The 461373-nt window shown below is 59.0% G+C and carries 402 protein-coding genes, 1 tRNA gene and 8 pseudogenes (2 of these 411 cut by a window edge); 197 read left to right on the top strand and 214 right to left on the bottom strand.

Translation table 11 applies throughout. The features are described 5' to 3' along the window. The 4 genes from FBY12_RS05455 to FBY12_RS27795 form a co-directional block, all read right to left on the bottom strand. Window positions 1–1134 carry the 5' portion of a dipeptidase gene (locus FBY12_RS05455; RefSeq protein WP_145251811.1) on the bottom strand. Its footprint begins 606 nt before the window's first position, so the window shows 1134 of its 1740 coding nt (coding positions 1–1134); the start codon lies at window positions 1132–1134; its stop codon lies off the left edge, out of view. Window positions 1135–1325: 191 nt separating this feature from the next. Continuing rightward, a complete protein-coding gene (locus tag FBY12_RS05450) occupies window positions 1326–1535 on the bottom strand; it encodes a hypothetical protein (RefSeq protein ID WP_121733127.1) in 210 nt (69 codons plus the stop codon). A 129-nt stretch (window positions 1536–1664) separates the two neighbouring features. Beyond that, the gene (locus FBY12_RS05445) at window positions 1665–3842 is read right to left on the bottom strand and encodes a TonB-dependent siderophore receptor (protein WP_145251809.1); all 2178 of its coding nucleotides are present in this window, start codon (window positions 3840–3842) and stop codon (window positions 1665–1667) included. Between the two features lie 223 nt (window positions 3843–4065). Further along, window positions 4066–4200 carry a hypothetical protein gene (locus FBY12_RS27795; protein ID WP_256592631.1) on the bottom strand — a complete coding sequence of 45 codons (135 nt, stop codon included), beginning with the start codon at window positions 4198–4200 and terminating at the stop codon, window positions 4066–4068. A gap of 196 nt (window positions 4201–4396) precedes the next feature. Here FBY12_RS27795 and FBY12_RS05440 point away from each other — a divergent pair, with 196 nt between their 5' ends. Beyond that, a complete protein-coding gene (locus FBY12_RS05440) occupies window positions 4397–4594 on the top strand; it encodes a hypothetical protein (protein ID WP_145251807.1) in 198 nt (65 codons plus the stop codon). 18 nt (window positions 4595–4612) lie between these two features. Here the strand turns inward: FBY12_RS05440 and FBY12_RS05435 are convergent, their stop codons facing one another. From FBY12_RS05435 to FBY12_RS05410, 5 genes are all read right to left on the bottom strand, one after another. Next, complete coding sequence (locus FBY12_RS05435; protein WP_145251805.1) at window positions 4613–4861, bottom strand: hypothetical protein; 249 nt, start codon at window positions 4859–4861, stop codon at window positions 4613–4615. Window positions 4862–4959: 98 nt separating this feature from the next. Continuing rightward, complete coding sequence (locus FBY12_RS05430; RefSeq protein WP_145251803.1) at window positions 4960–5661, bottom strand: type VI secretion system-associated protein TagO; 702 nt, start codon at window positions 5659–5661, stop codon at window positions 4960–4962. Between the two features lie 355 nt (window positions 5662–6016). Next, window positions 6017–7066: a tyrosine-type recombinase/integrase gene (locus FBY12_RS05425; protein WP_145251801.1), complete on the bottom strand. Its 1050-nt coding sequence runs from the start codon at window positions 7064–7066 to the stop codon at window positions 6017–6019. A 1-nt stretch (window position 7067) separates the two neighbouring features. Further along, window positions 7068–7310: a DUF4224 domain-containing protein gene (locus tag FBY12_RS05420; protein ID WP_145251799.1), complete on the bottom strand. Its 243-nt coding sequence runs from the start codon at window positions 7308–7310 to the stop codon at window positions 7068–7070. A gap of 608 nt (window positions 7311–7918) precedes the next feature. After that, entirely contained in the window at window positions 7919–8413 is a 495-nt protein-coding gene (locus FBY12_RS05410) for a hypothetical protein (RefSeq protein ID WP_145251797.1), read from the bottom strand. Between the two features lie 120 nt (window positions 8414–8533). Here FBY12_RS05410 and FBY12_RS05405 point away from each other — a divergent pair, with 120 nt between their 5' ends. Further along, window positions 8534–9274, top strand: coding sequence for an abortive infection system antitoxin AbiGi family protein (locus FBY12_RS05405; RefSeq protein ID WP_145251795.1), 741 nt, complete (start codon window positions 8534–8536; stop codon window positions 9272–9274). Here FBY12_RS05405 and FBY12_RS27785 read toward each other — a convergent pair. The 4 genes and pseudogenes from FBY12_RS27785 to FBY12_RS05390 form a co-directional block, all read right to left on the bottom strand. Further along, the gene (locus FBY12_RS27785; RefSeq protein WP_256663262.1) at window positions 9218–9388 is read right to left on the bottom strand and encodes a DUF4406 domain-containing protein; all 171 of its coding nucleotides are present in this window, start codon (window positions 9386–9388) and stop codon (window positions 9218–9220) included. The two genes, FBY12_RS05405 and FBY12_RS27785, sit on opposite strands and share 57 nt — an antisense overlap. A gap of 35 nt (window positions 9389–9423) precedes the next feature. Then, the gene (locus FBY12_RS05400) at window positions 9424–9921 is read right to left on the bottom strand and encodes a DUF4406 domain-containing protein (protein ID WP_256663261.1); all 498 of its coding nucleotides are present in this window, start codon (window positions 9919–9921) and stop codon (window positions 9424–9426) included. A gap of 207 nt (window positions 9922–10128) precedes the next feature. Further along, window positions 10129–11848: pseudogene (locus FBY12_RS05395) on the bottom strand (DNA cytosine methyltransferase). A gap of 308 nt (window positions 11849–12156) precedes the next feature. After that, entirely contained in the window at window positions 12157–12921 is a 765-nt protein-coding gene (locus FBY12_RS05390; RefSeq protein WP_145251793.1) for a phosphoadenosine phosphosulfate reductase family protein, read from the bottom strand. A 69-nt stretch (window positions 12922–12990) separates the two neighbouring features. Between FBY12_RS05390 and FBY12_RS27630 the strand changes: the two genes are divergently transcribed. From FBY12_RS27630 to FBY12_RS05380, 3 genes are all read left to right on the top strand, one after another. Beyond that, window positions 12991–13161, top strand: coding sequence for a hypothetical protein (locus FBY12_RS27630; protein ID WP_178111720.1), 171 nt, complete (start codon window positions 12991–12993; stop codon window positions 13159–13161). 73 nt (window positions 13162–13234) lie between these two features. Further along, window positions 13235–13957: a DUF4145 domain-containing protein gene (locus FBY12_RS05385; RefSeq protein WP_145251791.1), complete on the top strand. Its 723-nt coding sequence runs from the start codon at window positions 13235–13237 to the stop codon at window positions 13955–13957. A gap of 94 nt (window positions 13958–14051) precedes the next feature. Then, window positions 14052–14324 carry a hypothetical protein gene (locus FBY12_RS05380; RefSeq protein WP_145251789.1) on the top strand — a complete coding sequence of 91 codons (273 nt, stop codon included), beginning with the start codon at window positions 14052–14054 and terminating at the stop codon, window positions 14322–14324. Between the two features lie 4 nt (window positions 14325–14328). Here FBY12_RS05380 and FBY12_RS05375 read toward each other — a convergent pair whose 3' ends face one another. The 7 genes from FBY12_RS05375 to FBY12_RS05345 form a co-directional block, all read right to left on the bottom strand. After that, a complete protein-coding gene (locus tag FBY12_RS05375; protein ID WP_145251787.1) occupies window positions 14329–14694 on the bottom strand; it encodes a hypothetical protein in 366 nt (121 codons plus the stop codon). Window positions 14695–14768: 74 nt separating this feature from the next. Further along, window positions 14769–15230, bottom strand: a complete 462-nt coding sequence (locus tag FBY12_RS05370) for a hypothetical protein (protein ID WP_145251785.1) — start codon at window positions 15228–15230, stop codon at window positions 14769–14771. Next, the gene (locus FBY12_RS05365) at window positions 15227–15469 is read right to left on the bottom strand and encodes a hypothetical protein (RefSeq protein ID WP_145251783.1); all 243 of its coding nucleotides are present in this window, start codon (window positions 15467–15469) and stop codon (window positions 15227–15229) included. The genes FBY12_RS05370 and FBY12_RS05365 overlap by 4 nt, the downstream gene beginning before the upstream one ends. Then, complete coding sequence (locus FBY12_RS05360; RefSeq protein WP_145251781.1) at window positions 15466–17130, bottom strand: YqaJ viral recombinase family protein; 1665 nt, start codon at window positions 17128–17130, stop codon at window positions 15466–15468. The genes FBY12_RS05365 and FBY12_RS05360 overlap by 4 nt, the downstream gene beginning before the upstream one ends. After that, entirely contained in the window at window positions 17127–18014 is an 888-nt protein-coding gene (recT, locus tag FBY12_RS05355; protein ID WP_145251779.1) for a recombinase RecT, read from the bottom strand. The genes FBY12_RS05360 and recT overlap by 4 nt, the downstream gene beginning before the upstream one ends. A gap of 158 nt (window positions 18015–18172) precedes the next feature. Further along, the gene (locus tag FBY12_RS05350) at window positions 18173–18619 is read right to left on the bottom strand and encodes a hypothetical protein (RefSeq protein ID WP_145251777.1); all 447 of its coding nucleotides are present in this window, start codon (window positions 18617–18619) and stop codon (window positions 18173–18175) included. Between the two features lie 3 nt (window positions 18620–18622). After that, complete coding sequence (locus FBY12_RS05345) at window positions 18623–18871, bottom strand: hypothetical protein (RefSeq protein WP_145251775.1); 249 nt, start codon at window positions 18869–18871, stop codon at window positions 18623–18625. Between the two features lie 169 nt (window positions 18872–19040). Between FBY12_RS05345 and FBY12_RS05340 the strand changes: the two genes are divergently transcribed. Then, window positions 19041–19280 (top strand): YceK/YidQ family lipoprotein, encoded by a 240-nt coding sequence (locus FBY12_RS05340; protein ID WP_145251773.1) that lies wholly within the window; start codon window positions 19041–19043, stop codon window positions 19278–19280. Window positions 19281–19524: 244 nt separating this feature from the next. Here the strand turns inward: FBY12_RS05340 and FBY12_RS05335 are convergent, their stop codons facing one another. Continuing rightward, the gene (locus FBY12_RS05335) at window positions 19525–19797 is read right to left on the bottom strand and encodes a hypothetical protein (protein ID WP_145251771.1); all 273 of its coding nucleotides are present in this window, start codon (window positions 19795–19797) and stop codon (window positions 19525–19527) included. Between the two features lie 239 nt (window positions 19798–20036). Here FBY12_RS05335 and FBY12_RS05330 point away from each other — a divergent pair, with 239 nt between their 5' ends. Further along, the gene (locus FBY12_RS05330; protein ID WP_145251769.1) at window positions 20037–20405 is read left to right on the top strand and encodes a hypothetical protein; all 369 of its coding nucleotides are present in this window, start codon (window positions 20037–20039) and stop codon (window positions 20403–20405) included. A gap of 415 nt (window positions 20406–20820) precedes the next feature. On the opposite strand, the gene FBY12_RS05325 is transcribed toward FBY12_RS05330, so the two are convergent. The 5 genes from FBY12_RS05325 to FBY12_RS05305 all read right to left on the bottom strand — a co-directional run bounded on the left by FBY12_RS05325 (window position 20821) and on the right by FBY12_RS05305 (window position 25146). Further along, window positions 20821–21072 (bottom strand): DUF1654 domain-containing protein, encoded by a 252-nt coding sequence (locus FBY12_RS05325; protein WP_145251767.1) that lies wholly within the window; start codon window positions 21070–21072, stop codon window positions 20821–20823. A gap of 718 nt (window positions 21073–21790) precedes the next feature. Next, complete coding sequence (locus tag FBY12_RS05315) at window positions 21791–23014, bottom strand: hypothetical protein (RefSeq protein ID WP_145251765.1); 1224 nt, start codon at window positions 23012–23014, stop codon at window positions 21791–21793. Window positions 23015–23017: 3 nt separating this feature from the next. Next, complete coding sequence (locus tag FBY12_RS05310) at window positions 23018–24142, bottom strand: nucleoid-associated protein (protein ID WP_145251763.1); 1125 nt, start codon at window positions 24140–24142, stop codon at window positions 23018–23020. A gap of 129 nt (window positions 24143–24271) precedes the next feature. Continuing rightward, on the bottom strand, window positions 24272–24436 hold the full coding sequence (locus FBY12_RS27625; protein WP_178111719.1) for a hypothetical protein: 165 nt from the start codon (window positions 24434–24436) through the stop codon (window positions 24272–24274). Window positions 24437–24489: 53 nt separating this feature from the next. After that, window positions 24490–25146: a LexA family transcriptional regulator gene (locus FBY12_RS05305; RefSeq protein ID WP_145251761.1), complete on the bottom strand. Its 657-nt coding sequence runs from the start codon at window positions 25144–25146 to the stop codon at window positions 24490–24492. 109 nt (window positions 25147–25255) lie between these two features. Between FBY12_RS05305 and FBY12_RS05300 the strand changes: the two genes are divergently transcribed. The 17 genes and pseudogenes from FBY12_RS05300 (at window position 25256) to FBY12_RS05225 (ending at window position 34921) form a co-directional block, all read left to right on the top strand. Further along, the gene (locus tag FBY12_RS05300; RefSeq protein ID WP_058415369.1) at window positions 25256–25435 is read left to right on the top strand and encodes a Cro/CI family transcriptional regulator; all 180 of its coding nucleotides are present in this window, start codon (window positions 25256–25258) and stop codon (window positions 25433–25435) included. 50 nt (window positions 25436–25485) lie between these two features. After that, a complete protein-coding gene (locus tag FBY12_RS05295) occupies window positions 25486–26106 on the top strand; it encodes a hypothetical protein (RefSeq protein WP_145251759.1) in 621 nt (206 codons plus the stop codon). Between the two features lie 131 nt (window positions 26107–26237). Beyond that, window positions 26238–27086: a BRO family protein gene (locus FBY12_RS05290; protein WP_145251757.1), complete on the top strand. Its 849-nt coding sequence runs from the start codon at window positions 26238–26240 to the stop codon at window positions 27084–27086. A gap of 1 nt (window position 27087) precedes the next feature. Then, window positions 27088–27381: pseudogene (locus FBY12_RS27780) on the top strand (phage replication protein); the annotation flags it as partial. A 6-nt stretch (window positions 27382–27387) separates the two neighbouring features. After that, on the top strand, window positions 27388–27675 hold the full coding sequence (locus FBY12_RS27775) for an HNH endonuclease (protein WP_256663282.1): 288 nt from the start codon (window positions 27388–27390) through the stop codon (window positions 27673–27675). Beyond that, window positions 27672–28601: a helix-turn-helix domain-containing protein gene (locus FBY12_RS05280; protein ID WP_145251753.1), complete on the top strand. Its 930-nt coding sequence runs from the start codon at window positions 27672–27674 to the stop codon at window positions 28599–28601. The genes FBY12_RS27775 and FBY12_RS05280 overlap by 4 nt, the downstream gene beginning before the upstream one ends. After that, complete coding sequence (locus FBY12_RS05275) at window positions 28588–29388, top strand: hypothetical protein (RefSeq protein WP_145251751.1); 801 nt, start codon at window positions 28588–28590, stop codon at window positions 29386–29388. The genes FBY12_RS05280 and FBY12_RS05275 overlap by 14 nt, the downstream gene beginning before the upstream one ends. Then, complete coding sequence (locus FBY12_RS05270; protein ID WP_145251749.1) at window positions 29381–29968, top strand: DUF1367 family protein; 588 nt, start codon at window positions 29381–29383, stop codon at window positions 29966–29968. Before FBY12_RS05275 ends, FBY12_RS05270 begins: the two co-directional genes overlap by 8 nt. Further along, on the top strand, window positions 29965–30576 hold the full coding sequence (locus FBY12_RS05265; protein ID WP_145251747.1) for a recombination protein NinG: 612 nt from the start codon (window positions 29965–29967) through the stop codon (window positions 30574–30576). Before FBY12_RS05270 ends, FBY12_RS05265 begins: the two co-directional genes overlap by 4 nt. Next, the gene (locus FBY12_RS05260; RefSeq protein ID WP_145251745.1) at window positions 30573–31154 is read left to right on the top strand and encodes a hypothetical protein; all 582 of its coding nucleotides are present in this window, start codon (window positions 30573–30575) and stop codon (window positions 31152–31154) included. The genes FBY12_RS05265 and FBY12_RS05260 overlap by 4 nt, the downstream gene beginning before the upstream one ends. A 293-nt stretch (window positions 31155–31447) precedes the next feature. Continuing rightward, window positions 31448–31639 (top strand): Com family DNA-binding transcriptional regulator, encoded by a 192-nt coding sequence (locus FBY12_RS05255; protein ID WP_145251743.1) that lies wholly within the window; start codon window positions 31448–31450, stop codon window positions 31637–31639. Between the two features lie 8 nt (window positions 31640–31647). Further along, window positions 31648–32487 carry a lipid II-degrading bacteriocin gene (locus FBY12_RS05250; RefSeq protein WP_178111718.1) on the top strand — a complete coding sequence of 280 codons (840 nt, stop codon included), beginning with the start codon at window positions 31648–31650 and terminating at the stop codon, window positions 32485–32487. A 218-nt stretch (window positions 32488–32705) separates the two neighbouring features. Beyond that, complete coding sequence (locus FBY12_RS05245; RefSeq protein ID WP_145251739.1) at window positions 32706–33131, top strand: hypothetical protein; 426 nt, start codon at window positions 32706–32708, stop codon at window positions 33129–33131. A 229-nt stretch (window positions 33132–33360) separates the two neighbouring features. Beyond that, entirely contained in the window at window positions 33361–33732 is a 372-nt protein-coding gene (locus FBY12_RS05240; RefSeq protein ID WP_145251737.1) for a chemotaxis protein, read from the top strand. Then, window positions 33732–34070, top strand: a complete 339-nt coding sequence (locus FBY12_RS05235) for a hypothetical protein (protein WP_145251735.1) — start codon at window positions 33732–33734, stop codon at window positions 34068–34070. The genes FBY12_RS05240 and FBY12_RS05235 overlap by 1 nt, the downstream gene beginning before the upstream one ends. Next, a complete protein-coding gene (locus FBY12_RS05230) occupies window positions 34067–34567 on the top strand; it encodes a DUF2514 family protein (RefSeq protein WP_145251733.1) in 501 nt (166 codons plus the stop codon). Before FBY12_RS05235 ends, FBY12_RS05230 begins: the two co-directional genes overlap by 4 nt. A gap of 162 nt (window positions 34568–34729) precedes the next feature. Beyond that, window positions 34730–34921, top strand: coding sequence for a hypothetical protein (locus FBY12_RS05225; RefSeq protein WP_145251731.1), 192 nt, complete (start codon window positions 34730–34732; stop codon window positions 34919–34921). Here FBY12_RS05225 and FBY12_RS05220 read toward each other — a convergent pair. Continuing rightward, on the bottom strand, window positions 34916–35374 hold the full coding sequence (locus FBY12_RS05220; protein ID WP_145251729.1) for a hypothetical protein: 459 nt from the start codon (window positions 35372–35374) through the stop codon (window positions 34916–34918). The genes FBY12_RS05225 and FBY12_RS05220 overlap by 6 nt on opposite strands. Before the next feature lie 326 nt (window positions 35375–35700). Here FBY12_RS05220 and FBY12_RS05215 point away from each other — a divergent pair, with 326 nt between their 5' ends. From FBY12_RS05215 to FBY12_RS05195, 5 genes are read left to right on the top strand one after another with little or no spacing between them, the layout of a single operon-like run. Continuing rightward, window positions 35701–36300 carry a hypothetical protein gene (locus FBY12_RS05215; protein WP_145251727.1) on the top strand — a complete coding sequence of 200 codons (600 nt, stop codon included), beginning with the start codon at window positions 35701–35703 and terminating at the stop codon, window positions 36298–36300. Window position 36301: 1 nt separating this feature from the next. Next, the gene (locus FBY12_RS05210) at window positions 36302–37792 is read left to right on the top strand and encodes a terminase (RefSeq protein WP_145251725.1); all 1491 of its coding nucleotides are present in this window, start codon (window positions 36302–36304) and stop codon (window positions 37790–37792) included. Continuing rightward, complete coding sequence (locus FBY12_RS05205) at window positions 37792–39231, top strand: DUF4055 domain-containing protein (protein WP_145251723.1); 1440 nt, start codon at window positions 37792–37794, stop codon at window positions 39229–39231. The genes FBY12_RS05210 and FBY12_RS05205 overlap by 1 nt, the downstream gene beginning before the upstream one ends. After that, the gene (locus FBY12_RS05200; protein ID WP_178111717.1) at window positions 39170–40282 is read left to right on the top strand and encodes a minor capsid protein; all 1113 of its coding nucleotides are present in this window, start codon (window positions 39170–39172) and stop codon (window positions 40280–40282) included. The genes FBY12_RS05205 and FBY12_RS05200 overlap by 62 nt, the downstream gene beginning before the upstream one ends. 8 nt (window positions 40283–40290) lie before the next feature. Then, the gene (locus FBY12_RS05195; protein ID WP_145251721.1) at window positions 40291–40773 is read left to right on the top strand and encodes a DnaT-like ssDNA-binding protein; all 483 of its coding nucleotides are present in this window, start codon (window positions 40291–40293) and stop codon (window positions 40771–40773) included. Window positions 40774–40811: 38 nt separating this feature from the next. Here FBY12_RS05195 and FBY12_RS05190 read toward each other — a convergent pair whose 3' ends face one another. Next, window positions 40812–41435 (bottom strand): hypothetical protein, encoded by a 624-nt coding sequence (locus FBY12_RS05190; protein WP_145251719.1) that lies wholly within the window; start codon window positions 41433–41435, stop codon window positions 40812–40814. Window positions 41436–41685: 250 nt separating this feature from the next. Between FBY12_RS05190 and FBY12_RS05185 the strand changes: the two genes are divergently transcribed. From FBY12_RS05185 to FBY12_RS05120, 14 genes are all read left to right on the top strand, one after another. Beyond that, window positions 41686–42423, top strand: coding sequence for a hypothetical protein (locus FBY12_RS05185; protein ID WP_145251717.1), 738 nt, complete (start codon window positions 41686–41688; stop codon window positions 42421–42423). A gap of 3 nt (window positions 42424–42426) precedes the next feature. After that, a complete protein-coding gene (locus FBY12_RS05180) occupies window positions 42427–43404 on the top strand; it encodes a phage coat protein (protein ID WP_145251715.1) in 978 nt (325 codons plus the stop codon). A 51-nt stretch (window positions 43405–43455) separates the two neighbouring features. Further along, on the top strand, window positions 43456–43758 hold the full coding sequence (locus FBY12_RS05175) for a HeH/LEM domain-containing protein (RefSeq protein ID WP_145251713.1): 303 nt from the start codon (window positions 43456–43458) through the stop codon (window positions 43756–43758). 9 nt (window positions 43759–43767) lie between these two features. Next, window positions 43768–44145 carry a hypothetical protein gene (locus FBY12_RS05170; RefSeq protein ID WP_145251711.1) on the top strand — a complete coding sequence of 126 codons (378 nt, stop codon included), beginning with the start codon at window positions 43768–43770 and terminating at the stop codon, window positions 44143–44145. A 2-nt stretch (window positions 44146–44147) separates the two neighbouring features. Continuing rightward, on the top strand, window positions 44148–44540 hold the full coding sequence (locus tag FBY12_RS05165; RefSeq protein ID WP_145251709.1) for a hypothetical protein: 393 nt from the start codon (window positions 44148–44150) through the stop codon (window positions 44538–44540). A gap of 1 nt (window position 44541) precedes the next feature. After that, on the top strand, window positions 44542–45138 hold the full coding sequence (locus FBY12_RS05160; protein ID WP_145251707.1) for a hypothetical protein: 597 nt from the start codon (window positions 44542–44544) through the stop codon (window positions 45136–45138). Then, complete coding sequence (locus FBY12_RS05155; protein ID WP_145251705.1) at window positions 45135–45554, top strand: phage tail terminator-like protein; 420 nt, start codon at window positions 45135–45137, stop codon at window positions 45552–45554. The genes FBY12_RS05160 and FBY12_RS05155 overlap by 4 nt, the downstream gene beginning before the upstream one ends. A gap of 68 nt (window positions 45555–45622) precedes the next feature. After that, window positions 45623–46294 (top strand): phage tail protein, encoded by a 672-nt coding sequence (locus FBY12_RS05150; RefSeq protein WP_145251703.1) that lies wholly within the window; start codon window positions 45623–45625, stop codon window positions 46292–46294. A 2-nt stretch (window positions 46295–46296) separates the two neighbouring features. Next, window positions 46297–46686 carry a phage tail assembly chaperone gene (locus FBY12_RS05145; protein ID WP_145251701.1) on the top strand — a complete coding sequence of 130 codons (390 nt, stop codon included), beginning with the start codon at window positions 46297–46299 and terminating at the stop codon, window positions 46684–46686. 17 nt (window positions 46687–46703) lie between these two features. After that, window positions 46704–46997 (top strand): DUF1799 domain-containing protein, encoded by a 294-nt coding sequence (locus FBY12_RS05140; protein WP_109503455.1) that lies wholly within the window; start codon window positions 46704–46706, stop codon window positions 46995–46997. Between the two features lie 10 nt (window positions 46998–47007). Next, window positions 47008–50445, top strand: coding sequence for a phage tail tape measure protein (locus tag FBY12_RS05135; RefSeq protein WP_145251699.1), 3438 nt, complete (start codon window positions 47008–47010; stop codon window positions 50443–50445). A 3-nt stretch (window positions 50446–50448) separates the two neighbouring features. Beyond that, complete coding sequence (locus tag FBY12_RS05130) at window positions 50449–50790, top strand: phage tail protein (protein ID WP_145251697.1); 342 nt, start codon at window positions 50449–50451, stop codon at window positions 50788–50790. An 11-nt stretch (window positions 50791–50801) separates the two neighbouring features. Further along, complete coding sequence (locus FBY12_RS05125) at window positions 50802–51554, top strand: phage minor tail protein L (RefSeq protein ID WP_145251695.1); 753 nt, start codon at window positions 50802–50804, stop codon at window positions 51552–51554. 2 nt (window positions 51555–51556) lie between these two features. Then, the gene (locus FBY12_RS05120) at window positions 51557–52324 is read left to right on the top strand and encodes a C40 family peptidase (RefSeq protein ID WP_145251693.1); all 768 of its coding nucleotides are present in this window, start codon (window positions 51557–51559) and stop codon (window positions 52322–52324) included. Between the two features lie 61 nt (window positions 52325–52385). Here FBY12_RS05120 and FBY12_RS05115 read toward each other — a convergent pair whose 3' ends face one another. Next, window positions 52386–53015, bottom strand: a complete 630-nt coding sequence (locus FBY12_RS05115) for a fructose-1,6-bisphosphatase (protein WP_145251691.1) — start codon at window positions 53013–53015, stop codon at window positions 52386–52388. 127 nt (window positions 53016–53142) lie between these two features. On the opposite strand from FBY12_RS05115, the gene FBY12_RS05110 reads away from it, so the two are divergent. Genes FBY12_RS05110 through FBY12_RS05075 form a run of 8 tightly spaced genes read left to right on the top strand, consistent with a single transcriptional unit; the run spans window position 53143 to window position 60490 of the window. After that, window positions 53143–53565, top strand: a complete 423-nt coding sequence (locus tag FBY12_RS05110) for a hypothetical protein (protein WP_145251689.1) — start codon at window positions 53143–53145, stop codon at window positions 53563–53565. A 55-nt stretch (window positions 53566–53620) separates the two neighbouring features. After that, window positions 53621–54214 carry a tail assembly protein gene (locus FBY12_RS05105; protein WP_145251687.1) on the top strand — a complete coding sequence of 198 codons (594 nt, stop codon included), beginning with the start codon at window positions 53621–53623 and terminating at the stop codon, window positions 54212–54214. 59 nt (window positions 54215–54273) lie between these two features. After that, the gene (locus FBY12_RS05100) at window positions 54274–57888 is read left to right on the top strand and encodes a phage tail protein (RefSeq protein ID WP_145251685.1); all 3615 of its coding nucleotides are present in this window, start codon (window positions 54274–54276) and stop codon (window positions 57886–57888) included. Between the two features lie 15 nt (window positions 57889–57903). Beyond that, window positions 57904–58215, top strand: a complete 312-nt coding sequence (locus tag FBY12_RS27770; protein ID WP_145252326.1) for a hypothetical protein — start codon at window positions 57904–57906, stop codon at window positions 58213–58215. Then, entirely contained in the window at window positions 58215–58892 is a 678-nt protein-coding gene (locus tag FBY12_RS05090) for a hypothetical protein (protein ID WP_145251683.1), read from the top strand. Before FBY12_RS27770 ends, FBY12_RS05090 begins: the two co-directional genes overlap by 1 nt. Before the next feature lie 60 nt (window positions 58893–58952). Then, window positions 58953–59438 (top strand): hypothetical protein, encoded by a 486-nt coding sequence (locus tag FBY12_RS05085; RefSeq protein WP_145251681.1) that lies wholly within the window; start codon window positions 58953–58955, stop codon window positions 59436–59438. Continuing rightward, complete coding sequence (locus FBY12_RS05080) at window positions 59439–60005, top strand: tail fiber assembly protein (RefSeq protein ID WP_145251679.1); 567 nt, start codon at window positions 59439–59441, stop codon at window positions 60003–60005. Between the two features lie 59 nt (window positions 60006–60064). Further along, window positions 60065–60490, top strand: coding sequence for a cell wall hydrolase (locus FBY12_RS05075; protein ID WP_145251677.1), 426 nt, complete (start codon window positions 60065–60067; stop codon window positions 60488–60490). 64 nt (window positions 60491–60554) lie between these two features. Here FBY12_RS05075 and FBY12_RS05070 read toward each other — a convergent pair whose 3' ends face one another. The 3 genes from FBY12_RS05070 to FBY12_RS05065 all read right to left on the bottom strand — a co-directional run bounded on the left by FBY12_RS05070 (window position 60555) and on the right by FBY12_RS05065 (window position 61931). Further along, window positions 60555–60770, bottom strand: a complete 216-nt coding sequence (locus FBY12_RS05070) for a hypothetical protein (RefSeq protein ID WP_145251675.1) — start codon at window positions 60768–60770, stop codon at window positions 60555–60557. Between the two features lie 491 nt (window positions 60771–61261). Then, window positions 61262–61399: a hypothetical protein gene (locus FBY12_RS27620; RefSeq protein WP_178111716.1), complete on the bottom strand. Its 138-nt coding sequence runs from the start codon at window positions 61397–61399 to the stop codon at window positions 61262–61264. Between the two features lie 127 nt (window positions 61400–61526). Further along, window positions 61527–61931 carry a hypothetical protein gene (locus tag FBY12_RS05065; RefSeq protein ID WP_145251673.1) on the bottom strand — a complete coding sequence of 135 codons (405 nt, stop codon included), beginning with the start codon at window positions 61929–61931 and terminating at the stop codon, window positions 61527–61529. A gap of 668 nt (window positions 61932–62599) precedes the next feature. Here FBY12_RS05065 and FBY12_RS05060 point away from each other — a divergent pair. Together FBY12_RS05060 and umuC are read left to right on the top strand one after the other, a co-directional pair. Further along, a complete protein-coding gene (locus FBY12_RS05060; protein ID WP_145251671.1) occupies window positions 62600–63025 on the top strand; it encodes a LexA family transcriptional regulator in 426 nt (141 codons plus the stop codon). Next, window positions 63018–64298 (top strand): translesion error-prone DNA polymerase V subunit UmuC, encoded by a 1281-nt coding sequence (gene umuC, locus FBY12_RS05055; protein WP_145251669.1) that lies wholly within the window; start codon window positions 63018–63020, stop codon window positions 64296–64298. The genes FBY12_RS05060 and umuC overlap by 8 nt, the downstream gene beginning before the upstream one ends. 15 nt (window positions 64299–64313) lie before the next feature. Here umuC and FBY12_RS05050 read toward each other — a convergent pair whose 3' ends face one another. Both FBY12_RS05050 and FBY12_RS05045 read right to left on the bottom strand, forming a co-directional pair. After that, window positions 64314–64523 (bottom strand): hypothetical protein, encoded by a 210-nt coding sequence (locus tag FBY12_RS05050; protein ID WP_145251667.1) that lies wholly within the window; start codon window positions 64521–64523, stop codon window positions 64314–64316. Window positions 64524–64730: 207 nt separating this feature from the next. Beyond that, window positions 64731–64818, bottom strand: a tRNA-Ser gene (locus tag FBY12_RS05045). A gap of 123 nt (window positions 64819–64941) precedes the next feature. On the opposite strand from FBY12_RS05045, the gene FBY12_RS05040 reads away from it, so the two are divergent. Beyond that, window positions 64942–65613: a Bax inhibitor-1/YccA family protein gene (locus tag FBY12_RS05040; RefSeq protein WP_121733132.1), complete on the top strand. Its 672-nt coding sequence runs from the start codon at window positions 64942–64944 to the stop codon at window positions 65611–65613. A 110-nt stretch (window positions 65614–65723) separates the two neighbouring features. Here FBY12_RS05040 and FBY12_RS05035 read toward each other — a convergent pair whose 3' ends face one another. Both FBY12_RS05035 and FBY12_RS05030 read right to left on the bottom strand, forming a co-directional pair. After that, window positions 65724–66050, bottom strand: a complete 327-nt coding sequence (locus tag FBY12_RS05035) for a YceK/YidQ family lipoprotein (RefSeq protein WP_145251665.1) — start codon at window positions 66048–66050, stop codon at window positions 65724–65726. A gap of 57 nt (window positions 66051–66107) precedes the next feature. Continuing rightward, the gene (locus FBY12_RS05030; protein ID WP_121734450.1) at window positions 66108–66545 is read right to left on the bottom strand and encodes an Lrp/AsnC family transcriptional regulator; all 438 of its coding nucleotides are present in this window, start codon (window positions 66543–66545) and stop codon (window positions 66108–66110) included. A 136-nt stretch (window positions 66546–66681) separates the two neighbouring features. On the opposite strand from FBY12_RS05030, the gene FBY12_RS05025 reads away from it, so the two are divergent. Continuing rightward, complete coding sequence (locus tag FBY12_RS05025; RefSeq protein ID WP_145251663.1) at window positions 66682–67584, top strand: DMT family transporter; 903 nt, start codon at window positions 66682–66684, stop codon at window positions 67582–67584. Window positions 67585–67587: 3 nt separating this feature from the next. On the opposite strand, the gene FBY12_RS05020 is transcribed toward FBY12_RS05025, so the two are convergent. Together FBY12_RS05020 and FBY12_RS05015 are read right to left on the bottom strand one after the other, a co-directional pair. Continuing rightward, a complete protein-coding gene (locus tag FBY12_RS05020; RefSeq protein ID WP_178111715.1) occupies window positions 67588–68625 on the bottom strand; it encodes an FUSC family protein in 1038 nt (345 codons plus the stop codon). A gap of 64 nt (window positions 68626–68689) precedes the next feature. Then, window positions 68690–70315 carry an NADP-dependent glyceraldehyde-3-phosphate dehydrogenase gene (locus FBY12_RS05015; RefSeq protein WP_145251659.1) on the bottom strand — a complete coding sequence of 542 codons (1626 nt, stop codon included), beginning with the start codon at window positions 70313–70315 and terminating at the stop codon, window positions 68690–68692. A gap of 259 nt (window positions 70316–70574) precedes the next feature. Between FBY12_RS05015 and FBY12_RS05010 the strand changes: the two genes are divergently transcribed. Together FBY12_RS05010 and FBY12_RS05005 are read left to right on the top strand one after the other, a co-directional pair. Then, complete coding sequence (locus FBY12_RS05010) at window positions 70575–71555, top strand: LysR family transcriptional regulator (protein ID WP_145251657.1); 981 nt, start codon at window positions 70575–70577, stop codon at window positions 71553–71555. Window positions 71556–71641: 86 nt separating this feature from the next. Further along, a complete protein-coding gene (locus tag FBY12_RS05005) occupies window positions 71642–72163 on the top strand; it encodes a GNAT family N-acetyltransferase (RefSeq protein WP_145251655.1) in 522 nt (173 codons plus the stop codon). 1 nt (window position 72164) lies between these two features. On the opposite strand, the gene FBY12_RS05000 is transcribed toward FBY12_RS05005, so the two are convergent. From FBY12_RS05000 to FBY12_RS04985, 4 genes are all read right to left on the bottom strand, one after another. After that, entirely contained in the window at window positions 72165–72857 is a 693-nt protein-coding gene (locus FBY12_RS05000; RefSeq protein ID WP_145251653.1) for an aspartate/glutamate racemase family protein, read from the bottom strand. Between the two features lie 127 nt (window positions 72858–72984). Next, window positions 72985–73920: a halovibrin HvnC gene (locus FBY12_RS04995; RefSeq protein ID WP_145251651.1), complete on the bottom strand. Its 936-nt coding sequence runs from the start codon at window positions 73918–73920 to the stop codon at window positions 72985–72987. Further along, a complete protein-coding gene (locus FBY12_RS04990) occupies window positions 73920–74837 on the bottom strand; it encodes a halovibrin HvnC (RefSeq protein ID WP_145251650.1) in 918 nt (305 codons plus the stop codon). The genes FBY12_RS04995 and FBY12_RS04990 overlap by 1 nt, the downstream gene beginning before the upstream one ends. Before the next feature lie 72 nt (window positions 74838–74909). After that, window positions 74910–76364 carry a hypothetical protein gene (locus FBY12_RS04985; RefSeq protein ID WP_145251648.1) on the bottom strand — a complete coding sequence of 485 codons (1455 nt, stop codon included), beginning with the start codon at window positions 76362–76364 and terminating at the stop codon, window positions 74910–74912. Between the two features lie 184 nt (window positions 76365–76548). Between FBY12_RS04985 and FBY12_RS04980 the strand changes: the two genes are divergently transcribed. Further along, window positions 76549–77043 (top strand): hypothetical protein, encoded by a 495-nt coding sequence (locus FBY12_RS04980; protein ID WP_121734440.1) that lies wholly within the window; start codon window positions 76549–76551, stop codon window positions 77041–77043. A 23-nt stretch (window positions 77044–77066) separates the two neighbouring features. Here the strand turns inward: FBY12_RS04980 and FBY12_RS04975 are convergent, their stop codons facing one another. The 5 genes and pseudogenes from FBY12_RS04975 to FBY12_RS04950 all read right to left on the bottom strand — a co-directional run bounded on the left by FBY12_RS04975 (window position 77067) and on the right by FBY12_RS04950 (window position 83299). Next, complete coding sequence (locus FBY12_RS04975) at window positions 77067–77453, bottom strand: hypothetical protein (protein WP_145251646.1); 387 nt, start codon at window positions 77451–77453, stop codon at window positions 77067–77069. A gap of 1019 nt (window positions 77454–78472) precedes the next feature. After that, window positions 78473–78784, bottom strand: a pseudogene (locus FBY12_RS04965) (PAAR domain-containing protein); the annotation flags it as partial. A 115-nt stretch (window positions 78785–78899) separates the two neighbouring features. Further along, window positions 78900–79121 (bottom strand): cbb3-type cytochrome c oxidase subunit 3, encoded by a 222-nt coding sequence (locus FBY12_RS04960; protein ID WP_145251644.1) that lies wholly within the window; start codon window positions 79119–79121, stop codon window positions 78900–78902. Window positions 79122–79129: 8 nt separating this feature from the next. After that, window positions 79130–80566 carry a cytochrome-c oxidase, cbb3-type subunit I gene (gene ccoN, locus FBY12_RS04955; protein ID WP_145251642.1) on the bottom strand — a complete coding sequence of 479 codons (1437 nt, stop codon included), beginning with the start codon at window positions 80564–80566 and terminating at the stop codon, window positions 79130–79132. A 348-nt stretch (window positions 80567–80914) separates the two neighbouring features. After that, window positions 80915–83299 carry a tetratricopeptide repeat protein gene (locus tag FBY12_RS04950; RefSeq protein WP_145251640.1) on the bottom strand — a complete coding sequence of 795 codons (2385 nt, stop codon included), beginning with the start codon at window positions 83297–83299 and terminating at the stop codon, window positions 80915–80917. 227 nt (window positions 83300–83526) lie between these two features. Between FBY12_RS04950 and FBY12_RS04945 the strand changes: the two genes are divergently transcribed. Further along, window positions 83527–84198, top strand: coding sequence for a DUF3313 domain-containing protein (locus tag FBY12_RS04945; RefSeq protein WP_145251638.1), 672 nt, complete (start codon window positions 83527–83529; stop codon window positions 84196–84198). Between the two features lie 107 nt (window positions 84199–84305). On the opposite strand, the gene FBY12_RS04940 is transcribed toward FBY12_RS04945, so the two are convergent. The 14 genes from FBY12_RS04940 to FBY12_RS04875 all read right to left on the bottom strand — a co-directional run bounded on the left by FBY12_RS04940 (window position 84306) and on the right by FBY12_RS04875 (window position 101667). After that, window positions 84306–86819, bottom strand: coding sequence for a fused MFS/spermidine synthase (locus tag FBY12_RS04940; protein ID WP_145251636.1), 2514 nt, complete (start codon window positions 86817–86819; stop codon window positions 84306–84308). Between the two features lie 185 nt (window positions 86820–87004). After that, on the bottom strand, window positions 87005–88594 hold the full coding sequence (locus tag FBY12_RS04935; RefSeq protein WP_145251634.1) for an arylsulfatase: 1590 nt from the start codon (window positions 88592–88594) through the stop codon (window positions 87005–87007). Between the two features lie 74 nt (window positions 88595–88668). Next, window positions 88669–89691, bottom strand: coding sequence for an HAD family phosphatase (locus FBY12_RS04930; RefSeq protein WP_145251632.1), 1023 nt, complete (start codon window positions 89689–89691; stop codon window positions 88669–88671). Further along, a complete protein-coding gene (locus FBY12_RS04925; RefSeq protein WP_145251630.1) occupies window positions 89688–91085 on the bottom strand; it encodes a BatD family protein in 1398 nt (465 codons plus the stop codon). Before FBY12_RS04925 ends, FBY12_RS04930 begins: the two co-directional genes overlap by 4 nt. Next, entirely contained in the window at window positions 91082–92650 is a 1569-nt protein-coding gene (locus tag FBY12_RS04920; RefSeq protein ID WP_145251628.1) for a VWA domain-containing protein, read from the bottom strand. Before FBY12_RS04920 ends, FBY12_RS04925 begins: the two co-directional genes overlap by 4 nt. Before the next feature lies 1 nt (window position 92651). Beyond that, window positions 92652–93644 (bottom strand): VWA domain-containing protein, encoded by a 993-nt coding sequence (locus FBY12_RS04915; protein WP_145251626.1) that lies wholly within the window; start codon window positions 93642–93644, stop codon window positions 92652–92654. Further along, a complete protein-coding gene (locus FBY12_RS04910; RefSeq protein ID WP_145251624.1) occupies window positions 93631–94200 on the bottom strand; it encodes a DUF4381 domain-containing protein in 570 nt (189 codons plus the stop codon). The genes FBY12_RS04915 and FBY12_RS04910 overlap by 14 nt, the downstream gene beginning before the upstream one ends. Further along, entirely contained in the window at window positions 94197–95144 is a 948-nt protein-coding gene (locus FBY12_RS04905) for a DUF58 domain-containing protein (RefSeq protein ID WP_145251622.1), read from the bottom strand. Before FBY12_RS04905 ends, FBY12_RS04910 begins: the two co-directional genes overlap by 4 nt. Then, entirely contained in the window at window positions 95141–96121 is a 981-nt protein-coding gene (locus FBY12_RS04900) for a MoxR family ATPase (RefSeq protein WP_145251620.1), read from the bottom strand. Before FBY12_RS04900 ends, FBY12_RS04905 begins: the two co-directional genes overlap by 4 nt. A 50-nt stretch (window positions 96122–96171) precedes the next feature. After that, window positions 96172–97080, bottom strand: coding sequence for a transporter (locus FBY12_RS04895; RefSeq protein ID WP_145251618.1), 909 nt, complete (start codon window positions 97078–97080; stop codon window positions 96172–96174). A gap of 58 nt (window positions 97081–97138) precedes the next feature. Beyond that, the gene (locus FBY12_RS04890; protein ID WP_145251616.1) at window positions 97139–98557 is read right to left on the bottom strand and encodes a DUF1254 domain-containing protein; all 1419 of its coding nucleotides are present in this window, start codon (window positions 98555–98557) and stop codon (window positions 97139–97141) included. 120 nt (window positions 98558–98677) lie between these two features. Beyond that, complete coding sequence (locus FBY12_RS04885) at window positions 98678–100165, bottom strand: DUF1254 domain-containing protein (protein WP_145251614.1); 1488 nt, start codon at window positions 100163–100165, stop codon at window positions 98678–98680. Window positions 100166–100178: 13 nt separating this feature from the next. After that, a complete protein-coding gene (locus FBY12_RS04880) occupies window positions 100179–100925 on the bottom strand; it encodes a hypothetical protein (protein ID WP_371927384.1) in 747 nt (248 codons plus the stop codon). 373 nt (window positions 100926–101298) lie between these two features. Further along, window positions 101299–101667: a YciI family protein gene (locus FBY12_RS04875; protein ID WP_145251610.1), complete on the bottom strand. Its 369-nt coding sequence runs from the start codon at window positions 101665–101667 to the stop codon at window positions 101299–101301. Between the two features lie 218 nt (window positions 101668–101885). On the opposite strand from FBY12_RS04875, the gene tpx reads away from it, so the two are divergent. From tpx to FBY12_RS04840, 7 genes are all read left to right on the top strand, one after another. Next, the gene (gene tpx / locus FBY12_RS04870) at window positions 101886–102386 is read left to right on the top strand and encodes a thiol peroxidase (protein WP_092280777.1); all 501 of its coding nucleotides are present in this window, start codon (window positions 101886–101888) and stop codon (window positions 102384–102386) included. A gap of 176 nt (window positions 102387–102562) precedes the next feature. Further along, window positions 102563–103873 (top strand): MdtA/MuxA family multidrug efflux RND transporter periplasmic adaptor subunit, encoded by a 1311-nt coding sequence (locus FBY12_RS04865; RefSeq protein ID WP_145251608.1) that lies wholly within the window; start codon window positions 102563–102565, stop codon window positions 103871–103873. Continuing rightward, on the top strand, window positions 103870–106974 hold the full coding sequence (locus tag FBY12_RS04860) for an MdtB/MuxB family multidrug efflux RND transporter permease subunit (protein ID WP_145251606.1): 3105 nt from the start codon (window positions 103870–103872) through the stop codon (window positions 106972–106974). The genes FBY12_RS04865 and FBY12_RS04860 overlap by 4 nt, the downstream gene beginning before the upstream one ends. Next, the gene (locus tag FBY12_RS04855) at window positions 106971–110078 is read left to right on the top strand and encodes an efflux RND transporter permease subunit (RefSeq protein ID WP_121734077.1); all 3108 of its coding nucleotides are present in this window, start codon (window positions 106971–106973) and stop codon (window positions 110076–110078) included. The genes FBY12_RS04860 and FBY12_RS04855 overlap by 4 nt, the downstream gene beginning before the upstream one ends. Further along, window positions 110075–111556, top strand: coding sequence for an efflux transporter outer membrane subunit (locus FBY12_RS04850; RefSeq protein ID WP_145251604.1), 1482 nt, complete (start codon window positions 110075–110077; stop codon window positions 111554–111556). The genes FBY12_RS04855 and FBY12_RS04850 overlap by 4 nt, the downstream gene beginning before the upstream one ends. 196 nt (window positions 111557–111752) lie before the next feature. After that, window positions 111753–113834 (top strand): bifunctional diguanylate cyclase/phosphodiesterase, encoded by a 2082-nt coding sequence (locus FBY12_RS04845; RefSeq protein ID WP_121757203.1) that lies wholly within the window; start codon window positions 111753–111755, stop codon window positions 113832–113834. A 129-nt stretch (window positions 113835–113963) separates the two neighbouring features. After that, entirely contained in the window at window positions 113964–114710 is a 747-nt protein-coding gene (locus tag FBY12_RS04840; protein ID WP_121734074.1) for an SDR family oxidoreductase, read from the top strand. Between the two features lie 164 nt (window positions 114711–114874). Here the strand turns inward: FBY12_RS04840 and mapR are convergent, their stop codons facing one another. The 3 genes from mapR to FBY12_RS04825 all read right to left on the bottom strand — a co-directional run bounded on the left by mapR (window position 114875) and on the right by FBY12_RS04825 (window position 118611). Then, on the bottom strand, window positions 114875–116284 hold the full coding sequence (gene mapR / locus FBY12_RS04835) for a GntR family transcriptional regulator MpaR (RefSeq protein ID WP_092280791.1): 1410 nt from the start codon (window positions 116282–116284) through the stop codon (window positions 114875–114877). A gap of 449 nt (window positions 116285–116733) precedes the next feature. Next, window positions 116734–118164, bottom strand: a complete 1431-nt coding sequence (gene ccoG, locus FBY12_RS04830) for a cytochrome c oxidase accessory protein CcoG (protein ID WP_145251602.1) — start codon at window positions 118162–118164, stop codon at window positions 116734–116736. Window positions 118165–118371: 207 nt separating this feature from the next. After that, entirely contained in the window at window positions 118372–118611 is a 240-nt protein-coding gene (locus FBY12_RS04825; RefSeq protein ID WP_145251600.1) for a DUF3203 family protein, read from the bottom strand. A gap of 123 nt (window positions 118612–118734) precedes the next feature. On the opposite strand from FBY12_RS04825, the gene FBY12_RS04820 reads away from it, so the two are divergent. Beyond that, entirely contained in the window at window positions 118735–119253 is a 519-nt protein-coding gene (locus FBY12_RS04820) for an MgtC/SapB family protein (protein ID WP_121734071.1), read from the top strand. A 45-nt stretch (window positions 119254–119298) separates the two neighbouring features. Here FBY12_RS04820 and FBY12_RS27615 read toward each other — a convergent pair whose 3' ends face one another. Continuing rightward, window positions 119299–119463, bottom strand: coding sequence for a hypothetical protein (locus FBY12_RS27615; protein WP_167370453.1), 165 nt, complete (start codon window positions 119461–119463; stop codon window positions 119299–119301). Between the two features lie 229 nt (window positions 119464–119692). Between FBY12_RS27615 and FBY12_RS04815 the strand changes: the two genes are divergently transcribed. The 3 genes from FBY12_RS04815 to glgB all read left to right on the top strand — a co-directional run bounded on the left by FBY12_RS04815 (window position 119693) and on the right by glgB (window position 127451). Further along, on the top strand, window positions 119693–121690 hold the full coding sequence (locus FBY12_RS04815) for an alpha-1,4-glucan--maltose-1-phosphate maltosyltransferase (RefSeq protein ID WP_145251598.1): 1998 nt from the start codon (window positions 119693–119695) through the stop codon (window positions 121688–121690). Between the two features lie 185 nt (window positions 121691–121875). Next, window positions 121876–125217, top strand: coding sequence for a maltose alpha-D-glucosyltransferase (gene treS, locus FBY12_RS04810; protein ID WP_145251596.1), 3342 nt, complete (start codon window positions 121876–121878; stop codon window positions 125215–125217). Window positions 125218–125219: 2 nt separating this feature from the next. Then, window positions 125220–127451, top strand: coding sequence for a 1,4-alpha-glucan branching protein GlgB (glgB, locus tag FBY12_RS04805; RefSeq protein ID WP_145251594.1), 2232 nt, complete (start codon window positions 125220–125222; stop codon window positions 127449–127451). A 128-nt stretch (window positions 127452–127579) separates the two neighbouring features. Here the strand turns inward: glgB and FBY12_RS04795 are convergent, their stop codons facing one another. From FBY12_RS04795 to FBY12_RS28110, 18 genes and pseudogenes are all read right to left on the bottom strand, one after another. Beyond that, a complete protein-coding gene (locus FBY12_RS04795; RefSeq protein ID WP_145251590.1) occupies window positions 127580–128647 on the bottom strand; it encodes an autotransporter outer membrane beta-barrel domain-containing protein in 1068 nt (355 codons plus the stop codon). Between the two features lie 401 nt (window positions 128648–129048). Further along, on the bottom strand, window positions 129049–129804 hold the full coding sequence (locus FBY12_RS04790) for an endonuclease/exonuclease/phosphatase family protein (protein ID WP_145252322.1): 756 nt from the start codon (window positions 129802–129804) through the stop codon (window positions 129049–129051). Window positions 129805–130501: 697 nt separating this feature from the next. After that, window positions 130502–131260 carry a PIG-L deacetylase family protein gene (locus tag FBY12_RS04785; RefSeq protein WP_145251588.1) on the bottom strand — a complete coding sequence of 253 codons (759 nt, stop codon included), beginning with the start codon at window positions 131258–131260 and terminating at the stop codon, window positions 130502–130504. Window positions 131261–131489: 229 nt separating this feature from the next. Next, window positions 131490–132089 (bottom strand): SAM-dependent methyltransferase, encoded by a 600-nt coding sequence (locus FBY12_RS04780; RefSeq protein ID WP_145251586.1) that lies wholly within the window; start codon window positions 132087–132089, stop codon window positions 131490–131492. Further along, window positions 132086–132844, bottom strand: coding sequence for a PIG-L deacetylase family protein (locus FBY12_RS04775; RefSeq protein WP_145251584.1), 759 nt, complete (start codon window positions 132842–132844; stop codon window positions 132086–132088). Before FBY12_RS04775 ends, FBY12_RS04780 begins: the two co-directional genes overlap by 4 nt. Further along, on the bottom strand, window positions 132841–133830 hold the full coding sequence (locus FBY12_RS04770) for an acyl-CoA dehydrogenase family protein (RefSeq protein ID WP_145251582.1): 990 nt from the start codon (window positions 133828–133830) through the stop codon (window positions 132841–132843). The genes FBY12_RS04775 and FBY12_RS04770 overlap by 4 nt, the downstream gene beginning before the upstream one ends. A 1-nt stretch (window position 133831) precedes the next feature. Beyond that, window positions 133832–135991 carry a glycogen debranching protein GlgX gene (glgX, locus tag FBY12_RS04765; RefSeq protein WP_145251580.1) on the bottom strand — a complete coding sequence of 720 codons (2160 nt, stop codon included), beginning with the start codon at window positions 135989–135991 and terminating at the stop codon, window positions 133832–133834. A gap of 231 nt (window positions 135992–136222) precedes the next feature. Next, a complete protein-coding gene (locus FBY12_RS04760) occupies window positions 136223–136588 on the bottom strand; it encodes a DUF2934 domain-containing protein (protein WP_145251578.1) in 366 nt (121 codons plus the stop codon). Between the two features lie 21 nt (window positions 136589–136609). Further along, the gene (locus FBY12_RS04755) at window positions 136610–139405 is read right to left on the bottom strand and encodes a malto-oligosyltrehalose synthase (protein ID WP_145251576.1); all 2796 of its coding nucleotides are present in this window, start codon (window positions 139403–139405) and stop codon (window positions 136610–136612) included. Continuing rightward, window positions 139402–141480 (bottom strand): 4-alpha-glucanotransferase, encoded by a 2079-nt coding sequence (gene malQ, locus FBY12_RS04750; RefSeq protein WP_145251574.1) that lies wholly within the window; start codon window positions 141478–141480, stop codon window positions 139402–139404. The genes FBY12_RS04755 and malQ overlap by 4 nt, the downstream gene beginning before the upstream one ends. Window positions 141481–141513: 33 nt before the next feature. Continuing rightward, window positions 141514–143283, bottom strand: coding sequence for a malto-oligosyltrehalose trehalohydrolase (treZ, locus tag FBY12_RS04745; RefSeq protein ID WP_145251572.1), 1770 nt, complete (start codon window positions 143281–143283; stop codon window positions 141514–141516). A gap of 15 nt (window positions 143284–143298) precedes the next feature. Then, entirely contained in the window at window positions 143299–144885 is a 1587-nt protein-coding gene (gene glgA, locus FBY12_RS04740; protein ID WP_092280829.1) for a glycogen synthase GlgA, read from the bottom strand. A 591-nt stretch (window positions 144886–145476) separates the two neighbouring features. Then, window positions 145477–146430: a D-2-hydroxyacid dehydrogenase family protein gene (locus tag FBY12_RS04735; RefSeq protein WP_145251570.1), complete on the bottom strand. Its 954-nt coding sequence runs from the start codon at window positions 146428–146430 to the stop codon at window positions 145477–145479. 13 nt (window positions 146431–146443) lie between these two features. Then, window positions 146444–147463 carry an alpha/beta fold hydrolase gene (locus tag FBY12_RS04730; protein ID WP_145251568.1) on the bottom strand — a complete coding sequence of 340 codons (1020 nt, stop codon included), beginning with the start codon at window positions 147461–147463 and terminating at the stop codon, window positions 146444–146446. Between the two features lie 86 nt (window positions 147464–147549). Further along, on the bottom strand, window positions 147550–147984 hold the full coding sequence (locus FBY12_RS04725) for a YqaA family protein (protein WP_145251566.1): 435 nt from the start codon (window positions 147982–147984) through the stop codon (window positions 147550–147552). Further along, a complete protein-coding gene (locus FBY12_RS04720; protein ID WP_121730898.1) occupies window positions 147984–148430 on the bottom strand; it encodes a DUF411 domain-containing protein in 447 nt (148 codons plus the stop codon). The genes FBY12_RS04725 and FBY12_RS04720 overlap by 1 nt, the downstream gene beginning before the upstream one ends. A gap of 173 nt (window positions 148431–148603) precedes the next feature. Further along, window positions 148604–149131 (bottom strand): annotated as a pseudogene (locus tag FBY12_RS28115) (methyl-accepting chemotaxis protein); the annotation flags it as partial. Between the two features lie 336 nt (window positions 149132–149467). Continuing rightward, window positions 149468–150595 (bottom strand): annotated as a pseudogene (locus FBY12_RS28110) (cache and HAMP domain-containing protein); the annotation flags it as partial. Between the two features lie 419 nt (window positions 150596–151014). Between FBY12_RS28110 and FBY12_RS04710 the strand changes: the two are divergent. Then, entirely contained in the window at window positions 151015–151530 is a 516-nt protein-coding gene (locus FBY12_RS04710) for a hypothetical protein (protein ID WP_121730896.1), read from the top strand. A gap of 3 nt (window positions 151531–151533) precedes the next feature. Here FBY12_RS04710 and FBY12_RS04705 read toward each other — a convergent pair whose 3' ends face one another. The 5 genes from FBY12_RS04705 to FBY12_RS04685 are packed head-to-tail and all read right to left on the bottom strand — an operon-like array spanning window position 151534 to window position 158583. Then, window positions 151534–152460: a GNAT family N-acetyltransferase gene (locus tag FBY12_RS04705; RefSeq protein WP_145251564.1), complete on the bottom strand. Its 927-nt coding sequence runs from the start codon at window positions 152458–152460 to the stop codon at window positions 151534–151536. Beyond that, window positions 152457–153746, bottom strand: a complete 1290-nt coding sequence (locus tag FBY12_RS04700) for an AMP-binding protein (RefSeq protein ID WP_145251562.1) — start codon at window positions 153744–153746, stop codon at window positions 152457–152459. Before FBY12_RS04700 ends, FBY12_RS04705 begins: the two co-directional genes overlap by 4 nt. A gap of 58 nt (window positions 153747–153804) precedes the next feature. Then, window positions 153805–156213 (bottom strand): aldehyde dehydrogenase family protein, encoded by a 2409-nt coding sequence (locus FBY12_RS04695; protein ID WP_145251560.1) that lies wholly within the window; start codon window positions 156211–156213, stop codon window positions 153805–153807. 1 nt (window position 156214) lies between these two features. Next, window positions 156215–157345 carry an acyl-protein synthase gene (locus FBY12_RS04690; RefSeq protein ID WP_145251558.1) on the bottom strand — a complete coding sequence of 377 codons (1131 nt, stop codon included), beginning with the start codon at window positions 157343–157345 and terminating at the stop codon, window positions 156215–156217. Window positions 157346–157362: 17 nt separating this feature from the next. Further along, on the bottom strand, window positions 157363–158583 hold the full coding sequence (locus FBY12_RS04685) for an MFS transporter (protein ID WP_145251556.1): 1221 nt from the start codon (window positions 158581–158583) through the stop codon (window positions 157363–157365). A gap of 567 nt (window positions 158584–159150) precedes the next feature. Between FBY12_RS04685 and FBY12_RS04680 the strand changes: the two genes are divergently transcribed. Then, window positions 159151–159339, top strand: coding sequence for a hypothetical protein (locus FBY12_RS04680; RefSeq protein ID WP_121730891.1), 189 nt, complete (start codon window positions 159151–159153; stop codon window positions 159337–159339). Here FBY12_RS04680 and FBY12_RS04675 read toward each other — a convergent pair. Next, window positions 159329–159739: a fe2+ zn2+ uptake regulation protein gene (locus FBY12_RS04675; RefSeq protein WP_145251554.1), complete on the bottom strand. Its 411-nt coding sequence runs from the start codon at window positions 159737–159739 to the stop codon at window positions 159329–159331. The genes FBY12_RS04680 and FBY12_RS04675 overlap by 11 nt on opposite strands. Before the next feature lie 301 nt (window positions 159740–160040). On the opposite strand from FBY12_RS04675, the gene FBY12_RS04670 reads away from it, so the two are divergent. Next, window positions 160041–162386 (top strand): acylase, encoded by a 2346-nt coding sequence (locus FBY12_RS04670; RefSeq protein ID WP_145251552.1) that lies wholly within the window; start codon window positions 160041–160043, stop codon window positions 162384–162386. A gap of 55 nt (window positions 162387–162441) precedes the next feature. Here FBY12_RS04670 and FBY12_RS04665 read toward each other — a convergent pair whose 3' ends face one another. Then, a complete protein-coding gene (locus FBY12_RS04665; protein ID WP_145251550.1) occupies window positions 162442–163443 on the bottom strand; it encodes a FecR family protein in 1002 nt (333 codons plus the stop codon). A 152-nt stretch (window positions 163444–163595) separates the two neighbouring features. Here FBY12_RS04665 and FBY12_RS04660 point away from each other — a divergent pair, with 152 nt between their 5' ends. Then, window positions 163596–163865 (top strand): PepSY domain-containing protein, encoded by a 270-nt coding sequence (locus FBY12_RS04660; protein WP_121730887.1) that lies wholly within the window; start codon window positions 163596–163598, stop codon window positions 163863–163865. A 40-nt stretch (window positions 163866–163905) separates the two neighbouring features. Here the strand turns inward: FBY12_RS04660 and FBY12_RS04655 are convergent, their stop codons facing one another. Next, window positions 163906–168711, bottom strand: a complete 4806-nt coding sequence (locus tag FBY12_RS04655; RefSeq protein ID WP_145251548.1) for a dermonecrotic toxin domain-containing protein — start codon at window positions 168709–168711, stop codon at window positions 163906–163908. Window positions 168712–168928: 217 nt separating this feature from the next. Between FBY12_RS04655 and FBY12_RS04650 the strand changes: the two genes are divergently transcribed. Beyond that, window positions 168929–169960, top strand: a complete 1032-nt coding sequence (locus FBY12_RS04650; protein WP_145251546.1) for an Ldh family oxidoreductase — start codon at window positions 168929–168931, stop codon at window positions 169958–169960. A 202-nt stretch (window positions 169961–170162) separates the two neighbouring features. Here the strand turns inward: FBY12_RS04650 and FBY12_RS04645 are convergent, their stop codons facing one another. Continuing rightward, a complete protein-coding gene (locus FBY12_RS04645) occupies window positions 170163–170480 on the bottom strand; it encodes a YqjD family protein (RefSeq protein ID WP_092280867.1) in 318 nt (105 codons plus the stop codon). A 163-nt stretch (window positions 170481–170643) separates the two neighbouring features. Here FBY12_RS04645 and FBY12_RS04640 point away from each other — a divergent pair, with 163 nt between their 5' ends. Then, window positions 170644–170895 (top strand): hypothetical protein, encoded by a 252-nt coding sequence (locus tag FBY12_RS04640; protein ID WP_092280869.1) that lies wholly within the window; start codon window positions 170644–170646, stop codon window positions 170893–170895. A 101-nt stretch (window positions 170896–170996) separates the two neighbouring features. Here FBY12_RS04640 and FBY12_RS04635 read toward each other — a convergent pair whose 3' ends face one another. Next, window positions 170997–171914, bottom strand: coding sequence for a LysR family transcriptional regulator (locus FBY12_RS04635; protein WP_145251544.1), 918 nt, complete (start codon window positions 171912–171914; stop codon window positions 170997–170999). Between the two features lie 84 nt (window positions 171915–171998). Between FBY12_RS04635 and FBY12_RS04630 the strand changes: the two genes are divergently transcribed. Beyond that, window positions 171999–172922 (top strand): carbon-nitrogen hydrolase family protein, encoded by a 924-nt coding sequence (locus tag FBY12_RS04630; protein ID WP_121730883.1) that lies wholly within the window; start codon window positions 171999–172001, stop codon window positions 172920–172922. Between the two features lie 102 nt (window positions 172923–173024). Here the strand turns inward: FBY12_RS04630 and FBY12_RS04625 are convergent, their stop codons facing one another. The 3 genes from FBY12_RS04625 to FBY12_RS04615 form a co-directional block, all read right to left on the bottom strand. Further along, window positions 173025–173498 (bottom strand): LEA type 2 family protein, encoded by a 474-nt coding sequence (locus FBY12_RS04625; protein WP_145251542.1) that lies wholly within the window; start codon window positions 173496–173498, stop codon window positions 173025–173027. Between the two features lie 121 nt (window positions 173499–173619). After that, the gene (locus FBY12_RS04620) at window positions 173620–175068 is read right to left on the bottom strand and encodes a nucleobase:cation symporter-2 family protein (RefSeq protein ID WP_121730881.1); all 1449 of its coding nucleotides are present in this window, start codon (window positions 175066–175068) and stop codon (window positions 173620–173622) included. A gap of 205 nt (window positions 175069–175273) precedes the next feature. Next, window positions 175274–176167 carry a LysR family transcriptional regulator gene (locus FBY12_RS04615; protein WP_145251540.1) on the bottom strand — a complete coding sequence of 298 codons (894 nt, stop codon included), beginning with the start codon at window positions 176165–176167 and terminating at the stop codon, window positions 175274–175276. 119 nt (window positions 176168–176286) lie between these two features. Between FBY12_RS04615 and FBY12_RS04610 the strand changes: the two genes are divergently transcribed. Together FBY12_RS04610 and speB are read left to right on the top strand one after the other, a co-directional pair. After that, on the top strand, window positions 176287–177378 hold the full coding sequence (locus tag FBY12_RS04610) for a polyamine ABC transporter substrate-binding protein (protein ID WP_145252320.1): 1092 nt from the start codon (window positions 176287–176289) through the stop codon (window positions 177376–177378). 13 nt (window positions 177379–177391) lie between these two features. Then, the gene (gene speB, locus FBY12_RS04605; RefSeq protein ID WP_145251538.1) at window positions 177392–178351 is read left to right on the top strand and encodes an agmatinase; all 960 of its coding nucleotides are present in this window, start codon (window positions 177392–177394) and stop codon (window positions 178349–178351) included. A gap of 171 nt (window positions 178352–178522) precedes the next feature. On the opposite strand, the gene FBY12_RS04600 is transcribed toward speB, so the two are convergent. Further along, the gene (locus FBY12_RS04600; RefSeq protein ID WP_145251536.1) at window positions 178523–179575 is read right to left on the bottom strand and encodes an aldo/keto reductase; all 1053 of its coding nucleotides are present in this window, start codon (window positions 179573–179575) and stop codon (window positions 178523–178525) included. A 253-nt stretch (window positions 179576–179828) separates the two neighbouring features. Between FBY12_RS04600 and zapE the strand changes: the two genes are divergently transcribed. Both zapE and FBY12_RS04590 read left to right on the top strand, forming a co-directional pair. Continuing rightward, the gene (zapE, locus tag FBY12_RS04595; RefSeq protein ID WP_145251534.1) at window positions 179829–180959 is read left to right on the top strand and encodes a cell division protein ZapE; all 1131 of its coding nucleotides are present in this window, start codon (window positions 179829–179831) and stop codon (window positions 180957–180959) included. 63 nt (window positions 180960–181022) lie between these two features. Beyond that, window positions 181023–181604 (top strand): DinB family protein, encoded by a 582-nt coding sequence (locus FBY12_RS04590; RefSeq protein WP_145252318.1) that lies wholly within the window; start codon window positions 181023–181025, stop codon window positions 181602–181604. 89 nt (window positions 181605–181693) lie between these two features. On the opposite strand, the gene FBY12_RS04585 is transcribed toward FBY12_RS04590, so the two are convergent. The 4 genes from FBY12_RS04585 to FBY12_RS04570 all read right to left on the bottom strand — a co-directional run bounded on the left by FBY12_RS04585 (window position 181694) and on the right by FBY12_RS04570 (window position 187455). Beyond that, on the bottom strand, window positions 181694–181900 hold the full coding sequence (locus FBY12_RS04585) for a hypothetical protein (RefSeq protein WP_145251532.1): 207 nt from the start codon (window positions 181898–181900) through the stop codon (window positions 181694–181696). Between the two features lie 738 nt (window positions 181901–182638). Next, window positions 182639–184879 (bottom strand): TonB-dependent siderophore receptor, encoded by a 2241-nt coding sequence (locus FBY12_RS04580; RefSeq protein ID WP_145251530.1) that lies wholly within the window; start codon window positions 184877–184879, stop codon window positions 182639–182641. 344 nt (window positions 184880–185223) lie between these two features. Next, complete coding sequence (locus FBY12_RS04575; protein ID WP_145251528.1) at window positions 185224–186972, bottom strand: phosphoethanolamine transferase CptA; 1749 nt, start codon at window positions 186970–186972, stop codon at window positions 185224–185226. Window positions 186973–187275: 303 nt separating this feature from the next. Next, window positions 187276–187455, bottom strand: a complete 180-nt coding sequence (locus FBY12_RS04570; protein WP_121730873.1) for a DUF6026 family protein — start codon at window positions 187453–187455, stop codon at window positions 187276–187278. A gap of 274 nt (window positions 187456–187729) precedes the next feature. On the opposite strand from FBY12_RS04570, the gene gnd reads away from it, so the two are divergent. The 3 genes from gnd to FBY12_RS04555 are packed head-to-tail and all read left to right on the top strand — an operon-like array spanning window position 187730 to window position 191051. Further along, entirely contained in the window at window positions 187730–188710 is a 981-nt protein-coding gene (gene gnd, locus FBY12_RS04565; RefSeq protein ID WP_145251526.1) for a phosphogluconate dehydrogenase (NAD(+)-dependent, decarboxylating), read from the top strand. Continuing rightward, window positions 188707–190230: a glucose-6-phosphate dehydrogenase gene (gene zwf, locus FBY12_RS04560; protein ID WP_145251524.1), complete on the top strand. Its 1524-nt coding sequence runs from the start codon at window positions 188707–188709 to the stop codon at window positions 190228–190230. The genes gnd and zwf overlap by 4 nt, the downstream gene beginning before the upstream one ends. Then, the gene (locus FBY12_RS04555) at window positions 190227–191051 is read left to right on the top strand and encodes an HAD family hydrolase (protein ID WP_145251521.1); all 825 of its coding nucleotides are present in this window, start codon (window positions 190227–190229) and stop codon (window positions 191049–191051) included. Before zwf ends, FBY12_RS04555 begins: the two co-directional genes overlap by 4 nt. A 33-nt stretch (window positions 191052–191084) precedes the next feature. On the opposite strand, the gene FBY12_RS04550 is transcribed toward FBY12_RS04555, so the two are convergent. Both FBY12_RS04550 and FBY12_RS04545 read right to left on the bottom strand, forming a co-directional pair. Further along, the gene (locus FBY12_RS04550; protein WP_145251519.1) at window positions 191085–192374 is read right to left on the bottom strand and encodes a hypothetical protein; all 1290 of its coding nucleotides are present in this window, start codon (window positions 192372–192374) and stop codon (window positions 191085–191087) included. Window positions 192375–192600: 226 nt separating this feature from the next. Further along, complete coding sequence (locus FBY12_RS04545) at window positions 192601–192867, bottom strand: hypothetical protein (RefSeq protein ID WP_121730868.1); 267 nt, start codon at window positions 192865–192867, stop codon at window positions 192601–192603. A 355-nt stretch (window positions 192868–193222) separates the two neighbouring features. Between FBY12_RS04545 and FBY12_RS04540 the strand changes: the two genes are divergently transcribed. Further along, window positions 193223–194548 carry a sigma-54 dependent transcriptional regulator gene (locus tag FBY12_RS04540; RefSeq protein WP_092280905.1) on the top strand — a complete coding sequence of 442 codons (1326 nt, stop codon included), beginning with the start codon at window positions 193223–193225 and terminating at the stop codon, window positions 194546–194548. 57 nt (window positions 194549–194605) lie between these two features. Here the strand turns inward: FBY12_RS04540 and FBY12_RS04535 are convergent, their stop codons facing one another. The 10 genes and pseudogenes from FBY12_RS04535 to FBY12_RS28100 all read right to left on the bottom strand — a co-directional run. Beyond that, complete coding sequence (locus tag FBY12_RS04535) at window positions 194606–195913, bottom strand: transporter (protein WP_145251517.1); 1308 nt, start codon at window positions 195911–195913, stop codon at window positions 194606–194608. Window positions 195914–195959: 46 nt separating this feature from the next. Further along, entirely contained in the window at window positions 195960–196727 is a 768-nt protein-coding gene (locus tag FBY12_RS04530) for a hypothetical protein (protein WP_145251515.1), read from the bottom strand. 43 nt (window positions 196728–196770) lie between these two features. Beyond that, window positions 196771–197451: a C39 family peptidase gene (locus FBY12_RS04525; protein WP_121730865.1), complete on the bottom strand. Its 681-nt coding sequence runs from the start codon at window positions 197449–197451 to the stop codon at window positions 196771–196773. A gap of 63 nt (window positions 197452–197514) precedes the next feature. Beyond that, a complete protein-coding gene (locus FBY12_RS04520) occupies window positions 197515–198525 on the bottom strand; it encodes a heme utilization protein (protein WP_121730864.1) in 1011 nt (336 codons plus the stop codon). 64 nt (window positions 198526–198589) lie between these two features. Further along, complete coding sequence (locus FBY12_RS04515; protein WP_145251512.1) at window positions 198590–199168, bottom strand: adhesin; 579 nt, start codon at window positions 199166–199168, stop codon at window positions 198590–198592. Window position 199169: 1 nt separating this feature from the next. Then, window positions 199170–199619 carry a hypothetical protein gene (locus tag FBY12_RS04510; protein ID WP_092280917.1) on the bottom strand — a complete coding sequence of 150 codons (450 nt, stop codon included), beginning with the start codon at window positions 199617–199619 and terminating at the stop codon, window positions 199170–199172. A gap of 355 nt (window positions 199620–199974) precedes the next feature. Continuing rightward, on the bottom strand, window positions 199975–200499 hold the full coding sequence (locus FBY12_RS04505) for an AAA family ATPase (protein WP_145252316.1): 525 nt from the start codon (window positions 200497–200499) through the stop codon (window positions 199975–199977). Then, on the bottom strand, window positions 200496–201059 hold the full coding sequence (pnuC, locus tag FBY12_RS04500) for a nicotinamide riboside transporter PnuC (protein ID WP_145251511.1): 564 nt from the start codon (window positions 201057–201059) through the stop codon (window positions 200496–200498). Before pnuC ends, FBY12_RS04505 begins: the two co-directional genes overlap by 4 nt. Before the next feature lie 187 nt (window positions 201060–201246). After that, window positions 201247–201834: pseudogene (locus tag FBY12_RS28105) on the bottom strand (methyl-accepting chemotaxis protein); the annotation flags it as partial. A 270-nt stretch (window positions 201835–202104) separates the two neighbouring features. Continuing rightward, window positions 202105–202791: pseudogene (locus FBY12_RS28100) on the bottom strand (cache domain-containing protein); the annotation flags it as partial. Window positions 202792–203154: 363 nt separating this feature from the next. Here FBY12_RS28100 and FBY12_RS04490 point away from each other — a divergent pair. Both FBY12_RS04490 and FBY12_RS04485 read left to right on the top strand, forming a co-directional pair. After that, complete coding sequence (locus tag FBY12_RS04490) at window positions 203155–203985, top strand: undecaprenyl-diphosphate phosphatase (protein ID WP_121730859.1); 831 nt, start codon at window positions 203155–203157, stop codon at window positions 203983–203985. Beyond that, entirely contained in the window at window positions 203982–204410 is a 429-nt protein-coding gene (locus FBY12_RS04485; protein WP_145251509.1) for a DUF1294 domain-containing protein, read from the top strand. The genes FBY12_RS04490 and FBY12_RS04485 overlap by 4 nt, the downstream gene beginning before the upstream one ends. A 193-nt stretch (window positions 204411–204603) precedes the next feature. Here the strand turns inward: FBY12_RS04485 and FBY12_RS04480 are convergent, their stop codons facing one another. Continuing rightward, the gene (locus tag FBY12_RS04480; protein WP_092280929.1) at window positions 204604–204963 is read right to left on the bottom strand and encodes an MmcQ/YjbR family DNA-binding protein; all 360 of its coding nucleotides are present in this window, start codon (window positions 204961–204963) and stop codon (window positions 204604–204606) included. Next, window positions 204960–205868: a LysR substrate-binding domain-containing protein gene (locus FBY12_RS04475; RefSeq protein ID WP_145251506.1), complete on the bottom strand. Its 909-nt coding sequence runs from the start codon at window positions 205866–205868 to the stop codon at window positions 204960–204962. Before FBY12_RS04475 ends, FBY12_RS04480 begins: the two co-directional genes overlap by 4 nt. A gap of 129 nt (window positions 205869–205997) precedes the next feature. On the opposite strand from FBY12_RS04475, the gene FBY12_RS04470 reads away from it, so the two are divergent. Then, complete coding sequence (locus FBY12_RS04470; RefSeq protein ID WP_145251504.1) at window positions 205998–206609, top strand: FMN-dependent NADH-azoreductase; 612 nt, start codon at window positions 205998–206000, stop codon at window positions 206607–206609. A gap of 241 nt (window positions 206610–206850) precedes the next feature. Then, window positions 206851–207888, top strand: coding sequence for a dienelactone hydrolase (locus FBY12_RS04465; protein ID WP_145251502.1), 1038 nt, complete (start codon window positions 206851–206853; stop codon window positions 207886–207888). A 100-nt stretch (window positions 207889–207988) separates the two neighbouring features. On the opposite strand, the gene FBY12_RS04460 is transcribed toward FBY12_RS04465, so the two are convergent. Then, window positions 207989–209176, bottom strand: coding sequence for an MFS transporter (locus FBY12_RS04460; RefSeq protein WP_145251500.1), 1188 nt, complete (start codon window positions 209174–209176; stop codon window positions 207989–207991). 173 nt (window positions 209177–209349) lie between these two features. After that, entirely contained in the window at window positions 209350–210939 is a 1590-nt protein-coding gene (locus FBY12_RS04455; RefSeq protein ID WP_092280939.1) for an ABC-F family ATPase, read from the bottom strand. Between the two features lie 481 nt (window positions 210940–211420). On the opposite strand from FBY12_RS04455, the gene lpxO reads away from it, so the two are divergent. Next, complete coding sequence (lpxO, locus tag FBY12_RS04450; protein ID WP_145251498.1) at window positions 211421–212320, top strand: lipid A hydroxylase LpxO; 900 nt, start codon at window positions 211421–211423, stop codon at window positions 212318–212320. Window positions 212321–212444: 124 nt separating this feature from the next. On the opposite strand, the gene ligD is transcribed toward lpxO, so the two are convergent. Next, entirely contained in the window at window positions 212445–214979 is a 2535-nt protein-coding gene (gene ligD / locus FBY12_RS04445; RefSeq protein WP_145251496.1) for a DNA ligase D, read from the bottom strand. A 34-nt stretch (window positions 214980–215013) separates the two neighbouring features. Next, on the bottom strand, window positions 215014–215889 hold the full coding sequence (locus FBY12_RS04440) for a Ku protein (RefSeq protein ID WP_092280943.1): 876 nt from the start codon (window positions 215887–215889) through the stop codon (window positions 215014–215016). Window positions 215890–216094: 205 nt separating this feature from the next. Here FBY12_RS04440 and FBY12_RS04435 point away from each other — a divergent pair, with 205 nt between their 5' ends. Together FBY12_RS04435 and FBY12_RS04430 are read left to right on the top strand one after the other, a co-directional pair. After that, window positions 216095–216445: a hypothetical protein gene (locus FBY12_RS04435; protein WP_145251494.1), complete on the top strand. Its 351-nt coding sequence runs from the start codon at window positions 216095–216097 to the stop codon at window positions 216443–216445. A gap of 50 nt (window positions 216446–216495) precedes the next feature. Next, window positions 216496–217647, top strand: coding sequence for a PQQ-dependent sugar dehydrogenase (locus FBY12_RS04430; protein WP_145251492.1), 1152 nt, complete (start codon window positions 216496–216498; stop codon window positions 217645–217647). A 21-nt stretch (window positions 217648–217668) separates the two neighbouring features. Here the strand turns inward: FBY12_RS04430 and FBY12_RS04425 are convergent, their stop codons facing one another. Genes FBY12_RS04425 through eco form a run of 3 tightly spaced genes read right to left on the bottom strand, consistent with a single transcriptional unit; the run spans window position 217669 to window position 218894 of the window. After that, entirely contained in the window at window positions 217669–218001 is a 333-nt protein-coding gene (locus tag FBY12_RS04425; RefSeq protein ID WP_145251490.1) for a DUF2834 domain-containing protein, read from the bottom strand. 41 nt (window positions 218002–218042) lie between these two features. After that, window positions 218043–218363 (bottom strand): NIPSNAP family protein, encoded by a 321-nt coding sequence (locus tag FBY12_RS04420; protein WP_145251488.1) that lies wholly within the window; start codon window positions 218361–218363, stop codon window positions 218043–218045. A gap of 48 nt (window positions 218364–218411) precedes the next feature. Then, window positions 218412–218894 (bottom strand): serine protease inhibitor ecotin, encoded by a 483-nt coding sequence (gene eco, locus FBY12_RS04415; protein WP_145251486.1) that lies wholly within the window; start codon window positions 218892–218894, stop codon window positions 218412–218414. Between the two features lie 377 nt (window positions 218895–219271). Between eco and FBY12_RS04410 the strand changes: the two genes are divergently transcribed. Continuing rightward, window positions 219272–219541: a DUF1652 domain-containing protein gene (locus tag FBY12_RS04410; RefSeq protein ID WP_121730922.1), complete on the top strand. Its 270-nt coding sequence runs from the start codon at window positions 219272–219274 to the stop codon at window positions 219539–219541. 12 nt (window positions 219542–219553) lie between these two features. Here the strand turns inward: FBY12_RS04410 and FBY12_RS04405 are convergent, their stop codons facing one another. Both FBY12_RS04405 and FBY12_RS04400 read right to left on the bottom strand, forming a co-directional pair. Next, complete coding sequence (locus FBY12_RS04405) at window positions 219554–219949, bottom strand: hypothetical protein (RefSeq protein WP_145251484.1); 396 nt, start codon at window positions 219947–219949, stop codon at window positions 219554–219556. 91 nt (window positions 219950–220040) lie between these two features. Beyond that, a complete protein-coding gene (locus FBY12_RS04400) occupies window positions 220041–220310 on the bottom strand; it encodes a DUF2790 domain-containing protein (RefSeq protein ID WP_145251482.1) in 270 nt (89 codons plus the stop codon). 512 nt (window positions 220311–220822) lie between these two features. Here FBY12_RS04400 and FBY12_RS04395 point away from each other — a divergent pair. Next, window positions 220823–221119 carry a hypothetical protein gene (locus FBY12_RS04395; RefSeq protein ID WP_109521008.1) on the top strand — a complete coding sequence of 99 codons (297 nt, stop codon included), beginning with the start codon at window positions 220823–220825 and terminating at the stop codon, window positions 221117–221119. A gap of 70 nt (window positions 221120–221189) precedes the next feature. Here the strand turns inward: FBY12_RS04395 and FBY12_RS04390 are convergent, their stop codons facing one another. The 5 genes from FBY12_RS04390 to FBY12_RS04370 all read right to left on the bottom strand — a co-directional run bounded on the left by FBY12_RS04390 (window position 221190) and on the right by FBY12_RS04370 (window position 229663). Beyond that, entirely contained in the window at window positions 221190–222059 is an 870-nt protein-coding gene (locus tag FBY12_RS04390; protein WP_256663257.1) for a tetratricopeptide repeat protein, read from the bottom strand. Between the two features lie 110 nt (window positions 222060–222169). After that, window positions 222170–223147, bottom strand: coding sequence for a tetratricopeptide repeat protein (locus FBY12_RS04385; protein ID WP_145251480.1), 978 nt, complete (start codon window positions 223145–223147; stop codon window positions 222170–222172). A gap of 17 nt (window positions 223148–223164) precedes the next feature. Then, window positions 223165–226728 (bottom strand): LysM domain-containing protein, encoded by a 3564-nt coding sequence (locus FBY12_RS04380; protein ID WP_145251478.1) that lies wholly within the window; start codon window positions 226726–226728, stop codon window positions 223165–223167. A 29-nt stretch (window positions 226729–226757) separates the two neighbouring features. Further along, window positions 226758–227624 carry a DUF4123 domain-containing protein gene (locus FBY12_RS04375; RefSeq protein WP_145251476.1) on the bottom strand — a complete coding sequence of 289 codons (867 nt, stop codon included), beginning with the start codon at window positions 227622–227624 and terminating at the stop codon, window positions 226758–226760. After that, complete coding sequence (locus tag FBY12_RS04370) at window positions 227615–229663, bottom strand: type VI secretion system tip protein VgrG (protein ID WP_145251474.1); 2049 nt, start codon at window positions 229661–229663, stop codon at window positions 227615–227617. The genes FBY12_RS04375 and FBY12_RS04370 overlap by 10 nt, the downstream gene beginning before the upstream one ends. Before the next feature lie 373 nt (window positions 229664–230036). Here FBY12_RS04370 and FBY12_RS04365 point away from each other — a divergent pair, with 373 nt between their 5' ends. Beyond that, a complete protein-coding gene (locus tag FBY12_RS04365) occupies window positions 230037–231338 on the top strand; it encodes an OprD family porin (RefSeq protein WP_145251472.1) in 1302 nt (433 codons plus the stop codon). A 52-nt stretch (window positions 231339–231390) separates the two neighbouring features. On the opposite strand, the gene FBY12_RS04360 is transcribed toward FBY12_RS04365, so the two are convergent. From FBY12_RS04360 to FBY12_RS04300, 13 genes and pseudogenes are all read right to left on the bottom strand, one after another. Continuing rightward, on the bottom strand, window positions 231391–231996 hold the full coding sequence (locus FBY12_RS04360) for a hypothetical protein (protein ID WP_121730838.1): 606 nt from the start codon (window positions 231994–231996) through the stop codon (window positions 231391–231393). A 179-nt stretch (window positions 231997–232175) separates the two neighbouring features. Continuing rightward, the gene (locus FBY12_RS04355) at window positions 232176–233120 is read right to left on the bottom strand and encodes a carbohydrate kinase (protein ID WP_145251470.1); all 945 of its coding nucleotides are present in this window, start codon (window positions 233118–233120) and stop codon (window positions 232176–232178) included. Window positions 233121–233132: 12 nt separating this feature from the next. Further along, on the bottom strand, window positions 233133–234629 hold the full coding sequence (gene xylB / locus FBY12_RS04350; protein ID WP_145251468.1) for a xylulokinase: 1497 nt from the start codon (window positions 234627–234629) through the stop codon (window positions 233133–233135). 1 nt (window position 234630) lies between these two features. Further along, a complete protein-coding gene (locus FBY12_RS04345; RefSeq protein ID WP_145251466.1) occupies window positions 234631–236124 on the bottom strand; it encodes a mannitol dehydrogenase family protein in 1494 nt (497 codons plus the stop codon). A gap of 15 nt (window positions 236125–236139) precedes the next feature. After that, window positions 236140–237243, bottom strand: a complete 1104-nt coding sequence (locus tag FBY12_RS04340; RefSeq protein WP_121730834.1) for an ABC transporter ATP-binding protein — start codon at window positions 237241–237243, stop codon at window positions 236140–236142. Window positions 237244–237373: 130 nt separating this feature from the next. After that, on the bottom strand, window positions 237374–238204 hold the full coding sequence (locus FBY12_RS04335; RefSeq protein ID WP_054046221.1) for a carbohydrate ABC transporter permease: 831 nt from the start codon (window positions 238202–238204) through the stop codon (window positions 237374–237376). A 10-nt stretch (window positions 238205–238214) separates the two neighbouring features. Further along, window positions 238215–239114 (bottom strand): carbohydrate ABC transporter permease, encoded by a 900-nt coding sequence (locus tag FBY12_RS04330; RefSeq protein WP_256663281.1) that lies wholly within the window; start codon window positions 239112–239114, stop codon window positions 238215–238217. Window positions 239115–239265: 151 nt separating this feature from the next. Next, window positions 239266–240576 (bottom strand): sugar ABC transporter substrate-binding protein, encoded by a 1311-nt coding sequence (locus FBY12_RS04325; protein ID WP_101207368.1) that lies wholly within the window; start codon window positions 240574–240576, stop codon window positions 239266–239268. Window positions 240577–240869: 293 nt separating this feature from the next. Beyond that, window positions 240870–241775, bottom strand: coding sequence for an AraC family transcriptional regulator (locus FBY12_RS04320; protein WP_092280996.1), 906 nt, complete (start codon window positions 241773–241775; stop codon window positions 240870–240872). Window positions 241776–241871: 96 nt separating this feature from the next. Continuing rightward, window positions 241872–242737, bottom strand: a pseudogene (locus FBY12_RS04315) (phospholipase). Window positions 242738–242898: 161 nt separating this feature from the next. Beyond that, a complete protein-coding gene (locus FBY12_RS04310; protein WP_145251464.1) occupies window positions 242899–244218 on the bottom strand; it encodes a glycosyltransferase in 1320 nt (439 codons plus the stop codon). A gap of 90 nt (window positions 244219–244308) precedes the next feature. Next, window positions 244309–248022 carry a hypothetical protein gene (locus FBY12_RS04305; protein ID WP_145251462.1) on the bottom strand — a complete coding sequence of 1238 codons (3714 nt, stop codon included), beginning with the start codon at window positions 248020–248022 and terminating at the stop codon, window positions 244309–244311. Window positions 248023–248390: 368 nt separating this feature from the next. Continuing rightward, on the bottom strand, window positions 248391–248756 hold the full coding sequence (locus FBY12_RS04300) for a response regulator (RefSeq protein ID WP_121730830.1): 366 nt from the start codon (window positions 248754–248756) through the stop codon (window positions 248391–248393). Between the two features lie 264 nt (window positions 248757–249020). Between FBY12_RS04300 and FBY12_RS04295 the strand changes: the two genes are divergently transcribed. The 5 genes from FBY12_RS04295 to FBY12_RS04275 all read left to right on the top strand — a co-directional run bounded on the left by FBY12_RS04295 (window position 249021) and on the right by FBY12_RS04275 (window position 255609). Then, window positions 249021–252515 (top strand): response regulator, encoded by a 3495-nt coding sequence (locus tag FBY12_RS04295; protein WP_145251460.1) that lies wholly within the window; start codon window positions 249021–249023, stop codon window positions 252513–252515. A gap of 58 nt (window positions 252516–252573) precedes the next feature. Then, window positions 252574–253389 (top strand): protein-glutamate O-methyltransferase CheR, encoded by an 816-nt coding sequence (locus FBY12_RS04290; RefSeq protein ID WP_145251458.1) that lies wholly within the window; start codon window positions 252574–252576, stop codon window positions 253387–253389. Further along, window positions 253386–253979: a chemotaxis protein CheB gene (locus tag FBY12_RS04285; protein WP_145251456.1), complete on the top strand. Its 594-nt coding sequence runs from the start codon at window positions 253386–253388 to the stop codon at window positions 253977–253979. Before FBY12_RS04290 ends, FBY12_RS04285 begins: the two co-directional genes overlap by 4 nt. After that, entirely contained in the window at window positions 253973–255154 is a 1182-nt protein-coding gene (locus FBY12_RS04280) for a hybrid sensor histidine kinase/response regulator (protein WP_121730825.1), read from the top strand. The genes FBY12_RS04285 and FBY12_RS04280 overlap by 7 nt, the downstream gene beginning before the upstream one ends. 77 nt (window positions 255155–255231) lie before the next feature. Next, window positions 255232–255609, top strand: a complete 378-nt coding sequence (locus FBY12_RS04275) for a response regulator (protein WP_121730824.1) — start codon at window positions 255232–255234, stop codon at window positions 255607–255609. A 44-nt stretch (window positions 255610–255653) separates the two neighbouring features. Here FBY12_RS04275 and FBY12_RS04270 read toward each other — a convergent pair whose 3' ends face one another. The 5 genes from FBY12_RS04270 to FBY12_RS04250 all read right to left on the bottom strand — a co-directional run bounded on the left by FBY12_RS04270 (window position 255654) and on the right by FBY12_RS04250 (window position 262173). Beyond that, window positions 255654–256577: a halovibrin HvnA gene (locus tag FBY12_RS04270; RefSeq protein WP_145251454.1), complete on the bottom strand. Its 924-nt coding sequence runs from the start codon at window positions 256575–256577 to the stop codon at window positions 255654–255656. A gap of 194 nt (window positions 256578–256771) precedes the next feature. Then, complete coding sequence (locus FBY12_RS04265) at window positions 256772–258433, bottom strand: ATP-binding protein (RefSeq protein WP_371927368.1); 1662 nt, start codon at window positions 258431–258433, stop codon at window positions 256772–256774. Window positions 258434–258438: 5 nt separating this feature from the next. After that, window positions 258439–259941: an ATPase domain-containing protein gene (locus FBY12_RS04260; protein ID WP_121730821.1), complete on the bottom strand. Its 1503-nt coding sequence runs from the start codon at window positions 259939–259941 to the stop codon at window positions 258439–258441. 199 nt (window positions 259942–260140) lie between these two features. After that, window positions 260141–261196 (bottom strand): lipopolysaccharide assembly protein LapB, encoded by a 1056-nt coding sequence (locus FBY12_RS04255; protein ID WP_145251452.1) that lies wholly within the window; start codon window positions 261194–261196, stop codon window positions 260141–260143. A 77-nt stretch (window positions 261197–261273) separates the two neighbouring features. Beyond that, window positions 261274–262173: a bestrophin family protein gene (locus FBY12_RS04250; RefSeq protein ID WP_145251450.1), complete on the bottom strand. Its 900-nt coding sequence runs from the start codon at window positions 262171–262173 to the stop codon at window positions 261274–261276. Between the two features lie 218 nt (window positions 262174–262391). On the opposite strand from FBY12_RS04250, the gene FBY12_RS04245 reads away from it, so the two are divergent. Genes FBY12_RS04245 through FBY12_RS04235 form a run of 3 tightly spaced genes read left to right on the top strand, consistent with a single transcriptional unit; the run spans window position 262392 to window position 265687 of the window. Further along, on the top strand, window positions 262392–264527 hold the full coding sequence (locus FBY12_RS04245; RefSeq protein ID WP_145251448.1) for an FUSC family protein: 2136 nt from the start codon (window positions 262392–262394) through the stop codon (window positions 264525–264527). Further along, window positions 264517–264717: a DUF1656 domain-containing protein gene (locus FBY12_RS04240; RefSeq protein WP_145251446.1), complete on the top strand. Its 201-nt coding sequence runs from the start codon at window positions 264517–264519 to the stop codon at window positions 264715–264717. Before FBY12_RS04245 ends, FBY12_RS04240 begins: the two co-directional genes overlap by 11 nt. Window positions 264718–264721: 4 nt before the next feature. Next, window positions 264722–265687, top strand: a complete 966-nt coding sequence (locus FBY12_RS04235) for an HlyD family secretion protein (protein ID WP_145251444.1) — start codon at window positions 264722–264724, stop codon at window positions 265685–265687. 279 nt (window positions 265688–265966) lie between these two features. Here the strand turns inward: FBY12_RS04235 and FBY12_RS04230 are convergent, their stop codons facing one another. The 5 genes from FBY12_RS04230 to FBY12_RS04210 form a co-directional block, all read right to left on the bottom strand. Then, window positions 265967–267388, bottom strand: a complete 1422-nt coding sequence (locus FBY12_RS04230; protein ID WP_121730816.1) for an efflux transporter outer membrane subunit — start codon at window positions 267386–267388, stop codon at window positions 265967–265969. Beyond that, window positions 267385–270576, bottom strand: a complete 3192-nt coding sequence (locus tag FBY12_RS04225) for an efflux RND transporter permease subunit (RefSeq protein ID WP_145251442.1) — start codon at window positions 270574–270576, stop codon at window positions 267385–267387. Before FBY12_RS04225 ends, FBY12_RS04230 begins: the two co-directional genes overlap by 4 nt. A 15-nt stretch (window positions 270577–270591) precedes the next feature. Further along, entirely contained in the window at window positions 270592–271845 is a 1254-nt protein-coding gene (mexE, locus tag FBY12_RS04220) for a multidrug efflux RND transporter periplasmic adaptor subunit MexE (RefSeq protein ID WP_121730814.1), read from the bottom strand. 275 nt (window positions 271846–272120) lie between these two features. Next, a complete protein-coding gene (locus FBY12_RS04215; RefSeq protein ID WP_178111732.1) occupies window positions 272121–272567 on the bottom strand; it encodes a DUF805 domain-containing protein in 447 nt (148 codons plus the stop codon). A 21-nt stretch (window positions 272568–272588) separates the two neighbouring features. Beyond that, window positions 272589–272939, bottom strand: a complete 351-nt coding sequence (locus FBY12_RS04210; protein WP_145251438.1) for a DUF4190 domain-containing protein — start codon at window positions 272937–272939, stop codon at window positions 272589–272591. 231 nt (window positions 272940–273170) lie between these two features. On the opposite strand from FBY12_RS04210, the gene gcvA reads away from it, so the two are divergent. The 3 genes from gcvA (at window position 273171) to FBY12_RS04195 (ending at window position 275769) form a co-directional block, all read left to right on the top strand. Next, complete coding sequence (gcvA, locus tag FBY12_RS04205) at window positions 273171–274076, top strand: transcriptional regulator GcvA (RefSeq protein ID WP_145251436.1); 906 nt, start codon at window positions 273171–273173, stop codon at window positions 274074–274076. Between the two features lie 74 nt (window positions 274077–274150). Next, window positions 274151–274978 (top strand): DMT family transporter, encoded by an 828-nt coding sequence (locus FBY12_RS04200; RefSeq protein WP_145251434.1) that lies wholly within the window; start codon window positions 274151–274153, stop codon window positions 274976–274978. A gap of 29 nt (window positions 274979–275007) precedes the next feature. After that, window positions 275008–275769, top strand: coding sequence for an SDR family oxidoreductase (locus FBY12_RS04195; protein WP_145251432.1), 762 nt, complete (start codon window positions 275008–275010; stop codon window positions 275767–275769). A 1-nt stretch (window position 275770) separates the two neighbouring features. On the opposite strand, the gene FBY12_RS04190 is transcribed toward FBY12_RS04195, so the two are convergent. Next, the gene (locus FBY12_RS04190) at window positions 275771–276733 is read right to left on the bottom strand and encodes an AraC family transcriptional regulator (protein ID WP_145251430.1); all 963 of its coding nucleotides are present in this window, start codon (window positions 276731–276733) and stop codon (window positions 275771–275773) included. Between the two features lie 102 nt (window positions 276734–276835). Here FBY12_RS04190 and FBY12_RS04185 point away from each other — a divergent pair, with 102 nt between their 5' ends. From FBY12_RS04185 to FBY12_RS04175, 3 genes are read left to right on the top strand one after another with little or no spacing between them, the layout of a single operon-like run. Further along, on the top strand, window positions 276836–278086 hold the full coding sequence (locus tag FBY12_RS04185; RefSeq protein WP_145251427.1) for an MFS transporter: 1251 nt from the start codon (window positions 276836–276838) through the stop codon (window positions 278084–278086). Window positions 278087–278134: 48 nt separating this feature from the next. Then, complete coding sequence (locus FBY12_RS04180) at window positions 278135–279478, top strand: MFS transporter (RefSeq protein WP_145251425.1); 1344 nt, start codon at window positions 278135–278137, stop codon at window positions 279476–279478. Further along, window positions 279475–281142 (top strand): N,N-dimethylformamidase beta subunit family domain-containing protein, encoded by a 1668-nt coding sequence (locus tag FBY12_RS04175; protein WP_145251423.1) that lies wholly within the window; start codon window positions 279475–279477, stop codon window positions 281140–281142. The genes FBY12_RS04180 and FBY12_RS04175 overlap by 4 nt, the downstream gene beginning before the upstream one ends. Here FBY12_RS04175 and FBY12_RS04170 read toward each other — a convergent pair. After that, on the bottom strand, window positions 281139–282053 hold the full coding sequence (locus FBY12_RS04170) for a LysR family transcriptional regulator (RefSeq protein ID WP_121730805.1): 915 nt from the start codon (window positions 282051–282053) through the stop codon (window positions 281139–281141). The two genes, FBY12_RS04175 and FBY12_RS04170, sit on opposite strands and share 4 nt — an antisense overlap. A 269-nt stretch (window positions 282054–282322) precedes the next feature. Here FBY12_RS04170 and FBY12_RS04165 point away from each other — a divergent pair, with 269 nt between their 5' ends. The 4 genes from FBY12_RS04165 to pgm all read left to right on the top strand — a co-directional run bounded on the left by FBY12_RS04165 (window position 282323) and on the right by pgm (window position 288593). Continuing rightward, entirely contained in the window at window positions 282323–283345 is a 1023-nt protein-coding gene (locus FBY12_RS04165) for a zinc-dependent alcohol dehydrogenase family protein (protein WP_092281046.1), read from the top strand. Between the two features lie 568 nt (window positions 283346–283913). After that, on the top strand, window positions 283914–285368 hold the full coding sequence (locus tag FBY12_RS04160; protein ID WP_256663256.1) for a hypothetical protein: 1455 nt from the start codon (window positions 283914–283916) through the stop codon (window positions 285366–285368). 67 nt (window positions 285369–285435) lie between these two features. Further along, on the top strand, window positions 285436–286836 hold the full coding sequence (locus tag FBY12_RS04155) for a PLP-dependent aminotransferase family protein (RefSeq protein WP_145251421.1): 1401 nt from the start codon (window positions 285436–285438) through the stop codon (window positions 286834–286836). A gap of 110 nt (window positions 286837–286946) precedes the next feature. Beyond that, entirely contained in the window at window positions 286947–288593 is a 1647-nt protein-coding gene (pgm, locus tag FBY12_RS04150) for a phosphoglucomutase (alpha-D-glucose-1,6-bisphosphate-dependent) (RefSeq protein ID WP_092281052.1), read from the top strand. 268 nt (window positions 288594–288861) lie between these two features. Here pgm and FBY12_RS04145 read toward each other — a convergent pair whose 3' ends face one another. Then, the gene (locus FBY12_RS04145; RefSeq protein ID WP_145251419.1) at window positions 288862–289557 is read right to left on the bottom strand and encodes a pirin family protein; all 696 of its coding nucleotides are present in this window, start codon (window positions 289555–289557) and stop codon (window positions 288862–288864) included. Between the two features lie 375 nt (window positions 289558–289932). Between FBY12_RS04145 and FBY12_RS04140 the strand changes: the two genes are divergently transcribed. Next, window positions 289933–292356, top strand: a complete 2424-nt coding sequence (locus FBY12_RS04140; RefSeq protein ID WP_145251417.1) for a UvrD-helicase domain-containing protein — start codon at window positions 289933–289935, stop codon at window positions 292354–292356. A 202-nt stretch (window positions 292357–292558) separates the two neighbouring features. On the opposite strand, the gene FBY12_RS04135 is transcribed toward FBY12_RS04140, so the two are convergent. Further along, window positions 292559–292831 carry a DUF1652 domain-containing protein gene (locus tag FBY12_RS04135; RefSeq protein WP_092281058.1) on the bottom strand — a complete coding sequence of 91 codons (273 nt, stop codon included), beginning with the start codon at window positions 292829–292831 and terminating at the stop codon, window positions 292559–292561. 275 nt (window positions 292832–293106) lie between these two features. Between FBY12_RS04135 and FBY12_RS04130 the strand changes: the two genes are divergently transcribed. The 14 genes from FBY12_RS04130 to FBY12_RS04050 all read left to right on the top strand — a co-directional run bounded on the left by FBY12_RS04130 (window position 293107) and on the right by FBY12_RS04050 (window position 315275). Further along, window positions 293107–293922 carry a helix-turn-helix domain-containing protein gene (locus FBY12_RS04130; RefSeq protein ID WP_145251415.1) on the top strand — a complete coding sequence of 272 codons (816 nt, stop codon included), beginning with the start codon at window positions 293107–293109 and terminating at the stop codon, window positions 293920–293922. 51 nt (window positions 293923–293973) lie between these two features. Continuing rightward, the gene (locus tag FBY12_RS04125; protein WP_145251413.1) at window positions 293974–295380 is read left to right on the top strand and encodes an FAD-binding oxidoreductase; all 1407 of its coding nucleotides are present in this window, start codon (window positions 293974–293976) and stop codon (window positions 295378–295380) included. A gap of 29 nt (window positions 295381–295409) precedes the next feature. Beyond that, window positions 295410–295751 carry a cupin domain-containing protein gene (locus FBY12_RS04120; protein WP_092281064.1) on the top strand — a complete coding sequence of 114 codons (342 nt, stop codon included), beginning with the start codon at window positions 295410–295412 and terminating at the stop codon, window positions 295749–295751. 58 nt (window positions 295752–295809) lie between these two features. After that, on the top strand, window positions 295810–296895 hold the full coding sequence (locus FBY12_RS04115) for a polyamine ABC transporter substrate-binding protein (protein ID WP_145251411.1): 1086 nt from the start codon (window positions 295810–295812) through the stop codon (window positions 296893–296895). A gap of 539 nt (window positions 296896–297434) precedes the next feature. Further along, window positions 297435–298871, top strand: coding sequence for a serralysin family metalloprotease (locus FBY12_RS04105; protein ID WP_121730797.1), 1437 nt, complete (start codon window positions 297435–297437; stop codon window positions 298869–298871). A gap of 97 nt (window positions 298872–298968) precedes the next feature. Then, entirely contained in the window at window positions 298969–299391 is a 423-nt protein-coding gene (locus FBY12_RS04100) for an AprI/Inh family metalloprotease inhibitor (RefSeq protein WP_145251407.1), read from the top strand. A 170-nt stretch (window positions 299392–299561) separates the two neighbouring features. Further along, entirely contained in the window at window positions 299562–301361 is a 1800-nt protein-coding gene (locus tag FBY12_RS04095; RefSeq protein WP_145251405.1) for a type I secretion system permease/ATPase, read from the top strand. Continuing rightward, entirely contained in the window at window positions 301358–302707 is a 1350-nt protein-coding gene (locus FBY12_RS04090; protein ID WP_101207602.1) for an HlyD family type I secretion periplasmic adaptor subunit, read from the top strand. Before FBY12_RS04095 ends, FBY12_RS04090 begins: the two co-directional genes overlap by 4 nt. A 14-nt stretch (window positions 302708–302721) precedes the next feature. Further along, a complete protein-coding gene (locus FBY12_RS04085; RefSeq protein ID WP_256663255.1) occupies window positions 302722–304068 on the top strand; it encodes a TolC family outer membrane protein in 1347 nt (448 codons plus the stop codon). Between the two features lie 216 nt (window positions 304069–304284). Next, window positions 304285–307248: an autotransporter serine protease gene (locus tag FBY12_RS04080; RefSeq protein ID WP_145251401.1), complete on the top strand. Its 2964-nt coding sequence runs from the start codon at window positions 304285–304287 to the stop codon at window positions 307246–307248. 685 nt (window positions 307249–307933) lie between these two features. Next, entirely contained in the window at window positions 307934–311011 is a 3078-nt protein-coding gene (locus FBY12_RS04065; protein WP_145251399.1) for an autotransporter serine protease, read from the top strand. A 23-nt stretch (window positions 311012–311034) separates the two neighbouring features. After that, window positions 311035–312723: a polyurethanase gene (locus FBY12_RS04060; protein WP_145251397.1), complete on the top strand. Its 1689-nt coding sequence runs from the start codon at window positions 311035–311037 to the stop codon at window positions 312721–312723. A gap of 97 nt (window positions 312724–312820) precedes the next feature. Beyond that, window positions 312821–314674 (top strand): polyurethanase, encoded by a 1854-nt coding sequence (locus tag FBY12_RS04055; protein ID WP_145251395.1) that lies wholly within the window; start codon window positions 312821–312823, stop codon window positions 314672–314674. 235 nt (window positions 314675–314909) lie between these two features. Next, complete coding sequence (locus tag FBY12_RS04050; RefSeq protein WP_145251393.1) at window positions 314910–315275, top strand: hypothetical protein; 366 nt, start codon at window positions 314910–314912, stop codon at window positions 315273–315275. A gap of 107 nt (window positions 315276–315382) precedes the next feature. On the opposite strand, the gene FBY12_RS04045 is transcribed toward FBY12_RS04050, so the two are convergent. Then, window positions 315383–315607, bottom strand: a complete 225-nt coding sequence (locus tag FBY12_RS04045; protein ID WP_092281092.1) for a YgdI/YgdR family lipoprotein — start codon at window positions 315605–315607, stop codon at window positions 315383–315385. A gap of 2 nt (window positions 315608–315609) precedes the next feature. Next, window positions 315610–315876, bottom strand: a complete 267-nt coding sequence (locus FBY12_RS04040) for a hypothetical protein (protein ID WP_145251391.1) — start codon at window positions 315874–315876, stop codon at window positions 315610–315612. Between FBY12_RS04040 and FBY12_RS04035 the strand changes: the two genes are divergently transcribed. The 5 genes from FBY12_RS04035 to FBY12_RS04015 all read left to right on the top strand — a co-directional run bounded on the left by FBY12_RS04035 (window position 315875) and on the right by FBY12_RS04015 (window position 323074). Beyond that, entirely contained in the window at window positions 315875–317542 is a 1668-nt protein-coding gene (locus tag FBY12_RS04035; protein ID WP_145251389.1) for a VRR-NUC domain-containing protein, read from the top strand. The genes FBY12_RS04040 and FBY12_RS04035 overlap by 2 nt on opposite strands. After that, window positions 317539–319800, top strand: a complete 2262-nt coding sequence (locus tag FBY12_RS04030) for an ATP-dependent DNA helicase (protein ID WP_145251387.1) — start codon at window positions 317539–317541, stop codon at window positions 319798–319800. Before FBY12_RS04035 ends, FBY12_RS04030 begins: the two co-directional genes overlap by 4 nt. A gap of 175 nt (window positions 319801–319975) precedes the next feature. Continuing rightward, window positions 319976–321898 carry a PAS domain-containing sensor histidine kinase gene (locus FBY12_RS04025; RefSeq protein ID WP_145251385.1) on the top strand — a complete coding sequence of 641 codons (1923 nt, stop codon included), beginning with the start codon at window positions 319976–319978 and terminating at the stop codon, window positions 321896–321898. 72 nt (window positions 321899–321970) lie between these two features. Then, entirely contained in the window at window positions 321971–322486 is a 516-nt protein-coding gene (locus FBY12_RS04020; RefSeq protein WP_145251383.1) for a cupin domain-containing protein, read from the top strand. 63 nt (window positions 322487–322549) lie between these two features. Further along, window positions 322550–323074, top strand: coding sequence for a hypothetical protein (locus FBY12_RS04015; RefSeq protein ID WP_121730919.1), 525 nt, complete (start codon window positions 322550–322552; stop codon window positions 323072–323074). Window positions 323075–323115: 41 nt separating this feature from the next. On the opposite strand, the gene FBY12_RS04010 is transcribed toward FBY12_RS04015, so the two are convergent. From FBY12_RS04010 to FBY12_RS03975, 8 genes are all read right to left on the bottom strand, one after another. Beyond that, window positions 323116–323592 (bottom strand): hemerythrin domain-containing protein, encoded by a 477-nt coding sequence (locus FBY12_RS04010; protein ID WP_145251381.1) that lies wholly within the window; start codon window positions 323590–323592, stop codon window positions 323116–323118. A gap of 286 nt (window positions 323593–323878) precedes the next feature. Further along, window positions 323879–324178, bottom strand: coding sequence for a hypothetical protein (locus FBY12_RS04005; RefSeq protein ID WP_145251379.1), 300 nt, complete (start codon window positions 324176–324178; stop codon window positions 323879–323881). 139 nt (window positions 324179–324317) lie between these two features. Further along, window positions 324318–325664 (bottom strand): sodium:proton antiporter, encoded by a 1347-nt coding sequence (locus tag FBY12_RS04000; RefSeq protein WP_145251377.1) that lies wholly within the window; start codon window positions 325662–325664, stop codon window positions 324318–324320. Between the two features lie 34 nt (window positions 325665–325698). Beyond that, the gene (locus FBY12_RS03995) at window positions 325699–326310 is read right to left on the bottom strand and encodes a Yip1 family protein (RefSeq protein WP_121757214.1); all 612 of its coding nucleotides are present in this window, start codon (window positions 326308–326310) and stop codon (window positions 325699–325701) included. Between the two features lie 81 nt (window positions 326311–326391). Next, the gene (locus FBY12_RS03990; protein WP_109503797.1) at window positions 326392–327249 is read right to left on the bottom strand and encodes an SDR family oxidoreductase; all 858 of its coding nucleotides are present in this window, start codon (window positions 327247–327249) and stop codon (window positions 326392–326394) included. Window positions 327250–327885: 636 nt separating this feature from the next. Continuing rightward, window positions 327886–329034, bottom strand: a complete 1149-nt coding sequence (locus FBY12_RS03985) for a MalY/PatB family protein (protein ID WP_145251375.1) — start codon at window positions 329032–329034, stop codon at window positions 327886–327888. A 180-nt stretch (window positions 329035–329214) separates the two neighbouring features. Continuing rightward, window positions 329215–330534: an OprD family porin gene (locus tag FBY12_RS03980; protein ID WP_145251373.1), complete on the bottom strand. Its 1320-nt coding sequence runs from the start codon at window positions 330532–330534 to the stop codon at window positions 329215–329217. Window positions 330535–330657: 123 nt separating this feature from the next. Continuing rightward, on the bottom strand, window positions 330658–331326 hold the full coding sequence (locus tag FBY12_RS03975) for an MliC family protein (RefSeq protein ID WP_145251371.1): 669 nt from the start codon (window positions 331324–331326) through the stop codon (window positions 330658–330660). Between the two features lie 246 nt (window positions 331327–331572). On the opposite strand from FBY12_RS03975, the gene treS (FBY12_RS03970) reads away from it, so the two are divergent. The 3 genes from treS (FBY12_RS03970) to FBY12_RS03960 all read left to right on the top strand — a co-directional run bounded on the left by treS (FBY12_RS03970) (window position 331573) and on the right by FBY12_RS03960 (window position 337646). Beyond that, window positions 331573–333639 (top strand): maltose alpha-D-glucosyltransferase, encoded by a 2067-nt coding sequence (gene treS, locus FBY12_RS03970; RefSeq protein ID WP_145251368.1) that lies wholly within the window; start codon window positions 331573–331575, stop codon window positions 333637–333639. A gap of 120 nt (window positions 333640–333759) precedes the next feature. Beyond that, a complete protein-coding gene (locus FBY12_RS03965) occupies window positions 333760–336078 on the top strand; it encodes an McrB family protein (protein ID WP_178111713.1) in 2319 nt (772 codons plus the stop codon). Window positions 336079–336080: 2 nt separating this feature from the next. Further along, entirely contained in the window at window positions 336081–337646 is a 1566-nt protein-coding gene (locus FBY12_RS03960) for a nuclease domain-containing protein (RefSeq protein WP_145251366.1), read from the top strand. Between the two features lie 109 nt (window positions 337647–337755). Here the strand turns inward: FBY12_RS03960 and FBY12_RS03955 are convergent, their stop codons facing one another. From FBY12_RS03955 to FBY12_RS03935, 5 genes are all read right to left on the bottom strand, one after another. After that, window positions 337756–340041, bottom strand: a complete 2286-nt coding sequence (locus tag FBY12_RS03955) for an Orn/Lys/Arg decarboxylase N-terminal domain-containing protein (RefSeq protein ID WP_145251364.1) — start codon at window positions 340039–340041, stop codon at window positions 337756–337758. Further along, on the bottom strand, window positions 340038–341447 hold the full coding sequence (potE, locus tag FBY12_RS03950) for a putrescine-ornithine antiporter (protein ID WP_145251362.1): 1410 nt from the start codon (window positions 341445–341447) through the stop codon (window positions 340038–340040). The genes FBY12_RS03955 and potE overlap by 4 nt, the downstream gene beginning before the upstream one ends. Window positions 341448–341592: 145 nt before the next feature. Further along, complete coding sequence (locus FBY12_RS03945) at window positions 341593–342336, bottom strand: SDR family NAD(P)-dependent oxidoreductase (RefSeq protein WP_145251360.1); 744 nt, start codon at window positions 342334–342336, stop codon at window positions 341593–341595. A gap of 181 nt (window positions 342337–342517) precedes the next feature. Further along, complete coding sequence (locus FBY12_RS03940; RefSeq protein WP_121730918.1) at window positions 342518–344680, bottom strand: ATP-binding protein; 2163 nt, start codon at window positions 344678–344680, stop codon at window positions 342518–342520. Between the two features lie 85 nt (window positions 344681–344765). Beyond that, window positions 344766–345584, bottom strand: a complete 819-nt coding sequence (locus FBY12_RS03935) for a DUF1206 domain-containing protein (protein ID WP_145251358.1) — start codon at window positions 345582–345584, stop codon at window positions 344766–344768. Window positions 345585–345746: 162 nt separating this feature from the next. Here FBY12_RS03935 and FBY12_RS03930 point away from each other — a divergent pair, with 162 nt between their 5' ends. Both FBY12_RS03930 and FBY12_RS03925 read left to right on the top strand, forming a co-directional pair. After that, window positions 345747–346445 carry a TetR/AcrR family transcriptional regulator gene (locus FBY12_RS03930; protein ID WP_145251356.1) on the top strand — a complete coding sequence of 233 codons (699 nt, stop codon included), beginning with the start codon at window positions 345747–345749 and terminating at the stop codon, window positions 346443–346445. Further along, the gene (locus FBY12_RS03925) at window positions 346442–347236 is read left to right on the top strand and encodes a pyrroline-5-carboxylate reductase (protein ID WP_145251354.1); all 795 of its coding nucleotides are present in this window, start codon (window positions 346442–346444) and stop codon (window positions 347234–347236) included. Before FBY12_RS03930 ends, FBY12_RS03925 begins: the two co-directional genes overlap by 4 nt. 47 nt (window positions 347237–347283) lie before the next feature. Here the strand turns inward: FBY12_RS03925 and FBY12_RS03920 are convergent, their stop codons facing one another. Further along, on the bottom strand, window positions 347284–349320 hold the full coding sequence (locus FBY12_RS03920) for an NADH:flavin oxidoreductase (RefSeq protein WP_145251352.1): 2037 nt from the start codon (window positions 349318–349320) through the stop codon (window positions 347284–347286). A 263-nt stretch (window positions 349321–349583) separates the two neighbouring features. On the opposite strand from FBY12_RS03920, the gene FBY12_RS03915 reads away from it, so the two are divergent. Beyond that, on the top strand, window positions 349584–350489 hold the full coding sequence (locus FBY12_RS03915; RefSeq protein WP_145251350.1) for a glycine betaine ABC transporter substrate-binding protein: 906 nt from the start codon (window positions 349584–349586) through the stop codon (window positions 350487–350489). A gap of 58 nt (window positions 350490–350547) precedes the next feature. On the opposite strand, the gene FBY12_RS03910 is transcribed toward FBY12_RS03915, so the two are convergent. From FBY12_RS03910 to FBY12_RS03900, 3 genes are all read right to left on the bottom strand, one after another. Beyond that, window positions 350548–351330, bottom strand: coding sequence for an OBAP family protein (locus tag FBY12_RS03910; protein ID WP_145251348.1), 783 nt, complete (start codon window positions 351328–351330; stop codon window positions 350548–350550). 34 nt (window positions 351331–351364) lie between these two features. Further along, window positions 351365–352867 (bottom strand): glycine betaine/L-proline transporter ProP, encoded by a 1503-nt coding sequence (gene proP / locus FBY12_RS03905; RefSeq protein WP_092281136.1) that lies wholly within the window; start codon window positions 352865–352867, stop codon window positions 351365–351367. A 238-nt stretch (window positions 352868–353105) separates the two neighbouring features. Next, on the bottom strand, window positions 353106–353462 hold the full coding sequence (locus FBY12_RS03900) for an SH3 domain-containing protein (RefSeq protein ID WP_256663280.1): 357 nt from the start codon (window positions 353460–353462) through the stop codon (window positions 353106–353108). Between the two features lie 404 nt (window positions 353463–353866). Here FBY12_RS03900 and FBY12_RS03895 point away from each other — a divergent pair, with 404 nt between their 5' ends. Further along, window positions 353867–354481 carry a dTMP kinase gene (locus FBY12_RS03895; protein WP_145251344.1) on the top strand — a complete coding sequence of 205 codons (615 nt, stop codon included), beginning with the start codon at window positions 353867–353869 and terminating at the stop codon, window positions 354479–354481. On the opposite strand, the gene FBY12_RS03890 is transcribed toward FBY12_RS03895, so the two are convergent. Continuing rightward, window positions 354478–355095, bottom strand: a complete 618-nt coding sequence (locus tag FBY12_RS03890; RefSeq protein WP_256663254.1) for a TetR/AcrR family transcriptional regulator — start codon at window positions 355093–355095, stop codon at window positions 354478–354480. The two genes, FBY12_RS03895 and FBY12_RS03890, sit on opposite strands and share 4 nt — an antisense overlap. Window positions 355096–355207: 112 nt before the next feature. Here FBY12_RS03890 and FBY12_RS03885 point away from each other — a divergent pair, with 112 nt between their 5' ends. Continuing rightward, complete coding sequence (locus FBY12_RS03885) at window positions 355208–356215, top strand: NAD(P)-dependent oxidoreductase (protein WP_145251342.1); 1008 nt, start codon at window positions 355208–355210, stop codon at window positions 356213–356215. Between the two features lie 12 nt (window positions 356216–356227). Here FBY12_RS03885 and FBY12_RS03880 read toward each other — a convergent pair whose 3' ends face one another. The 5 genes from FBY12_RS03880 to FBY12_RS03860 all read right to left on the bottom strand — a co-directional run bounded on the left by FBY12_RS03880 (window position 356228) and on the right by FBY12_RS03860 (window position 362996). Next, window positions 356228–357472, bottom strand: coding sequence for an aspartate aminotransferase family protein (locus FBY12_RS03880; protein WP_145251340.1), 1245 nt, complete (start codon window positions 357470–357472; stop codon window positions 356228–356230). Window positions 357473–357554: 82 nt separating this feature from the next. Continuing rightward, on the bottom strand, window positions 357555–358460 hold the full coding sequence (locus FBY12_RS03875) for a LysR family transcriptional regulator (RefSeq protein WP_121730761.1): 906 nt from the start codon (window positions 358458–358460) through the stop codon (window positions 357555–357557). Between the two features lie 93 nt (window positions 358461–358553). Continuing rightward, a complete protein-coding gene (locus FBY12_RS03870) occupies window positions 358554–359090 on the bottom strand; it encodes a 2,4'-dihydroxyacetophenone dioxygenase family protein (protein WP_121730760.1) in 537 nt (178 codons plus the stop codon). Window positions 359091–359252: 162 nt separating this feature from the next. Next, window positions 359253–360665 (bottom strand): amino acid permease, encoded by a 1413-nt coding sequence (locus FBY12_RS03865; RefSeq protein ID WP_145251338.1) that lies wholly within the window; start codon window positions 360663–360665, stop codon window positions 359253–359255. 1218 nt (window positions 360666–361883) lie between these two features. Beyond that, a complete protein-coding gene (locus FBY12_RS03860) occupies window positions 361884–362996 on the bottom strand; it encodes a GNAT family N-acetyltransferase/peptidase C39 family protein (protein ID WP_145251336.1) in 1113 nt (370 codons plus the stop codon). A 94-nt stretch (window positions 362997–363090) separates the two neighbouring features. Between FBY12_RS03860 and FBY12_RS03855 the strand changes: the two genes are divergently transcribed. From FBY12_RS03855 to FBY12_RS03845, 3 genes are all read left to right on the top strand, one after another. Further along, on the top strand, window positions 363091–364671 hold the full coding sequence (locus FBY12_RS03855) for a RimK family protein (RefSeq protein ID WP_145251334.1): 1581 nt from the start codon (window positions 363091–363093) through the stop codon (window positions 364669–364671). Window positions 364672–364674: 3 nt separating this feature from the next. Then, on the top strand, window positions 364675–365586 hold the full coding sequence (locus FBY12_RS03850) for a magnesium transporter CorA family protein (RefSeq protein ID WP_109504246.1): 912 nt from the start codon (window positions 364675–364677) through the stop codon (window positions 365584–365586). Window positions 365587–365709: 123 nt separating this feature from the next. Continuing rightward, window positions 365710–366861 carry an epoxide hydrolase family protein gene (locus FBY12_RS03845; RefSeq protein WP_145251332.1) on the top strand — a complete coding sequence of 384 codons (1152 nt, stop codon included), beginning with the start codon at window positions 365710–365712 and terminating at the stop codon, window positions 366859–366861. 5 nt (window positions 366862–366866) lie between these two features. Here FBY12_RS03845 and FBY12_RS03840 read toward each other — a convergent pair whose 3' ends face one another. After that, on the bottom strand, window positions 366867–367778 hold the full coding sequence (locus FBY12_RS03840) for a helix-turn-helix domain-containing protein (RefSeq protein WP_145251330.1): 912 nt from the start codon (window positions 367776–367778) through the stop codon (window positions 366867–366869). Between the two features lie 161 nt (window positions 367779–367939). Here FBY12_RS03840 and FBY12_RS03835 point away from each other — a divergent pair, with 161 nt between their 5' ends. The 7 genes from FBY12_RS03835 to FBY12_RS03805 all read left to right on the top strand — a co-directional run bounded on the left by FBY12_RS03835 (window position 367940) and on the right by FBY12_RS03805 (window position 375551). Beyond that, complete coding sequence (locus FBY12_RS03835) at window positions 367940–369298, top strand: glutamine synthetase family protein (RefSeq protein WP_145251328.1); 1359 nt, start codon at window positions 367940–367942, stop codon at window positions 369296–369298. Between the two features lie 141 nt (window positions 369299–369439). Next, window positions 369440–370528 (top strand): polyamine ABC transporter substrate-binding protein, encoded by a 1089-nt coding sequence (locus FBY12_RS03830; RefSeq protein WP_145251326.1) that lies wholly within the window; start codon window positions 369440–369442, stop codon window positions 370526–370528. Continuing rightward, window positions 370525–371826, top strand: coding sequence for an FAD-binding oxidoreductase (locus FBY12_RS03825; protein WP_145251324.1), 1302 nt, complete (start codon window positions 370525–370527; stop codon window positions 371824–371826). The genes FBY12_RS03830 and FBY12_RS03825 overlap by 4 nt, the downstream gene beginning before the upstream one ends. Before the next feature lie 282 nt (window positions 371827–372108). Next, window positions 372109–372705: a paraquat-inducible protein A gene (locus FBY12_RS03820; protein ID WP_121730751.1), complete on the top strand. Its 597-nt coding sequence runs from the start codon at window positions 372109–372111 to the stop codon at window positions 372703–372705. Continuing rightward, on the top strand, window positions 372702–373349 hold the full coding sequence (locus FBY12_RS03815; protein WP_121730750.1) for a paraquat-inducible protein A: 648 nt from the start codon (window positions 372702–372704) through the stop codon (window positions 373347–373349). The genes FBY12_RS03820 and FBY12_RS03815 overlap by 4 nt, the downstream gene beginning before the upstream one ends. Continuing rightward, on the top strand, window positions 373330–374985 hold the full coding sequence (locus FBY12_RS03810) for an intermembrane transport protein PqiB (RefSeq protein WP_121730749.1): 1656 nt from the start codon (window positions 373330–373332) through the stop codon (window positions 374983–374985). Before FBY12_RS03815 ends, FBY12_RS03810 begins: the two co-directional genes overlap by 20 nt. 17 nt (window positions 374986–375002) lie before the next feature. Further along, a complete protein-coding gene (locus tag FBY12_RS03805) occupies window positions 375003–375551 on the top strand; it encodes a membrane integrity-associated transporter subunit PqiC (RefSeq protein ID WP_145251322.1) in 549 nt (182 codons plus the stop codon). Between the two features lie 294 nt (window positions 375552–375845). On the opposite strand, the gene xerC is transcribed toward FBY12_RS03805, so the two are convergent. Both xerC and FBY12_RS03795 read right to left on the bottom strand, forming a co-directional pair. Beyond that, window positions 375846–376691, bottom strand: coding sequence for a tyrosine recombinase XerC (xerC, locus tag FBY12_RS03800; protein WP_256663279.1), 846 nt, complete (start codon window positions 376689–376691; stop codon window positions 375846–375848). A 378-nt stretch (window positions 376692–377069) separates the two neighbouring features. Beyond that, window positions 377070–378035, bottom strand: coding sequence for a LysR family transcriptional regulator (locus FBY12_RS03795; protein ID WP_145251320.1), 966 nt, complete (start codon window positions 378033–378035; stop codon window positions 377070–377072). Window positions 378036–378330: 295 nt separating this feature from the next. Here FBY12_RS03795 and argH point away from each other — a divergent pair, with 295 nt between their 5' ends. The 10 genes from argH (at window position 378331) to FBY12_RS03735 (ending at window position 389627) form a co-directional block, all read left to right on the top strand. After that, complete coding sequence (argH, locus tag FBY12_RS03790; RefSeq protein WP_145251318.1) at window positions 378331–379758, top strand: argininosuccinate lyase; 1428 nt, start codon at window positions 378331–378333, stop codon at window positions 379756–379758. Between the two features lie 407 nt (window positions 379759–380165). Further along, window positions 380166–381044, top strand: coding sequence for an amino acid ABC transporter permease (locus tag FBY12_RS03785; protein WP_092281265.1), 879 nt, complete (start codon window positions 380166–380168; stop codon window positions 381042–381044). A gap of 10 nt (window positions 381045–381054) precedes the next feature. Further along, on the top strand, window positions 381055–381819 hold the full coding sequence (locus tag FBY12_RS03780; RefSeq protein WP_121757217.1) for an amino acid ABC transporter ATP-binding protein: 765 nt from the start codon (window positions 381055–381057) through the stop codon (window positions 381817–381819). Between the two features lie 52 nt (window positions 381820–381871). Next, window positions 381872–382696 carry an ABC transporter substrate-binding protein gene (locus FBY12_RS03775; protein WP_145251316.1) on the top strand — a complete coding sequence of 275 codons (825 nt, stop codon included), beginning with the start codon at window positions 381872–381874 and terminating at the stop codon, window positions 382694–382696. Window positions 382697–383119: 423 nt separating this feature from the next. Continuing rightward, on the top strand, window positions 383120–383968 hold the full coding sequence (locus FBY12_RS03760) for a polysaccharide deacetylase (protein ID WP_145251312.1): 849 nt from the start codon (window positions 383120–383122) through the stop codon (window positions 383966–383968). Then, on the top strand, window positions 383961–384863 hold the full coding sequence (locus tag FBY12_RS03755; protein ID WP_145251310.1) for a polysaccharide deacetylase: 903 nt from the start codon (window positions 383961–383963) through the stop codon (window positions 384861–384863). The genes FBY12_RS03760 and FBY12_RS03755 overlap by 8 nt, the downstream gene beginning before the upstream one ends. A 162-nt stretch (window positions 384864–385025) precedes the next feature. After that, window positions 385026–386201: an MFS transporter gene (locus FBY12_RS03750; RefSeq protein ID WP_092281275.1), complete on the top strand. Its 1176-nt coding sequence runs from the start codon at window positions 385026–385028 to the stop codon at window positions 386199–386201. A 163-nt stretch (window positions 386202–386364) separates the two neighbouring features. Continuing rightward, window positions 386365–387060, top strand: coding sequence for an HPP family protein (locus FBY12_RS03745; protein WP_145251308.1), 696 nt, complete (start codon window positions 386365–386367; stop codon window positions 387058–387060). Window positions 387061–387365: 305 nt separating this feature from the next. After that, complete coding sequence (locus FBY12_RS03740; RefSeq protein WP_145251306.1) at window positions 387366–388472, top strand: enoyl-CoA hydratase/isomerase family protein; 1107 nt, start codon at window positions 387366–387368, stop codon at window positions 388470–388472. Between the two features lie 3 nt (window positions 388473–388475). Then, the gene (locus tag FBY12_RS03735; RefSeq protein WP_121730740.1) at window positions 388476–389627 is read left to right on the top strand and encodes an acyl-CoA dehydrogenase family protein; all 1152 of its coding nucleotides are present in this window, start codon (window positions 388476–388478) and stop codon (window positions 389625–389627) included. 171 nt (window positions 389628–389798) lie between these two features. Here the strand turns inward: FBY12_RS03735 and FBY12_RS03730 are convergent, their stop codons facing one another. From FBY12_RS03730 to FBY12_RS03705, 6 genes are all read right to left on the bottom strand, one after another. Continuing rightward, window positions 389799–390572, bottom strand: coding sequence for an enoyl-CoA hydratase (locus FBY12_RS03730; RefSeq protein ID WP_145251304.1), 774 nt, complete (start codon window positions 390570–390572; stop codon window positions 389799–389801). Between the two features lie 13 nt (window positions 390573–390585). Continuing rightward, window positions 390586–391713, bottom strand: a complete 1128-nt coding sequence (locus FBY12_RS03725) for an acyl-CoA dehydrogenase (protein WP_092281284.1) — start codon at window positions 391711–391713, stop codon at window positions 390586–390588. Window positions 391714–391831: 118 nt separating this feature from the next. Next, window positions 391832–393025, bottom strand: coding sequence for an acetyl-CoA C-acyltransferase (locus FBY12_RS03720; protein ID WP_145251302.1), 1194 nt, complete (start codon window positions 393023–393025; stop codon window positions 391832–391834). A 13-nt stretch (window positions 393026–393038) separates the two neighbouring features. Next, window positions 393039–393806, bottom strand: coding sequence for an SDR family NAD(P)-dependent oxidoreductase (locus tag FBY12_RS03715; protein ID WP_121730737.1), 768 nt, complete (start codon window positions 393804–393806; stop codon window positions 393039–393041). A 16-nt stretch (window positions 393807–393822) separates the two neighbouring features. Beyond that, window positions 393823–395487: an AMP-binding protein gene (locus FBY12_RS03710; protein WP_145251300.1), complete on the bottom strand. Its 1665-nt coding sequence runs from the start codon at window positions 395485–395487 to the stop codon at window positions 393823–393825. Window positions 395488–395769: 282 nt separating this feature from the next. After that, on the bottom strand, window positions 395770–396786 hold the full coding sequence (locus FBY12_RS03705; RefSeq protein WP_145251298.1) for an AraC family transcriptional regulator: 1017 nt from the start codon (window positions 396784–396786) through the stop codon (window positions 395770–395772). A gap of 249 nt (window positions 396787–397035) precedes the next feature. Between FBY12_RS03705 and efeU the strand changes: the two genes are divergently transcribed. Genes efeU through efeO (FBY12_RS03685) form a run of 4 tightly spaced genes read left to right on the top strand, consistent with a single transcriptional unit; the run spans window position 397036 to window position 401272 of the window. Continuing rightward, window positions 397036–397875: an iron uptake transporter permease EfeU gene (efeU, locus tag FBY12_RS03700; protein ID WP_145251296.1), complete on the top strand. Its 840-nt coding sequence runs from the start codon at window positions 397036–397038 to the stop codon at window positions 397873–397875. An 8-nt stretch (window positions 397876–397883) separates the two neighbouring features. Further along, window positions 397884–399083: an iron uptake system protein EfeO gene (efeO, locus tag FBY12_RS03695; RefSeq protein ID WP_145251294.1), complete on the top strand. Its 1200-nt coding sequence runs from the start codon at window positions 397884–397886 to the stop codon at window positions 399081–399083. Window positions 399084–399102: 19 nt separating this feature from the next. Next, window positions 399103–400401 carry an iron uptake transporter deferrochelatase/peroxidase subunit gene (gene efeB, locus FBY12_RS03690; RefSeq protein WP_145251292.1) on the top strand — a complete coding sequence of 433 codons (1299 nt, stop codon included), beginning with the start codon at window positions 399103–399105 and terminating at the stop codon, window positions 400399–400401. Between the two features lie 46 nt (window positions 400402–400447). Next, a complete protein-coding gene (efeO, locus tag FBY12_RS03685) occupies window positions 400448–401272 on the top strand; it encodes an iron uptake system protein EfeO (RefSeq protein WP_145251290.1) in 825 nt (274 codons plus the stop codon). 202 nt (window positions 401273–401474) lie between these two features. On the opposite strand, the gene pssA is transcribed toward efeO (FBY12_RS03685), so the two are convergent. Then, on the bottom strand, window positions 401475–402818 hold the full coding sequence (pssA, locus tag FBY12_RS03675; protein ID WP_145251289.1) for a CDP-diacylglycerol--serine O-phosphatidyltransferase: 1344 nt from the start codon (window positions 402816–402818) through the stop codon (window positions 401475–401477). A gap of 194 nt (window positions 402819–403012) precedes the next feature. Here pssA and FBY12_RS03670 point away from each other — a divergent pair, with 194 nt between their 5' ends. Together FBY12_RS03670 and FBY12_RS03665 are read left to right on the top strand one after the other, a co-directional pair. Continuing rightward, window positions 403013–403573, top strand: coding sequence for a TetR/AcrR family transcriptional regulator (locus FBY12_RS03670; RefSeq protein WP_145252308.1), 561 nt, complete (start codon window positions 403013–403015; stop codon window positions 403571–403573). 57 nt (window positions 403574–403630) lie between these two features. After that, window positions 403631–404110 carry a nuclear transport factor 2 family protein gene (locus FBY12_RS03665; RefSeq protein ID WP_121730728.1) on the top strand — a complete coding sequence of 160 codons (480 nt, stop codon included), beginning with the start codon at window positions 403631–403633 and terminating at the stop codon, window positions 404108–404110. 116 nt (window positions 404111–404226) lie between these two features. Here FBY12_RS03665 and sfnG read toward each other — a convergent pair whose 3' ends face one another. After that, the gene (gene sfnG / locus FBY12_RS03660; protein WP_145251287.1) at window positions 404227–405321 is read right to left on the bottom strand and encodes a dimethylsulfone monooxygenase SfnG; all 1095 of its coding nucleotides are present in this window, start codon (window positions 405319–405321) and stop codon (window positions 404227–404229) included. Between the two features lie 357 nt (window positions 405322–405678). Between sfnG and FBY12_RS03655 the strand changes: the two genes are divergently transcribed. Both FBY12_RS03655 and FBY12_RS03650 read left to right on the top strand, forming a co-directional pair. After that, entirely contained in the window at window positions 405679–406917 is a 1239-nt protein-coding gene (locus FBY12_RS03655) for an acyl-CoA dehydrogenase family protein (RefSeq protein WP_145251285.1), read from the top strand. A 194-nt stretch (window positions 406918–407111) separates the two neighbouring features. After that, window positions 407112–407891 carry a TSUP family transporter gene (locus FBY12_RS03650; RefSeq protein WP_092281308.1) on the top strand — a complete coding sequence of 260 codons (780 nt, stop codon included), beginning with the start codon at window positions 407112–407114 and terminating at the stop codon, window positions 407889–407891. Here the strand turns inward: FBY12_RS03650 and nudC are convergent. Together nudC and FBY12_RS03640 are read right to left on the bottom strand one after the other, a co-directional pair. Next, on the bottom strand, window positions 407859–408689 hold the full coding sequence (gene nudC, locus FBY12_RS03645; protein ID WP_145251283.1) for an NAD(+) diphosphatase: 831 nt from the start codon (window positions 408687–408689) through the stop codon (window positions 407859–407861). The two genes, FBY12_RS03650 and nudC, sit on opposite strands and share 33 nt — an antisense overlap. A 6-nt stretch (window positions 408690–408695) precedes the next feature. After that, complete coding sequence (locus tag FBY12_RS03640; protein ID WP_145251281.1) at window positions 408696–409508, bottom strand: crotonase/enoyl-CoA hydratase family protein; 813 nt, start codon at window positions 409506–409508, stop codon at window positions 408696–408698. A gap of 212 nt (window positions 409509–409720) precedes the next feature. Here FBY12_RS03640 and FBY12_RS03635 point away from each other — a divergent pair, with 212 nt between their 5' ends. Genes FBY12_RS03635 through FBY12_RS03625 form a run of 3 tightly spaced genes read left to right on the top strand, consistent with a single transcriptional unit; the run spans window position 409721 to window position 411572 of the window. Continuing rightward, window positions 409721–410251, top strand: a complete 531-nt coding sequence (locus tag FBY12_RS03635; RefSeq protein WP_145251279.1) for a tetratricopeptide repeat protein — start codon at window positions 409721–409723, stop codon at window positions 410249–410251. A 50-nt stretch (window positions 410252–410301) separates the two neighbouring features. Continuing rightward, window positions 410302–410799, top strand: coding sequence for an RNA polymerase sigma factor (locus FBY12_RS03630; RefSeq protein WP_218570637.1), 498 nt, complete (start codon window positions 410302–410304; stop codon window positions 410797–410799). Continuing rightward, window positions 410796–411572 carry an anti-sigma factor gene (locus FBY12_RS03625; RefSeq protein ID WP_145251276.1) on the top strand — a complete coding sequence of 259 codons (777 nt, stop codon included), beginning with the start codon at window positions 410796–410798 and terminating at the stop codon, window positions 411570–411572. The genes FBY12_RS03630 and FBY12_RS03625 overlap by 4 nt, the downstream gene beginning before the upstream one ends. A 914-nt stretch (window positions 411573–412486) precedes the next feature. Here FBY12_RS03625 and FBY12_RS03615 read toward each other — a convergent pair. From FBY12_RS03615 to FBY12_RS03605, 3 genes are all read right to left on the bottom strand, one after another. Next, window positions 412487–412717, bottom strand: a complete 231-nt coding sequence (locus FBY12_RS03615; protein WP_145251272.1) for a hypothetical protein — start codon at window positions 412715–412717, stop codon at window positions 412487–412489. 110 nt (window positions 412718–412827) lie between these two features. Next, on the bottom strand, window positions 412828–414129 hold the full coding sequence (locus FBY12_RS03610) for an ATP-binding protein (RefSeq protein WP_145251270.1): 1302 nt from the start codon (window positions 414127–414129) through the stop codon (window positions 412828–412830). 4 nt (window positions 414130–414133) lie between these two features. After that, entirely contained in the window at window positions 414134–414835 is a 702-nt protein-coding gene (locus FBY12_RS03605; RefSeq protein WP_121757220.1) for a response regulator transcription factor, read from the bottom strand. Between the two features lie 204 nt (window positions 414836–415039). Here FBY12_RS03605 and FBY12_RS03600 point away from each other — a divergent pair, with 204 nt between their 5' ends. The 5 genes from FBY12_RS03600 (at window position 415040) to FBY12_RS03580 (ending at window position 421722) form a co-directional block, all read left to right on the top strand. Next, a complete protein-coding gene (locus FBY12_RS03600) occupies window positions 415040–416197 on the top strand; it encodes an efflux RND transporter periplasmic adaptor subunit (protein ID WP_145251267.1) in 1158 nt (385 codons plus the stop codon). A gap of 15 nt (window positions 416198–416212) precedes the next feature. Then, the gene (locus FBY12_RS03595) at window positions 416213–419311 is read left to right on the top strand and encodes an efflux RND transporter permease subunit (protein ID WP_145251264.1); all 3099 of its coding nucleotides are present in this window, start codon (window positions 416213–416215) and stop codon (window positions 419309–419311) included. Between the two features lie 183 nt (window positions 419312–419494). Then, window positions 419495–420136: a DUF1345 domain-containing protein gene (locus FBY12_RS03590; RefSeq protein ID WP_145251262.1), complete on the top strand. Its 642-nt coding sequence runs from the start codon at window positions 419495–419497 to the stop codon at window positions 420134–420136. 77 nt (window positions 420137–420213) lie between these two features. Then, the gene (locus FBY12_RS03585) at window positions 420214–421053 is read left to right on the top strand and encodes an AraC family transcriptional regulator (protein WP_145251260.1); all 840 of its coding nucleotides are present in this window, start codon (window positions 420214–420216) and stop codon (window positions 421051–421053) included. 51 nt (window positions 421054–421104) lie between these two features. After that, entirely contained in the window at window positions 421105–421722 is a 618-nt protein-coding gene (locus FBY12_RS03580; protein WP_145251258.1) for a LysE family translocator, read from the top strand. A 78-nt stretch (window positions 421723–421800) separates the two neighbouring features. Here FBY12_RS03580 and FBY12_RS03575 read toward each other — a convergent pair whose 3' ends face one another. From FBY12_RS03575 to FBY12_RS03565, 3 genes are all read right to left on the bottom strand, one after another. Next, window positions 421801–424506, bottom strand: coding sequence for an autotransporter outer membrane beta-barrel domain-containing protein (locus FBY12_RS03575; RefSeq protein WP_306092821.1), 2706 nt, complete (start codon window positions 424504–424506; stop codon window positions 421801–421803). 417 nt (window positions 424507–424923) lie between these two features. Further along, window positions 424924–426885, bottom strand: a complete 1962-nt coding sequence (locus FBY12_RS03570) for a hypothetical protein (protein WP_145251256.1) — start codon at window positions 426883–426885, stop codon at window positions 424924–424926. A gap of 137 nt (window positions 426886–427022) precedes the next feature. Then, window positions 427023–427844, bottom strand: coding sequence for a hypothetical protein (locus FBY12_RS03565; RefSeq protein ID WP_145251254.1), 822 nt, complete (start codon window positions 427842–427844; stop codon window positions 427023–427025). Window positions 427845–428099: 255 nt separating this feature from the next. Between FBY12_RS03565 and FBY12_RS03560 the strand changes: the two genes are divergently transcribed. The 5 genes from FBY12_RS03560 to FBY12_RS03540 all read left to right on the top strand — a co-directional run bounded on the left by FBY12_RS03560 (window position 428100) and on the right by FBY12_RS03540 (window position 433454). Further along, complete coding sequence (locus tag FBY12_RS03560) at window positions 428100–429125, top strand: LacI family DNA-binding transcriptional regulator (protein WP_145251252.1); 1026 nt, start codon at window positions 428100–428102, stop codon at window positions 429123–429125. 146 nt (window positions 429126–429271) lie between these two features. Next, on the top strand, window positions 429272–430054 hold the full coding sequence (locus tag FBY12_RS03555) for a sugar phosphate isomerase/epimerase (protein ID WP_145251250.1): 783 nt from the start codon (window positions 429272–429274) through the stop codon (window positions 430052–430054). Beyond that, window positions 430047–431021, top strand: coding sequence for a sugar kinase (locus FBY12_RS03550; RefSeq protein WP_145251248.1), 975 nt, complete (start codon window positions 430047–430049; stop codon window positions 431019–431021). Before FBY12_RS03555 ends, FBY12_RS03550 begins: the two co-directional genes overlap by 8 nt. Before the next feature lie 107 nt (window positions 431022–431128). Then, the gene (locus FBY12_RS03545; RefSeq protein WP_145251245.1) at window positions 431129–432427 is read left to right on the top strand and encodes an MFS transporter; all 1299 of its coding nucleotides are present in this window, start codon (window positions 431129–431131) and stop codon (window positions 432425–432427) included. A gap of 49 nt (window positions 432428–432476) precedes the next feature. Next, complete coding sequence (locus FBY12_RS03540; RefSeq protein ID WP_145252302.1) at window positions 432477–433454, top strand: D-glycerate dehydrogenase; 978 nt, start codon at window positions 432477–432479, stop codon at window positions 433452–433454. 107 nt (window positions 433455–433561) lie between these two features. On the opposite strand, the gene FBY12_RS03535 is transcribed toward FBY12_RS03540, so the two are convergent. From FBY12_RS03535 to FBY12_RS03520, 4 genes are all read right to left on the bottom strand, one after another. After that, complete coding sequence (locus tag FBY12_RS03535; RefSeq protein WP_145251243.1) at window positions 433562–434749, bottom strand: pyridoxal phosphate-dependent aminotransferase; 1188 nt, start codon at window positions 434747–434749, stop codon at window positions 433562–433564. Window positions 434750–434789: 40 nt separating this feature from the next. Continuing rightward, on the bottom strand, window positions 434790–436415 hold the full coding sequence (locus FBY12_RS03530; RefSeq protein ID WP_145251240.1) for a methyl-accepting chemotaxis protein: 1626 nt from the start codon (window positions 436413–436415) through the stop codon (window positions 434790–434792). A gap of 297 nt (window positions 436416–436712) precedes the next feature. Further along, window positions 436713–437852, bottom strand: coding sequence for a glycerate kinase (locus tag FBY12_RS03525; RefSeq protein WP_145251237.1), 1140 nt, complete (start codon window positions 437850–437852; stop codon window positions 436713–436715). Between the two features lie 214 nt (window positions 437853–438066). After that, window positions 438067–439179 carry a sugar diacid recognition domain-containing protein gene (locus FBY12_RS03520; protein ID WP_121730706.1) on the bottom strand — a complete coding sequence of 371 codons (1113 nt, stop codon included), beginning with the start codon at window positions 439177–439179 and terminating at the stop codon, window positions 438067–438069. Window positions 439180–439349: 170 nt separating this feature from the next. On the opposite strand from FBY12_RS03520, the gene FBY12_RS03515 reads away from it, so the two are divergent. The 3 genes from FBY12_RS03515 (at window position 439350) to rarD (ending at window position 442893) form a co-directional block, all read left to right on the top strand. After that, window positions 439350–440660, top strand: a complete 1311-nt coding sequence (locus FBY12_RS03515; protein WP_145251234.1) for an MFS transporter — start codon at window positions 439350–439352, stop codon at window positions 440658–440660. Window positions 440661–440848: 188 nt separating this feature from the next. Further along, the gene (locus tag FBY12_RS03510) at window positions 440849–441862 is read left to right on the top strand and encodes an aldo/keto reductase (RefSeq protein ID WP_145251231.1); all 1014 of its coding nucleotides are present in this window, start codon (window positions 440849–440851) and stop codon (window positions 441860–441862) included. A gap of 143 nt (window positions 441863–442005) precedes the next feature. Beyond that, entirely contained in the window at window positions 442006–442893 is an 888-nt protein-coding gene (rarD, locus tag FBY12_RS03505) for an EamA family transporter RarD (RefSeq protein ID WP_145251228.1), read from the top strand. A 151-nt stretch (window positions 442894–443044) separates the two neighbouring features. Here rarD and hppD read toward each other — a convergent pair whose 3' ends face one another. After that, entirely contained in the window at window positions 443045–444121 is a 1077-nt protein-coding gene (hppD, locus tag FBY12_RS03500) for a 4-hydroxyphenylpyruvate dioxygenase (RefSeq protein WP_092281362.1), read from the bottom strand. Window positions 444122–444484: 363 nt separating this feature from the next. Here hppD and FBY12_RS03495 point away from each other — a divergent pair, with 363 nt between their 5' ends. Then, entirely contained in the window at window positions 444485–446020 is a 1536-nt protein-coding gene (locus FBY12_RS03495; protein WP_145251225.1) for a cyclic diguanylate phosphodiesterase, read from the top strand. Window positions 446021–446243: 223 nt separating this feature from the next. Beyond that, on the top strand, window positions 446244–446609 hold the full coding sequence (locus FBY12_RS03490) for a histone-like nucleoid-structuring protein, MvaT/MvaU family (RefSeq protein ID WP_121730701.1): 366 nt from the start codon (window positions 446244–446246) through the stop codon (window positions 446607–446609). Window positions 446610–446813: 204 nt separating this feature from the next. On the opposite strand, the gene FBY12_RS03485 is transcribed toward FBY12_RS03490, so the two are convergent. Continuing rightward, a complete protein-coding gene (locus tag FBY12_RS03485; RefSeq protein WP_145251222.1) occupies window positions 446814–447338 on the bottom strand; it encodes a DUF4946 domain-containing protein in 525 nt (174 codons plus the stop codon). A gap of 145 nt (window positions 447339–447483) precedes the next feature. On the opposite strand from FBY12_RS03485, the gene gloA reads away from it, so the two are divergent. Then, window positions 447484–448005, top strand: coding sequence for a lactoylglutathione lyase (gene gloA, locus FBY12_RS03480; protein ID WP_145251219.1), 522 nt, complete (start codon window positions 447484–447486; stop codon window positions 448003–448005). A gap of 86 nt (window positions 448006–448091) precedes the next feature. Here the strand turns inward: gloA and ahpF are convergent, their stop codons facing one another. The 3 genes from ahpF to FBY12_RS03465 form a co-directional block, all read right to left on the bottom strand. Next, entirely contained in the window at window positions 448092–449657 is a 1566-nt protein-coding gene (ahpF, locus tag FBY12_RS03475; RefSeq protein ID WP_145251216.1) for an alkyl hydroperoxide reductase subunit F, read from the bottom strand. A 131-nt stretch (window positions 449658–449788) separates the two neighbouring features. After that, window positions 449789–450352, bottom strand: coding sequence for an alkyl hydroperoxide reductase subunit C (gene ahpC / locus FBY12_RS03470; protein WP_092281374.1), 564 nt, complete (start codon window positions 450350–450352; stop codon window positions 449789–449791). 145 nt (window positions 450353–450497) lie between these two features. Beyond that, a complete protein-coding gene (locus FBY12_RS03465; RefSeq protein ID WP_145251213.1) occupies window positions 450498–451442 on the bottom strand; it encodes a site-specific integrase in 945 nt (314 codons plus the stop codon). A gap of 178 nt (window positions 451443–451620) precedes the next feature. On the opposite strand from FBY12_RS03465, the gene FBY12_RS03460 reads away from it, so the two are divergent. Next, complete coding sequence (locus tag FBY12_RS03460; protein ID WP_145251211.1) at window positions 451621–452643, top strand: DNA-binding protein; 1023 nt, start codon at window positions 451621–451623, stop codon at window positions 452641–452643. Here FBY12_RS03460 and gorA read toward each other — a convergent pair. Both gorA and galU read right to left on the bottom strand, forming a co-directional pair. After that, window positions 452640–453998: a glutathione-disulfide reductase gene (gene gorA, locus FBY12_RS03455; protein ID WP_145251208.1), complete on the bottom strand. Its 1359-nt coding sequence runs from the start codon at window positions 453996–453998 to the stop codon at window positions 452640–452642. The two genes, FBY12_RS03460 and gorA, sit on opposite strands and share 4 nt — an antisense overlap. 129 nt (window positions 453999–454127) lie before the next feature. Beyond that, a complete protein-coding gene (gene galU, locus FBY12_RS03450; RefSeq protein WP_092281382.1) occupies window positions 454128–454967 on the bottom strand; it encodes a UTP--glucose-1-phosphate uridylyltransferase GalU in 840 nt (279 codons plus the stop codon). 258 nt (window positions 454968–455225) lie between these two features. Here galU and FBY12_RS03445 point away from each other — a divergent pair, with 258 nt between their 5' ends. Both FBY12_RS03445 and FBY12_RS03440 read left to right on the top strand, forming a co-directional pair. Continuing rightward, window positions 455226–455414, top strand: coding sequence for a hypothetical protein (locus tag FBY12_RS03445; protein WP_121730687.1), 189 nt, complete (start codon window positions 455226–455228; stop codon window positions 455412–455414). Between the two features lie 139 nt (window positions 455415–455553). After that, complete coding sequence (locus FBY12_RS03440; protein ID WP_092281384.1) at window positions 455554–455835, top strand: hypothetical protein; 282 nt, start codon at window positions 455554–455556, stop codon at window positions 455833–455835. A 47-nt stretch (window positions 455836–455882) separates the two neighbouring features. Here FBY12_RS03440 and FBY12_RS03435 read toward each other — a convergent pair whose 3' ends face one another. Both FBY12_RS03435 and FBY12_RS03430 read right to left on the bottom strand, forming a co-directional pair. After that, window positions 455883–456113: a hypothetical protein gene (locus FBY12_RS03435; RefSeq protein WP_121730686.1), complete on the bottom strand. Its 231-nt coding sequence runs from the start codon at window positions 456111–456113 to the stop codon at window positions 455883–455885. 98 nt (window positions 456114–456211) lie between these two features. After that, entirely contained in the window at window positions 456212–456571 is a 360-nt protein-coding gene (locus FBY12_RS03430; protein ID WP_121730685.1) for a hypothetical protein, read from the bottom strand. Window positions 456572–456782: 211 nt separating this feature from the next. Between FBY12_RS03430 and FBY12_RS03425 the strand changes: the two genes are divergently transcribed. From FBY12_RS03425 to ada, 5 genes are all read left to right on the top strand, one after another. Next, a complete protein-coding gene (locus FBY12_RS03425; protein ID WP_121730684.1) occupies window positions 456783–457088 on the top strand; it encodes a DUF1883 domain-containing protein in 306 nt (101 codons plus the stop codon). A gap of 34 nt (window positions 457089–457122) precedes the next feature. Next, window positions 457123–457299, top strand: coding sequence for a hypothetical protein (locus FBY12_RS27610; protein ID WP_178111711.1), 177 nt, complete (start codon window positions 457123–457125; stop codon window positions 457297–457299). A 266-nt stretch (window positions 457300–457565) separates the two neighbouring features. Beyond that, window positions 457566–458267, top strand: coding sequence for a 2OG-Fe(II) oxygenase (locus FBY12_RS03420; RefSeq protein ID WP_145251205.1), 702 nt, complete (start codon window positions 457566–457568; stop codon window positions 458265–458267). Beyond that, window positions 458257–458937 carry a DNA oxidative demethylase AlkB gene (alkB, locus tag FBY12_RS03415; protein ID WP_145251202.1) on the top strand — a complete coding sequence of 227 codons (681 nt, stop codon included), beginning with the start codon at window positions 458257–458259 and terminating at the stop codon, window positions 458935–458937. Before FBY12_RS03420 ends, alkB begins: the two co-directional genes overlap by 11 nt. An 87-nt stretch (window positions 458938–459024) precedes the next feature. Beyond that, window positions 459025–460095 carry a bifunctional DNA-binding transcriptional regulator/O6-methylguanine-DNA methyltransferase Ada gene (gene ada / locus FBY12_RS03410; RefSeq protein WP_145251199.1) on the top strand — a complete coding sequence of 357 codons (1071 nt, stop codon included), beginning with the start codon at window positions 459025–459027 and terminating at the stop codon, window positions 460093–460095. Between the two features lie 4 nt (window positions 460096–460099). On the opposite strand, the gene FBY12_RS03405 is transcribed toward ada, so the two are convergent. Further along, window positions 460100–461083, bottom strand: a complete 984-nt coding sequence (locus FBY12_RS03405) for an MDR family oxidoreductase (protein WP_145251196.1) — start codon at window positions 461081–461083, stop codon at window positions 460100–460102. 179 nt (window positions 461084–461262) lie between these two features. Between FBY12_RS03405 and FBY12_RS03400 the strand changes: the two genes are divergently transcribed. Further along, window positions 461263–461373, top strand: the start of a protein-coding gene (locus tag FBY12_RS03400; protein ID WP_145251193.1) for an autotransporter. It continues 2328 nt past the right edge of the window; 111 of the gene's 2439 nt are visible here — the first part of the coding sequence; it begins with the start codon at window positions 461263–461265; the stop codon falls past the right edge of the window.

The raw sequence follows: 461373 nt of genomic DNA, 5'->3' as shown, positions 1-461373 counted from the left end.
CGGGTTGACCCCGGATTCCGGCTCGGAGGAGTGCGCGGACACACCGGTGACAGTCAGCTTGACGTCCTTGCCATCGACCACCGCTGCAACTTCAAAGTCGCCGCCATTGCGCTTGGCGTAATCGTTGCCAGCCTGTTGCAGGCTCGCGGCCAGTTCCGCAGGTTTGTCGCTGAGCAGGGTCGCGACCGACTTCGACGGAATCTGATTTGTGGCCATGCCGCCAGTCATCGAGACGATTTCGGCGCCTGTGCCTTGGCCCTTGCGCACCGGGAAGTTGCCCATCACCGTGCCGTAGCCCTTCTCGGCGATCACCACTGGATAGCCGCCATCGAGCGCCAGGTTGTAGTTCGGCGTCGGGTTGCGTTCGAAGTAGTACGGAATCGCGTCACCGGTGGTTTCTTCGGTGGTGTCGACCAACAGTTTGAAATTGCGCGCCAGTGGCAGCTTCTCTTCCTTGATGACTTTCATCGCGTACAGCGTGACGACGATGCCGTTCTTGTCATCCTCGGTGCCACGGCCGTACATGCGATCGCCGATCAGCGTGACCTTGAACGGGTCGAGTTTGGTGCCGTCCTTGAGTACCCAGTTCTCCGGCGTCACTGGCACGACATCGGCGTGCGCGTGAATGCCGACGACTTCTTCGCCAGCGCCGTCGAGCGAGATCTCGTAGACGCGGTTATCGATGTTGCGGAATTTCAGGTTGAAGGACTCGGCAAGCGCCTTGATTTTTCCGGCGATCTTGATGAATTCCGGGTTGTCGTGCTGAGCCACGCCGTCCACCTGGAACGTCGGGATTTCCACCAGTTCGCGCAGCGTTTCCTTGGCTGCAGCGCCGTACTTCACGCGAGCATAAATGCCCAGCAAACGATGGATCTCGTTCAACTGGTCGGCCGACAGGGTCTTGTTGTCGAGGAACGCAGTGATAGCGGCGCCGAGATTGTCGGTTTTAGCCAGATCGCTTTTGGCCAGACCGCCGAGGAACTGGCGGAAATCCTTGACCGAAGTGTCACTGAAGGTCTTGAGGATCGCTTCGCTTTGTTGCGCCGTGATGTTGGCCTGGGCCGACGTGGTGAACGCCGACAGGCTGGCGAGAATGAGTGTGGTTGCGGCGAGTTGCTTGAGAGAAAAATCCATTGCTGGGGGGCATTCCTTAGCGAGTCATTAGATGGAAGTGTTTGATGATGAAACAAAACATTTCCAAACTAACACCATGAGCGAGCGCGAGGGCAGCCCCAAAAACGCGATCTGTCGCACAGAAACGTAAAAGCGGCGCAGATATGAAAAATTCTGCGCGCGAGGATTAATCAGTCTGCCGCAGGGTTATTTCACTCGGGCGACATCAGCACCGCCAGGCTCAATTTGATGAACTCTTCGTTCTCGTCGATGGTGTCCAACGCGGTGCGGACATTATCGGCAACGTCCGCCGAGCCGCGTGCTTCGACCCAGTTGGAGAGTTCGATAATCGCGGTTTCGAGCGCGAGCTGGTTTTCATTGAGCTTGAACAGCAGAGACGGGAGCAAGTCGGAATGTGGCATCGTCGATCCTCAGTGATGAGGACAGCGTAGCAGCGGAAATCTTCTGACACACCTGTCGGTTGTTCACCGACAGGTCGCGGTTTGCCGAGCCGCTGCTACGAGAGTCTGTAGCAGCGGCGGCAGTCATTGTCAGAAGTTGTATTTGGCCGTCAGCGCATAGCTGCGCGGGCTGCCGTAAGTATCGGTGGAGCCCCAGACCGTGCTGGTGCCAATCGCCGAATAGTAGGTGCGGTCGAAAATGTTGTTGGCGTTGAGTTGCAGGTCCAGATGCTTGTTGACCTGATAGCCCGCCATCAAATCCGCCACGGCGTAGCTGCCTTGTTCCAGTCGATAGCTGCCGCCAGTGACGTCGACGTCGTTGTACATCCGGCTCTGCCAGTAAACATTGCCACCGACGCGCATTTTCTCCAGCGGACCTTGCAAGCGATAAACCGTAGATACCTTGAACAGATGCTCAGGCGTGTCGGTGTCGAAACGCTGGTTTTCGTTGGCCGGGTCGCCGTCTTTCAGGTAGTGGGCGCGGGTGTAGGTGTAGCCGGCGCCGACTTGCCAGTTCTCGGTCAACGCGCCTTGCAGCTCAAGGTCCACGCCTTGGCTGCGGACCAGGCCCGAGGCTTCGTAGCAGGTCAGGACCGGGCAACCAAACTGCGTGGCAGCCTGGGTTTCGCGGTTTTTCTGATCGATCTGGAACACTGCGAGGCTGGCATTCAGCGCGCCATCGAAGTACTCGCCTTTGATGCCGATTTCGTAGTTTTCACCAACGATTGGCTCAAGCAATTTGCCGGACAGATCCTTCGAGGTTTGTGGCGTGAAAATGTCGGTGTAGCTGGCGTACACGGAATAGTGATCGTCGAGTTTGTAGATCAGACCGGCGTAGCGCGTGAGATTGCGGGTGACTTTGTAGTCGCCATCGCCCGCACGATCATCGTAGTCATACCAGTCCAGACGTCCGCCGAGAATCAGCGTCAGCGGATCGGCAAGGCTCAGGCGCGTGGTCAGGTAAACCGCGTCCTGGGTGGTGATGTTGTGCATTTTGCCGTCGCGCACGAAGTTCGGTTTCGGCGCGCCGAGCGCCCAACCGGTGTCGTACGGACTGTACTCTTTGCTGGTGTTGTCGTAGATGCGCTTGCTGACGCCGACCACCACTTCATGGGTTCGGCCGAAGGCGTCGACCGGGCCGCTGGCGTAGGTGTCCAGCGCGGTCTGTTTTTCGTCCTGGCGCGACTGGTAAACGGTGTTTTCCATCGGGCCGTTATAGCGTGACAGGTAGCTGCCGGAGAACATCCCGTCGAGCGTCGACGTGGAACCGGCGGCGTGGAGTTTCCAACCGTTGTCGAACTGATGCTCGATATCGCCGAACACGGTGTCGACGCGCAGTTTCTTGTTTTCCCAATCGGTGCCGGGGTAGGTCGAGCGCGGCAGGTTGAGGTGATGGCCGTCGGTGCCGATCGGCAAGCCGCCCCAGAACAGATTGGTCTGATCTTCCTGGCGCGAGAAGCCGAGGCTGGCGGTGGTGCTGTCGCTCAAATCGGCTTCGACGATGCCGTAGAACAAGCCGTGATCGCTTTCTTCCTTGTCGCGAAAGCTGTTGGCGTCCTGGTAGGAGCCGACCATTCGCCCGCGCAAAGTGCCGCTGTCGTTCAACGGGCCGGACGCGTCGAATACGCCACGATAATCATCCCAACTGCCGACGGTGCCGGTGAGCGAGACTTGCGGCTCGAACGTCGGCCGTTTGCGCACCATGTTGATCGCCGCCGAAGGGTTGCCGGCGCCGGTGACGAGACCGGTGGCGCCGCGAATCACTTCCACGCGGTCGAACATCGCCAGGTTTGGCTGTACGCCCATGGTGTAGCCGGAGTAAGAACTCGGCAGGCCGTCGTACATGATGTTGTCGATGTCGAAACCGCGAGAACTGTAAGTCTGCCGACCCGGGCCGCTGGCCTGGCTGAGGAACAGGCCGGGCGTATTCTTCACCACATCGTTGACGCTGGTCATCGCCTGATCGTCCATGCGCTGACGGGTGATCACCGTGACCGCTTGCGGGGTTTCGCGCATGGTCAGCGGCAACTTGGTCGCGGTCTGCATCGGGCCAGTGGTATAGGAACCGGAACCTTCAGTGGTTGTGCCGAGCTGTTGGCTGGTGATGCTCGTGGCATCGAGTTCCAAGGTCGCGGGCGGTGCGCCGACTTCCGCTGCAGTGGTCGGCGTTTCGGCAGCGCTGGCTGATTGAGCGCTGGCGATACAGATGGCAAAAGCCAGAAGGGTCGGTGAAAACGGCGTACGGTTTAGCGGTTGATGCCCCAGCATGAATCTGAATCTCCCCGAACGCCTTCCTTGGCAATACTAATAATGTTGATAATTGTTCGCGTTAGTGTGGCAGATTGTTTCCGCGCGAAAAAGCCTTCGGCAGCAAGAAGTTAATGAATTTTTCACATTTGCTGCTTCGGGAGAGTGTTGAGCTAGAGCGGGCGGGGTGTTCAGGAAGGCGCCGGCGGCAGGCTAATCGCCCAGCCGCCAGCAATAGGGAAGGTCAGGCAACGGTGCAAGTCCAGCGGTGATTCAACCGGTACGGCGCACGGGTAAACGTGACGTCCGAAACCAAATTCAGACCGCGCTGTTGCAGCGCTTCGGTGAGTTGCACAAGTGTCTCTGCTTCGATAGTCATTGCTGTTACCTCGCGAGAATTACTGTGTTCATGATTCTTGACCGAGCGGACAACGGGCTAATTCAATTTTTCTACGGGCATCATTTGATCAAGCGCTAGTGTGCGTCCGTTCGTCCAAAGTTCGGCACTTGTCGGGTTGTGGCGATATCTCAAGTTGAATGCACGGATATCCCGCGCGTCAAAACGGAGATTCAAAATGGACATCGATGAGAATGCGCCAGGCAACATTTCCCAGAAGGGCGTAACGGGCGGCACGGATAACGAAACCGGGCATGACCCGAAAAAGAATGCGCCCGAAGTCCCGCTGTCGGCGGACGATGAAGCGTCGGTGGATGAGGAGATGGCTGACGTGGACGCGGCGAACTCGGTAGCGAGCGAACATCCCACGCCTTGATAAGTCGGCGAGGGCGGGTCAATCGACTGTGCGCAGAATCGATCCCGCCTTCACCTCATCTGCATAACGGCGCAGTTTGTTTTGTTCGGCGAGGAGCAATTCGCAGATTTTTGTCAGCGCCGGAGCGTTTCCGTCCGTAGTGGTTTGAGCGATGTTGCCGAGTTGATTGACCGCCCAGCCAATGATTGAAGCGCTGTCTTCTAGATCGTAGAAGAGCTCTTGTTGAGCGGTTCTGGGGCCGGTGAGGTTTTGGATCAGGTCTGCCATTAATTTAGATTTTCCGAATTAGTGTTCAAATCTTTTTCCACCAGTGGACATCGCAGGTGATGACAAATTGAGTTGATGCTCCGCGAATCATTGGCACATCACCATTTACAGGAACTTCGGATGTCATTAAGCGCTTCGCCGGCGCCCGTCGTGTCGAAGGTAGCCGTGACTGGGCTTTCGCTGTACGGCGTAACATTCGCCACAAAACTATCGCTTTCGATGATCGCCTTCAGGGCTTTCACTGGCGAGCCGCGATAAAAAGAAGATTGATGGTCGGTGGAGATGTCCCAATCGGAATGCACAGCCTTGGCTTTGCCGATTCGGTAAGTCAGCGCGATACCTTCGGTTCCCAAAAAAGATGACCAGTTTATATAGAGGTCAGTTTCTCCATTCGCGCATCTCACGATCATATTGATACGTTCGCCGAACCTTCCTGTTTTTCCTGAATTTGCCTCGAGCATGGCTAAATGAATGGCCTTGTCGTTTAGTGGGTCTGTGGATGTGCTTGTGGACCACTTGCCTTTGCCTGGTTCTGACGTAGAAACGGTCTTAGGCGCAAGATTGTTCGAATCGGCAAGCTGGTCGTAACAGGCGAGGCGCTCGATCGCGCCTTTCATTGAGGCACAAAGAGCGATTTGTTTGTCTTCGATCGCGGCTTGCGCGCCGATGGGAAGTAGTAAAAACAATGCTGGAAAGATTCTGTTGATTCTCATCTCACGACCCTGTGATGGCAAACCGAAATCATAGCACTGTAGAAATGCAAAGATTGTCTGCTCACCAAAATCCAGATCGTTGTTCAATCACGTGCTAACAGGCCTTCCGTGAAAGCGATCGGCATTACGCTCGAAAGACGAATTGGAACGTCGTCCGCAGCACATTCACAGTCATTATGAAATGCGTGCAAACGATTGGCTTCTCAAACCCAAGAAACGACAAAGCCCTGAATAATCAGGGCTTTGTCGGTACAAATATGGCGGAGGCGATGGGATTCGAACTCATGGACCTGTTACAGTCGACGGTTTTCAAGACCGATATATCGACGTAATCAGGCTGCGGCTTGTAGCGATTTTCTGTTCCATTACTTTCATTTTTCAGCACCGCTGCAGACCGCATTCTACAAGGGGCCTGCTTCGAGTTATGGAACGGATTTTCGGGCTATTTTGATGGTTTGGCGATGGCACCGACCCGACGGTAAACCCGCTCGGTGATGTCGCCTTTGGTGTGCCCCAGCAGCAAGCTCGCCTCGCCGACGTCGATGATTTCCGACGCTGCCTTTGGCCGGATATCCCGAAACTGAAATCCACCGATCTTCGCCGCCAGCAATTCGTCGCCGAATTCGATTGCCGCCATTTTTGCTTTCTCGCGCGCAATGTCCCAGCGCTTTCGCAGCATCGTCGCGGTCATCCGTTTCCCGTGCCGGCTGACAATCAGGTAGTTCGAGACGTGCCGGGCATTGCGCTCGGTTATCTCGGCGATCAGCCGGCCCAGGCTGTTCGCCTTGCCGTCAGCGGTCATTTGAATACGCAGCTTTTTGTGCGTCTTATTCTGTTGCACCCCCAAGTATCCCCCCTCTGCATCATCCTTTCGCATCACCAGGACATCTGCCGGTCGCTGACCGGTGAGGTAGGCCAGGTCCATCGCGTCTTTCAGCTCTTGAGCTGCCTTCTTGTACACCGCATCCCAAACCACATCATTCGCGTAATAATCCCGTGGCGTTTCCTTGTTTTTGCGCACGCCCTGGCATGGGTTTTCCTTGGTCGTCAGTCCCCACTCCCGGGCAATGTTGAACACGTGGGAGAGGGTGGCGATCTCCCGGTTCGCCCGGACCTTGGCCGTCCGCGCATCCCGATACCCGGCAATCGTTGCCGGGGTTATCGAGTCGATCGGGGCGCTATCGAACATTGGCCGTAGCTGTTTGATCTCCGACATGTTGTCTTTTTGAGTCCGTGGCGCCTTCTTCGAGACGATGTCGCGGATGTATCGGTCGAAGATGCCCTTCATGGTGCGCAAGTCGAGCGGCTTCTCCTTGGCCTCGAGTTCCGCCCATTTGATCCTGGCTTTATCCAGGTCCTTGCCGAGTGGAATGTCTTTGCCCAAAAGGTCGCGGTAGTAATAGGCGGTCCAAACGGAACCATTTTTGCGTTTGCGTGAGCGTTGATACATCCGTGGGGGGAGGTGGTGATGCTCGGTCTTGCGGGGGCGCATATCAGTTCACTCGAGAGAAATCAGGCGTCCATGCCGGCGCCGCCGGCGGAGGGTTGGGGTCGGCGATGGTGGGCAAGATCATGCCCAGTTTCATGCGGGCGTACATCCGGCCAACGAGTGGACGCTTCCCGCGGCTTTCGACGAACACCCAGTGGCGATCAACCAGCCAGCGCCGCTGATACGCCCTGGCTTTATAGCCGGTGAGTTCCGCCAGTTCTTCGTCCGAAAGAATTTCGGTTTCCATGATGATGCTCCATGCCGCGCGTGGCGGCAGAAGTTGGTGAATTTTGGGTTTTGGTGAGCGGCCCGACAGGCGGGTTTGATTGGGAATTGACACAGTTTTTGGGCTGTATTAATTATTCCCCCACTCGATTGTGTTCTTCGAACGCAAATAAGAAGGAGGTCGGCATGATGCTGCGTAGAGGATCCCAGTACTGGTTGTGGGCCGACTGCGAGTTGCACTGCCGAACCCACGATGAAGTGCTCAGCGACGGCATAGTCATCGACGTTCAGTCCAGATGTTCGAGGAAGGGAAGGACCCAGCTTTTTATTGGCGTTTACGATAGGAGTGGGTTGCCATTTTTTGAGGAATCGCACGACCATTTACATAACGATACGATGACTACAGCGTTGGCCTGGGGCGTAAGTCGGGCCCGCGCAGTTGCGGCTGGTAACATGGTGAAGAGTGCCGGAATTCACGAGGACCACACTGTTAGTTCGAAGTCTCGTTCATCCGCAGGCTGATTGTGTCGAGTAGTCAGCGCCGCGCAAATTCGAAGCCGCGAACACTAGCTATCACCTATCGTCACGGCCACTTGTAGCAATACACGTAGGTGAACCAGGCGAAGGCGATCATGGCGTCACCTCTGAGGCATCTGGAACATCCTCGAACTTGTAAGTCTGGATGACGCGCTCTTCGACGCTGGAGACCTTGATAAATTTGGCCTCTTCAATCCAGGGGTAGGCGTCTGGCTCGCCGTGCTTGCCGCCGCCGCTCATCTCACAAAAGGCGAGTGCGCGACCATCGGGCAGAATGAAGGCCTTCACTTCGACCTCGTAGTTGCGCTCCCAACTGTAGTGGCACCAACATGGAATTCCGGGGGCGTCTACTGCGCTGTAGCGCACCTCGTTCACCGCATCATCGTGCGAGCTCTCATCGTAAAGCTGATCCAGATCCTCGCCAGACATGGACGCCAAATCTGCAAGTGTGACAAGGCCTTTTGGTACATCGCGCAGGCTGTCGTATTTGTAGCCGAAAGCATCGATTCCGTGATGCATCACCAGTAGCTTGGCCATCTGGCTTGCAGTGAGCGTGTTCAGTGAGTGGTGGATGCTTGCATTGGGCATAAGGGGTCCTTGCCGCTATAGCGGCTGACTTTAAAGTGGAGTAGAGGTTTTCAGTGCTAGCTAAATCTCTTCGGCGCGGCATAAAATTTATCGACGTGTCTGCCATCAATAAGGGAAGGTATGAGTCCGAAATCGAATACGCTTTTTCACTTTACAAAAAGCTCTGAAACGCTAAAGCATATTCTGAGGGGAGGTTTTTGGCCTCGCTATTGTTTAGAGGATGTTGCTTGGTTAGGATACGAAAAGTTTACATACGTGGCATATCCAATGGTTTGCTTTTGTGATATTCCCCTTTCCCGAATATCTGATCACGTAAATTTCTATGGAGATTTCGGGATAGGTTTGACTCGCCAATGGGCAGAGAGGAATGGTCTTAATCCAGTGTTTTATGTCTCCGGGGGGAATATCGTTACAAGCGCGTTTAGGTCGTTCAATGAGCTAGCTACAATTAAAGATAATGTCGAACTCACGGATAAGTTGAAGGATGTTATGCGCGAGTTCCTAGCTTTCACTAAACCGACGACAGGAAAAATGATTGTAGAGGACGCGCCGGTTGAAAAGCTTTTTTATCAAGAATCTGAGTGGAGGTATGTGGCAAAAGGACCAGAAATTCGCTCGCATACATTGCGTGAGCAATTCGATACGGTAGAGACGCGGGATGAATTGAACGATGCTACACGGCGTCACTGTATGTTGAAAGTGGCGCCGGCGGACATACGTTACATATTTGTCAGGCAGGATGCGGATATACCAGAGATCATAAATTTTATTCAAACTGATTTGGATCATTATCCGGGCGCTGACCTAAAGTTGCTTATGAGCAGAGTTGTATCTCTCGAAAGTATTAAACTCGACATGTAACGTATACATTCCCCTCGATACCAGATCATGGGCATTCACAACCGTCATGCCGAGCCTGTGGGCGATCAACACTTCGAGGCTTGCCCCTTGAGAGTTTTCCCAGCCGGGCAGCACCGCTACTTGGCCGCACAGGCCGAGGCGGGTCAGGTCTAGGCCATGTAGTCGGCCCAGTCAGCACCGGCGACGACGCCGTGCTCCGCAGGGTTCTCGACTACGTAGCCACGGCCGCGCAGCTCGGCGGCCATCTTGTTGAAGGCGGGAAAGTTGAAGTCTTCGAAACCGGTCATCGGTCCGGCCAGGTACAGGCGGTTGGCGCGGTCAGCCTGAAGCGTAACGCGTGACGTTGCTGTCGCCGGGGCAAGCTCGTGCCAGGTCTCGACCTCGAACTCTGAAGGGCACAGACCAAGATGTTTGCCGTCAGGCAGCACAGCCGCAACCGCGCCGTGGCTGTTGGTCCATACGGGAAAGATTTGCCCTTCAGGGCAGATCGGGCCATCGCCCTGCAAGAGTGCGGACGCAATTCCAGGCATTGGATCAGCCACGACGGTCGTGAACATCTTCACCGTGCGCGGCACGCGGTCGCCGAACGGGTAGCTCTTGCTGCGCTTGTGCAGTGCTGGACAGTCGATACGGTTTTCTGTGGGCATGGGACGTCCTATCCGGGTCATGCCCGGGCGGTGGAATGGTTGAGTTGGAAAAAGCCCAAGAGGAACAGCGGGGCGGGCTCTGGCTAATTGGGCACCTGTAGACTACGAAGCCACTTCCTGGCTGCGGGTCTGCCGAGGAAGCCCGAATGAAACATCTGATAAAGCTGATTGACCTGATTGCTGCCGTTGCTCTATTGGTTGAAGCAATCAGCCGTACGGGCTGGGTTTGATCTGGCGAACGATCCGCTGGCCGATCCAGCGAACGACGGTGACCGCCTTGCTGTTGCCGATCGCCTTGTAGCGGGGGCCGTCCGGACACTCCTCAGCTGGCTTTCCACGCCAGGGGATCATGGTGTAGTCGTCGGGCATGCCCTGGAGTCGTTCGCACTCTCGGGGGATTAACCGGCGGACGCTTGAACCGCCGACCAGCATGTCGGCCTCGGTCACCGGATTGCTGTTGTTGCGCATGTTGCCCGCCCGAAGTGTGGGAGACAGCGCTGCAACGATCGGCTGTCCGCGCCCTGTACCGTCCTCGCTGCCGTCGAAGCCGTCGGCCTTTAGTGTGTGGGTGATGTCGCCAGTGATGCACACTGCGACTTGGCCGCCGGCATTTGCATGGCTGCCGGCATGGTTCATCGCTCGAAGCGTTGGCGATATCGCTCCTGCGTCCGCACCGTGATCCTTGCAAGAGAAGGCGAGCACTGCGTTTTCCATCCCATTGTTCCGGCCAAGGGTGTGCGCCTGCTCATAACGAACATCAGGGGTCCTGCGTGCCGTGCACGACCAGCAACCCGGATTCAGCATCCTGTTGAGTAGCGCTGCCAGCAGCCTTGCCGTTGGCTTGAAGCGTGCCTGCTACGACGAAGGCTTCGGAGTCAGCACGATGGCTGCTCTGCGACTGGGCGCGAAGCGGTGGTGCAACCGCAAGGAAGTGTCCAGCCGCTGCGCCATCTGGTCGGCCACCGGCGCCGCCACTGTAGGCGTGGCTGGTGAGTGCGCCGATAACGTCAGGCTGAACAAAAAACGTCTCGCTTTCCATGTCGAGGCGACTGTCCTTCGCTGTGAGCGTGGCTGATCGCTCAACCGATCCGGACAGGCTATGCCCGCCGAACGCCGGGATTCCGCCGAACATGCTCACCGCCGGGCCTACATCACCCTCGCAATTCACGCAGCCGTAAGGTCCGAGCTCTTCGCCGAACACTTCTCCGCATCCGCACTGGAGCGCAGGGCCGAAAGGAGCTGTTCCGGTAACGTCTTGCCCCTCGCCTCGGCGCGGCGCAGTATCCCGGCGCACGCCTTCTCGCTCAAAAAGTACCTCGGTGGGATCGAATCCGTCTTGAGCACTTGCGACAACGAACACACGGCGGCGTCGTTGGGCCAGGCCGAAATATTGGGCGTCCAGGACCCTCCATGCGATTGTTCTTTTGGGTCCATACACACAACCAGCGTCTGGCCACCTTTTCCCTGAAGGCTGCAGCTCGCAGTCTTCCCCAGCAAGCGCGCCAAGAAAGCATCCGAAGGCGTTCCCTTTGTCGCTAAGCACGCCGGGGACGTTCTCCCAGACGATGACGCAAGGGGGCTGTCGGTGGCTGGCGCGAACATGGTCAGTTGCATCTGCGAGCTCCACGTATTTGATGGTGAGGGCGCCGCGCGGGTCGAGTAGACCTTGGCGCATGCCGGCGACGCTGAAGGCTTGGCAAGGTGTTCCGCCGACAAGAACATCCGGTGCTGGAATCTTTCCGGCCAGGACCAGGGCCCCGAGCTTTGTCATGTCGCCGAGGTTTGGCGTGTTCGGGTAGTGGTGGGCCAGCACCGCGCTGGGGAACGCTTCGATCTCGGCGAACCAGGTAGCGCGCATGCCAAGAGGCTTCCAGGCTAGTGTTGCAGCCTCGATGCCTGAGCAGACCGAGCCGTAAGTGATTTCCATGCGTGATCCTCGCCGGCTGGCGTGATTTCTGATTGATAGTATTTTTTTTGCGTAGCGGCGCGGTAACATCGGACGGCTACTCAAAAACGGAGGTGTGTATGAATTACGAACTTCGAACCATGAAGGCTTCTGGCGGTGTTACTGTCGAATACGTCCGGATCACCGAGCGCAATCGGCGGAGCACAACAGTTTCGTCAGTTGGTCTATGGCGATTCCCGCCAGAAATGCGGGAGGAGATCCGCGCGGGTCGTCCAATCTAGCGACACGGCACACCCTTAATGGCCATCGGCGCCATAGATGAGGGTGGTTCAGCCACTGCAGTAGCCGGAGTCGCACTCGGCGGGGAACATTTCCATCTGGTCGCGCTGCCTGGGCGCTGCTGCCCATTGCACGACAGCGCGGATACCCACAGCACCTTTGCGGCGCGCCGTGCGAAACATCACGCGAGGCTTGCCCTTCTTGGTGAAGCCCAGGTCTTTCTCCGTGATGTCGATAAGCCGTATTCGGTCCTCGGAAAGCAGTCGTATATCGTCGATATTGGCGTTTATGCAGGGGTAGCACTCAAGCGACCGGTGAGGGAGCACGGCGAAGCCTGCACGATGTAGTAGAGCGTCGCGCATCTCATCGGTGTGCCGTACCAACGGCTGCCAAAGTTCCCTGCCCCCATGGCGCTCTGATTCGGTCACATGTTCCGGCGCATCCGAACGATGCGTGCTTTCACTACGCCGCACCCCCGTAAAGGCGGTGCCCTCCTTATTTGGGTCGTTGGCGTCGAGCCATTTCAATGCCGGGATCACCTTTAGCTCAGCGGTGCAGAATTGACCCTGGCCACCGGCGCCCGGCCATCCACGTTTTCGCTTGACCAGTTCGAGCATCCCCTCCGATTCGGTGCGGGCAGTGGTGAATCCGTAGCCCTGGGCCAGCGCTTCGCCCCTGACTACACGGTCGGCCCACCAGCTTGCGGACCAGCCAGTGTCGGAGTAGAGGCACACGACATCTTGCAGGCCGCGCTCATGAGCCCACTGGATCAGGGCGATGGAGTCGTTCCCGTAACTGCAGAACAAAACGTGCATAGGAAATCCTCGCCGGCTGGCGTGAAGTGGTTTATATGAATCTCGAATTCAAACTGGCAGGAGGCCAACATGAGATTGCAAAGTGATATCGACGCTCTCGCGGCGATTGAGGAAGACGCTCAAAGGATGTTGAAGCGGTTGGGTATTCCCGACGACAAGCAGAAGCTGGAGGTCGTGATTTGCTTGCGGCAGATTATGGAACTGGCGGGGTATATGAACGACCAGCCCTCCGTGCGATAACCGGCTCGCCGGCTGGCGCGATTAGTTAATTTGGGGTATTTGTGTTGCTCGGAAATTGGCTAGGGAAGCGAGTATGGGTAAGGTATCGAAGAAGTTTAAATTCACTGTGGTGAGCGCCGATCAACAAAAATTTCCCTGCAAAAAATGCAGCATCGAGACTAACCACAAGGTTGTCGTCTGCTACAACGAGCGAGGCACAGAAGACTGCGGCGGGGGCCACAGCTTCGATTGGTCTGATGATCACCAAATAATTCAGTGTCTCGGGTGTGAAGATATATCCTTCCGGACATGTTCAACTAATTCCGAGGACTATGATCACGACTACGAAACTGAAGAGAGATGTTATGTAGAGTCAGTGACCTACTATCCCGGTCGCGTTATTGGCTCCAAAGTGATAGATCACTGGCTATTACCTTCAGGTATAGGAGAGATATACAAAGAGTCTCGCACGGCTGTGGAGAACGAACTATTTATCATCGCCGGTATAGCGATTAGGGTTTTGCTAGAGTCTATTTGCACCGATGTCAAAGCAAAAGGGCGTAATCTGTCGCTAAAAATTGACGACCTTCATGCAATGTCTTTAGTAACTAAAGAAGGCGTGGAAACTCTTCATAAGATCAGGTTGCTTGGAAATCGTGCAGCGCATGACGCCCATGCTCACTCAAAAGACCAACTTCTCTTAGCTCTTGAGGTGATAGAACACATCCTCATAGGAACATATTTAATTCCCGAAAGAGCTAAGAGGGTTTTTAAAAACCTTGACGCTAAACAAGGACTTCTACCCCAACAGATTTAAACCGCGCGCCGCTCTCCGCCGATGGATGGTGGCTTTTAGGGTGTGGGTGGGGTATTACGGGTGACCGGCATGGAGTCGGACAAGGAGAATCAAAGTGTCGAATAAATATTGGCAATCAGAGCTTTGGGGTGAGCACCCATCTGATTTGTACTTGATGCGCACCGGCCCGCAGGAAATGGTGATCACTGTGCGAATTCGGGAATTTGGTCCGCATCAACGCAGTATGCTGACGCAGCTTTTCCACCCTGGTGGCGCAAAGCATTCTGAGCATGTGTTCGACCTGTTTGATGAGTCGAACGAAGAGGCTGTGGAGCAGGGGTTTGCCCATGGCGCTTGGCTGGCCCAAGGAGCTAAGCCTCGTAGTTAAACCATCAGCCGGGATTGATGATTTGGTCTTCCGGCTCTGGCGGATCGTCGGTAAGCGATTTCATTCCGGCGGCCTGAATAATGCGCGACACCTTTTCAGAAACAACAACAGGTGTCGTGACACATCGCAGCATTTGGGCTTGCGTCTCAAAGTCCGCAGCGATCAGGTTCATCAGCAGCAGTTGGTAAACCTCCTGCTGGTTGTTGATGCCGTGGGCAGCCATTACTCGCTTGAGGTCGGGCTTGAACACCCCAGCCACCTCAACGGTGAACTTCTCGATTCCCAGCGCTGCCTTCTTGGCCGCGTCCTTTTCGCGCTTCTTGCGCTGCTTGATGGCTTCCGCCGTCGGCTCCTGCTGTTCTTCGGCCATGGCTTACCTCTTCAATGCCGCTGGCCGGGTTCCCAGCCAGGCTTGTCGTTTGCGTTGCTGGATGCGGAACCGTCTCACGCTGCAACCTTGACCTGGTTCCAGGCTCCGACCACTTCGAAGATCCGCGCTGCATGAGCTTCGTCCAGCGATAGGGCGTCGGGGATGGCGATCCAGCCCGAAGCAACCATCTGGCTTTGATTGGCCGAGTCGCGCAGCTGCTTGTAGCAGTGCTCGATCACTTCCTCCAGATGATCGGAGAGGTAAACGCCGTCCGGCGCGACCTCGACTGACTTGCTGTACCGATCGCCGCGAGCATCAATACAGAGCGCGCTGAGGTAAATCGTCCAGCGATGGGCAATGCCACACACGGCCTGGCCAATCTTCCCGGGAGCGATGTTCTTCAGCGACTTGTAATTGATCATGCCCTGGTGGCCGCTGGGATCGATGTTCACCACTGCGACGTGGTTGGTGCTGAGCAGTGCCCGGCACGATCGCTCGACTCGGGCGCGCATATTGTTGGGTTTGCGCTTGCTCATAGTGAGTCCGTCATTTTGCGAAGCGCCAACCGCTCAGCCCGTGTCATCGCCTTGGGGCGGCGTTTGAGGACGGTGTCTGGATCAATCTTTGTGGAACGCTCAGCAGGTGGTGGATTGATTTGAGCGGGCTCCGATCTGGAGAAGCGCCCGCCCGCGGCCATGTGCTGTTCAACTTGACTGGAAAGCTCCAACGCTTTCTCGCGCCGGAACTCGATGTCGTATTTAAGGTTGCTAATCATGCGGCCACCTTCACCAGCCTCACGCCGGCCATGCTGAATTTTGAGCCCTGGTCCGCGACAAGTGTGTCGAGCGCTTCCCAATTGACGGACAGAACCGAAAGAGGGCATTGGCCGTAGGCCACGGCCTTGACCAGCGCCTCCAGATCGAAGACTTCAGCCTGCAAATTCGCAGGCTGGGTGACTGGCGCCGTGACCGGTTTGGATGCTGCCTGTTGAACTGCGGCGGTAGTTCTTACTGGTGCTGGTGTCACAGCAGGTGCGGCTGTCACTACCGGCGCAGATTCCACAACAACCGCGGCGGCCTGCTTCACCTTGTCCTCGTCTTCGATCCGCTGCAGCTCTTCGTTTCGAATCCGCACCCGCGTAGCTTCTGCTTTCACTTCTTCGGCTTTCTCATGTTCCGAAATCCGCACCTTGATCAGCGCGACCAGATCATCGTTCGCCTTCAGTACAAGCTGCTGAACGTCGTTGAACAGGAAGACGTAATCGGCGGCGGGTTTCACCAAGCTGGCGAGGTTGGCGCGAATGCTGTCGCCGACCTGGCTGGCAGCAATCTTCGCCCGGGCCAGCTCCGAATCGGCGGCGTCGCGCAGACTACTGATCGACTTTTTGCCTTTGATGGCACCGGCAAAGTCTGCGGGCACGGCAGGCATACGCGCTTTACCGCCCAGCGATGCGTTGATCTGGTCGATGTGCGTTTGAAGTGCTCTGGCGGCACTCATGACGATATCTTCGCGGATGCTGACCTTGCGAGCTTTCACCAATTTGTCGAGCATCAGACGTTTGGCGCGCGCCTCGGCGCCGATCTCGTCGATGGTGCGGAAGAGCGCGTCGATGCTTTCGGTTTGGCTCAGAGCATGTTGCTTGGCCGCGGCTAGGCGTTCTTCAACATCACCGCACCACTTTACGGTTTTCTCGGCGTCGGCGAAGTGCTGGTCGGTTTCAAGTTCGGTATTAATCGACGCGAAGACCGCCAGCGAGTGAGCCTTGAACTGTTCGAGGTTGCTGGCGGTTACCATGCCGGTAACTTCGATGCGCAGCGCTGGCAGGCTGTCCGGCGTCTTGCCGACGGCTTCCGGCACTACCTCGATTGGGGTGTAGTCGAGCAAGTCAGCCTGGAACTGTTTCCACCCAGCAACGAGTGTCGCGGCGCGGCCCGGTACCGGGGTGTATTCCATTGACACGAAGTTGTCTTCGGTGCCGTCGGAACAAACAAAAATAACTTTCTCGGCGCCGCTCACCAGCAACTGCTGCTCGAGCTGCCAGTAGTAATGCGGGTCCAGGTTGCCGGCCAGCACATCGGCAGCCAGTTGCTCGTTCCACATTTTGTGTTCGAAAAGCGTTTCGCCGAGCATGGTGCAGCCGTCGAGCGAGGCAAGCAGGTCGCCGTCGGTACCGACAACGGGGAACAAGTCTTCACCAATCCGCGCTTCCAGTATTGGGCGGGCATTGGCCTCAGCTTCATGGCCTTTGTCGAACAGGTATTTCTGTACCCACCACGATATGTCGCGGTCGAGGCCAGTCTTTTTGGCGCTGAGCAGTTCTGTACGCTTCATCTGCTTCGAGGCGCCCATCATGGCCGGAGCCTCGGAGGCGGTGAAGTAGTTGGCGCGGAGCGCATGCCAGGCTTCGGAGCCCTGAGCTACGTTATGAATCTTCATTCGGCTTCTCCTGTGATGGGCGCCATGCGGTGGATGCGATCGGTCTGCTCGGCGCTGAGCGTATATTTGGATTCGAGGAAGGCGATCAGGCTTTCAGCATCTGTCTTCCCCTGGTCGACGCCGCTTTGCCAGGTAGGCAGCATCGTTTCGAACTTTTCTTCCGGGTAGTTCGGCAATGCCGTCGGTGCCGAAGCTTTGCGAGGTGAAACATCGCGGGTAGGTGGAGCGCTTTCCTCGAGCTCGTCCGGGCTATACACGCCGAGGATCACGTCAGGGCAGTACAGGCGAGACCAGCGCTTGGTGGCGAGGTAGGCTAATTGCTGGCGAGGATCGTCCGCCCAGAGCGTGCTGTTGCGGGTGCGGGCCTGGGCCAACAGCAACTTCAGAACTCGCGGTTCGGCTTCGCCTCGGAACGTGGCCCAGACCTTGACGCCAAGACCTTCCTCGTCTGCCAGCACCCATCCGGGAACCCGGTACTCGCCTTTGTCGCCAGACTTGATGGTGAATTTTCCAATCACTTTTTCCCAAGCGCCGTACCACTCGTAATGCAGGCGATCCAGCACAGGTGCGCAGGTGCTGATCACCGCGTTGACCAGTTGAGCTTCGTATCCGAGCACTCCATTCACCAGGTGCGTTTTCTGCGCAACCGCGAAGGGGTTCATCTTCCACTGCATCGCCTGCATGATCACCGCCAGGCAGTCGGCCGAGTTGCCGTTGAAATGCTTCGGCACCGTGGCGCGGCCGGTGGCCATGACGTCGGCCAGGCGCATCATCTTGTCCAGGCTGTCGCCGTCGAGCACTAGGGCACTGGTACTGGTCGCTGCATGAGGGAGGATGTGCAGGTTTTGTTCGTGCGCCACCGGCGCCACGCTTTGTGCGGACATGACAATTCCTTGCCGCGCGCTGGCGCAGCTATTGAAAGATGTGTGCTATTGAGAGACTGGCGCGGTGAGGGCGCCGGACAGCATGAGGGCGGTACAGACGGCGAGCGCGATGAACGAACTGCGCCAGAATACGAAGCGTCTGGCGCGTTGCTGGGATGTCATGCCGCATCCGCCCTGCGCTGTTCTGCCAGGTCTGCGGCGCGCTCAGCTTCCAGTTCTTCGGCGCGGGCTCGGCCATATTCGTTTGCGTGAGGCCGGATCAATTCCTCGGCGACATCGTGCAGTGCTGTAGGGCGGATACCTTTTGGATGGCCCAGCGCTTCAATGGCCAGGTCATAGGCCGTGCCGTGAACGCGGCGGCCGTCGGCGACGATCTCGCACAGCAGGCGCTCAATTGGAAACTCACGATTGTCGGTGAGCAGTGGGGCGATGTTTTCCTGCGCGCCCAGATGTTCGGCTAGCGCTTCCCACAGCGACTGCGGAGTGACCAGCGCGACTGACTTGCCATGCGCTCTCGGCGCCGTGACGTTGTCGCCGCAGATCAGCGAGTTGATTGCATCGTGAAGCCAGTCCGGCCCCTCTGGAGTGTCGATGAAGTAGGTCATGGTTTACTCCTGCTGTTCCAGCCGGCGCGCCAGGGCGCAGGCCTCGTTGTGATCGCGACGGAAGCCTCGGGCCTTGCCGGTGCGGCGATCCACGACATGGAAGAACGCCACGCCCGCCGGCTTGACGATGAAGCGGGCCTGCGCCATCGGCGCTGGTCGGCCTATTATTTCGTACAGGTCTTTCGTGGCGATTCGTGAGCGGATGCGCAGCGCTGCGCGCACTTCGTTGCCGAGTTGGATGCTGGGATGCATGGCAATCTCCGGTTGATGTGAGAACCAACAAAACTCGGCTGCACTCATCCATTCCGCTGGTTGCCGTTGGGCGCGGAGGGGATTGCATCCGGGTGGTGTCGGGGAGGGTGACTAACTCTGCGCGCCAGCGTCTATCCAGCTCCGCACAAAGAAGTAATAAGGACGTTACGTGGTTCAAAAAGCGATTTTATTGGTGCTGATTGCCTGCCTGGGCGGGTGTATGGCGACCGCCATGCGTATGGATTATGACAAGCACCGGTGTCCCTACATCGGCGTGCGATTCGACTGGTGGTTGGTGGGTACTTCCAAAGGAAAGCTGATTCCCTTTTTGCTGATCGACGCGCCGTTTTCTTTGGTGGTCGACACCGTCTTTTTCCCATTCGAATATCAATACAGTTGCAACCTTTGAGCTATCGGGCGTCCGCATCGGGGTGTGATCTGGCCGGGGCTCAACCGGCATTCGGCGGAAGGGGTAGCCCTGAAGGCGACCGGTTGGCACATCCGCTGCCCGAGACTTAGCCTCAAATCACACCCCGATGCGCTCTCATAGAGAGGATCGGGTGGGTTCAAGGCAGCTTTCAGCGTGACCACCCACGCTCTCAACCATCGCTGCATAAGGGCAGTTTTCGTCAGGCTGACGTGGCGCTGAATGTTCAGTCGTCGTCACCTTGAGCGAGCATCTTTTCGATGTCGCTGGCGGCTGGCTTTTTCCAGTTCAATATCTGGCCCGTCTCAAGATCGATGTTCAGAATCAGATAATCCCCGTAGTGCTCACCCGGGAAGAAGTCCGGAACGTAGCCTTCGTAGCTGCCGACTTCGTCGCCCTGCGCGTCCTTGAGGCCTGCGGCGAACCCGTCACGGACCTTGATGTACAGGTGCAATTCAGTCACGTCGACCTGCACCGTTTTCTGCTGATTGATTTGCATGCTGCTGCCTCCCGGTTGATTTCCCGTCTGGCCCTGTCGCCAAGGCCAGCCAGTGAAATCTGTTTTCTCCACCACGCGCATCGCCTCGGTTTCCCCACCTGGTCGGGTCACACATTTCGTGTTCAGTGTTATTCCCGGCTGGCTTGCGTGGTTTCGCGTACTCACATCTGGTGAGCACGGCCAGTTCCAGAGCTGGCATGGACTGGTGCTACTATCTGAGCTCTAAGGGAGGGGATTCGATGGATTTCGATTTGCTGACGCATGAGTTGAAGAAGGCGTTTTCTCAGCTGGACGTTACCGAAAGGCAGGAGGCCGCCAAGGCGGAAAAACTTCAGCGCAAAGTCGATCGTGCGGCACGTCGGAAGGCCTCTAAGAAAAGGCCGGCAGCCGTTAAAGCCACTGAACAACCGCCAGCAACAGTCGCGTGCAAAGATTGTGGTAAGCCGACAAAACCTGACCCTGAATTTTCTTTCTTGCCCGTTCAGTGTCAGCACTGCCGACAACTTTCGGTAGTTGTTGACCTGGGCATTCGCAGCAAGTCGTCCACCGCGTTTTCGTCGGTAACCGTGGTTGCCGGTGGCGCCCCCGGTCTCGGAAAGCGCAAGTGACATCCATTTCCCAATGCAGCCTGTCGCCAAGCTGCATCAGTGAAATGTTTTGCCGTGACCCGCTACTGGCGTCGGTCACTGGCTTGAATCAAATGTCACTCCAGCCGCGGGCCTTTCGGCTTGTTCTCCCGCTGGATAACTGTTCTTGGCGCTTTACGCTGCACGCCCGGGTCAGTTGCCAACCCTCTGAACCGTTTAGGCCGGTTCATCGCTGCCTTTGAATCTGGGCCGGTGGTGATCCGGCAAGGGGTGTCACTAAAGATCGGCGCAGCTTTCGCTGCTGGCCGGCGGTGTTCGTTGCTGGCTTGAGACGAATTTAAGCAAGCTGAAATTAATGTGTCAAGCATGCTGAATAAATAAATTCAGAATGCTGAAGCTCTTGGGTGATAAAAAGCCCGCACATTGGCGGGCTCATTTAGGAATCGCAGTACTCGCGCCAGCCGATCCTGACGGCACCATCATCCAGATGCTCGATACTTATGCCGGCGGTGTCGCCGATATCCTGGATCACCTGGCGCCAGGCTTCAGGGCTTTCATCGTCGCGCCTGGAGACCTCAATCAACTGAATCCGCTGTACCCGGGGAGAGGCAATCATGCCTTGAAGGCGGCGGCCCACTAGCTCGTAGGAATTTCTCGGTTTGGATGTGGGGTAGGGTGCCTGGTTCATGCTTCGTTCCTTACATATACTGTATGCATACACAGTATTTGCACTGACATATCTTGGCAATAGGGTGACGAGAAGTTTCATGCATAAATGCATATTGGCTAGCAGCATACCTTCTACTAGGCATGAAAAAGCCCGCGCTGGGCGGGCTTCAAGCGAATACGGTGAGCGGCGGCTACCCCGCCAAGTCCAAATCTCCACGATGAACGATATGTACCTTGTTGCCATCTGGATCACGTAGGTAAGCACCGTATTAACCGTCACCATAGTGGGGACGTTGGCCAGGTTCACCTTTATCGGATCCACCCGTAAGAAGCCCAGCTGCATAGGCGCTGTCTACCGCATCTGGAGATGGTGCGGTGAAAGCCACCATGTTGCCATTCCCTGCTCCGGCTTCATTGCGGTCATAAGGGCTGTACACATAAAAGCGAGGGAGAACGCTATCTGGCTTAATCCAGCATGCCGCAGGTGGTCCGCCATCAGGCGTCACAGGCCTGCGACAGAGCCCAGGGGGATCAGCACCGCGTCATAGAAGGTAGATGCCTTATCAAGATCGTTTGTCCCAACGGTTACGTGACTGAACATCCTGTATTCCTACTTACGAAGGCGAGACGTGATCGTGTCATTTTGAAGGTGGGCGTGTATAGCCGTCGTCGGGTAAGTCGGGGAAGGCGATTGTCGGCCCTCCAAATCGCAGGCAAAGAAAAGCCCGCGATGGGGGTTAGCTGGCATGGAAATTTAGCAGTAGCCACTCGTGCCAATACTGAGCGTAATGCTCCATAAGAAATAATAAGGCGCCAATAAATGGTGCTAGAGCAAGCACAGCAAAAACAATGATTGTTGAGGTGACAACGAATTTCTGACGGTCAATATTTTGCTGAGCGCTCAAAATAAGTCTTCGCAAGTTTTTTGGATAGGTTGCTATTGACTTTGTTAGGTTTTCGAAAGATATCGAAAGGCTGCTATTCAGTCGCTGTATATTCAGTAGTTGATTTAGAAGTATTCCAATTAAAATAATTGAGGACATCATTAAACCTAATGATGTTACAAATATTTCGACTGCACTCGTAGCTTTGTATAGAGTGATAAGCGCTATTAGTGATACTGGGAGTGCTAGCATTTTTCCTGCGATGTCACCAAAGGCAGAGCTAAGTTTTGCACCATAATCAAGCTCGGCCTGTGCAAATTCTTTCCTGACTTTTTCGAAAGAAAATGAATGTATGTAAATCTGAAAGTTTTGCCAGTAACTATCCAATATAAGATCCCATCGCTCCAACAGAGCTACGAATCTATTTGGGTGGTCCTCGGGCAGGGCATCTAGCGCCTCGCATATCGCGCCATTTAATATTGCGCGCCGTTCTTCTAAGTGAATTCTTCCTTTGTTTTCTTCGCTGGCTAAGCTTCCGATTAACGAGGTTTTCTTGATGTCGATCTCTAATATTTCAGACGAAATTTTGGTCTGTAAAACCATAGTTTTTGGCGGTTTATTATTCCCGCTGGAAGTAGAAAAAACTAAGCTATAGGACGACGGCTGCAAATGCTCTGATACGGCGATCTTTGTAAGGTCTTTTATGAGCTTGCATACTTTAAGTATTTTTTCATTCTTGGTGTTAATAACGCTTTCGTCAGACGCCCAATCTTCCGTGACAATGTAAAAGTTGATAAGAGGGTTTCCGCAACCGAGCGAAGGTGTCTTTTGAACTAGTGAAGAAAAGTCACTAAAAAACGAATTTTCACCTGAGGATATGGGTGTAAATTCAAAGCTCGTTAGCCCAGATTTTACTCTGTGATAGTTCATCTCGCCATAATGCGAAGGCAAGTCTGAAACTAATTTAATTAAAGCTTGAAGCAGTTCATCGGGCGAGCCAGAATAATCGAAAGACCCAGCACTAGAAAGGGCTGGGCGTCCGATCATTCTATAAAGTTCAACAATGTGATTGAACATGGCTTACCTGCTTTGGTTCCGACTAATTATTTCAGCTTCAATGTGCTTTTTCATATCTTCCGGTATATCTGAAAATATTAATTTTCCGTCAGCCTCATTGTAGCATATAACACTATCAATACTAGTCCCTAGTGCGCTTCTATCGAACTGTGCTGACCAGCGATTAGACTTGCCTTTAATTTTTGTTTTCTTATCGAGTATGGTTTTGCTCACCGAGAACTCCTCGGGAACTTTTGAGTCTTCAGAGTTAAGTACTTCAGATAATGTTTCTAATTGCTCTGCAAGATCGGATAGTTCTGGAGGTATAGCAGAGGAGGCTGCAGTTTGAAGCCCTTGTATGGTAGCCTTTTCATTGTCCTTATGTTTTTTAGATAAGTAGGCAATTACATTATCTTTAGCTTGGGCGCTGAATGGCGCTAGGTCACTATTGTCTCGAAAAAAATCTTCAATAACGTCTATGGCATTACCAGTCGCCCTAGTCGACGCGATGCCGGGTGTACAGCCCAAAGCTTTGATGAAATAAGCAGATGCTTCACTGTCTCTGCCTTTACTAATAAAGCACAGATACGTCTTGTCAGCTTCGCAAGCTTCCTCATCGTCACTGTCATCAAGCACAGATTCAGAATACCGAGCTAAATTTATCCTGCAAGCCTGGTGGACTTTGCTCATGTCGATATCAACACTGGTTATCGGTATGTAGTCTGCCCCCAAGCGCAGCCCGTCTCGTTGTTTAATGTTTGCTATTAGAATGAATGGTATTGCATCGCTCATATAATATGCAAAGAGGGTGTGTCCTCCCGTAGCGAAAATTTCATCCGAAGCTTGGTTAATAAGTTCGTTGATTGCTACGTGAGTTAATAATTCAAAGTTGGAGGAGTTGATATTTTTAGTAAATTTTTGGTTTTCTTCTGGAAACAAGCCTTCTCTGTTATCAGAGCTAAATTGACCCCAAACTACATTATTTCCTTTTTTCCCTAAAAGGCTATTGATCCCTTCAGTAAGAGACGTAAGCGTACCTATTTTGGGGTCGAATAAAGGCTTAATAACTGTTTTTGATTTGTCGACAGTCGTTACACCCTTCTCTTTTTCGAAAGAGTGTATTACGACATGTATTAGCTCAAATGCCATGAAAATTCCCTTTTATGGTGTGGTCAGTATGTGTTTGTTTTAATTATGTTTTGTCGCATCAGCTTGTGCCCAATTTTTCGTCTAGCATAGTCCGTGTTCACGAACTACACCCACCCCGTCCGGTACGCCTCATCCGCGCGCGCCATAGAAGTGGTTCAGCGCTATCAGCTCAACCACTGCAACCAGCACGCAAAACATGACAAATCCCCGCGTAAAGACCCTGCGAGGCTTTTGGTATGGCTCATAGATGGAGAGGGCGCTCAAAGCGCCGAGGAAGAACTCGATCAGTGCCATTACATTCCTTGTAAATCCCGCCGGGCATCATCCGGGTGGGGCGCTATCCATACTCAGTAGAATTTTTGAAGCGCCTGCACAACCACGCCCACGATCCGGCAGTTTTCGTCGACAGCCTCAATGGGGTAGCTCGGATTTAGCGGTTTGAGAAACAATCGGCCACCGTCGCTCACCAGCTTCTTGAATGTCGCTTCGTTGCTGTCCGGGAGCTTTGCCACGACCAGCTTACCTGGTGCAACCTCCGCTTCAGTGTCCACTAGGATCAGAGTGCCCTCGGTGATGCTCTGACCGGCGGGCGCCGTCATCGAGTCACCTTTGACCGTCAGCCAGAACGCCGGGCCTTTGGAGTCGTACTCTGAGAACTCGTAGGTGTCCGAGATTCCGGCTGGGTAAGGCTCCACCGCTTCCGCCCAGGCGCCGGCGGCAACCCAGCTCACTACCGGGTAGCGGAATGATTTGGTGGGTTGCGCGGCGGGGGAGACGTTCGATTCTGAAGCCTCGCGCTCTTCACCCTCACCAATAGCAAGCCACTCAGCCTGGAAACCGGTCGCTTTCGCTAGGGCGTAAAGGTTCTCCGGCCTGAGGCTTTTACTCTCACCGGTAATCCACTGAGTGACGGCCGAATTCGCAACACCGCAGAGCGCTGCAATTTCCCCTTTCTTTTTCCCGCTGAGCTGTATGGCTCGGGCAATACGTTCGTGTCTTTCCATGGACCCAATATTAAGTTAACTGAATTTAAGCATGCAGTAGGCAGAAAACGCCGTTGACTCGATAACTTAAGCATGCTGAAATTGCGCCAGAGTCGAACGAGGATGCGAAATGAATACGCATGAAGTCGCCGAATTCTTCGGCAGCAAGACAAAGCTGGCATTGGCCCTGGGTATTCGCCCAAGTGCCGTGACCATGTGGGGGGAAACTATTCCCGAATCCCGGCAGTACCAGATTCAGGTCCTTTCCAAAGGAAAGTTCAAGGCAGCAAAGAAGGCTCAGGCCGCCTGACATCCCTGTCCGCCGTTCCATTGAAGCTAGATTAGAAGAGAGCAGTCCCCATGCAAACGTCCAGTTCCAGACACACCGTACAAACCCGTGATCAGGTGCTGGTCGCCCACGCTGCAAATCAGATCGCACGCACCAGTCTGAGCCAGGACGACTTCGCCCAGGCGCTGAGCCGTGAGATCTACCTGACCGTGCCCGCCGCGAAGATCAAAGACGCGAAAGTCCCGGACTTCGAAGAGCTGGCTCGCCTGAACGACGTGGGCGAGTTCATTAAGGCTACCGGCCGCTGGCTCAAGCGTGTTCAGCGCTGGCTGTCCGGTGATCAGGAAATGCCGTCCTGGCTGGAAGAGTCGTGGGTAAACGCCCTTGAGCCTGAATTCCGCGACCACTGCGTGAACGAACTGGCGAGCCGCCACGGGCTGACCGGCGCCCGCCAGATGACCAGCGACCAATGCGCCAACAAAAGCTTCGGCGCGCTGATCCGTGCGCTCGGCGATGTGATCGACACCGGCAGCGAAGTGTTTGACGACCAGGTGATGTGCGAGCAGGACCTGCCGCACCTACCGGCATTCGCCAAGCAGTGCCGCCAGGTTGAAGCGAAGGCGGGGGAGCTGGGGCGCCGTGCCGAGCAATTGCTCGCTTCGGTCCAGCGAAATTTGAAATCTGTTTCCTGATTTCCCGCGCATGCGCGGAAATCGGTGCCCATCGGGTTCGCACTATGAATTAAGCGGATCTGAAGCCCAGGCACAAAAAAGCCGACGGTCGAGGTCGGCTAATTCGATAACACTTTTGTGAGGCCGATTATATGCAAACCCCGCCACATATCAATAGATCTACCAATCTCGCGCCACGTTTTTCGCAATCTGAAAACGTGGCGCGCAATTCAGCAGTGATTCCGTTCGACTTCGACGGCGCCGCAATCCGGGTCATCACCGACAGGCTCGGCGATCCGTGGTTTGTTGCGCGCGACGTCGCTGACGCCCTCGGCTACTCCAAACCGGAGAACGCGGTGGCCCGTCACTGCAAGGCTGCGACCACTACCCCGAAACAGGGTGGTGGTTTCATGACCATCATTCCTGAGCGGGACCTGTACCGGCTGGTGATGAAGTCCAAGCTGCCGGCCGCCGAGAAGTTTGAAGAGTGGGTGGTCGGGCAGGTGCTGCCGAGTATCCGTAAGACCGGCACCTTTTCTGCCCAGGGTCCAAACAACTCCAAGATCGTCGGCGAGCTTGCCATTTTGGAATGCTTCGACCGCCTGTTGAAGCCTGCCAACTCCAGCAAGATGCTGATGCTGGCCAAGATCGCGGCAAGCAACGGCCTGGACGCCAAGTTCCTTCCAGGCTATGCGGTGGATGCCGCCCCTGATGCCGCTGGTGGCTCTTCCATGCCGACCAAGGCAATTACCGCCCTGATCAAAGATCACGCCATCGCCAGCACCGCGCGCGCCTTCAACCTTGCACTTGAGGCCCATGGCTTCCTCAAGGTCCTGCAGCGCAAAAATTCCAAGCAGGAGATGGTCGACTTTTGGTCCGTGACCGAGCAGGGCATGGCCTACGGCAAGAACCTCACAAGTCCTCAATGCCCCCGCGAGACGCAGCCTCATTGGTACGTGGATCGCTTCCTTGAATTGGCCGCTAAGGTCGGGAAGGCCTGACATGCAATACACCGTCACGATTAACCAGGTGAAGGCGCTCGAGTGGGGGCTGAATTCTCAGCAGGCCCTGCTGTTCGCCTTCGTCTACGGCTGCCCGAGCTGGACCAAGCCAATCAAGACTGATGACGGGATCTTCTTCGCGCTGAGCAAGGCCAAGATCATCGAGGAGCTGCCGCTGCTCACTGATAAAACGGACACCGCTTACCGCATGCTGAAGGCCCTGGAAGAGGCCGGCCTGATTGAGCTTCGCCCTGAAGCATTCCGACTCACCGAAAAAGGCTGTGAGTGGAACCCGGACCGTATGGGCCACGTCACCGCGCACCAACCGCCGGTCCTCCCGCCCCGGCGCAGGACGAAAAAGAAACCAATCCCTTCTGGCTTGCGTGCTCTGGTATTCGCCCGCGACGGTCACGCGTGCTTGCGCTGTGGCTGCTCGGTGCTGATGCGCTTGAGGGCCGATCACGTCGTACCTGAAAGCCAAGGTGGAGAGGCTTCATTGGGCAACCTCCAGACCCTTTGCATGTCCTGCAATAGCTGGAAGGGCGTGCGTGCGATTGATTTCCGCGCGTTCGCCGGAGGTGCAGCATGAGCATGGGCCTTATGGTTGCCGCAATGAAGCTTCGCGTTGGTAATCCGCTGCGCAAGCTGGTGCTGATCAAGTTGGCCGACAACGCCAGCGACGTAGGCGAGTGCTGGCCCTCCTATCAGCACATTGCCGACCAGTGCGAGATCAGCAAGCGCTCTGTCATGAACCACATCACCGCTCTGTGTGAGGCGGGACTGTTGCGCAAGGAGATCCGGAAGGGTGGACCAAAGGGGAATTCGTCGAACGTTTACTTCCTCACCCTCGATGGTGGTGGTGCACCCCCTGCACCAGGGGTAGTGCAGAAGATTCACCCGGGTAGTGCAGCAGGTTCACCCCCTAGTGAATCTCCTGCACCAGGGGGTAGTGCAGCAGTTGCACCCAGAATCAGTAACTCTCTTGAACCAGTCATGGAACCGGTCATTGAACCAATTGCACCCCCGGCTCCCGCCGAGGTCGCGCCGGTTCAGTCCCGCGGCTTGGTGCTGGTGGTTGACCGCACCGATACTCCCCGTGTCGAGATTCCCGCCGATATGCCGGGCCCCAAAGACCAGACCTGCAAAACCTTCAAGATTTGGGCGAACTACGCCATGGCTTACCGTAAGCGTTACGGCACCTGGCCGGTGTGGAACGCAAAGGTCGGCGGCCAGCTCGGTCAGCTTGTCAGCCGCCTTGGTGCTGATGTCGCCCACCACGTCGCCGCCCACTTCCTGAAAACCAGTGATGCCGCCGTGCTGCGCAAATGTCACAGCCTCAACGAGCTGCTGGCCAACGCCGAGAGCTACCACACACAGTGGGTCACCGGTCAGCGCATCAACGGGACAACGGCCCGCCAAATGGAGCGGACCGAAGCGAACCTGTCCGCAGCAGAGCAGGCCGCGCAATTGGTCCTGGCCAGGCGCCAAGCGGGAGAGCGCAATGAATACCTCTGAAATGAACGACGCCCAAGTCGCCGGGCTTGCCTCCGCAATCATCGCCACGGCCGAGGCTATGGGGCAGGAAATGAACCCAGGCACTGCCGCGATGATGGCTGAAGACCTTTGCGCTTACTCGGTGCCTGTCGTCAAAGCGGCGCTGAAGGCCTGCCGGCTTGAGGTGAAAGGCCGTCTGTCCATGGCCGACATTCTGCAACGAGTCCAGGCCTCCGATGGCCGTCCGGGCAAAGACGAAGCCTGGGCGATCGCACTGACCGCAGGCGACGAATCCGAAACAGTCGTGATGACCGCCGAGATTCGCCAAGCGATGGTCGCGGCACAACCAGTCTTGAGTCGCCGGGATGTGGTCGGTGCCCGGATGGCGTTCAACAGCGCCTACGAGCGCTTAGTGTCCGCTGCCCGGACTGAAGCCAAACCAATCACTTGGAGTGTCTCGTTGGGGCTCGATCCGGCGCGCCGGGTTACAGCGATTGAATCAGCGGTCCGTATGCAACTGATCACCCAGCGGGCGGGTACCCAGTACCTGGCTGACTTGCGCATCGCGCCCGTCACCACAGATGGTCAGGCCATCGCTGGACTTATTACAGACTCCGACGCGGAGCCGTCACCCCATCTACGCGAGAAGCTCGCTGAAGTGCGCCAGATCGTCGATGCGGCGAAGGCCCGGCAAAAACGCGAGCGACTCAAGAAGGCCCAAGCTGATCGGGTCGACACATATTTGCGTAAGCGTAAGTTCCGTGCAGCCATCGCTGCCGCGCAACACAAGGAGGCATCCCATGGCTGAGCTCGCACTTATCCGCACCGCCCAAGGCCTGGTACCGGCCACCGAAGCGGACCGCGAAACCGTCCAAAAGTGGAAGGCAGGCCAGATCATCCACGGCAAGTTCACCCGCATGCGCAACGGCAAGTTCCACGGCAAGTTTTTCTCGATGCTCGATCTGGCGTGGGAGTACTGGGAGCCGGTCGGCGGCCTGATTCCGCGCCAGGAGATGCGCGGCATTCAGGGGCTGGCAAAGTTCTTCGAAGCGCAGAGCGGAAAGCCGGGGCAGTTGTCGGACGCTGTCGCCGCCTATGTCACCGGGCTTGAACTGACCCGCGCAGAACGATTCCCGGCCGTCGACAAGAGCCGGGAGGCGTTCCGGGAGTGGGTGACGATCGAGGCCGGCCATTTTCACCTGGTGCATACGCCCGAAGGGATCCGCAAAGAAGCCAAGTCGATCAGTTGGGCGAACATGGATGACACGGCTTTCGAGCCGCTTTACCGCGACGTCTTCAACGCCTGCTGGCGGCTGGTGTTGTCCGCGCACTTTGAAAATGAAGCTGATGCACTTTCTGCGGCTGATCAATTGGGGAGTTACGCATGAAGCGCACTCCGCTGCAGCGCAAGACCCCGCTAACGTCCGGCGTCCCGCGCCGGAAGCGCTGCCCGTCATGCCGCGTGATGTTCACCCCTGCACGCGACTCGCAAGCCGTATGCGGGGAGATCGAGTGCGCCATCGCTCACGGGCAGTCAGAGAAGGGACGGGCAGCCACACGTAAAGCCCTGGCGGATGTCGAGCGCCACGAGATCAAGGTTCGCAAGGAGAAGTTGAAGAGCCGGGCAGAGCACCTCAAAGACACACAACAGGCCTTCAACGCCTGGGTGCGCGAGCGCGATGCCGAGTTGCCTTGCATCAGTTGCGGCCGGCACCACCAGGGCAAGTACGACGCCGGGCACTACCGGACTGTCGGGAGCAACCCTGCGCTGCGCTTCGAGCCGCTGAACTGCCACCGCCAGTGCTCGCCGTGCAACACCCAGCTTTCCGGAAACATCGTGAACTACCGGATAGCACTGGTGAAGCGCATCGGCGCGGAGCAGGTCGACTGGCTGGAAGGCCCGCATGAGCCGAAAAAGTACACCGTGGACGAGTTGAAGGCGATGACCGCCAACTACCGGGCAAAAACAAGAGAGCTGAAGGGGAGAGCAGCATGAAAATCCATTCCGCGCGCCAGGCTTGGCACGACTGCAACTACAACCCGGCCCCCGGCCAAACTTCTGACGCCGCTGAACTGGGCGTGGTGGTGCAGAGTACTGAGCGAGGCCCAACAGCGAACTCTGCGATGCACGGAGCGCTGGCGGGTCACATTCAGTCGGCGATTGCACGGCTACACTTTCAGCTGCGGGCCTTCGGCAATGCCATGTATGCGGCCGAGCCGACAGATGATGATCGGGAGGAGGCTGAGGCTGCGGTCTTCAACTTGGCATGTTCGCGAGTAGTGCGCATGACCGCAAGCAAGCGGGAGCGAGCCGAATATGTTGCTAAGGGCGTGTTCCGTCGTTACCGCTACATGCATCAAGGCGGACAATCGGCCAATGCTGATCCGCTGATCAAGCCGGAGATGTTCCGCGCCTGGATGAAAGGGGAGTACGACATCGAGCTTCCGTCCGCGGCTTGGGGGCGGGATTGGGAGCCTTTCGTGCAGCTCTGTTTCGATGCTTGTTACGACATCGACGCTCGCGCTTTGAGCCCGATTGGCGGGGTGATTTACAAGATGAAAGAGGCCGCTTGACTTCCCGCACGGCTGAGGGCATTATTTCTCCATAGTTAGTATTTTGCCTTCGGCAACCAGCTCTGATGATTCAACAAACCCGGTCACTGTGCCGGGTTTTTTGTGCCTGGAAGAAAACAAAAAAGCCCCGACAAGTTCGGGGCTTTTTGTTGGGAACGTAAAAAGAGAGGGCGACTCCAGAGGGTGCGGTAACACCCAAAGGAGACGCCAGATCGCAGAACCTGCCTGCAAGCCAGCCAAGGCCCTCACTGCTCGCGCGAGCGGGGCGGAGCCTAGCAGAAAACGACAAGGCTTTGCAGATGCTTAAAGATTGCAGATGTGGAAAGTGCAACAGACTTCTTGCCCGAACGGGCGGATTTACAGAGCTCCAGATCAAATGCTCCCGATGCGGGACGTTAAATCATGTGAAGGCCTCGAGCCACGAGCGATCGCCGTTGAGCGACTTGAAAGCGGAATTGTCCGCACCAAATCATTCGACTCAATAGGTATCTTTATGGAACTTCCACCAATTGTTGTTACAGCTCCTGAGCCATTTTACCCCGGTCTCAATCAAAGTGGTGGCGGCACTATGCAAAGCCCCGCTGTAATCATGAACCAGATGCAGCTAATCAGGAACAACTATTACGTGCAGGGAATGTGGCGGCAGGTAATTGTTAAGCTATGCTCGGAAGCAGAGTTTTACATGAATAAGAATGGCGGGCAGTTCGCTGAATGGATGATCGGCGAGTCAATGCGCCGCGATCTTAAGATCCTGCCTTTTGCGGACAATTATATGTGCGTCACCGGCCTGTCTCCTGAAGCAGCCTTGTGGTATGCATACCAGAACCCTTTGCTTGTCACTCAAGCAAACGCTGTAGCGCAATCAAGTCAGGTCTCTGCTACTGATCTGGGTCCAGTATCTGCGTTGGGCCACTTTATCAATGGCGATGGAAATAGCGTTGTAATGGATATCAACAAGCTTGGATTGAATCCCTCCGTTACAAGCATTCCACTTTTGGATCAGCATCTAGCGTCTATGCCTATCGGTACTTCTAGTGTTCTGATAGACAAAGTGCCTTATGACACTTTTGCGGACTCGTTCAATACTGGCGTGATTCTGGGGCATATCACCCTAAAGATTGAGGGTACTGCTACGAAGTCAGAGAACGGGGCGGTCACTTTCAATGGAGAAGCTCGCGCGTATAATGACAAGTATGATGCAAACCAGGGTTCTTTCAGAAACGCGCTTCCGGAAGCTGCCACTACTATTTTGCGTAAAATCCAAGAGGTTACAAACGCCAAAGAGTATGAAATTGAGATTAAGGGTTCTCTGCCGATCAATATTCAGCGGTAATCAGTATGTTGCAGGGGATTAGCCCCGTCTACTGACCTCACTCGAGATGTCGTCATGCCGGCTGCAAGCTAGCATGACGATCTTTGTGTGTGGAGATTGTGTGTGTTTTGTGTGGTTTTTTGAAGGGGGGCGAGGGTAGAGTTTGACGGAGCCGTTTCGTTGCCTCTAGTATTGGTCAACTCCTATAGTTTGATTTGATATTGGTAGGTGGGCTATAAATGTACTCTTGGAAGCGGTTTATTATTGCTTTGGGAATCTCGCTGTCAGCATTTTTGTTGTTCGCGTATTCGATTGCTGGGATGCCAGAAAATCCTAACGATTTGACAGATACGAGCGGTGTTCCCGCGGCCTATATGTTTGCGATTTTTACTATGGTCTTTGGTATTTGTTCTTGGGGTGTTTCTTTAATCGGATTATTAGTCGGGAAAGTCGTAAGCGATGATCGAACCAAGCTCCAGACTTTTATTTTTTGTATCGGGAATCTTCCGTTATTCCTAACATCTGCATTCGGGGTTTTCTCCGTTGCAGCGTTCTCATACGATTCAATCATTGGCATCTTGGGTGGTATTTTGTTTTTTTCGATAATGGTTTTCTTCTCTTTATTGTTACTGCCAGCTTCAAGGGTTAAGCGAAAGCTGATGTAGCAGCATTCTTCGGGAATATCATTCTGCAGTAGCAGCCCCGGCCGCATATGCTGCGGGGGGCGAGGCTGGATCTGCGAGATCGATGCAACAGGGTGTCGACGCAGTGAACGTCTTCGGCAGACAGCTCGGAAAGACGAGCGCACCTATTCCGGCCTCAGCAATCGCTGGGGCTTTTCTGTTTTGGGCTATGCCCCGGCCAACGCAGGCCATTTTTATTCATGGAGTCACGATGGATCCTACTGACCTCGGCCCAGGCACAGCTACCTGGCTGGGCGGTACCGGAACCGTATTGTTGGCCGCCTTCCTTTGGCTGAGGAAATTCCTTTCCAAGGATGCGGCTGATCGGGCAATGGACAATGCCGACATTTTCACTCTGCGCCGGCTGAATGAGCTGCTTGATTCCGAGCGAATCGCCCGGAAGGAAGCTGAAGCCCGCGCCGATCAATTTGCCAAGGAGCGGAACGAACTCGCAGCAGCTGTCGGGCGTATGGAAGGGAAGATTGAAGCCCTCACCAGCCAGGTCGCACAGCTCACCGCAACGGTTACCTCGCAGAGCGAAGAGATTGCTCGCTTGAGAGTGAAGCTGGGAGGCATCAATTGATGGACAGGTGCGCAATGGAATTTATCGCTCGCCGCTGGTGGCGTCGGGCTGAGGTTTGGGTTATCGCGGCACTGCTGCTTGCAGGCGGGTTAATCCTCGGCTTTCAGGCCGGTGTATGGTCAGCCAGCAGCGAGCAAACCAAACAGCTCGCCGAGGTGCGCGCTGCATACGACGCAGCCTTGGGCAAACGCGACCTGCGCCTGACCACCCTAGCCGAGAAAACCCAAGATGCTGCGGTGAAGGTACAAGAAGCCTCTAATACCGCCGTCCAGGCAGCTGACACGGCAAGCAAGGCCGCCGACAAGGTCAACGAGGCGGTCGAGAGGCAGACCCCATGAGCTCCGTGCTCAAGCTGATCCCGTTATGGATGTGGGTTGTGCTGGCAGCTGCGTTATCCATCGGCTACTTGGCATTGCGCCTTGATAGCGTGAAGGACGATCGGGGAGCCATTACGGTAGAGCGCGACAATGCAACCGCACGCGTAAACTCACTGACCACTACGCTGCGCCTACAGCGCGAACTCACTGAAGACATCAACCGAGTCTCCGACGATGCGAAAGCCAGGACTGAACACGTTACGGCTGCCGTTGCTATTGCTGATGGCCGGGCTCGCAGCCTGCAGCAGCAAATCACCGACCTCATTGCCAAGCAGCAGTCCTGTGCTTCCGAGGTTGCCAGCGGAAGCAAGACAAGAGCCGACCTTACCGTTCTGCTCGCCGACCTGCGTCGAAGCGCTGACGAAACAGCGGGAAGGCTGGCAGAGGCGCTTGACCGAAGTCGAATAGCTGGCTTCGCCTGTGAGGCGGCTTACACCGCTGCACAGAAGAGCAAATAACCCGCGACACGTTTCGCGAATCAGCAAATTGTGTCGCGACCTGCGACGAGGGAATCACCATGGCTTCGAACACCAACTCTTCCAAAGCAGTATCCAATCTCGGCTGGATCCTTATTGCGATCATTGGACTAGGCGTGACTGCCTTCAGCTTCGTGTGACGGCATGACCAATGTAACCCGCTTGCGCCATGCGCTGCCGATGAGCCCTGAGATCAATAAAGCTGTGACCGAGCTGGATATTGCGATCGCCAAGGCCATCGACGTGGCCAAAGCCGCAGGGCGGCCTCAGGGTTTGGTTGTATCCTCTCCTGCACGGGCACGCCAGATGCAGACGAGCATCATGATTCAATCATGAGCTAGCCCAGACAACAGCTGCGGAGTAGCCCATCTTGGCCCCGATTCCGAGTGCCTTTTCTGTTAGCGATTTAATGGAGCTTAAAACGCCATCTCTGGCTGCGTCTTGGAGCTGAGCGCCAATGCTGAGCCCGCTCAAACTATCCGGCGCTTTAAGAACCTCTAAACCTTTTGCCGAAAGTACACACTCTTTGAAAATACCCGAGAGCTCAGCCAAACCATCCTGTTTTTCAGACCAGATATAGCCGGCCTGGATCAGCCAAGACATGGTGCATTTGAAGATGTCTCGTTGACGAAAGTAGGGCTTGTCCCAGCCATCGATCGTTGGGTCAAAAGGAGACAAACTTTCAGTAATTATCGGCTCGATAAGGATCCGCATCGGAAAGCTTTGATAAAGCTTGGCCAGTATCAAGCCTACGGCTTTATCGAATTCGTCAATGTTAGTTTCTGCCATATGCGACTCCTAAGATTTGATCGCCGGCTGAAGTGTGCCGCAGGTGAGTGCGGCACTAAAGACATGGCTATCGTCCGTTGCGGCGATCGCACTCATCCTGCGCCTCGGATCGGCTCATGTAACTATCGGGCAGTCGCTTATTTTCGAAGTTGTCGAATATCTGGAAACCTCTCACCGCTGCAGTGGAGTGTCGTACTCCGTCGCGAACGGACCCAGATTCTAGCGGTATTGCGCTCTTCACTTCATAACGGTCGGACATATTGCTCTCCTGTAAATGGCCTCACCAATACCGGCAACACGCCCTTAATTCAAGCACAGGAATTCCAATGACAACTAAGCAAGCCGACTGGGAGGCAATCGAGCGCGCCTACCGGGCTGGTTCGCTTTCCATCCGAACTATCGCTGAGCGACAAGGCGTAAGCGACACGGCGATCAGGAAGAAAGCCAAGGTCCAAGGATGGGCGAGGGACCTATCTGACCAGGTGCGCAAAGAGGTTCGCAGCAAGCTGGTTCGCGGCGAGGTTCGCAACGACCAAGGCGCGAACTGCGAACTTGATGCTGAGATCATCGAAGAGGCCGCAGAGGAAGGCGCCCAGGTGGTTCGCAGCCACCGCCGTGACATTCGCAAAGCCACGAACCTTGCGAACCTGCTGATGGATGACCTGCTCAGCACCATCCAGCGCCGTGAAGAGATCGAAGACGCGATCATCGACGAGACAGACGAGGACAACAACGGCATGCGCCGGGCCTCAATGCTCGCTGCTGTGGCGCTGCCGAGCAATTCAAAAACACTGTTTCAGTTGTCCTCGGCGATGAAGAATCTCCAGGTCCTGGAACGCCAGGCATTCGGCCTGGATGAGAAAGAGAAATCTGCCGATGCCGACGAACTCTCAAACTTGATGGACGAACTATCGAAGGACGCCTGACATGAAGCCCGAGCACATTAAGCTGCTCCGGGACAAGCGATGGCGCCTGAACAACCTTTACTTCATCACGGACAAGCAGGGCAAGAAGGTCCGCTTCCGGATGACGGACGAGCAGATCGAGTACTTCGATGGGATGCACACGCGCAACATCATCCTGAAGGCTCGACAGCTCGGCTTTACCACTGAGTGCTGCATCATCCAGCTCGACGCGGCTCTGTTCGAGTCGGCCAAGTGCGCGTTGATCGCTCACACTCTGAACGACGCCAAGCGCCTGTTCCGGGAAAAGGTGAAGTACGCCTACGACAACCTGCCGGCCGAGATCCGCGCTGCCAACCCGGCGAGCAACGACGCCGCGGGTGAGCTGGTGTTCAGCAAGGGCGGTTCGCTCTATGTATCCACCTCGTTCCGGGGCGGCACGCTGCGCTACTTGCATGTGTCCGAGTTCGGGAAGATCTGCGCCAAGTTTCCACACAAGGCTCGCGAGATCGTCACCGGCGCCTTCGAAGCTGTCGCCACCGACTGTTTCGTCACGATTGAATCGACGGCGGAAGGCCGTGCCGGCTACTTCTTCGATTACTCGCAGAGCGCGGAGCGTCAGCAACTGGCTGGCATGCCTTTGGGTCTGCTGGACTGGAAGTTCTTTTTTTTCAGTTGGTGGAAGAACAAGGCTTACCGACTTGACCCGACTGACGTGGTCATCTCGCAGCGCCTGACCGACTACTTCGACGAGTTGCATGCCAAACACGGGATCGTCACTAACGACGGTCAGCGCGCCTGGTACGCGGCCAAGGAAAAGACGCTCGGCGACGACATGAAGCGGGAATACCCGTCACTGCCGGCCGAAGCCTTCCAGCAGTCGATCGAGGGCGCTTATTACGCCAAGCAGTTCACCAAGCTTTACGCCGCTCAGCGTATCGGCGCGCTGCCCGACAACAGCCATCTACCGGTGCACACGATCTGGGACATCGGCGTGGGCGACTCCACGGCTATCTGGTTTGTCCGGATCGTCGGCGAGGAATACCACGTCATCGACTTCTACGAGAACAGCGGTGAAGGCCTTCGGCACTACATGAAGGTGCTCAAGGATCGCAAATACACGTATGGCGATCACTGGGGGCCCCACGACATCGATAACCGGGAGTTCGGCAGCGACGGGAAGACTCGCCGCGAGTTGGCTCGCGAGGGATACGAGATCGACGGGCAGAAATACAGCCTCAAGTTCAGCGTGGTTCCGAAGCTCGGCATTGACGAGGGCATTGAGCAGGTTCGGGAAATCCTTCCGGCCTGCGCCTTTGATGAGTCGAAGTGTGAACTGGGCATTTCCTGCCTGGAGAACTACCGCAAAGAGTGGGACGACAAGCGCGGCTGCTGGAAAGACAAACCCTTACACGACTGGTCATCACACGGCGCGGATGCATTCCGCTACTTCGCTGTTTCGATGGGCAGGCGCAAACGCACAGGCGGTGTCCGCCGTATTGGAGGATTGGCCTGATGCCAGTGCAATCGACGAACCCCGACTTCGACGCGCACATCGCCGAGTGGGAAATGATGGACGACGCGCTCGAAGGTGAGGGCGCCATCAAACGCAACGATCGGAACCTGCCGAAGCCCAGCGGCATGGTGGAGGCTGAAAAGCTCGACGCCGCAGGCAACAAATACCTGTATCAGAACTATACAAACCGGGCTCAGTACGAGCACTGGGTGCGCGATTCGTTGCGGTCGATGATGGGCCTGGTTACCCGGCTGATTCCTGAGATTGCACTGCCGGTCGGTCTGAAAGGGTTGGAAGACAGCGCCACTTCGGACGGCTTCGGCCTGAAGCAGTTGTTCTTTCGCATGGTGCGTCAGGCCATTTCCCATGGCCGTGTGCCGCTGGTGGTAAATATCGACGATTCGGGTGAGCCGTATTTTTCGACATACGCCACGCGCAATGCGATCAACTGGGATGTCGCCGATCAAGGCGGGCGGCAGGACCTAACGCTCTCGGTGTTTCGCGAGTTCCGCAAGAAGGGCGGCGATCGCTACAGCCATGACTGCGACACGGTGTTCCGTGAGTTCTTCATGCAAGGTGAAACCTGCTACACCGCAGTGCGGAACGAGGCTGGTGAGATCGTAGAGAATGAGCGGCCGCTGGGAACCACTGGATCGGACAACCGACTGGTCAAAGGCCTTTTCTACCTGCCAGTGATCTACTGCGGCTCGACCGACAACTCGCCTGACGTCGATGAGGTCCCGCTGCTGACAATGGCACGGGCCGCCCTGAAGTCCTACCAGCTCAGCGCTGACTATTTCACGTCACTGCATCAAACCAGTCACCCGCAGCCGTGGGTTTCTGGGCTGGACGAAGCGGTAGAGCTGAGCGTTACCGGGCCTTCTGCGGCTTGGGATCTTGGACCTTCTGGATCATGCGGCTATCTGGAGTTCCAGGGAGCCGGGATCGAAGCCGTACGCCAGGCCATGGACGACCAGAAGAACGCCGCGCTTGAGGCTGGCGCCAAGGTCATGGACGTGGTCGGTACCGAGTCGGGCGAAGCGCGAAAGACCCGCCAGAACGATCAGCACGCCACCCTGCACAGCATCGTCATCACTGTGGCCGAGGCGGTGGAGCAGGGCTTGCGGTACGCAGCCGAGTGGAGGGGGTACGACCCCAAGCAGGTCAAGTTCAAGGTGAATCCTGAGTTCGTGAACCCAGTTGTCGACGCTCAGGTACTTGCCGAACTGCTCAAGGGTGTGATGGCTGGCACGATCAGCGCCGACACCTACTGGCAGTACCTCACCACCGGCAAGTTGCCAGAACGCCCCTACGAAGACGAAGCCGAACTGATCAGCGATGAGCGCGAGTCGGCCGGCATCAACTTGGATAAAGACGATGCCAACGACAAACCAGGCGCAGACGGACAGCCAGTTGCTGGAGCAGACGACACGCCATAGCGTCATGCTTGAGCGACTCAAGGCCGGTGAGGTCAAAAAGTTCGAGAAGTACTTGCGCCAGATCGACGCATTGATTCGCGAGCAGCTGACTCGCAAGGAGTTGACGACCTACAGTCGTGACCGTCTAGAGCAGTTCCTGGCCCGGGTCGATGGCATGTTGCTGGAGATATACAAAGCCTTCGCCGATGTGGTGCAGGCCGACCTAGTGGACATCGCTCTATATGAATCCACCTTCGAAGCCAACAGCCTCAGCCATGCGATGTCGATAGACGCAGTGGTCCCGGCCAACGCAGTGATCCGCGCGGCGGTGTTCTCCTATCCGTTGCAGGTGAAGGGCATTGACGGCGGCAAGCTGCTCAAGAGCTTCCTTGCAGGATGGACCAGAACCGAAACAATGCGGGTGACGAACACGATCCGGCTCGGTTTCGGCCAAGGTCAGACGAACGCGCAAATCATCCAGGCCGTACGCGGCACCGCGGCGCAGAACTTCACCGACGGCATCCTCGCCGTGAGCAACCGTAACGCAGCGTCAGTCGTGCAGACGGCGATTCAGCATGTGGCCACAACTGCGCGGATGGAAACCCTCAAGGCCAACAGCGATGTGGTACTGGGCTATCGCTGGCTGTCGACACTCGATAGCAAGACCTCACAGCAATGCAAGGGGCTGGACGGCATGCGCTTCGAGCTGGGCAAGGGGCCATTGCCGCCGGCGCACATCAACTGCCGTTCAACCACAGTGCCGATAACCAGGCTGTCTGAGATGTTTTCAAAGGGCGCCACGCGCGCATCGGTGGGCAATACTGGCGGTGGTCAGGTCGATGCCAGCATGAATTATTACGAGTGGCTGTCGACCCAGCCGGCGAGCTTCCAGGATCACGCACTTGGTCCGGTGCGAGGGAAGCTTTTCCGCGACGGCGGCTTGACGCCTGAGAAGTTCGCCATTTTGCAGCTCGACAAGAGGTTCAAGCCGTTGACTCTGGCGCAGTTGAAGGATCTCGAACCTGACATGTTCACCCGTGCAGGCGTTACACTCGGGGCTCCACCAGCTTGAGATGACCGATGCAGATCATTGTTGAGTACGGACAGGGAAGGCCGGATGCCAACAGCTTCGTGCTGCTGGAAAAGCTGACCTTCTACCGCGACTACTACGGTTTTCGAATCCCTGAGATGGAGGCCGATCAGGTCGCGTTGCTGCTGCGCGCCGCGGCGAACATTAACGCCCGGCAGTGGAAAGGACGAAAGGCCAATCCAGATCAGGCGATGGCCTGGCCTCGACGTGACTGCAAGATCGAATACCAGACGCTTTCGGAGACGTTCGTGCCCTTTGAGCTTGAATGGGGGCAGGTGCGACTTGCTGCCGAGCTGTACGCGGCAGAGCAGGGTTTTCAAATTGACGAGCCAACGCACTGTACTGAGCCGAACGGCAGAAGGGTGTTGCTCAATCGAGCCACACCAGGCTTTCGGATGCGACCGCCGCCATATGCGCCGAGCAGGACGCAATTTGCCGACTACCTAGTAATGCGAGGACTGTACCTTGTGTGAAAAGACGCCCAACGCTTGTGGCATCGGGCGCCGCCTTCTTACTTCAGAAAGGCTGGTTTGTAATATTCATCGAGGAACCAGTAACGATTGATGCATTGCCCCTTATGCGGATGGGCTTTCAGAAATTTGCGTACCTCACTTTCAACAATTTCCAAGCATTTCACCGTACGACTGTATTTATGCAGATCCTCTTCTTTAACCAGCGCCTTGTCGCGATCAAACCGTTGACCTTCGTTCAACTGAGCTTGATCGAAGCGCACCTCTTTAAACATGCCGGTTTCGACGAGAGCTCCAATGACCTCGGTCGTCACTTGCATAGTGTTTTTGTAAGAGGAGTCTTTGGAAAGGAAGCAGCCACGAATGAATGGCTCGAGCGAAAAAAGCTCAGTCTGCTCAAACTGGTCAAAGCGTTTCGCGCGCTGGTTGATTGGCATGCTGAGCAAGCCGGAGCGAGCCCAATAGTCGACGAAGCGAGGCAGGTCAATCGCAGCACCTGGCCCCCCGTTCGGAAGGCGGATTGAAAGCCCATCTTCGCTCAACAGCGATGGTTTTTGTTGAGCGGGTTGGTCTTCACCCAGCAGCCGCTTATACTCGGCAAAGGGGAGAATCGCGTACAGCGGTTGCTGTGCGTCGTCGTAAATGAATTGTGCTTTTGAGTTCATGTTTATTTACCCGAGGGGAATTTATCTAAGGCGAAATTGCCTATGATAATGCTCACTGAGCGAGTCATGATCGCTCAGTGAGTAAATATTCTTCCTTCAGTGCGTAAATATCAAGCTTTTTCTATTATGAATTTCTCCTCTATCGGCCTGCCTTTGCGCAGGCCTTTTTTTACCAAAATTTAGACCTCGGCCACGCCGGGGTTTTTTTATGCCTGCAAAGCGGGCCGACCATACCCAAGGGGTGCACCAAGTGGCAGACGAAAACCAGATTGATCTTGAAGACCCGGCTGTTCAGACCGCCATTGCAGCAGCTGTTGAGGCTGCGACACTGGGTCTTAAGAATAAAAACACCGAGCTGCTTGGCTCGCTCCGGACCACCAAAACCGAACTGGACGGTTTCAAGACCCAGTTCGAAGGCCTGGACATCGCCGCCGTAAAAGAACTGCTGACCAAGGTTGGCCAGGACGAAGAGACCAAGCTGATTGCCGAGGGCAAGCTGGACGAGGTCATCACCCGACGTACCGAGCGCCTGCGCACCGACTACGACACGAAGCTGGCCGCCGAGAAGGCCCGTGCTGACAAAGCCGAGCAATTCGCCGCCAAGTACAGCGACAAGGTTCTGGCCGATTCCATCCGCGCTGCAGCCATCAAGGCCGGCGCGCTCCCCGAAGCCGCCGAGGACATCATCTTGCGCGCCCGGGGCACTTTCAAACTCAGTGAAGACGGCGAGGCGATCGCCACCGACCGTGACGGCGAAGTCGTTTACGGGAAGGACGGGAAAACCCCGCTGTCGCCGCTCGAATGGGCGGAATCGCTGCGTGAAACAGCAACACACCTGTGGCCAAGGGCTCAGGGTGCCGGGCAGACCGGCGACAACGGTGGCAAGGCTACCAAAAAGTGGGGGGAGCACACCGAGCAAGAGCGCGCAGCGCTGGCTCGCGACAACCCCGAAGCATACAAGCGACTCAAAGCCACTCAAGGAACCTAATCCATGGCCACCACACAACTCGCGGATATCTTCGTCAGGGACTACTACGCCGATCTGGCGCCGGTTAACTCGCCGGAAAAAACCGCCGTTTTCGAATCCGGCATCATCGTCAAATCCCCTGAATTGGATGCCATCGCTTCCAACGGGCAGGGCACTGCTGAGATTGCCTACTGGCAAGATCTGGATGCGGACGAAGAGCCGAACATCTCCAACGATGACCCTGATGATTTGGGTCTGGTCGGCAAGGCAGAAATGGGCAGCATGCGTGCGCGCACTCTGTACCTCAACAAAGCCTACGGCGTAGCCGACCTCACCACTGAGTTGGCCCGCACCGAGCCGATGCAGCACATTCGTAACCGCTTCGGCACTTATTGGACTCGCCGCTGGCAGCGTTACCTGCTTGGCGCGGCTCGCGGCATCATTGCCTCCAACATCGCCAATGATGCGGGCGACATGGTTGTTGATGCTGGCGCAACCGTCAGTGCTGGTGCGTTCCAGGACGCGGCGTTCACCTCTGGTGATGCTGCCGATGTGTTCTCCGCTATCGGCGTGCACTCGGTGGTGATGAATCAGATGGTCAAGCAGGACCTCATCGAATACCTGCGCGACTCCGACGGCAAGATCATCCTGGCTACCTATCTGGGCAAGCCAGTGTTCATGGATGACAGCCTGGTGTACGGCGCCGGTCGCTTCCTGTCTGTGTTCTTCGGCCAGGGCGCGTTCGGTTACGGTGAAGGCAACCCGGCTAACCCGGTCGAGCTGGAGCGTAAGCCATCCGGGGGTAACGGTGGTGGCGCCGAAGTGCTGTGGGAGCGCAAGACCATGATCCTGCAGCCGGCTGGTTTCAGCTGGAAAGGCGGCGAGAACCGCAATCTCAGCCCGACAGCGACCCAGTACGCGGCTGCAGCTAACTGGGAACGTGTCTTCGACCGCAAGCAGGTTCCTTTCGCGGCCGTGATCAGCGGCACCGTCACCCCATAATCCAACTTCGGCGCGGCGCTCAACGGCGCCTTGGCCGACACGGAGAAAATCATGAAGGTTATTTATTCCGACACTCCCGGCAGAGAGCCTGGGGTTTGCTACCGGCTGCTCGATGAGTTCTTCGGTGTAATCAGTTCCGCGAAGGAGGTCGTCGTAGAAGGCGATCGGCCGAACATTGTGGCGGCGTATGAGCGCGCCGGTATCGTAGTTAAGGGCGCCGGCGAAGAAGAGCCGGAAACCGACCCTCTGAAAATGAAGGTCCCGGAGCTGAGAGAGTGGCTGACCGCCAAGGGCATCGACTTCGACGCAACCGCCAAGAAAGAAGACTTGCAGGCCTTGGTGCCAGCGGAATAAGGACTGCACATGACCGACTTCATCACTGTTGCCGATGTTGATGCCTCGCTTGGTCCTGGCTGGGCCGGCACCGGTGATCCGGTCCTTGCCGTAGCCATGGCGAACGCCTGGCTCACGGCCAAGATTAAGCGGGTTGTTCCCGATCCGGTTCCGGCCGAGATCAAAACAGCCGGCGCCCAAGTCGCAAAAGAGGCGGCGGCGGGCAAGCTGTATACGTCCACACAGAAGGAAGTGCAGAGCAAGACGGTTTCAGCTCAGTCCGGCACATCTGTGAGCAAAACCTACGTGGCCGGCTCGACCGATCAGTCCGCTGGCGAGAACTTCGCGTTGGCGCTGCTGGCACCTTGGATCAAGCGGTCCGGCGTAATGATGCTGAAAAGGATCTGATCATGGGAATGCGCGAAGAGATCCAGGCCGAAATGGCTGAAGCGTTCAATGACCCTGATGGCCTGGCTGATGCGATCAAGCCGGTGATTGGCGTCCGCACCATTGCTGGCGAGTACGACCCCGACCTGGGCGGCGAAACGCCGGAAACCACCGTGACTTACACTGGGCGCGGCGTTCTGGGCAGCTACCTATCGAAGGAAATCGACGGTTCTCTCATCCAGACCACCGACAAGAAGCTGTTGGTGCTGCAAAACGAATTGTTTGTGTCTGAGGCAGGCATACCGACGAGCGTGCCAGCTACGCCGGCGATTGGCGATATCGTAAATGGCCTGAGGGTGATGAACGTTTCCGCCGATCCTGTTGATGCAACGTGGACTGCCCAACTGAGGAAATGACATGGCAAGGAAAGGCGCCGGACAGTCCGGCAGTTTCGCGCTGAGTCTTGCCGAATTCGCGACTCAGGCGAAGGAGGCGATCGACGCCAGTCTGCGCGAAATCATCATTGAAGTCGGCAGCAGCGTTATCCGCATGTCACCCGTGGGCAACCCTGAAATTTGGGCTCAGAACTCTGTAGCGAGCCAGTACAACAAGGCCGTGGACGATCACAACAGTGGACTGCGAAGCGATCCTGACAACATGACGAAAGCGGGTCGACTCAAGGCCGGGCGAAAGTTGCATGACGGCATGGATATCGTCGCCCCTGATGGGTACGTCGGAGGCCGGTTCCGCGGAAACTGGATGTTCAGTCTTGGCGCTCCGGACAGCACAACGACCGAAGAGGTGGATCCGAGTGGCGCCAAATCGACGGCGCGGATCGTTGCCGGTGCTATCGAATTCAAGGCAGGCGATACCTGCTACATCACCAACAGTCTCGGTTATGCCATTCCGCTGGAGTTTGGTCACTCGACCCAAGCACCCGGCGGCATGGTCCGCATTACCGTGGCCCGCTTTCAGCAGATCGTGTTGGAGGCCATCAGGAACAACCAGGTATGAGTCACGCAATCATCGCCTCGATCTACGAGGCAAAGCTAATCGCCTGGAACGCTACCAGGTCGGAGAAGTTGAAGATCGTCTTCGAGAACACGGCCTACACGCCGGCAGCGGGCGAAACATACCTGCGGGCGTTCACGATCCCGGGCGACACCACGAGCAACACCCTCGGCGGCGATCACCGGCTATTCACTGGAGTGTTCCAGGTCAGCATCATCGCGCCGGCGGGCACCGGCAAGACCAAAACAGTTTCGATTGTGGCTGAACTGACCGGCCTGTTCCCGCTTTATGAGCGCGACACGAAGAACGGCTTCGTAGTCACGCCCATGACACCGGTCGAACAGGGGCCGGGTATCACCGGCGACTCCACCTATACCGTCCCGCTGTCGTTCTCATACCGGTCCGACACAACTCCATAACCTGCCCGTTGGGCAAACCCTGAACCCGCCATGTGCGGGTTTTGTCATTTCTGCAAAGAGGAAAACCCATGTCGATCTACTTCCCCAACGGGGCAACATTGGCGATCTCGACCGGCTTTGCTGCCGCCAAGTTGATCTCCGCCATCAGCAACGCAAATCCGGGCGTCGCGACGGCCTTGGCCAATGGTTTCGCCAACGGTGACATCCTGCTGGTTACTTCTGGCTGGGAGGATATCAACGAGCGTGCCGTGCGCGTGTCCAACGCTGCGGCCGGTGCCTTCACGCTGGAAGGCATCGACACCTCCAACGTAGCGTTCTTCCCGGACGGTATCAGCGCTGGCACTGCCAAGAAGGTGACAGGCTGGGTTGCCGTCAACCAAGTAATCGGTAACTCGATGTCGGGGGGGGAGCAGCAATACTGGACTTACGCACCGCTCGAAGCTCGCCGCGACAAGCAGATCCCAACCACCAAAAACGCCCAAGCGTTTGCATTCCAGCTGGCCGACGATGACAGCCTGGCCTGGTACGACGAACTGGACAAGGCTGATCGCGAGAAGGAAGTGCGGATTTTGCGCATGTCTCTGCCGAGCGGCAAAACGATCTACTACGCCGGCTATCCGTCGTTCAACAAAACTCCAACGCTGGTGCGCAACGAGGGTGCAGCTGTGACGTTCGGCTTCACCATCAACGCCGAGATCACGGCTTACCGCGCGCCAGTGGCTGCCGGCGGGGGTAGCTGATCATGGCGAAGTTCAAGATCGCGCAAGGCGCAACCTTCAAGGCTGACGTGGAAATTCCACGCGTCGGCGGTGCGTTCATCAAGGTGCCGTTTGAGTTCAAGTATCGGAACCGCAACGAGTTGGCAACGTTGTTTGCTGGATGGCAGCAACGGGCAAAAGACGATCAGGAGGCCTTCAAGGCCAAAGCTGACGATCTAACCCTGGTGGATATCACTGATGCCGATATTGAGCGGCAGGTCGACCAGGTCCAGGCTCTGGTTGAAGGCTGGGGGTTTGACGACAAGCTTAGCCCTGAGTCAATCCGCGCGCTGGTGGAAACTTCGGCCGGTGCCGGTGAGGCCATTGTCGCAGCCTACCAGGCAGCCTACGTGCCGGCACGCACGGGAAACTGATACGCGTCGCACGCGCCCTGTATGAGCCACCGCCGAGTGCTGAGCAACTGGCTGCATTCGGCCTTGACGCCTCGGACATGGAGGAGGCGTTTGAGGTATGGCCCTGTGTCTGGCCATCGTTCCGCCTATTCGACGGCCTCTCAACTCAGTGGCGCACCGGTGCGTGCGGCGCGACCGGCATTGATTACACCGCAATCTCCAGCGTTGCCGAGCTCATCGGCATGAAGAAAAAACAACTCAGAGAGATCTTCCCCGACCTTCAAGTAATGGAGGCCGAGGCGTTGCTCGTTATGTCTGAGCAATCGAAATAATGGAGCACTCATGTCTACGATCGCTGAGCTTGGCATTGCGGTAAATTCAGGCGAAGCGGTCAAGGCCACCTCCGACCTAGAGAATCTCGCACAGGCTGGCGCCAAAGCCGAGAAAGCGGCCGATGGGGTTGCCGCTGGCTTCGACAAGGCCGCGACTGCGTCCACTGGACTGGCCACTGCCGAAGGCAAGCTTTCCGAATCCACCGAAGACGCGATGAAACGCCTCACGGCCATGGCCAAGGCGTCGCTTGATTCGAGCGAGTACTACCAGACCCTCACGACTAGCGTGAACACCAACTCGGCGGCGCTGGAGAATTCCAGTTCCTCGGTAAACAGTTTGGCCGCGCTTCAGCGGAGATTGCAGGGTGAATCGGATGCGCTGGTTGGCACCACCGATCGGCAGGCTGAAGCTGCGAAGAAGGCAGCAGCAGCGACCGGCGTTCAGGCCGAAGGGCTTCAGGCCCTGCTGGCCAAGATCAATCCGGCCGTTGCCGCGCTCGACAAACTCGACCAGCAGCAGGCTGACCTCCAGAAGTACAAAGCTGCCGGCCTGATCGACGCGGAAACCTTCCGCGACTACTCCACCCGCATCGACGCATCCCGGCAGAAGCTGGGTGACTTCGATGAGGGGCTTCGCAAGACAGGCGTTTCCTCGGCGCAAACCCAGGCAGCGCTGCGCCAACTGCCGGCCCAGTTCACTGACATCTTCACCAGCCTTGCAGGCGGTCAAAGCCCACTGATGGTGCTGATCCAGCAGGGCGGCCAGATCAAGGATTCGTTCGGCGGCGTCGGTGCAACCTTCGACGCCCTCAAGGATAAATTCCGCGCGCTGTTCTCTGGCGGTGCCGGCGCGGCAGTGCTCGGCGAATCCCTCGCGGGTATCGCCGCCAACTCAAAGGACGTGGCCGACAGCGCTGGCGAGGCGGGCGAGAGTCTGTCCAGCCTGGCTGAAAGCTCCAACACGGCGGCCGAAGCTGCTGAGAATGCGAAAAAAGCGTACGGCGCTCTCCCGCCAACTGTGACCGGCGCGTCGGCAAGCGTGGTCGGCATGGCCGCCGCAGTACTTGCGGCAGCCGCTGCGATAGGCGTGCTTATCTACGGCTACAGCCAAGGCAGCCAAGAAGCAGATGAGTACAACAAGGCTCTGATACTGACCGGCAATTACGCTGGGACTTCGGCTGATCAGTTAGCCAGTTTGGCCCAGCAGGTCAGCGCTACTAACGGAACTACAGGCGAGGCAGCCGAGTCGTTGGCCAAGTTGGCGGCGAGCGGCGTAATTGCGGGTGGCAGCTTCAAGGAGATTGCTGAAGCAGCAGCGGCCATGGAAGACGCCACCGGCAAGTCGGTTGACGCAACCATCGCCGAGTTCGTCAAGATCGCCAAGGACCCGGTCGGGGCGGCGAAAGAGCTGAATGACCAATATCACTTCCTGACTGCCTCGGTTTACTCGCAAATCACCGCACTCAAGGAGCAGGGCGACACGATCGGTGCCACCCAGCTCCTAACCGACACATATGCCGAAACCGTTAAATCCCGTTCGGCAGAGATCACCGCCAACCTGGGCGCTGTAGAGCGAGCCTGGAAAGGAATCAAAGAAACGGCGGCGGGAGCGCTGGACGGGATACTGAATGTCGGCAGACGCGACATCGAGTCTGACATATCCGACGCAGAGGCAGGGCTTGCTCGGGCTCAGAAAGGCGACGTTGGCCTGTTTCAGAACAAGCAGGAGATGATCGATTATTACGACAACAAGCTGAACATGTTGCGTGATGAGAAAGCAGCCAAAGCTGACATCGCGAAATATGACTCAGACCAAAATGTCGCCGAACAGAAGTCAATTCGGGCGATGGAGAATGTTGACCGGCTCAACAAATCCGCCGCTACCAACGCCGAGAAAAGGAAGAAGGACCGGGAAGACTACCTTCGGTGGATCGACGAAATTCGCGTGAGGGCGCCGAACGATCCGCGCCTTGACCAGGCGTTGATCAACAAAAGCCTCGCGAACATCGATGCCAAGTACAAAGATCCAAAGGCGAACGCCGGCGCGGTGGACCTGACGGCCTACAACGCCGCGCAAAACGCGCTCAAGGAGCTGCAGGCCGAGTACGCGAACACCCAAAAACAATTGGATGCCGCGCAGAAGGCCGGGCTGATCTCTCAGCAGGAATACCTGCTGAAGCGTGAGGCCTTGATCGGCAACGAGCGGGAAGAGGTCACCTCAGCTTATGAGGCGGAGATCTCAGCGCTCGAAGCCGCGAAAGGCAAGGCGACCACCACTGGCGAGCAGCGTATCCAGCTCGACCAGAAGATCGCCGACGCGCGGGCCGACATGGTCAAGGCGCAGAAAGCTGCCGACAGCGAGCTGGAAGTGCTGGCCACGAACGAGCAGGGCCGGCTGAAGAAACAGGAACTTGCCGTCCAGACCTACACCAGCGCACTCCAGCAACAAGTCGACACGCTGCGCCAGCAAGGGCAGCGCGCCGCTTTGGGCTTGGGGCAGGGCGATCGCCAGCGCGGGCTGACGGATCAGCAGAACGCCATCGACGACCGGGTCAACTCGCAAAAGCTCGACCTGGCCAACCAGTACGGCGACGGCTCGCGTGGCATGAGCCTCGACGAGTACACCAAGAAGTTGGCGGCGCTGAAAGCCACGCAGCAGGATCTGCACGACACAGTGCAATCCAACTACGACGAGATGACCGACGCCCAGAGTGACTGGAGCGCTGGCGCATCGTCTGCATGGCAGAACTACCTGGAATCGGCGCGCGACGTTGCCGGGCAGACGAAAAGCCTGTTCACCAATGCCTACAGCTCGATGGAGGACGCCGCCGTCAATTTCGCGCTGACTGGAAAGGCGTCTTTTGCGGACTTCACCAAGTCGATCTTGGCCGACATGGCGCGAATCGCGACTCGGCAAGCCAGCTCAGCATTGCTGAGCAGTCTGGTCGGCGCGGGCGCCAGTTACTTCGGCGGAGCGGGCGCAGCGGCATCAGCGGGTTCTACTCAGGCCGGTTATAGCGGCGACCTTTCCGGCTTCACACCGGGCAGCATTCAGGCCAACGGCGGGGCATGGGGGGCGGGTGTTCAGCTGTTCGCGAACGGCGCCGCCTTCTCCAACAGCGTGGTCAGCAAGCCGACAGCCTTCGGGATGTCAGGTGGGCAGACTGGCGTGATGGGCGAGGCTGGGCCGGAGGCGATCATGCCGCTGACCCGCACTGCCGGCGGTCAACTTGGCGTGCTCGCACTGGGTGGCAGCTCGGGCAGCGGTACCGTCATCACCGTTCAGGTCAACGTCGCAAGTGACGGCTCTACCAGTTCCACCACTGACGATCCTGCCTACCAGCAGTTCGGCAAGGACCTGGCCGACTTCGTTGATCAGCGTTACCAGAAGCTGGTGAGCGTGGACCTGCGGCAAGGCGGGAAAATCAACAGGGCCATCAAGGGGTGATCCATGGCAATTGAGCGATTCACCTGGCAAATCGAAAAGGGGGCGACTGGCGAGATCAAGCAGCGCAACCGATCCAAACAGTTCGGCGACGGTTATGAGCAGTCGGTCTCGGACGGCATCAACAACAAGGTGCAGTCCTGGCCCATCAGCCACACCGGGAGTGCGGCGCGGATCAACGAAATTATCGCCTTCCTCGATCGCCACAAGGGCGCGAAAGCTTTCCTGTGGACGCCGCCCCTTGGTGAGCTCGGCCTTTACAAGTGTCCTAACGGCTACCAGCCATCACACAAAGGCGGATCGGTTTACACGCTGACCGCCACCTTCGAACAAACCTTTCACCCCTGAGGTAATGCCGCATGGCTTTGATTACGGACATCCAGAAACTGGAGCCCGGCGGGGAAGTGCGGCTGTTTGAAATCGACGGCAGGGAATACGGCGCGGACATTCTGCGCTTCCATGCCCATGCGATTCCGCACACGCCGGCCGAGCTGCTGGCCTACGAGAACTCGCCTGACGAACTGCCGGCGAAGTCGATCTGGTGGCAGGGCAATGAATACGCAGCCTGGCCGGTGCAGATTGAAGGCATCGCCGCCGACAGCAGCGGCAGCGCAAGTCGGCCGACTTTCATGGCCGGCAACGTCAACGGGCGAATCACCGCGTTGTGCCTGGCCTTCGACGACCTGCTGAAGTTTCAACTGACCGTGCGCGAGACGCTGGCGCAGTACCTGGATGCAGTGAACTTCCCTGAGGGAAACCCGACCGCCGACCCTACGCAGGAGGCGCTGGAAATCTGGTACATCGACCAGAAGACCGGCGAGGACGGCGAGGTCGTGCAGTGGGATCTGTCTTCCCCGGGCGAGATCGACAACCACGGGCTGCCTGGGCGTCAGATGACGACCTTTTGTCACTGGGCCATGACCGGTGGCTACCGCGGGCCGAACTGCGGCTACACGGGCGGCGCGATGTTCGATGACGATGACAACCCCACGGATGACCCGACTAAAGACGAGTGCAAGGGCGGGCTGAAGTCCTGCAAGTTGCGCTTCGGTCAGAATAACGAACTTCCCCATGGCGGATTCCCCGCAGTGTCACTGATCGCACGGAGCTGACCATGCGCAAGCACATCCTGAGCGCGATGGAGGCGCACGCTATCTCACAGTATCCGAAAGAGGCCTGCGGGCTGGTGCTGGCGATCGGGCGCAAGCAGAAGTACTTCCCGTGCGGGAACATCGCGACCGAGCCAACCGAAGAGTTTCGAATCGATCCAGAGGATTACGCCGCTGCGGAAGACGTTGGTGAGGTGATAGGGGTTTTTCACACGCATCCGGACGCCACCAGTCGGCCGTCCCCGCATGACTTGGCCATGTGTGAGGCCACCGCCTTACCCTGGCACATCCTGAGTTGGCCGGAAGGAGATTTGCGCAGCATCACTCCAGCCGGCAGCACGCCGCTGCTAAATCGACCGTTCGTGCACGGCGCCTGGGACTGCTGGCAGGTCTGCGCCGACTGGTACAAGCGCGAGTGGGGTCTGGAGTTCGAGGCCTTCAAGCGCGCCGATGGCTGGTGGGAGAGCAAGGACAACACCAGCTTGTACGAGGCCAACTACGAGGCTGCCGGCTTCTACAAGGTCGATCAGCCTCAGCGCGGCGACATGATCGTGATGGAAGTGGGCCGTACAGTGCATCCGAACCATGCCGGGATTTATCTCGGCGCTGATCCGGCCCTACCGGGGGGCGAGGATTCGTCGACGTTCGGCCCCGGCCCGTTTCTGCTGCACCACCTATATGGCCGTCCCAGCGAGATCATCGTCTTCGGTGGTCCGTGGCTCGACCGAACGCGCCTGATCCTCAGGCACAAAGATGCGCAACCAACTACATGATGCGGCAGGGCCGCAATAGGATGCTGCCATGACTCTGCTCGGTGATTTAACAGCTCGAGGGCTACGAGAATTTAAGGAAGTCCCCGTGCATAGCCCTTTCCACTCCTTTGAACGCATTAAAGAGGCCTTGAATGGTAACGTTCAAATTCTCCCAAGCATCCGCATCCCCGTTACCGTATGCGTTGAAGTAGATGCACAGCCGCAAACCTGTACGCTCGTCGTGCCCGCCGGGAAGCTCGATGTAATCCGTCGCTGCCCCGGCAATGTCAAAGATGGCGCAGTGAAAATCGGGCCTTTCTACTTGGAGATAGAGGCTCACCATCCGGTATAACCATTGGATCGCATCTCCTGAAAGATTCGCCTCAAGCTTACGGATAAAAAATTCGATCCTGCCATGCGTTTTCGTATCGAATTGGAACTGATCATCTGGGTTTTCGGCGGGAGGGCGAAAAAAACAGTCGTTAGTTTCCAGCGCTCCGTCTTCACGGTTAAGCCACTCGAGTAGCTCATAGAAGGTTTGTATGGCTCTTTGCGAGTCGTAAGGCCTGAAGTCCTCAAGCGTTTCGCGAATCAGCTCAGGCTTTTCGCGGAAGCTATAATATTCGCCCGCGTTTTCGGTGTAAGTCGTCTTGTCCCACGGCTGGCTGCGCGCGGCCGTCTCTTGAATTTCGTAATGTGATACCACCAGCATTGAATTACCCCTGTCCATGGATTTACTAAGGGCGAAACGCTACTCCTGAACCTTGGTGCGCCGTTACTGGGGATTCGTACAGCAGCAACCGGTGATACAGTCATCCCTTTCAGGAAGAGGAAGAGTCATGCGAGTTTTGATAGGGGCAGTGGCGTTGATGCTGTTGGCGGGGTGCGCCTCAACTGCAATTTCGGTGAGGGATGCGAAGCCGGTCCCCCCTGACGAGATTTACGCATTCCAGTCCAAACCCTCAGGCGAAAGCGGGAAAATCACGGTGGTTCGTGACTCCGGTACTGTCGGTTCTGGTTGCGATATCGTCGTGTACTTGGATGGCCGCAAGGCCGCAAAAATCGGCACCGGCCAGCGCGCCACCTTCTACTTTCCTCCTGGATCGCCAAATCTAGGTGCAGGTTTGGCGGGTTCCGGGCTATGTGCTGGGGCTGCAATCCGTACGATCTCTGCGAACGTCCAGCCCGGAAAGGAAAGCCTGTACAGAATCAGCGGGGATATGGCGGGGTTCTATATTGGCCCCTACGTCGACTACAACTGATATCAACTTTCAAATGGCCGCCTCCGGGCGGTTTTTTATTGTCTGGAGAAAAATGATGGGTTCTGCCGTGATCAATTACCAGCCGCTGACGACCATTCGGCTGTACGGGCAGCTTCGGCAGTTCGGCCGTTCTTTCCGGCTGTCGGTGCGGACACCCGCAGAAGCAATCAAAGCGCTGTGTGTACAGATCCCGGGTTTTGAGCGGTTCCTATCAAATGCTAAGTCCCGCGGGCTCGAGTTCGCTGTGTTTCGCGGGAAGACCAACATCGGTGAAGCGGAACTCGGGTACGGCGGCGAGGGCGATATCCGCATTGCCCCGGTCATAGTCGGCAGAAAGCGTGGCGGTATTTTGCAAACCATAGTCGGCGCAATCCTGATCGTTGTGGGGGTGATTTTTGCTGCCACGCCATTTGGTACGCCATTGATTGGGGCGGGTATTGGTTTGGTTGCTGGCGGAGTTATACAGATGCTCAGCCCGCAGGCTGGCGGCCTCAAAACGAGCGCCGCCCCCGAGAACACCCCCGGCTACGCCTTCGGCAGCGCCAAGAACACCACGGCATCCGGCAATCCAACACCTCTCTGCATCGGCAAGCGCCGGTGGGGTGGCGCGATTATCAGTGCCGAGATTTATGCCGAAGACCAGATGTAGCCAAGCCAACGAACACCACAGCCGCCCAAGAGGCGGTTTTTTATTGCCTGGAGAAAAGCATGGGCGCAGCACAGCAGCTTGATATTTACGGCGCCAAGGGCGGATCGGACAAGCCGAAAAGCCCAACCGAGGCGCCCGACAGTCTGCGCTCGGTGGCGATGGCCAAGATCCTAATTGCTATCGGCGAAGGGGAGTTCGCGGGCAATCCTACTGCTCAGGACATTTACCTCGACAATACGCCGCTGCAAGATCCCCAGGGCAACATGAACTTCCCGAACGTAAAGTGGGAATTCCGTACCGGCTCCGTCGAGCAAGGCTATATCCAGGGCATCCCGTCGGTAGCGAACGAAACTTCCTTGGGCATTGAGCTGCGCAGCGGCACGCCTTGGGTACGAGCGATCAGCAACATTGAGCTGTCGGCCGTGCGCCTACGGTTCGCCTGGCCCGCCCTGCAATCGGTCGACGCCAGTGGCAACGTGAATGGCTACCGGATTGAGTACAAGGTCGAACTGTCCACGGACGGTGGCGCCTATCAGCAGGTGCTCAGTGAAGCCGTGGACGGCAAGACCACCAGCACCTACGAGCGCACCCGTCGCATCGACCTGCCTGTAGCGACCAGTGGCTGGCTGATGCGAGTCACCCGAATCACAGCCAACCAGAACAACAACAAAATTGCCGACACCATGCAGATCGCCGGCTTCACTGAGGTGATCGACGCGAAGTTGCGTTACCCGAACACCGCATTGCTCTACATCGAGTTTTCGGCCGAGCAGTTCCGCAGTATCCCAGCGGTGACGGTCGATTGCCGTGCCCGCAAGTGGCAAGTACCGAGCAACTACAACCCGGACAGCCGATCTTACACGGGCATCTGGGACGGCACATTCAAGCAGGCATGGACTGATAACCCCGCCTGGATTACATACGGCATCACCGTCAACGATCGTTTTGGGCTCGGTCGCCGCATTAAGCCTTGGCAGGTCGATAAATGGGAGCTCTATCGGATCGCCCAGTACTGCGATCAGCTTGTGCCAGACGGCAAGGGCAGCCAGGAGCCGCGCTTTATTTGCAACCTGAACCTGCAAGCAAAGGCAGACGCATGGTCGCTGCTGCGCGATATCTCGGCGATTTACCGAGGCATGACCTACTGGGCCCAAGGCCAGGTCTTCACGCTGTCGGATATGCCGCGGGCTACCGACTTCGACTTCGCCTACACCCGGGCGAACGTCATCGACGGCAAGTTCACCTACTCAAGTGCATCGGAGCGCACCCGCTACAGCCGCGCTCTGATCAGCTACGACAATCCAGCGAACAACTACGACACCGACGTCACGGCGGTAACCGATGCCAAGCTTCAGCGGCGCTATGGCGACAACCCGCTGGAGATCAGTGCTATCGGCTGCACGCGAGAGTCTGAGGCCCAGCGCCGCGGCAAGTGGGCGCTCCTCACCAACTCCAAGGACCGTGTAGTCACCTTTCAGGTCGGTCTTGACGGCCGTATTCCGCTGCCGGGCTACGTCATTCCCATCGCTGACGAACTATTGGCGGGACGGCCAATTGGCGGTCGCATTACTGCGGTGAATGGCCGAGCTATCACGCTCGACCGAGACACCCAGGCAAAGATCGGCGACCGGCTGATCTTGAACTTGTCGAATGGCAAGTGCGAAGGCCGCACCGTTCAATCGGTAGCGGGCCGCGTGGTGACTGTCACGGTTGCGTATTCGGCCGCGCCAGAGCCTGAGCTCGTTTGGGCGCTGGACGCCGACGACCTGGCTGTGCCGCTGTACCGCGTGACCAGCGTGTCGCGCCCGGAGCCAGGCGTATTTGAGATCTCGGCCGTCCAGTACGACCCGAGCAAATTCGCGCACATCGACACTGGCGCGCGCCTGGAAGAACGGCCGATCAGCGTCATTCCGATCACCGTTGTACCGGCGCCGGCAAGCGTCACCGTTTCATCTGCTTCAGTCGTGTCGCAGGGCATTGCCGTCGCAACGATGACCATCACCTGGCCAGCGGTTCCTGGCGCCGTCGGCTATGACGTCGAATGGCGCAAGGACAGCGGCAACTGGATCAAGGTGCAGCGGGTTGGCACCACCAGCGTCGACGTGGTTGGGATTTACGCCGGGGCTTACCTGGCACGCGTCCGCGCGGTGAGCGCTTTCGACATTTACTCGGTGTGGCGCAGCTCGATGCTGACCAACCTGAAAGGGAAGGAGGGGCTGCCGCCGGCGGTTTCCTTCCTGACCGCGACTCCGCTGCTTTTCGGCATCTACCTCAAGTGGGGTTTCCCCGCCGGCGCCGAGGACACGCAGCGTGCTGAAATCTGGTACGGGCCAACTCCGAGCCTAGAGGCAGCCACAAAGCTCACCGACCTGTCGTACCCGCAAAGCGATTACGTGCTGCAGGGACTTCGCGCTGGCGTGACGTTCTTTTTCTGGGCGCGCTTGGTGGACCGCATCGGTAATGTCGGACCGTGGCATCCGGTTGGCCTAGGCGTTATGGGGCAGTCCAGCTCCGATGGCGGGGATGTTCTGGAGTTGATCGAGGGGCAGATCTCCGAGACTCATCTTGGCCAGCATCTAAAGGACCGTATTGATCTGATCGACGGTGCATCAACGTTGCCAGGTTCCGTGAATGCTCGCATTAGCGCAGTTGCTGGAACGATCGGGGATGTGTCGGCCGCAATTACTCAGGAGACGAACCGACGCATTGAAGGCGACTCCGCACTGGGGCAGCGCATCGATACTGTTTCGGCAACGGCCAGCGGTGCCGCTTCCGCCGTGCACACTGAAGTTACTGCGCGCGCTCAGGGCGATACCGCACTGGGCTTTCGCATAGATTCGGTAGTTGCCACAACGGGCGTTAACTCTGCCGCAATTCTTGCGGAGGCAAACGCTAGAGTCGATGCGGATGGTCTGCTGGCCACCCAGATCAGCGGGGTTTACGCACAAGTAAATCCTTCACTTGCTGGCGACTCTCAGGGGATGGCTGGCTCCGACCAGGTTTACGTCGGCGTTTGGTCCGAGCAGTCGGCGCGAATCGAAGACGGCGTAGCTCTGGGGCAGCGAATCGATGTCGTTAGCTCTTCCGTTGGCGCTAACGCCGCCGCCATTCAAACGGAGACTCTTGCCCGGTCATCTGCCGACAATGCGCTGGCGAGCCAAATCACAACAGTGCAGGCCGTGGCCAACGGGGCGTCAGCGGCCGTTCAGACGGTGTCCCAGGCTCAGGCTTCCACGGACGGGAAGCTCACCACCATGTGGGCTGTGAAAATGCAGCTCAACGCGCAAGGCCTTTACGTGGCTGCGGGTATTGGCCTCGGGATAGAAAACACAGCGGCCGGTTTGCAAAGCCAGTTTCTGGTCAGTGCTGATCGTTTCGCTGTGGTCAACGGGCTTGATGGCACTACCTCCGTTCCTTTTGCGATTCAGAACGGCCAAGCGTTTCTGCGATCAGCTTTCATTCTTGATGGAACCATTACCAACGCCAAGATCGGCAACTACATCAGCTCAGTCAATTATGTCGCCGGACAGCAGGGTTGGATTTTGAACAAGGATGGCTCATTGGAAATCAACGGCGTTGTTCCGGGGCAAGGTCGCCTTGTGATCAACTCGCTGAATGTCTCGGTTTACGATGCAAACAACGTTTTGCGTGTGCGTCTTGGCTATCTGGGGTAAAAAATGGATTCAGGAATGTGGGTATGGGGTCCAGATAGTACGCTTCAGTTGGACCCCAGTTCTTTCACGATGCGAGTCGTATTGTCGACTCTCGTCACTTTTCCCAACAACACCAAATCAAGTCAGGACTTCTTGGTCCCTGGCAGTACGGCCGCAAATTCTGTGGCGATAGTAATCCCGACAGGCCTATATTCCGAGAATAACGCTCGGCAGTTGGAGACTGAAATGTTGTCCGGAGTTGCGCGAGTCTATAATCACACTCGAACTTTTGCGGCCAGCCTTTCAACCAGTGGGACCATGCGATTAATGGTTATAAGGTTTGCCTGATGAGCTTTGGTTTAACATTCATAAACAACAGTGACCAAGTTGTTATCGACTCTGAGTTCGCAAGGCTTAACGTTATATGCACAGGGCGCTACGCACCGACGCAGGAGTCTGGACTCGGATCAACAACGGCTTTCCCTATCGTTATTACCAGCCAGGAGCCGCCGCTTGTGTTCTGTCGCCCGGACACTGGCGGCATCAGCGGCTTAACGGCGATGCAGGTTATCGGCACGCCGGGCGCTTGGACGGGGTTCTATGTCCGAGCCTATGACGTCAACACCAACAAACCGAATGGCCGATACTTTGCAGGGACATTTGGCGCGCAACCGGTAGCGACTTACGGCATGCAGCTGTGGGATGGAGCATCAAAGCTGCTTTTCGATTCGGGCACTCCGACAGCTTTGTTCACTCGAGCTTTTCAGAGCTGGGCGTATGTCCGATCTGAAACGACCCCCACCGGGAGTACGCGGAGCTTTTATACAGTCCCGTTCAACTTTCCTGAAAATGAATACATGCTGATTAACACCTTCGGCATGAACATGCTGACGGGTGCCGGGTCCGGTCGTCTCGTCAAAACGCTTTGGAGTTTCAGTGCCGGGACTTTATATGCAGTGACGGATGGATTCTCTAACCCCTTCGTGTTTTTCCTGCCGGCTGTATTTGCGAAACTGTCTGTTTGATTTAACAATTCTTATATCGACTCAAATGCGGGTCTCATTTTCGATCATTTAGGAACTGATATGGCAAAGCAATCGATTAACCTCGGCGCGGCGCCAACCGGGATAGGCGGTGATACTCCGCGAAGTGCATTTACGAAAACCAATGCCAACTTCGATGAACTGTATCTTCGTGATTCCCAGTTGGGGACGGCGGCAAATGCAAACATTGGTCAAGCGGAGGGCAACGTTCTAGGTGTCGGCAATTTGGGTTTAGGTATTAAAAACACGCCGATGTCCAATTCGATGAACAATTGGACGACCGGCTTTTATGCCATTCAACAAGGAAACACGCAGTACGTAGAAGCAACCGGTATTTCTTCCGGCAACCTGATTGCTATCGGTTTTCCCTTTGGCCAATGGGGTAGCCAGATTTACATGGGATACGGCACTAACGGCAGAAGCATCATTGGTTTCAGGACAGCGGACTTTACTTCCGCCCCGTTCATGGAGATCTACCACACTGGCAACACCACTCGCGCCGCTGACGGCACATTGAAGGCGATCTAAATGACGACTCGCGCAGCAATCAACATCCTCGGCTCGACAGGCGAGGTCATCGACATCACATCGCTGGGCGTTGAAACGCTTTCCTGTTCGCGCCTCGATATCGGACGCTATCGCGTGATGGGCACACTCGGCATGGCACCTCCTCCAGAAGGGTGGGGGTATGTAGTGAATCAAGCTGACAGCGACAAGACAGTCGCAATCACATATGCAGATGGTGAGCTTCTGGTGACCGTGGGCAAGGACGGGGAGCCCGCCGACCTCGAACATAGCGTCACGCTGCATGTATCGGTCGCAGATCTTGCTCCGTTCGAAATGCCGCCAATTGCTATAGAGCCGGCCGCTGCGCCGGTCGATCCTGTAGCCGTGGCTATCACCGAAACTGCCCGGCTGCGTGCGGTGGCAGATTATGCGATCGCGCCGCTTCAAGACGCCCTTGATATTGACGAAGCGACCGATGAAGACATCACGCTGCTCAAGGCCTGGAAGAAGTATCGTGTTGCGCTGAATCGCGCCACCGATCAGCCTGGCTACCCGACCACAATTGATTGGCCGAGCGTCCCAGCCTGATCTAGGCAGCAACACAAGCACCCGCCATTGAGCGGGCTTTTTTTGCCTGGAGAAAACCGATGGCTGTTTCTGATAAAGACCGTGACATCCTCGCCCGCACGTTGTGGGGTGAGGCTCGCGGCGAGGGCCTGGCCGGCCAGATCGCCGTGGGATGGACGATCCGCAACCGCGTGTTCGATGGAAATCCCCGGTCGTGGTGGGGCGAGGGCTACGCCGGCGTGTGCCAAGCGCAGTACCAGTTCAGCTGCTGGAACAAAAACGACCCGAACTTTGCCTACCTGTCTGGCGCGAAAGCAATACCTGTTCGAGAGCTCGTCCAGGCATTCAAGGCTGCTGACCAAGTAATTACTGGCGCCGTGGGAGATCCTACCGGCGGCGCCACGCACTATTACGCGACTACAATGCCACGTCCGCCGATCTGGGCAAATACCGCCAAGCAGACGCTCAGGCTTGGGCACCACATGTTTTTCAAAGCGGTTCCTTAGCCAACCCTCATTGAGGTTACAGACTGTGCAACATTGTAAGCTTGCACAGCCTAATCACCTAACGTTAGCAGCGCAGCTCACAAGTAACTTCAAAGCTGCTGTTAACACTGCAAACTAATCTGCAGTCTTGAGGCACCCCTTTTTGTGATTTGTCCTTTTTCTCTGTTAGCTTAATTGATTGAATAATGTATTCGGATAGTCCATTGGCTTCAATGGCTTGTTGTAGCGCTTGCCCCAATTGCCCGGATACGCTCTCAAGCTTGCTTTTATCGACGCTCATTGTCATTTTCCTTTTTTGTTAAAGATTATGCTGGCTCCAAGACTTAGATATTGGTTAGCGTGGCCAATTCAATCATGCTAACTATTGGTTGTTGGTCATTATCTAAGGAGTTCGCGTCTTTCAGAATAGCGCTTATGCGTCCCGTGTCGCGCCATCTTCGGTTAATCCGACAGGCGGATAGTATAATGACGCGGTGGCCAAAAAGTCTGAGATTTACTGTAACTACGGGTTTACAATTTATTGCGATATCACGATGAGCGAACCCAAATATGAGTTATACATACTTATATTTTCCTAATGGTTCATGGCGTGGGACTCTAGCTGTTCGAGGTCTAAAAGAGATACGAATACACACTTAGCCACCAACAAACGTCAGCATAATGAGTAGTACGGGGATTTAGACGCGCTAGCACCAACCTTCCCGCCTACGCCTTGTTTACCTGATCTCAAGCTCGGCAAAAACCCTCTTTGCAACTGGAGCCTCCGCGGGCTCAGTTAAGTTCGACGCGAAGCTGATCTCGCTCCTTCACCATCTCGGCGCGCATCTTTACCAAGCCGAAGATGTGTTGCCGGGCTTTGTGCAGTTGCCAGGTCAGCTCCCGTACTTCGCCGTCGGTCAAGGGCAGCAACTGAAGGCAATTTCCTTCTGGTACCATAGAGTTGCTTAGGTTTCTGAGTCACCTTGACATGGTGGTGGTCACTTATATGACCACCAGTCGAATTGGGCGCATTCCAATACGAGTTTGGAGGTGGGTTTTATAGAGCGGGTGGGAGGATCGCGGACGAGCAGATTTGAGTCGCGACTGCCGCTAGTGGCGAGCCGCTCATGATGACCGATTTTCCTCCTGCGGGGAGCATGGACCAAGTGTATCCAACGTAAGCGCCGTAGCTGTTTTTTCCGTTGATTTCAATGCACCAAGAGTCTTTTGACTTGTCCCGCGACTCACCTCTGCTATCCGAGTTGACGAAAAATGTTTCACGGAACTTCGCGCTTTCCGGATCTTTCAGGTCGTGACTTGCCATCGTGTGGGCGAGTTGAACGGCAGTTTCACTCATCGAGTATCGATAAATGGTCATTGGTTTTGCAGAAGCTTGCTTCGGCGGTGGTGTAGAACAGCCTATCAGTGAAAAAACCAACAGCGAGAGAGCGATTTTTTTCATCTCAACAATCCTTTGTTTGTAGTTTTTAATCCGCGCTTGAGCATGTCACATCTGGCGACGTGTCACTCCTTCGAACCAGGCGATTTTCTCTTGGTCCCGCTGGTATTTTCTGGTCAGGCCCTCGCTCGCATGGCAGCTATTTTCTGACCATCCTATTCGGCTCCGTTGTACAGGTGCAGCTACAGCGCTCGCACTTCGTGAAAGCCCGGCATCTCTTCTTTCCTCCATCCCGCGCAGCGGTTCGCCACCACCCTGGCCTTCTTGAATGCTCGCATCAAATAACTCTCTGCACCTTCGTCCAGTGATCCTTGTTCTGCGCCTGTTTTTGTTTCCACTGCTCGGGCGGTACACCAGGTGGGGCGATACCACATCGTCACGGCATCGACTGATGACCGTCTGCGACTACCGCGAGATCAGAAATCGTACGGTTTTAGGTCAGTTTGACAAAGTGTTGGAAGCGCGTCTCATGGCGTTGGCACCGATCTAGAGCACCTTTGTCGGATCGCTAGACGAAGTCCTCAATATTTTAAACGCGTTCAGCGCTACTGCCCGGATCCGGTAGGGGAAGCGTTTTCGCACCCGCTTATCAGATATCTCCTGCAAAAAATTGACCGCGAGCCGTTATGAAAGTTAACTGTATATCTGTACAGTGTCGGAAATCGTGCGTCATGAGCTTTTCAATTCTAGGCCCTATTGTCGAGGGCGGTCTGAAGTTGCCGCTGTGTCTGTTCCAGGTGCCGGCCGGTTTTCCTTCGCCAGCAGCAGATCACATCGAGGCGCACATATCGCTGGATGAGGTGCTGAACATCCGCGCACCACACGTTTACTTGGTGTCGATCATCGGGGAGAGCATGCAGGGCGCGGGAATCTTCGAGGGCGATTTGGCAGTCGTAGACCGTTCCTTGGAACCGGCACACGGACACATCGTCGTGGCATTGCTGAATAATGATCCGGTCTGCAAGCGTCTGTGCATTCGCGGTAAGGACGTGATCCTGCTCTCTGAAAATCCCAAATACCCACCAAGGTACGTGCTCGAGGGTGATGAGCTTTCAATTTGGGGCGTGATTACCGGCAGCGTGCGCAGTCATGTCTAATAAGACGCTTCCCGTATTTGGCCTTATAGACTGCAACAGCTTCTATGCCAGCTGCGAGCGGGTATTCCGCCCTGACCTGGCAAAGGTCCCGATCGTGGTGCTTTCGAACAATGACGGATGCGTCATCGCGCGCAGCTACGACGCCAAACCCTTCGTAAAGATGGGCGAGCCGTATTTCCAGATCAAGCACAAGCTGCGGCAACACGGCATCGTCGCGTTCTCCTCGAATTACGCCCTGTACGGTGACATGAGCGAGCGGGTCATGAGCCTCATCGAATCCATGGTCCCAGCGGTGGAGGTGTACAGCATCGACGAGGCCTTTGCTGACCTCACCGGTATCGACGGGCTGGACGTGCTCGGCCGGCAGATACGCGCCCAGGTGCTGCGATGCACCGGTGTCCCTGTTGGTGTGGGAATCGCCCCGACCAAGACTTTGGCCAAGCTGGCCAATCACACGGCAAAGCGTTTGCAGGCACAGACCGGGGGTGTGGTGAATATTTGCGATCCTGTAAAACGCGATTGGGTGCTGCGCAACACCGATGTGGCCGAGGTGTGGGGTGTGGGCCGACGCATGAAGATGCACCTGAACGCCATGGGCATCAAAACCGCAATGGACCTGGCCAAGGCCGACGCGTGGGCGTTGCGCAAAAACTTCAGCGTGGTGATCGAGAAGACTGCTCGGGAGTTGGCTGGTACGTCATGCCTGGAGCTGGAGGAGCCGGATCCGCCGAAACAGGAAATCTGTTGCAGCCGAATGTTCGGCAAACGATTGACGGAGCTCCCGCCGATCAAGGAGGCCGTGGCCACCTACATGATGCGAGCATCTGAAAAACTTCGGGCCCAGAGGTCGCTGTGTAAGAAGATAAGAGTGAGCATCCGCACCGGTATGTTCAATCCGCAAGAAGTTAAGTACGCGAACGGTGTGGTGGTGGACCTGCCTTACCCAACCGACGACGTGCGCCTGCTGACCAAGGCCGCGGTCGATGCGCTTGATCATGTGTTCCGCCCAGGCTTCAACTACAGCAAGGCGGAGGTGATGCTGCTAAACCTATGCCAGCCGGGCGAATACACCGACGACCTGTTTGCTGTATCGCAGCCGGTTGAGGCAACTCGGGTCATGGCGGTATTGGATCAAATAAACGGGCGCTGGGGCAGGGGGACGCTGCGCGCCGCCAGCGTGCCTTCTAACCCTGATTGGGGCATGCGTAGGGAGATGATGAGCCAAAGTTACACGACAAAGCTGGACCAGTTGTGGAAGGTGTCTTGCGTTTGATAGGGACTGAGCACATCACTCTGGCGACATCAGCACTGCGAGCGTCAGCTTGATGAACTCTTCGTTCTTGTCGATGGTGTCCAGGGCACCGCGCACGTTGTCGGCGACATCTGCCGAGCCGCGCACTTCAACCCAGTTCGAAAGTTCTAGGATGGCGGCCTCCAGGGCCAGCTGGTTTTCGTTGATCTTGTAGAGCAGGGAAGGGAGCAGGTCTGAATTTGGCATCGCGATTCCTCCATGAAAGAAGTCATCGTAGCACCGTGTTACATGAAGGATTGTTTAACGATCGGCAGGACGCCGGCGGAGGGTTTTTGGTGCTTAGTTATGGAACACGTCCAGAATAGTTATGGAACACGTTCAATACGGCGGAGAGTTCGCCAAACGCCAGAAACGACAAAGCCCTGAATAATCAGGGCTTTGTCGGTACAAATATGGCGGAGGCGATGGGATTCGAACTCATGGACCTGTTACAGTCGACGGTTTTCAAGACCGTTGCCTTAAACCACTCGGCCACACCTCCTATTGCGTTGCGGGCGCCATAATACCTGAATGAAACACACTGTCAAACTCTCTGCATAGCTTGTTACAGAGCGTCTGTTATGATCTTTGCCACTGAACGTTTCCAACCAACAGGAGTGTCGCCATGCGCGAACAGGATTACGCAGTTAATAACAGCGTGCAGGCTGAGCAGCTAGAGGTTAGCCGCGTCCTGCGCAACACGTACGGCTTGCTCGCCCTCACTCTCGCATTCAGCGGTGTGATGGCGTTCGTAGCTCAACAGATGCGCGTCGGTTACCCGAACATTTTCGTGGTGCTGATCGGCTTCTATGGACTTTTCTTCCTGACCAACAAACTGCGCGATTCCGCGTGGGGCCTGGTGTCAGCGTTTGCCTTGACCGGTTTCATGGGTTTCCTGCTTGGCCCGATCCTCAACCGTTACCTGGGCATGCAGGGCGGCGCTGAAGTGGTCAGTTCCGCGTTCGCGATGACTGCGCTGGTATTCGGTGGTCTGTCGGCCTACGTGCTGATCACCCGCAAGGACATGAGCTTCCTCGGTGGTTTCATCACTGCCGGTTTCTTCGTGTTGCTGGGTGCGGTAGTGGCGAGCTTCTTCTTCCAGATCAGCGGGCTGCAACTGGCGATCAGCGCAGGTTTCGTGCTGTTCTCCTCGGTCTGCATTCTGTTCCAGACCAGCGCCATCATTCATGGCGGCGAACGCAACTACATCATGGCGACCATCAGCCTGTATGTATCGATCTACAACCTGTTCATCAGCTTGTTGCAGCTGTTCGGCATCATGAGCCGCGACGATTGATCGCCAGCCTTGAGCAATGAAAAAACCCGCTTCGGCGGGTTTTTTTATGGGCGCTGCACACGTTTGACCGGTCACAGCGTCCATCAGGCCCGCCAAACTCAAGCCTCTCGTTAATTCAAAATTATGCTGCCATCCGCCTGTTGTCGGTAAATCGTGTAGGGCAGCAGCAAGGTATCGAGCGCGCCGGATATCACCACGTCGATCAACACGAATGCTGGCGCATTGGTGTAGGTCTCGGAATCACGCCCTTTCTCCAGCGGCGCATTCAGGTAACAGAAGTCGTAGGTCACGCCGCTATAGATTCGCGGAATCGCGCCGCAATAGCTCTTCTGTTCCTTGAGACTTTTTGCCGCCGCTTCATCGCTGCGCACCACCGTCTGCACCGTGCCGCAACCCGCCAGCATCAGCGCGGCCAGTGCCATTATCTGAATTTTCATAAAGCCAATCCTTAGCAAAAAAATCACTGATTTACGTTGATATCGACAAAAACCTGATCACGCCATCGGCGGCAGTCGGCGTTTGACCGGGGTCTTTTTGACGATGGCCGTATTGGTTTCCGCGTGAGTGTTGAGGCGGTCGAGCAGCGTATCCAACTGTTCCATCGAGCGCACGTGCAAGCGTGCGATAAAGCAGTCATCGCCGGTGACCTTATCGCACTCAGTGAACTCGGCAATAGCCTGAATCTGTCGCTCAACTTCCTGCAACTGGCCTGGCAGCGGCCGGATACGCACAATCGCCTGCAACTGATAACCGAAACACTTCGGGTCGATCTCGACCGTGTAACCCTTGAGCACACCACGCTCTTCCAGGCGTCGCAAACGCTCGGCAACACTGGGCGAGGACAGGCCACTGATCTGCGCCAGGGCCTTGAGTGAACGCCGTGAATCTTCCATCAATGCGCTGATCAGCACTTGATCAATGTCGTCAGTCATCGCAAAGCCCCTATTAGGCAATTGACCTAAAACGCCCTCGATAAAAAAGGCGAAAGGCGAGTTTAGCCTGATTTTTGCGCTGGAGAAGCCCTGCGGCGGATTGGCATAATTTGCACTCAATCACGGGAGACTGACGATGGACAAAACCCTGCGCCACGGCTCATTAGAAATGACCGCCGCCATGCTCATCTCCGGAACCATCGGCTGGTTTGTGCTGGTGTCCGGGCAACCGGTGCTGGACGTGGTGTTCTGGCGCTGCGTGTTCGGCGCTGGCACGTTGCTGTTGATCTGCGCCGCGTTTGGCTTCCTTCGGCCCGGCATTCTGACCCGCACCACGTTTCTACTCGCGGTGCTCAGCGGCGTGGCGATTGTGGGCAATTGGGTGTTGCTGTTCGGCTCATATTCCCGGGCGTCGATCGCCATCGGCACCGCGGTCTACAACGTGCAGCCGTTCATGCTGGTTGGCTTGGCGGCGCTGTTTCTTGGCGAGAGAATCACCCTGCAAAAGCTCTTCTGGCTCGGCGTTTCGTTTCTCGGCATGCTGGCGATTGTCAGCGCCCACGGCGAGCAGGGCGAGCAGGGCGAGGGTGGCAATCAATATCTGCTGGGGATTGGCCTGGCGTTGGGCGCGGCGTTTCTGTACGCGATTGCCGCGTTGATCATCAAACGCCTGACCGGCACGCCGCCGCATTTGATCGCGCTGATTCAGGTCTGCACCGGCGTGCTGCTGCTCGCGCCGTTCGCGCACTTTTCGGCACTGCCGCAGGCTCCGAGCGCTTGGGCGAGTCTGCTGACCTTGGGCATCGTCCACACCGGTTTGATGTACGTTTTGCTCTACGGCGCGATCCAGAAACTGCCAACCGCACTGACCGGCGCGCTGTCGTTCATCTACCCGATTGCGGCGATTCTGGTCGACTGGTTTGCCTTCGGCCATCGTCTGCAAGTGCTGCAATGGCTCGGCGTGGCGGCGATCCTGCTGGCCGCCGCCGGTATGCAACAAGGTTGGGGCATCAAGTTGCGCCGAGTGGCCACGCCGTAAACGTCAAATGTTCCAGCGCGGCGCGGTTTTGGCCAGGCGCTGACGCATGTCGCTGATATTCGCCGCCAACTGCCGAGTCAATAAACGGTAGCCGTCCAAAGCACTGTAAACCCGCGCGTCGAGGCTGGCGTCCGGCGCGTCACCGGGACGGCTGAGGCGCTGGGTCGCGCCGGATTTCAGCGCCCGGGCCATGCCGATCAGTTGCACCCGAACCTGCCGATGCTCGACTTTCAACGATGTTTGCAGGTCGGCCATCGCCACCGGGTCAGTGGCGTCCGGTCGCGTGTTGCCGAGTATTTCCAAAGTACTGATACACATGCGCAGATTGCGCTGAATCGCGTCCAGTTCGGTCATGGAAATCTTCACTTCCTTGGACACCGACGGCATCAACGAACGCAGCTGCACCATCACCGTGTTCAGCCGACCCATGAGTTTGAGGTGTTCATCAGCGGTGACCGATTGGCCGTTAATGATCCGCCCGTAAACTGTCGCGCAGTCGCGCAAGGCTTCTGCCAGGTTGTAGCGCCAGGAGAACACCGCGTACAGCGGCAAGGCGAAGGAGAACGCCAACGCCAACGCGATACCGATCAAAATATCGACCCCGCGCCACAATCCGTCAGTCACGGCGTTGTCGCCATGACCGGCGACGATGAACACCGTGATCGCCGACAGCAAAGCGGTGTAACCGCCCTTGCCGATGGCGTGATACGAGAAAAACCCGCACACCACCGACATCGCAAAATAGGTCAGCCAAGGCATGCCGAGCCAGGCTTGCTGCGCGACGATCAACAAGCCGACCCCGGCGCCAATCAACGTGCCAATCGCCCGTTCGGCGGCTTTTTTGCCGATGTTGCCGTGGTGCTGCAAACCGCCAATCACCACCAGCATGGTCACCGAGGCCCACTCACCGTGTGGCAGGTTGATCCCGGTGGTCAGTGCAATCGTCGCGAGCAAACCCAGCGAAACCCGCACCGCGTGAATCACGCGAGCGTTGCGGTAACGCCGATACGGGTCCAGCAGCGGACGGAGCAATCGGCGCATCAACGGTGGCAGGCGATAGGGTCTCAGATCAGGCCTCCTCGGAAAACACAGTCAGAAAACACAGTCAGAAAATGTAATCGGTGGTCAGGAAGCTCGAATCGCGTCCGCGAATGATCTCGCTGATCAGCGCTTTGTTACTGTCCTGGAACTTGGTCGCGACCAGGGTTCGAATTGAAAACACCCGCAGCGCGTCATGTACTGACAACGTACCTTCGGCGGAATTCTTCCGGCCATTGAACGGGAACGTGTCCGGGCCACGCTGGCATTGCGCGTTGATGTTGATGCGCCCGACCTGGTTGGCGAAGGTATCGACCAGTCGACCGACCGCCACCGGGTTGGTGCCGAAGATGCTCAACTGCTGGCCGAAATCCGATTCCAGAACGTAGTCGATCACCGTGTCGAGATGTCGGTACGGCACAATCGGCACCACCGGCCCGAATTGCTCTTCCTGATAAACCCGCATCTGCGGATTCACCGGGTACAGCACCGCCGGGTAAAAGAACGACGCCCGCGCTTCGCCGCCATTGTCGTTGACCACCGCCGCGCCTTTGCTGACCGCATCGGCCACCAGCGAATGCAGGTATTCAACCTTGCTCGCTTCCGGCAACGGCGTCAGCGCCACGCCGCTGTCCCACGGCATGCCGGGTTTGAGCGTGGCGAGTTTGGCGTTGAATTTTTCGATAAACGACTCGACCACATCTTCGTGAACGAAGAGGATTTTCAGCGCGGTGCAGCGCTGGCCGTTGAACGACAGCGAACCGGTGAGCGCTTCGCTGACCGCGTTATCGAGGTCGACCTCTGGCAGGACGATGCCAGGGTTTTTCGCGTCCAGACCCAGCGCGGCGCGCAAACGGTGTGGTTTTGGATGAAGTTTTTTCAGGTCGCTCGCGGCTTTGTTGGTGCCGATAAACGCGAAAATATCGATCTTGCCGCTGGCCATCAGCGCGCTGACAGTTTCGCGGCCGCTGCCGTAAATCACGTTGATCACGCCGGTCGGGAAGCTGTCGCGGAACGCTTCCAGCAGCGGCCGAATCAGTAGCACGCCGAGTTTGGCCGGTTTGAACACCACGGTGTTGCCCATGATCAGCGCCGGGATCAGCGTGGTGAAGGTTTCGTTCAGCGGATAGTTGTAAGGCCCCATGCACAACGCGACGCCCAACGGCACGCGACGGATTTGCCCGAGGGTGTCCTGTTCCAGTTCAAAACGGCTGGAGCGGCGGTCGAGTTCCTTCAATGCATTGATGGTGTCGACGATGTAATCGCAGGTGCGGTCGAACTCTTTTTCCGAGTCCTTGAGGTTCTTGCCGATCTCCCACATCAGCAACTTGACCACGGCTTCGCGCTGTTGGCGCATCCGTGCGAGGAAGGCTTCGACGTGTTGAATGCGCTCGGCCACGCGCATCGTCGGCCACAAACCCTGGCCACGGTCGTAGGCGCGAACGGCGGCGTCGAGGGCAGTGAGTGCGGTATCGGCATCCAGCAGCGGCGTGCTGCCGAGGATCACTTGTTCGTCGCCGTTTTCACCGGTCAGGTACACCGGGCTGCGGACTTGGGCGAGCGGACCGTCCCACCTGCGCAGTTCGCCATCGACCAGGTATTCGCGTTGTTCGGTCGGGCCGTCGAGGCGGTATTTTTCCGGAATGTCGCTGCGGTCGGGAAACAGATTGCCAAGGATGTGTGCTGTGGTCATGTCGCTACCCCGTGTGGATTCGGTGATGCACTGATGAATCGTTTTAGCAGACCTTGGCCTCGCTTGTCATGACCCATCTCAGGTGAGCGTTGCTTATTCAAGATAGTCCACGCGCCATAAATGCTGGCGCCACCAAGGGTTTGCGGCGACTCACTGACACACAAGTGCAGCAATCTTCAGGCAACAATCCATACAGGTACGCGTGGTGGGGCAGCCATCGCGAAGGACGCCAAACCCACTCGATCGACAGGACGTCATCATGGTATTTACCGAAAACACAGGGCCGGACCACAACGGCGAATATCGCCATCCCGAGGCGCGATCCTGGCTGGCACTGGCGGCGGCAATCGAGCCGCAAGTGGCGCACTCTTTCATGGTCTGCGCGCGGTGCGGGTGTTTCATGCAGGCGGCGCGCAGCCTTAACGTCAGGGCGACATTGTTGCGCAAACAACTGGCGCAACTCGAAGAGCAACTGCAACGCACGCTGTTCAATTTTCACGGCAGCACGCTGAGCCTCAGCCGCGAGGGTTTGCAACTGCAAGCGCAGCTGATTGCGTTGGCCCATGAACGGCAATTGCCGCTGGTCGAGCAACCGCTGATTCGCCTCGCGGTGGCCGAATCGATCCTGCATGACATCCTCGGTCGCGACTTGATCGCGCTGCTGCGGCGTAATGCCAGCGTGCGGCTGGAGATCATTTCGCTGGACAGTGAACTCGTCCTGCAAACCGTCAGCGCTGACGTGGTGGTTTGGCTGAGTGGCGCGGGCGGGCCATTGCCGGGGCCGACGTTTGCTATCGACGAGCCGCAGCACCTGGCGCGGCTGGACTATCTGCCGCATATCGCCAAGCGCTATTCGCGGGTGGCGGCGCGGCCCGAGAGCACCGACGACCTGACGGATTTCATGTTGGTGCAATGGCAGCATGACCAGCAAATCGACAGCTTCGAACCCTGGAACACACTGGTGGAACAACGCCTGGCCGGGGTCGTGCAGCTGCAATCTTATGAACTGATGCTGGAAATGATTCGCTGCAGCGCCTGCATTGGTTTGCTGCCAAGCTACATCAGCCGTTTCGACCGCAGCCTCAGCGCGTTGCCGGGTTTGTTCAGCGAACCGATGCAGCGCAACGCGTGGCTGGCGGTCAATATCGATTCCCGCCAGAAGCCCGAAGTGCAAGCGCTGTTCGAGATGATCCGCAACACCTTCCAAGAACGCCGCGAGTGGTTCGAGCCACCCACCTGACAAACGCGCTCCTGCAATGGCTATCGCCACGTCAGCAGATCACGGTTTAGGATGAGCGGCCATGTACGCTTCACGGAAGAATCACCATGCCGAGCACCGACGCCAGCATCATCATCCAGCGCTTCAGCGAGGCGCATATCGACGGTATCACCGCGGTTTACAACGACCCGGCGATTACCCGACAAGTGCTGCAAATGCCGTTTCAGTCCACCGAGATCTGGCGCGCGCGCCTGATGCCGGACAACGAGCGCATGGTGAATCTGGTGGCGCTGCATCAGGGCATGGTCATCGGCAATATCGGCATTGAGCAATACTCGCGGATTCGCCGCAGCCACGCCGGTGGCTTTGGCATGGCCGTCGCGCAGGCGTGGCAGGGCAAAGGCGTCGGTTCGAAACTGTTGGCCACCGCGCTCGACATCGCCGACAACTGGATGAACCTGCACCGCGTCGAACTCACGGTCTACGCCGATAACGCCGCGGCGATCGGCTTGTACCGCAAGTTCGGTTTCGAGGATGAAGGCCTGTTTCGTGACTATGCCGTGCGTGACGGCCAATGGGTCGACACCTTGAGCATGGCGCGCCTGCGCTCGCTGCCCAGGGCCGGTTGACTCAGTCGCCCAACGCGAACGCCACCGCCGCCTGCGCATGCAGTTCGGTGGTGTCGAGCAGGGGCAGGGCGCTGTGCTCGGGTTTGACCAGCATGCCGATTTCCGTGCAGCCGAGGATGATCGCCTGGGCGCCACGGGCGGTGAGTGACTCGATCACTTGCTGATAAACCTTGCGCGATGTGTCGCTGATAATCCCGACGCACAACTCGTCATAAATGATCCGGTGCACAGCCTGGCGCTCGTCGGTTTCGGGCACCAGCACGGTCAAACCCATGGCCGTCAGACGCTCCTTGAGAAAGTCCTGCTCCATGGTGAACGCGGTGCCGAGCAAGCCCACCTTCAACGCCCCGGCTGCAACCGCCGCTTGCCCGGTCGGGTCGGCAATGTGCAGAAACGGAATGTCGATAGCAGCCTGAATCTGCGCCGCGACCTTGTGCATGGTGTTGGTACACAACACCACGCAATCCGCGCCACCGGCCTCGAGCCTGCGCGCCGCGTCCACCAGAATCGCCGCCGCGTCATCCCAGCGCCCGGCATGCTGGGCCTGTTCAACCGGCCCGAAATCAACGCTGTACATCAGCAATTGCGCCGAGCGCAAAGGCCCGAGATGATCCCGAACCTGCTGGTTGATGAGGCGGTAATACTCGGCGCTGGACTCCCAGCTCATGCCGCCGATAAGGCCGATGGTGCGCATTGCGCTCTCCTCTGACATTGCTCGCCCGAACCGGGCAGGTCGCTGCAGAGTGTCCAATCGTTTGCGGGATGATTCCAGCAAAAATTTCTTCGCCACTGATTGCCCGTGTCAGGCACGGGCAGGGACTTCATCGGTGGTATTGATCAGCGTCCACATATTGAAAGGTCGCGCGCCCGGTCACTGTGGTCGCGAGGGTTATTCTAATGATGGGCACGGTAATCCGTGGGCTCGTCCAGTTGTACAAATCACGTTGATTCCAGCGCGCATCGGCCAATCCCACGGCTGGGCTGCCGGCAATATAAAAGAACGCCATGATCGGCAGTTTGTTTGGTTGGCCTGCGCCCCACGCTGCGAGAATCAAATCGTTCTGTTCGGAGAAGCCACGCTGTCCGAGCTGTTGTTTCGCGCGTATGGATTGATAGAAAGAATCGGCCCCCAAGTTGTTCATGGCATCACGAATATCGAAGCTGCACTGATGCAAACTTGGCTTGGCAATGCCCGCCGTCTGCCAATGTTTGATCCATTGTTCAGCTGTCGTAATTCCTATGGACTGGCAGCGACGGCTTTGCGTGGGGTAGTCCGTACTGGGTCCGCAACCGGGGCTGGCGCGATACCAGGCCCAACCATCAATGGGAAACGCGCAAAGGTATTCAATATGCAGTTTGTCCGCGGGTTTTTCGAGCATTGGATAGAGCACGTAGCCGTTGCTGTTTTCCTTTGGGTCAGTCCAGGCCATTTCTTTGAAGTTGGCGTCGGCCCTGAGGTACGAAAAATGAATGCCGCCGGTTTTAACCGAAGTAGGGCTCGGGTCCCAAACATGGTAGCTGTTGTCTTGCCTGGTAACTCGCAGTGTTACCCCGGAACACAAGAACGCCGGTGCTGACGGCGTTCCACAGTTGATCCTTTTATCGTCATACAGCGTTTGCAGACGGGCGGCGACTGCATTGCCGGTGTTGGCCGCCAGACCATTCATGGGCTCTTGTTGGGGCGCCGGGCCTGTTTGACTGCAGCCCAGTACAAAGCTCGCCCCGAGCACTGCGATCAGGAGTTTTAACGTATTCATCAGTTCACTACTTGGTCAGCGGCAACAAAAGCAAACGTGGCGGTTGCTGTAGAGGAATTGGCGGGGGTCAGGCGAATAATCGGAATAACGATCTTCGGGTTTGTCGAGTTATTGAAATCTCGCTGATTGTATTGAGCGTCGGCCAGACCAGCGTTAGTGCCACCAGCAATGTAGAAGAACGCCATGATCGGGAATGTATTCGGGCGGCCCGCAGTCCAGGTCTTGATGATGACCTCGTTATGTTCCACGAATCCCGACTCTGCCATCAGCGATTTGGCGCGTACGGACTGGTAGAACGCAGGCCCGGACAAGGTATTGCGAACGTCCGTTATATCAAAGCCGCATTGGCGCAAATTCTGTTGGGTCCCCGGCAGCTTCCACACTGCGAGCCACTGTTCGGCGATGGTGACATTGGCACTGTGGCAGCGTTGACTCTGCGCCGGGTAACCGGCGGAAGGTCCGCATACTTGCGTGGCACTTCGGTGCCAACCCCAGGCATCCATTGGGTACGAGCACAGGTAATCAAGGTCAATCTTGTCGGCCGGCGCTTCGAAGATCGGGTACAGGATGTAACCATTGCCATAACCCCAGGCCAGGCGTCCAAAGTTTGCATCGGCGCGCAAATAAGAGAACGAGACACCGCCGCTTTTTACCGATACGGGGCTTGGGTCCCAGACTTTATAAGCCGGATCCTTGACCGTGACGCGCAGGGTCACGCCCGAACACAGAAACGCCGGTTGAGAGTCGGATTTGTTGCAGTTGGCAAATTTTCTCCCGTAGAGCGTGGTCAATTGAGTGGCAACTGCTTGACCGTTGGCTGTATTGGATAAAGTACCTATTTCACCATTAGTTTGCGTGGTGACCTGACTGCAGCCTGCAACTAATAAAGCTATGAAAAAACCCATGACGTTGCGCATCACATACCTCGTCCGCAGACTTGATAAGACGTTATTGGTAAAAAGCTCGATGGAGTGAGTTGCTGGCGAAGTTTATAAAGTCACTCTTAAACACCACGAAAATATCATCGGCTCGCCAGTCCCGGTCTTTCTGATGGTGTAGTTGAACATCACTGGCTCGCCTCGGTTTTCCGTGAGCCATGACTGAGGGACCGGGATGTTGGTATGCAGCGCTTGAGTAATCGGGATCTCGGCACTGCTGCGTATTGCTCTGCCATACACGCGCAAACGCACGGAGTAGTTGCCATCAAGCGTGGGGTAATAAGCCCGGATATTTAGACGGTCCGCAGACAGGGTTGGCTCTTTCAAGTGATGGCGTTGGCGGGTGATCGTGATGTCGCGGTCTCTGGACGGTATATCGACGGTGGTCTGCGGCAGCCTGACTGTGTACGAAATTTCTGCACGGCTGCCGATGGTGTCTACAACTTCCAGGCGGGGGATCTCGAACGTTAACGTTTCCCCGGCATGGCTGATGGTTTTAACTTCACTGCCGTAAGAAGTGCGCCGGCCGAGCCAATAAACCTTTACCGTTTGTCCCGCAGCGGAACCGGGATAGGCGACATGAACGGTTGCAAACTTGGCACTGTAGAAGTCTTTCTCGAAGTTCAACTGCGTGCCGCTCAGTTCCTCTGCTTCAAATACGGTTGGCGCTACCAGGTCCAAAGGCTCCGGGACTGGTTTGTCCGCCAAATCCACATTCAAGTAGGTCACCGAAGATCGGCCCGAACGGTTATACAGCTGATCAATGACTTCGAACGAAAACGGCATCTGCGGATTGTTGCCAGCTCGCTGGAACGTATCGGTCAATAGCGTTTGCGTCACCACTGGACTGCCGGGAGCGGCCTCGCCGGGTGTGACATTCCGCACGACTTGCGCCACACCCACACTCAGCTCAATACGATCGTGGGCTCTGCGGTTGACGTAATCGAAGCCGGTCAGCACGCCCTGCGCGGCGCGCGCGGCATTAACGCCGCTGGCGATGACATCGGCCGGAAGTTGCAGGCGCAACCCTGCGGGTGCCGGTTCACCGGGTCGCAGGGAATGGTAGAGCACGCGCAGCGGCAACGACGTTTCGGGTGCGCCGCCGAGTCGGGTGACTTGATAGGTGATGAGATTGATATCGTCACGCAACACGCCTTTGGGGATATTGGTCTCGACTCTGGAGTCCTCTTGACCGGCGCCGATGGTTCTTCCGGCCTCAGGGATCAGTCGATCATTTACGAGAATATTCACGTGGTCACCGATCAACATGGGGGACGTCCATGGATCGATGAAACACTTCAGTCCCAAAGCTTTATCGTCGTAAATCGCCTTGGAAATCCCCCCGTGAGGATTTTGCGCATGGATTACCGGGGTAATCCAACCGGGGATCATCAACGGATAAAGAACCAAAATCTGGTTTTGTGCAGACATTTCGGAAGGCTTTGTCATCATTCTCACCTGGTCGGGATTGGAATTTGGTAATCCGTCGAGGCTTTCATCAGACACCCGGCCTCAGTCATTGACTACTGTCAGATCTGACAGGTGAGTTCATGTTGTTCAGTCAAAACCGCACCGCTGGTCGTTTACCGATGGGCAGCGCGTCAAACCGTTCTGGTTTTAATCCCCCGAGCCGCCCGTTGATCTGCCATGCTCAAAGTCCGCGACACCGCTTCAACAAAGGAACACGGCAATGAACGACGTACAGCAATTGGGCGAGATGCTTCGTCACTACGCAGACAGCGAAGCGCACAAGAAGCAATTGTTTGAATCGCAATCGAGCGTGTGGACGACGCGCATTGGTGAGTTGTTCGACCAGATCCAGCAATGGCTGGAACCGGTGCAGATGCCGACGCTGCTTGAGGTCAGCCGCGAAGCGTACGTCGCGTCAGGGCCAAGCGTGCCGGCCGAGACCTCGACCTTCAAAACCGAGAAACTGACCATTGTGATTGCCGGCAAAGCGGTCGAGTTCGTACCGGACGTGATGGGCGCTGGCGGGCAGATTTCATTGTCGGTGATGGGCCTGACCGCCGCGCGCTACGGCAGCATATCGCTGGTGCTGATGCCGCCAGCCGCGAATTGGCAATGGCGCAAGACCAACGGCCTGAAAGACCCGGACACTTACGCCTTCGACGCGAACTTCCTGGCGTTGCAGTTGCAGAGCCTGATCCCCCGCGAGCGCGGTTGATCCAAGGCCCGGCGCGACGCTGCTCAATCGTTCGCGACATTCAACGTGTAGGTGCGTTGCGCCGCTTGTCCGGTGCATTGGGTGCCATAGGTGTTGAGGTAGATCGAGACTTCGTACTGCCCCGACCGGGTCGGCGTACCGACGATATCGGCATGGTCCTGTCCCTGCTCATGAACCAGCTTCAAGCCGTCCGGCAATGGCTGTGCCGGATCGACGTAAAATCCGGCGATTGCTACATGCGGTCGCTGCACCTCGACCGTTGCACGGTAGGCCTGGCCAGACCTGGCGCCCGCCAGGCTGTCCGGTTGAATGGTCAGCGGGGCCCGTCCGGCACAACTGGCCAGCGTGCCCAACTCACATCCGCTGAGCAGCAGCGACAGCGCGATAATCGAAAAAAATGCAGGTTTCATTGAGGCTTCTTCTGTTGGGTTCAGGGGATTTTGCTGAAGACGAGGCCGCCATACAGATGCTTGAGCAGGCCCTGCAAGGTCAGATTTTTCGCCAGTAAATGGCCAACCTGGCCCCATGTGAACAGTGTCGAACCGGTAATCGCTGCGCCCGGCGCGGTGGTCGGCGTGACCTCGCCCTCGGCAGTTGCCGGCCCTTGCTCCCAAGTAATCCAGTGATTTTTCACGGAGCCTTCGCCATTCTCCAGCATGCCGGCACCGATCAGTGTGGCGACGTGATGTTGTGGGTCGATATGCCCGAACAGTTCGACCAACTGCTGCTGATTGAGATGCGAGGTGTACTGCACGTTTTCGAACACCACACTCGCGCCGGCCTTGGTGAACCAGTCGGCGATTGTCCCTGGCAGCGTGATACCTGCGAGTTGATCCAGCGGCGAATCGTAGTCCAGAAACATGTTCTCGCTGTCGCGCAGGCTCGCGAGCGATATCCAGTCGATCGCCCAGATCCGGTCGTTTTCGTTTTTGTCGCTGAAGTCCTTCGGGTTGCAGGCGCCGTGGCTCGGCTTGATGTGCAGTGTTCCGATGGTGGTTTCGCCCGTTTCCCACAAATCGATGATCGCTTGCGTGTACAAGTCCGGCCGGTCCATCAACAGCGCGTAGAAGAACGTCGCTGGGCCACACAGGCTGGTGGTCAGTTGATTGGGAAAAGTCGGCGGCGCCGGCATCGGCGATTTCGGCTGCGGATGGCCGTGTGCAAGGGCCACGCGGGACTTGAGCTGGTAATACACCTTGTTTTTTTCGAACGGATCCTGAGGTGTGTCCATCGGATGCGCCGGATCGTTGAACACGCGTTTTTCAACGGGACGTTCGTAAAAAGCTGCAAGAATTTTTACCGTCGCCTGAATCGGGTCGGCCGGCGCCGGCGAGGAGGCGGCCAGCGGTGCTGCCGATGCTGCCGCCAATGCTGACGGTTCGGCTGTCGCGGTAGCGGCCGCCACGCCAGCGGCAACAGCGGTCGCGGCCATGGCGCTGACGGCACCTACCGCAGCGTTGACCACGCTGTCGCCAATGATCACCGTTCCGGAGCCGCCGACGACCACACTGCCGTGATCACCGGTGCTGCCGACCACCGCTGCATTCAGTCCGTTGATGAACACCGTCTGCGAAACGGCGCCGACAATGGCGGCGCCGCAGGTGCACTTATCGCTTTTTCTCGCCGCCGCCAGACCGTCGAAGAACACATCACTCGAACCGCTGGCGATGGGGTTAGTGCCATGTCCCGGCAGCGGGCAGCTGGTTGGATCGGTGACACGCGCCGCTGGTTTTCCGCTCATATTGAGACCTCCCTGTTTTCAATGGACGGATTCTAGACCAATCCAATGTCCACAAACGAGCGTCTTCCATCGACGTGCAGCTCACCGCCCAGTCGAGCGTCCGATACGCGCGCAGTCACATCTCGATAGCGCCCCAGCCCGGTTTCGCTTCCTCCGGCGCCACCGCGTGGACTTTTTTACCCGTCGCCAGCTCGACCCGCCGCGCCACTTCCGGGTCGTCGGCGAAGGGCATCAGGCTCGCGTCCTCAAGGCTCTCGGGCGTCTGCGCCTTCAGGCAATACTCGATGGCCAGCCAGAAACCGATCACCCCGAACAGATTCAACGCTATCTCGATCATCGAAAACCTCAGGCAATTTGCGCTTCGCGGTCGGCCATCGCCACGTCGGCGACGCGCACGGTGCGCCAGGTGTTGTAAGCCATCAGCAGCATGCCGCTGAGGAAGAACACGCCGCCGGCGAAGCGCACGACGAAGCCCGGATGGCTGGCCTGCAAGGCTTCGACGAAGGAATACGTCAGCGTGCCGTCGTCGTTGATCGCGCGCCACATCAACCCCTGGGTGATGCCGTTGACCCACATCGAGGCGATGTACAACACGGTGCCGATGGTCGCGAGCCAGAAGTGCAGGTTGATCAGCGGCGTGCTGAACATCTGCTCGCGGCCGAAGACTTTCGGCACCATGTGGTAGATCGCGCCAAAAGTGATCATCGCCACCCAGCCGAGCGCGCCGGCATGCACGTGGCCGATGGTCCAGTCGGTGTAGTGGGAGAGGGCGTTGACGGTTTTGATCGCCATCATCGGTCCCTCGAACGTCGACATGCCGTAGAAGGCCAATGACAACACGAGGAAACGCAGGATCGGGTCGGTGCGCAATTTATGCCAGGCGCCCGAGAGCGTCATCATGCCGTTGATCATCCCGCCCCAGCTCGGTGCCAACAGGATCAGCGACATGGCCATGCCCAGCGATTGCGCCCAGTCCGGCAGCGCCGTGTAGTGCAAATGGTGCGGGCCGGCCCAGATGTACAAGGTGATCAGCGCCCAGAAATGCACGATCGACAATCGATAGGAATACACCGGCCGCCCGACCTGTTTCGGCACGAAGTAATACATCATCCCGAGGAACCCGGTGGTGAGGAAGAAGCCCACCGCGTTGTGCCCGTACCACCACTGCACCATGGCGTCGGTGGCGCCGGAATACACCGGGTAGGACTTGAACCAGCCCACCGGAATCGACAAGTGATTGACCACGTGCAGCATCGCGATCACCACGATGAACGCGCCGAAAAACCAGTTGCCGACGTAGATGTGCTTGGTCTTGCGTTGCACTACCGTGGTGAAAAATACGATGGCGTAGGCAACCCAGACCACGGTCATCCACACTGCGCCGGAGAACTCGATTTCGGCGTATTCCTTGGTCGTGGTGTAGCCGAGCGGCAAGCTGATCAGCATGATCACGATCACCGATTGCCAGCCCCAGAACGTGAACGCGGCGAGCTTGTCCGAGTACAGCCGCACTTGGCAGGTACGCTGCACCGCGTAATAACTGGCGGCGAATTGCGCGCTGCCGGCGAAACCGAAAATCACCAGGCTGGTGTGCAGCGGACGCAAGCGGCCGAACGTGGTCCACGGCAGGTCGAGGTTCATCTCCGGCCAGACCAGTTGCGAGGCGATAAAAACGCCCATGGCCATGCCGACCACGCCCCAGACAATGGTTGCCACGACAAATTGGCGAACTACCTTGTAGTTGTAGGCCTCGCCGGCCCGCCCGATTGTTGCTGTGCTCATGGTCAATTCATCCATGCAGAGTCTCGCCAGGCCACCCGGTCTGGCATGGGCTGCACTGTAGAAACCTCGCTGGAAACAAAACAGACTCAGGAAAAGCCGATTTATGCGGATCAGATATGAGGTATGCCTGCGGCCATCTGCCGCGCTCTGATATGGTTTTTCAGGTTTCAGGTGGGTCTGTAATGCGCTGATCGCGAGTTGGCGGCGAAGAGTGGGTCTTCGTGGTGATCAGGGATTTGCGTCGGTTGTGCTGACGCCCTCGCGGGCAAGCCTTGCTCCCACAGAGGAGTTTGCAATCCCTGTAGGAGCGAGGCTTGCCCGCGAACGGGCCTGCGGATCAACCCCGCATCACTTCAGCGCCGGATCGCCCATGTTCATTTTCTTCCAGCCCTGCAACAACACCTGCGCTTTGGGCTCCTTGCCGTTCTCCAGGTAGTACTGGATCAGCGACAGCCGCGCGTTGCGGTTGGCCGGTTGCACTTTCAGCAAACGTTCCAGTTCCTCGCACGCTTCATCAACCTTGCCGCTGTCGTGCAACGCCACCGCCAGCACATAACCGTATTGCGCGCTCTGCGGTTCCAGTTTCGCGGCTTTGCGCAGCAGCGGCATGGCGTGTGCGGTGTTGCCCGCGCGAATCAACGCCAGACCCTGGGTGTGCAGCAGCAGCGCGGCGTCCGGGTGATCCTTGACGCTTTGTTCGAGCAACGCTTGCGCCTGCGGTCCACGACCGTTGGCCTCCAGCCATTGCACCAGCGTCACCAGCGCCGGGTAGAAGTCCGGGTCACGTTGCAACGCCGTGCGCAGCAACGGTTCGACCTCGGCCACGCGGCCGCTGCCCTGATACAGCATCGCCAGGTTCAGATTGGCTTCCGCACGTTCCGCGAGGCTTTTCTGCACGTCCTCATATTCAGCAATTGCCGCATTCCAATTGGCTTGCGCGCTGCCCAGACCATTACGCGCGACGCTGAGTAAGTCCCTTGCAGCGACAATCCGCACGGCTTTCACCGGGTCGGCCAGCAGCGGCGTCAACAGCGGCGCGCGTTCGGCGGGCGGCAGGAACGCGCTGATCGCCCGCACCGCGCTTTCACGCACTTGTGGCGCCGGGTTGCGCAGGTCCTGCGTGGCCAGTTTCAGCGCTTGCTCGCTGGGGTACAGCGGCAGTTCGGCAAGCAGCGTTGCCCGTTGAATCGCGGGCAGATTGCTGCGTTGCAATTGTTCGTACAACGCCTGCGCGGCGCCCGGCTGACCGTTGCGGATCAGCCATAGACTCTCGTCACAACGCGGCGCCTGCATCGCCGACGCGTTCGCGGTGTTCCACAATTTGAACTGCTCGGTGACCTTGTCCCCAGCCTTGCCCTGATGGCAGGTCAGGCAGGCGTCCGGCGTACCGAGGCGTGCGGCGCGTTCCGGGTTGGGAATGCTGAAACTGTGGTCATGGCGCCAGTCGTTGCCCATGTAAAAATTGCCGGGCATATGGCAATCGATGCATTGCGAACCCGGCTGGCCCATGGCGTGGCGCGTGTGCTCGACGGAGTCGTAATTCTTCGCTTGCAACCCCTTGCCATCGACGCCTTCAGTCGCGCCCTCAACCGAGGCTTGGCCCGCAGTGTTGTGACATTGCAGGCACACCGCGTTGCCCGGCGCTTTCAATTGGTTGCTGTGCGGGTTGTGGCAGTTGCTGCAGCGCACGCCTTTGTCGAACATTTTGCTTTGGGCGAAGGAACCGTGTTCGAACACTTCATCCTTGATCTTGCCGTCGAGGGCATACAACTCGCGGGTCAGCGCGCTTGGCAGGTAATCGTCCATCAACCGTTTGCCGACGGTGAAACCATCGCCCAGCGGCGCGCGACGCGAGTGGCAACGCGCGCAGGTTTCGATCTCGACGGTGGCGTCCTTGTCCTTCAGATCGACGGCAAACCCGGCGTGCATCAGCTCGGTTTTTTGCGCTGTCCATGCCAGGTGATTCGACGCCGGGCCGTGACACGCCTGGCAGCCGACGCCGAGGCTGTTCCACTGACTGGCGAAGCTATTTTTTGCTGCATCGAAATTGCGTTTGTAGCCGGTGGTGTGGCACTCGACGCACATGAAATTGGCGTTCTGGCTAGGTTTGCTCCAGTGCAGCGGATTCTTGAAATTCACCCCTTGGCCGGGATAGAGGTGAAACCAGCGATGTTGCTCGGTATCCCACGCCACGCCCAAAGCTTGCAGCCGACCTTCGCCGACCTCGAGCAAATATTGCTGAAGCGGCGCGATACCGAAGGTGTAGGCGACTTTGAAATCGGCGTTTTTGCCGTCGATCCCCGGCGTTTTGACCCAGAACTCGTCACCCTTGCGCGAGAACACCGTGGCCTCGTCGTTTGCTTTGAAGGTGACATTGTTGAAGTCGCCGAGCATGGTTTCCGGCGTCGCCGGTTGCATCGCCAATTGGTGATGCGAGCCTTGCCAGTCCTTGACCTGTTCGCTGTGGCAACCCTGGCATTGCTGCTCATCGACCATCGTCGCTGGCGCCGCGACCAGCGCCGGTTTGGCCGGCTGCGCGAGAGGCTGCACGGGCGGCGCACTGGCCGCTGGCAGTTTGGGTGGCGCAGGCGTGTTGCTGGCAAACAGAAACCAGCCAATCGCAGCGACAGCCAATAACAGCACGCCGATGGTGGCGGGGAATACGTAGCGGTTCATCAGGTTCGGTGACAAATCAGGGTTGGCTTCTACCGCTTTATTTTTATGCTTCGGCATTGCGACTTCCGTAGTCCGATGGCGTATTCCGGTTGCGCAATCCAGGTCCGGCGCGCGGTGCAGCTTGCGCAGCTTTGCCGCATGGCGCGCGTCTGTCAAACAGGCTTTGTGCGCCAGGCCACACGCCGCAAGGATTGTTCGCCGCGAGCACGGCAGATCAGTGATTTTTGGCTATAACTACCTAGGCGTTTTCAGTCGCGCCATCGACCCTCTACAGGAGTTACAGCATGAAGCTTGCGTTAATGATGAGCACCCTGTGCATCGCCTCGATCGGGGTGGTTGGCTGCTCCAGTAAAGTGGTCGAGCCCGATCAGTATTCGGGGTTTCTCAAAGACTACAGCCAGCTCAAGGAAGCCAAGTCGCCGTCGGGCGCCGAGGTCATGCGCTGGATCGATCCGAAACTCGACGTCAGCAAGTTCACCAGCGTTTACATCGAGCCGACCCAGCTGTATCCCAAGCCGCAGCCGACCGTCAAAATCCCTCAGGCGACGCTCAACGGCATCACCGGTTACTACGACCAGGCACTCAAGCGAGAACTGGGTAAATCCCTGCCATTGGCGGCTGGCCCCGGGCCTGGTGTGATCGTGGTCCGCGCAGCGATTACCGCCGTCAGCAGCAAAACCGAAGGCTTGAAACCCTACGAAGTGATCCCGATTGCCCTGGTCGCAGCGGCGGTCAGTACGGCCAGTGGGATTCGTGATCAGGAAACCACCTTGGCCACCGAAGCGGTGTTCCTCGATGGCAGCAATAACAGCGTCGTGGCGCAGGTCGTGCGCAAAGGCACCGGCAAGCCGCTGGACAATGACAGCCAGGTGCTGAAGGCCGATGACGTGAAAAGCGTGATCGACGGCTGGGCGACGGATCTGCATCAGTCTTATTTGAAGATCAAGTCCGAGTAATCCGCTGGCGCTGAAGGGCGTCTTCGCGGGCAAGCCTCGCTCCTACAGGTTTTGCGTGATGTGTGGGAGCAAGGCTTGCCCGCGAAGACGGTCTGTCAGTCACCTGATCACTGCCCGCCAAACCACCGGTAATACGGGTTTGCGCCGTCGCCGCGCATCACTTCGCGGATGTCCCGCGCCCAGGCGTCACGGTCGCCGTCATAAGCATGCAGGCTCGCTCGATAGAACTGCATCAAGCGCTGCTGGTGCGCGTTCATCCGCTCGATGAAGCCGGCATCGGCATTCAGCAGTGGCGGCGCAACGTGCAGGTCGAGCAGGGCCGGCAATACGCGGCTGATTTCCCTTGCGCGCACCCACGGCGCGTACTCGATGCGCGGTTGATCGTCGGTCACCGACGGCGCATCCGCCGCAAATCGCTCGAGCCCGGCCCGGTCAGTCACCCACGTTGCCAGCAGCGCCGCCGCTGAGCCAATGCCGACATCCTGCAACGTCTCGCGCACGCTTGGTTGCTGGAAGCGTTGATTGATCTTCGCTGCGTCCAGCTCAATCGGTTGCATCGAACCGACCAAAAGCATTTCGTGAAACTCGCTGGTCCACAACGTCGCGTAGGGATAGACGTCGAGGAAGCTGCGCACCAGCGAGCGCGAGTCGTCGATATTTTGCGTCGGCAACGGCAGCCATTGCGCAACCAGGCCGTTGGGTTGCAGGCGACTGGCGGCCAATTGGTAGAAATCGCGCGAATACAGATTGACCACGCCGGCGGCGGAGGGCGGTGGCGGTTCGAGGGTAATCAGGTCGTAACGTTGCGGGTTGCGCAGCAATTCCTGACGCCCGTCGCGCAAACGCACCTCGACCCCCGGATCACTGGCCGCATTGAAGTTGCCCTTGAACAAGGGCGCGGCTTTCACCACTGACGGCAGCAACTCGGCGACCACCCGGTGTTCCAGCCCCGGATAACGCGTCAGCGCGCCAGCGGTGATGCCCGTGCCAAAACCGATCACCAGCGCCGAACGCGGCTCGCCGTTGTGGATCAGCAGCGGCAGCAGCGCCTGAATGCGCATGTAGCGCAGCGAAGGCATGGCGTCGCCGGTGTTCGAAACGCCCTGAATGTACAAACGCTGAAAGGCTTTTTCGCCCTTGCCTTGAGTGACCACTGCGACCGTGCCGCCGCGTCCTTCTTCGTAGTACGCCAGTGCCGCGTTGCGCGCGCCCGGCAGCAGGCTGGCGAGTTTGTTGGCCGGGGTCAGCAGCGCCACGGCCACGCAGATCAGCCCGACCGCGACCACTGCCTGGCGCCGTCCTTTTTTCACCTGATGACCTTTGCGCACCGCCAGATAGCCGATGCCGGCAGCAACAATCGCCAGCAATCCGAGCGTGCGCAGCAGACCGAGCAGCGGAATCAGCACAAACCCGCAGAGCATCACCCCGACAATCCCGCCCAAGGTGTTGAATGCCACCACCGCGCCAACGTCGCGGCCGACGCGCTCGCGGCCCACGCTCAAGCGCAACGCCAGTGGAAACGCCGCGCCCAGCAGCACGGTCGGGACAAACACAATGCTCAACGCGGCCACCGCAAAACGCGTGCTCATACCCACCAGTTCACTGGCGCCCAACGCCAGCACCCATGCTTCCGCCGCACTTTGCGCGAGCACCAACCAGCGGCCAAGCAGGGCGATTTCCAGCAGCGCAATCAGCCCGGCGCCGGCAATCAGCAAGCCGAACACGCCCCACGGATCACGAATCCGCTCAACCCGGCGCGCCAGCAGTGCGCTGCCCAGAAACAGACCGGTGAGGTAGGTCGCCAGCACCACGGCAAACGCGTAGGTGCGGGTGCTCATGAACTGCACGATCGATTGCGACCAGACCACTTCATAACCCAACGCGACGCCGCCAGCGACCGAGTACAGCCACAAAGCGAGGCGGTCCGGGGTTTTTTCTCTGCAGTGACTGACCGGCGATTTGCCCTGCGCCGGCTGCAGGCGCTGAAACCACAATGCGCCAGCGGCGGCCAGCAGGTTGAGCATCGCGGCGGCCAAAGCGCTGCCACGCACGCCAAGGGTGGCAATCAATACAAACGCGGCGAGCAGGGTCCCGGCGATCGCCCCAGCGGTGTTGGCCGCGTACAACTGGCCGCCAGCCTGGCCGGATTGCTGCGGGTCGGCGGCCAGCGAACGCACCAACACCGGCAGCGTGCCGCCCATCAGCAACGCTGGAATGCCGACCAAGGCAAACGGCAGCACCCACGCGAATACGCCGACTTGCTGTTCCAGCCACGCGAACGGACTGGCGGCGAGGCTCAGGGCAAATGTCGCGCCGACGCCCAGAATCGCCACAGCGACTTCCAGTCCGGCGTAGAGCAGAACCGGCTGCTGCAAGCGATCCGCCCAACGTCCGAACAGCAAGCCGCCCAAGGCCAATCCGGCAAAAAACGCGCTGATGCCGGTGGTAATGGCGTAAACCTCGACGCCGACTACCAACGACAGTTGTTTGATCCATAGCACCTGATAGACCAGCGCGGCAGCGCCGGAGGTGAACAGCAACAGCGCCGGAATCAACAGCGCCGGGGCAGCGACGCGCGGGGCGGGTATGGCCGACGACTTGCTGGCGATACGTGAGGACATTGCGGATTGCCTTGTGCCAATTCAGAAAAACCTGCGCCTCGGCCGACGCCATCGCCAGCAAGTTGTGCTCCCACACAGCACCACCGTGCCTGCAGGAGCAAAGCTTGCTCGCGAAGGGGCCAACGCGGGCACAAGCCAAAAAATATAGCCGCCCGCCGCAGAGGACGGGCGGCAGTCCAGCGTTTTTACGGTGCAGCCGGTGCCGCTTTGATTTTCTCGGCGATTTTTGCGTCCACTGCGGCGCGAATCTGGTCGATGCTGAAGCTCGCAGGTTTCTGGCTCGGTGGATATTCGATGAAGGTCTGCAAGAACTCCGCCGATTTGGTCACCGCGACGCCTGCCAGGTAGACGTTTTTGGTGTTCCAGTCGTAGAACTGATCCGACACAACGTCGGCGCGCTCATACGGGTCCATGCGCAAGTTGAGAATTTTCGGCACCCGCAGGCACACGAAAGGCTCGCTCCAGACGCGGAACCCGCCCGGTTGGCGCTGCTCGCAGAACACCACTTTCCAGTTGTCGAAACGCATCGACACCAGCACGCCGTCATCGTTGAAGTAGTAGAACTCCTTGCGCTCGCCTTTCGGTTGTTGGCCGGTCAGGTAGGGCAGTTGGTTAAAACCGTCCAGGTGCACTTTGAAGTTGCTGCCGCCGGCAGTCGGTGCCCAGCCCTTGAGCAACTTGTCTTTGACCTCGGCATCGCCCGCCGCCGCCAGCAGCGTCGGGAACCAGTCCATGCCCGAGAACATCTCGTTGGAGACTTCCCCGGCCTTGACCTTGCCCGGCCAGCGGATGATCGCCGGCACGCGATACGCGCCTTCCCAATTGGAGTTTTTCTCGTTGCGGAACGGCGTGGTCGCCGCGTCCGGCCAGGAGAACTGGTTCGGCCCGTTGTCGGTGGTGTAGACGACGATGGTGTTGTCGGCGATTTTCAGGTCGTCGAGGGTTTTCAGCAGTTTGCCGACGTCACCGTCATGCTCGAGCATGCCGTCCGCGTACTCGTTGCCGGGCATGCCGCTCTGGCCCTTCATCGAGTCGCGCACGTGGGTAAACACATGCATGCGCGTGGTGTTCATCCAGACAAAAAACGGCTTGTCAGCCTTCGCCTGTTTCTCGATGAACGCCTGCGCGGCGGCGGTGGTTTCGTCGTCGATGGTTTCCATGCGCTTGGTGGTCAGGGCGCCGGTGTCCTCGATCTTGCCGTCGGCAAAACTGTGGATCACCCCACGCGGGGTGTTGGCCTTGACGAACTCGGCATCATCCTTGGGCCAGTACGGGCGCTCAGGTTCCTCTTCGGCGTTGAGGTGATACAGGTTGCCGAAAAACTCGTCGAAACCGTGGTTGGTCGGCAGGTATTCATCGCGGTCGCCCAAGTGGTTCTTGCCGAACTGGCCGGTCGAATAACCGAGGCCCTTAAGCGCTTGCGCGATGGTGATGTCGCGTTTTTGCAGGCCGACCGGCGCGCCCGGAATGCCGACTTTCGACAGGCCGGTACGCAGCGGCGTCTGGCCGGTGATGAAGGATGACCGTCCTGCGGTGCAGCTGTTCTCCGCGTAGTAATCGGTGAACATCATGCCTTCCTTGGCAATCCGGTCGATGTTGGGAGTCTTGTACCCGACCACGCCCATCGAATAGGCGCTGATATTGGTCTGGCCGATGTCGTCGCCGAAGATCACGAGAATGTTGGGTTTTTCAGCGGCCCCGGCAGTTGCCGAAATCGCCATCACCGAAGCTGCCACCAGGGCGAATTTCGGAAGCCACTTGCGTATGCGAGTCATCTGACTTGCTCCTTCTGCTCACTTGCGTCGCCTCATGGCGACTTACGTTTTTGCGGTCCTGCGTCACGCTTTTGTTATTGCACTTGCTCGGGTGCGGCGGGCTCGAAGGGGTAGATGCGCCGCCAATCGGCAGCCATGTCGACGATGGTCCAACCGTTGTTTTTTGCCTGGTCCAGCGCCTTGTCGAGCTTGCCGACCGACGACTGGCGGTCGTAGGCCCACTCGCGTTTGGCGTCGGTGTGATGCACCAGGCCCATCAAGCGTTTACCGCCGCCAGCGGCGGTCCACTGGAGCATTTGCAGGTCGCCGTCAGAGTTGCCGAACGCGAGAATCGGCCGGCGGCCAATCACTGCATCAATGCTTTCCGGTTTGCCCGGACCGTCGTCGTTGTGCGCCAGTTTGGCCGTGCGCAGGATCGACGGCTGGCCGTCCTTCAACTGAAACGCGGTGACAAACGTGGTGCCGATCACTTGCTCTGGCGGGATGCCATAAACCTTCTCGGCGAAGGCGCGCATAAACGCGGTGTCGCCGCCGGAAACGATGTAGGTCTTGAAGTCCTGGCTGCGCAGGTAATCGAGCATTTCCAGCATCGGCTGGAAGATCATTTCGGTGTACGGCTTGCCGGTTTTCGGGTGCCGGGCCTGGCTCAGCCAGGTCTTGGCGTAATCATCGAAGGCCTCGGTGGTCATGCCGGTGTGGGTGGCGCCGAAAATCTTCAGCAAACCCTCCATGCCCGCCGCAGCGAGGGCTTGGTGATCGTTTTCGAGCACCGCTTTGAACGGTTGCGTGGTTTTCCATTCAGGGTGCTGCGGCGCGTTGCGCTTGACCTCGTCGAAGGCAAACAGCAGTTCGAAATACGCCGGTTGCTCGCTCCACAGCGTGCCGTCGTTGTCGAACACGGCGATGCGCTCGGCGGGTTTGACGAAGTCCTTGCTGCTTTGATCGGTGACTGCCTGCACAAACTCGATGATGCTTTTTTTCGCCGCCCCGTCATGCCACGACGGCAGCGGTTCGTTGGCCTGCGCCAATAACGGCAGGGCCAGGGTCAGCAGCAGGGCCAGCCCGTAGCGGTGGCGGGTCGATAGCGGTCTCGTCATGGCAAATCCTTGTCGTGGACGGGGTTGAGCGGCCGTAACGCGGTGGGCGTCGCGGCTTTGTGGCGTCGGGCCTGACTATGCAGCGTAGCCAAGGATTGCTTGAGCTGATGCAGTGCCTGATCTTCGGTCGGTTGGCGGCCGTAACAGGCGCGTAACAGGGTTTGCAGGCGCGGCCCGAGGTTGGTCAGTTGCAGGCCTAGATGGCTGCGTCTGAGCCACAGGTACAGCGCGCTCAATTGCGCCGGCCGGGCGTCGATTTGTGCCGGGATTTGCGCGAACGCGTAGTCCGCCGATTGCACCCATGCGGCGTGACGTGCAGCGTGCCGCGCCTGTTGTCGGCGCCACAAGCGCTGGACGAGCGGGCGGCCGAAGTAGCCGAGGAGGGCGACGATCACCAGCAACGCGGCCACGCCCAACCCATGCCCGGACAGGCGCACGCGGCTCTGTTCGCCGAGTTTTTCCAGGTCTTCGCTGATCGAGAACACCGGGCGATAAGCGCTGTTGGCCGCTGCCTCGAAGGTCACCGCCGGCACCGTAGTGGTGCGGGTTTGCTGGCTGCTGGCGTCCCACCATTTCACCGCCACGGGCGGCAGGCTGTAGTGACCTGCGGTGTCGATGCGATAGGTCACGCTGTCGATGCGTTGCCCGCCGATGAAACTGCCGCGACCGTCGTCCAGGTTGCTGACCTGCGGCGATTTCGGGTAGCGGCTGAGGCCGTTGACCTCAACCCATGCCGGCACTGGCAGCGCCATCGCCAGTGCGCCTTCGGCCTGCAAAGTCAGTTGGCGGACCAGGCTGTCGCCGACTTTTAACGGCGTCGCCGACTGGACGATTTGTTGAGTGAACCGCAGACCGCTGGCGACCAGCACTGCTTCACCGGCGCTGAACCCCGGCGGTTGCGCAGCAGTGAAGCGCAGCGCCTGGGTTTGTGCGGTAAGGGCGGCGCTGCTCTGCGCGGGGGTGGCCTCGACGGTCAGCACCGGGACGTCAAAGCTCTGGGCGACATTCGGGCTGATCAGGTAGCTGTAGCGTAGGCCGCTGAAGGCTTTGCCGTCGATGGTCTGGTTCAGGTGCTGGGCGTGACCGTTGGGCGGCATGACCAGCGCGCTGTCGAGTTTGAGCTCGGGCAAGGTCGGCGCGCTGGTGAACCAGGTGTCAGTAAGCACGTCGAGTTGCAGCTCGACGAGGCTGCCGACCATGATCGAATCGCTTGGTTGCAGGTGAGTTTGCACACGCAGTTCGGGTTCTGCGGCCAGCGCGTTGAGGCTGAACAGGCACAAGATCAGGAGTTTTGTACGGCCCCGGCGGCCCTCATCGCGAGCACATGTGCAAAGCATCCCCCCTGTAGGAGCGAGCCTGCTCGCGATAGCCGCGACGCGGTTCAGCAGGCTCATGGTTGATCCTGCAAGCTGAATTTTTGCTTGAGGAATTTAGCCGGGGAGGTGCTGAGGTTCTGCAACCACAACTCGTCCGACGCCGCTTGCTCGGTTTGCACCGGTTTGCTCTGGCCCTTGCCCGGCGCCTTGTCCATTTTTATCTGGTCCGGTTTGACCTCGGGCGCGTTCTGCTCGGCGCTGTCGGTGTCTTTCTGCAACGCCATGGCCAACGCCAGATTGGCGCTGGCTTCGGGGAATTGCGCCTGCAACTGTAACGCCTGCTGATAGGCGTCAATCGCCTGATCAAACTTGAATCGCTTGACGTAAATATTGCCCAGATAGAAATACGCCTGCGGCGTCTGCAGCCGGGCAAAACTGGCCAGCGCCACGTCGTAATCGGCGGCGTGGTAAGCGGCGATGCCTTTCCAGTACGGGTCGACAAACAACGCCGCCGCTTGCGGGAAATGCTCATGCTCGAAGGCCCAGCGACCTTGCTGGTCGCGGGTGAAAAACGCATCGGTGAGGCTGTTGGCCTCGGCCGTCGCCGGCTGCAGCCCGACGCCCAGTGCCAGCAGCACAGCGGCCATCCAGTTCAGGCTCCAACCCTTGCGCACACTGAAAAATCCGATCAACAGCAACGGCCAGCACAACCAGTAACCGGCATCTTTCCAATGCAGTTCACGCTGTTCGTCGCTGCTGTTCTGGAAGTGTTGCCGGGGGTGGAGTTCGATCCATTCCAGGTCATCGTTATTCAGCGTCAGGCTGCCCAAAGGCGCGTCCAACTCCGAAGCCAGTTGCTTGAGCGCCGCTTGATCGAAACTGCCCAGCGCCGGGCGGCCGCTACTGTCGGTGCGCGGTTGGCCGTTGGCGTCGCGGAGGATCCCGCCATCGTTGCTGCCCACCGCGAGGATCAACACTTGCAACGGGCTGCCGTCGAGTTGTTTGCCCAAGCCATCGAGCTGCGTGGTGTCCGCGCCATCGGTGATCAGCAGCAGCGTGCCCGGGGTTTTTTCGGCGGCGAGCAACCGCTTGGCTTGCTCGATCACCGCGCTGACGTTCTTGCCTGTTTTGTCGATCAGGTCGGTGCTCAGCGCCTGGATAAACGTCTCGAGCAACGCCGGGTCGTCGGTCGGCGGCAACACCAGATGCGCGCTGCCGGCGTAGGCGATCAGCGCGTTGCGCGCCCCGGCGCGGCGCTGGATCAGGTCGTGGAGCTTGTGTTGCGCCGCTTGCAGACGACTCGGCGGCACGTCGCTGGCGTCCATCGACGGCGACAAGTCGATGGCGATGATCAGCGGCGCGCGGTTTTCCAGAAAGTCCGGGCGGTCCTGTTCCCAGGTCGGCCCGGCGGCGGCGACGGCACCGAGCATGAGCAAGGTGCACAGCAGATGCACCGGGCGCAGACGCTGGTGATCCTGCGGGGTGATCAGCAAGTGCGGCAACAAATGCTCGGCGATATTGCCGCGCAACCGTCGTTGCAGGTTATGGCTGCGCCGCCATAACAGCGGCAGCAGAGCGCCGAACAGCATGAGCAGCAGCCACCACGGACGCAGGAAATGCAGGTCGCTGAGATTGATTTCCATTTCAGGCCTCCTGCCGCTGGCGCGCAATGGACAGCCGCGGACGCAGCAGGGCGCCGAGGTGATACAGCGTCAGCAAACCGAGGGCGGCACCGAGCGGCAGCCAGAAAAAATCACGTTTGGGCTGATGGCTGAGGGTTTTCACCTGATGCGGCGTCAATTTGTCGAGCGTGCTGTAAACCTGATCCAGCGCGCTGCGGTCCTCGGCGCGGAAGAACTGGCCACCGGTCGCCGCAGCGATTTGCTGCAAGCCTGGCAAATTGACCTTGGCCTCGCCGTCGGCGCTCGGGTCGCCGATGCCGATGGTGTGAATCACCACGCCTTTGGCCGCCGCCATGCGCGCCGCGTGGTCCGGGGTGATGGCGCTGCTGGTGTCGTTGCCGTCAGTGAGCAGGATCAGCACTTTCTGTTGTTCGTGAGCCTGATCCAGCAGCTTCAGGCTCAGACCGATGGCATCGCCAATCGCCGTGTTCGGGCCGGCCATGCCGATGCCGGTGTCGTCGAGCAACAGCGCCAGGCTGGCGTGATCGAGGGTCAACGGCGCTTGCGCATAGGCGCCGCTGCCAAACACGATCAGGCCCAGGCGATCTTCTTTGCGCTTGTCGATAAAGCCGTGGAGCACTTGCTTGACCGCCGCCAGTCGGTTGATTTTCTGGCCGTTGGCGTCGGTGAAATCGGTGGTTTCCATCGACTGCGAGAGGTCGATGGCGAGCATCAGGTCGCGCACCGGTTGTTGCCGTTCGATGGGTTTTTCCACGTAGACCGGGCGCGCGACGGCGATCAGCAGCAAGGTCCAGACCAGCAGATTCAGCAGCAACTGCCAGCGATTGTTGCGACTGCCCGGTGCGCTCGGCGCCTGACCGACCGCGCGGCTCATCGCCGCAAAAAATGGCACGCGCACCGCGCTGCGGGCCTCGCGATACGCCGGCAGATAGCGGTAACCGAACCACGGCAGCGGCAGCAGCAATAGCAGCCACAGGTAATCAAGCTGCCACATGATGATGCTCCACCCAGTGTTTGCAGGTGTCGAACAGGCGCTGGCGGTGTTCGCTGGGCAGCGCCAGCAGTATCGCGTCCGGCGCGTAGGCCAGTTGCGCGAGTTGTTGGCTGAAATCGGCGGGTATAGGTTTCGCGCTGTGCGCCTCGAGAAAGGCTTGCCACTCTTCACCGCCGAGCGCGGTCACCTGTGGGAGATAGCTTGCTGGCGATGGCGTTCTTTCGGCCGAGATCAGTTTTAAATGTGCGGGCCTCATCGCGAGCAAGTTCGCTCCAACGGGGGGGATGGAGAGGGCGACTCTTTTCAGCAACTCCGGGAGTTCGCGCAATGCACTGAGGTCATCCCCGCGACCTTGCAACTCGGTCAACCGCGCCAACGCCTCGCGCCGATAACGATCGCGGCGCCACAACCAGACCTTGCGCGCCGTCAGCAGCAAGACCGCCGCCACCAGCAACCCTAATAACAGCCACCAGCCCCACGTCTGCGGCGCGTAACTTACCGGCGCGGGCAAGCCCAGCTCCTTGAGCTGATCGATGCTCGGCACATTCGGGTTCATCGGCGAGCGCCGCCAGACCGACCCGTTTGCCTGCCCAGTTCGTTGCGCAATTGTTCATGCGCGTCGGTCGCGGTGCTGAACATCATCAACGGCACCTGGCTGCGCTTGAGCAGGGTCGCGACATCCTTGAGCCGACCGCTGAGGAAGTCTTCCAACGGCTCATGCACGCGGCGCTGTTCCACCGCCAGTTCGACTTGCAGCTGACCTTGAGTCACCAGCAAACGCCCGTTGCGCGGCAGATTCTGTGCCAGCGGATCAAACACCTGCATGGCGATCACGTCGTTGTGCGCCGCCAGTTGCCGCAGTAATTGCAAGGTGCGTTCGCCGGCGCCGGCAAAGTCACTGACGATGCAGATCAAATGATCGTGCCCGGCCACCGCTAGGCAATGTTGTAAAACCTTGTCGAGTTGCGCCTCGCCCTCGGCGTCGGGATTGGCCGCGTTCAGTTGCTGATTCTGCTCGGCGATACGGCTGCACAGCGCTTCAACCCGTTTGCGACTGCGCAGCGGGGCGATGCTGTCGATCCGTTGATCGTTGAACACCAGCCCGCCGACCCGGTCGCCGGCATTGAAGGTCATCCACGCCGCCAGTGCCGCCAGTTCGGCAGCGGTCGCGGATTTGAAGCTGCGTTGCGAACCGAAGAACATCGACATGCGCTGGTCCACCACAACCAGCGCCGGGCGGTCGCGTTCCTCGGTAAACGTGCGCACCACCGGTTTGCCGGTGCGCAGCGAGGCGCGCCAATCCAGATGACGCAAATCGTCGCCCGGCTGATACCGTCGCAGCTCATCGAAATTCAACCCGCGACCGCGCAGGCGCGAGGCATGGTTGCCGGCGAGAATGCTGCCCTGCGGCTGACGCGCGAGAAAACTCAGGTTGCGGGCCTTGAACTCCAGCGCCATCAGCTGCGCCAGAGAGACGTAGACCAGACCATCGGTGTTCATGCCGGGATCGCCACTTTATCGAGCAAGCGGTCCAGCACCTGATCCGCCGTGACCCCGTCAGCCACTGCGTCATAACTCAATTGCAAACGGTGGCGCAGCACCGGGTGGACCACCGCGCGCACGTTGTCCGGCGAGACGAAATCCTGCCCTTGCAGCCACGCATCGGCGCGCGCGCAGCGGTCCAGACCGATGCCGCCGCGAGGGCTGGCGCCGATGGCGATCCAGCGGCCGAGGTCGGCGTCGTAATCGGCCGGGTGGCGCGTGGCGTTGATCAGGTCGATCAGGTAAGTGTCGATTGCCGGCGACACGTGAATGCCACTGACTTCGCGGCGCGCAGCGAAGATCACTTCCTGCGACAAGGCAAAACCCGGCAGCGCCGCAGTCTTGGCGCTCAGCGCGAACTCTTCCTCGCGCAACAGCCGCAGCACTTGGCTTTCGTTCGCTGCGCTGGGGTAATCCAGCAGAACCTTCATCAGAAAACGGTCCATTTGCGCTTCCGGCAGCGGATAAGTGCCTTCCTGCTCGATCGGGTTTTGCGTTGCGACCACGATAAACAGCTCCGGCAACACATGGCTGTTGCCGGCCACGGTGATTTGCCGTTCTTCCATCGCCTCAAGCAGCGCGGCCTGGACCTTGGCCGGCGCGCGGTTGATTTCATCGGCGAGGATCAAGTTGCCGAACAGCGGCCCCGGCTGGAAACGGATTTCATTCCGGCCTTCAACCTGATGCAGCACCTCGGCGCCGGTAATGTCCGACGGCAACAAATCCGGGGTGAACTGGATGCGGCTCATCTTCGCGTCCAGGTGCCTGGCCAACGCCTTGACCGTGCGCGTCTTGGCCAGGCCGGGCAGACTTTCCAGCAACATATGCCCGTTGGCCAGCAGGCCGAGCAGGATCTGCCGGATCACCTGATCCTGGCCGAGCACCGATTCGGCGATGCTCGCTTGCAGGGCGTTGAGGTCGTTGAGTGCGGTCATGAGAACTGCCCTTTTTATGATGCCCCGGGAATAAATCTGACGTCGGCGCCTTACCAGGCGTATTGCAGGCGCAAGGTCCAGGTGTTCACATCCGGCGAGCCGGTGCGTTCCGAAACAGTGTCCGAGTAAGCCAGCATGCCGCCGAATTGCGGCGACAGCATGAAACCGACCGAGGCGCCGAACAGGGCGTTTTCCTGTTTGTTGTCCTGCCAGTCACCGTTGATTCTGGTTTCGCCGCCACGGTTGTAAGTGGCGTCGAGCGAGGCCCACAACGCGCGGTTGATGGTGTAGCTGTAGTGGGTTTCGATGGCGTACAGCGCTTTTTGCTCGAGGGTGCCGTCGCCGTGATAATCGTCGTTGTCGCCGAACAGCGAGACGTAAGTGTTGAACTCCAGCCAGGTCGGGCCAATCGGCGTGCCGAAGGCAATTTCCGGTTTGAACGCCCAACGGTTGGAGCCGATGTTGATCACCCGGTCCTTGTCGTAATCACCGGTCGGCGCGGTGATCCACAGGGCGCCGGTGAGGAAGGTTTCCGGGGTCCAGTTGGCAAACTCCTCTTTGGTCAGCGCCGGACCGCCGAACAGGTTGTGCACCAGTACGAATTGGGTGTCGGCCATGCCGCCGTTGTGCTTGGTGCCGTTGAAGAATTGCGCGTTGTCGAACGACGCGGAAATGTCCGCGTAGGGCTGCAGGATCTGAATCGCGCTGTTGCGTCCGTCAATCGCAAACGAGCGCGCAAAACGCGCGATGTACAGGTCGGCATTCAGCGACAAGCCGTCAATCGGCAGCGAGGTATCGATCGGCGTGTTGCTGTCGATACGGTTGTAATAACCGAACACCATGTTCAGGTCGGTCGGCAGGTTCTGCCAGTCGCGAGCGTTGTCGGCGTGGCTCAGCAGCGGGGTGATCGCCAGCGTCAGTACCGTCAGACCGACATTCCTTGAAGTCTTCGAACCCATTGTGTTGCTCCGTTGCATGCGACTGTTCATGGACTTCGTCCTCAACTTCTTTCTCAACTTATTGCTCGACCGGTTTTTCGACTTTGTTCAGCAATGGCATTTTCCATTGGCCGCTGGCGACTTCCGGTCTCGGCAGGTACAGGCGTAGCACGCCGTAAAACGGCCCGTCTGGCGCGGGGAGCCAGTTGCTTTGCAGGTCGTTGGCCGGGGCCTTGTTTTGTACGTACAGAGTCAGCCCACCGTCGGCGTCGAGCTTGAGGTCGGGGAGCATTCGCGAGTTGATCAGGTAGCGGTTCAACGGGTTGGCGACGAGTAATTTGTTCTTGCCGTCGTACATCGTCAGCGACCAGAACGCATCGGCCGGGGGCAGGGCGCCCTTGTCGAAATGCAGGGTGTAGTTGTGTTTTGACGCGTCTACCGACTGCCCATCCTTGTCGACGAAGTAACCGATGTAGTTCGCCTCTTCGGCGGAGTTGCCAAAAATCCCGACGTTGGCGCCGACGTAGCGGTAAAGATAATTGCCCTTGAGGTGATCGCGAGTGCCGAAAAAATCGCCGCTGCTGACCTGGTGGGTGTCGATTTTGCTTTTCTTGAATTCGGCAAATTCAGCCTTGGCATCATTGATGCCGTCTTCGAGGGCTTGGCGCTGTTCCGCCCTCAGGTCGGTCAACCGAAACGGTTTGCCGGCCTCGATGCCGATCTTGGCGAAACGTGCGAGCAGGTCTTTTTCCACGTCCTGCGCCGGGGCGAAGGCGAGCATGAAGTTCAGGTAGCGGAACAGCTCCGGGGTGTCACTCATGGTCGGCAGCGGTTTTGGCCAGTCGATGGCTTTCGCGGCGGCCGGGGCCTGCTGTTTGAGGTATTGGCTGAGGGTTTCGACCTTGTAGCCGTGCTGGATTTGCTCGACCTTGGCCAAGTCCTTGGCGTCGAACAACTGCGTGCGGTACAGCGCGTAGGCAATGTCGCTTTCGCTGCGCAGCATGCGATCAATATTGACCGGTTGCTGGCCCTGCCAGGTTGGCCCGGCAATCATGAAATGGCCGCCCTGATTACCGGTGCTGCGGCTGCCCAGATAAGCGAAGTTTTGCGTGTAAAGGTCGATCAGTTGCACCGAGTAATATCGCTGCTCTTCGATTGGCGGCAGGGTCAGCACCAAGGGTTCGGCGCGTAAATCCATCCAGATGAAGGAGTAGGGCGTGTCGGCGTTGGGCGTGACAAACGCGGTGTCTTTGGCGGTGAACGCCTTGGCGGTGTTGCCGATGTGGTTGAACGGTGCCTTGAAATTCTCGCTGCTCTTGTCGACGGCTTGGGTGTACAGGGTTTTGTACATTTCGACGATGGGGAAGCCATAGAGGTAGCCTTCTTTAGCGATGCCGCGGGCTTCCTGCGGGGTGGCGGTGAAATCGGCCCAGGCGCCCGCGCTTAGCAGGATAGAGAGGCTGGCAAGCAATAGACGCGGGGCTTTGGTGAAGTGCATTGCGTATCCCTTCAAATTAATCCCGTCAGTGACGAGTCAGTTCAAACACCTGATGACTTGTGGCGAGCGAGCTTGCTCGCCACGGGAGATCCGTTCAGCTGAGGATGTGTGCGCCTGGCTTCACTCCACCAGGGCGATGTCATCGAGCTTCCAGCTCTTGTCGAAATACGCTTCGGTCGGCGCGTACAAACGGAAGTAGCTGAACCAGTGTTTGCCCGGCACGGTTTGCACCCAGTTGTTCTCGAACCCCTTGGGCGCGGTGGGGCCGAAGTACAGGTCCACCGAGCCGTCGGCGTTCTTTTTCAGGTCCTGACGTGAGGACAGATCGGCCTTGCGTTGCGGATTGTCGATCAGGCAACGGCTGTCGATGTCGTACACGGTCATCGACCAGAATTGCTTGGCCGGCGGGTTCGCGCCAACGTGCAAGCGATAGTTTTTCCCACCGTCGAGCCAGTTGCCTTTGGCATCGGTGTAGGCGCCGAGGTAGGTCTGGCCGAGCCCGGGAGTTTTCGAAACCATGCCTTTGGTGTTGGTCACCGCTTCATAGAACCAGGCACTGCGCTCCCACAACTGGTCGTAATACGCGACGCGCTGCGACGGTTCGGCAATGTTCAGCACGGTGTCCCACTGCCGGTCTTTCCAGTACTGCGCGTCCGGGAAACGCTTGGCGAACGTGTTGGCCTTGGCGATCAACTCGCCGACCTGCGCACCTTGTTCCAGCGCTGCGCGTTGCTGGTTGTTGGGATTGAACGGCCGGTCTTTCTCGATGCCCAGACTCGCGAGCATCGCCATGTAGAAACGGTCACGCTCGTTGACTGGCTCTTTCTGGATGATCTGGTGCAGGCGCTCCCAATAAGCGAGGCCGCGTGGCTGGGTCCCGGACCAGCTTTTGCCACCGGGCGACAGCAGCTTGGTTTTGCCCGGTTCGGCACGGTTGGCGTAGGGGTACATTTTGAATTGCTCGACCAGCGCTTTGCCTTTGGCCGGGTCCGGGTCGAGCACGCGGAAACCCACCAGCACGTTCATGGTTTGCGATTTCGCCAGGTAATACTGGCCGGCATCGGCCGGTGGTTCCGCGCCCGGTGGCAGCACCAGGTACTTGCCGCCCTTGCCCTTGTCGGGGCCGGTCTGGCCCATGTCGATGATCGCCCGTTGCCAGAAATCACCGATGCCGCCAGCGGTGGGGCCCGGCGGCAGTTCTATCACCAGCGGCCCGGTTTCGTTGAGGTCGACGAAGCCGAGAATGTACGGCGTGGTGGCATTGGCGGTGATCACGCCGAGTTTGTCTTCGTAACTGTTGAGCACCATCAGGTCGCCACTGTGGGCGCCTAGTTTGCTGCGAAATTCTTCCTGCCATTGCGCGTATGACACCAGCGGCAAGGCCCACAAATAGCTCTGGGTCGCCTGTTGGAAATCCAGTTCGGCGTACAGCTTGGCAATTGACTCGTGGGCCGGCAACTCGCCCTCCATCGCGACTTTGCCGATGCGGGTTTCGAGCTGCCGTGGCTGATTTTGGGCTTGGGTTTGGGTTTGGGCATTGGCGCCGACGCCACAACTGACGAACATCGTCATCAGGCTGAAACCTGCGGCACGAAGTGCAACGTGCATAAAAACTCCTTGTTTACTTTCCGAAGGTCACATTGATCCCGGCAAACAGCGTGAACTGCGGCAAGCCGTCGCCCTTGCGTTCAACGGTCCACTGCGGTTCAACAAACGCATTGAAGATGTTGCTGCCGGACTTCCAGACTTTGCCGCCGCCCAAGCCGATGGGGATGTAATGCGTGTCGTTTTTCAGGTCGAACGTCCAGGTGCCGGTCGAACGCAAGTACCAGCCTTTCTCCAGGTTATGAATGATGAAAGGCTGCATCGTCGCGGACTCGACGTGGGCGCGGTCATGGTCACCGGCGAACGAGCTCTGGTACTGGATCAGTGCGCCGAGCAGCCCGCGCGGCGAGGAATCAATCGCGACAGCAGCCAGCCCCGCCTGCCATTTGCCGGTGCCCAACTCGTCCTGCTCGGCAGTGGGCGCGGTGATCTGCGGGCCGATGCCCAGTTGCACGCCGTCGGTCTTGAGCAAAAAGATATCGAACAGGTTGAGATCACCGATGCCGGTGCTGTAACCGTTATGCGGGTCGGGGCGGGTGCTGATCGGCAACGTCGCGCGAAGCAATTGCGGCACGCCGATAAAGTCATTGGGCGCGACCGGCAACGTGCCGCGCAACAACGCGTCATTGGTGTGCACATTGGTGTCGTAGATTTTTGGCGTGTAGTAGTCCTGAAGATTGGCGCCGGGCGCCAGGTTCAGTGGGTTGTTACTTTTGTTGGCTTCCTCGGCGTTATCCGCGTGAGCACAAATGGCAGGCGCCATGAGTGCCACCACCGACAGTGCGCGCGCTGCCAGATTTTTCGACATGATTGCCCGGTTCCTTGGTGGCTCAGTGGACGAAGTGGCCCTGTTTTTGGCCTTAACCACGTGGTCTCTCTCGTGGTCTTTTTCGTAGTCTTTTTCCGATCAGGCCTTTAGAACACGTCTTTTGAAGCTAGCAGCTAACGGCGGGTTATCCAGTCGAATGGATTAATTCTTTGGTTTTGGCTATTGGTTCACGGTTTTTTTCATGTACTGAAAAGTTAATACGAAACAGTGGTTTGGGCCGCATGATTGAGGTGACTCGGCAGGATCGCGCTCAGCGCTTCTTCACCGCTTCTTGCAACCGAGCTTCCTGTTCGCGCAATTGCGGCGTCTATTCATCGCCAAAATCTTCGGCTTCATAGATCGGCCGAATCTCGATTTCCGCCTCGTTGCCCGGCATCGGGTTAGGGCAGCGCTTGACCCATTCGATGGCTTCTTCTGTGGATTTGACTTCCCATAGCCAATACCCGGCAATCAACTCCTTGGTCTCGGCAAACGGGCCGTCGATCACCGTGCGGTTTTCGCCGCAGAAACGCACGCGGGCGCCGTGGCTGCTGGGCTTGAGGCCATCGCACGAAAGCAGGATGCCGGCCTTGACCAGTTCCTCGTTGTAATTGCCCATGGCGGTCATCAGTTCTTCGCTGGGCAACACGCCGGCTTCGGATTCCGGGCTGGCTTTCACAATGATCATGAATCGCATGGTTTTGTCTCCGCTGCAGGTGAGTGATTCACGGACTAGTCGAACGGGCGGACGCGTAATCGACAATCGGCTGGCAAAAAATTGCTTCTTTATATGGAAAGGGAGGTTGTATCCAATTCAGGCTGCGACACATGACAATTTGTGTTTGGGCATAGGTCGTCGGGCGATTTCGTGGTTAACTTCGGCCTCTTCATATTTCCAACAGAAGGACTCCGTTCATGGCTCAAGTCACTCTTAAAGGCAACCCGGTTCAAGTCAACGGCCAACTGCCGCAAGCCGGTTCCAAGGCGCCAGCCTTTTCCCTGGTGGCGGGCAATCTGTCCGACGTGACCCTGGCGAGCTTCGCCGGCAAACGTAAAGTGCTGAACATCTTCCCAAGCGTTGACACCCCGACTTGCGCCACCTCGGTGCGCAAGTTCAACGCTCAGGCCAACGAAGTCGCCAACACCGTGGTGTTGTGCATCTCCGCTGACCTGCCATTCGCCCAGGCACGCTTCTGCGGCGCCGAAGGTCTGGAAAACGTGCAGAACCTGTCGACCCTGCGTGGCGCCGAGTTCATCGAAAACTATGGCGTAGCCATCGCAGACGGCCCGCTCAAAGGCCTTACCGCGCGTGCCGTTGTGGTACTGGATGAAAACGACAACGTGCTGCACAGCGAGCTGGTGAAAGAAATTGCCGAAGAGCCAAACTACGACGCAGCCCTTGCTGTTCTGAAGTAAGGCTTTTTACATTTGTTAACGGCCTGGCACTCGCCAGGCCGTTTTCATTTGTGCTTCAGTGCCTTAGATAGACCTCCTGATACGTAAGCCGAAGGTAAATTGCCGGTAAAGGCGCTTTGCTTAATGCCCGCCAGTGCTTATCGTTCAGCCTCCCGTAAAAGAAGCCCACGCGCCCAATGGTTGATCATTCAATGCAATCCTCGTCCCGTAGTTCCCGTCGCTGGCTGTTCGGCCTGCTTGTCCTGTTGGTCGTCGCCGTCGTTTGCTGGAAATTCTGGCCCGCCGGCACTGACCAGAAAGAGGGCGAAAAACCGAAAGCGGCGGCGGGGCACACGGGCAAGTCCGGGGCCATGCGGCCAGGCTTCGGCGGCGCGTCCGGGCCGATTCCGGTGCGCGTAGCCCCGGCGGTCAAGGGTGACTTCCCGCTGTATTACCGGGCACTGGGCACCGTGACGGCGCTGAACACCATCAATGTGCGCAGCCGCGTGGCCGGCGAATTGATGAAGATTGCCTTCGAGGAAGGGCAGATGGTCAAGGCTGGCGACCTGCTTGCCGAGATCGATCCGCGTCCTTACCAGAACGCTTTGCTCCAGGCCGAGGGCACGTTGCTGCAGAACCAGGCGCAACTGAAGAACGCGCAGGTCGATGTCGAGCGTTATCGCGGTCTCTTCAAGGAAGACAGTATTGCCAAGCAGACCCTGGACACCGCCGAAGCGCTGGTCGGCCAGTATCTGGGCACGGTCAAGACCAATCAGGCAGCGGTCAACGACGCCAAACTCAATCTCGAATTCACCAAGATCCGCGCGCCGATTACCGGGCGTGTCGGTTTGCGTCAGCTCGACGTCGGCAACCTCGTCGCTGCCAACGACACCACGGCGCTGGCGATCATCACCCAGACGCAGCCGATCAGCGTGGTGTTCACCCTGCCGGAAAACAGCCTCGACACTGTGCTCGCGCGCTACCACACCGGGGCCAAACTGCCAGTCGAAGCGTGGGACCGTGGCGACATGAAAATCCAGGCCAGCGGCGTGTTGCAAAGCCTCGACAACCAGATTGACGTGACCACCGGCACGCTGAAATTCAAGGCGCGCTACGATAACCGCGATCAGGCGTTGTTCCCCAACCAGTTCGTCAATGTTCACCTGCTCGCCGACACCCTCAAAGACGTGGTGCTCGCGCCCTCGGCAGCGATTCAGTTCGGCACCAACGGCACCTTCGTCTACGCCATGGACGGTGACAAGAAAGTCACGGTCCGCGCGTTGAAAGTCGGCGCCAGCGACGGCGATAACACGGTCATCACCGAAGGCCTCGCCGCCGGTGATCGGGTGGTCCTGGAAGGCACCGACCGTTTGAAAGAAGGCAGTGAAGTGGAAGTGGTCAACGACAGCACCGAAGTGCCCACCAGCCCGACCGAACACCTGCAAGGCAAATCCGCCGCCAAGACCACTGACGCGACTGTCACCGACAAGGCCAAGAAGGGCGCATGAACATCTCGCGGCTGTTCATCCTGCGCCCGGTCGCCACGACCCTGAGCATGCTCGCCATTATCCTGGCCGGCATCATCGCCTATCGACTGCTGCCGGTATCGGCGCTGCCGCAGGTCGATTACCCGACCATTCGCGTCATGACGCTGTACCCCGGCGCCAGCCCGGACGTGATGACCAGTGCGGTGACCGCGCCCCTTGAGCGCCAGTTCGGGCAAATGCCCGGCCTGACGCAAATGGCCTCGACCAGTTCCGGCGGCGCCTCGGTGCTGACCCTGCGTTTCAGCCTCGACATCAACATGGACGTCGCCGAGCAGCAGGTGCAAGCCGCGATCAACGCCGCGACCAATCTGCTGCCGACCGACCTGCCGGCGCCGCCCGTGTACAACAAGGTCAACCCGGCGGATACCCCGGTGCTGACCCTGGCGATCACCTCGAAAACCATGCTCCTGCCCAAACTCAACGATCTGGTCGATACGCGCATGGCGCAGAAAATCGCCCAGATCAGCGGCGTCGGTATGGTCAGTATCGCCGGCGGTCAGCGTCAGGCCGTGCGGATCAAGGTCAACCCCGAAGCGCTGGCGGCCAACGGCTTGAACCTCTCGGACGTGCGCACCCTCGTCGGTGCCTCCAACGTCAATCAGCCCAAGGGCAACTTCGACGGCCCGACGCGGGTGTCGATGCTCGATGCCAACGACCAACTGACCTCGCCCGAAGACTACGCCAACCTGATTCTCGCCTACGCCAACGGCGCGCCGTTGCGGCTCAAGGACGTCGCGGAAATCGTCGACGGCGCCGAGAACGAACGGCTGGCCGCGTGGGCCAACGAAAATCAGGCAGTGCTGCTCAACATCCAGCGCCAGCCCGGCGCCAACGTGATTGAAGTGGTTGACCGGATCAAGGCTTTGCTGCCGAGCATCACTGACAACCTGCCGGCCGGCCTCGAAGTCACCGTGTTGACCGACCGCACCCAAACCATCCGCGCCTCGGTCACTGACGTCCAACACGAATTGCTGATCGCCATCGCGCTGGTGGTGATGGTCACGTTCCTGTTCCTGCGCCGCGCCAGTGCGACGATCATTCCCTCGGTCGCCGTGCCGTTGTCGCTGATCGGCACCTTCGGCGTGATGTACCTCGCCGGGTTCTCGGTGAACAACCTGACCTTGATGGCGCTGACCATCGCCACCGGGTTTGTGGTCGATGATGCGATCGTGATGCTGGAGAACATTTCCCGGTTTATCGAAGAGGGCGACAGCCCGATGACGGCGGCGCTCAAAGGCGCGAAGCAGATTGGCTTCACCCTGATTTCCCTGACCTTGTCGCTGATCGCGGTACTGATTCCGTTGCTGTTCATGGCTGACGTGGTCGGGCGGCTGTTCCGCGAATTTGCGATCACGCTGGCAGTGGCGATCCTGATTTCCCTCGTGGTGTCGCTGACGTTGACGCCGATGATGTGCGCGCGGCTGCTCAAGCGTGAACCGAAGGAAGAAGAACAGGGCCGTTTCTACCGCGCCAGTGGCGCGACCATCGACTGGATGATCGCCGCTTATGGGCGCAAGTTGCAGTGGGTGCTCAAGCATCAACCGCTGACGTTGCTGGTGGCAATCGCCACGCTGGGCTTGACCGTGGTGCTGTACATGGTGGTGCCGAAGGGCTTCTTTCCGGTGCAGGACACCGGGGTGATTCAGGGCATTTCCGAGGCGCCGCAGTCGATTTCCTTCGCGGCAATGGGCGAACGCCAGCAACAACTGGCGAAGATCATTCTGGCTGACCCGGCGGTGCAGAGCCTGTCGTCATACATTGGCGTCGATGGCGACAACGCCACGCTCAACGCCGGGCGCATGCTGATCAATCTCAAGCCGCACAGCGGCCGCGACCTCAGCGCCACCGAAATCATCGCGCGGCTGCAACCGGAAGTGGACAAACTCACTGGCATCCGGCTGTTCATGCAACCGGTGCAGGACTTGACCATCGAAGACCGGGTCAGCCGCACGCAGTACCAATTCAGCATGTCTTCGCCGGATTCGGAATTGCTCAGCCTGTGGAGCGGCCGTCTGGTCGAAGCGCTGGCGCAGCGGCCGGAGTTGACTGACGTTGCCAGCGACTTGCAGGACAAGGGCTTGCAGGTGTTCCTGGTGATTGACCGCGATGCGGCGTCGCGGGTTGGTGTGTCGGTGTCGAACATTACCGATGCGCTGTACGACGCATTCGGCCAGCGACAGATTTCGACTATTTATACCCAGGCCAGTCAGTACCGCGTGGTCCTGCAAGCGCAGTCCGGGGAGAAGATCGGCCCGGATGCGCTGAACCAGATTCACGTCAAGACCACCGATGGCGGCCAGGTGCGCCTGTCGAGTCTGGCGCGGATCGAGCAGCGTCAGGCGCAATTGGCGATTACCCATATCGGCCAGTTCCCGGCGGTCATGATGTCGTTCAACCTGGCGCCCGGCGTGGCGCTGGGGCACGCGGTGGACATCATCGAACAAGTGCAGGAAGACATCGGCATGCCGGTCGGCGTGCAAACCCAGTTCCAAGGCGCGGCCGAAGCGTTCCAGGCCTCGCTGTCGAGCACGCTGCTGCTGATTCTGGCGGCGGTGGTGACCATGTACATCGTGCTCGGCGTGCTTTACGAGAGCTACATTCACCCGATCACCATTCTTTCGACCTTGCCCTCGGCAGCGGTCGGGGCCTTGCTGGCGTTGCTGTTGACCGGCAATGACCTGGGGATGATCGCGATCATCGGCATCATTCTGCTGATCGGCATCGTCAAGAAAAACGCGATCATGATGATCGACTTCGCCCTCGACGCTGAGCGCAATCAGGGCATGGCGCCGGAGCAGGCGATCTATCAAGCGGCGCTGCTGCGCTTCCGGCCAATCCTCATGACCACGCTGGCCGCGCTGTTTGGCGCAGTGCCGCTGATGCTCGCCACCGGCTCCGGCGCCGAACTGCGTCAGCCATTGGGTCTGGTGATGGTCGGTGGTTTGCTGCTGAGCCAGGTGCTGACGCTGTTCACCACGCCGGTTATCTACCTGTACTTTGACCGCCTCGGTCGGCGCTGGGGCCGCAAGTCCACCACCGTGGAAACGGTAGAACAGCCATGAACCTCTCCGGTCCTTTCATCAAGCGCCCGGTCGCGACGATGTTGCTGAGTTTGGCGATCATGCTACTCGGCGGTGTCAGTTTCGGTCTGTTGCCGGTGGCGCCGTTGCCGCAGATGGACTTCCCGGTGATCGTGGTGCAGGCCAGTCTGCCCGGCGCCAGCCCAGAAGTGATGGCCTCGACCGTGGCCACGCCGCTGGAACGTTCCTTCGGCGCCATCGCCGGGGTCAACACCATGAGCAGCCGCTCGAGCCAGGGTTCGACGCGGGTGATTCTGCAATTCGACCTCGACCGCGACATCAACGGCGCGGCGCGGGAAGTGCAAGCGGCTATCAACGCCTCGCGCAACCTGTTGCCGAGCGGGATGCGCAGCATGCCGACCTACAAGAAGGTCAACCCGTCGCAAGCGCCGATCATGGTGTTGTCGCTGACCTCGGACGTGCTGGAAAAAGGTCAGCTCTACGATTTGGCCTCGACCATTTTGTCGCAGAGCCTGTCGCAGGTGCAGGGCGTCGGCGAAGTGCAGATCGGCGGCAGCTCCCTGCCGGCGGTGCGCATCGAACTCGAACCGCAAGCGCTGAACCAGTACGGCGTGGCGCTGGACGACGTGCGCAATACCATCGCCAATGCCAACGTGCGCCGGCCCAAAGGTTCGGTCGAGGACGACCAGCGTCTGTGGCAGGTGCAGGCCAATGATCAACTGGAAAAAGCCAAGGATTATGAGTCGCTGATCATCCACTACAACAACGGCGCCGCCCTGCGCCTGAAGGATGTAGCGACGGTCAGCGACGGCGTCGAAGACCGCTACAACAGTGGTTTCTTCAACAATGACGCGGCGGTGCTGCTGGTGATCAACCGTCAGGCCGGCGCCAACATCATCGAAACGGTCAACGAGATCAAGGCGCAACTGCCGGCGTTGCAAGCGGTGTTGCCGGCCAGCGTCAAGCTGAACCTGGCGATGGACCGCTCGCCAGTGATCAAAGCGACGTTGCACGAAGCCGAAATGACCCTGCTGATCGCCGTGGCGCTGGTGATTCTGGTGGTGTTCCTGTTTCTCGGTAACTTCCGCGCCTCGCTGATTCCGACATTGGCCGTGCCGGTGTCGCTGGTCGGAACGTTTGCGGTGATGTACCTCTACGGTTTTTCCCTGAACAACCTGTCGCTGATGGCGCTGATTCTCGCCACTGGCTTGGTGGTGGACGACGCCATCGTGGTGCTGGAGAACATTTCCCGGCACATCGACGAAGGCGTGCCGCCGATGAAAGCGGCGTACCTGGGTGCCGAGGAAGTCGGGTTCACGTTGTTGTCGATGAACGTGTCGCTGGTCGCGGTGTTCCTGTCGATTCTGTTCATGGGCGGGATCATCGAAAGCCTGTTCCGCGAGTTTTCCATCACGCTGGCGGCGTCGATTGTGGTTTCGCTGATCGTCTCGCTGACCCTGACGCCGATGCTCTGCGCGCGTTGGCTCAAGCCGCACACGCCGGGTCAGGAAAATCGTCTGCAACGCTGGAGCCATCGGGCCAACGACTGGATGGTCGGCAAATACGCGACCAGCCTCGACTGGGTGTTGCGGCATCGGCGCCTGACGTTGCTCAGCCTGATCATCACCGTCGGGGTCAACGTCGCGCTGTACGTGGTAGTGCCGAAAACCTTCATGCCGCAGCAGGACACCGGCCAGTTGATCGGTTTTGTCCGTGGCGACGACGGCCTGTCGTTCAGCGTGATGCAGCCGAAAATGGAAATCTTCCGCCGCGCAGTGCTCAAGGACGATGCGGTGCAGAGCGTTGCCGGCTTCATCGGCGGCACCAACGGCACCAACAACGCCTTCATGCTGGTGCGCTTGAAACCGATCAACGAGCGCAACATCTCTGCGCAAAAAGTCATCGAACGGATGCGCAAGGAGATGCCGAAAGTGGCCGGCGCGCAGTTGATGCTGATGGCCGACCAGGACCTGCAATTCGGCGGCGGTCGCGAACAGACCACGGCGCAGTATTCCTACATTCTGCAAAGTGCCGACCTCGGCTCGTTGCGCGAGTGGTACCCGAAAGTCGTGACGGCGTTGCGTGCCTTGCCCGAGTTGACGGCGATTGATGCGCGCGAGGGTGGCGGCGCGCAACAAGTCACGTTGATGGTCGACCGCGATCAGGCGAAGCGCCTCGGCGTCGACATGGACATGGTTACCTCGGTGCTGAACAACGCATATAGCCAGCGGCAGATTTCGACGATTTACGACAGCCTCAACCAGTACAAAGTGGTGATGGAGGTCAATCAGAAATACGCGCAGGACCCGATTACCCTCAAGCAAGTCCAGGTGATCACCGCCGATGGCGCGCGGATTCCGTTGTCGACCATCGCCCATTACGAAAACAGCCTGGAAGATGACCGGGTCAGCCACGAAGGCCAGTTTGCCTCCGAGAGCATTTCCTTCGACATGGCCGAAGGGGTGACGGTGGAGCAGGGCACGGCGGCCATCGAGCGTGCGATTGCCAAGCTCGGCATGCCCGAAGACGTGATCGTAAAGGTCGCCGGCACCGCCGATGCGTTTGCGGCCACGCAGAAGAGCCAGCCGTTCATGATTCTCGGCGCGCTCTTGGCGGTGTATCTGGTGTTGGGCGTGCTCTATGAAAGCTACATTCACCCGTTGACCATTCTGTCGACCTTGCCTTCGGCCGGGGTCGGCGCGTTGTTGTCGATTTACCTTCTCGGTGGCGAGTTCAGCCTGATCTCGCTGCTGGGGCTGTTCCTGTTGATCGGCGTGGTGAAGAAAAACGCGATTTTGATGATCGATCTCGCGTTGCAATTGGAACGCCATCAAGGCATGAGCCCGCTGGACTCGATTCGCAGCGCTTGCCTGCAACGCCTGCGGCCGATTCTGATGACCACGCTGGCGGCGATCCTTGGCGCGCTGCCGCTGCTGCTCAGCCAGGCCGAAGGCGCGGAAATGCGCCAGCCGCTGGGTCTGACCATCATCGGCGGGCTGGTTTTCAGCCAAGTGCTGACCCTTTACACCACCCCGGTGGTTTACCTCTATCTCGACAAACTGCGCCATCGCTTCAATAAATGGCGTGGGGTACGTACCGATGCAGCTCTGGAAACTCCGCTATGACTGACCGTTCGCTTATCACTCTGGCTGCACCGATTGTCATGGCCCGGGGCTCGCGCCTGTTGAGCCTGGCGCTGTGTGTGACCCTGCTCAGCGCTTGCGCCGTCGGCCCGGATTACCAGCGCCCGCAAACCGCGGAAATCGCCCAGTACAAGGAAGCCGAGGGTTGGCGTCAGGCCAATCCCAGCGATTCCCTCGCGCGGGGCGCCTGGTGGGAGTTGTATGGCGATCAGCAGCTCAACGGCCTGGTCGATCAACTGAACAACGCCAACCAGACTGTGGCCCAGGCCGAAGCGCGATATCGGCAATCGCAAGCCTTGGTCAAAAGTGCTCGCGCAGCGTTTTACCCGACGGTGGATTTAAGCGCGGGCAAGACCCGCTCGAGCCAGGGCGCCGGCAGCAGCAGTTCGAGCCTGAGCAGCTCGGCCAGCGGCATTCGCGATACCTACAGCACCGAGTTGGGCGTCAGTTGGGAAGCGGATATCTGGGGCAAATTGCGCCGTGGGCTGGAGGCCGACCAAGCCACGGCGCAAGCGAGCTTCGCCGATCTCGCGGCGATGCGCCTGAGCCAGCAGTCGGAAATGGTCCAGAACTACCTGCAATTGCGCGTGATCGATCAGCAGAAACGTTTGCTCGAATCGACGGTGGCGGCGTATCAACGTTCGCTGCAAATGACCCAGAACCAGTACCGCGCCGGTGTCTCCGGGCGGGACGCGGTGGCGCAGGCGCAGACCCAACTCAAAAGCACTCAAGCGGATCTGGTGGATTTGATCTGGCAGCGTGCGCAGTTCGAAAACGCTATCGCGGTGCTGATCGGCTTGCCGCCGGCCGAGTTCAATCTGGCGGAAAGTCAGGACATCCCGAAACTGCCGCAAATCCCCCTGAGCCTGCCGTCGCAATTGCTCGAACGCCGACCGGACATTGCTTCCGCCGAACGCTCGGTCATTGCTGCCAACGCCAACATCGGCGTGGCGAAAGCCGCGTATTACCCGGATTTGAGCCTGAGCCTGAGTGGCGGTTACAGCAGCAGTACGTCGAGCAATCTGGTGAGTTTGCCGAACCGCTTCTGGTCGGTCGGGCCAAAACTGACGTTGCCGCTGTTCGACGGCGGCGCGCGCTCGGCGGAACTCGACCGCAACGAAGCGCTGTACGACGAAACCGTGGCTACTTACCGCCAAACCGTGCTCGACGGTTTTCGCGAGGTGGAAAACTACCTGATTCAACTCAAGGTCTATGAGCAGGAAGCGTCGGTGCGCCAGGAAGCACTGGAAGCGGCGCGTGATTCGTTGCGCCTGACCGAGAACCAGTACAAGGCGGGCTTGATCGCTTATCTGGACGTAGTGGTGGTGCAAGCGACTGCGTTGAATAACGAACAAAGCGTATTGAACGTGCTGCAGAGCCGTTTGCTGGCGAGTGTGCAATTGATCGCCGCGCTGGGCGGCGGCTGGGATGGGCAGTTGCAGGTCAGCGAAGAACAATGATCGTGATCGTTGCCACGCTCCGCGTGGAACGATCAGGCCGGTGAAAACAGCCTGAAATTTGTGTCAAACAAGCGTTTCATCGGCTTGATGGCCTTTTGCTCATTTTGTCAGTGCGTTCTTCCGCGCAATCAGTACAATCGCCGACTTTGCCCGCCGAGAATGGACGCAGTACGGTGGCGCAGTCACGAGAAACCCCATGCTCATCGGCACCTACTCTCCCACCCTGGTTGTGATCTCGCTGTGCGTGGCGATTCTTGCTTCCTACACCGCTTTGGACCTGACTGGCCGCATTGCCACGACCAAGGGTCGCGCCGTGCATCTATGGACGGCCGGCGGCGCGGTGGCGATGGGTATCGGCGTGTGGTCGATGCATTTCATCGGTATGCTCGCGTTCAATCTGCCGATCGACCTCGGCTACGACTTCGCCCTCACGGCGCTGTCACTGACCATCGCCATCCTCTCGTGCGGCTTTGCCTTGTGGCTGGTCAGCCAGCCGAAACTGCCGGTCTGGCAACTGGCGTTCGGCGCGCTGGTGATGGGCAGCGGCATCAGCGCCATGCATTACACCGGCATGGCCGCCATGCTTATGCAGCCGGGCATCGATTACGACCCGACGCTGTTCGGCGCCTCACTGGTGATCGCCGTTGGTGCCTCGGCGGCAGCGCTGGCGATTGCCTTTCGCCTGCGCCAGCACACGCCGTATGTCGGTCTGATTCGTGGCGGCGCGGCGGTGATCATGGGGTTCGCCATCGTCGGCATGCACTACACCGGCATGGCCGCCGCGCGTTTCCCGGACGGCAGCTTTTGCGGCGCTGCAATCGGCGGCTTGAGCGGCAAAGGTCTGGACAATCTGGTGCTGATCACCACGTTGGCGGTGCTGAGCATTGCTTTGCTCACGTCGATTCTTGATGCACGCCTCGAAGCACGCACTGCCGACCTCGCGCATTCGCTGACCGTGGCCAACCGCGAACTCACCCAATTGGCGCTGCACGACCCGCTGACCGGGCTGCCGAACCGCATGCTGCTGGCCGACCGGATCGAGCAGGCGATGTCCAAAGTTCAGGAGCAGGGCGGTTGTTTTGCGCTGATGTTCATTGATCTCGACGGCTTTAAACCGGTCAACGACGCCTTCGGTCACCACATGGGCGACCAGTTGTTGCGCGAAGTCGGCATGCGTTTGCGCGAAGACTTGCGCAGTCAGGACACCTTGGCGCGGATTGGCGGTGACGAATTTGTCCTGCTGGTGCGCCTCGTCGAGCCGAGCGATGCGCTGAACCTGGCGTCGCGTCAGGTTGAGCTGATCGCGCGCTCGTTCCAGGTTGCCGACCACGATCTGCAAATATCCGCGAGCCTCGGTATCGCCATGTTTCCCGGCAATGGCCACACCGCGCAAGAGTTGCTGATGAACGCCGACGCCGCGATGTACCACGCCAAAGGTGCGGGCAAAAACGGCTACAGCTTCTTCGACGCGTCGATGAACAGCAACGCGCGCAAGCAACTGCAACTGCTGCAAGACTTGCGCGCGGCGCTGGATCAGCAGCAATTTCGCCTGTATTACCAACCGAAGTTCGATGCCAGCAACGGGCGCCCGGTCGGCGCCGAGGCGTTGCTGCGCTGGGTGCATCCAACCCAGGGCATGCTGCTGCCGGCGAAGTTTATCGAACTGGCGGAAAAGACCGGTTTGATCATTCCGATTGGCGAGTGGGTGCTCAACGAAGCCTGCCGGCAGATGCGCGAATGGTATGTGCTGGGTTACACCGATTGGCGCATCGCGGTGAATCTTTCGGCGTTGCAGTTCTGTCACGCGGGGCTGGTGCAGAGTGTCGCCAAAGCTTTGGCCACCCACCATTTGCCGGCCAACAGCCTGACTCTGGAAATCACCGAAACCACCGCCATGAGCGACGCCGATGCAAGCATGACGGTGCTGCAGGAACTCTCGGACATGGGCGTCGACCTGTCTATCGATGACTTCGGCACCGGTTATTCGAGCCTGATGTACCTCAAGCGCTTGCCGGCCAATGAGCTGAAGATCGATCGCGGGTTTGTCCGCGATCTGGAGCATGACAGCGATGACGCGGCGATTGTTTCGGCGATTGTCGCGCTGGGTCAGGCGCTGGGTCTGCGGATTGTTGCGGAAGGCGTGGAGACCGGCGTGCAGCAGGATTTCCTGACCCGATTGGGTTGCGATTCGCTGCAGGGTTACCTGCTCGGCCATCCGCTGCCGGCCGAACGCTTCATGGCCGACATTCACCGTGGCGAGCAATTGCAGGCAGGTTGAAACCATCCCGTGGCGAGCGATTTCCTGCGTCAGCGTCGGCATCCTCATAGATGCAGGTCATGCAAAAGCGGCGAAGGGCGGTTATTCTTGGCGCCGACTGCTTAAGCTTGAATTCGGGGGATCGTCAGCATGGAAAAAGTCATGGTCATCACGGGAGGCAGCCGTGGGATCGGCGCCGCCACGGCGCTGTTGGCCGCTGAGCAGGGCTATCGCATCTGCATCAATTACCTGGCGGACGAAGAAGCGGCGCAGCGTGTGCTCGAGCAAGTCCGAGCCCTCGGCGCACAGGCCATCGCGGTTCGCGCCGACGTCAGCATCGAAGACGAAGTGGTCGCCTTGTTCCACCGTGTCGACACCGAACTGGGCCGGGTCACCGCGCTGGTGAACAACGCCGGCACCGTCGGGCACAAGTCGCGGGTCGACGAAATGTCCGAGTTCCGTATCCTCAAAATTCTCAAGACCAATGTTCTGGCGCCGATCCTCTGCGCCAAGCACGCGGTGCTGCGCATGTCGCCCAAGCATGGCGGGCAGGGCGGCAGCATCGTCAACGTGTCGTCGGTGGCGGCGCGCCTGGGTTCGCCGAATGAATACGTGGATTACGCCGCGTCAAAAGGCGCGCTGGACAGTTTCACCATTGGCCTGTCGAAGGAAGTCGCCGGCGAGGGCATCCGCGTCAACGCGGTGCGCCCGGGTTACATCTACACCGATTTCCACGCCCTGAGCGGCGACCCGGAGCGGGTCAGCAAACTGGAATCGGGCATCCCGATGGCCCGTGGCGGGCGCCCGGATGAAGTGGCGGAAGCGATTGTCTGGTTGTTGTCGGACAAAGCCTCGTACGCGACCGGGACGTTTGTCGATTTGGGCGGAGGGCGCTAGTCCCGAGACGCTAAGCCCGAGGAACTGGGCTGTCCGGTCTGACGCCATCGCGAGCAAGCTCGCTCCCACAGTGGTTTTTGGTGAACACATCATTTGTGAACACCTTCAGCCCCTGTGGGAGCGAGCTTGCTCGCGATAGCCATTGACCAGGTAACACAACACACTCAGAACGAACGCACGATCCGCCCCAGCGTTTCCATCGCTTTCTCCGCCGCCTCATCCCACGGGCTGCCGTAATTCAGCCGAATACAGTTCCTGAAGCGTTGCGTCGGTGAAAAAATCGGCCCCGGCGCGATGCTGATGCCCTGCGCCAACGCCATCTGAAACAACTTCAACGAATCCATCTGCGGCGGCAGTTCCAGCCACAGAAAATAGCCGCCGGCCGGTTGGCTGACGCGGGTTTGCGCCGGGAAATACCGGGCGATGGCCGCGAGCATGGCGCTTTGCTGTTCTTCCAGGGCGTAACGCAGTTTGCGCAGGTGCCGGTCGTAACCGCCGTGTTGCAAGTAATCGGCAATCGCCGCTTGTGCCGGCATCGAGGCGCACAGCGAGGTCATCAGTTTCAGCCGTTCGATTTTCTGTGCATAACGCCCGGCCGCGACCCAGCCGATGCGATAACCGGGAGCGAGGCTTTTGGCGAACGAACCGCAATGCATCACCAGCCCTTCGGTGTCGAACGCCTTCGCCGGTTTCGGCGCTTGCTGGCCGTAATACAGCTCGGCGTATACATCGTCCTCGATCAGCGGCACTTGGTGGCTGCGCAGCAATTCGACCAATTCCTGCTTCTTCGCTTCGGGCATGGTCGCGCCCATCGGGTTCTGGAAACTGGTCATGCACCAGCAGGCCTTGATCGGATGGCGCTCCAGCGTTTGCGCGAGCACCCCGAGGTCGATGCCGTCGCGCGGGTGCACGGGAATTTCCACTGCTTTGAGCTTCAGCCGTTCCAGCACTTGCAGGCTCGCGTAAAACGCCGGGGCTTCGATGGCCACCAGGTCGCCGGGTTCGGTGACGGCTTGCAGGCACAGGTTCAGCGCTTCGAGCGCGCCGTTGGTGATCAGCAGCTCTTCCATCGGCAGCATCAGCCCGCCGACCATGTAGCGCAGGGCGATTTGCCGACGCAGTTGCGGGTTGCCCGGCGACATGTCGGTGACCACCATGCGCGGGTCCATCTCCCGCGCGGCGCTGGCCAGCGAGCGCGATAGCCGCTGCAATGGAAACAGTGTCGGGCTGGGGAACGCCGAGCCGAACGGCACGGTGTTCGGGTCCTTGATCGAGTCAAGCACCGAAAACACCAGTTCGCTGACGTCGACCTCGGTGGATTCGTTGACCTGGCTGCTGATCACCGGTTCGCAGAACGGGCTCGGCGCGTGGGTGTTGACGAAGTAACCGGAACGCGGCCGCGCACGGATCAGGCCTCGGCGTTCCAGCAGGTAATAGGCCTGAAACACGGTGGATGGGCTGACCCCGTAAGTCTGGCTGGCGTAGCGCACCGACGGCACCCGCTGACCGGGGCCAAGCACTCCGGAGCGGATCAGTTCAGCGATGTCATCGGCGAATTTTTCGTAGCGTTTCATCGGGGGCCTTGTTGCCGGGTGGTTGGGTGGGGGTGTCCGGGGGGATTTGCCCCTCACCCTAACCCTCTCCCCAAAGGGGCGAGGGGACTGACCGAGTTGTTGTTGCGAGTGACATCGACCTGAGATATCGCGCCGAACTCAGGTTTGACAAGCATGAAGGTCGACTCCCTTTCCCCCTCTCTCCAAAGGGGCGAGGGGACTGACCGAGTTGTTGTTACGAGTGACATCGACCTGAGATATCGCGCCGAACGCAGGTTTGAAATGCAAAAAGGTCAGCTCCCTTTCCCCCTCTCTCCAAAGGGGCGAGGGGACTGACCGAGGTGTTGTTTCAAGTGACATCGACCTGAGATATCGCGCTGAACGCAGGTTTTGAAAAGCACAAAGCTCGGCTCCCTTTCCCCCTCTCCCCTCTGGGGAGAGGGCTGGGGTGAGGGGTGGATTGTAAAGGCTCAACGATTCATCGGCGCAACAAAGCGGCTCTTCGCCACGCTGTAGATGTCCGGTTCGTCGCTGTCGACGATCCTGAAACTGATGGTCTGCGAGCTGCTGCTCGGGCGTTCCGTGGTCATCGCCACCGACACCGGCACATCGACAATCTCGCCCGGCGCCAGGCTCAGCTCGGTTTTGCCCTGCAACTGGAAACCCTCGCCATCGACCAGACTCACGCGATAATCCTGACGCTGCTGGGTCTTGTTGATGACTTTCAGGCTGTAAATGTTCTCGATCTGGCCGGCGCTGTTTTCGCGGAACATGCCACGGTCCTTGGTCACGTCCAGCGAAACCATCGGCCGTTCCACCAACGCCAGCGCCAGCGCACCGATCATCACCAGCAACACCGCCGTGTAGCCGATCAGCCGAGGTCGCAGCAAATGGGTTTTACCGCCCTGCAACTCGTGCTCGGAGGTGTAGCTGATCAGGCCTCGCGCATAACCCATTTTGTCCATGATCGAATCGCAGGCATCGATGCACGCCGCGCAACCAATGCATTCCATCTGCAAACCGTCGCGGATGTCGATGCCGGTCGGACACACCTGCACGCAAACCTGGCAGTCGATGCAATCGCCCAGGCCGACGTCGCTCGGTTTCACATCACGTTTGCGCGGGCCACGGTTTTCGCCTCGCGCCACGTCGTAGGAAATGGTCAGAGTGTCCTTGTCGAACATCACGCTCTGGAACCGCGCGTACGGGCACATGTGCATGCACACCGCTTCGCGCAGCCAACCGGCGTTGATGTACGTGGCGCCGGTGAAGAAGATCACCCAAAACAGGCTGACGCCAGCCATTTGCAAGGTCAGCAGCTCTTCGGCCAGCGGCCGGATCGGCGTGAAGTAGCCAACGAAGGTCAACCCGGTGAGCAGGCTGATGCTCAGCCACAACGCATGTTTGGCCGAACGGCGGAGGAATTTGTTCAGGCTCCACGGCGCGGCTTGCAGTTTGATCCGCTGGTTGCGCTCACCCTCGGTGATTTTTTCGCACCACATGAACAGCCACGTCCACGAGCTCTGCGGGCAGGTGTAACCGCACCAGACGCGGCCGGCGAACACGGTGATCGCAAACAGACCGAACGCGGCAATGATCAGCAATGCCGAGAGCAAAATGAAATCCTGCGGCCAGAAGGTTGCGCCGAAGATATGGAATTTGCTTTCCGAGAGGTCCCAGAGCACCGCCTGGCGGTCGCCCCAGTTCAGCCACACCGTGCCGAAGAATGCGAGAAACAGCACGCCGGCGCCGCTGATACGCAAATTGCGGAACAGCCCAGTGAAGCTGCGGGTGTGGATCAGGTTGTCGCTGGACTTGACCTTCATCTTTGGACGCGAAGGCTCATAGCGCTGGACTGCCGGGGCGCTCTCTACGGTTCGGACGGGAATTCTTTCGCTCATGGTCGTTCGCTCATCAGCCTCCATCAGGCCGGTGCACTATGAGCGGCGATCTGTTTTCAGAACAGACTCAGGCATTGCAATAAAAAGCGGATCAGATGGAATTTTGCGACGCCCCTGCGACAACTTGATGCACCGGACGATCCACCTGTGGCAGCGGGCTGCGAGCGCCTAGCTGAGGCGCTCGCGGAGTTTGTTGATGTGTGTCAGTCAAATCACCGAATCACCGTCGGTGGCTTTCAAATGCCGACGACCATCAACTGCGCCTGCTACGGTCAATGCATCGGCTTCGCGTTCGGTAACGTAAATGCGTCGACCATCGAGCTCGACGGCGGACATGGCTTTTTCCGAATCGGTGATGACGGTGACGTCGGGGCCGAGGCGAATTTCTTCACCATTATCGAGGGTGAAAAAGCAGGCCTGGGTTTCGGGGTCGGTGCGCACGGTCATGGGAATGTCCTTTTTTCGGCGGAAACTAAAACGTTAGTGCGCAAGCGACGAGCATCGTTCTGTGCAACCGATTAATGGTCGGCGCGGTCCATGCCTTATCTGAAATTACACAAGGACCGCGTCATGGATGCCTGGTGGCATGAAGTCTGGGTAACGCTGCAAGCGGAGTTCGCCGACATTGGCGACGCAAAACAACTGACGCAAATCACCGTGCGCCTGGTGATTGCGGCGTTGCTTGGCGGGATTCTCGGTTTTGAACGCGAGCACAAGGGCAAGGCTGCCGGGGTGCGCACGCACATGTTGGTGGCGTTGGGCGCGGCGCTGTTTGTGCTGGTGCCACAAATGTCCGGATCGCAGGCCGATGCCATGAGCCGGGTGTTGCAAGGGGTGATTGCCGGGATTGGTTTTCTCGGCGCCGGGACCATTTTGAAGAACACCGATGGCGAGGACGGCCAGGTGCAAGGGCTGACCACGGCTGCCGGGTTATGGATGACTGCTGCGATTGGTGTCTCGGCGGGGATGGGGCGCGAAGCGACGGCGGTGCTGAGCACGATACTGGCGTTGGGGATTTTCAGTTTGATGCCAATTGTGGTGCGGCTGCTGGATCGCAATCACAGCGAAAAAGAAAATCGCGAACCGTGATGTGAACCGATCGTTCCCACGCGGAGGGGAACGATCGGTCAGCGATTATTCGGTGACAATCACCGGCGGCATGGTGTCCGGCGGATCCTGGCGAGGTGGCGGGGTGGTGCCGGGCGGCTCTTGCTCGGGAACCGGCGCCGGTTCGGTGTCGGGGATGGTCGGGGTGTCGATGTTCGGATCAGGCGTTTCAGCGGGGATGGGAATAGTCATCGTGAAGCCTCCTGGTGGCACATGGCGTAAGTCGTGCTTGGTTCTCTTCAACCTGATCTGTTGACCTGCGGTTCAAGGTTTTGATTCCAACCGATGCACGCGCAAATCTGCGTGAACTTTACCGAGGCCTGTCGCTCGGAACTTAAGTGAGTTCATTCCGGGCCGACCGCCCCGTGAGGATGAACATTAGCCACGTGAGCGTCCTTGGGGCGTAAAGGAAAGATGCTCGATGATCGCTGAAAAACCGACCGAACTCAGTTACAACCCGCACATGCCGCTGTCGCAGGCGCTTTTATTGCCGCGCATAGCGATTGAAGACACCATGCCAACCCTTGATGGCGGCCAGTTCGCCGTCAAAGCCGTGGTTGGCCAGGACGTGGTGGTGACCAGCAAGGTCTTCGCCGACGGCCACGACAAACTCGCCGTGCGCATTCGCTGGCGCGCCGAGGGCGAAGAGTCCTGGCACAGCGAAACCATGGGCGAACTCGGCAACAACGGCTGGCAAGGCCAGTTCCGCGTCGAGCGCCAGGGTCGTCATCTGTTCTGCATCGAAGCCTGGATCGATCAATTCGCCAGCTTCTGCTACGAACTGGAAAAGAAACACAGCGCCCGCGTCCCGGTCAGCCTGGAGCTGCAGGAAGGCCGGACGATGGTGCAACACGCCAGCGAACGCACCGAAGGTCAGCTCAGCGAGCAACTGGCCGGCCTGCACCATGAGCTGTCGGCGCTGCTCGAAACCGAGCAGATTGCGCTGTTCCTGCACCAACGTAGCGCCGACCTGATGGCTGAGGCTGATCATCGCGCCTATCTGAGCATCAGCCAGGAATACCCGCTCGATGTCGAACGCGAAATCGCCCAGTTCGCCAGTTGGTACGAGTTGTTTCCGCGCTCGATTACCGACGATAAGGCACGTCACGGCACGTTCAACGACGTGCATTCGCGACTGCCGATGATTCAGGACATGGGTTTTGACGTCCTGTACTTCCCGCCAATCCATCCGATTGGCCGCAGCTTCCGCAAAGGTCCGAACAATTCCCTGACCGCCGGCCCTGATGATCCGGGCAGCCCGTACGCAATCGGCAGCGCCGAGGGTGGCCACGAAGCGATTCACCCGCAACTCGGCACACGCGAAGATTTCCGGCGTCTGGTGGTCGCGGCCGCCGAGCACGGTTTGGAGATTGCCCTCGATTTCGCCATCCAGTGTTCCCAGGATCACCCGTGGTTGGAGCAGCATCCGGGCTGGTTCAACTGGCGCCCCGACGGCACGATCAAATACGCCGAAAACCCGCCGAAGAAATATCAGGACATCGTCAACGTCGACTTCTATGCCGCCGATGCGATTCCGAGTCTGTGGGTCGAGCTGCGCGACATCGTCGTCGGTTGGGTCGAGGAGGGCGTAAAGATCTTCCGCGTGGATAACCCGCACACCAAACCGCTGCCGTTCTGGCAATGGCTGATTGCCGACGTGCGCGCGTTGCACCCGGAAGTGATTTTCCTCGCCGAAGCCTTTACCACCCCGGCAATGATGGCGCGCCTGGGCAAAGTCGGTTATTCGCAGAGCTACACCTACTTCACTTGGCGCAACACCAAATACGAACTGTCGACCTACCTCAGCGAGCTGAATGAGTCGCCGTGGGCCGAATGTTATCGGCCGAATTTCTTCGTCAACACGCCGGACATCAACCCGGCGTTTCTGCATGAATCCGGGCGCGCCGGTTTCTTGATTCGTGCAGCGCTGGCGACCATGGGCTCGGGCCTGTGGGGCATGTATTCGGGCTTCGAGCTGTGTGAGTCGGCGCCGATTCCGGGCAAAGAGGAATACCTCGATTCGGAGAAATACGAGATTCGTCCGCGCGACTTCAATGCGCCGGGCAACATCATCGCCGAGATCGCTCAGCTGAACCGCATCCGCCGGCAGAACCCGGCGTTGCACACGCACTTGGGGCTGAAGATCTACAACGCCTGGAACGACAACATTCTGTACTTCGGCAAGCGCAGCGCCGACGGCAGCAACTTTATTCTGGTGGCGGTCAACCTTGACCCGCACAACGTGCAGGAAGCGAGTTTCGAGTTGCCGCTGTGGGAAATGGGTCTGCCGGATGATGCAGAAACCCAGGGCGAAGACTTGATGAGCGGCCATCGCTGGACCTGGTACGGCAAGTACCAGACCACGCGACTCGACCCGGCACACCTGCCGTTCGGGATTTGGCGCATTACGACCTCTTGACTGTGGCGAGGGGGCTTGCCCCCGTTGGGCTGCCAAGCGGCCCTCGCTGTTCCTTCAGTCACACCGAATTATCAGGATTGCGACTGCTTCGCAGCCGAACGGGGCAAGCCCCCTCGCTACAACGACTCCTCGCCACAAGGGAGTGCACGGCTCAGCGTTAATTTTGAATTCAGCAGGAGTTTCAAATGGCGAAGAAACCCAAGGCCACAACGTTTATCAAGGATCCGCTCTGGTACAAGGACGCGGTTATTTACCAAGTACACGTCAAATCTTTTTTCGATTCCAATAACGACGGGATCGGCGACTTTCCCGGCCTTATCGCCAAACTCGATTACATTGCCGACCTCGGCGTCAATACCATCTGGCTGTTGCCGTTCTACCCTTCGCCACGTCGCGACGACGGTTACGACATCGCCGAATACCGTGGTGTGCACCCCGATTACGGGACCATGGCCGACGCCAAACGCTTCATCGCCGAAGCCCATGAACGCGGCTTGCGCGTCATCACCGAACTCGTCATCAACCACACCTCCGACCAGCACGCCTGGTTTCAGCGCGCGCGCAAAGCCAAAAAAGGCTCGGCGGCGCGGGACTTCTACGTCTGGTCCGATGACGACCAAAAGTACGACGGCACGCGGATCATTTTCCTCGACACCGAGAAGTCCAACTGGACCTGGGACCCGGTCGCCGGCCAGTACTTCTGGCACCGATTCTATTCGCACCAGCCGGATCTCAATTTCGACAACCCGCAAGTCATGAAAGCGGTGCTGTCAGTGATGCGCTATTGGTTGGACATGGGCATCGACGGCCTGCGTCTGGACGCGATTCCGTACCTGATCGAGCGCGACGGCACCAACAACGAAAACCTCCCAGAAACCCACGCCGTCCTCAAGCAGATCCGCGCCGAAATCGACGCCAATTATCCCGACCGCATGCTCCTCGCCGAAGCCAATCAATGGCCGGAAGATACTCAGCTGTATTTCGGTGACACCGACAACATCGGCCTGAATGGCGACGAATGCCACATGGCGTTCCACTTCCCGCTGATGCCGCGCATGTACATGGCGCTGGCCCAGGAAGACCGTTTCCCGATCACCGACATCCTGCGCCAGACCCCGGAAATTCCGGCCAATTGCCAATGGGCGATTTTCCTGCGCAACCACGATGAACTGACCCTGGAAATGGTCACCGACAAAGAGCGCGATTACCTGTGGAATTACTACGCGGCCGACCGTCGGGCGCGGATTAACTTGGGGATTCGCCGACGTCTGGCGCCACTGATGGAGCGCGACCGTCGTCGCGTCGAATTGCTCAACAGCTTGCTGTTGTCGATGCCGGGCACGCCGACTTTGTATTACGGCGATGAAATCGGCATGGGCGACAACATCTACCTCGGCGACCGCGACGGCGTGCGCACGCCGATGCAGTGGTCGATTGACCGCAACGGCGGTTTCTCCCGCGCCGACCCGGCCAGCCTGGTGCTGCCACCGATCATGGACCCGCAATACGGCTACCTATCGGTCAACGTCGAAACCCAGGCCGGCGACCCGCATTCGTTGCTGAACTGGACGCGGCGCATGCTCGCCGTGCGCAAACAGTCAAAAGCGTTTGGTCGCGGCACGCTGAAAATGCTTTCCCCAAGCAACCGCCGAATTCTGGCTTACACCCGTGAATTCACCGGCGAGGATGGCAAGCACGAAATCATCCTCTGCGTCGCCAACGTCTCGCGCAGTGCGCAAGCGGCGGAGCTGGACTTGTCGGCTTACGCCGGCATGGTTCCGGTGGAAATGCTTGGCGGTAATGCTTTCCCTCCAATCGGTCAGTTGAATTTTCTCCTGACCCTGGCGCCATACGGCTTCTATTGGTTCGTATTGGCAGCGGAGAATCAAATGCCCAGCTGGCACGTAGAACCGGCGCAAAGCCTGCCGGACTTCACCACTCTGGTGTTGAAAAAACGCATGGAAGAACTGCTCGAAGCGCCGTCACGCGGCACGCTGGAGCAAAGTATCTTGCCGAACTGGCTGCAGAACCGTCGCTGGTTCGCCGGCAAGGACGCGACCATCGAAAAAGTCGAAATGGCTTATGGCGTGAGGTTCGGCGATGCCGAGCACCCGGTGTTGTTGAGTGAAATCGACGTCACCAGCGGCGGCCAGACCAGCCGTTATCAACTGCCGTTCGGTTTTATCGCCGAAGACCACGCCGGCCCGGCGTTGCCACACCAATTGGCTTTGTCGCGCGTGCGGCGCGGCCGTCAGGTCGGTTTGATCACGGATGCGTTCAGCCTCGAAACCTACATTCGCGCCGTTGTGCAAGGCATGCAGGCCAGCACCGTGCTGACGTCCAGCGAAGGCGAGATCCGTTTCGAACCGACCGCGCAACTGGAAAAACTTGGTCTCAATGCCGAGTCGGAAGTGCGTTACCTGTCCGCCGAGCAATCGAACAGTTCGGTGGTGGTCGGCAAAGGCATGGTGCTGAAGCTGATCCGCAAGGTCGCTTCCGGGGTTCACCCGGAACTGGAAATGAGCGCCTATCTCACCGAGGCCAACTTCAGCAATATTTCGCCGCTGCTCGGTTCGGTGATTCGCCGCGATGCGCAGGGCGAAGACGCACTGCTGATGATCGCCCAAGGCTACTTGAGCAATCAGGGCGATGCGTGGGAATGGACCCAGAACAACCTCGAACGAGCGCTGCGCGACGAACTGGCCAACGCCATGTCCGAGCAGGAGCAGCATTACAACGCTCTGGGCGAGTTGAAGGATTTCGCCGGCATGCTCGGCCAGCGCCTCGGGGAAATGCACCAGGTACTGGCAGCGCCGACCGATAACCCGAACTTCGCGCCGCAGGTGACTTCGCAAAAAGAAGCGCTGGCCTCGGCGAAAGACGTGGCGGCGCAGCTTGAGCATTCATTGAAGTTGCTCAAGCAGCATCAAAATGAATTGAACCCGGCAGACCAGGCACTGGTCACTCGCTTGCTGGAAAACAAAAAAACCATCCTCAGCCATGTCCAGGACCTGGGCAAGAAAGCGGCGGGTGGTTTGCGTATTCGGGTCCATGGCGATTTGCATTTGGGCCAGGTGCTGGTGATCAAGGGCGATGCCTACCTGATCGACTTCGAGGGTGAACCGGCGCGGCCGCTCAGCGAGCGACGCGGCAAACACAGCCCGTATAAAGATGTCAGCGGCGTATTGCGTTCGTTTGATTACGCAGCGGCGATGGCGATCAATGTGCATAACGTCGACAACACCGACGACGCTCAAGCCGCGCGGCAACGTGTTGCCGATCGTTATTTGAGTGAAGCGCAACAGGCATTTATCGAAGCTTATCGGCTGGCGGCAGCTAGTCTTGCTCATGAGTGGCAAGATCCTGAGGGCGAAGACGCCGCGCTGGCGTTGTTCGGCCTGGAGAAGGCGGCCTATGAAGTGGCTTATGAGGCGGAAAATCGCCCCACTTGGCTGCCGGTGCCGTTGCACGGTTTATATGGGTTATTGAGTGGGCTTAAACCCTTTTCCGATCTTGGTGGAGAGTAGTCATGAGTTTCTCGAACAAGGAACAGGGGCAACACAAAGAAGCGTTGCTGCCCAGAGCGCGGGATATTGACGCGCTGGTACGCGCCGAACATCGCGATCCATTTTCGATTCTCGGGCCGCACGGCGACGGCGCTGGCGGTCAGTACATTCGCGCATTTTTACCGGACGCATTGAGCGTCCAGGTGCTGGCCAAGGACACCGGCGAAGAGCTCGGCAGTCTTGAAGCCACGCAAACGCCGGGGCTGTTTGTCGGTCATTTCGAGCGTGCCCAGCCGTACCTGCTGCGCACCCGTTGGGCCGGTGGCGAGCAAGTTGCGGAAGATCCGTACAGCTTCGGGCCATTGCTCGGCGAGATGGATTTGTACCTGTTTGCCGAAGGCAATCACCGTGACCTCAGCTCGTGCCTCGGCGCGCAACTGAAGAACGTCGATGGCGTCGACGGTGTGCGTTTTGCCGTGTGGGCACCGAACGCCAAACGCGTGTCGGTGGTCGGCGATTTCAACGTCTGGGATGGCCGCCGCCATCCGATGCGCTTGCGCCATCCGACGGGTGTCTGGGAGTTGTTCATCCCTGGTCTGAAGGCCGGCGAAGCGTACAAATACGAAATTCTCGGCGCCAACGGCATTCTGCCGCTCAAGGCTGACCCGATGGCCCTGGCCACCCAGATGCCGCCGGACACCGCGTCGAAAGTCGCGGCGCCGCTGAGCATCGACTGGCAGGACCACGACTGGATGAACTCGCGCGTTGACCGGCATTTGCCGAGCGCGCCGCTGTCGATTTACGAATTGCACGCCGGTTCGTGGCAGTGCGAGTTGGACGATCTCGGCGAAGTCGCGCGTCAGTACACCTGGCACGAGTTGGCCGAACGGCTGATTCCGTATGTGAAGGAACTGGGTTTCACGCACATCGAACTGATGCCGATCATGGAGCATCCATTCGGCGGCTCGTGGGGTTATCAGTTGCTCTCGCAATTCGCCCCGAGTGCGCGTTACGGCACGCCGGATGACTTCGCAGCGTTCGTCAACGCCTGCCACCAGGCGGAAATCGGCGTGATCCTCGATTGGGTGCCGGCGCATTTCCCGACCGATACCCACGGCATGGCGCAGTTCGACGGCACGGCGTTGTATGAATACGCCAACCCGATGGAAGGCTTCCACCAGGATTGGGACACGCTGATCTACAACCTCGGCCGCACCGAAGTGCACGGCTACATGCTCGCTTCGGCGCTGCACTGGCTCAAGCATTTCCACATCGACGGTTTGCGCGTCGATGCCGTGGCCTCGATGCTCTATCGCGATTACTCGCGCAAGGCTGGCGAGTGGGTACCGAACCGTCACGGCGGTCGCGAAAACCTCGAAGCCATCGACTTTTTGCGTCATCTCAACGACGTGGTCAACATCGAAGCGCCCGGCGCGCTGGTGATTGCCGAGGAATCCACGGCATGGCCAGGCGTCAGCCAGGACACCCAGCAGGGCGGTCTCGGTTTCGATTACAAATGGAACATGGGCTGGATGCACGATTCGTTGCATTACATCCAGCAGGACCCGGTGTACCGCGCGCATCACCACAGCGAGCTGAGTTTTGGCCTGGTGTACGCGTGGTCCGAGCGTTTCATCCTGCCGATTTCCCACGATGAAGTGGTGCACGGCAAGCATTCGCTGATCGACAAGATGCCTGGCGATCGCTGGCAGAAATTTGCCAACCTGCGTGCTTATCTGAGTTTCATGTGGGCGCATCCGGGCAAAAAACTGTTGTTCATGGGCTGCGAGTTTGGCCAGTGGCGCGAGTGGAATCACGATCAGCAACTTGACTGGTATCTGCTGCAGTACTCCGAGCACAAAGGCGTGCAGAAACTGGTCGGTGACTTGAACCGGTTGTACCGCGAAGAACCGGCGCTGCACGATCAGGACGACAAGCCGCAGGGCTTCCAGTGGCTGATCGGCGACGACGCGGTAAACAGCGTTTACGCATTCCTGCGCTGGAGCAAGGACGGGCGCCCGGTACTGGTGGTGGCGAACTTCACGCCAGTGCCGCGTCAGGCTTATCGCATCGGCGTGCCATTTGCCGGGCGTTGGAGCGAAGTGATCAACAGTGACGCCGACACCTACGCCGGTTCCAACTATGGCAATGGCGGCGGGGCGTTCACCGAAGAAGAGCCGAGCCACGGTCAGGCGTTGTCACTGGTGCTCAACTTGCCGCCGCTGGCGGTATTGATCCTGCGTCCGGAGGGTTGATCCGCGACTGCACCGACTGAGCCATTCGCCAGCAGGCTCGCTCCTACATTGGAATCCATTCCACCTGTAGGAGTGAGCCTGCTCGCGATAGCGTCAGCCCAGTCGACGCCATCCTTCAAGCGAACCGATCACCAGCGCATCCGCACCCCCAGACTGCCAATCAAGCCATTCAAATCGTTGTCATCCACATCACTGCTGTAATCAGCGCTGACGTACAGGCTGACCGCTGGCGTGACCTTCGCCACCAGACCCAATCCCAACTCGACCGTCGACGATTTGCGGCTGCTGCTGATCTTGTCCACCTGGTCCAGCGTCAAGGTATTGCCCGTATACACCGTGTGCCACAAATTGGTCCGCACATAGGGCTCGACCGGCAAACCGTTAATGTCGTAACTACCTTTCAATCGCGCACCGACCCGGCCGCTCCACGACGTCAGATCGCTGGAGGACGCATTACTGTTGCCGGCGTACGGTGTGTCGAGGGTGATGCGCTGATTGATCAACTGCGCCTGCGGTTCGACCACCCAGTTTTCGCCCAGGCCAATCGGGTAGCCACCTTCCACCGACAAGGTCATCGCGCTGCCTTCGGTGGCTTGGCGCAAGCCTTGCGCATCGCGGCTGTAACCATTGACGCGGCCACCGCTGGCGGTCAAATCGACATGCCAGCCTTGCGGCCCGGTCAGGCTCCAATAAGCGCCGAGGCTCTGGCCTTGCAGGTTAAGGGTGGTGCTATTCGGGTCAGCCATGGCGCGAATACTCAGCAGGCCATCGCTGTTGCCCTGAATTTGACTGAGGCCACCGACCAGACCCATGCGTTGCACATGACCGCTGCCGCTTTGCAGGGTCAGCAGCGCCGGGCCTTTAAAGGTGTCGGTGCCGGGCGTCGCAAAACTTGCGGACTGAAAATCGCTTTGTGCCTGGCGCGAGGCCAAACCGTAGATTTGCTCCCAGACGGCCGGGGCGGCGTCCTCAGTCGTCAGGCGCGAACTTCGCAAATCCGGGTGAACACTGAAGCGCCCCGGGTAGACGGCGGCGACGGCAGGGAGGGTCATGCTCGGCACCTCTTGGCGATACCAAGGGGCGGTTTCGTCTTCGGCAGGTTCGGCCTGCACTTCCATCGACGAACACAGCAGGAGCGAACTCGAAACTGTGCAAAAGGTGATTTTGATCTCTTGAGGGGTGAGTGAAGTTTTCATGGGGGTCTACCTTGCAAACGCATGCCGTTTCTCGCTCTGGCGTCTCTCCTACCCCGAATGAGGGGCGACCGAATGGAGTGAGGCAAGCCTGTGGCCGCCCGTGTTCGCGGGTGTCTGCGGGTTTGCCCCGGGTGGTATTTCCGGGGGTAGTACGGTGTAGCTAAGAAGACCAGTGGCACTGCGTCAAGAAAATGGCCGATAAATGGTCGGGCTATTTCGTGGGTCGCAACTGCCTGAAATCCAGCACGTGCTTAAGTGATTGTTTGTACAAAAAATCATCAATCTACTGCTGGGATCGCGGGTTTTGCCAGGTCGCTAACGGCCGAATCCTGATGAGTCGGCCGTCGGTGCTGGAGGCGGGTTCAATCGCTTGCAGTCGTTATTGGCAATGTCGATGCGAATCAAAGATGCACTTCGACTGCCAGCGGCAGATGGTCGGACAGGTGCGTCCAAGGCCGGTTGCCGAGGATTTGCGGGTTGTGGCTGCTGGCATTGCGCAGGTAGATGCGGTCCAGGCGCAGCAACGGGAACCGCGCCGGGTAGGTTTTCGCCGGACGACCCTGATGGCGCTCGAAGGCTTCGTGCAGGTAATTGCGCCGGGCGAGGGCGGCATTGCCTTGCAACTGCCAGTCGTTGAAGTCGCCGGCAATGATCACCGGGGCGTCGTCGGGCAAGGATTCGAGCAATTGGCAAAGGAGTTGGAGCTGCAATTGGCGGTGACTTTCGAGCAGGCTCAAGTGCACGCAAATCGCGTGGACTTCGGCATGGCCGGGGACGTCGAGAATGCAGTGCAACAAACCCCGGCGCTCGGGGCCGGTGATCGAGACGTCGAGGTTGCGGAATTCGCGGATCGGGTACTTCGACAGCAGCGCGTTGCCGTGATGGCCATCGGGGTAGACCGCGTTGCGGCCGTAAGCGAAATCACTCCACATGCTGTCGGCGAGGAATTCGTATTGCGACATCTGTGGCCATTCGTTGTAGCGGTTTGAATGGCGCTCGTGCTCGCCGACCACCTCCTGCAAAAACACCAGATCCGCCGATGTGCTGCGTACCGCTTCGCGCAATTCCGGGAGGATGAAACGCCGATTCAGCGCGGTAAAACCCTTGTGCGTATTGACCGTCAACACCCGTAACCGATGAACCGTCGGCGAGTTCATTGACGCAGTGTCGGGCGTGCGGTGTTCTGAGTGGCTGGTCACGTTGGCTCCTCTGAATCCAGGCTGCATAAGATATGCGACTGAAACGAAAGCGGGCAGTTCAGCGCGATGCACAACCCATTGCTTGTTGGGAGCTGAGCTTGCTCGCGAAAGCGGTGGTTTAGCCTCCATCATCTTCACCTGACATACCGCCATCGCGAGCAAGCTCAGCTCCCACAGGTGATTTGTGTTGGGGCGCGGATTTTGTGCCTGACGCCGAACCCCTGTAGGAGCTGAGCTTGCTCGCGATAGCGGTGGGTCAGTCACCACAATTTTCATCTGACAAACCGCCATCGCGAGCAAGCTCAGCTCCCACAGGTGATTTGTGTTGGGGCACGGATTTTGTGCCTGACGCCGAACCCCTGTAGGAGCTGAGCTTGCTCGCGAAAGCGGTGGGTCAGTCACCACAATTTTCATCTGGCAGACCGCCATCGCGAGCAGGCTCACTCCTACAGGTTTTGTGTGTGGGCGCGGATTTTGTGCCTGACGCCGAACCCTTGTAGGAGCTGAGCTTGCTCGCGAAAGCGGTGGGTCAGTCACCACAATTTTCATCTGACAAACCGCCATCGCGAGCAAGCTCAGCTCCTATAGGGTTTCGCAGTGGGCGGGGCGGGGGTGTGCTCGATGCGGGACTGGTTTGCGCTGAGGGATTTACTCCTCACACAAACACAATCTCATACGGCAATCGAATCCGTTCCAGCAGGGACTTGGGCAACAGCGGGGCGATGCCGATGGCGGGTTCGCCGTCGAGTTGGCTGGCGTAGGCGTGGGTGGCGTGGCTTTTGCGGGCGATGGTCCAGGTGTCGAGGCGGATTTTGCGCGCTCGGTGCCAGGGGATGTTGGCTTGGTCGCGGGCCGGCCAGTGCCAGGCCCAGACCGGCATTTCGTTGAAGGTCACCCCGACAATCGCCGCCGCCCTCGCCGCAGCGCGGCCCACGGCATCGTGGTCGTTGATGCCGTCCTCGCGCCAAGTGCTGAACACCACGTCGCCCGGGCGCAGATAGCGTGCGATGTAATGGGTCAGTTGCTGCTCGCGCTCGGCCAGGGCGTTGTCGGTGAAACCGCCGCGAATCCATTTCAAACTGTGCATCGGCAACCCGAGGCGGCGCACCGCTTCGACGCTTTCCTGCGGGCGAAACACACTCAAACGTTTCTCCGACCACTGCTGCGAGCCGGGATGGCTGGCGCTGCCGTCGGTGATCGAGATCAATTGCAGGGGATGGCCGAGGGTCGAGAGCAGCTGCAACAAACCGCCGCACATTACCGTTTCATCACCCGGATGCGGCGCGATGATCACGGCGCGAGCGCCTTCGGGAACGAGAGTTTGCGTGTTGATGACCAGAATGTTGTCGAGTTGCGGGGCGTTGTTCCAGATCTGTGCTGGCAGGGGACTTTCGTTGAGGTACACGGTTTTCATGGGTTACGTCCTTGTTCTGTCTCGCCCTCAATCGCGCACGACGCTTGAATAAACAAGCCCGGCCGACCCGTGAAGGCTGGTGGATGGCAAACGACTGCGCTCCGAACCCTGGATTGCAGCGAACAGAGTATTGCTCATACAACCCGGTTCGTCGCCTCGCTGTTTCATCTGATACGGATTTTTTTATGCCAATTGCACCGTGGTCCGGCAAAAAACACCGCGAAACCGGTTAGCGCAGGCCCTCCAGTGCCGCCACCGAGCGTGGCTCACGGCTCCACACTTCCAGGAGAAAATCCGCTTCCTGATGCAACACCAGACGCGGCAAATGCAAATGCTCGTGCAGCAGATCGTGCACCTGCCGCGCATTCAGCGGACAGCCGTCGATAGGCGGGCGCCAGTGGCAGGCGAGCAATTGGCCGTCGGCGGTCAAGGAATGCTCAGCCGATACAATCAGGCGTTTCAAATCCTCGGCGTCGAGGTAGTAGCCGATTTCGCTGATGACAATCAGGTCAAACTTCTCGTCCGGCCAATCACCGGGCAAACGACTTTGCCGAACTTCTGCGTGTTCGAACACACTCAAACGCGTCTGCGCCAACCCGACCGCAGCCGCTGCCGTGTCGCAGCACAACAGCCGATCGCAGCGGTTCGCCAGTTCGGCGCTCAATTCGCCGTTGGCGCAACCGGGCTCGAAGATTGCCCGATAACGCGGCCGGGGCAGGGCGGCGAGGGTGATGGCGCGTTTGCGTTGCTCGTACCAGCGCTGACGAAAGGCCCACGGGTCATCGTTGCCGGCAAACAAACCATCGAAATAGCGATCCTCGACACTCATAAAAACACCACCTCGAACGGTTGCAGTAATCGGTCCAGCACATACGGTGCGAGCACCGGCGGCAAACCGACTTGCGGATCGCCCTCCAACTGGCTGGCGAAGGCGTGGATGGCGTGGCGTTTGCGCGCGACCAGGTGCGGCTCCAGCAGAATCTTTCGCGCACGATGCCACGGGACCACGCTGTCTTCCGGGGTTGCCCAGTGCCAAGTCCAGACCGGCAGCTCATGCAACGTCGCGCCGACGTTTTGCGCCGCCGCCGCACTGGCGCGGCCCACCGCTTCGTGGTCGCAATGGCCGTCCTCGCTCCACGTGGTGAACACCACGTCGTCGGGGCGCAAATGCCGTTCGATGAACTCGCGCAGCTCGTCCTCCCGCGCCGCGACCTGACTGTCCTGAAAACCGCCGCGCAGCCATTTAAGGCTGTGCATCGGCAGATCGAGACGACGCAGCGCTTCCGCCGATTCCTGCGGACGAATAATGCTCAGACGCTCCGCCGGCCAGCGTTCGGAACCGGGATGGCTGGCGCTGCCATCAGTGACCGAAATCAGTTGCAACGCCCGCCCGGCCGCCGCGAGCAATTGCAGAAACCCGCCACAACCCAACACTTCATCATCCGGGTGCGGCGCGATAATCACCGCGCGCGCACCTTCCGGCACCAGATCCAGAATGTCGATGGCAGGCAATTGCGCCAGTTGCCGCGAGGTTTGCCAGAGCCGCAGCGGCGTGCCCTGACCCACGATAGGATTGGCTTTCATAACGTCCAATCCTCGTTGAGCACTGCTTGCCCGAGCGCGGCAAGGTCACGTTCGGCGTGGCTTTGGCGAAGGAAAACCGGCAGATCCGCGATCAACTGCGCAAACTGCCGATCCTTGCAATAAGGCCCGGCACCGAGGGCTCGGCCGACGTGCTGGATAACCTGCTCGGCAGAATTTTCCACCACCGCCCGAGCGCGGCATGCCAGCAGTTCTGCGTTGGCCGTGGGTTGCGCGTCGATCGCCAGCGCGCTGACCCGCAGCACTTCTGCCGCTGCGTGCAACGCACTGTCGACCGCGCCCAAATGCGCCAGCGCATGCGGTTCCGGGCGTTGCGCACAGTGGCGACGCAAACGCTCGGCGATGCTCTGTGCCGCGCCGTACCAGCACGCGGCAATGCCGATGCCGCCCTGCCAGAAACCGGGGCGCTGCAAGTAATCGCTGGGGTTGCCGATGGCTTGCGCCTCGGCGCCCTCGAACACCACTTCAACGCTGCCGGTGGCGGCCATGCCCACTGCTTGCCAGCCGTCAGTGGTCACGGTCACGCCGGGTTGATCCAGCGCGACGGCAACCAATTGTTGCTGATCCTGATCATCCCAAGCGGTGAGCAGCGCGTGGCTCAACACCGCCGCGCCGGAACACCAGGCTTTGCGCCCATCGAGCAAAACCATCTGCCCGGAAGGCGTGACGCGAACCTTGGCTTGCGGCGGTTCGGCGGCCCACATGCCCCACGTGCTGGCGGGCGTCGGCGAGCCACCGAGTTGCTGGATGATCGCCAGCGCGTCGGTGTGCCCTTCGTACAATTTGCACAGCCCGAGGTCGTGACCGCCGACCTCGGCCAGGCGCTGGAAACGCGCCAGGGTTTGCCCGCTGCCGGGCAGTGGAAGCTGATCGAAACCGGCTTCCACCAGCGCCCGCAGGCACCGGCCTAACGCTTGGGTATCAGCGTAGCCGGGCGGTTGTTGATGCAAGAACGCCTGTAAGTCCATTTCACTCTTCTTCCTCATGCTGCAGTTCGAACAGCAGCAGCGAGCGGCCGGTGACCGAGTATTCGTGACCAAACTCGAAGCGTTCCTGGCCACGGATCGACGGCTGATTAGTGTCGATCATGCAGGTCCAGTGACCGCCATCCGGGACTTCCGGCAGGGTGAAATTGACCACGTCGTGGTGCGCGTTGACCACCAGCAGCAACGTCGCATCGCCACCCTTGCGGCGAATCCCGGTTTCCTGGGCGCGACCGTCGAGCAGCATGCCGAGGCAGCGACCGTGCGCCTCTTCCCATTGTTCGGTGGACATTTCGTTACCATCCGGGGCCAGCCAAGTGACATCTTTGACGCCGATGTCCTCGTTGTAATTGCCGACCAGGAAGCGCCCACGACGCAGGATCGGATACGCCAGACGCAGCTTGATCAGGCGTTTGACGAACTTCAGCAACGCTTTGCCGTCAGCGCTCAGATCCCAGTTGACCCAGCCGATCTCGCTGTCCTGGCAATACGCGTTGTTGTTGCCGTCCTGGGTGCGCGCGAACTCGTCACCGGCCACCAGCATTGGCGTGCCTTGCGACAGCAGCAGCGTGGCGAAAAAGTTACGCATCTGCCGCTGGCGCAGTTCGTTGATTTCCGGATCGTCAGTCGGGCCTTCGACGCCGTGGTTCCATGACAGGTTGTTATTGCTGCCATCCTGGTTGTTTTCGTCGTTGGCTTCGTTGTGCTTATCGTTGTACGACACCAGATCGTTGAGGGTGAAACCGTCGTGCGCGGTGATGAAGTTCACCGACGCATAAGGGCGCCGACCGCGCTGGTTGAACATCTCGCCGGACGCGGTCATGCGGCTGGCGAAATCAGCCAATTGGCCGTCATCACCTTTCCAGAACGCGCGCACGGTATCGCGGAATTTGTCGTTCCACTCGACCCAGCCCGGCGGAAACCCACCAACCTGATAACCACCAGGGCCGCAGTCCCACGGCTCGGCGATCATTTTTACCTGACGCAGCACTGGATCCTGGCGGCAAGCGACGAGGAAGCTGTGGCGCTCGTCGAAACCGTCGTGGTAGCGACCGAGAATGGTCGCGAGGTCGAAGCGGAAACCGTCGACGTGCATTTCCGTCGCCCAGTAACGCAGCGAGTCAGTGACCATTTGCAGCACGCATGGGTGGCTCAGGTCGAGGGTGTTGCCGGTGCCGGAATCGTTGATGTAATAACGTTTGTCATCCGGCATCAGGCGATAGTACGAAGCGTTGTCGATACCGCGCATCGACAGGGTCGGACCTTGCTCGTTGCCCTCGGCGGTGTGGTTGTAGACCACGTCGAGGATCACTTCCAGATTGGCTTCGTGCAGGTGCGCAACCATCTCCTTGAACTCGGCAATCTTGCCGCTGGCGATATAGCGCGGGTCCGGGGCAAAGAACGCGATGCTGTTGTAGCCCCAGTAGTTGGTCATGCCTTTTTGCAGCAAATGCTGGTCATTGACGAACGCGTGGATCGGCAGCAATTCCACGCTGGAAACACCGAGCTTGCGGATGTGCTCGATCACTTCATCGACCATCAACCCGGCAAAGGTGCCGCGCACGTTTTCCGGGACGGCCGGGTGACGCATGCTGATGCCGCGCACGTGAGTCTCATAAATGATCGTCTTGTCCCACGGCACGCTGACGCGTTGGTCGTTGCCCCAGGTGTGCGCCGGGTCGATGACTTTGCACTTGGGCACGAATGGTGCGCTGTCGCGTTCATCGAAGCTGAGGTCGGCGTCTTTGTGGCCAATGGTGTAGCCGAACAACGCTTCCGACCATTTCAGCTCGCCGACCAATTGCTTGGCATACGGGTCGATCAACAGTTTGTTGTGGTTGAAGCGATGGCCGTTCGCCGGGTCGTAAGGACCGTACACGCGGTAGCCGTAGATCAGCCCCGGATGGGCGTCGGGCAGGTAGCCGTGATAGATCTCGTCGGTGTATTCCGGCAGCTCGATGCGCTCCAGCTCAACTTCACCGGAATCGTCGAAGATGCACAGTTCGACCTTGGTGGCGTTGGCGGAAAACAATGCGAAGTTGACCCCCAGACCGTCCCAGGTGGCGCCGAGCGGGAAGGGCAAGCCTTCACGAATTCGCGACGGCTCGGTGCGAGTTTCTGGCGCATCATTTTTTGGACTGGTCATTCAAGTGCTCCTGCAAAATAGGGTATGTAACGAGTTCTGTCAGTCAGGTGGAGCAGCCTGTGGGAGCGAGCCTGCTCGCGACAGCGACGAGTCAGTCATCAAGTCTGCGACTGACCCATTGCCATCGCGAGCAGGCTCGCTCCCACAGGTGCTCGATGTTTTTTCGGGCGAGCGACCCCGATGTGGCGAGCAAGCCCGCCACACGTTCAATCAGGACTAAAGCGTTTTGCGTCAGGCCGTCGGCGGTTTCTTCGCGGTGCGCGGTTTCTTCTCGGCAGCCTTTTCACCCGGCGGGGTGACTTTGGCTGCAGCCGCTGCCGGTTTGACTTTGGCTTTGGTTTTAGCCGCGCCAGCCTGACCATCCGCCTGACCGTTCAGCTTGCTGTCGGTCTTGGCAGCTTCCGGTTTGGCCGCGCCGGTTTTGCCGGCAGCAGCCTTGCCCGCGCCAGCCTTGGCGGATTTCTTCGGCGCCAGGGCTTCGGCTTCGGCCAGCTTGCGGGCCATCTCCCAGTGGCGCTCTTCCTGCCCTTCGGGCTTACCTTCGGATTCCCATATTTGATAGGCAAATTCGCGAACGCGTTTATCGTCGGTGCTCATCGCAATGCTCCTGAACTGAACTCAAGTGTGAATAGTTTGGATAAAGAGATTGACCGGGAAATCCCCCAGCGCGGCGCTGATGTTCAGCTCCCTGTGGTTTGTGACTGCTGCGTTTGAAAAAAGTCCCTTCAGGTTTTCTTCCGGGGCGGCGAACGGTAATTTCACCCGCGTATCGCCCCAGCGCAGCGCGTCGACCTGCGGCACGGCACTGTTTTCCAGCAACCCGGCGCAGCGAATCGGCACGATCACGATTGCGTATTGGCCCTGATGTTGACGAGCAAACGCCAACACTCGTTGCGCTTCGCTGCCGAGCACTTCCAGCGGTTCATAGGTGCCTTGGCCGAACAACTCGGCATTCTCGGCGCGCCAGTTCAGCGTGCGCGCGATCAGGCCTTGCTTGATGCGCCCGTCTTGCCAGTTGCTCAGCCATGCGCCGAGGTCCGGCGCGGCTTGCAGCGACTGCTGGCGAGCGGGGTAGTCCACCGGGCGCCGGTTGTCCGGGTCGACCAGGGTGAAATCCCAATAGTCGTTGCCCTGATACAGGTCCGGCACGCCTGGCACGGTCATGCGCAGCAAGGTTTGCGCCAGGCTGTTCAGCGCTCCCGGCGCGGCAGTCGCCTGCACTGCGTCCGCGAGGGAGGAGCGCAGCGGCAAACCCTCCGGGCTCAGCAATACGCGATTGAGGAAGGCTTCGGTGGCTTGCTCGTAAGCCTCGTTGTTGGCGCTCCAGCTGCTTTGCAACTTGGCTTCGCGCAAGGCTTTCTGCTGCCACTGCCACAGACGTTTGGCGTAATCCTGCAACGCCGGTTGATCATCGCTGCGCAGGCCCAACGGCCAACTGCCGAGGATCGCCTGATACAGAATCAACTCGTCACCGGCCGATGGCGAAAGCTCGTCGCTGCGCAAATCTGCAGCCAACCTGCGCCAGTGTTCGACCTGTTCGGCGTACCACGCGCTGCGCTCACTCAACACCGCCAGGCGTGCGCGGGTGTCTTCACCACGTTTGTGGTCGTGGGTCGCAGTGGCCAGCAGGTTGTGCGGGAAGGTTTGCAGACGATTGAGGCACGCGTCATGGAAGTCACTGAGCGGCGCGCTGAACTGCTCGGTGCTGAACCCCACGTCGTTGCGCGACAGTAATACCGCCGAACGATAAAACGCGGTGTCTTCCACCGCTTTCGCCGCTGCCGGCGAAGTCAGTTGCTGGAACCGCACACACGCATGCTTGAGGATCTTGCGTTGACGACCCACCGGGCGTTTGCGCCAAGGCTCGCCACCAAGCCAACCGGCGAGGCAATCAAGCACCGGCCAATCGGCCTCGCCCAAGGTCTGCCGCGCGCCGTCCATGGCCTGCTGGAAAAACACATCATCTTCGGCCGAGCGCCCGCGCGGGCTGATGTAAGTGCGGTACACCGGGAAATGCACAATCAATTCCTGCAAGGCGCGGCGGATTGCGCCGAGGGTCAGGTCGCGGGTCATCAGGTCGTCACGCGCCACTTGCAGCAGGGCTTGCGCGACGCTTTCGAAGTCGCCGGCCAGCGAACCATTGAGGATCTGCTGACGCGCCAGTTGTGCCTCGCGAATGAATTCGGCAGGCCGCTCGCTGTGGCGATTCCACAGTTCACCGAGGGTTTCTGCACCGGCCGGATCATGCTGCAACAACGATAACTGGTTCATGAATTCGTAACCGGTGGTGCCATCCACCGACCAGTCGCGGTGCAGGGTTTCACCTTCGCCGAGGATCTTCTCGACGTAGATCGGCAAGTGCCGCTGCGGCGACAGACTATCGACCCGACGGCGCAGTTTGCGGCAATAACCACGCGGGTCGGCGAGGCCATCGATGTGGTCGATGCGCAAACCATCCACCAGACCTTCGGCAATCAGTTCGAAGATCTTCGCGTGGGTTTCTTCAAACACCGCCGGACGCTCGACGCGCAAACCGCCGAGTTCGTTGACGTCGAAAAAGCGCCGCCAGTTGATGTCATCCGCCGCCGTGCGCCAGCTCGCCAAGCGATAACTCTGGCGTTCGAGCAGGTTGTGCAGGTTCTGGAAACCTTCCGGCGTCAGCGAATCGTAGGCGCGGAGGTGCTGCTCGATGACTCGCAAAATCGCCGGGTCGGCGGCCAGTTCGGTCAGCTCTTTTTGCAGCGGTGCGGCGAGGTTATGGGCATCGGTCTGGTAGCTCAGGGCGGCAAAACGGTCGCTGAGAAACTTCAGCTGCTCGGTTTGTTCGGCGTTGAGTTGCTCGTCAGGCTTGAGCAGTTCGCCGTAATGCATCGGGCAAATCGGGAAGTGATGATCGTAATGCTTGACGTAAAACTCACCTTTTTTCGCATCGAATTGCAGCGCCAGGGTGCCGTCCTGCAACGCCACACCGTAGTCGCTGCCAAGAAACGGCAGGAGTAATTGCCCGGACATGAGCGGGTCCGGCGAATGCCACTGAATGTCGAAGAATTCGCCGTACGGGCTCAGGCGGCCCCACTCCAGCAAGTCCAGCCACCACGGGTTATCGCTGCCGCCGACCGCCATGTGGTTGGAGACGATATCGAGGATCAGCCCCATGTTCTTTTCGCGCAGGGCCGCGACCAATCGGCGCAGCGCCGCTTCGCCACCGAGTTCCGGGTTGACCGTGGTCGGGTCGACCACGTCGTAACCGTGCATCGAGCCGGCCCGCGCGCTCAACAGCGGCGAGGCGTAGACATGGCTGATGCCGAGGCGGGCGAAGTACGGCACCAGCGGCACCGCGTCGTCGAGGGTGAAGTCTTTATGAAATTGCAGGCGCAGGGTTGCGCGTAACGGTTGGATTGACGTCTGGTTCATTGATCACGCTCAGCAGCCTGAAGTCGCGCGCAGGCGAGCAGTTCCACACGCCGGGCGGCGTCCGGGTTATCGAGTAGGGTTTCGCTGGCACCGGGCAGGCGTCGCGACCAGTTCGGGTGCGAATCGGTGGTGCCGGGCAGGTTGGCTTGTTGTTCGATGCCCATGGCATCTTCAATCGGCAGCAACACCAGCGGCGCGCGGGTGTGCCCGAGGAAACGGATCGCGGCATCGAGCACCTGATCGGATTCGTGGGACTCTTCGCGGAAATTCTGCGGGTCTTCACTGAGCACCCGGCGCAGGCCTTCGCGCTCGCGTTCACGGTGCTGGCGCCACTCGATTTCGGTTTTCGCATCGACCAATCCCAAGCGTGCGTTCCAGTCAATGTCGTGGCCATGCCACCAGCCATTGATTGTCGGCAAGTCGTGAGTGCTGGTGGTGGCCAGCGCGTTGTCCGGCCATTCGAGCGGTGGCTTGAAGTGCGTGTTGTCCTGCTCGAACAACAGCACGCGCATGCCGAGAATCGAGCGGGCGATGAGTTTTTCGCGCAAGCCTTCGGCGACAGTGCCAAGGTCTTCGCCGAGGACAATCGCCTTGTGCCGATGCGATTCGAGGGCGAGCAAACGCAGCAGGTCGTCCACCGGGTAATACAGATACGCGCCATCGGCGGGCGAGGCGTCGTTAGGGATCACCCACAAACGTTGCAGGCCCATCACATGGTCGATGCGCAGGCCGCCGGCGTGGGCGAAATTGGCGCGGAGCATTTCAATAAACGCGCGGAAGCCGTTGCGCACCAGGCCTTCCGGGGAAAACGCGGAAATGCCCCAGCCCTGGCCCGTGCGATTGAGAATGTCGGGCGGTGCGCCGACAGTCAGCGAGGCGAGCAATTCATCCTGACGGCTCCAGGCCTGACTGCCGCCGCCGTCGGCGCCAACCGCCAGGTCAGCGATCAAGCCAACGCCCATGCCGGCGCTGCGGGCGGCGACTTGCGCGCGCTCCAGGCAACGGGCGATCAGCCATTGGCAGAACGCGAAGAAGCCGATACGCCCGGCATTTTCTTCAGCGAAATCGGCGAGGGCGGCGCTGCGCGGATCGCGCCACTCTTCGGGCCAGTGGCGCCAGTCGAGCTCTTCACCCTTGGCGGAGCGGGCCTCTTGAATGGCTTCGAAACGGCAATGGTTTTCCAGCGCTTCGCCACCGGCATGGCGGAAACTGCTGAAGTCTTCGTGCAGCGGATGTTCGCCGTGAACGAAACCTTCATAAAGCGCTTGCAGCAGTCGGTGCTTGGCTTCAGCGGCGACCGGCCAGTCGATCAGCGGCAGCGCTTCAAGGGCTTGCAGTTGTTCGCCCAGGCCGGCCGCTTCAATCGCGTCACGCAGCGCACGTTCGCCAAGGATCGAGCCCGGCGCGGCGTAGAGGCTGTTGAGGAACAGACGGCTGGACGGTGAATACGGGCTGTAGCGGTGGGTGTCGTTGCTGAACATTGCGTGCATCGGGCTGATCGCCAGCGCCTCGGCGCCGCGTTCACCGGCCACGCGGGCCAATTCTTCGAGGGCCTGGGTGTCGCCGAAACCGCCGTCGCCGGGGCGACGCAGCGAATACAGCTGCACGCTCAAACCCCAAGTGCGCGGGATCGGGCTGTTGACCGCATCGCCGACGCTGTAGCAACGCTCGGGCGCCACCGCGAGGGTGAAGGTCTGGCCGTCGATGCTGACGTGCTGATAGCCGACCGGAACCAAACCTGGCAGCACCGCGTTGGCGTCCAGTTTCAGGTTCAGTCGCGCGCCGTCCTCGAGGTGTATCTCGCAGGGCGTCAACGGTTCGAAGTAACGCGCCAGATCAACCCCAACCCCGACATCTGCGGTGATCATTGGCGGCAGGTGCCGGATTTGCTGCACTTCCTGCAATTGCAGGAGGCTCGCGTCGATTTCCTGAGCGCTGCCCGCCGGGTGACCGAGGCCGGTCAAAACGGCGCGCAATACTGCGGGGGCGACTTTCTGTTGGCGTCCGTTGGCGTCGATCCAGTCGACGGCCAGGCCAGCTCGGCTGGCCAGTATTTCCAGTTGCGCATCGCTCATAGGCGCTCTCCTTCAGATAGCCAAATCATGTCGCTAAGGGTTTGCAGCCGTGAGGCTGACGAGCACGCTAAAAGGGGCGAGGCTGCTCTGATCCATCAGGCCGGACGCGGGCGGGTGTTCGAACAGCAGCAACGCATCGGCCTGTGGAGGGTGGACCACGGGCGCGTCGCTGAGGTTCAGGTCAATACGCAGGTGGCTGCCATCACCCAACTGCCAGCGCGCACTCACCGCACCTTCGCCCAGCACCTCGGTGCCAAGGGCTGTGGCGCCCGGCAGATGGGGAATGATGTGTTGATGGCGCAGTTTCAGCAGTTGGCGATACAAATCATGCATCGCCTCTTGCGACGGGTCGCCGAGCGGATGCGGCTGAGAGGCTTTGAAGGTTTCCGGCGCATTCGGATCGGGGATCTTCTCGCGCTTGTGCGGATCCTTGAAGGCGCTGAACGCGGCGAATTCGTTGCGCCGACCTTCGCGCACCAGTTCTGCCAGTTCACCGTGGTGGCTGGTGAAAAACAGGAACGGTTGCTCGGCGGCAAACTCGTCACCCATGAACATCAGCGGAATCATCGGCGACAACAGCAGCAGCGCGGTCGCGGCTTTCAACGCATCGGTCGGTGCCAATTGGTGCAGGCGTTCGCCGAAAGCGCGATTGCCGATCTGGTCGTGATTCTGCAAGAACAGCACGAATGCACTCGGCGGCAGATGGCCGCTAGGCTCGCCACGCGCTTCGCCATGCCGATTGATATGGCCCTGAAACACGAAGCCTTCGCTGAGGCAACGAGCCAATTGTTCGGTCGGGTTCTCTGCATAGTCTTCGTAATAAGCGTCGGTTTCGCCGGTCAGCAAAACGTGCAGCGCGTTGTGGCCGTCGTCGTTCCACTGCGCGTCGAAACCCTGTTCGAGCAGGCTCGCCTGATTGTGTTCGTTCTCGACGTTGAGCCACACGTGGCGGCCGGGGCGAGTCTGTTCGCGCACGCGTCGCGCCAGTTCCTGAAGGAAATCCGGCGATTCGATGGCGTGTACCGCGTCCAGGCGCAAGCCGTCGAAGCGGTATTCCATCAGCCACATCAGCGCGTTTTCGATAAAGAAATCGCGCACTTCGCGGCGGCGGAAGTCGATCGCTGCGCCCCAAGGCGTGTGTTTATCTTCGCGGAAGAAACCCTTGGCGTAGCGATGCAGGTAATTGCCATCGGGGCCGAAGTGGTTGTAAACGACGTCGAGAATCACCGCGAGGCCATGGCCGTGCGCGGTGTCGATCAGGTGTTTCAGTTGCTCGGGCGTGCCGTAAGAGGCCTGCGGCGCGTAGGGCAGAACGCCGTCGTAGCCCCAATTGCGATTGCCGGGGAATTGCGCGAGCGGCATCAGTTCAATCGCGGTGACGCCCAACTCAACGAGGCGCGCCAGGTGCTGCTCGACTTCACTGAAGCCGCCGAGCGTGCCGACGTGCAATTCGTAGATGACCGCGTCGTTCCACGGCCGACCTTGCCAGGCGTTGTGTTGCCAATGATAGGCAAGGTGATCGACGACCACGCTATGGCGGTCGAGGTCACCGGCCTGGGCGCGGGACGCCGGGTCCGGCACGTCGATTTCGTCGTCGATGTTGTAGCGGTATTGCGTCCCGGCCGGGCAGCGGGTTTGCAAGACAAACCAGCCGTCGGCGTGGGGCTGCAGGGGTAAAGATTGTCCATCATCCAATTTGACACTGACGTTCGACGCATCTGGAGCCCACAAGGCAAAACGCGTGTTTTCTGCGTCCAGCATCACTGCGCCGTGGGGCCAGGTGTCAAGGGTCCGTAACGGCATCGTTGAAACCTCTGTTTATTTGTGGCCGGACTTACCCAAGGCTTTAGCCACTAGTTTTTCGTAAAGTTCGGCGTAGGGTTCGACCGCTTTGCTCCAGTTGAACGGGGCGGCCATTGCACGGCAGCGCATGGCGTTAAGAAGGTCGGGGAAAGCAAATACTTTGAACGCACGGCCGACCGCTTCGCGGTAACTCTCGACCGTGGATTCGTCGAAAAGGAAACCGGTCACGCCGTTTTCAATGGTGTCGGCCAGGCCGCCAGTGTTCCGTGCGACCGGCAACGAGCCGAAACGCTGGGCGTACATCTGGCTCAAGCCGCAAGGCTCGTAACGGGAAGGCATCAGCAGGAAATCGCTGCCGGCGAACATGCGCCGGGCGTCGGTTTCGTTGAAGCCGATACGTACGCCAACTTGTCCCGGAAAACGCAGGGCCAGTTCGCGCATGGCCTGTTCTTCTTCAGGCTCGCCACGGCCAATGATGGCAATTTGGCCACCTTGTTCGACAATAAACTCGGACACCGCTTCAGTGAGGTCCAGACCTTTCTGATAGACCAGTCGCGAGACCACGGCGAACAGCGGACCTTCGGAATCTTCGAGGCCGAACAGTTCACGCACGTGGGCGGCGTTGACCGCTTTGCCTTCCCAGTCGCCGGCCGAAAACGGCCGGAACAAGTGGGCGTCGGTGGCCGCGTCCCAGCTCTCGTCGATGCCGTTGGGAATCCCGCTGAGCAAGCCTTGCTGGGTCTTGGCGGCAAGGAAACCGTCGAGACCGCAGCCGAAGTCCGGCGTGGTGATTTCCTGAGCGTAGGTGGCGCTGACCGTGGTGATGTGGCTCGAATAGGCCATGCCAGCCTTGAGGAACGACATCTTGCCGTAGAACTCCATGCCTTCCTGTTGCAGCGCATGCATCGGGATGCCCAGCTCCGGGCACGAACCCAGGCTGGTCACGCCTTGGTAGGCGAGGTTATGGATGGTGAACAGCGTCGGGGTGCGCTGCCCACGCCAGTGCATGTAGGCAGGGGCGAGGCCCGCTGGCCAGTCATGGGCGTGCACCAAGTCCGGGCACCAGTGGATTTGTGCGAGGTTGGCGGCGATGTCGGCAGCGGCCAGACCGAGGCGGGCGAAGCGAATATGGTTGTCCGGCCAGTCGCGACCGTTGTTGGCGCCGTAGGGCGAGCCTTCGCGCTCGTACAGTTCAGGGCAGATCAACACGTAAATCACCAGGCCATCAGGCATGTCCATGCGCCCGATCTTGCACGGCGGCAGCGCGGCGTGGCCACCCAGTTCGCCGATGATGTGGATCGGATTTTCGCTGTGCAGCACTTGCGGATAACCGGGGATGAGCACTCGAACGTCGTGCAGGTGAGCCATGGCGCGAGGCAGCGCCGCAGAAACGTCACCCAAACCACCCGTTTTCACCAGGTCGGCAATTTCCGAGGTGACGAACAGGACTTTCTTCTTGTTGGGGTTCTGACTGGCTACCGGTGTCAGCGTTTTGGTGCCTGGGACGCTGATCGATTGGGTGCTCGGAGCATTGACGGCGCTCGTTTCGCCGACTCTCTGATGAGCACGCTCTCCCTGAATATCTAAAGCCGCACTGATCATATGTAACTCCCGTGTTATTGATCTAATTCTTGGCATGGCACAAACGGTGTTGCTGGCCAATTCCTGTGGCCGGGCGCGAATGCGCTACGCATTGGTAGCAATGGCTGCCCAATACGCTGGAGCATTATGGGTATTGCGGCTGTTGCAAGGATTGCACCAGTCGGTAAGCACCTGTTGTTAAGAGGACTGTGCGCGGCAGTTAAAAGTTTCGACTTTTTTTCTGCTTTGTTTCCGAGCGGCTGACGCTTGCGTTTTTCAGTCTAGGCCAGAAGTTAGAGCGTTGGCGGGCAGATGGCAAAATTGTTCGACAATCGGTTTGAGTGGGTACGGGCGTGCATGGTTTTTTTCCGCGCGCACCGACGAAGGGCGGGGGGATTTTTTTTCGTGGTCGGGAATGTTGCGAGGTTTTTTTGGATATGTGCGCGGACGGGGCGCCTCGCGCACTGATTTGGTGCGATGGTTTGGGTGTACTTTTGATTCGTGGGAGCAAGGCTTGCCCGCGAAGGCACCCTCAAAAACGCCCAATTCTCCGCAAACGCACCCACCCCCTGTAGGAGTGAGCCTGCTCGCGATGAACGCTAACGCGGTCGATCAGCCCAAAACCCGCACCGGAGCTCCCGCCGCCCAAGCCTGAATGTCTTCGATCATCTGCGAAAAAAACATCTGATAGTTCTGCCGGCTCACATAGCCCACATGCGGAGTGGCCAGCACGTTTTCCAGCGTCCGGAACGGGTGATTCGCGGGCAGTGGTTCCTGCTCGAAAACATCCAGCGCGGCGCCGCCCAGGCGGTTTTTCTGCAGGGCTTTGATCAGGGCTGTCTCGTCGATGATAGGGCCGCGAGCGGTATTGACGAGCAGGGCGGTAGGCTGCATCCAGTTCAGGGCTTGGCTATCGACGATGCCGCGAGTGCGTTCGCTGAGCACGAGGTGGACGCTGAGGATGTCGGCTTGTTCGAACAATTGTTGTTTGCTGACGTAGGTCACGCCGGCCTCACTGGCGCGTTCGGCAGTGAGATTTTCGCTCCAGGCAATCACGCGCATGCCGAAGACCTGGCCGAATTGCGCGACGCGTTTGCCGATGCTGCCGAGGCCGAGGATGGCCAGGGTTTTACCGTGCAGGTCGCCGCCCAGGCCTTGTTGCCAAATGCCGGCGCGCAGGGCGTTGGCTTCGGCGACGAGGTTGCGGGTGGCGGCCATGATCAGCGCCCAGGTCAGTTCCGGGGCGGCGTGTTTGTAGCTGTCGGTGCCGCAGACCTGGATGCCCAGGGCGGCGGCCGCTTTGAGGTCGAGGGCAGCATTGCGCATGCCGCCGGTGACGAGCAGTTTGAGTTTCGGCAGGCGGCGCAGCAGGTCTTCGTCGAACCGGGTGCGCTCGCGCATGACGCAGATGACCTCGAAGTCGCCCAGGCGTTTAGCCAGGGTAGCGTTGTCGGCAGGGTAGTCGTGGAGGAAGCTGACTGTGCCGATGCTGTCGAGCACCGACCAGTCGACCACGCTGCTGGCCACGTCTTGCCAGTCATCGATTACCGCAATCTGCAGCGCCATCAGCCTTACCTCATCAACGAACAGGTTTGTCTTTGTTCAGCCAGCCGAGCAAGGCCTGGTGGAATTTTGCCGGTTCTTCCATTTGTGGCGCGTGGCCCAGGCCCGGGAATTCGATCAGTGTCGAGTGCGGAATGAGTTTGGCCACTTGTTTGCCCAGCACGTCATATTTGCCGATCTGCGTCTTCAGCGCCGGTGGCGCAATGTCTTTGCCGATGGCAGTGGTGTCGGACGTGCCGATCAGCAGCAGGGTTGGCACTTTCAGGTCCTTGAACTCGTAGTAGACCGGTTGGGTGAAGATCATGTCGTAGATCAGCGCCGAGTTCCACGCCACTTGGGTTTTGCCCGGGCCTTTGCTCAGGCCGGCGAGCATGTCGACCCAGCGATCGTATTCAGGTTTCCAGCGCCCGGCGTAGTAGGTGCTGCGCTCGTATTCGCGGATGCCGTCGGCGCTGACTTTCAGTTCGCGTTCGTACCATTGATCAACCGTGCGATACGGCACGCCGAGGGCTTTCCAGTCTTCCAGGCCGATCGGGTTGACCAGCGCCAGTTGCTCGACTTGTTCTGGATATTGCAGCGCGTAACGCGTGGCGAGCATGCCGCCGGTTGAGTGGCCGAGGAGGGTGGCTTTCTGGATGCCCAGTGCTTTCAGTAGCTGTTGGGTATTGGTGGCCAATTGCTGGAAGGTGTACTGGTAATGGTCCGGTTTGCTGGACGTGCAGAAGCCGATCTGATCCGGGGCGATGACCCGGTAGCCAGCGTCGCTGAGGGCTTTGATCGAGCTGTCCCACGTTGCGCCGCAGAAGTTCTTGCCGTGCATCAACACCACGCTGCGGCCGTTGGCCTTGCCGTTGGCGGCGACGTCCATGTAACCCATTTGCAGGGATTTGCCCTGGGACTCAAAGGCAAAATGCTTGACCGTGTACGGGTAGTCGAAACCTTGCAGCTCGGGGCCATAAGCCGGGCCTTCGGCGTGCGCCAGAACGGGTAGCGCGGCGGTCAACAGCAGGCTGGGCAGCCAACGGGTAGCGGACATAGTGCAACTCCTTGAGGAAATCGGCCGATGCTGAAACGGCATGATTAGGGCGACATTAAACACAGGCAGTGTGCGTGGGTGATGGTTCAACCCATCCAGCCGAGGGTGGCGAGGGCCAGCACGGCATAACGCGCACCTTTGGCGAGGGTCACAATCAGCAGGAAACGCCCCAGTGGCTCGCGCATGACACCGGCCACCAGGGTCAGCGGGTCACCAATAATCGGCAGCCAACTGAGCAATAACGACCAATGTCCGTAGCGCTGATAATGTTTGCGAGCTGTTTCAAGATGCTTTGGGCTGACCGGAAACCAGCGCCGTTCGCGGAAGCGTTCGATGCCGCGCCCAAGCCACCAGTTGACCAGCGAGCCGAGGACGTTGCCCAGCGTCGCGACCGCCAGCAGCGACCACAACCAATAGTTATCGCTGAGCAACAAGCCGACCAGCAACGCCTCGGATTGCAACGGCAACAACGTCGCCGCGCCGAACGCCGCCAGGAACAGCCCGATGTAGGCGCCGAACATCAATGCGCGGGGTAGTCCGCCACCACCACGTCGGCGCCGGTTTTAGTCAGGCCGATGACTTGATACGCGTCGCTCATGCCGTCCATTTCCATGCCCGGCGAGCCCATCGGCATGCCGGGGGCGGCGACGCCGAGCAGATCGTCACGTTTGCTCAGCGCCAGCACTTGCTCGGCCGGCACATGACCTTCGACAAACTTGCCGTTGATCAACGCGGTGTGACAGGACGCCAGGCGTGGCGGCACGCCGTGCTGCTGTTTGAAGGTGCTCATGTCGGCTTCGACGTGATCTTCAACTTTGAAGCCGTTGGCTTGCAGATGGCTGATCCACTTTTTGCAGCAACCGCAATTGGCGTCGCGATGCACTTCGATCGGGATCAGATCTGCCGCTTGGGCGAGGGAGGAAATCAGCAGGGTGCTCAGGGCGATCAATCGCAGAGGGGTTCGCATGGCATATCTCGGCTGGAGTGGCGGTCAAAAAAACAGACATTTTGACTACTTTAGCCGGCGCTGCGCGAGGGGAGTGTTTCGAATTAATGCAGATAGGCCAAGTACGTGAGTATCTGTGGCGAGAGAGCAAGCCCCCTCGCCACAGGCAAGCCCTCGTCACACGGTGCGTTCCGTCAACGAACCTTGAACCGGCCCATGATGGCGCTCACCCGGCTATTCGCTTCCAGCAGTTGCTGGGTGTTGAGTTCGCTGGCATGACCGCTTTTCACCAGTTCGTCGACCATATGGCGGATCTGCACCATGCTGCGGTTGATCTCTTCGGTCACCGCGCTTTGCTGCTCGGCAGCGGTGGCGATCTGCGTGCTGAGGCTATTGATGTGGCTGACCGAGCCGGCCATTTCATCCAGACCGGAGTTAACCCGCGCCGTCGCATCGGCGGCGGATTGGCAACTGGCCTGAGTGTTTTCCATCGCCGCCACCGAAGAGCTGACGCCGAGCGTCAGGCGTTTGAGCATTTCATTGATTTCCGAGGTACTGGCCTGGGTGCGGGCGGCGAGGGCGCGGACTTCATCCGCGACCACGGCAAACCCGCGTCCCTGTTCCCCGGCCCGCGCCGCTTCAATCGCCGCGTTGAGCGCCAGCAAGTTGGTTTGCCCGGCAATCGCGCCGATCACCCCGAGAATCTCGGTAATCCGTTGCGCGTCCTGCTGCATGCTTTCGACTTTATGCGTGGCGCTCGACACTTCATCGATCAACGCCACGACGCTGCTGGACGCCTCGCCCACCACCACTCGCGAGCGATCCGCGTGTTCGTTGGCGCGCTGAGTGAACGCAGCCGTTTCGGCGGCATTCTGCGCAACACTGTCGGCGGTGGAGCTCATTTCGGTGATCGCGGTGACGGTCTGGTCGGTTTCCGAAGCGTGGCGCACGAGGATCTGGCTGGTGTGCGCCGAGGTCCGCTGCAAGTTGTCCAGGCTCGACGCCATGGCGCCGGTGGCTTGGGTCACTTCGCCGATCATGTTTTGCAGATAGATGATGAAGGCGTTGACCGAGTGGCCGATGGCGCCGAGTTCGTCTTCGGCGCGAATGGTGATGCGTTTGGTCAGGTCGGCGTCACCGGCAGACAATGCGTCGATATTGCTTTTGAGGATTTTCATCCGGTTGATCAACTGGCGGATCGCGTAGATCTGCAGCAACACCAACAGGATCACCATTGGAATCTGCAACAGCACCAAGGTGTTCATTACATCGTCACGTTGCGCGGTAATGAGCTTGGTTGGCAGGGCGGTGGCGAGGAACCACGGCGTGCCTTCGATCGGGCGCATGAAGAACGTGGCGGCTTCACCGTTGTTGTCGAATTCCACCCGTTGCGCCTGATCGCGGTTTTGCAGGCCAGCTTTGACCTGACTGGCGAAGGGCGAGCTGGCCGCCAGCTCACTGACGTTTTTCAACACAATCGGGCCGTTGATGCGCGAGCTGTTGCTGATGATCTTGCCGTCGGCTTCGACGATCAGCATCTCGGCGCCGAGGTCTTTTTCCTTGCGTGCGATCAGGTCGTTGAAGAAACCCAGGGTCACATCGATGGTCGACACGCCGTAAGCCGCGCCGTTTTTCTGAATGGCCATCGCGCAGTTGGTGCGCGGTTCGGCGCTGGCGTCGTCCTTATAGGCGGCTGCCCACGCGCACTGGCCGCGCGGGGTTTGCATGCCGCCCTTGTACCAGGTCTGGTCGTAATAGTTCGGCGCAGCGTCGCTGTTCCAGAAGGTATTGACCGCCAGTTTTCCGGAGCTGTCGCGGTGCCAGAAGGTGCTGAATTTGTTCCGGCCCGCTTCACGCTGGCCGGGCAATGGCCAGATCCCGCCACCAAACACTTTCAATTCGCCGTACTGGTCAACCAGACCGGGCAGCACCGTGTCGATGGCGGCACTGTCGAGCAGGGGAATGGTCTGGGTGATGCTGCGTTGCTGGGCTTGCACTTTGTTGAGTTCGCCCTGGATTTGCTCGGCGACCTCGGCAATGCGGTTGAGCGCCACTTGCTCTTCGGTGTGGCGCAACTTCGGCGCGACCAACTGACTGATGCCGACCACCGTCAGCACGCAAAGCAGCAGGATGAACAGGACCAGGAACAGCGTATAGCGAGCCTGAATGGTACGGAATGCGGGCATGGGGACTGGTCCTTGTGCGGCTTTCTTATTGTTGAGTTTCGGGATTTGGGAATGAGGCTGTCCAAGACTTATCGGCTCACCTGCGGCGAGCTTTAGGTACGTGCGTACAGAAAAGCAAACGAGGACACAACGACGGGCAAAAATCGAGTATCGCCAACGGTACAAAAGTGTCGGCCGCGCGGATTATGACAATTGCCAGGTCGCCTATACCAAGTTTTAAAATTTCATCTAGACCAATGAAACCGGGCGCTTGGTGATTTGTATCGGAAATGTACGTTAATTGTAAAAACCTGAAATATTTGTAGGAGCACAGTGATTTCGCGTCGATACTTCGCGGCATTCAAATAGTTTAAACAAGGATTTTTCATGTTCCCTTCGCAAGGACATTCACCGTTCGTTTCGCTGTCAGGAGTACGTTCATGACTATTGGATTGGTCGGCAACTGGACAGCCAAATCAGGCGTGCTGGTTCGGCAAGGCACGGCAAGTGCGAAACCGGTATCGCAAAGCGCGAAGGTGCGGGAAATCCTCACCGCAGTCGGCACCAATCCGATGCAGCTTGACCGGGCGAAGATGGATTCCATCCAGTTGATCAAACAGGTCAAGGGCTTCGATCCGACGAATATCTCGGTCAAGCAGCTAGGCAACATGAGTACCTATCTAAAGCAAAACGGCATCATCGGCGATGTCACCGCGCTGACGCTGTTGAATGCCGGCGACAAGTTTGACAAGTTCGGCATCCCCAATGACCCAGACGCGAAGTTCAACGCGCTGGAGTACTTCGCGACCCAACTGGACTCGATCCAGAACAACAACTTGAAGGGCAACAAGTACGCCAACTACTTGGTGCCTGAGTTCAAGAAAGCCATCTACGTGCTGCAGAACCTGCAGACTTACGGCGAAGGCACTGGCGCAGTGCTGAAGAAGAAGGAGTAACCGTCAGGCCGCTGAACGGCCGACTTCGACAGTTCGTGGGCGCGGCAGGTTGTCTTGCAAGCGTTGCATATGCGGACAATTCAGATCGAGGCGCCTGGCGTGGGCGCCGCGATGAAACAGGGCAAACCAGTGACCCTGCCTCGGCGCCGGCAGCAGGCCGGTAAAGACAAACCGATTGGCGCTCAAACGCTCGAAATCCTCGGAAAAATTTGCTGACAACGCCACTTTGGCACTGACCAGCCACGCCTCGGGCAATTGCACCAGTTGATCGAGCAGGCGTTTGTCGAGGCGCTCGATGACGACATCGATCCTTTGATGGTTCTGGGTCATGGTGAGTAAGCGCGGCGCACACGCTGAAACGTCGCTGCCAGTGCCGAACATCTTGCTCAGATGCTCCATAAACCCCCGGCAACTCTCAGGCCAGGCGATGTCCGGTAATGGCCAACTGCGCCCGTTGATTGGATGCACGCCGATCACGATGCTTTCCGCCAGCAGCGCGCCGTAAGGCGACGGCACGTGGTCCGGGAGCAGTCCGGTGCAGTGAAAGTCCAGCGTCTGGGCCATGCGTTGGGTAAACGGGTGATGCGTGACCTGCTTGATCAGTACGTACTGAGCGCTGAGCGAGCCGGCGCATTCAAGCAATTCGCGCCCCAGCCGCGTCGCAATATTCTGCCCGCGAGCTACCGGATGCACGACGCTGAGGGCCAATTCAAAGCTGTCAGTGGGCAACTTGTCGCGGCATAACGCGGCGTGCCCGAGAATCTGCGAGCCTTCAACCGCCAACATCGATTGCCAGCGTCCGTCGAGGTTGTGTTGGGTAATCAGCTTCGGCAGATACACATCCGGTTGCACGTAACGATCGCCATAAACCAGCCTGAACAGTTGGCTGACGGCCATGGCATCGGCGGCGCGGTAAGGACGGAAGATCATGCTGTCAGTTCCGGCGCTGCGCCATAGACCCGCAAATCCAATACACGCAGTTGCTTGCCCGAGCGGGGATGCAAGCTGATTGACGCCACGTCGCACGCTTTCACCTGGAATATCAGTTGGCCATCCTCGGTTAACAGGGTGATAAACGGATGCTTGGCGACGAAAGCCTGGTACAGCGCCTGGCTGATTTCTGCAGCCGTCGATGCGTCATGTTCAGACACCCAATTAACGCTCAGATGGTCGATTTCCTCGACTTGCTCTATGCGCAATTGCCACTGCTCACTGCCGGCCATCTGTTGAATCATGGCGTGGATTTCATCGATCACCAGCGAGATCATCCCGACGCGAACTCGTTGACTGAGGGCGCTTCTGCCTCTGAGCGCGAACTTGCGTTTTGGCGTACCCGCGGGCTCGAGCCAGCACGCGCGATCACCCACGGGGTAACGCAGAATCGGCATCAAGCGGCGACTTTTGTTGGTCACCACCAACAACCCGACACGCTGGCATTCGTTGATGACTTGGCCCGTCTGCTCATCGACGATTTCCAGCAAGGTGTGATCATCGAACGTGCGATGTTCTCCCAATTCGCAGTCACGGCTGGTGGCACCGATCAGTCCGGCGTCGACGCTGGCGTACCCAATGGAGGCGACTCGTGCATTCGGGAAGACCTTGGCGAAGGTGGCCAATTGACCGGGGAATACACTCTCACCGCCGTAAAGCAGCGTATCGACGCCACGCAACACCTGTCCGCTGGTCGCCAGGTGAGCGGCGAATTTCATTAACTGCGCGGGGATCCCGGCAAGCACGTTGATTCGATGCTCGATGATGGCGGTATTCAGGCCCTGAAGGTCCGAATTGCCGGTGAACGGAAATTCACTGATCGAGACATCGACATGGTTGAGCGCTTCATGGATGAATAGAAAACCCGCGCTTAAATCACCGGTAAAAAACAGATTGGCGACCCGGTCACCGTTGTTCAACTGGCACGACAGGCTCTTGCCGAACGGTTGTACCAGCGCCTGCCACTCGCCATGGGTATAAACCGCGAGCTTGCCCTTGCTGGTAGTGCCGCCAGTTTTAAAGAACATTGCGTCATCAACCGGCCCGGTGAGAACTGACCATTGTGCGAGGTCGTGGCTGCCGTGCCAGTAGTGGCTGTTATCAATCAGTGGAATATCGTTCAACGCGGGTGACTGTAAGGGAACAAGTTTGAGGTGGTGGTTAAAAAAGCACGAGCGTTCACGCAAGTAGTGCGTCATTTGCTCAAGCGAAAAAAGTTCTTTCATTGGAATGCCTCATTCCGGTTCAAGCGTCCTGCTTCACGGTTTAATGGTTATTGAGTATTTATTGTTGTAAACGTCGGTCGATCACTAACGGCGTTTTGCCGCTGTGACTGTTTCGTTCAAATTGCGTGATTGCGCAGGTAATGATTTCCAGGCTTAACATCAAGGCGTTTACCGCTGCAGCCAGCGATGTATCGGCCATGAGTTTTTTCCGTATCCACTGAGCATCGGCGTCAGTGCGCACTATCAGTCGCTCTGTGCCATCAGGGGTATGGTCCAACACCAATTGGATGGGTACGCCGGCGTTCTGCGCCAGTTGCGAAGGGGAAATGAACTCAGTGCCGATTCGCAGCAAATGGCCGTGACGCTCAAGTAATTCGAAGCGTGGCGAAGTCAGTCCGCAAGCACAGCAGCCTGGCACCCAGCGGCCGGTATCGCCCACTTCGTAGCGGCGAATCGTTTGGCTTTGACGGGCGCGGGAGGTAAATAACAGTCGGCCTACTTCCTCGCCTTGCACCGGCAAATCCTGCTCCAGTTGGACGATTTCCAGTTGTTGGGTATCACTTAGCAAATGGAATACCCCATCCGCCGTCGCTGCACAGGCGTGACCCAATGGGCCGGCGTCGACCGAGCCGTAGATCGCCGAGCGAATCGTCGTTACGCCGCAGCTTTCCATCAATCGCCGGCTGGCCACACTCAAGTGTTCGCCGCCAAGGAATACCTTGCGGATGCCTCCATACGCTCGCAGGATCGACTGTTCTTCAAGAAACAATCGATGCAGGGTGCTTGGCATGCCGATCAGAAAGTTGACGCCTTGCTGCACGATCAGCCGGGCAATTTCACCGTAGTCATCGTCCTGCGGCGCGCCCATTGGCAATTGCGTGGCGCCGAGTTGTTGCAGGATCGTCCAGCAACTGGCAAAACCGCCGTACAAGCTGCCGCTGTAAAACAGATTCATCACTCGGTCGTGCGCCGGGTCCAGTCCTACCGCAAACATTCCGTCTGCCGCTGCACGCATCTGCCGGTCGAAGTCGCGATAGCTGAACCCGGCCAACGCCGGTGTGCCGCTGCTGCCTCCAGAGCGGAAATACAATTGGGCCGATTGGTCGATGGTTTGCGCCTGGAATGCCGCTTTGTCCATGATTGCAAAGTCCGCTGTTTGCATCGGGGCAGGCAAGGCGTCGAGGTTTGTGTGAGTGCTCAGCACGTGCTCGGGCAGGCTCACCGAGATACGTCGACTCAAGCGGGCCAGCGCATACACGCCGTCATGCGGCTCACCGGCATAACCTTCGTGGATTGATGACGCCGGGGTGATGCGGGTAACGCCAGCATTCACCAACCGGCGAACCAGCGCGGCGGTTTGGACCGCCGGGCAAATCAGTGCGCAGCTTTGCAGGACCGTACGCCACGGCAGCAGCGTTTCGGCGATCAGATGTTGCGGCACCGGTTTTATCAGTAGCGTACGGAACAGCGGCGAGGGCGCGAGCGTGCGCTGGTGTTCCCAGATCACTCGCCATCCAGCCTCACTCCAGACTTCCCCGGTTTGCCCGGCAAAACTCTGTTCGAGGCGAGTCATGGCGCAGCGTGTGGTGATTTCCGACGCTTCCTGTTCTGAAGGTTTCAGCGCTGGCCAATGCGTACTGCGGCGGGCGAAAGCCTCAGCCAGGCGCGAACCCATGTCACGCAACACCGCCGGGTCATCGCTGTCGACCAGCAGCCATTGCGGGCTGGAGCAGGCTTGTTGATCCAGCCGACACACTTCATCGACCAAGGCATCCAGTGCGTCCGGTTGCGCAGCGTCGGGTGTCAGGTACGCGAAGCTGATTCGGTGCCCCCAATCGATCCAGCGACAACCCGCCGGCAACTGCTGACGGATAGCCTTGAGCGCCGTTTCGCCACCCCATGCCGCCACAGCATCGGCGCGAGTGAACAGGCGCCCGATATCTGCGGTTGCCACTGGCAGCACCGCGATGAATTCGCCGAGCCTGCCACTGTTATCACAGTCGCCAAGTGCCTGGAGCAGGCGTGCGGTCAGGCCGTTGTCGCTGGAGCTGGGGCGCAACCAGTTGATGTTGCCGGCCAGCAGGCTTTCCAATACTGCGCAGAACGCGAGCATCGGCGCGTTGCCCGGGGTGATATGCACCACCAGCCCCAGCGGATGCCAACTTTCGAAGTGCGAATGAATGTAGCTGATACGCCGCAGAGAGCGCGGCTGGACGCCAAGTTCGCGCTCCAGTTTGTCGGTCAGGGCGTCCGGTTGGCAGAAGTCGATCAGGCCCAGGCGTTGATCTTCTTCCAGTCCGAGGTCGAGCTCGCCCGCCTGCAACCGCCGGGCAAAATCTGCGGCAGCGGTGATGACAATGTCGTTGTCCAGCGGCGTCATCAATAGGCGAGGCAGTGCATCTTGCAGAGATTTCAGGGCGCTATCGAGAGACAGTTCGACCTGTAAATTGCCGTTGATCAAAAACATCTCATGCTCTCCCTAACAGATCGGCAGCGGCCATCGCACAACTGCGGCTAGCGCTGGTGCCAGCGCGGCCGTGCAATTGGAACCAGTCGGTGAGCAGGCCGCAGCCGCAGGCGTCGCCAGGGTGTAATGTCGCCAGATCGCTCATGACCACGGAGTGGGCCGGGCTTGAGGAAATGTAGGGTGATACAAAGTTGAGCAAGCCACGTTGGCCATACGGTTGAACGCTGAAATCAGCTGGATTGCGCACGAAAACCTTCGAGTAAACCGGAACATGAAAATGATGATGGGCGCATTCGATATAGGGCACGGCGTGCTCGACCGCGCCGTAGCCATCGCGGCAGCGTCCCGGCTCGATGCCTAATTGCCTGGCGATACGCTCGTAGAGGTGAGCTCGGGGAATCTCCAGCGCCGACTGGGTTTTCCAGCCGCCGCCCAGAAACACCAACGACCCGGCGGGCAATTTGAGCGGGGCAATACCGATCGCTTCCATGCGTTGCAGCGTCTGCCAGAGAAACGCCGGGAAGCCGAAAATGCGCACCGGCAGTTGCTGTTCGGCAAACGCCTGCAGCGCGCGAATCACCCCGAAAGCATCGAACTCGTGACCACTGCCGGTGCGACGCAAGGCGTACACCAGTTGATTGACTGGCGCATAACGACAGAGGAATTGATCGGTGTAGGACGTGCCGAGTCTGTTGTCGGCCTCGGGTTCGTAGCTCAGCAGCAGATAGTTGCAGGGCGTGTCCGGCGTCTCCCAGCCGTAGTGCTGGAAAATCCGCGTGACCATCGCTTGGGCTGCGTCGATGGTGCGCGCGTCATAACGCATGCGGCTTTTCTGTCCGCTGGTGCCGGAGGAAGTCAGCTCCAGGGCGTCCTCGCCGGTCGGGCTCAGCAGCAGATGCTGTTTGAAGAAGTTGGCAAAGATTGGCGGCAGGCGCGCCCAGTCATTCAAGTGTTCCAGCTCCGTTGAGTCGAGGCCGTTAGCGTTCAACCACTGTTCATAGCCGGGCGTGTGGTGGCAGTGAAACTGGCTGACTTCGGCCATTGCTCGATCAAACAGCCCAGCAGGTAACGCGTCGAGGTCGTAAGGTTGGGTCAGCGCACACAGCGCGTCGGTGAAGGGAAGGTGGGTCATCAGGAATCCTCGCGAGATCAGACGGCGGCCGCGAGGCGGCACCGTTGCAGGAAAAGGTGCAACGGCACCAGGCACGCCAGCCCGGCGACGCCGGCAATGCAGGCGAATGACTCAAGGCTGTTACCGCCGCCAAGTGCTGCGATCAGCGAGCCCGCGGTGCCCATGATGGTGATGGAAATCATCCCGATCATGGCCGACACCAGGCCTTTGCTGTCGTCGCTGGAGTACAACGCCAGCCGGTACAGCGCGGCATTGCTCATGCCCAGACCGACGCCGTACAGCATCAGGCATCCGATCAGCCATTCAATCGAGACGCCATAAATGCTGCTGGCCAGCAGCGCGATCAGGCCGGCACAGAGGGGCCAGAGCGCATAGCGAATCAGTTGGGTGAGGGCGGTGCCAGCGATCATTCGGTCCAGCAGCAGGTTGCCGAGGATCACGCCGCTGAATACCGGTATCTGCCAGAGTCCGTATTGCAACGTCGACAGACCTTCACCTTCGATCAACAGCAGCGGGGACAGGCCAATCCATGCGATCAGCGGCAGGCTCATCAGCCCTAGTGCTATCGACGACCGTACGAATGCGCGGTTGCGCAACAGCATGCCGTAACGGCGCAGCGTCCCGCTCAGGTCGAAGGGAGGGATGGATTTGCGCGCTGCCGGGGTTCGCGGCATGAACCCGTAAAAACCCAGCCAGACCGCCAGCGCGGCCACCCCCAAGACCAGAAACAGTTCGCGCCACGAGAGAAACTGTAACAACAGGCTGCCGAGCAGCGGCCCCAGCAGGGGTGAAAGCAGGGCGATGTTGCCCAGCCACGCCATGATCCGCACCGCATCGGCTTCGCAGAACAGATCTTGCAACGCCGGATAACTGACCGCGATGACAAACCCCAAGCCCATGCCCTGAATCAGTCGCAGGAAGTTGAACGCTTCAATCCCCTGCACCCGATACGTTGCCAGGCACGCCAGCGCAAACAGTGCGCTGCCGATCAGCAGCAGGGGTCGACGGCCGTAGTGGTCGGACAATGGACCCACCAGCCATTGCAGAAGAACGCCGCCGATCAAATAAAGGGTAAAGGCATAGGGCACATGCTTTGCGCTGGCCTGGAGTTGGTTGGTCACGGTCAGCATGGCGGGCATTATCAAATCGCTCGCCATGTAAGTCAGCAGTTCGAATGCCGCAATAAACAGGCATATGCCGAACAACTGAACGCTGCTGATGTTTTTTGATGTGTGCATGAGTTCCAGTCGATACGAAGTTTAGGGAGGAGCACTCCTGTCGCTCGGTATCGAGGTTAGCCACGCAATAGTGTGGTCTCCAGTCAGGACATCTGACTTAAAGTTTCAAGGGGTTGCGATATGTTGCGGAAGTGGAAATAGCTGAAAGTTGCAGATACAAACTCATCGGACGTTTTGAAAGCGGCTGTAAGAAAAATGCCCGCAACAGTGCGGGCATTAGTTATGCGCTAATCAAAATGGGGGATTTCTCTTACAAGTGATTGTGCCGATTCATTCAGCGATGCTGATAATAACCCGGCCCGCCACGATCGTAGTGGTGGTCACCGTGTCCGCCGCCGTGGGGAAGAATGATACAGCCGCTCAATGAAAGCAGAGCGATCAGGGGAATCAGCAGTGTGATTCGACGGAGCATTTCGAATTCCTCATGGTTATTGCCGCAATGAAGCCAAATCTCTTCATCGTCTGTAACATGAGACTTCGTTTGCCATCGTTTATCCCCGGTCGAAAGTAAGGGCTTGGCATGCGAACGGATACAAATCAGTACATTTCTACGCTCAGGAATTCGCAATGACCCAGTCGCAACGTTTGAAATACTCGATTCTGATCTCCCTGGTGGTTCTGGCGACCATGTTTGGCCTGTCGTATCTGCAAAACGAAGGGATCATCAGCGAGAAAATGTTCCAGTACATCGCCATTGGCGTCGCCGTGATTGTGGTCGTCGTCAATGGCGTGATGCGCCGCAAGGTCAAGCCTTGAGCGATGCATCCGAGGCCGGTTCACAGTGCAGAATTGCAATAGCCTGCGGATGCAGGCTGTAGCTTTTGTCCGGATGCAGGGTGATGACGCCCTCGCTGCACAGGCGCTTCAATACCTCACGCACACTCAGGAAGGACAGCGGAATGTCCAGGTCGAGCAAGTGCGTGTGCACGCCGCGCACACCCAGTTTGCGCTCGCTATCGGCCGCGCTCAGCAGCGCGTCGATGACTTTCAGTCGGATCAGGCTGGTCCTCAGACCAAAGCTCTTTAACAGGATTCTGATCCGTTCGTTTCCGTGCCGTTCGGCCTTCGGTTCGAAGAGTTCGGCGTCTGTGCCGTGGCTCATGGAAACGTTTTTCGAAGCACGGCTACCATCCGTTGGCAGTTGCGAGTTGTACATGCAAAAACTCCTTTTCAGAGCCTGATCAGGAAAAGTGAAGGTGCTCTCAATCTATAAGACGGATGAGCTCGGCAAATCATGAAGATTTTGATGTAGAAAATTTGTCGCAATCTTGTGAGTGCTGTGTGAGAGCACGTGAAAGCGGGCGTGATGGCTAAATATCCTGTCATTCATTTCGTTCCTACTGCCAGGCACATTCCGTGTACAACACGGGCTGTGATTTCCCCAGGCTGGGTCCGACGCGCTGTGCGCCATCTGATCGTGCCCATCCGGGTGTCATTTTTGCAGATCAGGAGCGAGCGTGATTATTAACAGGCAGTTAACCCGGCTGAGCCTTGCAGGTGCGTTGATAGCGTTGAGTCTGATGGCCTGCGCGCGCAGTCAGCCCGAAGCCGCGGGCGTCGATATTCGGCGCACCAGTTTCGGCGTGCCGCACATTCGCGCCGACGACGAACGCGGCCTCGGTTACGGTATCGGTTATGCCTACGCGCAAGACAACCTGTGCCTGATGGCCAACGAAATTGTGACCGTCAATGGCGAGCGTTCGCGCTACTTCGGGCCGGATCAATTGACCCTCGAAGAACGTCCGAACCTGGCCAGCGACGTGTTCTTCAATTGGCTGAACACGCCCGAAGCAGTCGCCGGTTTCTGGAAAGCACAAACCCCGCAGGTGCGCGATCTGGTTGACGGCTACGTCGCTGGTTACAACCGGTCGCTGGCCGAGCGTCAGGCGCAGGGTTTGCCGGCGCAATGCCAAGGCGACTGGGTGCGTCCGATTGCCGCCGAAGACCTGGTAAAAATCACTCGTCGTTTACTGGTCGAGGGCGGCGTTGGGCAGTTCGCCGAAGCGCTCGCCGGGGCCACGCCGCCGGCTGCGATTGCGGAGGTGGGGAGTCCGGCTCAGTCGTTCCAGGTGGCTGCCGAACGCCAGCAACGTTTCACGCTGGACCGCGGCAGCAATGCCGTCGCGATCGGCAGCGAGCGCTCGTTCAATGGTCGCGGCATGTTGCTGGCCAATCCGCACTTTCCCTGGATCGGCGGGATGCGCTTTTATCAGATGCACCTGACCATTCCCGGCAAACTCGATGTGATGGGCGCTGCATTGCCGGGCCTGCCGATGATCAACATCGGTTTCAACCAGCATCTCGCGTGGACCCACACGGTCGATTCATCCAAGCATTTCACCCTGTATCGCCTGCAACTCGACCCGAAGGATTCGACGCGTTATCTGCTGGATGGCAAATCCTTGCCGCTGGATAAACAGACCTTGACCGTTAACGTCAAACAGCCTGACGGCCAGATCAAACCGATGTCGCATGTGGTCTACAGTTCGGCGTTCGGCCCGGTGGTGCAGTGGCCCGGCAAGCTCGATTGGGACAATAAATTCGCCTACAGCCTGCGCGACGCCAACCTTGAAAATGATCGGGTATTGCAGCAGTGGTACTCGATGAACAAAGCCACCAGCCTCAAGGAATTGCAGGCCTCGGTGCACAAGATCCAGGGCATTCCGTGGGTCAATACGCTGGCCGCCGACGACAAGGGCCAAACGCTTTACATGAACCTCTCGGTGGTGCCGAACGTCAACGCCGACAAACTCGCCAAGTGCAGCGATCCGCGCGCCGGTTTGCAGATGATCGTGCTCGACGGCTCCAACAGTGAGTGCGCTTGGGACATTGATCCGAACGCTGCGCAGAAGGGCATTTATGCGGCGGATAAATTACCGCAGTTGTTGCGCAACGATTATGTGCAGCATTCCAACGATTCCGCGTGGCTGGCCAACCCGGCGCAACCACTCACCGGTTTTTCGCCGCTGATCAGCCAGGACAGCCAACCGCTGGGACTGCGTTCGCGTTTTGCGCTGGATCGCCTGGCATCGCTGAGCAAGGCCGGGCCGGTGGCCGCTGCGGATTTGCAGCGCATGGTGATGGATGATCAGGTGTATCAGGCGACGCAAGTGATGCCGGATCTGCTGCAGTTCTGTAGCGCCGGTCTGGGCGCAGACGCCGCAGCGTTGGCGCCGGTATGTGCCAGTTTGAAAGCGTGGGACAGTCGGGCAAATCTCGACAGCGGTCTGGGTTTGGTGCATTTCCACAACGTCATGAGAGCATTGCAGCAAAGTCCTGACATCTGGCGCGTGGCGTTCGACCCGAAAGACCCGCAGCACACGCCGCACGGTTTGGCGTTCGAGCGGTCGGAAGTGGCCACCGCCATTCGCCAAGCGATGCAAGCGTCGCTTGAGTTGACGACAAAAATGGGCCTGAAACCTGACAGCCATTGGGGGGACATCCAAGTGGTCAGCAGCGGTGGCCAGCAAACGTCCATCCATGGTGGGCCGGGTACGCTGGGCATTTACAACGCGATTCAGAGTGTTCCGCGCGCCGACGGCAAACTTGAAGTGGTCAGCGGCACAAGCTATCTGCAAGTAGTGACCTTCGATGAAAAAGGCCCGCAGGCTCAAGGTTTGCTGGCGTTTTCGTTGTCGAGCGATCCGGCGTCGAAGTATTCACGGGACCAGACGCAGGCGTTCTCCAAGAAACAACTGAGTGTGCTGCCATTCACCGAACAGCAGATCAAGGCTGATCCGCAGTATCAAGTGCAGACGATTCGCGAATCGGATGAGAAAGCCGGGAAGGTCGCCAAGCAGTAACGAACATTCTGCCGGCTGCAACAACGAAGGCCGCACCCCTCACAGGTTGCGGCCTTCAGCCTTTTGGCGTTTGTTGCGGAATCGAATTGAGCACCGGGTTGCCGTTCTCATTGCGAGTCAGGTAAACCGGCAAAACCCGGGGCAGGGTGGCCACAAGGTTGTTCAGTTCTTTGATGTTGTAGATGCCGCCAAGGCGAATTGCTGCGGTGCTTTTATCAGCCACCATTACTGGTTTGCTCAGGTAACGATTGATCAGTGGCAATGCGTCGCTGAGTGGCAGGTCATCGAGTACCAGTTTGCCGGTGCGCCAGGCCAGGGAGTTGTCGTTGGCGTAGGTCTGGCTGATCTGCGGCATGTAGTCGCCATGCCGATAACGGGCTTGCATCGCCGGCCCCAGACGCAAACCGTCGCCGGCCAGCGCATTGTTGCTGCTGACCAGCACCGAGCCTTCGATCAGGTTGACCCTGACCTGATCCTCGTACAGCCAGACGTTGAATTTGGTCCCGGTCACGCGAATCCGGCCTTCACCGGCCTTGACGATAAATGGGCGGGCCATGTCGTGGGTGACACTGAAAAAGGCTTCACCTTTTTTCAGTCTCACTCGGCGCTCATTCTTGTAATTGGTGAAGGTCAGTTCGCTGTTCAGGTTCAGCTCGACCTGACTGCCATCGCCCAAGGTCACCTGCCGAACATTGTCGCTGGCTTCAAAATGCTGATACGCGTCAGGCAGCCATCCCAGGTTCCAGCCGGTGTACGCCGCCAGCGGTAGAGCCACGGCGCAGACGGCTGCGGCAATGCCGAAGGTCCGCCAAGGTGTCGCAGGTTTGATGGATGACAGTGGTGGCGCGGATGCAGCACGCGGCAGTTCTCCGGCAACATCCCAGATTTCCAGCATCGCGTCATATTCGAACGCGTGCAGCGGATCGGCAGCGCGCCATTGCTCGAACGCCCGACGCTCGGCGTCAGTGCAGTCCGTGGCGTGCAGACGCATGCACCAATGCGCAGCGGCATCGGTAATGGCGTCGAATTCGGCTTCCGAGTAGGTGTGTTCGGTCATTGACTCATCCTGATTTGCTGCATTCTAACCTCGCGCGCTGCGTGGCGAGAACATCCGTCATGGCATTTACCCATCAAAGTGGAACTTATTTTTCTGTGAAAGGCCCTAAAAAATGGACGTTACGAAGAAGTAACCATAAATGGAGTGAAAAAATGATCAAGAAAACGTTTGCCACCCTGATTGCTGCCGCGACTTTGCTGACTGCCGGCGCGGCCATGGCCGACCGCCCGGGCGCTGGCTGGATCACCATCGAGAAAGCTATTGAAGTGGCGAAAACCAAAGCCGGTTATGTCGAGCTCTATGAGATCAGCGCCGACAACGACGGCTATTGGGAAGGCGAGGGCCGCAAGGCCGACGGCGTGGTGTATGAATTCCGCATCGACGGCGCCTCCGGCAACATCCTGCGCGACCAGAAGGACTAAACCTCGCAGGGCGCTGCCAACGCAGTGCCCTGACTTTCGGTTACGGCGTATTTGTGTGCAGTTGCCGCCCCATATGGCTGATCAGCCACGATACGGTGTCGGCATTACCCAACTGCACCGCCAGTCTCACCTTCGCGTTGCTCATGAACTCCGCCCGCGCAGCATCGAGCGTCACTTGCCCGGTCAATGCGAACACTTGTGCCAATGCCCGATCACTCTCCTCGTAACTCGTCTCGCCGAGATCCTCCAGGCTCAACGTCACCGGATTGATCACCGCAAACAGGTGTGTCAGCGGTGAGCGACTGGACAGCGCCTTGGTCTGAATATCCTCCAGCGTGCCCCTTAACCCTTTCGCGCGATCGTTGGTTGTTTCGATCAGGTCGGAAAATGGCCGGTAGGCTTCGAGATAAGCGATGTCCTCGGTTTTGCAGACGATGTGCGAAAGTTCATGAATCAGTGTTGAAGCCCTGGCGTGGGCGCTGATTGGGAACGCGACATCGGTCATGTAGTTACGGTAGTGATCCAGTTTGGGGAAGAAGAACTTGCTGGCGAGGTAGATTTTCTTCAACTGATCCGCAGGCACCGTAAAGGCAAAAACGAAGTCCGCATCATCCAGGGCCCTGCCGACGACAAAGCGCCTGGATTTCGCATGCCGCAGCGTTGGGTCGAGCAGGGCGGCAAAAATCTGCAGCACGACCTTCTCAATGGCGGCGGTGTATTCCGGCAGCACCAAAGGCACGCCGAGAAAATCTTTGATCAGTTGATGCATGGGTGTCGTTTGCGTTGGCGCGTTTTTGAGCAATTGCAGGTTGCGGTAGCTGGTCCAGGCGTAGTGGGTCGCGAGGTCCAGGCCTTCATTGATCAACCGGGCCCTCACCGGGAAAAGTTGCTGGATTTCGCGCATGCCGTCAGCCTCGACGTTCATCCCGTTGCGCACGATGTCCCAGGTTTTCAGACGGCCGAACAAGTTGAAGCGCGGTGTTTGCGCGGACGACTCCATCACCCATTTTTTTGCCGTGTTGCGCGTCACATAAAGCCCACCAACGTTGCTATTGCCGACCACCCAACGTTTGCCGCGAGGCTGCAGCGGGTACACCTTGCCCTCGATTGGCGCGTAATGTTGGCGGGTGACCGAATCGACGTACAGCCCAAGATTGCTGTCGAGAGTCAAGGCGCCGAGGTCGATATCGCTGCGTTCCAGGTGTTGCAAACGGGTGCGTGCGGGCCCCGTGATGTCGATCCGTTGCCAGCGCGTGTCGGTGCTCGCGACGCCTTGGGCGATAGCCGAAGGTTCACGCGGTTCCATTGAGCCGCGCAGGGTGACCAGTTGCGCGATGCCGTGGACAAAACTTTTCACCGCCGGCTGCCAATGATGCGTCTGCAAATCCTCAGCCGAGGCTTTGATGTCACGGTAGCTGCGCCACACGGTCACCGGGTAGGCCAGTTTGCCCCAGATAAAATTGGTCGCTTCAAGCAGGTCTTCGCTCAAAACGCGCTTGATGGTTTCCCAATCCGCCTGCCCACCGTCGATCGACTGACAGGTCAATAGCTTGGCCAGGATCAGCGCGTTGTCATTGAACAGGCGTTTGAACAGTGCGCCGTTGATCGGGAGGGAAGCCAGGCTGGCCGATGGCGGCACGCCGGCGTTGGCGCTCAACCGCGTTTTGCACAGCGCCCGCTCGGTCGGCGTCAGGCGCTCGAGAATCCAGCGCTGGAGCGCGCCGGGACTTTTCAGCTCATCGAGCAGCGCCCGTTCACTTTCGTACTCTTTCAGCCCATGTTCCGGGCTATAGGGGGCGAGCAAAACCAGCGGCCCAGCGGCCTGGTTTTTCGGTCCAAGCAGATAAACCCCTGGCACCGTAATTCCCTGTTCGCTGGCGGCCGCGAGCAGCGTCAGTGGACGGATAATCGCCGAAGTGCCGTCGACGGCATCGCGCGCTATCGCGTCGGGCATGTCCATGACTTGGCAAATCAGTGCAAACGCCGCTTCGCTCAGGCGCTCCTGAAGTTTTTCCGAGTGTGCGTAGTGCATCAGTTGCCAAGGCAATTGCGCGTTGAAACGCTGAATGCGGGCGACCGCGTTGACGTTCGAATCGGCGAAGGCGTTGTTCAGCACGGTCTGCTGGTGTTCGCCAACGTTGAGCGTTCGCAGCAGGTTTTTCACGTAGGAAGGGTTGATCGCGGCCGGTAACGCTGGGCGGTTGAGTGCAGCCACTCGAAAGCTGAGGCTGTCGAGAAGGTGCAAGTGCATGAGGGCGAAGGCCGGCAGGGTGAGCGTCCGCGCTGCCACTGTCATGGCGGCGTCGATCTGGATTTCGATCTGGTTGGGGTCTACATCATGTTGATCCGCCTCGAGCCGTTTTTTCAGTTCGCGATGAGCAGTGCGTTGCAATGAATCGATACCGGACAAATAGTCTTCATCGTCTTCGGCATTTTTCAGGTATTGCGCGAGTAATTCAGCGTGCAGGATCTGATCTTCCAGCGACGCGTTAGCCAGCCACGTCGGGATCTTTTGGCGGGTGATCAGCGTTTGGGCAATATCGGTTGGGCGCTGCAAACCGGTTTTCGGCACGCCCAAAGCAACCCGGCCCAACAGCTGCGCGCGTTGTGGCGCCGGCAGATTTGAGGCGAGCACGCGCTCAACCGCGCTTTTATTCAGCCGCACATGCGGTTTTTGCAGGTGCTCAAGAAAATCGCCGTGGATCAATTGCAGCGGCGCCAGCGCCAGCGTGCGGTTGTTCAAGCGCTCGTCGGATTCCAGATTCTCCAGCAATGCCGGACGCTCAAAATCACTGCTCAGCCGCGTATTGAGTTCGGCGAGCAGTGGCGCGAGTGCCGGAAACCCTTCAAAGCCCAGCGCCGGGGTCCACAGAATGGCGTTGCCGGAGTGCTCGGGGTCGAGGCCGCCGCGCTCGGTCAGCACAAAACAACTGGCCAGTTTGAATCGCTCATTGCTGCGCTGGTCTTTGAGCCCGAGGCCGAATACATCCGGCAGAAAACCGTTCAAGGCGCCGCGTTGCAGACGCACCGGGGTGTCGAGCACGGTCTGGATAATGCTTTGCTGCAGCGAATTCAGGGTTCGGGCCAGGGTCCGCAGCTTCAATTCGCTGCGCAGCGCGGTCGACAAGGTGTGGGCGAATTTCGGCTGGAGCATTTCGAGCGAAGCGCGCACGCCGCCCTCGGCTTGCGCGAGGGTCGTGACCGAGGTTCCGATGGGCGGATGTTTTTCCAATTGTTGCTCGAGCGCGTGTTCGACACTGGCCAGTAGCGCCAATTGCTGTTTGGCCGAATCGGCGCGGATCATCGCCGGTTGCGCATTCCATCGCTGATCCGCACGGGTGCTCCAGCGTCCGTTGGTATCGATGTCGAGCAAGCGTCTGTCGAGCATCGCGCGAACGTCCAGTGCATTGTCGAGCAAGGCATGCGGGTCGAGCACACCGTTACTGTCGCGATACCGGCCCAGCGCATAGCTGAGGTTTTGCAGCTGTTTGTCGATGATGTCGGCCAGCAGCTCGTCGAAGATCCGGCCGCTGACCGGCGCCCCGACAATCTGCCGCTGCTGCGGCTCCAGCGCCAGATACACGGCGCGCTCTTCCAGCGACAGGAAGTTATAGAGGTTGTCGTCGTGGCCCTCACTTTTCAGCATGCTCAGCAGGGTGCGCTTGACCTCGCCGAGGTTGCCGCTGGTTTCCACGCCGCGCGATTGGGTGTAGAGGAACGCGCTGGTTTTGCCGGTATCAATCAGCAAGGTCGATGCCAGCAGAACGGAATTCTGCAGCGGTGCGGTAATGCGCACTTTTTCGCTTTGCACGATTTCGCTGGAGTGAGGCAAATCATCACTGCCCGCCAGGCTGACCTCCATCAGGCGCAGATATTCCTCAGACGTCAGCACGCCTTTCTGGCGTTTGAGCAGCAGATCGACGCAATAGCTGTCGCACAGGCTCTCGGCGAAGAACGCTGCGGGTGACAGGCCATTGTCCATAGGACTGTTCCAAAACGTTTCGAGCAGGCTGCGCAGGTGAGGCGTGAGGCTTTGCGCTATCTCCTTGACTGCCGCTTCCCATGCGTGAGTGTCGGCCGTGCTGCTGACGCCGTGCGCAAGATGCACGAAGGCTCGGGATTCACCTTCCGGCCAATCATTGGTCAGGTAGTAGTGCAACACCACATCGTTCAAGGACAGCGAAGACAGGCTGCGCTGCGGATCGTCTTTGCCGGCGAAACTCGCCAGTCGGGTTTTAGTCTGGTCCAGCCCCGGAAAACGTTTGGCGAGGACAATTTTAAGTATTTGGTCGAGCATCGAGCGCAGGCTCGGGAGCTTGAGCAATTGCGCTTGCATGCTCGCCAGATTCTGCTGCTGATTGCGCTCGATGACGGTTTCCTGGTCCTCGAACACGGCGCCGTCAATGATCTGTGCCGAGACCTTCAGGGCGCGCGCAGCCAGCGCAGTGCGGCGCTGTTCGACCGACAAATAGCGCAGCAATTCGCGTCGGCCGCTGGTTTCGGTGAGCCAGCCTTCAACGGCACTTTTCAGGTCTTCTTCGTCGGCATATTTGATCAGGCCTTTCCACGGTGTATAGAGCGTGGCTTCGCCGTTGTCGGGTTTGCTCATGAAAAACGCCCCGGCCAGGGTGATCGGCGGTGCGCTGTCCGCTTGCAGGAGCAAACGCTGCACGGTCATGCCCGGGCGGCTGAGCGCTCGGGAGGGATGGGTGGCGAAGTACACAACCCGCAACCATTTGAGATCGGCAACAGTAAATTGCAGGGCTTTTTCTCGGTCGCCGGGTTGCTTGGCATTGGCCGCCAGATCGGCTTCGTCAAAAAAATAGGGGAGCGGGGGAGCTGTCATGGTTTTTCCTCGATGTGCCGATCTCGGCGGATCGGATGAGGAAAAACGGTACGGCTGATGGGCAAGAGCCCTGCGGTACATATTCCTTGAGCCAACGTTTTTTCGAGACTTGACAGGAGGCCTGCGCAACAGCGCTTAATCGGCGCACGTTTTTCTCGGTTGCCGTCCAGCCGTTTCAGCCTGTAGCCCGCACTCAATAATAAAACTGGAGCCTCAGATGACCGCAGCACCTGTCACTTCGAACACGCAAACCCTGGATTTCGTTGCACTGGTCGAATTGCTCGAACAGATTTTCATCCGCCACGGCACTTCGGCCGATGTCGCCAAGACCCTGTCCCTGAACTGCGCCGGTGCCGAACGCGACGGCGCCCACAGCCACGGCGTGTTTCGCATTCCCGGTTATGTCTCGACGCTCAACAGCGGTTGGGTCGATGGCCAGGCTGTGCCGGTGGTCGAAGACGTGGCGTCGGGTTTTGTCCGGGTCGATGCGGCCAATGGCTTCGCCCAACCGGCTCTATCCGCCGCGCGTGCGTTGTTGGTGGAAAAGGCCCGCAGCGCGGGCATTGCGGTGTTGGCGATCCGTAACTCGCACCATTTCGCCGCGCTGTGGCCGGACGTTGAGCCCTTTGCCTATGAAGGTCTGGTGGCGCTAAGCGTGGTCAACAGCATGACCTGCGTGGTCCCGCACGGCGCCGACCGGCCGCTGTTCGGCACCAACCCGATTGCGTTTGCGGCGCCAAGGGCTGGCGGCGATCCGATTGTTTTCGACTTGGCCACTAGTGCCATCGCCCATGGTGACGTGCAGATTGCCGCGCGCAAGGGCCAGCGTTTGCCGGCAGGCATGGGCGTGGACAGCCTCGGCCAGCCGACCGAAGACCCGAAAGCGATTCTTGAGGGCGGCGCGTTGCTGCCATTCGGCGGGCATAAGGGCTCGGCGTTGTCGATGATGGTCGAGTTGCTGGCAGCGGCGTTGACTGGCGGCAACTTTTCTTTCGAGTTCGATTGGTCGAACCATCCGGGGGCGAAGACGCCGTGGACCGGGCAACTGCTGATCGTGATCGACCCGAGCAAGAGTGCCGGACAGGATTTCGCTCAGCGCAGCGAAGAACTGGTGCGGCAGATGCACGGCGTCGGGTTGAAGCGCTTGCCGGGCGATCGGCGTCATCAGCAACGCGCCAAATCGGCCGCCGAGGGCATTGCGCTGGAAGCTGAAGTGCTCACCAACCTGCGAGAACTGGCCAACCCATAACGCCCGCCCACCGCATGCTTTGTAGCAGCTGCCGAGCCCCGCGAGGCTGCGTCCGACAGCGCCGCCATCGCCAAACCTTGCGAGGGCTGCGCCCTCTACGCAGCCTCGCGGGGCTCGGCAGCTGCTACAAGATCGGGTGTGGCGTAAATTTGGGCATGAAAAAGGCGAGCATTAAGCTCGCCTTTTTTAGTGCCGGACGCGATTAACGGCGACCGAGCAGCAATCCAACCACCAGGCCGAAACCGGCGGAGATGGCCACGGTCTGCCATGGATGGCCACCGATGTAGCTTTCGGTGGCTTCGACCGCAGGCTTGGTGCGCTCGCGAACGCTGGACACCGATTCCAGCGCTAGTTGCAGCTTTTGGGCGACTTGCCCACGCAAGGTGTCGGCTTCTTCGCCAACCAGCGACGCGCTGCTTTTCAGCAGTTTGTCCGATTCTTCGATCAGCGCTTGCAGCTCGCTGAATGCCTGGTCCTTGATTTGGTCTGCGGCGGTTTGTACTGGGGTTTTGCGGGCCATTGAGTAACTCCTTGCGGATAAGTGGGCAGTGAACAATGGAGTCTCGAGCAGCTGAAAAAGTTGCAGGGAATTTGCGAACTCGTAGGGCAGCGAGCAAATTCGGGGTCAGAAGAATCCCTTCCAAGGTGTAAGATGTCGCCATTTACGCAGCAGGTATTTTCCCATGAGCTTCAATCTGGCCGACAAACCCCTCGCCGAGCGCGCTGCGCTTGAAGATGAAAAGTCTCGTCTTTTCGACCTCTGGCAAAGCAACCTGGGCAAGTCCAAGGGCGAAGCCGCGCGATTGTTTGGTGAGCGCTCCAAGCGCAAAGGCAAGTGGGCCGAATGGGTCCGCGCCGAGCTCGACACGATGTCGCCGCCGGAATTTGCCAACATGGTGCGCAGCGAAGTGAACCGCTTGATGGCTGCCAAATAATTTGAACTGGTGACGTCCTGTAGGCGCATGGCTTGCCCGCGATGGCGATCTCAGGTTCGCCATCGCGGGCAAGCCTTGCTCCCACAAGGGACCCGGCTTTGCTATAGCGGTTTGGCGAAGCTTGCGATGATCGCTTCACGCACTTTCAGCAGCAGCGGATCGAGCTGGTTGTTGGTGCGCCAACCCAGTTCAATCGGGTAACGCGGCAGCGCCAGCGGGCAGGGCAGCAGCGCTAACCCGCTGAGCGCAGCGATGCTTTCTGCAGCGTGTGCCGGAATGGTTGCCACGGCGTGGCTGCCCTTGAGCAGATACGGCAACCCCGCAAAATGCGTGGTCGACGCGCACACCCGCCGACTTAAACCCAGCGCCGCCAAACCCTCATCGGTAATGCCGATAAATCCTCCCGACGACACCAGAATGTGTTCGCGCGCGACAAATTCGTCCAGGCTCAAGCTCTGCTGTCCGTCAGCCAGACTGATCGGGTCCACCAGACACAGATAACCGCCTTCACCGAGCACCTGCCGGCTGAGCAATCGCTCGGTCAGCCCGCCCGCCGTAATCGCCAGATCGACGCTGCGATCAAGCAAGGCATGGGCGACGATCTGGCTGTGAGTCTGGCGGAAAATCAGTCGCAGCTTCGGCGCGCTCAGCGCAATCTGCTCGATCAGCCGCCGCCCGTAGGCAATCTCGAAATCATCCGACAGCCCCACAGTCACCGAACGACCCTCGTAGTGATGCGCCGCCGGGTCGATCATCGCCAGGCTCTGCCGGCATTTATTCAGCGCATCGCTGACCACTGGTTTCAGCTGATTGGCGCGCAATGTCGGGGCCAAACCGCGCCCGGTGCGCACAAACAGTTGATCGCCATACAACTCGCGCAAGCGTCGCAACGCCGCACTGACAGCTGATTGCGTCACGCCCAGACGCAACGCCGCGCGGCTGGCACTGGACTCTTCGTGCAGTGCTTCGAAGACTTTCAGCAGATTGAGATCGACGTTAGCGATATTCATGAGGTTCATATCATTCAGCAGTGAACGGGGCTTTATCGATGATCGGGTGGCGGCTGACAATCGGCAACACCTTATTGCTCCGGAGTTTCCGCAATGCCCAAATCAATCGTCGCCGCCCTGCAAATCGGCGCCTTGCCCGGCGGCAAGGAACAAACCCTCGAACAGATCCTGACGTGGGAAAACGCCATCCGCGAATCCGGCGCCGCGTTGGTGGTCATGCCCGAAGCGCTGCTGGGCGGTTATCCGAAAGGCGAGGGCTTCGGCACGCAATTGGGTTACCGCTTGCCGGAGGGCCGCGAGGCGTTTGCGCGCTACTTCGCCAACGCCATCGATGTGCCGGGCGCCGAGACCGAAGCGTTGGCCGGACTGTCGGCACGCACTGGGGCCAATCTGGTGATCGGCGTGATCGAGCGCGCGGGCAGCACGCTTTACTGCACCGCGCTGTACTTCGACCCGTCCGCTGGCTTGGTGGCGAAACACCGCAAACTGATGCCGACCGGCACTGAACGGCTGATATGGGGCAAGGGCGATGGCTCGACCTTGCCGGTGCTCGATACTCAGGTCGGGCGGTTGGCCGCGGTGGTGTGCTGGGAAAACATGATGCCGCTGCTGCGCACCGCGATGTACGCCAAAGGTGTCGAGGTGTGGTGCGCGCCGACCGTGGATGAGCGCGAGATGTGGCAAGTGAGCATGCGCCACATCGCCCATGAAGGCCGCTGTTTTGTGGTCAGCGCGTGCCAGGTGCAGGACTCGCCGCAAGCGCTGGGCGTGGAGGTGGCCAACTGGCCGGCGGACCGGCCGTTGATTGCCGGCGGCAGCGTGATTGTCGGGCCGATGGGCGATGTGCTGGCCGGGCCGTTGCGCGGCGGGCCGGGCTTGCTCACGGCCGAAATTGACACCGATGAGCTGGTGCGCGCGCGATATGACTTCGACGTGGTGGGGCATTACGCGCGGCCAGATGTGTTCGAGTTAGCGGTGGATCAACGGGCAAAACCTGGGGTGCGGTTTACCGCGTAACCCTGCAATACCCCACTCCTGTGGGAGCATGGCTTGCCCGCGATGACGATCTCGATTACGCCATCGCGGGCAAGCCATGCTCCCACAGCGATTGGCGGCTGGTTACCAGGTGGCTGTGGAGGATCCCGGCAGACTCAGCTTGCCGGTATCGACAAAGCGCATCGTCCCGAACAACCCGCCCGCCAGTTTGCCGCGCAGCACGTAAGGCAGGTTGTCGAGGGTTTGCGTCTGGCTCAGACCGAGGGTCTGGCGCAGCACCGAAAACGCCGAAACGCTCACTGGCACAATCAACACAGCTTCGGAGAAGCGCGCAATCGTCCCCGACTGATCGCTGACGCCAGAGGCCAATGGCCGGCCGTTGACCTCCAGGTCCAACGCCACGCCGTTGTAGTCAATCGCAGTTTCATTAGGGTTTTGCACACGGATCTTCACCGCGAAACGCACTTCCAGTTCCTGACTTTGCAGCGGTTCGATGCCGACCACGTTGATGTTGAGCGGGTCGCGGTTGGGGAACAGCGCGCAGGCGCTCAACGAGAGCAATAACAGGGACAGGGACAAAGCTAAAATTCTGCGCATCGCGAACTCTCGACATGAAAAAAGGACTGAACCGCCAGGCAATCAAACCTGGCGGTTCATCTGTGCGACCACGCTCACTGTGAGGCGTTCGCTGCAGACTGTCACGGGGTCATCATCGCGCTCAGCGGTTGGCGCCAGTTGCGGATTCCGCAGCGTGCGGGTTTTCCATGACTTGCAGGATCGATGCTTCCGGGTCGAAATCATCCTCTTCCAGCTCCATGAATTCTTCGGGCAGGAACATGTTGAGGAGGATTGCGCAGAGCGCGCCGACAGTGATCGGCGATTCGAAAATGTTGTGCAACGCCAGCGGCAATTCGCGCAGCACTTCCGGGACCGCCGCGATGCCCAGGCCCATGCCGAGCGAAATCGACACGATCAGCATGTTGCGCCGATGCAGGCCAGCCTCGGCGAGGATCTTGATCCCGGCCACGGCGACGGTGCCGAACATCACCAGTTCGGCGCCGCCGAGCACCGGTTTCGGCATCAATTGCAGCACCGCGCCGATCATCGGGAACAACCCCAGCAGCACCAGCAGCCCGGCAATAAAGAACGCCACGTAACGGCTGGCGACGCCGGTCAACTGGATCACGCCGTTGTTCTGCGCGAAGGTCACCATCGGCATGCTGTTGAACACTGCAGCCATGGCCGAGTTGAGGCCATCGGCGAGCAGCCCGGATTTGATCCGGCGAATGTAAATTGGACCTTTGACCGGTTGCCGGGAAATCATCGAGTTGGCCGTCAGGTCTCCCGCAGCTTCCAGTGGCGACACCAGGAAAATCACGGCGATTGGCACAAACGCGACCCAATCGAAGTTGAAGCCATATTTGAACGGCACCGGCACGCTCATCAGCGGCACGGCGGGCAGGTTGGCGAAATCGACGTCGCCCATCAACCACGCGACAACGTAGCCGAAGGTCAGGCCAATGACGATGGCGCCGAGGCGCAGGAACGGCACGTCGACCCGGTTCAACACCACGATAGTGCCGAGCACCAGTGCCGCCAGCGCCAAGTGATGGCTGGCGCCGAGGTCCGGCACGCCGAAGCCGCCGGCGATGTCAGTCATCGCGACTTTGATCAGTGACAGACCCATCAACGTGATGATGGTGCCGGTGACCACGGGCGTGATGAGCATGCGCAGTTTGCCGATGAACTGGCTCAGCACCACTTCGATGAACGCGGCGAAGAAGCACACACCGAAGATCGTCGAAAGAATCTCATCGGTGCCGCCGCCCCGCGCCTTGACCATGAACCCGGCGCTGAGGATCACGCTGATAAACGAGAAGCTGGTGCCTTGCAGGCAGAGCAAACCGGAACCCACCGGGCCGAAGCGCCGCGCCTGAACAAACGTACCCAACCCGGAAACAAACAGCGCCATGCTGATCAGGTACGGGATTTCGCTTTGCAGACCCAGCGCGCCGCCCATGATCAAGGTCGGTGTGATGATCCCGACAAAACTTGCCAGCACATGTTGCAGCGCGGCAAACACCGTGGCGGTCAGGTGCGGGCGGTCGTTGAGGCCGTAGATGAGGTCGGAACGGGGCTGGGGTTTTGCATGTTCGGATGAGGTCACGAGAAAAGCGCCAGGGGCCAGGTCAGAAAATGGAGGCGCAGGATGCCAGAAAAATCAGATTTTGGTGTGCCTGATGATCGTTCCTGCGCTCAGCGAGGGAACGATCCGCTGATCGGGCGGATATTCCTCAAATATGGCAAGGAGTTAATGCTCGATTCGCAGAATGTGGCAAAGAGTCGGATTTGCAATCCATACCCTGTGGCAGTCAGGTGAATGCGGCGAGCAAGTCCTCTTCAAAGGCTTTCTGCGCATCCCCCGGCACTTGCGCCCGGTGCCGGGCGAGGTGAAATCCGACGTCGAAACTCATTTCTCCTACGCGCACCGCTCGCAGCAATCCTTTGTCCTCCCAACTGCGCGCGAAGTGGCTGGGCAGATATCCCACGTGTTTGCCGGAAAGAATGAAGGCGAGGGTGCCTTCGACCTGTTCCGAGCGCGCCGAACACAATTTGCCTCGGAACGGCTCATCGCTGCGCAGGAACCGATACGGATGATCGACCCGATCACACGCCTGCAACGCCTGATCATCCGGCGCGTCGTTGCTGAACAACGGGTGCCCCGGCGCGCAGTACAAATGCTGGGTTTCGCTGAACAGTTGCTTGTAGTCAAAAGCGCTCTGCACCTGTGAGAAATATCCGATCGCCAGGTCCAGTCGCTGTTGCAACAACAAACGCTCCATTTCACCGGGCATGGCGCTGATCAGCGCGATGCGCACCGACTCGTCGCGCTCGCGAAAACGCCGAATCGCTGCCGCCACCCGCTGCAGCACCGATTGATCAAGCGCCTCCGACAAACCGAGGCGCACCTCACCGATCAGGCGCCCGGCCACGCCGTTCGATTGATGACGGAACGCCTCGATCGATTCAAACAAGCCCCGAATCGCAATCAGCAATTGCTCACCTTTTGGCGTGACTTTAAAGCCGCTTTTGCCGCGACTGCACAAGCGATAACCGAGCCGCGTCTCCAGCCTGGCCATTTGCTGGCTGATGCTCGACTGGCTCAAACCCAGCTCGCCTTGCGCCGCGCTGAAGCCGCCGCATTCGACCACGCTGACAAACAGGCGCAGCAGTTGCAGGTCAAGATCATGCAGTTGGCCGAGCATCACACATTACCTCTGGATAAAGTCAGGTTAACAAACCCGGGATTTTTCCAATGTATCCGACGGCGCACGCTGCAACCACTCCAACGGGTCAGGTATTTCTCATGGCTGCTCTTCCGCAAATGGCTGCGCTTTCCAAGCTGTGTTTCCCCGCACTTCTGCTGGCCATCGCCGCATCGGCGCAGGCTGAGGACAAGGTCGTCAATCTCTACAGTTGGGCCGATTACGTGGCGCGCGAAACCTTGCAGCGGTTCGAGCAGGAAACCGGCATCAAAGTGCGCTACGACACGTTTGATTCATCGGAAGTCCTCGAAACCAAATTGCTCACTGGCGGCAGCGGTTATGACGTCGTGGTGCCGTCATCCAGTGTATTGGCCCGTGGTTTGGCGGCCGGCGCGTTGAAGCCAATCGCGCACGAGGGGCTCAAGGGTTACGCCAACCTCGACCCGGATTTGCTGGAGAAACTGGCGGCGGTGGATCCGGGCAATCGTTACGGCGTGCCGTATACCTGGGGCACGTTGGGCTTGGGCATGAACGTCGAAGCGCTCAAGCAGCGCTTGCCGGATGTGCCGCTCAACAGCCTCGACCTGCTGTTCAAACCGGACAACGCGAGCAAGCTGAAAGACTGCGGCATCGCCATTCTCGATTCACCGCAAGAGGTGATCGGCCTGGCGCTGCATTACCTCGGTAAAGATCCCTACAGCACCGACAGGAATGATCTGTCAGCCGCCGAGGCGTTATTGCGTCAGCTACAGCCGAATGTGTTGTACGTCGCCACTGGCCGGCAAATCAGCGATCTGGCCAATGGCAGCATTTGCCTGGCGCTGACCTACAACGGTGACGCGAGCATGGCGGCTGATCAGGCACGCAAAGCGAATAAACCCTACGAGGTCGCGTACCGAATTCCTACGCAAGGCACGCTGGTGTGGCAGGACAACCTGGCCATCCCCAAGGATGCGCCGCACCCGCAAGCTGCGCGCCAGTTCATCGAATTCATGCTGCGCCCCGAATCCGTGGCGGCGCTGACCAATTCGCTGTTTTTCGCCACCGCCAATACCGCCGCCACGCCGCTGGTGGACGAAGCGGTGCGCAACGACCCGGATATCTACCCGTTGGCCGACGTTCGCCAACGTTTGTACGCCGACCGCAGCATGCGCCTCAAGGACATGCGCCAGCGCACCCGCTTGTGGACCACTTTCCGTAGCCGCCAATAATAAGGAACACACCATGGACGTCCCTGTGCAAAACGATCAGGCGCTGACCCGCGACAGTCTCTACGGGACTGCCGCGGAAAGTACCTACGCCGGAATCACCAGTTTCATGCGCCGCCGCTACAGCCGCGATTTGCGCGGAGTGGATGTGGCGGTCAGCGGCGTGCCGTTCGACACCGCCACCAGCAACCGGCCCGGCGCGCGTTTCGGACCGCGCGGGATCCGCGCCGCGTCGACCGGAATTGCTTGGGAGCGCCATTGGCCGTGGGCCTTTGACCCGTTCGAGCATCTGGCGGTGATTGATTACGGCGATTGCGCGTTCGATTACGGCGCACCGCATTCGATCCCCGAAAGCATCGAGGCCCACGCCGAGCACATCCTCAATGCTGGCAGCGCCATGCTCACCTTTGGCGGCGATCACTTTGTCACTTATCCGCTGCTCAAGGCCCATGCGCGCAAACATGGCAGTTTGTCGCTGATCCACTTCGACGCGCACAGCGACACGTGGCCGGACGAGGAGGGCAAGCGTGTCGATCACGGCACGATGTTCTGGCATGCGGCGCGCGAAGGGTTGGTCGATCCGGCGCGCTCGGTGCAGATCGGTTTGCGCACGACCAATGACGATCACCTGGGTTTTCAAGTGTTGGACGCGCGGCAGGTGCATCGCCAAGGATGTGAGGCGATTGTCGAAGCGATTCGGGCGCGGGTCGGCGACAACCCGGTGTACCTGACGTTTGATATCGATTGCCTCGACCCGGCGTATGCGCCCGGCACGGGAACCCCGGTGTGTGGCGGATTGAGCACGGTGCAGGCGCTGGAGATTCTCGGCGGTCTGCGCGGGATCAATCTGGTGGGCATGGACGTAGTGGAAGTGGCGCCGGCCTACGACAATGCGGAAATTACCTCACTGGCGGCGGCGACATTGGCGATGGAAATGCTCTGTTTGTACGCGGCGAAACACAAGGTCGACCGGTAGCACATCGCGCAAAACCTGTAGGCGTGATCCTGCTCGCGATGGCGTTGGGTCAGTCGATATCTGCGGTGAATGTGAGATTGCTTTCGCGGGCAAGCCTCGCTCCTACAGGATTGGCGGTGCTCCTGAGATCACCGCCAACTCGTAGGAGCGAGGCTCGCCCGCGAAGCTTCTTCACGCGACCGGAATCTTCGGCAGATCAAGGGTTTCAACGCCGGTATAACGCGCAGACGACCCGACAATCATCGCGTGCGGCACGCCCGCTTCGACGCTGCTCGAATCATCGAGCCGCGCCAGATGCGCATCACTCAATTGCACCTCCAACGCCCCCAATGTTGCGTCCAGTTGCTCGCGGGTGCGCGAACCCAGAATCGGAATCAGCGCGGTGGTCGAGCGCTTGGCTTTCTCGCGCAACCAGGCAATGGCCACGTGGGTCGGGCTCGATTCAATCTCGGCAGCGACCGCGAGCAAGGTATCGAGCAGCGCCGTTTCCCGAGCGCTTTTCTCGGCGTGAATCAACATGCCCAGCTTCGCCGCACGGTTGTCGCCATCGTTGTTGCGGTACTTGCCGGTGAGGAAACCGCCACCGAGTGGCGACCATAACGTCGCGGCCAATCCCAGCGCCTCGGCCATCGGCAGCAATTCCCGTTCAGCGGTGCGTTCGGCCAGGCTGTATTCGGTTTGAATTGCGACAATCGGCGCAAACCCGCGCACTTCGGCCAACACGTCCGCGCGAGCGATGCGCCAGGCCGGGAAGTTCGACAGCCCGGCGTAATGAATCTTGCCGGCGCGCACCAGGTCATCGAAGCCACGGAGGATTTCTTCCATCGGCGTCACGCCGTCGCTGATGTGCGCCCAGAACAGGTCAATGTGATCGGTGTTAAGGCGTTTGAGGCTTTCTTCTACCGAGCGGACCATGTTTTTACGGTTGTTGCCGGTGTGGGAAATAGTCGCCACGCGGTCGGTGCCCATGGTGAATTTGGTGGCGATGACCAAGCGATCACGTTCGGCGGCGATGAATTCGCTGAGCATCACTTCGGACTGGCCATTTTGATAACCGTTGGCGGTGTCGATGAAGTTGCCGCCGGCCTCCAGGTAACCGTCGAAGATGCGTTTGGCCTCATCGCGCTCGGCGCCGTGGCCCCAACCGGTGCCGAAGTTGCCGGCGCCCAGCGCCAGTTCGGAAACACGCAAGCCGCTTTTACGGCCGAAAACTTTGTAATGCATGGAGGACTCCTGAGGACAGACGCTGTGGTTGAATATAAATGTTACGCGACATGTATTTAATATGATGCGAGCAATATTCGTCGTCAAGATGCTTTTTTCTTCAGGCGCAAATGAGCCGACCGCCGGCCAAATCCACACAAATCCCTACATAAATCCCTACAAATCAAAAAAGCGCCGCGTCATTAAGCTTCGAAGTGGCGCGTCATTAAGCGCCGACGTGGCGACTACGGGGCGCGCGTATATACTGCGCGCCATGACTATCGACTCTCCCCTCAGTGCCTGGCAGTACGCCGTCGAGCAGAAGGGCTTCGTCCAGGACGAAGCTCAGGAACACGCCGTCCGGGCGTTGCAAAAATGTCACGACGCCTTGCATCAGGCTTCGCATGAAAGGCGTGCGGCGATTACCGGCGTTTACCTTTGGGGCCCGGTCGGGCGCGGCAAGACGTGGTTGATGGATCAGTTCTATAACACCTTGCGCGTGCCGGCGCGGCGCCAGCATTTCCATCACTTCATGGGCTGGGTGCACCAGCGTTCATTCCAACTCACCGGCACCGCTGATCCGCTGAAAGCCCTGGCGCAGGAGTTGGCCAGGGAGGTTCGGGTGCTGTGTTTCGACGAGCTGTTCGTCAACGACATCGGCGACGCGATCATCCTCGGGCGTTTGTTTCAGGTGATGTTCGACGAAGGCGTGGTGGTGGTCTGCACCTCCAATCAGCCGCCGGATCAGTTGTATGCCGATGGCTTCAACCGCGACCGTTTCACCCCGGCCATCGCCGCGATCAAGCAGCATATGCAGGTGATCGCGGTGGACGGCGGCGAGGATCATCGCCTGCACCCCGGCGCCGCGTTGCAGCGTTATTGGGTGGCGGCGGGCGACCAGAGTGGTGGTCTGGCTGAGGCGTTCAAGGTGTTGACGGTCGGCCAGTCGGTGAGCAGCGATCCGGTCAAGGTCGGGCATCGCAGCATCAACGTCGTGCAGGCTAGCCCCACGGTGTTGTGGTGTCGTTACGCCGATCTGTGCGAGCAACCGCTGGCCGCCATGGACTTCATGGCGTTGTGCGACCGCTTCAACGCTATTCTCATGAGTGAAGTGCCCAACCTCAGCGCGCAAAAACGCGAAGGGCGGATTGCGCGAGGGACTGAGGACGGCGTGGAACGGGTGGCAGCGGGCGATCGCGAGTTGCCGCAATTGTCGGTTCACGATGATGGCGTGCGGCGTTTTATTGCCTTGGTTGACGAGTGCTACGACCGCAAGGTGCCGTTGTACCTTGAGGCCTCGGTGCCGATGGACGCGTTGTACACCGAGGGCTATCTGGAATTCCCGTTCCGCCGCACCCTCAGCCGTTTGCAGGAAATGCAGCTGCAACGTTTTGCCGAGGCTTGAACGCGAGCCTTTGGACGCGAGAGCGTTTTGATAAGAGAGCGTTTCGATAAGAGAGCCGCGATGATGACTCAACCGCTGTCTCACCATTTACTGACCATGGCTTATCAGAATGCCTGGGCCAATCATCGTTTGGCCAAGGCCTGGGGGCAGTTGAGCGCGGCAGAACTGGCGGCGCCACGGGTGAGTTTCTTCCCGAGCATTGTCGCCACGCTGAATCACATTCTGACCTGCGACTGGTTTTACCTGGACGCGCTGGAGCGCGAGTTGCGCGGTGACGTGCCGCACCCGGATTGCTACGTGTTTTTCAAGGATCAGCAGCCGTTCACGCTCGGCGCCGATCTGCGCCACGAGCAAGCGCAGGTGGATCGCCGGCTCATCGCTTATTGCGAACAATTGCGCGATGCCGACCTCGGGCGATTGGTGACCATCGCCCGGGAAACCCCGCAGCACGACAGTCGCTTGCGCATGCTTGCGCACCTGTTCGAACACCAACTGCACCATCGCGGGCAGGTTCACGCGATGCTCAGTGGCACCACGGTCCCGCCGCCGCAACTGGACGAGTTTTTTTGCGTGGGAGAGGCGGGTTTGCGGGCTGAGGACTTCGCGGAACTGGGCTGGACGGAAGAGTTGATCTGGGGGCACTGAGCAAATCGCAGGCATAAAAAAAGGCGTCCATCAGGACGCCCAAGGTGTAAGCCCTGGCGTCGGAGCAAGATCGCCAGAGGTCCATCGGTTCAGGGTTTGTAAGTTTCAGTGACTTGCGCGGTTTGGTCATCCGGAACCCGGAGTTCACCGCTCTGTCGTTGTTCCGCTTGCTTCTGCGCCGTGTTGACCGGGAAGTTGGCCCAGTAATGCTTCATCCGCTCAGCGCCGCCTTCGGCAAATGCGCTGGTGGAACCGAGGGCTAGCAGACCGGCGAGGATCAGCCTGACTCGTTTCATGGTGTATCTCCCACTAAGAATGACGGGGTGCCTTTCATCCGTGATTCGAGGGCGTGGGCGCAGTATCGGCAGGCCCCATTAAGTCGGGGTTAACGGCGATTGGTATGTAGGAAAAGGATGATTCCCACAATCGGCCTGCGGTAGCCGAGGCCATCGCAGCCAACCACAACCCCTGTAGGAGCTGAGCTTGCTCGCGAAAGCGTCGGCAGCCCCCACGGAGATGTTGGGGCGGATATGGCCATCGCGAGCAGGCTCACTCCTACATTGGATTTGCGGCGAGCGCAGCAGCTGTGGTCAACCACAAACCCCTGTAGGAGCGAGCTTGCTCGCGATAGCGTCGACAGGCGCGATGGTGATGTTGGGGCTGAAATAGCCATCGCGAGCAGGCTCACTCCCACATTGGACTTGCGGCGAGCGCAGCAGCTGCGGTTACCCACAAACCCCTGTAGGAGTGAGCCTGCTCGCGATAGCGTCGACAGGCGCGATGGTGATGTTGGGGCTGAAATAGCCATCGCGAGCGAGCTCACTCCTACTTTGGATTTGCGGCGAGCGCAGCAGCTGCGGTTACCCACAAAACCCTGTAGGAGTGAGCCTGCTCGCGATAGCGTCGGCAGGCGCGATGGTGATGTTGGGGCTGATTTGGCCATCGCGAGCAGGCTCACTCCTACAATTAACCGGCGGTGGCCGCGACTATTGCGGCCAACCGCGATCCCACAATCGGCTGTTTGTGGCGGGGGCTTAGAGTTTCCAGTCCAGGCTCAGTGTCACGGTCCTTGGGTCGCCCCAGTACACGCCGTTATAAAAGCCGACGTTGTCGTAATACCTTTCGTCGAACAGGTTATCGACATTGAGCGAGGCCGACAGGTGGCGGTCGAACTCGTAGCGCGACATCAACTTGACCACGGTATAGGCGCCTTGGCGGATTTTCGCGTTTTCGGTGACCAAGTCACCGTCGGCATCGCGGCCGATCGGGCGATTGGAGTTGCCCCAGATATCGCTCTGCCAATTCACTGCGCCGCCCACGGTCATCGCGTGCCAGTCGCCCGGCAGGCGATACGCCGTGGAGATGCGCAACATGTTCAAGGGCTGCGTGGTGTTGGCCCGCTGCTTTTCACCGTTGGCGGCGTGGGTGTAGGTGTAGCCGGCGGTCATGTTCCAGTCGGTCATTACCTCGCCGGACACTTCCACTTCAAAACCCTGGACCTTCTGGCCCTTGCCCCCGGACTTATAGAACTCCTCACCCGTCGCTGGATCCGGTGGCACCGAATCGTCCAGTTCGGCGACGTTGTCCTGCTTGCTCCAAAATACTGCCGTGGCGACGTTCAGGCGTTCGTCCAACAAACTGCCCTTGAGCCCAACTTCATAGTTGCTGCCGACCACCGGTTCGAGGTATTTGCGGTTGGCGTCGCGGTTGTCCTGAGGCTTGAAAATGTCGGTGTAGCTGACATACGCGGTGTATTCCGGCGTCAGGTCGTAGAGCAGCCCCGCGTACGGCGTCCAGATATCGTTCTGTTGCTGAGTGGTGGTTTCGACGCCGGTCAATTGCAGGTTTTTGTCGTAACGGTAGCTGTGGCTGGCGGTTTTCCAACTGCCGTAACGGCTGCCGAGCACCGCGTGAAACCTGTCGGTCAGGCTCAGCCGTGTCGCCACGTAACCGGCCTTTTGCCGGGTGCTGTCGGTGGAGCCGGTGCGAGCGGTGACGGTGTCCGGGAACTTGGCGATATCGCCCATGTATTTCCAGTCAGCGATATTGCCGTAGCCCTTCGGCACGCCGCCCCCGACGGTGTACGGGTTGTCCGAACTGCGCTCCGCTTCGCCATAACCGAACATCATTTCGTGCTCGCGCCCGAACAACGAATAAGGCCCGGCGACATTGAAGTCGTAGGCTTTCATTTTCTGTTCGCCGACCATGTGCCCGGTGTAGGCACTCATGCCGCTGCGGTCGTCATTCGGGAAACCGCCGCCGCCGTAGTAGACCTTGCCGTCGGTATCGCTTTCGCGGTGGGTGTAGGCCGCTTTCAAATGCCAGCCGCCGCCCAGTTGCTGATCGAGGTTGGCGAACGCATTTTTGTCCTTCAGCGGCCACGAACTCCACGGCGTCGCCATGTTGGTCGAGCGGCCGAGGTTGGCTTTGCCGCCCGCCGAATTCCAGTACGGCACGGTGCCCCACGAGGTGCCCTGAACCTGTTTGTCCTGATAGTCGTAACCGACCGCCAGCACGGTGTCATCGGTCAGATCGGCCTCGAGCACGCCGTATCCGACTTCGCGTTGCATCTGGTAATGATCGCGGAACGACTGGCTGTCGCGATAGGCCAGCACGCTGCGCCCACGCAAGCGACCGTCGAATGCCAGCGGCCCGCCGACGTCGACGTAGCTGTAGTAATCGTCATAACTGCCGCCGCTGACCCCGGTCTGCGCCTGCCATTGCGCGGTCGGGCGCTTGCGCACCATGTTGATCGTGGCGGACGGGTCGCCGGCGCCGGTGGTGAGCCCGGTGGCGCCGCGAACCACTTCGATACGGTCGTAGATGATGGTGTCGGAGTCGGATTTCATCCGCCCGAAGGTGTTGAGCATGCCGTCAATCTGGAAGTTGTTGATGGTGTAGCCGCGCGACGAATAGCTGACGCGGTCCGAGTCGTTGTGCTGGACCACCACGCCAGTGGTCTGGCTCATGGCTTCGGTCAGCGTGCCGAGTTTGAAGTCGTCCATTTGCTGGCGCGTGACCACAGACACCGATTGCGGGGTTTCCTTGATCGACAGGTTGAGCCGCGTCGCGGTGCTCATGGCGCCGGTGGTGTAGGACTCGGTGTTTTCAGTGGTGGTGCCCAGACCTTCGGCGGTGACGTTGGTCGCGGTGAGCTCCAAAGCGCTGGCGGCCGGGTCTTTGTCGGGCTCGGTTTCGGCCAGCAGTTCGGGGCTCAGGGCTGCGCTGCACAGGCCGAGGGTCAAGGTCATGGAACGGGTGATAGGCGCGAACATCGCGGCCGACTCCTTGTCTTCGAGGGAAAAATTCCGTTTGCTCAGAGACGAAGGCGGGCGGGGGGATTTAGGCTAAAACGAGAATTATTATCATCTTTAGGAAAGAGCTGTAGGAGCGAAGCTTGCTCGCGAAGGGGTCGGCACATTCAACAATGATGTTGCATGACAGACCGCTATCGCGAGCAAGCTCAGCTCCCACAGGGGCCGGCACATTCAACATTGATGTTGTTTGACCGACCGCTATCGCGAGCAAGCTCACTCCCACAGGGGCCGGCACATTCAACATTGATGTTGTTTGACCGACCGCTATCGCGAGCAAGCTCAGCTCCTGCAGGGGCGGCGGGTTATTGCTTGACCACCGCTGGCTCGGGGAGCACTGGGTTTTTCGGTTTGATCAGGCTGAAGTCGATCAGCGGCCGCTGTTTGCTTTCATACGGGTTGCCGATCATCAGCGGGCGCGGAGTGAAGCTGTCGCTGACCAGGCTTTTGCTGCGGTCCAGTTCGTCGAAACTCAACCCGGCCAGGTCGGCCCAGGTGTGGATCAAGTGCGAGCTGCTGTAAGGGCGGCTCAGGTCGGCGGCAAAATTCCAGTCGTGGGTTTCACGCCATTTCGGCGAGGCCCACGCCATGAACGGAATGGTGTACATCGGCGCCGTCGGCTTGCTTTCGTTGCGTCCGAGGGTCTTGTGGCCCACAGAGTCGAAAACGTCTTCGCCGTGGTCCGAGAGGTACAACAGGAAGCCGTTCGGATCGGACTTGGCGTAATCCTTGATCAGGCTCGACACCACGAAGTCGTTGTACAGCACCGCGTTGTCATAGCTGTTGTAGGTCGGCACTTCGTCGTCATGTACGCCGGGTGGCACGCCGGTGCGGTCCTTGAACTTGTCGAACGTCGGCGGATAACGGTACTGGTAGCTCATGTGCGTACCGAGCAAATGCACGACGATCAGCTTGCGCGGCGCCGCGTCACCCAAGGCCTTGTTGAACGGCGCAATCACATCGCCATCGTATTGCGCGGCGTTCTGGTTGCGGTTGTTGTTCAGGTACACCTGCTCGTCAGCCTGTTCGGAGAACGTGGTGAGCATGGTGTTGCGTTTGGTCATGGTCTGCTGGTTGGTGATCCAGAAGGTTTTGTAGCCGGCCTGTTTCATCATGCTGACCAGCGACGGCGTCGACAGGTACAGGTCCGGGTTCTCTTCGTCGGCGAAGGTCAACACCTGCTGCAGCGCCTCGATGGTGTAGGGGCGCGGGGTGATGACGTTGTTGAAGACCGCCAGTTGATCCTTGAGCTTGTCCAATTCCGGGGTGGTTTGGCGGTCGTAACCGTAGAGGCTCATGCGCTGACGGTTGGTCGACTCGCCGATGACCAGCACCAGCGTCTGCGGCTTGTCGGCGTCGGCACTCTGGAGGTTTTTCAGCGGCGCGATCTTGCTCGCGCTGTGCAGCATGTCTTGCATGCCGGCCAGGGTGTCGAGGTAACGGTGATAGGCCACGGCCATCTGCCATGGCACGGCCGGCTCGATGCGTGTCTCGAATTTCTCGAAACCGCCGGCCAGGCTGCCGGTGCGCGCGGTTTGCTTGATCAGCGGGTAACCGACCACGGCGATGATGATCGCGGTGGCGGCGACCAGCGCCTGACCGCGCGGCAGGTACACAGGGCGCAAGCGGGTCCACAGGAAGTAGGCGAACAGCGTGTGGGCGAGGAACGCCGCGACCATCCACCAGGCAAAGTATTGAGTCATGTACTCGCCAGCTTCAGAGATGTTCGACTCGAACATGATGAAGATGACGCTCTGGGAAAACTCCTGCTGATAGATGAAGAAGTAGCCCAGGCTGGCCATCGAGCAGGCCCACAGCACGATGCCGATCAACGCGGACAACAGGCGCGTGCGCTTGGGGAACAGCAACATCGGCGCGAGCCACACGGCACTCATCACGAAAGCCTGGCGGAACCCGGTGAAACCGGAGGTGCCAGTCAGCTGGATCAGCAGTTGGGTAATACCCGAGAAGTACCAGAAGAACACGAACAGCCAGAGAAACCCGGCCCAATCAAAACCTGTCGCAGACGTTTTGCTGCGTTTGAACACTGCCATTCAGAACTCCCACCGGTATTGTTTAAGCTCCGGCGTCATCAAGCGAACCGACGAAAAACCACTGTCCGGGAACCGAACAGCCACAAGGGTCGGGAGTATCGCTAGGGGAGTGTGAAAACTTTGTGAGTTTTGTTCAGGAACGCGACAGGTAGTCCTGCAGCCAATGGCTTTTCATGTAGGAGTGAGCCTGCTCGCGAAAGCGGTGGGTCAGCCAATAGTGACATCAACCGACACGACGCCTTCGCGAGCAAGCTTGCTCCCACAGGAAATGAGGTGCTGTTCGATAAATGTGTTGCCGGGAGGTCAGGCGTTCAACGCGGGCATGGCGTGCCCGGCCAGCTGTGCTTGCTGCTGCAACAATTGCCGAAGCTGCGTCACCTGATTTTTCAAGGCGTCGCGCTCGTCTTTCAATTGGCGCAGTTCATCACGACGGATCGTGACGTAGAGAGTTTGTGGGGGACGTGCGGTAACGATTGTGTCCATTGCTCACCTCGCAAATGGCCTGCATCAACTGTGATTGTGTCGTTCTTGCGAGCGACTCCTTCACTATCGGCCGCGATTTTGATTTCTTTTGCCCGTGAATGGAACTTTTTTATTTTTCACGGTCGGTGTGTCTTTGTGACGATTCCCGACGTTATCTGTCTGGAATCGGGCACAATGCCCGGAAACTTCATCCCGGCGCTCTGGACTAACCCACATTAGTCGCGTTGGGCTATAACCTTTGACACACTTTATTTGTAGTAAGGAGCATCAGCACATGCAACTCGGGATTATTGGACTGGGCCGCATGGGCGGTAACATTGCGCGGCGCCTGATGCTCAATGGGCATACCACCGTTGTTTACGACCGCAATACCGCCTTCGTCGAAAACCTTGTCAGCGAGGGTTCCACCGGCGTCGCCGACCTGCCTGCACTGGTCGCCGGCCTCGCCAAGCCGCGAGCCATCTGGGTCATGCTGCCGGCCGGCGCACCGACCGAAGACACCATCGACACCCTGAGCAACCTGCTCGAGGCAGGGGACACCATCATCGATGGCGGCAACACCTACTATAAGGACGACATTCGCCGGGCCAAAACCCTCGCGGACAAAGGCCTGCACTACATCGACGTCGGCACCTCCGGCGGCGTCTGGGGCCTGGAGCGCGGCTACTGCATGATGATTGGCGGCGACGCCGAGACCGTCACGCGCCTCGACCCGTTGTTCCAAAGCCTGGCGCCGGGCATGGGTGACATCCCACGCACCAAGGACCGCAAGTCCGATGACGACCGTGCCGAGCGCGGCTACATCCACGCCGGCCCAGCCGGTTCGGGTCACTTCGTGAAGATGATCCACAACGGCATCGAGTACGGCATGATGCAGGCCTTCGCCGAAGGCTTCGACATCCTCAAGACCAAATCCAGCACTCATCTGCCGGAAGACCAGCGCTTCGACCTCAACGTCGGCGACATCGCCGAAGTCTGGCGCCGTGGCAGCGTGGTCTCTTCGTGGCTGCTCGACCTGACGGCCGACGCCTTGGCCACCGATCCCAAGCTCGACGGCTATTCCGGCGAAGTGGCCGACAGCGGTGAAGGTCGCTGGACCATCGAAGCTGCGATGGAGCAAGCGGTGCCGGTACCGGTGCTGTCGAACTCGCTGTTCTCGCGCTACCGTTCGCGCGGTCAAGGCACCTTCGGCGACAAAATTCTCTCGGCCCAGCGCTTCGGCTTCGGCGGCCACGTGGAGACTCCGAAAAAATGACCCACACGATCCGCAATAAATCCAAAGCAGAACCCGCACCACCGACCACGCTGTTCCTGTTCGGTGCCCATGGTGACCTGGTCAAGCGCTTGCTGATGCCGGCGCTGTACAACCTGAGCCGCGACGGCCTGCTTGGCGATGGATTGCGGATCATCGGCGTTGACCACAACGCCATCAGCGATGAAGCCTTCGCGCAAAAACTCGAAGACTTCATCCGCACCGAAGCGGCGAGCAAAGTCGGCAAGGGCGATCAGCTGCTTGATCCGGCCCTGTGGGCCAAGCTTGCAAAAGGCATCAGCTACGTCCAGGGCGACTTCCTGGACGACAGCACTTATCAAGCGCTGGCGGCGAAAATCGCCGCCAGCGGCACCGGCAATGCGGTGTTCTATCTGGCCACCGCGCCACGTTTCTTCAGCGAAGTGGTGAACCGCCTCGGCAGCGCAGGTTTGCTGATTGAAACCCCGGATGCGTTCAGAAGGGTGGTGATCGAAAAACCGTTCGGCTCCGATCTGCACACCGCCGAAGCGTTGAACGCGTGCCTGCTCAAGGTCATGTCGGAAAAGCAGATCTACCGGATCGACCACTATCTGGGCAAGGAAACCGTGCAGAACATTCTGGTCAGCCGGTTCTCCAACAGCCTGTTCGAAGCCTTCTGGAACAACCATTACATCGACCACGTGCAGATCACTGCGGCGGAAACCGTCGGCGTGGAAACCCGTGGCAGTTTTTACGAGCACACCGGCGCGTTGCGCGACATGGTGCCCAATCACTTGTTCCAACTGCTGGCGATGGTCGCCATGGAACCGCCGGCCGCGTTCGGCGCCGATGCGGTGCGTGGCGAAAAGGCCAAAGTGGTGGGCGCGATCCGGCCGTGGTCCGTCGAAGAAGCACGGGCCAACTCGGTGCGCGGGCAATACGCTGCCGGCCAAGTCGATGGCAAACCGCTGACCGGCTACCGCGAGGAAAACAACGTCGCCCCCGACAGCAGCACCGAAACCTACGTCGCGCTGAAAGTGATGATCGACAACTGGCGTTGGGTCGGCGTGCCGTTCTACCTGCGCACCGGCAAGCGCATGAGCGTGCGCGACACCGAAATCGTCATCTGCTTCAAACCGGCGCCGTACGCGCAGTTTCGCGACACCGAAGTCGATGAGTTGCAGCCGACTTACCTGCGCATCCAGATCCAGCCGAACGAAGGCATGTGGTTCGACCTGCTGGCCAAGCGGCCAGGACCGGCATTGAAAATGGCCAACATCGAGCTGGGTTTCGCCTACAAGGATTTCTTCGAAATGCAGCCGTCCACCGGCTACGAAACGCTGATCTACGACTGCCTGACCGGCGACCAGACACTGTTCCAGCGCGCCGACAACATCGAGAACGGCTGGCGCGCCGTACAACCGTTCCTCGACGCCTGGCAGCAGGACGCGAGCGTCGAGACCTACGCCGCCGGTGAAGACGGCCCGCAAGCCGCTGAAGACCTGCTGACCCGTGACGGTCGCTTGTGGCATAGCCTCGGATGAGTGACGACGTGAAACACCCCATCCGTTTTCTGCTCAGCGACATGGACGGCACGTTGCTGCTGCCCGATCACAGCCTCAGTCAGCGCACCATCGAAGCGGTCCGCGCCTTGCGTGAGGCCGGCTTAATGTTCAGCTTGGCCACCGGCCGTCCGCCCAAAGCCATGTTGCAGCAGATCGAAGCGTTGGGCGTCGACCTGCCGACTGCCGCGTTCAATGGCGGCACCATCGTCAAACCGGACGGCACGTTGCTGGTCGCGCATTATTTGCCGGTGACTGCCGCGCTGACTGCACTGGCACTGTTTGCTGATCGCCCGGACATCGAAATCTGGGTGTTCAGCGGCGGCGACTGGCTGCTCAAAGACCCGCACGGCCCGATGGTCCCGCGCGAACAGAGCGGCTTGGGTTATCCGCCAGTGGTGGTCGAGAGTTTTGAGCCGTATCTGCAGAAGATCGACAAGATCGTCGCCACCAGTGACAACGCGCAGTTGCTCATTGAACTGGAAGCGCTGCTGTTGCCGAAAGTCGAAGGCCAGGCGCAGGTGTCGCGTTCACAGCCGATCTATCTGGACGTGACGGCGATGCAAGCCAACAAGGGTGATGCGCTGGCGACCTTGGCCGACTACCTCGGCGTGCCGCTGGAGCAAACGGCGGCGATGGGCGACGGCGGCAACGACCCGGCGATGTTTCATCGTGCCGGGTTGTCGATTGCCATGGGCCAGGCTGAAGAAGCGGTCAAACGCCAAGCTGACGTCGTCACCGGCGCCAACACCGAGGACGGCGCGGCGCAAGCAATCGAGCGCTACATCCTGCGCCGCACGTAAGATCACCGCAAAACGATCGCGGCGCGGTCGGGATCAGCCGAAATAGCGCGCGACCACCGCGCGATAGCTGCCGTCCAGCGAATACCCGCCGACGACGATTCGCCCATCGTCCTGCACCGCGAGCGAGGTTGCCGTGTCGAGGCTGCGCCCAAGACGCGTCCTCACCCAACCCATGCCCGTGGCAAAACTGCGATCCAGCAACCCGCTCGGGAAATAGCGCGCGAGGATAAAGTCCGCTTCGACGCCGCCAATCGTTGCGCCGACCGCCACCACGCGGCCATCCGCTTGCGCCTGCGCGGCGGTCCATTGGCTGCCGCTGTGGCCGATTTCCAGGCGCTGCGCTTGGCCCTCGTTGCAATGCTGGTCCGGGCGACCGTTGCTGTGGAGCTTGAGCGACAGGCAATGCATCGGATCGCGGCCGCTGCCGAAACAGTGCAAGTCGCCATTGTCGTGTTGAATAATTTGACTGATTTGCGCGCCACGGCCGCGAGATTTGAAGGTCATGAAACCATCGACGGCGAAGCTTTCATCCAGTCGCCCGTCGGCGTAATAGCGCGCGAGCAAGCCTTCTTCGGGGAAATTGATCGAACCGCCAGCGAGGATCCGCCCGTCGCGCTGCACCGTCAGGCTGCCGAGCCAGGTATTCATCAACAAATGCCTGACCACGACAAAACCACGTCCGTTGAATTGGTCGTCGAGGCTGCCGTCGGCATTCAAGCGGATCAGCAGCCCGACGTGATCGGCGAGTTCGAAATGATGATTGGCCAGCAGCAGGATTCGCCCATCATCCTGCACGTGGACAGCACAGGCTTCGGCGCCCGGCACGCCGGGCGGCAACCAGTCGTCACGCATGCCCAGCGACAGGTTGCCGGGCAAGCGCACGACCAATCGGCCGTTGTCGCCAAACTCGCGAACTGGTTGGCCATGGGCGTCGAACAACGCCAACGCCGGCAGGCTGCGGTGCGCGTTTTCGTAGTGCAAACCGGACAATAGAATCGAGCCGCAGGGCAGGACGTACACCTTGCTGGCCATGGCTTCGCAGCCCAAGGCAAATTGGCCGACCAGACTGCCGAGATTGCCGAAGGTCAAGTCGGCCGAACCATCTTCCAGCAATCGCGCCAGGCCAAAACGGCTGCCGCCAGTGGTGCCGACTTTGGCCGCGACCAGTAACCGGCCACGCGCGTCGATGGCAATGCCGTTGGCCATGCTCGACAAACTGCCGGCGAAATACACCAGGGCTTTGCCGTGGGCGGCGAACGTATGATCGAGATGTCCGGCTTCATTAATAACGGCGGGGCGGGCAACAGCTGTTTGGGTGAGCATGCACGCATCTCCTTTCAGTTCCCTCTACCCGGGCGCCGGGAGGGCAACTTTCGCGTGCGAAACATTCAATCCCTGAACAGCCAAACACACAACGGTGATAACTAACCAACGGAGGGTCGTTATGTGCCAGAACAGTGTCTTTTTGAACCAGTGAAAAGCGTGCCAAGTATTAACCAATCGCAGCCTCGGCAGTTGCTGCACAAGGCTGCGATCTTTGCATGTTTAATCAGTGCGGCATGGACCACGATTGCAGGGTATAACCATCTTCGCTCAGCGCGGCGCGGGCCTGTTCCAGCAAGTGTTCAAGTTGCACTGGGTCGGAATAGGCGCTGCTTGGAATCTGCGCGTGGCTGATGCGCGTATTAGTGCGGTCGATGATGCTCAGGCTGAGTTCGCCGTTGCCTTCTTGTGGCGCCCAGGCCACGCATTGAAATGGCTTGAACGCGCGGTCGGCAATCAAAAGAGCTTCGTTGATACGGAGCGGGGCGGTCATGGGATCTTCTCTCTCTATGCCCAATCAAGTGATCCGCCGTCGGTTGGGCTTACCGTTCGGCTGGTTACTTGTACTGATGCACGCACCGTGGGGTCAGGTCACACTCGAAGCAAAGAAAATTCAACTTTCTTTCATACTCTTTCTGCTCAGGGCTACTTGCGGTGGAAAGTGAAAGCTCGGCGAAAGCGGTTAAGTCGTTAGGCAACTAACAAACTCCCTTCTTATAACTAATTAGTTAACACTCCTATAGTCAAACGATTTAAGGCCCTGTCAATTTCTTGCTAATGTTACAGCCAGGTCCGCCAAACGACTGTTTTTAATAATATTTCCTTTAATTTGGCGCCAAGGAACAGTCATGATCGAAGCGCCTGCCTTAAGACGTCTATTAGTGGTTGATCCTTGTGACGATTGCCATCGTCTTTTACCCGGTTTGCGCTCAGTTGGGTGGGATGTCGATAGCTGTACGCTGGAAAACGCCGCCGCGCGAAGTTGCGATGTCGGCCTGTTGCGATTGCAGCCTTATCATCTGGACCGTCCCGACGCCGTCAAGGAACTGATCAGCCGCAGCGGCACTGAATGGATCGCCGTACTTAATCAGGAAGTTCTGCGTTTGCAGAACGTCGGGGACTTTGTCTGCGAGTGGTTTTTTGATTTTCACACCTTGCCGTTCGACGTCTCGCGGGTGCAGGTCACTCTTGGGCGCGCGTTCGGCATGGCACGTTTGCGCGGGCAGGGCACGATCCACGTCAACCAGCCGGAACATGAATTGCTCGGTGACAGCAAACCGATTCGCGAACTGCGCAAGTTGCTGAGCAAATTGGCCCCGACTGAATCACCGGTGTTGATCCGCGGCGAAAGTGGCACCGGCAAAGAGTTGGTTGCGCGCACGCTGCACCGTCAGTCCCAGCGCCACAACCGGCCCTTCGTGGCGATCAATTGCGGGGCGATTCCCGAACACCTGATTCAATCCGAACTGTTTGGCCACGAAAAAGGCGCCTTTACCGGCGCCCATCAACGTAAGGTCGGGCGGATCGAAGCGGCGAACGGTGGCACGTTGTTCCTCGATGAAATCGGCGATTTGCCGCTGGAATTGCAAGCCAATCTGCTGCGTTTTCTCCAGGAAAAACACATCGAACGCGTCGGCGGCAGTCAGCCGATTCCGGTAGATGTGCGGGTATTGGCGGCAACTCACGTCGACCTCGAAGCAGCAATCGAGAAGAAACGCTTTCGCGAAGATCTGTATTACCGCCTGAACGTCCTGCAAGTCGTCACCGCGCCACTGCGTGAACGGCACGGCGATCTGTCGATGCTGGCCAATCACTTTTCACATTTCTACAGCCATGAAACCGGGCGACGGCCGCGCAGCTTCAGTGAAGACGCACTGATTGCCATGGGCAAACACGACTGGCCCGGCAACGTGCGCGAGTTGGCCAACCGGGTGCGGCGTGGTTTGGTATTGGCTGAAGGGCGGCAGATCGAGGCCCGCGACTTGGGGCTGATGAGCCAGCAAAGTATCGCTGCGCCGATGGGCACGCTGGAAGACTACAAAACCCGCGCCGAGCGCCAGGCGTTATGCGATGTGTTAAACCGTCACAGCGACAACTTGAGTGTTGCGGCAAGAGTACTGGGAGTGTCGCGGCCGACGTTCTACCGGTTGTTGCACAAACATCAGATTCGCTGACTTTTCAAACTTCAAAAAAAAGCCCCGCATCGCTGCGGGGCTTTTTCGTTAGTGCACTTAGAAGTAGTACGGAAACTTCAGGCTGAACTGGAAGTCCGGCGCATCGTCGGTCATGCCGATCGACAAGTTAGGCACGATCGTCAAGTTATCGGTTGCCGCAATGGTCATGCCGACGTTGAAGTAACCGGCGTTGGCATCGCTGGAGACCACCGATTGCCAGTCGCCGCCGTCCTGCTTGAGTTTGCTTTTCTTCTGGATCAGGTCAGACACCGAAAACGACATACTCATCTTCTCGTTCAAGGCAAATGCAACGCCCGCGCCGATCTGGAAGCTGTCGCCAATCCGCACTTTGCCCGGTGTTTTCTGATTGACCGTGGAACTGATGTCGTCGAACGATTCCTCAAGGTTATGCGTGTAGGAGAGGGTGCCGAACAGCACTGCCGGATCAAAGGTTTTAACCAGCGAGATGCCCGGGGTAATCGACCAGACGCCGTTACCGGTCGGCAAGTCGTCAGGCACGAACAAGTTGGTGTTGCCTTGCGCCTGACGCAACTTGATCCCGAACGGGTCTTTGCCGGTCGGCGCCTTGACCCGCAAGGTAACTACGGCGTCCGGCGTGTTGACCGATTCGTCGAGGAACTTGTAGGCCACCCCGAAGTTGACGTCGCCCAAGGTCGGATTCTTGGTCACCGTTTCTTCGCTGGTAACCCCGGCGGCACCTTCGTTGGCGCCACCGGACTGGTAAGTCGACTCGCGATAAACCACTGGCGCGTTAATGTCGAACTGCCAACGGTTGTTGAAGTTGTAGCGACCGGTGAGGTCGAGTGTCCAGGTGTCAGCCTTGATGCGGTCGAGGTTGATGTTGCCCAGGAAGATCGAATCCAGCGCCAGGAATCCGTTAAGGATAAGTTGGCGAGTGTCGTAGCGGGCGTAAGTAACCCCGGTTTCAAAGCTGAACTTGCCGCCACCGAAGAAGCCGCTGGCTTCGTCATACAAGTTGGACACACTCTGCGCCGGTTGCGAATCGTCGGCCAGCGATTGCCCGTAGGATGGGCCGCCGCCCCCAGCGGCGCCTCCCGATGCAGCAGCGGCGCCGGTTCCGGTAGCGACGCGCTGATTGCCTTTCATGTCGGCCGGGGACTTGGCCAAGCGTTTGGGTTGTGGTGTCGCCGGTTGATCTTCGACCTGACGAACTCTTTGTTCGAGTACCGCTAATGCTTTTTGTTGTACTTCGTATCGTTGCTTCAGCTCCAGAAGTTCCTGTTTCAAGGCCTCAATGTCGGGGTCGGTCGCTGCCTGCACCATGACCGCCGGGAAAAGAGTGCTCAAACAAATAACTGCACGCAGTGATACTGATCGATACATGAAATAAGCCGTCCCTTTAAGCCCAATGATCGAGACTCAGCGTAGTTCAATATCCTAGGCTGCGTAGTCCTTTGAGTTGCGTCAGATTGCAATCCAGAGCACCCAGGCTCGCGCCGTTATTGTTAAGTACGACGTTGAGTTGGGTCATGTTGTTGACCGTGTTGCTACTGCCCAGTAACCGGGTGTTTTGCAACAGGCCGCCCTGGGCAATTTGCTGCAGCGCGGTGCCCTGATTGCCGCTGGCCTGGATCGCCATTTGTACGCCACTGGCGTTCGCCGACACCGACACATTGCCAGCGGCATTGCTGCTGGAAATAGTCTGCCCGCTCACCAGCGCCTGCCCTTGCGGGGCTGCTACCGGTGGCGGCGCGCTGGCCTCGGTGACGTTGATCGCAACGTCGTTGTAGGCGGTGTTGCTGTCGCCGGCGGCGCGTACGCTTTGCGTTACGCCTTGGCTGGTGGCCAGGCCCGCGCCACCGATCACATTGCCGGTGCCCACGGCGGGCACCGAGGCGGCGCTGTTACCCGCATTGGCGCCGGCGCCCACTTCCTGAATGGTTGATACATAGAATTCGGGTTTTACCGTGGCTGCCTGGATCTGCATGGCGGTCGATGCGCCGATCAAGTCCCCGCTGGCGTTGCGCCAGGTACTGTTCATGACAATGCCGAAACTGATAATCCGCCCCGGCATGACATACCGACCACGCAGCTCGGCAAGCTCCTGGTCCTGTATTTCGATGGGTTTAAAACCGTTGGCGTAGCCGGATGCGCTCGCCGCCAGGCACGCGGCAGCCAGCCAGTATGAGGTTTTCATTTGCTGCTCCCGGAGCATCCTGCCCCAAATCATCATTTGGCGATTAAAAGAAGTCGCTCTGTATGAAACCAAAATCCATCAATTCAGCATCTTTGACCGGGTTGAAGTTATCCAGCTGGTTCTTCGCGGTGAGCGGCGCGGGTGGGTCACGCAAAGCATTGGCTTTGTCGTAACCGGGGCCGACGATGGCGAAGACGATGCCGTTCCAACCTTTGACAAAGTCGTCATGGGAGTAGCGCTTGTGACCCAACACCGGGTCGCCGATGTAAACGTGTTTCTTGTCGGCACGCTGCATCACCACGAAGTGCTTGTAGCCGCGAACTTCCATCAGTACCACCACCGGGATCGTTACAGCGTCGAGTTTCTCCGGCGGGATCTTGTAGCCACGGGCGCGCATGCCGATGCTTTCTATGTAGCGCTTCATGTCCAGCATGGAAAACCCCTGGGTACGAACAAGGGTCTGGTCAGCGTTGACCAACATGCCTTTGATGATGTGCTCCTCATCGACGTCCAGCCAATAAGCCTGGCGTAACACCGTCGCCAGTGCGGCAGCGCCACAACTGAAGTCGGTTTTCTGTTCGACGATGTCGCTGAACTTGCGCTCACGCACACTCTGCACTTGCTTGTAGACGAGGTTGCCGCCAGGCAGGGCGGCAATCGGCATCTGAGCGGCCTGGGTCAGGCCAGACAGGCAGATAAGTGCGAACAGGGCTGTTCTACGCATGATCGATACGCCTTTGCGGACTGTGGAAAAGCCCCGTTGCCGGGGCTTTCGGTTCGATCGCGATTACAGGCAGGCTCTGCAACCTGCGGCGATGGACAGCGAGTTGCTTTGTTGGTTGCCAACACCCGAGGACACGTTGGCTCCGCCGTTGCCGGAGAAGTTGTTCATCGAGTTCTGCATGATGGAAGTGTTGGTTACAGGGTCTTTCCAGCCATCTGGAGTCAGCACTTGCGAAGTGGTTACACCGGCCAGACCGAATACGCCTACCGCTACGAAGTCGGAAGTCGAATTGCCGTTGCCGCCGTTGCCGCCACCATGGCCGCCACGGTTGTTGTTGCCCCAACCGCCGCCATTACCGTTGTTGCCTTCGGTAGTTGCAGTGCCCGAAGCGACGAACCCGCCGCCAGCGGCGAAGGTGCTGGACAGGGTATCGGTGCGGGTGTTTTCCACGGCGTTGTTATCAACAGTCAGGCCTGAAGTGCTTTGGTTGGCTGCAGCAGCGGCTGCGGCTACACGACCACCCGAAACAGCGATTGCCAAGTTGTTTTTCTGTTGGTTGAAGTTGCCGGCCGTAACGTTGATCCCGATGTTGCCGGAACCGTTGTTGCCTGCGTTGGTGAGCAAGGCCTGGTTGACGTTGGAGTAGTTGGCAACGGTGTTGCCGGTGTTGGCCTGGGTCGCGCTGGAAGCAGCAACGGCCGAACCGAAGATGAAGCTTTCGTCAGCAGTGGCCAGGGCCGCGGCGTTGTCTTGTTGGTTGCCGTCACCCGATGCCACGTTGGCACCCATGTTGCCGTTGGAGCCATTGAGCGAGTCGGCGGCAGCGGCGTTATTCAGCGTGCCCTGGTTGGTTACGGAGTTGCCGTCGTTGTCCTGGGCATCCAGCACGGTGGCCCCGGCACCGGCGGAGATGGACAGGATTTGATCCAGGGTTGGGCCTTGAGGCTGATTGTTGCCATGCCCGTTGCCGTGCCCATTACCGTGACCATTGTCACGACCGCCTGCTTGAGCGGCGATTGCCATCACTGCGGCGAGCGCGAAAACCAGTGGTTTGAGAGCCGTTGTTGGTTTCATGGTGTTTCTCCGTGCTTATTAGTTGGTTAAGTGTTGGTACTTTCTAATCGCACTGCGGTTTGGGTCAGTCAGCGACCCGGATGCTCAGGGTGTTAGCCATTCGGTTCCCCACCCCGGCGCTCTGGTTCACCTGGATTACCCCTCGGCTGCCGGTGAAGGCCTGGTCGCTGGTAACGACCTGGCGACTGCCGGTTGGGGCCCCAGTTGCTCCTGAGTCTGGTAACAACGCCACGTTCTGTTGCGAGAGGACGCTGTCGTCGATGCTTTGCGGGTTAGCACTGATGCTCACGCGCATCGCATTGGCCATCTGATTGTTGGCCCCGGCGCTCTGGTTGACGCCGAGCACACCGTTGCCATTGCTGAATGAACTGCCGCCGATGGTCGCCGTCGCGTTCATCGCCGGGTTGGCGCCGGCGTCGAGGCCTTGGCGCACAGTGGTGGTCGCCGAGGCGTTGCTGCCAATGGCGATAGCGCGGGTGTTGGTCTGTTGCTGCTGGTCGCCGGCCGCCTGGTTGACGTTGAAGTTGCCTTTGTACTGAGTGCCGGAATCCTGAATGTTGGCGTTGTTGACCACCGGCACATTGGAATCGGCCATGGCACTTGCACTGGCGAGCAGGGTGAGGAAAATCAGCGAACGATTCATCTCACTGGCCTCCCGCCATGCGGGTCAGCGGGGCGAGGCCGGACGTCATCGCGCGGTTGATCGTGCCCGAGATCGCGCCGCCGCTGCCGCCACCGTGGCCGGCGCTCATGCCGGGCAAACCGTTGGGGTTTGTCACCACGTTCATGCCGGGGACGCCGGAACCGTTCTGGGAAATGATGTTGTTGCTGATCGACGAACCGCTGGCGATGCTGGCAAAGTCGCCGTCGCTCAATTCGGCACTGCCGATGGTTTGCACCACGCGTTCCGAAGGGTTGGCATTCACGGTTGTGGGGTAGGGGTCTTTGCCGCCATTGCGGCCGATGGCAATGGGTTGAACGTCACGTTGCAGCACAATGACGCCGTTGCCTTCTGCCTGAACGTTGAAACTGAGCACCGAGCTGGCAGCGCATCCGATCAACAGGCCGGTCAAGCCTTTATTGAATGTCCCCACGACGGCAATTCCTTCTTTTAGTGGCTGGCCCTGGTCAGCGTTGTGGAGGAAAGAGCGAAAGCTGTGCCGCTTTTCGTTTGTTGTTGAATTTCAGTGGGTTAGCTTTGGCGAGGACGGAGAAGTAATTCGCACTGTTTCAGCGCTGAGACAGCGTTCAGCCGCTGAAACACACTGGATTGATCAAGAAGCTCTAGATCAACGCTTACCGGCGGGGTGTTTCAGGCGTTTAACAACTGCGATGACAGGAAGATGAAGGGCTTTGTTTCGGGGTTTTTCAGGAGCGGGCTGTTTCAGGAATGGACACTTTTCCCCCAGAACAGGGGAAATAGATGGGGCAAACGCCCCGGTTCATGGGTCAGGAGGCCAGCAGACGAGTCACCGCTTCGACGGCCAGATCGCGGCGCTCGGCCCAGTTTCCGCGAAGGATTTGAAAGGGTTGTCGATGCTGTTCGAGCCATCCGTGGATCGCATCGAAGAATGCCCGGCGCTCGTCCAGCGACGGTTGGCAACGCTGACCATCGTCCGTCCAGTCGACCTGTTCCGGCGACAGCAGCAAGTGCAAATCGTAATGGCGGCTGAGCAATTGCGCCTCGATCCACGCCGGGCAAGCGCCGAACAAGGTCTGGCTCCAGAGGATATTGCTCAGCAGGTGCGTGTCGAGAATCAACAGCCGCGGCTGCGCAGCGCGGGCCTGATCTTCCCATTGCAACTGGCCTCGGGCGATCTCTGGAATGTCGGCGAGGCAGGTGTCGCGCGGGTTTTCCTCGATGAAGCGGCGCACGTATTCGTCCACCAGAACACCGCCGAAGCGTGCTTTCAACTCGGCAGCCAGCCAGCTCTTGCCGCTGGATTCGGGGCCGGTGAGCACCAGCACTTTCATGCGCGCAACGCCGGATCGGCGCGCCATTCACGCCAGCCTTGCACGGCGATCACGGTGAACAAGGCATAGAGCGCGGCGGTCAGGTACAGGCCTTTATAGATGAACAGGCCGACGAAAATCGTGTCGAGGGCGACCCACAACGGCCAGCATTGCAGGCGTTTCTGCGCCATCCACATTTGCGCGACGAGGCTGAAACCAGTCAGCGCAGCGTCGAGCCACGGTTGCGCGGCATCGGTCCAGTACGCCATCGAGGCGCCGAGCAACAGGCTGCCAACCGCGCCGACGGCCAACCCGAGCGCCACCGAGCGGTTATCCAGTTGAGTCACTTGGCGGCCATTGTGCGTGGCGCCGGCGCGGGTCCATTGCCACCAGCCGTAGAGTTGCAGCGCGGCGTAGACCACCTGCAGCAGCATGTCCGAATACAGCTTGACCTCAAAAAACACCCAGCTATAAAGCAGCACCATCACCAGCCCGATCGGCCAGCACCAAGGGTTCTGTTTGACCGTCAACCAAACGGCAATCACGCCGAGGACGGCAGCAAACAGTTCAAGCCCGGACATGGTGGTTCCTATGAGGGGAAGTCGCAGAGGGAGCGGATTGTACCCAGATTGTCCGGCCAGGGCTCGCCCGAAGCTTGCAGACACAAACCCAAACCTTGTAGGAGCGAGCCTGCTCGCGATGGCGGTCTGTCAGCCAACATCACTGCTGATGATCGATCGCCATCGCGAGCGGGCTCACTCCTACAGGTCAGACGCGAAACTGGTTAAGCAGGGCGTTCAGTTGTTCGCTGAGTTCTTTCAGGTGCACACTCGCCAGGCTCGATTGCTCCGCCGCCAGCGCGGTGCTGTGCGACAGCCCGGCTGCCTGCGTCACGTTCTGATTGATGTCTTCCACCACATGCGCCTGTTGCAGCGTGGCGCTGGCAATCGATGCATTCAGCCCATTGAGATTGCGCAACGCCTGGCCAATCGCGCTCAGACTCGCACCAGCCAGACCGGCCTGTTCGATGGTCAATTGCGAGGCGCGGCTGCTGTCGCCGATCACTTTGACCGCAGCTTCCGAATGATTTTGCAGGCGCTCGATCATCGACTGGATTTCCGCCGTCGACTTCTGCGTCCGCTGCGCGAGCAAGCGCACCTCATCGGCGACCACCGCGAACCCACGTCCTTGCTCGCCAGCGCGCGCCGCTTCAATCGCTGCGTTGAGCGCGAGCAAATTGGTCTGTTCGGCAATCGAGCGAATCACCTCCAGCACACTGCCGATCTGGTTGCTTTCGGCGGCCAGCGTGCGGATTACTTCGACCGCTTGATCGATGGTTCCGGAGAGCTTGTCGATCTGTTGCAAACTGCCATCGATATTGACCTGGCCCTGCTGCGCCTGCGACTCGGCGTCACGCATTTCGCTGGCGGCGTGCTCGGCGTTTTTCGCCACATCCTGCACGCCGTAAGTCACTTCATTAATCGCCGTGGCCACCAGTTCCATCTGCTGCGACTGCTGCTGACTGCGTTGCTGCGCCTGCGCCGCATCGTTGCCGAGGTCGCTGGAGGATTGGCCCAAGGCACTCGCCGAAACCTGCAACTGACTGACCACCCGCCGCAACTTGGCGGTGAAGGCGTTGAAGTGGTGCGCCAGTTGCGTGACTTCGTCGTTGCCGTGGGTGTCGAGGCTGCGCGTCAGGTCGCTTTCGCCGCTGGCAATGTTGGCCATCGCGTTCACGGTTTCCTGCAACGGACGGACGATGCTGCGGGCAATCATGATCACCAGCAATGCCATGATCAGCGCAATCGCCAGACCGATAAACGAGGCTTTCCAGACCTGACCGTAGAACTCGGCTTGCATGTCGTCGATGTACACGCCCGAACCGATCACCCAGCCCCAGGGCTCGAAGAGTTTGACGTAGGAGGTTTTTTCCACCGGCGCACTGGCGCCCGGTTTCGGCCAGCGATAATCGACCATGCCGGCGCCCTTGGACTTGGCGATGGCGACCATCTCGTTGAACACCGCGAAGCCATCGGGATCGCGAATCGCCGAGAGGTTCTGCCCTTCAAGTTTCGGATTGGCCGGGTGCATGACCATCACCGGCACCAGATCGTTGATCCAGAAGTAATCGTTCTGGTCATAACGCAAGCCGCGCACCACCGTCAGCGCCTGTTTCTGCGCGGCGTCGCGGGTGAGCGTGCCGGCCGTTTCGAGGTCGTGGTAGTAATTCAGAATGCCACTGGCGGTCTGCACCACGTGCTGGGTTTTCTGCGCCTTGGCGTGGTAAAGGTCGGCGTGAATCTGCTTGAGCATCAATGCGCCCAAGGTCAGTAACATCACGATGGCCACAATCAAAATGAGCCACAAGCGTCGGCTGATCGACACACTGCGCAAGCTGTTCATAACGCTGTCACTCCAAATTCTTATTCTTGTCATCAATGATCGCCAGCATCGGCGGCGCTATCCATGCGACACAAGTCCAATTACGCAGCGGCGTTAATCGGGCATCTCTGATAGGATTTCGGCCTCGCGCGAGAAAACCTGAATTCAAGTTGATTTTTCACGGAATTTTTACCGTTTCGTGTGGATTCTGTGCGCGCGCAATGACGCTCATCGCAGTGAACGCTTAAAAAATATTAACGGGGCATGCCTGGCGCATCGCTTCTTGGGGGATTGATGGATCTTTGGACGGCCTTTCAGGCACTGATTCTTGGAGTTGTAGAGGGGCTGACGGAGTTTTTGCCCATTTCCAGTACCGGGCACCAGATTATCGTCGCGGACTTGCTCAACTTCGGTGGCGAGCGCGCCATCGCTTTCAACATCATTATTCAGTTAGGCGCGATTCTGGCGGTGGTTTGGGAGTTTCGCCGGAAGATTCTCGACGTCGTCACCGGTTTGAAAAGTGAGCCAAGTGCGCGGCGTTTCACCGCCAATCTGCTGATCGCCTTCATGCCCGCCGTGGTGCTGGGCGTGCTGTTCTCCGATTTGATCCACGAATACCTGTTTAACCCGATTACCGTTGCGGCGGCGTTGGTGGTTGGCGGGATTGTGATGTTGTGGGCCGAGAAGCGTGAGCATGCAGTGCACGCCGAAACTGTCGATGACATCACTTGGCAGGACGCGTTGAAGGTCGGTTTCGCGCAATGTCTGGCGATGATCCCGGGCACTTCGCGTTCCGGCTCGACGATCATTGGCGGTCTGCTGTTTGGCCTGTCGCGCAAAACCGCGACTGAGTTTTCGTTCTTCCTGGCGATGCCGACCATGGTCGCGGCGGCGGTGTATTCCGGGTTCAAGTATCGGCACCTGTTTGTGCCGTCGGACCTGCCGGTGTTCGCGCTCGGCTTCGTCACTGCGTTTATCTTCGCGATGATTGCGGTCAAGGCCTTGCTCAAGTTCATCGCCAACCACAGCTACGCGGCGTTTGCCTGGTACCGAATTGCGTTTGGTCTGGTGATTCTCGCGACGTGGCAGTTCGGCTGGGTCGATTGGGCTGCCGCAACGCCATGAGTGAAACAGGTGCGCGGCGTGAATCAGCACGCAAGCCTGGCGGCGCGGTTCAGCGTCCACGCTTGAAATTGCTGGTGTTCGCCATTCTGTGCGCACTGCCGCTGTACGGCTCGCTGGTCTTGTGGCTGCGCGCCGCTTCGGTGATCCCGCTGGCCGCATATGGCGTGGTCAGCGTGGTGGCGTTTTTCCTGTACTGGAGCGACAAACGCAAGGCGCGCGCCGACACTTGGCGCACCCCGGAGAATGTCCTTCACGCGGTGGAACTGGCCGGTGGCTGGCCGGGCGCATTGCTCGCCCAGCAAATGTTCCGGCACAAGACGCGCAAAGTCTCGTTTCAACTGGTGTTCTGGCTGATCGTGCTGGCGCATCAGGTGTTCTGGATCGATCAGCTGTTCCTCGGCGCCAACCTGCTGGCGTTTTCCTGACCCCCCCGTTGCCAAACCCACCCGGCCCCTTGTAGCAGCTGGCGCAGCCTGCGTTCGGCTGCGCAGCAGTCGCGAAATCAGACGACGCGGTGTGTCAGGAGTACGGAGTGCTCAGGTTTGACGACTGCTGCGCAGCCGAACGCAGGCTTCGCCAGCTGCTACAGGGGGTCGGGTTGCTGCAAAAGTGGTGTCGTTACAGGAGTAACCCAACCTGAGTGCGCTTGGGCAATTTGCTCACTACCAATTGGTGCGAGCGTTGCAACAAGGCTTGCAGTTCTTCGGCGCCCAGCGGGTAGGGCGGTTGCATGATGATCCATTGCGCCCGGGCCAGGTACGGCGCCGGGTGGATGCCCGGACGGTCGCAATGGCCGAGGAACAAGTCCTTGTCGACCTTGAATGCCAGGGAGTCGCCGCGCAGGTTTTGCAACGCGAACATCTTGTTGCCGGCAATCGAGAACACCCGCACGCCGCCCCACTTGTAGTCCTCGCGAGCGCCGGGCAGCGCCAGGCAAAACTCGGCGACGTCTGCTTCGCTCATGCGTCCAGCCTTCATATCAATCGGTCCCCGCAAGCATTGAATGATTCGATCAAATGGTCGAGCCAGGCGCGCACCGCCGGCATCACCCCGCGTCGATGAGGGTAGACCGCTTGCAGCCAACCGCCCGGCGATGACCACTGCGGCAACAACCGAATCAGCGAACCGTTGGCGATTTCTTTCTCGCAATACAACATCGGCAGCACGGTGAAACCCTGGCCGGCGAGGGCGCAGGCCTTGCGCACAATAAAGTCGTCGATGCCCAGCCGCGCTTCCAGCGCCAAATCGCAGCTTTTGCCGTGCTCATCGAGCAAGCGGATATGCACCATGCGGTCGGGTTCCAGCGCGCCGAGGATCGGCAAACCCTTCAAATCATCCGGATGATTGATCTCACGTCCCTGCAAAAACGCCGGGCTGGCGACCAACAGCGTTTGCGCCTGACGCAAGCGTCGAGTCACCAGCAACGGATCTTCATCGCCCAGATCGCGCACGCGCAAAGCGACGTCGACGCCTTCGGTGACCAGATCGACGCGGCGGTTGAGCAGCAAGACTTCGAGCTGCACCTGCGGGTATTTCTCGAGAAAGTCGCTGATCACCGTCGGTAATATTTCATGCGCCAGCCCCACCGGGCACGACACGCGCAAGCGCCCGCGCGGCTCGCTGGACATGCTCGCCACCGCTTCATCGGCCATTTCCGCTTCAAGCAACATGGCCTGGCAGTGACGCAAATAGCGTTCGCCGACTGCCGTGAGCTTGAGTTGGCGCGTGGTGCGCTGCAGCAAACGCGCGCCGAGGCGTTCTTCCAGTTCGGCAATCCGCCGCGACAGCCGCGACTTGGGAATCCCCAGCAAACGCCCGGCCGCCGCGAAACCACCGGCCTCGACGACTTTGGCGAAATAGTAGAGGTCATTCAGATCTTGCATGCTTTGCGCTCGACTGTTCTATCAGTGGGACGAACTATCGCATTGTTGCGGGCTAATCAGCTATTGGAATGATCGGTAGCATCACCGCCATCAGATCGCCCGGTGGCGGTCCTCACTTGGAGATCACTTATGAAACTGTTGCATATCGATTCGAGCATTTTGGGTGACAACTCGGCTTCCCGTCAGTTGAGCGGCGAAGTGGTCAAAGCCTGGCAAGCCGCCGATGCCTCCGCCGTGGTGACTTACCGTGACCTCGCTGCCGACGCCATCAGCCACTTCTCCGCCACCACTCTGGTCGCCGCTGGCACCACCGCCGAACTGCGCAACGCGGCGCAACAGCACGAAGCCGAACTGAGCGCGTCGACCCTGGCTGAATTCCTCGCCGCCGATGCCGTAGTGATCGCCGCGCCGATGTACAACTTCACCATTCCCACCCAACTCAAAGCCTGGATCGACCGCATCGCCGTCGCCGGCCAGACTTTCCGCTACACCGAAGCCGGCCCGGAAGGCCTGTGCGGTGGCAAGAAACTGGTGATCGTCTCGACGTCGGGCGGGTTGCACGTCGGTCAGGCCAGCGGTGTAGCGCACGAAGATTACTTGAAAGTGCTGTTCGGTTTCCTCGGCATCACTGACATCGAATTCGTCCGCGCCCACGGTTTGGCTTACGGCGAAGAAGTGCGCAGCAAAGCCCTGAGCGATGCGCACACGCAGATCAGCGAGCAACTGTTCGCTGCGGCGTAAAAAATAGCAAACGCCCCAAGCAGCACCCGAAAAACTCTGTATTCTGATTGTGGAAATGATCAGTTACAGAGTTTTTTTGCGTCTGATCATTTTTCATGTTGTGGCCCAGGTTATGCAACCAAAGCGTTACGAACCCGTTGCGCAATGACCTCGGCCGCCGCAAACACTGGCACGAGGCCGCGTCCTCCCTGATCGGGGGCACTACGGTCTTTTCAGGCAAGCAAGAAAAGTGGGGCAGCCGATGGTGCGTCTTTGTGCAACGTTACTGATTTGCCTGCTCGGCAGCCTGAATTCAGTGCACGCCGCGCCGGGTATGCACGCGCACTGGAGCGTCGGTTATCACGAGATAACCTTTCTCGATCCGCTTGACCTGCAACCGATGCGCGCCATCGCTTTTTACCCGTCCAGCGACAAGGAACACAGCAGCCAACTCGAGGGTTATACGGTTGAGGCCGGCGAAGATACCCGCGTCGCGATTGGCCGGTTTCCGATGTTGATGTTGTCCCACGGCAACGTCGGTACGCCGCTGGCGCTGCACGATCTCGCCACTTCACTGGCGCGCAAGGGTTTTGTGGTGGTGGCGGTGATTCATCCCGGCGACAACTCCAAGGATCACAGCCGCCTCGGCACGTTGAGCAATCTGTATGGCCGCCCGCTGCAAATCTCCGAAGCGATTACCGCGACGCTCGGCAATGCCGCGTTGGCGCCTTTCGTCAATGCAGATCAGGTCGGGGTGATTGGTTACTCGGCGGGTGGCGAGACCGCGTTGATCCTCTCGGGCGCGACGCCGGACCTCGATCGGCTGCGGCGTTATTGCCAGGAACGCCCGGATGACCGCGATGCCTGCAACACCCAAGGCGAGTTGATTGTCGACCGCGACGATCTGCAACCGGTGGCCGACCCGCGCGTGCACGCCTTGCTGTTGATGGCGCCGCTGAGCTTGAAGTTCGGCCGTCACACCTTGGCGGATGTGCATGTGCCGGTGCTGCTCTACAGCGGTGATGGCGACAAATTGGTGGCTTTCGACAAGAACGCCGCAGCGCTGGCGCGCAAACTGCCGATTGCCCCGGACTTCAAGTTACTCGCGGGGGCAGGGCACTTCGTGTTCATGGCGCCGTGTAATGAAGAGCAGATCGCCGCGATGCCGGCGTTGTGTACGGACGCGGATGGCGTGGATCGCGAAGATATTCATCGCAATCTGATCTCGGAAGCGGGGCGGTTTTTCTCGCATGCGCTGGGCAAACCGAGCCGGGCGGGGATGCAGACAGCGGATCAATAAGCCTGACACAAACTCGTGTGGGAGCACGGCTTGCCCGCGATGGCAATTTCGGCAACGCCATCGCGGGCAAGCCATGATCCTGCAAAGCCGACTCTGGATGTCAGGTTATTGCGCGGCGTTTCAGCAGCAGCGTTAGGCCCAGCCCGGTCACTGACAGCATCGCCGCACAAAAGAAAATCCACGAATACCCCAGGTTCAACGCCACAGCGCCCATCAGCGGTCCGGCAATCGCCAGCGCCAGATCAAAGAACACCGCATAAGCGCTCAACCCGGCGCCACGGCTGGAATTGGGCACTTGCTTGATCGCTTCAACGCCCAGCGCCGGGTACACCAGCGACAGGCCAAATCCGGTCAGCCCGGCGCCGATCAACGCATAAGCCGTGGACGGTGCCAGCCATAACAGCACCAAACCCACGGTTTCGATGGTCATGCAGGCAATCGCCGAAGTGAATCCGCCAAAGCGGCTGATGCAGGAAATGAACAACAACCGCGACAGAATGAAACACACGCCAAACACCGTCAGGCAATACGCCGCGCCGTCCCAGCCACGGTTCAGGTAATACAGAGTGATAAATGTGGTCAGCGTGCCGTAGCCGATCGACGCCAGACTCAGGCTCGCACCGAACGGCGCAATCCGCCCGAATACCGCCCAGAACGGCAGCCGTTCGCCGCGCACCACCGGCACCGACGGTTTGTTGCGAATCAGCAACAGCGCGCCCAGCGCCAGCACCGAAAGGACGATCCCCAGGCTTTCAAAACCGTACTCGGCGACCATCACCACGCCCAGCGGCGCACCAATGGCGATGGCACCGTAGGACGCGATGCCGTTCCACGAGATCGAACGCGCGGTGTGCTCGGCGCCGACTTGGCCCATGCACCAACTGATGGTGCCGACGCGAATCAAGCCTTGGGCGATCCCCAACAACAGCCGGCCGGCGATCAGGATCAACAAACTCAGCAGCGGAAAGCTTTGCAGCAAGGTCGAAAGCAAAGTCATCAAGCCGCTCAACACGATCCCCGACAAGCCATAAACAATCGCCCGTTTGGTGCCGATGCTGTCCGACATGCGCCCGGCCATCGGGCGGCTGAGCAGGGTGGCAAGGTACTGCACGCCGATGGTCAGGCCGGCAATGATCGCGCTGAAACCCAACTGTTCGTGGACATACCCCGGCAACACCGCAATCGGCAGACCGATGCAGAGAAACGCAATAAAGGTATAGAAAACGATAGAAACGATCTGCAGGGTGATCGCCATGGAACTTTGCGGGGGCAGTTGCTGCGCAGACATGTGGGCTCTTTCGCGGGCGGCGGTGGGAGACCTGCATCATGGCGCGGGCGCTTGGGAAAAGGAAGCAGGCTAACTATGTCCTCCGTACAGATCGGCGCAAAAAAAAGCCCCGTCACATGGACAGGGCTCCTAATTACAGCTTGCAGCTTGCAGCTAGAAACTAATCGCTGCGCTTAAAACACCACACCCTGGCTACGCAGGTAATCATCGTAGGTGCCGCTGAAGTCGATCACGCCGCTAGGGCTGAGTTCGATAATGCGCGTGGCCAACGACGATACAAACTCACGGTCATGGCTGACGAAGATCAGCGTGCCCGGGTAGTTTTCCAGCGCCAGGTTCAGCGCCTCGATGGATTCCATGTCCAAGTGGTTGGTCGGTTCGTCCATGATCAGCACGTTCGGCTTTTGCAGGATCAGCTTGCCGAACAGCATGCGACCTTGCTCACCACCGGAAATCACTTTGACCGACTTGAGAATCTCGTCGTTGGAGAACAGCATGCGGCCGAGGGTGCCGCGAACCATTTGCTCGCCGCCCTGGGTCCACTGGCCCATCCAGTCGAACAGGTTGCAGTCGTCTTCGAAATCGTGCGCGTGGTCCTGAGCGTAGTAGCCCAGTTCCGCAGCGTCGGTCCACTTCACCGTGCCGGCATCCGGGGTCAGTTCGTTGACCAAGGTGCGCAGCAGGGTGGTTTTGCCGATACCGTTCGGGCCGATGATCGCAACGCGCTCGCCAGCTTCAACCTGGAAGCTGAAGTCCTTGAACAGCGTCTTGCCGTCGAAGCCTTTGGCCATGCGCTCGACGATGACCGCCTGGCGGTGCAGTTTTTTGTTCTGCTCGAAACGGATGAACGGGCTGACGCGGCTCGAAGGCTTGACCTCGGCCAACTGGATCTTGTCGATCGCCTTGGCACGGGAGGTCGCTTGCTTGGCTTTCGAGGCGTTGGCCGAGAAGCGGCTGACGAACGATTGCAGCTCGGAAATCTGCGCTTTCTTCTTGGCGTTGTCCGACAGCAATTGCTCGCGGGACTGGGTCGCCACGGTCATGTACTCGTCGTAGTTGCCCGGGAACAGACGCAACTCGCCGTAGTCCAGGTCAGCCATGTGCGTGCACACGCTGTTCAGGAAGTGACGGTCGTGAGAGATGATGATCATCAGGCTGGAACGCTGGGTCAGGATGTTTTCCAGCCAGCGAATAGTGTTGATGTCCAAGTGGTTGGTCGGTTCGTCGAGCAACAGCACTTCAGGATCGGAGAACAGCGCCTGCGCCAGCAATACACGGAGTTTCCAGCCTGGGGAAACTTCGCTCATCGGGCCGAAGTGCTGCTCGATGCCGATACCCAGGCCCAGCAACAATTCGCCGGCGCGGGATTCGGCGGTGTAGCCGTCCATTTCGGCGAATTCGGTTTCCAGCTCGGCGACAGCCATGCCGTCTTCTTCGGTCATTTCCGGCAGCGAGTAGATGCGATCGCGCTCAGCCTTGACCTTCCACAGCTCTTCGTGACCCATGATCACGGTGTCGATCACGGTAAATTCTTCGTAGGCGAACTGGTCTTGGCGCAATTTACCCAGACGCACGTTCGGCTCGAGCATGACCTGGCCGCCGGACGGCTCAAGATCGTTACCGAGGATTTTCATGAAGGTCGACTTGCCGCAACCGTTGGCGCCGATCAGGCCATAACGGTTGCCCGCGGCGAACTTGACCGAAACGTTCTCGAATAACGGCTTGGCGCCGAACTGCATCGTGATGTTAGCTGTAGAAATCAAAGGTTTTTCCTGCGAAGCATTCAGAGTAGCTAGGGGTGCGGCAGTGTCGATTCAGTACCCGGTTCCGGGATTCAGGCCACGGGAAATACATCCCGGTCAGAAGCGGAAGGTCCATCTGGCAATAAGTGGACAGCAGCAATGGAGCGCTTGGCCCGAGTCGAAGTGCGCTGAGGCGGGGTCGTTCCCGTCATCAACCAAGGGGGGCGCGTAATGTTTGGCGGCGATTGTACTGGTCTGGCTCTTTAAACGATAGGGCGTTGAGGCCGCACGGGCACTTTGGCAGTATCAGCGGACACTTTTTCACAGTTGATCGTTAACTATTGGTTACAAAGTGTGGCTAAAATGCCATCTCTCATCCCAATGCCATGCTGGCATTCGCTCAAGGACGCGCCTTCGGGACAGCTCTTTCGACCCAGACACTGCGCCACTCCGCTTGGCCGGCACCGCGCAGATTGTTCACCCCTGACGTGTGACGATTGCCGTGAAACTGATTATTGCCGCTATTTATGTTGTCTCCATTGCGTATGTTCACCTGCGCGGTCGCGTACGCCATAAGTTGGGCCGCCAGCTGAGCGATCACTCGACGTTTCTGGCGCCGATCAATTGCTTCCTTTATATGTGCTCGAAAATCTCCAGCCGACCGTACCTCGACCCGGCGGACTTTCCCGACCTCAGTCCGCTGCAAGCTCACTGGCAGGAAATTCGCGAAGAAGGGCAGAACCTGCTGCGCGCCGGTGAAATCAAACGTTCCGATCAGTACAACGACGTCGGTTTTAACTCGTTCTTCAAAAGTGGCTGGAAACGTTTTTATCTGAAGTGGTACGGCGACAGCCATCCTTCAGCCGAGAAACTCTGCCCGCGCACCACCGAACTGGTGAAAAGCATTGGCTCGATCAAAGCTGCAATGTTCGCCGAACTGCCACCGGGCTCGAAACTGGTGCGCCACCGCGACCCGTATGCCGGTTCGTACCGTTACCACTTGGGCCTGGAAACGCCGAATAGCGCTGGTTGCTACATCAACGTTGACGGCGAGACCTACCATTGGCGCGACGGTGAAGCGGTGATCTTCGATGAGACCTTCATTCATTACGCCGAAAACACCACTGACCAGAACCGCATCATCCTGTTTTGCGACGTTGAGCGGCCGATGAAATATCGCTGGGCGGCGGCGTTTAACCGTTGGTTCAGCCGCAATGTCATGTCGGCGGCGGGTGCGCCGAATGATGCGGGTGACAAGACCGGCGGCATTAACCGTTTGTTCGCGAAGATCTACAAGATTCGCCTGCGCGGCAAGCAATTGAAGAAACGTAACCGCGCGCGGTATTACTTGGAGAAATGGGCGATTTTCGGCGGGTTGCTGGCGATTTTTGTGTTGATTTGATTGATGCGGCGAAGCGGCGGCGGCCATCGCGAGCAAGCTCGCTCCCACAGGTGATCTATGGCGTGCATAAATCACTGTGGGAGCGAGCCTGCTCGCGATGAGGCACTCACTTTCACTACAGCCTTTAAGGCTTCTGCGCCCCCAACTGCTTCCACATCTTCGCCGTGATCTTCTGCCGATTCGCATACCCCTTCCACGGATCAGTCTTCAACCCCTGCAAACGCTCAAGCAAATTGGCCACTGTCCATTCCTGCGAGCCTTGGATTTCTGTCAGCTCATCCCGCGCAATCGGCACCGACACCGGCAACCCCGGCCGCGCCCGTAGGGAATACGCCGCCACCGTACTGGCCCCGCGCGTGTTGCGCAGGTAGTCGACGAAGATCTTGCCGACGCGATTTTTCGGGCCCATGGTCGCGGTAATCCGTTCCGGTAATTGCTGCGCCATGAACTGAGCGATGGCTTTGGCGAACGCTTTGACCGTGTCCCAATCTTCCTTGCGCGCCAGTGGCACGATCACGTGCATGCCTTTGCCGCCGCTGGTTTTGAGAAACGCGTCGAGGCCGATTTCATCCAGCACTGACAACGTCAGTTGCGTGGCCTCAACCATGCTTTTCCATGGCAGCGCCGGGTCGGGATCGAGGTCGAGCACAAAAAGGTCCGGCGTTTCGATTTTGTCGTGCGTGCCGCCCCAAGTGTGCAGCTCGATGGTACCCATTTGCGCCGCACCGATCAGCGCCTGCACGCTGTCGATTTCCATCAGCCGCGCATGCCCGAGGTCAATCTTCGGGTCCAGGTGCTTGATGTTCGGGATCGCCAGGCGTTCTGCGTGTTTCTGAAAGAATTGCTCGCCCTCGACGCCCTCCGGTGCGCGCAATAACGCGACGGGCCGATCCTTGAGGAACGGCAGAATCCATTCGCTGATGCTTTCGTAGAACTGCGCCAATTGCAGCTTTTGCGTGCCGCTTTCTTTATCAATCACCCGCTCAGGATGGGTGATTTTTACACCAGCGACATTCGCGTCTTTGCTGGCAGCTTTCTTCTCGGTCACGGCGTTGCTCGCTTTCGGTGCCTGTGGCAATTCACGAACGATTTCCTTCGCGGGTTTGTCCGTGCGCATGGCGACAAACGCCGCTTGGCGCACCAAGCCCTCGCGGGTCCACTCGGCAAACTCGACCTCGCACACTTGCGTAGGCTCGACCCAATGCACGCCTTTGGCTTGTGCCGTGGTCAGTGGTTTGTCCAGCGGCGAAGACTTTCGTCCGAGCTCCTGCAATTGCTCATGAAACAACTTCAGATTGGCCTGGTTAAATCCAGTGCCGACGCGTCCGGCATATACCAAGCCTTTATCGTCATAAACGCCCAACAGCAGCGCGCCAAAACCGCTGCGCGAACCTTGTGGAGCGGTGTAGCCAATAATCACGAATTCCTGGCGCAAACGGCATTTGAGTTTGATCCAGTCCGGGCTGCGCTTGGACACATAAAGGCTGCCGGCACGTTTGCCGATCACGCCCTCGAGCGATAACGCGGAGGCACTCTCGACAATGTCCTGATGCTTGGCGGTGAAAGCTTCTGAAAAACGCATCAACTGCCGAGACTTGCGCCCGAGGGCCTTTTTCAACGCCGCCCGGCGTTCCTCGACGGGCAACTCACGCTGATCGACGCCTTGCAAGAATGGCGCGTCGAACACGTAATAAATGATGTCGACCGAGCGACCAATTTCGAAAGCATTCTGCAGCGCCTGAAAATCCGGGAAACCTTTGTCGTTCAGCACCACCACTTCGCCATCCAGCCAACTGCCATCCAACTTCATATCGGCCAAGGCCTTGGCATGCAGCGGCAATTTAGCGGTCCAGTCGTTGCCGTTACGGGTCAGCAATCGGACTTCGCCGTCGTCGATACGCGCGAGGATGCGATAACCGTCGAATTTGATTTCGTACAGCCATTCACCGGGCGGGGCCTTTTCCATAAGCGTGGCTAGCTGCGGGGTGAATTTCTCCGGGAGAGCGTCGGGCTTGGCAGATTTCGGTTTCTTTGCCGGTTTGCTGGTCTTGCTGGTTTTTCCAGCCTTGGTTTTGGTTTTCTTTTCGCCAACTGTGGCGTCGCTCAATACGCTTTTGGGTAATTCGGCAACCACGTCATATTCATCGATAGGCCGCGCTTGCTGATCCTTTTCCTTGATCAGCAGCCATTGCTGCTTGTCGCTGCTGCCCCGCAAGTGCGTACGAACCAACGCCCAATCGCCGGAGAGCTTTTCGCCGATCAGGGTGAATTTCAACTTGCCAGCCTTATACGTTTCCTGCGGATCGCCTATCGGCTGCCAAACTCCGTGATCCCAGACGATCACATCGCCAGCGCCATACTGGCCTTCAGGAATGCTGCCCTCGAACGTGCCATAACTGATCGGATGATCCTCAACGTGCACGGCCAGGCGCTTTTGCGTCGGGTCGAGGCTCGGCCCCTTGGGCACCGCCCAACTTTTCAGCGTGCCATCCAACTCCAGGCGAAAGTCGTAGTGCAGGTTGCGTGCATCATGTTTCTGAATCACGAAACGCAACGCCGAGGCGGCTTTTTTGCCGCGTTTCGCCGGCGCCGATTCAGGCGGCTCCGACGTCACCTCAAAGTTACGTTTACGCGAGTATTCACTCACCGGTTTAGCCATGGCCGACTACCTTGTGCTGCGAGCTCGGCGGCCGTCAGCCGCGAGAACTCTTCGTGGCTTTTTTCGCCGGGGCCGCTTTGGCCGCGGTTTTACGTGGTTTGGCTGCAGGCTTGCTCGGCGCCTTGCCGCCCAGGCTGCGTTTCAGCAATTCGGTCAAATCGATGACATCAGCGGTTTTGCGTTCCTCCTCGCCAGTTGCGCTCTCGACATCCTCGATCTTGCCTTCGTTGGCCTTGCGCTCAACCAGCGCCATGATCTTGTCTTCGAAACTGTCGCGGTAATCCTCAGGTTTCCAGTCGGCACTCATGTCCTCGACCAAGCGCTTGGCCATCTCCAACTCGCCTTTGGCCAGCTCGGGTTTGGTCACCTCGCTACCAAGCTCCAGTTCATCCAGACCGCGCACTTCCGCCGGCCAGCGGAGCATCACCAGCACCATCGCCGACTCCAGCGGCATCAACGCCGCCAAGTGCTGGCGGGTATGCAGTACAACGTGGGCGAGGGCGACTTTTTTGGTTTTGCTCAAGGTTTCACGCAGCAGGGCGTAGACCTTGCCACCGCGTTTGTCCGGCGCCAAGTAGTAGGGTGTGTCGATGTTTTGCAGAGGGATCTGCTCACTGTCAACAAAGGCAAAGATATCAATGGTCTGCGTCGAAACCGGGTGTGCTGAACGAATTTCTTCTTCGCTGAGTACCACGTAACGGCCCTTCTCGTAAGCCACGCCTTTGACGATGTTTTCCTTGGTGACTTCCTTGCCGGTGACTTTATTCACGCGCTTATAGCCCACCGGGTCCATGCTGCGGCTATCGAGCCAGTCGAAATCCACGCCGTGATGGGACGTGGCCGACACCAGTGCCACAGGGATGTGCACCAAGCCGAAACTGATTGCGCCTTTCCATATTGCTCGGGCCATCTTCGTCTACTCGTCAAGTGATGATCAGGTGACCCGTGGCCTCGCGCAAAAGTTTCAGCCGCTTGCGGCCCAGCCCTGCGGGGAGATCAGCGGTGCGGTAAACGGGTGTTACATCTATGACGGAGTTTTCAGTTAACAAATGCGAACCTCGGGCGTAGCGTGGCATCAGAAGATTCTGACCCCGTAGCCCTTAGAGAGGCTCTCCATGAACAGATTAATACTGGGTTGCGCCCTGTTGGCCTTGAGCGGATTGCTAGGCCCGATGGCGCAAGCCGATACCTCACACACTTCGTTGTTACTTGCGCAGAGCCCGACGGGCGTCAATAACAATCCTTACAACAGCCCGACGCGCCGGGCCAATCCAAACAGCATGCAGGGCACGCAGCCCAATACTCCTGAAACTCGCCAGCCGACGTTCGCTCCGGCGCCGCGTCCTCCGACTCTGCAAAACGGCGGCATCGGCAATGGCTACCCGCAGCAAAGGTCTGTACCCAGTACACCGCCCAAATTCATTCCAAACCCGCCACCCCGCGACTCGGGCAGCAGCAACCGTTGAACGGCAGGACTGAGTCCTGCCAGCCATTCGAACGACAAAAGGAATCGTGAATGTTGCGTAAAACCCTTCTGGCCACTTTCTGCGCCAGCGCACTGATCACCGCCGCAGCGCCTGTTTTCGCGGCGTCCACCCAGGAACTCAAAAGCGAGCAGGGCACGCTTGAAGTCACGGCAATCACCAAAGGCCTGGAACATCCGTGGGCCTTGGCATTTTTGCCCGATCGCCAAGGCATGCTGGTGACCGAGCGTCCCGGTAATCTGCGAGTGGTTACCGCCGATGGCAAACGCTCGGCGCCGATCAGCGGCGTTCCGACCGTGTGGGCCAAAGGGCAGGGTGGTTTGCTGGATGTGGTGTTGTCGCCGGACTTCAAACAGGACCGCATGGTTTATCTGTCTTACGCCGAAGGGGGAGGCGCGGGTGACAAGGCTGGCACGGCCGTTGGCCGCGGGCGCTTGTCGGAAGACCTGAAAACGCTCAAGGATTTCAAAGTGATTTTCCGCCAGGAGCCGAAGCTTTCGGTCGGCAATCACTTCGGCTCGCGGCTGGTGTTCGACCGCGACGGTTATCTGTTCATCGCGCTGGGCGAAAATAACGACCGGCCGACCGCGCAGGACCTCGACAAGCTGCAGGGCAAAGTCGTGCGGATTTACCCGGACGGCAAAGTGCCGGATGACAATCCATTCGTCGGTCAGTCCGGCGTGCGCCCGGAGATCTGGTCTTACGGCCATCGCAACCCTCAGGGCGCAGCGCTCAATCCGTGGAGCGGCACGCTCTGGGAGAACGAGCACGGGCCCAAGGGCGGTGATGAGCTGAACATTGTCGAGCGCGGCAAGAATTACGGCTGGCCGACCGCCACTCACGGCATCAACTATTCCGGCCAACCGATCCCGGAAGCCTCGGGCAAGACTGCCGAAGGCACTGTGCAGCCCCACCATGTGTGGGACATTTCGCCAGGCATCAGCGGCATGGCTTTCTACGATGCCGACCGCTTCAAACCTTGGCAGCACAACGTGTTCATTGGCGCTTTGGTCAGTCAGGAACTGATCCGGTTGCAGTTTGATGGCGACAAAGTGGTGCATGAGGAACGGCTGATGGGCGAACTCAAGGAACGCATTCGCGATGTGCGCCAAGGTCCGGACGGCTATCTCTATGTGCTGACGGACGAGAAAGACGGGACCTTGTACAAAGTCGGCCTGAAATAGCTGCTGTTGGGTGAAAGGGCCTTACGAGGTTGGCGCAGCGACCGTCCTGCGCCGATCTTTCAGGCCCCGCACCACCAGATACAGCAGCGGCCCGATCGAGACGAAAACAGCGGTAATCACCAGATAGGGGATTACCGACAGTGCGGACTGTCCGCGTTTGCGCGCATCGTGGTACATCCAGATACCGGCCATCGTGGCCAGCAGGTAAAGGTCAATCACCACTTGTGCGGTATCTGGCCGCGACATCAGGCTAATGCCGAAGTCGATCAGTGACTGTTCTGCTTGCAGCATGACTGACAAGGTGTATCCAGCGAACGCAATTAGAGCAATCAGGGGGAGGGCGATAGTCTTCATGGTTTCCTTCCTTGGAGAAGATGAGTGGGACGGGCATTCGGTTAGCTTTTTGGCAATTGCGGCAGCAGCGGTCGCAGGAACGTTCGTTCGTAGCTGACGATGAATTTTTTCTCCAGTAGCGACGCAACCAGCGCCGTACTCTCCGCGTCAGTCATCGCGATATGACGGTAACTTTCGTAGTCGGCCAGCGAAGGGAAACTGAACAGGCAATACGCAATGTTGCTGGCGCCTTCGGACGGCAGGAAGTAGCCATGGTGACTGCCGCCCAGTCGCTCGACGATACCGAGCCAGGCTTGGGCGTATTCTTCGAATTCACTGAGTTGGTAAGGATCGATCACATATCTGACGTGGCAGGTAATCAAATGGCAGCTCCTCAGAATCGCATTGGGCAGGCTTGATTCGGCGCTGGGTTATTCCTGCACAGCCTTTTCGACTTTGCTCGACGCCGACCATATCCGATAACGAACCTCGACATCCTTGGGGACGTAAAGAACGATCGGCAACTTACTGTTATAGCGCAACAGGAAGCCATCGCCGACCACCGGCACAAAGTCTTTTCGGGATTTGCCATCAGGGCATGCCATCATCGTGCTCATGGGCCCGATAACTTTATCCAGTCGATAAAACGGATAACCCCAACCTTCCAGATTCTTTTCCTCGAGAATTCCGCCCAGACGCTGACGGTTGCAATCTACGGTCAGCGTCTTGCCGGCGAGGATTTCGACCTGAAACGCGTCTTCCTGAGTTCGCGGCGCCAGGTGAATGACTTGGCGGGTGTAGCCGCTCTCAGGTTTGGGGAAGGGTGCTATCTCTTCGAGTTTCGCAGCATGCGCGGCGCAGGATAGCCCAGCGATTATCAGGCCAATTGTCGTATTAAAGGTCGAAGAACCCATGTTGCCTCCATGCGATCGAGTACAGTCAGCAGAAACCCAGGGTCGCATTCTTACCGCCGTTCATCGCTAATGCAACCCGCCTCCATGTTTGCAAATTGCAGTGCTCCGGACGGTACTTATTGCAAATTGCATGACATTAAACCGATGGCCTGCGCGCTAAACCGTTGATTTGCCGACGAGGGGCGAAGCAAAAGTTTGGGCATGTTTTATGCTGTAGATGTTCTTAAGCTGACCGGCGATTTTTAAGAGTCAGCGTCGGAAGAAAGAGAGCGGTCAGAGAAAGGAATGCGTCAACCCGCATGGATGAGCAACGGGTTATTCCAACACCGACCGATAATTATGTTGATTGGCAGTCTCACATTAAGGAGAGGGTCGCCATGTTTTTATCTGCCCTGGAACTACGCAATATCATTGAGAGCAGCTTCCTGCCGAAGCGCTGTCAGTGCAGTCTGTCCCCTGATTTGACCATGACTGTAAAAGTGTATGCCGATAAGCAAACCGATCACGTTGACCTCTTGGTAACGGGTATTAACGCCAAGCGTTTAACCGGTTCCCGAGAAATCAATGACTTGATCGCCGAGCTTCGCTCGGATATCCAGCACAGGGCCGAATTTCGACCGCTGCATCTGGATCGCAAAGCGATTTAAGCATTCGTTCATTTAAGCACTTGTTTCAAGTTCCACCGAGACGCGCCGGGTCTGGAAAAACCCCAGACCCAGCGTCAGCTCAACCACAACCGCCAGCAAAATTCCTGGGCCGGCATGGCCATTCAGCCATTCGCCGAAACCCAATATTGCCAAGCCCCAACATCCGACGATAAAACCGTTGCTTAAGGCAGTTCGGGTGACTGACGGCGCTTCGTTGCGAACCAGATAAAAGATCACTCCCAGAGCAGCGAACAATACCGCTCCGCGTCGCGCCACCAATCCCGCCGCTGACGAATATTCGACATCCCAGATCGCCAGCAACCGCTCCGGCATCAAGCCCCAAATCAACGCCAGCGCGAAACACAGCACGGCGGTGAATGTCGATAACGTGCGAAACGATAACTGCATGGCGAATCCTTGCGGCAGTGAGGGAGGCGCCCAGAGCATAGCGCCGCTGCCCTCGTCTTGAAACCGCAAAAAACCAAATCAGAAACGTCTGTCAGTTTTGATAACTGCACGCGTCGGACAATTTCCGATAACTGATTTGAGCAGGCTGGCCAGAGACGCTATCGATGTATTTCATGTCAGCAGTCACCACTTTGCAGTCCGGAGTCGACGGCTCATTCAAGGCAATCACTTTGCCGACGTGGATCGGCATGCCGTATTGGTAGGGCACGGCTTGAGTGGCTGAAGTGTCGGTGGCTTGGGCCAGACCGGCGAATGCGGTGCAGGCGAGGGCGGTAGTCAGCAGTAAAGTGCGCGCGTTCATGGAAAGTCTCCGGTGCAGGCTGAAAGTCAGCTCGGCGCAAGACGCGCCGAACCTGCCGCACTGGGCGTCAGACGGGTCTGAGGGCGTGCGGTCCCGTAAAGGTTTGGACCGCAGCGTTAAGCGATGGTTAAACCGAGCGGATGCCATCGGTCGTGAAGGGAATTCTGACGGAGGTTTCATCTGGGCAAAGAAACTGCGCGAGTTGAGGAGTGTTCCTACAAGCCACGACGCCTTGTCCGCTTTCGGCGGCTCGGCTGGAAGGATTATTGTTTGGCCTCGCTGCAAAATCAGCGAACAGGTTTGGTCACCTGATGCCATCGCACAGATTTGTGCCATCATTCGCGCCGCGGACTTCTTAGTCTTCGTAGTGCGTTGCAATGGCGGCTGTGTGCTGGACGCCTCCGGGCGAACCGATTTGATGGTGTCGGTTGACCAAGCCTGTACACAGCCGCCTCCCATCGTTTGGTCACGGTGTCAGCGGTTTCCCAAACCAATCATCGAGTGACATCACTATGCAAACGCCTAACCCTTTTCCAGATCGCTATCGCGCAATCAAAAGCAGCGCTACCGACTCAAGCCCTATGGTCATCGACACCCAGGCTGATCCCCACGACCTGATCGAAGCCGCGCTACAGCGCAATCGTGCATCCGCCAATTTGCTGGAAACGCTTCACTGCATGAGCTTCAAAGACGCAGACGTCCAAGACATTCCCCACATAACCCACGCGCTCTATCTGCTCACGCAAGACGGCTGCGACTTGTTGCAAGTGGCGCAGCAGCGGATGTTGGGGTGGAAGGCGCCGGTCTAAGAATGTAAATGCCGGGCGAACCTAGCTCTACGAGCCTGGTTTGTCCGGATATTGGGAGTTGATCGCGGAATCAAAGTTTGCGTGGGAAGAAGGAAAGTGGCGGATGTGTGGCTTCCCACTCCTTGGATATTTGCTTGGCTTGTTCAATTTGTTCGGGCGTCATTTTGGCAGAGAGTTCAGGCAGTTTGGAATTTACCCGGTCCAACATTCCGCCACCACCATCTAACTCTCGGAGCAGGCTCAGTAAGGCGTAAGAATTGACGGGATCGTAAGTGAATCCGAACTCTGAGACTTCTTGGCTCAAGTAGTAGCCATAGCCGAATACCGCTATCGCATATCCCGCTTCTGCCGCTTTTTTATTCCAATACCTGAACCCTTGGTAATCGTTTTTCTCTGCCAGAATTGCGCCGTATTCAAGCATTGCTTTAGGATAGCCCCCTTCTGCAGACGCTTTCATTAAGCCTTCAATAGCCTCAGCTCTGCGAGATGGCAATAAAAAGTAACCATGCCCTTGGCGATACATTATTCCTAAAAAATACTGCGCAAAAACGTAACCATTCTCCGCGGATTTTTCTAACCATTTATCATCGCCGGTAACTCGGTATTTTAAATACATAGCCTCTGCGCTTCCCTCCGCAGATCGAGCGCTAGCGGTATCCAACGCCATTTTTCCCCACTCGTTAGGCTCTTTCCGAGTCTTTGAGCAATTTTTCATTACTACGCAGAGATCATTTTTCTCTCCGGCGAGCCTGATCATTGAGTAGATATCGCCCTGCAGAGCCGCTGCTTCGTATGAGCTCACTGCTTCAGCAGTCATATATTTATCGTTTGTACGAATAGCTTCGCCTAGATAGTATTGCGCCTCTGCATCTCCACCTTCGGCAGCATGTTTCAAATCTGGCAGCGCGGATACGGCTTTGAACTGATTATAGAGTTCCAAACCCCTGACCTTCGCAGACTGCTGCTCGTCGGACATTTGTGCGCTAGCTTGGAGAGATAGGCCTGCCGAAAGTAAAAGGGCGTAACAAACTACTCTCAATGATTGCAACTTCATAGTTTATCTGGGAAGTATGAAAGCGGAGGGTGTGTTTTTTTCCACTCCACAGACATTTTTGTAGCTTGAGCTATTTGCTCAGATGTGAGCTGAGGTGCTATTTCTGCTAGCAAATCCTCAGCGAATTCCTTTACGCCTCCACCGCCATCTAATTCAAGTAAAGTGGAGATGATTGCGTAGGATTTGACTGGGTCATAGGGAAATCCGATTTCTGACGGATTTTTTGCCAGATATGACCCATACCCGAATACAGCCTCTGTATATCCAGACTCAGCGGCTTTTTGATACCAGAATCTAACAGCTTCATAATCTTTTTTTGCGGCAAGCAATTCTACATAAGCCATCATTCCTGGCGGATATCCACCTTCGGCAGATGCCTTCATCAATTGCTCAACGAGATCTGATCGGCTAGAGGGCAGAAGGAAAAAGCCTTTTCCGTCACGATATCCTGTTCCTAAGTAATACTGCGCAAAGGCATACCCGCTATCGGCGGACTTTTTCAGCCACATGTCGTCCTTGGTGAGACGAAACATCACGTACATAGCTTCTGCCTTTCCGTCAGAAGATTCTTGTTCCGCTGCCTCTAATGCAATCTTGCGCCATTCACCAGGATTTTTTTGCCCTGCTGGGCAATTATTCATAGCAACGCAAAGGTCGTTTTTGTTCCAAGAAAGTCTGACCATTGAATATATGTTGCCTTGTAATGCAGACGCTTCGTACGCAGCTTGCGCTTCAGTTGTCATATGCCTTTTTATTTTGCGCAAAGCTTCACCTAGATAATACTGAGCTTCTGCATCGCCTGAGTCCGCGGCAATTTTCAGATGCGGTATAGCCAAGTCAGTCTTAAACTGATTATAAAGAACAATACCCTGTTCTTTTTCCTGCGTTTTGGTTGGAGAGGCTATTGCTGACACCGAACTGCTAATAAAGCAGAGGTAGAGTAGTGTGCGAATAAGTAGCTTTGAATGCATCATATTGAACTTCTCGAAAATTATGGGCCGATGTACTTCATTGTGCTAATCGGATTGAAGCTATTCTCGCGAAGATCAAGCTTGCACATCCCTTCGAGGCGCTGGCCGAGTTTTTTACTATCACTCACATAAGATGCTCGAGCCTGTACGCCAGTCGGCTTAGACATGCTCAAGACAGGATCTGCCATAAATTTGTCGAGTATATACCGATTTTCACAGTAAGCCTGACCAGGATTTTCGGCCATTTCGCCGAACTCATTCATAGACTTACACGCATCTTCGAATTGCTGTTGGGCCTCAACTAAACTCCCGCTTGCGATTGAATTGCTTGTTATCCATCTTAATATTCGGCTAATTGCCAACTGCTGCAGCAGTTTCGCTTCCTCTTGTTTGTATTTGTGCTCTTCGTCACTACCATCACCTTCTGCCATCTTCGTGGCGGTTACGGTGAAAGCTTCAGGAAAGGCTGTAAGTGTCATGAATATCGGCCCTAGCGCGGCCGGTGTTGCGCGAACGAACCATTTTTTTAGCTCATCCTGATTATGGTACTCAACAATTGCATGAGCAATTGGACCTCCCTTGCCGGCCCCAGTCATTGCTTTATACAAATTCATGACGACGTTAACACCCATCATGTACGTCATCACAACATCCAGTCCAATCGCACCCAACATGTTTAATGCAGAAGCGTGCTCAGCCGCCTCCGGCGTAATCCAGCTAATCGCCTTGCCCTTCGCTTTGTACAACTCCCGACGATAAATATTAATCAGCTCTACAACCGCTTCATAACCGACTTCAAATTTGAAACTGCCACTTGCTCCCGGGCCGAGGACGACGGTGGCTTTGAGGTTGAGGATGAATTTACCTTTGTCGAGGGATACACCCGCGTTGCCTTGCAGGCCTGCGCCGTAGGCCGCGCCCAAGGAACCGCTGAGGTTGGCCAGCGTCAGCCATTGGCTGGCGCTGGTGGCTTCTTCCTTGTTGTTGATTCCAGTGGAAGGCCCGGCGCGCAGTGTGGCGAGTTCTTTGGGTGGAGCCCAGTTCAGGGCGCCGGTCAGTTCGATGCCTGCTTGTACGCCGGCGAACAGATTGAAGCTGGCTTTCATGCCATCTTCGATCTGGATGTTGGCCGCTCGGCCCGACATAACTTGCCCGCTCGATTTAGTGTCGACTGCGGTCATTGCCTTGGATTGGTATTGCAGGTCCGGGGTGGGGCTGGTGTCGCCAGCGGTCACTTTGGCGGCAACTTTGTCTTCATGGTCTTTGCGTTCGGCCTTCGCTGCGGCGTCTTCGCGTTGCGCCGGTTTGACGGCACTGAGTGTCGCGCCGTATTTAGTGTTGCCGGTTATAGGCGACAGTTCGATGCTGCCGGCAAGCATCAGCGATGCGCCGGCGTAGCCCCAGGCGCGGGCGCCGAAGTGGAAGGACATGCGACCCAGGTTCATGACCTGCACTTGAGGATTACCTTCGAGGTAGTAATCCACGGTCACGTCCTTGGCGTTGGCACGCGTTGGCATGTCGACCTTCAGCAGTTCAACTTCACCGCGCGCCAGGTCAAAGCTCAGGGATGCGCTGGCGGATGCCTGGAAACCTTCGGCTGCGGAGTAGGAGGGGCCTTCGGTTTTCACTTCGCCGTGCAATCTTTTCTGCGGCGGCGCCAGGCAGCGAACAAATTGCGCTTGCGGGCTCTTGTCGAAAAGCCGGACTTCGCCACGAACACTCTTTTTGAACACCACTTGCTTGAGATGCTCGCCCCATTCCTGGCGGGCGCCGGCGTCTTCAAGTTCAGTGACCTTGTAACCTTTACTGCCGAGAAAACTGTAGAACTTCTCGATGCTGAACCAGCCATTGGCATCAAACCAATCGCCAACCTGATCACCGATTCTCAGTGCGCCCTGACTTTCCAGCCATTGCGCGAAGGTCTTTTGTGCACTGTTCTTGGCCGCGCCACCGTCACCATTCTTTGGAATGTTTTCAACTTTCTTGAGACTTTCCTTAAGCTTGTCGGCGGACTTTTTCAGGTCTTCGGCGACCAGCTTCGGCACTTCTTTAATGTTGAGCAGACTGAACCATTTTAATGGCGCGCCATTCGCACCCACGGTACTGACTTCTCGCAAAGGGAAGCCATCTTTCACGAGGCGGTCAATCGGTTGCGGTTCGAATTGTTCCGGCTCCCACAGCAAGTGGCGGCGAATTTCGTCCGCAGCAACTTTCTGCTTGGCTTTTTCGTGCAATCCCTGTTTGACGACTTGCAGACGATCCCACTCGAGACGTTCAGCCTCGACCAGCCCTGCGGGCGCTTGGGCATTCTGACCAGTCGCTTCAATCCAATTTTTGTACTTCTCACGCAGTCGTTTGTTGATATCAGCCTGGCGAGTTTCAGTGTCGAGGTGCAACTTGAACTGCTCGACACCAGAAGTGATGTCGCCGCCGCTGATCAACGCGTACTCGGGCAGGGCGATGCCGTACTCGGCCACTTTGATGATTGCGTCGGTGTATTCGTGATAAGCGAACGAAGGCGCTTCGCTGTTCTTCCAGGCGATGTAAGCGTAAGTGTCACCCTCGCAATTTCTCATGCACGTCTGCAGCTCATCGCGCTTTTTCTTGTCTGTTTCAAGCAGCTTGGCGATCTCTTCCCGTGGCACGGGTTTGATGCCATCCGCCTCGATCAACGCCTTGCGTTTTTCCAGATAATTCTGCACCCGAGCGCGGGCTTCGATGGCCTCGGGAGCGAACACGGTGCCGTTTTCGTAACTGAAGCCTTTTGCTTGCGCTGCGGCGATCGCGACCCTCTTCAGGGCCAACCACTCGCTTCGCAACTTATGCAGATCGCCATAATCATTACGAATGCGGTTTTGCGCATCGATATCCGCCTGAAGTTGATCCATGCGCGAGCGTTGAGGATCGGCTTTCGGCGCTTCAACTTTGGGCGCGTCTTTTTCTTGAGCGCGTTTCGCCTCTTGCCGACTACGAAGGACCATCCCCGGGTCCATTTCGATATTTGGTTCCTGAGCTTCAATTTCTTCCATTCGCTGGCGCTGTTCGCCTTCGAGGAAATTGCTCAGTTTTGGCTCGAGGAAGTAACTCAACAAGCCGCTTTGGTCCAAACCCTTGAGGCGTTCATCGCGCGATTTGCTCGGCGCAATCTGGTTTTCCAGGGTATGCATGGCCTCTTTCATGGAAGAGGCTGCGCGTTCAGGCAGCAACCAGAACTCTTCTTCGTCGGTTGCGTAAATCGCCGTGCCGTATGTGTTGTCGCAGGGCTTGGGTTGATCCTTGAAACCTGGCGCGCACGCGGTCTCGAAGGATTTTGCCGGGCCCAGGTCGATAGGCTTGGGCGCCGCCGCGCTCGAGCCTTCAGCCTTCGGCGGCGGCGCCAATGGCGACGGCGGCGTCGCGGCGGGGGTTGCTGCCGCGGAGGTCTGGTCGATGCTGGGCACACTCAGATTCCAACCCGGCATGATCACGTCCGGGTAGCGAATAAAAGGGTTCATCTTGCGCAGTTGCGCAACGTTGGTTTTGTAGCGAACGGCAATTTCGCTGAGGGTTTCATCAAGAACGACGGTGTGATTGGTGATTTCCATGGTGCTTCCGTTCTGTTGTTGCGTCAGGTTCATTGGGGAGTGGCCGATGCGATCTGCATCAACTTCTCAACCTTGATGAACGACTCTTCCCTGGATTGCAGGATGGCTACGGCTTCTGGCCGCGTTTCAAGCAGAGGCCCGTCGACGACGGAGGCGAGCTCGAGTAAATGTTCACCTTCGTAGATGTTGCTCTGCAGCAAAAGGTCCAGATTCGCGGCAATGTCATTGATACGTTCGTCAGCCGGTTCACCGAACGCGGCGTATTGCTCATCGACCCAGTACAACCAAGCCAGTCGCGCTTGAACCGATGCGGCATTGTCGGGAAGGTTGAATGCCGCGCCGTCCCCACGCCACTTCGCTGGCGAGTTGGCTGTCCACGACAACCACGCGCCGCGTTCTTTGCCGAAGTGGCTGGGCGCAGGGCTGTAGACCGTTTGCCAAGGCCCGAACAATTGCACCGAGGTTTCGCCGGCGGTATACGCCAGCGCGGCCCACAGACTCGGTTTGTGATAGCTCAACAGACTCTGGCCGCCAGACCCGTCATTGGCGCGCAATAACCAGCGCGCATGGGCGAGGGCTTTTGCGGCATCTTCTGCCGTCAGGGCAATGCCGGCGTGGTTTTCCTCGCACAACCGCGTGGCTTCGGCCGCCAGACGACTGCCCCACGGCGCGCTCAGCCATACCGGGCCTTCGTCGACGATGTCGGCGAAATCGGTGGCGGTGAACAAGGCCTGGGCGTTCATCGGTTCGCCGATGCGGTACAACCGGGACATGGCCTCCGGTTGCCGATTGCGATCGATGATAAAACACAGCACCTGGCTGGAGGGTTCGCGTGGCAGCGACTCGAAGGCGTAACGAGGCGCGGCCAGCAGGGTGTTCATCGCGGTTACATGCATGTGCAATCCTTACGCGTGCAAGCGCCGTTGCTCTGTTTGCCGCACAACGGCGTGATCCCCGATTCATTGAGGCGGCTCGGCAGCGGCGCCTTGCCGGCGATATCCGCATCGGCGACTTTCATCGGTCCCGGCAGCAATGGCGCGGCCGGAGTACCGGAGCCCGGCCCCCCACCGGAGTTGACCTTTACGGTGGCGCCATTAATCGTCACCCCGCCAGCATCGACCTTCACAAAGCTGCCGCCAGCCTTGGCCGTCAGCTCCATCCCACCCTCGACCACCACCTTTTCCCCGGCGTGGTAGTGAATCTCGGTGCCGGCCTCGACAAACTGCGCCGTTCCGACCTTCACATGCTGGGTCACGGCCACGGTCAGGTGATCATCGGCGCGGGTTTCGCTCTTGCGGTCCAAGTGCGTTATGCGGTGCTCTTCAACCTTGAACTCGCTGTAAACATTCGCTTCGACGGTGTCGTGCCGTTCGTTGCCGATACGGATTTTCTGATCGTGCTCGATGTTTTCGTCCCAGTCGCGCTGGGCGTGCAGGTAGATCTGTTCCGCGCCTTTTTTGTCTTCGATGCGAAACTCGTTGTAGCCCTTGCCGCCCGGGGAGCTGAGGGTTTTGAAGGTGCTGCGGGTTTTGTTCGCCGGAAGGTCGTAGGGGACGACGTTTTCCTTGTGGTACAGGCAACCGGTGACCAGCGGCTGGTCGGGGTCACCTTCCATGAACGACACCAGCACTTCCATGCCGACTCGCGGGATGGCGATGCCGCCGTAGGCATTGCCGGCCCAACCGGTGGCGACGCGCAGCCAGCAGGAGGTGGTGTCGTTGGCCTGGCCGTCGCGGTCCCAGTGGAATTGCACTTTGACCCGGCCGTACTGGTCGGTGTGGATTTCTTCGCCCGCCGGGCCGGTGACGATGGCGGTCTGGCTGCCGAGGATCTTCGGTTTCGGGTGTTCGAGGGCAGGGCGGAAGTGCGCGTCCCACGGGGTGGCGAGAAAGCGGTTGCGGTAGCCCTGGTGGAAATCGTCTTTGTTATTGGTCACGTCGCTGGTGACGTTTTCGCCGAGCACCTGCGGTTGTTTGCCTTCGTGGACCACTTCCAGCAGCAGCCAGAGGTCGTTCCACTCGGCGCGCGGGTGTTCGCTCAGGGCCAGAAAGTGGCCGCTGACCAAGGTCGGCTCGTCACTTTTGCCTTCGGCGAGTTTGTAGTCGCTGCGATGGCGTTCGAGGGCGCGGCTCGCCAGTTGCTTGCCGCGCTCGCGGTCGGTGAAGCGGCCGGGGTAGTCGTAGTCTTCGAGTTCTGGTTCGAACTCGGTTTTGGCCGAGCCTTCGGGGAGGATGCGCGGTTTCTCGAAATCGTAGTCGCGACGGCTGACGCGCGTGGTGCGGGTTTCCAGGCGCAGGTTGAAGCGCTTGATCACCGGTTTTTCGGCGGCCATGCCGGAATCTTGCTGGTAGCTCACGGGCGCGAGTTTGCGGAAGACCGTCTGGTCATCGCCAAACACCAGTTTGTGGCCGCTGGCCGAGTGCTGGAAGTGGAAGTGAATGCCTTCTTCTTCGCACAGGCGCTGGATGAAATCGAGGTCGGACTCGTCGTACTGCACGCAGTAATCGCGTTCCGGGTAGATGGCGCCGAGCTGGAAGTCGTACGCGTCGGACAGGATGCCGCGTGCTTCGAGGACCTGGCCGATGATCTTCGGCACCGTCAGATGCTGGAAGATTTGCTGGTCGTGGTTATGTCGCAGGTAGGCGAGTTGCGGCACCAGGCTGACGCTGTAGCGGGTCAGCTTTTTGCCGGAGTCGCCTTGCTCGATGCGGTAGACCTGGCCATGGATGATGCCTTCGCCGGTGGCGCCGAAGGTCAGGCAGCCGGGCTTGTGCAGCAGCTCTTCGAGTTTCAGGTCGGGGCGCGCGCTGACCAGTTCGATGTCGAAACAGAACGGTTGGTTGAGGGCTTCGCGACCGACGAAACTGAGCACTTGCAGGTCAGCGGAAACACCTTCCAGCGTGAGGGAAATATGGGTTGCGTTCGCGTCCAGCATGCCTTGAATTCCGTCCTTTGAATAAGCTGGGGCGGATGGTGCAGGATTAACCCGCCTCGTTCAAGGCGCAAATGCCGCATCCAGACACGGCCTCGCACATAGGGAAAACCCTGATATGACCGGGTTGGGCCAATGATTACGCGGTCGACGTACACATCCCGGAACGATTTCGGCCGTTATGAAGCATGCTGGCGATTCAGAACTATTGGTCACTTTCAGACTAAAGTCGCCTTCAGCCGATAAAAGCCTTCTGCCATCATCGCCCATCACCCCGTGTGTTCACTTCACTCTGGCCGGTTATCGGTCCAGGGCGGAAGCTATTTTCTGGCTTATTGCGCCTTGCGCAAACGCTGCACTGTTGGAGCTTTTTTTCATGCGTCCCCCATTTCCCCTCACCACCGCGCGCCAGTCACTCGGCTTCGGCGCTTTAGTGCTGTGCGCCGGTTTTACCGCGCCGGCTCAGGCCAGCGGTTTTATCGACGACACCACGGCGAAAATCGAATCGCGCACGGTGTATTTCAACCGCGATTTTCGTGATGGGCACACCACTAACGACCAAGGCGCCTCCAAGCGTGAAGAGTCGGCGCAGGGTTTTATTCTCAACCTGCAATCGGGTTACACCGAAGGCCCAGTAGGTTTCGGCATCGATGCAATCGGCATGTTTGGACTCAAACTCGATTCCAGCGCCGACAGCAGCAACAGTGGTTTGCTGCCATCTAGCGGCGAGAACCCGCGCGCTTCGAAAGACCAGTACGCCAAACTTGGCTTGACCGCCAAAGTGCGCGTATCGCAAAGCGTGTTGAAGTACGGCGCACTGTTACCGGACTTGCCATTGCTCAAGTACAACGACGGCCGATTGCTGCCGACGATGTTCAACGGCGCGATGCTCAGCTCAAAAGAAGTCAAAGACCTGACCTTTATGGCGGCGCGGCTGGACCAGTACACCGCGCGCGATTCCACCGATTCCCAAGACATCCGCGTGCACTGCAAGAACAAGCGTTACGCCTGCAACACCACGGCGGACCATTTCGATATGGTTGGTTTCGATTACAAGATCAATGATCGCCTGACCGCGCAGTATCACTACGCGGAACTCGAAGACATCTATCGCCAGCACTTTGTCGGGTTTTTGGCCAATCAACTGCTGGGCGGCGGCGTGCTGAAAGCGGATCTTCGGGTATTGAAAAGTGCGGATAGCGGCGACGCGCGCGCGGGCTCTATCGATAACCGCGCGTTGAGCGGCATGTTGGCTTACGCAATCAGTGGCCACACGTTCAGCGCCGGTTGGCAGCGCATGAATGGCGACAATTCGATGCCGTACCTGGATGGCACTAATCCGTATCTGGTCAACTACGTGCAGGTCAACGACTTCGCCGCCGCGCAAGAGCGTTCGTGGCAAGTGCGTTATGACTATGACTTCAAGGCCATCGGGATAAATGGTTTGAGTTTCCTGACCCGCTATGTGAACGGTGATCACATCAAAGTGCTGGGCAGTGAGCAGGAGGGTAAAGAGTGGGAACGCGACAGCGAACTCAAGTACGTGGTGCAGAGCGGGACGTTCAAGGACGTCAGCGTGCGTTTGCGTAACGCGACGTACCGGACCAACTACCAGAAGTTCGCCCGCGACGTGGATGAAACGCGGGTGATCTTCAGTTACAACTTTTCGGTGTTGTGATTCACGCGCCTTTGCAGGAGCTACTTGTTGCAGCTCCTGCGAAGGACAGGTTTTAGAGCCAATGCCAGAACCGGCTCCAAAACCCGCGATTCAAATCTTCCTTGCATCCTGCGTATTGCCGCGCATAAAGGTCCGAGCGACCTTTGACGATACCGGCGGTATTCATCAACCACGCTTTGCTGGCGTAGGTTCTATTGCGATAGCCGCCCCAGCCTTCGTGATAGTTGAGGTATTGGCCGTACGCATCGTATTTGTAGACGCCGTTGATAGTCGCGGTTTTGTCCATGTACCAACCGATGAAGTCGATGGCGTCGTCGAAATCTTCGCGGTCGGCCCAGTTGCGACCGGTGCTCTTCTGGTAATCGGACCAGACTTCATCCTTGGCTTGCGCGTAGCCCGAGGCGGTCGACACCCGGCCCCAAGGGATGATCCAGAGCAGGTATTTGCGCGGTGTCTTGGCGTCGTAACGATAACCGGACTCTTGATACATGATCGCGAACGGCACTTGGATCGGCACGCCCCAGCGTTTTTGCGTGACTTGTGCGGCGTCGTACCAGTCGCTCTTTTCGCGGAAGATTTCGCAGATATCGTTCGGCGAGCGAGGGGGCGAGGTGCCGCAACCGGCCAGCAACGTTGTGAGTAACAAAAGTCCAGCCATTAGCCTTGCGTTCAAAAGCCCGTCTTCCTGAGATGCGCGGAGAAAGGGCGCTAGTTTACACATAGCCGTGTCAGGTCGATCGCTTTCGCGGGCAAGCCTCGCTCCTACAGGGTTGTCGGTCGAAGGAGCTGGCGTAAATGCTGTAGGAGCGAGGCTTGCCGGCGAAGAGGTCCGCGGCTTTAGCGCAATTCCAACTGATGTCGATACGGCAAATCCGGCCCGGTCTTGCTGCAGGTAAGCGCCGCCGCTTGCACGGCAAACTTGAGCATCGCGTCGATCTGCTCACGAGTCAGGCGCTGCACGCCGTCCACCGAGTCCAGTTGCTGTTCGGTCAGCCAGGTAATCAGCGCAGCCTGGAAGGTATCGCCGGCGCCGACGGTATCGGCAATCGTCACCGAACATGCGGGCACCGACCACGAGCCATGCGCCCGACTGAACACGCTCGCGCCTTCACCGCCACGGGTCAGGAACACTAATTGGCAGCGGTGGGTCAGCCAGCTTTCGATCACCCGCTGCGGATCCTGCTCGGGATACAGCAGGCTCAAATCTTCGTCGCTGACTTTGATCAGGTCGGCCAATTCGACCAGTTCGGCAATCCGCGAGCGCCACAGGTCGATGTTTGGCTCGGGGTTCAAGCGCACGTTCGGGTCGAGGCTGATCAGGCGTTTGCCACTTTCCCGACCGACCAGTGCGAGCAGCGTATCGGCAATCGGCTGGACCACCAGCGAGAATGACCCGATGTGCAAACCGCGCACCTGCGGCCCGAGTTCCGGCAGGTGTTCGAGGCGCAATTGCCGATCCGCGCAGCCTTCACCGCGAAAGCTGTAGTGCGGCGAGCCGTTGGCGCCGACCGCGACCATCGCCAACGTGGTCGGCGCGGCGAAGTCGACCAGGTAATCCGCGCGCACGCCTTCTTCCTGCAACACTTGTTGCAAACGGCGGCCGAGGTAGTCGGTGGACAGCCCGGCAAATAGCGCCGAGTCCACGCCCAAGCGGCGCAAACCCACCGCAACGTTGAACGGCGACCCGCCGGCAATCGCCTTGAAATTGACTTTTGAAGCCAGACCGCTGGCATCGTCTTCGCTGAAAAAATCGAACAGCGCTTCGCCACACACCAGATACATAATTGTTCGCTCTTAAAGGGTTGCGACATGCTGTTGATAGCGTTCGTAGGCCTGCTGCGCCGCCGCAACGTTGGCGGCAATCGGCAGGGTTTCGCTGGCCGGGTCGAGTTTCACGCAGCGTTCGCACAGTTCGGCCAAGCTGCTTGCGTTGCCGTTTGCCGAGGCTTGGCACCACGCCGCTTGAATCGCCGCGCCGAGGGCCGCCGCTTCGCTCTGTTCGGTGCAGATCACCGGGGTGTTCATGATATCGGCGACGATCTGCCGCCACACCGGGCTCTTGGAGCCGCCGCCGATCAAACAAATGCTGCGGCTTTGTAAGCCATTTTGGCGTAGCAGGTCCAGCCCGTAACGCAAGCCGAAGGTCGTGCCTTCGACCGCCGCGCGGCACAGGTTGGCTTCGGTCAGGTTGGTCATGGTCAGCCCCAGCAGGCTGCCGGTGGCGTGGGGCAGGGCGGGCACGCGTTCGCCGTTGAGGAACGGCAACATGCACACGCCGTCCGCGCCAATCGGCGCTTGTTCAACTCGTTCGTTGAAGCGCTCGATGTCCAATTCGAACAACTCGCGAATCAGCCCGGTGGCGTTGGTCAGGTTCATCGTGCAGATCAACGGCAACCAACCGCCACTGGAGGAACAGAACGTCGCGACCGAGGCGTCCGGGCTGACTGTTGGCTGTTCGGAATAGGCATAAACGGTGCCGGACGAGCCGAGGCTCATGGTGATCGCGCCGGGCTGAATATTGCCGGTGCCGATTGCGCCCATCATGTTGTCGCCACCGCCGCTGGCGACCAGTGCGTGGGGGTTGATCCCGAGTTGTGCGGCGATGCCTGGCAGGATCGTGCCGACCGGCTGGTGGGCGTCGATCAGCTCCGGCAGCGCCACCTCCAGGCGACCGCTGGGGTCGATCTCGCGCAATATCTGCAAGTGCCATTGGCGCGTGCGCACGTTGAAATAACCGGTGCCCGAGGCGTCACCGTATTCGCTGCAACTGCGGCCCGTCAGCCAATAGTTGAGGTAATCGTGCGGCAGCAGAATCCGCGCGATACGGGCAAAAACGTCCGGGTGTTGTTCTTTGGTCCAGAGTAGTTTCGACACTGTGTAGCCGGGCGCGATGACCACGCCGAGGCGTTCGAGCGAACCTGATTCGCCGCCAAGATTGGCCAGCAACCGATCGTTTTCCGGCGTTGATTCGGTGTCACACCAGAGCTTGGCCGGGCGCAAGACCTGGCCCTCGGCGTCGAGCAGGACCAAGCCGTGTTGCTGCCCGGAAACGCCGACGCCGAGGATCTTCTGGCCATCGACATTGGCCGCGAGCAGGGCGCGGCGGGTGGCGAGAGCAAAGGCTTCCAGCCATTGGCTGGTGTCTTGCTCGCGCCGACCGTTGGCGCCGCTGATCAGCGTGTGCGCCGCCGCGCCGAGGCCCAGCACCTGACCGCTGACGGCGTCGAGGATGATCGCTTTGGTGCCTTGAGTGCCGCAGTCGATGCCGAGGAATAGTTGTTGGTTTGCCATGTCATGACCCTACCGAAGATCCTTCGGCCAGCACCCGCTCCAGCGTCTGCGTCACACCGACCTCGCGCAAGCTGTTGCAGCACCATTCAAACGCTGCGACAAACTCCGGCGAATTGGCGATCGCCGTGCCGAAAATCTCCTCAACCGCGAGCAAGCGCTGGGTGATCAACGCATCATCAGCGACCAATGCCTGACAAAAAGTCGCCCGTGGATCGGGAATCGAATAGGTCACGCCGTTCTCATCGACACCTTTCAAATACAGCGCCCAAGCCGCAACCACCAACGCCGCACGCTTGGTTTCGCGGCCATCGGCGATCAAACGGTTGACCGTCGGCACGGTGAATTTCGGAAACTTCGACGAGCCATCCGAACACACGCGCTCCAGTTGATCGGCAATCGCCTGATTGGAAAACCGCGCCACCAGAGTGTTTTTGTACTCGGTCAGGTCAATGCCCGGCACCGGCGCCAGTTGCGGCGTGACGTCGAGGTCCATGTAAGCGCGCATGTAGCGCACGAACAGCGGGTCGTTCATGGTTTCGTGGACGAAACGGTAACCCTTGAGAAAACCCAGATACGTCAGGGCCAGATGACTGCCGTTGAGCAGTTTGATTTTCATCTCTTCATAAGGCGTGACGTCGTCGGTGAACTGCACGCCGACTTTCTCCCACGCCGGGCGGCCGTTGACGAATTTGTCTTCGAGCACCCATTGCACAAACGGCTCGCACACCACCGGCCAAGCGTCGTCGACCGCGTGTTTGTCGTGCAATTGCAGTTTGTGTTCGGTGCTGGTCATCGGCGTGATGCGGTCGACCATCGCGTTGGGGAAACTGACGTTTTGCTCGATCCAGTCACGCAGATCGCCGTCGCGCAAAGCGGCAAACGCGAGCAATGCCTTGCGGGTGACGGCGCCGTTGTGCGGCAGGTTATCGCACGACATCAAGGTGAACGCGGGCGTTCCGGCGGCGCGGCGTTTGGCCAGCGCGGCGCAGAGGAAACCAAACACGGTTTTCGGCGCGTCCGGGTGTGCCAGATCGTGCTGGATTTGCGGCAAGTGCGCCATGAACTCGCCGTTGCTGTCATCAATGCAATAACCGCCCTCGGTAATAGTCAGCGAGACGATGCGAATCTGCGGATCGGCGAGTTTGTCGATCAAGGCTTGGGCGCTGTCCTCGGCGAGCAACATGTCGCGAATAGCGCCGATCACCCGTACTTCGGTGTCATCGCTGTCGCCGAGTTCGAACAGGGTGAACAGGTAATCCTGCTCTTTAAGATCGTCGCGAGCGCGGCGGTCTTCGGCGCGCAGGCCGACGCCGCAAATCGCCCAGTCGAGGCCTTCGCCGGTGTTCATCAACGCATCGGTGTAATACGCCTGATGCGCGCGGTGGAAACCGCCGACGCCGATGTGCGCAATGCCTTGGCGCGTGTCGCTGAGTGCGTAGGTGGGCAGCGCCACTTCGGTGGCGAGGCGGTTGAGATTGGATTTATTGAGTTTCATCACAGGCTCTCTGAATCAGGCTGCTGCGCGCAGCGGGCGGGTCAGCGCCACGCCGTCGGCATCGAATAAATGGCAGTGTTCGGCGTCCAGGTGCAGGCTCAAGGTTTCGCCATAACGGCTCGCCAGGTCGCCGCGCACGCGCATGGTCAACGCTTCGCCGCACGAGGTGACGACGTGGCAGAAAGTGTCGCTGCCCAGGCGTTCGCTAACGTCGGCGGTGACTTGCAGGGTGCAGTCGCCGGTTTGCGCAAGGTTCAAGTGTTCCGGGCGAATCCCCAGCGTTACCGCGCCGCCGACGCTGAGGCTGGCGCCGCTCAATGGCAGGGTGATGCGGGTGCCGGCGTCCAGCAGGACTTCGACGTTCTGGCTTTCGACGCGGGTGACTTTACCCTTGAGGAAGCCCATTTTCGGCGTGCCGAGAAACCCCGCGACGAACAGGTTGGCCGGTTGGTGATAGAGGTCCAGCGGCGAGCCGACTTGCTCGACTTTGCCGCCATTGAGCACCACCACTTTGTCGGCCATGGTCATGGCTTCGACCTGATCGTGGGTCACGTAAATCATCGTCGCTTGCAGTTCTTTGTGCAGGCGCAGCAGTTCCAGACGCATTTGCACGCGCAGGGCGGCGTCGAGGTTGGACAGTGGTTCGTCGAACAGGAAGATTTTCGGGTTGCGCACAATCGCCCGACCAATCGCCACACGTTGGCGCTGGCCGCCCGACAGTTGTTTCGGTTTGCGTTCCAGCATCGGCCCGAGTTCGAGGATGCGCGCCGCTTCACCGACTTTCTTCTCGACTTCGGCTTTCGCTACGCCGGCCAGATCAAGGGCGAAGGACATGTTCTTTTTCACAGTCATGTGCGGGTACAGGGCGTAGGTCTGGAACACCATCGCCAGGTCGCGCTTGGCCGGGCTGACTTCGGTGATGTCGCGGCCATCGAGTTCGATGGTGCCGCCGCTGACTTCTTCGAGGCCGGCGATCAGGCGCAGCAGCGTGGATTTGCCGCAGCCCGATGGACCGACGAACACCACGAATTCCTTGTCGTTCACTTCGAGGTCGATGCCCTTGATGATGGAAAAACCTTCGAAGCCTTTTTGCAGATTCTTGATTTTCAGGTTGGCCATGGTGATGGGCCTCCACGTGTTGTTATTTGGTTGAGCTGCTCGGGCTTTTTTGTAGGAGCCAGGCTTGCCGGCGAAGGCGATTTGACGGACGCCTTCGCCGGCAAGCCTGGCTCCTACAGAGACGATCTATTTATTTCACCGCACCAAACGACAGGCCCCGGACCAGTTGTTTCTGGCTGATCCAGCCGAAGATCAGAATCGGCGCGCAGGCCAGGGTCGAGACCGCTGACAACTTGGCCCAGAACAGACCTTCGGGGCTTGAATACGAGGCGATCAATGCGGTCAGCGGCGCGGCTTTCGACGAGGTCAGGTTGAGTGACCAGAACGCCTCGTTCCAGCACAAGATCAGCGACAGCAGCACCGTGGAAGCCAGGCCACCCTTGGCGATTGGCAGCAATACCCGAACCATTTCCTGCCACAACGTGGCGCCGTCGAGGCGCGCGGCTTCGAGGATGTCTTTGGGGATGTCTTTGAAGTAGGTGTAAATCATCCAGACCACAATCGGCAGGTTGATCAGCGTGTAGATCACGATCAGCGCAATCCGCGTATCGAGCAGGCCGAAGCTCTTGGCCAACAGGTAGATCGGCATCAGCACGCCCACCGGTGGCAGCATTTTGGTGGAGAGCATCCACAGCAGCGTGCCTTTGGTGCGTTTGGTTTCGTAGAACGCCATCGAGTAGGCCGCTGGCACCGCGATCAGCAGGCAAAGCGCCGTGGCGCTGAAGGAAATCACCACCGAGTTCCAGGCGAAACTGAAGTAATCGCTGCGCTCGTTGATGTGCAGGTAGTTCTCCAGCGTCGGCGTGAAGATGAACTGCGGCGGCGTGGCGAAGGCGTCGATTTCGGTTTTGAAACTGGTCAGCACCATCCAGAAGATCGGAAAGAAGATCAGGATCGCGATGGCCCAGGCCAGGGTGCCGAGCAGCAGGCTTTGCAGACGGCGGGATTGTTGAAGAGTCATGGCGCGGGCCTCAGGCTTTGTCTGTCAGGTTTTTGCCGATCATCCGGACCAGGACGATGGCCGCGACGTTGGCAATCACCACCGCGATCAAGCCGCCGGCGGACGCCATGCCGACATCGAACTGCACCAGCGCCTGGTTGTAGATGAGGTAGGCGAGGTTGGTCGAGGCATAGCCGGGGCCACCGTTGGTGGTGGTGAAGATTTCGGCGAACACCGAGAGCAGGAAGATCGTTTCGATCATCACCACCACGGCAATCGGCCGCGCCAGGTGCGGCAGGGTCAGGTGCCAGAAGATCGCGACCGGGCCGGCACCGTCGAGGCGCGCGGCTTCTTTCTGTTCCTGGTCGAGGGACTGCATGGCGGTCATCAGGATCAGAATCGCGAAGGGCAGCCATTGCCACGAGACAATGATGATGATCGACAGCAGCGGGTAATGCGCCAGCCAGTCCACCGGTTGCGCGCCGAAGAGCTTCCAGATGTAGGCGAGAATCCCCGAGACCGGATGGAAAATCAGGTTCTTCCAGATCAGCGCGCCGACGGTGGGCATGATGAAGAACGGCGAAATCAGCATGACCCGGACGATGCCGCGCCCGAGGAATTCGCTGGCCTCCAGCAACGCACTGATCAATACGCCAAACACCACGCTGATCAGCAACACGCTGCCGACCAGCAGCAAGGTATTGCTGGCGCCGGGCAGGAAACCCGAATCGGTGAGGAAATAGGTAAAGTTTTCCAGCCCTACGAACTCGTTTTCGCCAGGGTAGAGCAGGTTGTAGCGGATCATCGAGAAGTACACGGTCATGCCCAGCGGTACGATCATCCACAGCAGCAACAGCGCCACTGAAGGACTGACCAGAAACCAGCCGGGATTGGCCAGCCGGCTTTTACGCACCGGTTGGGGAATGTCCATTTGAGCTTTGGCAGTTGAGATATTCATGGCAAAAGAACCGATTGGGAACAGGCAGATGAGATCAACTGCAGGAGCGAGGCTTGCCCGCGAAAGCGGTGTGTCAGACAAGCCGCCTTCGCGGGCAAGCCTCGCTCCTACAGGGGGGCACGGGTTACTTGGGGTAACCGGCGCGCTTCATCTCACGTTCGGTAGTTTGCTGGGCCGCGGTCAGCGCTTGATCGACCGTGGTCTGGCCGATCAACGCTGCCGAGAACAACTTGCCGACCTGCGTGCCGACGGCCTGGAACTCGGGAATGGTCACCAATTGAATGCCGATATACGGCACAGGTTTCGCGCTCGGTTTGCTCGGATCAGCCACTTTCAGCGATTCCAGCGTGACTTTGGCAAACGGCGCGGCGCTCATGTAAGCCTCGCTGTAGGTCGAGGCGCGCGTGCCTGGTGGCACGTTGGCAATCCCGTCTTTCTCGGCAACCAGCGCGCCGTATTCCTTGGAAGTGGCCCAGGCGCTGAAGGTCTTCGCGGCGTCCTTGGCTTTGGAACTGGTCGGGATCGCCAGTGCCCAGGAATATAACCAGGCAGAGCCTTTATCGGTGGTTTCATGCGGCGCATAGGTGAAGCCGACGTGCTCGCTGACCTTGCTTTGGCTCTTGTCGGTGACGAACGAACCGGCGACGCTGGCGTCGACCCAGATCGCGCATTTGCCGCTGTTGAACAGCGCGAGGTTTTCGTTGAAGCCGTTGCTGGATGCGCCTGGAGGACCGGAATCCTTCATCGTTTTGACGTAGAAGTTCAGCGCGTTTTTCCATTCCGGACCGGTGAATTCCGGTTTCCACTGTTCGTCGAACCAGCGCGCGCCGTAGGCATTGGCGACGGTGGTGATCAACGCCATGTTTTCGCCCCAGCCGGCCTTGCCGCGCAGGCAGATGCCGTACTGTTCTTTGTCCTTGTTCGTGAGTTTGCTGGCAAATTCGCTGATCTGCGTCCAGGTCGGATGCTCCGGCATGGTCAGCCCGGCGTCCTTGAACAGGTCGGTGCGGTAATAGGTGATCGAGCTTTCGGCGTAGAACGGCAAGGCGTACAGCGAGCCCTTGACCGACAGACCTTCACGCACCGACGGGAATACATCGTCGAGCGCGTAATCGGCCGGCAAATCCTTCATTGGTTCCAGCCAACCCTTGGCGCCCCAGAGTGCAGCTTCGTACATGCCAATCGTCAATACGTCGAACTGGCCTCCCTGAGTGGCGATGTCGGTGGTCAGGCGCTGGCGCAGGACGTTTTCTTCGAGCACCACCCAATTCAGCTTGATGTCCGGATGTGCGGCCTCGAAGGTTTTCGAGAGCTTTTGCATGCGGATCATGTCGCTGTTGTTGACGGTGGCGATGGTCAGGGTCTGAGCGCCGAGGCTGACGCTGCTAAGGGTCATGCAGGTGAGGGCAAGCAGAGCTTTTACAGAAGGTTGCATCGTGCACTCCTTTTCTGTACCCGGCGGGGCCAGAAGGACGGTTATTGTTTTTGTGTCTTCCGAGGCAGGAAGAATGTGCACTGATTACAGCCTTCAATTGAGCATGTGACAAATCATCCATAGCACTGCAATCGATACTTTTTTGCACTGGAATTTGCGTGGGCGAGCGCAGAGGACGGTTGTCGGGCGACAGTCCGGCATGAATTGCGTATTGGTTTTTTCACTTGTGGGAGCATGGCTTGCCCGCGATGACGCTCTCGGGAACGCCATCGCGGGCAAGCCATGCGCCCACGCTAACCGAGGTTTTGTTCGGTGAGGCGCTGCACCGCCAACCGCCGGTAATGCGAGGGTGTCATGCCTTTGAGCTGCTGAAACCGCCGATTGAAATTGGAAATATTGTTGAAGCCCGACTCGAAGCACACGTCGGTCACCGGTTTATCGCCATCGGCGAGCAGCTCGCAGGACTTGCTGATGCGCAACCGATTGACGAATTCGATAAAACAGCGGCCAGTCGCTTGTTTGAACACACGGCTGAAATAGGTCGGTTTCATTCCCAGATGTTCCGCCACTTCTTCCAGCGGCAACTCCCGGGCGTAGTGGGCAAAAATGTAATCCACCGCGCGGTTGGTGCGGTCGACGCTGTGCTCGTCGGCCAACTGCGGCGTGGTGGCGCCGGACAACAATTGGTAGTCGTCCGAGGCCGCAAGCAACTCCAGCAGAATGAAAAAGTGCCCGAGGCGCGTGACGCCTTGGGTGTCGGCGATGCGCTGCATCAGCGTCATTGCCTGGCGAATCGTGCGTTTGCAGCGAAACTCGATGCCGTACTGCGCACGCTCAAGCAGCGGTGCCAGGGTTTTCAGTTCGGCGAACACTAAATGACCGCTGTCGAACAGTTCATCGGTGAAGTTGACCAGCATGTCGCGCTTGGGCACCACTTCGTCTTCGGCGACCTGGCTGATCCAGTTGTGCGGCAGGTTGGGGCCGGTGAGGAACAACGATTCTGGGTAGAAGTTACCAATGTAATCGCCAATGAACACCTTGCCGGAGCTGGCGACGATCAGGTGCAGTTCGTATTCCTTGTGAAAATGCCAGCGCACCAGCGGGCATGGAAAGCCATGCTGGCGATAGATGATGGACAACCCGTTGTGGTCGTCCATCAACTCGTAGGAGGGGTCGGTGATGCGGGTAGCTCGGCTCATGGCAAGGCACTTTTATTGTTGACGCTGTTGTTAGTGCGATTGTTATTGCGCCCCGATGATGCCTCTTTCCGACCCGATTACGCCAGCGCCCGCCGCTCAAGCCTGCAGGCTGACAGCCTTCATGCTATTGGCGACCCAGCAGTACCCGACGATTTCCGATTCATCAAAAAAGTCGGTGCTGATGATGCTGCATTGGCTGACCCAGCTCCGCGACGAATGAAACCAGTCATTGATGTGCTGCTTGATGCTACCGGGCCGCCGAGAAATGTGTAACTGGTCGCGGTTAACGACCACAGATATGAGCTGAGTCGTGGTGTGTCCAGGGTATCGGCGATGTGGCGGCGCAACTCGGCCACGCTGGTCAGACGAGAGCCGCTCCAGCGGTGAGCGATACTGCCCCAAAACAAGTCGGGATCCAGCTCCACTGACACACGGGAGGCCAGAATCACTCGTCTCTTGCCGCTCGCAGCCTTTAGCTCACCGATGGTTTTTTCTTCATCATCCTGCGAGATGGCGCGTGCGCCGAGACGCAGTTTCACCAGCTCGTTGAACTGCTTGAAATCGAAAGGTTGGTCGCCATCGCGTAGCTGGTGGAAATCCAGGACGATGAACTCATGCGGATTACGCTCCAGAAAGTGGTTAACCGCATCCAGCAGTTCATCCAACACGCGATGCGATTGGTGACCGTTGTGGTGAAAGTAAAATGTGCCGGTGGGCGAGCCGGGCGTGTAGCCCAGGCGCAAATCGAAGGCTCGTGCTCCTTTGGTAAGTTGCCAGGCAAATGAATCGTTTTGGCAGGTGGTCCAGTTTCCGAAGACGACCTCATAGTTCGGCGCTTTTTTGTCCATCCCTGCGTTATGCACGCCGGGCCAGATCAGGTCGGTCAATTTCAAGCGGTCAATGTCGAGGACTTTGTTCATCCAGCATTGCGTGTCGACATTGGCGGTAGGGGTGAACGGCATGTCTCAAGGCTCCTGCCCAAGGCTCGGCTCCGATCCGTGGAGGCGAGATAGTGTGGAAAAATCACTTCATGCGACGAAGCCTAGAAGCGGATCTGCAATCCTTCCACTCCAAGAAACATCTTAATAAACATAGCCTTGTGCCATATTTCTCAGGTTACTTATCAATCGCGAGATTCGGAAACGTCCGACGCACTGTGGCGATTTTTCGCCTCGATCCACTGCGACATGTACTGGGTGCTTTTGTGCGCGTGATGTCGAAGCATGGCGCCAGTGAAGTTGTCGCGACGCCGCTCAGCCAGATCGCGATGACAGGCTTGCAGTCGTTCGATCAGCGCCGGACCGTGCACCGATTGCTGATATTGCGCGGCCAGCAACTCATCGCCGCGTTGTTGCGCCGACGTCCACAACGCCTGGTTCTGATACAACGCGACGGCTGCAGCGGCGATGGCTTCAGCGGATTCGCCAATTACACCGGGCCATGGCAGCAGACCATCGCTCATGCCTTCAGCGCCAATCGGCGTGGTAACCGTCGGCGTGCCGCAGAGCATCGCATCGACGATTTTGCCCTTGATCCCGGCGCCGAACCGCAGCGGCGCCAGACAAACGCGCGCCGCCGACATCACTTGCAACGCATCTTGCGCCCAGTTCATCACATGAAAACCTTGCGCCGGGTTGTGCAGTGCGGTGGCTTTTGGCGGCGTGTAGGCGCCATACAGATGCAATTGCGCGCCGGGCAATTGCTGGCGAATCAGCGGCCACACAGCGGTTTTCATCCAGAGCACCGCGTCCCAGTTCGGCGCATGGCGGAAGTTGCCGATGCTGAGAAAGTGCGCTCGCGCCTCAAACGCCGTGTGCGCGGTCGTTGGCATCGCTGGCATCAACGGGCACCAGTGCAGCAACTCGCGCGGCAGTTTGAATTGCTCGACCAGCAACTCGATTTCCACCGGCGAAATCATCAGGCTCAGGTCGCAGCGGTACAGGGCGGCAATCTCGCGTTTGGCCAGGTCGGTGCCGGCCATCAACTGGAATTCTTCGCGCAATGCCGGCGCAAACAGATCGCTGAAATCGTTCTCGTCGGCGCTGGCCTTCAAACGCTCTTTGAGGCGCTGATGCCGGGCATGTCGCAGGCTTTGCAGGTCGGAAGTTTCGAGCACGCGCAACGCGTCGGGGCAATGTTTCTCGACGCGCCAGCCAAATTGCTCTTCCATCATGAATTGGTCGAACAGGACGATATCCGGAGCGAGTTCGCTAATAAACGTGTCGAAACTGCTGTTGTTCAGCTCGATTGCGCATTCACGAATACCCAGTGCAGCGAGGTCAGCCTTGTGTTCGCCGACGCCCGCCGGGCTGCTGAAGGTAATGTCCCAGCCTTGTTGCAGGAATGTGTCGAGAATCTGCATCACGTGCCCACTGGCTGCCGAAGAGCGAGGCTCGGGCCAGACGTAACCGATGACCAGGACTTTGGTAGTGGGCGAACTCATGAACGGATTTCCTGTGGTGATGCGTTGGGCCGTGAAAAAAACCGCGCATTAAACCACAGGAAACCAGCTGGAGAGGCTAAACGTTAGCGATCAGATCCGGTTCAGGGAAATCGACACCGCGCGGGTGATGCCGCCCTGACGACTGGCTTGCAGTGCCGCGTTCATCTGCAAAACATTGCCATCAAAGTCCATTGGATCGCTGTCCAGTTGACTCAGTAACGACGTTAATACCGCCCACGAATCGGCATTTTTCAAGGCCTCGGTCCGGTCGTGGAAGCGCCCCGAAACACCTTCGCCAGCCACCGGATAATGGCCGCTCGCCAGATTCAGCAGCGGTGCCACGTCCAGCTGTTGAGCGCCAGCATTGCTGGTTGGCATTGGCAGGGCAACGCTCAAATCCAGGATGCCGGTGCCGGCGCGAAGCAGCATTCGAATCAAGTCGTCGGCAATCACCCCTTCATTCAGGTCACTTTCAACAAAGCGTTGATTGAGATCGGCGCAAAAGACACTGATGAATTGTTTCTCTGACTGCAGTGACCCGGCGGTTTGCCACGCCCGGAATGCCTCAGGATCGAAGGCGAGCATATCTTGGCTGACGCTCTGATCGGCGAGCAGGAAATTGCGCAGGCTGACCGCGCTGTAGTAAGACTTCTGCGCCATCAACACGCTGTTGACCGCTGCGATGGAACTCTCACCCAGCAACAGGCTGACAATCTTGCCGACGTCGGTTCGATGGTTGGCGTGCGACAGGACGGTAATGGCTCTGTCGATTTTCAGGCGTGCGGTCGACAGTGCGCTGTCGATCACCGTGCCGGTGTAAAGGGCAGGCAGTTGCTTGTCAAAACGCGGCAAGCGGATATCGCCGATGCTGCGGAAGTTGTTCAGGGCCTCGCCCCATGGCCGGCCGAAGCGGTTGATTGCGTGCCATGTGCTGTTACGGCTTCGGCTCGCCCAGAGGTTGATCGCCTCACTGTTGTCCTTGGCGATCCATGTCCCTTGCGCCAGGTCGGCGCGGTTTGATGCTCTGACGACATCGTAGGAATCCGCGACTTTGGTGAGCCGATGAATCTGTGTCCGCGCTTTCGCCACCACCTCGATACCGACCAAGTTCAGGCGCAGGCCTCCTTTAAAGAACAGTTTTGCCCCGTGCGCCGCGTAGCTATTGAGCCCGTCGAGCGGGTTGAATGTACCGATTGCCAGAATGAGGAGTTGTTTGGCGGTGCTGGCAACTCTTGAGCACGAGGACACGGTCCTGGACATGATGGCGGCGATTTTCGACACCGCGCCGACGATTCCACCGACGACTGCGATGGCATCCATCAGGCAACCAAATACCCCCTGCGCCACCCGAACTCGTTCGCCTGATGCCAAGTCCTGAATGCAGGATCGAAACGGGATAATCAGATTGAGCATAAACTCCGAACGCTCTTCGTAAACGTTCGTCAACTTTTCATATTTCGTTTCTCCCGCCGCGACCTCTTTGAGTTCCGCGTAAGTGGCGAGCGGGCGATGGTCGGCAATGAATTGTGCAATGCGTTCAAAGTGCGGGTAGTGGAAACGCTGATAAGTCCCTTTCATTCGGCTCGTGGTGGAAGTGGGTGCTGCCAACACTCCGAGTTTATCCAGCACGACATGACTGGTGGTCTGATGGCTGGGTTCACTGCCGTGGGTATAGTTGCGGATGTCGAGCGGCATCAAGTGTACGGGGGCGGGGCTCATTTGCGACTTTATATCACCGGAAAAATCAATCCGCGAAGGGCTGTTCCATAACGCGGCGCTGTCAATGGCGTCGGCCAATTGCGGGTTTTTCAGGCATTTGCCGTGCAGGCTGAAAAGTTCATAACAGGTGGTTTTACCAGCGTTGCTGATGCACATGACCACGCCATAATGTCCGGTGGCAGCGTCGATAGCCTGTTGTGTTTCTACCGTGGCGAAATATTCCAGACCAACACGGCCGTTTAATGCAACTGGCGCTTTAGTCTCGAATGCCGCAGTAGGGCGCACGGTGTAAAAAGTTATTTGATTGCGCAGCAGCTCTCGTTGGTCATCTTCGTCCAACTGCGCCAACGCCAACTTGAGATTGGTCACCAGAGCTTTGCTCAATTGCTGTTGATAAGCACGCACGGGCACTTCAAAGTCATCCGTGAGTTGACTGAGCTCTGTTATCAGGTTTGGGTGTTTTTTGAATATATCGCCGGCAGGGTCATTCCAGTGCTGGTGTACCAGGTCGCCGGACATATGCAGCTCGAGCATCGACATATGTTCACCCTGCCAACGCGTGCCTGCATAGGTCAGAACCTCACTTTCGAGGTGATCACAATTCGGCAGGATCTTTTCAAGTTGCTGCCGTGCAAATGCTTTGCGACTCGGCGGCGCAGCGCCAAATGCACTGGCTGCCTGGCTCAATTGCTCCAGATAAAGTTGATAGGCCGACGTGGCTTTCTGCAAGGCTTCAAGGCCGGATTTTTGCCACGCTTCTCGCGTTATCACCTGATTCAACGCAGCCCAATTGATGATCGGGTCGATGGCTGCCAAGGCGCTGAGCTTTTCCTGAGACGGGCCGATTGATTCGAATCCGGCATATTCCATGACTTGATCAAAGGTCATCAAACGCGACGCACCCAGCGCCTGCGATTCGATCAACGCCACCGTCCGGCTGAGCGTTACCCATCCGATCGACCCCAGTAAAGGCGTCGACGGCAATTGCAGAATCAGGAATTCCGGCGCCACATGCGCAAGCAGCAGATGCACGGCCAATGGCGCGGCGGCGGCACTGACTCGTTGATTATTGGTTAGATACGCTTCCAATTCCTGGCGGGCCAGAAAGTGCGGCCAATCGACTTTGTCTGGTGAGTAAAGATTGAAGCTGCCAAGTGGGTCCGCTGTCGGTGAGGTAGATTGCAGGTCGAGCAAAATGGCGCTGACCAGCAATTGCTCGAGGTCTGCGTCATTTAACGGTTCATCGACATTGTTGTTGGCCCCATACCAGCCCAGTTCATCAATGTATTGCCGCGCCAGCATTCGCGAAGAGGGGTGGCTGACCAGCGACTTGATTGATTGCGCCGCTTGGTCCCAGCGTGCCAGGCGGTTGTGCAAGACATCTTCATGCAGCTTGTCGAGCAGTTTTTTTCCGCGAGGAAGCAGTTTGGCGGTAGCGCTTCGCATTGCCGCTTGCTGGTCACTTGTCATCACGGCACCACCGGGTTCAGTGGTAAGCAATTGACTCCAGTAGTTACCCATGTCATCGGGAGTCGGCAGATTGAAGGTCAAGAAGTCCAGGAGGTTTTTGTTCTGGTCAAAATGTGTGGGCACATTCAGTTCGTGAAATTTCATCCATTGCGCTATTTCGACTTTGTTAGTCGAAGAAACCAACCCGCCGGTCCGCTTTGCAACTTCAACCAGGCATTTCAGAGTGTGCGCGGAAGAAGGTTGGCTATTGGCAATGTCGGTAATAGGCTCCCAATGATCGCCCCGAATAAACAGACTGCCATCGCTGTTGACGAACGATTCGACCAGAGGTTTCAGGAACAATCGCACGCTGTGTTGTTGAATGAACGGTTGGTCGGTCAGTTTTCTCAGCAATGAACTGCCTGGCATGTGCATGTTATACAACGAGGATCCTGGTCGAAGATCAATATCGTGTTCAGACCAGTCGATAGGGAAAGCCCTTGGATCAACAATCACAGCGCGCAACTGGCGGATGACCTGATCTCTTTCAAATTTGTCAGCTTGATTGCGCAGGGCCCTGATATTAAAAGCGGCGGTGAAAGAGGGTTTGATCAAGTTTTGCACGACGGAAGTCATCTAAGTTGATTCTCATGTGTGTCAGTGGTTTGTTTTCCTTGTTGAATGGTGTGGATTTTTAAACAGGCTATCAAGTTGGTTTATGTGAATGGATGTGTTTACAACTTAATCCAAATTTAATGCAGTTGTGGGTTTTTATATTAAGTGCAGTACAAGCAACTGACGAATTCTTAATTCGTCGCACAGACGGCTATATCGTTTTAATTATTAATGCAGCCTGACTGCGGACTTTCGGATTGATGTTCGCTCATCAGGGGAGACGCAGAGGTGATTGAGGGCTCAAAAGGCAGACGTTTTTCGAACCCCGGATTTTTGATACGACAAGAGGGGCGCCCCGGCTATCGCCAAGTAGCACCTCGATGCCCGTTTCAGGCGCTCTTGAGCATACCTTTCACTTTGTCGCGCAATTGATCGATGGAGAACGGCTTGCCAATTACCTGCATGCCGGCCGGCACGTCGATGCTTTCGGCGTAACCACTGGCGAACAGGATCGGCAGTTCCGGGCGCAGCATCCGTGCTTGCTTGGCCAGTTCGCGGCCATCCATGCCCGGCAGGCCGACGTCGGTCATCATCAGGTCGATGTATTGATCTTCATCATTAAGGAACGTCAGGGCCTCTTCGCTGCCATCCGCCTCCAGCACCCGGAACTCAAGTTCCTCGAGGACATCGACGATCAGCATGCGCACGATGGCATCGTCTTCGACGACAAGGATGATGGACGCTTCGGCGGACATAATAGGAGCTCTCAAAGATGAATTTACGGGTCGGCGGTCGATCGAATTCGCCGGTCTCTTGCTTGAGTAATTGCCGGACCCCGACAAGTTCCCGACCCGATACAAAAAATAGGCGAGGCACAGGAACGCGCAAGGATAACGCGCGGCATTGATCAAGCGCAGCTAATTGCCGGAATTTGCGACAAAAGCTGTCAGAAAATTAGATTCGTGTAGGGCTTTTGGGGCAAACTCCCTGGTTTTCGACAGTTCGACAAGGCATTTCCCATGACCCCTGCGTCTTCGGTTGATGAGCAAAGATTCCGTAAACTGCTGAGCCGCAACGTCAGTTTGCCGCTGGGCGTGGGCGCTATCAGCGCGGTTTTCTTTGTGGCGTTGATTACTTACCTGCTATCCGTCATCCAATGGGTCGAGCACACCGACCGGGTGATCAATAACGCCAATGAGGCGGTGAAGCTCACCGTCGACCTGGAAACCGGCATGCGCGGCTTCCTGCTCAGCGGCGACGAGCACTTCCTCGACCCCTATGAAACGGCCAAGCCGCGCATTGCGGTCGCGCTCAATACCTTGCTCGAATTGACCGGCGACAACCCGGTTCAGACTGACCGTTTGCGCCGCTTGCAGGCATTGCAAACCGAATGGGCGACTTATGCGCAATCGATGATCGATTTGCAGCGCACCAGCGGCGACTATCGCGGCGCGGTGAAGGCCGGGCGCGGCAAGCGCCTGACCGATGAGATTCGCAAGCAATTCGAAGACGTGATCGACATGGAGCAACAGTTGCGCACCACGCGCAACGAAGAAGTGCGCCGCACGACGATCTGGAGCATCACCCTTTATCTGCTGTTCGTCGCCGGCATCAGCGGTTTGCTGGCCTACATTGGCCGTCGCGATCTGCTCAATCTGTCCCAGAACTACAGCGTCAATCTGGCGGCGCAACAGGCCGCCGCTGCACGCCTGGAAAAACAAGCCTGGTTGCGCAGTGGTCAGACCGAACTGGCCGAACAAGTGCTGGGGCAACTGTCCTTGCAGATGTTGGGGCGCAATATCCTCAAGTTCTGTGCGCAATACATGGGCACCGCCGTCGCTGCTATTTATGTGCGCGAAGACCATGGCGGCCTGAAACGCGTGGCCTCTTACGGTTTGTCGCGTGAGCAGGAAGAGCAGGATCAGGCGATCTACGACGGCGAAGGTATTGTCGGCCAAGCGGTGCAGCAAGCGCGGTTGATTCGTCTGGATGATGTGCCGCAAGGGTATTTCCGCGTCAGCTCCGGCCTCGGCGAAGGCCTGCCGCACAGCGTGATGGTGGTGCCGACCAGCGACGACGATCGGGTCAACGGTGTGATTGAGCTGGGTTTCCTGCGTCCACTGGACGATCGTGACGTCGAATTGCTCGAGCTGATCGCCAGCAACATCGGCACCTCTATTGAAGCCGCGCGTTATCGTCAGCGCTTGCAGGAAGTGCTGGCAGAAACCCAGCAGCTCAACGAAGAGCTGCAAGTGCAGCAGGAAGAACTGAAAACCGCCAACGAAGAGCTGGAAGAGCAGTCGCGGATTCTCAAGGAATCCCAGGCGCACCTCGAAACCCAGCAGGTCGAGCTCGAGCAGACCAACGAACAGCTCGCCGAGCAGGCGCAGATTCTGTCCGACCAGCGCGATGCGATGGACCAGAAGAATACCGAGCTCAATCAGGCCCAGACACAGCTGGAAGAGCGCGCCGAAGAGTTGCAGCGCTCCAGCAAGTACAAGTCCGAATTCCTCGCCAACATGTCCCACGAACTGCGCACACCGCTGAACAGTTCGCTGATCCTCGCCAAGCTGCTGGCGGAAAACCCGCAGGAAAACCTCAGCGCCGAACAGGTGAAATTTGCCGAGTCGATTTATTCTGCCGGCAACGATTTGTTGAATCTGATCAACGACATTCTCGACATTTCCAAAGTCGAGGCCGGCAAACTCGACATGCGCCCGGAGAACACCAGCGTTTCGCGCTTGGTCGAAGGCCTGCGCGGGATGTTCGAGCCGATGGCCAAGGACAAGAATCTGCAGTTCAACATCGAGTTGCAGCCGGGCGCACCGATGATGATCTTCACCGACCGCCAACGTCTGGAACAGGTGGTGAAGAACCTGTTGTCGAACGCCGTGAAGTTCACCGAAAAGGGCAGCGTCAGCCTCACGGTTGCCAGCCAGCCGGGCGACGGCATTGCCTTTATCGTCCGCGATTCCGGGATCGGCATTGCGGCGGACCAGCAGGAAAGCATCTTCGAAGCCTTCCGTCAGGCCGACGGCACCACCAACCGCCGTTATGGCGGCACCGGGCTGGGGCTGTCGATCTCGCGAGATCTGGCGGTGTTGCTCGGCGGCTCGATCAGCGTTACCAGCGAGCCGGGGCAGGGCAGTTCGTTCACCTTGGTGTTGCCGCTGCAATACGTCGAGCCGGGCGAGGATCCGATTGAGCCGATGCGTGCGACGCCGGTGGCCTACGTGCCAAAACCGGCTGCCCCTGCGGCACAGGTGCCGCTGATTGCCGAAGTCGACATCCCGCGTTTCGACGATGACCGCACCAAGGCACCGTTCACCACGCGCTGCATTCTGGTGGTGGAAGATGAGCCGAACTTTGCGCGCATCCTCTACGATCTGGCGCACGAACTGGGCTATCAGTGCCTGGTCGCGCATGGCGCCGATGAAGGTTACGACCTGGCGAAACAGTTCATCCCCGACGCGATCCTGCTCGACATGCGCCTACCCGACCATTCCGGTTTGACCGTGTTGCAGCGCCTGAAAGAACGCGCCGAAACCCGCCACATTCCGGTTCACGTGATTTCGGTCGAAGACCGCGTCGAAGCGGCGATGCACATGGGCGCCATCGGGTACGCGGTCAAACCGACCACCCGCGAAGAACTGAAAGACGTGTTCGCACGCCTGGAAGCCAAACTGACGCAAAAGGTCAAACGCGTGTTGCTGGTCGAGGACGATGACCTGCAGCGCGACAGCATTGCGCGGTTGATTGGCGATGAAGACATCGAAATCACCGCAGTCGGTCTGGCTCAGGAAGCGCTCGATCTGCTGCGCGAGACGATTTTCGATTGCATGGTCATCGACCTGAAATTGCCAGATATGCTCGGCAATGACCTGCTCAAGCGCATGGCAACCGAGGACATCTGCTCGTTCCCGCCAGTAATTGTCTACACCGGGCGCAACCTGACCCGCGACGAAGAAGCCGAGCTGCGCAAGTACTCGCGCTCGATCATCATCAAAGGCGCGCGCTCGCCGGAACGCTTGCTCGATGAGGTCACACTCTTTTTGCACAAAGTCGAATCGCAGTTGTCCCATGAGCGCCAGAAGATGCTCAAGACTGCGCGCAGTCGCGACAAGGTCTTCGAGGGCCGCAAGGTGCTGCTGGTGGACGACGATGTGCGCAACATCTTCGCCCTGACCAGTGCGCTGGAGCATAAAGGCGCGGTGGTGGTGATCGGCCGTAACGGTCGTGAAGCGATCGAGCGATTGAATGAAGTCGAGGACATCGACTTGGTGCTGATGGACGTGATGATGCCGGAGATGGACGGTTACGAGGCCACAGCCTTGATCCGCCAGGATCCGCGCTGGCGCAAACTGCCGATCATCGCCGTCACGGCAAAAGCCATGAAGGACGATCAGGAACGTTGCCTCGCGGCGGGTTCCAACGACTACCTGGCCAAGCCGATCGACCTCGATCGCCTGTTCTCGCTGATCCGCGTGTGGTTGCCGAAAATGGAACGCATCTAGTGAAAAGCTTTTAGTGGAAAACCTTTAGTGGAAAACCCTTAGTGGAAAAGAGCAACTAGTGGAAAACAATAACGAAATCGAACTGCGGCTGTTGATCGAGGCGATTTACCTCAAGTACAGCTACGACTTTCGCGACTACTCCGGCGCATCGATCAAGCGCCGGGTCAGTCATGCGTTGGGTCAGTTCGAGTGCGCGACCATCTCGGCGTTGCAGGACAGGGTCCTGCACGATCCGACCGCGTTCATGCAGTTGCTGCAATTGCTGACGATCCCGGTCAGCGAGATGTTTCGCGACCCGTCGCACTTTCTCGCGATCCGCAAGGAAGTAGTGCCGCTGCTCAAGACCTATCCGTCGATCAAGATCTGGATTGCCGGCTGCAGCACGGGCGAAGAGGTCTACTCGATGGCCATCCTGCTGCGCGAGGAAGGGCTGCTCGATCGCACCATCATTTACGCCACCGACATCAATCCGCGTTCGCTGGACAAAGCCAAGCAAGGGATTTTCTCGATGGAGAATGTCCGTGCCTACACCGCCAATTATCAGCAGGCCGGTGGCCAGCGTTCATTTGCCGACTACTATACGGCGGCGTACGGTTACGCGATTTTCGACAAGAGCCTGTGCGAGAACGTGACGTTTGCCGATCACAGCCTGGCGACGGACAGTGTATTCTCCGAAACCCAATTAATATCGTGTCGTAACGTGTTGATTTACTTCAATAAAAAACTTCAGGATCGGGCATTCGGACTGTTTCACGAGTCGTTGTGCCACCGCGGTTTTCTGGTGTTGGGCAGCAAGGAAACGCCGGACTTCTCGGCGTTCGGCAAGCAGTTCGAGCCATTGGTCAAACAAGAACGGATCTACCGCAAATCATGAACGACGCACCCGGTTTGCCGACCGTAGAGGCTATCGTGATGGGTGCCTCGGCCGGCGGCGTCGAGGCGTTATTGAACATCCTCAGCCCGTTGCGCCCAGGCTTTGTGCTGCCGATCATCGTGGTGCTGCACTTGCCCGAAGAGCGCCGCAGCCATTTGGCCGAAGTGTTTTCCCGGCGGGTTTCGCTGCCGGTAGTCGAAGCGTACGACAAGACTCCGGTCGAGGCGGGCACGCTGTATTTCGCCGGCCCCGGTTATCACTTGTCGGTGGAGCAGGACCGCAGTTTTTCGTTGAGCCTGGAAGACCGCGTGCACCATTCGCGGCCCTCGATCGATTACCTGTTCGAGTCGGCCGCTGATGTTTACGGCCCAGCACTGGCCGCTGTGCTGCTGACCGGCGCCAATCGCGACGGTGCGAGCGGCTTGGCGCAGGTCAAGGTGCGTGGCGGCCTGACGGTGGTGCAAGATCCCGAAGAGGCCCAGGTGGCGACGATGCCGCGGGCGGCGCTGGCCTTGCACCAGCCGGACCACATACTTCCCATACACGGCATCGGCCGTTTGATTGTCGAGCTGGAACAAATCGCATGTTAAGTAATATTCAAGCCAAGCTGCTGATCGTCGACGATTTGCCGGAGAACCTGTTGGCCCTTGAAGCGCTGATCAAGCGCGAAGACCGTACGGTCTACAAGGCGCTTTCGGCGGACGAAGCCTTGTCGCTGTTGCTGCAACACGAGTTCGCCATGGCCATTCTCGACGTGCAGATGCCGGGCATGAATGGCTTCGAACTGGCCGAGCTGATGCGCGGCACCGAGAAAACCAAGAACATCCCGATTGTTTTCGTCAGCGCCGCCGGTCGCGAGCTCAATTACGCGTTCAAAGGCTACGAAAGCGGCGCCGTCGACTTCCTGCACAAACCGCTGGATATCCACGCGGTCAAAAGCAAGGTCAACGTGTTCGTCGACCTGTATCGCCAGAGCAAAGCGATGAAGCAGCAGGTCGAGGCATTGGAACAGAGCCGTCGCGAGCAGGAAGCGTTGCTCAAGCAGTTGCAGAACACCCAGAACGAGCTGGAGCAAGCGGTGCGCATGCGTGATGACTTCATGTCGATCGTCGCCCACGAAGTGCGCACGCCACTCAATGGCCTGATCCTCGAGACCCAGCTGCGCAAGATGCACCTGGCCCGGGACAACGCCGCAGCATTTACCCTCGACAAGATGCACGCGATGGTCGACCGCGATGAGCGCCAGATCAAAAGCCTGATCCGTCTGATCGAGGACATGCTCGACGTGTCGCGCATTCGCACCGGCAAGCTGTCGATCCGGCCAAGTCGTTTTGATCTGGTGAAGCTGGTCGATAACTTGCTGCAAAACTTCGCGCCGCAAGTCGATGCCGCCGAATCGTCCGTGGTGTTCACCGCAGAGGGCGCGGTGGAAGGCCATTGGGATGAGTTCCGCATCGAGCAAGTGATCTCCAATCTGCTGACCAACGCGCTGCGCTACGGCGGCAAAGGCCAGATCGATGTGCGCGTGTATTGCCACGGCGGCGAGGCGCGGGTCGAGGTTCAGGACCGTGGCATCGGCATCAGCGAAGAAAACCAGAAGCGGATTTTCCTGCAGTTCGAGCGGGTCTCAGCCAAGACGGTGGTGGCTGGATTGGGGCTCGGGCTGTTTATTTCAGAACAAATCGTAGCCGCCCATGGCGGATCCATCGTCGTCGAGAGCAAGATCAACGAAGGCGCCTTATTTCGCGTTTGTCTGCCGCTGTAGGAAAACAGCCAGATAAACGCAACCTCTGAACGACCCCACGGTCGTATCAGCAGCTATTGACCGAACAAAGGCTTCCCATGAGTGAAGATGCGCAAGATGTAGTACTCATTGTCGAGGACGATCCCTCGATTTTGATGGTGTTGTCTGCCTATCTGTCGGGTGAGGGTTACCGAGTGCTGCAAGCCGAAAACGGTGAGCAAGCCTTCGAGATCCTCGCCAGCAAACCGCACCTGGACATGATGATTACCGACTTCCGCCTGCCCGGTGGAATCTCCGGCGTGCAAATCGCCGAGCCTGCGGTGAAACTTCGACCGGAACTCAAAGTGATTTTCATCAGCGGTTATCCGCAGGAAATCCGCGAAACCGACAGCCCGATCACGCGCAAGGCGCCGATTCTGGGCAAGCCGTTCAAGCTGGAACTGTTGCAGGAATTGATGCAGGACATGTTGAGCTGACGTCGCCTCGCGCTATATCGAAGCGATGTCAGGCGTTGGATTTATTAATGGACCTGATCGGCAGGGTTGTAGCTGAACACAGCGTTGCCGGTGTTTGTCGCAGGCAGAGTGAGTTTGATAACAGGAACCACTTTGCCTGCGGTCTGAGCGTAAAAATCTCGCTGATCCTTTTGCGCGCCGGGCAATCCGGTAGTGATGTAGTAGAACGCTTCGATCGGCAACTCTTTTGGAATATTCTGCGGCCACGTCGCCAAGATCAATTCGCTGTAGTCATAGGCGCCAGCGAAATAATTTCCCAGGTTGTGTGCACGAATGGACTGGTAGAAAGAGTCTGCCGCCAATTGGTTCATCGAATCACGCACATCAAAACTGCAACTGTTCCAGCCATTTTTCTTCTTGTTGGCAATCCATTGTTCAGCCGTGGTGATGCCAATGGTTTGACAGCGCCGACTGAGATCCGGTGCGTAAGGGTGTGCTCCGCATCCAGGTTTGTCACGTAGCTGGGCTGCGCCATCCACTGGATAGGCGCAGAGCACTTCTATTTTTCGAGTGCCAGGAAGTTGGTTGAGCACTGGCAAAAATATAAAGCCGCTGGTCTGGCCGAACACCAGCGATTTGAAGTTCATGTCCTTGCGCAAATAGCTGAACGACACGCCGCCACTTTTTTGCGAGTTGGGTGAAGGGTTCCATGTGAAGTATTGAGAGCCGGGCGCTGGAACCGTTGAACGCAGAATGATCCCGGAACATAGAAACGCCGGCATCGAGTTGGCACCGCAGTTCAGCCGAGTGTCCATGTAGCGTTGGGTCAAAGCTGTCGCTACGCGGACGCCCGCATCGCTTGCCGACGCTTGATTCAAACTCATCACAGTTGTGTCTTGCGGCGCCTCTAGCGGCGCCTCTTTCGGGGTAGTACTGGTTTGGCAGGCGGATAGCAATGTTGCCATCGATAACGCAATCAACCGCTTCATAAAGTCAACTCCTGGGCTAGGGATCGGCAGGCGACATTCGGATCCTGAGCGCGAAAAGCGCTGACTTTGCCTACTTCACAAGGGAGTTAACAGTGGAAAAGACAGCATGAATAGCTGTCAGATTTGACAGGTTACAGCCTACGGCGCGGCTTGTAGACTGACCCGTCGAGGGTATTCAGATGCGGCCTTGATAGTCAGATCCGGATCATCTCCCGCACTTTTGCGGTCAGCAGATCGAAAGTGAACGGCTTGGTGATCATCTGCATGCCCGGGTCGAGGAAACCACCGCGCACTGCCGCGTGCTCGGCATATCCGGTAATGAACAACACCTTGAGGTCGGGACGATATTGCCGGCCAATTTCCGCCAGCTGTCGGCCATTCATGCCTGGTAGTCCGACGTCGCTGATCAGCAGATCGATGCGCTGATCGGAATCCAGGATCGGCACCGCGCTGTCGGCATCACCCGCCTCGACAAACGCGTAACCCAGCTCGCTGAGCACGGCGCTGACCAACACCCGAACTGCCGGATCGTCTTCGACAATCAGCACTGTTTCGCCATCGAGCGCGTAAGGCGCTTGCTCGATATTAACCAGCGCGTCCTGCACCAGATCATTGATATTGCGCGGCAGGTACAGATTGACCGTGGTGCCTTTGCCGACCTCACTTTCGATGGTTACATGGCCGCGCGACTGCTTGCTGAACCCATAAATCATCGACAACCCAAGCCCGGTACCCTGGCCAATCGGTTTAGTTGTGAAAAACGGATCGAACGCGCGGCTGATGGTGCTTTGCGGCATTCCGCAACCGGTGTCGGTGACGCTCAACACCACGTAATCGCCCGGTTGCAGGTTGCCGTGGGTTTCGGTGAAAGCCGCATCGAGATGCTGGTTGAAGGTTTTCACCGTCAACTTGCCACCGTCGGGCATCGCATCGCGGGCGTTCAACACCAGGTTGAGCAGAGCGCTCTCCAATTGATTCGGATCCGCCTCGGCGACCCAAAGTTCTTCGCTCAGTTGCATGTCCAACTGAATGGTTTCGTTGATGCTGCGCTGCAGCAGCTCACCCATGGAGGTGACCAGAGCGTTCATCTCGACCGGTTTGGAATCCAGCGACTGCCGGCGCGAGAAGGCCAGCAAGCGGTGAGTCAAGCCTGCCGCACGGTTGGCCGAGGTCACGCCCAGATCGATCAAGCCATCGAGATCCTCAGTACGGCCACGCGCCAAACGTCGGCGCAGCAACTCAAGGCTACCGATGATGCCGGTGAGCATGTTGTTGAAGTCGTGGGCGATGCCGCCGGTCAATTGGCCGACCGCTTCCATTTTCTGCGATTGGCGCAACGCTTCTTCGTTATGCCGCAGCTGCGCGGTGCGCTCCTCGACTTGCTGTTCGAGGGTTTCGAGGGTGATTTGCAGTCGCTGTTCGCTTTGACTGAGGTCGATCAGCCGGTCCCTGGCTTCGTATTGTCGTCGGCGCCCGCGTAACGCGGTGGTCACCAGACTGATCAGGGTCACCGGGTGAAAAGGGCGTTCGAGGAAGGTCACGTTACCCAGTTGCGGGCCAAGCCGCGACGCCGGATTCTGCTCCGGGCCACCGTGGTGGGTGAGCAATACAATCGGCAGGTCGGACCATGCCGGTTGTTGATCGATCCATTGCAACAAGCGCTCGAGATCAGCGCCGAGCAATGCCTCGGAAGAAATCAGCAGCATCCCGGCGCCGTCTTCGAGTTCCGCGCACAAGTCCGCGAGATCGCGGGCGATCACACCCGAGAATCCCGCTTCGTTGAGCATCATCAGCGCAATCTGGCTGTCGCGCCCCAGCGGCGCGAGGATGATCGCGCGCTCGGAGGTCGCGGCCATGACCGTCACAGGTTGTCGTCCGCAAGCAACGGTTTGTTCGCGCCCATGTAGGTCGGTACGCCGCGCAATACGCCCTGGAAGGCGTCAAGCGGTTCGCCGATGGTCATGCCTTTGCCGCTGATGCGGTATTCGCGGATGGTTGATTCATGGCTGCCGGTACGCTTCTTGATGATGGAAATAGCCCGACGCACTTTGCCCAAGGCCTCGAAATAACGCAGCAGGATCACCGTGTCGGCCAGGTATGTGATGTCGACCGGCGCCTGCATGTCGCCGACCAGTCCGTGCTGCGCGACGGTCATGAATGTCGCCGCGCCTTTGCGGTTGAGGTACAGCAGCAATTCGTGCATGTGCAGCACCAGCGCGTTCTCTTCCGGCATCGCCGCTTGATAGCCGTTGATGCTGTCGATCACCACAGTCTTGATGTCCAGCTGATCGACGCAGCGACGTACCCGGTGCGAGAACTCGCCGGGCGACAATTCGGCAGCGTCGACTTGTTCAATCAGCAGGTTGCCGGTGTTTTGCAGTGCCAGCAGGTCAATGCCCATGTTGCGCATGCGCTCGAACAGCAGGCCCAATTCTTCGTCGAAAATGAACAGCGCGGCTTTTTCGCCCCGGGCCACGGCGGCAGCGGCGAAGATCATCGAGATCAGCGATTTACCGGTACCGGCAGGGCCGAGGATCAGTGTGCTGGAGCCGGTTTCGATACCGCCGCCCAGCAACGCGTCCATTTCTCTGATGCCGCTGGACATCTGGGTTCGCACGTATTTGCCACGATGCTCGGCCGCCACCAGGCGAGGGAACACGTGGACGCCGTCGCCCATGATGGTGAAGTCGTGAAAACCGCCGCGGTATTTCTGGCCACGATATTTGACGATGCGGATCCGCCGGCGCTCAGCACCGTAGTTCGGCGTCAACTCTTCCAGGCGCACCACGCCGTGCGCAACGCTGTGCACGGTTTTGTCGAGGGATTCGGTGGTCAGGTCATCAAGCAGCAGCACCGTGGCGTCGTAGCGCACGAAGTAATGCTTGATGGCGAGGATTTGCCGGCGATAGCGCAAGGAGCTTTGCGCCAGCAAACGAATCTCAGAAAGGCTGTCGAGGACTACGCGGGTCGGCTTGACCCGTTCAACCACTTCGAAAATCTGCTTGGTGGCTTCACCCAGCTCAAGGTCCGAGGAGTACAGCAAGCTTTGCTGATGCTCGGCGTTGAGCAGGCTTTCGGGTGGGGTCAACTCGAATATGTGGATGTTCTCATCCAGTTCCCAACCGTGCGACAACGCGCCTTGGCGCAGTTCGCGTTCGGTTTCAGACAAGGTGATATACAACGAGCGCTCGCCGGCGCGGGATCCGGCAAGGAGAAAATGCAATGCGACGGTGGTTTTGCCGGTTCCGGGCTCTCCCTCCAGCAAAAATACGTGTCCGCGTGACAATCCACCGGCCAGGATGTCATCCAGACCTTCGATGCCGGTGGCGGCTTTTGCACTGAACAACTCGTTAGATGTTGACAAAAAATGCCCTCTCATGACTAGGGGAAGCGAGGCAGCAGGCCTGAAGTGCCTGAATTGACTGCCTGATCACTTGACCTTTGGCCGTGACGACGGTTCAACCTTTTTTCGTCCGAGCCATCGAATTGCCAGCGACGGCAATCTCTTACATTTGCAGCTTTCTTACATTTGCAGCTTTCTTACATTTAAAGCTCTCGTACTTTTATAGACCTTGTTGCAGCGCAGGGTCGTCCGGGTTGAGCTGCTCAAGTTGCGCCAACAGAATCTGCACGTTCTGCAACTGGCCGCTTTCCTTCCAATAGCTGATCAACAACACCCGCGCCTTGCGGTCGGCAGGGTGACGCTGGACGATTTCCTGAAGTTGTTTCTGCGCCGCTTCCAACTCGTCCTCGCCGTGCAACGTGGTCGCCAGGTCATAGCGATAATCCTTGTTGTCCGGCTCCAGCTCGACCGCTTTGGAGAGCCCGAGCACGGCAAACTCACTTTGCCCGTGATGCAGCAACCAGAGCCCCAGCGCGTGTTGCAAATAGGCGGAATCGGGCTGCGCCTGCAATTGCTTCGCCAGCAACTGGCGGGCGGCATCGCTCTGACCTTGCTTGTCCAGCACTTCGATTTGCATCACCAACGCCGGCAAATTGCCCGCGTCGAGCAGCAACGTGCGCTCCAACGCCTGTTGCGCCTCTTTCAATTCGGCGTTGTGCAGGTGCAAGCGGGCCAATTGGTAGTGGGTATTGGCGGTCTCAGGTTGGCTTTTGAGCTCGCGTTCCTGGGCATCGATTGCTTGCTGCAACGGCCCGAAATACAAACCTAGGTCATCCGGCGACAAACCCAGCAGCGCATTGACGGCTGCCAGGCGCACGGTTTGATCATCGTCATCGAGTAGCGGCCCCAACAACAAACTGCGTTGCCCACTAGGCACCAGCCCGACGACACTTTTGATCGCGGCAACGCGCACGTCCGCCGACTCGTTCTGCAGATCGGCGTCCGCCAGTTTCAGCGCTTGCGGGCTCGGGTAGTTCGGCAGTTCGACCAACAGCCAGATCCGCCGTTTGGCCGACAGGTCAGGCCGGTTCAGTTGCTGATACAGCACCCGCGCCGCGCCCGGTTGGCCAGTACGCGCCTGGGTCAACGCTTCGCTGTAACCGTGTTTGATCGCGGCCGGCAAGGTTGGCACGGTGCTGCGCTGGAAAAACCAGATGAGCAGAATGGCAAACAGCACGCAGAGGCTGATGATCAGGTAGCGGCGGGACTTGGGCATGCAGGAATCCGGGGGCTGACGAGTTTTTGCAAAAGACGTCAGCTTCGGTCAGGCGCGGCGTCGAGTCAAACCCTGGCTCAGCTGAGGACGAATTCGATCGGTTCGAGCGGCGGTGGCAGCTCTGTGTGGCCCAGCGCGGCCAGCACTTCGCGCTCCAGCGTGCGCAGAATCGCATTGCACGGCAGATCGTTTTCGTCGAAGCCGAACGGGTCTTCGAGGTCATCGCCAATCTCGTCGAGGCCAAAAAAGGTGTAGCTGACGATGGCGGTGAACACCGGCGTCAACCAACCCAGCGGTTCGGCCATGGCGAACGGCAACAGAATGCAAAACAGGTAAATGGTGCGGTGCAGCAACAAGGTGTAAGGGAAGGGCAGCGGCGTACTTTTGATCCGTTCGCAACTGGCCTGGACCTGGCTCAGGCTGACCAGCCGCGATTCCAGTTGGGTGTAGCGCCAGTCGCTGATGCGGCCCACCTCGGCGAGTTCCGAGCAGCGCGCGCCGATCCGTTGCAGCAGCGCATCGGGGATGTTCGGGTGCTGAGTATCAATCGGGTCGTGCGTCCACGGCGCGATGGCTTGCGGCTCGCTTTCCAGGCGCAGGCGAGCAATCAACCCATGAGCAAAACCGCACAGTTCGCGCAGCAGCACTTCGCGCTGGTCCGCGTCCATCAAGCCTTGGGTCTGGCGAACCAACGAGCGCACTTCGATGATCAACTGGCCCAGTTGCTTGCGACCTTCCCACCAGCGGTCGTAACACGCGTTGTTGCGGAAACTCATGAAGATCGACAGTGACAAACCCAGCAGGGTGAACGGCGTCGCGTTGACCTTGGAGAAATACGCCGGGTGCCAGGTTTCGACCAGCACAATCACCGAGGCGAGCAATGTCACCAACAGGCTGCGCAAGGCAATGCGTTTGGCGATTGAACCCTTGAGGGAAAACAGGATGCCGATCAGGTTCGGCTTGGGACGTACGATCATTGGGCGGGGTATACCAAGTGAGGCTTGCGCAGCGGTTCAAGCCTAGGAGTCTGGCGGGTTCCTGTCCAATCGCTATGGCTGACGGGCCAATCGAGCGGATCTATCGAGCAGGTATGACTGATCAGCGAATTTGCCTACAATCTCTGTCGAATTTGTAACCTGTCCAGCTCCGAAAGCAGTGACTACGCTTGCTGGAGATGACTCAAAGAGCGGCGCCCATGCAACCCTTTCTGCAATATTTCAAGATGCTGCTCAACCCCGGCCAAGGGGGATTGCTGTTTGCCTTGAGAACCATCATCGCTGCGCTGTTGACCTTGTACCTGGCGTTCCTCTTCGATCTTGACCAGCCGAAATGGTCGATCATGGCGGTGGTGATCGTCAGCCAGCCATTGGGCGGCATGGCGTTGGCGCGCAGTTTTGGTCAGGTCATCGGCACCACGATGGGCGCGGTGGTCGCGGTGATCATCATGGCCATTTTCCCGCAGGCGCCGGTGCCGTTCATTATTACCCTGGCGTTGTGGCTGGCGCTGTGCACCGCTGGTGGCACCTTGTTGCGCTACACCAGTTCCCAGGCGTTTGTGCTCAGCGGCTACACCGCTGTAGTGGTCGCGCTGCTGGCGGTTCCCGATCAGGACGGCACTTTTCTGTTAGCCGTCACCCGCGTCACCGAAACCCTGTTGGCGGTCGCGTGCGTGTGTGTGGTCAGCCTGCTGACGGCACGCCCGGAAACCGTGGCGCGCAATTACTTCGCCAAGGTCGATCAGGTCATCAAGCTGCTCGCGACCCACGCCGCCGCAGTGATTCGCACCGAAGAGAGCGAAGCCGATTTCCATCGTCGGCAGATGCAGTTGCTCGGCGAGATCAGCGCGCTTGAAGGCCTGCGCCGACATTTGTACTTCGACGCGCCCCGTTTGCGCAGCGCCAACGGCCTGGTGCAATTGCTCGGCAATCAATTGGTGTTGCTGACTTCAAGGCTGACCGCGCTGCGCCATCAACGCGAGTTGCTGGCCGAGCGTTGGCAGGGCGATTTGCCGGAAGAGATTCAACTGCTGCGTGCCGAAGAACTGATCTTTCTGGACGAGTTGGCCACTCAAGGTCGCTCGTTATCGCCCGAGTCCCGCAAGCGTTTTGTCGCGTTGCAGCAGCGCTTCGATAACCAAGCCTATAAAGCCGAGCAACTCACCGAAACCATGTCCGCGACGTTGCGCTCGCTGGTTTGGGCGTTGCGCTGGGAACAGGCGCGGCTGCTGCAGCAACTGGAACAGATTCTGGAACTGAGTGACGCGATCCAGGACGGACGTGAAGCGAGTTGCGTGTTTCGCGGCCAGGAAAACCCGCTGCACCTGGACTTCACACTGGCAACGATGAACGCCGTTCGCGCCTTCACCGCGCTAGTGGTCGCCGGGCTGATCTGGATCGAAACCGGCTGGGACGGCGCGCGGGGAGGGATGATTCTGGTGGGGATTCTTTGCTCGCTGATGGCGACGTTCCCGCGCCCGTTGCTGGCCGCGCAAAGCTACGCGCGGGGTCTGGCGCTGGCCCTGATCGCTTCGGCGTTTTATCTGTTCATGCTGGTGCCGATGGTCAGTGACTTCGAGTTGTTGGCATTGCTGCTGGTGCCATTGCTGTATGCGGTCGCGATAGGCCTGACCACCCCGGCCACCACCGGCACAGGGATCGGCCTCGGATTATCAACATTCCTGTTGCTGGGGCCGCAAAACACCGGCATCGGCCAGAACACCGCGATCCAGTGGTTCGAGTTTGCCGGCGCCTATATCAGCGCGACCGTGCTCGCCTTGAGCGTCTACGCGTTGATCTTCCCGTTCCGTCCGGTTTTGCGCATGCGCCGCTTGTTCAACGAGAACTGTGAGCAAGTGCACGCCTTGCTGAAAACGCCGCCTACTGATGAACAGCAATTCGCCTTCGAAAGCCGCATGGTCGATCGCCTGACCATGATGCTCGGGCTGCTGCCGGCGATTGAAGATCGTCAATCCAGAGAACTGTTCGAGGTCGGGCTCGGTTGCATGGCGCTGGGCGTAGCGCTGAACCAGCTCCGGCAACAGGGCCAGGACAACAGCTTGCTCAGTGATGACCAGCAAAACCGCTTGCTCTCTGCAGTGCGCGAAACCGGAAGATTGATTGCCCGGCGAACCGGTATCGACGTCGAGCAATTGCTCTCGCGTTTACGCGCCCTGGGCGACGAACTGGATAACTTGCACCTGGATGTGCACGAACACTTGTGGTCAGTGTTCCGCATGCGTGTATCGCTTTTGATCGTGGTGGCGTTCCTGCAGCGTTATCGCGACTACTTTGAAACTGCCGACCCCGAAGGAGTACCGGCTCTTGCCCATTGATCTGGAAATTGGCGGCGTCTATATCCCGCCGATCGCCCAGGCCCTGCTGTTGGCCTTGCCGATCTTTTTGCTGCTGGACTGGATACTCAGGCGCTTGGGCGTGCTGCGTTATGTCTGGCATGAAGCGCTGTTCGAAGGCGCATTGTACGCCTGCGTGTGCGCCTCGTTGATTCTGGTTATGGGAGCTTGAAACCTTGAAGAAATACCTGCCCCGACTGGCGACGCTTTTGCTGGTGTTGCTGGCGTTCATTCTTGGCTGGTTCGCCTGGGAGCATTACACCCGCGCGCCGTGGACCCGCGATGCCCGGGTGCGCGCGGACGTGGTGACGTTGTCGGCGGATGTCGCCGGGCGCATCGTCAACCTTGCCGTGCGCGACAACCAACATGTGCAAAAAGGCCAGTTGTTGCTGGAAATCGATCCGGCCAGTTACCGATTGGCGGTGGAGCGGGCGAAACGCGCGGTGGAAGTCTCGAAAGCCACGCTGGGGCAATCCCAGGCTTCTATCGTCTCCAGCGAAGCGACACTCAAGCAGCGGCAAAGCGAAGAAAAACGTCGGCGCACGCTCAAGCAAGGTTTCGCGATCTCGGGAGAAGAGTGGGAAAAATCCAGCACTGAAGTGGCCGTGGCTCAGGCCGAGTTGTTGCGCAACCAGGCCAATCTCGGGCTGGCGCAGGCCAACGTGCAAGAGGCGATTGCCGCTTTAGCGCAAGCGGAACTGGACCTGCAGCGAACCCGTGTCGAAGCGCCGGTCAGTGGTTATGTGACCAACCTGTTGACCCGCGAAGGCGATTACGCCACGGCGGGCGGCGCGCTGTTGGCGCTGGTGGACAGCGACTCGTTTTATGTCAGTGGCTATTTCGAAGAAACCAAGTTGCCGCGAATCGAGGAGGGCGACCGGGTCCACATCGAGTTAATGAGTGGCGAACGCTTCGGCGGCACTGTGCAAAGCATCGCGTTCGCCATCAGCGACCGCGAAAACGCCCCCGGCGGGCGCCTGCTGGCCAACATCAACCCGAGCTACACCTGGGTCAAACTCGCGCAACGAGTGCCTGTGCGAATCCAGATTGACGCCGATTACACCGCGAAAAACCGCCTGCGAGCCGGGACCACGGCGACGGTGACAGTCCAGGAAAACCGCAATCGCGAGGAACACCGCTAACCCCGGTTGATGCAGGCTTTTGTGGCGAGGGGGCTTGCCCCCGTTGGGCGGCAAAGCGCCCCAAAACCTGCAATCGAGTTCTGTCAGCCGTACCGCGTGCACTGATTGACGACTGCTGCGCAGTCGGACGGGGGCAAGCCCCCTCGCCACAGGGTGTCTCTTACAGGGAGACAGGTGTTGCGCTTCCAGCAGGCAAAAAAAAGCCCCGCGACCGAATGATACGCGGGGCCAAAAAGTTGGTTGGTTGCGGCCAACCAAAGGAGCTCTTTAAAAAACCAATTACTTGCTCGCGACTGTCTCCGGCTGCCAGCCGCCACCGAGCGCTTTGTAGATCGCGACAATGCCGCGATACAAATCGACTTCGGCCTGCGCCTGAGCATCCTCTGCGGCCAGACGTTCACGCTGAGCGTCGAGCAGCACAAGGAAGTCCGCCGTGCCTTCCTGGTAGCGAATCTGTGCCAGATCGGCAGCAGCGCGACTGGACTCGCTCTGACGGATCAGCGCAATCAGTCGTTGCTGACGTTTGCCGTAATCGCTGAAGGCGTTTTCCGATTCTTCCAGCGCCAGCAGCACTTGCTGCTCGTAGGTCGCCAAAGCGCCTTCTGCATCCGCGTCGGCACCGCGCAAACGGGCGCGCACGCTGCCGAGGTCAAAAGCTGCCCACGTGATGCTTGGACCCAGCGCCCAAGCGTTGGCGGCCGACGAACCGATCTGCGAACCGCGCCCGGCAGTAAAGCCAAGGAAGCCGCTGAGGCTGACCCGTGGGAACAAGTCAGCCTTGGCCACGCCGATGCGGGCGGTGGCGGAGGCCAATTGGCGTTCGGCGCTAAGGATGTCCGGGCGACGTTGCAGCAGATCCCCCGGATTACCGATCGGCAGAGCCTTGGCAATCGCCGGCAAATCTTTCGGGCTGAGATCGACGCTGAGCTTGTCCGGACGTTCACCGAGCAAAGTAGCGATGCGGTTTTTCTGCCGAACCTGTTCAGCTTGCAGCTGCGGCACGCTGGCTTCGACTGAAGCCAGACGAGCATCGGCGCGAACCACATCGAGCTGATCGCCGACGCCGGCATCACGCAGGCTGACGGTGATCTTGCTCGATTCCTGCTGGTTGTTCAGGTTGGCCAGGGCGATCTTTTCGCGCAGTTGCGCACCGCGCAGTTGACCGTAGGCGTCCACCAGTTCGGCGATCATGCTGACCTGCAGTTGATACAGGTCAGCTTCGGCCGCTTGTTGCTCGGCTTCGCTGGATTCCAGATTGCGCTGGATACGCCCGAACAGGTCCAATTCCCACGCCATGTCGAGGCCCAGGTCGTAGCGTTCGCTATTGACCCGTTTGGTCGTTTGGCCAGGGATTTGCCCCTTGCCCAAATCACTGCTGGCACGGCTGGTGATGGTTGGCATCGCGTCATTGCTGGCGTCATCGCGAATCGCCCGCGCGGCTTTCCAGCGAGCGAAAGCCACACGCAGATCACGGTTGCCTTGCAGCGATTGCATGACCAACTGGTTCAGCGTCGGGTCTTCAAACTGCTGCCACCAGATGCCTTCGAAACGCGAGCGGTCGAAGTTCTTCTGACCGTTCGCGCCATCGGTGGCGGCCGTGATGTTGGCCGGCTCCGTGGCAGGGGTTTTATAGTCCGGGCCGACGGCACAGGCGCTCAGCGCCAGTACCAGCAAGCTCGGAAGGAAGACTTTCAGGCTCATTGATGCGACTCCAGTGGCTTTTCAAGTGTCAGCGTCTTGGCCGCTTTGCGCGCTTCACTGCGCTCGACAAAATTGCGAATCAGTACGTAGAACACTGGTGTCAGCAACAGCCCGAAGAAGGTTACCCCGAGCATCCCGGAGAACACCGCGACACCCATGGCATGACGCATTTCGGCACCGGCACCGCTGGAAAGAACCAGTGGCACAACACCCATGATGAACGCGAAGGACGTCATCAGGATTGGCCGCAGACGCAAGCGGCACGCTTCCAGCACCGCAGCGAGCGGGCCGAGGCCTTCCTCCTGTTTGTCCTTGGCAAACTCGACGATCAGAATCGCGTTCTTACAGGCAAGTCCCACCAGTACGATCAAGCCGATCTGGGTGAAGATGTTGTTGTCGCCGCCCGAGGCAATCACCCCGACAATCGCCGAAAGCAAGGTCATCGGCACGATCAGGATCACCGCCAGTGGCAGGCTCCAGCTCTCGTATTGCGCCGCGAGTACCAGGAACGCCAGCAATACGCAGAGCGGGAACACGAACAGCGCGGTGTTGCCGGACAGAATCTGCTGGTAGGTCAGGTCGGTCCATTCGTAGGTCATGCCGTTTGGAAGTTCTTCCTTGAGCAGTTTCTCGATGGCTTTTTCCGCTTGGCCCGAGCTATAGCCTGGCGCCGCTGCACCGTTGATTTCAGCGGTGATAAAGCCGTTGTAGTGCATCACGCGGTCCGGGCCCGAGGTGTCGCTGACCTTGATGAAGGTCGCCAGCGGGATCATCTCGCCTTTGTTGTTACGCACTTTCAGCTGACCGATCTGGTCCGGCTCGAGACGGAACTGCTGCTCAGCCTGAACGTTGACCTGATAAGTGCGACCGAAACGGTTGAAGTCGTTGGCATACAGCGAACCCAGGTAGATCTGCAGGGTGTCGAAGATGTCGCTGACCGCCACGCCGTGAGTCTTGGCTTTTTCACGGTCGATAGCTGCATCGACCTGCGGCACGTTCACGGTGTAGCTGGTGAACAGCGCGGCCAGTTCCGGCACGTTATGGCTCTTGTTGATGATGTTCATGGTTTCTTTGTACAGCTCGTCGTAGCCCAGGTTGCCCCGATCCTCGATCTGCAGACGGAAACCACCAATGGTACCCAGGCCTTGTACCGGCGGCGGCGGGAAGATCGCCATGTAGGCTTCTTCGATGCCGGCGAATTTGCCGTTCAAGGCTCCGGCAATCGCACCGGCCGACATGCTCGCGTCTTTACGTTCGTCGAATGGCTTGAGTGTCACAAACACGATGCCGGCGTTCGGGCTGTTGGTAAAACCGTTGATCGACAGGCCCGGGAAGGCCACCGCACTTTCCACACCCGGCTGTTTCAGCGCGAGGTCGGACATGCGTTTGATCACGTTTTCGGTACGGTCAAGGCTCGAGGCGTCCGGCAATTGCGCGAAAGCCACCAGGTATTGCTTGTCCTGACCCGGTACAAAACCGGTCGGCGTGTTGGCGAAACCGAAGAAGGTCAGCACCATCAGCCCGGCGTAAACGATCAGGGCGATACCGCTGCTGCGGATGACCCGAGCAACCGTGCCGACATAACCATGACTGGCCTTTTCGAAGAAGCGGTTGAACGGACGGAACAACCAGCCACCAAAGACCTTGTCCAGCACTTTGGAAAAACGGTCTTTCGGCGCGTCGTGGCTTTGCAGCAACACAGCGGCCAGCGCTGGCGACAGGGTCAGCGAGTTGAACGCCGAGATCACCGTCGAAATCGCAATGGTCAACGCAAACTGTTTATAGAACTGCCCGGTCAACCCGGAGATGAACGCCGCCGGGATAAACACCGCACACAGCACCAGTGCCGTGGCGACAATCGGACCGGTTACTTCACGCATCGCCCGTTTGGTCGCTTCGACGGGGGTGAGTCCGAGCTCGATGTTTCGCTCAACGTTCTCCACCACCACGATGGCATCGTCGACCACGATACCGATGGCCAGAACCAATCCGAACAATGACAGGGCGTTCAGCGAGAAGCCGAACAGGTGCATCACCGCAAACGTACCGATCAACGAAACCGGGACCGCCACCAACGGAATGATCGAGGCACGCCAGGTTTGCAGGAACAGGATCACTACCAGAACCACCAGAATCAGTGCTTCGAACAGCGTATGGACCACTGCCTCGATGGAGCCGCGCACGAAGATCGTCGGGTCATAAACAATGCTGAAGTCCATGCCTTGCGGGAAGTTCTTCTTCAGCTCGGCCATTTTCTCCCGCACGTCGTTGGAGATCTGGATCGCGTTGGAGCCCGGCCGCTGGAAGATCGGGATCGCCACCGCCGGTTGGTTGTTCAGCAGCGAACGCAGGGCGTATTGGCTGGAGCCGAGTTCGACCCGCGCGATGTCTTTCAGGCGAGTGATTTCACCGTCGTCGCCGGAGCGAATGATGATGTTTTCAAACTCTTCCTCGGAGACCAGACGCCCCTGAGTGTTGACCGACAATTGGAAACTGGTGGCGTTTGGCGCAGGAGGCGCGCCCAGAGCACCGGCAGCAACCTGACGGTTCTGCTCACGAATCGCGGTCACCACATCGGTCGCGGTCAGGTTACGCGAAGCGGTTTTGTTCGGATCGAGCCAGACCCGCAGCGAGTAATCGCCCATGCCGAACAACTGCACATCGCCGACACCGCCGAGACGCGCCAACTCATCCTTGATGTTCAGCAAGGCATAGTTGGACAGGTAGAGCATGTCGTAGCGCTGATCCGGCGAGGTCAAGTGGACCACCATGGTCAAGTCCGGTGAGGCCTTGTCCACGGTAATACCGATGCGCGTCACTTCTTCGGGAAGTTTCGGCTCGGTGCGGGTTACGCGGTTCTGCACTTGCACCTGCGCGTTGTCGAGGTCAGTGCCCAGCGCGAAAGTGATCGTCAGGGTGATTTTGCCGTCGGCGGTCGACTGCGAGGACATGTACAACATGTTCTCGACGCCGGTAATGGCTTGCTCCAGCGGAGCGGCCACGGTTTCGCCGATGACTTTAGGGTTGGCACCCGGGAAGTTCGCGCGGACCACAACGGTCGGCGGCACCACTTCCGGGTATTCGCTGATCGGCAACTGGAACAGCGAGATGGCACCGGCGATCAGGATCAGCAGCGAAAGTACCGCTGCGAAGATCGGCCGGGAAATGAAGAATTGGGAAAAATTCATCGGAGTTGTCGTCCCTTAACCGCGTGGAGTCGCAGCAGCCACTTTTACAACCGAACCCGGCGCGACCTTGGCAGGCGCGACTTGGGGCAGGTTGCTGGCTTCCAGCGCTTGTCGTTGTTGAGCCAGTGCGGCGAGGGTTTCCTTGGTGGCCATCGGGATCACTTCAGGGGTGACCGGCGAGCCTGGGCGAACCCGTTGCAAACCCTTGACGATGACGGTGTCGTCCTTGTTCAGGCCGCTGCGCACGATGCGCAAGCCTTCGATCTTCGGACCCAGCTCGACCGAGCGGTAAACCGTCTTGTTGTCCGCATCCATCACCAGCACGAACTTCTTGCCGAGGTCGGTGCCGACCGCTTCGTCATTGATCAGCACGGCGGAGTAGGTGCCGCTGCCAACCAGTTTCAGGCGCGCATAAAGGCCTGGGGTGTAGGCGCCATCGGTGTTGTCGAAGACCGCACGACCGCGAATGGTGCCGGTTTTCGGGTTGACCTGGTTGTCGACGAAGTTCATTACGCCCTGATGCGGGTTGCCGTCTTCGTTGGACAGGCCGAGGTACACCGGGGTGGTCGCACCGCGTTTACCCTGACGGGCGAGTTGGGTGTATTTGAGGAATACACGCTCGTCGGCGTCGAAGTAGGCGTAGACCTTGTCGGTGGAAACCACGCTGGTCAGCGCGGTGGTGTCGGCGGTGACCAGGTTGCCGGCGGTGATTTCCGCACGGCTGACGCGACCGCTGATAGGCGAAGTGACGCGGGTGAAGCTGAGATTCAGTTTGGCCAGATCCAGTTGCGCCTGGAGGGCGCCGACTGCCGCGCGGGCTTCTTGCGAAGCGCTGGTGCGCGAATCGGCCAGTTCCGCGGAAATCGCGTTGGCGGTGCGCAGGCGTTCACCGCGCTGGGCTTCGTTTTCACTGCGGCTGGCGTTGGCGCGGGCCTGAGCAACCAGTGCTTCGAGGCGGCGGACCTCGGCCTGGAACGGACGAGGGTCGATCTGGAACAGCACGTCACCTTTCTTGACCAAAGCACCTTCAGTGAAGGCCACTTCATCGATCTGGCCGGAGACCCGTGGGCGAATTTCGACGGTTTCCGGTGCTTCGAGGCGCCCGGTGAACTCGTCCCACTCGTTGACCGGTTGCTCCAGCACCTTGGCCACGCTGACTTTGGCTGCGGGTGGTGCGGCGGCAGTCTCAGGTGTCTTGCCGCAAGCGCTCATCACCAGTACGGCCAATAAGGCCAACGGGAAGCGCAAATGTTTGAGTGACTGTTCCATGGAAGCATCCGCCAATGTATTGAGATGGGCGGATGATGCTCGGCGATGTTGTATCGCACGAATCGAATGAGGCAAAGGTAACTATCATTCGGAATGATATAAGCGCGGCGAAAGCCCTCTAGCATGCACCTTTCGTTAGGGTGCTATCAATTGGGCTGATAGTAATAGTGAGTTGCTGAGTGCGCAAAAGTAGAAGTATCTGATCGATCGGTCAACTGCACTAACAAAGAGACGGCCATTGCGGCCGTCTCGATCAGCGTCTCACGACACTAACTTCAGTTGATCCCTTTAGGGTTCGGGCCGAAGCGGTTGACACCCGGCTGGCTGTCTTGCGCCAGGAACACGATGTTGACGATTGGCAACAAGATCCACCAGCCGCTGCGATCAGTGTCGTGCATGCGGCGGATACCCACGGCAATACTCGGCAGGAACATCACGAGGCTATAAATGTTCGACAAGATTCCCTTGCCGCCAAGGAAGGCCTCGATAAAGCCGAGTGCAAACGCAATACCCAAGTTGATCAGGAAAAACATCCAGTATTCACGACGGCTTGCGCGGCCAGTGAACACTGCATACTTTTTCAGTACTTCAATGTAAGGATTGCCTTGCGCACCGGCGTTCGGCGCGGTGAAAGCTTGTTTGCCGAGTTGCGGCGCGCCACATTGCGGACAGGCCGCCGCAGTGCTGTGAATTTCCTTGGCACAACCACTACAAAAAACCATGCTCATATTTTTTCCCTAAAATTAGTTTATCGATAGTCCAATGAAAGTAAGCGTCGCAATCGCCGACAAGATCACGCCGGCGATAGCGAGATTATTTCCTGGTTTTTTCTGGTTGATACTGATGATTCCGCAAATAAGCCCGGCGACGGAAAAGGTAGTCAGTCCGGTAGCGGTCTCGGTATCCCACTCGGAATCATCAAACAGGCAGAGTACGCAAAGCACGCCCAATATCAGCGAGACAATTGCCAGCCACGCAGAACCGCCAACGCTAGTTGCCGCAGCGGCAAATGGTTGTATGGCACCACATTGGGGACATGAAGGGGCGGTCTCGTGAATTTCCTTGGCGCATGCACGACAAAAAACCATTGTCATCGTTATCCTTAACTTCTGTTGCTAAATACCCGCCCCATTGTCGGCGAGATTGAAAAAAGCTTTAGCATTATTTTTAAATTATTTTTTATAGCGCGCGCTGGTCATCAGCGGTTCAAATTCCAAGTCGCTGACACTGCCTCGTCAGCGAGGCGACGCTTACAGTAAATTTAGCTATTGCATGAGCTAACGTTCATGTACGCGCCTTTCCGATAACTCGCTGGATACGCCCCGATGAGAGACCTGCCACCCACCGCGACCTTGCGCGCATTTGAAGTTGCTACCCGCCACCCGACGTTCACAGCCGCCGCACAGGAGCTGCATGTCACTCAAAGCGCGGTGAGCCACCAGCTCAAGCAGCTTGAAGCGCTTTGGGGAGTGCAATTGTTTGAGCGTGGCAAGGCGTTACGCCTCACGGCAGCGGGGGCTACGCTGGCGCCCATCGTGCGGGAGTTTTTCATCAGCCTGGAGGCGACTTTGGCTGACCTGCGCGAGCAAAAGGGCAGGGTTCGACTCAGCGTCAGCACCACTTATTCCTTCGCGCTCAAATGGCTGCTACCACGTTTGCCGCGTCTCTCTCGTCGGCACCCTGAGCTGTTGGTGTCGCTGGACACCACGGATAAAATCATCCACTTCTCGCACGGCCAGGCAGATGTTGCGATCAGGCTAGGCAAGGGCAATTACCCAGGTCTGCATTCGGAGTTCTTGTTTGGGGAGCAGGTGTTTCCTGTGGCTAGCCCCGAACTGCTGCGGCGCATGGGGACACCGCAGACCCCCGCAGACTTGTTGCAATTCCCGCTGCTGACGCGCGACGGTGCCGAGCTGGTGCCAAAGTGGGATGCGTGGTTTGCAGCGGTCGGGCTGGGCTATTTACCGCTTCGCGAAAGCGTCAGATTTGGCGATACCAACATGACGGTCGAGGCGGCCTTGCTCGGCCAAGGCGTTGCGTTGGTGCGCAGCGGGCATGTCGAGAACGAAATCAGCGATGGCCGTTTAATTCGGCTGTTCGATGTGCCGCTGCCATCGCCGCTTGCGTACTACTTCGTCTGCCCGAAAGGCATCGAATCGCAACCGCACATTGCCAGCTTTCGCCAATGGTTAGCCGGTGAGGCGCTGAAGGTAAATCGCTTGGAGCAGTAAGCCATGAGTAACTGCTCATGCTGCGATGAAGAGACTTCGCTTTAGTCCCGGCGCCGGGTTGCCTACAGTGGCGCATGCCTATTCATCTGATCTTCCTCGTGCTGTTTGCTGCGCTGCTGCATGCCAGTTGGAACGCGCTGCTGCGTAGCGGCGCCGACCGGCTGTGGTCGATGACGGTGATGTGCATTGCCATTGCAATCACTTGTGTAGTTGCCGCAGCGTTCATGAAGCCGCCCGCGATTGAAAGCTGGGGTTACGCGGCGTTTTCGGGGTTGCTGCATGTGGGCTACAACTTGTTTCTGGTGCGCAGTTACCGGGTCGGCGACCTGGGGCAGATCTATCCGATTTCACGCGGCTCGTCGCCGGTGCTGATCACTCTAGGTGCAGCCGTGTTTGCCGGAGAAAGCATCACGCCTGGCGAGTTGCTCGGTGTTGCACTGGTGTCAGGTGGGATTATTTCGCTCGCCTTCAAAGGGCGCAGCCTGTCTGTTCCCGGCTTGCCCTATGCGCTGGGAACGGGCTGCTTTATTGCGGCTTACAGCGTGGTCGACGGCATGGGCGCCAGGCTCTCCGGCGCGCCGCTTGCTTACACAGTGTGGATGTGCGCCCTGTGGGGCGTGCTGATGCCGCTGGTTTACATCGGCCTGCGCGATACCCGCAGCTTGTTCTCCGCCCGGCCTGGAACAGTGATCGCGCTGGTCGGCGGGCTAGTCTCTTTGCTCGCGTATGCAATGGTCATCTACGCCATGAACGAAGCGCCCTTGGGCGCGGTCTCGGCATTGCGCGAAACCAGCGTGCTGTTTGCGGCGTTGATCGGCTATATGTTCCTCGGCGAGAGGCTCACCGCTCGCCGAATATTGGCGTGCGTGGTGATCGCCAGCGGCACCCTCATCATCGGCTGAAACAGCCAACGGCTCAGGAGCAATGTTCAATGGTCGACGTCTCGCAGGCACCGCTGATTCTGATCACGGGTGGAAGTCGTGGCGTGGGGGCAGCCACCGCCCGGTTGGCTGCCGAAAGGGGTTATGACGTCGCGATCAGCTACGTTGCCAACGAGCCCGCAGCGCTGGCGGTGGTTGCGGATGTGGAAGCGCTGGGGCGCAGGGCGTTAGCGATGCGGGCCGACAGTGCGGACCCGCAACAGGTGGCCGATCTGTTCGCTGCGATCGACCGCGAGTTCGGGCGCATCGACGTACTGGTCAATAACGCCGGGATGCTCGCGCCGCAGTCTCGCCTGGAAGACCTCGGCTTCGAGCGGATGCAGCGCATCTTTGCGGTCAATGCCATTGGGTCAATACTCTGTGCCCAGCAGGCGGTGAAGCGCATGTCTTACCGCTACAACGGCCCGGGCGGCGTGGTGATCAATGTCTCTTCGGCCTCGGCGCGTCTTGGCAGCCCCAATGAGTACGTCGACTATGCGGCGTCGAAGGGCGCGTTGGAGACGTTCACCATTGGCTTTGCCAAGGAGGTGGCCCGGGAAGGGATACGCGTCAACTGTATTCGCCCAGGGCATATCTATACCGAAATGCATGCCAGTGGCGGTGAGCCGGGGCGGGTCGATCGGGTCAAGGACTCGATCCCGATGGGGCGGGGCGGTCAGCCCGAGGAAGTGGCACGGGCGATTCTGTGGCTGGCGAGCGAGGAGGCATCCTTCGTTACCGGCACATTCCTCGACGTTACCGGCGGTAAATGAATCAGCGGGGCTGTCTCACCTTGCGACTCAATCCCGGTGTCTGGCCGGTAATACGCTTGAATGCACGGCTGAAAGCGGCTTGGGAGGTATAGCCCAGGCGCTGCGCCACCTCTTCAATCGGCAGCCGTTCGAGGGTCAGCCACTGGCTTGCGAGCCGCATGCGCAGTTCGGTGACATAGCGCAGCGGGGTCATGCCAATCGTCACTTGAAAGCGGTCGGCGAAGACCGAGCGCGAGGTATTGCATTGCTCTGCCAACTGCGCAACGGTCCACTCGCGGCCCGGTTGTTGATGGAGCGCAAGCAGTGCACCGGCCAGGCGTGGATCGCGCAAGGCGGCGACCAGGCCAGAAGCATTCCCGCAGGCGCACTCCACCCAACCGCGAACGACCATGGCAGCCACCACGTCGGCCAACCGCGCGAGGATACCGGCGAAGCCCACACGGGCGGCGCTGACCTCGCGTTCCATGGTGGTCAGGATAGGCACCAGTCCGGGGTAACGCTGGCCGCCGGCATCAATCAGCATCAAGCCCGGCATCAGCCGACCAAGACCATGGATGCTGCCCAGTTCAAACTCCATACAACCACTGAACAAAATAGTGCTCGGCGTGGGGCTGGCGTCGGCTCCTGCAGCCACCGCGCTAACGGTGTCACCCAAGGGCGCGCCGTCCAGACGCTCGATGTCTTCAACAGGCACGTCCAAATGGGACGACAGTTGATGGGCTGCGCCGTGGGAGATGAACACAGCGTTGCCGGCAGACAGCGCGTAGGTGCTGCCGTCCTCCATGCGCAGTACCGCATTACCGACGGCCATGAAGTGGAACCAGGCGTGCCCGGATTTCTCCGCAAAACCCAAACCAAAGGTTGGGCCCGCTTGGATACGCCGGTATTCAACGCCACGCAGGCGCATGCCGCGCAACAGTTCGTTGATGAGGTCCGAGGAGAGAGCAAACTGATCTGCAGGCATCGTTCAGGTGTTTTAGTCAAAAAGTAGAGACTTTGGATCATAGATCATCCAGTTTTCGGCGCCTAGACTTCGGCTCGCCATGAAAATTGGGAGATCCGTGCAATGACTGACTGTGTATGTAATGCCGTGTCCGACCGCCATCCTGGTGTCGGCGCGGATGTAGAGCCTGCGACGCCCGCGTGGATGGCCGTTTTCTCGTTGGCAATGGGTGTGTTCGGATTACTCACCGCTGAGTACCTTCCGGCCAGTTTATTAACGCTGATGGCTACCGACCTGGGAGTGTCCGAATCGCTGGCTGGCCAAGCGGTAACGGTGACTGCCGTGGTGGCGCTGTTCGCCGGCCTGTTGGTGCCAGGCCTGACCCGCAGCATCGACCGACGTTGGGTGCTGCTGGGTTTTTCCACGCTGATGGTCGCCTCCAATCTGTTGGTCGCCGTTTCCTCCAGCTTCGCGGTGCTGCTGTTGATGCGCATCTTGCTGGGCATTGCCCTTGGCGGGTTCTGGAGCATGGCGGCGGCGGTAGCGATGCGCTTGGTGCCGAGTGCTTTGTTGCCCCGGGCGCTGTCGATCATTTTCAGCGGCATTGCCATCGGCACGGTCGTCGCAGTGCCGCTGGGCAGCTATCTGGGCGGGTTATATGGCTGGCGCAGCGCATTCTTCGCCGCAGCGGCGGTCGGCATGGTGACCCTGGCGTTCCAGTCGTTCACTCTGCCGCGTCTCGCACCGCGCCGGCCGGCACGTCTGCGCACCGTGCTCGAGGTGTTGCAGCGTCCCGGCATCGCCATCGGGATGTTCGGATGTGTGCTGGTGCACAGCGGCCACTTCGCGATGTTCACCTATGTTCGGCCATTCCTCGAAGGGACTACCGGCATCGGCACGCAAGGGCTGTCACTGATGCTGCTGGGTTTCGGTGTGGCGAACTTCGTCGGCACGCTGTTGGCCGGCAGGCTGCTGGAGCGCCACCCGCTGGCCACTCTGGTGCTGATGCCCGCGCTGGTCGGCGTTGCAGCACTGGCGTTGGTGCTGTTGCCAGCCTCGGTGCCGGGGCAGGCGCTACTGCTCGCGCTCTGGGGCCTGGCTTTTGGTGGTGTGCCGGTGGCGTGGTCGAACTGGGTCGCCAGCGCGGTGCCTGATCAGGCGGAAAGCGCCGGAGGCATGGTAGTCGCCTCTGTGCAGTCAGCCATTGCCACCGGCGCCGCCGCTGGCGGAGCAATGTTCAGCCTCAGTGGCAGCGCCGGCGTATTCGTCGCGGCGGCCGTGCTGATGCTACTGGCCGCGTTGCTGATTGCGTTGCGTGTCCGCGTGCCTTCTACCAATGGCGTTCGCCAGCCCAAACCGGCGTTGCACCTCTGATCCGGTTTGTCACACCGCCTCGATCCGCCTGTAATCAGGAGATACCCCATGAACAATACGACGTCTCACCAAGGACGCCTCAAATCGTTGCGCGCAGCCGGTATCGGCAATGCGCTTGAATGGTTTGACTGGACCCTGTACGCAACCTTTTCGGTGTACCTGGCAAGCAACTTGTTCGACAAGACCGATGCGCGCTCGGCGATGCTCGCGACCCTTGCGGTGTTCGCGGTTGGCTTTGTCGCGCGCCCCGTCGGCGGCTGGTTGTTTGGCCGACTGAGCGACCGGCTCGGGCGCCGGACCATCATGGTGCTCACCATGCTGCTGCTTGCGATCAGCAGCCTGGGCATCGCGCTTATCCCTGACTACCAGAGCATCGGCTTGTATGCCTCGGGCGCGCTGCTGTTTTTCCGGCTGATGCAGGGGCTCGCCCATGGTGGCGAGACGGGGGTGTCCTACACCTATGTCGCCGAGATCGCCCCAAACAAACACCGCGGTTTATGGTCGAGTTCCGTCTATGTGGGGGTGACGCTCGGTGTGATGGCGGCGACGGCCGTGGCGGCGGCTCTGACCTGGCTGCTGGGCGCGCAGGCCATGGGTGACTACGGCTGGAGGATTGGCTTCGCCATCGGTGGAGTACTCGGTATTTATGCGCTGTTTTTGCGCCGTGGTGCGCAGGAGTCTCATGTATTTGTAGAGCAACAGGGTCTGGCGCGGCCGCCGCGCAAGCTGTCCAGGGGGGAGATGGTGCGCGTTGCGCGTAACATCGTGATGCTAGCCGCGGCCGCCAATGTCACTTACTGCGCCTGGGTCACGTTCGGCGCTTCGACGGCGATTGCCCAGGGCATGGACGCCACGGGTGCTTATGTGGCCAGTCTTCTCGCGCAGATCCTCTGCGTGTGCTGGTTGCCGGTCTGTGGAATGTTGTCTGATCGGGTAGGGCGCCGGCCGATGGTCATCGCCTGGGGCCTGGGGGTGATCGTGCTGACCTATCCCATTTCGATAATGGTGACCACCGAGCCCTACACGCTGTTTTTGGCCCAGGTGCTGGGGCTCGGTGCCTGGTCGTTGATCGCGGCGATTTTTCCCGCGGTGCTGTCCGAGCAGGTGCCGACCCAGGCACGGGCGCAGGGCGTCGGTCTGGTCTCGTCGGTTTCAGTGGCGATCTTTGGCGGCACTGCGCCTTATCTGCACAGCTATCTTGGCGGCGCCGACCTTGGCTATTTGTATGTCAGCTATGTGATCGGGTTGGGCGTAATCACCGTTCTGGCAGGGTTTCTTATCGACGAAACGGCGGGCATTGACCTTGCGCACATTGAGGCGCCTGGTGCTCGAGTCGGTGCGGGCTCACGGCCGTCTGCAGAATCAGCCGAACAAAGGGGTACGACTCAATGAATTCCACAGACCTGAAGGACGCCGTTGCACGAGGTGAACGACCGGGCGCCAACGTGACCGTCAGCCAGACTTCGGGGCCGCGTCAGGCCGCACGCGAGACCTGGGTCGAAGTTCCTTGCGAGTCGGGCCCGGCGGCCGCGTGGTGCTACTCGGACCGCCGCGCCTATAGCCCGGGTGATTCGGTTTGTCTGTATCTGTCGTCAAACCGCCCGCAAGTGAGGCTGCGGATCTATCGTGATGGCGCCATCGCCCGCACGCTGCATACCACTGACAACCTTGACGCGCGATTTCACCCCATACCCGAACGTGCCTACGAGCATGGCTGCCAATGGCCTGTCTTCATGCAATGGACAGTCCCGGCGGATGCCGAGCAGGGCGGCTATATCGTGGAAGTACGGGACGGCGACGACAGCGTCCTCGGGCATCATCTGTTCATCGTCAAGGCGCTGCGCAAGCGTGCCGATGCCTTGGTGCTCGTTGCGGCCACCTCGACGTGGGCCGCCTATAACGACTGGGGCGGTGCCAATCATTACTTTGGCATTCACCCCGACACGCCGCGTGGCCGCTCGCCGTTGCTGTCGACGCAGCGCCCCTGGGCGAGAGGGCAGGTTTGGCTGCCGGAAGGCGCACCCCGTTGCGTCAACGCGACGCGGCCCCGCACGCCAGGGCCCGCGCGCTACGAGTTCATTGAATGGGCCAGCCTTAACGGCTACGCCAAGTACTACGCGTTGGCGGGGTGGGCGTCTTTCGAGAGACCTTTTGTGGTTTGGGCCGAGCAGCAAGGTTATACGGTGCATATTCTGACTCAGGACGATTTGCATCACGACCCGCACGCGCTTGAGGGCTACGCCTGCGCCGTCTTCGCCGGGCACGACGAGTACTGGACGCGGGAAATGCGCGACCATGTCGACGCCTTTGTCGAGGAGGGCGGCAAGGTGGCGCGCTTCGCCGGCAATTTCATGTGGCAGATCCGCTTGGAAGATGAAGGCCGGCGGCAGGTGGCCTACAAGTACGACGCCGGCGCGCTCGATCCTGTGGCGGCTACCGAGCCTCATCGGCTCACGGGGGCCTGGGAAGATCCAAGTGTTAATCACCCAGGGGCAAGGACGTTCGGGGTGAATGCTCTGCGCGGGATTTACGGCAGCTTTGGCGCAATGGCACCGCGCAGCCCACGCGGGTATACCGTCTTCAGGCCTGGGCACTGGGCGTTCATGGGGACGGGCCTGGGTTACGCGGATATGTTTGGAGACGAGGCCAACATCTTCGGTTATGAGGTGGATGGCCTGGAGTACACGTTCGTCGACGGTCTGCCCGAACCGCTCGGTAATGACGGCGCGCCCTGCGGATTGCAAATCCTCGCAATGGGCTGGGCGACCAATGCCGAGCATGGCCGCGCCGAGGATGCCTATTCATTCATGCTCGGCGATGGCGATGCGCGGTTTCGTGCTTCCATCCTGGCGCCCGACCTCAGCGACGCCAGCATCGATTTGCACAGTCGCGGGGCTGGCATGGTGGTGCACTTTCACAAAGGTCGAGGTGAGGTTTTTACTGCCGCCACGTGCGAATGGGTACATGGGCTCATGCAGGCAGACATTTACACCGTGATGATCACAAAAAATGTGCTTGAGCGTTTTTTGTGCGTTAGCCAGCCCGACGACGCTTAGAGGCTATCCGGGTCGCCAAAAAACATCTGAATGCGCGAGCGCAACCAACGCTCGCCCGGATCATTGTCCTGCGACCCGCGCCACGCCATGTGCAGCTCGAAACTGCGCACCGGCAGCGGCGGATCTTCCGCGCGTACGCCACCGGCAGCGGTCAATGCTTCGGCGGTGTAATCCGGCACGGTGGCGACGATATCGGTGCCGCTGATCAGCGTGCTCAGGCCATTGAACTGCGGCACGGCGAGCACGACGTGGCGTTTGCGCCCGAGTTTTTCCAATTCTTCATCGATAAACCCGCTGAGGTCGCCGGCGAACGACACCAGCGCGTGTGGGCGCTCGCAGAAGTCATCCAGGCTTAATGGCCCCGGCACGGTGTCGGCGCGCAACAGTTTCGGCATGCTGCGGCGCAGGACTTTGCGTTTGGCGTTGGCCGGCAGGTCGGCGGTGTAGCTCACGCCGATAGAGATTTCGCCGGAAGCCAGCAAGCTTGGCATCAGGATGTAGTTGGCGCGGCGCACCACCAGGACGATGCCGGGCGATTCCGCGCGCAGGCGCTTGAGCAGCATCGGCAGCAAAGCGAACTCGACATCATCCGAGAGGCCGATGCGAAACACTGCGGTGCTGGTGGCCGGGTCGAATTCGGCTGCGCGGCTGACCGCTGTGGAAATCGAATCCAGCGCCGGCGAGAGCAGGGCGAAAATCTCTACCGCCCGCGCCGAGGGTTCCATGCTGCGGCCGGTGCGCACGAACAGTGGGTCGTCAAACAACCCGCGCAGCCGCGAAAGCGCGGCACTGATGGCAGGTTGGCCGAGAAACAGCTTTTCCGCGGCGCGGGTCACGCTGCGTTCGTGCATCAATGTTTCGAATACGATTAACAGGTTCAGGTCGACACGACGCAGGTCATTACGATTCATCTGGAGTCCTGGCAGGGTCAGCAAACTTGACGTGGGCGGCCATATGAGAACAATGGCCGGCATGAATATTAAGGGCAAAGGCTGCTACTCTGCACCGTGTAATTCACTTTTCACATAATTGCCGCTTCGGTTTTTACGGCATTCTGACGATGTCGCCGGCGCTGCGGAATCAATGACAGGCATGTCGACTATTAATAGCCACTGATAGTCTTGGCTGGAAAGCCCAGATAGAGTTCGTGGCATTAGAGGTTACTTTGACGAGGTTTGCGATGTCCCGCACGATCCGTTTTCACAAGTTTGGTCCAGCCGAGGTGCTCAAATGCGAAGAGCATGCGGCCGCTCTGCCTGCACCGGGTGAAGTGCAGGTGCGCGTCGAAGCAATCGGCATCAGCTGGTATGACATTCTCTGGCGCCAGAACCTGGCGTCGTCCCACGCTCGTCTTCCTTCGGGGCTTGGCCATGAAATGGCCGGTATCGTCACTGCGGTCGGCGACGGTGTCGAAGACCTGGCGATCGGTGACAAAGTCGCCAGTTTTCCGGCCGAGAGCCCTAACGATTATCCGGTCTACGGCGAACAAATCGTTCTGCCGCGCTCGGCACTGACCCGCTACCCGGATGTGCTCAGCCCGATCGAGGCCAGCGTGCATTACACGCCGCTGCTGATCGCCTATTTCGCCTACGTCGATCTGGCACGGGTCAAACCGGGGCAGTTTGCCTTGGTCACCGACGCCAGCCACTGCGCAGGGCCATCCTTCGTACAACTGGGCAAAGCCTTGGGTGTACGAGTGATTGCGGCGACCAAATCCGCCGAGGAACGCGACAACTTGCTGTCCTTGGGTGCCGAGAAAGTCATCGTCACCGAAGAACAGGATCTGCTCATGCAGATCAACAAAATCACCGACAACCGTGGCGTCGATGTGGTATTCGACGGTCTCGGCGGCCCGCAGATGTCCTTGCTTGGCGATGTCCTGGCACCGCGCGGCAGCCTTGTGTTGTACGGCTTGCAAGGTGGCAACCAGACGCCATTCCCGGCGTGTGCAGCGTTCCAGAAGAACATTCAGTTCTTCGTCCACTGCATCGGCAACTTCACCGGCAAACCGGAGCTGGGCATTGTGCAGGATCACGTGGCGCTGCAACGAGCGTTGCGCGACATCAACCAGCTGACCGCCGACCGCGTGCTGCTGCCGCTCAAGACTCGGGTGTTCCCGTTTGCCGAGTTCGTTGAAGCGCACCGCTACATGGACGAATGCCCATGCCGCGAACGCGTCGCCCTGCAGGTCGAGCCTGCGTAAAACCCTCCATCAGCGTCCGTAAATCACGGATGCTGAGCGCTGACCCGATGCCCTCTGTGCTCCCCGCACCGAGGGCATCGTCGTTTTCGGCTGTGACGTTTCAGCAACTGAACCGGTTTTTGCTTTTCATCTGTATCTTCTAATCAGCATATAAGCACTGATAATTGAATGATTACTTTCATCTCAAGGAATGAGTCATGAGTGGGCGTTTGGTCGTTCTTAAACAGTGCGTGTTATTGCTAAACGGTGGCGAAGCTCTCTACCGCGTTTTGGCGAAACATATAAGCGTGTCTTCTTTCTCTATTTCTTGTACTCAAAGTCTGTGGGACGCTGTCGGAAGTTTCCTAGGAAGTCGTGCTAAATCGCGACAGCCTTGCCGGGCGGGCCTTTGCGGGGAGGTTGCTGTCGCTTTGATATAGATCGAGTGTAAACATTTCAAATAAATACCCAAAACTTAAGTGCTAGCATTTCATGACAAGGTCCCAGCACTTCATCACCGAGAATCGTTCGCGCAGTCTTTATCACTGTTTGCGTGACACTGAACTTCCGAATACCAGGTAAAACACTGATGACCACAATTCACGATCAGGCAATGAACTATGTTTACCAGCAAGTACTGCAAAGGTTGCTGAGTTTCTTTTCGCGGGCCGAGCGCACTGCCTTGCAGCTGATGATTCAACGCCTGGTAGTGTCGGCCGGAGGCATGGAGCGCATCGGTGAATTCAAAGTACTGGCGATTCAAACCGGCACGCTCGACAGCTGCTACACCCTGGCATTGCTGCGAGCCGCGCAATTGAACATCGCCAGCCGTGCGCCGGCGACTTTTCAGTTGCGCGTGGCGACCTTGCGCACCAGCGCAACCGGCACTGTAGCGCTGGACAATATCCATAAAAGCTATGCGGCGTTGTTCCTTTACGACGACCCTCGGGTCGAACTGCTGATGGTCGATGACCGCGAAGTGCTGCCGTTTGATCATCAGGCAGCGACTTCCGAGGCGGGCGTCGAAAGCAATCGCCTGAATTTGTTGATGGTTGGCCATCGCCGCAGCTGGGATGGGGCGCTGGAGCTGTGGGACGACAGCTACCTGGCAATGGGCGAGTTCTACGGACAGATTGCGCGATGGGACAACGGCGTCGATGCCTTGATCAGCAGCGACACACCGCGTCAGCAGAAACACTTTCTCGACGGCCTGCGACGCGCGGCGCAAAAAGCCGATCTGGCCACGCTGAACTACAACACCGCCGGTTTCGAGATGCTGTTCACTGCGCTCGACGACTTGGGCAGCGACTATTTCCGCGCATTTTATGCCGATCAGCAGCGTGCGCCGTGGCGTCCGGTCGGACGCTTTGAGGCCTGCCGGCGCGCCACGCATCTGGATATCCACGACATGCTGGTCGGCAAGCTCGAGGAGCGCTGGCCTCTGTTTACCGAGTTTCTGGGTGTGAAGTGCGATGAAATGGCCGCGCATTTGAGCGATAGCGACTACGTCAGCCCGACGATTGCCGCGCACGTGCATGGCCTGCAAGCGTGCTACCTGGTCGGGGAAAGTTACGAAAGCGGGGTCGCTGAATATCTGCAGCGAGCCATGGTGATGATGCGCCGCAAACTGGTGCCGGAACGCATCTGTGAACTGGCGCTGAGCACTTTCGGTAATCCCGCCACCCTGGCCGAACGGCGCTTGCAAGCGGCAACCGAAGCGCAGAAAACCCTTGGCCTCAGCGAAGCGCAACTGATCTGCCTGTTGTTCGCACCCTTCGTCAATGGCGGCGCCGGGCTGGAGCAGTTCCTGCGCAGTTGTCATCCCGGCATGCTCGTGGCGATGCCCGACTTGCACAGGGCAATGCAAGGGTTTCAGGCGCCGGAGCAGGTCGTGCAATGGATGGTCGATGTCAGTGGCTTGCCGGTCCGCCTGATCGGCACGCTCTATAAAATGCGCCCGGTCACGGTCGAGGCAGTAAAAGTCGCCGCAGACTCTCCCGATGATGATGCGATGACACCCGGCGAATTGTCAGCGGGGCTTTGAAGGTGCACGGGCTGGCTCGATCCACGCATGCTCGATTACGCGCACACACTGTGCCCGGCCATCAACGATGAAGGGTCCCAGGGAAACGGATTTTGCTTATCAGGCGGTTTATCGATACCTCACGCACTTGATCAATGGGCCGGACTGCGGCACGTCCATTCGCCTGCCTTCGTTGCGCCAATTGTCCCTGCGTCTGAATGTGTCGATCTCGACCATTCAGTACGCTTACTCATTATTGGAGAAGGAAGGGCGGGTCTACTCGGTGGCCAAGTCGGGTTATTACTCGCTGCCGATGGCGGCGCTGGGGATGCGGCCCCATAGTCAGGATTTGCTCGAAACGGTCTATTTCAACGCGCGGCGGCCCGACATGCTGGTGCTCAGCGCCGACGAGCCGGCGTTGCTGCAGCCGCTCGACAGTCCGTTGCTGATGCTTGAGCGAGAACTGCTGCGCCAGTATCCGCGCCGTCCGCCATCGGCCTCGCAACCTTGTGGCGAACTGGAACTGCGCATCGCTCTGGCGGCGCGCTACACCACGTCGCCGGCGCGCTGCTGGCACGCCGATGAGGTTTACATCGGCGCCGATTTGCGCGGCGTGCTGGAAATACTGATCGCGGTGTTGCGGCTCAAAGAGGCTTGTGTGGTGGTCGAGTCGCCGTGTGATTGGGTGATTTTGCGTCTGTTCGAAGCGGCGGATGTGCGGGTCATCGAGTTGCCACTGCAAGCGTGTGGCGCGCTTAACGTGGCGCAATTGCAGGAAGTGCTGGAAAGCAAAAAGGTCCGGTTGGTGATGTTGTCGTCGGGCCTGAGCATGCCGCAAGGCAGCCAGATGCCGCACGACAACCGTCTAGCCATCGCCCAGTTACTGGCGCGGCACGACTGCTGGGTATTGGAAAACGACTGTTATGGCGAACTGGGTTTCGACTGCGAAGTCTTGAGGTTCCGAGATCTGGTCGATCCTGATCGACTGATCGTGGTCTCGACCTTCGAAAAAGTCGTCGGGCCCGAGGCGCCTTACGGTTATCTGCTGACCCGGCAGCTCGGTGAAGAATTGCAGCGTTATTTCCTGTTGCGTGCGTTTCGGCTTTCGCCGATCCGCCAGAAAGCCATCGCGCGGCTGTACAGCAATGGCCGCATCGACCAGCACCTGCAAGTGCTGCGGCGTCTGCTCAAGGATCGCCAAGTGCAGATGATCCAGCTGTTGCACGAGAAAGTCGGCGACGCTTTGCAACCGGTCGAACCGCAGGGTGGCGCGACGATCTGGGCGCGGTCGCTGCGCCCGGTGGACGTGCGCCGAGTGTTCCAGCGCCTTGTTAAACAGCACGTGGTGATCGCGCCGGGCGAGCTGTTCAGTCTGCAAGGCCTGCACGCGCAGCATCTGCGCCTCAGCCACACGTTCAGTGGCGAGCACAACCTCGGCGCCGCGCTAAGTTTGCTTGGCGATGCCTTGCGTCTGGAAACGATCGATTGAGACGGTCAGCAACGATCCTCGACTGCGCGGGATCGTTCGCATCGCGCTGCGGTCAAACTGCCAGTAAACTCCGTCTCTATTCCTGAACCACTCGATTCCAGAGGTTTTGCATGACACTCAGTCCTTTTGCGGGCAAAACGGCACCGGCAGAGTTGTTGGTCGACATCCCGCGACTGGTAACGGCTTATTACACCGGCCAGCCTGATGCTTCCGTTTCTACACAGCGTGTTGCTTTCGGCACGTCCGGTCACCGCGGCAGCTCTTTCGACTTGAGTTTCAACGAATGGCACGTGCTGGCGATCAGTCAGGCGATCTGCCTGTACCGCGAGGCCCAGGGCATCGATGGTCCGCTGTTTGTCGGCATCGACACCCACGCACTGTCGACCCCGGCCGGCGCCAGCGCGCTCGAAGTGCTCGCGGCCAATGGCGTCACCGTGATGATCGCCGAGGGCGACGAGTACACGCCGACTCCGGCGATTTCCCACGCAATCCTCTGCTACAACCGCGGCCGCACCTCGGGTCTGGCGGACGGCATCGTCATCACGCCGTCGCACAATCCGCCGCAAAGCGGTGGCTACAAATACAACCCCACCAACGGCGGCCCGGCCGATACGCACATCACCAAGTGGATCGAAGCCAAGGCTAACGAATTGCTCGGCAACAAACTGGCGGGCGTGAAACGCATCAGCTACGAGCAGGCGCTCAAGGCCAGCACCACCCATCGTCACGATTACCTCAACACCTACGTTGCCGACCTGATCAACGTGATCGACTTCGACGCGATTCGCGACGCCAAGCTGCATTTGGGCGTCGATCCGCTGGGCGGAGCAGGGGTTCGCTACTGGTCGGCGATTGCCGAGCATTACCGTCTGGACCTGGAAGTGGTCAACACCCAGGTTGATCCGACCTTCCGCTTCATGACCGTCGATTGGGACGGGCAGATCCGCATGGACCCATCGTCCACGCACGCGATGCAAGGTTTGATCGGCCTCAAAGACCGCTTCGATGTCGCCTTCGGTTGCGACCCGGATCACGATCGCCACGGCATCGTCACCCCTTCCGGCGGCCTGTTGGCGCCGAACAACTACCTCGCGGTGTCCATCGATTATCTGTTCCAGAACCGCCCGCAATGGCGCGCCGATGCCGCCGTGGGTAAAACCGTGGTCAGCAGCGGCTTGATCGATCGCGTGGCCAAGCGCCTCGGCCGTCGTTTGTACGAGGTGCCGGTCGGCTTCAAGTGGTTCGCTGACGGTTTGTTCGACGGTTCGCTGGGTTTCGGCGGCGAAGAAAGCGCTGGTGCCTCGTTCCTGCGCAAGGACGGCGGCGTTTGGAGCACTGACAAGGACGGCTTGATCCCGGCGTTGCTGGCGGCAGAAATGACCGCGCGCACTGGCCGCGACCCGAGTCAGGCTTATCGCGCCTTGACTGACGAATTGGGCGAACCGTTCTCCGTTCGTGTCGATGCCAAAGCCAATCCTGAGCAGAAAGCCTTGCTGAGCAAATTGTCGCCGGATCAAGTGACCTCGACGCAACTGGCCGGCGAAGCGATCCAGAGCATCCTCAGCCATGCGCCGGGTAACGATCAGGCGATTGGCGGTTTGAAAGTCATGACCGAAAACGGCTGGTTCGCCGCGCGCCCATCGGGCACCGAAGACATCTACAAGATCTATGCGGAAAGCTTCGTCAGCGACGAGCATCTCAAGCAACTGGTCGCCGAGGCGCAAACGCTGGTGGATGGCGCTATCTCAGCGAAGTAATCAAGGACGACTGAGGAAAGCCGGGAGCAATGAATCCCCCTGTGGCGAGCGAGCTTGCTCGCGTTTGAGCGCGCAGCGCTCACAAAATCGATGTAACGACCGAAATTTTGGGGTCGCTGCGCAACCCAGCGCGAGCAAGCTCGCTCGCCACAATGGGAGGGTCATGCATTCGGTCACTCAGCGAGCCTGACACCCTCAGCACAATCGGCATTACGCAAAAAAAGGGCGACCACCAGGTCGCCCATTTTTTTGCCCTGTGTTTACTCGATCAAGCCAGGTCCACCAGCACAACCTCACTGTCTTCGACCGCCGTCACCCGCAACACTCGCTCATCCGCAACTGCAATGCCGTCTCGAGCTTCAGCGCGTAACCCGTTGACTTCAATCATCCCGGTCGCCGGCACCAGATAGGCGCGGCGCCCAGCATCCAGGTGATATTCCGCGGTTTCGCCAGCCTTGAGATTAGCCGCGACCAAGCGCGCATCTGCCCGAATTCGCAGGCTCTGATCGTCGCCGTCCTTGCCGCTGGCCAAGGTTACAAAACCTTCGCGTTGCCCTTTTGGAAACGGTTTGGCACCCCACGACGGTGCCGATCCAGCCTCGTTGGGAATGATCCAGATCTGGAAAATACGCGTTTCGCTCGCTTCCAGGTTGTACTCGCTGTGAGCAATCCCGGTGCCGGCGCTCATGACCTGAACGTCGCCGGCCTCAGTGCGACCCTTGTTGCCGAGGTTGTCCTGGTGGGTGATCGCGCCTTCACGCACGTAAGTGATGATTTCCATGTCGCGGTGCGAGTGCTGCGGGAAACCGGTGCCCGACGCAATGATGTCGTCGTTCCATACGCGCAGGTTGCCCCAGTTCATGCGTTTCGGGTCGTGGTACTCGGCGAACGAAAAATGGTGATGGGCATCCAACCAGCCGTGGTGAGCGCCGCCCAAGGTTTTGAAAGGTCTGAGTTCAAGCATGATCGTCTCCTGAAAGGTCCGTCATGGGGCTGAGCGCCTTGGCCACGAATCACGAACCGGTGGTTAATGGCGGGCATCATCTATCAGGCGTTAATCGATAAAAAGCGTAAAAACTGCTTCAAAACCATCCAATTATTTGATGGTTAGCGGCGCGTGAATAGTCTCACCCAGCCTTCACTTCATCGCATAAGCCAATGACCTGTAAGCATTTCACTAGAACTCTCCGGCGAATGCAGACACCATAGCCGCCAACAGCCTCACACCCTGGAGTCCGACCGCGTGCCGCGACACACCCCCGAGCTTCATAACTTCGAGCCTCATACCCCTGAGCTTCAAACCTCTGAGCTTCCTCCCGAACTTCGCCCGTTAGCCGAAATGCCGCTGCTCAAGCGCCTGGCCGCGCGGTTGTTTGGCCACGGCTTGACGCGGCTGCGCGCGCAGCACCGGGCGTCGTGGCTGCACGGCCAGGCTGACGGTTTTCGCAGCGGCCACACCGCTGGGGTCGATTACGGGTTCAAGGAAGGCAAGCTCGAAGGGCTGGAAGAAGGCCGGCAGGTGTTGCTGATCCGCGATTCGCGCTGCACCGAGCACCGGCCGCCGAATGTTGACGATAACCTGTTCGATGACTGGCGCCTGCCACTGACTGCCGACATCAAGAAACGCATGAAAGCCGATGTTGCGCGCCTGTTGCCGGCGCACGCGCAGCCGAGTGTCGCGCAGTGGAAGATGATCTTCAGCGACACGCCATCGACCTCGGTTATCGCCGGCGCCGGTGCCGGCAAATCGACGACGCTGGTACTGCGCATTCTGTTGCTCAGCCACTACCTGGGTTTTGAACTCGATTCGATGACCGTGGTGACCTTCACCCGCGAGTCGCGCAAGGATTTCATCAATAAGCTGATCGAACTGTTTGGCCTCTGGGGGCGGGCGCTGAGCCTGAAAGAAGCGCGGGATCTGGTGCGCACCTTTCACTCGCGGATTCTGCCGATGGTCCGCAGTCTGCCGGGTTTCGAGCGCCTGCAAGCCTTCGAAAACCTCAGCAATCGCCCGCAGAGTGGCGACGAAGAGGTCGACAGCAATCCGTTCGACCTGCGCATCAACGACGCGCAGCGCCAGCAACTGAACGCCTGCTATCACCGCTTGTTTACCAGCGACGAGCGTTTCCGTGGATTGATTCAGCCGTTGTCGCGCCACGCCTTGCAGCTCAAGGAGCTGGAGCGCGATCACCCGGACGTGCAGAAGCGTGTCGCCGTGACCGAACTCGCCGCCAAACGTGATGAAGAACTCTGCGACACCATCGAGGACCTGTGGTTTCGCGCCGGTGCCTGGCCAATCAAAGGCATCGAGCCCAACCGCCAGACCTTCGACATCAATGGTTCGACCTTCCATTGCCACGGCTATATTCCAAGTCTCGACGCGTGGGTTGTGCTCGGTTTTGACCCACGGGAAAACCCGCAGCTCAACCGTCCCAATGCCAAGCTCAGCGTCCGCGCCGAGTGGGCAGTCAAACGCACCCTGTTTCAAGCTTTCTGTCGTAAGCCTTTGATATGGCTGGATAGTTACGAGTCGTCGAAGCGCGTTTTGGCGTCGCTGACCGGTGACGCCAGCGCCGGGCCGGGCTTTGATTACAAGGTCAAAGGTGAACTGGCGTCGGCGCCGCTGCTCGACTGTTTTGTCGGCGCCGCCGGGTTCATCGAGAACCTTGGCCTCGACGTGCCGGACGCGGTTGGCCGCATGAGTTTCGCCAAAGACGATCCGGACCGGTTCTTCTTCGAGGCACTGAGCCTGTTCTGGCGCGCCTTCGAAGATCACTTGCTGGATCAGAAGCCGCCAGTGATGACCTACAACCGGATGTTCGCGTTGTTCAGCGAGCACTCGCCGGAGAACCTCAAGTTATTGAGCAATGAGCTGCTGCGGCCAATGGCGCATTTGATGATCGACGAGTTTCAAGACGTTTCGCCGCAGATCGTCTCGTGGATCCGCGCCAGTCTCGGCGAAATCCGCAGTCGTGGCCCGGCGATGCATGTCGGGCGCGGCGCCCAGCGTTCGTCGCTACTGTGTGTGGGCGATGACTGGCAATCGATCTACGGCTGGCGCGGCAGTTCGCCGACGTATTTCATGGAGTTCAACAAGGAATTCCCGTCGCCAGGCACCACGCGGGTAATGCTCAGCGACAACTACCGCAGCCATCAGCACATCATCGATGCCGCCGAGCATATCGTTCGCGCAGCCCCGTCAATCTCTGGAAAGAAAGCCAAGGCCAGCGGTGAACCTAAAACATTGCTGCCGGTGAATGTGCTGGATCGTGACGATCAGGGCATGGCGCAGCGGCTGACGGAGCACTACAAACGCGGTGATTCAATCTTGATGCTCTATCGAAAAAGCAGCGATAAGCTATTGATAGAACAGCATATTCAGTCTGTAGTTAATGTTGATTCTAGCTTGCCGTATGCGGACCGAAGGCTGAAGCAGCTGACGTACCACAGCGCCAAAGGCCTACAGGCCGACGCGGTGTTCTTGTTGGGTGACTGTCAGCACTTGACCAGTTCGCCGTACAAAAATCAGGTATATCGCATGGCCGGATTGGGCAAGGCTGGTGATACCGAGGCTTACGACAACGCGCAGAAAGACGAGATTCTGCGCCTGGCGTATGTCGGCATCACCCGGGCGGTGAGCCATTGTTATTGGTACGTCGATGCTCAGGAAGGTCAGGCAGTGAACATGCCCAAGGCGTCGGACAAAGTCGGCAAGGGCAAAACGTTCTTCGCCGACCACCGCCAAAGCGCAAAATCCGCCTGACTCAGATTCCGATGCAAACCCAATCCCCCGTGTGGGAGTGAGCCTGCTCGCGATAGCGCCATGTCAGTCAATACGTGTGCTGAATATCAACCGCTATCGCGAGCAGGCTCACTCCTACATGGGATTTCGGCGTTTCGGCGACCGAAACAACACGCACAAAAAAGCCCACTTCCTGTGGGCTTTTAGTCATCGGCAAGCACCTTCAAGCGTAATTCCTCAGCGCCATCGGCGGAATAAACGCTTCCAGCTCATCTTCCACCGCTTCGATTATTCGTTCGACATCGGCTGCGTTCATCACCGTCGCGCAGGGGATGCCGGCGATGGCGATCATGGTTTCGCCACTGGCACGGTCAAACAGTCGGGCGATCATGCTGCCCGGCGCGTCCATGCTCGCCTCGAAACCCATCGGATGAAAATGCCAGCGCATCAGCTGGCAGGCGTTGGGAAAGGTGACCTTGCTCGAACCTTTGTTCATGTGTTGCCCGCCTTAGTCATCGAGCGCTTCCATTAGCTCATGTGAGGAGGGGTAGAACCTTCATTGGCTCAACCGGTGAATGCAGTTAAAAGTAGCACCCGCATGTTAAAAACACGTGGCTTTTTTCAGTCCGTTTGGCGATTGCCGTCGGGTTTTTTGATCTGTGTCACGTCGCTGGCGAGTTTGAGCAAAAGGCCATTACCGCTGAGCAGGTGTCAGACCATTGAAGCCGAAGCCGAACTTGGGCAAGCTCGGGGTTTTTCGCCGAGCTCTTTATGCAAGTCGATGATGATGGCCCGCTGCAAACCCAGGCCACGGGCGAGACGGTGATGCGTTACCACTTGTGCTGGAAACACCGGGATCTGGACGGCGTAATGGCGCTGTACCACCCGGACATCCAGTACAGCGACTTTTTCCAGAACCGCGTGATGGGGCTGGACGAACTGCGCGAGTACGTGCGTGACAGCATGCCGCGCAATCCCGATGAAGCGCTGGAACATTCCGACCGCATCCGCCTCGACGGCAACACCGCGTTCATCCAGTACCGCATGACCTTGCGCGGCACCGACGGCCTGGTGTCGTTTCGCTCCAGTGAAGCGATTACCGTGCGCGATGGCCTGATCTGGCGCGTTAACGAATACGCCTCGCTGGTGCGCGAGCAAGCGTCGAGCAAAACCGCGAACAACCTGCGCCCGGCGGCGAGTCGCCTCGGTTTGTCGCCGCGCCAGCTGAGTTTCATGGCCGAAGACCTGCAGCAATACTTCCAGCGCCAGCAACCTTATCTCGATCCCGAACTCGACTTGCAGCGCGTGGCGAAGGAGTGCGGGTACAGCCGCAATCAGATTTCCTATCTGCTCAACCAGGTGCTCGGGCAAAGCTTTTATCGTTACGTCAACCAGGCCCGTCTGCAGCATTTGCTCGCGGCGCTGGACAACGCCACGCCACCGCTGCGGGTCGACGAGTTGGCGTTTGCCGCCGGGTTCAACTCGCTGTCGGCGTTCTACAGTTGTTTCCGCCAGCACACCGGGCAATCGCCCAAGGCTTACGTCAAACAAATTTCTTTGCGTGCACGCGCGCACGACAGCCTCTGACTTCACCCTCTAGGATCGACGCCATTGAAGTCTGGATGGGCGGAGTGGTGTATGTCGGCGTGGCGCACGATCAGTTTGTGGATGGATCAACTCGACGAGCCGTTGTTGGCGCGTCCGGCACTGGAGCGGGACCTGGACGTCGACGTGGCCATTATTGGCGCGGGTTACACCGGGCTGTGGACCGCGTATTACCTCAAACGCCTGGCGCCAGATCTGAAAATTGCCATCATCGAAGCGCAAACAGCCGGTTTTGGTGCCTCGGGCCGCAATGGCGGCTGGCTGATGGGCAATCTGCTCGGCGAAGACCGTTTGCTCGCCGGTCTGCCAGCCGAGCAACGTCGCGCCTCGTTCGATTTGCTGCACAGCATTCCCGACGAAGTGGAGATCGTCCTCGAACGCGAAGGCATTAACTGCGATTACCGCAAGGGCGGCGTGCTCTATTGCGCGGCGCGTTATCCCGAGCAGGAAAGCAGTCTGCGCAGTTATCTGGACAAATTGCACGGTCAGGGCCTCAACGAAAACGACTACCGCTGGCTCAGCCCCGAGCAATTGGCGCAACAGATCAGAATTGCCAAACCGTATGGCGGTATCTACGCACCGCACGTCGCGACCATTCACCCGGCGAAGTTGGTTCGGGGATTGGCGCGAACCGTGGAAGGCATGGGCGTCAAAATTTACGAGAACAGCCCGGTGACGCAGTGGCAGTCCGGCAGTCTGCGCACAGCGAAAGCCTCGGTGCGCAGTCGTTGGGTGGTGCCGGCGGTAGAAGGTTATTCCGTCACGCTGCCGCCGCTGGGGCGTTATCAACTGCCGGTGCAAAGCCTGCTGGTGGCGACCGAGCCGCTGTCCGCCGCGACCTGGGATGAAATCGGCCTGAGCCAGGGCCAGGCGTTCAGCGAAGCCAGTCGCCAGGTCACTTATGGCCAGCGCACCGCCGACAACCGCCTGGTATTCGGCGCTCGCGGCGGTTACCAGTTTGCCGGCAAGTTGCGGCACGACTTCGACCTCTCGACCAGCGAAGTCGAGCTGCGTCGCTACCTGTTCGGTGAACTGTTCCCGCAACTGAAAAATGTCCGAATCACCCACGCCTGGGGCGGCAACCTCGGCATGTCGCGGCGCTTCAAGCCGCACATGCTCTGTGATCACGCCAGTGGTATCGCGTTGTCCGGCGGTTACGGCGGCGAGGGCGTTGGCGCGAGCAATCTCGGCGGCCGGACGTTGGCCGATTTGATTCTGCAGCGCGATACCGAACTGGTACGCCAGCCGTGGGTGATCCCACAGGGCGGCCTCGACGCGCTGCGGGCGTGGGAGCCGGAACCCTGCCGCTGGCTCGGTTACAACGCGATCATCCGCAGCTTTGTCCACGAAGACCAGACCCTGGCCAACCCGGCCACCGCGCCGTGGCGACGCAAACTGGCCAGCGGCGTGGCCGAGTTCATGGAAGGTTTCATGCACTAAAACAGCGTTATCAATCCACAGGTATTCCGATGAGCATTACCCAATTCAAAAACACCGCAACGCTCCAACTGGATGAATCCAACCCCGTGGCCGTGCCGCTCGGCAGCCCGATCGCCGTGGCGTCGACCACCAGCGTCGAACGCGACGACGGCGTCGAAACCGGCGTCTGGGAATGCACGCCGGGGCGCTGGCGGCGGCAGATTGTGGCGCAGGAGTTCTGCCACTTCATTCAGGGCCGCTGCACGTTTACCCCCGATGACGGTGAAACCCTGCACATAGAAGCCGGCGATGCACTGATGTTGCCGGCCAACAGCCTCGGTATCTGGGACATCCAGGAAACCGTGCGCAAGAGTTACGTTTTGATTTTCTGATTTTTGATTTTGATCTTTTGATTGCCTGCCAATAAAAACCCCATACAGGAATCGACCCATGATCCGAAATACCCTGACTTTGGCTCCGCTGGCACTGGTTGCGACCCTCGGGCACGCGGCCGAGACCGTGAAGATCTACAACTGGTCGGACTACATCGCCCCGGACACCACCAAGAACTTCCAGAAAGAAACCGGCATCGGCTTCAGCTACGACGTCTACGACAGCAACGAAACCCTCGACGGCAAGTTGATGACCGGCAAATCCGGTTATGACGTGGTGTTTCCGTCCAACCATTTCATGGCACGGCAGATTCAGGGCGGGGCGCTGAAGAAACTCGACAAGGCGCAGTTGCCGAACTGGAAAAACCTTAATCCGGTGCTGCTGCAGGCCTTGCAGACCAACGACCCGGGCAACGAACACGGTTTTCCTTACCTGTGGGGCAGCACCGGCATCGGCTACAACATCGCCAAGGTCAAAGCGGTGCTCGGCGACAACGCGCCAGTGGATTCCTGGGACTTGATCTTCAAACCGGAAAACATGCAAAAGCTGCAAAAGTGCGGTGTGGCGATCCTCGACAATGGCCCGGAATTGCTCCCCGCCGCGCTGAATTACCTTGGCCTGCCGCACCACAGCAAAAATCCTGAAGACTATAAAAAGGCCGAAGCGCTGCTGATGAAAGTGCGGCCGTACGTGAGTTATTTCCACTCCTCGAAATACACCAGCGACCTGGCTAACGGCGATATCTGCGTAGCGGTCGGCTTCTCCGGCGACATTCTGCAAGCGGAAACCCGCGCCAAAGAGGCGAAGAACGGTGTCGAGATTGGCTACGCGATTCCCAAGGAAGGCGCGGCAATCTGGTTCGACATGGTCGCCATGCCCGTCGACGCCCCGGATGAAAAGGCCGGTTACGCCTTCATGAACTACCTGCTGCGCCCGGACGTCATGGCCAGCATCAGCAACCATGTGCACTACGCCAACGGCAACTCGGCGGCGGACAGCCTGATCCACCCGGCAATCAAAAACGACACCAAGGTCTACCCGAGCGAAGAAATGATGGGCAATTTGTTCGCCCTCGAAGCCATGCCGCTGAACATCGACCGAATCCGCACGCGGGTGTGGAACAAGATTCGGACGGGGAGTTGAGAATGGCGCTGGTCGGCGATTAATTTTTCGCGAGGACACTCACTTGTGGCGAGGGGGCTTGCCCCCGTTGGACTGCGTAGCAGGCCCTTTTTTGCGATGCAAAGGCTGGGGCCGCTGCGCAACCCAATGGGGGCAAGCCCCCTCGCCACAGAAACGTTGACGCCGCTTGATTGCTGTCTATTCCGACACAAACTTCCATTGATCTTAGTTGATGGCAATGCACTGGCACTCATATTAATAAGTTGCGCAAACTGAGACGCCTTCGACAAAAAACAACTTAGGCATATTTAATTATTAAATAGCCAATTGTCTGACAATCCTTGCAAAACCCTCCCCTTAAAATATCTTTCGTCCGTTCCTCCCATGTTTCCGGGCATATTCCGCGGCACTTCGATTTGACGTCAAAAAAGTACTAGACGTCTGATTTCAAATTGTGTCAGTTTTCTTTCGCCTTCATTGGGCGAGTGATAGGACGATCTCGCCAGGGATCGTCGTTATCTGTCTAAAACTGTTCAACTGCTTAACAAGGAAGTGTGTTTATGTCGAAAGTAAAAGACACCGCTGTTGACTCACTAAGCGCATTGGCAGCAACCAGCGCGGCGTGGAACCAGATCAACAGCTTTGCCCATCAGTACGATCGTGGCGGTAACCTCACGGTCAATGGCAAACCCTCGTTCTCCGTAGATCGTGCAGCAACCGAGCTGCTGCGTGACGGCGCGGCTTATCGCGACGCCGACAGCAATGGCAAGATCGATCTGACCTACACGTTCCTGAAATCGGCGTCCTCGTCGGTCATGAACAAACACGGGATTTCCGGGTTTAGCGAGTTCAGCGCTTTGCAGAAAGCCCAAGCCGTACTCGCCATGCAATCCTGGGCCGATGTGGCAAAAGTCACCTTCACCGAGCAAGCCTCGGGCGGCGACGGTCACATGACCTTCGGCAACTACAGCGGCGGACAGGACGGCGCGGCAGCCTTCGCTTACCTGCCTGGCACTGGCGCGGGTTATGACGGTACTTCGTGGTACCTGACCGGCAGCGGCTACGACGTCAACAAGACGCCTGGCCTGAACAACTACGGGCGCCAGACCCTGACCCACGAAATCGGTCACACCCTGGGCCTGGCTCACCCCGGCGACTACAACGCCGGCGAAGGCAACCCGAGCTACAAAGACGCGTCCTACGGCCAAGACACCCGCGGTTACAGCGTCATGAGCTACTGGAGTGAAAGCAATACCAGCCAGAACTTCAGCAAGGGCGGCGTCGAAGCGTATTCGTCCGGCCCGCTGATGGACGATATTGCCGCGATCCAGAAACTCTACGGCGCCAACACCTCAACCCGTACCGGTGACACCACGTACGGCTTCAACTCCAACGCCGGTCGCGATTTCCTCAGCGCGTCTTCGTCGTCGGACAAAGTGGTGTTCTCGGTGTGGGATGCGGGGGGCAAGGACACTCTGGATTTCTCCGGTTTTACCCAAAACCAGAAGATCAACCTCAATGAAACCTCGTTCTCCGACGTTGGCGGCATGGTGGGCAACATCTCCATTGCCAAAGGCGTGACCATCGAGAACGCGATTGGCGGTTCGGGCAACGATCTGCTGATCGGCAACAACGTCGCCAACGAGCTGAAGGGCGGTGGCGGCAACGACATCATCTACGGCGCTGGCGGTGCGGACAAACTGTGGGGCGGTGCCGGTTCGGACACCTTTGTGTTCGCTGCCAGCTCTGATTCCAAGCCAGGTGCAGTCGATCAGATCCTCGATTTTGTCAGCGGCCTGGACAAGATTGACCTGACCGGCATCACCAAAGGCGCAGGCCTGCACTTCGTTAATTCGTTCACCGGTGCAGCCGGCGATGCGGTGTTGACCTCCTCGGGTGGCAACAGCCAACTGTCGGTGGATTTCTCCGGGCACGGCGTGGCTGACTTCCTCGTCAGCACCGTTGGCCAGGCAGTGACCACGGACATCGTGGCCTGATCCGACGCAACAAGGAGCGCGGCGCGATCGGCGCCGTGCTCTGTCCTTGCATCGATGCCCGCTGTCAGTAAGGCTACCCGCTGGAGTAAAACGTCCTATGACCCGTAACGCCTTTACCTGCAAAGCGACGGCGTGGCTCTTGGCGACGCTGATGATTTTTTTTGGAGAAGTAGCCATGGCAAGCAGCCTCAGATTAGCGGATCCCTCGGAGCTGGCCGGCAAGTGGCAGGCAACCCTGAACGCCGCGCAAGACACGGCAGAGTCCCAGGCCCTGCAGGACAAACCGTCGAACGTTTGCGTCATCGATTTTCAGCAAAAGCAGACCTTGGGCGACGGCGCCGATTGTCTCAGCGCGTGGCTGCAAGAGACGGCGATCGGCTGGTTCACTGAACCGGACGGCATCGCGATCACCGGCAAGGAAGGTTCCAGAATTGTGTTTTTCAGCCGTGAGCGCGAAGGGCGTTACACCAGCACTTTGAAGTCCGGGCTGATTATTACTCTGGTGCGCGCCGCGCACTAATGACGCATGTAAACACGGCAGTTGCCTCTATAAGCAGGCAACTCCCGTTTGCGCAAAGAAAGTTGTTATTCATTTGTAAGCGTTATCCGACAGAACATGCTGTAGCCCAAGTGCGGGCAGTTAAACAACCCTTGTCAAAGAATGACGAGTAATAACATCAGGGAAAATCAATGAAGATGGCGAATGCCTCAGCGACCGCACCCTTATTCAAGGCATTGGGCGATTACAAGAGCATCTTGATCAGCGTTGGCTGTTTTACTGCATTGATCAATGTGCTGATGCTGGTCCCGTCGATTTACATGTTGCAGGTCTACGACCGGGTGCTCTCGTCGCAGAACGAAACCACCCTGGCGATGCTGTCACTGATGGTTGTCGGTTTCTTTGCCTTCATCGGTCTGCTGGAAATCGTCCGCAGCTTCATCGTCATCCGCATCGGCAGCCAACTGGAGCGGCGCTTCAACCTGCGGGTTTATCAAGCCGCGTTCGAGCGCAACCTGTTCAAGGGCGAGGGCAACGCCGGGCAATCGCTGGGCGACCTGACCCACATTCGCCAATTCGTCACCGGCCCGGCACTGTTTGCCTTCTTCGATGCGCCGTGGTTTCCGGTGTACCTCTTGGTGATTTTCCTGTTCAACGTCTGGCTCGGCGTGCTCGCCACGGCCGGCGCGGTGCTACTGATCGGCCTGGCGTGCCTCAACGAGGCCATGACCAAAAAGCCGTTGAGTGAAGCGTCAGGCTTCTCGCAAAAATCCAGCCAATTGGCCACCAGCCACCTGCACAACGCCGAAACCATTCAGGCGATGGGCATGCTCGGGGTCTTGCGCAAGCGCTGGTTTCAGGTGCATTCGCGGTTCCTCGGTTTGCAGAATCAGGCCAGCGACACCGGCGCGGTCATCAGCTCGCTGAGCAAAACCCTGCGCCTGTGCCTGCAATCACTGGTGCTGGGCCTCGGCGCATTGCTGGTGATCAAGGGTGACATGACCGCCGGGATGATGATCGCCGGTTCGATTTTGATGGGCCGCGTGCTCAGCCCGATCGATCAATTGATTGCCGTGTGGAAGCAGTGGAGCGGCGCCAAACTCGCCTACCGCCGCCTCGATTCGCTGCTGCAAGCGTACCCGCCGAGCGACGAAGCCATGGCGCTGCCGGCGCCGAAAGGCCAGATCACGTTCGAACAAGTCAGCGCCGGCCCGCCGGGGCAGCGCAACGCGACGCTGCATCTGGTCAGTTTCAGCCTCGGCGCCGGGGAAGTGCTCGGCGTGCTCGGCGCCTCCGGTTCCGGCAAATCGACGCTGGCTCGGGTGCTGGTCGGCGTCTGGCCCACCCTCGGCGGCACCGTGCGACTCGACGGTGCCGATATTCATCGATGGAACCGCGACGACCTTGGCCCCTACATCGGTTACCTGCCGCAAGACATCGAGCTGTTCAGCGGCAGCATCGCCGAGAACATTGCGCGGTTTCGCGAAGCCGATCCGCAGCAAGTGGTCGAGGCCGCACAACACGCCGGTGTCCACGAACTGATCCTGCGCATGCCGCAAGGCTACGACACGGTTCTGGGCGAGGACGGCAGCGGTTTGTCCGGCGGCCAGAAACAGCGTGTAGCACTGGCCCGCGCGCTGTACGGCAAGCCGAGCCTGGTGGTGTTGGATGAACCCAATTCCAACCTCGACACCGTTGGCGAAGCGGCGTTAGCCAGCGCCATCGCGCACATGAAAGCCAATGGCACCAGCGTGATTCTGGTGACTCATCGTTCTTCGGCGCTGGCCCAGGCCGACAAATTGCTGGTGCTCAGCGACGGCCGTTTGCAAGCGTTCGGACCGAGTCAGGAAGTGCTCAAAGCGCTTTCCGGCAATCAGCCGGGCAATCAAACCGCCAATCAATCCAATCAGGAACAAAAACCCCAACAGGCACCCGGCGGGCTCAGCATGAGTCGGCAGTATCAGCCCTCGACAAGGAATTCGGGTGTATGACCAGCACACGCATGAACGCTGCAAACGAAGCCAGCATGGAACACGACTACATCGCCGAACGCCCTGAACGCGACGCCCGATTTTTTGCGCGAATGGGCTGGATTCTGGCCATCGTCGGCGCCGGCAGCTTCTTCACCTGGGCCAGCCTCGCGCCGCTGGATCAAGGGATTCCGGTGCAAGGCACGGTCGTGGTATCGGGCAAACGCAAAGCCGTGCAATCGATTGGCAACGGCGTGGTCAGCCGGATTCTGGTGCGCGAGGGGCAAGTAGTGAAGCAGGGCCAGCCGCTGTTTCAACTCGACCAGACTCAAGCCGCCGCCGATGTCGATTCGTTACAGGCGCAGTACCGCATGGCGTGGGCCAGCGTCGCGCGTTGGGAGAGCGAACGCGACAACCTCAAGCAAGTGACGTTTCCCGCCGAACTGAGCAAGGACGCCGACCCGCGTCTGGCGTTGGTGTTGGAAGGTCAACGCCAGTTGTTCAGCAGTCGCCGCGAGGCGTTTGCCCGCGAGCAGGGCGGTTTGCGCGCAAACATTGAAGGCGCCAACGCGCAACTGGCCGGCATGCGCCGCGCGCGCACCGACCTCAACGCCCAGGTCAGCTCGCTGCAACAGCAGCTGAGCAATCTGCAACCGCTGGCGGACAACGGCTACATCCCGCGCAATCGGCTGATGGAATACCAGCGGCAGTTGTCGCAAGTGCAGCAGCAATTGGCCGAGAACAGCGGCGAAAGCGGGCGGGTGGAGCAGGGCATTCTCGAAGCGAAACTCAAGCTGCAACAGCACATCGAGGAGTACCAGAAAGAAGTCCGCACGCAACTGGGCGACGCGCAACTGAAAAGCGTCACGCTCAAGGAGCAACTGACCTCCGCCGGTTTCGATTTGCAGCACCGCGAAATCATCGCAACGGCTGACGGCATCGCGGTCAATCTGGGGGTTCACACCGAAGGCGCGGTGGTGCGTCAGGGCGAAACCCTGCTGGAAATCGTCCCGCAAGGCACCACGCTGGAAGTCGAAGGGCACTTGCCGGTCAACCTGATCGACAAGGTCGGCACGCACTTGCCGGTGGACATTCTGTTCACCGCGTTCAACCAGAGCAGCACCCCGCGCGTGCCCGGCGAAGTCAGCCTGATTTCCGCCGACCAGATGATCGACGAAAAAACCGGCGCGCCGTATTACGTGTTGCGCAGCAGCGTCAGTGACCAAGCCATGGAAAAACTCCACGGACTGGTGATCAAGCCCGGCATGCCTGCGGAAATGTTCGTGCGCACGGGTGAACGTTCACTCCTCAACTATTTGTTCAAACCGCTGCTCGACCGGGCAGGCTCCGCGTTGACCGAGGAATAAGGATGTTCGGTGGTATGAATAAGCTTTCCATGCTCGGGGCAGCCCTGGCGCTGCTCACGTGCAACAGTGCACTGGCCCTCGGGCCGTTCGAGATTTACGAACAGGCGTTGCGCAATGATCCGGTGTTCCTCGGCGCGATCAAGGAACGCGATGCCGGCCTGGAAAACCGCGTTATTGGCCGCGCCGGGCTGCTGCCGCGCATCGGTTACAACTACAACAAGGGGCGCAACTCGTCGAAAGCCACCGCGCTGAATGAACGTGGTGAAAACCGCACCGATGACCGCAACTACAGCAGTTACGGCTCGACCCTGACCGTGCAGCAACCGCTGCTCGATTACGAGGCCTACGCTTCGTATCGCAAGGGCGTCGCGCAGTCGTTGTTCGCCGATGAAGCATTTCGCGGCAAGAGCCAGGAGTTGCTCGTGCGCGTCCTCGAGAACTACACCCAGGCGTTGTTCGCGCAGGATCAGATCGACATCGCCCAGGCGAAAAAGAAGGCGTTCGAGCAACAATTCCAGCAGAACGAGCACATGTTCCGTCAGGGCGAGGGCACGCGTACCGACATCCTTGAAGCCGAATCGCGTTATGAGTTGGCCACCGCCGAGGAGATCGAGGCGCGCGACGAGCAGGACGCGTCGTTGCGCGAATTGGGCGCGCTGATTGGGGTGCCGGCGATCAACATCGGCGACCTCACGCCGCTGGATCAGAACTTCCAGACCTTCGCGCTGCAACCGGCCAATTACGACACCTGGCACGAGATGGCGGTGGCGAATAACCCCAATCTCGCCTCGCAACGCCAAGCCGTTGAAGTGGCGCGTTACGAGGTCGAACGCAACCGCGCCGGGCATTTGCCGAAAGTCAGCGCCTACGCCTCGGTGCGCCAGAACGAATCGGAAAGCGGCAACACCTACAACCAGCGTTACGACACCAACACCATTGGTATTGAAGTCAGCGTGCCGCTGTATGCCGGCGGCGGCGTTTCGGCGATGACCCGTCAGGCCAGCCGCACCATGGAGCAGGCCGAATACGAACTCGACGGCAAGACCCGCGAAACCTTGATCGAACTGCGTCGGCAGTTCAGCGCGTGTCTGTCGGGGGTGAATAAATTGCGCGCGTACCAAAAGGCCCTGACGTCGGCGGAGGCGCTGGTGGTCTCGACCAAACAAAGCATCCTCGGCGGCGAGCGGGTCAACCTCGACGCGCTGAATGCCGAGCAACAACTGTTCACCACCCGCCGCGATCTGGCGCAGGCGCGCTACGACTATTTGATGGCCTGGACCAAGTTGCATTACTACGCCGGGACCTTGAACGAGCAGGACCTGGCGCGGGTGGATGAGGCATTTGGGCAGAAGGCTGAATGACTGAATGACTGAAGGGCTGAAGGGCTGAAGGGCTGTTGTGGCGAGGGGGCTCGCCCCCGTTGGGTTGCGTAGCGACCCCAGAAGCGGGGCCTGCTGCGCAGTCCAACGGCGGCAAGCCCCCTCGCCACAGGTAAGCGTGCAAGCAAAAAATGCGACTCAGTGACTACCCCGAAGCAGGGGCTTAAAACTCTAAAAACGCCAAAAAAGCGAGTCTTCATGAACACCGATGAAAAGATCAAACCGATATCGATCAGCACTCTGTTGCTGGTGGTGTGCGCCATGCCCGCCGCCGCGCAGGCGCAATACCTGGAAACCGGCAAACCCGGCGATGCCGCCAGTTGGCGTTCGGCCGAGTTTCAGCGCGATTGGGGCTTGGCGCGCATGCAGGCCGATCAAGCCTACGCCGCCGGCATCACCGGCAAAGGAGTGAAAATCGGTGAGCTGGATTCCGGTTTCGATACCGCCCATCCGGAGTTCGCCAAAGACCGTTATCACCCGGTCAGCGCCAGTGGTAGCTACCTCAACGGCACGCCGTTCAACGTCAACGGCGCGCTCAACGGCAACAACGATTCCCACGGCACCCACGTCGCCGGCACCATCGCCGCCGCGCGTGACGGCAACGGCATGCACGGGGTCGCGTACAACGCGCAACTCTACGTGGCCAACACCAACGCTAACGACAGTTTCCTGTTCGGCCCAACCCCGGATCCGCGTTACTTCAAAGCAGCCTATGACGCGCTGATCGATTCCGGCGCGCGCGCGATCAACAACAGTTGGGGCAGCCAGCCGCCCGACGTCAGCTACCGCACCCTCGACGATTTGCACGCCGCGTACGCCCAGCATTACAACCGGGGCACCTGGCTGGACGCCGCCGCCGAGGTTGCCCGGCGCGGCGTGATCAACGTGTTCAGCGCCGGCAACAGCGGTTATCCGAACGCCAGCGTGCGCTCGGCGCTGCCGTACTTTCAGCCGGACCTTGAAGGTCATTGGCTGGCGGTGTCGGGGCTCGATCAAGGCAATCTGCAGAAGTACAACCAGTGTGGCATCGCCAAATACTGGTGCCTCAGCACACCCGGCGCGAAGATCGACAGCACCATTCCCGATGGCGGATACGCGATCAAGTCCGGCACCTCGATGTCGGCACCGCACGCCACCGGCGCCCTGGCGTTGGTGATGGAACGCTACCCGTACATGAACAATCAGCAGGCGCTGCAAGTGCTGCTGACCACCGCGACGCAGCTCGACGGTTCGATCACCGATGCGCCGAACAATCAGGTCGGCTGGGGCGTCGCCAATCTGGATCGGGCGATGCGCGGGCCGGGACAATTGCTCGGCGCGTTCGACGCCAATCTGGGCGCGGGGCAGAGCGATGTCTGGAGCAATGGCATCAGCGACAAGGCGTTGATTCAGCGGCAGCGCGAAGACCTCGCCGAACACAGCGCCTGGCAACAAACCCTGAAGGACAAGGGCTGGGAAAGCGGTGTGGCGGCGGGCGCCAGTCAGCAGGATCAAACCGACTACGCGGTGGGCATGGCGCGCGATGCCGCTGCGGCCAGCCGCGTTTATGAAGGCAGCCTGATCAAATCCGGCGCCGGGCGTTTGCTGCTCAGCGGCGACAGCACCTATCGCGGGTCGACCACGGTCAACGGTGGATTGCTGGTGGTCAACGGTTCGCTGACTTCCGCCGTCACCGTCAATGACAACGGGACGTTGGGCGGTTCCGGACGCATCGGCGCACTCAGCGCAAATGCCGGCGCCACGGTGGCGCCGGGCAACTCCATCGGTACTTTGCAAGTGGCCGGCGACGTGACGTTTGCGCCGGGCTCGACGTACGCCGTGGAGTTGTCGCCGACCAGCAGCGACCGCATTGTCGCGGGCGGCACCGCCACGGTCAGTGGCGCTACGGTCGGTCTGTCGCTGGAAAACAGCCCGACATTGCTCAGCACTGGCGAGGTGCAAAGCCTGCTCGGTCGCCAGTACGACATTCTGCAAGCGGCCGGTGGCGTGCAGGGGCAGTTCGGCGCGGTGTTGCCGAATTACCTGTTCATCGGCGGCAGCCTCGATTATTCCGCGACCGGCGTCGGCCTGAACATTCAACGCAACGCGACCAGTTTCGCCAGTGTCGGGCAAACGCCGAATCAGCGTGCGGTGGCCGGCGCGGTCGAAGGTTTGGGCGCGGGCAATGCCGTTTACGAAAGCGTGCTGCTGTCGCCGTCCGCGAGTTCGGCGCAGCAGGCGTTTCAGCAGTTGTCCGGGGAGATTTATCCGGCGCTAGGCTCAGTGCTGATCAACGACAGCCGTCACTTGCGTGATGCGGTCGGCGAACGTCTGCACGACGCCAACGCCGCGCAGAGCAATGGCTGGATCAAAGCCCTCGGCGCTTGGGGCAAGACTGATGATCGCCATGACACGGCGGGTTACACCACCTCGATTGGCGGACTGCTCGGCGGTGTCGACGGGGCACTGGATGAACAGACGCGCATCGGCTTGGTCGCCGGTTACAGCGACAGTTCGGTGAGCATGGGCTCGGGCACGCATTCTTCGGCGCAGGTCGACAGTTATCACCTCGGCGCTTATGCCGGTCACGAACTCGGTGCCTGGCGCCTGAGCGCGGGCGGCGCCTACAGCTGGCATCGCGCGGACGTGAAGCGTGACCTGCAATTCGCCGACGTCAGTGCCAAGCAGAAAACCAAGGTTGATGCGGCGACCACTCAGGTCTTCGGCGAAGCGGCGTATCGCTTGAACCTGCAACCGTTGGCGCTGGAGCCGTTTGCCAACCTGGCTTACGTGCATCTCGACACCGAGGGTTTCACCGAAAAGGGCGACGGCGCCGCGCTGAAAAGCCATGGTGATACTCGCGATGCGGTGCTCAGCACTCTAGGTATGCGCGCGTTGAAAACGCTGAATCTCGCCGGTCAGCAACAGCTCGACCTGAGCGGCAGCCTGGGCTGGCAGCACAATTTGAGCAGCGTTGATTCGCAGCAGCACTTGGCGTTCGCCAGCGGCGGCACGGCGTTCTCGGTGGAAGGTTCGCCGCTGGTGCGCGACGCCGCACTGGTCGGCGCCCACGCCAGCCTGGCGCTGAGCCGCGACGTGCGAGTCAACCTCGATTACACCGGCCAACTGGCCAGCCGCGAAAAAAGCCACGGCGTAGGCCTGAGCCTCAATTGGCAGTTTTAACCGCGACGAAGGCCCACACGGTCCCGTAGCAGCTGCCGAGGCACGAGGCTGCGTTCGGCTGCGAAGCAGTCGTAGGACCTGAGCACACGGTGTTCCTGAAACACCGCGCTGCCTGATTTCACGACTGCTGCGCAGCCGGACGCAGCCTCGCAGGCTCGGCAGCTGCTACAGGTTGGCGATCGACAGGGCGAACGCGGCGGAGCGAAAACCTCGGTGTGAGGCTTTGCTTGAATGGGAGTTTTGATCGTGTTGAAGGCGGCCACGGTCCCGTAGCAGCTGCCGAGGCACGAGGCTGCGTTCGGCTGCGAAGCAGTCGTAGAACCTGAGCACACGGTGTTCCTGAAACACCGCGCTGCCTGATTTCACGACTGCTGCGCAGCCGGACGCAGCCTCGCGGGCTCGGCAGCTGCTACAGGTTGGCGATCGGCCGGGCGAACGCGACGGAGCGCAAAGCCTCGGTGTGGGGCTTTGCTTGAATGGGAGTTTTGAGAATTAACGGTGGATGCGCCGGACTGGATTGCCCGCTCGCGCAGAACCCTGTGGGAGCGAGCTTGCTCGCGATGGCGGAGTGACAGGCGACATCGATGTCGATGTCGAATGTCACGACCTCATCGCGAGCAACCGCGCTCTCACGGATTTTTGGCACAACACAATTTTTGGCAACACAACTAAGGAAGGTCGCTGGATGAACGTTGAGTACAACAACAAATTTGCCCTGAAAACCCTCAACCTCGCCGTGCTTTGCGCGATGGCGACACTGGGTACTGCGCAGGCTGCGCCGTATGTCGAGAACGGCAAACTCGGGGACCCGGGCAGTTGGCGCAGCGCCGAGTTCAATGCCGATTGGGGCGTCGGCGCGGTCAATGCGCAGAACGCTTACGCCGCCGGCTACACCGGCAAAGGCGTAAAACTGGGGATCTTCGACCAACCGGTGTACGCCGCGCACCCGGAGTTTTCCGGCGCCGGCAAAGTGGTCAACCTGGTCACCAGCGGCATCCGCGAATACACCGACCCGTACATCCCGGTCAAAGCCGGGGATGCGTTTCTGTATAACGGCGCGCCCTCGGTCGGCTCCGACGGCAAGCTCGGCGCCCACGGCACTCACGTCGGCGGGATTGCTGCCGGCAGCCGCGATGGCGGACCGATGCACGGCGTCGCATTCGGTGCACAAATCATCAGTGCCGACAACGGCGACCCAGGCCCTGAAGACGGGATCATTCGCGGCAACGACGGCGCCGTCTACAAGGCCGGGTGGGACGCGCTGATCGCCAGCGGCGCGCGCATCATCAACAACAGCTGGGGCATTGGCATCACTGACCGTTTCGACCTCGGCGGACGCAATCCGGCGTATCCGCACTTCACCGTGCAAGACGCGCAGCTGCAATTCAACGAAATCCAGCCGTTGCTCGGGACCAAACCGGGCGGCGCCTATGACGGTGCAATCGCCGCCGCTCGCAGCGGCATCGTGACGATCTTCGCCGCCGGCAACGACTACAACCTCAACAACCCCGACGCCATCGCCGGCCTGGGTTACTTCGTGCCAGACATCGCGCCGAATTGGGTCACCGTCGCCGCCCTGCAAAAGAACCCGGACCTGACCAGCCCCGAGCTCTACAACATCAGCACCTTCTCCTCGCGCTGCGGCTACACCGCCAGTTTCTGCGTGTCGGCGCCGGGCAGCAAAATCTACAGCTCGATCATCAGCGGCACCGATCCGGCCAACGTCGGCACCGGTTACGCCAACTACAACGGCACCTCGATGGCCGCGCCGCACGTTGCCGGTTCGATGGCGGTGCTGATGGAACGCTTCCCGTACATGACCGGTGCGCAAGTCGCCAGCGTCTTGCGCACCACCGCCACCGACCTCGGCGCGCCGGGCATCGACGCGTTGTACGGTTGGGGCATGATCAACCTGGGCAAAGGCATCGACGGCCCGGCAATGTTCGTCACCGAGCAAGACGTGCCTGAAGAGTTCCGCATTCAGGGCGCCTACGGTTCCAGCCAGTTCGTCGCAGACCTGCCGGGCATCGGCGCGATCATCGACGCCGGCAAACCCACTGAACGCGTGTGCAACGACGTGCATTGCGGGCTAGACACCTGGCGCAACGACATTTCCGGCCACGGCGGCCTGACCAAGCAAGGCATCGGCACCCTCGTGCTGACCGGCGCCAATACCTACAGCGGCCCGACGCTGGTCAATCAGGGGCGCCTGGCGATCAACGGTTCACTGGCCTCGGCGGTCACCGTCAATGACAGCGGCATCCTCGGCGGCAATGGCCGGATTGGCGCACTGACCGCGAAAAGCGGCGGCACCGTCGCGCCGGGCAATTCCATCGGCACCTTGCAAGTGGCCGGCGACGTAGTCTTCGAGCCAGGCTCGACCTACGCCGTGGAACTCTCGCCGACCCGCAGCGATTCGATTGTCGCCGGCGGCTCGGCCACGGTCAGCGGCGCCACGGTCAGCCTGTCGCTGGAAAACAGCCCGACGCTGCTCAGTGCTACCGAAGCGCAAAGCCTGCTCGGCCAGCAGTACAACATCCTGCAAGCGGCCGGCGGCATCCAGGGCCAATTTGCGGCGGTAGTGCCGAACTACCTGTTTATCGGTGGCGCGCTCGACTACACGGCGACCGGCGTGCAACTCGCGGTTGATCGTAACGCCACGTCCTTCAGCGCCGTCGGCCAGACCCCGAACCAACGCGCCGTCGCCGCTGCCGCCGAGCAGTTGGGCGCGGGCAATGCGCTTTACGAAACCCTGCTGCTGGCGCCGAACGCCGCGGTCGCGCAACAAGCGTTCCAGCAACTGTCGGGCGAGATTCACCCGGCGATCAGCAACATGCTGATCAACGACAGCCGCTACCTGCGCGACGCCGTCAGCGCTCGTTTGCAAGAACGTGATCTGTACGACGCCGGCGCGCCGACCGATGACAACAGCAACCTGTGGGTGAAAGTTCTCGGTGCCTGGGGCAAGAGCGATGGCGGCAATGAAAACGCCAGTTCCACCAGTTCCATCGGCGGTTTGCTGGTCGGTGGCGATGGCTTGATTGCGCCTGAAACACGCCTCGGTTTTGTCACCGGTTACAGCGACAGTTCGATCAGCATGGGCGACGGCACACATTCCTCGGCCGACGTCGACAGCTACCACTTGGGCGCGTACCTGGGGCATGAAATCGATGCTCTGCGCCTCAGCGTCGGCGCTGCGTACAGCTGGCATCGCATCGATTCCAAACGCGATCTGCAGTTCGCCGACGTCAGCGGCAAACAGAAAAACAAACGCGATGCGAGCACCGCGCAAGTGTTCACCGAAGCGGCGTATCGCCTCGACCTGCAACCATTGGCACTGGAGCCGTTCGCCAAACTGGCTTACGTGCATCTGAACAGCGACAGCTTCACCGAAAAGGGTGATGCCGCCGCGCTCAAGGGCGGTGAAGACAATCGCGATGCGGTGTTGTCGACCCTCGGCTTGCGCGCGAGCAAAGCGATTGCCTTGGCCGATCAGAAACAACTCGAACTGTCCGGCAGCCTCGGCTGGCAGCACAACCTGAGCAGCGTCGATTCCGATCAGCACTTGGCGTTCGCCAATTCGGCGGGCAACAGCGGCTTCAACGTGCAAAGCGTCTCGCTGGATCGCGACGCGGCGGTCGTCGGCCTGCGCGCCGGGCTTGCGTTGAACAACACGACGCGGGTCAACCTCGATTACAACGGCCTGCTTGGCTCCAACGAAAAGGACCACGGAGTCGGTCTGACCCTGGACTGGCAGTTCTGATCTGACGCAAGGAAGCAGACAACATGGGATTGTTTGATTACAAAAACGCCGGCGGCAGCGCCGGCAAGGAGTTGTACAGCGACGCCATCGCGCTGACGTTGTACGCCTACACGCCGACCGGCCAACCTGTGCCGGCCAGCGCCTGGGCGCCAATTGGCGCAACGGCGTTGGGCTATCACGGCAAGGTCGGGGCGCAAGGCACGTTCTTTGGCGAAAAGGATGGCTTCACCAGCGCCGAAGCCGAAGTGCTCGGCAAGTACGACGCCGCCGGCAAGTTGATCGGCCTCGGCGTGGCGTTTCGCGGCACCGGTGGCCTAGGTTATGGCGACACCTTCGGCGACCTGAAAAACAATCTGCTGGCCGCCATCGGCCCGGTGGATTACGCGAAGAACTACGCGAAAAACGCCTTCGACGGCTTGCTGAAAGATGTCGCGGCGTTTGCTGTCGCGCACGGCATCGGCGCCAAAGACGTATTGGTCAGCGGCCACAGCCTCGGCGGTTTGGGCGTCAACAGTGTGGCCGAGTTGAGTGGCGACAACTGGGGCGGGTTCTTCAAGGAAGCCAATTACGTAGCGTTCGCCTCTCCGACGCAAAGCGCCCATGTAATGAACATCGGTTATGAAAATGATCCGGTGTTTCGGGCGCTCGACGGCACCACGTTCAGCAGCGGCTCGCTGGGCAAGCACGATGGTTATCAGGCGTCGGCGACTAACAACATCGTCAACTTCAATGACCATTACGCGTCCACCGCGCAGAACCTGACGCCGTTCAGCATTCTCAATCCGCTGAGCTGGTCGGCGCACGGTTCGCTGGGTTATGCCGATGGCTTGAATCGGGTGATCGATTCGGCGTTCTACGACCTGACCAGCAAGGATTCGACGTTGATCGTTTCCAATCTGCAGCAGGATTCGCGCGGCAAGACCTGGGTCGAGGATTTGGGCCGCAGCGGCGAGCCGCACACCGGCAGCACGTTCATTATCGGCACCGACAGCAGCGATTTGCTCAAGGGCGGCGCCGGCAATGACTTCATCGAGGGGCGTGATGGCGACGATCGCTTTCGCGATGACGGCGGCTACAACCTCCTGCTCGGCGGCAAGGGCCACAACACCTTTGAACTGCAAAAACCGCTGCAGAACTTCAGTTTCGCCAATGACGGCGACGGCACGCTGTACGTGCGCGACGCTTACGGCGGCATCAGCCTGACGCGCGACATCGGCGCGCTGGTGAGCAAGGAGCCGGGTGCGTGGTTCGGCAGCAAGGACGTCACCCACACCGTCAGCGCCAATGGCTTGCTCAATGGCACGGCGTTGACCCACTACAACCATTCACTGAATGGCGACGCTTACGGCAATACGCTGGCGGCGACGCAGGACGGTGACTGGCTGTTCGGCAATGCCGGCAACGACCTGCTGCGCAGCGACAAAAGCCACGTGACCTTCGTCGGTGGCGCCGGCAATGACGTGATGCACGCGGGCGCCGGCAACAACACGTTTCTGTTCAGCGGGGCCTTTGGTTTTGACACGATCAACGGTTATCAGGGCAGCGACAAATTGGTTTTTATCGGCGTGCAGGGCGCGGGGCAGGGCTATGACTACACCCAGCATGCCGCGCAAACCGGGCAGGACACGCTGCTCAAAGTCGGCGATTTTGCCGTGACGCTGGTGGGCGTCGGGCTCGATCACCTGTCCGCTTCGAGTTTTACCTTTGCATAAGGACTGCACGCACTGAAATGCTCCGGAGCGCCTCGTCCCAGAGGCGCTTTGGCTGTGAGCTATCTCTGACAATTCCAACAAAAGAGAGGCAATAGCAATGGGTGTTTACGATTACAAGAACTTCAGCACAGCCGAATCCAAGGCGTTGTTCAGCGATGCCATGGCCATCACGCTGTATTCCTATCACAACCTCGATAACGGCTTTGCCACTGGTTATCAGCACAACGGTTTCGGCCTCGGCTTGCCGGCCACGCTGGTCGCCGCGTTGATTGGCGGCACCGATTCGCAAGGAGTGATTCCCGGCATTCCATGGAATCCCGATTCGGAAAAACTCGCACTGGAAGCCGTGAAAAAGGCCGGTTGGACGCCGATTACCGCCGCGCAGCTGGGCTACGACGGCAAGACCGATGCGCGCGGGACGTTCCACGGCGAGAAGGCCGGATACAGCAGCGCTCAGGTGGAAATCCTCGGCAAGTACGACGTCCAAGGGCACCTCGGCGAGATCGGGATTTCCTTTCGCGGCACCAGCGGGCCGCGGGAAATCCTCATCGGTGATTCCATCGCTGACGCTATCAGCGACCTGCTGGCAGCATTCGGTCCCAAGGATTACGCGAAAAATTACGCGGGTGAAGCCTTCGGCCAATTGCTCGGTAAAGTTGCGGCGTTTGCCGGCGCCCATGGCTTGTCCGGCAAGGACGTGCTGGTCAGCGGCCATAGCCTTGGCGGGTTGGCGGTCAACAGCCTGGCAGATTTGAGCAGCAACAAGTGGTCGGGTTTCTACCAGGATTCGAACTACATCGCCTACGCTTCGCCGACCCAGAGCAGCACCGACAAAGTGCTCAACGTCGGCTATGAAAACGACCCGGTATTTCGCGCCCTCGACGGTTCCACCTTCACTTCGGCATCGCTCGGCGTGCACGACGCGGCCAAGGTTTCGGCGACCGACAATATCGTCAGTTTCAATGATCACTACGCCTCGACGGCGTGGAACGTGCTGCCGTTTTCCATCCTCAATCTGCCGACCTGGATCTCGCATTTGCCGACCGCCTATGGCGACGGGATGAATCGGGTGATCGACTCGAAGTTCTACGACCTGACCAGCAGGGACTCGACGATTATTGTCGCCAACCTGTCCGATCCGGCGCGCGCCAACACGTGGGTGCAAGACCTCAACCGCAACGCCGAAACCCACAAGGGCAGCACGTTGATCATCGGCAGCGATCGCAATGATTTGCTTCAGGGCGGCAAGGGCAACGATTACCTCGAAGGGCGCGACGGCAACGACACTTTCCGCGACGGCGGTGGCTACAACATCGTGCTCGGCGGCAAGGGCAGCAACGTGCTCGACCTGCAGCAATCGGTGAAAAACTTCACGTTCGCCAATGACGGCGTCGGCAATCTGTACGTGAAGGATGCAAGCGGCGGGATCAGCATCACCCGCGACATCGGCACGATTCTCAGCAAGGAGCCGGCGTTTCTCTGGGGCGTATTCAAGGACGACGTCAGCCATAGCGTGACGGCGGAGGGTTTGAAGGTCGGCGGCAATCTCACGCAATACGCTTCGACAGTGAAGGGCGGGGCGGGCGCCGATACGCTGACGGCGAAGGCGAGCGGCGACTGGTTGTTCGGGCTGGATGGCAACGACCACTTGATTGGCGGCAAGGGCAATGACGTGTTTGTCGGCGGCGCCGGTAATGATCTGATGGAGGCTGGCGGCGGGGTTAATACGTTTCTGTTCAGCGGGGCATTTGGCCAGGACCGGGTGGTCGGGTATCAGGCGACTGACAAACTGGTGTTTCTCGGCGTGCAGGGCGTGACGCCGGACGACAACTTGCGCGCGCATGCGTCGGCGGTCGGGCAGGATACGCTGCTGAAATTTGGGGCTGATTCGGTGACGTTGGTCGGGGTGGGGCTGGAGAGTTTGACCGGCGCCGGGATTGTGATTGCCTGACAGGGCCTCTTCGCGGGCAAGCCTCGCTCCTACAGGGATTACGCGATCCCCTGTAGGAGCGAGGCTCGCCCGCGAAGACGTCATTGCAGCCGCCATCAATCTAAAATGTGCAACCGCCATCGCGCTGATTGCGTGACTCACTCGCCATTTCCTGACTCAAAACACTTGCACTAAAGCGTCCGCCGACTTCTTCGTTAACGGAATGCGGTTATTGAGTAAAAGGAGATGGGGTCACATGAGTAACAGCAAGAGGATTGTCTGGGCGTTGGCATTGGCCGTGTTATCAGCGAGCGCCGCTGCGGATGTGCCTCACAGCTCGATTCTGAGCCGTTATGGCATGACACCAGACGAATTGCCGAAACCGCCAGCCATCGAAACCAAACCCGTTGCTGAAGAGAAAAGCCTGTTTCAGGTGCAGCCGGAACAGCCTTGGGCGACGGTGCGCATCGGCAACGGGCATTTGCCGGAAATGACGGGCAACATCAGCATCGACAATTCGCTGCGACAGGAATATGAGCGGTGCCACAAGCTGCGCGCGGAGATGATCAAGCGTGGCGATCGGTATGTCGTGTGCGACAGCGCCATGCCGGGGATGCCATAGATTTGCGGTGAGTTGACGGGCCTCTTCGCGGGCAAGCCTCGCTCCTACAGGGATTACGCGATCCCCTGTAGGAGCGAGGCTTGCCCGCGAAGAACGATAACGCGGTCTTAGTCTTCCTCGCGAACCGTCGCAACCTCGTCAGCCTTGACCTTCACTTTGGCCCCGGAAATATCCTCGAACTCATAGAAGCCGTCCTTGGTTTCGGTTTTCGGCATGTCCTTGGTCAAATACTGGGTGCCGTTCTGCAGGGTCACGACGGTTGGCGTCGAGCAACCGGCCAGGGCCAGGAAGGCCGCTACTGCCAATGGCAGGCCCAGGGTCTTGATGTTCATAGTCACCTCTCATGCTGCTTTGAAAAATCAATGTGACTGTCTTCAGTCATCACTGCTGTGCTGAATATTGCTGCTTTGCTCAATGTTGCTGCTTTATCGAATGTTGCTGCTTTATCGAATGTTGCTCTATGGCGGTTGGTGCCGTTGATCGGCATAAAGTTCGATGGCTCGGCGAAAAATTCTCGATTAGCTGCGCCGCCCATCTTTTTCCGTTTGCACCGGCAGGGCATGGCTGGTATCTGTACGCATAACCAGTACTCGCTTGCCATGGCCCATTTTCCTGTGACTGCAAACCCGCTCGACGATCCGTTCTACTACCTGAACAACTTCATGCAAGTGCTTGATTGGCTTGAGCATCGTTATGCCGACGTGCTGAGTGTAGAGGAACAACGCTTTATCGGTGAGTTCAATCAGCTGCCGCGTGAGTCGCGCGCGCTGCTGGTGCGCATGGTCATGCGCAAAGGCCTGCATTTTCGCGCCGGCAAGCTGCATTACGTCGAAATCGGCGACATCGCCATGGCCGCCGCGCCATTGCTGCAATTGGGCTGGATCGATGAGCAGACACCTTTATTAATAGAAGAAGTGTTTGGCGTATTGCTCAAAGCCGAAATCCTCCAGTGCCTGGGCCACGCCATCGCGCAACCGAAAGGCAAGAAGACCGATTGGCTGCCGCTGCTCAGCGAGGAGTTTCCCGAACCACGCAGCTTCCAGCATTGGTGCCCGACGCTGGGTGATCGGCTGTTCAGCCTGACGATCATGAACCTGTGTGACCGCTTGCGCCTGATGTTCTTCGGCAACCTGTATCAGGATTGGTCAGAGTTCGTGCTCGCCGACCTCGGCATATTCACCTATGAAAAAGTCGAATTCTGCGCCGAATCCCGTGGTTTGCGCAGCCGCGAAGACGTTGATGCCTGCGTGTTCCTGCACGACTGCCAGCAACGCTTCGAGGCGGGCGAAGAGGTCGCTGCGGTGGTCGAGCAGATCAACGCGCTGGCGCTGAGCAATCCGTGGCTGCAACGTCGGCGCGGCAAGTTGCTGTTCCAGATCGGCCAGTATTGCGAGCGCATGGCCGATTTCGCTAACGCGCTGATCATCTATCGCGACTGCGCTTACCCCGGCGCGCGTCTGCGGCTGATCCGCGTATTGGAACGCTGCGGCGAGTATGCGCTGGCGCTGGAACTGGCGAAGGTCGCCGGGCAAGCGCCGGAAAGTGCTGCCGAACAGCAGAAGCTCCTTCGCGTGCTGCCACGGCTGCGGCGCAAACTCGGCGGGCCGCCGATCAAGCGCGCCAGCGCACGGGCGATGCAGCGCCTCGACCTGCAACTGCCCCGCAGCGATCCGGGCATGTCCGTCGAGTATTACGTCCAGGCGCACTTGGCCGAAGAAGCAGCGCCGGTGCATTACGTCGAGAACAGCCTGATCAATTCACTGTTTGGCTTGCTGTGCTGGCCGGCGATTTTCGCACCGTTGCCGGGCGCGTTTTTCCACCCGTTTCAGCGCGGGCCGGTGGACCTGCTCAATGAAGACTTCCACGATCGCCGCGCCGAACTGTTCCAGGCCTGTTTTGCCGAACTGGATGACGGCCGTTATCGCCAGACCATTCGCGAACGGTACGCCGGCAAGTGGGGCGTGCAGTCGCCGTTCGTGTTCTGGGGCGCGTTGAGCGAGGAATTGCTCGATCAAGCGCTCGACTGCCTGCCCGCCGAGCACCTCAAGCACTGGTTCAGCCGTTTGCTGCTCGACATCAAGGCCAATCGCGCCGGCATGCCTGACCTGATCCAGTTTTGGCCGCAGGACAAGACCTATCGCATGATCGAGGTCAAAGGCCCCGGCGATCGTCTGCAAGACAACCAATTGCGCTGGCTCGAGTTCTGCCACGAACACCAGATGCCGATTGCCGTGTGTTACGTGCAATGGGCGGAGCAGAGCGCTTGAGCTACAGCATCGCGGTGCGGGCGCTGTGTGAATTCACCGCCAAGGTCGGCGACCTCGATTTGCGCTTTACTCCGTCACCGACTGCGCTCGAAGGCATCGTCGGCCATCGCACCGTGGCCTCACGCCGCAGCGACCATTACCAAAGCGAAGTTGCGCTGCTCGGCCACTATCAATCGTTGACGGTAAAGGGCAGGGCGGACGGCTACGACCCGACGCAAAACTGCCTGGAAGAAGTCAAAACCTATCGCGGCGACCTGAGCAAACAACCGGCCAACCACCGCCAGTTGCACTGGGCGCAGGCAAAAATCTACGGCTGGCTGATGTGCCAGAAGCTCGATCTGGCGCAGATTAACGTCGCGCTGGTTTATTTCGACATCGTCAGCGAAAAGGAAACCTGTCTGGTCGAGGGCTATCGCGCCGAAGAACTCAAGGTGTTCTTCGAGCATCACTGCCAGTTATTCCTGCATTGGGCTGAACAGGAAATGGCCCATCGCGAGGCGCGCAACCACGCCGCGCAAGGGTTGAAGTTTCCACATGCCGGGTTTCGTCCGGGCCAGCGGCATCTGGCTGAATCGGTGTTCAAAGCCGTAAGCACCGGGCGCTGCCTGATGGCGCAAGCGCCGACCGGGATCGGCAAAACCGTCGGCACGCTGTTTCCAATGCTCAAGGCGTTAGCGCCGCAGCAACTGGACAAGGTGTTTTTCCTCACGGCGAAAACCCCGGGACGCAAACTGGCACTCGACGCTGCGCAAGTGATCCTCGACAGCGCCGATGCGCCGCCGCTGCGGATTCTCGAAATGATTGCCCGTGACAAGTCCTGCGAACACCCGGACAAGGCCTGCCACGGCGAATCCTGCCCGTTGGCCCAAGGCTTTTACGACCGTTTGCCCGCTGCACGGCAGGCCGCCAGCCGCTTGAGCCTGTTGAACCAAAGCGCATTGCGCGATGTGGCGTTGCAGCACAACGTTTGCCCGTATTACCTCAGCCAGGAGATGGCGCGTTGGGCGGACGTGGTGGTCGCGGACTACAACTATTACTTCGACTTCAGCGCATTGCTCTTCGGTTTGGCCCAGGCCAATAACTGGCGCGTTGCGGTGCTGGTGGACGAGGCGCACAACCTGGTCGAACGCGGCCGGCAGATGTACAGCGCCAGCCTCGATCAGGCGACTCTGAACAACGTGCGCAAAACTGCGCCGGAACCGTTGAAGAAATCCCTGCAACGGGTCAACCGCGAATGGAATGCCCTGCATGAGCCGCAACTCAGCCCGTATCAGGCCTACGACCGCGCGCCGGAAAAACTCCTGCAAGCCTTGTCGTCCTGCAGCGCGAGCATCGGCGATTACCTGAACGATCATCCGCAAGGCCTCGACAGCGCTTTGCAGAATTTCTACTTCGACATGTTGCAGTTTGGCCGGGTCGCCGAGCTGTTCGACGAGCAGTATTTGTTCGACATCAGCAAACGCGACCTCGAGCGCAAGCGCAATCTGTCGACCCTGTGCCTGCGCAACGTAGTGCCCGCCGGGTTCATTCGCCCGCGCCTGACGGCGGCGCGCAGCACGGTGTTGTTTTCCGCGACGCTGAGCCCGCGCAATTACTACGCCGACCTGCTCGGCACGCCAGCGAATACTGTGTGCATCGACGTTGAATCGCCGTTTCATGCCGACCAGTTGCACGTCAGCATCGTCAGCCGCATCTCTACGCGTTTCGTCCACCGGCAAGCCTCGCTGGAACCGATTGTCGAGCTGATCGCCCGCCAATTCAGCGAACGCCCCGGCAACTATCTGGCGTTTTTCAGCAGCTTCGATTATCTCCAGCAAGTGGCGCAGTTACTCGCCGAGCGCCACCCGCAGATCAGCTTGTGGTCGCAATCGCGCGGCATGGCCGAAACCCAGCGCCAGGAGTTTCTCGACCAGTTCACCACGCACAGCCAAGGTGTGGGTTTCGCGGTGTTGGGCGGGGCGTTTGGGGAAGGCATTGATTTGCCCGGCGCGCGGCTGATCGGTGCGTTTATTGCGACGCTGGGCCTGGCGCAACTGAACCCGATCAACGAGCAGATGAAACACCGCATGGCCGCCATTTTTGGCGCCGGTTACGACTACACCTATCTCTACCCTGGCGTGCAAAAAGTCGTGCAAGCGGCCGGGCGAGTGATCCGCACGCAACAGGATCAAGGCGTGGTGATGCTGATCGATGATCGTTTTGGCGAGAGCAAGGTCAAACAGCTGTTGCCACGCTGGTGGACGGTGCAGTCGGCATAGGTGCAATCCGCTTAGGTGCAGTCCGCGTAATCAAAGACTCGACCTCAATGCTGGCCATTTGGCCTGGCTTGCTGTGACCCTCGCACCATCCGAGACTTCCAAGGCCTGAATTTGTATCTTTTTAAATGTGCGGTTTATCGCATACTTCGTGAAACAAAAAAGTCGGGATGGATCAATGAGCGGTGATCGGACAAAAACCAGTGCTATCGAGGACAGCCGATTTCGTCTGCTGATCGATGCTGTGGTGGATTACGCGATCTACATGATCGACCCCGATGGCATCATCACCAGTTGGAACGCCGGGGCCAGACGCTTCAAGGGCTACGAGGAAGCGGAAATCCTCGGCGAGCATTTCTCGCGGTTTTATACCGAGCCCGATCGGCATGCCGGGTTACCGCAGCGCGCGCTCGACACCGCGCGCAATGAAGGGCGCTTTGAAGGTGAAGGCTGGCGCGTGCGCAAGGACGGCACACACTTCTGGTCCCACGTGGTCATCGACCCGATTCTTGATGCGTCGGGCGTGTTGCTCGGCTATGCGAAGATCACCCGCGACCTTACCGACCGCAAGATGGCCGAAGAAACCCTCAAACAGAGCGAGCAGCAGTTTCGCTTGCTGGTACAAAGCGTTACCGATTACGCCATTTATATGCTCGACGCCAGCGGGCGCCTGACCAACTGGAACCTCGGTGCCCAGCGCATCAAGGGCTATCGGCCCGAAGAAGTGATCGGCCAGCACTTTTCGATGTTCTACACCCCAGACGACCGCGAGGCCGGCGAACCGCAACGGGCGCTGGAAACCGCCGCGCGCGAAGGCCGCTTCGAAAACAAGGCCTGGCGCCTGCGCAAGGACGGCACGCAGTTTTTCGCGCATGTGGTGGTCGATCCGATCTGGGGCGAAACCGGCATGTTGCTGGGTTTTGCCAAGATTACCCGCGACATCACTGAAGTGACCCAGGCCCAGCACGCGCTAGAGCAAACCCGCGAAGCGTTGTTCCAGGCGCAAAAGATGCAGGCCATCGGTCAGCTCAGCGGCGGCATCGCGCATGACTTCAATAACCTGCTGACGGTGATCCTCGGCAATCTGGAAATCGTCCGCAAACGCGTCGGTGAAGACCCGAAAATCGTGCGTCTGCTGGAAAACGCCACGCAAGGCGCGATGCGCGGCGTGTCCCTGACCCAACGCATGCTCGCGTTCGCCCGGCGCCAGGAACTGAAGACCGAAGCGGTGGAGATTCCAGCACTGATTCAGGGGATCACCGGCCTGTTGCGCAGTTCGCTCGGGCCTGCGGTGAAACTGCAAACGCGTTTCGCAGCCGACCTCGAACCGGCGGCAGCGGACGTCAATCAACTGGAATTGGCCGTGCTCAATCTCGCAACCAACGCCCGCGACGCAATGCCTGATGGCGGCAAGATTGTCATCGGCGCGCGGGCCGAAGAGATCAACGATCCGGCAAAATCCTCGCTACCGCCCGGTCGTTACGTGTGCCTGAGCGTGGTCGACAACGGCACCGGCATGGACGCGGCGACGCTGGCCTCGGCCACCGATCCATTCTTCACCACCAAGGGTGTCGGCAAAGGCACAGGCCTGGGGCTGTCGATGGTCCACGGTTTTATCGCGCAACTGGGTGGGCGCTTCATCCTGAAAAGTGAGAAAGGCGTCGGCACCACCGCGGAACTGTGGATGCCGGTGGCCACCCCCGGTTCGCTGGCCAAACCGGCCATCAACGTACCGTCAATGGCGCCGGTGCCGGGGCTTTGCGTGTTGGTGGTGGACGACGACAGTCTGGTCCTGACCAGCACCAGTCTGCTGCTGGAAGACTTGGGCCATCGGGTGATCAGCGCGGTGAGCGGTGCCCAGGCGCTGGAAGTTTTCGGCAAAAGCCCGGCGATTGATCTGGTGATCACTGACATGGCCATGCCGCACATGAACGGCGCGCAACTGGCGCAGGCGATTCGCGGAATCAAACCGCAAGTGCCGATCATTCTCGCCACCGGTTACGCCGAGCGTCTGGAAGGTTTTGTCACCGAGCTGCCGCGCCTGTCGAAACCGTTTACCCAACTGCATCTGGTGGAAATCATCGCCCAAGCGATGAAGTGACCGCTGACGGTTCTGTTTGAATTTTCCTTGGCCGGCTCGTTCAGAGTTTTAAACGCCAAGGAGAATTCCGCCATGAGCACCTCGCCAGTCACGCTGCCGCAGCAATTGTTTTTCAAGGACGACGGACAAATCCCCAACAGTCCGTTGCCGGTGTTGTTTTATCACCAGGTGCAACTGGACGGTGCCGATAAAGCAGCCGCGTTCGAAGCGCTGTTCGGCGCCAACCAATGGCCAGCGCAATGGCGCGCCCAGGTGTTTGATTACCACCATTACCACTCCAACGCGCATGAAGTGTTGGGCGTGATCAGTGGTCAGGCGCGCCTGATGCTCGGCGGCCCGGCGGGCATGGAACTGCAAGTCGAGGAGGGCGATGTGCTGGTGCTGCCGGCCGGCACCGGGCATTGCAGCCTCGAGCAGAGCGAGGATTTCCTCGTGGTCGGCGGTTATCCGCAAGGGCAGGAAAACTACGATATCCAGCGCCCGGACCCTGCGAGCCATGACGACAGCGTCGCGCGGATTGCTGAAGTTGCACGACCGTCGGCCGATCCGGTTCATGGCGAGGACGGCCCGTTACCTGGGCTTTGGTAATCCCGGCTGAACTTTGCCTGAGCCGGGCTCTTCTAACTGCTTTCCACTGTATGTGTGACTGCCGTGCCAAGAATATTGACGGACACCGTGGCCGAAGAGGCCTTGACCGAACACAACGCGAAGATGTTCGGTTCGCCCAAGGAACGCCTGGATTTCTATCGTCGGGAAATTCAGTACGAAACCACCATCCTGGCCAACCGCACCGACGCTTACCTAACCGCGCAATCGTTTCTGGTCATTGCGTTTGCGTCGTGCATGGCCAACATCAATCCCGAATGGGGCAAGTCGTTCACCCTGGTAGTGCCGCCATTCCTGGCGCTGCTCGGCGTACTCAGTTCGCTGAACGCCTGGCCGGGCATACGCGCCGCTTACGACATCATCGATCACTGGCACTTCAAGCAAAGCCAGTTGCTCGACAGCGAGCCGGTGATGGGTCTGGCTTACGATGAATCGCCGCTGTTCGCCGAGATGGAATCAAGCCACAAGGGCTATCGCAAGTCGCTGCTGTTCTCGGTGCGAACGCCGTGGATTTTTGCGACGTTCTGGATTTTGCTGGGGATTTACGGGGTGTACATCCAACTGACCTGATGGGCAGAGAGGGGCCGTCGAGCCCCCTCGCCTCAGGCTGATCAAGCCGCGATGTTGGCCGCGCTCATTTCCTTTTTGTACTGCGCTTTCAGCGCTTCCATCTGCTGCCCGAGTTCTTCGAGCGCAGCTTTGCCCAACAGCTTCTTCGCTTGAGGAAACATCTCGGTTTCTTCTTCCTCGATGTGGTGCTCCAGCAATTCCTTGACCACTTTCACCCGGCCGGCAAATTCCGGGGTCGAAGGGTCAGTGACTTTCAAGTCCGGCAGCACTAACGAGTCAACGGTGCGGTGTTCTTCCTTGGCCTCGTAATACATCACCTCTTCTTCCTTGCCACCGGCCTTTTTATAAGCGGGGTAGAGCACTTCTTCTTCCAGGCGCGTGTGAATGGTGATTTCCATTTCCAGTTTGTTGATCAACTCCACGCGTTTTTTCACGGCGCGTTCGGTGGATTCGCTCAACTGGGTGAGGATGGCTTTTACGCGTTCGTGGTCGGCTTTCAACAGGTCAATGGCGTTCATGATGAACCTCAGGTCTGGGTCACGGGATGGATCATGGGATAGCGCAGACGATCGAAGTGCCGTCAGTCGCTTATACAGACAAGAGCATTTCCTGTGCCGGATCTTGATCGGCTGATAAATCCTTACCAAACAATGAGTTAGAGATTGTGCTGCGAATTTGTGCCGTGCAAGGTGCATGAATTGACGCCGGGACCTATTGCAGATCGCGGCGTCGCAAATGCAAAAAAAATCGGCAACTCAGAAGAGTTGCCGATCTTTGATCTAAGCGCTCAATCCTGCGGTGCAATCACACCCGCGAATCAAAGCCTTGGCCAGCCGATTTGGATTGCAGCAGTGCTACGTTTTCCATCGATGGCAGCTCTTCTTCAATCAAGCGCAGGTGCTCGATGGCTTCCTCGAACTTGGTGTCGGCCTTCTGACGCAACGCCTGATAGTGTGTGAACAATTCAGCGTCCAACTCGGCTTTTTCCAACAGTTCAAAAGCTTCGCGACTCAGCTGATGCGCGTCTTCGAACAAGTGGCGATTGCATTCCAGAGCGATATTGCGCCGAGCCTGAGGATTTACCGGGGCCGAGAAGTACTGCATAGCGTTCACCTTATCTATCAAGTGAGAGGAAGGAGCCACAACGGCTGCATAGTGTTGTGACTGCCGCTTCCCGGCGGAAATTTCATCCGTTTGCGCCGGGAAATTGGATAGATACGTAGGAAGCTATCAGAGCAATAAATCAGGATTTTTGATGACTCAGCCGCTCGTAACGGGCGAGCATCGGCTGGGTGCTGATGCCGTGGATCAGAATGCTCAGCGCCACTACGGATAAGGTCAGGTCGGTGCACAGCGTTGCGACCGAGGCCGGCAAATCATGATTCAAGGCGTAAAACAGGTAATAAAAGCTGCCAATGCCACGAATGCCGAACCAGCCAATCAACGTGCGTTGCCGCCCATCGAGCAACTTGCCCCACGGGATCAACCAAACACTCAGCGGTCGAATTACGCAAAACAACACGCCGGCAATGATCAATGCGCGCCAGTCCCAATGCGCCACCAGCACCACGCCGAGCAGCGTCACCAGAAACACTTCCATGGCGCGCTCGACCAGACTGCCGAAGGCGAGCATGTCGCCCATCATGATGCCCGCCGCAACTTGGGTGTCTTCCAGATGTTCAACGTCGCCATGCACCGCCGCTTCAGGTTCGACGTTCTGGTGACCGACCACCGGTTGCACCAGATGCTCGGCGGGCGTCTGGTTGCTGCCGGTGGATTTCACTTCGGCCTGGCGCAAGCCCAAACCCGCAGCGAACACTGAGAGAAAGCCGTAACCGTGGATCGCTTCCGCCACTACGTAGGCGAGTGCGATCAGTGCCAGCGTCAGGTAATCATTCGGTGAAAAGGTGCTGTCGGCATTGCGGATGCGCATCGACAGGGTCACGCGACCGATGCCGTGGCCCATCCAGTAACCGGTGAGCAAACCGGCAGGCACGGCCCACAACAAACTCTTCAACGCCCAGTCGCCAAGCCAAGCACTGGAGTCACCGGTCTGCTGCAGAAACAACAGGCCGAGGATGACAAACGGGAACGCAACGCCGTCATTCAGGCCGGCTTCGCCCGAGAGGCCGAAGCGCACCGAGTCGTAATCCTTGGCATCGTTGACCTGCACCAGCGACGCCAATACCGGGTCGGTCGGCGCCAGAATTGCGCCAATCAGCAACGACGGCCCCCACGACAACTGAAAACCGAAGTGCAGCAACAGGCACACGCCGGCGATGGTCAACACCATCACTGGCCCGGCGAGGCCGAATGCCACGCGCCATTTGCGTTTGTTGAACGGCAGACGCAATTTCAGTCCGCAGACGAACAAAGAAAAGAGCACCGCGACTTCCGTCAGGTGCTCCATCCAGACCGATGCGTCCTTGATGTCGAGCTTGAGCCAATCCAGGCCCGTCGGCCCGATAGCGATGCCGAGTGCCAGGCACACCGCCGAAGTGGTGACTGGCATCCAGCGTAAATACGACGACGTCAGTGCCAATGTCAGCAACACAGCGCCCAATACCGCTAACCAAATAGTGAAACTCATGCCGGACGCTCGCTGATCAAATGTTTTTGCAAGCTCAACCGACCGTCGCGCGCAGGTACTCAGGCGTGAGCACGTTGAACCACAGCAGAATCATTTCCACCAGCATGGTCACGAGCACCAGCAAACCAACGCCCCAGACACACGCGGAGTTAAGCAAACCTTGTTCTTTGCGTTCATGCATGAACGTCGGCAGGCCAACGAACAGCAGAAACGTTGAATAAACCGAAGCCGCGCCAAGCACGATAATTGCCAGCCAACGGCTCGGGTACAGCCCGCCAATCCCGGCGAGAAAAAACGGTGTCGCGGTGTAAGCCGCAAAACCGATGCATTGATTGAGCGTCGGCCGCGAGTCGAATGCCCGCGACATCCAGCGTATAAACCCGCCCATCACCGCCACTCCGACCACGATGGTGATGTAGAGCATCACGCACAGTTGCAACGCGCTGGCGCTGCTAAGTTTGACCGTCTCGTTTTCGGCCAGGCTCCAGCCGACATACACGGTGCCAATGAACAGGCACACCGGTGGAATCAATGCGAGCAATAACAGATGTGCGAGGTAGTGGCGGGGATGCGCCTCTTCTTCCTTGCGGATATCCGTCCAGGCGAAGTTGGGCTGGGTGAACAGTTTCAGTAAAGGTGCGGACATGACGACCTCCAGGTTTCCCAAGGCCCGCCGTTGGCGGGCCTGTATGTAAAGTTGAGTTGTGGAATTGCCGTCAGGTTCAATTTAAAGAATTGGCTTGCCGCCGGTTACGCCGTAGCGCTGGCCGGTGATGTAACTGGCTTCGTCGGAGGCCAGTAACACGTAGATCGGCGCGACTTCGACCGGCTGGCCAGGACGACCGAGCGGGGTTTCGCCGCCGAAGTTTTCGACTTCTTCGTCGGGCATGGTCGAGACGATCAGCGGGGTCCAGATCGGGCCGGGCGCAACGCTGTTGACCCGAATGTTCTTCGGCCCGAGGATCTGCGCGAGTCCGCCGGTGAAGTTGGCAATCGCGCCTTTGGTGGTCGCGTAGGCCAGCAGGGTCGGCTTGGGCATGTCGGAGTTGACCGAACTGGTGTTGATGATCGAGCTGCCGGGCTTCATGTGTTTCAGCGCGGCTTGGCAGATGCGGAAAATCGCGGTGATGTTGACGTCGAAGGTCATCACCCATTCTTCGTCGGGGATGTCTTCGAAGTTTTCGTGGGTCATCTGGAATGCGGCGTTGTTGACCAGAATGTCGATGTGGCCGAAACGCTCGACGGTTTTGTCGACGATGGCCTGGCACTGGGCTTTTTGCGCGAGGTCGCCCGGCAGCAGCAGGCATTGACGCCCAGCCTGTTCGACCCAGCGTGCGGTTTCTTCGGCGTCTTCGTGCTCGTTGAGGTAGGAAATCACCACATCGGCGCCTTCACGGGCGAAGGCAATCGCCACCGCACGGCCAATGCCGCTGTCACCGCCAGTGATCAGGGCGATTTTGCCTTCCAGACGTCCAGAACCCTTGTAACTCTGCTCGCCGCAATCCGGGTACGGATCCATCTTCTTCTGCGAGCCGGGCACAGCCTGGGCTTGTTTGGCGAAGGGTGGTTTTGGGTAGTCAGTCATCATCGATCTCCATTCTCACAGCAAAAAAAAGGCGAGGTCAGTAGCCTCTCCTGGAGGGTTGACCCCTGCCTTTTGCGATGAGTTCGGTTGGATTTCAGATGAAAACTTGCGCGCTTTTGATCGTGGGGGCGGAGCTTGCTCGCGATAGCGGTCGGTCAGCCAACCTGTTAATCGCCTGACCCACCGCCATCGCGAGCAAGCTCAGCTCCTACAAGATCGCGGGTGAATCCAGAATTCGGGCAACCCCAATCCCATGTAGGAGTGAGCCTGCTCGCGATGGCGGTCGGTCGGCCAACCCGTGAATCGCCTGTTACACCGCCTTCGCGAGCAAGCTCAGCTCCTACAAGATCGCGGGTGAATCCAGAATTCGGGCAACCCCTCAATCCCTTGTAGGAGTGAGCCTGCTCGCGATAGCAGTCGCCCAGCCAACCTGTTAATCGCCTGACCCACCGCCATCGCGAGCAAGCTCAGCTCCTACAAGATCGCGGGTGAATCCAGAATTCGGGCAACCCCCAATCCCATGTAGGAGTGAGCCTGCTCGCGATGGCGGTCGGTCGGCCAACCCGTGAATCGCCTGATACACCGCCTTCGCGAGCAAGCTCAGCTCCTACAGGTTGGTTTTTTCCCGGTTGATGTTCATCGGTTGAGCAAGCTGCGCTGCATGCGGGCGATGCCTTCTTCGAGCAGTGCTCGCGGGCAACCGAAGTTGAGGCGGACGAATTGCTGACTGTGATCGCCGAATTCCACGCCGGCGCTCAACCCGACTTTGGCCTGCTCCAGAAAAAACCGCTGCGGATTGTCCAAACCCAGCGCCGAGCAATCCAGCCACGCCAAATACGTACCCTGCGGAACATTGATGGTCACGCCCGGCAGCCGGGTGCGCACGGCATCGACAACAAAATCGCGATTGCCTTGCAGATACACCATCAGCTCGGCCAGCCACGGCCCACCGTCGGCATAAGCCACACGGGTCGCTTCTAGCCCCAGCGGATTGACGCTGTCCACCAAACCACAACGCGCATGGTTGACCCGCGCCAACAGCGCCGGGTCCTGAATGATCATGAACGCGGTTTTCAGGCCGGCAATGTTGAACGCCTTGCTCGCCGACATCAGCGTGATGGTGCGAGCAGCAATCGCCGGGCTCAGCGACGCTACCGGAATATGCACACGCCCGTCGTAACACAGTTCGGCGTGGATCTCGTCGGAGATGATCCAGGCGTCCTGCTGCAAACACACATCCGCCACGGCTTGCAGCTCTGCGCGATCAAACACCTTGCCCAGCGGGTTGTGTGGGTTGCTCAACAGCAGAGCGCCGCCACCCTTCAGTGATTCGCGCAGCGTTTGCAGCGGCGTGGCATACGTGCCGTCCGCCTGCGCATCAAACTCCAGTTCGACCTTGTTCAAGCCCCAATGCCCGGCGGCATGGCGCAGCGGCGGGTAGTTCGGCGTTTGCACCACGACGTTTTGCTGCGGCTCCAGCAGCGCATTCAGCGCCATGTTGAAACCTGATTCCACGCCCGGCAGAAACACCAGTTCCTGCGGCAGCACGCGCCAGGCGTATTTGCGCCAGAGGTCGGCAACGATCGCTTCGCGCAGGTTGTCCGGGGCCACGCTGTAGCCGAGCAACGGGTGTTCCAGGCGTTTTTGCAGGGCCTGGATGATCACCGGCGGCGCGGCGAAATCCATGTCGGCGACCCACATCGGCAACACGTCCGTCGGGTAACGGCTCCATTTGGTACTGCCGGTGGCGTGGCGGTCGAACACCTGGTCGAAATCGAAAGTCATGCGCAGTCTCATAAAGGCAGGATTTATCACGGCCGCCATGATAATCCCCACGCCCAAGGATGGGCAGCCCCGCGGACCTGTAGGCTGAGCTTGCTCGCGAAAGCGCTCTGCCAGTCGATATCGCCCGAGACTGACTCAGCGCTCCCGCAAGCAACTTCGCCCCCAAAAATCCGCGTTGTCCTAAAGGTGATTGAAATTCAGCGGGTACTGAACGACCACATAAACCCGATCAATATCGTCGCCGGCCTGCGCAGCATTAGCCCGATGCGAGACGTGGGACAGCTGCACCGACAAACCCTTGGCTGTCCCCGATTGCACGACGTAGCGCAAGTCGATATCGCGCTCCCAGTGCTTGCCGCCGCGACCCTGCTGCGCCGCATATCCGCCGCGCTCATCGTCGAACGGGTTGTACGCGCCACCCTGCGGCGCATGGCTGCCGTCGATGTTGCGGCCGGTGACATAACGGGTCATGAAACTAAGCCCCGGAATGCCGAATGCGCCCAAATCCAAGTCATAACGCGCCTGCCAAGACTGCTCGTGGGCACCATTGAAATCAGCGTATTTGATCGAGTTGGCGAGATAGATCGAGTCTCCGCCGACAAAATCAAACGGCGTGTCGCCATCAATCTGCTGGAAACCCAAGGTAAAACCATGCGCGCCCAAACTGTATTTGCCCGACAAGCTATACGCCGTATTGTCGATGGCCCCCGCCGTGGCGCGACCGATGTCGCGCGTGTGATACAGATTGGCATCAAGAAAAACATCCGATTGCCGCAGATGCACATTGCCGTAGTACTGACGCCAGGTGTCGCTCAACTCCGACGCATACAGCGCGCCGCCGACCGGGCTGTCGGTGAACAAATCAGCACCGAGAAAGGTCATCGCGCCAGCCTCGGTGTTCGCCCCGTAACCGTAGAAATCGCCCTTGCCCGAGGAACTGTCCTGATTCTTGAACGCGGTAAAACGCCCGGCCACCAGCTTCATCCCGTCGAATTCGCGACTGTTCAGCAGCAATCCACTGGCGTACTCCGGTTGCAGGCGCTTGTCCGAAGTATCGAACACCGGCGTTTCCACGGTCATTTCACCGAACGCCACGGTGGTGCGCGAGGCCCGCAACTTGAGCGCGCCGCCAGCGCTGGAATAGTTATCGGCGCTGCGACCCTCGTCATCGACCGGCAATAATCCAGTGCCGGAATGGCCCTTGCCACCATCCAGTTTCAGCCCCAGAAACCCGTGAGCGTCCAAGCCAACGCCAACCGTGCCTTCAGTGAAACCGGATTCAAAAGCGCCGATAAACCCTTGAGCCCACTCGGCTTTGTAACTCTTGCCGGACGGCGAGGGCGTGCGGTAATCGTTGTTGAGATAGAAGTTGCGCGCCAATACGTCGAGCGTCGCGCCTTCGAGAAAGCCTTGCGCGGCGGGCGGCGGTTCGTCGGCCAAGGCTTTACTGGCGAGCAGAATCGACAGCCACAAGCAGCGGTTGGGTACGGAACACATCATCAATCGATCACCACGGGGCAGCACTGCGCCAGGGCAGGCCGACGAGAACTATTCGGGGGAAGTGCAGGACGATGTTGCCGTAGCGGCTACGACAGAAATTGAGCGGGTGTGCTGAGTCGGGTTTCAGCTCACGGGCTCAGCGCTACAACGCATGCCTCCCGCCCCAGGCTTCTGAAAAACCACCGCATCATCACTCTGCCAAAAGCTGTAACTCCCCAAAGCATCCTTGCCGGTGTAGCGAGTGCCGCTGTCACTCGCGACCTGGCTCAATGTCACCGCGCCGTTCGCCCATTTCAGGTACACCAATCCCGGTTGCATCATGAAAAAACTCGCCGCCACTACACCGCTTAGCCCAGCGCAACGAAAAACCACCGGGCCCTCCGTCAACCGGTAAGGATCCTTGGTCCGCGCAATCGTCGAGCCTTGGCGCAATTGGTGCGCGCGTTCGGCGTAACGGTGGATTGCGCACGCCTTGGGGTCGGGATCGGCGCCGCACTGGCTGCGCGCGTCGACCCAGAATTGCTGGTCTATGCTGATTTTTTTCGGCGGCGGGACCGAACGTTCGTCCGTCAGCGCCAAGCGATAGAGGCGAAACACTTCCATGTCCATCTGCTTGAGTTGCGGATCGCGGCAGATCAGTTTTTCGATGGCGACCTTGGCCAGCGCGCAGTCGAACGTGGTTCTGATCGGCGCGGCAGGCTCGTCGGAAATGCTCGGGCCGGAAGCGGCGCTCGCGTCGGCGGCAAGCAAGCAGGTCAGCAAGTAGCTGAGGGTCGCGGTGAGGGTTTTCATGGAGGGATCACCGGGTTGTTGGCTATGGCGGACTATAACGCTGTGGGGTTGAAGTTCCACCTCGGGGTTGTTCCGGGGTTGAAGGTGCCGAACAGATTGCCTTCGGGGGCAAGCCTCGCTCCTGCGGGAGCGGGATCAGCAATACGATGCAACGAATGGCGCCGCACGGCCTCATATAAGGACAAGCGGCGCCCGGGATGGAGCGGGGCGGTTGCGTCTTTTACATGACGACAGGTGATTGTTTTTATGACGATGGTCGATAAAAAGCACGTGGAATGGCTGGTCGAGCAATCGATGCTGAACGCCGCACGGCAGCGGGCCAAGCTCTATAGCGGGCAAGGTCGCTTGTGGCAGCAACCCTACGCTCATACCCGGCCCCGCGACGCTTCGGCCCTGTCTTCGGTGTGGTTCACGGCTTACCCGGCGTCGATTATCACCAGCGAAAACGGCACTGTGCTGGAAGCGCTGGGCGATGAAACGCTGTGGCACGCGCTGTCGAGAATCGGCATTCAGGGCATTCACAACGGCCCGCTGAAGCGCTCCGGCGGTTTGCAGGGCACCGAGCACACGCCGACGATTGACGGCAATTTCGACCGCATCAGCTTCGACATCGACCCGCAACTCGGCACCGAGGCGCAGTTGCAAGCGTTGACGCGCATGGCCGCCGCGCACAACTCGGTGATCATCGATGACGTGATCCCGTCGCACACCGGCAAAGGGGCGGACTTTCGTTTGGCCGAGATGGCCTACGAAGACTATCCGGGCCTGTACCACATGGTCGAAATCCGCGAGGAAGACTGGCCGCTGCTGCCCGACATCGAAGAGGGCCGCGACGCGCATAACCTCAGCCCGCTGCAGGTCGATGCGTTGCGCGACAAGCATTACATCGTCGGCCAGTTGCAACGGGTGATCTTCTTCGAGCCCGGCGTCAAGGAAACCGACTGGAGCGCCACGCCAGTGGTCATCGGCGTCGACGGCAAGCCACGGCGCTGGGTGTACCTGCATTACTTCAAGGAAGGCCAGCCGTCGCTGAATTGGCTCGATCCGACCTTCGCCGCGCAACAGATGATCATCGGCGATGCGCTGCATGCGATTGACGTGATGGGCGCGAAGATTCTGCGCCTCGACGCCAACGGCTTCCTCGGCGTCGAGCGCAAACTCGACGGCACCGCGTGGTCGGAAAGCCATCCGCTGTCGATCACCGGCAACCAACTGCTCGGCGGCGCGATCCGCAAGGCTGGCGGTTTCAGCTTCCAGGAGCTCAACCTCACCGTCGACGACATCGCCGCCATGTCCCACGGTGGCGCCGACCTGTCTTACGACTTCATCACTCGCCCGGCCTACCAGCACGCGCTGCTGATGGGCGATACCGAATTCCTGCGCCTGATGCTGCGCCAGATGCACACCTTGGGCATCGATCCCGGTTCGCTGATCCACGCGCTGCAGAACCACGACGAACTGACTCTGGAATTGGTGCATTTCTGGACCCTGCACGCGCATGACACCTATCTGTATCAGGGCCAGACCTTCCCCGGCAGCATCCTGCGCGAGCATATCCGCGAGCAGATGTACGAACGCCTCGCCGGCGAGCACGCGCCGTACAACCTGAAATTCGTCACCAACGGCGTGTCTTGCACCACCGCGAGCATCATCACGGCGGCGCTGGGCATTCGTGATCTCGACGCCATCACCGCCGCCGATATCGTGCAAATCCGCCAGATCCACTTGTTGCTGGTGATGTACAACGCCATGCAGCCCGGCGTGTTTGCGCTGTCGGGTTGGGATCTGGTCGGCGCATTGCCGTTGCCGGCGGATCAGGTCGCGCATTTGATGGAGGATGGCGATACGCGCTGGATCCATCGCGGCGCTTACGATCTGGTGGATATGAACCCCGACGCCGAGTTCTCCGCCGGCCAGATGCCACGCCCGAAAACCTTGTACGGCAGCCTGCCGAGCCAACTCAAGGATCCGGATTCGTTCGCCTCGCAACTGAAGAAAATCCTCGCCGCCCGCCGTTCTTACGACATCGCCGCGAGCCGGCAGATTCTGGTGCCGGACGTCGAGCATCCGGGGCTGCTGATCATGGTTCACGAACTGCCAGCAGGCAAAGGCACACAAATCACCGCGCTGAACTTCGGCTCGACGCCGATCACCGAAACCCTGCACTTGCCTAACATCGCGCAGGGGCCGGTGGTCGACATCATCAACGAACGGGTTGAAGGTGATTTGACCGATGAGGGTGAATTCACCATTACGCTGGATGCGTATGAGGGGTTGGCGCTGCGAGTGGTGAGCAGTACGCCGATGTTGTAACCAGGATAAAGGAGCGTTTGAGGATCTCGAACGCTTCTGATCGGGGCGAGCAGATGTTCACGATTTGGTGCAGCCCATCCTATTAAGTATTGATCTCCGACTGCCGCTGGAACTCAACGTATGTTCAGTGCCATCATTGCGCCACATAACGTGCCGCCAATGGATGGATTTCAATTGTCAGATTTAAAGGATGATGTCGGGCTCAAGTACGCTTGCAACACGCTGCTGGAACAGGTCGTTTCATTGCCGGGTAACCAGCGTTGGATTGACGAGTTTCATGGTTGGCTGGAGCGGGTTCGCGATGTTTCTCATGACGAATTCCTGAGCGAAAAATTTCAACTGTCCCTTTGGAATGCAGAGGCCGTATCGGCCACTGGCATGGGCCATATCGATATCTCCGCGGTCGCTAAAGATGCACAGGTTGCCGAGATGTTGTGGCAGCTCAAGCAAAAGTACTCGACAACCTTAGACGCTGGCGAGCGAGAGCTACTTATTTCAGAGGCATGGCGGCTGATTGCGGCTGATGTTGCGTTACTCACCAGGCGCAACCCGAGGTTGAAGATGTATCGGGTTTTTGCGTTGCTCTGCCCCGGTGCCTTCACCACGATCACGCACTTTCGCAAACTTCGAGAATTGGCGTTTGCAATGGGCCTGCCATTACGTGGTCAGCGCCGGCACCTTCATCAAATGGTTCTGAATCGCCTCGACAAAGTACTCGGCGTTTCGCCCGATTTCTATTCGCGTGAAGGTACATCACGACTTACCTTGCCGTGGCTGCTTTATTCGACCTACGTCCAAAATCCAGAACCTGAAGCAACCGAAAAATCTGATCCGGTGACTGGCGAGGAGCGGCTGAATCCACTTGCGCCAGAGCGCCGAAGAAGGGGAATGGTAGCAATCGGCGGGGGGACTGCGACGATACAGACCATGATTGAGTTCGCTGCTGAAGGCTGTACACGCGAAGACTTCATGCAGCATCTGCAATCGATCAGCCCACGATCGAAGAAGGCTACCTTCAACATTCAATTGAACGCATTGATCGCTGAATGGGGAGTGCTCCGTGCCTCCGGCGGTGATCTGCACCTGACATTGCGCGGTGAAGCATTTTTAGAATCTGGCGAACCCGACGAAGTGATCGATTGGATGATTACGCGCATTCTGGGGTTTGATTATTTACTGTATGCGCTGAACCAAAATTCACTGTCCAGCCGCGATGCAATCCTCGTGTTGCGCAAAGCCAATCCTGGATGGACGTCCGATTTCGCACCATCGAGTCTGATCGGTTGGCTGCGCAACCTGGACCTTGTCAGCCTGCAGAACAAGCTTTTGCAGCTTACTGAAAGCGGCAAGCAGTGGGTTCAACGGATCCACTGGGTTCCACGCGAGTTGGCCACTGACACAAATGCGGAGCCGGTGGTCGTGCAGCTCGGCTCGGTAGTGCTGGATCTTGGCGAGATGCAAAGACCCTCGCTCAAACACATCATTGCTGGATTCAGCTCAGAGTTCCCATTCCCTGAATCAGTCATCGGCCAATTGGACGCGGGTCTGTGGTGTCATTCTCGACGACACTTTGCAGTACTGACCGGGTTAAGTGGCGCGGGTAAAACCCAACTTGCGCTGCGGTATGCACTTAGCCTCTGGCAAGGCGATCCCCAGCCATCGGAAGGTGTGCTGGTTGTTCCGGTCCAGCCTGGATGGCATGACTATTCAAGTCTGCTGGGTTACGTCAACCCGATTGAACCTGATACTTACATGCGCACCGCTGTGCTGGATTTTTTGCTGCAGGCCAGCTCCAATCCTTTAAAACCGTACACGCTGATACTTGATGAGATGAATTTGTCTCATCCCGAACAATATCTGGCGCCATTGCTTTCGGCGATGGAGACGGGGGAGGCCATCGTGTTTCATGGCCAGGCTGAAGCCATTGATGATGTGCCGCCAAGCATCCCTTACCCAAGTAACCTGGTGATTATCGGCACAGTCAACATGGATGAGACGACCCATGGCTTGAGCGATAAAGTGCTGGATCGCGCATCGGTGATCGAGTTCTGGGATATCGATGTTGCTGCCTTCCCCGGATGGACTAACAGTTCACTTACATCAGACCAGACCGCAATAGTTCGCGACCTGATGGTGGCGATGATGAGTATTCTTCGGCCGGCTCGTTTGCATTTTGGCTGGAGAACACTGCATGACATCCTCGGTTACCTCCAGCAAACCCAGCAAGGACAGGTCATTGAGTTTTCAAGCGCGTTGGACCAAGCGGTTTATTCTAAAATCCTGCCGAAACTGAGAGGCGAAGACAGCCCGAGACTGCAACGGGTTTTCGCATCGCTCAAATCAACTTTGGCTGGGGCGAAGATGCATTCGTCACTGGGCAAAGCTACAGAGATGGGTGAAGAATTGAATCACTCCGGCTCCACCAGATTTTGGCGCTGACGATGACCTTTATCTTGCGGGCAGAGTGCGATGGGATATTTTTGGACGTAAATCCCGGTGTTTTAAATCCGGGTTTTATGGAAAAAAGTGCTTACCGATTCGCGGTAGTCGAGGGACATTCATTCTATGTCGACGACATACGTCTAGATGATTCGAACTTAAACGGTGAGCGAGCGTGGTGCTGGTCACCTGGCTACTTCGCAGGTGAGGTTGTGGCTGAGCTTCTGAATGAGCTGGACCAGACCGTTGCGACCTACCGCTTGGATGTATCCGCAGACGGCCGTAAGTTAGGCAGTGAGTCGTATGCCGAAATGATTGATACGATTCTGAAGTTCGATCCGTCACTGCTCATGGGCACCGAGGCTGCTCAAATGGCCATTGGCAACAATGGCGCGTTGTCTAACGCTCATCTGCAGTACGCTCGGCTTCGACGTTACGGCGACCGAATGCTCGAAGCCCTTCGGCAAGTCAGTCATAAACCACTGACGTCACTGCGCCAGGAGCGCACGTCGGTCAGCGCCCATCAGGTCAAGCGTCTGGACGTTGCCGGCGTTCGAAAGGCACTGATGAGTCCGACTGGATTAGGACTTCTGCATAAAGCGAATCCGCATAAACCGCCTTTAAACATCGTTCGCTTCGACGTATCCAGCGTTTATGAAGAGCAGGACAACCCTGCGAACCAAGCACTCGGGCTAGTCCTTTCTGAGGTCATTCGGCGGTGCAAACAAGTCTGCACTTCGTTGAAAGATATTGCAGTCAGAGAAAGGCTCAGTGAGACGCGGTCTGCTCTCGGCCCAAGATTGATTCGACGCATCGCTTTCGTTGAAAAGTTACTGCTTCAGTTGCACCGAGTTCAACGGATGCAGCCATTTTGCAATCTCGCTCATCGACGATTGACTGCCGCTGGCCTGAACGCCATTTCGGCGCAACCTGTTTATGCTCGTGCTTACCGATTTGGTTGGTATTGCTTGCGCTCGGGCGTCTTGGGCAAGGAAAAAAACGAGACACTTTGGCTGAGCCCCACTTGGGAAATTTACGAGCGATGGTGTTTTGTCACAGTGTTGGAACAACTGCGAAAACAATATCCCGATCTGGACTGGAAATGCCGATCTTCGCGCATGAATGCGGGGCGAATTCTTTGGCGCGGCACAGGTGAGGGGACCACGCTGGACGTGTGGTTTCAGATAAGGTGCCCCGCGATTGATCGCAAGCCCTATCACGGCTTCTCCAGCCTATCCAGGCTCAGATTTCCAGACATTGTCATAACCATGAAAGCCCCCGACTTTCAACGTTTCATCGTTCTCGATGCCAAGTACCGCAGCAGCCGATTTGGCGTATTGGACGGCATGGCATCAGCCCATCTCTATCACGACAGTTTGCGTTGGCATGGCAGAAAACCCGATGCCTCTGCGTTATTGATCCCGCGCGGTGGTGCAGTTCCGATTCTGGAAAAATCGGATTATCAATCCAAGCATGGCGTAGGTGTCTGGGTAGTTGGAGGGCGGGAAGGAAGCGAGGCTGTGGGCCAGCAACTGAAGAAAGTCCTCAACGTCGATGGCCAGGTCTGAGTACGTCGAGACGGCCACGCAAAAAAGCAGCGAGGTGCGTTTGAAAAAAATGCGCGAGCGAATCACTTCGCGCGCGCATTTTCTCTGTCACTGCCAAATCACTGCCAAATCACTTCAATACCAACATCCGATAAACCCCGCCCTCGCTCTCAATCCCGTGCGTGTCATGCGTGAACCCCGGGAATGACTTGTCAAACGCCTCCAGCGCTTTCAAATACGCCAACAGCGGTCCATCCGCAGGACCGGCGTTTTCGCCCGGCATCAGCAATGGAATGCCCGGCGGATACGGGACGATGCCGGTTGCTGCGACGCGGCCGGCCGCTTCGTCGAGGGTTACCAGTTCAATGTTGTTGCGCACCAGATTTTCGTAAGCCTCGACCGGGCTGAATTCGGCGGTCGGCAAGGTGCCAAAGGCCTGGGACATGTTGGCCGTGGTTTTGTGTTGTTTCATCGCGGCGAAGATTTCGTCGGCGAGGTCCTTCAGGCCCATGCCGGCGTAGCGTTCCTGATTGGCCGCGAGCAGGTCGGGCAGGGCCAGTTCGAGGTCGAGGTTTTCGTCGTAGTCGCGTTTGAAGTCGAGGAGGGCGTTGACCAGCGTGCCCCATTTGCCTTTGGTGATGCCGATGGAGAACAGGAAGAGGATGGTGAAGTCGGTGGTTTTCTCGACGACGATGCCTTGGCGGCCGAGGTACGCGGTGAGCACGCAGGCCGGAATGCCGGTGTCGAGCAAATTGCCGTCGTCGCCCATGCCGGGGCTGAGCACCGAGACTTTGATCGGGTCGAGCATGCAGTAGCCGTCTTCGATATCACCAAAACCGTGCCACACCTCGTTCGGATGCAGCACCCAGCAATTCGGCTCGGTTTTCAGCAACTGCGGATCGACTTCATGGAACGGCACGCTCGCGCCGCCGACGTGCACGGTTGGCGGCTGCCAGCAGGTGAAGAACCAGTCGTTGTTGCTGAGCATTTCGTGGTGCATGTGCGAGATAACCTGGCGGAACGCCACGGCTTCCTCGATGGATTCGGTGGTGAGAATCTGCCCGCTCGGCGCTTCCATCATGGCTGAGCTGACATCGCAGGACGCCATGATCGCGTAGTTGGGCGAGGTCGAGGCGTGCATCATGAACGACTCATTGAAGCGCCCGTGCTCAATCGGATTACGCCCGTTGCGCACATGAATCATCGAGGCCTGGGACAGCGCCGCGAGCAGTTTGTGGGTGGATTGGGTGGCGAACACCGTGGGTTTCGACGCGTCGTGATCGTCCGGGCTGCCGTGCATCGCGTGGCGCTCGCGGTACAGCGGATTGAACCGCGCGTAACCGTACCAGGCCTCATCGAAATGCAAACGATCAACGCTCTGCCCGAGCAATTCCTCGACGCGGGTGACGTTGTAGGTCAGGCCGTCGTAAGTCGAGTTGGTGACAATCGCGTGGACCGGCGTCGGGTCGATGCCGTCGCGCACCAGCGGGTTGTTGGCGATAGCCGCTTTCACAGCTTCGGCGCTCAAGGTCTGCGGCAGGATCGGGCCGATGATGCCGTAGCGGTTGCGGGTCGGCACCAGGTAGGTTGGGATCGCCCCGGACAAGGTCATCGCGTGTTCGGCGGACTTGTGGCAATTGCGGTCGCACAGGGCAATTTGATTGCGCGTGACGCTGGCCATCAGGATCACGCGGTTGGAGGTCGACGATCCGTTGGTCACGTAATACGTGCGATGCGCGCCAAACACCTTGGCCGCGTAACGTTCACCCTGGCCAATCGGGCCGCTGTGATCGAGCAGTGAGCCGAGTTCGCCAACGGAAATCGACAAGTCCGAACGCAGCAGGTTCTCGCCGAAAAACTCATAAAACGCCCGGCCTGCAGTGCTTTTGAGGAACGCGGTGCCGCCGGCATGCCCCGGCGTGTGCCAGGAATATTCGTAGGTGCGGGCAAACTTCACCAGCGCGCCGAACATCGGTGGCAGCGCGGCTTGGCGGTAACGTTCGATGGCCGCGAGAATGCGACCGCTGAGGAAGCGGCTGGTATCTTCGGGCAGCCAGATAAAGTCGTCGGCGTGTTGCATCACCACCAGCGGAATGCTCGACGCGGTGCTGCGGTCGCTGATCAGGAACACCGGCACGCGGGTATTGCGCTGGCGCAGGCTGGTCAGCAGTTCGATGCAGGCCTTGTGGTCGTCGCTGTCGTCCATTTCCCAACTGAGCAGCACGCATTGGATTGCCGAGTCGGTGCGCAGGATCGACGCAGCATCGCTCAAGCTCTCTGACGCCAACACGCGAATGGCGCGTTCTTCGACATCGTGGACCAACTGATCGAGGGCCCGGCCGAACACGGTGCGTTTATCCGGCGGATTGCTCACCAGCAGCGTGAGCATCCCCAGCGTGTGTCGATATTCCGTCATGGCCTGACCTCCAGAGTTGCCGATTGCAAGTGGTTCACCGGCACCGGTTCGCCGGTTAGGTGCTGCGCGCTGACGGTCTGCGTCGGCACGCTGTTGTTGATTGCTTCGAGGCGGATCAGGCGGTTATTGACGAAGCCGAACAGCGTGTAGCCGAAGATCGTCGCGACGCCGCCGAGCATCAGCGCCTGCTCGCCAGAACTGTAGAGCGCCAGATAACTGTAAGCCGCCGCGACCCACGCGATGATGTTGGTGGCCAAGGCTTTGCCGGTCGGCACGTTGGAGACTTTTTGCATGGTCATCAGCGCCGCCATCGACAGGATGTACGGCACCAGATTGGTCACCACCGCCAGATTGACCAGCGTGTCGAACTGCTTGCTCAAGTCCGGGCTGATCGTCAGAAAGCCCAGCGCGGTCTGCCCGGCGAGCAGAATCAGCATGCCGACAATCGGCGTGCCGGCCTTGTTGGCTTTGGCGAAAATCGGCAGGAAGTAACCGGTATCCGCCGAGCTTTTGAACACCTGAGCGATGGTGAACTGCCAACCGAGCAGCGAGCCGATGCACGCCAGCACCATCGCGGCCATGACGATGTCGCCGATCAGCGGCGTAAACATTTTCGCGAACACCAGCCCGAACGGCGCGGTGGACGAGGCCAGTTCCGGGTTATCGACGATGCCGGCGATCACGTTGGTCGAGACGATGTAAATCACCGCCGCGCCGAGGGTGCCGCCGAGCACGGCAATCGGCACGTTTTTCTCGGGGTTTTCCACCGCATCGGTGTTGGCGCAGGCCGATTCAAGTCCAAGGAACGCCCACAGCGTGATCGCCACCGAAGCGCCGGCCGCGTCCATCCAGCCCATGTTGTGCGGGTTCCAACCGGCGGCGTAGACGCTGCTGTCGAACCAGAACCAGCCGATGGTCGACACCAGCACAACCGGCGCGATGACACCCCACACGGTGAACGCGCCGATCTGCCCGGTGATCCGCGCCCCGCCGAAGTTGGCGAACGTGGTGATCCACAGCAAGGCAATTGTCGCCAGGCCGACTTGCAGCGAGTCGAGTTTGACGTCGAACAACACCTGGATATAGCCGACCGCCGTGATGCTGATCGCCACGTTGGCAATCAACAGCGAGACCCCGTAGGTGTAGTTGGTAAGGTAGTTGCCGGCCTTGCCGAAGGTGTATTCGGCATAACCGCCCATGCCGCCAGTCTTGCGACTGAGCATGCCGCAGCGCGCGAAGGCGTAGGCGAGGGCGAGCGAGCCGGTGGCTGTGATTAGCCAGGAAAGTATCGAAATCCCGCCGACTTCGGCGAGTTTGGTCGGGAGCAGGACGATGCCGGAGCCGAGCATATTCACGGCGGTCAACATCGTCAGTTGCCCCACACTCATTTTCTCCGCGACTGACATTCCGTTGCCTCGTTAATTGCATTTCGGAACAGTAGCTATAGCAAAGGATGACGAGGCTGCAAGAAATGAAAGTGTTCGCGGGTGATGGCTGATTGCCCGTTGCAACTAATGCGCTGGCTGCAACGGGACTGTTTACTTGAAGGGTTTAGCGAAGGGTGTAACCGCCGTCCACCACCCAGTCCTGGCCGTAAACACTTCTGGCGCCATTACTTAGTTGAAACAGAACAACATCCGCAACCGCGCCGGCGTTGAGGAATTGGCCGTCCAGAAGTCGCTGATTGACCTGAGTGGCGACGCCGGCCAGCGCGTCATTGCTCAGGCCCAACGTGGACCAGATCGGTGTCGCGGTGGGGCCCGGCGAAACCATGTTGATGCGAATACCCTGCGGCGCAAGTTCCACCGCCAGCGTGCGCGCCTGTGCTTTCAGCGCGGCTTTGGAGGCGATGTAAGCGGCAAGTCCGGGGAATGTAACGTCCGCCAGGAAAGTCCCGATGAACACCACTGACGCCGGTTGCGCCAAGTGTGGGCGCAAGCAGGCCAATGTGTTTAGTGCGCCAGCGCCATTGACGGCCCACTGCCGATCAAACGCTTGCAGGTCCATTCCGTCGGCAAGTTCGGCAATCCCCGCGTTCGGCACGAGGTAATCTACCGGTCCGAGACGGGAAGCGTGTTCGCCCAGTTGCTGAAGATCCGGTTTATTGCTGACGTCGCCAGCGACCCAAGTCAGTTGCTGCGGATAGCGGACCTTCAACTCTTGCAATCCGCCTATTTGGCGAGACATGGCAAGTAGTCGAGCACCTTGTGCCAGCAGCCGCTCAGCGACTGCCAGACCAATACCGGAACTTGCGCCGGTTATTACCGCCAATCGACCTTCAAAATCATTACTCATCGTGTGCTTCCTGAGTGGGTGGAATGTTGGAAGCACACTATTCAAAAGATGGGCCAAGTTCAGGGCCCTTGTATGACAAGGCTTTGGCCAGAGGTGCAGTCTTTATGACCGCGCGGGTTTGAAGTCATAAAGACTACGCGCGGTCTTTTTGACACGAGGTATTCGCTGTAGGGAGTAGCGCTTAGTTGGACGCCAACGTCAGCGCATGCACCCGCGAACTCAGCTCATTCAAACTGAACGGTTTGGTCAGCACTCTAGTGGTTGCATCGACCGACACCAGATTGGTCCCGCCGGCGAAACCGGTCACGAACAACACTTTCAACTGCGGATACTTCAACCGAAGTTGGGCGGCCAGACTGATGCCGTTCATCATTCCGGGCAGGCCGATGTCGGACACCAGCAAGTCCAGGTGATCGAGTTTTTCTGCCTGTTTGATCGCAGAAACACTGTCCACCGCTTCAACTACCCGGTAGCCACTTTCAGATAGCAACTCGGCGGCCATTTCACGAACAGCCGCTTCATCGTCAACCAGCAGAATGGTTTCGTTGTGCGCAGTGAGTTCATGTTCTTCAGGCGTGTCGGCAGAAGTTTTAAGTTCACCGGGCTGCGAATGGTCAACGGGGAAATACATGGTCACAGTGGTGCCGATGCCGAGCGTGCTGTGAACTCGAACTTGCCCGCCGGATTGCTGGGTAAAACCATAAATCATCGACAGGCCGAGCCCGGTGCCTTCGCCGATCTTCTTGGTGGTGAAAAACGGATCGAAAATGCGCGACAGAATGTCGGGGCTGATGCCGGTGCCCGAGTCGGTGACGGAAATGCTCACGTAGGTGCCGGACGGCAGCAGTTTTTCCGAGGATGCCGCTTGGTCGATGACGCAGCGGTCGACCCGCAGATCGAGCGTGCCGCCATTGGGCATGGCGTCGCGGGCGTTGATCGCCAGGTTGAGGAGGGCGTTTTCCAGCTGATTGAGATCACACTTGATCCGGTCATTGACCTGGAATGAACACTGCACTGCGATACTCGGCCCGACCGAGCGACGAATAATCTCTTCAAGGTCTGCTACCACTTTGCGCGGTTCCAGCAGTTCGGGTTCGAGTGACTGTTGACGGGAAAAGGTCAGCAGTCGTTGAGTTAACGCCGCCGCCCGCGAGGCCGAGGTCATGGCTATGGAGTTGTAGCGCGACAGTTCGCCAAAACGACCGGCATCGATGCGCCGTTGCATCAGTTCCAGGCTGCCGATAATGCCGGCCAGCAAGTTATTGAAGTCGTGCGCGATGCCGCCGGTAAGTTGCCCGACCGCTTCCATTTTCTGACTTTGGCGCAACTTGGATTCAGTCATCGCCCGTTCGTGCTGCTCAGCCTCCAGTTGCTGGGTGCGTTGGCCGATGCGCACTTCGAGCAGGTCATTCCAGTCGCGAAGTGCACTTTCCAACTGCACGCGGTCGTCGATGTCTTCAATCGTGCCGTACCACTGTTCACATTGGCCATTGCTGTCGAGACTGCACAAGGCGCGAACCCGGAACCAACGGTAATCGGCAGTGTTTTTGCGGATGCGGATCTGTGAATCGAACGGTTTTAAGGTGACCAGCGATTGGTCCCAAAGCGTAATCAATGAAACACGATCATCAGGATGAACAGCATTGGCCCATTGCCGATTTAGCGTCTGCTCGGCGGTCAGGCCGGTGTATTCGTACCAGCGCTGATCAATCGAACTAAGGTCGCCAGCAACGTCGGCGGTCCATGGCCACAATGGATTCAACTCGGCGGCGATGCGGTAGTGCCTTTCGCTTTCGCGCAGTTTGTTTTCCGTAGAACGCATGACGCCCAAGGTTTTCGAACGCTTTAACACCCCGCCCAGCAAGTTGCTGTAGCCGCGCAAGAAGTCGATATCGCTCTCGGTGAATTCGCGAGGCGTGTGGCTATCCACTTCAAAAATACCAAAAGGCCGCTCACCCTCAGCGTCCAGCACCAGCACGTTCACGAAGGCCTTGACGCCATTTTCGGTTTGGAAGTGGTGATAACGAAAGCGTGTCTCGGTAGCGATGTCGGTGGAAATTACCGGGCTGTTGGTTTCCAGCGAATACCACTCCGGGCTGCCCACCGTGGCCTGGACTCGCACTTGGCCGACCACATCAGGCGTCCAGCCAACACCATTGCGGACCAGGAAAGTAATGCCGTCATCAAGTAACAACATGAACTTGGCCATGTTGGTTTCCAGCGCATCGCCGACTAAGCGACACGCCTCATCCAGAATATTCTCAAGGTCATCCGACGCCACGGCCAACTCGCCAAACCTGGCGAGGACCTTGCGCTGACGCAGTAGTGTTTCCTCGGTAGCCATGTCATCACCCATCTCATTTGTATATCCGAGGGTGCTGTTGCGGGCGGGTTCAATCGATATGATCGAAGGCTGATCGCCGGTGAGCTTAGTGCCGTTCCGCGACGCCGGGCACGTCCATGTTGATCTTGCGCCACGCCGCTTCGGACAAGCTGTAGACCGAAAACGCAATCAGCCCCAAGGCCATCACCATCAGAATCACACCGCCGGCCGGCAAGTTCTGCAACGCATTCAGCGCATCTTTCATGCCCGGCGGATTGATCGCCTTATAGCTTGAGCCGCTGATCATCAACAGCAGGGCGATCTCGATGAATACGACGCCACGGGCGATAAGACCAAATCGCGAGACCGGCCTTACATAACGCATGACCTCTTCGTCGGCTTCAAAGTATTTCTCGAACGAAGCTTTCCAGCCCTTGATGATGTGCGCGATACCCACGCCCAGTGGCACTAGTGCGACGAGGTAGACCAGCAAGTTCGAGTGTTCCCACGACAACATATGCGCGAGCAAGTCCTTGGTTTGCCCACCTTCGGAACCGCCTGAACTCTTGATCCCGCTGACCAGCAACCCCAGGGCAAAGAACGCCAGTGCGCCGTTTACCACGCCGCCGGCCAATAAACCCGCACGGATCACCAATCCCTTGAACTCTTTTCCGTGATGATCAACATCGCGGGTTGCCTGCAATACTCGCCAAGCGGCGAACGCCAGCAGACCTGCAACCACAATGCCAATCAGCACGTAGCCGAATGGCTGGCTCAACAATGCTTCCAGGCTCTTGTGACTGTCTTTGGGTTTGCTCGAATCCTGGGCCGCGAGTAACGCGAAGATGCCGATGATCAAGTAAAGAATGCCCCGAGCGGCATAACCGCCCCGAGCTAAAACGATAAGGCTGTGTTGCGTGGACATTGCTGTTAATTCCCGAAAAGTTATACACCAGAGACCTGTAACGTCCGACGGGGTTCGATCTGGCTTCGACTTGCAGTGAAGTCGGCAAAATGTACTCAGGTGTACATTTATAGGTCGTCCGAGTACATTCGGGTCACGCATTTTTCAGCAAGGCAGGACCCGATGTCTCAGTTAGGCAAGGCACGCGGCAAGGCGCAGGACAGCGGATGGAGGGGCTCGCCGGAGGGTTGGCTGACTGCCGCTTACGATGTCTTGAAGGAGTCGGGCATCGATGCCGTTCGGGTGATGCCGCTGGCGAAACGCCTGGGATTATCGCGAACCAGCTTTTATTGGTTCTTCGAGGATCGCGAGCAATTGCTCGGCGCTTTGCTCACACGCTGGCGCGACACCAATACCGGCGGGCTGATCCGCCAAAGCGAGAGTTACGCGGAAAGCATCTCCGAAGCGATCCTCAATGTTTTCGAATGCTGGCTCAACCCGCAGACGTTCGATTCGCAATTCGAGTTCGCCGTGCGCAGCTGGGCGTTGCAGTCTGCCGAGGTTGCGGCCGAAGTCGCCACTGCCGATGAGCAACGCATCAGCGCGCTGGCGAGCATGTTCAAGCGTTTTGGTTACGACTTCAACGCCGCCGACACCCGCGCGCGCACGATCTACCTGACGCAGATCGGTTACATCACGATGAACACCAGCGAGGAAATCACCGTGCGTTTCCAGCGCATCCCGCATTACGTGAGCATCTTCACCGGCAAAGTGCCAAAGCAACGCGAACTGGACCGTTTCTACGGAAAGTTCGGTTACGCCGAAAGCGAGCCGGGGCACTTTGTGCCGTTGACCGACACGTTCGAGGAGGCGGCGAAATGAGCACAAAGACGCCGGGAATCCAGACGCTGGGAATCATCGGCGGAACTGGCTGGCTGGGTGGCTCGATTGCAAAAGCGCTGCTGGCGAAAGGCGTGTTTGCACAAGGCCATCTGGTTATTTCCAATCGATCCGGCAGTCATCCGCTTGCGCGAGAAGGCGCGCAACTGGTCACCGATAATCAGGCACTGGTGGACCGCAGCGGGCTGATTATCCTTGCTGTGCGCCCCGAACACTTCGCCAATCTCAACATTAATGCCTCGGGCAAAACCGTGATCTCGCTGATGGCCGGGATTACCGCGCAGGCGATTTCAAAGCAGACTTCGGCAGCGGCGGTCATTCGGGCGATGCCCAACGCAGCGGTGGAAATCGAGCAATCGTTCACACCGTGGTTTTGTTTTGGCGAGGTGGATGCGGCGACAAAAAACCTGGTGCAGCGCTTGTTCGAAAGCGTCGGCACAGCGGCTGAAGTGACGCACGAGGATCACATCGAGGTGCTCTCAGCGCTGTCCGGCACCGGTCCGGCGTTTCCTGCGTTATTACTGACCGCGTTGGCCAGGCAGGCGACGCTAGCCGGAATACCTGCCGATATCGCCCAACTCGCGGCGAAGAATGTGGTGGTGCATAGCAGCCAGTTACTCGCCAGCCGCGATGCGCAGGAAACCCTCGATAGTTTGATTGCGTATCGGGGCGTGACCGCCGCCGCGTTGCAGTCGCTGACGGATGGCCAGTTCGAGCAACAGATCGGCAAGGCTTTGGAGGAGGGCGCTGCGCTCGCGCGTAAAGGTCTTTGATGCAAATAACCGCAGCGTCCTCTAAATGAGGACGCTGCGGCGTCGGCTCAGAGGTCTTTCACCAGCCGCAGCGCGTCGTAGATGGCGGCGTGGGTGTTGCGCGCCGACACTGCATCGCCAATCCGGAACAATTGGAAACGACCTTCGGGGTGCGTGACGATGTTCTGGGTCTTGCCGGCGATCAAATTGTGCTGTTCGACCGCGCCGCCATTGCTTGAATGTCCGCGCAGCTCGAAGTACAGGTCGTCCAGCGGCAGGGTGCCGTGATTGATCACCACCTGATCGACCAACCGCTGTTTATTCACTCGGCCATAATCGCTGCCGAAGCTGACCAGCAACTTGCCATCGCGTTTTTCCACGGCTTCGACCCGGTAGGTCACGGTAAACGTGACGTCGAGGTCTTGCAGGCTGCGCATGTACGGCACCAGATTCATCGCCATGACTTCCGGCGCAAACGACCGGTCGGGCGTGACGATTTCCAGCGTGGCACCGCTGTTGGCGATGACTTCAGCGGCCTGCAACGCCGCATGGTCGCCGGCGTCATCGAAGATCAGCACGTTGCGGCCGGGTTTGACGTCGCCGGAAATGATGTCCCACGCAGATACCACCCATTCATTGCCATGTTTCAGCACTTCGGTGTGCGGCAAACCGCCGGTGGCGACGATCACTACGTCCGGTTCTTGCGCCAGCACCGTGTCGGCCTCGGCCCAGGTGTTGAAATGGAAATTGACCCCGAGCCGTTCGCATTGGGCCATGCGCCAGTCGATGATGCTGATCATCTCGCGGCGACGCTCGCTTAACGCGGTCAAGCGGATCTGCCCGCCGGGCTGGTCGGCGACTTCAAAAACGCTGACGTCATGCCCGCGCTCACCGGCAACCCGCGCCGCTTCCAGACCCGCCGGGCCAGTGCCGATAATCACTACTTTGCGTTTGACCGGCGCCTGCACAATCTCGTGCGGCATCGTGGTTTCGCGGCCGGTCGCGGCGTTGTGGATGCAATACGCCGCGCCGCCCTGATAGATGCGGTCCAGGCAATAGTTGGCGCCGACGCACGGGCGGATGTCTTCTTCACGTTTTTCGATGATTTTGCGCACGATGTGCGGGTCGGTCATGTGCGCGCGGGTCATGCCGACCATGTCGACTTTGCCGGAAGCGATGGCATGCCGGGCGGTGGCGACGTCGGGAATCTTCGCCGCGTGGAACGTCGGGAAACCGGTCGCCGCGCGGATTTCACCGGCGAAATCCAGGTGCGGCGAGTTGCGCATGCCCTGGATCGGAATCACGTCGGTGAGGCCGGCATCGGTGTCGATATGCCCGCGCACCACGTTAAGGAAATCCACCAGGCCGCTGTCCTTGAGCAGGTGCGAAATCGCCATGCCTTCCTGCGCGCCGAAGCCGCCGGGCAGGTCTTCGTCGCCGGTATAGCGCACGCCGAGAATGAAATCCTCGCCGCATTGCTTGCGGATACCGCGCAGCACATCGAAGGTGAAACGCAGGCGATTCTCCAGCGAGCCGCCGTAAGGTCCGTCGAGATCATTGGTCAGCGGCGACCAGAATTGATCCATCAAATGCCCGTAGGCTTGCAGCTCCAGGCCGTCGAGGCCAGCGGCTTTCATGCGTTCGGCGGCGTCCACGTAATCCTTGATGATGCGTTGGATGTCCCACTCTTCCATTTTTTTCGGGAACGAGCGGTGCGACGCCTCGCGCCGGTGCGAGGGCGAGACCACCGGCAGCCAGTCGGCTTTATCCCAGCGCGTGCGACGGCCCAGATGAGTCAGTTGAATCATCACCGCCGCGCCGTGTTCGTGGCACTCATCGGTGAGGTCTTTGAGCCAGCCGACCACTTCGTCCTTGTACGCCAGGATGTTGTTGAAAACCGGCGGGCTGTCGCGTGATACCGCCGCAGAACCGGCGGTCATGGTCAACGCAACGCCAGCCTTGGCACGCTCGACGTGATAGGCGCGATAAAGATCCTTGGGCATGCCGTCGACCGGATACGCCGGTTCGTGCGAGGTGGTCATGATGCGGTTACGCAAGGTCAGGTTTTTGATTGTGTAGGGCTGCAACAAGGGATCGCTGGACATGTGGTGCGCTCCTCGAACAAACATCAGGCGTTGGTTTTGACATAACGGTATGTCCAATGTTCATAGGCGTCAACCATTCATGACACCTGTGTACATTTTGCTTGTGCGCCTGCAAACCCGCGATTAAGATCCGCTAAAACAAGAACCGCCGATGACGGTTTGATGCTTTGTGACTGCGATCTTGTTTGCTCTCCTGCGGGAGAGGTTTGTTGCTTCTGCTGTTCTGCCAATAACTATTCGAATAGATAAAGCGGAGATGCACGATGACTCACCAAACGTTATCCAGTAAAAGCCTGATCGGCTGGCTCGCAGCGACAGCGCTGGGCACTTGCAGCCTGATCGCCAATGCCGCAGACCCGGAGCCGATCCGTATCGGTTGGGTCAATTGGTCGGACACCGAGATCACGGTGAAACTGGCCAGCGCGGCGTTACAGGACAACCTCAAACAACCCGTAAAACTGGTGCTGGCGGATATAGGTATTCAGTTCCAGGCGCTGGCCAACGGCAACATCGACTTGATCCCGATGGTCTGGTTGCCCAGCACGCACAAAGCTTTCCACGACAAGTACCGCGACAAGATTGAAGACCTTGGCGTGCTCTATGAAGGGCGGATCGGCATGGCGGTGCCGACGACAATTCCTGAAAGTGAGATCGCCAGTGTCGAAGACCTGAACAAGCCTGACGTGAAAGCCAAACTGGGCGGCAAGATCCTTACGTCTGAAGTCGGCAACGGCCAATACAAACTCACGGAACTGGCACTCAAGGAATACAAACTTGATGGCTACAAGATGGTCGCGTCTTCAGAGTCGGGCATGTTGAGTGAACTGGATCGCAACCTGAAACGCGATAAGTGGTCGTTGGTCAACGCCTGGAGCCCGCACTGGATGTTCTCCAAGTGGTCGCTGCGTTATCTGGATGATCCGAAGAAGATCTTCGGCGGCGCTGAACAAATCCACGCGTTTGCTCGCCAGGGTTTCAGCGCGGAACATCCGGAAGTGGCGCGTTTCTTCGCCAACTTCAAAATCCCTCAGGCAGACCTTGAAAAGTTGATGTTCGCGGCGCGGGAAAGTACTGCAGACAAGGTGGTGGCGGACTATTACGCGGCGAACAAACCGCGTTTTGCTGCGATGTTTGACACGGCAACGGCTGCGCGTGGCGTCACTCAATAACTAACAAGGGCGACGCTGTTGGCAGCGTCGCCCTTGGTTTTGCCGTAGTGCGTGAACGTTATGGAACGGCCTGGCTATGTGAGTGCGGCGTGCCGGTCGGGTCTTCGATTTGAATGACATCGCCCTTGCGCCAGGCATCGGCGCCCGAATCAATGGCCGGCGCGGGGATGTCGGCGCGCGACTTTCTCTTCTCGGCACTGTTGATGCCGAATCGCTGGTCGCGCTCTGAGACTAACTTCTGATCAACCTGACCATCTGCGGTGAATCCCATCATCAGTTGCGGAACGCCCAGCGGCAGGTCTTTGTTGAGGTCGGTGTGCCACGTGTGCCAGGTCTTGCCGTAGGTGTGAACGAGCTTTTCCATCAGCGCATGTTCGGCAACTTCCGGGATCCCCGGCGCAACTAACTGGCCTGATTTCACTTCGTGGACATGGCTGTGCCACAAGGCTTTCTCAGCTTTCGGCAACTTCGCGAACAGTTGCTCGCTGATGATGTATTCCACGCCCATGAGCTTCGCGTCTTTGCGATTGCCGTCGTAAATCACGCACTGGATCACCTCTTCATTGAGGATCGAACAGTAGTGATGCGCCTCCATCTGTACATCGGGATGACCATTGTAAAAATGGAAGCCATCGAGGTAAGCATTCAGCGCTTCAATCGGCGGGCGCGACTGCATCAGCGCTGCGCCGGCCTCCAGGGTCTTGGTCGAGGGCGTTTTCTCCGCGCCCGGCGCAACGACATTAGAGTCCGTGTTGTTTGCGGCGCAGGCCGTCAGCAGTCCACCGACTGTCAGCAACAGCAGTGGTCGGGACAGGGCAAAAGTGGCGCGTTTGCTTTTCATTGCAGATCCTTCTTACAAAGACTTGGAACGTCGCTTAATCGATTCGCGGATGTTGCTGCACCAGGTTTTTACGCTTGGCTTCCAGTTCGGCAATTTCCGCATCGATGTCTTCGATCTTCTGCTCGATGTTGTCGTGATGTTCCTGCAGCAGTTCCTGTGCTTCTTCAATATCGGAAGCCGCCGGTGCTGCACCGCGTAATGGCTTGTTCGCGGTTTCTTTCATGGTGATACCTGTCGCCAACCCGATGACCGCAACGACCATCAAGTAATAGGCGGGCATGTACAGGTTCTGCGTGCTTTCCACCAACCAGGCCACCAGGGTCGGCGTCAGACCGGCAATCAATACCGAAATATTGAAAGCACTGGCCAGCGCGCTGTAACGAATGTGCGTTGGAAACATCGCCGGAAGTGTCGACGCCATGACCCCGATGAAGAAGTTAAGCAACACCGCCAGCATCAGCAGCCCAGAGAAGATCAAACCGAGCTTGCCGCTGTTGATCAGCATGAAGGCCGGGATCGCCAGAAAGAACAAACCGATGCTGCCGCAAATAATGAAAGGGCGGCGGCCGATCTTGTCGCTGACAAAACCGATCATTGGCTGCACGAACAACATGCCGACCATGATCGCGATGATGATCAGCACGCCGTGGTTTTCGCTGTAGTGCAAGTTGTGCGTCAGGTAGCTCGGCATGTACGTGAGCAGCATGTAGTAAGTCACGTTAGTCGCTGCGACCACACCAACGCAGGTCATCAGGCTGCGCCAATGTTTGGTGGCAACTTCCTTGAACGATACTTTTGGACCGCTGGCCAGACCTTCGCGGTCGCCTTGTTCGAGTTTCTCGACGTGTTGCTGGAAGGCCGGGGTTTCTTCGAGTGCGTTACGCAAGTAGAGGCCGATCATGCCCAGGGGGAGGGCGAGGAAGAACGGCAGACGCCAGCCCCAGGATTCAAACTGCTCTTCGCCCAAAATCGTCGAAATCAGCACCACGACGCCGGCGCCGAAGACAAACCCGGCGATCGAGCCGAAGTCCAGCCAACTGCCGAGGAAACCGCGCTTGCGATCCGGCGCGTATTCGGCGACGAAGATCGAAGCGCCGGTGTATTCGCCGCCCACCGAGAAACCTTGGGCCATTTTCGCCAGCAACAGCAGGATCGGCGCCCAGATACCAATCGAGGCGTAGGAGGGGATCAGGCCGATGGCGAACGTGCTGAGCGACATGATCACGATCGTCGCGGCGAGGACTTTCTGTCGGCCGTATTTATCGCCCAACGTGCCGAAAAACAGACCGCCCAACGGCCGGATCAGGAACGGCACCGAGAACGTCGCCAACGCGGCAATCATCTGCACGCTTGGGTCGGCGCCAGGGAAAAATACCTTGCCGAGCACGTAGGCGACAAAACCGTAGACGCCGAAGTCGAACCATTCCATGGCATTGCCAAGCGCGGCGGCGGTGATCGCTTTGCGCATCTTGACGTCGTCGACGATGGTGATGTCTTTCAAACCAATCGGTTTGACTTTTTTCTCACGAGATTTCATGCGGACCACTCTGTACCTGATCAGTCTTGATGCAAACCGCCGAGCCCGCTGTGGCGTGGGCTAGACGCGTTTGCCGTTGCCGGTGCTATCTTTTTGATGTCACGGCTTGTTCCTGATCAGATACAAGAGGAAACGAAATAATTCACCGCTGGCTGAGTTTTTTTGCTGGTGGTGGGAGGTGGGACGGGCGTCTCAGAGATCATTTAACGCCGGCGCTTGGAGTTTCCCAATGTTCCGATCACACGCCATAACGCTTGTTGCCGCCCGAAGTGATGCAATAGCGGCCGCCTCTTGGGCCAATGCAGACACTGCCCGAAGAACACGCACAAGAAGATCCGTAATCAGGCGATGGCCTGCGGGTGGTTGGCTGCGCTGCGGGTTGCAGTGGGGGTTTTCGCTCTGACACTACGAAACAGTTCATTCCATTACAGAGGCTTTTCGAGGACAGCCATCTACTAGGCTGTCCGTCGAGACTGATGCGAACCCAATCACTCTTCCGCTCGAAAACTTGAACCTTATCGCCGCGCTTCAGTTTGGCAACGACTTTGCCGTTTGGCTGATCCCTGAGATTGAGTTTGTCGGCGCTGACATACATTTCTTCGTTGGCTTGTACGGCTGCCGGCATTTCAGTCGCGGGAATGGAAACCAATGCGTCGGGCGGGGACTGAGCGCCTGATTGTATTTGGGCCGGGGGCGTGTCTTTGTTGCCCATGAACCAAAAAACTGCAACGAGTATCAGAAGAGGCACAAGCCATGATCGTGGTTTTTGGCGCATTTCCGTTGCTCAGGTTCAGCACGCACAATACGAGCTGTCGTGGAGCAAGCGTAGTTGAACAAACTGGATGGCCAGAAACTAAGTTAGAGTGCTCGACGATCCCGGTTCATAAGCACCTTCGATTCGATTCGCGTAGTGAGTGGCGCCCTAATTGGCGTAGACGGCTAAGCGGTTTACGCAACCGGACCGGGCAAAAAAACTGTATATCAATCGTTATGTGAAAAATGAATCGTCCGCTGTTTGTTTCCCTGGATGGCCCCAAAGGCACCGGCAAAACCACGCTGTTGGAAGCCGTGACCAAAGCGCTGAGGGTGGATAACAAGAAGGTGATCCGGCTTTGCGAGAAGAAAAGTGATCCCTTCAGGGGTGAAACGATGGCCCTGGTCAACCAGCTCGTCAGAAAACCCAGCGTCGATCTGGAGTGGGCGGTGTGTGAACGGTTTGCTGAGAGCCGCGCCTGGATTTCGCAGAACGTGCTGACCAAACAGCCCCCGGGCAGCATCATCCTGATCGATCGCTGGTATCCCTCGGATGCAGCGTTTCGCCGAATTGCCCCGTTTGCCGAGATTCTGCAGTTGAACCTTGATCGCAACGTGCAAGTGCCGGACTTGCATGTCGGGGTTGTCACCGATCCTGAGGTTTCCTGGGCGCGCGCCGCCGCACGGTCGCGGGGGTTGAGCAGTACGGTGATGCACAGGCTTGAAGAGCATGTCGCGAGTACCGAGGCGTTCGAGCGCGCGGTCGCCGAGCATGGCTGGGTTTTGTGCCGCAATGAAGGGACGATCGAAGCGGCGACGGCGCAGGTGGTTGCCGAGATTAAGAGCGTTCTCGCTGGTTAGTCCGCGCGCAAGGCACCCTGTATCAGTGACGCGAATGAGGCGGTCATTTGCTGGATGTCATGCTGCCCGCGGATCAATGCGCCGGACAGCGCTTCCCCGGCGCCGATCAGGCCGATACAGCGTCGCTCCAGTTCGGCCGCTGTCAGTGACGCAGCCGCGTGAGGCTTGAGCACGGCGATGAACATTTGCACGCAGTTATCCAACAGCTCCTGAAATACCACTGATTTTTCTTCGCTGCCAGCCAGCGCCGCGCCGACTGCGTGAAACTCATCGGTGTGGTCGGCTGCGCACTGAATGTAGGCGCTGGCGAGTATCTGCGCAGTTTCATCCGGGCCCCGGGTGTTGTTGGTCATGGCGTCGCGCAGCGTGTTGACGCGCTCGGTATCGATCCATCTGTAGAGTTCGATCAACAACGCCGAGCGCGTCGCGAAGTGATCGTAAACCACCGGTTTGGACACGCCAGCGCGGATCGCCAAATGCCCGAGAGTGAGCCTGTCCGCGCCTTCGTCGCGCACGATCAGCAGAGCGTTATCGAGTAACTGTTGGCGCCGTTCGGCTTTGGAAAGGCGTTGCGCGGCTGAAGCTTGGCTAGGTGGTTTGTCGGCTTTTGGCACGTGATCGATTTCCAGAAGAATAAAACCTACCAATGGTAGGCGAATTTTTTTGTGCTCGTGTTAGGGTGTCTACTGTTAGTAGGTTGCAGTCCCTGAACGAGGAGAATACACAATGTCAATTGATCCTATCTTGTTAATGGGCGGTTCCGGCGCGATTGGTCACCAGACTGCCCGGGCACTGCGCGCCGCGCATCCCGATTTGCCTTTATTGATCGGTGGCCGCGACTTGGCGAAAGTCCAGCAGGCGGCAGAACAGATTGGTGGAGCCCAGGGTGTGGTGATAGACGCTGCGGCAGCCGACTTGGGTCTAGGCAATCATTCGGTCAGCGCCGTCGTGGTGTTTTACATGGATCATGCCCTCGCCGGGTTGCGTTTCGCCCAACAGCGCGGTGTGCCTCACCTGAGTATTTCTTCCGGCGTGTTCGAGATCGCGCCGGAAATTGCGACTTACATGCACAGGCCTGATGCGGCGCCGATTGTCCTCGGTTACGAATGGATGGTCGGCGCAACGACCGTATCGACGCTGCATATCGCCAAGGCATTTAGCCGGGTGCACGACATCCGCATCCACGCGCTGGTCGACGAACAGGACGGAGGAGGGCCGACCGTCGCCAAGGATTTCGAACACTTGAGCAAAATGCTGCCAGCCGCCCTGACACGGCGCGACGGCGTGTACATCTGGCGCGAGGGCGAGGATGCCAGGGTCAGCTTTCGCGCGGTCGATGGTACGCAAATGCAGGCCTCCGGTTTCTCCTCCATCGACGTTGTCGGTTTGGCGGCTGCGACAGACGCGCCCAATGTGCAGTTCAATCTGGCCAGCGGGGTCAGTTCATCGCGACGCCAGGGACAGCCGATGTCGACGGAAATCATCATCGAACTCGCAGGCGAGGACTTGACCGGCAGACCGTTGCGCACACGTCACGCCACCATCCACCCGGCAGGCGCGGCGGCGCTGACCGGCCTGAGCGTCGCCATGCTGCTTGAGCGACTGCTCGGTCTGGACGGTCAACCACCGACTGCGCCAGGGCTGTACTTTCCTTATCAATTGCTCAACGCCGCGGCGTATCTGCAACGCTTGGAAAGTGAAGGTGGCGAGTTGCGTGAGCTGCCAATGCAATAAAAGTATGAGGTCTCAAGATGCGAAACGCGCAGCGAGTTGTGAAGCCGCACGTTCGAACGCGTTTCTCATCTCTGCGACGACCTCGTCATCGTGTTCCAGCGACAGATAAATTCGGCCGTAGGGCGATGGCATCATCAGCACGCCGGCCGCGCGCAATGTCAGGTGAAGTGCCTGACTGAACGCGGCATTGGCTGATTCGGCGGCTTCTGCATAAGTCGTCGGCGCGCGCTCGGACGGCCAGATCGTAAAGACGTTGCCATAGCCGCTGGTGCTGATGGTGATGCCGTGGTTGTTGAAGATGCTTTGCACTGCCTGACGCAATGTATCGCCGCGCTCGATCAACTGTCGGTAATCAGCGCCATCGAGTTGCGACAACGTGCTCAGTACCGCGGCGCAGGCGAGCGGTTTGCCGCTGAACGTACCACCGCGCAATACCCGACCTTCCTCAAAACCGGCATACAACTGCGGCTTGCCGAGAATCGCCGATACCGGTACGCCGTTGCCGATGGCTTTGCCGACGCTGGCAATGTCCGGGTCGAGACCGGCCTGATGACTGGCCAATCCTGCGTGCAGGCGGAATCCCATCAGCACTTCATCGCTGATAACCAATGCACCGTGCCGACGCGCCACGGTCTGCACATGCTGCAGATAGCCTGGCGCCGCCATGATGCAGCCGGCATTGGCGAGCATCGGTTCGAGAATCACTGCGGCGACGTCCGGGTCTTCGCTGAACAGTCGCTCGACGTCGTCGAAGTCGTTGAAGCGCAACAGCGTGGTGCGCCCATGCACCGGTCGCTGGCCATCGGCGAACGCAGCATCGCTCGAGCCGACGTTGCCGACGCTCACCTCATCAAACCAGCCATCGAAGCCGGCGGCCATTTTCGCGATGCGTCCGCGACCGGTATAGGCACGGGCTGCACGGCAGGCCAGATGCACCGCCTCGCTGCCGGAATTGGTAAAGATCACTTTGCTCAGCTCGCCGGTATGAGCCGCCAACGCGCTGGCGGCGGCATGTTCGCGTACGTGAGCCCATGACGGCGAGGCGGAATCGGCGAGGGCATCGCTGACTCGCGCGTTGACCTCGGCGTTGGCATGGCCAAGCAGCACCGCACCGAAGCCGAGCGCGGTGTCGATGTAACGGCGGCCGCTGTCGTCCCAGAGGTAAGGACCTTTGCCGTTGCGAATGAATAGAGTCTGGCCATCAAGTGCGGGGAGGATGCGCGCGGCGCTGGAAACATCGCCTACGAGATTGTGCATATTTACCTCTGTGTCGTTTTCCGGTGGAGGCTGGCGGTGGAAGTGGACAATGCGCCAGCGCAGTCGAATCGGGGTGGTGTGTTCAGCGGGTGTCCCAAGGGCTGCTGGCGAGCTTCTGTTCAAGGAAGTCGCGGAACACTCGAATTCTCGGGCTGAGATGTTTGCGGTTGCTGTAGATCATGTAGATCGGCTCGACGTCGTTCTGCCCGTAACTTTGCAGCAATGGCACCAGGCGTCCCGCTTGAATGTCCCGGCCAATATGAAACTCCGCCAGACGCACAATTCCGGCGCCGCTCAGCGCCAGATCGCGCAGCAGATCGCCTTGACCGAACGTAGCCTTCGGCACGACCGGCACGGTGACTGCGTGACCCTCGACGACGAAACCCCATGTGTTCCAGACGCTGCTGAAACCGAAGGAGAAGCAGGTGTGGTCGAGCAGTTGCACGGGATGTTCGGGCGTGCCGTGCCGAGCGAGGTATTCGGGGGCTGCACAGATGATCCAGCGGCTTTGGCCGATCTTGCGCGCGATGCGCGTCGAGTCGGGCAGCACGCCACTGTGAATGGCGATGTCCAGTCCTTGGTCGAACTGATCACTGAACTGCGCGCCGACCTGGATATCCACGCTCAGCCCCGGGTAAGCCGCGAGGAATTCCGGCAGCCAGGGGATGATCTGGTGCTTGGCGAACGTGGTCATGGTGTGCACGCGTAATGCGCCGCTAACCCTGGTGGGAAAGGCTTCGGCGAGCGAATCAGCCTCGGCCATTGCGTTGTTCACTGCACGGGCGCTGACCAGGTAGGCAGCGCCTTCCTCGGTCAGGGTCAAGTTCCGCGTACCGCGCTGAAACAATCGGGCTTGCAGCCGATCTTCCAGCCGCGAAACCAGCTTGCTGATAGCCGATGGGGTCATGCCGCAGGCACGCGCCGCCGCAGAAAAATTACCGTGCTCGGCGGCCCCGAGAAAGGCCAGCAGTTGCGAGTAGTTGTCCATGTTCTGCCTCCAATAATCAGAAGAAGACTGGCAGCGCCATGCGGCGGTGGCAACCAGCGGCCATTCGCGCGCGGATCGAGGGAGCAGGGCGGTTCAGCGAATGAATTGCTCGATGTAGTTATCCGCCAAGCCAAGCGATTGATAGTGCGCGCGGGCGGTTTCGAGCTTGGTGAACACGTCTTCGTAACCGACCGCGACACCTTGCGGATCGACGTAGGTGTAACCGCCCTGAACGTGGAACCAGGTGATCATTTCTTCCACGTCTTCGGGTACGTAAAGTGTGTGCGTTTCACCCGGTGGCTCAAAAGCGAACGAACCTTCTTCGGCGATCCAGTCGTGCTCCAGATAGTACCAACGGCCTTTGAGCACAAGTGCGTGCACGCCGCCGGTGTGGCGATGACGTGACAACACGCCGCTCTGCCGCACGCGCAGCAGATTGATGTAATAACCACCGGACACGCTCAACAGCAGCGGCTTGAACGAGACAGTCGCGGTCACCGGGACCCACAACTGATCGTCTTCTAGCCATTTGCCGAGTACGCCAGGATGGACCATGTCGGGCGACATGAAAGGCACCTGAGGCAATGCATAGGGGATGGCCAGTTCGTCGGGTTTCGAGGCTACGTTCATGAGGGCTTCCACAGTCAGTTTTCGATGTTCACGGCCGCTTTCGGGCCGGGTTGCGAGCAGGTTAGGGCGCAGTTGCGCCTGGAAAAAGGCCTCTGTCGGCACACGTACTTTGACCCACGGTCACAGCTGTGGCGTTTATCGAGGCCGTGCAAACGCTGGCGGTCAGGCGATTGCGCCGTCGTCCACTTGCATGGCGTTGCGCCGAGCCGACAATGCCGGTTGGCTCTTCTGCAGCAATACCCCGACGACTACCAGAAACGCAGTCAGGCCAAGCGTGCTGAGCAGCTCCGCGCGTTGCCCTGGGAAGATCGCCATCACCGCGAATATGCCGACGATGAACGCAATGGTCAGCAGCGTCAGCCAGGGAAACAGCCACATTCGCACTTCGAGCCGCTTGCCCATCGCCACCAGTTTGCGGCGCATGCACAGTTGAGTAATGGCGATCACCAGATACATCAGCAGCGCGAGCGCACCGCTGGTGGCCAGCAAGAATTGGAACACTTGTGCTGGCAGCAAATAGTTGGCGAGCAGCGCGGCGAGGGCGGCGACGGACGTCAATGCCACCGCCACCAGAGGCACGCCTTGGCGGTTGGTACGCGATACCGCCTCGGGTGCATCACCGCGAGTTGCGAGGGAGTAAGCCATGCGCGAGGCGGTATAAATCGCCGAATTCAGGCAACTGGTCACGGCGACCAGCACCACGATGCTCATGATTCCTGACGCGTAGGGGATGTTCATCGCGTTCAGCACCGCTTGGTAAGAACCCTGCGCCAGACCAGGAGCGTTCCACGGGATCAGGCACACCACGACGAACATCGAACCGAGATAAAACAGGCCCAAACGCCAGACCACGGCGCGAATCGCTTTCTTGATATTGGCTTTAGGGTCGCGGGATTCGGCAGCGGCAATCGTCACAACTTCGCTGCCCTGAAAACTGAACATTGCCGTCAGCAACGCCGCGACGATTGCCGCGTTTCCGTTGGGGGCAAAGCCGCCGTTGGCATACAGATTGGCGATGCCGCTGGTGGACGAGCCGGGCATCAGACCGAAAATCGCCACCACGCCGAAAACGATGAAACCGACAATCGACACGACTTTAAACAGCGAAAGCCAATATTCCAGTGTGCCGAACGAGCCGACGCTGAGACTGTTGCACAGGATCAGCACTGAAGTGATCGCAAAAGCGGTCAGCCAATGCGGCAACCCGAGCCAATCACCGAGGATATTGCCGGCAACAATGGCCTCAATGGCGATCACCAGCACGTAAAACCACCAATACAGCCAGCCGATCGAGAACCCAGCCCAACGGCCCATCGCCTGGTCGGCATAAGAAGAGAACGAACCGGTGTCCGGCCGCGCGGTGGCCATCTCGCCGAGCATTTGCATCACCAGCACAACGATGACCGCCGCGATCAGGTAAGACACCAACACGGCGGGCCCGGCAGTCGCGATGGCATTGCTCGAGCCCACGAACAACCCGGCACCGATCACTCCACCAATCGAGATCATCGTCACTTGCCGGCTCTTCAAGCCAGTCCCCAGCTTGTGGTTGCTCTTGTTTTGGTCGCTACGCATTGGCTTGAACCTCGTTTGCACATTTATTGTTGTCATGCGCCGTCTGCGAGACAGCGTTGTAGGGCAACTATACTTGGCAAGGGCTTAGTGGATTAGAGGTTGAATGGTCATAGCGGGTATGACGGCAATTCACAGTGGGATGTTTCGGGGGAGTATTGGATGAGTTGGGGAGGATTACGGATGGTTCAAAGGTGACTGAGCGGTTGACGCGTTGAGCTGACGTCGAGGAGTGATACCTGATTTAACATAATATACATTACACGTAACAAGATGTTTCGGATTTGCCCCAGTTATCCAGGGATCGAAGCTCACCGCACCAGACCCTCGATGTGGGGATTCACGATTCACCGGACAATAATTCTTGATTCACCGGAATCTCAGAAAAATCATGACGTTACGCCGAAATCCTCAACCCCATCTAGAAATTGCAAATGACCCCCTACTCATAAAACATGGACTGGCTCATCATTGGCTCATGGCTAGGAATAGCGTTCTAGAGCGATCCAGATCAGCGTCCACTGAGAAAAAGTCACGATTCACCGGACAAAACGCAGCTTGACCAAAAAAGTCACGATTCACCGGAAAACCGGCTCTTGGGGTATGAGCAAAATGCTCCTGGGGGGCTGCTAGAGGGAAAAATCCATCAATTCGGAGGATTATGTAGCTCATGGAGCACATTTATGGCGCTACCACCGCATTCATGAACCACCGGAAAAAACGCGGAAACCCCCAGCGTAATGGTAAAAAAGCTACCTGTCTTGACCCTATATGCCTCAGATACTAGCGTTCTAGAGGGGTTTCGATGAATTCTTGATTCACCGGAAAAACCGCAAAAAAAGTCACGATTCACCGGACAAAACGCAAATAAAGTCACGATTCACCGGAAAATCCCCAGATATTGGTGCTGCGATTAGAAGACTTGTAATAGATGGGTTCCAGCGAAAAGACGGAGTACTTCCGGATATACCTCAATAGTTAATTCGATAATATATATGCGCGGCAGAAACATTGGTTGGCATTAATATTAATTCTTTTTTTTCAGAAAGTGGCAGCACTTGAGTTCCCAACTACTCGCCGTTACCATCCGTCTGATGACCGCGAAATCGGCACCAAGGTTAATTACACTAAACGGTCATTTAGTGTAGTTATATCTTTTTGTAAAATAACCAGGAGCATTGCACCTCACGGGCCCACCCTTCCCTAGTGCCAAAACCAACGTCATCCAGGCTGGATGGCCACGCGACCACGCAGCATGACCGCAGCCCTGACACGGCGAGAGCCGAAAGTGCTCATGCGCATGAACTCTTCGTGACTCACTGGCAAATGTTGGCAATCGATGCTCTTGTGCTGTCGGCTGTGATCCACATCCGGATCGTGCAGGTACACGAACTCCTCGTCGCAACCGGTGATCAGTACCCAATGCGGCGCTTTGAGACGGGTGAATCGATAACTGCTGATCAGTATCACGGGTTTGAATCCAGCCTCAATCGCTGCGCAGATGTCGAAATTGGACGTTCGCTCGGTGATGACGCCCGCTTGCTCCAAATCCTCTGCGAAGTGCTCTTCCACCAATTTCATGATGGCTTTTTTCTCCGGACGGCGGACCCCATCGAGAAACAGCGAGCCCAATTGGCTGACCAACAGGCGTACTTCAAAACCGCGCCGACAGGCCGCCAGTGCCAGGCCTTGAGGGCTGCAGCCACCGTGTCCAGCCGTCATGAAAACCGTAGTCGCCTCGCGCCAAAGCTGAATTTCTTCCTTGCGGCTCATCGGTCGGCTGGTGTCGATGGCAGCCATCGCCATCAGCAAACAGGCAGCCCCGCAGGTGAATTCGGTGGTTTGTTGATAGTAGGGAACCTGGCGGGTCGGCGGCGGAGCGTCACGCAGGATTCGCTTTTCGTAGCGCAGCGCTTCGGCATGGTCTTCGTAGTAGTCCTCCACCACCGCGAAGCGCTGGTACCCGTTGGCCTCATACAGGCTGATGGCTGCCGGATTATCGACTCTTACCTCCAGCCGCAACCACGCGCAATTGCGCGAGAGCGCGCGCGTTTGTGCTTCTTCCAGCAGTCGCTGACCCAGACGATGGCCTCGCCACGCATGGCTGACAGCGATGGAATAAAGGCGCGCGAGCGAGGTGCCGCGATGAAACAGCAGCAAGGCATATCCGGCTAATTGCCCTTTGTGCTCGACGACGATCAAACAGCTATTGGCACGGCTGATCATCCAGTGAAAATTGCGCTGGCTCAGCCGGTCGAGCGTGAAACATTGCTGTTCCAACGCCACCAATTGATAGACATCGTCCAGCACTGCAACGCGAAAGTTAAAAAACATGGTGACACCGTAATGTTTGAGTAACGAACCGGGACAGACTCAGACGTCCGTGATTTATTGAAGCGGCGTGTTCTTCAATAGGGATCGATTACTCATGTCAGCGGTGCAACCCAACGTGAACGAAGTATTGGATAAATCGGAACGTTCCACAATATCCCTCGTAGAGGAACCTCCCAGCACGGGACGCTTGAGCAGCCAGCTGCTGATCCTCGTCGAACGCAAGGAAGACTGGGCCAGCTACCTGCCCAGCGAAAGCTTGATGCTGGCCCAGGATTACCTTGAGCACAGCGACGATTTCGCCGGTCGCACACAGGTCATCAACCTGTGCCGCAACTACAAATATCTCGGCCAGGGCTACTACTGCTCTTTGCTGGCCGAGGCCCGCGGGCACAAGGTGTTGCCGTCCGTGCGCATCATCAGCGAGCTGTCGCGCAAGGCTCTTTATGGAGTCGGTCTGGATGATCTGGAGCGCACCCTCGAGCGTGCGCTGGCCAACCATCCTTACGGCAATACCGAAGCTTTTACCCTGTCGCTGTATTTCGGCAAAGCCACCATCGATTCGCTGCAAGAGATTGGCCGACAGCTCTTCGAGGCGTTCCCCTGCCCCATCCTGCTGGTGGAATTTCGCCGTGGCGAGACGTGGCAAATCGCTGGAATCAAACCGGGCGCACTGCACAAACTTCGTGATGATCAACAGCATGTTTTCGCCAACGCGCTGGACGCCTTCAACCGCCGCACGTGGCGCCAACCGGCGTCCAAACGAATGGCTCGATATGACTTGGCGATATTGCAAGATCCCGCCGAAGCGCTGCCACCGTCGAACGCATTGGCGCTGGAGCGATTTGTTGAAACCGGCAAACAGCTTGGCATCGACGTCGAGCTGATCGAGAAAAAAGACTACGCGCGTCTGGCTGAATTCGACGCCTTGTTCATTCGTGAAACCACCCGCGTAGACGACCACACCTACCGTTTTGCCAAGAGAGCCGAGAGCGAAGGTCTGGTGGTCATCGATGATCCATCGTCCATCCTGCGTTGCACCAACAAGGTGTACCTGACAGACCTGCTCAAGCGCCGTGGTCTGGGCATGCCAGCTACGGAAATTCTCTACAAGGATCGACCTCAGGAACTGGAACAGGCAGGCCGTCGTCTGGGCTTTCCGCTGGTACTGAAAATCCCCGACGGCTGCTTCTCGCGGGGCGTGGTAAAAGTCGCCGATGCGCAGGCGCTGGCTTCGGCAGCGCAGCAATTGTTCGAGCATTCGGTGCTGCTGCTCGCTCAAGAATATTGCTACACGGAGTACGACTGGCGCGTCGGTGTGCTTAACGGCGAAGCGCTTTTTGCCTGCCAATACTTCATGTCCAAAGGGCATTGGCAAATTTACAACCACAAGGCTGTGCCCGGCGAAATCAACGGTTTGTGCCAAGCCGTCCCGGTGGAACAAGCGCCACCCGAAGTCGTGCAACTGGCGGTGGATACGGCGCGATTGATCGGCAATGGCCTTTACGGTGTCGACCTCAAACAGGCCGACGGCCGCGTGTTGGTGATTGAAGTCAATGACAACCCCAACCTCGACGCGGGAACCGAAGACGGAGTGTTGGGCGATGAGCTGTATCGTCGTGTGCTTCAGGCATTCATCCAGAGGCTGGAGCTCAAACATCGCGGCCAGGCGTGGTAGCCGATGATCGAAGGCTACTGCATTCAGCAAGGCATCCTGTGCCAGGCACCGGGCGATCAGGCCAGCGTCTGGCTGTGCGTTGCACCCGATGCCAGCGAGCAATCGTTCCTGCGGGAACGATTGGGTGTCGGCGATCAGGCATTGGAGTCGTCGCTGGATCCGGACGAAGTCGCGCGAATCGAAATCAAGCCAGATCATCTGTTCCTGATCTGGAAGCGCCCGGAAAGTTTCGATGGTCGAGCCTTCAACGTATCGTCCTTCGGTGTGGTGCTGAGCGAGCAGAGACTGGTGGTGATTTGCGCGAGCAACTCACTTCTCGAAGGTCTGGAAAGCGGCTCGGCGCTAAGCGGGCCATTGGATGTTTTGATGGCGCTATTGGCTGAAAGCGTCCACCACTATCTGGGCCACTTGCGTGTTGTCAAACAGGTCGCGCGCGAAGTGCAGCAGCAGTTCAACCGCGCCATGGATAACCAGCAACTGGTGCAGATGTACAACTTGAGCGAAAGCCTCGTGTACTACGTGAACGCCATTCAGAGTAACGGCGCAGTGCTCGCGCTGCTGCGCAGCCATGGCCAGCGCCACGGTTTCTCCCCGAGCCAGGTGGACTCGCTCAACGACCTGATCATCGAGAACGAGCAAAGCTACCAACAGGCGAAAATCCACGCCAAGGTCTTCGCCAACCTCATCGAAGCGCGTGGCAATCTGGCCAACAATGGTATGAACCTGGCGCTGCGCAATCTGACCCTGATCAACGTGGTGTTCCTGCCACTCAACTTGATCGCCAGCATTGGCGGCATGTCCGAGTTCAGCATGATGACCAGCGCTTTTCCGTGGTGGGTTTCGTTCCCGTTGCTGCTGGTTTGCATGGCGTTACTCGGCGGCGGCATGGCCGCAGCTTTAAGGCGGATGGCCTGAATCGAGGCCTGAAATAGCGGCATGTGGCGTGGAAACTGACAAGTGCGCCGCAACGGCAATTTGGCGTAACTTACGACCAGCGACATTCCAGCCCAGGAACTACCCCCAAGGAACATCCACGCCATGCAGCCTCAACCCTTCAAGATCGCCATCGCCGAAGACGCCATCACCGACTTGCGCAATCGGCTGAACCGCACCCGCTGGCTGACCGGGATCGAAGGCCAAGGCTGGAGCGAAGGCACTGACCTGGCGTTTCTCCAATTGCTGATCACTTACTGGGCCGACACCTTCGACTGGCGCACGCAAGAATCGCAACTCAACCAACTCCCGCACTACCTCGCCCAAGTCCATGAGCAAACCGTGCATTTCATCCACCAACCGGGCACCGGCACCGCGCCCATGCCGCTGATTCTCACCCACGGCTGGCCGGGTTCTTTTGTCGAGATGCAGCAGCTCATCCCACTGCTCGCCGACCCGGCCAGCCATGGCGGCGATGCGGCAGATGCCTTTCACGTGGTGGTACCGTCGCTGCCGGGGTACGCCTTCTCCCCTGCTCCGCTGCATAAAGGCGTCGGGCCGTATGAGGTCGCCGGGCTGTGGGCGGCGCTGATGCAGGGTTTGGGTTATGCGCGATTTGGCGCGCAGGGCGGCGACCTGGGGGCCGGCGTTTCGACGTGGCTGGGCCGGCGTTTTCCCGATCAGGTCAGCGGCATTCATCTGAACTATGTGCCCGGCTCCTATCGTCCGCCGCTTGGTCCTGATCAACCGCCGATCACTGCAGACGAACAAGCTTTTCTCGACCGCTCGGCGACGTTCGCTGATGCCGAAGGTGCCTACGCCAAGCTTCATGGGACCAAACCGCAATCGCTGGCCATCGGTCTCAACGATTCACCGGCCGGACTGGCGGCGTGGATGGTCGAGAAATTCCAGGCGTGGACCGACTGTTCCGGCGATCTGCACTCGGCGGTCAGTCTCGACGCGTTGCTGACCAACATCAGCGTTTATTGGTTTACCGGCAGCATCGGTTCGTCGCTGCGCCCGTATGTCGAAGGTCGCAACCGGCCGTTATCATTTGCCGCTGGGGAACGCGTGCAGCCACCGACCGGAGTCGCGCTGTTTCCTGCCGAACTGCCAATGCCGCCGCGCAGTTGGGTCGAACGCTGCTTCGATGTGCAACGCTGGACGACGATGCCCAAGGGCGGCCATTTCGCTGCGATGGAACAACCGCAGTTACTCGCCGAAGACATCCGCGCGTTCTTTCGCCCGTTGCGCTGACGAATTCAGTCAACCCGGCTGGCACGTCTCAGCGTTTCGCTCGGCAATTCCTTGAACAGTGCGTGGTAGCTGCTGGAAAACCGCCCCAAATGCCAGAACGACCAGTTCATCGCCACTTCGGCGACGGTCGTTTCCAGGGGGCTGCGGCTGAGCAATTCGCGATGCGCGCTATTCAGTCGGCGCAGGCGCAGCCAATGCGTCGGGGTCATGCCGGTAAACGCCTTGAACGCATGTTGCAACTGCCGCAACGGCACGCCGGCAACCTGCGATAGCTCCAGCAGGTTAAGGGTTTCTTCCGGCGCATCGGCGGCCCATTCGCCGACGCGTTGCATGATCGAGCGCTCATCGCTGCGCCGCTGTAATCCGCCGCGATCCAGACGCACGCACGCGTTGTCGAGAATGTACAAACAGTCTTCCAGAAGTTGCAGGGTCAGTGCTTCGCGGCTCGGCGGATCGAGTGTCTGGTTCAGCCGTGTCAGCGTTGCGCTGAGCCAGCGACTGAACAAGGCGTTCTGCTGACAATTGAGCGCCGACATGAACAAGCCTTCCAGCCGCGCCACATTCAAACCATGGCGCTGGACAAACTCCGGACCAAACACCACGGCGATCTCTTGATAGTTCTCCGGGGTGATCCAGATGTTGCGACTTTCACCATTCAACACGTACAGCGAGTTGTCGCTGCGATCAAAACAGAACGCCAGTGAACCCTGCGGCGCGCTGAAATTCTGCTCGACGCGGGTGTTCATGTGTTCTTCGTAAATCTCTACGCCCTGCAAGTCCAGGTAACGCACCAACCCGGCGAAATGCCCCGGTGACATCTGCTGGTAATGCTGGACCCAACCGGGTGTGGCGCGGATTTGTTCGGCGACATCGGCGGTGTTGAACGCTTGGACCTGGAGCGGATTGCACACTGTCATGGGAGACCTTACGCACTCGTTTGGTGCGTTTTGGTGCTGCTTAAAGTGGATAGATGGAACGTCAAGGCTCGCCCAAGATAGTCGCCAACGCGCTTCAGGGGAAGGGTCTGTCAGACGAAACCGCCCTCCCCGGCGTTACCCAAACCAACAACGAGGTCTTTATGAATGTCCCTTTCGATCAGCTGTTCACGTGGCTGAAAGATCACAAGATTACTGAAGTCGAGTGTGTGGTCAGCGACTTGACCGGCATCGCTCGCGGCAAGATTGCACCGACTAACAAGTTCCTCCATGAGCGAGGCATGCGCCTGCCGGAAAGTGTGCTTTTGCAAACAGTAACCGGGGATTTTGTCGACGACGACATCTCCTACGACCTGCTCGACCCGGCCGACATCGACATGGTGTGCCGGCCAGTCGTAGACGCGGTTTATGTGATTCCTTGGGCCATCGAGCCGACCGCTATCGTCATCCACGACACGTTCGACAAGTTTGGCAACCCGATCGAACTGTCGCCGCGCAACGTGTTGAAGAAAGTTTTGCAGCTGTATACCGACAAGGGCTGGAAGCCGATTGTTGCGCCGGAAATGGAGTTTTACCTGACGCAACGCTGCGAAGACCCGGACTTGCCGCTGAAGGCGCCGCTCGGGCGTTCCGGGCGTGCGGAAAGCGGTCGGCAATCGTTTTCCATCGACGCCGCCAACGAGTTCGATCCGCTTTTCGAAGACGTCTACGACTGGTGCGAACTTCAGGGCCTGGACCTCGACACGCTGATCCACGAAGACGGCCCGGCGCAGATGGAAATCAACTTCCGCCATGGCGATGCGCTCGACCTCGCGGACCAGATCACCGTGTTCAAGCGCACCCTGCGCGAGGCGGCGCTCAAGCACAACGTCACCGCGACGTTCATGGCCAAGCCGATTGGCGATGAGCCGGGCAGCGCCATGCACTTGCACCAGAGCGTGGTCGATATCGCCACCGGCCAGCCGATCTTTGCTGACGCCGAAGGCAATATGAGCCAGCTATTCCTGCATCACATCGGCGGTTTGCAGAAGTACATTCCGAAAGTGCTGCCGATGTTCGCGCCGAACGTCAATTCGTTCCGCCGCTTCCTGCCGGACACCTCGGCGCCGGTCAACGTTGAATGGGGCGAAGAAAACCGCACCGTCGGTTTGCGCGTGCCGACCTCAACGCCGGACTCGATGCGCGTGGAAAACCGCCTGCCCGGCGCCGACGCCAATCCGTATCTGGCCATTGCTGCGAGCCTGTTGTGCGGCTATCTGGGCATGGTCGAAAAAGTCGAACCGAGCGCTGCGGTGCAGGGCCGCGCTTACGAGCGGCGCAACCTGCGGTTGCCGATCACCATCGAAGACGCGCTGACGCAAATGGAAGAATGCGAAACCGTCGGGCGTTATCTGGGCAGCAAATTCGTGCGCGGTTACGTCGCGGTAAAACGCGCCGAACACGAAAACTTCAAACGCGTGATCAGCTCGTGGGAGCGTGAATTCCTGTTGCTGAGCGTTTAGTCAATAAGGGCCCCATCGCGAGCAAGCTCGCTCCCACAGGGCAACGCATTGCACATGTGGGAGCGAGCTTGCTCGCGATGACAGCCTTCAGAACAGCAAAGAAACGCCTGAAAAAGTCCAATAACTCAAAGAGGTGTCGTCATGCGTCTATTGAAATCCATGGTCCCGGCTGCATTGGCCGTTTTGTTCAGCGCCGGCGCGCAGGCCGCGCCGAGCGTCAGTGTCTACAACTGGACCGATTACATCGGCGAGACCACCCTCGCCGACTTCCAGGCGAAAACCGGGATCAAAGTGATTTATGACGTGTTCGATTCCAACGAAACCCTGGAAGGCAAATTGCTCGCCGGGCGCACCGGTTACGACGTGGTGGTGCCGTCCAACCACTTTCTCGCCCGCCAGGTAAAGGCCGGCGCGTTCCTCAAACTGGATCGTTCGCAACTGCCGAACTTCAAGAACCTCGACCCGAAACTGCTGGCGCTGCTGGAGAAAAACGATCCCGAGAACGCGCATTCGGTCCCTTACCTGTGGGGCACCAATGGCATCGGTTACAACGTCGACAAGGTCAAGCAAGTGCTCGGCATCGATCACATCGATTCCTGGGCCGTGCTGTTTGAACCGGAGAATCTGAAAAAACTCAGCGCTTGCGGCGTGTCGATGATGGACTCGGCGGACGAAGTATTTCCGGCGATCCTCAACTACATGGGCATGGACCCGCGCAGCGAAAACCCTGAAGACTATAAAAAAGCCGAGGCCAAACTGCTGAGCATTCGGCCGTACATCACCTATTTCCACTCCTCGAAATACGTGTCCGACCTGGCCAACGGCGACATCTGCGTAGCGTTCGGTTACTCCGGCGACGTGTTCCAGGCGGCCAATCGGGCCAAGGAAGCGAAAAACGGCGTGAACATCGCCTATGCCATTCCGAAAGAAGGCAGTAACTTGTGGTTCGATTTGCTGGCGATTCCGGCCGATGCGAGCAACCCGAAAGAGGCGCACGCCTTCATCAATTACCTGCTCGACCCGCAAGTGATCGCCAACGTCAGCGCGACGGTGGGTTACGCCAACCCGAACCCGGCGGCCAAGCAATACATGGATGAATCGCTGGTGAACAACCCCGAGATTTATCCGCCGCAAGCGGTGCTCGACAAACTCTACATTTCTACCACCCCGCCCCAGGCGATCATGCGTTTGATGACCCGTTCCTGGAGCAAAGTGAAGTCCAATAAATGAATCAGTTCAGCGACCAACACGCCCATTCCTATTACGCCGCCACGGCAAAAGCCATGGCGCCCTACCCCGCGCTGGCCTCAGACCTTGAGGCCGACGTGTGTGTGATTGGCGGCGGATTTACCGGGGTCAACACCGCGATCGAACTGGCGCAGCGTGGGCTCTCGGTGATTCTGCTCGAGGCGCGGCGGATTGGCTGGGGCGCCAGCGGGCGCAATGGCGGGCAATTGATTCGCGGCATCGGCCACGACGTCAGCGGTTTTGCCCGTTATGTCGGCGAGGAAGGCGTGCGTTACATGGAGCGCGCCGGGGTTGAATCGGTGGCGCTGGTGGGCAATCGCATCGAGCAACACGGGATCGATTGCGACCTGCGCTGGGGTTTCTGCGAATTGGCCAATACGCCAGCGCAGTTTGCTGCATTCAAAGTCGAGCAGGAGCAACTGCTCGCGCAAGGTTATGCGCATGAAACGCGACTGGTGGCGCCCGAGCAGATGCGTCAGCAAGTGGTGGATTCCTCGGTGTACGCCGGTGGTCTGATCGACATGGGCTCGGGGCATTTGCACCCGCTCAACCTGGTGCTCGGCGAAGCACAACTGGCGCAATCGCTGGGCGTGCGGATTTTTGAGCAGAGTCCGGTGCTGGAGATTATCCATGGCAGCACGGTGCAGGTTCGGTGTGCTGGCGGCACGGTGCGCGCCGGCAGTTTGGTGCTCGGCTGCAACGCGCATCTGGAAGAACTCGAACCGAAACTCAGCGGCAAAGTGCTGCCGGCCGGCAGTTACATCATCGCCACCGAACCGTTGCCGCTGGATCTTGCCGCACAGTTGATCCCGCAGAATCTGGCGTTGTGCGATCAGAAAGTCGGGCTGGATTACTATCGGCTCTCGGCGGACCGGCGATTGCTGTTCGGCGGCGCGTGTCATTACTCGGGGCGCGATCCGTCGGACATCGGCGCTTACATGCGCCCGGCGATGCTCAAGGTGTTCCCGCAACTGGCGGATGTGCGCATCGACTATCAGTGGGGCGGCAAAATCGGTATTTCCGCCAACCGCTTTCCGCAGATCGGCCGCTTGAGCCTGCACCCGAACGTGTTTTACGCCCAGGGTTATTCCGGCCATGGCCTCAACGTCACCCACTGGTGCGCCAAGTTGCTGGGCGAAGCGATTCACGCCGGTCACAGCCAGGGTTTCGACGTCTTCAGCGCAGTGCCGCACATGACCTTCCCCGGCGGCCGCGCCTTGCGTTCGCCGCTGCTGGCCCTCGGCATGTTCTGGTATCGCCTGCGCGAAATGCTCGGCTAGCCGCTGACCTCACAAGGAAATTCCCGCCGCCCCCCGTAGGAGCGAGGCTTGCCCGCGAAAGCGGCGGGTCAGCCGACATTTATATCGACTGACCCACCGCCTTCGCGAGCAAGCTCAGCTCCTACAAAAGCGGAGGGGGTTTCAGGCTCACCGTCGCGTTAAACGAATATCTCGTCGTCGGTCCTCCCATCCCTTTGATCAGCCTTTCGATTTGCTCTATCGCGAGGCACTTCTATATTGAGGAGGTGCTCTGACTTTCCTGCCTCCTTGCGAATGCGACCCATGGCCAAGAATGACCAGTTGATCATCTGCGAGCACTGCGACTGCGTGTTTGAAAAAGTCACGCTCGCCAAACATCAGAAAACCCTGTGCACCCGCTGCGGCGGCGTGCTCCAGCGTTATAACGGCCTGACATTGCAGCAACGCCTGGCACTGACTGTCACCGCGCTGATGCTGTGGATGTTCGCCAATTTCTACCCGGTCATGAGCATCAGCCTCCAGGGCCTGAAAAACAGCGCGACGTTGTGGGATTCGGTGGTCGCGCTGAGCCTCGGGCCGATCACCTTCATTGCGCTGGTCGCGGCGATCTCGATGATCATCGCGCCGATCATCCAGCTGATCCTGTTGATCTGGGTCCTGAGTTTCGCCCTCAACCGCCAGCGCTCGCCGGGTTTCAGTTTCTGCATGCGCTGGCTGGAAACCCTGCGCCCGTGGAGCATGCTCGAAGTCTGCCTGCTCGGCGCAATGGTCGCGGTGATCAAACTCGCTGGGCTACTCGACGTACTGCCCGGCATCGGCCTGTTCGCCCTGGCGATCCTCAGCCTGATGATGATCCGCATCGCTGGGCGCGATATCCGTGATTTGTGGGACGACCTATGAGCACGCCGCCGCTCGCCAGTGAACTTGATCTGTGCCTGTGCCACAGCTGCGGCATGGCGTGTGACACCACAGGCGAGCCGCACGAATGCGAACGCTGCGGCGCGCCGTTGCATCGGCGCAAGGTCAACTCACTGGCGCGGACTTGGGCCTTCATGTTCACCGCGCTGGCGTTTTACGTGCCGGCCAATCTGCTGCCGGTGATGAACACCAAAATGGTCGGTGCCGGCGCCGACAGCACCATCATGAGCGGCGTTTTAGAGTTCTGGGAGGCCGGCGCGTGGGACATCGCCCTGATCATCTTTATCGCCAGCATCGCCGTGCCCGGAATCAAATTCGTCGCCCTGACCCTGCTGCTGGTCACCGTGCAACGCGACAGCGATTGGGCGCGCAAGGAGCGTGCGAAGCTTTACCGCTTCGTCGAAGTCATCGGTTATTGGTCGATGCTCGACGTGATCGTCGTTGCGCTGGTGGCGTCGCTGGTGAAATTCCAGGCCTTGGCCGATATCGAGCCACGGCCGGGCATTCTTTTTTTCGGTCTGGTGGTGGTCTTCACCATGTTCTCGGCGATGAGTTTCGATCCACGCCTGATTTGGGATAAATCGCCCCACAACGAGGAGGTCACGGATGAAGTCGCAAGCCACTGACGGGCCGCAAGCCCCGGGTCAGGCCAGTATCAAGACTCGTCGTTTCAGCGTTTCGCTGGTGTGGATCGTGCCGATCGTCGCGGTGCTGGTGGGCATCTCGCTGGTGGTCCACACCCTCATGCAGGAAGGCCCGACCATCGTCGTCACGTTCAAGACCGGCAACGGTTTGACCGCCAACAAAACCGAAGTCAAATACCGCAACGTGGTGATCGGTCACGTCTCTGAAGTCGAGCTGAGCGACGATCAGAAAAGCGTCGACGCTACCATCAAACTGTCGAAACAGGCGGAAACCTTCACTCGCGAAGACTCGCAATTCTGGGTCGTGCGTCCGCGTATCGGCGCGGGGGGCGTTTCCGGCATCGACACCTTGCTGTCCGGTGACTACATCGGCGCCGATATCGGTCACGCCAACGGTCGCGCGAAGAATTTCAAAGGCCTGGAAAACCCGCCGCCGATCACTTACGGCGAGCCCGGCAAGCGCTTCACCCTGCATTCCCAGGACCTCGGTTCGCTGGACATCGGCTCGCCGGTTTACTACCGCAAAATCCAGGTCGGCCAAGTGGTGGCTTATGCGCTGGATGGCGACGGTAAAGGCGTGAATATCGAGCTGTTCATCCACGCGCCGAACGACGCTTATGTCACCGAGAACACGCGTTTCTGGAACGCCAGCGGCATCGACTTGAACATCGGCGCCAACGGCTTCGCGGTGAAGACTGAATCGTTGTCATCGCTGCTGGTCGGCGGCGTCGCATTCCGTGCGCCGGAGTACAGCCCCAACGATCAGCCGGCCACCGAGGAAAAAACCTTCGAGCTGTTCGACGACCAGGTCACCGCCCTCGCCCCACCCAACGGCAAGCCGCAATACCTGAGTCTGCGTTTCGATCAGGCGTTGCGCGGCTTGAAGGTCAATGCGCCGGTGGAATTCCTCGGCATGGAAATTGGCCGGGTGGTGTCGATCAATCTTGATTTCGACGAGAAAAAACGCAGTTTCCCGGTCAACGTCGGCATCGTCATTTACCCGCAACGGCTGGGTCAGGCGCACACCAAAATGGTCAAGGCGCTGATGCATGATCCCAACGACGAAGCGGCCGGCGTGCGGCTGATGGGCACGTTTATCGAAAACGGCCTGCGCGCGCAGGCCCGCAGTGGCAACCTGCTGACCGGCCAGCTGTATATCTCGCTGGATTTCTACCCGAAAGCGGAGAAAGTCGCCTTCGATCCGAGCGTGCGGCCGGTGAGCATTCCGACCATTCCGGGCAGCCTGGAAGAATTGCAAGGCAAGCTGCAGGCGATGGTCGACAAGATCAACAAATTGCCGGTCGAACGCATCGCCAGCAACCTCGACAGCAACCTCGTCGAGTTGCGCAAAGGCCTGACGCAGTTCAACGCGAAAACCTTGCCCGGCGTGCAATCGACGCTGGCGGATGTGAGCAAGACCCTGAATTCGGCCAGTTCGACGTTGGCCGAAGATTCACCGCAGCGTGAGCAGATCACCCAGACCCTGGACGAACTGAAGCGGATGTCGCGCTCACTGCGTGAACTCTCGGATTACCTCGGCCGCCATCCGGAATCGCTGCTGCGCGGGCGTCCCGACAACGCAGCCCCGAACGACTTGCAAGGTCCGCCGCGCAACTGACCACAGGAGCAACACCCATGGCTTTTTCGCCGAAGATTACCTTGCTCGCCGCGTTGTTGCTGTTGACGGCGTGTCGCAGCGACCCGATTCAGTTTCATACGCTGACCCCGGCGCAACCGGCGCGCGGCAGTGGCGACGAGATCCGCATCGAAGGCATCAGCGTGCCGCCGCAGGTTGATCGGGCGCAGATTGTGATTCGCCAGGGCAACAGCGGGCTGGCGATTCTCGAAACCGATTGGTGGGGCGCGAGCCTCGCGGATGAGTTGCGCAGTGCGCTGGTTGATCAGCTGTCCAACGCCAATCCGCAGCGCAAGGTATCGGTGCGCGTGGACGTGCAGCGCTTTGATTCGATTCCTGGGCAGTACGGTTTGATCGATGTGAAATGGCGTCTACGTCCGCTGGGTGCCGGCGATAGCGCATTGGTGACGTGCCGCAGTACTTTGCAAACGCCGTCGGGGCCGTCGATCGAAGATCTGGTGACGGCGCAGCAAAACAACGTCAAGCGTCTGGCCGCGGTGATCAGCCAGGCGGCCGCCAGCCAGCGTGGGTGCCCGGCGCAGGGTTGATCAGGGGAATTGGGGGCCGCTGCGCAGCCCAACGCGAGCAAGCTCGCTCGCCACAGGTTGTGTGTGTGTGAACCCGCGATTGCGGAGATCACCTTCAGCGATATCCGACGAACATTGACAGGGAAAGCACCGCGTACCTGTGGCGAGCTCGCTCGCCACGGGTTGTGTGTGAACCCGCGATTGCGGTGATCACCTTCAGCGATATCCCGCGAACATTGGCAGGGAAAGCACCGCGTACCTGTGGCGAGCGAGCTTGCTCGCGTTTCGGCCGGTCTGGCGCAGGAGTGTGTGGGTTTACAAATCGAAGCGGTCCACGGCGCGGCGGCGTTCGTTGTCGTCGCGGACGTCGTAGTTGGCGGTGGTCTGGATGTTGCTGTGATGCGCGAGTTTCTGCGCGATCGACAAGTCGTGCTCTTCAATCACCCGAGTGATAAACGAACGGCGGAAATCGTGCGGCATGATCTTCACGCCAACCTGCGCGCCCCGCTGGCGGGCGATGTAGTAAATCGCATGTTTGGTAATACGCTCGCGGGTAATGTGGCTGCCGCGACGGATACGGTTGAACAGAAACCCATCGTCCTCAACGCCCTCGCCCAACTGCGACCTGCGCAACTCCAGCCACGCCTCCAACTTGGTAAATGCCCACGCCGGCGCGTACTTGATCAACTGTTTATTGCCCTTCGCCGTTACACGCAAACTGCGTTCGTTGAAATCGACCTGGTTCAAATCCAGGTTCACCGATTCCGACTTGCGCATTCCCGAGCCATACAACACCGCAATAATCGCCGCGTCGCGCAAGCCTTGTGGTCGAGGGTCCGCCGCGCAGACTTCCATCAACTCCTGAATCAACGTGCGTTTGAGATTGCGTCCCTGCGACAAACGCGTGCCGCTGATGCCTTGCACAGAACGCATTTTCAGCAGGTGTTCCTGACTGATCAGGCTCATGCGCCACGCTTCGTTCATCACCCCACGCACAGCGTTGACGTACAGCGACGAGGTATTCGGCGCATAACCGTCAGTGCGCAGCGCAGCCACTAACGCGATGACATCCTCCGGCTGCAGTTGATGCCAGGGGATCTCCTCGATGTTCATGTCTTCGAAGCCCAAACGGTCCGCCGCGTCTTGCAAGACATAACGCATGGTCAGTTGGCTGGAAGGCGCCAGGCGCGCCAGATACACGGTCAACGGGTTGGCTTTGGCGGCCTGCGGTTCAACATCGGGTAAGTCAATCAAACGAAAAAACCTTGGAAAAAAGCGGTTCAACACAATAACTGAATAGTTCGCTCGCGGCCGTTAGCCGCGCCACAAGCTGACCAGCGAAACGAAAAATGTCAACCCGAACCCGCTCTTAAAATAGCCGGCAACTTATTGATGCAAATCGCTTTTCGCACATACCACCAACACACTCTTCTGTAGGAGCTGAGCTTGCTCGCGAAGAGGCCGTATCAGCCAACATTAATGTTGAATGTAATGACGCCTTCGCGAGCAAGCTCGGCTCCTACAGGGGTTGTGTGTACGTTAAATCGGGGCTTTCAGGTCGACGCACAGTGCTTGCGCAAACGCTTTGACCAATGGGCTGCGCACGGTGTTGTGCCGCAGGATCAGATTGAATGGCGTAACGATGTTGATCAACTCCGGCCGCAGCGCGCGAAACTGCCCTTGGGCGACCAGCGTCGCCGCGTAATGCTGCGGCAGAAAACCGATAAAACGCCCGGTCTTGACCAGCAACGCCACGGCTTCGACCTGGGTGGCCGAGGCGGAAAAACTGTCGTACCGAGCAAAGTTGAGCTTGTCCCGATGAATCGCATAACGGTGGTTGACGCACTCGTGATCCTTGAGCATCTGGCTGCTGATCTCGGCGTCCGGCACCTCGAACAACGGATGCCCGAGCGCGCAGTAAACCTGCGAGCGTTCCTCATATAACGCGTAGTAATCGAACTCTTCACGTTTCTGATAAACCGGAACAATCCCCGCCACCAAACGCCCCTCGACAACACCGCGCTCTACTTCATCCAACTGTGATGCCTGAAGTTGAAACCTTACTTTCGGCGACTGATCATTCAGGCGTTTAAGCGCAGCAACTAACGGAGAGTTTGGGTCAGTAATCGTATTGTCAATAACGCCCACACCTAGGTCACCGATAAGTTCGTTCTGCGCTGAACTAAGGCGATCACGAAAGTTATCGACCGAGGCAAACAAATCAATCGACGCCTGATACACCAATCGGCCTTCTTCGGTCAGGTGAAAACCCTCTCGCCCTCGGGTGCACAGACGCATGCCGATGCGAATCTCCAGGTCGGAAATCTGTTTGCTGATGGCTGCCAGGCCCACGTTCAACTCATTCTGCGCGGCACTGAAGCCACCGGCCTCGACCACTGCCTTGAACACTTTGAGCAATTTGAAATCCAGCCCACTGAGCGCCAACGGCGCCCGCTGAGTCGGCTTTGGCGGCGGGTTTCCGGAATTGGAAAGTGGGGTTTCCATAATGCTTATTTACCTCTGGCGCCCTATTCAACACTCTGTGTCCAACAACAAAAACATAGCTGGCCAATAATAATGAACACAGAAAACAAGGCTTGGCAACCGCTGATCAATTCCGTACCTGAGTGCCAACTCACTGATTTAGCACCATTAAAAACTGACACTTCGATCAGTTCTCGCTCCTTCGCAACTGCCCCTTTGAATACTGCTTTGGCCTGACTCCGCCCGATTGATTCGTGGTGGTTATTCGAGCTTCTGGCACATCGATCAGTTCGCTTTACCGACGAGGAAAACAACAATGTCGCAAAACACCGACCGTCTCTGGGGAGCACGCTTCAAAAGCGGCCCATCCGCAGCCCTGGCGGCCCTGTCCCGTTGCCCTGAGCGCTACTTTCGCCTTACGCCGTACGACCTCGCCGGTTCCAAGGCGCATGCCCGTGAATTGCAACGCGCCGGGCTGTTGAGTGAGCAGGAAACCCTGACCATGCTCGACGCGCTGGAGCGTATCGGCAGTGATTTCCGCGCTGGCCGCATCGCCCCGACGCTGGACGACGAAGACGTCCACACCTTCATCGAACGCCTGCTCACCGAACGCCTCGGCGCCCTCGGTGGCAAGCTGCGCGCCGGGCGTTCGCGCAACGACCAGACAGCCAACGACCTGCGTCTTTTTCTGCGTGATCACGTGCGCACCCTGGCCGTAGAAGTGCTGGCATTGCAGCAAGCGCTGGTCGAGCAGGCCGAGCAACATATCGAAAGCATTTGCCCCGGTTTCACGCACTTGCAGCAAGCCCAGCCAATCGTTTTTGCCCACCACTTGCTGGCTCACGCGCAATCGATGCTGCGCGACGTGCAGCGTTTGGTCGACTGGGATAATCGCACCTCGCTGTCGCCACTCGGCGCGGCGGCGATGGCCGGCTCGGCGATTGCGCGCCTGCCGCAGCAATCGGCGAAGGAAATGGGTTACAGCGGCGTCTGCGAAAACTCCATTGATGCCGTCGCCAGCCGCGACCACGTCGCCGAATTCCTGTTTATCGCCAGCATGCTCGGGATCAACATTTCGCGCCTCGCCGAGGAATTTTGCCTGTGGTCGTCGCGGCAATTTCGCTGGGTTGCGCTGGACGATGCCTACGCGACGGGCAGCTCGATCATGCCGCAGAAGAAGAACCCGGACATCGCCGAACTGGCGCGCGGCAAGGCTGGTCGGCTGATTGGCAACCTCACCGGGTTGCTCTCGACGCTCAAATCCCTGCCGCTGTCGTACAACCGCGACTTGAGTGAAGACAAAAACGGCGTGCTCGACAGTGTCGATACGCTGCTGCTGGTGCTGCCGGCCATGGCCGGGATGGTTGCGACCATGAAGGTCAACGTTGAAGAGCTGCGGCGTCAGGCGCCACTGGGCTTCACTCTCGCCACCGAAGTCGCGGACTGGCTGGCGATGCGCGGAGTGCCGTTCAAGGAAGCGCATGAAATCACCGGCGCGCTGGTTCAGGCCTGTGAGAAACATGACATCGAATTGTGGGAAGCGTCGCCGGCGTTGCTGGCAGAGATTGATCTGCGTTTGACCGCCGAGGTGCGCGACAGCCTGACCCTGGAAGCGGCCATCGCCGCACGCAGTGGCTGGGGCGGCACCGCGCCGCAGCAGGTGCGCGAGCAGATCGCCCGCCTGAAAACCGCCCTCGCCGCGCAACACGCGTGGACCGAAAATTACAATGGCTTCCGCCTCTGAACACGACACAAACCCTGTAGGAGCAAGGCTTGCCCGCGAAGAGGTCGTATCAGCCGGCATCAATGCTGAATGACCCACCGCTATCGCGAGCAAGCTCAGCTCCCACAAGGACCGATCCAGACACAAACCCTGTAGGAGCAAGGCTTGCCCGCGAAGAGGTCGTATCAGCCGGCATCAATGCCGAATGACCCGCCGCTATCGCGAGCAAGCTCGGCTCCCACAAGGTCCGAGCCAGATCCAAAACCTGTGGGAGCAAGGCTTGCTCGCGAAGAGGTCGTATCAGTCGGCATCATCGGTGAATGACCCACCGCTATCGCGAGCAAGCTCAGCTCCCACAAGGACCGAGCCAGACACAAAACCTGTGGGATCGTGGTTGGCCTGAATCACCCAGTTTACGGAGAACCCATATGAGCCAGACTCAGGCAGAACGTCTCCAGTCGGAGCGCAAACTGGCGGAAAACCAGTTCGATATCACCCAGTACCACCACGTGCCACGGCGTTATTACGGGCGGATCTTCTTCGCCACCATCATCGTCATCGCCATCCTCGGTTTGGTGCGCGCCTTCGCCGAAGGCAAGATCGAATGGTCGTACATCGGCCAGTTCGTCACCTCACAAGCGATTTTGTGGGGCTTGTTCAACACCATCGTCATGGCCGTGCTGGCGATGGCGCTGGGGATCGTCTTCGGGGTGATCACCGCGATCATGCGCATGTCGGCCAACCCGATCCTGCGTTACGTCGCGCTCACTTACACCTGGCTGTTTCGCGGCACGCCGCTGATTCTGCAACTGCTGTTGTGGTTCAACCTGGCGCTGATTTTCCCCACCATCGGCATCCCCGGCCTGTTCGAAATGGACACCGTGAGCCTGATGACCCCGTTCGTCGCCGCCCTCCTCGGCCTGAGCATCAACCAGGGCGCCTACACCGCCGAAGTAGTGCGCGCCGGGCTGTTGTCGGTGGACACCGGCCAGTACGAAGCGGCCAAGTCGATCGGCATGCCGCGCCTGCAAGCGTTGCGCCGGATCATCCTGCCGCAAGCCATGCGCATCATCATTCCGCCGGTCGGCAACGAGTTTATCGGCATGGTCAAAATGACCTCGCTGGCCAGTGTTATCCAGTACTCGGAGCTGCTCTACAACGCGCAGAACATCTACTACGCCAACGCCCGCGTCATGGAGCTGCTGATCGTCGCCGGCATCTGGTACCTGGTTGCAGTCACCGTGCTGTCCTTTGGCCAAAGCCGTCTGGAGCGTCGTTTCGCTCGCGGCGCCGGCAAGCGTTCTTGAGGAATCGATCATGAGAAACATCGTCAAGGCCGTCAGCCTGAACAAGTATTACGACCAGTTTCACGCGCTCAAGGACATCAACATCGAAGTCGAGCAAGGCGAAGTGCTGTGCATCATCGGCCCGTCCGGCTCGGGCAAAAGCACCTTGCTGCGCTGCGTCAATCAACTGGAGAAAATCGACAAGGGCGGGCTCTGGGTCGATGGCGAGCTGGTCGGTTATCGCGTGGTCGGCAACAAACTGCACGAACTCAATGAATCGCAGATCGCCCGCCAGCGCCTGTCGACCGGCATGGTGTTCCAGCGCTTCAATCTGTTTCCGCACATGACCGTGCTGCAAAACATCATCGAAGGTCCGTGCCAGGTGCTCAAACGTTCGCCCAAAGAGGCGCACGAAGAGGCTTTGGAATTGCTCGCCCGCGTCGGTCTGGCGGACAAACGCGACAGCTACCCGATTGAGTTGTCCGGCGGCCAGCAGCAACGCGTGGCGATTGCCCGCGCGTTGGCCATGCGCCCCAAGTTGATGCTGTTCGATGAACCTACTTCGGCACTCGACCCGGAACTGGTCGGTGAGGTGCTGTCGGTGATGCGCGATCTGGCGCAGACCGGCATGACCATGATCGTCGTCACCCATGAACTGGGCTTCGCTCGCGAAGTGTCCAACCGCATGGTGTTTATGGACGGCGGGCAGATCGTGGAGGCTGGAAGCCCCGAAGAAATACTAATAAGTCCGCAAAACCCGCGCACCCAAAGCTTCATTTCTGCCGTTCGAACCTAAGCGCCAGGCTCGCTACCAAGAGCTGCGTCAAAACACTCAAAAGAGAACGACCATGAAGAATTTCGTAATCCCTGCAGTACTCGCCGGCCTGATGGCTTCCAGCGTCTCCTACGCCGCCGACTTGCCGGCGAACATCAAGGAAAAAGGCGAGATCGTTGTGGCGATCATGCCGAACTACCCGCCGATGGATTTCAAGGATCCGGCGACCAACACCCTGACCGGCCTCGACTATGACCTGGGCAACGCGCTGGCCGAGCGTCTGGGCGTGAAGATCAAATGGCAGGAAACCGGCTTCGAGCAAATGATCAACGCGCTGACCACTGACCGCGTCGACATGGTGTTGTCGGGCATGACCGACACCGCCGAGCGCCAGGCCAGCGTGACGTTTGTCGACTATTTCACCAGTGGTCCGCAGTTCTACACCTTGCAGAAGAACAAGGATTTCAACGAAATCACTGATCTGTGCGGCAAGAAAGTCGGCACCAGCCGCCGCACCACGTTCCCGGCGGAAATCGCCGCGTACAGTCAGGCCAATTGCGAAGCGGCGGGTAAACCGGCGATCGTGGTGATCGGCACCGAGGGCTCGGCGGATGCCCGCGCGCAACTGCGTCAGAGCCGGATTGACGCGGCGATGCAGGGCAGCGAGACGCTGTCGTACCTGAAGACGCAGGAAAAGGACATGTACAAAACCGTCGGCCTGCCGATTTCCGTGCAGTTCACCGGTCTGGGCGTGAGCAAGAAAAAACCCGAGTTGAGCGAAGCAGTGAAAGTCGCACTGCAAAGCATGATCGACGACGGCAGCTACCAGACCATCCTGAAAAAGTGGGACCTGGAACTGGGCGCGATCAAAACCGTGACCATCAACGCCGGCAAGTAGGCCTAGAAGGGTTGCACCCCATGTAGGAGCAAAGCTTGCTCGCGATAGCGTTGGGTCAGGCAACAGAGATGTTGAATGTGCCGACCTCATCGCGAGCAGGCTCGCTCCCACAGGGGTTGGCATGTGAGGCACAAATGTGTGATCCGCCCAAAATCCAATGTAGGAGTGAGCCTGCTCGCGATAGCGGCGGGTCAGGCAACAGAGATGTTGGATATGCCGGCCTCTTCGCGAGCAGGCTCACTCCCACAGGGGTTGGCGGTGACGTACAAATGTGTGATCCGCCCAAAATCCAATGTAGGAGTGAGCCTGCTCGCGATAGCGGCGGGTCAGGCAACAGAGATGTTGGATGTGCCGGCCTCTTCGCGGGCAAGCCTCGCTCCTACAGGGGGCGGTGTTTAATTGAAAATTGCTGGGGTGCCTCTGATGTCCTCCTCGATACAACCCACCTGGCCGGCGCCGCACAAGGCGTGCCTGGCGCTGGCCTTCGACCTCGACGGCCCGACCGGCGATGCGATGCTCAATGGCTCGAACTGGCACAAACCCGAATACTTCGGTTTCGGCGGTTACGGCCCTTACCGCGCGCTGCCGCGCATTCTCGATCTACTCGACGCGTTCAACATCCCGACGACCTTCTTCGTCCCCGCGTGGGTCGTGGAAAACTGGCCGAAACAGTGCCAGGCCATCGTCGAGCGCGGGCATGAAGTCGCCTATCACGGCTACAAACACGAATCCTTCTACGCCCTCACGCTCGAACAGCAAAAAGCCGTCATGCAGAAGTCCCGCGGCGTCTTCTGGAAACACCTGAACATCCGCGCCGAAGGCTTTCGCACGCCGTCCGGCGACTGGCGCGCGGAAACGCCGGCAATGCTCGTGGAGGCCGGCGTGACCTACTCCAGCAGCATGCGCGGCGATGACCGGCCGTACCTGGTCAACGTCCCCGGGTTCGACACACCGCTGGTGGAAATCCCCGGCCGCTGGGAAATGGACGACTACGCCTCGCTCGCCTACACCCGCGCGCCGGACTTCCCGTCGGGCCTGGACCGCACCGCCAGTTACGAGCTGACGCTGGACAACTGGTGCCGCGAATTCGACGGCGCGATGGACGAAGGGCTGTGCCTGACCACCCTGTTCCACCCCAAGATCACCGGCAAACCGGGGCGCATCCTGTTGCTGGAAAAACTCTTCGAACACATGCGCCAGCGCGATGACGTGTGGTTCGCCACCTGCCGCGATGTCGCCCAGTGGTGGCTGAAGGAGCATCACCATGGCTGATCGCATGATCCGTCCCGAAAGTGTCTGGCCCCAAGGTTATCGCTGCGCCGTGGTGCTGACCGTCGATTACAACGACATCCACGGCATCCTCACCCAAGCCCCGGAAGTCGCCGGGCGCGACAAAACCCTGTCGGTGTGGCGCTACGGCAGCCAGCGTGGGGTCGAGCGTTTGCTCGGGTTATTCGCCGAACTGGGCGTGTCGAGCAGTTGGTGCATTCCCGGGATCGTCGCCGAAGAAAACCCCGAACACCTCAAAGCCATTCAGGCCGGCGGACACGAAATCGCCTGCGCCGGCTACCGCCATCAGAACTACGACAACCTGACATTGGCCGAGCAAAGCGCCGACATTGCCAAGGGTTGCGCCGCCCTTGCCGCGCTGACCGGCCAGCGCCCCGTGGGTTTTCGCATTCCGGCGGGCAACGGTGCGCCGGGCTTTATCGAGGCGTTGAGGGAGCAAGGGATCCGCTGGTCGTCCTCGTGGCGCGGCGATGACCTGCCCTTCGCCCACCCGACCGCGCCCGAGGTGATCGAACTGCCGCTGCATTACGAGTTGGAGGACGAACCGTACTTCGCCTTCAACCTCAGCCCGGCGGTGCCGCCGGCACAATCGCGGATCGCGTCGTACAGCCACACCCTGGGCAACCTGCAAATGGACTTCGCCGGGTTTCACCGTTTTGGCCTGTGCTACGTGCTGCGCTTGCACCCGGAAATCATCGCCACACCCGGCAGAATCGGCGTATTACGCGAGTTGCTGGCGGGCATTCAGCAGCACAACGACGTGTGGATCGCCAGCGCTGGCGAAGTCGCGCAATGGTGGGCGGATTCAGCGCTGAAGGTTACCGAGGATCATCCGGCGGCGGTGTATGAACGCCACTACTGGAATTACCGGGAATGAGCGAAGTGATCATGGCTGACGTGAGTGCGATCGTTCCCATGCTCCGCGTGGGAATGCAGCCCGGGATGCTCCGCGTTCCAGAAGCGGACGCAAACCTCCATCGCCGCACTCCCACGCCGAGCATGCGAACGATCTTCATTAAATAAGGACATTTGCCCCACCGTGGCCACTTACTCGCTTGTTATCCGCCGCTTGATGATCTGCTCGCTGACAATCGTCGTCAGCCGCGCCATCACCAGTCCGTTGCTCACGCTGTTCCTCAGCAACAAACTCGGGCTCAACCAGCAGGACGTCGGCCTGCTGCTGGGCATCGCCGTGTTCATCGCCACACTATTGGCGCTGTATGGCGGCTACATCATCGATCGCCTGGAAAAGCGCCGATTGCTGATCCTCGCCATGCTCTCCAGCGCCATCGGCTTCGTGCTGCTGACGTTCGCCGACAACCTCTACCTGACCACCGCGACTCTTGTGATCACCGAAACGGCCTCAGCGTTATTCCTGATCGGCTCGAAGGCGATCCTCAGCGAAAACCTGCCCATGGGCCAACGCGCCAAGGCGTTTTCCTTGCGTTACACCTTGACCAACATCGGCTACGCCACTGGCCCGATGCTCGGCGTGGTGATCGCCGGGGTCTATCCGATTGCGCCGTTCCTGATCGCTGGCGGCATCGCGTTTTTCAGCATTTTCCTGATGAGCGGAATTCCCAAAGATCCGGCGCAGAAGCCCGCAATCGGCCAGCCGCAAAGTTTTCTGAAAACCCTGACCACCCTGAAAAACGACCGCACGCTGATCATGTTCACCCTCGGTTGCTTGTTCAGCACCGTGGTCCACGGCCGTTTCACCCTGTACCTGTCGCAATACCTGCTGGTGACCCAGGATTCTAAGCGCGCCCTGCAAACCATGGCCGCCCTGCTCGCCTGCAATGCGCTCAGCGTGATTTTGCTGCAGTACCAGATCGGGCGTTTTCTCAAACGCGAGCAATTGCGCTATTGGATTGCCGGTGGCACCAGCCTGTTTGTGCTCGGGCTGATCGGCTTCAGCATCGCCGACAGTCTGGTGAGCTGGTGCGTGGCGATGTTCATCTTTACTCTCGGCGAGATGATCATTTACCCGGCGGAATTCCTCTTCGTCGACACTCTGGCCCCGGAAGAATTGCGCGGCAGTTATTACGGCGCGCAAAACCTCGCAGCGCTGGGCGGCGCGTTGAGCCCGGTGATTTGCGGCTTTTTGTTGATGCACACACCGGCGCCGACCATGTTCTACGCGCTGTGTGGATTGACCGCGATTGGCGGATCGCTGTGTTTCCTCGCTGGACGACGCGTGGCTTCACTGCAATAGAACTGCACTGAAGCTGCATTAATATGAATTTGTCAGCAGCTTGCAGGCGCGGCAAACTGTGCGCGTTCCTCCCCCAATAGCAGGGACACCTTCAAGGGCTTTCTGGGTTTCCCAGTTAAGCCTTTTTTTTGCCTGACTTTTTTGCCACGGAACATTCGTCATCATGCTTGCTCGCTGGTTACCTGCCGCCATCAATACCCGTCCCTCCGAATGGAGCCGCGCTGCCATTGGCATGTCACTCGGCACGTTGTTCAGCGTCTGGCTGTGCAGCCAGGTGTTCGGCATTCAGGTTGCGCAGCATTTGGTCGGCCCGTTGGGTGCGTCGGCGGTTTTGTTATTCGCGGTGTCTTCCGGTGCCCTCGCCCAGCCGTGGTCGATTCTTGGCGGTTATTTCAGCGCCGGCGTAGTCTCGCTGCTGGTCGCGCATGTGCTCGGGCGCACGTTGGGCAGCGCGTGTCTGGCGGCGGGAATGGCGGTGGTGTTGATGTGCTGGCTGCGTTGCCTGCACCCGCCGGCCGGCGCCTTGGCGCTGCTGTTGGTGCTGGCCGACCCGGCGACTATCGCGCTGGACTGGAAAGCCCTCGCGCCGGTGATGCTCAGTGCGGCGGCGATGCTGCTGAGTGCGTTGGCGTACAACAACCTGACGCGGATTCGTTATCCAAAACGCCCGGCGGAACCTGCGCCGATCATGCCTTCAGTCGATAGCCAGGCGATCACCGCCGAGGATCTGAAAATGGCCCTGGCGGACATGGAAGCCTTCATCGACGTCACCCCCGAAGACCTCGAACAACTGATCCACGCCAGCGAACTGCACGCCAAACGCCGCAGCATCAGCGAAGTGCTCAGCAGCAGACCCTGACACCCCGCAGTTCTCCACTAAACCCCCGCCTCCTGTGGGAGCCGAGCTTGCTCGCGATAGCGTCCTTTCAGACAGCATCGATGTGCCTGACAGATTGCTATCGCGAGCAAGCTCGGCTCCCACAGGGTTTTCCGTGTCCGTACCAAAAGTGTTCAGGGGCGCTCCTTGGATTTTGCGCTAAGGTAAAAATGCAGAAAGAACCTGCACGTATCCCGGTTGTACATCGCAAAATTGCACTGTTACGATCCGGCATCGCTCGCGCGCGAGCGCGGATATAAAAGAACAATAAAAGCAGGGAGTTATCGATGACTGCTCAGGTTTCATCTAAGGAGATCAACGCCATGGATGCCACGCAAAACGCCGTTCTGGCCGAGGTTCGCAATCATATCGGTCACCTGACCCTGAATCGCCCCGCCGGCCTCAATGCCATCACCCTCGAAATGGTCCGACGCCTGCAACGCCAGCTCGACGCCTGGGCCGAAGATCCGCAGGTCAACGCCGTGGTGTTACGCGGTGCCGGCGAGAAGGCCTTCTGTGCCGGCGGCGACATTCGTTCGCTGTACGACAGCTACAAAAACGGCGACACGCTGCACGAAGATTTCTTCGTCGAGGAGTACGCCCTCGACCTCACACTCCACCATTACCGCAAACCGGTCCTCGCGTTGATGGACGGTTTTGTCCTCGGCGGCGGCATGGGTTTGGTGCAAGGCGCCGACCTGCGCGTGGTCACCGAGCGCAGCCGTCTGGCGATGCCGGAAGTGGCCATCGGTTATTTCCCCGACGTCGGCGGCAGTTACTTCCTGTCGCGCATTCCTGGCGAAATCGGCATCTACCTCGGCGTCAGCGGCGTGCAGATTCGCGCGGCGGATGCGCTGTATTGCGGCTTGGCCGACTGGTATCTGGAAAGTGCCCGACTGGGTCAGCTCGATGAGCTACTCGATCATCTGGAATGGCACGAAACGCCACTCAAGGACCTGCAAGGCGCGCTGGCGAAAATCGCCGCGCAGCAATTGCCTGACGCGCCGCTGATCGCGCTGCGCCCGGCCATCGACCACTTCTTCGCCCTGCCGGATGTCGCGAGTATGGTTGAGCAAATGCGCGAAGTGACGGTCGCCGACAGCCACGAATGGGCCAGGTCCACCGCCGATCTGCTGGAAAGCCGTTCGCCGCTGGCCATGGGCGTGACCCTGGAAATGCTCCGGCGCGGACGCAAGTTGAGCCTGGAACAATGCTTCGCCCTTGAGCTGCACCTGGACCGTCAATGGTTCGACCGTGGCGACCTGATCGAAGGCGTGCGCGCCTTGCTGATCGACAAAGACAAACAACCGCGCTGGAACCCGCCGACCTTGCAGGCACTGCACGCCGAGCACGTCGAGAGTTTCTTCAGTGGTTTTGCGCAGAGCGGGAACTGAGTCATGCACGATATCGAATTAAGCGAAGAGCAAGTGATGATCCGCGACATGGCCCGGGACTTTGCCCGTGGCGAAATCGCGCCCCACGCGCAAGCCTGGGAAAAGGCTGGCTGGATCGACGACGGCCTGGTGGCGAAAATGGGCGAGTTGGGCCTGCTGGGCATGGTGGTGCCGGAAGAATGGGGCGGCACTTATGTCGATTACGTTGCCTATGCCTTGGCCGTGGAAGAGATTTCTGCCGGCGATGGCGCCACGGGCGCGTTGATGAGCATTCACAACTCGGTGGGTTGCGGCCCGGTGCTCAATTACGGCACTGAAGAACAGAAAAAAACCTGGTTGCCGGACCTCGCCAGTGGTCAGGCGATTGGCTGTTTTTGCCTGACTGAACCGCAAGCCGGCTCCGAAGCGCACAACCTGCGCACCCGCGCCGAACTGCGCGACGGCCAGTGGGTGATCAACGGCGCCAAGCAATTTGTCAGCAACGGCAAACGCGCAAAACTGGCGATTGTGTTCGCGGTGACTGACCCGGATCTGGGCAAACGCGGAATCTCGGCGTTTCTGGTGCCGACCGACACTCCAGGTTTTATCGTCGACCGCACCGAACACAAAATGGGCATCCGCGCCTCCGACACGTGCGCGGTGACGCTGAGCAATTGCACGATTGCCGAAGCCAATCTGTTGGGTGAGCGCGGCAAAGGCCTGGCCATCGCCCTGTCCAACCTTGAAGGCGGGCGCATCGGCATCGCCGCGCAAGCACTGGGCATTGCGCGTGCGGCGTTTGAAGCGGCGCTGGCCTATTCGCGCGATCGAGTGCAGTTCGGCAAGACCATCAACGAACATCAAAGCATCGCCAACATGCTCGCCGACATGCACACGCGCCTGAACGCGGCGCGGTTGCTGATCCTCCACGCGGCGCGACTGCGTAGCGCCGGTAAACCGTGTTTGTCGGAGGCTTCGCAGGCAAAGTTGTTTGCCTCGGAAATCGCCGAAAAGGTCTGCTCGTCGGCGATCCAGATTCATGGCGGTTACGGTTATCTGGAGGATTACCCGGTGGAGCGTTATTACCGGGATGCGCGGATCACGCAGATTTACGAAGGGTCGAGCGAGATCCAGCGAATGGTGATTGCCCGCGAATTGAAAAACTATCTGGTCTGAATGATCGTTCCCACGCGGTGGGAACGATCAACAACATCTGGTGTGATGGCCTGAAAGCATCGCGAGCAAGCTCGCTCCCACAGGGATCTCCGGTGTTCACAGAGGTTGTGTTCACCAGAGATCAAATGTGGGAGCGAGCTTGCTCGCGATGGCGTCCGCTCAGAAGCTACCTCACTTGCCTTGGAACTCTGCCTCGCGCTTAGCGATAAACGCCGCCATCCCTTCCTTCTGATCCTGCGTCGCGAATGCCGCGTGGAACACTCGGCGCTCGAAACGCACGCCTTCCGACAGGCTCACTTCAAACGCGCGATTCACACTTTCCTTGACCATCATCGCGATCGGCAACGACTTCTTCGCGATCAACGTCGCGACTTTCAGCGCTTCATCGAGCAATTCATCCGCCGGCACGATCCGCGCGACGATTCCGCAACGCTCCGCTTCCACCGCATCGATCAACCGCCCGCTCAGGCACATTTCCATGGCTTTGGCCTTGCCCACCGCGCGGGTCAGGCGTTGGGTGCCGCCCATGCCCGGGAGCACGCCGAGGTTGATTTCCGGTTGGCCGAACTTGGCGTTGTCGCCAGCGAGGATAAAGTCGCACATCAGCGCCAGTTCACAGCCGCCGCCAAGGGCAAAACCGTTGACCGCTGCGATGATCGGTTTACGGCGGTTGGCCACCCGATCACTGTCGCTGAACAGGTCGTCGAGGTAGATCTGCGGATACGTCAGCTCAGCCATTTCCTTGATGTCGGCGCCGGCGGCGAAGGCTTTCTTCGAACCGGTGAGCACGATGCAGCCGATGTTCGAATCGGCTTCGAGCCCATCAAGAGCATGGTTCAGTTCGCTGACCAGTTGCGCGTTCAAGGCATTCAGCGCTTGCGGCCGGTTGAGCGTGATCAGACCGACACGGCCCTGGGTTTCCAGCAGAATCGTTTCGTAAGACATACAGAATTCCTTATTAAAGATTGCGCGAAATAACCATGCGTTGAATATCGCTGGTGCCTTCGTAGATCTGGCACACGCGCACGTCGCGGTAGATTCGTTCCAGCGGGAAGTCGTTGAGGTAACCGTATCCGCCGAGGGTTTGCAACGCGCTGGAGCAGACTTTTTCGGCCATTTCCGAGGCGAACAGCTTGGCCATCGAGGCTTCGACCAGCGCCGGTTTGCCGCTGTCGCGCAGTGCCGCCGCGTAATGCACCATCTGCCGGGCGACGGCGATTTGCGTCGCCATGTCGGCCAAACGGAAGGCTACCGCCTGATGTTCGATGATCGGCTTGCCGAAACTTTCGCGCTCGCGGGCGTAATCGCGCGCGGCTTCGAACGCGGCGCGGGCCATGCCCACCGATTGCGCGGCGATGCCGACGCGTCCGCCTTCAAGGTTGGCCAAGGCGATGCGGTAACCTTCGCCCTCCTCGCCCAAGCGGTTGGCGACCGGCACTTTGACGTCTTCAAACAGAATCTGGCAGGTGTCCGAGGCGTGTTGGCCGAGTTTGTCTTCGACCCGCGCGACTTTGTAGCCCGGTGAATCGGTCGGCACGATCAGCGCGGTGATCCCGCGTTTGCCCGCGCCCGGATCGGTGACGGCGAAGACGATGACCACCCCGGCGTTTTGCCCAGACGTGATGAACTGTTTGCAGCCGTTCAATACGTAATGGTCGCCTTCGAGACGCGCGCGGGTTTTCAGGCCACTGGCGTCGGAACCGGCCTGCGGTTCGGTCAACGCAAACGCGCCGAGCATCGCGCCGCTGGCGAGTGGTGTGAGCAAGCGTTGTTTCTGCTCGTCGGTGCCGTACTTGAGAATCGGCACGCAACCTACCGAGTTGTGCACGCTCATGATCGTCGAGCAGGCGCCGTCGCCCGCGGCGATTTCTTCCAGGGCCATGGCGTATGCCAGATAACCGGTGTCGCAACCGCCCCACTGTTCCGGCACCAGCATGCCGAAGAAGCCCAGCTCGGCCATTTCGCCGATGGCCTCTTTCGGAAAGCGATGCTCGCGGTCCCATTCAGCGGCAAACGGCTTCAGCCGCTCCTGGGCAAACTGCCGGGCGGCTTCGCTGATTTGTGATTGTTCGTCATTGGGAATCATGCTGAATCCTTAAAAAATGAGCTGAATGCACCCTGCTCTTGTAGGAGCATGGCTTGCCCGCGATGGCGTCCTCGAGAGGGTCATCGCGGGCAAGCCTTGCTCCTACGAGGTGGCAGCGTCAATACAAGCATTCCACGGCCATGGCTGTTGCTTCGCCGCCGCCGATGCAGATTGCTGCAACGCCGCGTTTCAGGCCTTTCTGGCGCAGCGCCGAGAGCAATGTCACCAGAATCCGCGCGCCCGACGCGCCAATCGGATGCCCCAGCGCGCAGGCGCCGCCGTGCACGTTGACCTTCTCATGGGGGATTTCCAGTTTGCTCATGGTCACCAGACTGACCACGGCGAACGCTTCGTTCACCTCAAACAACTCGACCTCATCCAGCGACCAGCCGGTTTTTGTCATCAATTTCTTGATCGCACCGACCGGCGCCACCGGGAACAGCCCCGGCGTATCGGCAAACGCCGCGTGGCCGTGAATCACCGCCAATGGCTTGAGGCCGCGCTGTTGGGCCTCGGAACGGCGCATCAGCACCAGCGCCGCGGCACCGTCGGAGATCGAGCTGGAGTTGGCCGCTGTCACCGTGCCGCCGTCGCGGAACGCCGGTTTCAGCGCGGCGATTTTGTCGAGTTTGGCTTTCGGCGGTTGTTCGTCATTGCTGATCAGCACCTGTTCCTTGCCGACCATCACGCTCAGCGGGACGATTTCGTCCTTGAAGCTGCCGTCCTTGATCGCCTGCTGCGCGCGGGTGGTCGAGGCGATCGCAAAAGCGTCCTGCGCTTCGCGGCTGAAACCGTTGGTTTCGGCGCAATCCTCAGCAAAAGTGCCCATCAGCCGGCCCTTGTCGTAGGCGTCTTCGAGGCCGTCGAGAAACATGTGATCAAGCACCCGGCCGTGGCCCATGCGATAACCGCTGCGGGCGCGGTCGAGCAGATAGGGCGAGTTCGACATGCTTTCCATGCCGCCCGCGACGACTACGTCGGCGCTGCCGGCGACCAGCATGTCGTGGGCCAAAATCGTCGCTTCCATGCCCGAACCGCACATCTTGTTCAGCGTGGTGCAACGGGTCGATTTATCCAGCCCGGCGCCGAGTGCCGCTTGCCGCGCGGGCGCCTGGCCGAGGCCGGCGGATAGCACGCAGCCGAACAGCACTTCTTCAACCGCGTCCGGCGCGATGCCGGCACGCTCGACCGCCGCTTTGATCGCTGCGGCGCCGAGTTGCGGCGCGGTGAGGCTTTTCAGTTCGCCCTGGAAACCGCCCATCGGAGTGCGGACGGCGCTGACGATAACAATCGGATCGTTGGCAATAGTCATGACAGATTTCTCCTTACTTGGCGGCCATGCGCAAGGCGCCGTCGAGACGGATCACCTCGCCGTTGAGCATGCTGTTTTCGATGATATGCCGCACCAGCGCCGCGTATTCGGCGGGTTTGCCCAGACGCGGCGGGAACGGCACACCGGCGGCCAGCGAAGCACGGACTTCCTCGGTCATGCCGGCCATCATCGGCGTTTCGAAAATGCCCGGCGCGATGGTCATCACGCGGATGCCGAAACGCGCCAGTTCACGGGCGGCGGGCAAGGTCAGGCTGACAATCGCGCCTTTCGACGCGGCGTAAGCAGCCTGACCGATCTGCCCGTCATAGGCGGCCACCGAGGCGGTGTTGATGATCACGCCGCGCTCACCGTCGGCGTTCGCGTCGGTTTCGGCAATCGCCGCTGCGGCCAGGCGCAGCATGTTGAAACTGCCGATCAGGTTGACGTTGATCACTTGGCTGAAACTCGCCAACGCATGCGGGCCGGTCTTGCCGAGGATTTTCTCGCCGCGCACGATGCCGGCGCAATTCACCAGACCGTGCAGGCCACCGAAGGCTTGCACCGTGGCGGCGACCGCAGTTTCAGCGGCGGCTTCGTTGCTGATGTCCGCGACCACGCTTTGCGCGCCATGACCAAGGCGTTGTGCCTGCGCCGCAACAGCCTCGGCGTTCATGTCCACCAACATCACTTTGGCGCCCGCCGCGATGAGCATTTCAGCGGTGGCGGCACCGAGGCCGGAGGCGCCGCCGGTGACGAGAAAAACCTTGTTTTCGATCTGCATCTTATTTTCCTTCGATTCAAGCAGAAGCTTTGTGAGCCGTGGCCTCTTGAGCCTTGGCGATTTCCTGGTTGCGCAAGATAAAGCGCTGCAATTTGCCGCTTGGGGTTTTCGGCAAATCGCTGACAAATTCGATTTCACGCGGGTACGAGTGCGCGGCCAGACGTTTGCGCACGTGTTGTTTGAGTTCTTCGGCAAGTTCCGGCGTGGCGCGGTACTGCGCGCCAATCACGACGAAGGCTTTGACCAGTTCGGTGCGCTCGGCGTCGGGTTTGCCGACCACCGCCGCTTCGATCACTGCCGGGTGTTCGATCAATGCGCTTTCGACGTCGAACGGGCCGACGCGATAGCCGGACGTGGTGATCACGTCATCGCTGCGGCCGACGAAACTGATGCTGCCGTCCGGGTTCCACTCGACAGTGTCGCCGCTCAGGTAATAGTTGCCGACGAAGGCTTTGGTCGGCGCGCCTTCGTAGCCGCCGAACCAGCACATCGGCGACTGCGTGCGGTCGATGGCGAGGATGCCCGGCTGGCCGACGCCGAGTTCCTGATGGTCGTCATCGAGCACGACGATGCGGTGCCCCGGCGAGGCGAAACCGGCGGCGCCGAGGTGGATCGGGTGTTCGAGGCCATGGTGGTTGCACAGGACCATGCCCAGTTCGGTCTGGCCGTAATGGTCGTGAATGACCACGCCGAGGTTGTCGGCGAACCAGCGAATCACTTCCGGGTTCAGCGGCTCGCCGGCGCTGCTGACGATGCGCAGCTTGCCGTTGATCGAGCGGGCGAATTCGTCGCCGCCAGCGATCAGCAAACGGTAAGCGGTCGGCGAACCGGTGAGGTTGGTGATGCCATATTTGTTGATCACCCGGCAGGTGCTTTCGAGGGTGAACGGGCCATCGTAGAACGTGATCGGATGCCCCAGCGCCAGCGGCCCGGTGACGCCGAAATAAATGCCGTAGGCCCAGCCCGGATCGGCAACGTTCCAGAATGCATCTTCGGGGCGCAAATCCACAGCATCGCGGGTGTAGTTCTGGAAAGCGACGATGGCTTTGAGCGGCACCGACAGCGCTTTTGCCGGGCCGGTGGTGCCCGAGGTGAACATCAGCAGGAATGGGTCTTCGCCGCTGAGCATGACGGGTTCGCACGCGGCGGGATAATTCGCCAGTTCGGCCCAGAAGCTGTAATCGCCACGCACGATGCCTTGTCCCTTGGGACCGCCAACGGTGACGAGGGTCGGGCAATCGGCGACGTCGGCGAGTTTCGGCCGATTGACTGCGTCGGTGACCACCACTTTGGCGCCGGAGGTGTTCAAGCGATGTTCGATGGCCTTCGGGCCGAACGCGGTGAACAGCGGCTGATACACCGCGCCGATGCGCCAGGTGGCGAACACGGTGATCAATAATTCGATATTGCGCGGCAGCAGACCGGCGACTTTGTCACCCTTGCGCACACCTTGGGCAAGAAGGAAATTGGCGAAACGCGCGGCTTTGTCCTGCAAATCGCTGAAGGTGTACGTCGCGCTGGCGCCGTCACGACCCTCCCAGAACAACGCGATGCGCCCCGGCAACGCGTGGCGGTCGCAACACTCGACGCAGGCGTTGAGCGCGCTCAGATCGCCCGCGAGCGCGGCGCCAACGGTGTGCTGGTAATCGAACTTTGAAACGGCAGACAAGTAATCGCTCATCGCCAGAATCCCTCTGTATTTTTATTAGGTTGGGGGAACCGTAATCAACAGAGGGATACTCGCGCTGCGCGGGGTGTGGGGCAATGGTCAAAGCTATCAAGTTGCTTGACTGGTTTGGCCAAGGTTCGGAGCGCGCGGCGGTTGTGATGGCCTCATCGCGAGCAAGCTCGCTCCCACAGTGGACTGCTGCGCAACCCATGATTTGAATACAACCACAGAACCCTGTGGGGGCGAGCTTGCTCGCGATGAGGCCTGCCGGCTCATCACAAAACCCCGGATGGCCTAACTCGCGTCGTTGAGAATCAAGCTGCGGTAATGCCCCGGATTAGTCCCCGACCATTTGCGAAACGCTTTGTAAAACGAGCTCGCATCGGCGAATCCCAACCGTGCGGCGATCTCGACGAAGCTGATCGACGGCTCGGCCAGCCAGACTATCGCCAACTCCTTGCGCACGCTGTCCTTCAAACCCTGCCAGGTCTGCCCTTCCTCGGCCAAACGCCGGCGCAGGGTCGAGGCCGACATGCACAATTGCTGCGCCAACGCTTCGGTTTCCGGCCACTGCTCGGCAGGCAACTGCCGCAGATCGTGTTTGATGCGGCTGGCGAGGCTTTCCGGATCGCGATACTTGACCAAGATATTCGCCGGCGCCTGGGCGAGGAAACGCTTGAGTTCTTCAGCGCTGCGCTTGATTGGCACATCCAGGCAATCGGCGGCGAAAATCATCCGCGTGCGTGGCCGGTCGAAGCGCAGGTTCTCGGAAAACATCACCTGATAGTCATCGCAAAAGTCCGGCGCCGGGCAGCGCAGTTCGATGGCCAGAATCGGAATCCGCCGCCCTGCCAGCCAACATGCGACGCCGTGGACAATCATCCAATAGGTGAAATACGTGAAGGCGCGGCGCGGGTCCTGGTCGTCTTCGAACAAGACGATTTCCGCCAGGCTTTGCTGGCGCACCAGTTGCGCGGGCAGGTGTTCGAGCATCAACGAGAGGAAACTCAGGCCGGTGGTCAGGCCCGCCGCCAAACTCGGCTGGACCATGGCGCTGCGGCACAGAAACTCGAGGCTGCCGGATTTCAGTTTGCGCGGGTCCATGCCAAAGAACTCATCGTCGCCGCGCCGCGCCAGCAAGCGCCACAAACGCGCATAGGCGGTGGCCGGCACCCGGCCCTGCGCGCTGGCCATCAACGCCGGATCGATGCCGACCTTGAGCAACACTTCCTCAGTCGCCGCCCCCGGCGCGCAACTTTGCAACAGCGCTTCACGCACCAGTTGAATGGCGATGGTGTCTTTTTCCGACATTGCGCGGGGTGAGCCTTGTTGTGCGAATGGTCGGCATATTAGCTCAATCCACTGCTCGCGATCGCGCAGTGTCAGTCAGCGTTGTTTTTGCCTGTCATGCCGTCATCGCGAGCAGGCTCACGCCTACAGGGTCGGGCCGATCCCTTGGCTCGTTCAGCTTAGGTTCAGCCAAAGTCAATGAATCTCATGTGAGAATGAGTGTCATTATGTTACAACTTAGCTACCTAACTATCTCCTGAACGGTGCTGAATGCTTGTCCCTTTTCTGATCATGTTGCGCGAAGGTATTGAAGCGGCGTTGATCGTCGGCATTATCGCCAGTTACCTCAAGCAGACCGGGCGCGGGCAATGGATGCCGGCCGTATGGATTGGCGTATTCCTCGCCGCTGCGCTGGCGCTGCTGGTCGGTGGTGGCCTGGAACTGATGAGCGCCGAGTTCCCGCAAAAACAACAGGAGCTGTTCGAAGGCATCGTCGGGCTGGTGGCCGTGGGCATTCTCAGCTCGATGGTGTTCTGGATGCGCAAAGTCGCGCGGTCGATCAAGCATTCGCTGCACGTGTCCCTCGACCACGCCTTGGCCGGTTCCAGACACCAGGTCACGGCGCTGATCGCCATGGTGTTTTTCGCCGTCGCTCGCGAAGGCCTGGAAACGGTGTTTTTCCTGCTCGCGGTTTTCCAGCAGAGCGTAGGCGCAGCGGCACCGATGGGCGCCCTGCTCGGGCTGATCCTGGCGATCATCGTCGGTTTCCTCATCTACACCGGCAGCATGCGCCTGAACCTCAGCGCGTTTTTCCGCTGGACCGGCCTGTTCATCCTCGTGGTCGCCGCCGGCATTCTCGCCAACTCGGTGCAAGCGCTGCATGAAGCCGGGGTGTGGAATCACCTGCAGACCGTGCTCTTCGACTTCAGCACGACGCTGCCGATGGACGGCCCGGTCGGCGCGGTGCTCGCCGGCATGTTCGGCTATCAGGACGCGCCGACCGTCAGCACCCTCGGCGCGTACCTGATTTACCTGGTGGTGGCGCTGGTGATGTTCTTCCTCCCGGCCGCCGCGCCCGCCAAACCATCACCTTCCGTTTCCAGTCAGTAAGGGCTTTCATGTCAACGCCTACTCCTCCCGTGGCTTCGCCTCCCCGCGCACTGCGCTGGGCGGTGGCCGGTTCGGTGATCGTGATGATCGCCGCCGGTGGCCTGTTCTACTACGCCTCGAAAATCGCTGCGGCCAAACGCCAGACCAACCATGACGAAGTGGTGGTGAACATTCATCCCCACAACTGTGAGCCGAACGCGCTGACGGTCCCGGCCGGGCGCGCGAGTTTTCGCATCGTCAATCGCTCGGATCGCGCCGTTGAATGGGAAATTCTCGACGGCGTGCTGGTAGTCGAAGAACGCGAGAACATTGCGCCCGGCCTCAGCCAGGTGATCAACGCCAATCTTGTCCCCGGCGATTACGCGATTACTTGCGGTTTGCTCAGCAACCCGCGCGGCACCCTGCACGTTACGCCGACCGCCGCGTCTGATGCCGCTGCCAAGGCACGTCCGTCGATGGTCGCGTTTATCGGCCCGTTGTCGGAATTTCGCGTGTACCTGAGCAGCCAAAGCAGCGCGCTGATCAAAGCCGTGACCGCGCTGGAACAGGCGATTGCTGCGGGCGATCTGAGCCAGGCACAAGCGCTGTACCTGCCGGCCCGCGCGGCGTATCAACGGATCGCCCCGGCCGCGCAGCGCCTGGCGGAACTGGATAACGCGATCAACGCGCGCGCCGATTACTTTGAGAAACGCGAGCAGGATCCGGGGTTTGTCGGCTTCCATCGCCTCGAATACGCGCTGTTCCAGCAACGCAGCCTCGACGGCCTGACGCCGGTGGCGCAGCGGCTGACCAGCGACGTCACCACGCTCAAACAGCAACTGCTCGCGCAATCGCTGCCGCCGGAGCAACTGGTGAGCATCGTCGCGCGCAATCTCAAGAGCATTGCCGAAGTGCGCGCCGCCAGCGGCGAAGAAGAACGCTACAGCCACAGCGACCTCAATGGCTTTGCCGGCAACCTCGACGCGGCGCACAAAGTCGTCGATCTGTTGCGGCCCTTGCTGAGCAAATCCGCCGCCGACTTGCTGCCGAAAATCGACAGCGCGCTCGCCGCATTCGACGCCGAACTCAGCGGCCTCAAGACCAACGACGGCTACGCCGGTTATGCCACGGTCAGCGCCGAACAGCGCCAACACATCGCCGACAAAGCCAAGGCTCTGGCCGACGTACTCGACGGCATCGATCCAGCCCTGGGCCTGTCCGGCCTGTAAGCAGAAGACAAATTATTTGATGAAAGACACAGAGCAGTTTTCCGCGCAACGTCGCCGCGTATTGATGGGCATGGGCGCCGCCGGAGTGGCCTTGGCCGGTTCCGCTTTGAGCTGCCCGGCAATGGCCGCCAGCCCGGCGCAAGTCACCGAGGCGCCGAAAAGCGACAAGACCGAAGACCGCCACGCGTTCCACGGCAAGCACCAGACCGGCATCGTCACGCCGCGCCCGGCGTCGGGCATGCTGGTGTCGTTCGATGTGTTGGCCAGCGACCGCGAAGACCTCGAACGGTTGTTCCGTACGCTCAACGAACGCATCGCGTTTTTGATGACCGGCGGTGCGGTGGAACAGGTCGATCCGAAGTTGCCGCCAGTGGACTCGGGCATCCTCGGGCCGGTGGTGACGCCGGATAATCTGACCATCACCGTATCGGTCGGAGAGTCGCTGTTCGACGAGCGTTTTGGCTTGGCGAGCGCCAAACCGAAACGCCTGAGCCGCATGGTCGGTTTCCCCAACGATGCGCTGGACGCCGATTGCTGCCACGGCGACTTGAGCCTGCAGTTCTGCGCGAACACCACCGACACCAACATCCACGCCTTGCGCGACATCGTCAAAAACCTCCCGGACCTGCTGCTGGTGCGCTGGAAGCAGGAAGGTAGCGTGCCGCCGCAGGCACCGAGCAAACCTGGATTGCCGGCGCAAAGTGCGCGCAATTTCCTCGGTTTTCGCGATGGCTCGGCCAACCCCGATTCCAACGACGCGAAAGCCATGGACGCGCTGGTCTGGGTGCAGCCCGGCAGCGACGAACCGGCGTGGGCGGCGAATGGCAGCTATCAAGCGGTGCGGATCATCCGCAATTTTGTCGAGCGCTGGGATCGCACGCCTTTGCAGGAACAGGAAAGCATTCTCGGCCGCATAAAGAGCAGCGGCGCACCGATGGGCGGCGCGCATGAAACCCAGGTCCCGGATTACGCCAAAGACCCCGAAGGCAAGCTGACCAAGCTCGACGCGCACATTCGCCTGGCCAACCCGCGCACCGCCGCAACCCAGGCCAATTTGATCCTGCGCCGGCCGTTCAACTACTCCAACGGCGTGAACAAGAACGGCCAGCTCGACATGGGCCTGCTGTTCATCTGCTATCAGGCGGATCTGGAAAAAGGCTTCATCACCGTGCAAACCCGGCTCAACGGCGAGCCGCTGGAGGAATACCTGAAGCCGGTGGGCGGCGGGTATTTCTTCACGTTGCCAGGCGTCACCGGCGATCAGGACTTTATCGGGCGCTCGCTACTCGCCGCTGCACAACCTGCGACCACTACCTAAGAAAGCCCTGACAACGCCCAACCACTTCTCAACACGGAACCGTCCCATGAAAAAGTCGCCCCTCGCGTTACTGCTGACCCTTGGCTTGCTCAACACTCCGTTTTCAGCTTTCGCAGCACCGGCGCCGCTGGATCTGGTGGGGCCGGTTTCGGACTACAAGATCTACGTCATCGAGAAACTCGACGAGTTGGGCAGCCACACCCAACAGTTCACCGACGCGGTGAAAAGCGGCGATCTGGCTACCGCGCAGAAGCTCTATGCGCCGACTCGGGTGTTTTATGAATCGATCGAGCCAATTGCCGAGCTGTTCAGTGACCTCGACGCGTCTATCGACTCGCGCGTCGACGACCACGAAAAAGGCGTGACCGCCGAGGATTTCACCGGTTTCCACCGCCTCGAATATTCGTTGTTCTCGGAGAAAAGCACCAAAGGCCTCGACGCCCTGGCTGACGGTTTGAACAAAGACGTGAAGGACTTGCAGGCGCGCGTCGCCGGCCTGACCTTCCCGCCCGAGAAAGTCGTCGGCGGCGCCGCTGCGCTGCTCGAAGAAGTCGCCGCCACCAAGATCTCCGGCGAAGAAGACCGCTACAGCCACACCGACCTTTATGACTTCCAGGGCAACATCGACGGCGCGAAGAAAATCGTCGACCTGTTCCACCCGCAGATCGAGCAGCAGGACGCGGCGTTCATCGCCAAAGTCGACAAGAACTTTGCGACGGTGAACAAGATTCTGGCGAAATACAAAACCGCAGATGGCGGATTTGAAACCTACGACAAGGTCAAGGAAAACGACCGCAAAGCGCTGGTTGGCCCGGTGAATACCCTGGCTGAGGATTTGTCGACGTTGCGTGGGAAGTTGGGTTTGAATTGATCCCAGCGTTTAGACGTTCCCTTGTAGGAGCGAGCCTGCTCGCGATGGCGTCTTGTCAGTCAACTCGTATGTCGACTGTACGATGGCTATCGCGAGCAGGCTCACTCCTACGGGGACGGTGGTAGGCAGCTCAAATGTGGGAGCGAGCTTGCTCGCGATGCCTTTCCCTCATTCAGCACATCAACCCGACTGCGCCCCCCCCTCACAAAATCCGATACAACAACCGCTCAATCCTCACCCGGCTCACCCGCTTGAGAAACTTCGCCACGCCCGCCGGGTAGTCCGGCAGGGTTTCCAGTTCCAGATAACGTTCAACCCGGCGCGTGTGCTCGAAAATCTCTGCCAGCTCTTTGCTGCGCGCTTCACGCAGTTGCTGTTTCGGATCATCGATCAGCAGCGCGTTTTCCAGGTCGAGGCGGAAAGCGCGCGGGTTGAGGTTGTTGCCGGTGAGCAAAGTGTAGCGATCATCGATCCACATACCCTTGAGGTGGTAGGTGTTGTCGCCATCGCGCCACAAATGCAGGTTCAACTGGCCGCTGTCGATGTTGCGCTGATGGCGCTTGGCGAAACGGCGCAGGCTGATTTCGTAAAGGTACGGCAGCGCGGCGATGACTTTGAACGGCTCGCTCGGCGGAATGTAGAAATCGTTAGCGGTCTTGTCACCGACGATGATGTCGATCTTCACCCCACGGGCCAGCGCGCGGTTGATCTCGCGGGTGACTTGCAGCGGCAGGTTGAAATACGGCGTGCAAATGGTCAGCTGAAACTTGGCGCTGGCGATCAGTTCGCAGATCACCCGGCTCAGCGGGTTGTTCTTGCCGACACCGAGTAGCGGGCTGACGGACAAACCGTCCTTCGCCGTGGTGCCCGAGGTGATGTCGTAACTCGCATGCTTGAGGCGGCTGCGCAAGTCGCCGATGTCGTTGCGCAAGCTGCGCGTGGTCGGCGGGTTTGGCAGATCGAGGCGATGCACCGCTTTGGAAGCGACGAGACCGTGCTGCACCAGGTGCTGCATGGAATCGGCGAGATCGCTGTTCTGCAGCAGGTGATAACGGTCGTAGCGGTATTTGTCGAATTTGTGCAGATAGACGTTGTTCAAGCTCGCGCCGCTGTAAATGACGCAATCGTCGATGACAAAACCCTTCAAGTGCAGCACGCCGAACAACTCGCGGGTCTGCACCGGCACGCCGTACACCGGCACTTCGCTGGCGTGGGTGCGGGTCATTTCCTGATACCACGCCGAGTTGCCCGGCTGCTTGCCAGCGCCGATCAAACCGCGCTGGGCGCGCAGCCAGTCAACCACCACCACCACGTCCAGTTGCGGACGCGCGAGTTTGGCGGCGTGCAAGGCATCGAGGACTTCCTGGCCGGCTTCGTCCTGTTGCAGATAGAGCGCGACGATGTAGATGCGCCGGGTCGCCTGGGCGATTTTTTCCAGCAGGCAACGACGGTATTCGGCGGCGCCGGAGAGAATCGTGACGGCATCGGCGGTCAGCGGAAAACTGCGCAGTTTAGGCAGTAGAGAGCGTTTGAAAAGCGACGGCATAGGGCTCGCAAAAGGTCGATTCCGAAGAACCCGAGAGCTTACACCATGGATTCGTTCGGGTCTGCCCACTGCGCGGAGCGTGGGAATGATCAAACGGTTTTTTTCCTGTAGGAGCAAGGCTTGCCCGCCAAGGCAATTTGACTGACTGAAAAAACCGCTTGACCAAGAAGAACGATCGTTCTACTGTTCGCCACATGAACCAACCGACCAGCACTACCCGCGACATCATTCTGGATGTCACCGAAAAGTTGATCTACAAAAGTGGCATCGCCGCCACGGGTATGGATCTTCTGGTGAAAACCGCAGGCGTCTCCAGAAAGAGCATTTACCGCTACTTCGCCAACAAGGAGGAGCTGACCGTGGCCGCCCTGCAACGCCGCGACGTGCGCTGGATGCACTGGTTTCGCAGTGAAGTCGACAAGGCATCAAGCCCGGCGGAACGCTTGCTTAACCTGTTCACCGTGTTGCGCAGCTGGTTCGACTCCGAAGGCTTTCGCGGCTGCGCGTTCATCAACACCAGCGGCGAGACCGGTGATGCGCAAGACCCGGTGCGCCAGGTAGCCAGGGAACATAAACAGAAACTGCTCGACTACGTCTGCGAGCTCTGTACCGAACATGGCGCTACCGACCCGGAGACGCTGGCCAGACAGCTGCTGATCCTGATCGATGGGGCCATTACTGTTGCGCTTGTGATGGGTGATCACAGTGCCGCCGATAATGCGCAATGCATGGCGCGAAAGTTATTGGACCTGTAACGACTTAATCAAGCTCGACCGCGTTGATTTAACTTTTACTTGATCAGGAGACATTCAATGTCAACTAATGCCGAAGTCCGTCCGCCATTGCCGCCGTTCACCCGCGAATCCGCCATCGAGAAAGTACGCCTCGCCGAAGATGGCTGGAATACCCGCGATCCCGAGCGCGTATCCCTCGCCTACACCCTCGACACCAAATGGCGTAACCGCGCCGAGTTCGCTAACAACCGCGAAGAAGCCAAGGGTTTCCTTACGCGCAAGTGGGCGAAAGAGTTGGACTACCGACTGATCAAGGAACTCTGGGCTTTTACCGACAACCGCATCGCCGTGCGCTATGCCTATGAATGGCACGACGACTCGGGCAACTGGTTTCGCTCCTACGGGAATGAAAACTGGGAATTTGCCGAGAATGGCTTGATGGCCAACCGATTTGCCTGCATCAACGATTTGCCGATCAAGGAGAGCGAACGCAAATTCCACTGGCCACTGGGGCGCCGCCCGGATGATCACCCAGGCCTGTCCGACCTAGGCCTGTAAACGCTGTCCCCTGTAGGAGCGAGGCTTGCCCGCGAAGGCGTCGTGTCAGTCGATATCAGTGTTGAATGTGACGACGCCTTCGCGGGCAAGCCTCGCTCCTACAAGGGCTCGGGTGGTCAGGCGACTGCGGCGGTCTGCTGGTTGAGTGCCTTGGCCTCCAGCTCCCGCACCAGCGGCAACACACGTTTACCGAAATACTCGACCTCTTCCTGAAAATGCAGGAACCCGGCCAACACCAAATCCACGCCCACCGCTTTCAGCGCGACGATGCGTTCGGCGATTTGCTGCGGCGTGCCGATCAGGTTGGTTTTGAAACCGTCGTTGTACTGCACCAGATCCTCGAACGTCGACTTCGCCCAATTGCCCTCGCCCTCCGGCGACGCCCTGCCCGCCTGTTTCGCGGCATCACCAAAGGCATTCACCGCTTCCGGATCGGCCTGATCGATGATCTGCGCCAGTACGGCGCGCGCTTCTTCTTCGGTGTCGCGGGCGATGACGAAGGCGTTGACCCCGACCTTCACCGAATGATTATTCGCCGCAGCTTTGGTCCGAATGTCATCGACCTGAGCCTTGATGCCTTCCGGCGTATTGCCGTTGGTGAAATACCAGTCGGACACACGCGCCGCCATGTCCCGCGCCGCCCGCGAGCTGCCGCCCTGGAAAATCTCAGGTTGACCCAGCGGTTTTGGCTTGAGGCTGTAATTGTCGAAACGGTAGAAATCGCCGCGAAAAGTGAAATTGTCCTGGCTCCAGATGCCTTTGAGCGAACGGATAAATTCTTCGGAGCGGCGATAGCGTTCGTCGTGCTCCAGCCAATGTTCGCCGATTGCCTGGAACTCGCCTTTGAACCAGCCGCTGACGATGTTCACCGCAACGCGGCCATTGGTCAGTTGATCGATGGTCGCCAGTTGCTTGGCGGCCAGTGCCGGTTGCCACGGGCCGGGCAGGATCGCGGCGATGACTTTTAGGTGAGTGGTCGCAGCGAGCAGCGCGTGGCTGAAGGCAACGGATTCGTGCTGAAACTCGGCACCGTAACCGGCGGTAAAGCGGATCTGCGTCAGCGCGTATTCGAACCCGGCCGCCTCGGCCAGTTGCGCCAGTTTGCGGTTGTAGTCGATGCCCCAGTGGGTGCGCTGCTCGATCTTGCTGACCACCAGCCCACCGCTGACGTTTGGCACCCAGTAGGCAAATTTGACGGCTTGCTGACTCATTGGCATGTCCTCGGGATTTTTGCGGGAGTCTTTGCAGCAGAGCAGCAAGCGTGCCAGCGGCAGAAATCTGAGGTGTATGAGCAACTGTGGCGAGGGATTTGCCCCCGCTGGGCTGCGTAGCGGCCGCAGAATTTGCTGAGCGCTGCGCACTTAAACGGGGGCAAGCCCCCTCGCCACACAGTTGTCTTTCGCCTTGGAACCAAGGAGTGTCAGGGGCAATTTGCTGCTGCGCTGTTGGCTCAGCAACACTTCACACCTTGGCAAAACCCAGATTGCTCAATAAACCCTCGCCCGCCGGCCTCGGCACAAACCGTGCAAACACTCCAGCTCTCTACTGCCGCCCCAGGAGCTGTCCGCATGACCGACCACCAGATCATCAATCCACTGTCCACCGGCACTGACTACCAAACCCTCGCCGCGCGGTTCCGGCCGATTTTCGCGCGTATCGCCGCAGGTGCGGTCGAACGCGAACAGAGTCGCAGGCTGCCCTTCGAGCCGATTGAATGGCTGAAACAAGCCGGTTTTGGCGCCGTGCGCGTCCCTGTCGAATATGGCGGTGGCGGTGCTTCGGTGCCGCAATTGTTTGAACTGTTGATCGAGCTGGCCGAGGCCGATTCCAACGTGCCTCAAGCCTTGCGCGGGCATTTCGCGTTTGCCGAGGATCGGCTCAATGCTGCGCCGGGCCCAGCGCGGGACGTCTGGTTCAAACGTTTCGTGGCGGGCGACATCGTCGGTTGCGCCTGGACCGAAATCGGCAACGTGGCAATTGGCGACGTGGTCACCAAAGTCTCGCCGCACGGCGATAAATGGCGGCTCAACGGTGAAAAGTTTTACAGCACCGGCAGCCTGTTTTCCGACTGGATCGACGTCTACGCGCAACGCAGCGACACCGGTGGTGATGTGATCGCCGCCGTGCGCACGCGGCAGCCAGGCATCGTGCAGAGCGATGACTGGGACGGTTTCGGCCAGCGCACCACCGGCAGCGGCACCTCGCGGTTTATCGATGCCGAAGTGGAGGCCGAGAACATCATCGACTTTGCCACACGCTTCAAATATCAGACGGCGTTTTATCAATTGGTACTGTTGGCGACGCTCGCCGGGATTGGCCGCGCGGCGCTGCGCGATGTGGCGCTGCAGGTGCGCGAGCGCAAACGCATCTACAGCCATGGCAATGCCGCGCATGTCAGTCAGGACGCGCAGGTGCAGCAAGTGGTTGGTGAAATCGCAGCGTTGGTGTACGCCGCCGAAGCCACCGCGCTGCAAGCCGCGCAACCGGCGCAACGGGCTTATGAGGCACGCTTTGGCGGAGATGGAGCGTTGGAGCACGCGGCGAATGTCGCGGCGGAAATTCAATCGGCGAAGGCGCAGGTGGTGGTTTCCCAGTTGATTCAGCGCGCGACCAGCGAACTGTTCAACGCGTTGGGGGCTTCGGATGTTCGTCAGGGTAAAGCGCTGGATCGGCACTGGCGTAACGCGCGGACGGTGTCTTCGCACAATCCGCTGATCTACAAGGCGCGGATTGTCGGCGATTGGGCGATCAACGGGACTGAGCCGCCGTTTGTGTGGCAGATCGGCAATGGGCCGCAGCTCAAGTGATGTATTGACTGGGCTGACGCTTTCGCGGGCAAGCCTTGCTCCTACGGGTCTGCGGTGTGCTCCTGTAGGAAAGGCTTGCCCGCGCTGAAGCCAGACCAGTCGTCGCAAGGATCAGCTGTAACAAGCCTGTTTTCTAGGTAAGATACCGGCCTTCCCCGCAGCCCTTTCTGCGCCCCGCCGAATAAGCCGATTCCATGCCTTTCGAACTCAGCGTTGACCTCACTACCCTGGCCATTCTGGCGTTTGTCGCTTTCATCGCCGGTTTCATCGACGCCATTGCCGGCGGTGGCGGTCTGCTGACCACGCCTGCGCTGTTGACCGCCGGGCTGCCGCCGCACCTGGTGCTGGGCACCAACAAACTCAGTTCGACCTTCGGCTCGGCCACCGCCAGTTTCACCTTCTACCGCAGGAAACTCTTCCATCCACGGCAATGGCTGCATGCAATTGTCGGCACGCTGGTCGGCGCGTTGACTGGCGCGGTGGTTGCGCATTATCTGCCCGCCGAATGGCTGAACAAGATGCTGCCGGTGATTGTTTTCGCCTGCGGCCTCTACCTGCTGTTTGGCGGCACGCCGAAAGCGCCGCTGGACAGTGACGCGCCAATCAAGAAAAAGTGGCAATCGACCCAAGGCTTCGGCCTCGGTTTCTACGACGGCGTGGCCGGCCCCGGCACTGGCGCGTTCTGGACCGTCAGCACCATGCTCATGTACCCCATCGACCTGGTGAAGGCCAGCGGCGTGGCGCGCAGCATGAACTTCGTCAGCAACATCGCGGCGCTGTCGGTGTTCGTGTTTTCCGGGCAAGTGGACTGGATCATCGGCCTGAGCATGGGCCTGTCGGTGATGGTCGGCGCATTCTTCGGCGCGCGCACCGCAATCAGCGGCGGCGCCAAATTCATTCGTCCGGTGTTCATCACCGTGGTGCTTGGGCTGACCGTGCGGTTAGCCTGGCAGCACTGGTTCAGCGTAGCCTAAGCGCCGCGCCAGATAGACGTCGATCAGGTAACGCGCAATCGAACGCGAGGCCGGCAGTGGCGGCATCGCGTGAATGTTGAACCACTGCGCGTCTTCGATCTCGTCTTCCTGACAGACAATCTCGCCACCGGCATATTCGGCATGAAAGCCGAGCATCATCGAATGCGGGAACGGCCAGCACTGGCTGCCCATGTACTGGATGTTCTTGACCTCGATCTGCACCTCTTCACGAACCTCGCGAATCAGGCAATCCTCAGCCGATTCGCCCGGTTCGGCGAACCCCGCCAACGTGCTGTAAACCCCGCTGACAAAACGCGGCGAACGCGCGAGCAACACTTCATCGCCACGGGTGATCAGCACAATCATGCTCGGCGAGATACGCGGGTAATAACGAATATTGCACGGCTCGCAATACATCGCCCGCTCGCGCGCAACCTGATGCGTCGCTTGCCCGCAGTTGCCGCAAAACCGATGCTCGCGGTACCAGGTGCCGATCTGCGCGGCGTAACCGAGCACTTTATAGACGGTGTGATCGCCTTCCAGCATGAACGCCCGCAGGCCTTTCCAGTTGCAGCCCGGCACTTCGCTGACGCTGCGCAACTCCAGTAGATAAACCGGCTCGCCATCGAGGTGACCGATGCCGTGCTCGGCGAGGACCGACAGGTCCTGGCGCTTGAGCCATTCGCGCGGGAACAGCGCGCCGTTGTCGTCGAACAGAAAGCCTTCGGGGCTGCGCGCGACGGCCCAGCCGCCCGGTTGATCGGTGTCCAGTACTGCGGTGGTCCAGCGTGAGGTCATGGTTAATCAGTCCAGAAATTCGGGTTTCTGTTTGCTCATGTGGGCGGCCATGGCCACGCGCAAATCGTTGGATTGCAGCATGGCGGCGTTCCAGGTGGCAACGTATTCGAGGCCATCGTCGATACGATGGTCGCGCATGTAGCTGATCATTTCCTTGGTGCCGGTGATCGCAATCGGCGACTTGCCGGCGATCTCGCGGGCAATCCCCATCACGCCATCCAACAGGCTGTCGCGGTCGCTGTAGACGCGATTGATCAGGCCCATGCCGCGCGCTTCTTCGGCACCAAACTGGCGACCAGTGTAAGCCAGTTCACGCAGCATGCCGTCGCCGACGATGCGCGGCAAGCGTTGCAACGTGCCGACGTCGGCGGCCATGCCGATGTCGATTTCCTTGATCGAGAACTGCGCGTCTTCGGCGGCGTAACGCATGTCGCACGCGGCGATCAGGTCGATGGCGCCGCCCAGGCAATAACCCTGAATCGCCGCGAGCACCGGTTTGCGGCAATTATCCACGGCGTTGAACGAGGCTTGCAGGGCGAGGATCTTGCGCCGCAACAGGCGCGCATTGCGGCCGACGTCCTTGCCCATTTCGTTAGCCACGCCAGCGAGCATCATCAGGTCGATGCCCGAGGAAAAGTGTTTGCCAGCGCCGCTCAGCACCACCACTCGCACCTCGTCGGTGTCATCGATCCATTGGAAAATCTCGATGATCTCGCTCCAGAACGCGGCGTTCATCGAGTTGATCTTTTCCGGGCGATTGATCTGCACATGGGCGATTTTGTCGGCGAGTTCGACGGTGAACGCGGTGTACTGGGACATGGCAGAAATCCTTTACCGGACAGAAAATGAGGCCGGAACTATAACAAGGCATCGCGGGTGGGAGTAAGGCAGCGGTTCGGCCAAATGCGGGACTGCTCCGGGGGCTGCTGCGGATCTGCGCCGGCTGTCCCAGCCGCTTCGCGCCCGGATGTTGCAGCACCTGAATTGAAACTAGACTGAATCTGAAACGTCTCAATCCGTGGAGTTTGATCATGACTATCCGTTTTGCATGGCTGAGTGCCCCGCTGCTGCTGGTTGCGGCGCTGTCCAGTTGCCTGGTTCTGGCCGACGGCGACGACGATGCGCCGGCCAAACCCGATTGCCCCAAAGGCGAGATATACGACAGCAATCTGAAAAAGTGCGTGTTGCAAACCAGCAGCCTGGTGCCGGACGCTGATCGCACCGATTACGCCTATCGCCTGGCCAAGGACGGGCGTTATGAGGAAGCTTTGGCGCTACTCGATACGCTGAAAAACCCGAACACCGCCAAAGCCTTGAATTATCGTGGTTACGCCACGCGTAAACTGGGGCGCACCGATGAGGGCATCGGCTATTACCTGCAATCGGTCAAACTCGACCCGCACTATGCGCAAGTGCGCGAATACCTCGGTGAAGCCTATGTGCTCAAGGGTCGCCTCGACCTCGCGAAGGAAGAGTTGCAGCAGATAGAATCGATCTGCGGCACTGCCTGCGAGGAATATCAGGACCTCGCCGAAGCGATCAACGATTCATCGCAAACCTGACACACCGAACGGAGGTCGCCATCGCCAGCGATCAGGCAATACGAGCAGAGTTGGGCCAGTATCTGGCGCGGTTATGGCGCTACGGCTTGCTGCTGTCGCGGCAACGGGAAGTCGCTGAAGACTTGGTGCAAGCAACATGCGTGCGCGCACTGGAACGCGCCGGGCAATTTGTCCCCGGTACGCGCATGGACCGCTGGCTGCTGAGCATCCTGCATTCGATCTGGCTCAATGAAGTGCGCGCCCGCCGCGTGCGTTTCGGCCAAGGGTCAGTGGACGCCGATGTGGCGCTGGCGTTCGACGGCGAGCATGCGGCGCACACTCATGTGCTGGCCGCGCAGGTAATCCGCCGCGTCGCTGCCCTGCCGGAAATCCAGCGTGAAACGCTGTACCTGGCGTATGTCGAAGGCTTGTCCTACCGCGAAGTGGCCGAGGTGTTGCAAGTGCCGATCGGCACGGTGATGAGCCGGCTCGCCACCGCACGCCTGAAACTCGCCGAGTACCCGCCGCTGCACAGCGTGCCGAGCACTATCAATGGTGAACGTCGATGACCGAGCCGCTACGCCCGAAGTTGCCTTCGGATGACCAGTTGGTGGCTTACCTCGACGACCAACTCGACAGCGAACAGCGCCACAGCATTGATGCCGCGATCAGTGACGACCCGGCGCTGAGCCTGCGCGTGCAATGGCTGGCGCGCAGCAGCCTGCCTTTCAAGGCTGCTTATGATGAACTGTTGCCGCAAGCGCCGATGGAACGACTGAATGCGATGCTCGACACGCTGCCCAGCCCGGCACCGCCGGCCCGCAGTCGGCGCTGGTTTCTGACGGCGGCTGCGGGGTTGGTGGTCAGTGGCGTGCTGATGGATCGGTTGTTTCTCGGTTGGCAAATGAGCCGGAACAAGAGCAACTGGCGCAGCTTGGTTGCCGACTCTATGTCGCTGTACGTGCCGCAAACTCTTGAGCATTTGCCCAGCGACGAGGCCGCGCGACGCGCGCAATTGCGCACTATCGACGCGCGTCTGGGATTGACCCTGGTGCCAGCGAAACTGGCACTGCCGCGGATCCAGCTCAAGCGTGCGCAAATTCTTGAACACGACGGCGTGCCGATCGCGCAAATCACCTACCTCGACCCGGCACACGGCCCGCTGGCCCTGTGCGTCACCCGCTCCAACAACGGCAGCCAAGCGTTCGCGCAGGAGCGCCGGCACAACATGAACGTGGTGTATTGGGCCGACACCGAACACGCGTGGATGCTCATCGGGCACAACCCGATGGCGGAACTCGAAAGCATGGCCAAAATCCTCCACAAACGCTTGAGTACCTGACCCGCCACCCCTGTGTGCAGCAGCATGCATCGGTCCCACCTATTTCGAGACCAACACAACCCCTGTGGCGAGCGAGCTTGCTCGCGCTGGGCTGCGCAGCGGTCCCAAAATCTCGTGAGCGCTGCGCACTCAAACGCGAGCAAGCTCGCTCGCCACGGGTTTCGCGTGAGGCTAACGGGTGTTTCAGCAGGAGCATCGGAAAAGAATGCATTGCGCCCACTAATTCGAGACCAACACCCCCCTGTGGCGAGCGAGCTTGCTCGCGCTGGGCTGCGCAGCGGCCCCCAAAATCTTGTGAGCGCTGCGCACTCAAACGCGAGCAAGCTCGCTCGCCACGGGTTTCGCGTGAGGCTAACGGGTGTTTTAGCAGGAGCATCGGAAAAGAACGCATTGCGCCCACCAATTTCGAGACCAACACAACCCCTGTGGCGAGCGAGCTTGCTCGCGCTGGGCTGCGCAGCGGCCCCAAAATCTCGTGAGCGCTGCGCACTCAAACGCGAGCAAGCTCGCTCGCCACGGGTTTGGTGTGTGGCTGGCGGTTGTTTTCACAGGAACATCGGTAAGGATGCATCGGTCCCACCAATTTCGAGACCAACACAACCCCTGTGGCGAGCGAGCGAGCTTGCTCGCGCTGGGCTGCGCAGCGGCCCCAAAACCTTGTGAGCGCTGCGCACTCAAACGCGAGCAAGCTCGCTCGCCACGGGGTTGGTGTGTGGCTGGCGGTTGTTTTCACAGGAGCATCGAAAAAGGATGCATTGCGCCCACCTATTTCGCACCCAACACAACCCCTGTGGCGAGCGAGCTTGCTCGCGCTGGGCTGCGCAGCGGCCCCAAAACCTTGTGAGCGCTGCGCACTCAGACGCGAGCAAGCTCGCTCGCCACAAGGTCTATGTGCCGCCAGGGAGGGCACTTTGTCAGGTAGATTTTTCCAGCGCGGAGGCGGGAGAGCTGATGTATTTCACTTTATCGCCGACGGCATACATCACTTGCAGGTTCAGTGCGGAGGCAATCGGGTCGATGATCACTTCAATCGCTACATCCTTGCCTCCACCCTCCGGGGTGACCGTTACCAGCGAATGGCCCTGTGCTGTTTTGGTGATGCTTTTTACCTTGCCCGTCACTTTTTTCGTACTGATCTTCGCCATTTCGCTCTCCTTGCCATCGATGATTGCCTGATGTCATGAAGCAGCAGATGCTGGAAAAATTCCACTGTCAGATCTGACAGTGGAACCCTCTGCTGTGAGCCTTCAGGCGATCAGCCAGGGGTTGGTAGCCACAAGCGGAAACGAGCGCCGCCCAGCGGGGAGTTTTCGACGGTGAGTGTGCCACCTTGGGCTTCGAGGGCGCGGCGGCTGATGGCTAGCCCCAAGCCGAAGCCGCCGGTAGCGCGGTCGCGGCTGCGGTCGAGGCGGTAGAACGGTTCGAAAATCCGCTCGCGTTCATCGTCGGGAATGCCGATGCCGTCGTCATCAACCCAGATCTCACAGCCCTTCGGGCACACCTGAACGCCAATCTGAATGCGTTTTTCGCAGTAGCGCATCGCGTTGCGCAGCAGATTCTGCAACGCACGTGCGGTCAGTCGCGGATCAAGCGTGAAACGCTCCAGCTGACCATGCAACAACACGTCAATAACGATGTTCGGCGATTCCAGCTCTTCATCGACGCTGCCCAAAATGCTGTCGATGAACTCATCCAGCGACACTTCCACCCGTTCCGGCAACCGCGCCGGGTTCTGCAAACGGCTGTACGACAGCAGTTCCAGCACCAGCTCATCCAGCTCTCGAATGTGCGCGACCAAGCCTTGCAGACGTTCGCGACTGGCCGCCGGCAAGTCATCCGACAGCGCCAGCGCCAGGCCAAAATCCAGCCGAGTCAACGGCGTGCGCAGCTCGTGGGACACCGCGTTGAGCAAGTCACGTTGCTGATTCAACAAGTTCTCGATATCACCGGCCATGGTGTCGAACACATTGGCCAAGCTGCCGATGTTCGAGCTCTGGGAGATTTGCGTGCGCTCGCTCAAATGGCCTTTGCCGAACCGCTCGGCGGTGCCTTTCAATCGCTCCAGATCGCGCCAGTGCGGGCGCAACCACAGCAACAGACACGCAAGCATGGTCGCGCCGATCAGCACGTTCATGCTCCAGTACAACAAATTCACGTCGAGCGGATCGGGCGGCACCACCATTTGCACCACCGACTGCGCGTTCAACGGCGCCGCCGCCAAGGTGCGCCAACCCCAGTCGCCAATGCGCACGATGTATTCGCCGCGACGCAGCTGCTCACGTTCCTGCGCGGTCAGGTCAGGGTCGTCGAGACGGCTGAGGACGATGTGCAGCGGTTGAAAATCCTTGTCCAGTTGCGTCGCCAGCGCCGGCCATTGCGCTTCGGGAACCGCGTGAAACTGACGGACGATCAGGCTTTGCAAACCACGCGAATAATCGAGGTTGTAACTGACGAAACGTTCATGGAACAGCTTGATCACCACGTCCGGCACCAGGTAAATCGCCGCGCTGTACGAAACGATGGTCACCAGATACAGACGAAAAAGGATTCTGAACATCGGCTCAGCATTCCCACTCGGAGCGGCTGAACAAGTAACCCTTGCCCCAAACCGTCTTGATCTTGCGCGCCTCGCCCGCGTGGTCATCGAACTTGCGCCGCAGCTTGGAAATCGCCACGTCCACCGAGCGGTCGGTGCCGTTGAATTCGATGCCGCGCAGACGCTGCAGAATCTGGTCGCGGCTCAGCACTTCACCGGCGTGGCGGGCCAGCACCACCAGCAAGTTGTACTCGCCGCTGGACAGTTCGACCGGTTGGTCGCGCCAAGTCACCGTGCGCTCGGACAGGTCGATGCACAGGTTGCCCATGAGGATGCGGTCATTGGCGGTTTGCGGTTCGCCGAGGCTGCTGCGGCGCAGCAACGTGCGCACGCGGGCCAGCAAAACGCGCGGCTCGCAGGGTTTGGTGACGTAATCGTCGGCCCCCATTTCCAGGCCCAGCACCTGATCGTGGCTGTCGTCGCGGGCGGTCAGCATGAGGATCGGCAGCGTCGCCGAATCCGCCCGCAGCAAACGGCAAACCTGCAGTCCGTCGAGCCCCGGCAGCATCAGATCGAGAATCACCAGATCCGGCGGACTGAGCCGCGCGCGCTCGCGCACATGATCGCCACGGCTGATCACGTTGACGCTGTAGCCGTTGCGTTCCAGGTAACTGGCGATCAGTTCCGAAAGCGCGGTGTCGTCTTCGACCAGGAGGATGTTGGGCATGGGGTGTTTCCAGAAAGTGCTGTGGCGACACGGCCGGGCTCTTCGCGGGCAACCGTCGCAAAAAGTTTCAAGCGCCAAAGGATATACGCCCTCATACGTCTATGAGTAAAACCCTTACACAATTTCACACAGCAGCTACAAAGCTTCACCGCTACTCTGCTCGGCTCCCCGTAGGATGCCGGGGGTCATTAATGGGGTACTCACATGTCAAAGAACCTGCTTGCCACGCTCAGCCTGATTGCATTGGCCTTGATGTTGAGCGCTTGTGACAAGTCCTCGACTGCCGCAGAAGCGCCACCGCTGGCCATTGTGCGCATCGAAACCATCACCTCCGGCCCGGTATCGATCAGCAGCGAGCTGAGCGGGCGGATTGCCGCGCCGCGCATCGCCGAAGTGCGCGCACGGGTGGCCGGCGTGGTGTTGCAGCGGACTTTTCGCGAAGGCAGCGACGTCAAACAGGGCGATGTGCTGTTCCGCATTGATCCGGCGCCATTCAAGGCTGACCTCGACAGCGCCGAAGCCGCACTGCGCAAGGCTGAAGCCAATGCGTTCCAGGCCAAATTGCAGGAGCAGCGTTACGCGCAATTGATCGAAGGCAATGCAATCAGCGGCCAGGATTATGACAACGCCCGCGCCAGTGCCCGGCAAACCGCCGCGGACGTCGCCGCCAACAAGGCTGCCGTGACCCGCGCCAAGCTCAACCTCGGTTACGCCACCGTCACCGCGCCGATCGCCGGACGTGTCGGCCGCGCATTGGTCACCGAAGGCGCGCTGGTCGGCCAGAACGAAACCACGCCGATGGCGCTGATCCAGCAGTTGAACCCGATCCACGCGGACCTCACCCAATCGACCCGCGAACTCAACGACCTGCGCCGCGCGTTCCGTTCCGGTCATCTGCAGCAAGTCGGTCAGGATCAAGCCAAAGCCACGCTGATTCAGGACGACGGCAGCCTCTATCCACTGCCGGGCAAACTACTGTTTGCCGAGATCAGCGTCGATCCGGGCACCGGCCAGATCATCCTGCGCAGCGAGTTTCCCAACCCGGACCTCGACCTGCTGCCCGGCAGCTTCGTGCGGGTGCGCATCGAGCAAGCGGTCGACCAGCAAGGCATCAGCGTGCCGCAACGGGCGATTCAGCGCGACAGCGCCGGAGTCGCGCAAGTGATGCTGCTCGATGCCGAGGAAAAAGTCGTGCTGCAACCGGTGCAACTGAGCGCGGTGCAGAACGATCGCTGGATCGTCACTGAAGGCCTCAAGGCCGGCGACCGGATTGTCACCGAAGGCCTGCAACACGCCAGACCCGGCGAAAAAGTCCAGATCGACAACACCCCTCTTCCACTTGCCCAGGCGACTGGTCAGTAAGCAGGACGCTTTTTTATGCCGCAGTTCTTTATCGATCGCCCGGTGTTTGCCTGGGTGGTCGCGCTGTTCATCCTGCTGGCCGGTGCGCTGGCCATTCCGCAATTGCCGGTGGCGCAATACCCCGACGTCGCGCCGCCGCAGATCGAGATTTATGCCGTTTACCCCGGCGCTTCGGCGCAAACCATCGACGAAAGCGTGGTCAGCTTGATCGAGGAAGAACTCAACGGCGCCGACCACTTGCTGTACTTCGAATCGCAGAGCAGCCTCGGCAGCGCGACGATCAAAGCCACGTTTCAACCGGGCACCAACCCGGAAATGGCCCAGGTCGACGTGCAAAACCGCCTCAAGGTGATCGAGTCGCGCCTGCCGCAAGCGGTGAACCAGCAAGGTTTACAGGTGGAAAAGGTCTCGTCGGGTTTCCTCCTGCTGATTACCCTCACGTCCAACGATGGCAAGCTCGACGACATCGCGCTCAGCGACTATCTGGCGCGCAACGTAATGAACGAGATCAAACGTCTCGACGGCGTCGGCAAGGCGCAACTGTACGGTGCCGAGCGCGCGATGCGCATCTGGATCGACCCGCAGAAGCTGATCGGTTTCAACCTGACACCGGCCGACGTCAACGCCGCGATTGTGGCGCAAAACGCCCAGGTCTCGGCCGGCAGCATTGGCGACTTGCCGACCCGCAGCACTCAGGAAATCACCGCAACCATCGTCGTCAAAGGCCAATTGTCGACGCCGGAAGAATTCGCCGACATCGTGCTCAAGGCCAGTCCCGACGGTTCCACGGTGCGCATTGGTGATGTGGCGCGGGTCGAGATCGGCAGTCAGGAATACCAGTTCGGCACGCGCCTGAACGGCAAACCGTCAACCGCCGTCGGCGTGCAACTGTCGCCGGGCGCCAACGCGCTGAACACCGCCACCGCCGTGCGGGCGAAAATGGATGAACTGGCGCGTTACTTCCCGGCCAACGTCGAATACAAGATCCCCTACGACACCTCCCCGTTCGTCAAAGTCTCGATCACCAAAGTGGTCTACACCTTGGGCGAAGCGATGTTGCTGGTGTTTGCGGTGATGTTCCTGTTCCTGCAAAACATCCGCTACACGCTGATCCCGACGCTGGTGGTGCCGGTGGCGTTGATGGGCACGTTTGCGACCATGCTCGCGCTGGGTTTCTCGATCAACGTGCTGACCATGTTCGGCATGGTCCTGGCGATCGGCATTCTGGTCGACGATGCCATCGTAGTGGTGGAAAACGTCGAGCGGATCATGGTCACCGAGGGCCTGTCGCCCAAGGACGCCACGCGCAAAGCGATGAAGCAGATTACCGGCGCGATCATCGGCATCACGCTGGTGCTGGTCGCGGTGTTTATTCCGATGGCGTTCATGCAGGGTTCGGTCGGGGTGGTTTATCAGCAGTTCTCGCTGTCGATGGCGACCTCGATTCTGTTCTCGGCGTTTCTTGCGCTGACCTTGACCCCGGCGCTGTGCGCGACGCTGCTCAAGCCGATCGCCAAAGGCGAACATCACGAGAAGCGCGGTTTTTTTGGCTGGTTCAACCGCCGTTTCGAACAACTGACCGAGCGTTACCAGGGTTGGGTCGCGTATGCGCTGAAACGCACCGGGCGTTACTCGTTGATCTATGGCGTGCTGCTCGCCGGTCTGGTGTTTTGTTTCAGTCGCCTGCCCTCCTCGTTCCTGCCGGTCGAGGACCAGGGTTACACCATTACCGATATTCAATTGCCGCCGGGTGCGAGCAAGAACCGCACGATCAAGGTCGTCGAGCAGATCGAAGCGCACAACGCCACCGAACCCGGCGTCGGCGACAGCACGGTGATTCTCGGTTTCAGCTTCTCCGGCAGCGGCCAAAACGCGGCGCTGGCGTTTACCACGTTGAAGGACTGGTCCGACCGCAGCAGCGATGACTCCGCCAGCGCGATTGCTGATCGGGCCAACGGCGCGTTGAGCCAGATCCGCGATGCCGTGGCGTTTGCCGTATTGCCGCCACCGGTGGACGGCCTCGGCACCTCCAGCGGTTTTGAATTCCGCTTACAGGATCGCGGCGGTCTCGGGCATGCAACGTTGATGGAGGCGCGCACCCAGTTACTGGAAGCCGCCGAGAAAAGTCCGATCCTGATGAACGTGCGTGAAAGCGCGCTGGCCGAAGCGCCGCAGGTGCAGCTTGAAGTCGACCGCAAACAGGCGAATGCCTTGGGCGTGTCGTTTGCCGACGTCGGCAGCGTGCTGTCCACGGCGGTCGGCTCTTCGTACATCAACGACTTCCCCAATCAGGGACGCATGCAACGCGTGGTGGTCCAGGCCGAAGGTGATCAGCGCAGTCAGGTCGAGGACTTGCTGAAGATCAACGTGCGCAACAACAATGGAAAAATGGTCCCGCTGTCAGCGTTTGTCGAAGCCAAATGGACTCAAGGCCCGACGCAATTGACTCGCTACAACGGCTATCCGGCGATCAGCATTTCCGGCGAACCGGCGGCGGGCCACAGCACCGGTGAGGCGATGGCGGAAATCGAACGCCTGGTCGCCCAAGGCCCGGCAGGCCTGGGGCAGGAGTGGACCGGGTTGTCGTTGCAGGAACGTTTGTCCGGCAGTCAGGCGCCGATCCTGCTCGGGTTGTCGCTGCTGATCGTGTTCCTGTGTCTGGCGGCGCTGTATGAAAGTTGGTCGATTCCGACCTCGGTGCTGCTGGTGGTGCCACTTGGCGTGCTCGGTGCGGTGCTTGCGGTAACGTTGCGCGGGATGCCGAATGACGTGTTCTTCAAGGTTGGCCTGATCACCATCATCGGTTTGTCGGCGAAGAACGCGATCCTGATCATCGAATTCGCCAAGAGCCTCTACGACGAGGGCCACGATTTGATCGACGCCACGCTGCAAGCCGCGCGCTTGCGGTTGCGCCCGATTGTCATGACTTCGCTGGCGTTCATCCTCGGTGTGGTGCCGCTGGCGATTGCCACGGGCGCCAGTTCGGCGAGCCAGCAAGCGATCGGCACCGGCGTGATCGGCGGGATGATCACCGCGACCTTGGCGGTGCTGTTTGTTCCGGTGTTCTTTGTGGTGGTGATGAAACTGGTGCGCAAACGCCACAAAGACAACTAACCCACCGAAGCCCCTGTAGGAGCGAGGCTTGCCCGCGAAAGCGTTGTGTCATTCAACACTGGTCTGTCTGACACGACGCCTTCGCGGGCAAGCCTCGCTCCTACAATTCGTCAGGTCACTGTTGTAGTCACAATGCGTTTCACTGGGCTAATGTGTTGCAACATCCAGACACATCGAGCCTCCATGCCCCTCCTTGCCCGCACTCATCCGCGCTTGTCCGCCGCCGCCACACTCGGCATCGCGGCCGGCATTTTGGCGCCCGCCGACTCGATCATCAGCAAAATCCTCATCGGCTGGAACGCCGGGGTCTGGACCTATCTGATCCTGATGTTGTGGCTGGCCAAGCGCGCCAAGGCGCCGGACGTCAAGCGCATCGCCGAAATCGAGGACGAAAACGCCGGGCTGGTGCTGCTGGTGGTGTGCATCGCAGCGATTGCCAGTCTGGCGACCATTACCTTCGAACTGGCCGGCAGCAAGGATTTGCAAGCCTCCAGCAAGCTGCTGCATTACGGCTTCACTGCCGCGACGGTGATTGGTTCTTGGTTATTGATCGGGGTGATTTTCAGCGTGCATTACGCGCGGCTGTTTTATACCTGGGACGGCAAGGAGCCGGCGCTGCGCTTTGCCGAAGGCCTGACCACTCCCAATTACTGGGACTTTCTGTACTTTTCCTTCACCATCGGCGTCGCCGTGCAGACCGCCGATGTCGGGGTGGCCACGCGCGGCATTCGCAAGATCGTCCTGGCGCAATCGCTGATCGGCTTTGTGTTCAACACGGCGATTCTCGGTTTTTCGATCAACATTGCCGCCGGGCTGTTCAACTGAGCGCTGCACAAACGTTCTAGGCATCAGCCGCGTCGCCGGTGTTCACTCAGCCGGCCATTCGTCTCACAGGTGCAGCCATGACCTCGCATAACTGGATCGATCTCGCACAGGACGCCGACACCGGCATCGAAACGCTGCGCGCGCATTTCCAGGGCCACGCTTACGACCCGCACTGGCACGACAGTTATCTGGTGGGCGTGACCGAGCAAGGCGTGCAGCAATTCAACTGTCGGCGGGCGCGGCATCAAAGCACGCCGGGCAAGGTGTTCCTGCTCGAACCGGGCGACATTCACGACGGCGATGCACCGACCGAAGACGGCTTTACCTACCGCATGCTCTACCTCGACCCGCAATGGCTTGAGCGCGAACTCGCCGCGCTGTTCGACAACGCCCCGCTCAGCAGCCAACTGAGCTTCGCCAACACCCTGACCGCCGACCCGCGACTGGCGCAGGCAACCAGTGAGGCGTTTCAGACCTTGCACGGCGGCGAGCTGAAGATCGTCCGGCAAACGGCCCTCGACGCCTTGCTCGAACGCTTGACCAGCCACTTGCACTGGCGCACCCGTTACAGCCAAGACCCACGCCTGCCGCTGGTCGCGCAAAAGGCCCGCGAATACCTGCACGCCAACGCGCATCTGGACATTGGCCTCGATCAACTGGCCATGGTCACCGGTGTCGATCGTTTTCGGCTGACCCGCGCGTTCAAAGCCGCTTACGGTCTGGCGCCGCACGCTTATCTGGTGCAACTGCGGTTGTCCAAGGCCCGGCGTTTGCTCGCGAGCGGCGCGCAACCGGCGGCGGTGGCGATGGAATTGGGCTTCGCCGATCAAAGCCATATGGGTCGCTGGTTCGTCCGCGCTTATGGGCTGACCCCGGCGATGTACCGCAAGCGCTGCTCAAATCTTCCAGACGTGTGAAGGCTGACTGGTGAAGATCGGCCATCGATCATTCACTGGAGCTACACGGTCATGCTTTCAACCTTCCCTACCCTGCTGCCGTTTTTGCTGTTTGCGTTCGTCGCGTCGATCACGCCGGGGCCGACCAATATTCTGGTGTTGAGTAACAGTGCGCGTTTTGGGTTCAGGGCGGCGCTGCCGATTATCTTCGGCGCTTGCGCCAGTGCGGCGCTGATTGTGCTGGCCGTGGGCAGCGGCGTTGGCCAGACGCTGGCGCAACTGCCGCTGGTTCAATCACTGATGAAATGGGCCGGAGTGCTCTGGCTGAGTTACCTGGCCTGGCAGACTTTTCGTGCGCCGGTGACGCCGGTCGATGACCAGCGCGAGCAACCCGTGCAGGCAACATTCGGCTTGTGGGCCGCGGCGAGTCTGCAGTTGGTCAATCCCAAAACGTGGATGATGGCCCTGGCCGTGGTCAGCGTATTCGCCGGCACTGGCGAAAATCAGCAGTTGCAGACCGCTTGCCTGTCGCTGGTGTTTTTCCTGGTGTCGCTGCCGTGTCTGGGCATCTGGGCGTTGCTGGGTGCGGGATCATCCCGGTGGGTGCGCTCAGCCAGCGCGTTGAAGCGCTTCAATCAGCTCATGGCGCTGTTGCTGCTGGGCTCGGCATGCCTGAGTCTGCTGGCGTAAGTCGAACGTTGCGACGCCCATAAAAAAGCCCCGACAGGATCGGGGCAAAGCTCTGCAATCGTTTTGCAGCCATCGTGATCAGTAAAAGTAGCTGAGCCTCATGCTGCCACTCCAGTCCTGGCTTACCGTGTTGCCTTTGCTGCCACCGACCTCACCCGCGACCTGCCAGTTACGCTGCGCCGCTGTCCACTTCAAACCCGCGCCATAACCAAACGAGCTACTGGCGCGATCATCATCAAAACTGTCGTCGTTGATTTTGACTTCATTGGTTTTGACGAATTCGTGATTGACGTCGGCCAGCAGACTCGGCTCCAGCAAAGCGCCACCCGCAAGGGTAATCACGCGCCCACCGCGAATGCCCAATTTGCCTTGCACTGAACGCATGGTGTCACTCTCGACTTGCAGGCCGTTGTCGAGACGGTATTCGTCACTCTGAGTGACGCCGGTCGAGAGCTGAACTTGCGGCTCCAGGAAGTAATCGTCCTTGAGACGAATATGCTTGCCGACCGCCACCGAACCACTGACGCCCAACGCCTTGTTGTCACCCTTGGCGCGCACGCCGTCGCTCATGGTGACTTTGGCCTTGTTGTGGAACTGGTTAACCTTGCCCATCAAATTGACGAAAATGCCGCTTTCAGCGTCGTAAGTGCTGCCGTAAACACCGGCATTGACACTGTCGACCGTGGCGCTGGAGCCGTATCTCAGGTCCATGTTGGTCCGACTGGTGCCGACAAATCCGCCCACCACCCAGTCCCTGCCGCCCAGGTTCACGGTGGTGTCGGCACCACCGGTGATGCCCGTCTGGTTCTGCGTGTAGCCATCACCGTAAGCGTTGGCGACGTTGTATTGGTTGCCGTAACTCCTGACCCACACGCTGTTGCTGAGGTTTTTCGCTGAACTGTCGTCCATCGCGCGCAGCCCCGATTCAGGGCGGATGCTCATGCTGCGATCACCCAATTGGTCGCTGAGCATGGACATTTCCGCGTTCAATACGCTGCGCGCGCTGCCGGCGAGTGCCAGCGCGGTGTTTGTTGAAGTGCTGACCGTTTCCTTGTCCGGATTCAAGTACAAGCCTTCACCCTCTTTTGCGAGTCGATAGACGAAGGTGCCTGCGTCGACTGTTTCACGATCGGCCAAGGCAAAACTCGCGTCCCCGGCAGCGATATTACCGATCTTCACCGGCTCCGCCGTCAGTGGAATCGCGCCGCTGGCGGCAACTTGCAACTGATGCTGACCGCTCGCGTTGCCCGTGACGTTGAGGAAGTCAGTGCGACCATTGCTCAAATCCGTCCCCATCACGAAGGTGCCAGTGCCCGAAAGATCACCCACATTCAGTTGTCGGAACGGTTCGTTAGTGCCCATGCGGACGATACCGTTTTTGAGCGCCAGGTTTTGCACGCTGCTATCGCCAGTCATGACCCACTGGGCGGCGTTATTGATCGTGAGGTTTGTCGTGTTGTCGATGCGACCCGTGAGACTTGAGGCGTTATCGAGCAACACCGCACCACCAGTGTTACTGGCCACATCGCCGTTCATGACACTGCCATTGTCCAGCGCGACCCGACTGGTATCGCGGATCGTGCCGTTGAACGCGGAGCCATTATCAAGTTGCACTACTGTATCCGCGCCCCCCTTCACTTCACCGGTCATGACACTGTTTCGGTCAAGCGAAAGGTTCTTGGCGTTATTTACCTCACCGTTTAGCGTGGACCGATCCAGATTTACGATGCCGTCGACCGCAGTGTTCACATTACCGGTCAAGACACTGCCATTGCGCAGCGACAGGTCGGATACGTTATTCACGTTGCCGTTGAGTGTGGAACGATTGTCGAGCAACACACTGCCGTTAGTATCACTTCGCACATTGCCCGTCATCACGCTGTCGCTGTCCAGCAACAAGCGCTCGACGTTATCCACATTGCCGGCGAGATTTGAACTGTTGCTCAACTGCACAGTGGCTGCACTGCCGGCCAGCGCAAGCACATCACCGGTCATGGCACTCTGATCAAAACTGACACGCGAAACATTCTGCAAGTTGCCCTGCAGCGAAGCGCCGTTCTGAAAAACAGCTTGAGTAGTGCTGCCCTCGGCCACCACTACATTGCCTGCCAGCGCACTTCGATCAACAGTCAGGTCGACATGCGCACCATCATTGACTTCGAGAATGTTGCTGTTGGCGCCAATCAGCTGCGAGTTATTGAGTACATTAACGGTGGCTGTGACGTCCGGCCGGCCTTGATATCCGACGACAATCGCCGCACCGCTGCGCCCTTCGACGCGAGTCTGGTCGAGCGTAACTGACGATGCGCTCGTGAGTACCTGCTCCTTGCCGACCTGTACGCCATTAACGCCGCCGACGATGCTGCTGTCAGTTGCGTTGAGATGAGCGTTGGTCAACCGAACACCGTAACTGGAGGCACCTGTGGCCTCGATCGTGGACCCGTCCATGTTCAATTGGCTGCGGCCAGTCAGGAAAGCGCCGCCATTGACGGCGACGACACTCGTACCGTCAGTCAAGGAAACTGTGGAACCTGTTTGAGCAGTATTGACGCGGACCAGTTCCAGGCCGATATCGTTACTGGTGATCTGACTTCTCGAAATATCAGCTGTGCTGTTACTGACCCGAATGGCAGCGCCGAATGTATTACTGTTCAGAACAGTCATACCGTCCAGATCAACTGTTGAATTTAGTTGTGCCCTAATCTGATTGCTTGAGCCGTCGTTGGCATTGAATACGGAATTGTTCGCGAACACATCCAGAACGTTCCCACGGTCAGAGTTCAACGTTGAGCCTGGATTAAGGACCCATGTTTCTCGCGGATCGGCGTCAGTGATGTCTTTAGTATCACCCGGCGGCACAATAGCCGCTTGAACGGGAAGAGCTAATAATGTCGTCAATGTTACGCAAGTAACTCGGCACATTGCGAAACTGCGAATTCGGAACAATCTCACTGTAGTCATCAAAGACTCCTAGGGTTTTTACTCGACAGATAATGCAGTTCGCGCACTAACTTGGGACACGAACAGAGCGCCGGAAGACTACAGGCGAAATGTACCGCCCGATGTAGGAATAATCCCAAAGGAGATACGAATTATTACTCTCGCCATCAAAAAAAACGGAAATTCAGTGAGCGGAGAGTGCGCCCGGCCGACACAAGAGCAAGTTCATGTCGGCCGGAACACTTGATTCAACTGGTTAAATCAGACCGAACCGTCGCAAAACAAACTACTGGTATTACGCACGTTGACACGATGCAGAACCCGCGGCGAGTCAAATGGCGCACCAGAAATCGTAACGCTGTACCACACCTCCATGTAATTGAAGTCAGGTGTTCCAGGAGGTGGGACAATCGGCCCTTGCAGACTTTTCAGGTAATCAAATGGAACTTCGAAAATGACTGCAGCGCCCGCTGCTGGAACATTTCGGATTTGAGTGAAAGTAATCCCGATCGGGTTGGTTTTATCAATATTTTCATAACCCTGCGCGTGCAGCGTTACCGCCAGTGTTGCGCTGAAAATACCTTGGGCAGGCGCTGTTACTCTCCAGACCTGATTCGGTGCGACACCGTCAAGGGACGGGCAGCTAACAGCTCGGTCGACGTTGAACGTCCTAGCTGTATGTTCAAGAAGATCAATTTCCACAGCTTCGAACAGCACGTTGGTTGGAACTGCCTGCCGAACAATGTTTGGATTACCCGGATACTCCAAAGTAACGTACGCCTCTTTGTTGCCCAGCCCCTCGGCGGCAACAGTCTGGAATGGAACAGACAGTGCACAGGTATCCTGGCCCGGATCAATGGTTTGATCGCCCATCGGCCGGTTGTTGTAATAGAAAGTAACGATGGCCTGGCTGATCAGATCTGCACCGAGATCCAGCTCCCACTTCCTGAACGTGAAAATTACGGGCTGGCCGAAGTCTGCAGGAAGGATGTGATTGAGTGTGCCGGTGTTCCCTCTCACTTCAACTGGAGGCAAGTTAACGCTTTCCAGGTCCGGTTCAGGAATCAGATCCGGGCCCGGATAGATAAGGTTCAGGAACACATTAGTGTTTGGGCTGGGGATCGGTGTATCGGTGCCGCGGGTCAGAGTGTAATTGAGCACGGCCACGGTTTCTTCGGTAGCGGCGCCAAACACGGCATCGCAAATATCGTATGACAGGGCGATGCGCAATGGCGTAGTGGTGGCGTCAACAATAGATACAGGACCGACCGCGATGCCGCCCAGAGACACATTAAGTTCGTCACCAATTTCACCATTGGTTGGCCGCCGGATTTCGATGAACACCTGACTTCCAGTGGGGTTATAGGTGGCCAGAGAAATCGGCAAACTACCGTCGGCCCCCGTGACTGGAACCGTAGGCGCGAACAACGTCGGTGCTGGTGGAAGTCGAACTTCCAGATTTCTCACCGGCAACGAGTCGATGCTGCGGTTACCGACTCGATCGGCGACGGTATAGATCTGGTACAACGTCGTGTTACCCAGCGCGATCAGGTTGGCAGCAGGTACCGTAAAGTGGCCGATCGCTGAAACTACCCCTTCATACACCGGAGTCAAAGTAGAACTGGCAACATTGCGCGCAGACAGGCAGAACCTGACGGTGTCCAGCACATCGCGGAATGGATAGGACACATCGGCAATACATTGCAAACCACCCGGGTTCGCGTTGAACCATGCACGATTAAGCACACCGTCCGCAGGCGCATTCGCGAAAGTCACGACAGGTGGACGGGCGCGGCTGAACGGTGATTTCACCTGCCACGGAGGCGTAAGGTCGATTCGCAGTCGCGTTGCCGAGGTCGAGTGGTCATCGTTGCCGTCACCATCAAATACTTCGAAGTCCACGCTGTATTCGGTAGGGTCGGCAGGCGTAGGCAACTCAGGAATGAGCGCGGTAGGCAGATCGAACGTAATTGGCTGCAAAGCGCCATCCAGCGTACGTGGCGATCCGACAGCTACACGACCGCTTGGTGTAGTTAAATACATTTGGGCAGAGCCACCTTCCGCCGCGTTGTTCAAACCATCCAGCACAACGGACAAGTTGGGCACACGCAGCGCACTGACCAATACACGATGATCATCAATCTTCGCCGCGACGACTGGAGGATCGGACAATACGCCGCCCACTGGCGCACCGAAATCCAGATTCTTTTCCAAGATAGTCATTCTTATTCACTCCAATTAATCAGATAAATTTCAAGGGTGATACGGCACAGCGGTACGACAATTTCAAAAACGCTTTCTACAGCGACCTCCTGCCGACGCCGGATATATCAAACATCGCAAAGCGACGACTCAAGGCTTCAACAATTTGAATAACATGGCAGCACTTCACCAGGTATCTTGCGATCAATCTTGACCAATTCCGGTGGTGATTGAGCAATCAATTTTCCGCCTCTAAAAAACATGATAGTGACGGTGGCAGAAGCGTTATCAATCAATGCGGGTAATGCCGGCCGGAAAGGCATCACAACGGTAAAGCCTTTGTCCAGGTCGTCTCTGTCTATCACTTTGCTGACGACAGCAAAGGCGTCATCGACAATGTTTGTTTTATTCAGATTCTTATAACCCTGCCATTGCAACTTGCAGGTATCACCTGGCTCGCCATGCACTTGCGGCGGTACTTTTATTGTCACGCCATCCTTGAGTTCCGGTCGGGTCGCGCAATTCAGATAACCCCACGGTGATGCGTGGGGAAACGCGACAACTTCAAGTTCATGAATCGGCGGTTGGCTGTGGTCAATCGTCAGTCTTGTCGAGCGGTCGGCCGGGTCGCGGTTTTCATCTGCATCGAATACTACATAGTGCAGAAACGCTACCCCGTCGACACTCATGAGTTGTGGTGTCAGCGGTATTTCAAATTCCAGCTGATCAACTGGCCCTGGAAACGTTTGATCGAATATAACGGTGCTGAGGCCATTTTGTTGCCAAGTAACAACCAGTCGATCACTGCGCGAAACCACCGTTGTAAAGTCTTCCCATCGAGGCACTCTGGCGACAGTGCCATCAATCAACAATTGATAAGGAATCAATCCTTCAGGATCATCAACAGCCACACCATCAACAGTCAAAGGCACAGCGAATACATCGTTGTTACCCAAGACAAGATCCTCGGATTTAGGCATCACTTATATCCCTGAAGTGGCTGAAACCTGACGGGGTCGGAGTACGTTGGCAATTGATTCTTGAATCAATTAAATACGCAGAAGCGCAGGCCGCCTACTGTCAAATCTGACAGGTAAAGCTACCGTCTGTCTGGTGCGCCCCATACTTCGATGGAGACTCTGCTTGACGGTCGAAATCATTCTGATAGTTTGTGAAACCGGTTTCAGAGCTTTCTGTACCGATTAGCAACGCCGTTAATAATAAGGTCCGCCGCAATGAACGATTTCTCCGCCGCCCAGCGCAGCCGCGTCACCATGCTCGATGTCGCTGAACACGCCGGCGTGTCCAAGGCCAGCGTCTCGCGCTTCATCGGCGATGACCGCGCCCTGCTCTCGGATGCCATTGCGCAGCGCATCGAGCAATCGATCAGCGCGCTGGGCTATCGCCCGAACCAAATGGCCCGCGGTCTGAAACGTGGGCGCACGCGGCTGATCGGCATGCTGGTGGCCGATATCCGCAACCCTTATTCGATTGCCGTGATGCATGGCGTGGAAACCGCTTGCCGGCGCCACGGTTACAGCCTGGTGGTGTGCAACACCGATCGCGATGACGAGCAGGAACGTCAGCACCTGGCGTTGCTGCGCTCGTACAACATCGAAGGCCTGATCGTGAACACCCTGGGTCATCACCGCGATGAACTGCGCGAATTGCATCGCGAGATGCCGCTGGTTTTGGTCGATCGCAAAGTCGAGCAACTGGACAGCGATCTGGTCGGACTGGACAACCCGGCAGCAGTCGCGATGGCCCTCGCCCACTTGCAAGAGCGCGGTTATCGCGACGTGCTGATGGTGACCGAACCGTTCGACGGCACCAGTTCGCGGATCGAGCGCGTCAGCAGTTTCAAGGCGCAGATCGAGCAGCGTGCGGCGTTGCGCGGGGCTGTTATCGAAACTGTCAGTGACCTGACTTCACGTTTGAAAATTTTCCTCGATACCGCCGACCATGGGCCGAAAGCGCTGTTCTGTGCCAACGGGATTGCGGCGCTGGCCTGCACCCACGCGTTGCGCGAATTGGGCTGCGATCTGTTCGGCGATGTTGGTTTGATCGCGCTGGATGATCTGGATTGGTACCCGTTGGTGGGGAGCGGCATTACCGCGCTCGCGCAGCCGACGGCGCAGATTGGCGCCAGCGCGTTCGAGTGCCTGCTCAAACGGCTGCGCGGTGATGTCGGGCCGGCGCGGACCGTGGATTTTGCGGCGCAATTGATTGTGCGCGGCTCGACGCGGGGGGATTTGCAGTGATTGAGTTGATGCCATCGCGAGCAAGCTCGCTCCCACATATGGAATGCGTACCCCTGTGGGAGCGAGCCTGCTCGCGATGAGGCCATAAGCCTCACCCCAACCTTTTTTTTGAACAAAAATGAAACCGGTTTCAGAGGCAAACAACAATGAATAAACCAGCCGTTTCCATCAGCCTGTCCAGCTACGGCGCCGACCTTGTGCGCCAACGCGGACAAGGCAGTTTCGTCGATGTATTGGCCACTGCCGGCGCGTCGCGCATCGAATGGCGCGAAGAGTTGCTGACCGACGAAGACCCCGCGCAACTGGCCGCCGCCACTCAGGCCCAGGCACTGGAAAGTGTCTATTCCTCGCCGATCGAACTGTGGCTGGCCGGACAGTCAAAACCCAATCCGCAACTGCTGCCAACGCTGCAACGCGCGAGGGATTTCGGCGCCAAATGGCTGAAAGTCTCGTTGGGCTATTTCACCGACAACAATGACCTGCAAGCCCTCGCCCGCCTGTTGAGCCAAAGCCCGGTGCAGTTGCTGGTGGAAAACGACCAGACCTTGCACGGCGGGCGCATCGAGCCGTTTCAGCGATTTTTCGATGAGGTCGATCAGCACAGTCTGCCGATCAAAATGACTTTCGATATTGGCAACTGGCAATGGCAAGACCAGTCCGCCGCCAGCGCCGCGCGGTTGCTGGGCCGGCATGTCGGTTATGTGCATTGCAAAGCGGTCGCGCGCCGCGCTGACGGCAAGCTGGTTGCCATCCCGCCGAGCGCCGCTGACCTGCACCTGTGGGAACAATTGCTGCGGCACATGGCCCATGGCGTGATGCGAGCGGCGGAATATCCGTTGCAGGGCGATGACTTGGTGCAACTGACCCGCGAACACGTGGCGATCCTCGCCGGCCTCGGCCAATCACGCCTGGAGAACGCGCATGTCTGAGATCGATATCCTCTCTTTCGGCGAAACCATGGCCATGTTTGTTGCCGAGCAAAATGGTGATCTGGCTGCGGTCGGGCACTTTCACAAACGCATTGCCGGCGCCGACAGCAACGTTGCCATCGGCCTGTCGCGGCTGGGTTTCAATGTCGCGTGGCTGAGCCGCGTGGGCGACGATTCCCTCGGGCGTTTTGTCATCGACACACTGGAGAACGAAGGCCTCGACTGTCGGCATGTGGCGGTGGATTTTGCTCACCCAACCGGTTTTCAGCTCAAGTCGCGCGCCGACGATGGCAGCGATCCAGTAGTCGAATACTTCCGTCGCGGTTCGGCGGCGAGTCATATGTCGGTGCAGTCGATCAGCCCTGAACTGCTCAACGCTCGGCACTTGCACGCCACCGGCATTCCTCCGGCGCTGTCGGCCAGTGCGCGCGAGATGTCACTGGAATTGATGACGCGCATGCGCGACGCCGGGCGCAGCGTGTCGTTCGACCCCAATCTGCGTCCGAGCCTGTGGGCCACCGAGCAATTGATGATTACCGAGATCAACCGTCTCGCCGCCCTCGCCCACTGGGTGTTGCCGGGGTTGAGCGAAGGCCGTTTGCTGACGGGTTTTGACGACCCGGCCGACATTGCCGCGTTTTACCTCGACCAAGGGGCCGAGGCGGTGGCGATCAAACTCGGGCCGCACGGCGCTTATTACCGTACGCAACTGGATCAGGGTTTTGTCGCCGGCGTGCCGGTGCAAACCGTGGTCGACACGGTGGGTGCCGGCGATGGATTTGCCGTCGGCATGATCAGCGCCCTGCTGGAAAACCACAGCTTCGCCGAAGCCGTGCAACGCGCCAACTGGGTTGGCAGCCGCGCAGTGCAGAGCCGTGGGGATATGGAAGGGTTGCCTACGAGGATTGAGATGTCTGCTGAATTCTCCAGCGCCGATCGCGAGCAAGCTTTGCTCCTACAGGGTTAGCGCAATTCCTGTAGGAGCAAGGCTTGCCCGCGAAGGGGCCGGTACATTTACTGAAGATCTGACCCGTTACCTGCTGCGACAAAAACAACAAGCTCAGGAGCACCATCATGAAAACTGCAACACTCGCCGCCCGCCGCTGGTGGTACATCATGCCCATCGTGTTCATCACCTACAGCCTGGCGTATCTGGACCGCGCCAACTATGGGTTCGCCGCCGCCTCCGGGATGGCCGAAGACCTGATGATCACGCCGGGACTGTCGTCGATGCTCGGCGCACTGTTTTTTCTCGGTTACTTTTTCTTCCAGGTGCCGGGCGCGATCTACGCGCAGAAACACAGCGTCAAGAAGCTGATCTTCGTCAGCCTGATCCTCTGGGGCGGCCTCGCCACCCTCACCGGCATCGTCTCCAACGCCTACTGGCTTATCGTCATCCGCTTCATGCTCGGCGTGGTCGAAGCCGCAGTGATGCCGGCGATGCTGGTTTACCTGTGCCACTGGTTCACCCGCGCCGAACGCTCACGCGCCAACACTTTCCTGATCCTCGGCAACCCGGTGACCATGCTTTGGATGTCGGTGGTTTCCGGTTATCTGGTGCAGCATTTCAGCTGGCGCTGGATGTTCATCATCGAAGGCTTGCCGGCAGTGGTTTGGGCGTTTATCTGGTGGCGTCTGGCGGATGACCGTCCGGCCCAAGCCAAATGGCTCAGCGACGAGGAAAAGCAGGATCTGGAAAGCGCGCTGGCCGCTGAACAGGTCGGCATCAAAGCGGTGAAAAACTACGCCGAAGCCTTCCGCTCGCCGAAAGTCATCGTGCTGGCCTTGCAGTTTTTCTGCTGGAGCATCGGCGTCTATGGCTTTGTGCTGTGGTTGCCGTCGATCCTCAAATCCGGTTTGCAAATGGACATGGTTGAGGCTGGTTGGCTCTCGGCGCTGCCGTATCTGGCAGCGGTGATCGGCATGCTCGTGGTGTCGTGGGGCTCGGACAAGTTGCAGAAGCGCAAACGGTTTGTCTGGCCGCCGCTGCTGATCGCCTCGATTGCGTTCTACGGTTCCTACGCGTTGGGCGCCGAGCATTTCTGGTGGTCCTACACCTTGCTGGTGATTGCCGGTGCCTGCATGTACGCGCCTTACGGGCCGTTTTTTGCGATCGTCCCGGAAATCCTCCCGGCCAACGTCGCCGGTGGCGCCATGGCGCTGATCAACAGCATGGGCGCGCTCGGCTCGTTTGGCGGTTCGTATCTGGTCGGTTACCTGAACAGCACCACCGGTTCGCCCGGCGCTTCCTACCTGTTGATGAGCGGCGCACTGATGCTTTCCGTGGTGCTGACGATTTTCCTCAAGCCCGGCGCGAGTGACCGCACCGTTGCCGAGCCTGTCGCGAAAAGCCCGGTGGCGGCGCATTCCTGAATTGAACTGAATTGATCGAATTGAATTGAATTGAGTGAGAAACATGACGATGAAAAAGCAGGTCGTGCTGTACAAGAAACTTTCGCCGTTGCTGATGGCGCGCCTGCATGAGCAGACCGACGTCACGCTGATCGACAACCTTAATGCCGACGGCCTCGCGCAGTTGCGTGACGCCCTGCCCCGCGCCCACGGACTGCTCGGCGCCAGCCTCAAGCTCGACGCGCAACTGCTGGATCGGGCGCCCAATCTGCAAGCGATCGCCAGTGTTTCGGTGGGCGTCGACAACTACGATATCGATTACCTGACCGAGCGCCGAATCCTCCTCAGCAACACCCCGGACGTGCTCACCGAAACCACTGCCGACACCGGTTTTGCGCTGATCCTCGCAAGCGCCCGGCGTGTGGTCGAGCTGGCGAACATGGTTCGCGCCGGCGAATGGAAACGCAACGTCGGCCCGGCGCAGTTCGGCACTGATGTGCACGGCAAAACGCTTGGCATTATCGGCATGGGGCGGATCGGTGAAGCGTTGGCGCAGCGCGGGCATTTTGGTTTTGGCATGCCGGTGATCTATCACAGCCACTCGCCGAAACCGGCAGTGGAACAGCGTTTCAACGCGCAATACCGCAGCTTGCCGGAGCTGCTGCAACAGGCTGATTTCGTTTGCCTGACGTTGCCGCTGACTGCCGAAACCGAGGGTTTGATCGGCAAGCAACAGTTTGCGTTGATGCGCCCGCAGACTATTTTCATCAATATTTCCCGAGGCAAAGTGGTCGACGAGGCGGCGCTGATCGAAGCGCTGCGTTCCGGGCAGATTCGCGCGGCGGGGCTGGATGTATTCGAGCGTGAACCGCTGAATGCCGATTCGTCGCTGATGCAAATGGACAACGTGGTCGCGACGCCGCATATCGGCTCGGCGACCCACGAAACGCGCGAAGCGATGGCCACCTGTGCGGTGGACAATCTGCTGCAAGCGTTGGCCGGTGAGCGGCCGGCGAACCTGGTGAATTCGGCGGCGTGGAAGGCTTGAGAAATCTGCTGCCGGTCAGGCAGCTATCGCGAGCAAGCTCGCTCCCACAGGGAATTTGTGTACGTCGCAGATCCAATGTGGGAGCGAGCTTGCTCGCAATGAGGCCCTCAAGCCCGTCGTGCTTCCAGCAAGTCCGCCGCACACAGGGCTATCCGCCTACACGCATCGGCCAACTTCACCTGATCCACCACCAAGCCAATCCGGATATGCCCGGCCGCGCTCGGCCCGAACGCCTCGCCGGCCAGCACCGACACGCCATAACCATCAAGCAAGCGCTCGGCAAAACCTTGAGCGCACAACCCGGTCTGGCGAATATCGACCATCACAAACATCCCGCCATCGGGTTTGATCGGCCGAATCCCCAGGCAATTACCCAGCCGCGCACAGACCAGATCGCGGCGCTGGCGATACTCTTCGCGCATCATCGCCACTTCCGGCAAATCGCCGTCGAGCGCCACTTGCGCGGCTTTCTGCACAAAGTCCGGAATGCCGAAGAGCATGCACAACGACAAATGCATCAAGTGCTCGGCCAATGGCTGGGGGCCGATCACCCAACCGACGCGCCAGCCACTCATGGCGTGGGATTTCGACAGGCTGTTGATGGTTGCCGTGCGCTCGGCCATGCCCGGCAGGCTCGCCGGGCTGATGTGCTCGCCTTCGTACAGCAAGTCGCTGTAGACCTCGTCGCTGATCAGCCACAAATCGTGGCGAATGCACAGCGCGGCCAACGCCTGCCAGATCGGCAACGACAGGCTGGCGCCGGAAGGATTGTTCGGACTGTTCATCAAAATGGCGCGGGTTCTGTGGGTGATCCGCGCCGCGACATCGGCCGGATCGACGCGAAAACCGTTCTCCGGGCGCACCGCCACTGGCACTACTTTCGCCCCACAGGCGCCGAAGACCGCTTCATACGTCACATACATCGGCTCGGCAACGATTACCTCGTCGCCCGGATTGAGCAGACACTGAGCCACCGCGTAAACCGCGCATTGCGCGCCCGCCAGCACGATCACATGCTCAGCCTCGACTGCTTGCCCGCTGCGCCGACGGTGGCGGTTGGCGATGCTGGCGCGCAACGCGCGAGTGCCGCGCGCGTCCGAGTAATGCGTGTCGCCGGCCAGCAAACTGTCGATGGCGGCCTGGACGATCGGTTTCGGCGTGTCGAAATCCGGATCGCCGACCGACAGCAGCAACACATCAATGCCCTGCTCGCGCATCTCCAGCGCTCGATCATGAATCTTCCAGGCCGCCGCTCCGTCTCCGGCGATGCGTTGGGTCAGGGCTGAATAGCGCATGTATTTCTCCTGTGGCGCGTGTTCCTGACACAACCCTATCTCAAATTACAAAACGCGCCACCATCGCATTCAAATCCACCGCCAGCCGCGACAGTTCGTGAGTCGCGGCGCTGGTCTGGTTGGCGCCGGCAGCGGACTGAGTGGCGAGGTCGCGGATGTTCACCAGGTTGCGGTCAACTTCACGCGAGACTTGCGCCTGCTCTTCCGAAGCACTGGCGATCACCAGGTTGCGCTCGTTGATCAAATGGATCGATTGAGTGATCTGCTCCAGCGCGACGCCGGCAGCGCGAGCCATCTCGAGCGTGCTTTGAGTGCGCTGATTGCTTTGCTGCATCGAGGAGACCGCTTCGCCGGTGCCGTTCTGAATCCCGGCGACCATTTTTTCGATTTCCTGGGTAGATTGCGCGGTGCGATGGGCCAACGCGCGAACCTCGTCCGCCACCACCGCAAATCCGCGCCCGGCTTCACCGGCACGCGCCGCTTCAATCGCCGCGTTCAGCGCCAGCAAATTGGTTTGTTCGGCGATGGCGCGAATCACGTCGAGCACTTTGCCGATGTCACGCCCTTGCGCCGCCAAACCTTCGATCATTACCGAAGTGTTTTGCACGTCGTGGGTCATGACTTGAATCGCCTCGACAGTTTCGACCACGCGGTTGCGCCCTTCGCGCGCAGCCTGGGTGGACTGACTGGAGGCTTCGGAGGTCGACACCGCATTGCGTGCGACTTCTTCGACCGCAGCGGTCATCTCGTTGACGGCAGTGGCGGCTTGTTCGATTTCGTTGTTCTGCTGTTGCAATCCGCGCGAGGCTTCTTCGGTAACCGTGCTTAATTCTTCGGCGGCGGCGCCCAACTGGGTCGCGGAACCGGCGATCTGCTCGATGGTTTGGCGCAGGTTGGCCTGCATCGCCGCCAACGCGCCGAGCAAACGCGCCGGTTCGTCCTTGCCGTCGATTTCGATGGTTTTGCTCAGATTGCCGCCAGCAATGGTTTCGGCTGCCTGCACCGCGCGGTTCAACGGCGTGACGATGCTGCGGGTCAGCAGCCAGGCGAGCAGCACGGTCATCAGCGCCGCCAACACCGAGACGATCACGATGCCGTTGACCGCCGTGTTGTAGTTATTCTCCGCAATCACCCCAGCCGCTTTCGCCCCTTCGAGGTTGAACGCGACCAGTTTGTTCAGCTGTTCGCCCATCAGGTCGGTGCCGTCCTTGATCCGCGTGTTGATCAACACGCGCATTTCATCGACCTTGTTCTGCCGCGACAGGTCGAGCATTTCGCGCTGGGCCTGCATGTAATTGTCGAGCGTGGTGCTGAAGGTCTGGTACAACGCTTTTTCATCGTGGCCCGCCGGCAATTCGGCGTAACTGGCCTGGGCCCTGCGCGCCTTTTCAGTGAGCACGCCAATCCGGGTTTCGGCCTCCTGCAGACTGGCCGGCTCGCGGTTGACCAGAATGCGGAACGACAGAATGCGCATGCGCAGGATGTTTTCGGTGACGTTGCCCAGATGGCTGACGCTCGGCAGTTGCGTGCTGCCCATGTCGATGGACGACTGGCGGATGATCGACATCCGGCTGACGGCAAACACACCCAGCACGATCACCAACAGGGCGATGAACGCGAAACCGAGGAAGGCTCGTGGCGCGATATTCAGATTACGCAAGGACATAGGATGACTCTCGGGTGGGTGAGCTTCGAGCATCCTTGCGATAGTCGCTAAATCGGCCAGGCAGGCGCCGGCCGAAAAAGCGTGGCGCCAGTGTTGTGATGGGTTTTGTGCGCGCCTGTGAGGGTTATCGGCGGGGCTTGAGGTTTTCTGCGGAGGGAATCGAAATATATTTCCCTGTGGCCAGGGGCTGCTCGCGCCGGGTTGCGCAGATGACGACTGCTGCGCAGCCGAACGGGAGCAAGCTCCCTCGCCACAGAGTTTGTGCTGGATTTGCGCGCCGGTGACGGCAGATCTGGTTCAGGCCTTACGGGCGATGTTCCAGACGCGGGCGATGTCGGTGGCGCGTTCGCGCAGCAGTCGCGGTGCTTCGCTGCAGGCTTGTTCCAGAGTCATCGGCCCACTGGCGAGGGCGAACGCGGCGTCGATGCCGTGCGCATACAATTCCTGATAACCCTCGCCCAAGGTCCCGGCGAGGACAACGACCGGCACGCCGCGCTCGCGAGCGATTCGCGCCACGCCGAACGGGGTTTTGCCGCGCAAGGTCTGCGCGTCGAAACGACCTTCGCCAGTGATCACCAGATCGGCGCCTTCGACGGCGTCAGCCAACCCGACCAACTCGGCAACCACTTCAACGCCAGCCTGGAATTGCGCGCCGAGAAATGCTTTCGCGGCAAAACCCAAACCACCTGCCGCGCCGCTGCCCGGCTCGTCGCGCACGTCTTTGTCCAGCGCCTGCGCACACAAATCGGCGAAGTGCCCGAGCGCTTTATCCAGTTGCTCGACCTGACTCGGCGAAGCGCCTTTCTGCGGACCGAAGATCGCCGAAGCACCGTGTGGCCCGCACAGCGGATTGTTGACGTCGGCGGCGATGTCGAAACGTACGGTGCTCAAACGTTGATCGATGTCGCTGAGGTCGATGCGCGCCAGTTGCGCCAACGCCAGTCCGCCGGGCGCGAGGATTTGCCCCTGCGCGTCGAACAGTTTTACGCCGAGCGCCTGCATCGCCCCGGCACCGGCGTCATTGGTGGCGCTGCCGCCGATGGCGAGAATCACCCGTTGCGCGCCGGCATCCAGCGCCGCGCGGATCAACTCACCGGTGCCGAACGTGCTGCTGACGCATGCATCGCGCTGGCCCGGCGCAACCAGTTGCAAGCCGCTGGCTTCGGCCATTTCGATGATCGCGGTGTGGTTGTGCGGCAACCAGCCCCACGCCGCTTCGACGCTAATGCCCAGCGGGCCGCGCACCTGAGTGCGGCGCAGTTCGCCTTCGCACGCTGCCAGCACCGATTCGACCGTGCCTTCGCCGCCGTCGGCCATCGGGCATTTGATCAGCTGGGCGTCCGGCCACACCTCGGCCAGACCTAGGGCAATGGCATCGGCCACGCCCTGCGCACTCAAACTATCCTTGAACGAATCGGGGGCGATGACGATTTTCATGAGCATTCTCCAGTTCTTGTGCCCCCATGCTGCCAGTTGCCCGCAGCGCTGGCCCCTGTCCGGTGCACAAGTTGGGGTGGTGTTTATTGTTCATTTATACAAAGTTATGCAGTGGCAGGGCTGGCCCCATCGCGAGCAAGCTCGCTCCCACAAGAGCGCCGCATTGCCCTGGGGGAGCGAGCTTGCTCGCGATGGCGTCCTTGAAATCACTCGTTTAATCCGTCTGCGGCAGCAGTTGCACCCCGAGGTATAACGCCAACATTCCATCCAGCCGTAACGGATCGACTCCACTCAACTCGGCAATCCGCTCCATGCGATAACGCAAACTGTTGCGATGAATCCCCAGCGCATCGGCACAGGCCTGGCTCTGCCCGTCGTGGTCACACCAACTGCGCAGGGTCGCGAGCAGTTGGCCGTTGTTGTCCTTGGCGATGACTTTGCGCAATGGCTTGAGCAGTTCGTCGAGCGCATCGTCGTTGCGATGCCGCCACAGCATCACCGGCAATCGATAACGGTTCAGCGTCAGCAACCGCGAGCGCGGCAGCACGTCGCGGCCATACGCCAACAAATCGGCTACGCGCCGATAGCAGCGGCGCAACCCCGGCAAGCCATCGGCCTGGCCACCGACGGCAATGCGCAGAATGTTCCAACCGAGGCCATCGAGTTTTTCCAGCAAACGTTCGTGCTCGATCGGCTGATTCGCCGGCCGGCACCACAACAGCGAAGACTTCGCCGAACTGACGCACCAACTGTCCGGATAACGGCTGATCAACCATGCGCTGAGCGCTTCGACGGTCTGCCCCGGCCCGTGCTCCAGGCCCAATTCGAACAAGTACGGTACCCGCGTCAATTGTGGTTTGAGCCCCAGTTGCTGCGCTTCATCGACCAAGCGCGGCGAGTCCCCGGCATCGGTCAGCAGCAACGCCAGCAGGTCATCGCAACGTTGCCGGCGCCATTGCTGCTCGGCTTGCTGATTGCGCTGGCCGACGAGCATTTCCGCAGTCATGCGCACCAGTTCGGCGTAGGTGCGCAATTGCTCGGGTTCGCCAGTGATGCCGAGCACGCCGATCAGTCGCTGATCAAGCAACAGCGGCAGGTTGATCCCCGGTTGCACGCCTTTGAGGTGCATCGCGGTTTGCGCGTCGATCTCCACCACCCGCCCGTTGGCCAGAACCAATTGCGCGCCTTCGTGGCGCGTGTTGATCCGCTCCGGTTCGCCGCTGCCCAGAATCAGCCCCTGACTGTCCATGACATTGACGTTGTACGGAAGGATGGCCATGGCCCGGTCGACGATGTCCTGAGCCAGGTCGTGGTCGAGTTCAAACATTGCGCAGATCCTTGAAAACGAGGTGGGACGGCTTGTTCACCCGCACAGGCTTGTCCGGAAAACGCTGTGCTCAGGCACAAAGACAACCACCCAAGCGGTGACCGAGACTCACGGGGCGATCAACGTTACCCTTTGTTTCGCAAAAAATCATAATAAAGAGAGAGCCCGCCATGTCACAGAGCGCAGCCGCTACCCAGACCAATGCTGACGAAAAAAGCGCCGTTTACAAGCGCATCACCCTACGCTTGATCCCCTTCATTTTCATCTGCTACCTGTTCAACTACCTCGACCGGGTGAACGTTGGATTCGCCAAGTTGCAGATGCTCGACGCGCTGAAATTCAGCGAAACGGTGTACGGCCTCGGCGCCGGAATCTTCTTTATCGGCTACGTTTTGTGTGGCGTGCCGAGCAACCTGGCCCTGACCAAGTTCGGCCCACGGCGCTGGATCGCGCTGATGATGATCGTCTGGGGCACGCTCTCGACGTGCCTGCTGTTCGTCACCACGCCGACCGAGTTCTACACTTTGCGCCTGTTCACTGGCGCGGCCGAAGCCGGGTTCTTCCCCGGTGTGGTGCTGTATCTCTCGCAGTGGTTCCCGACGTTCCGCCGTGGCCGGATCATGGCGCTGTTCATGTCGGCGATTCCGGTCTCCGGTCTGCTCGGCAGTCCGTTTTCCGGGTGGATTCTCAACCACTTCGCCGCTGGCCAAGGTGGTTTGGCCGGTTGGCAGTGGATGTTTTTGCTGCAAGGGATTCCGACGGTGATTCTCGGCGCCCTCGCCTATTTCCTGCTCAGCGACAGTTATGCGAATGCCAAGTGGCTGACGCCGTTCGAGCGTTCGGTGCTGGAAGCCGACCACGCAGAGGACTTGGCGAACAAACCGAAAACCACCACCGACTCGTTGGCGGCGGTGTTCAAGAACCCGGCGATCTGGGCATTCGGGCTGATTTATTTCTGCATTCAGAGCGGCGTTTACGCGATCAACTTCTGGCTGCCATCGATCATCAAGAACCTCGGTTTTAGCGACAACCTGGTGATTGGCTGGTTGAGTGCGATTCCTTATCTGCTGGCGGCGGTGTTCATGTTGCTGGTCGGTCGTTCGGCGGATCTGCGCAAGGAGCGGCGCTGGCATTTGGTGGTGCCGATGCTGATGGGCGCGGTCGGTTTGCTGATCGCGGTGAACTTCGCGACAACGCCGGCGATTGCGATTCTCGGTCTGACCATCGCCACCATGGGCGCCCTCACCGGCCTGCCGATGTTCTGGCCGGTGCCGACGGCGCTGCTCAGCGCGGGTGCGGCGGCCGGTGGTTTGGCGCTGATCAACTCGATGGGGCAGATGGCCGGGTTCTTGAGCCCCTATCTGGTTGGCTGGGTCAAGGACAGCACCGGCTCCACGGATGCGGCGTTGTATCTGCTGGCGGGTGTGATTGTCTGCGGCAGCGTGTTGGCGTTGCGGATGACGCGAACGCTGCGTGTCTGATCTGCCTTTTGTGGGAGCGTGCTTGCTTGCGATGGCGGCTGCACTGTCAAGATTGATGGTGTCTGTGCTACCGCTATCGCGAGCAAGCTCGGCTCCCACAGGGATTTGCGTCGATATTCCGGTTGCTCCGGGCAACCATTCTGGTATTTGATTGAAGCCTTTTCCGCATCGACAAAAGGACTTCGTTCATGAGCTATCGCACCCTCGGCCATTCCGGATTGCAGGTGTCCACGCTGACCCTCGGCACCATGATGTTCGGCGAACAGACCAGCACCGAAGACTCGCTGCGGATCATCGACAAGGCCTGGGATCAGGGCATCAACTTCATCGACACCGCGGACGTCTACACCAACGGCCGTTCCGAGGAGATCGTCGGTGAGGCCGTCGCCGGCAATCGGCATGAATGGGTGATCGCCACCAAAGTCGGTTTCGGCCCGGTGGACGGCGTGCCGAACCGCAGCGGTTTGAGCCGCAAGCACCTGTTCAACGGCATCGATGCCAGCCTGACACGGCTCGACACTGACTATGTCGACATCTATTACCTGCACCGCGAGGACCACAACACGCCGCTGGAAGTGACGGTCTCGGCCATCGGCGACCTGATTCGCCAAGGCAAGATCCGCTATTGGGGCCTGTCCAACTACCGTGGCTGGCGCATCGCTGAAGTGATTCGCGTCGCCGACAAACTCGGCGTTGACCGCCCGGTGATCAGCCAGCCGCTGTACAACATCGTCAACCGCCAGGCTGAATCGGAACAAATCACCGCCGCCCATGCTTATGGCCTCGGCGTTGTGCCTTACAGCCCGTTGGCGCGCGGCGTGCTCAGCGGCAAATACGCGCCGGACGTCACGCCGGATGTGAACAGCCGCGCCGGCCGCCAGGACAAGCGCATCCTCGAAACCGAATGGCGCGTCGAGTCGTTGCGCATCGCCCAGCAAATCCAGCAATACACCGAGGGCCGTGGCGTCGGCATCGTCGAATTCGCGATCGCCTGGGTGCTGAACAACAGCGCCGTGACCTCGGCGATCGTCGGCCCGCGCACCGAAGAACAGTGGGACGCCTACACCAAGGCGCAAGCGGTGAAGATCAGCGCCGAGGATGAGGCGTTTATCGATTCGCTGGTGACTCCAGGGCATTCCTCGACGCCGGGCTTCAACGACATCAGCCACTTCGTCTCCGGCCGCAACCCTCGTAAAAACTGACCCGCAACTGACTGGCACTGATCGTTCCCACGCAGAGCGCAGGAACGATCACCTGTCAGCACGGTTGATTAATCGAACAGTGTTCTAAGCTAAAACCACGTATCCTCCGCCCCCCGTTTCACGTTCAACCTCGCGAGGGCAGTTTGTCTAAAGGTATCGCTTTATCGGTCACAGCCTCGGTGCTGTTTGCCGTCATGTATTACTACACCTCGTTGCTCACCCCATTGAGCGGCGTAGAGATCTTCGGCTGGCGGATGCTCCTGACTTTGCCGTGCATGACCGTGTTCATGCTGGTGTCCGGCGAATGGCGGCGCGCTGTGGCCATTATCAAAATGGTCTTCGGCAGACCCAAACTGCTCGCCGGCCTGGCCGCGTCTTCGGCATTGCTCGGCGTGCAACTCTGGCTGTTTATGTGGGCGCCGCTCAACGGTTACAGCCTCGACGTATCGCTGGGGTATTTCCTGTTACCGCTGGCGATGGTGCTGACCGGGCGCATCGCTTATGGCGAGCGTTTGTCGTATCTGCAAAAAGTCGCGGTGTTTTTCGCCTCGCTTGGGGTGCTCAACGAGCTGTACCAGGTGGGCGGTTTTTCCTGGGCAACGTTGCTGGTGGTCGTCGGTTACCCGACCTACTTCGTGCTGCGCAAATGGTTGGCGACCGACAACCTCGGCGGGTTGTGGCTGGACATGACGCTGATGTTGCCGGTGGCGTGCTGGTTTGTCTGGGGCGGCGAACAGGGTTTTGCGGTGTTCGACCAATACCCGTGGCTGTCGCTGCTGATCCCGTTGTTGGGTCTGATCAGTGCATCGGCGCTGGTGGTTTACATCATCGCCAGCCGTCTGCTGCCGTTCAGCCTGTTCGGCTTGCTGAGTTATGTCGAACCGGTGTTGTTGCTTGGCGTGGCGTTGCTGCTTGGGGAAAGCATCAAGTCTGGGGAATGGCTGACCTACATCCCGATCTGGATGGCGGTAGTGGTGCTGGTGTTTGAAGGGTTTAAGCATCTGGTCCGGCAGCGCCGCAAGCCTATGTAAATAATGTGGGAGCGAGGCTTGCCCGCGAAGGCGTCCTTGAAGGCGCCAAAAAGCTTCGCGGGCGAGCCTCGCTCCTACAGGTGGATGTATCAGCCAAAGAAAAGCCCGGTCAGCAGTAATACTGGCCGGGCTTTTCTATATGTGTTGCGGCTTACTCGGTGGATAGTACGCCACGACGAACCTGATCGCGCTCGATCGATTCGAACAGCGCCTTGAAGTTGCCTTCGCCGAAACCGTCATCGCCCTTGCGCTGAATGAATTCGAAGAACACCGGCCCCATCAGGGTTTCCGAGAAGATCTGCAGCAGCAGGCGCTTGTCGCCCGACTCCGACGAACCGTCCAGCAGAATCCCGCGCGATTGCAGTTGATCGACTGGCTCGCCGTGGTTCGGCAAACGGCCTTCAAGCATTTCGTAATAGGTTTCCGGTGGCGCGGTCATGAAGCGCATGCCGATTTTCTTCAGGCGATCCCAGGTATCGATCAGGTTGTCGCTGAGGAACGCGACGTGCTGGATGCCTTCGCCGTTGAACTGCATCAGGAACTCTTCGATCTGCCCGGCGCCCTTCGACGATTCTTCGTTCAACGGGATGCGGATCATGCCATCCGGCGCGGTCATCGCTTTGGAGGTCAGGCCGGTGTACTCACCTTTGATGTCGAAGTAGCGGATTTCGCGGAAGTTGAACAGCTTCTCGTAGAAGTTCGCCCAGTAAGCCATGCGGCCGCGATACACGTTGTGCGTCAGGTGGTCGATGATCTTCAGGCCGGCGCCGACCGGATTGCGGTCCACGCCTTCGATGAACACGAAGTCGATGTCGTAGATCGAGCTGCCTTCGCCGAAACGGTCGATCAGGTACAGCGGCGCGCCGCCAATGCCTTTGATCGCCGGCAGGTTCAGTTCCATCGGGCCGGTTTCGATGTGAATCGGCTGCGCGCCGAGCTCCAGCGCACGGGCGAATGCCTGCTGGGCATTTTTCACTCGGAACGCCATGCCGCACACCGACGGGCCATGCTCGGCAGCGAAGTACGAGGCCACGCTGTTGGGTTCATTGTTGAGGATCAGGTTGATCTGGCCCTGGCGATACAGGTGCACATCTTTGGAGCGGTGGGTAGCGACTTTGGTGAAGCCCATGATCTCGAAGATCGGCTCCAGCGTATTGGGGATCGGCGATGCGAACTCAATGAATTCAAAGCCCATCAGGCCCATTGGGTTTTCGTATAAATCTGCCATGGTTGGCGCCTCATCATCATTCTTAGAATTAACGGATCGTTAGTTGCTAGCAATGCTGAGACTGGCGGGTGGCGCGCAGGAGATGCCCCGCACGCTGCGGGCGAGGAAGTCACCGTAGATCAGTTGGAACCCAAAACTCTTCATTGTCGACCCAAGGCTCTTGCGGGCGAGGCTTCTGATGTCAGAAGTCATTTATTATTGTATGCGTAACCGGATTCTACACAGCGTAAAAGGGCTTGTCTGCCTCCTGTATCAAATCGCCTTTTGCGCTACCGGCGCAAGCGCTTTGTTGCCCAGGTAAATCTGCCGACACAAGCTGCATCAGCCATCTATGATGCTTATTCATCCGCTCAGGTTTCGCCCATGCCGCTCACCGTCAAGTCCCGCCGCAAACGCAGCACCCGTATCGCTGTGACTATTTTGAGCGGCGCGCTGCCGATGCTGCTGGGTGGTGCCATCCTTTATATGCAAGCCGGACGCGCGCTGGAACAAAATGCCGAACAGACTGCCGACGAAGCGCTGCGCCAATTCAACTTGATGCTCGACAACACCGCCGAAGCGGCGCGGGTATTGCTGCCCTTGGCCGGCAACCGCTGCGAAGACGCGAAACTGGCATTGCGCGAACAAGTTACGCGCCGCCCGTTTGTGCGCTCGACCAACTTGGTGTGGGACAACAACCTTTATTGCAGTTCACTGTTCGGCGACTACCAGGAAGCGGTCAACGCCGGTGACTACGCCCACGGCCAGTTGTGGTTGATGGATGGCAACCCGGTAACGCCGAACACTGCGTTACTGGTGTATCGCCTCAGCGACGATAAAAAAGGCGCGTTGACCACACTCGACGGTTATCACCTGAGCAACGTCTTGCGCCTGATCGGTCGGCAGACTTTGCTGTTACTGCAAGTCGGCAACCACTGGTTATCCGCCGACGGCAAAGTGCATTCAGGTGCCCTGCCCGCGTTACCCGTAGCGCAAAGCACGCGGGTATCGGAGCGTTACGCGTTTACCGTGGAAGCCGGTTTCCCCGAAGGCGAAACCTGGCGCTATATCAGCAGCGAATACCCGCCGCTGTTCAGTTTGCTGATGTTCTTCGGTGTGGTCGCCGGTTCGATCGGTCACATTCTGCAGAAGCGCGCGTCATCGCCCAGCGTTGAATTGCAGCGCGCGTTAGAGGCCGGCGAGTTCATTCCCTACTTCCAGCCACTGGTGTACGGCGACACTAAAAAGTGGAGCGGCACCGAAGTGTTGATGCGCTGGAATCATCCGAAAGAGGGTTTGGTGCGGCCCGATTTGTTTATCCCGTTCGCCGAACACTCGGGGCTGATCGTGCCGATGACCCGAGCATTGATGCAGCAGACTGCTGCGCTGCTCGCGCCGGTTTCCGCGACATTCGACGGGCCGTTTCATATCGGCATCAACATCACCGCCAGCCATTGCCAGGATCTGGAACTGGTCGAGGATTGCCGAGTGTTTCTCGAAGCGTTTTTGCCGGGCAGCGTCATCCTCGTACTGGAACTCACCGAGCGCGAACTGATAGAACCGACGCCACTGACTCATCAGTTGTTTGAGCAACTTCACGGCTTGGGCGTGATGATCGCCATTGATGACTTTGGCACCGGGCATTCGAGCCTCGGCTACTTGCGCCAGTTCAACGTGGACTTCTTGAAAATCGATCAGAGCTTCGTGGCGATGATCGGTGCCGATGCCCTATCGCGGCATATTCTCGACAGCATCATCGAACTGTCGGCCAAGCTGGATCTTGGAATTGTTGCCGAAGGTGTAGAAACTGAGGAGCAAAGCGATTACCTGACGGCGCATCAGGTGGACTTCATGCAAGGCTACCTGTTCGGCCGGCCAATGCCTGGCGCGGACTTCATTAATGCATTAAGTGACCATTAACGCGCCGGGCAATTAAGCAAATCTCAAGCAAATTGAATCAAAAGACTGCTGTTGTTACATGAAGAAAAAGACATGATTTACTCTCGGCCAATTAACTACTACAATTTTTCTTGCCTGTGCAAGATTGGCAGGTGAGCCATTATCACCGAGTCGCTTCAAGGCTCTTGGCTTATAGCTTTGTTTGCGGTTGGTATCAGCCAAACACACTATTGGAGTAAAGATATTGTCCAGACTCGCTGAATTTCGTGCAGCCGAAAAGGCCCTTCAAGAACAGCTCAAGCAGCTGGAATCACTGAAGAACGATGCCGGGCTCAAGAAAGAAATCGAATTCGAAGAAAAGCTCCAGGGGCTGATGAAAACCTACGGCAAAAGCCTGCGCGACATCATCGCCATTCTCGATCCGAACCCGAGCAGATCAGGCTTGCAACAACCGGCAGCGCCTAAAACCCGCCGCGCTCGTGTGGTCAAGGTTTATCACAACCCGCACACCGGCGAATTGATTGAAACCAAGGGCGGCAACCACCGTGGCCTGAAAGCATGGAAGGAAGAATACGGCGCTTCTACCGTTGAGTCCTGGTTGCGCGGCTAACCCTCGCGGCAACAAAAAAGCCTTGCTGATGCAGGGCTTTTTCAGGGTCGATATCTAACAAATGCAACGATAGTCGGCGATCAAGTTGCAAATCAGCAGCCAACAGATGTGGCGGTTCAGCGTTGAATACTTGTTTACTTACTTTGGGGTTAATTCGTTCAGGTATCTAAACAGTCGAGCAGTACCGAGCACTTGCCTCTTGCTCTAAAGTTTCAAGCTGTTGCGAGCAGCCTGAATTTCGTCCTCACTTGCCTTATAAACGTCTGCCTGTCCGGCGTAGGAAAGAACATAAGCCTTGCCGGTCGCCACAGCCGCAACCAGTGTTTGCGACAGCACATGCCGGCCGTTTTGCGTCACCGTACAAGTGGTTTCCAGCGCCTGCAGTTGACTCAATGTCGCCGAGTGAATCTTGTTGCAGACACTTTGATAGCCGCTTTGGAAAAAGTCCTTTTGCACCGACTTGCGCATCTCCAGCAGCACGCCTTGCAAGTTGACCTCGTGACCACTTTCGACGTCGGTCATCGTCAGTTCCATGACCATTACCTGATTCCCGTCGGCGTCATTTTTGACCGCGCGCTGGCGTGATACTTGCGGCGCTGCCGGGTTGGGCTCGATCACTTCCGCCTCCCAGCCGCTCGGCCAGGTGATGCTCGGAGCGTCGGCGAGCGAGATGTCGGAAATTGCCAACAAACCGAGGCAAACCATCAGTGATGTGAACGGTCGGATCATTACGAGGCGCACTCAGGGAATGAGTGACGAAGTCTGAGCCTCGTCCGGCCGTCAGGCAATAGCTGACCGTTTGGATTTGTTGATGCGCAAACGGTTGCGTATCATTGCGTCCATTCGCCAGCCCCACTTATTTTCCGGAGGGCCCATGAGCCTGCACGAATTGAATACCTTCCCCGGCGTCACCGCCCAACCCGATACCGCCACCCAGAAGTTCGTCTTCAACCACACCATGTTGCGGGTCAAGGACATCACCAAATCGCTGGATTTCTACACGCGCATTCTCGGCTTCTCGCTGGTGGAAAAACGCGACTTCCCCGAAGCCGAGTTCAGCCTGTACTTCCTGGCGCTGGTCGACAAAGACCAGATCCCGGCTGATGCCGCTGCGCGCACCGAATGGATGAAGTCGATCCCCGGCATTCTCGAACTGACGCACAACCACGGCACTGAAAACGATGCCGACTTCGCTTACCACAACGGCAACACCGACCCGCGTGGCTTTGGTCATATCTGCATTTCGGTGCCGGATATCCGCACGGCGTGCGAGCGTTTCGAAGCGCTGGGTTGCGACTTCCAGAAGCGCCTGAACGATGGCCGCATGAAGAGCCTGGCGTTCATCAAGGACCCGGATGCTTACTGGGTAGAAATCATCCAGCCAGCACCGATGTAACACTTGGTAGAAAACTCTGCGGCAATCTGCAAGGCACAAAAAAACCCCATGATCACTCATGGGGTTTTTTGTTTTCAGCGCAGCGTTTATGCAGGGGCCGAAGTGCGGATCAAGTGATCGAATGCGCTTAGGGAAGCCTTCGCGCCCTCGCCCACCGCAATTACGATCTGCTTGTACGGCACGGTGGTCACGTCGCCGGCGGCAAACACGCCCGGCAAAGAAGTCTCACCGCGAGCATCGACGATGATCTCGCCGCGCGGCGACAACTCGACAGTGCCCTTGAGCCAATCGGTGTTCGGCAACAAACCGATCTGGACAAAGATCCCTTCCAGCTCGACCGTGGTGAAGTCGCCCGAATCGCGATCCTTGTAGACCAGACCGGTGACTTTCTGCCCGTCACCTTTCACTTCGCTGGTCAGCGCGCTGGTGATGACGTTGACGTTCGGCAGGCTGTACAACTTGCGCTGAAGCACCGCATCGGCCCGCAGTTTGCTGTCGAATTCCAGCAGCGTCACGTGGCTGACGATCCCAGCCAGGTCGATAGCAGCCTCGACGCCGGAGTTACCGCCACCGATCACCGCGACGCGCTTGCCTTTAAACAGCGGACCATCGCAGTGCGGGCAGAAACACACGCCTTTGGCTTTGTATTGCTGCTCGCCCGGCACGCCCATTTCGCGCCAGCGGGCGCCAGTGGCAAGGATCAGTGCCTTGGTTTTCAGGCTCGCACCGCTTTCGAAACGGACTTCGTGCAAGTCGCCGGCATTCTTCGCCGGGATCAATGCAGTGGCGCGCTGCAGGTTCATGATGTCCACATCGTACTGCTTGACGTGCTCTTCCAAAGCGCTGGCCAGCGTCGGCCCTTCGGTTTCCTGCACTGAGATGAAGTTCTCGATGGCCATGGTGTCCAGCACCTGCCCACCAAAACGTTCAGCGGCGACGCCGGTGCGAATGCCTTTACGAGCAGCGTAAATGGCTGCCGATGCGCCGGCCGGGCCGCCGCCGACGACCAATACATCGAAGGCCTCTTTGGCGCTGATTTTCTCAGCCTGGCGCTCGGCACCGCTGGTGTCGATCTTGGCGAGAATTTCTTCCACGCCCATGCGGCCCTGGCCGAAGATTTCACCGTTCAGGTAAACGCTTGGCACCGCCATGATCTGGCGCTGGTCAACTTCGGCCTGGAACAGTGCGCCGTCGATGGCGACGTGGCGGATGTTCGGGTTGAGCACGGCCATCAGGTTCAGCGCCTGGACCACGTCCGGGCAGTTCTGGCAAGACAGCGAGAAGTACGTCTCGAAGCTGAACTCGCCTTTGAGCGAACGGATTTGTTCGATCACTTCACCGCTGGCCTTCGAAGGGTGGCCGCCGACTTGCAGCAAGGCCAGCACCAGCGAAGTGAATTCGTGGCCCATCGGGATGCCGGCGAAACGCAGGCTGATATCGGCGCCGGGGCGATTGATCGAGAACGATGGCTTGCGTGCATCATCACCGTTGTCTAGCAAAGTAATTTGCGTGGAAAGACTGGCAACGTCTTTCAACAGTTCGAGCATTTCCTGGGATTTCGCACCGTCGTCGAGGGAAGCAACGATCTCGATCGGTTGGGTGACCCGTTCCAGGTACGATTTCAACTGGGCTTTAAGATTGGCGTCCAACATACGGGCGATTTCCTTTACTTTATTTGAGGCGAAAAAAAACGCCCGAGCGAATCTCGCCCGGGCGTTTTTATTGGGCGGTTGCAGCTTACTTAGGTGCGGAAACCCGCCCTGGTGATGCGTGTGTCACAGACTTAGATCTTGCCGACCAGGTCCAGCGACGGCGCCAGAGTGGCCTCGCCTTCTTTCCACTTGGCTGGGCAAACTTCGCCTGGGTGAGCAGCAACGTACTGGGCAGCCTTGATTTTGCGCAGCAGCTCGGAAGCGTCACGGCCGACACCGCCGTCGTTCAGTTCAACGATTTTGATCTGGCCTTCCGGGTTGATTACGAAAGTGCCACGGTCAGCCAGGCCAACGTCTTCGATCAGTACGTCGAAGTTGCGGGAGATGGCGTGGGTTGGGTCGCCGATCATGGTGTATTCGATTTTGCCGATGGCTGGCGAAGTGTTGTGCCAGGCAGCGTGGGCAAAGTGGGTGTCAGTGGAAACGCTGTAGATTTCGACGCCCAGTTTCTGGAACGCGGCGTAGTTGTCAGCCAGGTCTTCCAGTTCGGTTGGGCAAACGAAGGTGAAGTCGGCTGGGTAGAAGAACACGACAGACCATTTGCCTTTCAGGTCTGCGTCCGACACTTGTACGAAGTCGCCATTTTTGAAAGCAGTTGCTTTAAACGGTTTTACTTGGCTGTTGATGATAGGCATCGGTGACTCTCCGTCAGGGTTGAAAAGTTGGGTTGAAAAGTTGATGGGGTGAACTCTACCCACTCGAACGCACGATGGCTCATTGGCAAACCTCATGCTGCTCATTGGTTTTCGCTATTAGCCGGTAGTATTAATAGACGAAAACTTACTTAGCTGCGTCGATGGATTTCTCTGCGAGCGCTGTCATCCCCAAAAACGGGCTGGCTTCGACGTAACGCATGGCCGATTTCATATCTTTCCAACCGACATAACTCATCAACGACTTCAAATCCCAACCGCTCTGATGCGCCCATGTCGCGAAACCCCGCCGCAACGAGTGACTGGTGTAGAGCTCGCCGGCAATGCCGGCACGCTCCAGCGCCTGGCGCAGCAACGGAATAACGCTGTTGGCGTGCAGACCTTCCTCACTCAAATGACCCCAACGATCGATGCCGCGAAACACCGGCCCACGGACCAGCGCCGCTTCGGTGATCCACGCGATGTACGCCTGCACCGGACACAAACGCTGCAAGGCCGGCGTCTGGTAGGTCTTGCCGAGGTTTTCGCGATCGCTTTTGCTGCGCGGCAGATACAGCGTGATACCCGACTGAGCCACGGCTTTCACGTGCTCGATTTGTAAACGACACAGCTCGTCGCTTCGGAATCCACGCCAGAAACCCAGCAGAATCAGCGCCGTGTCGCGCCGCGCCCGAAGCAATCCCGGCTGATCGCCCTCAGCCCTGGCGGTTTGCGCTTCCTGCTCCAGCGAAGCGACCACTTGCTCCAGATGCTGCAGCTGCAATGGCTCGGCTTGTTTTTCCTGCGCTGGGTGCAAGGCGCGAATGCCCTTGAATACCTGGCGCACAACTGGCGCCTTGGTCGGGTCGGCGAAACCCTGGCTGTTGTGCCACTGCGCCAACGCCGACAAACGCAGCTTCAGCGTATTGATCGACAGCAACCCCGCATGCGCCACCAGGTATCGCGCAACGCTCTCGCTGGTCGCAGGCAAAAATCCACCCCAACTGACTTCGAAGTGCTCAATGGCCGCCCGATAGCTGCGGCGGGTGTTGTCGCGGGTGGCGGCCTGTAGATAGCGATCCAGATCAGTCATGGGTTCAACTCTTGAAAACATACCGTTTCAGCGGGCGAAAACCGTGTCGAAAGCTCATCACGCGGGGTAATACCAGTATATCCCGTGTCAGATAACTTCGATATTTAACTTTCCATTCGGAATGGTACACTGTGTACTTTGGTGGTACGTACCACAGTACGAAATCGTAGGAGAACACATGGCTCGTGGCGGTGTAAACAAAGCAGTGGTGCAAGCGGCCCGTTTGGCGATCCTTGCCCGAGGCGAAAACCCCAGCATCGACGCAGTACGAATCGAAATGGGCAATACCGGCTCGAAAACCACGATTCATCGTTATCTGAAGGAGCTGGATGGCGGCCTGCAGCGCACTGAAGAAGTCGCCGAGCCGATTGATGGTGAACTGGCAGGATTGGTCTCACGCCTCGCGCAACGCCTCAAAGAGCAGGCGCAAGAACCGATCGATCAAGCGCGCGAAGCGTTCGAGCATCAACGCAAAACCCTGGAAGCGCTGCTCGACGAAGCGCGTGAAGCCAATACCGAGCTGCAGCAGCAATACGAGATTCAAAGCCTGGCGTTGACTCAGGAATCCGAGGCATTGCTGCAAACCCGCTCAATGCTGCAGACCGAGCAAACCCGCAATGCCGGGCTCAATCAGGCGCTGGCGGATTTCGAATTACGTTTGAAGGACAAGGACGAGCAGATCCGCTCACTGGAAGAGAAACACCTGCACGTCCGCGACGCGCTGGAGCACTACCGCAACGCCGTCAAAGAGCAGCGCGAGCAAGAGCAGCGTCGCCACGAAGGACAGGTGCAGCAGATTCAGATGGAATTGCGTCAGGCTCAGCAAAGCGCCCTCGTCCGCCAGGATGAAATCACCCAATTGCACCGCGATAACGAGCGAGTACTGACCGAAAGTCGCGGTACGCTGCGCGAGCTGAGCCTGTTGCAGGACCACCTCAAACAGGCCAACAGCCGCCAGGATCAGTTGCTCGAGCAGGCCAGCCGCGTCGACAACGAACGCACCCTCCTCCAGGAACGCCTGCGCATCGCGCTGCTGGAAGCGCAGACACTGAAACAGAACGTCGACGAGCAAACGCAGATCAATCAGTCATTGGAAAGTGAATTGGCCAAGACCCAGGCCAGACTCGATGAAAGCGAAATCGAAAGCGCGCGTCTGGCGACTGTCGTTGCGACAGCGCCAGACGCAGCGAAGGACGATTAACCGGCGACGGGCGTGCGCATGGTCACGAACTCTTCGGCGGCAGTTGGGTGCACGCCGATGGTTTCGTCAAAATCGCGCTTGGTCGCGCCGGCCTTCAGCGCAATTGCCAGGCCTTGGACGATTTCCCCGGCGTCCGGGCCGACCATGTGGCAACCCAGGACCTTGTCGGACTTGCCATCGACCACCAGTTTCATCAGCGTGCGCTCCTGACATTCAGTCAGGGTCAGCTTCATCGGCCGGAAACGGCTTTCGTAGATCACCACATCGTGCCCGTCTTCCCGGGCCTCTTCCTCGGTCAAACCGACAGTACCGATGTTCGGCAAGCTGAACACCGCTGTCGGGATCATTTTGTAATCCACCGGACGATACTGCTCAGGCTTGAACAAACGCCGCGCCACCGCCATGCCTTCGGCCAGCGCCACCGGTGTCAATTGCACGCGACCGATTACATCGCCCAGGGCCAGGATCGACGGCTCGGCAGTCTGATACTGCTCATCGACCTCGACAAAACCTTTCTCGTCGAGTTTGACCCCAGTGTTTTCCAACCCGAGGTTGTCGAGCATCGGACGCCGGCCAGTGGCGTAGAAGATGCAATCGGCTTCAAGTTGCCGACCATCCTTGAGCGTCGCTTTCAGGCTGCCATCGGCGAGTTTCTCGATGCGCTCGATGTCGGCATTGAACTGCAAGTCCATACCGCGCTTGGTCAGCTCTTCCTGCAAATGCTTGCGCACCGCACCATCAAAGCCGCGCAGGAACAGATCGCCGCGATAGAGCAGTGTCGTCTCGGCGCCGAGGCCGTGGAAAATCCCGGCGAACTCGACGGCAATGTAACCACCACCGACCACCAGAACACGCTTCGGCAGCTCTTTGAGGAAGAACGCCTGGTTGGAGCTGATCGCGTGTTCGTGCCCCGGAATCTCCGGAATCTGCGGCCAGCCGCCCGTGGCGATGAGGATATTCTTGGCGGTGAATTGCTCGCCGTTGATCTCAACGGTGTGCGGGTCGACGATCTTGGCGTGGCCCTCATGCAAAGTCACGCCGCTGTTGACCAGCAAGTTGCGATAGATGCCATTAAGGCGATTGATCTCGCGATCCTTGTTGGCAATCAGCGTCGCCCAATCGAACTTGGCCTCGCCCAGCGTCCAGCCAAAACCGGAGGACTGCTCGAAGTCTTCGGCGAAGTGCGCGCCGTAGACCAGCAGCTTTTTCGGCACGCAACCAACGTTCACGCACGTACCGCCCAGGTAACGGCTTTCCGCCACGGCGACTTTCGCACCAAAACCCGCCGCAAATCGCGCAGCCCGCACACCGCCGGAACCGGCACCAATCACATAAAGGTCAAAATCAAAGGCCATTTCTATCTCCTCGGCAGGCTAGCAGCATACCTGCAGACACTCATTGGGCAAACGCTGCGAACAATATGCGGGCGGAAAACGAAAAAACCACCCGAAGGTGGTTTTCTCATTACAAGTTGTGCGGCGCTATCAGTAAGCCTTGCCAGTCTTGTAGAAGTTCTCGAAGCAGAAGTTGGTTGCTTCGATGTAGCCTTCAGCGCCACCGCAGTCGAAACGCTTGCCTTTGAATTTGTAGGCAATCACGCAACCGTTTTGCGCCTGTTTCATCAGGGCGTCGGTGATCTGGATTTCGCCACCCTTGCCTGGATCGGTTTGCTGGATCAGGTCAAAGATGTCCGGCGTGAGGATGTAACGACCGATGATCGCCAGGTTCGACGGTGCATCTTCCGGCGCTGGTTTTTCAACCATGTTGCGCACGCGGTACAGGTCGTCGCCGATCAAGTCACCGGCGATAACGCCGTACTTGTTGGTTTCCATCGGATCAACTTCCTGGATCGCGATGATCGAGCAGCGGTACTGTTTGTACAGCTTGACCATTTGCGTCAGGACGCCGTCGCCGCCGAGGTTGACGCACAAGTCATCCGCCAGCACCACGGCGAAAGGTTCGTCGCCGATCAGCGGACGGCCTGTCAGGATTGCGTGGCCGAGGCCTTTCATTTCGGTCTGGCGAGTGTAAGAGAAAGAGCACTCGTCGAGCAGTTTACGGATGCCGACCAGGTATTTTTCCTTGTCGGTGCCCTTGATCTGGTTTTCCAGCTCGTAGCTGATGTCGAAGTGGTCTTCGAGTGCGCGTTTGCCGCGACCAGTGACGATGGAGATTTCGGTCAACCCAGCGTCCAGTGCTTCTTCGACGCCGTACTGGATCAGTGGCTTGTTTACCACCGGCAGCATTTCTTTGGGCATGGCTTTAGTCGCTGGCAGGAAGCGAGTACCGTAACCGGCTGCTGGGAACAAGCATTTCTTGATCATATAAGTCCTTGAAAAGGCTGTGTGTTCGGGTTTCGGCGCAGTCTAATCAGGCTGCGGGCACCTTACAATGCCCCGCACTGGCTAACCGATGCCATCATAGAGAAATATTCTCGCGGATAGTTCCCATAAGCTTTCATAGATAGCACATGCGCGCGAATCCGCGCCGACCGGCAATCGCACCACCATACGCCGTTCAGCACCGGTAAAGGGCATTTGGCGTATGATGGCGCGCTTGAACCAAGCCAAAGAGGCAGATACATGTCGGTAGCAAAAAGCGTCAACGGGTACCAGATCAATCAGGCCAAAGACGGTCAATGGTGGGTGGGCAGCGCTGCTGGCGAGAATATCGCCGGACCTTTCCCTACCGAAGCGCTGGCGATCGATGTGGCGTCGGTGTTGCAGGATCAGCCTGCAGGCCCGAAACGTCGCGGCAAGGACAAGTCCTGATACGCAGCTGATTCGAGCAGCCCTGCCATCGCGCAGGGCTTTTTTATGGATGTCTGCAACAAAGTGGCCATTCGCTATAACCTTTTCATTCGGCTGCTGTCACAGGCTTAGCCCCATCATCTGACGACGAAAAAACGACATGAACAAATTTCTGGCCCTGATTGCAGTACTGGCGCTCACCGGTTGCGCCACTTCCGAACGAACCTATTTGAACAACGGCGAACAGGGGCTGACCATCGACTGCTCCGGCGAGGCCAATTCCTGGGCTACTTGCTACGAGAAGGCCGATGACTCCTGCGCGGGCACCGGCTACCGAATTGTCGGCACTGACGGAACGCCCTCGACCAAGGAAAGCGACAAAACCCTTGGCGTGGATGTCGGCAACTTCAAGAACCGCAGCGTAGTGGTGGTCTGCAAATAAGGCGCGCTGCGCCTACGTGCAGAATGCATTGGCAACGACCAGCAGAATTACATGTGAATTTCGGCGAATTTGATCCCGAGGCCGCGCACGGTCTCGATCAACTCGTCGAGGCTGCTGAATGATTCGACTTCATCGTTTTCATCCACCAGGAAGTAACTGCGCCCGGCGCTCTTCTTGAAAAACACGATCCATTCCCCCGAATTCGCCGGGTTCTGAATCACGTGGGTGGCAGAGATATGGCCCTCTGCATGACGTTCCCGTACCTGCTCTCGCTTCATGCGCAACTCCAGAAATGACAATGCCGCCAAAGCACTGCTTTGGCGGCATCAGGCTAGCGGCCGACAGTCTAACAGTCGGCGCTCTACCAATCGGCGCTCTATCTGTCCGAGATGCAAGCCGTAGCGGCGCGCTGGATATCTTTCGGCCGCACCGGCACGTTGGACATGCGCTCATGCAGCTTGATACCGCTGCCGCCAGAGCGGTCTTCGATATCAAACACGGCGGCCGGACCAGAGGCCAATTTGCCTGGCACGATGACTCGTACGCCTTCCTTGTGCGGCTCGATCTGCAGGGCACCACGGCTGCTGGCGAGTTTCTCGACCAGGCATTGCGCGTACTCGTGAGGCTTTTTACCTGAGATCACGTTCATGGTCGGCAGCGTCTCGTTGATTTCTGCGACATTTGCACAACCACTCACCGCCAAGGCAAGCGGCAGAACCAGGACACCCCATTTCATATAAAACCTCCGATAAAGACCCTCCGACAGCGTAAAGACTGTTTTTCTCCGGGGCTCGTTGCATTTATTGCTCATGGAATCGCGAATGAGCGTTTTTAATTGTCAAACACGGCGCTGACGGCCGGATAATAACCCGTTCGGGCTGATAAACTCTGCCAATTGCCCTGCTATCGTTTTGATTTTGTAGAAAAAGCCCTTCTGGAGGCGCCTCATGAAATTTATCCACCAGCGCGAGCACCTCAATGAGGACGACATTGTCGTCATTCAATGCTCGCAAACCTGCAACATTCGCTTGATGAACGACGCCAACTTCCGCAGCTTCAAAAATGGCGGCCGCCACACTTACCACGGCGGCGCTTTCGACACGTTCCCGGCCCGCATCACCGCGCCGAGCACCGGTTTCTGGAACATCACCATCGACACGGTCAACAGTCGCAAGGCGATCAGCGTGACCCGCAAACCGACCTTGACTCACTCGATCAAGATCGTCCGCCGCTCCAGCACCAAATTGAGCTGAGCGGCATCTATACACGCAAACAGGCAGACCTGACATGACCGTGGCCCAAACGACCAAATACGTTATCAAATACAAACTCAACGGCGAGCGCCGTTTCGAATTTGCCCAGCTTGCAGATGGCACCGAAGAGCAAGCCAAAGCCGCGCTTGACGCGATTCATCGCGATACCGACGACGTGATGAGCGACATCGCTGTCAGCAAAGCGCTGTAACACTTGCAGCACTCCTGCTTGATGAAGACTCTTAGTGGGAGCGAGCTTGCTCGCGATTGCAATGTCCCGGTCGGCATTGGTTTTGACTGACCGCCCTCATCGCGAGCAAGCTCGCTCCCACGGGGTTTGTGTCAGGGGAACACTGACCTGAGCGACAACCTGGACGTCAGCGCCCCGCCGCTAAATTCGAGCGCAAAAGCCGGAGTGTTCGCTCAGCGCACACGCCCTAGTCTGGCTACCTCAACCAATGGTTAAGGAGTCACGACATGCCCGTTTCCGTGGAATCGGCAGATTGGCCCGCGCTCGAACAGCAACTCGATCAGGACGGATGCGCGGTTATTCGCTCACTTTTGGGTCATCGGATGTGCGACGAAATCAGTGCGTTGTATGCCCAACAGGAGCCCTTCCGTTCACACGTGATGATGGCTCGCCACGGCTTCGGGCGCGGCCAATACAAATACTTCAAATACCCCTTGCCCGACGTGGTGAGCCAGCTGCGCGGAACGCTGTACCCGCGCCTGGTGCCGATCGCCAATCGCTGGTACGAACACATGGACTTGCCGACGCGCTTCCCCGAATGTCACGCGCAATTCATCCAACGCTGCCACGCCGCTGGTCAGGAGCGCCCTACTCCGTTGTTGCTGCAATACGGTGCGCAGGACTACAACTGTTTGCATCAGGACCTGTACGGTGAACACGTTTTCCCACTGCAAGTGGCGATTCTACTGTCAGAACCGCAGCAAGACTTCACCGGCGGCGAGTTTGTGTTGACCGAGCAGCGCCCGCGCATGCAGTCCAGGCCTCAGGTCATTGGCCTGAGCAAAGGAGATGCGCTGATCTTTGCCGTCAGTCAGCGCCCGGTCAAAGGCCTTCGCGGTTATTACCGAGTCACCCTGCGCCACGGCGTCAGTCGCCTGCACAGTGGCAATCGCCATACCCTTGGAATCATTTTTCACGATGCGTTATGAAACCATGAGCCCGACCACCCTCGACCTGTTCGCTGATGACGAGCCACAGCAGACGCCACGGCGCGAGCAGATCGGCGAACAGTCCTACGTGCTGCGCGGCTTTGCCCTGCCTCTGCTTGACCGATTGCTGCCGGCGCTGGAAGCCGTGCTGCTGGCCGCGCCGTTTCGGCAAATGGTCACGCCAGGCGGTTTTACCATGTCAGTGGCGCTGAGCAGTTGCGGCGCGCTGGGCTGGACCACCGACCGCAGCGGTTACCGTTACACGCGTCACGATCCGCAAACCGGACAACCGTGGCCAGCCATGCCACCGGCGTTTTTCGAACTGGCGCAAGCGGCGGCGCGGGAAGCAGGATTTACAGACTTTGTGCCGGATTCCTGCCTGATCAATCGTTATATCCCTGGGGCGAAGATGTCTTTGCATCAGGATAAAAATGAAGGTTCCTACGCCGCGCCTATCGTTTCAGTGTCACTGGGCTTGCCGGCGATGTTTCAGTTCGGCGGTTTCGAGCGCAGCGACAAGACCCAGCGCGTGCCGTTGTTTCACGGCGACGTGGTGGTCTGGGGCGGCGTTGATCGCTTGCGTTACCACGGCGTTTTGCCGATCAAGGACGGCCAGCATCCGCAACTGGGCGAACAGCGGATCAACTTCACGTTTCGCGTCGCCGGATGAATTTGACGAGTTCGACCGCAAGACCCGGAGTGCTGCTTTACTGTCGGCTGATTAATCTGAGCGAAACCCGTCCACGGACCTGACGCCATGAACACCTCCATCAGCAAAACCCCGTCCACCACCGAAAACGACCCACGCTGGGCTGCGGTGGTCGCGCGCGATCCCAAGGCTGACGCGCAGTTTGTCTACGCGGTAAAAACCACCGGCATCTATTGCCGCCCGAGCAGCCTGGCGCGCTTGCCGAAACCGCAGAACGTGGAATTTTTCGACACCGCCGAGCAAGCTCAGGCCGCCGGTTACCGCCCGAGCAAACGCGCAGCGAAGGATCAAAGCGAGGTCGCGGCGCAACATGCCGCCACGGTCGCTGCGGCGTGTCGACAAATCGAAGCGGCGGAAAATCTGCCTGCGCTGAGCGAACTGGCGGGCGCCGCCGGGTTAAGCAGTTTCCACTTTCATCGCGTGTTCAAAGCCGTGACCGGCCTCACGCCCAAGGGTTACGCCAGCGCGCACCGATCGCGCCGGGTTCGTGAACGCTTGAGCGACGGGGGTTCAGTGACCGACGCGCTCTACGACGCAGGTTTCAATTCCAATAGCCGGTTCTACGAATCCGCCGATCACCTGCTGGGAATGAAGCCCGGCGATTACCGCGCCGAGGGCCAGAACAACGACATTCGTTTCGCGGTCGGGCAATGTTCGCTGGGGGCAATTCTGGTCGCGCAAAGCGCACGCGGGATCTGCGCGATTCTGCTTGGCGACGATCCACATCAGTTGGTCTGTGATCTGCAGGACAAATTCCGCCGCGCCAACCTGATCGGCGCTGATCACGAGTTTGAGCAGTTGATCGCTCAAGTCGTCGGGTTTATCGAAGCACCGGCAATTGGCTTGGATTTGCCGCTGGACGTGCGCGGCACGGCGTTTCAGGAACGGGTGTGGCAGGCGCTGCGCGAAATCCCGGTCGGCAGCACCGCCAGTTACGCCGACATTGCCCTGCGTATCGGTTCGCCGAAAGCCGTGCGCGCCGTGGCTCAAGCCTGCGGCGCGAACAGTCTGGCGGTGGCGATCCCGTGTCACCGCGTGGTGCGCAGCGACGGCAATCTCTCGGGTTATCGCTGGGGCATCGAGCGTAAACGGCAGTTGCTGGAGCGCGAAGGCCAGTAATCCCTCAGCGATTCACATCCACCACCACGCGGCCGCGCAATTGGCCGGCGAGCAATTTCGGCGCGGCTTCGATGGCTTCGCTGAGACCGATCTCGCGGCTGATCAGCGGCAGCAAGGCAAAGTCCAGATCCGCGGCCAGACGGTTCCAGGCCTCTACGCGTTTGGCTTTGGGCTGGGTCACGCTGTTGATGCCGGCGAGGGTCACGCCGCGCAGAATGAACGGCGCGACCGAGGCCGGAAAATCCATGCCTTGCGCCAATCCGCACGCGGCGACCGTGCCGTTGGCTTTGGTACTGGCGCAGGCGTTGGCCAGCGTGTGGCTGCCGACCGAATCGATGACCGCCGCCCAGCGTTCCTTGGCCAGCGGCTTGCCCGGCGCGGACAAGGTTGCGCGGTCGATGATTTCGCTGGCGCCGAGCTGTTTAAGGTAGTCGTGCTCCGAGGTGCGACCGGTCGAGGCCACGACCGTGTAGCCAAGTTTGCTCAACAGGGCAATGGCGAAACTTCCTACACCGCCATTCGCGCCGGTTACCAGCACCTCACCCTGCTGCGGCGTGACGCCATTGTGCTCCAGCGCCAGAATGCTCAGCATCGCTGTGTAACCGGCGGTGCCAATTGCCATGGCTTGCGCCGGTGTGAAGGCCTTTGGCAGCGCAATCAACCAGTCGCCGTTGAGCCGCGCTTTCTGCGCCAATCCGCCCCAATGCCCTTCACCCACGCCCCAACCGTTAAGCAGGACAAGGTCGCCGACCTTGTAGTCCGGATGCTCGCTGGCTTCGACGCTGCCTGCCAGATCAATCCCCGGCACCATGGGGAATTTTCGCACCACCGGACTGCTGCCGGTGATCGCCAGGCCATCCTTGAAATTCAACGTGCTGTACGCCACGCGGACGGTCACATCGCCCTCGGGCAGTTGCGCATCATCGATTTTCTGCAGCGTGGCCCGATAACCGCTGTCGTCTTTGTCGATCAAAATACCGTTGAACATCGCTGCCTCCCGAGGGCTTTACTGAGGTTGAAGTGCCCATCAAATAACACAAAGCAACACATTGCCCTACCCGACTTTCCTCTAATCACTCAATCGCCCGAGCATTTCCATGACCGGCGGCTATGCTTTTTTTTCGGACGCAAATCCCTGAAAAAACCTTACTGTCGATGAAGCTGACAATGCCCTGCCTGCGCGCGTTTACCGTTTTGCTGATGCTCTGCTGGCTGGCGCTCGGCAGCGTTCAGGCTGCGCCAGCAAAAACGTCGGCAGCCGCTACGCCCGCCGCGCCG

This window comes from Pseudomonas sp. SJZ131 (assembly GCF_007828705.1).
Classification (GTDB): Bacteria; Pseudomonadota; Gammaproteobacteria; order Pseudomonadales; family Pseudomonadaceae; genus Aquipseudomonas; species Aquipseudomonas prosekii.
The sequence above is the reverse complement of the archived record's forward strand: the minus strand, read 5'-3'. Positions and strand labels throughout refer to the sequence as shown.

Excerpts from the sequence above, each read along its gene's own strand:
- FBY12_RS04485 (WP_145251509.1), top strand. The coding sequence starts at position 203,982 with ATGAGTGAAACAGGTGCGCGGCGTGAATCAGCACGCAAGCCTGGCGGC.
- FBY12_RS03440 (WP_092281384.1), top strand. The coding sequence starts at position 455,554 with ATGAACAAATTTCTGGCCCTGATTGCAGTACTGGCGCTCACCGGTTGC.
- FBY12_RS03640 (WP_145251281.1), bottom strand. The coding sequence starts at position 409,508 with ATGTCCCAGTACACCGCGTTCACCGTCGAACTCGCCGACAAAATCGCC.
- FBY12_RS05225 (WP_145251731.1), top strand. The coding sequence starts at position 34,730 with ATGACCAATGTAACCCGCTTGCGCCATGCGCTGCCGATGAGCCCTGAG.
- treZ (WP_145251572.1), bottom strand. The coding sequence starts at position 143,283 with ATGCCGTTACGGACCCTTGACACCTGGCCCCACGGCGCAGTGATGCTG.
- FBY12_RS04280 (WP_121730825.1), top strand. The coding sequence starts at position 253,973 with ATGTTAAGTAATATTCAAGCCAAGCTGCTGATCGTCGACGATTTGCCG.
- FBY12_RS04690 (WP_145251558.1), bottom strand. The coding sequence starts at position 157,345 with ATGACCCACCTTCCCTTCACCGACGCGCTGTGTGCGCTGACCCAACCT.
- FBY12_RS04775 (WP_145251584.1), bottom strand. The coding sequence starts at position 132,844 with ATGAAAGCCAATCCTATCGTGGGTCAGGGCACGCCGCTGCGGCTCTGG.
- FBY12_RS04820 (WP_121734071.1), top strand. The coding sequence starts at position 118,735 with ATGGATGCCTGGTGGCATGAAGTCTGGGTAACGCTGCAAGCGGAGTTC.
- FBY12_RS05400 (WP_256663261.1), bottom strand. The coding sequence starts at position 9,921 with ATGCCCACAGAAAACCGTATCGACTGTCCAGCACTGCACAAGCGCAGC.
- FBY12_RS04195 (WP_145251432.1), top strand. The coding sequence starts at position 275,008 with ATGGTCGACGTCTCGCAGGCACCGCTGATTCTGATCACGGGTGGAAGT.
- FBY12_RS04960 (WP_145251644.1), bottom strand. The coding sequence starts at position 79,121 with ATGATCGAGATAGCGTTGAATCTGTTCGGGGTGATCGGTTTCTGGCTG.
- FBY12_RS04265 (WP_371927368.1), bottom strand. The coding sequence starts at position 258,433 with ATGGCCGCGACCTCCGAGCGCGCGATCATCCTCGCGCCGCTGGGGCGC.
- FBY12_RS05080 (WP_145251679.1), top strand. The coding sequence starts at position 59,439 with ATGACGACTCGCGCAGCAATCAACATCCTCGGCTCGACAGGCGAGGTC.
- FBY12_RS05160 (WP_145251707.1), top strand. The coding sequence starts at position 44,542 with ATGGCAAGGAAAGGCGCCGGACAGTCCGGCAGTTTCGCGCTGAGTCTT.
- FBY12_RS04130 (WP_145251415.1), top strand. The coding sequence starts at position 293,107 with ATGCAAGTCGATGATGATGGCCCGCTGCAAACCCAGGCCACGGGCGAG.
- FBY12_RS05330 (WP_145251769.1), top strand. The coding sequence starts at position 20,037 with ATGGATTTCGATTTGCTGACGCATGAGTTGAAGAAGGCGTTTTCTCAG.
- FBY12_RS04625 (WP_145251542.1), bottom strand. The coding sequence starts at position 173,498 with ATGCGCAGAATTTTAGCTTTGTCCCTGTCCCTGTTATTGCTCTCGTTG.
- FBY12_RS05440 (WP_145251807.1), top strand. The coding sequence starts at position 4,397 with ATGGACATCGATGAGAATGCGCCAGGCAACATTTCCCAGAAGGGCGTA.
- FBY12_RS05110 (WP_145251689.1), top strand. The coding sequence starts at position 53,143 with ATGCGAGTTTTGATAGGGGCAGTGGCGTTGATGCTGTTGGCGGGGTGC.
- FBY12_RS05165 (WP_145251709.1), top strand. The coding sequence starts at position 44,148 with ATGGGAATGCGCGAAGAGATCCAGGCCGAAATGGCTGAAGCGTTCAAT.
- FBY12_RS04980 (WP_121734440.1), top strand. The coding sequence starts at position 76,549 with ATGAACGACGTACAGCAATTGGGCGAGATGCTTCGTCACTACGCAGAC.
- FBY12_RS04480 (WP_092280929.1), bottom strand. The coding sequence starts at position 204,963 with ATGAAGGCTGGACGCATGAGCGAAGCAGACGTCGCCGAGTTTTGCCTG.
- FBY12_RS03740 (WP_145251306.1), top strand. The coding sequence starts at position 387,366 with ATGACTGCTCAGGTTTCATCTAAGGAGATCAACGCCATGGATGCCACG.
- FBY12_RS04550 (WP_145251519.1), bottom strand. The coding sequence starts at position 192,374 with ATGCTCACCCAAACAGCTGTTGCCCGCCCCGCCGTTATTAATGAAGCC.
- efeO (WP_145251290.1), top strand. The coding sequence starts at position 400,448 with ATGAAAAAGTCGCCCCTCGCGTTACTGCTGACCCTTGGCTTGCTCAAC.
- FBY12_RS04055 (WP_145251395.1), top strand. The coding sequence starts at position 312,821 with ATGGGTGTTTACGATTACAAGAACTTCAGCACAGCCGAATCCAAGGCG.
- FBY12_RS04090 (WP_101207602.1), top strand. The coding sequence starts at position 301,358 with ATGACCAGCACACGCATGAACGCTGCAAACGAAGCCAGCATGGAACAC.
- FBY12_RS04585 (WP_145251532.1), bottom strand. The coding sequence starts at position 181,900 with ATGAAACGAGTCAGGCTGATCCTCGCCGGTCTGCTAGCCCTCGGTTCC.
- FBY12_RS03815 (WP_121730750.1), top strand. The coding sequence starts at position 372,702 with ATGAGCACGCCGCCGCTCGCCAGTGAACTTGATCTGTGCCTGTGCCAC.
- FBY12_RS04555 (WP_145251521.1), top strand. The coding sequence starts at position 190,227 with ATGAGTGACGACGTGAAACACCCCATCCGTTTTCTGCTCAGCGACATG.
- FBY12_RS03910 (WP_145251348.1), bottom strand. The coding sequence starts at position 351,330 with ATGAAAAGCAAACGCGCCACTTTTGCCCTGTCCCGACCACTGCTGTTG.
- FBY12_RS03845 (WP_145251332.1), top strand. The coding sequence starts at position 365,710 with ATGCAGCCTCAACCCTTCAAGATCGCCATCGCCGAAGACGCCATCACC.
- FBY12_RS05370 (WP_145251785.1), bottom strand. The coding sequence starts at position 15,230 with ATGAGCAAGCGCAAACCCAACAATATGCGCGCCCGAGTCGAGCGATCG.
- FBY12_RS03585 (WP_145251260.1), top strand. The coding sequence starts at position 420,214 with ATGACCTCGCATAACTGGATCGATCTCGCACAGGACGCCGACACCGGC.
- FBY12_RS05265 (WP_145251747.1), top strand. The coding sequence starts at position 29,965 with ATGAAGCGCACTCCGCTGCAGCGCAAGACCCCGCTAACGTCCGGCGTC.
- FBY12_RS03545 (WP_145251245.1), top strand. The coding sequence starts at position 431,129 with ATGAAAACTGCAACACTCGCCGCCCGCCGCTGGTGGTACATCATGCCC.
- FBY12_RS05155 (WP_145251705.1), top strand. The coding sequence starts at position 45,135 with ATGAGTCACGCAATCATCGCCTCGATCTACGAGGCAAAGCTAATCGCC.
- FBY12_RS05060 (WP_145251671.1), top strand. The coding sequence starts at position 62,600 with ATGAGCTTTTCAATTCTAGGCCCTATTGTCGAGGGCGGTCTGAAGTTG.
- speB (WP_145251538.1), top strand. The coding sequence starts at position 177,392 with ATGGACGTCCCTGTGCAAAACGATCAGGCGCTGACCCGCGACAGTCTC.
- FBY12_RS03495 (WP_145251225.1), top strand. The coding sequence starts at position 444,485 with ATGCCGCTCACCGTCAAGTCCCGCCGCAAACGCAGCACCCGTATCGCT.
- FBY12_RS03540 (WP_145252302.1), top strand. The coding sequence starts at position 432,477 with ATGAAAAAGCAGGTCGTGCTGTACAAGAAACTTTCGCCGTTGCTGATG.
- FBY12_RS05070 (WP_145251675.1), bottom strand. The coding sequence starts at position 60,770 with ATGAGCGTCGATAAAAGCAAGCTTGAGAGCGTATCCGGGCAATTGGGG.
- FBY12_RS04935 (WP_145251634.1), bottom strand. The coding sequence starts at position 88,594 with ATGACTCGCATACGCAAGTGGCTTCCGAAATTCGCCCTGGTGGCAGCT.
- FBY12_RS04755 (WP_145251576.1), bottom strand. The coding sequence starts at position 139,405 with ATGAACCAGACGTCAATCCAACCGTTACGCGCAACCCTGCGCCTGCAA.
- tpx (WP_092280777.1), top strand. The coding sequence starts at position 101,886 with ATGGCTCAAGTCACTCTTAAAGGCAACCCGGTTCAAGTCAACGGCCAA.
- FBY12_RS04340 (WP_121730834.1), bottom strand. The coding sequence starts at position 237,243 with ATGGCCAACCTGAAAATCAAGAATCTGCAAAAAGGCTTCGAAGGTTTT.
- FBY12_RS05250 (WP_178111718.1), top strand. The coding sequence starts at position 31,648 with ATGGAACTTCCACCAATTGTTGTTACAGCTCCTGAGCCATTTTACCCC.
- FBY12_RS05315 (WP_145251765.1), bottom strand. The coding sequence starts at position 23,014 with ATGTTCAATCACATTGTTGAACTTTATAGAATGATCGGACGCCCAGCC.
- FBY12_RS04140 (WP_145251417.1), top strand. The coding sequence starts at position 289,933 with ATGCCGCTGCTCAAGCGCCTGGCCGCGCGGTTGTTTGGCCACGGCTTG.
- FBY12_RS04890 (WP_145251616.1), bottom strand. The coding sequence starts at position 98,557 with ATGCACTTCACCAAAGCCCCGCGTCTATTGCTTGCCAGCCTCTCTATC.
- FBY12_RS04005 (WP_145251379.1), bottom strand. The coding sequence starts at position 324,178 with ATGCAGTACTTCTCGGCCCCGGTAAATCCTCAGGCTCGGCGCAATATC.
- FBY12_RS04245 (WP_145251448.1), top strand. The coding sequence starts at position 262,392 with ATGCAACCCTTTCTGCAATATTTCAAGATGCTGCTCAACCCCGGCCAA.
- FBY12_RS27610 (WP_178111711.1), top strand. The coding sequence starts at position 457,123 with ATGACCGTGGCCCAAACGACCAAATACGTTATCAAATACAAACTCAAC.
- FBY12_RS05335 (WP_145251771.1), bottom strand. The coding sequence starts at position 19,797 with ATGCAAATCAATCAGCAGAAAACGGTGCAGGTCGACGTGACTGAATTG.
- FBY12_RS03720 (WP_145251302.1), bottom strand. The coding sequence starts at position 393,025 with ATGACTATTGCCAACGATCCGATTGTTATCGTCAGCGCCGTCCGCACT.
- FBY12_RS05035 (WP_145251665.1), bottom strand. The coding sequence starts at position 66,050 with ATGAAAATTCAGATAATGGCACTGGCCGCGCTGATGCTGGCGGGTTGC.
- FBY12_RS04160 (WP_256663256.1), top strand. The coding sequence starts at position 283,914 with ATGACCACAATTCACGATCAGGCAATGAACTATGTTTACCAGCAAGTA.
- FBY12_RS04535 (WP_145251517.1), bottom strand. The coding sequence starts at position 195,913 with ATGTATCGATCAGTATCACTGCGTGCAGTTATTTGTTTGAGCACTCTT.
- FBY12_RS03530 (WP_145251240.1), bottom strand. The coding sequence starts at position 436,415 with ATGTCCTTGCGTAATCTGAATATCGCGCCACGAGCCTTCCTCGGTTTC.
- ahpF (WP_145251216.1), bottom strand. The coding sequence starts at position 449,657 with ATGTTGGACGCCAATCTTAAAGCCCAGTTGAAATCGTACCTGGAACGG.
- FBY12_RS04285 (WP_145251456.1), top strand. The coding sequence starts at position 253,386 with ATGAACGACGCACCCGGTTTGCCGACCGTAGAGGCTATCGTGATGGGT.
- FBY12_RS03625 (WP_145251276.1), top strand. The coding sequence starts at position 410,796 with ATGACCGAGCCGCTACGCCCGAAGTTGCCTTCGGATGACCAGTTGGTG.
- FBY12_RS05210 (WP_145251725.1), top strand. The coding sequence starts at position 36,302 with ATGAAGCCCGAGCACATTAAGCTGCTCCGGGACAAGCGATGGCGCCTG.
- FBY12_RS04990 (WP_145251650.1), bottom strand. The coding sequence starts at position 74,837 with ATGCGCAACGTCATGGGTTTTTTCATAGCTTTATTAGTTGCAGGCTGC.
- FBY12_RS03955 (WP_145251364.1), bottom strand. The coding sequence starts at position 340,041 with ATGACGGAATATCGACACACGCTGGGGATGCTCACGCTGCTGGTGAGC.
- FBY12_RS03835 (WP_145251328.1), top strand. The coding sequence starts at position 367,940 with ATGAATGTCCCTTTCGATCAGCTGTTCACGTGGCTGAAAGATCACAAG.
- FBY12_RS04520 (WP_121730864.1), bottom strand. The coding sequence starts at position 198,525 with ATGAAACCAACAACGGCTCTCAAACCACTGGTTTTCGCGCTCGCCGCA.
- mexE (WP_121730814.1), bottom strand. The coding sequence starts at position 271,845 with ATGGAACAGTCACTCAAACATTTGCGCTTCCCGTTGGCCTTATTGGCC.
- FBY12_RS04275 (WP_121730824.1), top strand. The coding sequence starts at position 255,232 with ATGAGTGAAGATGCGCAAGATGTAGTACTCATTGTCGAGGACGATCCC.
- FBY12_RS04635 (WP_145251544.1), bottom strand. The coding sequence starts at position 171,914 with ATGAACCTCATGAATATCGCTAACGTCGATCTCAATCTGCTGAAAGTC.
- FBY12_RS04305 (WP_145251462.1), bottom strand. The coding sequence starts at position 248,022 with ATGACTTCCGTCGTGCAAAACTTGATCAAACCCTCTTTCACCGCCGCT.
- potE (WP_145251362.1), bottom strand. The coding sequence starts at position 341,447 with ATGTCAGTCGCGGAGAAAATGAGTGTGGGGCAACTGACGATGTTGACC.
- FBY12_RS03965 (WP_178111713.1), top strand. The coding sequence starts at position 333,760 with ATGTTCAGTGCCATCATTGCGCCACATAACGTGCCGCCAATGGATGGA.
- FBY12_RS04785 (WP_145251588.1), bottom strand. The coding sequence starts at position 131,260 with ATGAAAACCGTGTACCTCAACGAAAGTCCCCTGCCAGCACAGATCTGG.
- FBY12_RS03550 (WP_145251248.1), top strand. The coding sequence starts at position 430,047 with ATGTCTGAGATCGATATCCTCTCTTTCGGCGAAACCATGGCCATGTTT.
- FBY12_RS05015 (WP_145251659.1), bottom strand. The coding sequence starts at position 70,315 with ATGACCACAGCACACATCCTTGGCAATCTGTTTCCCGACCGCAGCGAC.
- FBY12_RS03920 (WP_145251352.1), bottom strand. The coding sequence starts at position 349,320 with ATGTCCAGCGATCCCTTGTTGCAGCCCTACACAATCAAAAACCTGACC.
- FBY12_RS04460 (WP_145251500.1), bottom strand. The coding sequence starts at position 209,176 with ATGTCTGCGCAGCAACTGCCCCCGCAAAGTTCCATGGCGATCACCCTG.
- FBY12_RS05120 (WP_145251693.1), top strand. The coding sequence starts at position 51,557 with ATGCGCAAGCACATCCTGAGCGCGATGGAGGCGCACGCTATCTCACAG.
- FBY12_RS04295 (WP_145251460.1), top strand. The coding sequence starts at position 249,021 with ATGACCCCTGCGTCTTCGGTTGATGAGCAAAGATTCCGTAAACTGCTG.
- FBY12_RS05005 (WP_145251655.1), top strand. The coding sequence starts at position 71,642 with ATGCCGAGCACCGACGCCAGCATCATCATCCAGCGCTTCAGCGAGGCG.
- FBY12_RS04790 (WP_145252322.1), bottom strand. The coding sequence starts at position 129,804 with ATGAACTCGCCGACGGTTCATCGGTTACGGGTGTTGACGGTCAATACG.
- FBY12_RS03715 (WP_121730737.1), bottom strand. The coding sequence starts at position 393,806 with ATGCAGATCGAAAACAAGGTTTTTCTCGTCACCGGCGGCGCCTCCGGC.
- FBY12_RS03570 (WP_145251256.1), bottom strand. The coding sequence starts at position 426,885 with ATGACTATCTTGGAAAAGAATCTGGATTTCGGTGCGCCAGTGGGCGGC.
- efeO (WP_145251294.1), top strand. The coding sequence starts at position 397,884 with ATGTCAACGCCTACTCCTCCCGTGGCTTCGCCTCCCCGCGCACTGCGC.
- FBY12_RS05290 (WP_145251757.1), top strand. The coding sequence starts at position 26,238 with ATGCAAACCCCGCCACATATCAATAGATCTACCAATCTCGCGCCACGT.
- FBY12_RS04780 (WP_145251586.1), bottom strand. The coding sequence starts at position 132,089 with ATGAGTGTCGAGGATCGCTATTTCGATGGTTTGTTTGCCGGCAACGAT.
- FBY12_RS04640 (WP_092280869.1), top strand. The coding sequence starts at position 170,644 with ATGAGCTTCAATCTGGCCGACAAACCCCTCGCCGAGCGCGCTGCGCTT.
- efeB (WP_145251292.1), top strand. The coding sequence starts at position 399,103 with ATGAAAGACACAGAGCAGTTTTCCGCGCAACGTCGCCGCGTATTGATG.
- FBY12_RS04320 (WP_092280996.1), bottom strand. The coding sequence starts at position 241,775 with ATGAGCCGAGCTACCCGCATCACCGACCCCTCCTACGAGTTGATGGAC.
- FBY12_RS04045 (WP_092281092.1), bottom strand. The coding sequence starts at position 315,607 with ATGAACATCAAGACCCTGGGCCTGCCATTGGCAGTAGCGGCCTTCCTG.
- gloA (WP_145251219.1), top strand. The coding sequence starts at position 447,484 with ATGAGCCTGCACGAATTGAATACCTTCCCCGGCGTCACCGCCCAACCC.
- FBY12_RS03730 (WP_145251304.1), bottom strand. The coding sequence starts at position 390,572 with ATGTCTTACGAAACGATTCTGCTGGAAACCCAGGGCCGTGTCGGTCTG.
- FBY12_RS04065 (WP_145251399.1), top strand. The coding sequence starts at position 307,934 with ATGAACGTTGAGTACAACAACAAATTTGCCCTGAAAACCCTCAACCTC.
- FBY12_RS04730 (WP_145251568.1), bottom strand. The coding sequence starts at position 147,463 with ATGTCCGCTACCCGTTGGCTGCCCAGCCTGCTGTTGACCGCCGCGCTA.
- FBY12_RS05020 (WP_178111715.1), bottom strand. The coding sequence starts at position 68,625 with ATGCGCCGATTGCTCCGTCCGCTGCTGGACCCGTATCGGCGTTACCGC.
- FBY12_RS04325 (WP_101207368.1), bottom strand. The coding sequence starts at position 240,576 with ATGCAACCTTCTGTAAAAGCTCTGCTTGCCCTCACCTGCATGACCCTT.
- FBY12_RS04400 (WP_145251482.1), bottom strand. The coding sequence starts at position 220,310 with ATGAACGCGCGCACTTTACTGCTGACTACCGCCCTCGCCTGCACCGCA.
- FBY12_RS04545 (WP_121730868.1), bottom strand. The coding sequence starts at position 192,867 with ATGACCGCCCCGCTCCGTATCAACGAAGCTCTTTTGATTGCCGACCGC.
- FBY12_RS04615 (WP_145251540.1), bottom strand. The coding sequence starts at position 176,167 with ATGCTCGGCCAACTGCATGATCTTGACCTGCAACTGCTGCGCCTGTTT.
- FBY12_RS27770 (WP_145252326.1), top strand. The coding sequence starts at position 57,904 with ATGTGGGTATGGGGTCCAGATAGTACGCTTCAGTTGGACCCCAGTTCT.
- FBY12_RS03510 (WP_145251231.1), top strand. The coding sequence starts at position 440,849 with ATGAGCTATCGCACCCTCGGCCATTCCGGATTGCAGGTGTCCACGCTG.
- FBY12_RS03405 (WP_145251196.1), bottom strand. The coding sequence starts at position 461,083 with ATGTTCAACGGTATTTTGATCGACAAAGACGACAGCGGTTATCGGGCC.
- FBY12_RS03710 (WP_145251300.1), bottom strand. The coding sequence starts at position 395,487 with ATGAGCGATTACTTGTCTGCCGTTTCAAAGTTCGATTACCAGCACACC.
- FBY12_RS05390 (WP_145251793.1), bottom strand. The coding sequence starts at position 12,921 with ATGCACGTTTTGTTCTGCAGTTACGGGAACGACTCCATCGCCCTGATC.
- FBY12_RS03590 (WP_145251262.1), top strand. The coding sequence starts at position 419,495 with ATGCCCCTCCTTGCCCGCACTCATCCGCGCTTGTCCGCCGCCGCCACA.
- FBY12_RS04300 (WP_121730830.1), bottom strand. The coding sequence starts at position 248,756 with ATGTCCGCCGAAGCGTCCATCATCCTTGTCGTCGAAGACGATGCCATC.
- FBY12_RS04705 (WP_145251564.1), bottom strand. The coding sequence starts at position 152,460 with ATGATCTTCCGTCCTTACCGCGCCGCCGATGCCATGGCCGTCAGCCAA.
- gorA (WP_145251208.1), bottom strand. The coding sequence starts at position 453,998 with ATGGCCTTTGATTTTGACCTTTATGTGATTGGTGCCGGTTCCGGCGGT.
- FBY12_RS27795 (WP_256592631.1), bottom strand. The coding sequence starts at position 4,200 with ATGACTATCGAAGCAGAGACACTTGTGCAACTCACCGAAGCGCTGCAA.
- FBY12_RS04995 (WP_145251651.1), bottom strand. The coding sequence starts at position 73,920 with ATGAATACGTTAAAACTCCTGATCGCAGTGCTCGGGGCGAGCTTTGTA.
- FBY12_RS03885 (WP_145251342.1), top strand. The coding sequence starts at position 355,208 with ATGTCAATTGATCCTATCTTGTTAATGGGCGGTTCCGGCGCGATTGGT.
- FBY12_RS03870 (WP_121730760.1), bottom strand. The coding sequence starts at position 359,090 with ATGAACGTAGCCTCGAAACCCGACGAACTGGCCATCCCCTATGCATTG.
- FBY12_RS05050 (WP_145251667.1), bottom strand. The coding sequence starts at position 64,523 with ATGCCAAATTCAGACCTGCTCCCTTCCCTGCTCTACAAGATCAACGAA.
- FBY12_RS27630 (WP_178111720.1), top strand. The coding sequence starts at position 12,991 with ATGAGATTGCAAAGTGATATCGACGCTCTCGCGGCGATTGAGGAAGAC.
- FBY12_RS03610 (WP_145251270.1), bottom strand. The coding sequence starts at position 414,129 with ATGTTCAGAATCCTTTTTCGTCTGTATCTGGTGACCATCGTTTCGTAC.
- FBY12_RS04470 (WP_145251504.1), top strand. The coding sequence starts at position 205,998 with ATGAAACTGTTGCATATCGATTCGAGCATTTTGGGTGACAACTCGGCT.
- FBY12_RS05375 (WP_145251787.1), bottom strand. The coding sequence starts at position 14,694 with ATGGCCGAAGAACAGCAGGAGCCGACGGCGGAAGCCATCAAGCAGCGC.
- FBY12_RS04660 (WP_121730887.1), top strand. The coding sequence starts at position 163,596 with ATGATCAAGAAAACGTTTGCCACCCTGATTGCTGCCGCGACTTTGCTG.
- FBY12_RS03665 (WP_121730728.1), top strand. The coding sequence starts at position 403,631 with ATGTCAACTAATGCCGAAGTCCGTCCGCCATTGCCGCCGTTCACCCGC.
- FBY12_RS05040 (WP_121733132.1), top strand. The coding sequence starts at position 64,942 with ATGCGCGAACAGGATTACGCAGTTAATAACAGCGTGCAGGCTGAGCAG.
- FBY12_RS03565 (WP_145251254.1), bottom strand. The coding sequence starts at position 427,844 with ATGCCTAAATCCGAGGATCTTGTCTTGGGTAACAACGATGTATTCGCT.
- FBY12_RS03925 (WP_145251354.1), top strand. The coding sequence starts at position 346,442 with ATGAGCACAAAGACGCCGGGAATCCAGACGCTGGGAATCATCGGCGGA.
- FBY12_RS04010 (WP_145251381.1), bottom strand. The coding sequence starts at position 323,592 with ATGAACGCCATTGACCTGTTGAAAGCCGACCACGAACGCGTAAAAGCC.
- FBY12_RS04915 (WP_145251626.1), bottom strand. The coding sequence starts at position 93,644 with ATGTGGCAGCTTGATTACCTGTGGCTGCTATTGCTGCTGCCGCTGCCG.
- FBY12_RS04370 (WP_145251474.1), bottom strand. The coding sequence starts at position 229,663 with ATGCTGGACGCGAACGCAACCCATATTTCCCTCACGCTGGAAGGTGTT.
- FBY12_RS04175 (WP_145251423.1), top strand. The coding sequence starts at position 279,475 with ATGAATTCCACAGACCTGAAGGACGCCGTTGCACGAGGTGAACGACCG.
- FBY12_RS04910 (WP_145251624.1), bottom strand. The coding sequence starts at position 94,200 with ATGAACCCGAATGTGCCGAGCATCGATCAGCTCAAGGAGCTGGGCTTG.
- FBY12_RS03705 (WP_145251298.1), bottom strand. The coding sequence starts at position 396,786 with ATGTCGGAAAAAGACACCATCGCCATTCAACTGGTGCGTGAAGCGCTG.
- gnd (WP_145251526.1), top strand. The coding sequence starts at position 187,730 with ATGCAACTCGGGATTATTGGACTGGGCCGCATGGGCGGTAACATTGCG.
- eco (WP_145251486.1), bottom strand. The coding sequence starts at position 218,894 with ATGGGTTCTTCGACCTTTAATACGACAATTGGCCTGATAATCGCTGGG.
- FBY12_RS05360 (WP_145251781.1), bottom strand. The coding sequence starts at position 17,130 with ATGAAGATTCATAACGTAGCTCAGGGCTCCGAAGCCTGGCATGCGCTC.
- efeU (WP_145251296.1), top strand. The coding sequence starts at position 397,036 with ATGCTTGTCCCTTTTCTGATCATGTTGCGCGAAGGTATTGAAGCGGCG.
- FBY12_RS03880 (WP_145251340.1), bottom strand. The coding sequence starts at position 357,472 with ATGCACAATCTCGTAGGCGATGTTTCCAGCGCCGCGCGCATCCTCCCC.
- FBY12_RS05205 (WP_145251723.1), top strand. The coding sequence starts at position 37,792 with ATGCCAGTGCAATCGACGAACCCCGACTTCGACGCGCACATCGCCGAG.
- FBY12_RS05445 (WP_145251809.1), bottom strand. The coding sequence starts at position 3,842 with ATGCTGGGGCATCAACCGCTAAACCGTACGCCGTTTTCACCGACCCTT.
- FBY12_RS03915 (WP_145251350.1), top strand. The coding sequence starts at position 349,584 with ATGACTCACCAAACGTTATCCAGTAAAAGCCTGATCGGCTGGCTCGCA.
- FBY12_RS04900 (WP_145251620.1), bottom strand. The coding sequence starts at position 96,121 with ATGACCGCACTCAACGACCTCAACGCCCTGCAAGCGAGCATCGCCGAA.
- FBY12_RS04155 (WP_145251421.1), top strand. The coding sequence starts at position 285,436 with ATGAAGGGTCCCAGGGAAACGGATTTTGCTTATCAGGCGGTTTATCGA.
- FBY12_RS03580 (WP_145251258.1), top strand. The coding sequence starts at position 421,105 with ATGCTTTCAACCTTCCCTACCCTGCTGCCGTTTTTGCTGTTTGCGTTC.
- FBY12_RS05280 (WP_145251753.1), top strand. The coding sequence starts at position 27,672 with ATGAGCATGGGCCTTATGGTTGCCGCAATGAAGCTTCGCGTTGGTAAT.
- FBY12_RS04080 (WP_145251401.1), top strand. The coding sequence starts at position 304,285 with ATGAACACCGATGAAAAGATCAAACCGATATCGATCAGCACTCTGTTG.
- FBY12_RS03595 (WP_145251264.1), top strand. The coding sequence starts at position 416,213 with ATGCCGCAGTTCTTTATCGATCGCCCGGTGTTTGCCTGGGTGGTCGCG.
- FBY12_RS04530 (WP_145251515.1), bottom strand. The coding sequence starts at position 196,727 with ATGAAAACCTCATACTGGCTGGCTGCCGCGTGCCTGGCGGCGAGCGCA.
- FBY12_RS04860 (WP_145251606.1), top strand. The coding sequence starts at position 103,870 with ATGAACATCTCGCGGCTGTTCATCCTGCGCCCGGTCGCCACGACCCTG.
- FBY12_RS04885 (WP_145251614.1), bottom strand. The coding sequence starts at position 100,165 with ATGCACGTTGCACTTCGTGCCGCAGGTTTCAGCCTGATGACGATGTTC.
- FBY12_RS03430 (WP_121730685.1), bottom strand. The coding sequence starts at position 456,571 with ATGAAATGGGGTGTCCTGGTTCTGCCGCTTGCCTTGGCGGTGAGTGGT.
- FBY12_RS04330 (WP_256663281.1), bottom strand. The coding sequence starts at position 239,114 with ATGGACATTCCCCAACCGGTGCGTAAAAGCCGGCTGGCCAATCCCGGC.
- FBY12_RS04050 (WP_145251393.1), top strand. The coding sequence starts at position 314,910 with ATGAGTAACAGCAAGAGGATTGTCTGGGCGTTGGCATTGGCCGTGTTA.
- FBY12_RS03760 (WP_145251312.1), top strand. The coding sequence starts at position 383,120 with ATGTCCTCCTCGATACAACCCACCTGGCCGGCGCCGCACAAGGCGTGC.
- FBY12_RS05305 (WP_145251761.1), bottom strand. The coding sequence starts at position 25,146 with ATGGAAAGACACGAACGTATTGCCCGAGCCATACAGCTCAGCGGGAAA.
- FBY12_RS04225 (WP_145251442.1), bottom strand. The coding sequence starts at position 270,576 with ATGAATTTTTCCCAATTCTTCATTTCCCGGCCGATCTTCGCAGCGGTA.
- FBY12_RS05410 (WP_145251797.1), bottom strand. The coding sequence starts at position 8,413 with ATGCCCAATGCAAGCATCCACCACTCACTGAACACGCTCACTGCAAGC.
- FBY12_RS05000 (WP_145251653.1), bottom strand. The coding sequence starts at position 72,857 with ATGCGCACCATCGGCCTTATCGGCGGCATGAGCTGGGAGTCCAGCGCC.
- proP (WP_092281136.1), bottom strand. The coding sequence starts at position 352,867 with ATGAAATCTCGTGAGAAAAAAGTCAAACCGATTGGTTTGAAAGACATC.
- galU (WP_092281382.1), bottom strand. The coding sequence starts at position 454,967 with ATGATCAAGAAATGCTTGTTCCCAGCAGCCGGTTACGGTACTCGCTTC.
- FBY12_RS04695 (WP_145251560.1), bottom strand. The coding sequence starts at position 156,213 with ATGTTTTTGATCAACGGCAATTTACAGGTCGAACTGTCTCTCGATAGC.
- FBY12_RS04255 (WP_145251452.1), bottom strand. The coding sequence starts at position 261,196 with ATGCCCAAGTCCCGCCGCTACCTGATCATCAGCCTCTGCGTGCTGTTT.
- FBY12_RS04135 (WP_092281058.1), bottom strand. The coding sequence starts at position 292,831 with ATGAACAAAGGTTCGAGCAAGGTCACCTTTCCCAACGCCTGCCAGCTG.
- FBY12_RS04310 (WP_145251464.1), bottom strand. The coding sequence starts at position 244,218 with ATGAGTTCGCCCACTACCAAAGTCCTGGTCATCGGTTACGTCTGGCCC.
- FBY12_RS05075 (WP_145251677.1), top strand. The coding sequence starts at position 60,065 with ATGGCTGTTTCTGATAAAGACCGTGACATCCTCGCCCGCACGTTGTGG.
- ccoN (WP_145251642.1), bottom strand. The coding sequence starts at position 80,566 with ATGAGCACAGCAACAATCGGGCGGGCCGGCGAGGCCTACAACTACAAG.
- FBY12_RS03860 (WP_145251336.1), bottom strand. The coding sequence starts at position 362,996 with ATGTTTTTTAACTTTCGCGTTGCAGTGCTGGACGATGTCTATCAATTG.
- FBY12_RS04360 (WP_121730838.1), bottom strand. The coding sequence starts at position 231,996 with ATGGCTGGACTTTTGTTACTCACAACGTTGCTGGCCGGTTGCGGCACC.
- FBY12_RS05235 (WP_145251735.1), top strand. The coding sequence starts at position 33,732 with ATGGACAGGTGCGCAATGGAATTTATCGCTCGCCGCTGGTGGCGTCGG.
- FBY12_RS04365 (WP_145251472.1), top strand. The coding sequence starts at position 230,037 with ATGCGTCCCCCATTTCCCCTCACCACCGCGCGCCAGTCACTCGGCTTC.
- FBY12_RS27625 (WP_178111719.1), bottom strand. The coding sequence starts at position 24,436 with ATGGCACTGATCGAGTTCTTCCTCGGCGCTTTGAGCGCCCTCTCCATC.
- FBY12_RS03520 (WP_121730706.1), bottom strand. The coding sequence starts at position 439,179 with ATGTTTGAACTCGACCACGACCTGGCTCAGGACATCGTCGACCGGGCC.
- FBY12_RS04735 (WP_145251570.1), bottom strand. The coding sequence starts at position 146,430 with ATGGCGCTGCAGATTGCGGTAATCGATGACTGGCAAGACGTGGCCAGC.
- FBY12_RS04345 (WP_145251466.1), bottom strand. The coding sequence starts at position 236,124 with ATGAAACTCAATAAATCCAATCTCAACCGCCTCGCCACCGAAGTGGCG.
- FBY12_RS04540 (WP_092280905.1), top strand. The coding sequence starts at position 193,223 with ATGATCGAAGCGCCTGCCTTAAGACGTCTATTAGTGGTTGATCCTTGT.
- FBY12_RS04200 (WP_145251434.1), top strand. The coding sequence starts at position 274,151 with ATGCCTATTCATCTGATCTTCCTCGTGCTGTTTGCTGCGCTGCTGCAT.
- FBY12_RS04095 (WP_145251405.1), top strand. The coding sequence starts at position 299,562 with ATGAAGATGGCGAATGCCTCAGCGACCGCACCCTTATTCAAGGCATTG.
- FBY12_RS05365 (WP_145251783.1), bottom strand. The coding sequence starts at position 15,469 with ATGATTAGCAACCTTAAATACGACATCGAGTTCCGGCGCGAGAAAGCG.
- FBY12_RS04100 (WP_145251407.1), top strand. The coding sequence starts at position 298,969 with ATGACCCGTAACGCCTTTACCTGCAAAGCGACGGCGTGGCTCTTGGCG.
- FBY12_RS04880 (WP_371927384.1), bottom strand. The coding sequence starts at position 100,925 with ATGGCGCCTGCCATTTGTGCTCACGCGGATAACGCCGAGGAAGCCAAC.
- FBY12_RS04425 (WP_145251490.1), bottom strand. The coding sequence starts at position 218,001 with ATGAAGACTATCGCCCTCCCCCTGATTGCTCTAATTGCGTTCGCTGGA.
- FBY12_RS04795 (WP_145251590.1), bottom strand. The coding sequence starts at position 128,647 with ATGAAAACTTCACTCACCCCTCAAGAGATCAAAATCACCTTTTGCACA.
- FBY12_RS04210 (WP_145251438.1), bottom strand. The coding sequence starts at position 272,939 with ATGACAATGGTTTTTTGTCGTGCATGCGCCAAGGAAATTCACGAGACC.
- FBY12_RS03850 (WP_109504246.1), top strand. The coding sequence starts at position 364,675 with ATGATCGAAGGCTACTGCATTCAGCAAGGCATCCTGTGCCAGGCACCG.
- FBY12_RS04025 (WP_145251385.1), top strand. The coding sequence starts at position 319,976 with ATGAGCGGTGATCGGACAAAAACCAGTGCTATCGAGGACAGCCGATTT.
- FBY12_RS04590 (WP_145252318.1), top strand. The coding sequence starts at position 181,023 with ATGACTCAACCGCTGTCTCACCATTTACTGACCATGGCTTATCAGAAT.
- FBY12_RS03900 (WP_256663280.1), bottom strand. The coding sequence starts at position 353,462 with ATGTATGTCAGCGCCGACAAACTCAATCTCAGGGATCAGCCAAACGGC.
- FBY12_RS04505 (WP_145252316.1), bottom strand. The coding sequence starts at position 200,499 with ATGAAAGTGCTGGTGCTCACCGGCCCCGAATCCAGCGGCAAGAGCTGG.
- FBY12_RS05450 (WP_121733127.1), bottom strand. The coding sequence starts at position 1,535 with ATGCCACATTCCGACTTGCTCCCGTCTCTGCTGTTCAAGCTCAATGAA.
- FBY12_RS04675 (WP_145251554.1), bottom strand. The coding sequence starts at position 159,739 with ATGTACAACTCGCAACTGCCAACGGATGGTAGCCGTGCTTCGAAAAAC.
- pnuC (WP_145251511.1), bottom strand. The coding sequence starts at position 201,059 with ATGTCCGGGCTTGAACTGTTTGCTGCCGTCCTCGGCGTGATTGCCGTT.
- FBY12_RS04410 (WP_121730922.1), top strand. The coding sequence starts at position 219,272 with ATGTTTTTATCTGCCCTGGAACTACGCAATATCATTGAGAGCAGCTTC.
- FBY12_RS04975 (WP_145251646.1), bottom strand. The coding sequence starts at position 77,453 with ATGAAACCTGCATTTTTTTCGATTATCGCGCTGTCGCTGCTGCTCAGC.
- FBY12_RS05260 (WP_145251745.1), top strand. The coding sequence starts at position 30,573 with ATGAAAATCCATTCCGCGCGCCAGGCTTGGCACGACTGCAACTACAAC.
- FBY12_RS05240 (WP_145251737.1), top strand. The coding sequence starts at position 33,361 with ATGGATCCTACTGACCTCGGCCCAGGCACAGCTACCTGGCTGGGCGGT.
- FBY12_RS05105 (WP_145251687.1), top strand. The coding sequence starts at position 53,621 with ATGGGTTCTGCCGTGATCAATTACCAGCCGCTGACGACCATTCGGCTG.
- FBY12_RS04060 (WP_145251397.1), top strand. The coding sequence starts at position 311,035 with ATGGGATTGTTTGATTACAAAAACGCCGGCGGCAGCGCCGGCAAGGAG.
- FBY12_RS04655 (WP_145251548.1), bottom strand. The coding sequence starts at position 168,711 with ATGACAGCTCCCCCGCTCCCCTATTTTTTTGACGAAGCCGATCTGGCG.
- FBY12_RS04945 (WP_145251638.1), top strand. The coding sequence starts at position 83,527 with ATGAAGCTTGCGTTAATGATGAGCACCCTGTGCATCGCCTCGATCGGG.
- FBY12_RS05115 (WP_145251691.1), bottom strand. The coding sequence starts at position 53,015 with ATGCTGGTGGTATCACATTACGAAATTCAAGAGACGGCCGCGCGCAGC.
- FBY12_RS04435 (WP_145251494.1), top strand. The coding sequence starts at position 216,095 with ATGAACAGATTAATACTGGGTTGCGCCCTGTTGGCCTTGAGCGGATTG.
- FBY12_RS05090 (WP_145251683.1), top strand. The coding sequence starts at position 58,215 with ATGAGCTTTGGTTTAACATTCATAAACAACAGTGACCAAGTTGTTATC.
- FBY12_RS03460 (WP_145251211.1), top strand. The coding sequence starts at position 451,621 with ATGGCTCGTGGCGGTGTAAACAAAGCAGTGGTGCAAGCGGCCCGTTTG.
- FBY12_RS04940 (WP_145251636.1), bottom strand. The coding sequence starts at position 86,819 with ATGTCCTCACGTATCGCCAGCAAGTCGTCGGCCATACCCGCCCCGCGC.
- FBY12_RS04650 (WP_145251546.1), top strand. The coding sequence starts at position 168,929 with ATGACCGCAGCACCTGTCACTTCGAACACGCAAACCCTGGATTTCGTT.
- FBY12_RS03755 (WP_145251310.1), top strand. The coding sequence starts at position 383,961 with ATGGCTGATCGCATGATCCGTCCCGAAAGTGTCTGGCCCCAAGGTTAT.
- FBY12_RS27775 (WP_256663282.1), top strand. The coding sequence starts at position 27,388 with ATGGGCCACGTCACCGCGCACCAACCGCCGGTCCTCCCGCCCCGGCGC.
- FBY12_RS04115 (WP_145251411.1), top strand. The coding sequence starts at position 295,810 with ATGATCCGAAATACCCTGACTTTGGCTCCGCTGGCACTGGTTGCGACC.
- FBY12_RS03655 (WP_145251285.1), top strand. The coding sequence starts at position 405,679 with ATGACCGACCACCAGATCATCAATCCACTGTCCACCGGCACTGACTAC.
- FBY12_RS03830 (WP_145251326.1), top strand. The coding sequence starts at position 369,440 with ATGCGTCTATTGAAATCCATGGTCCCGGCTGCATTGGCCGTTTTGTTC.
- FBY12_RS03445 (WP_121730687.1), top strand. The coding sequence starts at position 455,226 with ATGTCGGTAGCAAAAAGCGTCAACGGGTACCAGATCAATCAGGCCAAA.
- FBY12_RS05405 (WP_145251795.1), top strand. The coding sequence starts at position 8,534 with ATGAGTCCGAAATCGAATACGCTTTTTCACTTTACAAAAAGCTCTGAA.
- FBY12_RS03875 (WP_121730761.1), bottom strand. The coding sequence starts at position 358,460 with ATGGACAACTACTCGCAACTGCTGGCCTTTCTCGGGGCCGCCGAGCAC.
- FBY12_RS03525 (WP_145251237.1), bottom strand. The coding sequence starts at position 437,852 with ATGAAAATCGTCATCGCCCCCGATTCGTTCAAGGATAGTTTGAGTGCG.
- FBY12_RS05145 (WP_145251701.1), top strand. The coding sequence starts at position 46,297 with ATGGCGAAGTTCAAGATCGCGCAAGGCGCAACCTTCAAGGCTGACGTG.
- FBY12_RS05175 (WP_145251713.1), top strand. The coding sequence starts at position 43,456 with ATGAAGGTTATTTATTCCGACACTCCCGGCAGAGAGCCTGGGGTTTGC.
- sfnG (WP_145251287.1), bottom strand. The coding sequence starts at position 405,321 with ATGAGTCAGCAAGCCGTCAAATTTGCCTACTGGGTGCCAAACGTCAGC.
- mapR (WP_092280791.1), bottom strand. The coding sequence starts at position 116,284 with ATGAAACGCTACGAAAAATTCGCCGATGACATCGCTGAACTGATCCGC.
- FBY12_RS04770 (WP_145251582.1), bottom strand. The coding sequence starts at position 133,830 with ATGGACTTACAGGCGTTCTTGCATCAACAACCGCCCGGCTACGCTGAT.
- FBY12_RS04930 (WP_145251632.1), bottom strand. The coding sequence starts at position 89,691 with ATGACGAGACCGCTATCGACCCGCCACCGCTACGGGCTGGCCCTGCTG.
- treS (WP_145251368.1), top strand. The coding sequence starts at position 331,573 with ATGACGATGGTCGATAAAAAGCACGTGGAATGGCTGGTCGAGCAATCG.
- FBY12_RS05245 (WP_145251739.1), top strand. The coding sequence starts at position 32,706 with ATGTACTCTTGGAAGCGGTTTATTATTGCTTTGGGAATCTCGCTGTCA.
- FBY12_RS03855 (WP_145251334.1), top strand. The coding sequence starts at position 363,091 with ATGTCAGCGGTGCAACCCAACGTGAACGAAGTATTGGATAAATCGGAA.
- ccoG (WP_145251602.1), bottom strand. The coding sequence starts at position 118,164 with ATGAGCGAAAGAATTCCCGTCCGAACCGTAGAGAGCGCCCCGGCAGTC.
- FBY12_RS05195 (WP_145251721.1), top strand. The coding sequence starts at position 40,291 with ATGCAGATCATTGTTGAGTACGGACAGGGAAGGCCGGATGCCAACAGC.
- FBY12_RS03745 (WP_145251308.1), top strand. The coding sequence starts at position 386,365 with ATGCTTGCTCGCTGGTTACCTGCCGCCATCAATACCCGTCCCTCCGAA.
- FBY12_RS04190 (WP_145251430.1), bottom strand. The coding sequence starts at position 276,733 with ATGCCTGCAGATCAGTTTGCTCTCTCCTCGGACCTCATCAACGAACTG.
- FBY12_RS05220 (WP_145251729.1), bottom strand. The coding sequence starts at position 35,374 with ATGGCAGAAACTAACATTGACGAATTCGATAAAGCCGTAGGCTTGATA.
- ahpC (WP_092281374.1), bottom strand. The coding sequence starts at position 450,352 with ATGCCTATCATCAACAGCCAAGTAAAACCGTTTAAAGCAACTGCTTTC.
- FBY12_RS05350 (WP_145251777.1), bottom strand. The coding sequence starts at position 18,619 with ATGACCTACTTCATCGACACTCCAGAGGGGCCGGACTGGCTTCACGAT.
- FBY12_RS04355 (WP_145251470.1), bottom strand. The coding sequence starts at position 233,120 with ATGTATCTGGTGTGTGGCGAAGCGCTGTTCGATTTTTTCAGCGAAGAC.
- FBY12_RS05200 (WP_178111717.1), top strand. The coding sequence starts at position 39,170 with ATGCCAACGACAAACCAGGCGCAGACGGACAGCCAGTTGCTGGAGCAG.
- FBY12_RS04685 (WP_145251556.1), bottom strand. The coding sequence starts at position 158,583 with ATGCACACATCAAAAAACATCAGCAGCGTTCAGTTGTTCGGCATATGC.
- FBY12_RS04465 (WP_145251502.1), top strand. The coding sequence starts at position 206,851 with ATGGTGCGTCTTTGTGCAACGTTACTGATTTGCCTGCTCGGCAGCCTG.
- FBY12_RS05345 (WP_145251775.1), bottom strand. The coding sequence starts at position 18,871 with ATGCATCCCAGCATCCAACTCGGCAACGAAGTGCGCGCAGCGCTGCGC.
- FBY12_RS03555 (WP_145251250.1), top strand. The coding sequence starts at position 429,272 with ATGAATAAACCAGCCGTTTCCATCAGCCTGTCCAGCTACGGCGCCGAC.
- FBY12_RS04645 (WP_092280867.1), bottom strand. The coding sequence starts at position 170,480 with ATGGCCCGCAAAACCCCAGTACAAACCGCCGCAGACCAAATCAAGGAC.
- FBY12_RS04170 (WP_121730805.1), bottom strand. The coding sequence starts at position 282,053 with ATGAATCGTAATGACCTGCGTCGTGTCGACCTGAACCTGTTAATCGTA.
- FBY12_RS03775 (WP_145251316.1), top strand. The coding sequence starts at position 381,872 with ATGAAGAATTTCGTAATCCCTGCAGTACTCGCCGGCCTGATGGCTTCC.
- FBY12_RS04600 (WP_145251536.1), bottom strand. The coding sequence starts at position 179,575 with ATGCATTACAAAGTTTTCGGCCGTAAAAGCGGCTTGCGTGTTTCCGAA.
- FBY12_RS04845 (WP_121757203.1), top strand. The coding sequence starts at position 111,753 with ATGCTCATCGGCACCTACTCTCCCACCCTGGTTGTGATCTCGCTGTGC.
- FBY12_RS04575 (WP_145251528.1), bottom strand. The coding sequence starts at position 186,972 with ATGGCAGTGTTCAAACGCAGCAAAACGTCTGCGACAGGTTTTGATTGG.
- ada (WP_145251199.1), top strand. The coding sequence starts at position 459,025 with ATGAACACCTCCATCAGCAAAACCCCGTCCACCACCGAAAACGACCCA.
- FBY12_RS03725 (WP_092281284.1), bottom strand. The coding sequence starts at position 391,713 with ATGATTCCCAATGACGAACAATCACAAATCAGCGAAGCCGCCCGGCAG.
- FBY12_RS05065 (WP_145251673.1), bottom strand. The coding sequence starts at position 61,931 with ATGAAAAAAATCGCTCTCTCGCTGTTGGTTTTTTCACTGATAGGCTGT.
- FBY12_RS04230 (WP_121730816.1), bottom strand. The coding sequence starts at position 267,388 with ATGAGCCTGAAAGTCTTCCTTCCGAGCTTGCTGGTACTGGCGCTGAGC.
- FBY12_RS05025 (WP_145251663.1), top strand. The coding sequence starts at position 66,682 with ATGGACAAAACCCTGCGCCACGGCTCATTAGAAATGACCGCCGCCATG.
- FBY12_RS04525 (WP_121730865.1), bottom strand. The coding sequence starts at position 197,451 with ATGCGTAGAACAGCCCTGTTCGCACTTATCTGCCTGTCTGGCCTGACC.
- glgX (WP_145251580.1), bottom strand. The coding sequence starts at position 135,991 with ATGACCAGTCCAAAAAATGATGCGCCAGAAACTCGCACCGAGCCGTCG.
- FBY12_RS04570 (WP_121730873.1), bottom strand. The coding sequence starts at position 187,455 with ATGGACACAATCGTTACCGCACGTCCCCCACAAACTCTCTACGTCACG.
- FBY12_RS05100 (WP_145251685.1), top strand. The coding sequence starts at position 54,274 with ATGGGCGCAGCACAGCAGCTTGATATTTACGGCGCCAAGGGCGGATCG.
- FBY12_RS03515 (WP_145251234.1), top strand. The coding sequence starts at position 439,350 with ATGTCACAGAGCGCAGCCGCTACCCAGACCAATGCTGACGAAAAAAGC.
- FBY12_RS04610 (WP_145252320.1), top strand. The coding sequence starts at position 176,287 with ATGGCTGCGCTTTCCAAGCTGTGTTTCCCCGCACTTCTGCTGGCCATC.
- FBY12_RS05135 (WP_145251699.1), top strand. The coding sequence starts at position 47,008 with ATGTCTACGATCGCTGAGCTTGGCATTGCGGTAAATTCAGGCGAAGCG.
- FBY12_RS04725 (WP_145251566.1), bottom strand. The coding sequence starts at position 147,984 with ATGTTCGGCGCCTACATCGGGCTGTTCCTGGCGGCGTTCGGCGCGGCG.
- FBY12_RS03425 (WP_121730684.1), top strand. The coding sequence starts at position 456,783 with ATGAAATTTATCCACCAGCGCGAGCACCTCAATGAGGACGACATTGTC.
- FBY12_RS03980 (WP_145251373.1), bottom strand. The coding sequence starts at position 330,534 with ATGATGTGTTCCGTACCCAACCGCTGCTTGTGGCTGTCGATTCTGCTC.
- FBY12_RS04630 (WP_121730883.1), top strand. The coding sequence starts at position 171,999 with ATGCCCAAATCAATCGTCGCCGCCCTGCAAATCGGCGCCTTGCCCGGC.
- FBY12_RS05300 (WP_058415369.1), top strand. The coding sequence starts at position 25,256 with ATGAATACGCATGAAGTCGCCGAATTCTTCGGCAGCAAGACAAAGCTG.
- FBY12_RS03735 (WP_121730740.1), top strand. The coding sequence starts at position 388,476 with ATGCACGATATCGAATTAAGCGAAGAGCAAGTGATGATCCGCGACATG.
- FBY12_RS03820 (WP_121730751.1), top strand. The coding sequence starts at position 372,109 with ATGGCCAAGAATGACCAGTTGATCATCTGCGAGCACTGCGACTGCGTG.
- FBY12_RS04035 (WP_145251389.1), top strand. The coding sequence starts at position 315,875 with ATGGCCCATTTTCCTGTGACTGCAAACCCGCTCGACGATCCGTTCTAC.
- FBY12_RS04905 (WP_145251622.1), bottom strand. The coding sequence starts at position 95,144 with ATGAACACCGATGGTCTGGTCTACGTCTCTCTGGCGCAGCTGATGGCG.
- FBY12_RS05435 (WP_145251805.1), bottom strand. The coding sequence starts at position 4,861 with ATGGCAGACCTGATCCAAAACCTCACCGGCCCCAGAACCGCTCAACAA.
- FBY12_RS03615 (WP_145251272.1), bottom strand. The coding sequence starts at position 412,717 with ATGGCGAAGATCAGTACGAAAAAAGTGACGGGCAAGGTAAAAAGCATC.
- FBY12_RS03805 (WP_145251322.1), top strand. The coding sequence starts at position 375,003 with ATGGCTTTTTCGCCGAAGATTACCTTGCTCGCCGCGTTGTTGCTGTTG.
- FBY12_RS04825 (WP_145251600.1), bottom strand. The coding sequence starts at position 118,611 with ATGACCGTGCGCACCGACCCCGAAACCCAGGCCTGCTTTTTCACCCTC.
- FBY12_RS04335 (WP_054046221.1), bottom strand. The coding sequence starts at position 238,204 with ATGACTCTTCAACAATCCCGCCGTCTGCAAAGCCTGCTGCTCGGCACC.
- pssA (WP_145251289.1), bottom strand. The coding sequence starts at position 402,818 with ATGCCGTCGCTTTTCAAACGCTCTCTACTGCCTAAACTGCGCAGTTTT.
- FBY12_RS04165 (WP_092281046.1), top strand. The coding sequence starts at position 282,323 with ATGTCCCGCACGATCCGTTTTCACAAGTTTGGTCCAGCCGAGGTGCTC.
- FBY12_RS04665 (WP_145251550.1), bottom strand. The coding sequence starts at position 163,443 with ATGACCGAACACACCTACTCGGAAGCCGAATTCGACGCCATTACCGAT.
- FBY12_RS05215 (WP_145251727.1), top strand. The coding sequence starts at position 35,701 with ATGACAACTAAGCAAGCCGACTGGGAGGCAATCGAGCGCGCCTACCGG.
- FBY12_RS03940 (WP_121730918.1), bottom strand. The coding sequence starts at position 344,680 with ATGGCTACCGAGGAAACACTACTGCGTCAGCGCAAGGTCCTCGCCAGG.
- FBY12_RS27615 (WP_167370453.1), bottom strand. The coding sequence starts at position 119,463 with ATGACTATTCCCATCCCCGCTGAAACGCCTGATCCGAACATCGACACC.
- FBY12_RS04380 (WP_145251478.1), bottom strand. The coding sequence starts at position 226,728 with ATGGAAATCACCAATCACACCGTCGTTCTTGATGAAACCCTCAGCGAA.
- FBY12_RS03785 (WP_092281265.1), top strand. The coding sequence starts at position 380,166 with ATGAGCCAGACTCAGGCAGAACGTCTCCAGTCGGAGCGCAAACTGGCG.
- FBY12_RS03560 (WP_145251252.1), top strand. The coding sequence starts at position 428,100 with ATGAACGATTTCTCCGCCGCCCAGCGCAGCCGCGTCACCATGCTCGAT.
- FBY12_RS05085 (WP_145251681.1), top strand. The coding sequence starts at position 58,953 with ATGGCAAAGCAATCGATTAACCTCGGCGCGGCGCCAACCGGGATAGGC.
- FBY12_RS05385 (WP_145251791.1), top strand. The coding sequence starts at position 13,235 with ATGGGTAAGGTATCGAAGAAGTTTAAATTCACTGTGGTGAGCGCCGAT.
- alkB (WP_145251202.1), top strand. The coding sequence starts at position 458,257 with ATGCGTTATGAAACCATGAGCCCGACCACCCTCGACCTGTTCGCTGAT.
- hppD (WP_092281362.1), bottom strand. The coding sequence starts at position 444,121 with ATGGCAGATTTATACGAAAACCCAATGGGCCTGATGGGCTTTGAATTC.
- FBY12_RS03810 (WP_121730749.1), top strand. The coding sequence starts at position 373,330 with ATGAAGTCGCAAGCCACTGACGGGCCGCAAGCCCCGGGTCAGGCCAGT.
- FBY12_RS03650 (WP_092281308.1), top strand. The coding sequence starts at position 407,112 with ATGCCTTTCGAACTCAGCGTTGACCTCACTACCCTGGCCATTCTGGCG.
- FBY12_RS04720 (WP_121730898.1), bottom strand. The coding sequence starts at position 148,430 with ATGCGAACCCCTCTGCGATTGATCGCCCTGAGCACCCTGCTGATTTCC.
- FBY12_RS05310 (WP_145251763.1), bottom strand. The coding sequence starts at position 24,142 with ATGGCATTTGAGCTAATACATGTCGTAATACACTCTTTCGAAAAAGAG.
- FBY12_RS05180 (WP_145251715.1), top strand. The coding sequence starts at position 42,427 with ATGGCCACCACACAACTCGCGGATATCTTCGTCAGGGACTACTACGCC.
- FBY12_RS04815 (WP_145251598.1), top strand. The coding sequence starts at position 119,693 with ATGATCGCTGAAAAACCGACCGAACTCAGTTACAACCCGCACATGCCG.
- FBY12_RS04440 (WP_092280943.1), bottom strand. The coding sequence starts at position 215,889 with ATGGCCCGAGCAATATGGAAAGGCGCAATCAGTTTCGGCTTGGTGCAC.
- gcvA (WP_145251436.1), top strand. The coding sequence starts at position 273,171 with ATGAGAGACCTGCCACCCACCGCGACCTTGCGCGCATTTGAAGTTGCT.
- FBY12_RS04385 (WP_145251480.1), bottom strand. The coding sequence starts at position 223,147 with ATGATGCATTCAAAGCTACTTATTCGCACACTACTCTACCTCTGCTTT.
- FBY12_RS03795 (WP_145251320.1), bottom strand. The coding sequence starts at position 378,035 with ATGGAAACCCCACTTTCCAATTCCGGAAACCCGCCGCCAAAGCCGACT.
- FBY12_RS04395 (WP_109521008.1), top strand. The coding sequence starts at position 220,823 with ATGCAAACGCCTAACCCTTTTCCAGATCGCTATCGCGCAATCAAAAGC.
- FBY12_RS03535 (WP_145251243.1), bottom strand. The coding sequence starts at position 434,749 with ATGCGCTATTCAGCCCTGACCCAACGCATCGCCGGAGACGGAGCGGCG.
- FBY12_RS03600 (WP_145251267.1), top strand. The coding sequence starts at position 415,040 with ATGTCAAAGAACCTGCTTGCCACGCTCAGCCTGATTGCATTGGCCTTG.
- xerC (WP_256663279.1), bottom strand. The coding sequence starts at position 376,691 with ATGCGTTATGTCTTGCAAGACGCGGCGGACCGTTTGGGCTTCGAAGAC.
- FBY12_RS04270 (WP_145251454.1), bottom strand. The coding sequence starts at position 256,577 with ATGAAGCGGTTGATTGCGTTATCGATGGCAACATTGCTATCCGCCTGC.
- zwf (WP_145251524.1), top strand. The coding sequence starts at position 188,707 with ATGACCCACACGATCCGCAATAAATCCAAAGCAGAACCCGCACCACCG.
- FBY12_RS04085 (WP_256663255.1), top strand. The coding sequence starts at position 302,722 with ATGAATAAGCTTTCCATGCTCGGGGCAGCCCTGGCGCTGCTCACGTGC.
- FBY12_RS05030 (WP_121734450.1), bottom strand. The coding sequence starts at position 66,545 with ATGACTGACGACATTGATCAAGTGCTGATCAGCGCATTGATGGAAGAT.
- FBY12_RS04680 (WP_121730891.1), top strand. The coding sequence starts at position 159,151 with ATGACCCAGTCGCAACGTTTGAAATACTCGATTCTGATCTCCCTGGTG.
- FBY12_RS03960 (WP_145251366.1), top strand. The coding sequence starts at position 336,081 with ATGACCTTTATCTTGCGGGCAGAGTGCGATGGGATATTTTTGGACGTA.
- FBY12_RS04405 (WP_145251484.1), bottom strand. The coding sequence starts at position 219,949 with ATGCAGTTATCGTTTCGCACGTTATCGACATTCACCGCCGTGCTGTGT.
- FBY12_RS05295 (WP_145251759.1), top strand. The coding sequence starts at position 25,486 with ATGCAAACGTCCAGTTCCAGACACACCGTACAAACCCGTGATCAGGTG.
- FBY12_RS05010 (WP_145251657.1), top strand. The coding sequence starts at position 70,575 with ATGGTATTTACCGAAAACACAGGGCCGGACCACAACGGCGAATATCGC.
- FBY12_RS04700 (WP_145251562.1), bottom strand. The coding sequence starts at position 153,746 with ATGAAAGAACTTTTTTCGCTTGAGCAAATGACGCACTACTTGCGTGAA.
- FBY12_RS04865 (WP_145251608.1), top strand. The coding sequence starts at position 102,563 with ATGGTTGATCATTCAATGCAATCCTCGTCCCGTAGTTCCCGTCGCTGG.
- recT (WP_145251779.1), bottom strand. The coding sequence starts at position 18,014 with ATGTCCGCACAAAGCGTGGCGCCGGTGGCGCACGAACAAAACCTGCAC.
- FBY12_RS04020 (WP_145251383.1), top strand. The coding sequence starts at position 321,971 with ATGAGCACCTCGCCAGTCACGCTGCCGCAGCAATTGTTTTTCAAGGAC.
- FBY12_RS03895 (WP_145251344.1), top strand. The coding sequence starts at position 353,867 with ATGAATCGTCCGCTGTTTGTTTCCCTGGATGGCCCCAAAGGCACCGGC.
- FBY12_RS03465 (WP_145251213.1), bottom strand. The coding sequence starts at position 451,442 with ATGACTGATCTGGATCGCTATCTACAGGCCGCCACCCGCGACAACACC.
- FBY12_RS04580 (WP_145251530.1), bottom strand. The coding sequence starts at position 184,879 with ATGTTCGCGCCTATCACCCGTTCCATGACCTTGACCCTCGGCCTGTGC.
- FBY12_RS04515 (WP_145251512.1), bottom strand. The coding sequence starts at position 199,168 with ATGAATCGTTCGCTGATTTTCCTCACCCTGCTCGCCAGTGCAAGTGCC.
- FBY12_RS03985 (WP_145251375.1), bottom strand. The coding sequence starts at position 329,034 with ATGACTTTCGATTTCGACCAGGTGTTCGACCGCCACGCCACCGGCAGT.
- FBY12_RS04895 (WP_145251618.1), bottom strand. The coding sequence starts at position 97,080 with ATGGGTTCGAAGACTTCAAGGAATGTCGGTCTGACGGTACTGACGCTG.
- FBY12_RS04760 (WP_145251578.1), bottom strand. The coding sequence starts at position 136,588 with ATGAGCACCGACGATAAACGCGTTCGCGAATTTGCCTATCAAATATGG.
- FBY12_RS03420 (WP_145251205.1), top strand. The coding sequence starts at position 457,566 with ATGCCCGTTTCCGTGGAATCGGCAGATTGGCCCGCGCTCGAACAGCAA.
- FBY12_RS03635 (WP_145251279.1), top strand. The coding sequence starts at position 409,721 with ATGACTATCCGTTTTGCATGGCTGAGTGCCCCGCTGCTGCTGGTTGCG.
- FBY12_RS03670 (WP_145252308.1), top strand. The coding sequence starts at position 403,013 with ATGAACCAACCGACCAGCACTACCCGCGACATCATTCTGGATGTCACC.
- FBY12_RS03930 (WP_145251356.1), top strand. The coding sequence starts at position 345,747 with ATGTCTCAGTTAGGCAAGGCACGCGGCAAGGCGCAGGACAGCGGATGG.
- FBY12_RS03435 (WP_121730686.1), bottom strand. The coding sequence starts at position 456,113 with ATGAAGCGAGAGCAGGTACGGGAACGTCATGCAGAGGGCCATATCTCT.
- FBY12_RS03945 (WP_145251360.1), bottom strand. The coding sequence starts at position 342,336 with ATGAGTAATGATTTTGAAGGTCGATTGGCGGTAATAACCGGCGCAAGT.
- FBY12_RS04375 (WP_145251476.1), bottom strand. The coding sequence starts at position 227,624 with ATGCATGTAACCGCGATGAACACCCTGCTGGCCGCGCCTCGTTACGCC.
- FBY12_RS05170 (WP_145251711.1), top strand. The coding sequence starts at position 43,768 with ATGACCGACTTCATCACTGTTGCCGATGTTGATGCCTCGCTTGGTCCT.
- FBY12_RS03605 (WP_121757220.1), bottom strand. The coding sequence starts at position 414,835 with ATGCCCAACATCCTCCTGGTCGAAGACGACACCGCGCTTTCGGAACTG.
- FBY12_RS04875 (WP_145251610.1), bottom strand. The coding sequence starts at position 101,667 with ATGCGATTCATGATCATTGTGAAAGCCAGCCCGGAATCCGAAGCCGGC.
- FBY12_RS04840 (WP_121734074.1), top strand. The coding sequence starts at position 113,964 with ATGGAAAAAGTCATGGTCATCACGGGAGGCAGCCGTGGGATCGGCGCC.
- FBY12_RS04185 (WP_145251427.1), top strand. The coding sequence starts at position 276,836 with ATGACTGACTGTGTATGTAATGCCGTGTCCGACCGCCATCCTGGTGTC.
- nudC (WP_145251283.1), bottom strand. The coding sequence starts at position 408,689 with ATGACCTCACGCTGGACCACCGCAGTACTGGACACCGATCAACCGGGC.
- FBY12_RS03840 (WP_145251330.1), bottom strand. The coding sequence starts at position 367,778 with ATGACAGTGTGCAATCCGCTCCAGGTCCAAGCGTTCAACACCGCCGAT.
- FBY12_RS04855 (WP_121734077.1), top strand. The coding sequence starts at position 106,971 with ATGAACCTCTCCGGTCCTTTCATCAAGCGCCCGGTCGCGACGATGTTG.
- FBY12_RS03990 (WP_109503797.1), bottom strand. The coding sequence starts at position 327,249 with ATGACTGACTACCCAAAACCACCCTTCGCCAAACAAGCCCAGGCTGTG.
- FBY12_RS04215 (WP_178111732.1), bottom strand. The coding sequence starts at position 272,567 with ATGGTTTTTTGTAGTGGTTGTGCCAAGGAAATTCACAGCACTGCGGCG.
- FBY12_RS03975 (WP_145251371.1), bottom strand. The coding sequence starts at position 331,326 with ATGAAAACCCTCACCGCGACCCTCAGCTACTTGCTGACCTGCTTGCTT.
- FBY12_RS04710 (WP_121730896.1), top strand. The coding sequence starts at position 151,015 with ATGACTATTGGATTGGTCGGCAACTGGACAGCCAAATCAGGCGTGCTG.
- FBY12_RS04475 (WP_145251506.1), bottom strand. The coding sequence starts at position 205,868 with ATGCAAGATCTGAATGACCTCTACTATTTCGCCAAAGTCGTCGAGGCC.
- FBY12_RS05130 (WP_145251697.1), top strand. The coding sequence starts at position 50,449 with ATGGCAATTGAGCGATTCACCTGGCAAATCGAAAAGGGGGCGACTGGC.
- FBY12_RS05275 (WP_145251751.1), top strand. The coding sequence starts at position 28,588 with ATGAATACCTCTGAAATGAACGACGCCCAAGTCGCCGGGCTTGCCTCC.
- FBY12_RS04250 (WP_145251450.1), bottom strand. The coding sequence starts at position 262,173 with ATGATCGTACGTCCCAAGCCGAACCTGATCGGCATCCTGTTTTCCCTC.
- malQ (WP_145251574.1), bottom strand. The coding sequence starts at position 141,480 with ATGAGCGATGCGCAACTGGAAATACTGGCCAGCCGAGCTGGCCTGGCC.
- treS (WP_145251596.1), top strand. The coding sequence starts at position 121,876 with ATGGCGAAGAAACCCAAGGCCACAACGTTTATCAAGGATCCGCTCTGG.
- FBY12_RS05230 (WP_145251733.1), top strand. The coding sequence starts at position 34,067 with ATGAGCTCCGTGCTCAAGCTGATCCCGTTATGGATGTGGGTTGTGCTG.
- argH (WP_145251318.1), top strand. The coding sequence starts at position 378,331 with ATGTCGCAAAACACCGACCGTCTCTGGGGAGCACGCTTCAAAAGCGGC.
- zapE (WP_145251534.1), top strand. The coding sequence starts at position 179,829 with ATGACTATCGACTCTCCCCTCAGTGCCTGGCAGTACGCCGTCGAGCAG.
- glgA (WP_092280829.1), bottom strand. The coding sequence starts at position 144,885 with ATGATCAGTGCGGCTTTAGATATTCAGGGAGAGCGTGCTCATCAGAGA.
- FBY12_RS04920 (WP_145251628.1), bottom strand. The coding sequence starts at position 92,650 with ATGGAAATCAATCTCAGCGACCTGCATTTCCTGCGTCCGTGGTGGCTG.
- FBY12_RS03780 (WP_121757217.1), top strand. The coding sequence starts at position 381,055 with ATGAGAAACATCGTCAAGGCCGTCAGCCTGAACAAGTATTACGACCAG.
- FBY12_RS03995 (WP_121757214.1), bottom strand. The coding sequence starts at position 326,310 with ATGTCCGCACCTTTACTGAAACTGTTCACCCAGCCCAACTTCGCCTGG.
- FBY12_RS05125 (WP_145251695.1), top strand. The coding sequence starts at position 50,802 with ATGGCTTTGATTACGGACATCCAGAAACTGGAGCCCGGCGGGGAAGTG.
- FBY12_RS05425 (WP_145251801.1), bottom strand. The coding sequence starts at position 7,066 with ATGCGCCCCCGCAAGACCGAGCATCACCACCTCCCCCCACGGATGTAT.
- FBY12_RS03865 (WP_145251338.1), bottom strand. The coding sequence starts at position 360,665 with ATGCGTAGCGACCAAAACAAGAGCAACCACAAGCTGGGGACTGGCTTG.
- FBY12_RS05190 (WP_145251719.1), bottom strand. The coding sequence starts at position 41,435 with ATGAACTCAAAAGCACAATTCATTTACGACGACGCACAGCAACCGCTG.
- umuC (WP_145251669.1), top strand. The coding sequence starts at position 63,018 with ATGTCTAATAAGACGCTTCCCGTATTTGGCCTTATAGACTGCAACAGC.
- FBY12_RS04430 (WP_145251492.1), top strand. The coding sequence starts at position 216,496 with ATGTTGCGTAAAACCCTTCTGGCCACTTTCTGCGCCAGCGCACTGATC.
- xylB (WP_145251468.1), bottom strand. The coding sequence starts at position 234,629 with ATGGCAAACCAACAACTATTCCTCGGCATCGACTGCGGCACTCAAGGC.
- FBY12_RS04490 (WP_121730859.1), top strand. The coding sequence starts at position 203,155 with ATGGATCTTTGGACGGCCTTTCAGGCACTGATTCTTGGAGTTGTAGAG.
- FBY12_RS05150 (WP_145251703.1), top strand. The coding sequence starts at position 45,623 with ATGTCGATCTACTTCCCCAACGGGGCAACATTGGCGATCTCGACCGGC.
- FBY12_RS05270 (WP_145251749.1), top strand. The coding sequence starts at position 29,381 with ATGGCTGAGCTCGCACTTATCCGCACCGCCCAAGGCCTGGTACCGGCC.
- FBY12_RS04925 (WP_145251630.1), bottom strand. The coding sequence starts at position 91,085 with ATGAGCCTGCTGAACCGCGTCGCGGCTATCGCGAGCAGGCTCGCTCCT.
- FBY12_RS04125 (WP_145251413.1), top strand. The coding sequence starts at position 293,974 with ATGTCGGCGTGGCGCACGATCAGTTTGTGGATGGATCAACTCGACGAG.
- FBY12_RS04040 (WP_145251391.1), bottom strand. The coding sequence starts at position 315,876 with ATGGCAAGCGAGTACTGGTTATGCGTACAGATACCAGCCATGCCCTGC.
- ligD (WP_145251496.1), bottom strand. The coding sequence starts at position 214,979 with ATGGCTAAACCGGTGAGTGAATACTCGCGTAAACGTAACTTTGAGGTG.
- FBY12_RS04145 (WP_145251419.1), bottom strand. The coding sequence starts at position 289,557 with ATGCTTGAACTCAGACCTTTCAAAACCTTGGGCGGCGCTCACCACGGC.
- FBY12_RS04180 (WP_145251425.1), top strand. The coding sequence starts at position 278,135 with ATGAACAATACGACGTCTCACCAAGGACGCCTCAAATCGTTGCGCGCA.
- FBY12_RS05325 (WP_145251767.1), bottom strand. The coding sequence starts at position 21,072 with ATGAACCAGGCACCCTACCCCACATCCAAACCGAGAAATTCCTACGAG.
- FBY12_RS03935 (WP_145251358.1), bottom strand. The coding sequence starts at position 345,584 with ATGTCCACGCAACACAGCCTTATCGTTTTAGCTCGGGGCGGTTATGCC.
- glgB (WP_145251594.1), top strand. The coding sequence starts at position 125,220 with ATGAGTTTCTCGAACAAGGAACAGGGGCAACACAAAGAAGCGTTGCTG.
- pgm (WP_092281052.1), top strand. The coding sequence starts at position 286,947 with ATGACACTCAGTCCTTTTGCGGGCAAAACGGCACCGGCAGAGTTGTTG.
- FBY12_RS03825 (WP_145251324.1), top strand. The coding sequence starts at position 370,525 with ATGAATCAGTTCAGCGACCAACACGCCCATTCCTATTACGCCGCCACG.
- FBY12_RS04105 (WP_121730797.1), top strand. The coding sequence starts at position 297,435 with ATGTCGAAAGTAAAAGACACCGCTGTTGACTCACTAAGCGCATTGGCA.
- FBY12_RS04120 (WP_092281064.1), top strand. The coding sequence starts at position 295,410 with ATGAGCATTACCCAATTCAAAAACACCGCAACGCTCCAACTGGATGAA.
- FBY12_RS04950 (WP_145251640.1), bottom strand. The coding sequence starts at position 83,299 with ATGCCGAAGCATAAAAATAAAGCGGTAGAAGCCAACCCTGATTTGTCA.
- FBY12_RS04000 (WP_145251377.1), bottom strand. The coding sequence starts at position 325,664 with ATGAGTTTCACTATTTGGTTAGCGGTATTGGGCGCTGTGTTGCTGACA.
- FBY12_RS04850 (WP_145251604.1), top strand. The coding sequence starts at position 110,075 with ATGACTGACCGTTCGCTTATCACTCTGGCTGCACCGATTGTCATGGCC.
- FBY12_RS05420 (WP_145251799.1), bottom strand. The coding sequence starts at position 7,310 with ATGGAAACCGAAATTCTTTCGGACGAAGAACTGGCGGAACTCACCGGC.
- FBY12_RS03485 (WP_145251222.1), bottom strand. The coding sequence starts at position 447,338 with ATGATCCGACCGTTCACATCACTGATGGTTTGCCTCGGTTTGTTGGCA.